The sequence below is a fragment of the Vibrio vulnificus CMCP6 genome, from assembly GCF_000039765.1.
Lineage (GTDB): Bacteria > Pseudomonadota > Gammaproteobacteria > Enterobacterales > Vibrionaceae > Vibrio > Vibrio vulnificus_B.
This window is the reverse complement of sequence record NC_004460.2, coordinates 115,343-576,715: the sequence shown is the minus strand read 5'-3', so window position 1 is coordinate 576,715 and position 461,373 is coordinate 115,343. Positions and strand designations below refer to the sequence as shown.

Genomic DNA, 461,373 nt, shown 5'->3' with positions numbered 1-461,373 from the left:
GCCTTCTTGCCAGCCTTTGATGACTTGGTTGAGATTAAAACTGATTGGCGAACCGCGCTCAACAGAGCTGTCGAATACAGTTCCATCCGTAAGCATGCCATGATAATGGACTTTAACTTTACTGCTCGCGCTAGGGTGCTTGTCGCCGTGACCTTTTTCTAATACTTGGTACTGCAGGCCACTTTCGGTGGTTATCACACCTTCTTTTTTACTGTTTTCTAGCAAGAATGCTTGGCCTTTTTCAAAGTTCACTTCTGCTGCTTTATGATTGTTCCAAGTGCGATAAATCATAAAAACCGCAAGCACTAGAATGATCAGGGGTAGGATTAATTTAGACACGTAATACCTCTATTCCGTTAAGGTTTGCTAAGCAAAAATTTGATGGTGTTACCGATTTCTTCCGCATTTTGGTGTGCAGAAGTGATGACTTGGTATTTACCGTTGACGATGAAAGTCGGTACCGAGTTGATTTGTGCGACCTGCGAAATCTCATCTGCGTTTTGGAACAACTCAAACATTTTTTCTTGCTGTGCTTTTTCAAGCTGGTATGGGCTTACCAAACCACGTTTCTCAAAAGCGGCTTCGAGCGCTTGCTGTTTTTCCACCCCAGACACTTCCGGCCCCATTTGGACTGCGGCAAAAAGCTCATTCATAAAGTCATGATCTGGGATGTCATTTAGCTGCATCACCGCGGTGTAGAAGATGAAGGCACTGATTTGAGCGCTGTCATTGAAAGTCACATGCAGTTTGCCAAACGTTTTGCCCGTTTGTTCTTGCAACTGGGGAATCACACTTTCCATTGTGCGGCAGTGGCCACAAGTCAGTGAGAAGACTTCGGTCACCTCAGGTAGCTGGTAACTTGTTAGAGATTTCGCCAAGGTTTTGTACTGAACGCCTTCAGTGGGTTGGTTATTGTCACTACAAGCGGCTAACGCCAGCGCAGCAAGCAAAAGCAGTGAGATGTGCTTAATTCGGTTTAGCATAATCAACTCAAAATAGTAGAAAATAGGCCTAAGTTTAACGGCTTAGCGGCAAGGCGAAAACCGATAATTTTTGATAACTTGCACTTTGAAACAATATCTCAAAGCTCTGGCGATGCTTTGGCAAGCAATCGTGATGAAAACCGAAGAAAAACCTAAAGATTTTGCTAACTGGTCGATACTATACAAGAGGACTAGTTAGAGCTTTTTGGGTTGTGCTGATGAAAAAACAAAGTTTGTTTGCATGTGTATTGTTGTCGGGGTGTGCGAATTTGATCGTACCGCCAAACATGCTCGATGTCGCACCGAAAACCAATGAGGAGTTGGTTTATCCTGAATGGGGTGGTGAAGAGGTTTCTCCTCCACCGCCTCAAATGATGCAAGCACAGAAGCCTCAGGTACAGTCAGACTCTTTACAATCGTTTCTGCAACGTAATGCGATTCAATACCAAATCTTACCTGGTGATCACATCATGATTCATCTTACGGAGACGATTCATTTCAAAACTGGTTCTGCGGAAGTTTCCCCTGTATCTGCTCGATGGATAGGGCTGTTAGGCAACTATCTGAATCAGAGAAGCGATGTGGATATTGTGATTGATGGCCATGCCGATAGCACGGGGACGACAGGTTTCAACAATTCTCTTTCTGAGCGTAGAGCAGAAGAGGTGAAAAAGCAGTTGTTAATGTCGAGAGTACCGGAATCCAGAGTCTATACTCGGGGTTATGGTGAATACCTTCCAGCCTGCAGTAACACCTCAATCAACGGACGCAAGTGCAACAGACGTGTCGAACTGATGCTGATTGTAACCAAATAACACAGCTGCAATACGAGCAAAAATAAGACGAACAAAAATGGCAAAAGGCACTTAACGTGCCTTTTTTAATATGTGCCTTGGGCAAAAAAACGCTTAAGGGAAAGTTTTCTCTAAGTACGCCACGATATCACTCGATTCATACATCCAACGTGTTTGACCGTTTTCCTCAATTCTTAAACAAGGCACTTTGATTTTTCCGCCGCCTTGCTCCAGTTCACGACGATGCTGTGCATCGTTTTTGGCATCACGCAGCTCGATAGTAACGGATTGTCGCTTCATCGCTCTGCGTACTTTGACGCAAAAAGGGCAGGCGGCAAATTGATAAAGTGCGTAGTGCGTTGCCTTCTCATCGACTTTGCTTTGTGCTTCAGGTGAGCGTTTGAGGCCTTTTGGCGAGAAGAGCGTGTCCACTAAAAGAATGAGTTTACCGAGAAACCAACGAATTAACTGCATGATAGACTTCCGTAATGTTTAAGTGGCGAAAGTCTATCAGGCTTTAAGATGTTATAAAACCGGGTGTTTTATGAGGATAAATGGTTAAGAAATCGCTGCCATAGGCTCGGTTTATCCTGTTGGCGTTGATAGAGCGCTTTGCCTTGATAGAAACTCTGCATCAACTCACTACGAATCACATCGGCGTCTACAGCGAGAAAAGGAGCCACGTGTTGCGCCGTTTCTGCTGCGTGATCATTGGCAAGGCTGAAATCCATCTTGAGACGGCCTTGAACGAAAATCCACAAGGTGGAAATCATCAGCAGGTCTTGCAACACCACATCGTTAAACTTGTCGCTGGATTGTGCGCCTAGTGAAGTTTGCAAAACGTCTTTCATGGCCAACCGACTTTCCTTGTCAGAAACAAATTGAGCCAGTATCTCAATATGGCTTTTAGTGAGAAGCCCGAGTAAATGGAGCGTGGTTGGCGTTTCGGGTTTGTTTTCGCATACTCGTTGAAACAAGGCATTCTGCGCATCGCAAAATCGTGCCAATGCATCCTGGTTGTTGTTGACGTACTCCAACGTGAATACGCCAGCCTCTGCCAGCGCGTCCTTTAACTCACTCATTGCTTTGCAGTACCTGCCAATCGACTTGTTGATGGAACGAATCGCCATCTATAAACACAGAGTTTCCGCTGATCATGACAGACAGCGAGCTGCCACGTTGTAATTGATTGGCGAGTTGTTCAATGGCATCGGCATCAAATTGGCAAACAGAAACGGGTAACTGTTGAAATTTGCCTTTGTGCTTTTCCCACCAAACGGAAGACTTCTGATTAAAGCTATAAACAAACACGGATTTAGCTTGGCGAGTGGCTTTTTTAATTCTATCGGCCTCAGGCTCACCGACGTCAATCCACACTGCGATCGAATCGTCGAGCTCTTTTTTCCAGACGTCTGGTTCCTCAATCGTGGATAGACCTTTGGTGAAAACAAGCTCTGGTTGAGCATGCAGGCAAAACGCGAGCAATCGGGCCGCGAGGCGTTCGACTTTTTCTGATGGATGCAGCGCGGTGGTGATAGACAAGGTATCGAAGTGATCGCGATTGATATCAGTGAGATTGATGCGGAATTTGTAGATGGTGGGTTTAAGAGCCATGGTTTCAGTTACTTATCTCTAGCCATAAAAATAGCCAGCACTATGGCTGGCTACCGTAAAAATGTCCAGTCTAATTAAAGCAGTGTGATCTCTTCTGCTTGAGGACCTTTTTGGCCTTGAGAGATGACGAAAGAAACTTTCTGACCTTCAGCAAGAGTGCGGAAGCCATCACCTTTGATAGCAGAGAAGTGTGCAAAAACGTCCGGGCCGTTTTCTTGCTTGATGAAGCCAAAGCCTTTAGTTTCGTTAAACCATTTTACGGTGCCGGTTACTGTGTTAGACATGTGTAAATCCTATCTCTTTAAAAAACTATTGAGTCGGGTTAGCGACTAGTATTGCTTGTAGAAAAAACTCTATTGTGTCGCACACCGAGGGTTTATATGTAATCCAGCGAAATGTGTAAAACAAAGACTTTCTTTCCAACCAGACAAGAGTCTAGGAGATCGGTTGCAGGAGTCAACGACTCACGCTAGGGAAAGTTAGAATCTTTGTAGCGAATCACTGTTTTGTTTCCAATTAATTAGTCTTTTTACAAAATAACGCAGCGTAAAACAGAGGCTTATTATATTTGTTGGGTTGGTTTGCGATATTTTGCAAAATCTTTGCCTGTCTCATCGGGCCAGTAAATGAAAATATGGCCCCTGTTTAAGTGTGTTTTTTAAGAGCGGGGAATTGACAGTGATGATATTTTGCCTTTCAATAGCGCGACTTTATAAAAGTCTCACCATTTATTTGAGGTAACGATGAAAAAGAAACAAGAATATCTCGCAGAAGTCAGTGTAGACACTGAAATCGGGCGAGGAACCATTAACGATAATGCATTAAAAGCATTAGTGACCAGCCAGCTATTTCGAACCCGTGTGGTCAAAGCGAAAAAAGGCAAAGGCAGCTTCCAACGAAAAGCGAAGCACAGAGGCAAAGAGCCCTACTCAAAGTTGATAAGAGAATCAGTTTTGAATAGGGCTCTTTCTTTATCGGCGCTTAGTGTTCAATTTTTGGTGAGTAAATCGCGTACGCGGTGATTTGTCCGGCCACAATCGCAGAAAACATGAACAGCGCTGAGAGACCAATACTTGGGATTGGTAGAATTGACTGCTCAAACACCGATTGGCTGGCGCTGATCAATACCCGGCTGCCAGGGACCAAAATAATAATGCCTTGTACGATATAGATAGAGCCAGTCAGCTCCATTTTCTTTGCCAACCAAGTGCCGTAAAGGGTAATTAGCACCGTGGTCACCCAAGTACCTACCACCCAGCCACTTTCAAAACCAAGGTAGAACGGTCCCCACATGCCCAGCATGGCAACAGGTAAGCCAAGTAAGATGTCTATTGGGCGCGCATTAAACAAAATGCCGAGTGAAATTGACAGCAAAAATAGACCGAAGATATGCATCCAAAACGGCACTTCATTGGTGTAGGAAATCGACTCCGCTTGTCCCCATATCGCTTCACCGATATTCAGCCCCATGACAATACCCACAAACAGCTTAATTAAGGTGAGCGCACTCTGGCCAAGTAAACTGGTGCCGGAAATTAAATCGTTAAAAGCCAAACATTCCAAAGAGTTAGCAATGGATAGGCCAGGAACAAACAAGATAACCGAGGCGACACACAGTGCCCAGACGGGGATCGGCAATCCACTGTTGGCTAAGTACGCGACACAAATACCAGTAAGCAGGGCAGAGAAAAATTCGACTGCAATAGAACGACGAGAATGGAACACTTGCTGGCAAAGCCATACCATCAGCCCCAGCAAAAACGCGATTCCCACCGCTTCTAATGTGCTGCCCACCAACATTAAATAGGCCGGCGGTATGCCCATGTTTGCCATCGCAATCACCCATTTGGAATAGCCAACGGGCTCAGGGACAGGTTCATGGCTGGGTTGGTTAATGCGAATAATGGTATTTGCCAGCAAACTTAAGTTGATGGATGCTGGTTTTAGGCGTTTCATGACGACGGTGTTGTTTTCATCAGAAAACTGATAGTTAATCGCGGTTGGCGTCGCCTGAATCATGACATCAACATCGTGTTTTTGCGCATAGTATTGAGCGTACTTTTCTACTTTGTAAGGCGCACAGCCACTACGATGCAGAGTATCTCCAATTTCAACGATTTTATTAATTCGGTACTGCGTTGGCATGTTAAATTGTGAAACGATCAAAAATGGCGATAAAGTAGCAGAGACGTTAACACTTAGCGAGATCTTTAGCTCATTTTTGTCATAAAATAATTTATAAAAATCTCTGTTGCTTAGAGTTATTATTCTATCAATAATTGAAAATTCTAACGTTAACGATATCACTACAAACTCTAGAACAACGCTTATAATTGACATGTCGCTTAATTATTTTAATGGCTTCGTTGTACTGACCATATGAATTTGGCGTGTTCATCAATGAGAAATAGCGGACGAGAATTTCTCCTCCTGACAAGGTGCACTCACTTAAAACAATGATGAAAAAATCCGCAATATTACTGCTTGCGTTCAGCTTAATTGGCCTGTTTTCCATTTTTGTTAGCGCTAAAGAGCAAGAAAGAAAAACGCTTCGAGTCACCAATTCCAAGGCTTGGAAGCCGTTCTCTTATCTAGCAGAAGATGGGAGTCCAAGAGGCATCTTGATTGATCTCTGGAAGCTGTACGGTGAGCAAAATGGTGTCGACATTGAGTTTGTACTTGTGGATTGGAATGATTCGTTAACCGCGGTGGAAGAAGGCAAAGCAGACGTGCACGCTGGGATGTTGTGGTCTGAGCCAAGAGAGCTAAGGTTTGATTTCGCTGAACCTATTATGACGATCAATACTCAGCTCTATCTAAGTCAAAGGATCATCACGACAGATCTCAACTTTTTTCTCACTGGAGACGGTAATCGAGGTGTGGGTGTGGTGGAAGGGGGTTATGAAGAGTACTTTGTTCAAACTCATTTCCCTAAGTTACCGCTGGTTAGATTCAAGAATAACCGCTTGATGATGGAGGCGGCGTTTCGAGAAGAAATCGACGCTTTTGTTGCCGATCTCCAAGTCGCTAATTTTTATATCTACACCACTGCTCAAACCGTCACTTTTATTCCTGCACTTTATCTCTATTCCGGTGAGATTCGCCCAGCGGTAGCAGAGGGGAGTGCACTGCTTTCGACCATTAACGCCGGTTTTAAGGTGGTGGGGGAAGAATTGATAGAGCGAACGATCACCAGTTGGATCACGGTACAAACCGTCTACCCGAAATTTTTGTTCCCTTCGATACTTGCTCTTTTTGGGCTGACTTCCCTTGCTTACATCATCGTGCTGAAGCGAGCCGTCAAAGCAAGAACCCGCGAATTGCAGTTGGCAAATGAAAACTTGCTGCAACTCTCACAACAAGACTACTTAACCCAAATCAGTAATCGCCGTCACTTCATGGAGCAATTGAAAAACCTTTCACCTGAAGCCGTATCGGTTTCAGTACTGATTTTTGATATTGATGACTTTAAACGAATCAACGACAGCTATGGTCATGCGACGGGCGATCTGGTGATTCAAAATGTGGCGACGCAGGTGGATGAAACGTTGCCGAGTGACGCGCTTTACGCTCGTATTGGTGGCGAAGAGTTTGCCATTGTCGCGTTTGGTTTGGCGTTTACTGATGCACAAGCACTGGCTAAAAAGGTGTGCCATGTGGTCGAGAAGCTCACATTTAATAACGTTCCCGAAGGCGTGACTATCAGTTTGGGCTGTGCGTATTACCCGTTTTCCAATGGCCATATCGACCTAGGGATGGCTGATAAGTTGATGTATCAAGCTAAGCGGCTTGGCAAAAATCAGGCGTGCGTTGCTCGATTATTTGACTGAGTGCACGCAATTTGAGCATCTAGGAAAGAAGTTGGTGCTGAATTAACCGATTGAACTTATTAGGGCTTTTCTTTTATCTAAGTTGTGGCATAGTAGACCCCGTCCTCACGATGCGCGGGCATCGTATAATGGCTATTACCTCAGCCTTCCAAGCTGATGATGCGGGTTCGATTCCCGCTGCCCGCTCCAATTCTCTGATTCAAAATCAATAACTTAATCTGAATTTCTTAGCTAAGCTAACAGTGTTACTGTTGGATTTCACGATCTCATTTGGCTACAGAATTTTGCTCATCCGTTTCGTCTCATCAAGTTGTTCCTACTATCAAGTTGTTCCTACTCTTCTGTTTTTCAGTCTATCGGTTTGCTATTTCTGGGTGCGATTTGTTTGCTTGGAAGTTATGTGTCAGAAAAAGTGACAGAAACGCAGCTCTGCCACTTTCAAATGCATTTACTATTTAACCATTAAACGCACGAGCGATACGCCCAGAGCTTGAGATGGCGTAAGTCTTGACGTACGCCGGAATAAAGGCCGATTGCCCTTTGCTTAATGTTAGGGTTTCACCGTTGGAGGCCACTAAGGTCAAATCGGCATCAATGGCCATGAGTATCTCGGCGCTCGACATTGCCATGGGCTGATTCTCTGGCTTTGACAGTACCGAAAACTGAAAGTCCTTTACTGGCACGGGGAAGTGATGCTCACAACCGACAATGTGCGCGTGGGTGAGCAAGCTCTCTACGGGTTTGGAGACAAAATCGGTGCATTTCACCAACTCTTCCACATCCATATGTTTGGACGTTAGGCCAGCGCGTAAAACGTTGTCGGAGTTTGCCATGATCTCAAGCCCGGTGCCTTTAATGTAGGCATGAGGCGTCCTTGCGTTTAAGAACATTGCCTCTCCGGGTTTGAGTGTTATCACGTTCAGGAGCAATGGTGCGAACAAGCCCACATCATTGGGATATTGCTCAGCCAGTTCAATGATCAGCTGGCAAGTGGGTTGTTGTTGATTGAGTGAGGCATACGTAACCAGCTGATCGAGCGCGTTTTGTTTACGAAGCTTGCTCATCGAGAGCAGCTCGATAAAAAAGCGTCGTAAGCCAGCTTCATTGGTGTTTTGCTCAAATTGCTCGAGATACGTGTTGATCTCCGGGATGTGACATTGGCGAAATCCCACAAGGATCTCCTCGAAGGGTCGGAAGCCGTTCATCGCTTGATAGTCGGTGAGGGCGTAGACCAACTCGGGCTTGTGGTTGGCGTCTTTGTAGTTGCGCCAAGCGGCATCTAGTGGAATGCCCAGTTGCTCTTCTCTTGCAAAACCAGTTTGCGCATCGCATTTACTCGGATGAACTTGAATGGAGAGGGCGCGCTCTGCTGAAAGGATCTTAAACAGAAACGGTAAATCCCCATATTGCTTCGCGGTTGGCTCAGACAGAAAGGCGACTTGGTCGTGCTGGATCAAATCGGCGAGCGAAAGTGAAACATCGCTTCCTTTAATGCTTGAGCAGCCATTGGGGTGCGTGCCCATCCAAACTTCGGCTTGCGGGCGATGATCGTCGTTGGCGAAGCCAAACAAATCGTGAATAGCAGAGCGGCTTCCCCAGTCGTAGTTTTGGATCTTATTGTCCATTTTGAAGAAGCATTTTGATGAAATTGTGTTCAAATTCATGAATTTTACCCGTAGAAAACCCTCCGAACTGAATCGGAAGCAAAAAATTGTGGTGGAAGCGGTGGTGAGCGTTTAGCTCACCTTAAGTAAGAAAGAGGTTGTCTCTATAAGCGAAGTTTGGGGGCCAGTGGTTTACGAGACGGTTGAGCTTGAAGAAAGGGCAGCAACAGTAAGCCGATCACCGCCGCACAGATAGAGATGGTGACGAAGAAACCGGTCCAGCTGTATTCTTCCAAAATCAGTGCAAGCGGGTAGCCAGACAACGCCGCGCCCATGTAGGCAAACAGACCAACAAAACCCGTGGCTGCGCCAGCTGAATCTTTGTGAGAACACTCAGCGGCTGCCATGCCGATAAGCATTTGTGGGCCAAACACGAAGAAGCCAATAGAGAATAAACCCGCCGCTTGAAAGGCAAAGTTGGTTAACGGCATTAACCACAGCGCAGCAACAGACAAGAAAATACCGGCGGCAAATAGCAGATTCATCGGACCGCGGTTACCACCGAACAGTTTATCCGAGCCCCAACCTGCTACGAGAGAACCAACAAAGCCACCGATCTCGAACATCGACAATGCAGCGTTGGCGTTGATCAGAGAGTAATGGTGTTGCTCGGTAAGGTAGAGATTGCCCCAGTCATTGATTGCGGTGCGCACGATGTAAACCAGTACATAGCTAAAAGCGAGCAACCAAATGTATTTGTTGTTGAAAACATAGTGCGTGAGAATTTCGTGATAGCTGAGTCCTTGGCCATGTTTCTCTTGAGCCAGTTCGAGCGCATCATGACGCCACTGACCGACGGTTGGCAGCCCCTGAGTGGTGGGTTTATCTCTTAATCGCCAGCAAACAATAAGGCCAAGTAACACGCCGATAATGCCAGGAACAATAAAGCCTTCACGCCAACTGAAATGAAAAGTGAGGTAGCCGACCAATAATGGGATCAGTGCGCCACCCACGTTGTGGGCTGTGTTCCAAATTGCCCACAAGAAGCCGCGTTCTGAGCGCGAATACCAGGTGGTGAGGAGTTTGGAACAAGAAGGCCATCCCCAACCTTGGAACCAAGCGTTGAGCACCCACAAGATGGAAAGCGCAATCAGCGAGCTGGAAAAACCAAACACGATATTGATAATCCCTGAGGCGATCAGGCCCACACCCATAAAATAACGTGGATTAGAGCGGTCAGAAATGGTCCCGGAGATAAACTTCGATAGGCCATAGGTGATGTAGAAAAGTGTGCCGATTAAACCGAGATCGCCTTTGTCTAAGCCCAAATCAACAATCATGGCAGGCGCGGCGTAGTTGAAGGTTTTGCGAGTGAAATAAAAGCCCGCGTACCCAATGTACATGCCGATCATGATATGCAGTCGCCAGTAACGATAACGTTCATCAACTTGGCTTTTGTCCAAGGGAGCTTGTGTGTAGCTCGGAGATTGAAACAGTCCAAACATACGCGTTACACCTTCGGCAATGTGATGGCAATTTGCGCGCCAGTCACTTGGTCGTTAAGAGAATAGATATACATTTTTCCGCCCAAAGCTTGCACGCGCTCCTGCATACCGCGAATGCCCATGCCTTTCATGCACTCTTCGGTTTTAAAGCCGATACCGTTGTCTGCAATATTGAGAGAAAGCTCGTCCCTAATGGACAGTTCGATAACGATGGACGTGGCTTCCGCGTATTTGGCGGCATTGTTCAGTGCCTCTTGGCACAAACGGAAGAGGGTGACTTTCAAAGTGTCACTGAGCGAGTGGTAATCGCCTTGCCAATCGAGTTGAACTTGTGTGCCATGATTATCAAATTCCAATTCGCGAGTGAGCTGCTCGACGGACTCCTTCAAATCCAAATCATCCAGCATCTTTGGTCTCAACTTGCTTAAGAGACGCTTAGTGGTGTCGTAGACATTGAGAGAGAGCTGCTCAATGGTGTCGGCACAACGAATGTTCATTTCGAGGTTGTCGATACGTTTGATGATGCTCGCTTGCGTTCGAATTGCGGTAATGTTTTGGCCAATTTCATCATGAAGTTCTCGCGCCACATCTCGGCGTACCGATTCTTCCGCTTGAATCAACTGACGGGAGAGCGTTTGGTTACGCGATAGCTCTCCGCGCAGTTGTTGGTTGAGATCCTTCTGTTTTTGCACCGCCAAGCCGAGCATGATGCCGGTTAAGGTTTGTGCTGACAGAGATAGCAACAAATCGGTGATTTCTAAATTGGAAACACCACTGCGTGCAGCAATCAGCGCCACACTGTTCAGCATGGTGGCCAATAGCGCGCCTTGCCAGCCGTAGCGTAGCGCCAACACGATGATCGGAATCGCCATGCAAAACGGCGCGAATCGTTTTAATTCATCCGGCAAACTGGTTTGAATCAAAATACTGGTGATGAGTAACACCGTATACAAAACGATGTGGCGCACCTTAAATTCCACGGTATTGGCGAGCAGGTTTGAGGTGAGCGGAGACCATGGACTTTGAAACAAATAGTTCCAGAGCAAATAACACATAGGCAAGAGCATCAAACCGCCAGTAACGCTGGCAAGCCAGACCATGTAGACCGATTGAACATGAAAACCCACGGCCAGCACGTTGATGGACGCAGTGATGACAATAATGACCGCCATGATCGCCAAATGCTGGTTGTGATCGCCTCGGTAGTATTTCTTCGCTAGGCAGACAACCGGGATGCTTAAGACGCTCGCGACCAACACCATTAACCACTGTGGCTGATCAAGCAATAAGGCCAGCGCAACGGTTAATCCCCATTCCGCCAAGTAGATGGTTGGCCAAAATCGGGTGTGAGTGTGTAGCGTGATGCCGAGTCGCAGCGCAAATGGGAACAGCAAAATAGCCAACTCTGCGTCATTGACAAAGTAGTAGGCGATCACCCACAGACAAAACCAAGCACAAGCGGTCATGAAAAAACCGCACAGTGATGTGATGGTGTAACTGCGCATTAAAATGACTCTTGAGAGAACAGTTTTGCCAGCTCGACGTTGTTTTTTACGCCCAGCTTGTCGATGGCGTTAGCACGGTGAACATGAACCGTTTTGTGGCTTAACCCCAGTTCGGCAGCGATGGACTTCACATCCAACCCTCGCGCTAGCAACTGACACACTTCGTTTTCTCGGCGCGTGAGTTGGGTGAGGCTGGTGGCTTTATCGTTCGGTGTGGCAAGCTTCATTGCGATGTCTGGAGTAAGGTAACAACCACCTGCCGCGCTGGTTCTCACCGCTTGAACCAGTTCATCAGGGCTGCAACGTTTGCTTAAATAACCTTTGGCACCCAGTTTGAGCGATTTTTCCACCATGGCAGGGGAGTCGTGCACGCTCAACATGATGCAGGCAATGCCGGATGGAATTTCACTGAGTAACGTTAGGCCGCTTTCATCCGCCATTGAGATATCGAGAATCACAACATCTGGCTTGCACGCAGGTAAGCCGATTCGTGCGTCCGCGACGGAGCCAAATTCTCCGACAACGCAAATGTCCGCCTCAAGATTTAATAGTTGGGCAAAACCAGAACGAACAATGACATGGTCATCCACAAGCGCTACGTTAATCATCATAACAACCACATTTCAGCAATACACAAACGACAGCGAGCTCATACGAGCTCAAGTAAAAACGGACTATGATACTAAATCGACATCTTGGTTTTAATGATCTAGCGCGCTTTGCAGGACAAAGCGCGCTGATGAATTAAGACTGGCTGGCCGCGAGTTCAAGTTTCTTCTTGTTATGTCGAATCTTTTTCTCTTCTGCGATAGCAACGAAGGCAAGAAGGACAATACAAATCATCGCTGAGGTATCCAGTGCCGCGAAGGTGCCTTTCCAACCGGTCAAACCAAAGATTGGTGTACCGTCTGCAATCATACCAAGACCAAGTTTGGCAAAGCTGTCACCGATTAGGTAAGCGAAGGTGCCTTTTACGCCATCTGCCACACTGATGGCTTTCTTAGGAACAAAGCCAACCGCAGCAACACCGATAAGCAGTTGAGGACCAAACACGAGGAAACCAAGAACAAATAGCGATGCTAAGTACATGAATTCGCTTGTTGCGTGTTGGTAGAACTCAAGGGATACGATGATCAAAGCAAGAGACACACACGCCACTAAAGCACGACGACCGTTCGCCAAGTCAGAAAGGTAACCCCACATTAGCGTACCGACGAGTGCGCCCACTTCGAATAGGGTAAAACCGGAGATTGCCGCTTCTTTTGATAGACCAAGTTCTTGGTACGCGTAAACCGTTGACCATTGGTCGATACCGATACGCACGATGTAAAGGAAGATATTGGCAAAGCAAAGTAGCCAGATCACTTTGTTTTTCAGTACATACTCAACAAAGATCTCTTTCTTGGTCATTTGATTTTCTTCAGCCGCAGTATCTTCTTCGCTGATGGCTTCATCAAAAAGTTCTTCAACTTTACCTAGGCCATAAGCCTCAGGTGAGTCACTACCAAAGCGCATGCCGATGAAACCAACGATGATGGCGATGATAGAAGGGAAAACAAACATACCAATGACGTGGCCATCGAATAGGTAGTTAGCACCGAACAGGGCAACACCAGCCGCACCAGCACCACCCACGTTGTGCGACATGTTCCAAAGACCTAGGTAAGAACCACGTTTGTTGCGTGGTGTCCACTTCGTGATGGTTGAGTAACTAGAAGGGCCACCCGTACTTTGGAAGAAACCACTGAGCGCGTAGAACGCCACCATCAAGAACAAGCTGGCGCTGCCACCGCCCATGCTGAAGCTGAAACCAAGCATGGCAAGACCAGAAAGGATCAGCATGAAAGGGAGAAACTGCTTGGTGTTTTTGCCGTCAGCGTAGTAGGAAACGACGGTTTTACCGATACCGTAAGTAATCGAAAAACCAAGACCAATCAGACCCAAATCGGTCATGCTTAAACCGTAAGTGGAGATCATGTCGTTTTGCGCGACGTTGAAGTTTTTGCGGATCAAATACATGGTCAAGTAACCAATAAATACCACAAGGTAAGATTGGATAAACGGCTTAAACCACATTTTGCGTCTTACTTCGACTGGAAGGTCGAGGGTCGGCTTCCGCACTTGTTCAAGGAATTTTAACATTGTGAACTCTCTTGTCATTGTGTCGTACACAGGTGAACTTTTGTCATTAACTGGCGACGATTCTAGAGAGCGAAAGAGCAAACCACATGAGAGGAGGGCTTAGATCGCCTAGGAAAAATTCCTAGAAACAGTAAAGTTGGAGAGAAAGCGTGAAAAGAGTCACATTGAATATAAGAGAGGGATCTGAGAATCAAAGTAAATCAGAGCCAAAGGTGGCTCTGATATCTAACAACTAAAGTACGCAATACTTAGCGTAAGAGGTGGCTTCTTTAGCCGTCCAATCGCCTTTGGATTTTTCATCCATATCTTCACACCAACTCTTGCTACCAATCTCGTTGTTGAGTAGGCAGTGCTTGGCAAAGTCTAGCGTATTTTGTCCATTCCATTCGCTTTTCGGCTTATCGCGCATGTCGTTGCACCAGCTTTCACTGCCTACTTCACTGCAAGCTGAAAGGGCGAGTACGCTTAGCAGGGCCAATAATGTTGTTCTCATTACTTCCTCATTTTTGAGTCAATTTCTTTGCTCGCTACTATACAGAATGGATTGGGGTTTGTGTTAAATCATCGCGAAAATAGGTGGTTTTATTCGCATTAGAGAAAAAAAGCCAGCCGTATCAGCGGCTGGCAAAGGCAGTGTTTAAAAGGCATTAATTGTATTGTTGTTCCAGCGCTTGCGCTTTAACAAAGCTTGGGTGGCTGGCGAGTGTATCCGAGTAACGGGCAAGGTTCGGATACTGCTCAAGCAAACCAAATTGCTGCACAATCTCGACAATGAACGAGTTCATGATGTCGGCACCGGAGAGCGTCTCACCAACAAGGTAGTTTTTGCCCTGCAAGCTTTGGTCGAGATAACCCACCACTTTGTTGATCTCCGCATCTGCGTACTGAGCAAGAAACTGCGTTTGCGCGCCATCTTTGGTTAAAAAGACTTTAAGCAGCAAAGGCAAAATGCCGGAGCTTTCCGCAAAATGCAGCCATTGCAGATATTCCACGTACTCAGCGCTCTCTGGTGCTGGAGCCAATCGCAGTGGGGCGTGTTTGGCAATGAGGTATTCGGTGATCGCGCCTGACTCAGCAATCACTTTACCATCGGCTTCGATGACCGGTGATTTGCCTAGTGGGTGGATCGCTTTCAGCTCTGGTGGTGCTAAAAACGTCACGCTGTCTCGCTGGTAGGCGACAACTTGATAGTCAACGCCCAGCTCTTCCAGCAACCAAATGATACGCTTTGAACGGGATTTGTTGAGATGATGTAGAGTGATCATACCTAGCTCCTAGCGTGGTTGATTGGTTTGGACGACCATTTTGCCGAAGTTTTTCCCTTCAAGCAGGCCAATAAAGGCGTCAGGCGCGTTTTCCAGCCCTTGGACAAGATGTTCACGATAGTGAATTTTTCCTTGTGCTAGCCATTGGGTCATGTCCGCGGCAAACTCACCATAGCGATGGCCGTAATCATCAAAAATGATGAAACCTTGCATCTTGATGCGTTTGATCAACAGTTGCGCCATCAGCATAGACATGCGATCTGGACCTTCTGGTAGAGATGTGGCGTTGTACTGGGAAATCAAACCACACAGTGGAATGCGCGCACCAGTGTTAAGCAACGGCATCACAGCATCAAAGACCTTTCCGCCGACGTTTTCAAAATAGATGTCGATTCCGTTGTGGCATACTTTTGCTAATTGCTCGGCAAAGTCAGTCGCTTTGTGGTCGATACATTCATCAAAGCCCAGTGTTTCTTTAGCAAATTGGCATTTTTCTTCGCCACCGGCGATACCAATGACGCGGCAGCCCTTGAGTTTACCAATTTGTCCCACCATAGAGCCGACCGCGCCTGTTGCTGCGGCAACCACCAATGTGTCCCCTTCTTTGGGTTGACCAATATCCAATAGGCCCATGTAGGCAGTAAATCCAGGCATGCCCATCACACCAAGTGCATAAGAAGGGTGGCTAGGCTGTTTGCCTAATTTGATCAAGCCTTCACCGTCGGATAGCGCATAATCTTGCCAACCTGTGTAAGCCAACACCCATTCACCCACTTCAAACTCGGCGTGGTTGGATGCTTCAACTTGGCAAACCGTGCCACCGACCATGACTTCATCGATACCAACGGGTTCGGCATACGATTTGGCATCACTCATGCGGCCACGCATGTAGGGATCGAGTGACAGATAAACAGAGCGTAGCAGCATTTCACCTTGGGCTGGCGTTGGGATGTCACTCTGTGTAAGCGCAAAGTTGTCTGCGGTTGGTGCGCCTACTGGGCGGGACGCGAGCACGATTTGACGGTTTGTAGGTTGAGTCATCTATTCTTCCTTTATTAGACCGGTCGTCTAGTGTTTGTTTCAAAAAATCCCGCCAGCAAGGCGGGGTGTCGATAACGTGTTTGAACGTTACCTTTTGAGTATCTGTTTGGTGCTGGCTAAGCACTGTTCTAAATGCGTTTGATCCTGCATTAACTTATTCAACAAGCTGGCACCTAGCCATTGTTGATAAAGCTGTTGTGCGGTAGCCGTGGCATTGTTTACCGAGATCGAACCATCATCAATGCCAGTTTGTACTGCGCTTGCCAACGCCAGAATAACGCGTTGTGCACCTTGCGAAAGTGTATGACGCATCGCTTCAGATAGGTCAGATACCTCAGCACTGAGCTTCACCACAAGACAGCGATTGGCATTACACACACCATTTTCAATGGAAAGCCAACGAGAAAAATACGAGATAAGGTTGTCAAAACCAGAGTCATTTTGCTGGTTAAAATGCGCCTCTAAGCGAGCAAGGTATTGATGAAAATATTCCTCAATCAATGCTTGGCCAAATTGCTCTTTCGACTTGAAGTAATGATAAAACGAGCCTTTCGGCACGCCTGCTTCTTTCAACAATTGCGACAATCCCACGGCAGTAAAGCCCTGGTTGACGACGAGTTGATAGCCAACGTCAAGAATGTGTTGGCGAGTGTCATTGGTTTTCGTATTCATGAGCGGCACTATAAAGGATATTAGACCAGTCGTCTAGTGTTTAACTGGTGTTTGATCTTATGACGATCAATTTGTTTTCTTTTCTCGTGGTTTGGTAATAGAATAGCGCCGCTTAAGGGAGTAGCCTTCCTCATGGTTTGAGGAGTGAATATCAACAGTCTCCGAGCTTAATGCTTGTGGTATTCACGTTCATCTGTTCTGGCAAGACTTAAGCAAAGTTTGAATTTGGGTAGCAATTCGAACTTTGCTTTGGTTTAAGCCTACCCGTAATGCGAGTAAACACACGAAAGTGTTGGCTTGTCATTGGGTCGTTCAGATGCAGAAACTCGCTTGATGCCTTTTCTCTTTCCCCTCGATGACACGCTTAAGTCTTCTTTCTCGAACCGTTTACTCGCCTGTGTGATTTATCTTTTCAGGATACAAACATGTTATTGGCAAGTGTTGCAATTGTATTGGGTTTTGCGCTTCTGGTTTGGAGTGCAGATAAGTTTGTCGAAGGGGCCGCTGCGAGCGCTAAGTATGCTGGCATGCCCGCATTATTGATTGGTATGCTGGTGGTTGGTTTTGGTACTTCAGCGCCAGAAATGGTGGTTTCGGCGATGGCGGCATTGGATGGTAATCCGGCATTAGCGTTGGGTAACGCGTTGGGTTCTAACATCGTCAATATCAGCTTGATTCTTGGTACCACTGCGCTGATCGCACCGATTGTGGTTCATTCCAACATCATTCGCAAAGAGATTCCGTTGTTGTTGCTCATTACCCTATTGCTAGGGGGCATGCTGTGGAATCAAACCATTAGCTTGATGGAAGCTTTAGTGCTGCTAGCGGGCTTCTTCGCCGTGATCGGTTGGTCTATCTGGAGTGCCATGAGAGCGAAAAAAGACGCTCTAGCGACGGAATTTGAACAAGAACTGGATGTACCACAGCTTTCCAAAGGGATGGCGATTTTCTGGTTGATCGCCGGTTTAGTTCTGCTGATCGTCAGTTCAAGAATGCTGGTGTGGGGCGCTGTGAACATTGCTCAGCAATTGGGTATCAGCGATTTGTTGATCGGCTTAACCATTGTGGCATTGGGAACGTCGTTGCCTGAACTCGCTGCATCGATTGTGGCTGCAAGAAAGGGTGAACACGATATCGCCGTGGGTAACGTTGTTGGCTCAAACATGTTTAACTCATTGGCGGTAGTGGGCATCGCAGCCAGTATTGAGCCGATCGAAAATATTGGTTTAGAAGTGTTTTGGCGAGATTGGTCAACCATGCTGTTTGTTACGTTGCTTTTGCTAGTGACCGCAGTGCGCTTTGGTAAAAAACAGACCATCACCCGAACGGAAGGTGCTGTGCTATTAGGTTGCTATGTGGTTTATAACGGTTACTTGGTTTACGGTGCGCTATAGGATTTCAACGGTAGATTAACCGCGAGAGCAAGTCGAACAATCCAGTTACCAATCAGAGTTGCGCATGGTAGAGCATGGTTGGTAACTGGAACACTTAAAGCGCATACTGTTTCTCGAATTCTTTCTGTTCCAAAATATCTTCGATTCGCTTTCGCGTTTGGTGCTGTGTGAGTGGTTTTTTCTCATCGACGTCCAATGTTTCTTTCTTACTTGCTTTCTCTTTCTTCTTATCCATTTTCGCTCTCTTTCAGTGTTTTTCTTTGATGTTATCTATTTATGGAATACACCTAAAAGACCGAGAATGCACCTATTTTATTTCCACTGAGTGAAAAAATACTGCCTTGGTTCGATTTTTCACAAAAATCAAAGTTTAAATCAAAAAGGCCGAGCTGAGTTTTGAGTACAACATGGCGCGTTAATATATCACTGTTAAGTTGATGTATTTCTGCAGACCAATTTAAATTATCTTTATAAATATTAAAGTTTATTTTGAACATGCTTTAAATTTTCTTCCTTTATGTGTTTTTCACGTAATAGTTGATACCAATGACGTTGGCGAGTGGTTCTACGAGACATAAGTCCTCCGATAAATTTGATTGAATGAATATACAAAACCAATATGACACAGATGTGTCTACTCCTGTTCTGTTGGCAACAAAAAAGTCTTTAAAACTGTCGACAAACAGATCAGAGGTATTGAATGAAGGTGATTGATTTTAAATGGATTAAACGATGGGGCAGAGCAGGAGATGGCGTGGCCGTGGTGACCACGCCATTAAAATTATAGCGCAGTTACGTTTGCAGCTTGTGGGCCTTTTTTGCCTTGCTCAACTTCAAATGTTACGCGTTGGCCTTCTGCCAAAGTTTTAAAACCTGTTGAAACGATAGAGTTGAAGTGAACAAACACATCGTTACCACCGTTGTCTTGAGAAATAAAACCGAAACCTTTCGTTTCGTTAAACCATTTTACTGAACCAGTTACTTTATTAGACATAGATACCTCTAAGTATTAAATTTTTCGATTAATTAATTGCTGATAACAAAAGCTATTATGGGTATTAAGGAAAAGCTGTCGCAGAGGCTAAACGAAGGGTATCGAAAGATAACTGAGATTAAACTTGAACTAAATCTATCATGAATAGCTCATTTGGTAAGAGCTGATGATTACTATACACACTTTTTATTTATTAGATAGCTTTATTTTGTTTTTAAGCAAATTATTTTTTAGCATGGTTAAAAATAAAAAGAGAGGTGCTTTTAAACCTCTCTCCTTTGTGACATGCCTTTGCTGGTTGGTTTAGCCTTGCTTACGAATCAAGTAATCAAACGCTCCCAAGCTCGCTTTTGCACCTTCGCCCATTGCGATGATGATTTGCTTGTAAGGCACGGTTGTCGCGTCACCAGCGGCAAATACACCTTCTAGGCTGGTTTCACCACGGCTACCGATCTCGATTTCGCCGCGAGCAGAAAGCTCAACGTCTGAATCTTTTAGCCACTCGGTATTCGGCACAAGACCAATTTGAACAAAGATACCAGCAAGATCTAACTGCTTGATCTCATCAGTGTTGCGATCTTTGTATTTCAAGCCAGTCACACGTTTACCATCACCAACCACTTCGGTGGTTTGAGCCATGGTGATGATATCGACGTTAGGCAGAGAGTTCGCTTTGTTGATCAGAACTTGGTCTGCGCGCAATGTGTCAGCAAACTCTAGAACCGTCACATGTTCTACGATACCTGCAAGGTCAATGGCCGCTTCGATGCCGGAGTTACCACCACCAATAACAGCGGTTTTCTTGCCTTTGAACAAAGGGCCATCACAGTGTGGGCAGTAAGCCACGCCTTTATTGCGATATTCTTGTTCACCAGGGACGTTCATTTCACGCCAACGAGCACCTGGGCTGAGGATAACGCTGTTACTTTTAAGCGTTGCACCACTTTGTAGATTGACGTGAATTTTGCCATCTTCCGTGTATTGCGCGCCCATCAGCTTTTCAGCTTGCTGCTCTGTGATGATATCAACACCGTACTCTTTCAAGTGCTCACCAAGGTTAGCCGCCAGTTTTGGACCTTCCGTGTGTTTGACTGAAATAAAGTTTTCAATCGCCATGGTGTCCATCACCTGACCACCCAAACGTTGAGCAACAATACCGGTGCGAATGCCTTTACGCGCTGCGTAAATCGCAGCGGCTGCACCTGCAGGGCCACCACCGACAACGAGAACGTCATACGGATCTTTGTCATTAAGGCTTGCCGCCGCTTTTTCTGCTGCGCCATCGTCCAATTTGTTAAGAATTTCTGTCAATGACATGCGGCCTTGACCAAACAGCTCACCGTTTACAAAGACGCTCGGTACCGCGAGGATGTCACGCTGCTTCACTTCATCTTGGAACAGGGCACCATCAATCATGGTTGCGCGAATTTTTGGGTTAATCGCCGCCATCATGTTGAACGCTTGCACCACATCCGGACAGTTTTGACATGAAAGGGAAATAAAGACTTCCACATCGAGTTCTTTGTCTAGTTGTGCAATCTGTTCGATGGTTTCTGCATCCAGTTTGATCGGGTGACCACCTGAATGAAGCAGGGCAAGAACCAAGGATGTAAATTCATGACCCATTGGCAAACCTGCAAAGCGAAGCGCAGTGCTTTTCTCTGGGTTAGTCACCGTCATAACGGGCTTGCGTGTGCTCGCAGCATCATCACGGACAACGGTGATCAGCGGGCTTAGTTCCGCGATTTCATTGGCGAGCGCAAGAATATCTTGTGAGCCTTTACTGTCATCTAGGCTGACCACTAAACGGACGTCTTGTTTTAGATTTGTTAGATACTGGGTTAACTGTTGCTTGATCGCTTGGTCTAGCATACTCGAATACCTTTATAGTTTTTTTAAATTGGAGAGCGGTCACTCTGGATATCAGGGGAGAGCGGACCGAGCATTTAGGTCGTCAAGTAAAACGCCCGGCCCACTCTTTAACTTAAGGGGTAATCAACGCAAATGGTTAGATTTTGCCAACTAGGTCTAGTGAAGGTGCTAGCGTTTGTTCGCCTTCTTTCCATTTAGCAGGACATACTTCGCCTGGGTGTGCAGCAACGTACTGAGCTGCTTTGATTTTGCGTAGTAGGTCTTCTGCGTCACGGCCGATACCTTCTGCTGTAATTTCAACCGCTTGGATAACACCTTGTGGGTCGATAACGAAAGTAGCACGGTCTGCAAGACCTTGGCCTGGGCGCATTACACCAAAGTTGTTGGTGATGTTGCCAGTTTGGTCGCCCACCATGAAGTATTTGATTTTGCCGATAGTGTCAGAGCTGTCGTGCCACGCTTTGTGAGTAAAATGCGTGTCAGTTGACACTGAGTACACTTCCACACCGCGAGATTGAAGCTCTTCGTAGTGGTCTGCTAGGTCACCAAGTTCAGTCGGACATACGAAAGTGAAGTCCGCTGGGTAGAAGAAAAATACCGACCATTTGCCCAATACGTCTTGTTCAGTGATGTCAACGAATTTGCCATCTTTGTATGCTGTTGCGCTAAATGGTTTGATAGTAGTGTTAATCATATTCTTGATTTCCTTTAAGTTTGTTAGGTTTGGCATCGCTTGCCTTCGGGAGGTATATTCACATTCTGACCCACGAAAGGAAAATTGCTTGTGGCTATTCTATTGATAGGCTTTTTCTATTTTACCTGAGGGACTAAAGGCGTTATTTGAAAAGTATTGCCTATTAATTGCAGTGTTTTGATAGGTGCTGTCGGTGTAGTAGCGTTGTGGAACCATTCTCTAAAGCGCTTCTGCTCTGCTGGCTTAGGGCTTTCTGGGCTAAGGCTTTCTGGCGAATGACACTTTTGAGTTCGGTTGCTTGTTGAGCTGACGGCTGATTTGCCAACCAGTTTGGATGAGTAAATCAAGATCGACACCAGTTTCTATGGCTAATCCTTGACATAAATAGACCACATCTTCACTGGCGACATTGCCCGACGCCCCGGGAGCATAAGGGCATCCACCTAGGCCAGCCACACTGCTGTCTATCGTATTGATGCCCATCAGTAGCGATTGATAGATATTGGCAATGGCTTGGCCATAGGTATCGTGAAAATGTACGGCAAGGTGTTCACATGGCACTCGTTTCATCACTGTATCGAGCATGGTGGCGACTTTGCGTGGCGTGCCTGTGCCAATGGTATCGCCAAGTGAAATCTCAAAGCAGCCTAACTGATATAGCGCAGAAGCTATGGAAGCCACTTGGCTGGGCGGGGTTGCACCATCGTAAGGGCAGTCAATGACGGTAGAAAGGTAACCTCGTACGGGGATGTTGAGCTGCTTGGCTTGTGCGATTACAGGTTGAAAGCGCTCTAGGCTTTCGGCAATGGAGCAATGAATATTGTGTTGGCTAAACCCTTCACTGCAAGAGGCGAAGACGGCGACGTGATCCACTTGGGCAGAAACAGCGGCTTGAAAACCCTGCATGTTGGGCGTGAGGGCACTGTATTGAACTCCCAGACTGCGGTGAATTTGTTCAAACACAGCAAGAGAATCTGCCATTTGTGGCACACGTTTAGCAGAAACAAACGCGCCCGCTTCGATGCGTGTTAATCCGGTTTGGGAGAGGGCGTTGATCAGCGCCACCTTGCTATCGGTGGAAACGGCGCCCTCGTTTTGTAAGCCGTCACGAGGGCCAACCTCAACAATCGTGACGTGTTCAGGCAGGGTTAAGTTCTCTGCAGAGAAGCGGCTCATTCAAGCTCCCTTTTGGCCGGACACCAACTGGGTAACCTTTTGCTAAAAAATGCATTGAGCCCTTCTTGGCCTTCTTCACTGCAACGAATATTGGCGATCATGGCACTGGTTTTGTCGATCAACGGCGATTCGATGGGCATGGATGTGCAATCTTGGCAGAGCCGTTTTACTTGTTGCATCGCTTTTGGACTGTTGTGCAATAGGCGCTGGGCCATCGACTGTGTGGTTTGCGGCAACTGTTTCTCGTCGTTAACCACAATGTGCACCAATCCCATTTCCAGTGCGGTATTGGCATCAAAGGTTTCGGCACTGAGCATGTAACGTCGAGCATGTCGTTGCCCCAAACTTCGGCAGACATACGGCCCAATGGTGGCAGGAATCAACCCTAATTTAACTTCACTCAAACAGAAGCGGCTTTCCGCGGTGGCAATGGCGATATCGCAACAACAAATCAACCCAAGTGCACCACCAAAAGCCGCGCCTTGAACGCTGGCGATGGTGGGGGCAGGGAAGTGGTCGAGGGTTTGCATCAACTTGGCCAAGCGTTTTGCATCTTCAAGGTTAGCGGCTTCGTCTTGCTCTGCCATGGCACGCATCCAGTTGAGATCGGCCCCAGCCGAAAAGTGTGGCCCGTTGGCGTTGAGAATCAAAACCCGCAGTTGTGCGTTTGAAGCGAAGGTTTCTAGCGCTTCAATCAATGCGCGGATCAGCTCGGCATCAAAGGCATTGTGCTTTTCAAGCCGATTAAGGGTTAACGTGGCAACCCCTTGCTGATCCATATTGGCTAATAACGCCTGCTTAACCATAGGTTAACTCTCCAACGTGTGACTATTTACATGCGGAAAATACCAAACTCACTGTCGCCGATCGGCGCATTCAAGCTAGCGCGTAATGCGCGACCAACAATGGCGCGAGTCTCTACGGGATCGATAATGCCGTCATCCCACAATCGCGCACTGGCGTAATAGGGATTACCTTGGCTTTCGTAGAGTTCAAGAATCGATTGTCGATAATCGTGTTCATCTTGTTCTGGCCAGTGTTCCCCTTGGCGTGCTTTTACATCACGACGCACTTGCGTGAGCACCCCTGCCGCTTGCTCACCGCCCATGACCGAAATACGGGCATTGGGCCACATCCACAACATAGTGGGATCATAAGCCCTGCCACACATGCCGTAATTGCCCGCACCATAGGAGCCGCCGATGATCACGGTAAACTTAGGCACATCGGCACACGCCACCGCCATCACGAGTTTGGCGCCGTGCTTCGCAATGCCCTCTGCTTCGACTTTTTTCCCCACCATAAAGCCAGTGATGTTCTGTAAAAAGAGTAGTGGAATTTTGCGTTTTGCGCACAATTCGATGAAATGTGCGCCTTTTTGCGCCGATTCAGAGAAAAGAATGCCGTTGTTGGCCACAATCCCGATTGGGAAACCCAGTAAGTGCGCAAAACCACACACTAATGAAGGGCCGTACATCGCTTTAAATTCGTCAAAGTCGGAGTCGTCGACCATTCGGGCAATCACTTCACGAACATCAAAAGAGAGCCGCAAGTTAGCATTGACGACGCCGTAGATCTCATCGGCAGGGTAGCGTGGTTCAAGAACGGCTTTGGGCGCGCATGGTAGAGCGGGGGCGTTGCAACTCTCGATGGCTTGACGAGCCAGTTGTAGGGCGTGTTGCTCATCCAGTGCGTAATAATCCGCCACGCCTGATTTTTTGCAATGCACGTCTGCGCCGCCCAGCTCTTCTTCGCTGACAATCTCACCTGTTGCGGCTTTGACCAGCGGTGGGCCACCTAAAAATATCGTGCCTTGTTGGCGAACAATGATGGATACATCCGCCATTGCGGGGATGTATGCGCCGCCAGCGGTGCATGGGCCAAGGACAACGGCAATTTGAGGAATGCCAGCAGCCGACATGCGAGCTTGATTGTAGAAAATTCGACCAAAGTGATCTTTATCGGGAAAGACTTCCGCTTGGTGAGGCAGATTCGCACCGCCGGAATCCACCAGATAGACGCAAGGCAGCTGACATTTCATCGCGATCTCTTGCGCTCGGAGGTGTTTTTTTACCGTGAGTGGGAAATAGGTGCCGCCTTTGACCGATGGATCGTTGGCGATCACCATGCATTCGATGCCCTGAATCTGACCAATGCCCGCCACGACCCCCGCACAGGCGATGGGTTCGTCGTAGACATTCCACGCGGCAAATTGGCCGATTTCAAGTAGTGAGGTGTTCTCGTCAAGCAGCTTGGCGATCCGCTCACGAACGGGTAACTTGCCTTTCTCTCGCTGGCGCTGCTGCGCTTTTACCCCCCCGCCTTGATGCACCAAGTTTAAGTTAGCACTCAGCTTGCGCACCAATTCTGCCAAGGTTTGGTAGTTTGATTGATAGAGGGCATCTTCTTTGCGTGCTTTTGTCGGTAAAACTGCCATGTTCCTTCCTTAGCGGGCATTGCTTCGCCTCGCTGAAATTAGCGAGATTCGTTAAACAGCTCTCTGCCGATGAGCATGCGGCGGATTTCCGAAGTTCCAGCGCCAATTTCGTACAGCTTGGCGTCACGAAGCAGGCGGCCAGTGGGGAACTCGTTGACGTAGCCATTGCCGCCGAGCAGTTGAATGGCGTCAAGCGCCATTCGAGTAGCCAATTCGGCGCTGTAAAGGATCACGCCAGCAGCGTCTTTGCGCGTCACTTCTCCGCGATCGCACGCTGCCGCGACGGTATAGACGTAACTGCGCGCCGCGTTCATTTGGGTATACATGTCCGCCAATTTGCCTTGCACTAATTGGAACTCGCCAATAGGCTGGCCAAACTGCTTACGATCGTGAATATACGGAATCACCGCATCCAAACAGCTGCGCATAATGCCGAGAGGTCCTCCGGCCAACACTACGCGTTCGTAGTCCAAACCACTCATTAACACCCGCACGCCGTGGTTGATTTCACCCAACACGTTCTCTTTGGGCACAAGGCAATCTTCGAACACCAATTCGCTGGTGTTTGAGCCGCGCATGCCCAATTTGTCGAGCTTCTGAGCCGAGTGAAAACCGGGGAATGCACGTTCAACAATAAACGCGGTAATACCATGAGCCTCCGCTTTGGGATTGGTTTTGGCGTACACCACCAATGTATGTGCATCGGGGCCGTTGGTGATCCACATTTTGCTGCCGTTGAGCACGAAGTGATCGCCTTTCTCTTTTGCTTTCAACTGCATGCTCACCACGTCAGAGCCGGAGTTGGCCTCGCTCATGGCGAGTGCGCCAATGTGCTCGCCAGAAATCAATGCAGGCAAGTAATGGGCTTTTTGCTGCGCGTTGCCGTTACGGTAGATTTGGTTAATGCACAGGTTGGAGTGGGCACCATAGCTCAGTGCCACGGAGGCGGAGGCGCGACTGATCTCTTCCATTGCAACGACGTGCGCGAGATACCCCATATCTGCGCCGCCATATTCTTCACTGATGGTGACGCCGTGCAATCCCATTTCACCCAGCTTAGTCCACAAATGATCGGGGAAATGGTTGGCACGATCGATGTCTGCCGCCAGTGGCGCGATATGTTCGTTAGCAAAAGCATTGACCTGTTCTCTGAGCAGAACGATGGTGTCGCCAAGTCCGAAATTGAGGGGTTGAAACCTATCTTTCATAGCGCCTCCTGAGCAGCCATGCGGGTGTTTCACTACCTATCCCGAGGGTGGATTTATCTCACTGGTTAAGCCCGTTTTGATCGGCTGGCAAGTTCATGCAGTGCGTGTTGGCAGCGCTGTTTGGCTGCATCGAGCTCGCTCATGACCACGCTAATATCGTCGAGCTGACGCTGCAAAATCGCTTGTTTCTCATCAATGATATTGAGCATTTTGACCAATTGAGTTTCGCTTTGGCGCAGATCATACAGCTCGAACAGTTCACGTATTTCCGCTAATGAAAAGCCGAGCCTTTTCCCTCGCAAAATCAATTTCAGCCGCGTTTTATCACGGCGCTGATAGATTCGGGTGTTGCCTTTGCGCTCTGGTTGCAACAAGCCAACGTCTTCATAGAAACGGATACTGCGCGTCGTGATGTCGAACTCTTTTGCCAGTTCGCTGATTTTAAACGTTTCCATTTCAGACCCCCTTAGAGGTATTTATGCGATGTTGATGAGCCACAGCATGGCACGCGAGGTGTTCATGAAAATTGCCATTGTTAAAAAAATGCTTCTTTACGTTTACGTAAATGTTAGTGCTATGCTTACGTAAACGTCAAGAAAGCCGCCAGAGCGAATTTGAGTAAAACGCGTTTCTCGCGGCAGGGAGCGAATATGGCGAAATCAATTTGGATAGTGGCAGCAAAACGTACCCCGATAGGGCGATTCCAAGGGGTGCTCGCCGCCCTGAGTGCACCGCAATTAGGCGCTGCCGCGATTCATGCGGCGATGGATGCCGTTTCGTTGTCCGCGCAACAAGTGGATGAAGTGTATATGGGCTGTGTGTTGCCCGCAGGGTGTGGTCAAGCCCCCGCACGGCAAGCGGCACTGAAAGCCGAATTGGGTTATTCCACGCCTTGTACCACAGTCAATAAAGTGTGTGGCTCTGGGATGAAAGCGGTGATGTTGGCCTATGATCAGCTCAAAGCGGGTGATAAATGCTGCATGATTGCAGGGGGAATGGAGAGCATGACCAATGCCCCATATCTATTGAAAGAGTCGCGCAGCGGCATGCGAATGGGCCACAAAACCACCTTCGATCATATGTTTCTTGATGGATTGCAAGATGCCTATGAGGGCCATTTGATGGGCGTTTATGCGCAGCAAATCGCTGACAAACTCAATTACACCCGAGAGCAAATGGACACTTGGGCCATTCAATCGGCGCAGCGTGCGACTCAGGCACAGCACGAAGCGCAGTTCAAAGAGGAAATCACCCCGATTTTTCTCGAAGGACGCAGCAGCATGACGCTGGATCATGATGAGCATCCAACCACCATTCAGCTCGACAAAATTCCCAAACTGAAACCCGCGTTTGCCGATAACGGTACGGTGACCGCCGCCAATTCCAGTGCGATTGCGGATGGCGCAGCAGCACTGATATTGGCCGATGGTGATTGGGCCGAAAAACAAGGCTTAACACCGCTGGCGATCATTCGCGGCCACGCAAGCCATGCTCGCTTGCCCGCCGAGTTTACCGTCGCGCCCGTTTATGCGATTGAGCAACTGCTCAGCCAGCTCGATTGGGGAATCGACGAGGTGGATTTGTGGGAGATCAACGAAGCGTTTGCCGTCGTGACACAAATTGCCATCCAGCAGCTCGGCTTAGCCGCGGATAAAGTGAACATCAAAGGGGGGGCCTGTGCGTTAGGCCACCCTATTGGCGCCAGTGGTGCCCGAATTTTAGTCACTTTGATTCACAGCTTGCGTCAGTTACAAGCGTTGGGCACCAATGGCGACACTAAGTGCCGTCGCAGCGTCAAAGGTGTGGCTGCACTGTGCATTGGTGGTGGTGAAGCGACCGCTATTGGTATCGAAATTCCCGTGTTTTGAGCGGCCAATACAGCAGTGACATTAACACGATGCAACGAATGAAAACGACGCAATTAACGCAGACGCAAACAGAATCAGGGCGAATGAAACCATAAGGAAAGCCAACATGACCCAATCAGTACCTCTTTTTATCCAAGGTTCGTTTGTCGAATCTCAGAGCAACGAATGGATTGATGTGACCAACCCAGCCACTGGCGAGGTGATTGCTCGTCTGCCTTGCGCCACGCCAGCAGAAATGACCAATGCGATTACCTCTGCAAGTGAAGCATTCCAATCATGGAAAGAGGTTGCGGTCTCCGAACGGGCCAGATTGATGTTGCGTTATCAGCATTTGCTCAAAGAAAACCACGATGCGCTGGCGCAATTGCTCTCTCAAGAAACGGGCAAAACCCTTGCCGATGCCAAAGGCGATGTGTGGCGAGGGATAGAAGTGGTGGAACAAGCGGCCAATATAGCCAGCAATATGATGGGAGAGACGGTGGAAAATGTGGCCACTGATATCGACAGCTACTCCCTAATCCAGCCATTGGGTGTGTGTTGTGGTATTACGCCGTTTAATTTTCCTGCCATGATCCCGTTGTGGATGTTCCCAATTGCCATTGCCAGTGGCAATACGTTTGTACTGAAACCTTCTGAACAGGTGCCGCTGACGTCGGTGCGTTTAGCGCAACTGTTTGCCGACGCTGGTGCGCCGGATGGGGTGTTGCAGATCGTGCATGGGGGTAAAGCGCAGGTCGATTTTCTTCTCACGCATCCGGATGTTCGCGCCGTTTCGTTTGTTGGCTCGGTGCCGACCGCGCAATACATCTACCAAACCGCCACGCAAAACTTCAAGCGTGTGCAGGCGTTTGCTGGAGCGAAAAACCATATGGTGGTGATGCCCGATGCCAATAAAGCGCAGGTACTCAGTAACTTAGTTGGTGCCTCGGTCGGAGCGGCTGGGCAACGTTGTATGGCGATCTCCGTGGCGGTATTGGTTGGCGATGCAAAACATTGGGTGGCGGATATCAAAGCCGAGTTGGCCACAGTCAAACCCGGTGCGTGGGACGATGCCACGGCAGCCTATGGCCCACTTATCAGCGCCGCCGCCAAGCAGCGCGTGTTGGGCTTGATCGCTGAAGGCAAAGCGCAAGGCGCGGTGTGTGAGCTCGATGGCAGTCAATGCCAAGTGGCAGGATACCCCAACGGCAACTGGGTTGGCCCAACGCTGTTTAGTGGTGTGACTACTGAGATGAGCATCTATCAGCAAGAGATCTTTGGCCCGGTGCTGGTGTGTCTGGAAGTAGACAGCTTGGAAGAGGCGATTGCGCTGATTAACCGCAATCCGTATGGCAATGGCACCTCGATTTTCACCGCCAATGGCGCCGCGGCGAGAAAATTCCAACATCAGATCCAAGTGGGGCAAGTGGGCATCAATGTGCCGATCCCAGTACCACTGCCTTTCTTCTCATTTACCGGCTGGCGCGGCAGTTTTTATGGGGATTTGCATGCTTACGGCAAACAGGCGGTGCGTTTTTATACCGAGACCAAAACCGTCACGGCACGTTGGTTTGAAGAAGACATGCCTAGCGGGCCAAACATGACCATTCAACTGCGTTAGCACCAACTGCACGCTTTGAGGAATGAGGGAAAGAAAGATGGATTTTGAACTCAATGAAGACCAACGCGCCTTTGCTGACACCGCAGCGCAGTTCGCCCAAGAGAAATTAATGCCCAACGCGGCAGTGTGGGATGAGACGCAGTTTTTTCCTGTTGAGGTACTCAAAGAGGCTGGAGAGCTCGGCTTTCTCAGCCTGTATGCACCGGAAGAGCAGGGCGGTTTGGGCATGAGCCGTTTGGATGCAGCGATCATTTTTGAACAACTGTCGATGGGTTGCACCTCCACCACCGCCTTTATGACCATTCATAACATGGTCAATTGGATGGTGGGAAGTTTTGCCACGCAGGAAGTGAAATCGCTTTATTGCCAAGGGCTTAACTCAGGTGCTTTGCTTGGCTCCTATTGTTTGACCGAACCTAACTCGGGCTCTGACGCCGCATCATTGAAAACCACCGCTACGCGCCAAGGGGATGAATATCGGATTAATGGCGCGAAGGCATTTATTTCAGGGGCGGGGGAAACGCAAGTGTTGGTTGTGATGGCGCGTACAGGGGGCGAGGGGGCAAAAGGGGTCTCGGCGTTTGTGGTCCCGGCGGATGCGCAAGGGGTCAGCTATGGACGAAAAGAACCGAAAATGGGCTGGAATAGTCAGCCAACCCGTTCTATTACTTTTGATAACGTGCGAATTCCGCTCAATCACCGTTTAGGCGAAGAAGGGGAAGGTTTTCGCTTCGCCATGAAAGGGCTCGATGGCGGTCGTATTAATATTGCGACCTGCTCAGTGGGCACCGCGCAGCAGGCGTTGAATTTGGCCACGCAATACGTTCAAGAGCGAAAACAATTTGGCCACACGCTCGCTGAGTTCCAGACGGTGCAATTTCGTTTGGCGGATATGGCGATAGAACTGATTGCCGCAAGACAACTGGTGCGTTTTGCGGCCAGCAAACTGGATAAGGGCGACCCAGATGCGACAGCGTATTGTGCGATGGCCAAACGCTTTGCCACGGACGTTGGCTTTAAAGTGTGTGATGAAGCGCTGCAACTGTATGGCGGCTATGGCTACATCAAGGAGTATCCGCTGGAGCGTTTTTTCCGCGATGTACGCGTGCATCAAATTTTGGAAGGCACCAATGAAATTATGCGTTTGATTGTGGCTCGTCGTTTGCTGTCACAGCAATCCAGTTTGCTCTAGCGGCTAGCAATCCAAGGAGAAAAGGAATGTCTGACATAATTCCACCGAGTGAAAACGGTATTTCACTTTCCCTCAATGGTCATGTGGCAACGATCACCATGGTCAATCCTCCTGCCAATACATGGACGGCAAACTCTCTGATAGAGCTAAAAAAGACGGTGTTAGCACTGAATGACAACAAGGCGATTTATGCCTTAGTGCTGACTGGGGACGGCGAAAAGTTTTTCTCAGCTGGGGCCGATCTTAAATTATTCGCTTCGGGAGACAAGGGCGTCGCGGTGGACATGGCGCGTATTTTCGGTGAAGCGTTCGAGACACTTTCAGCTTTTCGCGGCGTTTCTATTGCTGCGATCAATGGTTATGCCATGGGCGGTGGGCTCGAAGTTGCGCTGGCTTGTGACATTCGTATTGCTGAGGAGCAGGCGGTGCTCGCCTTACCCGAGGCGAAAGTGGGGCTGCTGCCTTGTGCGGGGGGCACGCAAAACTTAACGGCTTTGGTCGGCGAAGGGTGGGCCAAGCGCATCATCTTATGTGGTGAGCAAGTGAGCGCGGAAAAAGCGCTGAGCATCGGATTGATCGAAGAAGTGGTGGCCAAAGGGGAATCGCTGAGCGCAGCACAAGCGTTGGCGCAGCAAGTGGCCAACCAGTCCCCCAGTTCAGTTTCTGCCTGTAAAAAGCTGATTCAGAATACGCGCCAAGCGCCGCTGTCGATGGGGCTGATACGTGAGCGCGAGTTGTTTATTCAGTTGTTCGACACGCAAGATCAGCAAGAAGGGGTGCAAGCATTCCTCGAGAAACGCGCACCACAATGGAAAAATCAGTAGTCACGCTGAATAGGAGGCACTATGACAGGCCGAGTCAGCTTTGAAGAATACCCTTGTAGCGAAGGCGATTATCGCATTGCCGTTGCCACACTCGAAAACCCATCTGCCCTCAATGCACTGAGCGAAGAGATGCTGGCGGCATTAAAAAACTCCCTAGAGAAATGGCACGAAGACGAGCAAATCATTTGTGTGATCCTCAAAGGCGCGGGTGAAAAAGCATTCTGTGCGGGTGGCGATGTAAGAGCCATGCATCACGTGATGAGTAGCGAGAGCAAAGCGACGGCTCGCGCCTTTCTGACCGACTATTTCACCTTGGAATATCAGTGTGATTACCTCATTCATACTTACACTAAGCCGATTATTGGCTGGGGAGCGGGCATCGTGATGGGCGGTGGCATGGGGCTTTATATGGGCACCAGCCACAAGGTCGTGACACCGAATTCGCGTTTGGCTATGCCGGAAATCAGCATCGGTCTATACCCAGATGTGGGTGGCACTTGGTTCCTCAATCGTCTCGATCCGGGGATTGGTCTATTTCTCGCGTTGACGGGCGTCATGGTTAACGCCAGCGATGCGCTGAAGATTCACTTTGCCGATCATTTACTGCTGCCAGAAGAGTTGGATGTGCTACTGGATCAATTGCAACACGCACATTGGTCGAGCGCAGAGGATCACTACGAAGTGGTGACCGAGCTTCTGGAAAACTTGGCGGAGCACGCGTTGTCGCATCAACCTTCTCACCAGCTTATGCCCTATTTTGAGCAAATACAGCAGGCGTGCGAAGGGGAAAATGTCACGCAAGTGGTGCAGTCCATTTTGGCTTTGGAAGGCAGTGACTGGTTGAAAGGGGCGCAGCACAACTTGGCACAAGGTAGCCCAATCACTGCGCACATTTGCTATCGCCAAGCGCGAGACTATCACGAACTGTCACTGGCGGATTGCTTCCGCCTTGAACTCGGTATCTCGGTGCAGTGTGGCTTATTGGGAGAGTTCCAAGAAGGCGTTCGAGCGCGCTTGGTTGACAAAGATGGCCAACCGAATTGGCTTTACCCAACCGTGGCCGATGTGGACAGCAGCGTCATTGATGCGCTGTTTACCTCATTGTGGTCGGAGGACGATCACCCACTGGCACGACTGGGGAAATATTAGTCGCTCACAGTGCGCAAAGCTGGTCACTCAAAGTCTTGCCAATCGAGCATTGTAAACTGGCGTGGAATGCAGCACGCGCAGAGTCACAGCCAAGCGTAAAGAACATGGAGAACGTTATGCAAAACATCGGCTTTATCGGACTGGGTAATATGGGCGCGCCAATGGCGGAAAATCTGCTTAAAGCAGGCCATCAGGTCAAGGTGTTTGATCTCAACCAAGCTGCGTGCGAGAAGTTGGCACAGCAAGGGGCGAGCGTGTGCGCAAACCTTGAAGAGCTGGCTCAAGACGTGAGTTGCGTCATCACCATGTTGCCCGCAGGTGAGCATGTTCGCAGTGTCTATCTTGGCACCCACCAAAGCGACAAAGGGCTGTTGGATCTGGTGATCGAAAACAGCTTACTCATCGACTCTTCGACCATTGATCCGCAATCGGCTCGCTTGGTGGGAGAAGAGGCGGCTAAACGAGGTTTGGATTTTGTGGATGCGCCCGTTTCCGGTGGCGTCGCGGGGGCTCATGCTGCCACGTTGACCTTTATCGTTGGCGGCTCTGACAACGCGTTTGCTCGCGCCGAAACCATTCTCAAAAATATGGGTAAAAATATCTTCCACGCAGGCCAAGCGGGTGATGGGCAGATGGGCAAAATCTGCAACAACCTGATGCTGGGCATTCTCATGTCTGGGACGTGTGAGGCGTTAAACCTCGGCATCGATAACGGTCTCGATCCGACGGTGCTTTCCAACATCATGCTGCAAAGCTCTGGGCGAAACTGGGCGTTGGAACTTTACAATCCGTGTCCGGGCGTGATGGAAAACGCCCCCGCCAGCCGCGGTTATCAGCCCGGTTTTATGAGTAAATTGATGCTCAAAGATCTCGGTTTGGGGTTAGATGCCGCAGCAAAGAGCCAATCTTCGGTGCCGATGGGGGCGCTGGCACGCAATCTCTACGCGTTTCACAACGCTGCTGGCAATGAGGAGTTGGATTTCTCGAGCCTATTTGAATTTTATGCCAAGAATAACAAAGAGTAAGTGGGTGAAAAGCACCGCGATTTGTTTTAGCGATTGAGGGAATCAAAATGCATCTAAAAGAGAGTGTGATTGCGATTACAGGGGCTGGGCAAGGGTTAGGACAAATGATGGCGGTGACCCTTGCACACGCAGGCGCTGAGCTGGCGTTGCTGGATTTAAACGAAGAAGGGCTACGTCATACTCAGGATCAATGCCACATGCTCGGCACCAAAGCGCTGATTTATCCAATGAACGTGACGGATGAAGGGGAAGTGGAGCGCACCTTCGAGCAGATCGTCGAAGATTTTGGACAACTTGATGGGCTGGTCAACAACGCCGGGATTTTGCGCGATGGCATGCTGGTCAAAGTGCAAGACGGCAACATCAGCAAAATGTCACTGGAGCAGTTTAACTCGGTGATCAAAGTCAACCTCACTGGCACGTTTTTGTGCGGGCGTGAAGCGGCAGTCAAAATGATTGAAACTGGACGCAAAGGGGTCATCATCAACATTTCCAGCGTGTCCCGCGCGGGCAATATTGGTCAAACCAACTATTCGGCATCAAAAGCGGCGGTGGCGACATTGGCTACCACTTGGGCCAAAGAGCTTGCACGTTACGGCATACGCGCTGCGGCGATCGCGCCCGGTGTGATTCACACTGCCATGGCGGATCAGATGAAACCTGAGGCCATCGCCAGACTAGAGAAAATGATCCCCGTGGGGCGAATGGGTGAAGCCAGCGAAATTGCACACACAGTGAAGTTCATTTTCGAAAACGAATACATTACAGGACGAGTGCTGGAAGTGGATGGCGGAATTCGCATGTAGCCAAGTCGAGCGTCACGGCTAAATATCGATATGATTCACTTCGTTAACTTCGGCGATTTTCTCTCCGTCCCAGATCATTTCCAATAAATAGCTCTGGACGATGTCGCCGATAGGCTTTGGAGTGAACAGTGCCCAGCAGGTGCCATCGGCTCGAACGGAAGGGTATTCCACTGCGGCTACTCGCTTCTTTTTCAGTTCTCTGGCTAACTGTTGAGAAGCCACATAACTGTGGGGATCCAAGAATTCGGTTTCGCTGGCACGTTACTTTATGAATCGGAGCGGCTGAGTGAGTGACGACGGGCCCTTCGACATTCGCCCAATATCGCTGTTGATGGTGTTTTACTTCTAGTGCAGCCGTTTGTTCACGGGAAGCAAGGTAAAATGCGCCAAACAATCCATCATTGAAACGCCCGCCTTTGGGGTTGATGTGGGTAACTATAGAACAATGTCTAAGCACTAGGTGGCGAAAACGGACGCTGTCATGACTAAACACAACAAAATAGTGGAGGGGATGAAGGCTGATTGGCTGATTTAAGGCTCAGACTTTTGAATTCTATCCAGAAAAGCGGCTTCTGATTTCATAATGTCGACATACTCGCCACTATCGATCAGTTGTTGTAGGCCCGCATTAAATTCCTGGAGCAGTTGCTTACTGCGTTGCTCATCAAATTTGCTGAAAATGACGTACATTTCCTCTTTTAGGAGGTGTTTGGGATCGAGTCTTATGTATTCTCGCAACTCTTCTGGGACATAATTTTCAAGGATGTACCAACCTCGCTCTACACCTGTCGCGTAGGCATCCAGTCTACCCTTGGCAATTTTCACAAAATTGTCTTCTTCGGCGTTGTTCACTTCGATGTCAACACCGTGTTTCTGTAGAAAAAAAGTCGCTTGATATCCCTGTGTAGCACCTAAGCGATAAGCATCAAGGTCGGTGAGAAGCTGCCAACTAAACTCACTATCTTTGTGGTAAAAAAACTGTATGCGTTGACTGAAAATAGGGTTGGAGTAATAGAAATGCTTTATTCTTTCTTCGTTTTTCATCCATGGAAACGAAGCGTCAAATCGGCCTTCGATAGCATATTGATATGATCGAACCCAAGGAAAATACTCCAATTCAATGGTGTATCCGCGGAGCTCGAATGCTCTTCGAACCAATGTCTCAGATATCTTTAATTCTTGTTGGGGAATAGAGCTGGTGTAAGGCTCCCAATCACCAATAGCAAACTTCACCACTTTGTTATTTTGGTCAGCCAGCAAGTGGCAGGGTAAGGCCATTAAAAACAGTAAGAGTATATAACGCATAATCAATCATGAGTGGATTCTAATGTTCTAAGTTTAGTCGCCTTCTTTGAAGATGCCATTACGGGCTTCTCTCCTATGTTTGATGGCAAAACCCGAAATAGTAATGGGCTTTGTTTCTTAATAGTAAATTGTGCTGCATTAAACAGGATTATCCTCTTTTCGGCCCAACTTAGCACACCATGAACAAAGGGATGAGATGTCGAAAGGTGAGGAGCCTAAGATTGAGAGTAGTGATTTATTCATTTAAGAAACAAAGCTATAGCAATGAGCTAAATATGAAATGGACGAGTCGGCTTCATTTTTGGGGGAAGTGACTATACTTTGAGATATTCCAACAACACATAGAGGGAGCAAACGATGCGCTTATTAAGGGAATTTTTATCGGCTCTTTGGTTGAGCGTTCTATTGGTGGGAATGGCACACGCCGACACAGTCAGACTCGCAAACGGAGAATGGGCTCCTTACATGTCAAAATCGCTCAAAGAGGGCGGTTTTATGACCCAGTTTATTAAAGAGGTGTTCGAAAGCGAAGGTTACCAAGTTGAGTTTGAGTATCTCCCTTGGAAGAGAGGGTATGAGGAAACCAAAGCAGGTAACTTTGATGCAACGTTCATTTGGGGAAGGAGTGATGAAAGAGCGCAAGATTTCTACTTTTCAGATACCGTTATTACGCTGAGCACTGCGCTGTTTCAACAAAAAAGTAAACCCATTATGTGGAACAGCCGCGAAGAACTGGGCAAATACCGCATCGGTGGGGTGACGGGATATGCGTATGGGATAGAAGATTTAGAAGAGCAAGGCAAAATCACCGTACAGAGAATCTCTGACGCAGACAATAACTATAAAAAGCTCAGCGCTGGCCGATTGGATATCGTCCTTGAGGATATGGATGTGGGCATGGAATTTCTCAATAACTTAAAGCTTACAGATAAACTGGAGCCCAACAGCAAGGCGCTGGCAGCCCGAGAGTATGTGGTGTTATTTTCGAAAAACTCGCCGAAGGCAAAAGAGTTAAAAGAGGCGTTCAACCGAGGTCTAAATAAGTTGATAAGTGAAGGGCGCCTGGACGCGTATCGCGAAGCATCAACACGTGGTGAGTATAAATAGTACCGTTGAGAGTGAAAACGCGCTTCTAGCGTTTCCACTCTCGGATTTGTTATCAGTGCCTAATGTACGGTATCAAAGGACTATCCGCCCACTTGCTGCTTCCAAAGCTTAGCGTATAAACCTTGTTGGGCAACTAACTCATCGTGTGTGCCGCTTTCGGCAACTTGGCCTTTATCGAGCACAAAAATGTTATCGGCATGACGAATGGTGTTGAGTCGATGCGCAATACTGATCACCGTGCGGCCACGGCAAATTTCATCCATATTGCTCATGATTGCCGCTTCAGAATTGTAGTCAAGTGCGGAGGTTGCTTCATCGAGCAACAAGATTCTAGGGTCCACCAGTAGGGCTCTTGCCAAAGCAATACGTTGTCTTTGACCACCAGATAGTGCCGCGCCCTTTTCACCCACTGGCTGGTTAAAACCGTGAGGAAGCCCTTCAATAAATTCTAATGCGCCTGCTAAGTGCGCTGCGTGGCGAATCTCTTCGTCGCTGGCTTGCGGTTTACATAAACGAATGTTGTCCGCCACACTGCCGGAAAAGAGGATACTCTCTTGCAATACCACGCTCATGTTGCGACGCAGAGAAACGGGATCGGCAATCGCGAGATCCATTCCATCGACCAATACTTGCCCATGCTGAGGAACATATAAGCGCTGTAGCAAACGAGTGAGCGTGCTTTTCCCTGAGCCTGAAGGCCCAGTAACGCCGATAAATTGCCCTGGCTGAATCTTGAGGGACAAATTGGCCAACACTTCTGGTGCATCCTCGTGATAGCGAAAACGAATGTTACTAAACTCAATGCCACCTTCGAGCTCGGGTACCGAGGCTAAACCTTGTTTACTGTTCTCTCTTGGTTCATCGAGAATATCGCCCACGCGTCTTAAAGCGATGAGTGTGTGCTGAAAATCTTGCCAAATTTGTGCCAGACGTAAGACAGGTTGCGTCACATGGCCAGCAAGCATGTTGAATGCGACTAATTGGCCGGGCGTGATTTCCCCTTTAAGCACCGCGCTCACGCCCCACCAAAGCAGTAGCGCGGCGGTGAGCTTCTGCACCAAAGCGATAGCTTGCCCTGCAACCAGCCCCGATTTTTGCGCGTCAAAGCTTCGGTTTAATTGTTGGCTAAGAATACGTTGCCACTGTTCGAGAAAGCGATGCTCTGTGGCAGTGGTTTTGATGGTTTCAATGCCAGTCACGGCCTCGGTCAAAAACGTGGTTGCGCTAGCGTCGGACTCGTACTCCGATTCCACTTTTTTGCGGATCAGCGGCCCTGCAATGAGCCACAGTACAAAGTAAATCACCAAGGAGCCAATCACCAACCAGGTGAGCGTGCTGGCGTAATGAAACATCACGGCAAGGAAGACGGTGACAAAAATCAGATCAAGCAGCAGCATCAGTGTCGACCCCGTCAAAAATTGACGAATTTGTGCCATTTCACGCACTCGAGCAATGATTTGGCCGGTTTGACGCTGCTTAAAATAGGTTAATGGCAAACCGACTAAGTGGCGATAAAGCCGACCTGAAAGCTCGGCATTCACTTGGCTGGCAAGGTGGCCAAACACCGTGTTTCGTAAGTAGCTGTATGCTGGCTCGGCAATGGCCAATGCCAACATGGCCAGCGCCAGTACGTGCAAGCTGGATAAACTGCGCCCAACCAGTACCTTATCGATGACATTTTCAAACAACATTGGGCTAACGAGAGCAAACACCTGTAACGCGATAGCGTAAAGAAACACATCACGCAATTGGCTCTTTTGTCGCAGAATCGAAGGCGCAAACCAGCTCAGACCAAATTTGACCTCTTTGCTGCTGAGCTGCTCATCGGCGAGCAGCATCACTTTGTGCTTTCGCTGAGATGGGTTTGGCGATACAGGCTGTGTTTGCAGCTGTTGCGTCGAGGGATCATAAAATGTCCAATGCCCATCACTGACTTGGGTTATCACTTGCCAGCCATGGTTATTCTCGATAAGGGCAGGGAGCGGCAAAGTGTCGAGCGCTTGAGTATGCAGCGTGGTTACTTGGCTTTTAAGGCCCAGATAGTCCGCCGCTTCTCTCATCTCCATGTCACTCAGGTGAGCATGACTTACGCCTAATGCGTGCTTAAGCTGTGAGCTGGACGATTTCTTATGGAACTGTTGGCCAGCGTAAACCACGGCCTCGATTCCCCAGTTATTACGTGTGGTTTCTTCTGGTCGCACTTGCCCTATGGTGTCGATATGCTCATTGGCTGATAACGTGGCAGTCATCTCTATCTCTCCCTCAACGCTTCAGCTTGGTACTCGCGAATTGGACTGAGTAGGTAGTCGATAACGCGTCGCTTATCGGTCTTAATTTCAGCGACTACTGACATGCCAGGAGTCAGCTCAACCGTTTGACCATCGATGACGATATTGTTTTTGTTCAGTTGTACTTGAGCAGGAAAGACCAGCCCAAGCTGTTCGTCGGTGGTGGAATCGCGTGAGATACTCAGCAGCTCAGCGTCGATTGTTCCGTATCGTGTGTAGGGAAACGCATCCACTTTGACCGTGACCGACTGGCCCGGATAGACAAAGCCAACGTCTTTATTGAGGATCTGAACTTCCGCCAGCTGCACGCTGTTTTCCGGTACGATGATCATTAAATTTTGCGCAGGTTGCAGCACTGCGCCTAGGGTATAGACGCTAAGTTGCTGCACAGTGCCATCGACAGGAGAGCGAATGATTTCCAACTGTTCGCGCTCACGCACTTTAGAGAGCTCTTGATTCAACGCGGCCAACTGCAATTTTGCTTGGCGGCGCTTTTCCAGCCACTCTCGATGCTTTTGCGCTTTGAAACCCGTTTGACGCTCTTCGAGGCTTTGATATTGCGATTTCAGCACTTGTAGCTCTGCTCGTTGCTGAGCGACTTGGCGCTGTACTTCTAGCAACTCTTTCTCTTGCTCTAGATACTCGACGTGACCAATGACTTTAACCTGATTGAGCGTTTTACGGGCAGCAAGACGTTGGCTGATGTTCTCGGTGAGCTGAATTAGAGCGTTGATGTCGCTTTGACGAGCGGCTTGAGAGGTGCGATTGACCTTCATTTCTGCGCTGATGCTCGCTAACGTGGCGTCAAATTCTCGTTTCTCACTGAGATAGTTTTCATTGATCAGCGCCTGTTGCTCTGTTGGCAAGGCGGTGAACATTGGGTCTTGAACCAAAGGTTGGTCGTTGAGTAAAGTGCGGTAACGAATGAGTTCATTGGTTTGAAACTCGGATTGAGTGATCAAACGTGTGATGTCTTGATTCACCCCGAGCGTATCCAAGGTCAACAAGGGCGCACCTTTTTCCACCCGCTGGCCATCCCTCACATGGATGCTCATTACGCGGCTTTGCTCATAAGATTGGATAACTTGTGAGCGGCCAGAGACCACAAGGCGGCCCGTGGCGGTGGCTTGTACATCCAGTTTCCCCCAATACGCCCAAAGCAGCGCAGCCAGTACGCCAATACTCAGTGTTATCGCGGTTAGCCGTGCAAAGGGCGATGGCGGTTTTTGAGCCAAAGCAAGATGCGCAGGCAGAAATTCATAGTGGTGTTCGGCACTTTGGCGAGGTTGCCCTATGCCCAAGAAACGCTTAATGATGCTGATCATGCGGTGGTTTCCTCTTGTTTGAGCTCTTGCTGAAGCTGCCATAACTGTTTGTATTGTTTGCCGTGGGTGAGTAACTGCTGATGCGAGCCTTGCTCAACAATCGCGCCTTGATGAAGCACAATGATGCGATCGCAATCGCGCACGGTAGACAAGCGATGAGCGATAGTGATCACGGTGCGGCCTCGGGCGATGTTGGCCATGTTGGATTGAATTAACGCCTGAGATTCATCGTCTAGGGCGCTGGTGGCTTCATCCAAAATCAATACTTTTGGATCCGACAGCAGTGTTCGTGCAATCGCGAGTCGCTGCCTTTGGCCGCCAGAGAGAGATTGTCCGCCTTCCGCTAAAATGGTGTCGTAACCCATGGGTAACTTGAGGATGAATTCGTGCGCGCCTGAGAGTTTCGCCGCTTCAATAATTTCTTCTAAGCTGGCATCGGGCTTCGACTGGGCGATGTTCTCACTCACACTTTTGTTAAATAAGAAGTTTTCTTGTAGTACCACCCCCACTTGTTGTCTCAACTGCTGAATGTGGATGTGATTGAGTGGAATGCCATCAATCGTGATGCTGCCTTGTTCTGGACTATAAAGTCGCAACAGTAAGCGAGCTAAGGTGCTTTTTCCTGAACCTGACGTGCCGACAACGCCCAATGTTTCACCCGCTCGTATGTCCAATGACAAGTCGTTGATGGTGGGGGGAATGTCCGGTTGGTAACGAAAGAGGATATTTTTAAACGAGACGGCCCCATGAAGTGTGACAATGTCACTTCCTGTGTGTTGTTCTACTGGCAGGTTGAGCATATCCCCGAGTTTTTCGACGGCGACGCGGGTTTGAATAAATTGCCCCCACAATTCGACCATACGCGCTAGCGGTTGGGCGATGTGATTGGTCATCATATTGAAAGCGATCAATTGACCGATGGTCATTTCAAGAGAGAGTACTTCCGTTGCCCCAAGCCACAAGATCGCCACACTGGTGATTTTTTGCAGCAATTGAACTAGGTGGTTTGAGCGATTATTGAGCTGTTGAACATCGTAACCGGTTGAGACCATTTTTTCGGTTTGTTCATCCCAGCGACGAATAAAGCGCGGCTCAACCGCCAAACTTTTCAGTGTTTCACTGCCTGCTACTGTTTCGGTAAGAAAGGATGTGTTTGCCGCAGCATGTGAAAACTGCTTTTCAATCGCTGCCTGCATTCTTGGTGTTAACCACCAAGCAAGAAGGGCGTAACACGGTATTGTGGCGATGAAAAGCCAAGTGAGCGGGCCGGAAAGTAAACTCATTACATACAGGAAGACGAACATAAACAGCAGTTCGACCGTTAGAGTAAACATGGAGCCAGTCAAAAACTCGCGCACGGTGTCGAGTTCTCGTACACGTGTGACAATCGCCCCGACTTGGCGGGACTTAAAAAACATTAACGGTAGACCAAACAGATGCTTAACCAGTTTTAGTCCGAGTTGTATGTCAATGCGATTGGCCGTGTGGGCATACTGATATTCACGTAGACCACGAAGGACCACTTCGATCACCCCGGTAACCACGAGGCCAAACACCAGCACATCCAGTGTTGACCAAGCTTGGTGAACCAGCACTTTATCCATTACCACTTGGAAAAAAAGGGGCGAAATAAGTGCGAGGATCTGCAGAACAAAAGAGAACAACAGAATCTCACCCAAGACTCGTTTATGCTGAAGAAATTCGGGAATGAACCAAGTGATGTCAAAGCGAGCTTGTGCTTGTTTTATTTCTAGGAACTTTTTGTTCCAAGTCGAGTTAAGTTCGTGATAAGAGACCACTTCCGGACTTTCTTTATTAGGTCTTTGTATTAAACATTTATCTTTATTAGCCTTTGCTAGAATAAATGGTGCACCTTGTGAATCAAATAAAATGGCGGGTGTTTTTATTTTCTCTATGTTTTTAAATTGTGAATGTTTTGTGGTTATTCTTACTTTGTTTGCTTTTTGTATTTTTTCGAGTTCATCTTTGTAATTATTAGTTTTTGTTAAATTAGCATTTTCTTTAAATTGTTCTCTATTACCGCTGATGATACTTAAATAAAAGTGAATACATATCAGCGTCAACCCTTCATTGTTGGACATAATTAAATTACTTAGCCGATGTTTATTGCAGCGTTTTTGAAGGGGCGGAATCCTATCACCGCTTGTTAACACGATCAATCATCAATTGCGGACTGTTTTGCTCGTTTATTGGTCTTTGTTGTGTGTTTATTGCACAAATTTGATTCAAATGAATGATGCATATCACGTTAATAGGTAATCAAGGTGATTGTTACATGAATATGGAATTGAGTGAATAATGGTCGATAAAAATAGAATAATTGCTCTAATATAATCGATTTAAGTCTATTGATGACCACTGTTTTACGATGTAATATTTCGACACAAAATAAACATTACAATAATTATTTATGGCTGAATTCTTATATTTTGCCTTTTAATTGAGCTTGCAGGCGGAGAGTGATTCCTTTTAAAAGGAACAATTTTCGTCTTATCTATATAAAATAAGTAGGGGAAATTTATGACTGAGAAGTTTGTTCAAACAGTATCTAGTGTTAACTACAATAAAGGTGTTTTTTCTCTTTATTTCGTAGGTCAGGATCAAAAAAATATGGCGAATGGCGTAATGGCTGAAAGCGATAATGATCTTGAACTTAAGCAAGTTGTCCATATGCCTGCCTCTGGTTTTATGTATATGGTATCGATGATTAAGAACATGCTAGAAGATCCAAGAATGGAAGCTGAATTTGACAAGCTTGTTGCAGCCGGTTTTCTACCAGCAGGTGATGCTGCGGTAAATCAGGCGGAAGAATCATCAGCGGAAACTCTCGTGGAAGAGAAAGCCGCTCCGAAAAAACGCACTTCCCAAGCAAAAAAATAACAGCATATTGGTTGATATAGGGCAGATGTCTATTACACATCAACCAGCAAATCTCACATTAGCGCAAATGCAACAGATGATAGGTGGTGTCATGCTGCTCAGCCAGCATTCGCCCCTTCATCGTCGCTACGTGGTTGCAGAATGGCAGCAGCGTATTCTGCCTGCTTTTGAGCTAAACCAGTTTTGCTACTACGAAGATGAGCACGGACGCCCAATTGCATTTTGTAATTGGGCGTTTGTCTCTGAGCAGATCCGAGATGAGCTGTTATCTGGAGTGCGTGAAATATCTCCATCCGACTGGCGTTCAGGCCAGCATATCTACATTCCAGAGATGATTGCTCCATTCGGGCATGGCAGAGAGGTCGTTAACGATCTTCGTCGCCGTGTATTTTTACCGTGGAAAGGGCAGAAGGTCTGCACTGTTCGCGGCAAAGTGGATGCTCAAAATGACCGCTGTATCAGAAAGATACAGTGGTTTTCTATTTAACTCCTAAAGAAGAGTTTGGCTTATGGGAAAACCATTTTGGAGAAGTGTTGAATACTTCTTCACAGGGAACTATTCCGCCGACGATGGAAACAACAGTATTGTTGCTATCGGTTTTGGTGGAGAAATCCATGCCTACGGTGGTGATGATCATGTCACTGTCGGATCGATTGGTGCAACGGTTTATACCGGCAGCGGCAATGATACGGTCGTAGGCGGTTCGGCATATCTAAGAGTGGAAGACACCACTGGGCACCTTTCTGTAAAAGGCGCAGCTGGGTATGCAGACATTAATAAAAGTGGCGATGGCAATGTGTCATTCGCTGGTGCCGCTGGCGGTGTGTCGATTGACCACTTAGGTAATCATGGTGATGTCAGTTACGGCGGTGCAGCGGCTTATAATGGCATTACCCGCAAAGGTTTGAGCGGCAACGTCACCTTTAAAGGCGCTGGCGGTTACAATGCCCTTTGGCATGAAACCAACCAAGGTAATCTCTCTTTTGCTGGCGCAGGAGCGGGCAATAAACTAGACCGTACTTGGTTCAACCGTTATCAAGGCTCGCGTGGTGATGTGACGTTTGATGGCGCTGGCGCGGCAAACAGCATCAGTTCACGTGTTGAAACCGGCAACATTACTTTCCGTGGGGCTGGTGCTGACAACCATTTGGTCCGTAAAGGCAAAGTGGGCGATATTACCTTGCAAGGTGCGGGGGCATCAAACCGCATTGAGCGTACACGCCAAGCGGAAGATGTTTACGCACAAACACGCGGTAACATTCGCTTTGAAGGTGTCGGTGGTTACAACAGCCTTTACTCCGATGTGGCACACGGTGACATCCATTTCTCCGGTGGCGGTGCTTATAACACCATTACACGAAAAGGCAGTGGTAGTAGCTTTGATGCTCAAGGTATGGAATACGCGAAAGCGGAAGACATTGTTCTCACCGCAGCGCAGATGCATGGTTTATCGATTGATAACGGCAACAAGTTCCATGCGGTTACCGCTGTAAAATCAGAGCGAGAGCCAAATACTTATCTGTTTGCTATCGCAGATGGTACTTACACCAAAATCAACAAAGTTCGTCTCTATAACGATCCAGAAACGGGCAAACTCAAATACTACTCTGAAGCTTGGTTCAAGCGCGGTAATCATTTAGCGGAGCTTGCTCGTTCTGATGTCTCTTCTGCTGGTGGTTTTGAAGTCAATCCAATCAATGGTGGTTACACCCTTTCTAATATTGCCGTTGAGCATCAGCAATCGTTAACCGTTCATGCTGTCGAGAAGGACCTGACCGAATATGAGTGGGTGACCTACGCCAATGGCGCACTGATTGATGCGAAAGATGTGGCATTATCAGAGGCGAAAATGGGCGGTCACGCCATCTCGACCGATGGGACGACAGTCGATGTTCAAGCGGTGAAATCAAACCGAAAACCAAATACTTATGTTTACGCAAAAGTGCTTGGGCCTTACACAAAAATTGTGGTGGTTGAACTTGCTAATGATCCCAAAACAGGGGCGCTTAAGTATCAAGCTCGCTCTTGGTACAAAGAGGGTAATCACACCGCAAACCTAGCCAATGAAGATATTTCGTCTGCAAACGGATATCACTCGATGGGCAAAGGCGGCTACTCACTCAGCGATCTGCATTACAGTGTGAACGCGGTAAGAAGCACCAGCGAAACCGTGGCCGACATCGACGAGTACACCGATCAAACCTTGTTTAAGCCAGCGACCGATAGCGGTGAAAGCTCTGGTGATGTGCGCTTCAATGGTGCGGGTGGCGGTAACGTCATCAAGTCCAATGTGACTCGCGGCAATGTCTACTTTAATGGTGGCGGTATCGCTAACGTCATCCTCCACAGTTCGCAATTTGGTCATACCGAGTTCAACGGTGGTGGCGCGGCAAACGTGATTGTCAAAAGTGGCGAAGAAGGGGATCTCACCTTCCGCGGCGCGGGTTTGGCGAACGTGTTGGTACACCAAAGCAAGCAAGGCAAGATGGATGTTTACGCGGGCGGTGCGGTAAACGTACTGGTTCGTATTGGCGATGGTCAATACCTTGCGCATTTGCTGGCTTACGGCAACATTTCCGTGCACAAAGGCAATGGCAACAGCCGTGTCGTTATGCTCGGTGGTTACAACACCCATACCCAAATTGGCTCCGGCAACGGCTTGTGGTTGGCGGCGGGCGGCTTCAACGTGATGACGCAAGTGGGTAAAGGTGATGTAGCATCGGTACTGGCTGGCGGCGCGAACGTGCTCACCAAAGTGGGTGACGGCGATCTAACCGCAGGTATGTTGGGCGGCGCAAACGTGATTACCCACATTAGCGGCGACAATGAAACCTCGAATACCACAGCCGTAGCCTTAGGCGGTGCTAACATTCTCACCAAAAAAGGCAAAGGGAATACCCTTGCGGTGATGGGCGGTGGCGCAAACGTGCTGACGCATGTGGGTGATGGTACAACAACTGGCGTAATGGTCGGTGGTGCGAACATTCTCACCAAAGTAGGTAACGGCGACACGACCGGCATAATGCTTGGTGTTGGCAACGTGCTAACGCATGTTGGTGATGGCCAAACTCTTGGCGTGATGGGCGCAGCGGGTAACATCTTCACCAAAGTGGGTGATGGAACCTCTATTGCGGTCATGATTGGTGCCGGCAACATCTTTACCCATGTGGGCGAAGGGAATGCTTGGGCGCTGATGGGCGGTTTGGGTAACGTCTTTACCAAAGTCGGCAACGGTGATGCTCTCGCGTTAATGGTGGCAGAAGCCAACGTCTTCACTCACATTGGTGATGGTATGTCGGTCGCACTGATGTTAGCCAAAGGCAACGTTGCGACAAAAGTGGGTAATGGAACCACACTCGCTGCAATGGTTGGTAACGCCAATATCTTCACTCACGTAGGCAGTGGCAGCACGTTTGCTGCAATGATCGGCCAAGCCAACATCATGACCAAAGTGGGCAATGATCTCACCGCGGCACTGATGGTCGGTAAAGCCAACATCTACACCCATGTCGGTGATGGAACCAGCCTAGGAATATTCGCGGGCGAAGTGAACGTGATGACCAAGGTCGGTAACGGCACAACCTTGGCGGCGATGTTCGGTAAAGCCAACATCATGACGCATGTCGGCGATGGTCTAACGGGCGTGTTAGCACTGGGCGAAGCCAATATTGTCACCAAAGTGGGTGATGATTTCATGGGTGTTGTGGCGGCAGCAAAAGCCAACGTTGTGACTCATGTTGGTGATGCAACAACCGCGGCTGTGTTGGCTGGTAAAGGCAATATCCTAACTAAAGTGGGTGAAGGCACCACGGTAGGGTTGTTGATTTCCGATATCGGCAACGTAATGACCCACGTCGGAGATGGCACGACCATTGGTATTGCCAAAGGCAAGGCAAACATCATTACCAAAGTCGGTGATGGTTTGGGCGTCAATGTTGCTTGGGGGCAAGCAAACGTGTTTACCCAAGTGGGCGACGGTGATCGCTATAACTTTGCCAAAGGTGAAGCCAATATCATCACCAAAGTAGGTGATGGCCAAGAAGTCTCCGTGGTGCAAGGTAAAGCCAACATCATTACTCATGTGGGCAATGGCGACGACTACACCGGAGCTTGGGGTAAAGCGAACGTCATTACTAAAGTGGGTAATGGCCGTAACGTGGTACTGGCAAAAGGTGAAGCCAACATCGTGACCCAAGTGGGGGATGGCGACAGCTTTAACGCACTTTGGAGCAAAGGCAACATCGTCACCAAAGTGGGTGATGGTATGCAGGTGACGGCAGCAAAAGGCAAAGCCAATATCACTACCACCGTTGGTGATGGCTTGAGTGTGACAGCCGCCTATGGTGATGCCAACATCAATACCAAAGTCGGTGATGGCGTATCCGTCAACGTCGCTTGGGGCAAATATAACATCAACACGAAAGTGGGTGATGGCCTGAATGTTGCCGTGATGAAAGGCAAAGCTAACGCCAATATTCACGTGGGCGATGGCCTCAACATCAATGCCTCTTACGCACAAAACAACGTTGCAATCAAAGTTGGTAACGGCGATTTTTACAGTTTGGCTGTTGCGTCAAGCAACACCAGCAGCAACAAGCTCTCAGCACTGTTTGATAATATCAAGCAAACCCTACTTGGTGTCGGTGGTAGCCAAGCAATCAACTACTTGGTTCAAGGTGATGAAGCATCGTCATCCGGTACGCAAAAAGGCCGTGGTGCGATTGCAACACCGGAAATCACCAAGCTGGATGGTTTCCAAATGGAAGCCATTGAAGAAGTGGGCTCGGACTTGGGCGATAGCCTAACCGGCAGTGTTACTAAGGTAGATACCCCAGATCTCAACAAGATGCAAAATGCACTCGACGTTGACGGATCTGCTGATCAAACTCAAGCCCCGAATCTCATTGTGAATGGTGATTTTGAGCAAGGTGATCGTGGTTGGAAATCGACACACGGTGTTGAAGCTTCCTATTCGGGCAATGTCTATGGCGTGAACGGTGAAGGCCACGGCGCACGTGTGACGGAACTGGATACCTACACCAACACCAGTCTCTATCAAGATCTGACCGATCTTACGGAAGGTGAAGTCATTGCTGTGAGCTTTGATTTTGCGAAACGTGCAGGTCTATCGAATAACGAAGGCATTGAAGTTCTTTGGAATGGCGAAGTCGTTTTCTCATCGTCTGGTGATGCCTCTGCTTGGCAGCAAAAAACCTTAAAACTGACCGCGCATGCCGGCAGTAACCGAATCGAATTCAAAGGCACAGGCCACAATGATGGACTGGGCTATATCCTAGATAATGTCGTGGCGAAATCGGAATCGTCGCAACAAGCCAACGCAGTGAGTGAGCACGCGACACAAAATCAAGCGTCGCAGAATGCCCTATCAGATAAAGAGCGCGCAGAAGCGGATCGCCAACGTCTTGAACAAGAAAAGCAGAAACAGCTTGATGCTGTCGCAGGGTCACAAAGTCAGTTGGAGTCGACCGACCAACAAGCGCTAGGAAATAACGGTCAAGCTCAACGTGATGCGGTGAAAGAAGAGTCGGAAGCCGTGACCGCCGAGTTGACAAAACTGGCGCAAGGTCTCGATGTGCTTGATGGCCAAGCAACGCATAGTGGCGAGTCCGGCGACCAATGGCGCAATGATTTTGCCGGTGGTCTGCTCGATGGCGTTCAAAGCCAGCTCGACGATGCCAAGCAACTCGCGAATGACAAGATTGCTGCAGCGAAGCAGGCGCAGTCTGACAATAACAGCAAAGTCAAAGAATCCGTTGCGAAATCTGAAGCGGGTGTGGCAAAAGGTGAGCAAAATCGCGCAGGTGCAGAGCAAGACATTGCCGAAGCTAAAGCCGATGCAGAAACACGCAAAGCCGATGCTGTGGCGAAAAGTAACGATGCGAAACAGGCCGAATCTGACGCACACAGCGCCGCAAACGACGCGCAATCGCGTGGTGATCGCGATACGATGAATGCCGAAAACAAAGCCAACCAAGCGCAGAATGATGCCAAAGGGACCAAGCAAAACGAAGGCGATCGCCCTGACCGTGAAGGCGTGGCTGGCAGCGGTCTTTCAGGTAACGCTCATAGCGTGGAAGGTGCTGGCGAAACGGGCAGTCATGTCACCACTGACAGCCAAACAAACGCCGATGGTCGATTCAGTGAAGGTCTAAGCGAACAAGAGCAAGAAGCGCTGGAAGGTGCGACAAACGCAGTGAACCGTCTGCAAATTAACGCAGGTATTCGCGGAAAGAACAGCGGTAGCACCATCACCTCAATGTTCACCGAAACAAACTCCGACAGCATTGTGGTGCCAACCACTGCGTCTCAGGATTTGGTCCGAAAAGAGATCCGCATTTCTGGGGTGAACTTAGAGGGGCTTGGTGAAACTTCGCATGACTCTGCTGAATCGCTTGTGGCTGCTCGCGCGGAAAAAGTGGCGAATCTCTATCGCTGGCTAGACACTGATAATGACGTGGCGACGGACAAGTATGTACCTGTCCCTGGCTTTGAACGCGTCGATGCTGATGTCTCTGATGAAGTCAAGCAGCGCATGATTCAATCTATGAGCGGTTACATCGAACACACCGACAATCAAGTACCGAAAGATCAAGCGGAAGCATTAGCCACTTTGTTTGTTGAAGCGACGCTCGATTATGACTGGGACAAACGCGTTGAGTTTCTCACTAAGCTTGAGAGCTATGGTTATAGTTTTGAAGCGCCACACGCAGAGAAAAGCATTGTTTCCTTCTGGTCTGGTAAAAACTTCAAGCAATACCGAGACGTTCTCGACAATGCCCAGACTGATGGCAAAAAGGTCGTGTACGACATCGATGTTAAAGGCAACGCATTTGCAATCGACCTGAATAAGCATTTAATGCGTTGGGGTGGCCTGTTCCTTGACCCAGATAACGCCGAGCAAAATCAATTGAAATCGTCAATTGATGCAGCAACGTTCAGCAATACAGGTTTTTGGAGTTCGGTCTATGCGACGGGGGCACAAAATGATGTGTATGTCATCGCAGAAGGTGGTGTGCGTCTTGGCAACTATTTCTGGAATGTTGAGCTACCTGCATTACGCCAATTGCAGCGTGAAGGGTTAGTCGGTGAAATTCGACTGCTTGATAAGCCAGTATCCGAGTACAAAGATCTACCAGCAGACCAGATTGGACGCCGACTTACCGATGCAGGTGTTGCCGTTAAAGTACGCTTTGATGCGTTGAGTCACGAGAGACAAGCTGAGCTTTTGGCCGACAATCCAGATGGTTACAAAGCCGATACGCTGGTTGAGTTGGATGTGAAGCTAAGTGCGATCGATAGCATGTTGCGTGAATCTCTACCATTCTATTCACTTCGTACTGAGCGCAACCTCTTAGTGCAAGAAGGCGAAGAAGGATTTGAAGTTCGCTCATGGCCGGGAATCGATGGAAAGAGCAAGACTATTCTGCTTGATAACCCAGAAGATGCAGCTCAACAAAAATCCATTGAGCGCTTTATCTTGGCAAACTTCGACAACTTCGAGCAGATGCCAGATGAACTTTTCTTAGTGGATAACAAGGTGCTCTCGCATCACGATGGCCGCACGCGAATTATAGTGCAAAAAGAAGACGGTGCTTGGACGTACAACACCAATGTTGAACTGATGTCTGTCACTGAGCTACTCGATGCTGCTCATGTGAACGGTAAAGTTCGCGGTGATAGTTACCAACAAGTGATCGACGCCCTGACGGAGTATCATGCGAGTACGGTTGAACACGCAGATTACGAACTAGAATCTGTGGAAAAACTGCTCAACCTGCGTAAACAGATTGAAGGTTATGTACTCGGGCATCCGGATTCTGGCCGTGTGGAAGCAATGAACTCACTGTTAAATCAGGTGAATTCTCGTCTGGAAGAAGTCTCTGTTCTTGCGGTCTCTGAGCAAAGCATCAAAGCGCACGATAGCTTTAGCCGCCTATATGACCAGCTTGATAATGCCAACTTAAAAGAAAGTAAACATCTGTATCTGGATGGAAACGGCGATTTCGTCACTAAGGGCAAAGGCAACCTAGCCACTATCGATCAGCTAGGTGGTAGCGATGCTGTACTTGAAAAAGTAAAAGCAGCCGTAACTCATGAGTATGGTCAAGTCGTTGCCGATACGATCTTCGCAGGGCTTTCTGCAAACGATCTGGCAAAAGATGGTAAAGGCATTGATATTGCTGGTTTAAACAAAGTACACCAAGCGATTGAACAGCACATGTCGCCAGTGAGCGCGACCATGTACATCTGGAAGCCGAGTGATCACAGCGCACTAGGTCATGCCGCATTGCAAATTGGCCAAGGTCGCACGCAGCTTGAAGGTCAAGCCGCAGCAGACTTCAATAAGCAGAATTACGTGAGTTGGTGGCCACTCGGTAGCAAGTCATCCAATATCCGCAATATCTTCAACGTTGCAACAGAAGATCAGCCGGATCTTAAACTACGTTGGAGCGATTTCAGCCAACCTGCTCATCAAAATGACACACTTGAGCACGATATGGCATCGGAAGAAAACGACGGCTTTGGTTTGAAAGATGGTGAAACTAAGCTGAAACGCTTTATCGAAAAACTCAACGCCGCGAAAGGTATTGATGCTTCATACAAAGATGCTTCTGAAGGCTATGCGAGTGTGCTACTGGGCAATCCAGATATGCTTGCATCGACAGGCATTCCTGCGCATGTATTCCAGCCATTCGTCGACCAATGGAATGACACCAGCTACGACATGATGGACGTAGCAAACCGTTTTGCTGAAGAGCTACAGAAACAAGCTCAGGCAAGTGGTGATCCCGCCCTAGTGGAAAAACGCATCGACAACGTGGTTCGCCTGTTTGCTGAAAGAGCGCTGGAAGAAATCGAAGCCTTTAAGGCCAGCCAAGCAGATGAAGGCCGAGTGTTCCGCATTAACCTAGAAGGGTTGGATGTGGCGGCGATGCAAGCTGAATGGAACCGTCTAAGCAACGATCCGGATGCTCGATATCAGTTATTGACCAAAAACTGCTCAAGTACCGTCGCAAAAGTTTTGAAAGCGGGTGGCGCTGACAAACTTATCGGCCACACATGGCGACCTAAGTTTGGTGTTTGGACGCCGACAGAGCTTTTCAACTTTGGTCAGGCGCTGCAGGAAGCTCAGCTTGAAATTGCCGCGAAGAAGCAAAGTCATCAAGTCACTGATGTCCTTGATGCCTTGTCAGGTAATGAGAAGCACAAAGAAAACGTGGCGATTGAAAATGATGGCACGCCACCGCGCGATAAAGAATCTCTTAGCCCACTGACTCGATTCCTCAACAATGAGTTATATGGTGAGAAAGACGCACGTCGTAAGATTGGCGAAATCACGCAAACCTTACTTGACCATGCGGTAGAAAATGGAGAATCGCAGAAAGTTACCCTCAAAGGGGAAGCGGGTCGTCTAACGGGGTATTACCATCAGGGAGCGGTTTCAAGCGAAGGTGAAACAAGCGCGACCAGCGGCAAAGTCGTGTTGTTCTTGCACGGTTCTGGTTCTTCTGCTGAAGAGCAAGCGAGCGAGATTCGCAACCACTACCAAAAACAAGGTATCGACATGCTCGCAGTCAACCTGCGTGGCTATGGTGAAAGCGACGGCGGACCAAGCGAAAAAGGCTTGTACCAAGACGCTCGCACCATGTTCAACTACCTAGTGAACGACAAGGGTATTGACCCAAGCAATATCATCATTCACGGCTACTCAATGGGTGGTCCAATTGCCGCAGATTTAGCACGTTATGCCGCGCAAAACGGCCAAGCGGTGTCTGGCTTATTGCTTGACCGTCCTATGCCAAGCATGACCAAAGCGATCACCGCTCATGAAGTGGCGAATCCTGCGGGCATTGTGGGGGCTATCGCGAAAGCGGTTAACGGCCAGTTCTCAGTGGAGAAGAACCTAAAAGGCTTGCCAAAAGAGACGCCGATTCTGCTGCTAACGGACAACGAAGGCTTAGGCGAAGAAGGCGAGAAGCTACGAGCTAAACTCGCGATTGCTGGCTACAACGTCACGGGTGAACAAACCTTCTATGGCCACGAAGCGAGCAACCGCTTGATGGGGCAGTACGTGGATCAAATTGTCTCCGGTCTGTTCAATGCAGAGCAAGCAGCGGTAGAAGCGGGCGAAGTGCTGAAAGGACTAGAGAAAGACTTTAAACGCTATGGCGACGCGCTGAAACCAGATACGAGCGTGCCGGGTAAATCGAAAGACATTCGCACCACTAAAGATTTCCTAAATGGTTACAAAAATGACCATGCGAAAGAGATCGTTGACGGCTTCCGCTCAGATATGAGTATCAAGCAACTGGTGGATCTGTTTGTTAAAGGTAACTGGAGTGCAGAGCAAAAAGGTGCGCTTGCTTGGGAAATCGAAAGTCGTGCACTGAAAGTGACGTTCCAGAACAAGTCTGAGAAGTACAACCGATTGTTCCGTGAGATTGCTTCTGCTGGCGTGGTGGATGCGAAAGCGACTGAACAGCTTGCGCCACAGTTAATGCTGCTGAACCTATCGAATGACGGTTTTGGTGGGCGTTGTGATCCACTTTCTAAACTCGTTTTGGTTGCGAAACAGCTTGAAAACGATGGTCAAGTTGGCGTGGCAAGACAACTGCTAGAAAAGATGTACTCTGCGGCAGCGGTGCTGAGCAATCCAACCCTTTACTCAGACAGTGAAAAAGCCAATGCAAGCAAGTTGCTCAGCAGCTTGGCGGCCATTCATGCGAAGAACCCAATGCATGATACGTCGATGAAAGTGTGGCAGGAAAAGCTGGAAGGGAAGCAAGCGCTGACCGTAAACGGTGTGGTTGAGAAAATCACTGATGCATCGGCTAACGGTAAACCTGTGCTGTTGGAACTTGATGCTCCGGGGCATGCGATGGCAGCTTGGGCAAAAGGCTCAGGCGACGATCGTGTTTACGGCTTCTACGATCCAAATGCTGGCATCGTTGAGTTTTCGTCAGCAGAGAAGTTTGGCGACTACCTAACGCGTTTCTTCGGCAAGTCCGATCTGAACATGGCTCAAAGCTATAAGCTGGGTAAAAACGACGCAGGTGAAGCAATCTTCAACCGCGTGGTGGTAATGGATGGCAATACATTAGCAAGCTACAAGCCGACCTTCGGTGACAAGACCACCATGCAGGGGATCCTAGATCTACCTGTGTTTGACGCTACACCGATTAAAAAGCCTACGGGTGGAGTCGCGAGCGATCTCGAAGCATTGGGTGATAAAACCAAGGTCGTGGTCGATTTAGCGCAAATCTTTACGGTGCAAGAGCTGAAAGAAAGAGCAAAAGTTTTTGCTAAACCGATTGGCGCATCCTACCAAGGTATTCTCGATCAACTCGACCTTGTGCATCAGGCTAAAGGCCGCGATCAAATCGCAGCGAGCTTTGAGCTTAATAAGAAGATTAATGACTACATCGCTGAACATCCAACTTCGGGGCGTAATCAAGCGCTAACGCAGTTGAAAGAGCAGGTCACCAGTGCGTTGTTTATCGGTAAGATGCAAGTTGCCCAAGCGGGTATTGATGCAATCGCACAAACAAGACCGGAGCTTGCCGCTCGTATCTTTATGGTCGCGATTGAAGAAGCCAACGGTAAACACGTAGGTTTGACGGACATGATGGTTCGTTGGGCCAATGAAGACCCATACTTGGCACCGAAGCATGGTTACAAAGGCGAAACGCCAAGTGACCTTGGTTTTGATGCGAAGTACCACGTAGATCTAGGTGAGCATTACGCTGATTTCAAACAGTGGTTAGAAACGTCCCAGTCGAACGGGTTGTTGAGTAAAGCGACGTTGGATGAATCCACTAAAACGGTTCATCTTGGCTATAGCTATCAAGAACTTCAGGATTTGACGGGTGCTGAATCGGTGCAAATGGCGTTCTACTTCCTGAAAGAAGCGGCGAAGAAAGCGGATCCGATTTCTGGTGATTCAGCTGAAATGATACTGCTGAAGAAATTTGCAGATCAAAGCTACTTATCTCAACTTGATTCCGACCGAATGGATCAAATTGAAGGTATCTACCGCAGTAGCCATGAGACGGATATTGACGCTTGGGATCGTCGTTACTCTGGTACAGGCTATGATGAGCTGACGAATAAGCTTGCTAGTGCAACGGGCGTTGACGAGCAGCTTGCGGTTCTTCTGGATGATCGTAAAGGCCTCTTGATTGGTGAAGTGCATGGCAGCGACGTCAACGGCCTACGCTTTGTTAATGAACAGATGGATGCACTGAAAAAACAGGGAGTCACAGTCATTGGCCTTGAGCATTTACGCTCAGACCTTGCGCAACCGCTGATTGATCGCTACCTAGCTACGGGTGTGATGTCGAGTGAACTAAGCGCAATGCTGAAAACAAAGCATCTCGATGTCACTCTTTTTGAAAACGCACGTGCTAACGGTATGCGCATCGTCGCGCTGGATGCAAACAGCTCTGCGCGTCCAAATGTTCAGGGAACAGAACATGGTCTGATGTACCGTGCTGGTGCTGCGAACAACATTGCGGTGGAAGTATTACAAAATCTGCCTGATGGCGAAAAGTTCGTTGCTATCTACGGTAAAGCGCATTTGCAGTCTCACAAAGGGATTGAAGGGTTCGTTCCTGGTATCACGCACCGTCTCGATCTTCCTGCGCTTAAAGTCAGTGACTCGAACCAGTTCACAGTTGAACAAGACGATGTAAGTCTACGTGTTGTCTACGATGATGTTGCTAACAAACCGAAGATCACGTTCAAGGGCAGTTTGAGTGGCGCAAATACCGCTCTTCACAACCAAAATGTGAATGACTGGGAACGTGTTGTTGTGACTCCGACCGCGGACGGCGGTGAAAGCCGTTTTGATGGTCAAATCATCGTGCAAATGGAGAACGATGATGTCGTTGCAAAAGCCGCTGCGAACCTTGCGGGTAAGCACCCAGAAAGCAGTGTGGTGGTGCAGATCGATTCAGACGGCAACTATCGCGTGGTGTATGGGGATCCGTCAAAGCTGGATGGAAAGCTACGTTGGCAGTTAGTAGGTCATGGTCGAGATGACTCAGAAAGTAACAACACGCGTTTAAGTGGCTACAGTGCCGATGAGCTGGCCGTGAAATTGGCCAAGTTCCAACAGTCGTTTAATCAAGCGGAAAACATCAACAATAAGCCTGATCATATCAGTATTGTTGGTTGTTCTTTGGTGAGTGACGACAAGCAAAAAGGCTTTGGTCATCAGTTTATTAACGCGATGGATGCGAATGGTCTTCGTGTCGATGTCTCTGTACGCAGTTCTGAACTGGCGGTAGACGAGGCAGGGCGTAAACATACCAAGGACGCGAATGGCGATTGGGTCCAAAAAGCAGAAAACAACAAAGTTTCGCTAAGCTGGGACGAGCAAGGTGAAGTTGTTGCCAAGGATGAACGTATTCGCAATGGTATTGCGGAAGGCGACATCGATCTCTCTCGTATTGGTGTCAGCGACGTTGACGAGCCAGCTCGTGGTGCAATCGGTGGCAACAATGATGTGTTTGATGCGCCAGAAAAACGCAAAGCGGAGACAGAAACCTCATCTTCTTCTGCAAACAATAAACTCAGCTACTCAGGTAACATTCAAGTCAATGTAGGTGATGGTGAGTTTACGGCAGTGAACTGGGGCACATCGAATGTGGGCATTAAAGTCGGCACGGGTGGCTTTAAGTCGCTGGCCTTTGGTGACAATAACGTCATGGTTCACATCGGCAATGGTGAGAGCAAGCACAGCTTCGATATTGGTGGTTATCAGGCACTGGAAGGTGCGCAAATGTTCATCGGTAATCGTAATGTGAGCTTCAACTTAGGTCGAAGTAATGATCTGATTGTGATGATGGACAAGTCGATTCCGACTCCGCCATTGGTTAATCCGTTCGATGGTGCCGCTCGTATTTCGGGCGTACTGCAAAGCATTGCCACCTCGGGTGAGGGCCAAGATTGGCTAGCGGCTCAAGAGCAGCAATGGACATTGTCTGGCGCCAAGAAGTTTGTCAAAGATATGTCTGGTTTGGATCAGAGCAGCAGCGTTGATTACACCAGTTTGGTTGAACTAGACTCGCAGAACGAGCGAAGCAGCCGTGGCTTGAAGCACGATGCAGAAGCGGCTCTGAACAAGCAGTACAATCAATGGTTAAGTGGCAATAGCGATTCTGACACCAGCAAGCTCAGCCGCGCAGATAAGCTTCGTCAAGCCAATGAAAAGCTTGCGTTTAACTTTGCCGTGGGTGGTCAAGGTGCGGATATCCAAGTGACGACAGGTAACTGGAACTTCATGTTTGGTGACAACATCCAGTCTATTTTGGATACCAACCTAGGCTCACTGTTTGGCCTCATGACACAGCAGTTCTCTGCTACGGGTCAGGCCAAGACAACCTTCACCTACACGCCAGAAGATTTGCCTCGTCAGCTTAAGAACAAGCTACTTGGGCAGTTAGCGGGTGTAGGAGCCGAGACCACGCTAGCGGATATTTTTGGTGTGGATTACACCGCGTCAGGTCACATTGTTTCGCGTAATGGTGAAGCCGTTGACGGCGTGGCGATTCTCAAAGAGATGTTGGAGGTCATTGGTGAGTTCAGTGGTGATCAACTGCAAGCCTTTGTCGACCCAGCTAAGTTACTGGATAGCTTGAAGTCGGGTATCAACATGGGGGCGGATGGCATTAAGTCTTTTGCTGAAACTCATGGACTGAAAGAGAAGGCGCCAGAAGAGGAAGAGGACAACTCTTCGGTTTCTGTTAATGGTGCGAACGTAAACAGTGCACAAGGCGCGACGGTGGCTGATGGCAGCACTGAAACAGCAGAAACACCAGATCGTGCCTTTGGCTTTAACTCGCTTAACCTGCCGAACTTGTTCGCCACTATCTTTAGTCAAGACAAGCAGAAAGAGATGAAATCGCTGGTGGAAAATCTCAAAGAGAATCTCACCGCTGATCTGCTGAATATGAAAGAGAAAACGTTTGATTTCCTTCGTAACAGTGGTCATCTCCAAGGTGATGGTGATATCAACATCTCCCTAGGAAACTACAACTTCAACTGGGGTGGTGATGGTAAAGATCTCGGAGCGTATCTAGGAGACAACAACAACTTCTGGGGCGGACGAGGCGATGATGTGTTCTACGCAACAGGCACGTCAAACATCTTCACGGGCGGCGAAGGCAACGACATGGGCGTTCTGATGGGACGTGAAAACATGATGTTTGGCGGTGATGGCAACGACACAGCAGTGGTTGCAGGACGCATTAACCATGTCTTCCTTGGTGCCGGTGATGACCAGTCGTTTGTCTTTGGTGAGGGCGGTGAAATTGACACCGGTTCAGGCCGTGACTACGTGGTGACGTCTGGCAACTTCAACCGTGTGGATACGGGTGACGATCAAGACTACTCCGTTACGATTGGCAACAACAACCAAGTAGAGCTAGGCGCTGGCAATGACTTTGCTAATGTCTTCGGTAACTACAACCGCATCAATGCAAGCGCTGGCAACGATGTTGTGAAGCTAATGGGCTATCACGCCGTGTTGAATGGCGGTGAGGGCGAAGACCATCTCATCGCAGCGGCCATCTCTAAGTTCAGTCAATTCAACGGTGGCGAAGGGCACGATCTGATGGTGTTGGGTGGTTATCAAAACACGTTCAAAGGTGGCACGGATGTGGACAGCTTTGTGGTGAGCGGTGATGTTATCGACAACCTTGTTGAAGACATTCGCAGCGAAGATAACATTGTCTTCAATGGCATCGATTGGCAGAAACTGTGGTTCGAACGCAGCGGATATGACCTGAAGTTGTCTATTCTTCGTGACCCGGCAAGCGACAGTGACCAAGCGAAGTTTGAGCATATTGGTTCGGTGACGTTCAGTGATTACTTTAACGGTAATCGAGCGCAGGTGATCATCGCAATGGGTGAGAAAGACGCGACGGGTGAACGTGAGTACACCACCTTGTCTGAGAGTGCAATTGATGCGCTGGTACAAGCCATGAGTGGCTTTGACCCTCAGGCGGGTGACAATGGATTCATCGATAACCTAGACAGCAAATCTCGCGTGGCGATTACCACTGCGTGGGCAGACGTTGTCCATAAAAAGGGTATAACGGTGTAATATTCACCTTCCATTAATATCAAAGCCGCCTGAATAAAGGCGGCTTTTTTATGGCATCAACGTTATCTCATTTGTGGTGTTCAACGAGGCACGAGTATAGAGTCTTAGTTGTTATACCATTCTCTCTAATCAATCCGCTTTTACCTGTTTCACTTCACATAGAAGCGCGGGTTGCTGGTGCCCCAAATGGTGTAAAGCTCTGGGAAAATTACCTCGGCGTTTTCTTCCATTTCACCGACAGAGATGTGCTGGTTTTTTTGAGCACCAAAGAGCGTCACCTCATCGCCGGGTAACACGCCTTTGATATTGGACACATCCACCATCGTAGTATTCATTGAAGCAACGCCCACCACATTGGCGCGTTGGCCGTTGATCAGCACTTGCGCTTTGTTGCCCATTTTTCGTGGGTAGCCATCGGAATAGCCGACCGTGAGGTTTGCCATCACTGCGTCATTTGCTGTGGTAAACGTGCTGTCGTAACCCACGGTGCTGCCTGCCGGAAGCGAATGAAGTGAAGCAACGCGGGTTTTGAACGCCACAATAGAAGGGTACTCAGGGTTGGTCGGGAGATCACCATAGAGCACACCACCTGGGCGAACCATATCCAACTGCGCTTCAGGGACATTCAACGCGGTGTAGGAATTGGCCACATGTAGGGTGATCTCTTCACGTTTTAGCCCTGCACTTTCCATTAACCACTGTGCATGTTGGTTAAAGCTTTTTAGCTTTGTTCGTACATCCTCTGCATTGTAATTCGGGAAATGGGTCATGATACCGACCACGGCAACCGAAGGGTGCGTTGCAATGGCGACTGCTTCTTTTGGTCCACGTTCGGTACTCATATCAATACCATTACGGCCCATGCCACCGTCATTAAGAGCAAGGTGAACTTTAATGGTTTTGCTGTACTTTTCTGCCAAGCTTGCTAACTCACGAGCTTGTTGCTCACTGCCAATTAACTCTTCGATATCAAGAGAGAGTGCCTGTTCAATTTCACTTGTGCTAGCGGAGCGCACGCGAATTAACTCGCCTTCAAACCCACTTTCTCGGACGAGTTTAGCCTCCGCATTACTGGCGATAGCCACGCAGGGAATTTGTTGTTCAAGAATGGTTGGCATCAAACCACGAATTCCGTTGCCATAAGCGTCGGCTTTCATCACCGCACAAATTTTGGTTTGTGGGGCAATGTGCGATTTAAATTGTTCAATGTTGCTTTTGAATTGGCCGAGGCTGATTTCGAGCCAAGCATTGGCCCCAGCGATTTGGCTGGTTTGGTGAACCGTGTTGTCGAGTAAGAGAGGTGCGCTGTAAGAGAAAGCCGGAGTGAGACTGGCGCTAGCGATGGCAATGGATAGAAGGGTCTTTTTAAAGTTCATGTTATTTCCCTAAGAAAAACCCCAGCACTCAGGCCGGGGTGGTTGTATTAATTCAATTTGAAACGACTCATGACGTCTTGCAGCGAGACGGAAAGTTGAGTCAATTCACGGCACGCTTGCGCGGTTTGCTGCGACCCTTGCGCAACTTCTTGCGAAGCCATGTGAATGTTCTCTATATTGCGGCTGAGTTCTTCCGCAACGGAATCTTGTTGTCCACATGCGGTGGCAATTTGCGCGCCCATGTCTGCGATGTTCGCGATGGACTTTTCAATCGAGCCCATTAATTCCTGTGCGTTGTTACCTTGCTCAACACAAGCACCGATGCTGGTTCTTGAATCTTCGGTCGCGTGTTTGGCTTGTTTTGCCAAATCCTGAAGTTTCTCGATGATAGACGTGATTTCACCGGTTGAATCTTGAGTGCGGCCTGCCAAGGTTCTCACTTCATCGGCAACAACCGCAAAGCCACGGCCAGATTCGCCAGCGCGCGCCGCTTCAATGGCTGCATTCAGTGCCAAGAGGTTGGTTTGGTCAGCAATACCACGAATCACATCCACCACAACGTTGATCTGGTTCGATTGCGCTTCAAGCTCGGCCACCGTGTCGCCCGCTTTGGCGATGATGTCGGCCACCTCTTCGATCGATACCACCATTTGATGCGTCTCTTTCGCACCATCTTGAGTACGGCGATTCGCGTCGTACGCTTGCGATGCAGAGTCTTCGGTGTTGCGTGCAACGTCTGCCACTGCGGCTTTCATTTCAGTCATGGCGGTCGCAACCAACGTCACCTGCATTTGTTGATCTTTCATGCCAGAAGCGGACATTTCAGAGATCTGTGTCATCTCTTCTACAGCACTGCTCAATTGGGTTACAGCGGCAATCACGTTGTCGATCACTTGGCGCAAATCGTCTTGCATCTTAATGGTGGCGTCTGCCAGCTCGCCCAACTCATCGTTACCGATCGCGTTACGGTCGAGATCTTGCGACAGATCACCACGTGCAATGGCGTTCGCCTGACGAACAACGATATTCAGTGGCCCACAAATGATACGAGTTAATAGCAGCGTCATGATCACCATCACAGCAAAGATAGCGATATTGCTGATAACAGCAGTGGTGTTTAGGCCGTTAACAGACGACAGAATTTGATTCTTGTTGCTGTCCATTGCGCCTTTGAGAATCATCACCAACTTGTTCACTTCCGTCTCAATCGATTCAAAGGTCGACAGGGAGTTGGTGAGGATTGGATAAGCGGCGTCTTTGTCGCCTGCAAGCAATGCGTCGTTAAACTTATCCATGGTGCTGAGGTAACCACTCCAAAGTGACATCAAACGGTTGTAGGTTTGCTCTTCTTCACCTGGCCAGACGCTTTTTCCATACGCGGCGAGTTCCGTTTCGATCTCTCGACGGATGCCTTCGTTACGTGTGATGGTCTGTTTGATTTGGTTTTCGTCGTTCATCGCGAACACCGCAAATTGAGTACGACGCCAATATGAGATTTTATCTCGTACAGCATCCACTTTTTCCATCGCAGGTAATGTATCTTCGGTGTAGTTTAATAGCTCGGATTTTACCGTATTGAGCTCTGTAGACAAAAATATCCCAAATGCGATATTGATGACGGCTATGATTGAAAATGCTGCTGCGATTTTCTTGCCGATTGATAGATTCTTAATAAACATGAATGAGTTACCTTCTATGCTTGGTATCAATTATTGCCATTGCAACCTACATCCATATATTAAAAAGTGTGATTTCCTACCAAAATTTCGTGTAATTTATCATTTTTATCATTAGTTGGCGATATTTATTTTGAGCTTTAAATGAAACTTAGTGTTTATCACTTAATATTTGAATGATTGCTAGAGAAATCGGTTTGATTTCTCATACTGCTTTAACCTCAATTCGACTTATTGACATAAGCATAGAAAGCAAAGTGCGCTTCATCCAATCGAAGCGTGTTTAATTTTTGATTCGAGACGGCCTCCGCTTCGAGCTTGGTACTTTCTAAACAGCTATTTTTCAAACAAGGTATTTTCCATCGAAGTATTTTTTGAAGCCGAGTATTGTGTGGCAACTCGATTTACATATTTTGGTAGTTCGGTCCACCACCGCCTTCTGGTGGTGTCCACGTAATGTTCCCTGACGGATCTTTGATGTCGCAGGTTTTACAGTGTAAACAGTTGGCGGCATTAATTTGCAAATAGGGACCACTTTCGCCTTCGATAACCTCATACACACCAGCGGGGCAATAGCGTTGTGCAGGCTCATCGTACAAATTCAGGTGGCGTTTGAGTGCCGTGTCGAGATCGTTTACCATCAGGTGGCAGGGCTGATTTTCCTCATGCTGAGTGGCGGAAAGATAAAGTGATGAGGGTTTGTCAAAGCTCAATACTCCATCCGCTTTTGGGTACGCAATGGGAGTGACAACGGCGCACTCATCCAAACAAAGGTGATCCGCTCTATCATCCACAATATGCCAACTGGGGGCCTGCCCGGTGAGAGGATACCAGAGATTTTGTTCAAAGGTATTCAGAGCCCCACCAACGAGCGGCCCGTAGCGATGTAGGGCGGCAGAGAAGTTTTTCGTCTGCGCGAGCTCATCAAAAAGCCAAGATTGTTCAAATTCACTTTGATAGTCCGCTTCAGTATTTTGCTCGGGCGATTGCCACGCCTTGAAAATGGCCTCAGCGGCGAGCATGCCCGATTTCATCGCCGTATGGCAGCCCTTGATCTTGCCACTATTTAGGGTGCCAGCATCGCAACCAATCAGTAATCCTCCAGCAAACTGCTGCTTGGGCAGTGAATGCAGCCCGCCCTTGGTGATGGCTCTGGCACCGTAAGCGACGCGCTCCGCGCCTTGCAATAGCGAGGCGATAGCGGGGTGATGCTTCATGCGTTGAAATTCTTCAAATGGACTGAGGTAGGGGTTGCTGTAGTTCAGGTCTGTGATCAAACCAACGCAAACTTGATGATTATCCATATGGTATAGAAAGCCCCCCCCTTGGCTGTCAGTGTCACTTAAAGGCCAGCCAGCAAAGTGGGTGACGTGGCCTGCTTGATAGGCTGGGTTCTCTTGAGGCAGTTGCCAAATTTCTTTGATCCCTAGAGCGTAGTGTTGTGGCGGCTTTCCTTGGTCGAGAGCAAAGTGCTCAATCAGTTGTTTACCCAAATGACCACGCGCGCCTTCGGCAAACACGGTAAAGCGCGCTTTTAGCTCGATGCCCGCTTCAAATCCTGCTTTAGGCTGAGATTGCTTGTCTAGGCCCATGTCGGTGGTAATGACACCAGTGACAATGTCACTTTCATTAATTACCACCTCTTTAGCGGGAAAGCCAGCAAACACCTCTACACCGAGGGCTTCTGCTTGTTTGGCCAACCAGCGGCAGAGATTACCCAAACTGACCACATAGTTGTCACTGCTATTATGAAGTGATTTAGGCACCAGAAAGGCAGGCACTTCAATGTGGTTATGCTCGGTAGTGAGGTAAAGCAGGCGATCTTGCGTGATGGGCGTGTCGACTGGCGCCCCTTGATCCTGCCAATCGGGAAAAAGTTCTGCCAATGCGCGAGTTTCAAACAGTGCGCCAGAAAGGATATGCGCACCCACTTCTGAGCCCTTTTCTAACACACAAATGGAGAGGCTTTGATTGGAGGCTTGGGCGAGTTGCGCCAAACGACAAGCGGCTGACAGACCAGCTGGCCCCGCACCAACGATAACCACGTCGAATTCCATGCATTCTCTTTCCATAATGTAAACCTGCCGCTACAGAGTCGTTCATTGGCTTAAATATAGTCCAGTTGACGTAAACGTAAACTTTACTAAGCTGAAATTACCATGTTGCACAAATGTTAATGCAATAAATCTTCGGACAGTATTTGACGACATTGAAGTAAAGAGATTGAGTAAATGGCTTTTATTTCAAATGGTTGGTGATGTCCATTAAGGAGGCTACGTGAAAGTATTGGTGGGTATCAAACGCGTGATCGACCCTTATCTCAAAGCGCGTGTGAAAGCGGACGGTTCTGGCGTTGAAATGACCAACGTGAAAATGACGCTCAATCCGTTTTGTGAAATCGCGGTAGAAGAGGCCGTGCGGGTCAAAGAAGCGGGCCATGCTGAGGAAGTGATCGTTGTCTCCATCGGTGACGAAAGCTGCCAAGAGCAATTGAGAGCTGCGTTGGCGCTGGGGGCGGATAGAGCGATTCATGTCGATCTCTCTTCTGTGGTGGAGAATGCGCAAAATGTGTTGGCTGTAGAACCGCTCACGGTGGCGAAAATTCTGCATCGTCTGATGGAGCAAGAATCGGTTGGATTAGTGCTGCTGGGAAAACAGTCCGTCGACAGTGATAACAACCAAGTGCCGCAAATGCTGGCGGCATTGAGCCAAAGACCTTGCGCGACGTTTGCTTCCAAAGTCGTTGTCTCGGGTGAGCAGGTCAACGTGACGCGAGAAGTCGACGGCGGGTTGGAGGAGTTGCGATTAGTACTTCCTGCCATCATCAGTACGGATCTGCGCCTTAATGAGCCGCGATATGCCTCTTTACCCAACATCATGAAAGCCAAGAAGAAACCGCTGGATGTGATCACACTACAACAGCTTTCCATTGAGGTTAAATCTCATCAGCAATTGCTGACGGTGAACACACCAACAGAGCGCAAAGCCGGAGAGCGGGTGGCGAATGTGGATCAGCTCATCGAAAAATTAAAAAACGACGCCAAGGTGCTGTAATGCCAGCCGTGATAATGGAGAGAGTAAAGTGATGGAAAAGAATGACGTAAAAGTGCTGTTCCTGACTGAGCATAATGACCGGAATATTTGTCCTGAAAGCTTACGAGCCATGAGCGCGGCGTTGCAATTGCAACCTGAGGGCATTACGGCGCTGATCATTGGCCATCAATGTGATGCCGTGGTCGAACATGCACAGCGTATCGACGGAATCGCAGAGATCATGGTGTTGGATTCGCCGGCCTATCAACATCGTTTGGCAGAGAACATTGTGTCCGTGATGGCGCAGTTGAGTGAGCCTTATACCCACGTGCTCGCAGCGGCAACCACCTTTGGTAAAAATATACTGCCCGGTGTCGCGGCGCTGCGCGATGTTGGTCAGTTGTCGGATGTGGTGGCGATTGAATCGGACGATACCTTTGTTCGGCCAATTTATGCCGGCAATGCGCTGGCCACGGTGAAATCACTCGATGCAGTCAAAATGGTTTCCATTAGAAGCTCTGCGTTTGAAGCCTTATCTGACAATGGCTTAGGTGAAAATAGCAGCAATCAGGTGCCAGTTGTGCGACTCGACAAGGTACTGTGCGCCGAAAACAGCGAATTTGTCGGTTTAGAAAAGGTAGAAAGTGAGCGACCAGATTTGCCCAACGCGAGAGTCGTGGTGTCTGGCGGGCGTGGCTTAGGGAGCAAAGCACAGTTTGCCATGGTGGAGCAATTGGCCGATAAGTTAGGCGCGGCGGTGGGGGCTTCGCGCGCAGCGGTCGATGCGGGTTACGTGTCGAATGATCTGCAAGTGGGGCAGACTGGGAAAATTGTCGCACCGGAGCTGTATATTGCGATTGGCATTTCAGGCGCGATACAGCATCTTGCTGGTATGAAAGAGTCGAAAGTCATTGTCGCGATAAACAAAGACCCAGACGCGCCAATATTCCAAGTGGCGGACTACGGTTTGGTGGGCGATCTGTTTGACATCCTGCCGGAACTGTTGGAAAAGGTGTAGAAAGACGCCGAGGTTTTTGAGGCGCCCAGTTTGTCGAAACGTAGGGTATTTGTCAGGCTTTGTCGCTGATTATTGCGCGCTTAACTGTGCGTTTTCATCATCGATTCTCACCAAGCAAACAAGCAAAAGGGCTTCATCGTGGAAGCCCTTAATTATTAGCTATTACTTATTCGCCTTATTTCATTAGTCTTTATGCACTGCCTGAGCAACAAGTTATACACTGGGTTTTCTTAAATGCTCTGCCAACGCTTTAGTAAAGCGCGCGGCTTCGCCACCCGTACAAGCACGATGGTCAAAGGTGATCGACAAAGGCATTGCTTTGACGGCCACGGCTTTTCCTTCCCGAAGCACCACTTTCTCAATGATTCGACCCGCCCCCACAATCGCCACTTGCGGCGGTGACACCACAGGCGTGGCATAAATTCCGGCGATGGCACCAAAATTTGATAGGGTGATCGTAGCGTGTTGCAACTGCTCACGGCCAATTTTGCGCTCGCGAATTCCTGAAACGGTTTGATTTATCCAGCTACGAATGTCGTCAGGTGAAAACTCATCGGCATGTCGCATCACAGGAACATACAAACCGTGGGCACTGTCTACAGCCATACCAATATTCACGGTATGGTGCACGCAACGTGTGACGGTATCGGCATCAAACCATGCGTTTAATGCGGGTTCTTGCTGGCAGGCGTAAACGACCGCTTGAACCAAACGAACGGTAATGTCTTCTTGACTGCTCCAATGCTCTAACAGCGCTTCTTCAGTAATGGTGACCGCAGCCACTTGCAGATGAGATTCGGTCATCGTGGTCATCATGGTGCGTCGTGCTCCTTTGAGCACTTCCGTACCGGGGCGTTGTTTGCCCGCTTCGTCGTAGACATCGTGATCCATAATCAAACCGGATGGGCCAGTACCAGACACCATCTCCAAGTTCACCCCGAGTTTTTGCGCCAGCAAACGAGCCGATGGCAAGGCGGTCACCCGTTTCTCTGTGGTGTGGTTTTGGTTGCCCCCGATCCAAAAATCGTCCACTTTCACTTGATGCATCTGATTGGACACATGACCCACCACCGTGGCAGCATCTTCGCGTTGTTGTACTTTTTGGTCGCTGTTTTCGGTCACATCACCGTCTTCGATTTCCAGTAACAGCGCACCTATGTTAACCACATCGCCTTCATTGCCATGCCGAGTAATAATGGTTCCTGCCCATGGGGCTGGTACATCAACCGTTGCCTTGGCGGTTTCCACGGTGAGGATCACTTGGTCGACTTCTACTTTGTCACCGACGCTGACGTGCCACTTAATAATTTCTGACTCAGCGAGCCCTTCGCCAAGATCCGGTAGGATAAAGGTTTTCATTTCCAGCCCTCCATAAGCTCACGAGCGGCGAGCACAATATCTTGCTCTTGAATCATGAAGTAATCCTCATTGCGGTAGTAAGGCATGACGGTATCCATACCCGTCACGCGTTTAGGTGGTGCTTTCAGCAAGCACATTGCCTGCTCAGCGACGCGGGCAATGATCTCGCCACCCACACCGCCACTGCGACTGGCCTCGTGCACCACCAATAAACGTCCGGTTTTTTCTAAAGATTGGAAAATGGTCGCCATATCAAGCGGCTTGATACTGGCTAAATCAATCACCTCCGCCTCAATGCCTTGTGAGGAGAGCGTTTGAGCGGCTTGCAGAGATTCCACCACGCACGCGCCCCAAGTCACCAAGGTTACATCGCGGCCTTTACGTAAGGTGAAACAGCTATCAAGTGGTAGCGCTTCGCCGTTATCCATCACCTCTGATTTGACGGTGCGGTAAATGCGTTTGGGTTCAAAGAACATCACAGGATCATCACTGCGGATGGCAGCGAGCAAAAGGCCGTAAGCGCGCTGAGGTGAAGAAGGAATCACCACCTTAAAGCCGGGAATATGAGCAAAGAGCGCTTCGATACTTTCAGAGTGGTGCTCTGGGGCGTGAATACCGCCGCCAAAAGGGGCACGAAACACCGCAGGACAGGTGAGGCGTCCTCGAGTGCGGTTTCGCATTCTTGCCGCGTGACAAATCAGATGCTCCATCGCTGGAAACACAAAGCCTTGAAACTGAAATTCAGCCACCGGCCTCAATCCTTGTGTTGCCATACCCACCGCTACACCACCAATTAACGCTTCGGCCAGTGGTGAGTCCATTACGCGCTTTAGGCCAAATTTCTGTTTGAGACCGACGGTTGCGCGAAACACGCCGCCGTTGTCTCCCACATCTTCACCAAGCACCACGACGTTTGCATCGCGGTCCATCTCGTGATGAAGGGCGAGGTTGACCGCTTCAACTAGGGTTAGTTCAGCCATGTTTGCCTCCCTGCATACGCATTGCTTTATTAATTAACATGTCTCGTTGAGCATGAAGCTCGACCGGCAGCGAGGCATAGAGATAATCAAAGGCACTTTCAGGGGCTTGTGGCGGAAGCGAAAGATAGTGTGCGACGGCTTGCTCTACTTGTTGTTTGCAATGGGCTAACCATTGTTGCTCGAGCTCTTCATTCCAAAGCCCTTGAGCGGTTAAATAGGCTTGAAGGCGCTTGATCGGTTCATACTGCCATGCTTGTTTTAGCTCATCGGCACTGCGATATCGGCTTGCATCGTCGGCAGTGGTGTGATCACTCAGGCGATAGCTGATCGCTTCAATCAATGTCGCGCCTTTGCCTTTTCGCGCTCTGTCCAGAGCGTTGTTAACGGCATCATAAACAGCGACCACGTCATTGCCATCCACGGTGATACCGGGAATGCCAGCTCCTTTGGCTTTCTCTGACAACAAATCCGCCGCACATTGCAACTGACGAGGAACGGAGATCGCCCACTGGTTGTTGTTAACGACAAACACCAAAGGCAAATGCCATACGCCAGCGCAGTTGATGGATTCCAAAAAATCGCCTTTGGAGGTAGCGCCATCGCCACAGGTCACTAAAGCGGCGTCATGATTACCTTGAATTTTGAGTGCGGAGGCAACGCCAACCGCGTGCGTGCATTGGGTGGCAATGGGGACACAGAAGGGTAGATCGGAACAGCGTAAGTGACTTTCCTCGGGACAAAAATCACTGCCGCGTTCATCTCCGCCCCAATATTGCAGGTTTTTCTCCATGCCAATACCACGAACCCACATGGCGGGCATGTCCCGATAGTAAGGAATGAACACGTCAGAAGGTTTGAGCGCATGACCAATGCCAACCCCAAACGCTTCAGAGCCAAGGTGGGATGGGTAGGTGCCAAGTTTCCCCGTTCTTTGTAGCGCCACCGCTTTGTTGTCGTACGCTCTGGTGATGAGCATGTCACGGTAAAATTGGACAAGACGCTCCTCACTAGCCCAAGAAGGGAGTGGGCTTTGCACATTCCCTTCATAGTCGAGGAATCGGTGCATTGGCAGTGCCTGAATATTCATCTCAAGCTCCTTTTGATAAGCCTATCGCCACAGGAGATAAGCTGACACAAGACTGAAAGAGAATGTCCAATTCACATCACATGAGATGCGCTAGATATGCGCCATTTCTTAAAATTGTCTCCTGTGAAAGCGAAAGTGGCTATTTGATGCTTCTGCATTTATCCACTTCCACAGTGTTCCATCTTGGGACATCCGATTTACTGTAAGTGTAATCAAAATGTTAAATTTCGCTAAGATTAGTTTGTTTTCAAGCAGTAAACTCTGCCTTACACCGCTGAGAATTAGGACAATGTTTCAGCTTTGGCATTTGGGCTTGTTAAAATTTGAAGGAAATGACTAGGGTTGACACAAAACATCTCAGAATATTCGTGAAAAAAAGATGAGCGTTTGCTGTGGTGGAATGAAAAACGCCTTCCGTTGGGAAGGCGCATTATCGATATTGGTTTGCCTAACGCTTACTGAGCGAAGCTCAATAGATGCTGTTTAACCGCATCAGAGGTGAAGGCATTGTTGACACTGATGGTGTAGATATCGAAGTATTCCGCTTCTGTCAGTTCAAACGCTTCAACGACTTTACGCACTTCGTCGGTCATCGTGGTGTTCGACACGGTACGGTTGTCGGTGTTGATCGTTACGGCAATACCGTCTTTGTAGAACGCTTTAATTGGATGTTCACTCAAGCTGTTGACGGCTTTGGTCTGAACGTTACTGCTAGGGCACGTTTCCAGAGCCACTTCTTCCCCTTTAACGAGCTGGTAAGCTTCTGGGTGGTTGTGGATGAAGATGCCGTGGCCAACACGCTCTGCGCCAAGCAAAGAAATCGCGTCATAGACGTTTTGTCCTGCACCTTGCTCACCTGCGTGAATAGTGATGCGGTAACCCAATTCTTTTGCGTATTGTGCGTAAGGAACAAACTCGTGACAGAATCCAGGAACTTCAGAGCCAGCGAGGTCAAAAGCCACAATACCATCGTTAAGGTGTTTTGCGCCTGCTTCTAAAACCGCTTTAATTTGGTCTTTTGGCATGGTGCGTAGAATAGACAAAATGTAGTTACCGTGGATGTCGTATTGCGCTTCTGCACGTTTCATTCCACGGACCACGCTGTCCATGATGTCGTCAAGGCTTAAGCCTTTTACTTGGTGTAAAAGCGGGCCAAAGCGAACTTCTAAATATTTGACGTTCTCGTTTGCAGCGTCTTCGAATAGCTCAAATGAAATTCTCTCTAGCGCTTCTGCCGTTTGCATGACCATACCTGGCAACTCAAAGCGTTTCAGATACTCATCCAAATTTGGGCAAGTTTCTGGTGCAACCATCATCTCTTTGATCACGTTAATGTCACGTGATGGCAAAGTGAGGTTCTGTTCGTCAGCAAGGTCAATAATGGTCTGCGGGCGTACGCTACCATCTAGGTGGCAGTGCAAATCGATCTTCGGCAGGTCAAAGTAATTCATGAGTCTTCTCTTTATAAAATTTCGGATAAAGCGACAGACTTCATAATCAAGAGTTTAAGGCTCTTGGTAGAAACTCCCAAACCATATCATTAGGATTATATGAAGCGTTGATCGCCGAAAGTCTAGCACCTGTTTTTCGCCTCAGCAATGTGACAAAAGAGGCTTTTTCATCGGGATCTTCGATTTTTTTGATAGACTCTATCGATATCTGTTGATTGGAAACGCTCAACAAACCGCTAGAATGAAACAAATTATTTCAAAAAGGTTACTCTGTATGTTTCACGCCCATGTTTATTACCCTTTGATTCGTCGCCAAGATGCGTTGAAGATTCACCAGCAGATCCGCAATGAACGCCAAGATGTCACAGCAATATTTCCGCTGGTCGATCGTCTTGTTGGCCCGCATAAGATGCCGATGTTTGAGCTGCACTTTCGTGATAATCAACACGGTTTGATTGAATGGTTGGATGCACATCGCGGCGATCTATCCGTATTGATTCATCCGGTCAGTGACGAGCATTTACTCGACCACACTGAACGTGCTCACTGGTTAGGCAAAGAACTTGGCATTTTTGAAGAAACGCTAAGCGATTGAAACTCATCATGCTGTTTTTGTGCTTTTGCTCCTCTTTCTCCGTTGAATTTGTGCTAAACCTAGAGTGTGAGTAACAAAAATGGAGAGGGTGACAAATGGACTTGTTTGCAGACCATCGTGCAGAAAATCAACCTCAAGAGCCTACACAGAGCCTTCGCCTATGTAAGCCATGGAAAGTTTTGCTGGTGGATGATGATGAACAAATGCATCAAGTCACTCGATTAGCACTGAGTGGTTTTCAATTCCAAGAAAGAAAGTTGGAGCTCATCTCCGCGCTATCAGGGCAAGAGGCTCGGCAGATTTTGCAGCAGCAGACGGATATTGCCGTTGCGTTTGTCGATGTGGTGATGGAAACCGAGCATGCGGGCCTTGAGTTGGTTAAGTTCATTCGCGAGCAAATGAAGAACCGCTTGATTCGTCTCGTGCTCAGGACGGGGCAAGCAGGGCAGGCTCCAGAAGATATCGTCATCAAGGAATATGAGATTGATGACTATAAAGAGAAAACTGAGCTCACCACGCAAAAGTTGAAAACCGTTCTCTATTCCATGTTGCGCGCTTATCGCGACCTTTGTTTGATAGAAGAACAGAAAGAAGGTTTGAGTAAGGTGATTCAAGCCTCTGCCTATGTACAAAATACCACCTCTCTGCAGCACTACGCTTCAGCCGTGTTAGAGCAGCTCACTTCATTGCTCAAGTTAGAAAAATCCGCTTTTTATTGCATTGTTAAGCCCGACCCTAACGGCGAGGTTTGCCGAGCCATGACGCTGGCAGCGACGGGTTCTTATGTTGATCTCTATTCAGAGTGTGCGTTTGAAAAACTGCCAGAGCTGGTGGCAGAGCGATGTCAGCAAGTGTTGGAGAGCCATCAAACCACGCACTTTGGTGATGCGTTTGTGTTGTATAGCCATGATGAGCAGGGCGTGGACAACTTACTCTATGTGAATCTCAATAAGCAGTTGTCTGAGTTAGATCGGCAACTGCTTGAAATCTACATGCAAAATATTGGGCTTACCTTTGAAAATCTTAATTTGTTGCTTGATGTCCGAGAGACCTCCAAGGAGCTGGTCTACAACTTGGCCAATGCGGTGGAAGCACGCAGCAAAGAAACCGGCGCGCACGTACAACGCGTTTCGTTGATTTCAGAGAAACTGGCGCAGTTGTACGGACTCAGTGATTTTGAAGTCAATTTGATCAAGCACGCTTCACCGTTGCATGATGTGGGCAAAGTCGCGATTCCTGACAACATTCTTCATAAGCCCGGTAAGCTGGATGCACAAGAGTGGGAAATCATGAAAAAGCACGTCGAATATGGCGTCAACATCTTGAGTAAATCCAAACGACGCCTCTTCGCCATTGCAAAAGAAATCGCTGGGACGCATCACGAAAAGTGGGATGGTTCAGGGTATCCGATGGGGTTGCAAGGAGAGGCGATCCCGATCAGTGGCCGAATTACGGGCTTGGCGGATGTGTTTGATGCGTTAGGGGCAAAACGCAGCTACAAAGAACCGTGGTCTGATGAACAAATTCGCCAAGAAATCGAAGCGCAAAAAGGCAAACATTTCGATCCCCGATTAGTGGATTTGTTGTTGGAAAATTGGCAAGCGTTTATCGATATTCGTATTCAGCATCCTGACTAGCGAGTCCTTTGGTTATCCTTTTTTATTTCTCAGCTCTTGCTTTTTTCTGCGAACCCCGTGCTATTTAGCACGGGGTTCTTGTCGTGGAATCAGGCACTTTTTTGAGCAAGCTCTATTTGCATTGGCAGTTCTTTGGGCAGTGTAATTACAAAATGCACGCCTTGGTTTGGCTCTGAATGAAAAGAGAGATCACCTTTGAGCTTTTGTTTGACTAAATTAAACACCAGATTTAAGCCTAATCCAGAACCACCTTTTCCTCGTTTACTGGTATAAAACGGCTCGAAAATCTTTTGATGTAGAGATTCGTCAACGCCGGAGCCGTTGTCTTGATATTCCAATATGACGTTTTGTTCTTGTTCAGAAATGCGGACAAGAATCTCGGGGTTTGGCTGAGTACCGAAGGCGTGATTGACACTGTTGAGGACAAGATTAGAGACGATTTGAGTGAGAACACCGGGCAAACTGTTCATGACCACATCCTCTGGCGAATCCACGACGGGAGCCACAGGCACCTTGCGTGTTTCGGGATGCAGGCTGGCAATTAACGCATCAAGCACTTGTTTGACATTGAACTCGCTGCGGCTTTCGGAGATTTGATCGACCGCCGTTTGTTTGAAATCTCGGATCAGTTTTGCTGCACGGTTAAGGTTGTTTTCCAGCATTTGGCTGCTGTCAGAAATTCTCTGCATCACGTCGGCAAATTGTGCGCTGGTTAAGGTTTGATTGGAAAAGGCTTGATTGAGCTCAATAGAGGCATCTCGAATAATCGAAGAGGCGGTCACGGCGATACCAAGTGGGGTGTTGACTTCGTGTGCAACACCAGCAACAAGCCCGCCCAATGCTGCCAGTTTTTCTGATTCCACTAGCTGTTCTTGCGTGGCTTTGAGCTGTTCCATGCTTTGCTTTAAGTCGAGGGTTCTTACCGCCACTTCATGCTCAAGGTTTTGGTTGAGTTGTTGCAGTTCGATCTGTGTGAGTTTGAGGTCTGTAATATTAATCGTGGTACCACGAAAACCGAGAAATTTGTTCTCTTCATATTTCGCTATGGCTTGAAAAAGAAGATGGTAAGTAATGCAGTTTAAGGTGATGCTCTCTTCACACATGGCAAAGTCGTTACGCTTAAGCATGTAACTGGTGAGATTTTTGGCATCAGATAAGGCTTCAATTTCAATCAGTAACGGCTTTTCTAAAGGTTCGATACCCAACTGTTCCATCATGGCTTCTGAACAATATATCAGCCTGCCCAGTTCGTCGGTTTCCCATAACCAATCTGAAGAGACGTGGGTGAAATCCGCCAGCCGCTCCTGTTCCTGTTTGATATTGCGATACAAGGTGGTGACATTGCCAGTGATGCGGTTGGTTTCTTCACCTAACCAATCGAGCTCGTCATCGTTTTCCATGATCCATTGGTAATGCGCAAGTTGAAGTGGATCAGACGGATGACGCGGATTGTAACGCCGCAGATACTGAGCGATTTCGAAGATCCGACGGTTCACGCTGGCGTGAAAGATCATCAATATAATGTAGCAAACAAAGGCTGTTTTTAACGCGTTGAGTGTGAGGGTCACGAGGAACTGTTTCAGCAAATAGTGATAAATCTCTTGCGCGTCGGATTCAACATAGATGGTACCTATGGTTTCCATATTGCCGTCCATGGCGTTGTAGTAGGTCAGTGGGTAGGTATCGGCAATGGCGCCTTGTTCTACACGTTCTCCTGCGCTGAAAGTGTAGTCTCCCGATTTGATTTCAAGGTAGTCAATTTTCGGTAGGTTCACTAAACCATCGAGCCGTTCTTGCAAGAGCACCAAATCGAATGACCACAAAGACGCCGACAGGAGCCCTGCATGGACGTTTTGAATTTCGTAGTGACGTTGTTCAACATCATTAAACTCTTTGTCGTAGTCCCAGTAGAGCTGGAGCAGGGTGGTAAACAAAGTAAAAAGACCACTCAACAATATCATGATGAGAATGATTCGCCGGCCAATTCGGCTAAACAGCGGATTATTGATACTTTCTTCATAATTGTGTTTACGGCTCATAGCATCCCAGCTTTTCTTGGTCCTAATAGCTTCATTATAGACACCCATGCTGAACTCGATTGAAATAAGCGTAATTCACGGAGTTTGACTACACTCAGTTCATGACGTCATAGAGAGGCAGCCACATGAGAGCCGTTTTAGCGTTGATAATACTGAGTTGGATCTTTGTTTCTTCTTTCGCTTACAGCGCAAAAGTGCTGATCATTGAGAGCTACCATGCTCAGTATGAGTGGGATGAAAGCTATTTGTATGGGATTCGGCAAGAGGTCGGTGAGCGCGCTCAGATAGCCACTGTTGAAATGAACACTAAGCGGGTCCCCAAAGAGCAATACGCCGCAATGGCGGAAAAAGCGTTTGCGAAGTACCAGGCAATGAAGCCAGATATTGTTGTGCTGGGTGACGATAATGCGCTGAGCTATCTCTATCCGTATCTGTATGATGAACCCATTTCCATGGTGTTTCTTGGTATTAATTCCAACCCTCGTAAGCTGTTTGCGGACTATCCCGGACAAGCCAAAGTGACCGGCATTTTAGAGTTGCCTCTGTTTGTGAAAAACGTTGGGGAAATCAAGCGGATCCTCGGTCGCTCACCATTGAAAATTTGGGTGCTGTTTGACTCTGGCGTGACCTCTGCCATTGCAGGGGAATATATTGAAAGCCAATATCAGATGATTAAAAAGAGTCTGGGGGTCGAAGTGGCGATTCATCTTGTCGATACTCAGGCTCATTGGCAAGAGACGGTAAGACGAGCGAAAGAGGAAAACGTCGACGCGATTTTAGTCGGGCTGTATCACACGCTTGTGGATGATAAGGGGAAAAGTGTTCCTTCTGATGAGATCTTATTTTGGACCAATCAACATTCGGAAGTGCCTTTGTTTGGTTTTTGGGACTTTTCGGTTGGCAAAGGAAAAACAGCAGGTGGCGTACTGCTGTTTGGTGAAGTACAAGGTCGACATGTTGGTCGAATTATCAATCAACTGATTGATGGTCAATCGGCTGATGCGATTCCCATCCAAATCGGTAATCAGGGAAGGCCCCTTTACAGTGATTCGGAAATGCGCCGCTGGAATTTACTCCCCCCCAAAGGCTGGGAGGGAATTGAGTAGTTAAATCACGAGATGGTTATTTAGGCGATTTCGACCAGTTTGTTAACCAGTTTCTCGATCCCTGATGCGGCTTCGACAATGGAACCTGCAAGCATATAAGCTGGGGTAGAGAGTACCTTATGTTGTGAGTCGAAATGCATCTCTTCGACTGAGCACTCAACGTGCTTACCTCCCATTTGATTAAATGCCGCCGCGGTTGCGACATCGCTGCCAATGGTCCCTTCAACGCCCGAAGCGTAGACCATAGGGATAATGGTTGGTGCAATGCACAGATAACCCGCAGGCTTGCCCGCTTGGGCAAAGTCGCGACAGGCTTTGGCGACACTTTCATTTACTTGGCATTCTGCGCCAGAAATCGCGAAATTGGTTAAGTTCTTTGCAGCGCCAAATCCGCCCGGCAAAAGCAGCGCATCGTAATCGTCGACCTTTAGTTTACTGACATCATCAATATTGCCACGTGCGATGCGGGCAGACTCTACCAAAACGTTTCTGGATTCATCCATCTCTTCACCGGTTTTATGATTGATCACATGCAGTTGTTCGATGTTTGGCGCATAACAATGCCAACTTGCACCTGCTTTCTCAATCGCATAGAGGGCTAGAACCGCCTCGTGAATTTCGCTGCCATCAAACACACCACAACCACTGAGTATCACCGCTACTTTTTTCATTTCTTACCTTCCTTTTGACGGAATTCCGTTTACTCAGCTTAACCAACTTTGCCTGTGAGTGGAAAAGAGCGATACCGATTCTGTGCGGCTATTCAATGTCGACTTTGAGACTTTCATGCTCGATTTCTTGGCGAGGCTCGTCACTGTGCTGAAGAGAGGTTTCTTGTTCTTGATGCTCTGGCTCTTCTTCTTGGTAATAACGGACAACGAAGGGGGTAAGCATGACGCTAGACGGAAGAAAACGTTTCATAGTAACTCCTAACTGACGGGATCGCTTTGTTTATATCGAGTTTGGTGGTGTTTGTTTTTGAACTAGGTCAGTTTTGCAGTAAGCTCTTCGTTTGATATGCCGTTGCTGAGCTAGGGATCACAGATAATGACAACAACCCATCGATACACCTTATTTGGTTTGCTCGCCATTTTATTTTGGAGCTGTTTACTGGCCATGACGCGTATGGTTGCGGAATATTTTGGCCCGTTGGGTGGGGCGGCTCTTCTCTACAGCTTGAGTGCAATTTTGTTGGTGATGGTACTTGGCATTCCAAAGTTGAGTTATTTTCCCAAACGCTACCTTTTGGTTGGTGGTGCCTTGTTTGTCAGCTATGAAATTCTCCTAGCACTGGCGTTGGGTTATGCCGATAGTCGAATGCAATCTATTCAAGTTTCAATCGTCAATTATCTTTGGCCAGCTTTGACAGTGTTGTTTGCGGTGTGGGGGAGCGCCAAGAAAACCAGTTTGTGGCTTTATCCAGCGGTTCTACTGGCCTTTGTTGGTGTAGCTTGGACGGTCAGTGGTGATGATGGTGTATCACTGACAATGATTCAGGCGAATGTGATGGCCAATCCTTTGGTGTTTATCATGGCTTTTGCTGGCGCAATCATCTGGGCTATTTATTGCAATGTGACGCAAAGAGCGCGCTGCAAACATAACGCAATCACGCTGTTTTTTATCGCCACGGCAATGACCTTATGGGTGAAATGGTGGCTCTCTGATTCTGTTCCCTCGTTGCATTTTGGGTGGCAAGGTGTGGGGATTCTGTTTGTTGCCTCGGCATTGATGGCGGGAGGATATGCGTTGTGGAATGTCGCGATCGTTGGCGGGAATATGGTTCTGCTTGCGACAATGTCTTACTTTACGCCAATTCTTTCTTCTTTATTCTCTTCGATGATTCTTGCCGTGAGTTTGCCCAGCACATTTTGGCAGGGCGTCGCTATGGTAACCATTGGCTCGCTGACATGTTGGTGGCTTACCAGAAATAAAAACGCCGTCTAGCAAGACGGCGTCATGTGGAAGAGCAGTGAGTTAGAAAGCGACGTTCACGTTGAGCTGTAATTTGAACGGATGCTTAGAGAGCTGCTTCTTCAGTTTATTTCGAGTACTTTCCAGTTCTGCCAGGGCCAACGTCTTGTTCTTGACATGCAAGTCAACGTTAACGCGTAATTCTTGCCCGACTTTAGCAACACCTGCAAGTTTCAGATGTTGGGAAGTTTGTTTCTCGATGAACTCGATATCACTGCCGACACTTCGACAAAGTTCTTCGTCTGGGGACATCATGAGCAGCTCACGCAAAGCTTCTTTCAACATTCCCATTGGTACTTTGATGAAGTAAAACGACATTGCCAGCATCATGACTGGGTCCGCATAGGCTGCAAATTCAGCATATGGGGTATACGTCACGGCGATGGACATGATAAATCCAATCGTAACAACGGCACTAAGCAACGCATCCATTTGCCACTGTTTTACTTCAGCAGCAATGAGGCCAGAGGAGTATTGGCGACTTTTTCTCGAGATATACCACCAGACATAAGCACAACCAATCACACACGAAGTCTCAAAGAAAATCGCCACAGAGGCATTGACTTCACGACCGCCGTTGAATAAATCAAACACGGCGGAATAAAGCGAGTAAGCAACCACCATTAAAATCACTATTGCCTTGATTGCGATAACAATCGGCTCTAAGACAGCTTTACCAAAAGGAAACAAACGTTGAGAAGGTGTGTTGATATAGTAAGACGCTGCCAGCGACAATAAAGTTAACAGTAGGCTGACGAGGGAATACACCCCATCAAACATAATTACCAGTGACCCTGCGAACATGCCAAGCACCAATCCCGCGACTGCAAAGCCCGATGCAGCAAGGGCTGAGAAAGTCAGAATACGGTTTTCGTTCTTAGTTGTCCTGTCACACATAAAATATTCCGGTTGCTAAACACTCTGTTATTGTTTGCGTAACGGCGAAATTTTACAAATGAAAAGTCAGTGAATGAAATGTGTCAATTTAATGTATCTTAATATTGTCTTTTTAAATCAACACTTTAACTTAATAAATGAGCGTCATTAATATTGACGCTCACTGTGTTCGAGTTAGAAATCGAACAAATAGTCGTTGATTTTGTCTGCCAACCACGACATCGCAGGGTGCTCACTCATGCCGCTGTGGGTCAACATACAGTAATCCTCTTGTGTCAAACCATAAGTGTGTTTAATCACGGCCAGTTTTTGCTCACGTAAATAAAGCCTGATGAGAGGTTCAGGCAAAACGCCCCACGCATCTTCTTGCAAAATCATGTTCAACATATAGTCAAAGCAGGAGAAACCGATGTGTTTGAGTGAAAAAGGGCGCAATTCGGGATTGTCTTTCTCGTTGAGATAAACCATGAGTGCTTGCATTTGCGCGCGTAGATCCTCGTCCGAAACTCGACGCATTTTGGTCAAGGGATGATCAATGCGACACACTGACATCATACGTATTTTGCCTAAAGGACTGTAGGTGATTTTAGGGCTATCAACGCGTTCATAATCTACACCAAATGCAAAGTCGACTTGGCCTGTTTCAACCAAGTTTGCTAAATCTCCGCTTGAAGCCAGCACAATATTAAAAGCCGTTGACGGGTACTGCTTACTCAGTTGGTGCGAAAATTCCTGCCAAATTTCATCGGGTAACGAATCGTCTCTGGCGATCCACATTTCGGCATTAAATACCCCAGAGACATCTGCGCAGGTTTGCTTGATGCGCTGTGCGGTAACGAGCAAGTTTTCACAGTCTTTAAAAATCGCTTTACCGGCTTCAGAGAGGGTAAGTTGGTTGCCTGAGCGTACAAAGAGATCAATATCTAGCTCTTTTTCTAGCGATTTTATCGACATACTTAGCTTGGTTCTGTTGCAGTCGAGATGTCTGGCGGCTTCAGAGACGGAGCCCAATTCAGCAATGCTGCAAAATGCTTCGATTTGTGAAAGATTCATGCTCTACTCGAAAAAATGTACTTGGCGATAGCATAGCGAAAATTCATCCTGCATGCTAAGTCACTTTCGGCATAGAGGAATTTCAATAATAACTCTATGACGTAAGGAATATTTTGAGTTAATCTATCCACGTTGCAAGAAGTAATTATGGAGGCCGTGATGGCACACAATTGGGACGAAGCCGCGAAGGAGTGGGAGAGCAATCCAGCAACGGAACAGTTTTCACAATCTGTGTTCAATCAGTTAAAGGATTTAGTGAGTTTAAACGGCGCTAGAGTCCTTGACTTAGGATGTGGTACTGGCTTGTTAAGCCAAAAAATATCACCACTAGCAAAAGATATTGTCGCTTTGGATTCTTCTGAAGAGATGATCGAAGAGCTTGATAAAAAGCAGTTGCCCAATGTCGAACCCGTTGTCGACGGTTTAACTCGGGGATTGGTGGCGCAACATCCTGCATTCAGAGGGCAATTTGATGTGGTGGTGGCGTCTTCGGTTTGCGCATTCATTGATGATCTGGAAACTGCTTTAGAGGTTTCATATAGCCTGCTCAATATTGGCGGCACGTTTATCCATTGGGATTGGGTCGCGCAATCGGATGAAGAAGGCTTAACGATGCAAAGAGCCGAATCGCTACTAAAGCAGGCTGGTTTTGCAGACGTTGCTGTGGCGCCCGCTTTCGAAATGCAGTTTGAAGGGGAGACACACTCTGTCTTTGTTGGTCAGGGGAAACGTTTAAGTTAGCCCACCAAGACCCAAGACGCAAAGTATCGACACCAAACTTAATATGCGAATGAAAAAAGGCGAGCCAACAGTAAGGCTCGCTTTTTTCTGTTACCGACTTTGCTTGTTGCAAAGAAAAGCTTAGCGATAAGCTTGTGTAACGCGTTTGATTTCCTCTAGAACTTCTGGGTTAGCGATCGCCCCGAGGTTTTTCACTTCTTGTCCATTCACCACTTGTTTTACCGCCAACTCGACCAACTTCCCTGAGCGCGTTTTGGGAATATCCGAAATAGCGAAAATTTGACTGGGAACGTGGCGTGGTGAGCAGTGGTTTCTAAGCGTTGAACGGATTTGTTCTGCAATGCTATCGTTCAAGTCGAAACCCGTCGCAGGTTTTACAAACAGCCAGATCTCTTCGCTACGGTTTTGCACTTTCCCCACCGCAATGGAATCGTCAATGCTGTTCAGTGCGTTCACTTGTTGATAGAGCTCCGCTGTGCCGATTCGAACGCCACCGGGGTTAAGTGTAGTGTCACTTCGCCCGTAGAAGACAAATCCACCATGACTTGTCATGATCACATCATCACCGTGATGCCACACATTGGGATACTTGCTCCAGTATGATTGGTGATAACGCTCGCCATCATCGTGCCAAAAGCCCAACGGGAAGTTAGGCAGAGAGTTGGTACACACCAGTTCACCTCGTTGTCCAACGACTGGTTGTCCGGAAGCGTCGTAAACGGCGATAGAGACACCTAAGCCTGCGTACTGTACTTCCCCACGGTAGACTGGCGAGATGGGGTTGCCCAGTACAAAACAGCCACAAATATCGGTGCCACCAGAGATAGATGCAAGGTGAACGTCGGATTTGATAGACGAATAGACAAAATCAAATTGCTCCGGATAGAGCACGGAACCCGTCGAACAAATCGTTTTTAACGTACTGAGATCATGGAACAGTGCTGGCTCGTAATGCGCATGTTGAATCGCTTCTAAGTATTTGGCTGAGGTGCCAAACAGTGTTACTTGGCAATCGTCCACCATATCCCACAAAACCGATTGGTCTGGGTAAACGGGGCTACCATCGTAGATCACCAGCGTTGCCCCACTGGCGAGTGTGGACACATGCCAGTTCCACATCATCCATCCACAGGTGGTGTAATAAAAAACACGATCATCAGGCTGAATATCGCAATGTAATTGATGTTCTTTCAGGTGATTGATAATGGTACCGCCCACCGTGTGAATGATGCACTTTGGTTTGCCAGTGGTCCCGGAAGAGTAGAGAATAAACAAGGGCGAATTAAAAGGTACACGTTCGTAGATGATACCTTTGGCATCGTAGTTTTCTAATATAGCAGCCCAAGTGGAGTAGTTGGTGTTGTAGTCCGTCTCGGGAGATTCCAAATACTCAATTTCACAAATATTGAGTAAGTCTGGCAGCTGTTCAGCGATTTTGCGGTTCTTTTCTGACATATCGAACGTTTTGCCATTGAATGAGTAACCATCGCAGCAAAACAGAATTTTGGGGTTTACTTGTCCTAATCGTTCGATAACGCTGTCTGTACCAAAGTCGGGAGAGGTGGAGGTCCAAACCGCACCAAGGCTGGTTGTTGCCAGCATGGCAATGACGGTTTCTGGCAAATAGGGAAGATAGCCAGCCACCACATCGCCTTTACCGACACCATTGCGAATTAACCATTGCTGCAAGATTGAAACTTGATCACACAGTTCTTGCCAAGAAAGACTGGATTCTTCATTCCGTTCATTCCGGAAGATGATGGCGGGCTCTGGCGGCTTTTGGTAAGCGGAAGAAAGTAAGTTTTCAGCGTAGTTGAGTTCCGCTTGAGGGAACCAAAGGTTGTCTCTTTGCGAAAAGTAATTTCCCCATTTTGGCTTCCCTTCACCGACGATACAGTCACCTTGGTAACCAATCACATCGCAGAAGGTCCAGATTTCCATCCAAAACTTTTTATTTTCGACAATCGACCACTGATGCAACTGCGCATAGTTTTCGATCGCTTCGCCTTGCATGTTGATGTGTTCTATGAACTTTTTGAGGTTGCTGGTTGCAATTCTCTCTGGAGAAGGGGTCCAGATAGGGCTTGATGTTGGCATTGTTATTCTCATTGTTAACCATTCATTAACACAAATAAGTTTTATTCTATTTTGCTCAAAAGTCAAACAGTGAACGAGTGTACATTTATTTGATATGTAAGGGTTTGAGAGATTCTTGTAAAGAAAATGTTACACTGGATTTTGCTGGCAAAAGCGTCAGTAGGATTGGAAGTGTTCTGTGCAAAAGATAGGCTTGTTGTAAATGGATTGTTAAATTGAGGCTGTGATGAGTCATTATCATTCAAAACCCGTCGACTCCGAAGGATTCGTTGAGTGGACGGAAGAAGAAGACGCGATTTGGCAGGATCTGATCACCAGACAACTGAGTATGATTCAGGGACGTGCATGTTCTGCCTATATCGATGGATTAGCGCTACTCGATCTCCCAACCGATCGCGTTCCCCAGTTACCGGAAATTAATCAAGTGCTTGCAGAGAGTACGGGTTGGAGTGTGGAGCCTGTCCCTGCTTTGATCAATTTCGACCGTTTTTTTAATCTGTTGGCTAACAAAAAATTTCCAGTCGCCACGTTTTTGCGAACCAGAGAAGAATTTGACTATTTGCAAGAGCCCGATTTTTTTCATGAAATCTTTGGTCACTGTGCGATGTTGACGAATCCTGATTTTGCCGCTTTTACGGAAACCTATGGCAAATTAGGCGAGCAGGCGACACCTAAGCAAAGAGCCTACCTCGCTCGTCTTTATTGGTTTACGGTCGAATTTGGCTTATTGAGAGAAGAGGGCGAGTTGAGAATTTATGGTGGCGGTGTTCTCTCATCTCCTGGTGAAACGGTGTATGCGCTTGAAGATGAACGTCCAGAACGAGCAAAGTTTGATATCCAAACGGTGCTCAGAACTCCCTATAGAATCGATATCATGCAACCCAAGTATTTTGTGCTGGATGAAATCAACGCTCTGTTCAAATTGAGCAAAATTGATTTAATGAAAGAAGTAGAGTTTGCAATGAGTGCTGGCTTGCTTCCACCCCTGTTTGAACCAAAGGAAACTGTAGATGCTTGATGAATTAAAATGCGAAGCTTGTAGTATCGACGCGATAGCGTTAACGACACAACAGCAGCAAGAATTACTGCTAGAGTTGGAAGGGTGGCACCTAATGGAAAGAGAAGGCATTCCTCAACTTGAAAAAGTGTATAAATTTAAAAACTTTATGCAGGCTTGGCAGTTCAGTAATCAGGTGGCTGAGCTCGCTGAACAAGAGTTCCACCATCCTTCCATTTTACTTGAGTGGGGGAAAGTAACGGTGACATGGTGGAGCCACTCTATTAAAGGCTTACACAAGAATGATTTTATCTGCGCTGCGAAATGTGATCAGATCATTCGTTAACAAATTGTCGATTTGAGGGTAACGTTTGTGTCCCAACCCTCACCAGCTTGATAGAGTATCCCTTCTCAGTAATCACAAACGTGTGACTACTTTTCTCTATCAAGCTATTTTTTTAAGGGTAATCGTGTCAAACAATTGCTCTAACTCTTCCAAATTCATAGGCTTTGCCGTGAGGTAGCCTTGGACGTAATCACAATGGAACGTTTTGAGAATTTTTAACTGTTCAAGCGTCTCAACACCTTCTGCTACCACTGAAAGATCAATCGTATGAGCCATGTTGATGATCGCAAAACAGAGCTGGGCAGAACGGTGGTGGACATCATCAACGTGCTTTACAAAACTGCGATCCATTTTGACTACGTCGATGGGGTATTGATTCAGCATCGCAAGTGATGAATAGCCAGTGCCGAAATCATCCAGTGAAATGGTAATGCCGAGTGCTTTGATCTTGTTCAACACATCGATTGTGGCTTTGCTATCGGATAATAAACTGGTTTCGGTGATCTCAATTCCTATCAACTCAGCCGGACAAGCAAAACGTGCTAAATGACTGTTAAGGCTGTATAAAACTTGCCCGTTGATAAACTGTTTCGCAGAAACGTTAATATTAAAACGTGGCAATTCTTGAGCGCAGTAACGCTCACTAAGCTGAGCAACGACATGGCAGGTACGCTCAATCACCCAGTCACCAATTTTGTTGATCAAACCTGCTTCTTCGGCAATCGGAACAAAGTCTGCGGGTGAAATCCAACCATTGTCTGGATGATACCAACGTAATAACACTTCAACGCTGATCAGCTCTTCGCCATCATTGCTAAAAATGGGCTGGTATTTGAGGTGTAACTGTTCACGTTCAATCGCAAAAGAGAGCTCTTGCTCAAAAGTGAATCGTTTAGTGGCTTGAACAAACATATCGTTGTCGAAGAAGACCACTTTACTGTCTTCTGATTTTTTCGCTCGATACATCGCTGTATCGGCTTCGCGCAAAATTTTTGCCAAGGTGTATGAGGAATCCGCAACAGTGGCAATTCCAACACTGACGCCGATTTGGCAAATTTTTTCTTCAATATTATAAGGTTCGCAGATCAACTCTGCGTACCGGCGAGCAATGCGTGCGAGTGTTTCTTGGTTATGCAGGCCAGGTAAGCAGATGACAAACTCATCTCCGCCAAATCGATAACAGGAATCTTGTTTGCGGGCATTGAGAAGCAGCCTACTGGCGACTTGCTTTAAGACCAAATCCCCAATCAAATGTCCCATGGAATCATTGATGACTTTGAAACGGTCCAAATCAATGAAGAGAACGGAAAAGGCCTCGTCAGGGTCTTTGGCCAATTTTTCCAATTTCTTGTTGATATAAGTATTGAGAGCATGCCGATTGTAAAGGCGGGTCAGATTGTCTTCCACCGCTTGCTTTGCCAATGTGCGGTTTTTTTCTTTTGCTAATCGCTTCGAAATTACCGTCCATTGTTGGTAGCGGTGCAACCATAAACTAACCACAAGAGTGAGTAGAATGACCAGAATAAAGGCACTACCACCATAAAGTATGGGAGGTGATATAAGGTGTTGACTGAGCTCTACTCGTTCCCATTCCCTATGAGATTCTATATGCCAAATGGCTAAGACACTGAAAGAAGCAAGGAGTAATCCTAATAGCCAAATACCAAAATAGACGTGACTAAATCGAGGTTTTTTCAAAAGAGCAGAACCTAATTAACAAATATATAAACAGCGTGAATAGTAAACGTAACGCTTAAGGTTGTAAATGATAGTCGTTATTAATAAAAAAGCTGAGGTTTTAACGGGTTAGCTTGTGTTGGAATTGGTTTGAAACAATTTTCTATGTTCAACTCGATAGCATGAGTGTTGCTAAGCATACTCACTGGGATAAATGGCTTGAAAAGGGACGACAAAGCGATTAGTTTTTTGACTCTTTAATCACACTGTACAGGAAGGATAATGAGTTTAAAGGATTTACTGGCTAAGTTGGCTGAAACGCCCGAAAAAGTGGAGTTTCAAGAGGTTATTGATGTCATTGATAGCCATTATGTATTTGTGCCTGCGGCATTTCAAAATGGCGACACACATAACGAAGCGGGCCAAAACAATGGATCATGCAAGATTTTTTCTTTCGCACAATTGAATGAGTTAAACGAAGAACAAACGCTTGCGTGTTTTGGTCGCTATTACCGTCATGATGTATTGTTGCATCCCGAGAACGATGACCATCAAAATATTCGCAATTTCATACGTTTTGGTTGGTCAGGTGTTCAGTTTGACACGGCAGCACTCACAGAAAAGTAGTGACATGAGCGCTGATTGTTTAGGCAATCGGTGCTTTCTCTAAACAGCGTCGACAAAGGCATAGAGCTTCGCTAGGTACGCTCACTTCTCTTTCTTCTAGATCAAAACACCAACAGTGTGTTTTTCCTTGGGCAATGTCACATTGCGTTGGTTTCGTACAGCTCGGGCACTCGTGGGTCGCGGTTCGGCCATCGAGCTGAGCCATAATCTCTTCTCTTTGCAGAGCATTAAATTGAGACCAGTTGGCTATCTCGGTGACTGTGCGCAGGCAACCTTCGCAGATGCCATTATTGTTTTTACAGGCTGCAACACAGGGGGTCTTCATGAATTTCTGTCCTTGGTGGTCATTGCCGGCTAATGGTAAGCTTGTCGCGCAATAAATTAAAGGACCAGAACATGCTTGCCAAAGAAAATCTCATCAAGTTAGCGCGAATTCAAATGCCATTTGGGAAATATGCGGGAAGGGTGTTGATTGATTTGCCTGAAGAGTACTTACTTTGGTTTGCACGCAAAGACGAGTTCCCGCAAGGAGAACTCGGTGAGTTAATGCAGCTCTGTCTTGCGCTCAAAATTGAAGGATTGGATAGTGCTGTTAAACCCCTCAAGCGCGAATTTGATTGACGTTTATTGCTTAATTACAAGCTCGGTGTAACCGGTCTTTTCGTCCCAAGCTCGCTCAAAATACAACGCAGGGTATGCGTGAACAATCACCTCAACGGTGGTATCAACGAGGCAACCTTCGAGTAGGTGTCCACCGTACACACGACCGTGTTCATCCGCAATAGCAAGATGAACATGCTGATGCTCAGGGGTCAAGGTGGCAGTAATGGCGACAATTTCAAAACATGCTTTCTGTTGGAATTCACTTTGCGCGCCAGCCAACCTCAGTTTCACTTCGCTTAGGCAGCCAGTACAGGCCGCTATACTTCCCGCTGTGATGTTATGCTCTGTCACGATATTGGCAATCGCGCGTTTTAAGTCTGCACCATATTCCAAACGTTTTGCGATGACGTTGATGCTCATTGACGTGGCTCCAACTTGATGAGTGCGAGCAGCGTCTGCAGTGCGATTTCTAAATCATCATAGCGTTTCGTTTTGCCCATAACGCGCATTCCTTGCATTTGGTTAAGGACCAACTTTGCCAGAGCGCTTGCCGGAATGGTGGTTGTAATTTGTTGATTTTTTTGACCATTGCCTATGGTGTTCGTCAATACTTCAAGCAGGTGATCAAACAGGCGGTTGCCTTTCTGTAGTACTTCATCGTCATCACCAGCGTGCTCAATCAACGCATTTTGCATAAAGCAACCGCAGCTTCTTTCCCTTTGAATTTGAGCAAAATGATTTAAGAAAGCTTCAAGCTCAGCAAGTGACGCACCTGGCTGACTGACATCACCTAAAGAAGGAAAGGAGATCGATGTTAAGTACATCTCAAGCGCTTCGTAATACAGCTGCTGTTTATCACCAAATGTGTTGTACAAACTGAATCGATTTATTTTGAGCTCATCAACCAAATCTGAAATGGCGGTGCTGGCGTAGCCTTTCCTCCAGAAGAGATCCATAGCTTCTAGTAGCTTATCGTCTCGATTGAAATTTGCCTTTCGTGCCATAACAAAACCTCAATGGATAAAAATTATTCTTGACTGAACGTTTAGAAAACACGTACATTCTAACCTAAACGATCGTTCTGAAAAAGAGAAAGGACTAAAAATGAAACTGTATGAAACAGAAATGACCCCTAGTTGTCGCCGAGTAGCGCTATTTTTGGCTGAAATTGGTGCAAGTGTTGAACGTGTCCAGCTCAACGTAAGAGAGGGCGATAACCTCACCCCCGAATTTTTGCAGAAAAGCGTCAATGGTAAAGTGCCGATGCTTGAACTGGACGATGGCACAACGCTGTGTGAAAGTGTGGCAATCTGTCGTTATTTTGATGAGATTCATCCGAATGAAATGGCGCTGTTTGGGCGTGACGCTTTAGAAAAAGCGCAAGTCGAAATGTGGCACCGTGTTGTCGAGTTTCAAGGTCTCTACGCTGCATTCCAAGCTTTTCGCAATATTACTGCAATATATCAAGACAGAGAAACGTGTGTGGAAGCGTGGGGCGTAGAATCTAAAAAACGTGTTGAGGCATTTTTGCCAGTATTGGAAAAGCGCCTTTCTGAAAGCCCTTATGTTGCGACAGAACACTTTACGATTGTCGATATCACCGCGTTCATTTTTGTTACGTTTGCTGTAAAAGGGCTTGAGCTTGCGGTCTTTGAACAATTCAGCCACATTGAGAAGTGGTATGAGCAAGTCTCCAACAGAGCGGCATTCCAGCCTTTGTAATTCGGTATACCTACACTAAAACGGCCAAAGCGGGTGACGCTTTGGCCGTTTTTTGTCGGCACCTTAGCCTCTAAAGTCGGTACTGTCGACTTGCTGCAGCAGTTCGTTTGCCTTTTTCATCGCGTTTCGTGCACTGACTGATTGGCGTTTTCTCAGCAGCATATCTGAAAACTTCAGGTACTTGTTGGCAGTTTGAAAACGCAGATCAGAGATGTTTGGGAAATTTGGCGGGAAATCCTTGGCGAGGTTATCGATATCGGCCACCAACTGATCGAGTGAGTTAACGGTTGTCGCGTTTTCAAGCTTTTTATGTAATGAGGTAAACTTGTGCCCATAAAGAACCTGCGCTGCATCATAGGGGTATACCGCCTGCTGCCCATTTTCTTCCGCTTGTTTCCACTTCTCCATGGCAATGACGGCTGAATTCACTTCCTTAGCATGTAGCAATCTCTGCTGAGAAGCTTCATGAGTACTAAAAAACGTCGCGCCTATCGCCAGCAGTTCTGTGAGTGCAATTGAGTTACGCTGCTCAATAGCGTCAATAAGATTTTGCTCAAATACTTCCAATGCCAGTGATGATGGAGTGAGTGGATAATTCTTTTGAATGGAATTTAAATCATTGTTGAGATCAACGATCGATTTCCCATCCTGTTGAGCATCGTATTGACCTTTTTCGAGTACAGAATTGATGTGTCTTTCAATTGACAGCAAGGTTGAACGCTTGCTCGAGCGCATGTCAAGGTTGAGTAATTCAAGCTTGTGGGAATCTGGGTAGTAGATGGCCGCGTGCTTCAGGACAGATTCGACTTGATCGTAATCGGGATACTCGTTATTGCTTTGGTTGAGAATTTCATCAATCTGTTGCTCGAATTTCGCGAGAAGCGTTTGCTTGTGATGCCGCAGTAATCCGGCTTTTAAAACCGGATGGATGGTATCGGATGCGCTAAGTTCGAAGACTGACTCAGGTTGGCTATTAATGATCTGTTGTTGCGTTTGTAGCGAATGAGCCAATTGGCGATTGGTTTCTTCCAACTGCACGATCTGCGAGTTTAAGTGATGCACAACACCAAGAGAGGTGGATAAACCGAAAACAATCAATGCAGCTATCGCATATTTTGAGCGATTCTTTTGGTTGAGTCTCTGTTTCAGTGACTCGGCACTGAGCTTGTACTGACCGCTGGTGTCGGTGAGAATCGTTTTAATATCGGGCCATAGGGTATTTGGAAAACCAGAGGGTTTCTTTAGCGGAATCGCATTTTTCTTAGCCAAATCGATAGGGGTTCGATTATAGGGATGCTTGCAAGAGAGTAGTTCGTATGCGATGCAGGCAAACGCAAACAGATCGTCCTGTCTGCACGGCTTATTACCGCTAATAATATTGAGGGATGCATAATTTGGTGTATATCCCAATACTTGATGATCATCGACTTTACGCTTGGCGGCGTACTGATCTTGTTTGAGGCGTTCAGTTTTTGACACACCAAAGTCGAGCAATTTTACCGTACCGGCTGAATCGATCATGATGTTAGCGGGCTTCAGGTCTGCGTGTACGATATCAAGCGAATGAGCATATATCAGAGCATCGAGTATTTGGTTTAGTAGGACTTTGGCATTAGGAAACGCCAAGCCATTGGGTCTGGAACGCTGAATCAACTGTTCGATGGTCTCTCCATCTAAGTATTCCATCACGATAAAATAAATTTTGTTATCGACGCCAAAATCAAAAACACGAATGATGTTGGGGTGGCTCAAGGTTTGAGTATGCTGCGCCTCTCGGATAAGCATTCGCGCAGTCTCTGGTTGGTCGATGTATTCGTGCTGCAATACTTTGAGTGCGACAAAAGGGCTAGCAACTCCCGATGATTCAAGAACTTTATCTTTGGCTCGGTAGACGTCACATAGGCCACCATGCCCAATTAGGCTGTCAATCACGTAACGATTTTTAACTAAATGGCCTTTCTCTAGAGTTTGATAACCGGGAGAATTGTTTTCCCCCGTCACAGTGGTGTTTACCTCTGTTCTTGTTGAGGGGTGAGCTGTTTTTGATTCGGGTCTTTTAGTGTGAGATTTGTCGTTAATACTGTCTTCTTTATTTATTTCTTTAACACTAACTGGTTCTATTCTACTTTTTTCTACATTCTTTTCTGGACCGATTTTTTGTGAACGCGCAATAAATTTAGTCTTGTCATTTTTCTCTTCTTGCGTGTTTTTCTTCTCATTATCAACTAACATATACAACCCCTAAAACGGTAAAGAGTGACATCATATACTCAAAAAAGTTTGATTTGGCTGTGAATTAAAAGCTTTCGTACTAATTAACAGGGGACTAATTCTTTGTAACATCGGTTCTCACTAAAAGTTTGAACTGTGTTCTATATTTGTTTTGTTGCATGATTTTGGCTTTGTGTTAAATCAGCAAAATGCTCATTATCGCAGGCAATAAATATATCTAAAGTAGTAGTGCATTCTAATACTGAAAACAAAATCGAGTTTACATTTTGGGTTTTGTTGATAAATGCATTATTAATAAAGTGGCTAGAGGATGTTATGGGAATAGTGCTTTCGATTACTAGTTTCCACCGTTTTACACCAGAAATAAAAAGTGTGTATTCAATACCCACCAATGAAGAACACTTTTGTATGAAATTTGGTCGCTCTGAGAGCTGTGATTGGGTATTACCTGATCCTGAACGAATTATTTCTGGTGTTCATGGTGAAATAACTAAGTTTGGTAATGATTATCTACTTAGAGATCTCTCTACAAATGGTATTTTTGTTAATAAGTCAGTCAGCCCAGTAGGAAATGGTGTCGAGGTGGCTTTAAATGACAAAGATGTGATTAATTTTGGAGATTATGAAATCGAAGTATCGTTTAAAAATAGTGAAAACCATAACGTAACCCAAAGCCAAATCCACACCAATACTCTGTCACCACGTGAAGTAAATAAAGAGCCTGTCAGTGGTAATGATAATTTTATGGATTTTGGTTTTGACGCAAACCTATTTTTGGCAGAAGAAGAAAAGCAGCAGCAAAATCTATCGCCAGAGCTAGGTGATTTGGATGACTTTCTTGACGCTCCCATATTAAGCCCTCACATAGAGCCGACTTTGAAAGAAGAGAGAGCGACCGACTATCCTCGTGATGAGAAAGTGGCTAAGCGATGTGAACGTGTTGACTCGGATTTGAATGCCTTTCTCAAGGGGGCTGGCATCGATTTAAGCTTAGTTCCAGAACAGGAAAGAGAGCAATGGTTTAATCGATTAGGTCGCTCTTATTCTCTTATGTTAGAAGGTCTGATGCAGACACTGCATAATCGTGCGGAATTTAAACAGGCGAACAAATTAAACCATACCTCTTTTCAGAAAAAGGAAAATAACCCTCTTAAGTTTTCGGCGAATTTAGAAGATGCAATTCACAATCTATATAACAGACGCAGTGCGAGTTTTCTTTCACCGGAAGCTGCAATTCAATCTGCATTCAATGATATAGAAGCTCATGAAAAAGCAATGATAGAAGGTGTTCATGGTGCTGTATCTGGGGTGTTACGACTGCTTGAGCCGAATACCATATCTGGACATGTGTCTCAAAGTGAAAAAAATGGATTGACATCAATATTTTCGCAACTCGATAAAAAACGATGGAAGAAGTATGAAAATATCTATTTTCAAATAAGAAATGAAATTGACATTGATGAGAAAGGGTTTTATTTGGAAGACTTTTCCAAATCTTATGAATCGGCAATAAGAAAAGTAGGGAGAGAATAAATGAAAGCCATGGCAAAAATAATTACCACAATAATAGTGTTTTTATTAGTGGGTTGCAGTGCGGCAAATATGGTTGTTTCTCCCTATTCAAATTTGGAAATAAAGACGGGATTCAATGTCAATCCAGATATGAATGGCAGACCTTCACCTGTCGTAGTTTATGTCCTTGAACTCACTTCTGATACCTTATTTACGAGTCAAGACTTCTTCTCTCTATATGAAAATACAGCCCAAACGCTAGGCCCGGATCTGGTGAACAAAACAGAATTGTATCTCTCCCCAGGCCAAAAAACACTTTATGAATCTACGATGAAACCAAGTGTTGAATATATCGGCATTGTAGTGGCATATCGAGACATCGAAAATGCAAATTGGCGCAAGGTGATAAAGGTCGACCGCAAGGGCTATAACACCTACGAGCTTTCACTAGATGAATTGTCTTTGGCTATAAAATAATAACAACGTTGGCAGGATATTAAATGAGTGTTTATTCACCGATTGTTTGGAGTGAAGGGATGTTTCTGCGTCCTCAACACTTTCAGCAACAAGAGCGAGCGTTGTCTCATGAATACAAAGGTCTAACGCGTTTAGTGGGTTGTTATGCCCGAGGAATTGAATCGTTTTCTCTCGACAAAGAACAGTTGAAAGAAGGGGTTGTATCGCTAACTGAGTGTGTTGGAATTTTCTCCGATATGACATTCGTTAACATACCTATTAACGAGCAGCTTCCTGAGCCACTCAAAATTGAGCCAGGGATTGAAAATACTTTGGTTCAGCTTGTGATACCTGCAGAAAAATCCCAAGGCCAAAACGTTTCCCATTCCGAGACTTCAATGGTAACGCGCTATAAGGTGGTTGATCACACCTTAACCGATAGCGTGTCTGGTGATGAAGAAGTACTTCAACTCGCGGCGCTTAAGTGCGAGTTAAAGGCAACCAATGACAATTTGCCGGGCTATGTCTCTTTGCCTCTGGTGAAAATTCGTCATGTTGGTAGCGAAGGTCAAGTCATTCTTGATGAAGAGTTCGTACCACCTTTCCTTAATGTCCACCATAGTTCGCTGCTTACTCGTTATCTGAATAACGTTTTAGCCATGATCAAAATTAGGGCAGACGCCATTGCAAGTCGTCTCGGACAAGGCAAGTCAGCGTCTTCCTCTGCAGTAGATTTCATTATGCTACAGATGCTGAATCGTTATGAGGCTAATTTAAGACATTTATCGAAAGGGAGTGAGCTTCATCCACATGAGTTAGCGACGGCCTTATTGAGCTTAATTGGTGAGCTGTCCACTTTTTCGAGTAAAAATAAGCGAGTCCCTAAGCTTCCCGAATACCAACACAGTAATTTGGGGCCTGTCTTTTCTGAGATGAATCAAATCCTCAGTCAATATCTGAGTGTGGTATTGGAGCAAACTGCGACCAAGATGCCCTTGGATATTCGCCAGTTTGGGATTCGCGTTACGCCATTACCAGATAAAAGTTTGCTTTCACTTTGTCAGTTTGTATTGGCCGTTAAAGCCGATGTCTCTGCCGATGAAATTAGAAAAAAGTTACCAGGACAAATCAAAGTTGGACCCGCAGAGAATATTCGCGACCTTATCAATAATCAGATCAACGGTATTGCCGTTTCGCCACTGAATGTGGTGCCAAGACAGATGCCTTACGCAGCAGGCTACGTCTATTTTGAGCTGGTTAAACAAGGCGCTTATTGGGCTCGTTTAAATGAAAGCGGGGGAATGGCATTTCATGTCTCTGGTAATTACCCAGGGTTAGAAATGGAGCTTTGGAGTATTAACCAATAAGTGAAGCTATGGACGAAACGATTGTAAAACCAACCCCTGGGCGTAAAAAAGCACCGCAGTCGACACCTGTTGCATCGCTTGAAAGCGATAACACGGTTCTCTTTACGCAAAATAGTAAAGAAACGCGTGAAACGAGTATCGTCGCGTTTGGCAATAACGTACTGCTGGCAGAAGCGAATGTCATTGTTTCCTTGCTTGGCCAAATTAGAGCGACGGCCACGCACAGTGATGTCAAACAGTTACGTGAAGCATTTGTGCAAAAAATGCGTGACTATGAAAACCGGTTGAGATTACAAGGCGCAAATAGTAAGCAGATCGATATCGCACGCTACTGTTTATGTTGTGCTATCGATGAAGCCGTCCTAAATACCGAATGGGGAAGTCAATCCGTTTGGGGACACAACTCGTTATTGTCGACATTCTATTCCAACACTCAAGGCGGTGAGCAGTTCTTCATACATCTCGATGAAAGTCTTGCCGAACCCAATAAGCACTTAGATCTGCTAGAAGTCATGTATATCTGCATGAGCTTAGGTTTTTTGGGGCAATTTCGAGTTCGAGAAAATGGAATCGAGCAACATCGTTCCTTAAAAAACCGCGTAATGGATGTCCTTAAATCGCACGGTCGGGACTACAGTCCTTCACTCAACGATGATGCGTTAGCCAAAGTATTGGTTGGTGAGCAGATCGCAGAAAAAGCACCATTGTGGGTTGTTTTATCAATTACCGCGGCTGTGTTAGTCAGTGTGTACATGTACTTAAGTTATAGCCTAAACGAAAAATCCGATCAGACCTTTAGTCAGTTAATGAACTTAGTGCCGAGCAAAGAGATAGAGAACCAGAGTGCGGATTATATTTCGTCTCTTGCCGTAGCAAATCAAATCCAACGTTCGTTGGCAACGGAAATAGAAATGGTTTTACTAAAAGTCGATGCATTACCCGATAGAGTGCGTATTACTTTTCAGTCCAATGATCTGTTTGAATCGGGCAGTGCGGAGCTTGTCGCGCATATATTCCCTGTGGTTTCGAAAGTGGCCAGAGCACTCGAGGCGACCAATGGAAAAATATTGGTTGTCGGACATACCGATAATAACCCCATTTTTACCAGTAAATTCCCTTCTAACTGGCATTTATCTCTCGCCAGAGCGACAGCGCTTACCGATCGCTTAGCATCAGCAGGCAAATTGAGTGGGCGCGTCATTCCTGAAGGAATGGGAGATGCGAGACCTTTGGTATCAAATGAAACCGCAGAAGGAAGAAGTATCAACCGTAGAGTCGAAATCGATCTCCTAGTTCAAACCCAATCAAAAATGGATGCAAACAATGGCAAAGATTAAACGTTTATTGGGGCAAAAATGGCTGATTAGCTTGATCGGGCTTGGGGCAATTTCTATTTTTATTTGGTTTGTCGGACCATTGATCGCGATAGCAGGCATAGAGCCACTGAAATCAGACTTTAACCGTTTGTTGGTTATTGTGGTTTTAGTCTTCATTTGGGGCGTAACGAATGTTGTCCGTCAACAGAAGGAGCGAAAGGAACAAGATGAAAGCATCCAAAGCCTATTAGAGGTGGATGCCCTGACCGATAAAGAAGCGGCGGCAGAAATAGACGTCATGCGCGAAAGAATTGAGAAGGCGATTCAAGTCGTGACGAAAGGTGGAAAGCGTAAGAGTCATCTCTACCAGTTGCCTTGGTATGTACTTATTGGTCCTCCTGGAACAGGTAAAACGACGGCATTAAAAGAATCGGGTCTCGAGTTTCCTCTATCAGATTCAATGGGTGTTGACTCGGTTTCTGGTATTGGCGGTACGAGAAATTGTGATTGGTGGTTTACCAATAAAGCGGTGTTGATTGATACGGCTGGCCGGTACACCACGCAAGATAGCCAAGCTCATGTCGATTCAAAAGCATGGTATGGATTCTTAGGCTTATTAAAGCAATACCGTAAACAGCGTCCCATTAATGGTGCGATTGTTACCGTCAGCATCGCCAGTATGCTAACACAAACTCGCACCGAACGAGGCATGCATGCAAGAGCGATAAAAAATCGGCTACAAGAACTGAAAAATCAATTGGGTATGCAGTTCCCAATCTACGTTGTGTTGACGAAGGCTGATCTCATTGCGGGTTTTAGTGAGTTTTTTACGGAACTGACCAAGGAAGAGCGAGAGCAGTTATTAGGATTTATGTTTCCGCCCTCAGTAGAAGACGAACGAGGTGTCATCTCTCTATTTAACAAAGAGTTTCATGATTTACTGGAGAGACTTGATCGCCGCATGATGCAAAGGCTTGAAACGGAACATGACCTTGACAAGCGATCTTTAATTTTTGAATTTCCAAAGCAATTGCGTTGTCTTCAAGCGAATCTAGACGAGTTTCTTAACGACATTTTTGCCCAAAACAAGTTTGAAGAATCTTCAATGATTCGCGGCGTCTTTATTGTGAGTTCGTTGCAAGAAGGCACGCCGGTTGATCGTATCATGTCTGAAACATCCCAAGGGCTGGGGTTGGGCAAACCTCTACTGCGGTTAAGTTCCAAAGAATCAAGCAGCTATTTTGTAAAAAACTTGTTTGAAAATGTTATCTTTAAAGAACAGTTTTTAGGGACGGTCAATCGTCATCATCAAAAGCAAAGTGGTTGGATCCGAAAAGGCGTCTACTGCTCGTGCCTAGCGCTGTCTGGGGCTGCCATCACTCTGTGGATGATGAGTTATCAGTGGAACAATCAACTCATTGATGAAACGGATCGTCAAGTAGCTGTGGTGAATGACTTACTTGCTAAGTCTGGTCTGGACTTCGAAAACGACTTGATCCCCTCGATAAACATTCTCAATCACATCATGCGTTTCCCTATGGGTTATAGACAGCAAGATGACGAGAGAGATCGTGTGACATCGTTTGGTTTGTTTCAAGGTGAAAAAATTGGCCAATCGGCTAAGAGTGCTTATCACCAAGCATTGACAAATTACTATTCATCTTATGTTGAATCGGTACTTCTCAGTGAAATGAAGAACAATGAACAGCACCGAGAATATCTGTACGAAACACTCAAAACATATTTGATGCTCTTCAACGATGACAAATTTGAGCGTGAACATGTTCTTGGTTGGTTCAATTATTTCTTTGAAAGGCAGTATCCCGGTGAACTGAATGAAGAGTTAAGAGAGCAACTCTACGCTCATACCGAGAACTTTTTGTCGCAGGCAGACAGAGGCTTATATATCAACAACGATTCAGTAACCGCTGCCAGATTGGTTCTAACAGAAATGTCGTTGTCGGAAAGAGCCTACCAAAGAATGAAACTGCAGTTCCTTAAAAGTCATGTGCCTTCATTTCGTTTAACGGACGTTCTAGGGGCTAGGGGAGTTGAGCAGTTTGAGCGAAAAAGTGGCAAGCCATTATCGATGGGGATTTCCGGTTTCTACACGTACAACGGTTTCCATAGCATCTTCCAATTGCAACTGGGTCGTATGGTAAAAGCCTTGATGGAAGAAAACTGGGTGTATGGGGATGAGATCGACGCCCAAAACATCGACCATGATCTCGCTTTGCAAGGTGTGAGAGAGCGCTACTATCGTGACTATGTCTATGAATGGAAGACACTGCTCAATGACATCCAACTCAAAGCGGCACCAAGTTTGAAACTAAGTTTAGAGCAGAGTATGGCATTAGCGGGCTCTGAGCGACCAATTGAATCGCTGCTTAAAGCGGTACAAAAAGAGGTGGCATTAACGAAAATTTCGCTAAGCAACAACGAAAAAGCGGTAGCTGAAGTCGCTGGCAAAGTTGCCAAAGTGAAATTTTCAAATACGGCGGACAAACTTGATTTATATCGTCCGGAAGAGGGCAATACGTTTGATATTGCGCTTCCTGGAAAAGAAGTGGAAGCCGAGTTTGACGATCTTGTTAGGATGACAGACCAAGACTTTGACGATATTCATCTCGCACTGAGTGGTTTAAAAAGTTATTTGGCCGATCTCTCTAGCTCAGGAAATAATCAGAAAGTCGCCTACAAGAGCATCTTAAATGGCACCGTGACAGGAGAAGTTGCCGCGTCAATTGAACATGCTAAACAGCTTTTACCCGCTCCGTTCAACAACTGGCTAGGTGAACTTTCCGAGGAATCGGTCAAGTTAGCGGAAAAAGGATCGCGATCTCACCTTAATACGCTATGGGTTAACAAGGTTCTTAAACCTTATGAGCGCAGCATCAAAGGCAGGTATCCGTTTGAGCCAAGAGCGAAAACAGAAGTGACGTTAAAGGACTTCAGTCGATTCTTTGGCTACGGCGGAACACTTGATGCGTTCTTTGTCGAATACTTGGAACCGTTTGTCGATACGTCGAGAAGTGTGTGGCGCTTCGAGAAGGAAATCGGTGTCAGTCAAGAAACACTCGCCGTATTTCAACGCGCAGATCGCATCCGACAATCGTTTTTCGAACTCGACAATACATTAAAAGTCGATTTTGCAATGAAACCGATATACCTCGACCAACATATAACCAGCTTTGTACTGGAAGTTGGGGGGCAGAATCTTGCATATCGACATGGGCCGGCAAGAGTAAAAAATCTCTCTTGGCCAGCGAAGCGTTCAGCGACAAGAGTGGTCTTCACACCACCCGATTCGATTCGTGAAATTGCTTATACCTATGAGGGCGAATGGGGCATTTTTAAGTTGCTTGATCAATCTCTGAAAGCAAGGCCGCAATCTCGCAAAGACAACATCGTCATGATTGATTTGAAAGGCAACAAAGTTCAACTGGAATTGATTCCTAAGAGTACGATGAACCCATTTTGGTCGAGTGATATGGAGAGTTTCCGATGTCCGCAAACGCTATAACACCAAGCTGGGGCTTTATAGGCAAAATTCCTGCGAAAGGGGATTTTATCAAGCAAGACTTGCCGAAACCTTTTGCGGATCTTTTCCACGACTGGCAGCAGGCGATTATCGCCGTTAGCAAAGAACAGCTACAGGAAACATGGCAAAGCCATTTTCTAAACGCGCCAATTTGGCATTTCGCATTGGACAGTGGTGTAACCAATGACGCCACGATCATCGGAACGATGATTCCTAGCGTAGATGCTGCTGGACGGTACTTCTTTTTTACATTAGCCAGGCCCGTTCTTGGTGATGCCGTGAGCTATTGGAGCTGTCGAGATTGGGCCAATGAATCGCAAGATCTGGCGTTAACCGTGCTGGACGACCATTTTACCTTCGACGTTTGGAGTCAGAATCTACAGTCCGGTACAGAGTTAATTAACGCTATTTCGGCAGAAACGTTACCGGTTTCCCAAAAGAAACTGAGCGGAGAAAACCTCTTTATTAAGGAACATACAGAAACCAATGTGATGAGTTTGCTCTCTCATGTTGTTCGACAGCAGTTCCCTAAGCCGTGCTACTGGTGGACGGATGGTAATGATGCCATCGAGCCGATGATGCTCGTCATGGATGGTTTACCTCAAATTGGCAAATTTGCCGCAATGTTGGATGGGCAATGGCAGAAATGGAATTGGTAACGGTGATCGAATGAGTTGGAGTTTCTTTACATTTTCCAAGACACACGCAGGTAAAGTCCGCCCTTACAACGAGGATGCGTTGTTGGATATGACCGCAAGGCGTGTATGGGTCGTTGCAGATGGCATGGGTGGGCATTCAGCTGGCGATGTTGCGAGCCAAATGCTTGTCGATCGCATTGAAAGATTTGTTCTCGACACACCAGATTTCGGCATCGATGAATTGCGTCAGATGATCGAAGTGGCCAATAGGGAAATTTTCCAGTACGCCCAAGTTCACCTCGATGGCAAAACCATGGGTTCCACCGTTGTGCTGTTGTTCTTACAGGACGGTTATTTCCATTGTCTGTGGGTTGGTGATAGCCGCATTTACCTACTCAGAGACAATCACTTGGTACAAAAGACACGAGATCACAGCCAAGTGATGGAGTTAGTTGAGCAGGGACTGCTAGCGGAAGAAGATGCAGAAAAGCATCCTTTAGCCAATGTAATAACGAGGGCGGTTGGCGTCGAAGAGACGGTGAGAATTGACCAACAGTCGGGGCAGTTGCTTCATGGCGATCAGTTTCTCCTTTGCAGTGACGGTTTGACTAAAGAGCTTAGTAATAGCGAAATACATCAGATTATGTGTGCAGACTCGGTTAATCAGTCAGGTCTTGCCCTTCTTCACGCTGCGTTAGTGCGGGGGGCAAATGACAATGTTACGTGCGCATTGATCAAAGTGGCCAAAGAAAAGCAATTGGTTCAAGAGGGCGTGTCTCATTCGTCTGATGCAACGGTGCCAGTTTATGCAAGAAGGAGGGTGTAATGAGTCATCACTATGAGGAGTTCACTTGGTTTGAGCCGGCCTTACTGCCAATTTCTGCCGAGCAGCCAGCAGGTGTGGATCCAAGAAGTGATATTACGCCTCAGTCACTCTATTACCGACTGAAAGACCAGAGAATGCAGGCGAGAAATATTGAGCGAAATGCCATTATTGAAGAAGAGCCTATTCTTAACTATGCCAACCTCTGGCAAGTGTTTCTTGATGAAGTTCCGCAGGCACTGACGTCACAAACCAAAGATCTCGAGTACGTGGCATGGCTTATCGAAGCGTTAACTCGCCTTGATGGTTTTAAAGGAATGGCGGTTGGCTATGAGCTGGCCACCTACTACTTAGAAAATTATTGGGCAGATCTGTATCCAATGCCGGATGAAGATGGCCTAGAAACAAGAATTTCGCCCATCATCGGCCTGAATGGCATCGATAATGAGGGGACGCTCATTTTTCCGTTATCGTGCATACCCATGACCGAAGGGCTGTTAGAACAACCTTATGCGTATTGGGAGTATCAACAAGCTTTGGACTTGGAGCGCTGTGATGAGGACAAGAAACGAGCCAAACGCGATCAGGGTGTCCCTGAGTTATCTGACATTACCCAAGCCGTCAAATCGTCGAGCAGTCAGTTCTACCAAAGACTGATAGAGGATCTAAATAGAGCGATAAGTTCTTTTGAACGATTTTCACAGGCTTTGGATAGTGCGTGTGAAGAAGTCACCCCAAGTTCCTACATTTCTCGAAAATTAGATGCAATACACTCGGCAATTATGCATTTGGCGAGTGACAAAATGATCAAGGTTTCAAAAGAAACGAATTCAGATGAACCATCGCACTCTGCTTCTAGTCACGAAGGCGAGATCGATGGACGAGGGCAGGGCGAAGCTAATTTTCAGTTATTGGCCGCAAATATGCACTCTCGTGAACAGGCCATAGTGCATTTGCAACGAGTGGCTGATTTTTTTCGTGAAACAGAACCGCATTCACCCGTTTCATACACGATTGAACAAGTGATTCGATGGTGTGGAATGTCTTTGCCAGAACTCCTGGCAGAGCTTATTTCCGATGGAGACGCCAAGAAAGGCTATTTCCGTTTGGTTGGCATAGCAGACAAAAATGAGTAATTAAAGGGAGAACGATATGACTAGTATCCACTCGAAATTATCGCGAGTACGGAAGCCACGTGTTCATATTACCTATGATGTTGAAACAGAAGGCACATCACTGAAGAAAGAACTTCCGTTTGTAGTGGGTGTGATGGGGGATTTTGCTGGCCAAAATACTGAAGCCCTCAAACCACTAAAAGACCGTCGCTTTATTCAAATTGATCGAGACAACTTTGATGATGTACTCAAGAAAATGAGTCCATCAGTGGAGTTTAAAGTGAAAAACACGATGGTGGATGACGGAACGGAATTTGCGGTCAATCTGCAGTTCCAATCGATGAAGGATTTCGAACCCGCCTCGATTGTTAGACAAGTTGATCCGCTTCGTCAATTAATGGACACACGCAACAAATTGCGTGACCTAATGACCAAAGTTGACCGTTCAGAAGAACTAGAAAACGTGCTTGAAGCGGTTTTGAACAACACCGACAACCTATCTAAATTGGCTGATGAACTCAAGTTAGGCCAAGAAGAGAAAGCGGAGTAAGGGACTGCACAATGACAACACAGCTTGAAACACAATTAGACCCCACCGTTGAAGGCCAGAGTTTTTCCTTCTTAGAACAAGCGATTGGCGCGACCAAACAAACGGAAGCGTCGAGAGCAGAAGAGTTAATCAAAACATTAACAGAAGAAGCTTTAAAAGGTACGGTAACGTGGAATAAAAACCTAACCGTGACGTTTCGTGAAGCCATTACCGCTTTGGACAAAAAGATTTCCGAACAGCTGTCTGCGGTGATGCATCACCCTGAGTTGCAAAAGTTGGAAGGAACGTGGCGTGGGTTGAATTATCTGGTGATGAATTCGGAAACGAGCTCCACGTTAAAGATTCGTATGGTGAGTATGACCAAGAAAGAGCTGCACAAAGATTTGAGTAAAGCAGTGGAGTTCGATCAAAGCCAGGTCTTTAAGAAAGTCTACGAATCAGAATTCGGTAGTGCTGGTGGTGAGCCATATGGTGCGATCATTGGTGACTATGAATTTACGAATCATCCAGAAGATATTGAAACGCTGCGTCTTATGTCGAATGTTGCGGCAGCTGGTTTTTCTCCATTCCTTTCTGCCGCCTCACCTGCGTTGTTTGGTTTTGACGAATGGACGGAATTGTCGAAGCCTAGAGATTTAGAGAAAGTATTTGAGTCGCTCGAGTACACTCAGTGGCGCGCATTCCGTGAAAGCCAAGACTCACGCTTTGTCAGCTTGACGATGCCGAAAGTCCTTGCTCGACTTCCTTATGGACAAGCGACATCGCCAGTCGAAGAGTTTGGTTTTGAAGAGTTTTCCGTAGACGAAACCACCGGAATTGCCGTGAATGCGCAGCACAACGACTACTGCTGGATGAACTCGTCGTATGTACTGGGAGCGAAGCTCACTGACGCATTTGCCAAGTATGGATTCTGCACGGCAATTCGTGGTGCTGAGGGTGGTGGTCGTGTCGACAATCTGCCAACGCACTTCTTTATGAGTGACGATGGCGATCCAGATATGAAATGCCCGACCGAAATTGGCATTACTGACCGTCGTGAATCCGAGTTAGGTAAACTGGGCTTCCTGCCTTTATGTCACTATAAGAATACCAACTACGCTGTATTCTTTGGTGCGCAAACCTGCCAAAAACCAGCCAAATACGATTCGCCAGATGCCACTGCGAATGCTGCGATTTCTGCGCGCTTGCCTTACATGATGGCGACTTCTCGTTTTGCGCATTATCTCAAGGTCATGGCGCGAGATAAGATTGGTAGCTTCATGGAAGCAGAAGACGTTGAGTCATGGCTAAATCGATGGATCCTTGGCTACGTCAACGCGTCGGAAGGCGGTGGTCAAGAGATCCGTGCGAAATACCCGTTGGCGGATGCGCGAGTGCAGGTCAGAGAAGTTCCTGGCGCACCGGGTGCTTACAACGCGGTCGCGTGGCTTAAGCCTTGGCTGCAAATGGAAGAGCTCACAACGTCTCTCCGTTTGGTAGCGAAAATCCCTCAGTCTGGCGGATAAGAGAGACTAGGGGCTGGCATAACAAGCCAGTCCCTCATATTGATATGAATTTCATCGAAATTGAGCAACTTTCCCACGATTTACCGACACCAGAGTCTGCTTTGGAGAATGGTATTTGGATGGCGCATTTTCTTGATGCCAAGACGATGACGCAGATGGTGAGCTATTGGGTTGAGATTTCTGGAGCGAAAACGAAACAAGAGTTTGTTCACAGCATCATCAGTGCCATTGAATCGATTGATAGGGAAGTGAGCGCTCAACTGGATGAGATTCTTCATCACCGACAAATGCAAAAGCTTGAAGCGACGTGGCGAGGCTTAAATTACCTTGTGCAGCAGAAAGATCACAATGCCGGAGAGCTTGTAAAGGTCAAAGTCCTATCTTGTACATGGGAAGAGCTGAAGAAAGACAGTGAGCGAGCGATAGAGTTCGATCAATCCGCGCTGTTTAAGTTGGTCTATCAAAACGAATACTCGATGCCAGGGGGAGAGCCGTTTGGTTTATTGATTGGCGACTATTATCTCTGTGGCGGTCAAAACGCCATGGTGGTTGAAAGAGAAATCAACATATTAAGGAAAATTGCGCAGTCGGCAGCAGCGGCGTTTAGCCCTTTCATTATGTCGGTCGAACCGAGTGTTTTTGGTTCAGATTACTTTGAAAACATCGCGTCGATGACGAACGTCTATGCCCAATTTGAGCAAAATGAATACGTGAGTTGGAAACGACTACGAGCCGAAGAAGATGTTCGGTTTATTGGTTTAACGCTACCCAACCTTTTGTATCGTCAGCCATATCAAAGTGACGGCTCGAGATCGGATTCGTTTGTTTATAACGAACGAGTTCGAGATTCGCACCAAGATTTGTTGTGGGGAAATGCCGCCTATTCCTTTGCCGCGGTCATTGTTAGAGCATTTCAAGAGCATGGTTGGTTTACACACATACGTGGACATAAAACAGGGGACTACTCTCAAGGCATTATCCAGCCTCCTTCTTTATGTCAGGTTGATTTACCAGGAAAGGGAGGGCGATATCGCGCACCTCTCAACTTAAAAATAACGGAAAAAAGAGAGCAAGAGTTGGCAGATTGTGGATTTATCCCTCTGTCTCCCGTCGCTGAAACGCCGTTTGTTAGCTTTACGTCGAACATCTCTTTGCACAAACCTCAGCAGTTTGCTTCCAAGGGAGCGAGTGTAAATGCACGTTTGTCTTCGATGTTGCAATACACCTTATGTGTTTCAAGAATTGCTCACTATTTAAAAGTGATGGGAAGAGATCGGATTGGCAGCTATCAAGATGCCCAATCGATAGAACGAGATTTTCAGGCGTGGCTTCATAAATATACCACTGCGTCTGATGAGGCTTCGGATGAACTGAGAGCAAAATATCCGCTTAACGAAGCCAAAATAAAAGTCACTGAAAAGCTAGGTAGCCCAGGAAAATATTATTCGGTGATCCACCTACGGCCCCATTTTCAACTGGATCAAATGGTTTCATCGATCAAGTTGATTACGGAGTTGTCTCCTGAGCATATTGTATAAGGAAATAAACATGTCAGATTGGCAAGACCACCTCAGTCGAAGCGAGCTCGAACTCGCCAAACAAGCGCTGATTAAAGAAATCAAATTGGCGCCCAAAAACGCCACTATTCGCAGCAAGTTTATTGAACTGCTATGCATCATGGGCGAGTTTGAGCGCGCGGATGAACAGTTAATGCAGTCCATTAAGTTGTTCCCTGAGTATTTGCCCGGAGCAAGCCAAATTCGTCATCTGGTTAAAGCTGCTCAAGCAAGAAAGGACTTTTTTGCAGGCGCCGCATCAGCGCAATTCATAGAGGGTACCGAAAAACTGGGTGAAACGATTGTTCAGTTCATTTTGGCGCAAAAAGAGAACAACCATGAGGAACTGATCTCGGTGTGTGAGCGTGCAGAGCAATCCCGTCAAGCACTCCAATTTGAAATTAATGGTGTGCGCTATGATGATGTGAGAGATCTCGATGATCGATTGGGGGGCTTCATTGAGCTCTTTTCTTCCGCAGGTAACTATTTCTTAGTTCCGATGGACCATCTCCATTACTTGGAACTCAAACCCGCCACCAACATGTTGGAAACACTATGGCGACCATGCGAGTTCGATATTCAAGGACTTGGCGAAGGTGAAGCTCATTTCCCAATGACGTACGTAGATTCCGAAAGTGGCAACCAAAAACTGGGCAGAGAAACGGACTGGAAAAATGTTCTAGGTACGGATCACTGCATCGGTCAAGGGCAAAAGATGTGGCTGGTTGGTGACAATGCGCTGGCTTTGAGCCAATTAGAACGAGTCGCCTTGGCTGTGGAAACCACGATTGAATGAGTGAAACAGGTCTAGTCCCATCCCTCATGGATAAATTGACGGACAGTGATCCTCTGAGCAGCATTGATAGAGACTTTCCATTAACGCGACATGCGTTGATGGATTCACTCAGACGAGATCTTGAATCATTACTGAACAGCCGTATCAACTGGATGACGTTGTCAGATGAGCTACGTGAAATACAGACGTCTATCTTGCGATATGGTTTGCCAGATTTCTCATCAATGCCATTTAGCAGCGCGGATGGGCAACAGGTTCTGTGCCAACGAGTGAAAGAAACCATTCAACAGTATGAACCTAGGCTCAACTATGTGTCGGTCGCCATTGCAGAAGACAAAAATCCGTTAGATCGAATTTTAAAACTCAGAATCAAGGCGACCTGCATGATTGATAATAACGAGCAGGAGTTGGTTATGGATTCGGAAGTTGAGCCCGTCAGTCTAGGGATAAAACTGAGTAGAGCGAAATGAGTGAAGATTTTCTGAAATACTACAATCGAGAACTCGCGTATTTGCGTCATAAAGGCCATGAATTTGGGGAACAATACCCTAAGATTGCAGCTCGATTGCGAATGAATGATGAAGTCGTTGAAGACCCTCATGTCTCAAGGCTTCTCGAAGGGTGTGCTTTTCTCTCTGCTCGTATACGACAAAGCTTGGATAACGCGTTTCCACAGCTAACCGAAGCGTTAATTGGGCAGCTATTTCCCGATTTTCATGCCCCCATTCCGTCAATGTCGATTGTGCAGTTGAAAGGAACGACCTCTTCGTCGTCGGCGTTTACGGTGGCCAAAGGAGAACGCGTCACGATCACGGCACCGGGATACCAAGAGTGTGACTTCAAAACATGCTGTGCCACACAAGTTCATCCTTTTGATGTCACTGACGCCCAGTTTGAAAATGCCCCTTTTAGCGGCACAGAATGTCGTATGGAGCTCGCTGCCAAGTCAGTGCTCAAACTCGAAATTCAATCGAACAATGCTGAGTTGAGCCTATCCACTCTGGATGATTCATGCCTGCGATTCTATCTGAGTGGTCAACGACAAGCGGCTCTGCAGCTTTATCAACAAATTTTTCAATCCTGCATTGGCCTAAGCTTGGTACAAGGAGGTCGATGCAAAAAAGAGCTCACGCCACGTCACATACGTTCATTGGGCTTCGACGACCAAATACAGGCGGTTCCATACAGTAAGCGTAGCTTTTCTGGCACGCGTCTATTGATCGAGTACTTGCACTTCCCCGAAAAATTTCTCTTTTTTGAGCTGACAGACTTAGATCTCTCAGTCCTCGCTAGCGAACAAGGGAAAGTGGAAATCTGGCTCTATTTTGCAGAGGGCAACGACTGGTTGGAGAAACAAGTCTCTGTCGAAAATATCGCCTTAGGAGCGGTTCCGGTTGTCAATCTTTATCAAGCGAAAATGAAGCCAATGAGGGTGCAAGCCTCTGAATATGAATATCAACTGCATCCAGAGCACTGCGATCCAGAGTCGAGTGAAGTGGTCAGTATTGATGACGTCACTTTAAGAAACTGGAATAAGGTCTTCGAAAACTTGCCCCCTTACTATGCGGGGACGCATACCCACTATCAAACGCAATATGATCTGTTCTGGTTAATGCGTAGAGAAGATAGAAACTGGGCTGGTGGTTTTGATGAACCCGGGCGGGAAGTGTTCGTATCACTGGTTGATCGTAAGCACCAATTGTTTGCCCCCGATGCGAAAGAAAGTTGGTTGATGTCGATCGACACGTGGTGTTGCAATCGTAATCTCCCCGCCAAAATTCCGTTTGGTGGAGGGCTTCCTTTGGTCACATTGCCCGAGAGTCAGGACAATTTTAGTCGCGTTCGTTGCTTGACCACGCCAACCGAAACCATTCGCGCCGAAATGGATGAGACGACTCGATGGCAGTTTGCAAAACTGATTACATTGGATCATTTCTGCAATCAACAAGGAGCGGAAACGCTTAAGCAAATCTTAAACTTGCTGGCTTTTAGAGGTTCGCCAGAAACCAAAGCATTGATCGATTCAATTAAAGGTATGTCGACAAAGATGACGACTGGGCGTGTGGTGCAAAATGGTCGGGTCGGTTTTTGCCACGGCAGCGAAATCACCTTAACGATTTCCGATCAGATTTTGTCTCGAGAACAGATCTTTTTGTTAGGAAACGTGCTATCGAGTTACTTCTCACAATTCGCTGAAGTCAACACGTTCACACGGCTACTGATTAAGCTCTCCTCCACTGGGGCGTTATTCCATACATGGCCATCGATGGCGGGAGAGAGAGAGCTGTTATGAAAAGTGAAGATTTTCTCGCTGAGATTGAATCGCTACCTCTCTTTACCGCGATACATTTGATCGAGACTCATCTACTGCAGGCAGATAGTCATCTGGGTTCTGATGCGTTACCAAAGAATGAAAAAATCCAGCTCACAGTCTCGCAACGTTTAGGTTATGAGGCGCGAGAGCTGATAAATGTCGTGCCAAATTGCCAGAGCAATAAATTAACCTTACAAACCAACATCATCGGTTTAACCGGTGAGCAGGGGGTACTGCCGAGTCATTACAGCGAGCTGGTTATGCAAAGGGCGCGTGAAAATGACACGGCTATGAAGGATTTCTTCGACATTTTTAACCACAGACTGCTCTCTCTCTACTACCGGTGTTGGCAGTCATACCAATTGCCCGCACAACTGCGAACGCAAGATAAGAAATCAGCGGCGTCGCCCATTCAGACCGTCCTCTCCTCTCTGACTGGCAACCTTGACGATGAAGCGATTTTCTTTGGCGGTATGTTTACGTCAAAGCGTCGAAGCCGTGCATACATCAAAAGCATCATTGAGTTTTATACCGGATGTGATGTGTGTTTGCATGAGTTCAAAGGTCGCTGGTTTGACATTAGTGAAGCAGAGCAAACTCGCCTTTGCAGCCGTGATAGGCCGGAAGGGCAGCACGCACAACTGGGATTGGGGGCCATGCTTGGTAAGCAAAGCTGGAACATGAGTTCTGGATTTGATGTCGAGTTGATTGCAAAGGACCCTGATTCATTGGCGGCGTTGCTCCACACCGAACGATTGAGTGAGACCAAGCATTTGATGTGCCGCATGTTGGGGACGAGTAAGCGTATTCGTTGGACTTTAACCGCTCGTAGAGCACAACTTCCTAGCGCTAACTTAGCAAAAGGAAGAGGTCGATTAGGCAAAGGCAGTATCTTAATGCCGAGCCTATCGAACGCAAATAAACAAATAACGATAACAATTTAAAAAGGATTTAAGAATGGCATCTCTTTCACTATCCGCGTTAGTTGACAAGTTAACCCCTGAAGCGAAAAGAGCATTAGAGCAAGCCGCTGCTTTGGCGAGCTCAAGAACTCACCACAGCATTGAAATGACACATTGGCTGCTTACGCTAGTGCAAAGTGCTGGGCCTGAAGAAATCGAACTGTATCGCTCGTTTAAGGTTGATCTGAACCAATTGCAGACGGATCTCACTTTGCAATTAGAGAAGTACAAAACGGGCTGTCAAACTGTACCGGGGTTGTCATCCCATACGGTCACCATACTACAGAATGCATGGATGACAGCGACGATTGCGTTTGAAGCAGAAAAAATTGCTGCTGTTCATTTGCTTCATGCCTTCCTCTCTGACGACACGTTGTTTGCTCTATCTTCGACTGTGAGCAAAGAGCTAAGCAAAATTCAGCCTAGTGCGCTAATCGAATACGCACAGACTCATGTTGAAATGGCTAATCAAATTCCCAACCACAGAGCTTCTACACAAGCGTTGGATCAATTTACGATAGATCTGACAGAGCAAGCGGAGTTGGGGCAAATTGATCCGGTGATTGGCAGAGATGATGAAATTCGTCTGATGACGGATATTCTTCTGCGACGCCGTCAAAATAACCCTATCCTGACGGGTGAGGCGGGGGTAGGTAAAACCGCCGTTGTCGAAGGACTTGCGCTAAAAATCGCTGAAGGGGATGTGCCTCCCGCGCTTAAAGCAGTGAGAATTAAATCGCTTGATTTGGCGCTACTCCAGGCCGGTGCTGGTATGAAGGGCGAGTTTGAAAATCGATTGAAGAACGTGGTCAAAGAAGTCAAAGAGTCAGCGGTGCCTATCGTACTGTTTATCGATGAAGCGCATGGATTGATTGGTGGAGGGGCGCAGGCTGGTCAAGGTGATGCTGCGAACATACTTAAGCCCGCCTTAGCCAGGGGGGAGCTACGCACGATCGCCGCAACCACATGGGCTGAATACAAAAAATATGTAGAGAAAGACGCAGCTCTGACCCGTCGTTTTCAAGTGGTTAAAATAGAGGAACCTTCACCTGAATTGGCGATAGAGATGCTGCGTGGCCTCGTTCCTGTCATGGAAAAACATCATGGCGTCCACATTACTACCGAGGCACTCAAGGCTGCCGTCTTTCTTTCTTCTCGCTACATTAGCGGCCGTCAGTTGCCAGACAAGGCGGTATCGGTTTTAGATACCGCGTGCTCTCGTGTTGCTTTGAGTCAAAACTCGATACCAGGGCTGCTTGATCAGAAATACAAAAAACGCCAAATGATAGAAGCTCAACAGCTTCAGCTCACCAATGAACTTGCATTTGGTCATTCTCATCAAACAGCTCTTGACGAACTTGAGAGCAAGTTGTCGCTCCTTCAAAATGAAATTCACCAACTAGAGACAACGTGGCGAGATGAAGAAGGCGCAGTCAAGCAGGCCAAAGCGCTCCGTGATTCCATTTTGGCAGAACCATCTGCAGAGAAAGCCAATCAGCTGCAATCCATTGAACAGCAGTTATCGTCTAACCCGATGCCTTTGGTGTTTTCGCATGTTAACGAAGCCCTAATTGCTGAAATTATTGCAGGCTGGACAGGCATACCATTAGGCAAACTAAAAAGCGATGAAATAAAAGCGATTCTAGACTTACAGCAACATCTGCAAGAGCGAGTGGTCGGCCAAGATCACGCGTTGAGTAAAATGGCGGAAGTGATCAAAACCGCGAGAGCACAACTCAATGAAGAATCAAAACCTAACGGTATCTTTTTCTTGGTAGGCCCAAGTGGTGTCGGTAAAACGGAATCTGCGTTGGCCATTGCTGAGCAAGTGTATGGTAGTGAAGAAAACATCACCGTCATTAACATGTCTGAATTTAAAGAAGAGCATAAAGTCTCGTTACTGCTGGGCTCTCCTCCGGGCTACGTTGGGTATGGCGAAGGTGGTGTGCTAACGGAAGCCGTAAGAAGAAAACCTTACAGCGTCATATTGCTTGATGAAATGGAGAAAGCCCATCCGGGTGTACAGGATATTTTCTATCAAGTGTTTGATAAGGGCATGATTAAAGACGGTGAAGGGCGAGACATCGATTTCAAAAACACCATCATTATCATGACTTCCAACTCTGGGACGGAAACAACAATGGAGTTATTCCAAGATCCAGAGCTTGCTCCGGATCCGGAGGCACTCAAAGAAGCGCTACGAGATGATTTATTACAGGATTTCAAGCCCGCTTTTTTAGGTCGAGTGAATGTCATTCCTTATATCCCTTTGCACCGTGATGTATTGGAGAAAATCACCGCGCTGAAACTCTCCAAAATTCAGAAGAGGATAAAAACAAACTATAAAGCAGAAGCGGTGATCAACGATCGCTTAATTAATAGTATTGTTGACAGCTGCAATGAAACGGGCAGTGGCGCGCGTGCTCTTCAAAATGTGATTGAAAATAAGGTGCTGCCTAAAATATCTGAATCCGTATTAAATGCCATTCTTAATGATATAAGAATAAATAAAATTGAGATAGAAGGTGAAGTTGATGACTTGTCTATCTCAATCGTCTAATACTTTTTTATGATTTTTAGTTAATTGAGAATTGCATCTAACATGTTTAACAGATGTTCGTTATTCACTACAAAATAGCGAGCATCTCAGTTATAAAAGTGTGTATTTAATTTTACCTATTTAATACATTTATTATTAATTCTAAAGTTCTTATTCTAGTAAGAAAATCTGACTCTTTTTTGAGTTTTATTAATCAAATGCTATAGGAGACTAGCATGCAGTCAAATACCTACCTGAAATATGCTGATATTAAAGGTGAAGCTACCGCAGAACAGTACAAGGATATGATTACTCTTCTTTCAGTTGATTGGAGTGTAGGTCGTGAAATTTCTTCTTATACTGGTACCGCAATGGATCGTGAAGCAAGCTCTACTCGTCTTTACGATATGACCATTACCAAACTTCAAGACAAAGCATCCCCAGATCTGTTCAAAGAAGCCACGATTGGTAAGGGTAAACCCGCTGTATTCCATATCACTAAGCAGGGTGAAAAAATCGAAGAAATCATGAAAATTCAACTAACGGATGCCATGATTTCTAACTATGCAGTGTCAATTCAAGACGACCGTCCAATTGAAACAATCACCATCTCTTACACAGAGATGATGATGACTGTGACGCCTACTGATGACAAAAACAACACATCTGCTCCGTTGGTATACGGTTACAGCGGTGTTAAAGGTCAACAAATGTAAATCATTTGGAGGGTTCGAAAGTGCCCTCCTTATTTGTTTATAAAGAAGTTTGTAATGAAAAAAGCGACTCAAGATAATAAATTTATAAATATTTCCACGCCTTATGGGAAAGATGCGATTATTCTCAATTCCTTTGAATATAGAGAAGAAATGTCAGAGCTATTTTCATTGCGAGTTTATGCTTATTTTAATGGTCGAAAAGGCGAACTGAATCAAATCGTGGGTCAGCCAGTTATTATCAAAATGGATAATAATAGCCAAGTCATGTTGGAACCGAGATACTTCCATGGGTTTGTTGCAAAGGCAACACTAGCAGGAAGCCGAGTGACCAAATTTGAAGATGGTGAAAACTACAAAAACATTGAGCTTGTTGTTGTGCCAAAATTGAATTTTGCGGACTACAAAATCAACAGCCGAATCTTTCAAAATAAAGATATAAAAGAAATCATTTCATTAATTCTTGGTGAGCATGGCGTCGACTTTTCTTTTTCTCTGACCAAAAGCTATGCCAAGTATAACTACAAAGTTCAGTACGAAGAATCGGATCTACAGTTTGTTAAAAGACTCTTATCTGAGGAAGGGCTGTCGTTCTGTTTCAGCCATACTAAATCTTCACATGTGATCGAGATATTTGATGATGCCAGCTATTACAAGCCAGGTGCTGAATTTTTAATTGATTTCAATTCAGGTACCGCAGAGTTGGGTCATATCTCTTCGTGGCATGAAGCTCAATCGATGGTGATCACGCGCAGTCACAAAAGTGGCTATGATATGAAAAAGCCAGCTTCACATCCTAACAATACGGCAAAAGGGAGCGAATCCTTATTTACCGTTCCGAGCAGCGAGCATTATGAATATCTGGGTGAAGCGGAGTCGGGTGATCAGTACAAAACGAGAAATACCCACACGATCGAATCATTACAGCAAAACGCATACGTTTGTTCTGGAGAGTCGAGTTGCCGCTCCTTTGCGGTCGGCAGAAGTTTCAAATTTGGTAAGCATGAAGACCCTAGCCGAATCGGCAAAGAGTTCGTGCTCTCATCGATTGTTATCAACGCAGCTGTTTTCAACCAAGTAGGTCATGGTGGCCCTTCAAATCAAGGTGTTAGGAGTTATTTTACCTGCATTGAGTCAGGGAAAGTGCATCGTCCGGCGGTTAACTTTGTGAGGCCAGTTATTCGCGGAATCCAAACTGCGGTTGTGACAGGTAATAAGCAAGGTGAAATCTACGTCGACAAATATGGGCGGATAAAAGTTCAATTTCACTGGGATCGTGAAGGTAAGTTTGATACGACGAGTTCGTGCTGGATACGTGTCGCACAACAAATTGCAGGGAATGGCTGGGGAAGCTCATTTCTGCCAAGAGTAGGGCAAGAGGTCATCGTTGAATTTATCAATGGGGATCCGGATCAGCCAGTGGTGACAGGGTCTCTTTACAATGGGACGCAAGCGCCACCTTTTTCGTTGCCAGAGAAGAAAACCCAAAGTGGTTACCGTAGCCAGTCTGTAGAAAAAGGGGCGAGTAACTTCAACGAGTTACGCTTTGAAGATAAACCGGGTGAGGAACATGTCTATCTTCATGCGGAAAAGAACTTCCAAATGGTCGTCGAAGATTCCGCTGATGTCCTAGTTGAAAACAATAAGACCCAGAAAATTACCAACAACCTAACGGAGGAGGTTGGACAAAACGTCTCTGGGAAGATTGGGAAAAACTATTCACTCGATATTGGCGAAGTCCTTTCTCTGACCGCAGGCAAAAGCATTGAAATTAAAGTGGGCGGCGCTTCGATTCAGATGTCGAGTTCGGGGGAGATCAATATTAAAGGCAACAAAATAGCCATTAATGGTGCCTCGATTGCCTTAAAAGCTGGCCAGATTTCACTGAACTAGGAAGAACACATGGGTAAACCTGCATCTGTCATTGGTTGTTTTCACGTCTGTCCGAAAAAGACCGGGAAGATTCCCCATGTTGGAGGCCCTGTCGTCACGGGCTCGCCGAATGTGAAAATAGGAGGTATACCTGCCGCGAGAGAAGGAGACAAGCTGATATGTGTTGGCCCTCCCGACAGTATTTCAAGCGGTTCATCGTCAGTAAAAATTAACGGCAAGCCAGCCGCTCGGATGGGTGATAGCACTTCTCACGGTGGCAAAATATTGGTTGGCGTACCTACCGTGTTGATTGGAGATTAGATGGCGCTCGAACTTAATCCACACGCTGTTTATGTTGGCTCTCACAATCTGGCGACTCAAGATAATTTAGGAACGATTGAGCCACCTCAATGGTGCGATGATCTGTTTTATTCTGGAAATAGCTATAAAACATTCGCACATCAATCAGCGTCTCTATTGGTTCGTTTGGAGGAGCTGATTGCGCATTATTCAGTAGACATTTCTAGGATCCCGAAACAAGCGACGATTTTCTTCTTGCTGCCTGAACTAGCGACACAAGATGAGGTACTGAAGCTGGTGAAGAAACTCAACGAGGTACTGGGTGACACGCCTAGCGGTCAGCGTTCTATATTTTGTTACCCCTATGGGAATGCCTCTTTTTTGGTTGCCTTCGAGCGTGTCATGCATTGTCTTGAGCGCCATGAGTGCTGGGTGCTGTCTGTGGATACTTCGTCTCTATTTTGTGTAGGCAGTGAATATCAACTTTTTGAAGACATAAAAACTGACTCATTACTCTTGGTGCATATTGCACGCTCTACATACGGTCTAGAACCATCGAAAGTTCAGTTTGACCGTTATTCCAGCCACTATGAAAGTGGCATTCCCAGAGTGATGGCGTCGTTGTCTCAAATGTGTCAAAGAGAATTAACGGAACTCATGTTACCTCTAGACGGTGCTGATATGCCTATTTGGCATTCCCAACTACACCGTTTTTCGCCTTGGGTAACAGAAAACACAGGCTATTTTTTCTCCAGCACATTGGTGGGGCAACTCGGTGCTGGAACCGGGTTATATAAGGCGCTTCATGCCTATCAAAAACAGTTGCAAGATCCACAGAAACCCTTTCATGTCTTACAGATTGATGCTGAAGAGCAGGGGTTAGCTGTGGGTATTTTGTATCGTTGGAGCAGTCGTTCGGAAGATAAGTAAATGAATGGACAACGGATAGTCAAAATCTCTGCCTACGATGGATCGTTACACTATTTCTCAGACCAGCCAATCGCTGAAGGGAAGACACTGCACTTCTCGACAGAGTTGGTTGCTCAACAGTTTGTCGAAAAATTTAAGCTTGCTTCGTTAGAAGACATCGCCGAGGTAAGCGGTTGGTTGGGAGATAATATACCCCAAAGTCCCTTTCGCGATGAAAAAGTCTTCGAAGATTACGTTGCGTCACTGAGTGCGGCACTGGCAGCAAGAAGGCTGCATGTCGTTCAGTTTGAAAGCGTGACGCCAGCATCATTAAAACCAACGATTTTAACACCACCACCTCAAGACCAAGAGTCAAAACCCGCGTCAGATGGGAAAACAGAGAGCCAAACCAGTGATGATAAAACTTGCGACGAAGCGCAAGCCGAAAGCAGTAAACATCATGAAAAAGCCGGCGATCCGGTTTCTATGGTGACGGGTGAAGAAATCCTAACACTGTGTGACTTAACACTTCACCATCGATTGAGTTTTTCTCGCACCTATCGTTCCTCGTTTTGTCTTTTAGACACTGGCTTAGGGCATGGTTGGCGACATTGCTTCGACTATCAAATCCACGAAGTACACTCTGAAAAAGGAGAGCTTACGGGTTGGCATTTTTGCGATGAGATGGGCGACGTCATTGCGTTTCCTGTCGTGAACCAAGGTGCGGTGAGTTACCAAACTTACGTAGGAGCAAGTTGCTTCCATCACGAAAATGGTTATTTGCTGGTCACGTTAGCGAATGGTACCCAGTACAAGTTTGAACGGAAGAATGAAACTTGGTTAATTAAACAAATCAGAACGACAGCCATTGATTTAATTGATCTGGATTATTCCTCAAAACAGCGTTTGGTAGGCATTCGCTACAACAAACAGCACTGTGCAGAGCTTCAATATGATCGAAGAGGCCATCTGGTTGAAGTCCGGCTCCCCGATTCCGGGAAGGTGTTGGCGAGCTATCAATATGACGCGCAAGACAATTTAACGGCGGCAACCAATCAGCATGGTCAAACAGAAAGCTACTTCTACTCAGAGAGTCATTTGCTCAAAAGAAGGCAGCGTCAGTCGGGATTTAGTCACTATTTTGAGTGGTCAGCAGAAGGGCCGGAAGCCAAATGTCTTCGTAATTATGGCGATGACGGCACTTACGATTATCAATTTCACTACCAAGATGAAACGTCAAGTTATCGCGATACCTTGGGCCATCAATGGTCATTTGAACACAATGCCCATGGCAAACTAAGCTCAAAACGCAGCCCAGAAGGGCGTGAGTGGCGCTGGGAATACGATGACAACGGACGACTCGTGCGCGCGATACAACCCAGCGGTGAGACGGTGTGCTACCAATACAATGCGTATGGTCAGAAAACAAAAGAGCGTCATTCCAGTGGAGCCACAACAGGTTATCAATACAACGCACTAGGTCAGCAAACGGCCATTCGTTATCCAAACGGCGCATTAGAGCAACGCCAGTACAATATATTAGGTTTACTGACGGCTTTGAGCGATTCAAGCGGTAAACGGACGGATTGTCGTTATGACAAGTTTGGCCGTCTGATCGAACGTAAAGCATCGGATGGTGAAAGCCATCAATGGTGGTGGAATGATGCCCATCAGATGATCGCTCATCAAGCCAATCAAACATTGCTACGTTACAGTTACAACCAAGAACATCGGCTCGATGGCATTGCATTTCCCAACGGAATGGTGACCGCATTTGAGCATGATACCTATGGCCATCTGACCAAAACCTTTACCTACAGTAAAGAGGATGACTTACAGCATGAAGTGCGTTACCGGTATGACGAATGCGGCCGAGTAACACACCTTATTACCCCAGCAGGAACGAGCACGATTGAGTGGGGCTTGCTGGCACAGCCGAATGCAATCATCCGCCCCGATGGTGGAGAGCTTGCTTTTCGTTATGATGGAGAAAGGAACCTCGTTGGAATTTCTCGCAGCGATGCATGTGATTTTCTGTTTACGCTGTCGCCAGACCACTATGTCACTGAAACGCAGAATTTTGATGGTGTCACTACTCAGTATCACTATGATTTAGCCGGAAGACTCTCCCGTTTAGAAAGTTGTGAACGTCAAGTTGTCTTTTCCTATGATGCTGAAGGCAATCTTTGTCTGGTCAAGGCGGGGGCGACGCATGGCGTGTCAGAAAACCGATACCAGTTTAGTCACGGGTCGCAACTGCGTTTGGCAACCAACCGAGCGTGCACTATTCAGTACCAATACTCTTCTGGTGGTCAGCTATCTCAACAAATTCAGGGGCAGCACAGGATTGGTTATCACCATAACGCATCAGGGCAACTTAGCCAGTTGCTTCTAGCAGATGGCAGCCAAGTGAACTATGCGTATACCACGTACGGCCAATTAGCGGCTATTTCAATGGGTGAGAAGCCGCCTTGTGTGCATTTTGACTATGATTCCATGGGACGAATCTGCTCGGTTTACTATGGACAAGAGCAAGAACAGAAACGGTTTGATGGTATTGGCCGACTGTCTCAACAACAGTGGAACAACCGAAGCAGGAAATACCATTATGATACCGCTCACCAGCTCGCCATTATTATCGACAGTGTACAGGGTGCATCACATTACCAATACGACAGCCTAGGTCAGCTCACTCGCGCCAAAACCGCGCATCAGGAAGAAACCTACCGATTCGACAGTTTTGGCAATCCAAGTGAAGCGGATTGTCTACTAATGGGTGACAGATTGGTGGAACACAGCGGTTGGCGCTTCCAGTATGACGCTCATGGCAATCAGATTTGTGCAGAGGGCGAGGGGAGCGCGCAGTATCGATGCTTCAACGCACTCAATCAGCTCGTACAAGTCGACAGTGATGGGGAACTTTCTCATTTTGAATACGATGCGCTGGGGCGTCGTAGTCGAAAAGTGACAGAAACTGGCACTACCGAGTTTATCTGGCAGGGGAGCCAGTTAATTGGTGAATATCACAACGGAAAGTACCGTTGGTATTTTTATTTGCCCAATAGTCACACGCCAATCATGCTAGTGGAAGATGAGCAATGCTACTTCTACCAATGTGACCAAATTGGCACACCTTTGGCTCTGGTGGATGAACAAGGCTCGGTTGTTTGGCAAGCCCGTTACGACACATACGGACGTGCGCACATTGAGGTGGAGAGCGTTGGCAACCCGCTCCGTTTTCAAGGGCAATATCACGATGTGGAAACAGGGCTACACTACAACCTTGCCCGTTACTACGACCCAAGAACCGAGCGCTTTATTCAGCCAGACCCGATTGGGCTGTTAGGCGGCATAAACCATTATCAATATGCCCCCAATCCGGTGATGTGGGTAGATCCGCATGGCTTATGTGCCAAAGAGGGCTCTCCTGCAATACAAGCTGGCGTGAACGATACCCAGCCGCAACAGCCGATGTTTTACGCGATGGGCTCAGGCAATTACGCCAGTGTGGTGAAAACAGCCAGCCCGACTTATCAGTTACATGCCATAGCGCCAGACGCTGTTCAGCAAGTCGGCATTGATTATGCGTTGGGTGCGACAGAAATGCTGGCGGCAGGTGCTTACAACACAGCCGTTGACGCGGTGGCTGGCTTAGCTGGGTTAGCGCAACTCACATTTGGTGATTTAGAGCAATCTTCTGCGCTCATTCAATCGATTCAAGAGAAATATAGCTATGTTCCGCAGTCTCGGGGCGCACATCAAATTATTAACAACGTATCTGGATATGTTGAAGCCTATGCAGATACAATGGAAGGGCTTGGCAGTGCAACACTAGAACATACAGGTTCCCCCTTGGCGGCAACACTCGTGCAGTTAGCCCCAGAAATAGTGATGACCGCATGGGGCGGTAGAGTTGCTATGAAGTCTGTGGGGAAAGGGGTAGTTCCAGACAAACGTTGGACAGATAAATCGGTATTTAATACATTCCCTGAGCAAACAACATTAAGAACTTCTGGTATTACAGAGCAGTCTGCGTTTTTATCAAAACATGTACCTGATTTAACAACTGAACAAGCTACTCTGATTTTAGAACAGGGGCTAAAAAGAGATTCAACGGTGGTATTTGGTGGAAGTCGAATAAGAGGAGATTTCGGTAAAGGTAGCGATATTGATGTTGGTTTTGGTAGTTTATCAGAGAAACAAGCTCAAAGAATTATCAAAAACATCAATAAAACGACAGCCGACAACCCCCATTTCTTAAAAATGGAAGAGTTGACGATTGTTCCCGGTAAAAGTACGCAAACAATCGAAACAATGACAACGCCAGAACAGTTTTTCCAAAGAGCCGGAATTAGAGCAGGGGGAGACTTGAAAGCCGGTCAGCCGTATACTCCTTCGGGGTCAATAACAATAGCTCCCGATGGAAAAATTATTATCTTACCTCCAGGAGGTTAAAAATGATTTCGCTTAAAGTAAATAAAAATAACATAGATTCTAATGCGATGACTTTTTGCCAGTTAAGCTTTGGAAAAGGGCAAGGCTTACAGACTTTATCCTACGAAATAAAAATAGTTAAAAGCGAATTATTAGAAAAATTGACCCCTTTGTACGATGACGGTGTTGAAGATCTTAAAGAAGATGACCAAATCACTGGTGAATTCGATCCTCCGTATCCTGGAGCAACAAATTATCCATCATTACTGGAGTTCATCGATATCGAGGGCTCATATCTCTATGACTATCTTTATGCTTACCATAAGTTCGATATTCTTGGTATTGTTTTTGATGAAGATAATGACGTAGCTAGTTATGTCGTCGACTCTTTAGAATCAATTGAGCAAATAGATGAGGAGATCATCATTAAAGGAACTGCTATAAAAAGGTAGATTACGTGGGTAACGGCTTGACGAAAGAGCTTAACCCTAATAGTGCGAAGCAGTTCGGCGCGGTAGAAACGCTGAATTTTGAGCGTAAGACTGTTAATTTAAAAGAATTACACGACGCTGATGCTATTGTCATCATTATTAAGGATCTTCAACCGTTATGAGCTACGACATACAAAAATACCCGGTACAACCCGCTTTACCAACGATTACTCAGCATGATCAGTTGCCAACGGGCGCCATTGAAATAGGTCGTCTATTGGACACTACTGAGGCGGAAGACTTATATGTACTTGTGAAACGAGATAATTATTTATCAATCTTGACAGCGTATAGGAACTTAAAAACGCATCAATATTATTGCAAACAATTCGACTTTCCTCTCAGGGTTCTTAGCTGGTTCCCCAAAGCGCTAGAGGAGTTCCGCAAGCCGCCGGCGGCCGGCGGCTTACATGCGGGAGCGATGACCAGTGCCGATGAGGATGTCGACGGAGAAATGCTTTGTGTACAAGCGGCGACACAAGGTTATCATCTTGTCAATCTCTCACGTCAAAGTCCGTTGGATGTTGGTAACTCTTATATGCCTACACGAATTTCGTTTAGCTACCATTTTCTTTATGATCTCGGTTTTTTGGACTTGTTGAAAAAACTGGGTGAGCAATATAAGTGAGATGAGCAATAATAATAGTTTGAGTTCGTTGCTTGAAGTAATTAAGGGGCCAATTGACTTTGTTGCGTAATTCGAGGGAACTAAATCAGAAGGTTACGATCTGATCGGTTAAGTAAGTTTATTCCCCTAGTCTCATGCCGAAACCTCGCTACAAAACAACGAACTGGAAACAGTACAACAAAGCCTTAATCAACCGTGGTTCACTCATTTTCTGGATTGATGAAGAAGCGATAAGAGAGTGGAAACAAAGCAAACAAAAAAAGCGTGGAAGACCTCGTTTCTTTAGCGACCTGGCGATCACAACTGCGTTGATGATGAAGCATCTTTTCAATGCCGTTACGAACTCTGCAAGGATTCATTGACTCCGTATTTCTGCTTGCTCGTGTTCCATAGCAGTGTCCACATTACATCTGTATCAGTCGCCGAGCTAAACAGGTTGAAGTGTCATTCAAACCTCAAACGTATGGTGTGATAAGACATTTGGCCATCGATGCTACTGGTCTCAAGGTTTACGGCGAAGGGGAATGGAAAGTCAAAAAGCATGGCACAGACGGTAAGCGTAGAGTTTGGCGAAAGCTTCATCTTGCCGTTGATACGAATACCCACGAAATTATCGCTGCGGAATTGAGTTTATCGAACGTGACTGATGCTGAAGTGCTGCCAAATCTACTTAAGCAAACACGCAGAAAGATCGTTGAAATATCAGGTGACGGTGCTTATGACACCAAGGCCTGTTACGAAGCTATCCGTATAAAGCGAGCAGTCGCACTCATTCCTCCACGAGACGGAGCCGCATTCTGGGAGCGAGGTCACCCCCGAAATCTTGGTGTGGCCTGCCAGAAATTGTATGGTTCAAATAAACACTGGAAACAGAGGTATGGTTACCACAAGCGTTCTCTGTCAGAAACAGCGATGTATAGGGTGAAGCAGTTGCTAGGTGGAAAATTAAGTCTGAGAGACTACAACGCTCAGGTTGGTGAGACTTACGCCATGATAAAAGCGTTAAACAAGCTTACAGGGTTAGGTATGCCTAAAACTTGTCGTATTGGCTAAAAAAAGCGCAAAATGAAGTCGCTTTACTTTTGTACTGAATTACGCAACAAAGCCTTCTTGAGGTTCCAGTTCAGAATAACCCGATATCGCAAATCACAATAGACGCCGCAGATAATGCTGGTGTAGTTATTAGGGATATAGATGGCAGGATTTATTAAGTATGAACAAATTTAACTATTTTTATTGCAAGTCTTGGTTTTGGTCGAAAAAGCGTCCAACTGAAATGTGGAGTGAAGAGCAAGCAAGGCAAGCGCACGATGAATGCAGAACATATACTGTATTGGTGAATGATCGTGAGCGGCCTTATGCTGTTATTGATGTAGCAGGGAGTACACGCTTTGTTGGCGTTACTTTTTTAGATGACTTGTTAAGGGAAAGTCTGTCCTATCATTTCAAAGAAGTTGAGCTAGGAAAGTTATTTTTATCAATGGCTACACATCGATATTTTGACGGTGATAAGGATCAAGTGAAGTTGGGTAACTCGTATATTTTTAATGAGAGCGGTCAGCTCATAATAAGAAAACAATCATTTAACCCGCAAAGTCTCGCAGAAGTGAACTCTTCGACAGACGTAAGTGGGAATTATGATAAATATCCTAATTTTGGTGAATACGATTACTTGTTGAAAGTTGAACGATAAAATAGATAACCTGTCTTTATTTTAATACAATCCTAAGCCCCAGCGTTTGAATCCAGTGGTGGGGCTTTCCACATCTGTTACAGTATCACCGTATACCGCATATCCATCACAAATTTCTGTTTCGCCTTCGGCAAATAACTGATCTGTTCCACCTGCTTTAGCTGTTTGGATGAAGGTACTTTCCTGCGGCCAGCTTCAAATGCCTGCATGTACTGCTGGGAAATCCCCAGGTTCTCTGAAAGCTGCACCTGCGTTATCTACGGTTCCTTTCTCAAAGAGGCGATCTTAGTACCCGGCAGTTTGAAGAAACCTTGTCGACTAAGGTCATCGTCTCGTCCATAAAAGCTATAAGCGTCCAGCATAGGTGATCTCTGTGTCAGCTGCGATGTAAAAGCCAATGTTTTACGCGATGGGCTCAGGCAATTACGCCAGTGCGGTGAAAACAGCCAGCCCGACTTATCAGTTACATGCCATAGCGCCAGATGAATACAAAGGTGCTGCACTTGAGGCAATACACTTGGCGCTTGATGGTGCCGGTATGGCTCCTGGAATTGGCATTGTAGCGGATTTAATTAATGCGGGGCTGTATGCGCTGCGCGGCGACTTTTTGAATAGTGGCTTGTCTTTATTGTCTGGCTTGCCAATCGTTGGGCAGGGAGTGACAGCAGCAAAATATGGCAATAAAGCACTAAATGTAGCTACGGAGACAGTAGCAAAGGGAGGTGATAGCCTAACATCAGTTGCCAAACAACTGGACGCACCGAAAGGGAGTGAGTTGCCGGGGGCAACTTCGCATACAATTGAATTAGATCAAGGAAGCAAAGGTGGATGGAACAAGGCTCTCAATGGCAAACTTGAAGCAAACGCAACGTATAAAGTGGGCTCTTACTCATATAAAACGGATGAACTTGGCAGAGTGAAATCCGTTTCTGGTAAACTCGAACTCAACAAAGTAGATAGAAACACTTATCAGCAAAGCAAAGCTGGGAAAACAGATGGTATTAAGGATGGCCTAGTTGATGATGAAGGCGGTCACCTTATCGCATCAATCTTTAAAGGTCCTGGTGAGCAAATAAACTATGCAGCGATGAATGGCAACTTAAACAAAGGTGCTTGGAAACGGATGGAAAATAAATGGGCGGAAGCACTTAGTGGAAACCCACCTAAAGAAGTTAAAGTTGAGATAAACTCGATTTTTAAAGGCGAAAGCAAAAGGCCCACTGCATTTGAAATAATATATGAAATTGATGGTAAAAAAGTGAAGCGTTTTTTAAGGAATATGCCCAATGGAAAATAGCGTAGAAAATTTGTACTTAACCATAGCTCAATCAATTGTCAATTCTATAGATGATGATTGGTCAATCTCAATAATTCGAGCAGAACTTACAGAGGGTTCTATCGAATTTCAAAGTGAATACATTCCAACCTTATCACCTGAACAGCCAAAATATTTCGATGTTCCTTTTGAAATATTTGAAGCATTTGAAGAGCTTCATGCAGTAACAAGTGGAACTGATAACAATTGGAACAGAGCTACATTTAGCCTCGACCCCTCAGGAAGTTTCAATATTGACTTCGAGTGGGATCAAGCCCTTGCTGATGAAATCGAAAGCTTGAACAACGAATAATGACTTATTTGTTAATATCTAATAACTTCTACTCTCAAACAACATGAATGCCGCAAAGTCTGCTAAGTCGGTTGGCGGGCTTAGCTTTAACGTTTGTCATCCAACCTCAAAAGTCCCCAAATAGTTAGTTTTTGAGATGAGTACTCTGCGTTACTGTCAATGGCTCCGTTGTTTGGCAAGCACGTTACGACACATACGGACGTGCACACATTGAGGTGGAGAGCGTTGGCAACCCACTCCGTTTTCAAGGGCAATATCACGATGCGGAAACAGGGCTACACTACAACCTTGCCCGTTACTACGATCCAAGAACAGGACGCTTTATTCAGCCAGACCCGATTGGGCTTTTAGGCGGTATAAACCATTATCAATATGCCCCCAATCCGGTGATGTGGGTAGACCCGCATGGTTTATGTGCCAAAGAGGACTCCCCTGCAATAAAAGCCGGCGTGAACGATACCCAGCCGCAACAGCCAATGTTTTACGCGATGGGCTCAGGCAATTACGCCAGTGCGGTGAAAACAGCCAGCCCGACTTATCAGTTACATGCCATAGCGCCAGACGCTGTTCAGCAAGTCGGCATTGATTATGCGTTGGGTGCGACAGAAATGCTGGCGGCAGGTGCTTATAACACAGCCGTTGATGCGGTTGTTGACTTAGCGCAACTCGCATTTGGTGATTTAGAGCAGTCTTCTGCGCTCATTCAATCAATCCAATAGGAGGCATGCGTCGAAGTCCTCAGACCCTAATTTCGGGTGATAATCCAATTTTGAAAGAGGTTTACCGTGGTAAATATTGGGAATACAACAAACAATAGTTTGGATTCGTTAGATCAGGAGTTAGTAAAGTTAGGTGTTCCCAAAAATTACTATTCTCTAGGTCTAGAGAAAAATGAAAGGACGTGCGTCATCGAGGAGGAAGGCGTTTGGCTGGTTTATTATTTTGAAAGAGGGAGTAGGGAGGGTTTACATACGTTTTCTGATTTCTCATCGATGAAAACATATGTGCTTGGAGAGTTAACCAAGTAAGGTAAGTTGTTACAAAAAAAGCAGTTCTTCCTGACAGTCTGGAAGAAGCTAAAATTGCTGAGAGCAAGTCGCGGAGAAGGGGTGTTAGCCCAAGTATAGCGATGCTGATCTAGCAGAACTCGCACAATATGGTGATGTTGGTAGTGAGCGATTTCAGGTGCGCTTCACGGAAGAAGGCTTTCTCAATGACCGTAATACCTCCGACATTGCCTTGATCGGGAAAATGGGTATGGTTATGAAGACCGAAAGTGGTGAAAGTACTATTAAAAAAATGCCAGCTGTATTCGCTGGCATATTACTGGCTCACATTGATGGTGCAGTGTGCCACTATCGAGATTTAAACAGGGTTAGAACTGAGCTTGAATCCAAATCATTCGGTGGTCTGAAGAGACGTCTTTACCATTGCCAAATTTGCCAATTCTCGGGTCATTAAACAGCTTGCGACCCTCTTCGTATGATGCCGCCCAGTACACTCCTGAATTGACCACATTCAAGTTGGCAGATGGTAGAACATAGTCAACGCCAAGACCAAAAGTTGATGTGATGCGGTTTGGAATAGGGTGGGTGGATTTACTATCAACCGCATGTTCTGCAGCGCCATAGCTAGTTGGGTATAGGTTACCGTTCATGACATTCTGGTTCACTAATGGATCATTATGTAATGCCTGCATAATGTCGCTAAATCCATCGCCGGCTAAGGGATCAAGGTTTTGATCTCCCATCATGACGAATTTAGCGCCTGTTGCGAGACCGCCTGTTTTCCCAGAATCGTCGTAGAAGTATGCTTTGCCTTGGATATAGTGATGCCAGAACTGCACTTCGGCACCATTTTGTGCCTTGTTCTTGCCTGGGTCAAACACAGGTGGCGTCGGGTGAGACATTAGTAGGTGAACCACTTCATCCCCTTTTTCGGTTGGAATGATGATTGGAGCATCAACGTGGTTTTTCGATGACAGACGGACTTCTTGCCACTCTTCTGTCGTGTACCAAGCATCACCACATTGCATGCCATCTGGAATTTTTTGAGAACCGTCGCAAATGGTAATCGTTGGTATCTGAGCGCCTTCCATATCTTTCCACTTAAACGTTTGGAATGTTCTTGTATTTTCTGTATCAATTTTGTACTTCGACATTAAGGCAAAGGCGTATTGGCCATGATAGAAGCCAAAGCCCCATGCGTCGCCGGGAAGTTGGCCAGCAGTACCATTATTGTCTAGGTCGAAGGGGCTGACTAAGCCAGTATTCGTTGAGTACGATTCGGCATAGGGATATTCAATCGGCTCTAAATTTGCGTTACCACCAGCGCCATCGTTGCTTTGGGCCACAGAAAGATAGTTGTTTTGAAAGCCCACAAGTGCTGCTTTATTTTCACCAGTGCCATCGTTGTTGTATTCAGCCATTAGCAATACATCAGGTCGATTTTTTTGGATGATTGCAGCAACATTTCGGATTTGGATGACTTTTTCTGCTCTCACTTTATCTTGTTCTGCGATGCTGCCATCTAAGTAGGATGTGACTAACAGATGTTGCTGTTCTGGCGCTACTTGCATTTCATCCACGAGATCTTTAAAGGTGTTTCTATCAAACGAGAGATTAAAAGTGGCAATTTTTACCTCTTTAGGATGCACATCAATGTAATCGGTATCGTTGCTACAGCCTCCAATTAATGCAGTGCTAATGAGGAAAGCGAGGGTCGTTTTAGAGTGTTTCATTCTTCTGTTATACCTTATTGTGATTTCGGGCAAATACTAAGGTTATCAATAAGTTCTGTAGGCGATGTGTGTCACATAAGTATTTTCAAGTTTGCAGTTGAATACATAATTTGTGTGATTGCTGCAAATAAATGCATCACTTTCAACAGCAAAAGGTTATATCCAAATAGTGGAAGAGGTTTTATCGTTGTTTGAACGTTGGGGGGGCTTGGATGACAAACTGCATCTTGAGTCTGAACTATGAGCAACGCGATAGCGTGAATACAGGATGCATTAGGAAGAGAAGGTGTTATCTCGAGTATTAAAAGAGGATGCTCATGAGCATCCTCTTTTAATGAAGGGCCTAAGATGACATGGTTAACGGTGGGACCGGAACTTCAAGAAAGCACGCAATCACTCGATATAACTCGCCTTCAGCGACGCTAATTTGACCGTCGGACTCAATGGCTAACCGGCATGCCTTAACAAACGTTTTTCTATCTGCAATCTTGAGTTGCAAGAGTAACTCCAACGCAGCACGGCTTAACTTCCAGTTATGATGGGCGGGTTCAAGAGGGTGCGATGCTAGCCCTAATAGTGCAAGTGATTGATTATAAGCGCTTTGCGCACTCACTGGATCGGTGTGGCACACCCACGCTAATTCTCTAAGCAGCCACACCACACTCTCTTGGAGTTGCTTAATTGATTTACGTTGAGGCGCTTTACCAAAGGAGGTTAGGAGCTGCTTCTCCAACAAATTGACGACGCACCACTCTGCGAGTGAGTAGTGATCATCCGCGAGGGCAAGGTCACGCAATACTTGGCAGAATCGCGCTCTTTGTCCTTCACTGAGCGCTTTCAGGGCAGGAATTGAAAGCTCAAGAAGCGGTAAGCGCAAATGAGCTGGAATGTCATGATCCAACCAAGGGAGCAGTTGAGGCTGAGAGGCTGGCGGTACATGGCATTTTATCATCTCTCTTTGACGGTCACTTCCATCATGAATTAAAGCGAAGGCAATAAAACGTGCGCTGTAGGGTTCACGAGCAATGTCGATCAACGGTTGGGGCAATTGACCAATGAGTTGTTGACCAATTTCGCTGAGTTGATCAGAAGATGGCACTTCTTCTACGTATTGCGAATGTTGTTGAGACGAAAATCCACTCGACATTTGGCTGTCAAAGGCTGGGGCCTGTTGCGATGATGCCCTTTTAAAACTGCCGTCCCACTGAGGTTCAATACGTCGAATTCTTTCTTCTAGAGGTGGGTGAGTTGCAAAAAATCCCGACAGTCCAGAAAGTTGGGCTTGCCCAAACATCATATGGCTAAATTCACTCGTGGAACGAGCATCGAGTGTTGAGCCATACGAATAGCCGCCAATTTTTTTTAGTGCACCAGCGATCCCTTGATCATTACGAGTGAATTGCACGGCACTGGCATCTGCAAGAAACTCACGTTGCCTTGAAATCGCCGCTTTGATCATTGAGCCAAACAGAGTGCCAAGCCAACCTAAAACCAAGCAGACCAGTGCAATCATAAAAATGATGGTAAAGCCTTTGTCTGAATCGGATGAACTACGTGATACCCGGCTTGAGCGAGGCATGTTGTCGAGAACCAGATGACCAAAGTGCGCGATACAAGTGATGCCAAACAATATGCCGATTAGACGTGTATTCAGGCGCATGTCACCGTTTAATATATGACTAAACTCATGAGCGATGACCCCTTGCAGTTCATCTCGGCTAAAGCTGTCTAGTGCACCCTGAGTGATACCAATTACGGCGTCATCAATGTTCATTCCAGCAGCGAAGGCATTGATTCCCCGTTCGTGTTCCATCAAATAAACCGGTGGCACAGGAACACCTGCGGCAATCGCCATCTCTTCAACGACGTTCAAAAGTTGACGATGTTTGCTACTCGTGGTGTCGGTAGAAATGAGTTTCCCGCCCATACTCTCGGCGACACCACGCCCCCCATTGGATTTGAGATCTGAGAGGCGAATTAAGGAGCTCATAGCGATGACAAAAGCGACACCGGCAAAGCAAATGAGACTGTAGCTTACCGCAGTGTGCGGATCGAAAGGGGTTTCTGTTACCCCCAAATAGATCGCGATCGACAGAGTACTCACCAAAGCAGTGATGGTGAGCACGGCAAAGATAAACAGAAAAACCAACAGCCCAGTGCGCTGCCGAGCGACATCTTGATGCTGAAAGAAATCCATTAGAAGGTCACCTTAGGCGCTTCTTGAATCGCTTCACTGTCGGCAAACTCAAGGAGTTTTCCATCAAGGAAACCAAACATATTTGCAAATAGCACAGGGGGGAAGGTTTGTTTGTATGTGTTGTAACTGGTGACGGAGTCGTTAAAAGCTTGGCGGGCAAAGGCGACTTTATTTTCGGTGCTGGTGAGCTCTTCTTGGAGCTGGGCCATGGTTTCATTCGCTTTCAGTTCTGGGTAGGCTTCCACCACAACATTGAGTTTGCTTAGTGCATTTTGTAATACCCCTTCCGCTTGGCTGAGTAAGCTGATCGCAGAGTCGCTGTCTGGCGCAGCGCTCGCCGCTTTTAAACCTGAAAGTGCTTGGTTACGAGCTTGAATCACACGTTCAAATGTCTCTTTCTCGTGTTCCATATACCCTTTAGCGGTGTTTACGAGATTCGGGATAAGGTCATAACGTCGTTTGAGCTGCACTTCGATTTGGGCGAAGCTGTTTTTAAAACGGTTTCGCAAAGTCACTAACTTGTTGTAGATGCTGATCGCGTATACAACGATCAGCAATGTGAGAACAATAAAAACGATGAATGTAGTCATGATAAATCCTATTTGTCTATGCTTTGGTTTTTTATATAACCAATTGACATGAAAGGCAAATTTCGAATCTTATACCGTATTGCAACCGCGACTGATTGCACATTTATTTCTATGAATAAGTCGATATTTTCCCAACATGAAAAAGGCCAAGCAGTAGAGCTCGGCCTTGAAGAAAACAGACGTAGGATGAAGAATATGAGGCGATTAGGCGCTCATTGGTACCAATATCATTGTGCCAAGGATGACGGTAATCAAGCCCGCTAGCACAGGAACAGAAGTGCGTTTTACTACTTCAAATGGGCTGATGTGTGCCATACCAGAGGTAGCCACCACCACGCCAGAAACGGGAGAAATGGTGCGACCAAGGTTAGAGGCTTGCAACATTGGAATAATCAAGAATGCTGGATTCAGTCCCATTTTTGCGGCCAGAGATGGAGCGAGCTCCACAAACGCGTAGAAAGGGGCATTACCCGATCCCGTTGCAATAGCGGCTGCAACCGTAAGACCAGTCAAAATCAGCATGAGCGCGATACCACCTGCACCTGCGGTTTCTGCAAGATGAAGAAGGTTGTCAATCGCGCCGATCGACATAAGGCCTTGGGCAAATACGCCAGCGGCAACCAATAACATCACAACGCCTTTGAAGGCATCTGCCATGCCGTCGTAACACGCATCGAGATCTTCGAGTGATTTCTTACCATCAAACTTGTTCACCACGTAGTGAACCAAAGCACCGATAAAGATCGACAGTACAACAATGGTATAGATATCGAGGCTTAATCCAGGAATGGTGCGGCCATTAAATAAGAAAACACCAATGATCGGTAGGAATGGAAGCAGCGCATAGAATGCAGGTGCATCGGCTTTGATTTCCGAAACATCGATCTTTTCCATTGGGGTGTTGTCTTTCTTATCAAGGTATTTGTTCCAGAAGAAAGCGGCGACCGACATGACAATGATTGCACAAATGGAGACAGGCAGAACGGTTTGAACTGCAAAGACATCCAAAGCGAGGCCTGATTTTTCCGCAGCAATAACAACGTCACCAGAAGTCGGGGACAAAATGATCGCAGCGGGTGACGCACACACGGCAGCTGCCGCCGGGCGAGAAATCCCCATTGCAGTCATCATTGGGAAAAGGGTTGCCATCAAAAGCACACCCAGACCAGTTGCAGAGCTCACGGCAAGAGACATTAAGCACGCAACAATATAGGCGGCTACCAACAAAACGTAAGGCGATTTAATGACAGAAAGTGGTTTAGAAAACTGTTTTACAACGACATTATTCGCGCCGATATGTGTCATGTAAGCGGCGAAACCGCAAAGCAACATGATCTGCATCCCTAAACCGCCACCCCGATTTTGCAGCATAAACTTCACGTACTCTAATGAGTCTGTGATCATGTTACCTGTTGAGGTGATTTTGGCAGGCAAGACAGTGTGGCCAAGAACGCCTGTTAGGATCAGTAGAAGAACACCCGCGGTCAGTAGCACACCTGCCGCTTTGTAACCCTTGACAATGAAGTAACCAACCGCAACGGTCACTACCAGTCCAATTAAGAGCTCTAGCATAGAAATCTCCATGAAATATTAAAAAATGAGGAAGAACTGTTTCAATATGTGTCAATGAATGTACAGAAAAGCGTTCTGTAGCACGAGGGCTAGTTGAGCTTTGAATGATCTAAAGCAAATTTTGCTTTAATAAAACTCAATAGAGAGATGTCATGTATATTGGTGGTTTAAATGGTGTTATGTGTTGGTGAAAGTGATGCATGCAATATATGATAAATATCAAACTTGTTCGATTTGCATCAATACGGGCGCAAAGATCGGCGCAAGAGTTAAAAAATAAGGCCAAATGAGGTAACTCTGTCATTTGGCCTTAAATATCATCAACAACGACTGAAACTGCCGAGTATTAAGGGCAGGGTAGGACTTCCAGTTCGTATTGTGCATTTGCTGTTGTCGGTGGTGCATAGCGAACGCCACATTGTGTCATGCTGGCATTGGCATCACCACGTACAGCCACCACCACTTCTCGTGGTTTAGGATTGTTCTGATCATAAGGGTGGCGAAGTACTTGCCAGTCCGAGCCTTCCCCTTTGAGATTCGCGACCACAATGGTTAAGCCAGTGTCATCGGCATCAGGATAACCATATAGAAATGTACAATGCTCAGAGCCACCAATTTGGCAACCCGTAAAAGGTAAGCTGGTTTTTGGGGTTGGCGGTGTGATATCTGGGTCAGTTGCACTGTTCGAGATGAAACGATAATGCTCTAAACCCGCCATGGCCATTTTGCCGTATCCCATTGCCAAACCAGCAGCGATGGCGCCCCGCATGCCTTCTAGCCGTGCCACTTTGGCATCGTCTTGAAGGTTTAAGAATCTTGGTGCCACAGTCACGGCGAGTATGCCCAATATGACGATGACGACCACTAATTCGATCAGAGTGAAACCCGCGTGTTTTTTCATCCGTACTCCACTACTCAGATAAAATGTCGCTTCAAACAAGCTCAAAGCGAACGGCGGAGCGATTATATTCCTCTGATAGAAATAAAAATAGAGTCGCAACTCTAAGTTGAGTATTTGCAAGTGTATTGTTTTGATGACAAGTGGAGATGAGCAGAAACGAAAACGGAGGGAAACCCCTCCGTGAATTCAAATGACCACACTAGGAAAGTGCGAGGTCGACAATAATGGCGTGTTTCGCGCTATTTCCCGCCTATGCTCAAGCGAGAGAAACGTACCTTTGGTGCGAAGAATGAGCCGCCGTCGTTGGATTCAAGTACCGACCCTAACGCATCAACCTCTTTCAACATTTGATAGAAATTACCTGCGACCGTAATGCCACGTACGGGTTGGATTCTTTGGCCGTCTCGACAAAGGAATCCGCTTGCGCCAAATGAGAAATCGCCACTGATAAAATCTGCGCCAGAGTGTACTCCTTGCAGCTCAACAAGCTCGAGATACTCGCCAGCAGTGACTTCTGAGAAGCTACTTGTGCCAGCGTTAATCACTTTATGGTGTGCTGAAATTTCCAAGCCTTCTTTTGGTCCACGTGATGCATGCCCAGTGTTTTCAACACCAAAGAAAGAGGCCGTTTGACTGTTGTGCAGCAGAGAGTTGAGTTCACCGTCGCCGATCAATACCAAATCACGCGCGGCAAAACCTTCGCTGTCAAAGCTATGGATACGGAACCCGCCTTCTACATAGGCTTTACTGGAGAAAGAAATAAGTGGACTGGCGATCACGCTGCCAACCTTATCGCGCAGAGGGCTTAAGCCTTTCATCGCCACAGAGGCAGAAAAACAAGCTGAAAACGCGCCAAACAATTCGCTTAGGGCATCAATATCGAAAATGACCGCATAGTTACCCGTCGCCACCGCTTCGCCATCGAGCAGATCTTTGGCGAGTTGGTAACCTGCTTCAATGCAATACTCAGGATCGAGATCGATATAACGTCGGCCAATGCTCATCGCCCCCGCCATAGATTGCTTGCCCTCTTTTTCAAACAGCGTGTAGGCGTAAGCCGAGTGATAACGTTCCGCCTGCTCGCAAAGTGTCCCTTGGCTGTTTGCAATCAAAATTTGCGAGCGGTTATCACTATAGCCGTTGTACGGCGAGCTTGTTGCGTGTGGGCGGCTTACGACACCTTGTTCCAAGCGCAAACTCAAAGCGATTTTGTCATCGACTGTGGCATCACACTCTTGATTAAGCTCCGCGTAGTCGCTGATGATTTGACTGCCGACCACACTGATTTTTTGGTGAGGGTCAATCTTGGCGTATTTGGCACTTTCTAACGCATTATTAAGCATCATGTCGAGGCTTTCTGTTGCGAGAGACTCAGAGTAACTGGTTGCTACACGGTCATCTTTGACCACCCGAATACCGATAACCTGTGAAGTACTGACTTTGTATTCGTCCAGCTGGCCTTTATTGGCTTTGAGCGAAAAGTTGTCATTGGCTTGCGCGATGATGTCCGCTTGTGCGCCACGCTTTTGGGTTTCCGCCAAAAGATGATCGATGGCGTTAAGCAGTGTTTGTTTCTGACTCATTAGTTACCACCTCCAACGAGAATCTTATCCACTTTCAACGAGGGCTGGCCGACGGTGGTCGGAACTGAGCCACTGACCGAACCACACATACCAGGTGCAAGAGCCATGTCTTTACCTACCATGCTGATCTCTTTGAGAACTTTGGGCCCGGTGCTAATGAGGGTCGCGGTTTTTAATGGTTTAGTGATTTTGCCATTTTCGATGAGGTACGCTTCACGTACGGCGAAGTTAAATTCACCTGTACCGGGTTGAACCGAACCACCGCCTAACTTTTTCGCGTAAATGCCTTTCTCAATGCTTGAGATCATCTCATCGAAAGTACTATCACCTTCTTCAATAAAGGTATTTCTCATGCGAGAGGTTGGTGCGAATTTATAGTTTTGGCGTCGGCCTGAGCCCGTTGGCGCGTAACCGGTTTTTAGGCCACCCATTTTGTCGACCATGAAGCTGGTAAGCTTGCCATCTTTAATAAGCTGAGTGCGTTGAGTCTCCATGCCTTCATCGTCAATATGAATCGAGCCCCATTCGTTGGTCATGGTGCCATCGTCGACGGCGCTCACAGCAGAATGTGCGATCATTTCGCCCATTTTGTCATGGAAAACAGACGCTTTTTTGGCAACAGAGGTGGTTTCTAGTAAGTGACCACAGGCTTCATGGAAAATAACGCCACCAAAACCGTTGCCAATCACGACGGGCATTTCACCAGAAGGGCAGACATCGGCATTCAACTTCACCAGTGCTTGTTCTGCCACTTCTTGTCCTAGTGCTTTTGCGTCCAATTGCTGGCTAAATTCCCAGCCCATTAATGCGCCAGGGCCTTCCATACCAACGCTTTGCTCGCTGCCATCTTGGGCTACAGCGTTTGTTGCAACACGGATGTAGTGTCGTGTATCACCGATATGCAAACCTTCTGAGTTAAAGATCTCAATTTGCTGCTCACGTTGTAATACTGAGCCCATGAACTGCGTAATCTTGTCACTTTGTGCTCGAGCGGCAAGATCCGCTTGATGCAAGAAGGCAATTTTTGAATCCAAATACGGGTCTTTGCTGAGTGGCTGATGTGATACGTGTTGTACGGGATATCGAATGAGATTCAATGAGCCAGCTTGAGCGATTTGATCGCGCTTGTCTTTTGCCGCGAGGAGGCTAGTCACGCGTTTCAACTCACTTTCTTCGGTGCTGTTGGTAAAACCATACAGGACTTTATGGCCGAAGAAGAGTCGGATACCAATACCAAAATCGATACCAGAGTTTATTTTGTCGACTTCCTGAGAGTTGAATTGAATGCTGTTTGTCTGATGATGTTCGACAAACAACTCCGCAAAGTCGGCCCCTAGAAATAGGGCATGATCAATAACCGCTTTCGCGGTAATGGGGTTAAGCATGAAATCTCCTTGCTAGATTATCCGGAATGTCATTTCTCCGGAGCAAATAATGTTTTGACTTCAGCGTAGTCAATCTGCCAGAGAATCTTAACATTTTATTAAAGTATTTTTGTCCTGAAGCTAAGTGTTTTACTCTAATGCGATCTGGATCTTACGCCATAAAGTGACGATTAGTAAGAAAAAAGCTCGGCAAAACAGCGTCCTAAAAAAATAAAGGCTGGCAAAATGCCAGCCTTAAAGGATTAAGTCATTATAGACTGTAGGGGAATTACTGTTGCTTTTCTAGGAAAGCAACCGCTTTATCCGGAAAATCGGTGAACAATCCATCCACTTTGACTTGGTTGTAAAAGACGTCGAGCATACCCTCGAAATCGGTCGCATAAGGGGCAATCCGACCAGGATCGGCACGGAAGGTGTAGGGATGAACCGCTAACCCTGCTTGTTTGGCTTCATTCATGAGTGGTAATACAATGATGTTCTCTTTCGTGGATTTGTCATCGACCAGCATCGGTTTCCAAGGGCCAATTCCTTCCGCGTATTTCGCGACTTCTTGCATCGCACCGGGTTTAAACATCCAATCGTAGTCATAAGGTGATGCTTGGTTGCCCTTATACACCATGGTTTCGTTCCAGTCTGTGTAGGCCATGAGCTGAACCAATTTTAGGTCCATTTTCATCGCTGGCATCAACTCATCGTTAATGCGTTTTAGTTCAATCGGATCGAAACACTGCAAATAGACTTTATTGTTCTTATCGGTATAGCCATACGCTTTCAACGTATTAAGAACCGCTTTACTGATGTCTTTACCTTCGTGACGATGGAACCAAGGTGCTTTGATCTCAGGATAAATGCCGATGTCATAGCCTAGGGTTTTGTTTAAGCCTTGAATCAGCTCAATTTCTTCGGCCAGTGTCGGGACGGTGAAATCAGACTTCCACATAGGGAAGCGAGTTGGGTAGCCCTGCACTTTGTTGCCTTTATCATCGATGTTGAAGCCTTCGGTCACTTTCAAGGTTTTGATTTCAGCCAAAGTGAAGTCGATGGCGTAGTAGCGGCCGTCAGCACGTGCGCGATTGGGGAATTTCTCAGCAACATCGGTCACGCGATCCAGGTAGTGGTCGTGCAAAACAACCAATTGGTCGTCTTTGGTCATGACAACATCTTGCTCGATGTAGTCAGGCTTCATGGCATAAGCCAAGGTTTTCGCTTCCAGTGTGTGCTCAGGCAAATAGCCCGAAGCACCACGGTGAGCAATAACAAGAGGTTCGGCAAAAGCAGAAGTGGTTAACAGGCCAGCAAGGGAAAGAAAAAGAGGGGTAAGTTTCATGATGAGTTCCTTGTTCTGATAGCGATATTTTGGTTGGGTATATATCAGAGGCGCTTATGGTGACGGAGGAATATGAATGCTCCATGACACTCGCGCTTATTTTTTTTCTACTAGAAGCGGTTGAGGTTTTGGTTCGCTTACGCTCGTGAGCGTCACTCACTTTCGTCTGCCTGCCACTCCGAGTAGTCTGGACATAAAAAATGGCCCATCAGTTCGACTAAGCAAAAAGATGGGCCTGAGGAAGTTCAGTTACGCGATGGCTTCTTGTTCTTTTTCCTTCTCTTTTTGTTTGGCATCATGATGGGCTTTTTCACCCAGCAATGCGTAAGTCAAACAAACGATAGAAGTGATACAAGAACCAACCAGAATAATGAAGCCGCCATCCCAGCCGAAATGGTCTACGGTGTAACCTAATACCGCGTTGGCTGCCACGGCCCCCCCTAGGTAACCAAATAGACCAGTCAAACCTGCTGCTGTACCTGCCGCTTTCTTCGGAGCAAGCTCAAGCGCATAAAGGCCGATAAGCATGACAGGACCGTAGATCAGGAAGCCGATTGCTACCAGCGCCGCCATATCAATACCTGGGTTGCCCGCTGGGTTAAACCAGTAAACAAGAACCGCCAGAGTGACAAGGAACATAAATAGGATGCCAGCTGGTGCGCGGCGGCCTTTGAACAGTTTATCTGAAATCCAACCACACAATAGCGTGCCTGGAATACCCGCCCATTCGTATAGGAAGTAAGCCCAAGATGATTTATCTACCGTGAACTCTTTCGCTTCTTTTAAGTACACTGGCGCCCAGTCCAATACACCGTAACGAATCAAATAAACGAAAGCATTAGCAATAGCTATCGACCACAAAAGTTTGTTTGAAAATACATACTTAAAGAAAATTTCTTTTGCGGTCATCTCTGTTTCATGAGACGTGTTGTAATCATCTGGGTAGTCGTTTTTGTACTCTTCAATTGGCGGTAGGCCACAGGATTGTGGAGTATCACGCACGGTGAGCCAGATGAATACTGCGACGATCATGGCGAAAAATGCCGGCACATAAAACGCAGTGCGCCAGTCATCATTAAACATCCACAAACCAAATAGGAAGATAGGACCAATCAAGCCACCACCGACGTTGTGTGCCACGTTCCACACTGAAACGATCTCACCACGCTCTTTACGTGACCACCAGTGCACCATGGTGCGCCCACACGCAGGCCAACCCATACCTTGGAACCATCCGTTGAGGAACAGCAAGATAAACATTGCCGTGATGCTGCCAGTTGCCCATGGCATAAAGCCGAAGCAGAACATGACCAAGGAAGACATCACCAAACCCGCACTTAAGAAATAGCGAGGATCAGAACGGTCAGAGACGCTGCCCATTAGAAACTTAGACAGACCATAAGCAATGGAGACGGCGGCCAAAGCCACACCAAGATCGCCCCGGCTAAAGCCTTGCTCAATCAGGTAGGGCATCGCCAAACTAAAGTTCTTACGGACAAGGTAGTAGCCAGCGTAGCCGACGAAAATACCGATGAACAATTGCCAGCGTAGACGTGAGTAGGTGCTGTCGAGCGAGTCGCTGGAAACGCGATCGATATGCGCCTTAGGTTTGAATATACCAAACATGGAAAGCCTCTTATTGTATTTTGCGATGGTATCGAAAGGAGCCCGAAGTAAGGTGTAGGGTAATCAGGAACTCATTTCGTTAGTGTGCGAACGAGCAAACGGTTTCGTTCGAAAGCGTGGGAATTTTCGTATTCTATGAAAGTAATTTCTGTGAGAAATGTTACATTTCAATTAATTAATTTACAAAATAGAGTATTAACTTGAGGTTATGGATTGCTGATCTCACTTTCAACAAAGTTCGAAAATCCAAAAAAGAGACAAATTGATTGATAAATGAGCAAACGAAAGTAAAAGGTCACTGGCTAGACCGTAGAGAAGGAAACAAACTCAATCACGTAGCTCGGGATAAAAAAGAAGGAAAGTAGATGACGAATAGATGGCGAATAAAGAAAAACGCTCCCTAATATACGGGGAGCGTTTGGTTATCGCTAAGGCAACAGAGCCTAGAGTTTGACTTGTTGTAATGTGGGTTTCCAACGTGCCTGATTTGCTTCATTTTCAGGGGTCACTTGAACATTACGACCACCGACAATGTTTAGAAGGTAGCGAGTATTGTTGCCATCAACATAGCGGCTAATGAGCTTATCGCCTTCCCAATACCATTTCTGTGCTAAGTTCGCACCACACTGTTCGACTGTGAGCGTTTTGTCTGCGTTTACGGTCAAACAACGATCGGATGCCACTCGGCTACGATAACGTTCTTCTTTATCTAGGCCCCAAACTTGGTTCCAACTGCCGTGACAGCTCCAGCCGTTAACCGAACCACCCGCAACCGTTTTGTCACCGTTCTCACCATAAACATCTAGGCAGAGATCGTTGTTGCTCAGTGACTGTAGTGTAACGTGTGCTTCCGCTTCAAACAGTGGGTGATTCCAGTCGATGCGAATACGTTGTTTCACAGTACTGCTGTTGGTTGACGAGCCCGCAGAGCCGTAAACCGAAAACAGCGCAGAAGGAAGAACGGTACCAAAGCGTGCACGATAGTTGAGTTTCACGCCCATCTCAAAATCCGTTACGCCAGTTTCAGACACGGGCGCTTCGTACAAAACGTCATAGTTCGGTTTGAAGTTGGAATAAGAGATAGGGTTGAACTTCGTCTTATCAAATACCCAACCACTGCCCCAGTGAGCGGCGGTGAAATAGCACCCAAGCTCTTGGCGGCGCAGTTCATCACACTCACCAAACTCACGCTCGAATGAAATATCAAAATCACTCAGTGATGAACGGTTGTTGATGCGATAGTCTTTTGTATCAAACACCAAGGTCTTCGAGTAGTTGTAGGTAAATGAGCCACTGACTTCGCCGCCCACTTTCGGGCCGTCTTTGTTCACTTCCGCGCCCACTTTACCGTTAATACCGATGGAGTAACCGTAAGTATCGCGGTGTTGGTAGTTTTTGTTCTCATTCTGCGGTAGGTCACGGGCTTTTTTCGGTGTGTAACCCGAAACCGGTTTCACCCAAAGGTCGTAACTGCTGGCGAATGGACCAATGTAAGTGCGGCGGTTTGCCCAGCTCTGGAACCAGCTGTGATCTTGCTGAAGCTCGTTAACCAAATGAATACCCGTGCCAGGCTTGTCGGCATCGACGGTGAAACGGACAATTTTGGCGTCAGGAGTAAAACCATCTGACGTTGCCGATTGTACCGAGCGCATTTGTGCCACATTGACGCGAACATCGATGGAAGCACCCGCATTACACCAGTCTCGTGTGGCGTTGAAATCACCGCTTGTGTGCAACACACACTTAATTTTTGAGCTGGTGATATAAATAGGTTTCTCAACAATCGGCACATATTCTTGTGCGCCAACCTGTACCGCGGTAGCTAAAAGAGAAAGGGTAAACAGAGTCATTTTTTTCATCTTATTTTCCCTCAGATTGGAAGCGGTCTAGGGCATGAGTGAGAGAAAGTTTAACGCTCTCTAACTCGGCTTGGGGATCGTTGATTGGGTTGTCATTCTCGTCGGTGACATCGCTGACAATCGCATTGACTAAGGCGTCGCCTTGATAAACCCCCGTAACCACAACAGGCGCTGACAGTCCTAAACCAGTGAGTTTTTGGCTCCAATCAAGCCTTGCGTCGTCACCAGCAATTTGAGTCAAATCAATCACCACGGTGCTACCGGAGATGATATGACTTTTTGCTTGAGTGATTTCATCATCTGTTGCTGTTCCTACATTGACATACAACACATCATTACTGTTTAGCTGGCCGTTAAACAGCGTGACATTTTGTTGGTACTGATCGGCAATGGTTTGTGAAAGCTCACTTTCGCTGCCCAAAATTTGAACATCAGCAAAAGTATTCGCCGCAAACAAACAGCAGAGTACGGTAAGGCGTCCTACATTTCTATTTTTGTTATTAAGCATAGATTCCTCATTACGAGTAAGGGTTATTATTGTTATTTTCTCCATAACATTAATATTTGTATGGAGATTGTTTGGTTCGTCCTTGAGAATAGATATGCACCAAAATCCTGTTGGCTATTTATTAATAATCCTGAAAATATTTCATATAAATAAAATAAAAGTATTTTTTGGCTCATTATCACAAAATCAACAGATTAATATCTGATCTGTTATTGTTTTAAAAGTGATCTAATATAAGCTTGCTCTAAATTTAATTTATTGATTAATGTGGACGTTGTTATTTTATCTTATTGTTTTTATGTTATTTTTGTTTTGGCTTTTTATGTGTAAGATTTGACTAAAAAAGAGGGTGGTTAATTAGTTATTTTTAATTTAACTCTTTCTTAATTATTGGCTTGAATTTTTAAATTGATAAAAATGAAATCTATTTATTCATATTTGTCATCACTAAATTATTTAATGCAGAAATTTATTTTAGAATTATTGCTCTAAAATAAGTTTGTTTTTATTCAATGAAAAATCGAAATAGGTTTTGGTTGTTATTTCGCTATTTTTGGTATGTTTTAACTCTCTTAAGTCCTCAGGAAAAATTTACGGGTATAGTGATTGGATGTTGAACGTTGGATGTTGAAAGTTAAGAGCTTGGTCATGATTTATTTTTAGCTTCGAATTTATAATGTGCGGGAACACTGGCATCGAGGATACCCAATCACTTTTGTGTGAGGGCGGTGACAGGTGTTGAGCTAAATCAATAACAAAGAGCAGGATTACAATGCTTAGAAAACTTTCTTTAAAAAACAAACTCGCTGTTTCAGCGAGCGCTGCCATTATTGTCGGGGGACTTTTGGTTGAAGCGCTATCATTTAACGCTTCGCTAAATCGGTTGGAAGTCGAGGTACAACAGCGCTTGACCAGTACCACCGCGTCATACAATCAATATGTAACGGACTGGCTACTGTCAAAAGAGCGAGCGTTAACGGCGCTATCCTCTGAAGTCGACAAACAGTCCATTGTGACTCATTTAAAACAGGTGAAAGATTCGGCCAGTTTTGACAATGTCTTTCTCGCCTACCCAGATGGTGCGCAAGACAACGCGAATGGTGTGGTTTTACCGCCGGGGAACGATGATCCTCGCCAATGGGGTTGGTATAAAAACGCCATGGCGAATCCAGCTAAAGTCTTTATGGATAACCCAACTGTCGCCGCGGCAACCGGGGCAAATGTGGTCTCATTAGGTAAAGCTCTTTCATTGCATGGTCAGCAAGTGGTATTGGGCGCGGATGTGGAAATCACCGACATTCTTAACAGTATGGCTAAGGTAATCTTACCTGGTGAAGGTTATATGTTCATTGCCAACCAGCAAGGCAATGTGTTTACCCACTCCGATACCAAATTGCTGAATCAATCGGTCAGTCAACTTGGCTTGAAGTTTAATGACATCACCCAAGCTGCGCGAGACGGCAAAGATATCTATGTGGATGTCTTTGGTGAAAAATCCGTGGTGTATGCAAAAGCGATAGAAGGCACGCAACTGACGACCGTGAGTGTTATCAATTACAACTCGTTGGTTGAGCCGTTGTTTGATGCTGTCATCGGCCAAATTCTGGTCACCGCGGTGGTGGTGATTGTGTGTACGCTACTGTTCAATATGTTATGTAATTTGCTGTTCCGTCCACTCAATAACGTGTCTGTTGCGCTTGAACAGATCGCCAACGGCAGTGGCGATTTAACGCAACGTATTGTGGTTGAAAGCGACGATGAAGTGGGTAAATTGGCTCATAATTTCAATACATTTGTCGCGAGTTTACAGCAACTGATTGGCCACATTCGCGAGCAGTCTCATCAGCTTACTCAACAGTCGGATAAAAGCACTTATCGAGCAAACAGTGCAGTGAACGAAATTCATCACCAACAACAAGAAATCACCATGGTTGCGACGGCGGTGACTGAACTGGCCAGTGCCACGCAAGAAATCGCATCGCATGCGGAGCAAACTGCGCGTGCAGCACAGGATTCTGCTGCCAGCACCAACGATGGCCATGCCTTGGTGTTGCATACCAAGTCTTCGATCAATAGCCTAGCGAGCGAATTGGACCAAGCGAGCAACGTGATTTCGGATCTTAATCGTCATGCTCAGGAAATTTCGACCGTACTTGCCACGATTCAAGGCATTGCGGAACAAACCAACTTGTTGGCATTGAACGCGGCGATTGAAGCGGCTCGAGCCGGGGAGCAAGGGCGTGGCTTTGCGGTCGTGGCGGATGAAGTGCGTGTGTTGTCGCAGCGTACTCATTCTTCGACAGAAGAGATCAAATCCACCATCGATGCCTTACAACAAATTACGCATCGTGCAGTGAACTTGATGGAAAACAGCTCGAAGTTAGCCGGCAACTCAGTTGCTGATGCGGATAAAGCGACGCAGGCATTGGAAGAAATCAACACAGCGGTCACACTCATTAGCGACATGGCGACGCAGATTGCCACTGCGGCTGAAGAGCAAACCCATGTGACCAGCGAGATCACCCAAAACATCACGTCGATCAAAGATGTGGCCGATCAGTTGGTGGTCAGCTCGCAAGACAGCTCCGTGGAGTCGAACCAGCTAAAAGAGCAAGCAGAGGAACTCAGCGCGAAAGTAGCCACGTTTAAGTTGTCATAACTATTTGTTCTTAAAAGAGTATGTTTAAGAAATAAAACGGCGTCTTCGGACGCCGTTGTTTTGAAGCAAGATCACACAGTGATAAATCAATCAAACTGGTTGAGTATAAATTTAGAGTTAAAACCCAGAAATTTGTAAAGCGAAACGTATATTCTCAGTTATTCAACAATGTTTATAACTACAATGAGAGTCAATTATGCAATTTAGTTTGAAGAGGAAGATGGTTTCCTCGGTTGTTTTGGCTATTGCAATCACATCTGCCACTTTACTATTCGTCGGATACAAAACGTTTAACACTCACAGCTGGCGTGCGATTGAAAGCGAGAGTCGCAACACGCTTGAAGCGCATGCCAAAGGCATTGCCGATTGGTTTCACGACAAGCAATTGGCGGTGAAAGGTTTAAGAGAAGAGATTGAACGTAACCCAAATCTGGACATTGTGCCTCACCTGCGCCAAACCCTTATCGCTGGCGGCTTTGGCTTAAGCTACTACGGTAACGAACAAGGTGAAATGTTCCGTCATGATCCTTCGCTAAACAAACCCGGTTACGACCCGCGTGCTCGTGGTTGGTACAAAGAAGCAAAAGCGGAAGATCGCGCGATTACCACTGCGCCTTATGTCAGTGTGACCATGCAAACTTTGGTCGTTACTTTGACAGATCCAGTGCGTCAAAACGGCAAGTTAATTGGTGTAGCGGCATCCAACCTTGCGTTGGATAAATTGATCAAAGACGTGCTAGCGATTCAAGTGCCAGGGAATGGTCAGGCCATTCTGGTCAACCGTAAGGGGGCGATCGTGGCACACCCAAATAAAGATGTGCTGCTGAAACCCATCCATGAGATCGCTTCTGAGCTGAATATTACCCAACTGATTCAAGCGGCAGACAGCGATACCGCCATCTACGCGACAGTGAATGGTGCTGAGAAAGTGATCATGGCGCAGCCGATCGAGTACACAGACTGGTTACTTGTGATGGAGATGGACAAAGCCACACTTGAAGAGCCGATTACGGACATGCTGTTTAGTCAGGCGTTAATCGGTTTGTTGGTCTTGGTGATCATGGCCGCTGCAACCTCTTGGTTTGTCGCAAGACAGTTGATCGAACTGGGGCGTGTTAGCGAAGCGTTGGCGGATATTGCCGAAGGTGATGGCGACTTAACCCGTCGTTTGCAAGTGACCAGCCAAGACGAAGTAGGCCAACTGGCTGAGAAGTTCAACAAGTTCGTCGACCGCTTGCATGTGATGGTGAAAAACGTGCGCGACGTTTCTGGCGCATTGAACCTCGGAGCTGACGAAGCAGCGCGTACCGCAACCCAGCGCAGCAACAGCATTCGCCAGCAGCAAGATGAAATTACGATGGTGGCCACCGCGGTAACGGAAATGGCGTCAGCGACGGCGGAAATTGCAGGCAACGCAGACAACACCGCGAAGAATGCCAACCAGTCGGTGGAACTGAGTCAGCATGGTTTCCAACAAATGACCAAGAGCCAAGATTCTATCCACTCATTGGCGAGTGAGCTCAACAATGCAGTCGAAATTATTGGTGAGCTGGAAGCGCATGGTCAGCAAATCTCGACCATTCTTGCAACGATTAGAGACATTGCAGAACAGACCAACTTGTTGGCGCTGAATGCGGCGATTGAAGCGGCGCGTGCTGGTGAACAAGGCCGCGGTTTTGCGGTGGTTGCTGATGAAGTTCGTGTTCTGTCTCAACGTACTCATGCCTCAACAGAAGAGATCCAAAGCAAGATTCAAGGGCTGCAAAAAGCCACAAACGACGCGGTGTCTGTGATGAAGCAAAGTCATCAATTAGCCGAGACCAGTGTTGCGGATGTGAATCTAACGGGCGAGAGTTTGACTGCGATTGGTGAAGCAATTCAAACCATCAGCGATATGGCAACGCAAATTGCGTCGGCGGCTGAAGAGCAATCGCTGGTGACCGCCGATATCAATGGCAACACGGAGTCGGTGCGTGAGGTGAGTGATCGACTCGCACACGACGCCATCGACGCGGTTGAACAAGCCAAACGTCTGCATGCACTTGCGGGCGACTTGGATAGAGAGATTTCTCGCTTTAAGCTGTAACTTCGAGCTTCTAGAACCATTGATTGGAATAGTAATGATAAAATCGGCACCTCAGGTGCCGATTTTTTTGGTGTCATACTTGCTCTACGTTTAGAGCATGTACATGCGCGCGCTGCGAGCTGGAATTCGGAAGGTGTGGTAACGCGAACTCACGGTTTCAGTCACGCCAGTGAGTGTATCTGTGTAAGGCTGATACCAGTTGAACTCATGCTGATAGGTGTCAACGGTATGAGAACGCTCTTCACCGCATTTATTAATGCCGACCACCCCTTGTTTACCTCGCTTAAACATCAGTAGACACTGGTCGCTGTACAGCATCGTCATCTCTTGCCCTTGCATTTGGTTATGGAAGCGCAACATGTTCTTCATCAGGTCACGGTTCCAAACACCTTCCCAACGGCGATTATCGCGATCTTCGTTATCAGGTAAGTTGTCGCTGTAAATCAGTGGCGTACCGCCATCTTTACCGAGGATATAAGCGTAAGCCAGCTCTTCATCTTTCGGATCCATGATTTGATAACGGAAACCGTCGTTCGTTGGGATGTCGTGCGTGATGGTAAAGGTAATTGAACGTGCGTTTTCTAGCCCTTGACCATAGGCTTGTGGATCATGAAGCATATTCATGCCACCGCTGTAGGAGAAGGCGTTGCGAATAGAGGCGAACAGTGGGAAATCGTAAGCCGAATGGTTGGTGGCGTTGAGATAAGGCGCTAAGAAATTCTCATAGCTGGAGTCGCCTTTGCCACCACTGGTGATCACTTCACCAAATACGTGCATTCCGGCGGTAATCTCTGCAGTGAAAATCTGGTCGATTTGATATTGGCTCATGTGTTTAACCGCATCAATGCGGAAGCCTTTCACACCTAAACCTTTTAGCGCATTCAAATACAAACGTTGCTGTGACACCACCCAGTTGTTCGGATCTAAGTCTGGCAGCCCTCGGTCACCAGCACCGCCACAAAGACGCCAGTACTGAACATTGCCGGCATCATTCCAATCGCTAATACAGCCTTCTGGGTGGAAGTCAAAGCCCGAGAATAGGTTTTCCGTTAAATTGCCAAAAAGCGTTTGGTCCGCATAATAACTGGTGTTAGCTGCGTATTGTTGCAGCACTTCACTGCCAGGGTAATTTAAGTCTTCACGCTTCCATGTTTCATTGGCCATATGGTTAAGCACCACATCGGCATACACATCAACGCCGACCGCCTTCAGAGCATCAATCATGGATTTTAAGTCACTTTTGTTGCCAAGTGGGGAATCGATCACGCGCAGATCTTGCGGTTGATAACGTGCCCACCATTCATTGCCACTCGATTTCAGTGCTGGCGAAATCAGCACTTTTTTATAACCCGCCGCCGCGATTTGCGAGGCGTTTTGCGTGACGTCGGAGTACTTCCAGTTAAATGCATGCAAAATGGCGTCTGCATTGGCGGTACTGGAGAGGCTGCAAGCGATGGCAGCAGAGAGAAAAACGAATTTTGACGGTTTCATAGGGTATGTCTCTTATTATCGGTATGACTTCAAAAGGGTTTGCCTGCGTGAAGTGTGGTCGCTTTAACGGTGTGACTTTAAGCAACAACGCTTAGTAGCTCGGCATCATTAATAATAAAAAATCCATAAATAATATGAATGTCATTAATAGGTGTGCGGAAGCTAAATCACACTGTGTAGGGGTGGGATTTATAAAATTGTGCACTTGCATTTATTTTGCACACTTTGCCAAATGTACAATTTGTGTTAATGCAAGTTGTTGTATTTAAACGAATTGATCAACATCACTTTTTGTATGCATCTAGAGCTAGTCATCACTTGCGCTCTCGGTTAAGGTTACGGCCATTAACCCTTTCTTGGCGAACGAGATGAGTCTTTCTTTTTCAAATATCCAACGTTCACAATTGCCCGATATCGAGGCGATGGAAAAACAGTTATTCGCTCAACACGGTTATCCTGCGTTCTTTTTACGTCAAGCTTATGATTGCTGGCGTAGTGGTTTTATTGTGGCTGAGTGTGAACATCAGATTGCGGGGTATGTGCTGATTGTACCTAAGGCAGACAAGTGCAATGAAGCTTGGATGCTGTCGTTGGCAGTATCGCCAGCTTACCAAGGGCGAGGAATTGCCAAAAAATTGGTGAAGTATGCGCTAGCGCGTCAGTCGCATTACCAAAAAATCTATTTGACGGTTGCGCCAGACAATCTGCCAGCGCGCGCCATCTATCAATCCTGTGGCTTTGAAATCCTCATTGAGGAAGAAAACTATTTTGATGATGGTGAAAGCCGTTTGGTGATGTGTCGTACAGCGCTTAACCCTGCCTCTACAGGTGCACAATAAGGCAACATTGTGCACCGCCATTGTGCATTATCAACATGAGTATCGCGATAACTGTGAGCTAATTGATTGAAATGATTACACTGTTTGGTTTGGCACTTGGTTTGCAATTGCTCTTTTGCAGTCACGCGCTGAACAATAAAACAAACTAAGCAACGTCACGGCAACGAAGCCTCTTCTGGAAACGGAAGGGGCTTTTTTCATTTTAAAGGAGTTATCTATGCATGGATGCAGCAAAACAACGTGTCCTTACTGTGGGGTAGGTTGTGGTGTGGAGGTGAAGCCAGATGAGCTGGTGGGAGACAAAGAACATCCTGCCAATCATGGCGCATTGTGCGTCAAAGGCGCGGCGTTGGCGGAGAGTTTAAACATGCCGAGCCGTTTGCTTTACCCCAAGCTCTCGGGTGAGCAAGTCAGTTGGGAGCTGGCAAGCGATTGGATTGCGCAGCGATTTCATCAGGCAATGGAAGAATACGGTCCGGATTCCGTCGCCATGTACGTATCAGGGCAATTGCTGACCGAAGACTACTACGTTGCCAATAAGTTGATGAAGGGCTATGTGGGCAGCGCAAACATCGACACCAACTCGCGCTTATGTATGTCCTCTGCGGTCGCCGCTCATGTGCGAGCTTTTGGTGAAGATGTCGTCCCCGTGAGTTATGACGATCTCGAACATGCGGAGCTGATCGTGATCAGTGGTGCCAACACGGCGTGGACCCATCCCGTGTTGTTTCGCCGTATTCAGCAGATCCGTGAGAACAATCCAAACGTCAAGTTGGTGGTGATTGATCCACGTAAAACCGTCACCGCCGAGCAAGCGGACCTGCATTTGCCCATCGCCAATGACAGCGATGTCAGCTTGTTTCATGGTTTGCTTGCTTATTTGCTCGAGCAGCAAGGCAGTGACAAGGGCATCGATACCGAGTTCATTGAGTTACATACCCAAGGGTTTGCCGCGCTACAGGCTTTGGTTTCGAGCGGGGCATATCAATTGGAGCAAGTTGCGTCTCACTGTGGCATCGACATTCAAGCGCTGCGCACTTTCTATCAATGGTTTTCACGCAGCAACGCGACGATGACGCTGTTTTGCCAAGGGGTCAATCAAGCGCAAAACGGGGTGGATAAAGCCAATGCCATCATCAATGCACATCTCGCCACAGGGCAAATTGGTAAGCGCGGCGCAGGGCCCTTTTCGTTGACGGGCCAGCCCAATGCCATGGGGGGACGAGAAGTGGGTGGGCTCGCTAATCAGTTGGCGGCTCACCGAGGTTTTGATCCTGATTCCATCCGTGCTGTGCAGCAGTTTTGGCAATCGCCTCGCATTGCAGAACAACCCGGCTTAAAAGCGCTAGATCTGTTTAAGGCTGTCGAGCGAGGGGAAATCAAAGTGTTGTGGATCATGGCCACCAATCCGGTGGTTTCAATGCCTGATAACCGATGGATACGCCAAGCGCTCGAACGATGCCCGTGTGTGATTGTGTCAGACATCACTGCCGATTCAGACGTTGCACACTACGCTGATTTGTTGCTACCCGCCGCTGGATGGGGAGAAAAGCAAGGCATGGTCACCAATTCTGAGCGGCGAATGTCGCGTCAGCGTCGATTTATCTCCCCGCCAGGAGAAGCCAAACCCGATTGGCAAGCCATCTGTGAAGTAGGCGCGCGTTTATCGCTAAAGTTGCAGGCGAAAAATGGCTTTGCGTTTGAATCTGAAGCGGCGATTTTCCGTGAGTTTGCAGGGCTCACGGCCATCAATAGTGACAGCCATTACAAGTTGGATCTCGCTCAATATCAGAATCTCAGTGACGAAGCCTACGAACAGTGGCGCCCAACCCAATGGGGAGGAGAGTCACCCTACGCGGATGGTCGTTTTTCTCATCCCGATGGCAAAGCCAGATTCGTTGCCATGACGGAGTTGGCAAACAGCCGTGATGAGTCAATTGGCCGTGGACTCTGGCGCTTAAATAGCGGACGTCAGCGTGATCAATGGCATACCATGACACGCACGGGTCACATTGAGAAACTGGCCGCAAGCGAGCTTGAGCCTTCCGTCTATCTAAATCGTCTGTCGGCTGGAAAGCTTGAACTGCAAGCAGGAGAGCTGGCAAACATCACCAATCCCGACACTCTGCAATCCCTGTTGGCTAAGGTGGTCATTGATGAGTCGATGGCGTTTGGTGAGCTGTTTATGTCCATGCATTGGGCTGGGCGCTATGGCGGTCAGAGCCAAGTCAACGCTGTGGTCAGTGCCTCGGGCGACCCTATTTCGGGCCAGCCTGCGTTTAAATCCAGCCTTGTTGAGGTAGAAAAAGCACCGGTCGTCAGCTTTGGTGTGATGATCAGCGATTTCTCGCCTGCGATAGCAACAGACTATTGCGCATACCAACATCAAGACCAATCCGGAGTATGGCGCGTTGCAAGCTTAACGCTGCCACCACAGCAACTGGCGGAGATAAATCTGCCGCCGGGTAGTCAGGTTCGCCGCGTGAGTTGGCAGCATGAACTCGGTTGGATCACACTGCAACTGCAAAGTGACACAGACGAAGCAAACCAAGCCAAGTTACAAGCGATCTTCATCGCCTCGTCACAGCCACTCAAAGCGGACTATCAACAGTTACAAAAGCTCATTGGTGAACCCATCAACTGGCAAGCACTGATGCAAGCGGGCTTCGCCACACGAGTTAGCCAGCTTGTGTGCAGTTGTCTGCGCGTGACGGACAGGCAAATAGAACAAGCGATTGAGCAAAAGGGCGTGACCACGCTGACGCAATTGCAAAACCAGCTCCAGTGTGGAACCAATTGCGGGTCGTGCATCCCGCAGCTCAAACAATATTTTGCCCCTGCCATCGCGCAGCCAAGCCGTTAATCCACTCGGCAACGAAGGAAAGCATTATGGATACAAGCATCAGCACTCAATTACGCGATCGCAGCTATAGCGAACATGCGATTAGTTACCACTCATCACGCAGGTTGCAAGCCAAGAATCGCCCAACGTCAACAGGGATGGCCGCATCGGGTTTTGTCTACTTAGTCGGCGCAGGGCCGGGCGATCCGGAAATGCTGACGGTGAAGGCGGTCAACGCGCTGCAACAGTGCGATCTGTTGGTTTATGACCGCTTGGTCAGCAAAGAAATTCTGGCACTGGTGCCAGAGCACGTGGACAAAATTTATGTGGGTAAACGCTGTGGTGAGCCGAGTCTAAAGCAAGATGAGATCAATCAGATCCTCGTCAGCTTTGCGCAACTTGGACGCAAAATCGTTCGGCTCAAAGGGGGTGACCCCTTCATCTTTGGCCGTGGCGGCGAAGAGGCGTTAGCGCTGGTTGAGCACAACATTCATTACTGTGTGGTTCCCGGCATCACGGCGGCCATCGGCTGCGCGGCGAGCTGTGCCATTCCGCTCACACACCGAGAAGTTGCGCGCAGTGTCACGCTCGTGACTGGCACTGTGGTGACGGGGTCACTTCCTGCTTGGTCTGCAATTGTTGAAGCGGGGCAAACATTGGTGTTTTACATGGGGTTGGAATCGGCACGCGCGATCGAGCAAGGCTTGCTCGGGCAGGGGGTTCGTGCAGATTTTCCCGTTGCGATCGTGACGCAAGGTTCGACACCTGAGCAGAAAACGTACGTGACAACCCTGGCCACGTTGGAAAAAACAGCAGTGGCGCTAAAAGGGGTGAGTCCGGCATTGATCATTATGGGGGAAGTCGTCAAACTGCGGGAAAGATTAAAGACCACCCTTGCGGCAGTCGCGCCCATGGCTAACGCCTCATTTGTTAATGAGTGATTGATGAATGAGTGTCGCAGCCAGAAGGACGACCGCAGCTAAGCAGCAAAAGAACAACGAGGAAGTATGAGCACAATTTTGGAATGTATCCGCACGGTTGGACGCGGTGAGCGTGGACGCAAACCCCTGACGTTTGAACAAGCCTATCAAGTCATGGATGAGTATCTCGATGGTCAAGTGGGTGATGACCAGATGGCGATGCTGCTGATGCTGATCCGCGTACAAAATGAGACTCGCCAAGAGATCGCGGGATTTGTTAAAGCTTTCCAAAGTCGAGTACCTAACCTTGGTGCAGATATTGATTGGCCTTGTTATGCGGGAAAACGCGCCTCTGCGGGTAAGCCTTGGCATCTTCTTGCGGCAAAAATTTTTGCCAATAATGGCTACAAAGTTTTGCTCCACGGATACAACGACAAACCCGCAGGGCGTGAACATGCAGAGCATTATTTAGAGGCGGTAGGTGTGCGTGAGGCGGGCTCTACGCAAGAAGCGAAAACAGTGCTTGAGCAAGATGGTATCGTTTATCTGCCGCTGCGAAATTTTGCGCCGATGGCGGAGAAAATGATTGGTTGGAAAAGCCGTTATGGTCTGAGAACACCGATCAACACCGTGGTTCGAGCGCTTAACCCAGGCGGGGCGAAAATCGGCCTGCGTGGCAGTTTCCATCCCGGGTTCCAGCAGTTGCACGCGGAAGTGGAAGATGAAATTGGCTATACCGAGCACGGCGTGATCTCATTTAAAGGCCAGTCGGGAGAGTCGGAGTTTAATCCCAAAGTGAGCCAAACCGTGTGGTTCAGTGGTCAGGAAGGGGTCACCTCTCATTATTGGACTGAGCAAATGTGCTCAGACATCGCGATTGTGCAGAACTGTCCGTTTGCAACGCCGGACGACGAGAAGAACCTGATGGCCAACACCATCGTGGCAACCTTAGCCGCGCTGCTGTTTACCGAACTGCAAGATCGAGAAGCGGCACTGGAAAAGGCGCATGATTTTTGGCGTCAATACTGCGCGGCGGTCAATATCTCGGCCTAGTATCGCAGCCTAGTTCGCGGCAACTTACCGCGCGGGGATATTTGTCGAATACAAGGGTGTTAACTATCTTTAAAGCCAAACGGTGCCTATTTCCCCCGTTTGGCTTTTCCATTTCTAGGAGTGAACACCATGGTTGGCAAAACATCGAATTCAGCAACAAAGCAACCCATCCCACAAGAAGCCTTTGATTGGTATGACGAGTATGCGCACGGCAAGATTGACCGCCGTGAGTTTTTAAATCGCCTAGCCGGGTTGGCGGTGCTTGGCTTTAGCGTTGCGACATTAACCGAGGCACTGCTGCCGGATTACGCAAAGGCGGAGCAAGTGTCGTTTAATGACCCCGATATCAAAGCCAGTTATCAAACGTTCCCCTCACCAAAAGGCCATGGCGAAGGCAAAGGCTATTTAGTGGTGCCAACGCAACTGACCACGCCGCTACCAGTGGTGCTCGTGGTGCATGAAAATCGTGGCCTCAACCCCTACATCAAAGATGTCGCACGCCGTTTAGCCAAGCAGGGGTTTGTCGCTTTTGCACCGGATGCATTAGCGCCTGTCGGCGGTTATCCGGGTAATGATGACCAAGGCCGTGAGCTGCAAAAGAACCTCGATAGAGCAAAAATAGAGCAAGATTTCATCGCCGCGGCGCAATACCTCAAAACGCATACTCTGAGCAATGGCAAGCTAGGAGCGGTTGGTTTCTGTTTTGGCGGCTATGTGGTGAACATGTTGGCGGCCGTTATGGGTGAACAGTTAAATGCTGGGGTACCGTTTTATGGCACGCCAGCAGACAAATCGTTACGAGCCGACATCAAAGCGCCCCTTCAACTCCATTTCGCCGAACTCGACCAACGAGTGAATGCCACTTGGCCTGACTATGAGCAAGATTTAAAAGCCATTAATGCTCGCTACAACGCCTTCATCTATCCGAAGGTCAATCATGGCTTTCATAACGACTCGACCGCCCGTTATGCGCCAGAAGAGGCAGAGTTGGCTTGGCAAAGAACCGTGGAGTTTTTCCGTCGCGAGCTCAAATCCTAGTGGCGCATTGCCACGAATCCATTAATCCACACGGCCAAGGTCAGTCTGCCTTGGCTGTTCTTTTTGCACTATTTGTGCGCTATCGATGGGCCCGTTCCCCAAGGTGGCACATTCCTTGTTATGTCATAGTGAAATAACGAAAACGACAAGGAATGTCTATGACGAAAAAGTCTTATCAAAGGACGATGATTGTTTGCTGCGATTCATTAACACAACAAGCGCATTTAGCAGAGCGATTGGCGAAAGAATATGACCAAGTGCTCGGGTGTCAGCTAGGGCAATTGGAACACATCCTGCGGCGAGAAGCGGAAAGCTGCGTCGTCGTCGGGTGGTCCGCCCCTTGCGCCGAAGTGCGGTTGATCATTGAGTATTGCCGTCAACAAAAGCGGCCGGTGTTGGTCTTGTTTCGCCAAGTTTTTGCTCACCAATTCAATCAGTTAAAAGATTGCCACGACTGTGTGTTTTTACCAGAAGAAAACACTTTGCCTTTAGCGCCTTGGATCGACTACGCCGCGCAACTAAGAGAAAGTTACTTGCTGGTGGAGGAGAAAGTGGCGCTTTTAAATGACAAATTGCAAGAGCGAAAAGTGATTGAAAAAGCCAAAGGTCTACTGATGAAGTTTCAACAAGTGGACGAAGAAACCGCCTATCAAGCGATGCGTCGTTCCGCGATGCAAACCAGTCAACCCATGCTGCAAGTTGCGAAAAACGTGATTGCGACGTTAACCACACTGTAAGGTTGTTCTACTACTTTGGGGGTAAGAGAAAAAAGTGCAATTGGTGCGACGTGCACTAAATCAAAGCAGTGATGCAGGAAGCAGCAAAGAACATAACGATAACGTACTGATTTTATGTAAATATATCGTTGGCACACTAATTGAATAGCTTTATTTAGACACATTGTTGAATGGCGAATCTCAATTATCAACGGCGGTAATTGCAGAGAAAGCAACGGCGCTACGACTCCTCGGAGTCGTGGCGCTTTTTTTTTGGAGAAAATCGATGAAAAAGAGATGGACAGTTGGCGTATTAACAAGTTGGTTGGCGTTTGCTTCACCGGTTGTACTCGCAGAAGTCGGCGAGGCTGAAAAAGAGGACTTAAAGTTTGGCTTTATCAAATTGACCGACATGGCACCGTTGGCGATCGCTTATGAAAAAGGATTTTTTGAGGATGAAGGGCTGTATGTGACGCTAGAAGCGCAGGCCAACTGGAAGGTGCTGCTCGATCGCGTGATTGATGGTGAACTGGATGGCGCGCACATGCTGGCAGGCCAACCACTGGGTGCCACCATCGGCATTGGCACGCAAGCCAAAGTGATCACCGCATTCAGTATGGATCTCAATGGTAACGCGATCACCGTGTCGAACGATGTTTGGCAGCAAATGAAGCCCAATTTGGTCAAAGACAGTGACGGTAAACCCGTTCACCCCATCAAAGCCGATGCCCTTAAACCTGTCGTAACAAGTTACCGCGACCAAGGCAAAGCGTTCAATATGGGCATGGTGTTTCCCGTTTCAACGCATAACTACGAACTGCGCTACTGGCTCGCGGCTGGGGGGATTCATCCTGGCTTTTATGCGCCGCATAAAGGCGACAACAGTGGCCAAATTAATGCCGACGTGCTGCTCAGCGTCACGCCGCCACCACAAATGCCAGCCACCATGGAAGCGGGCACCATCAAAGGCTATTGCGTTGGTGAACCGTGGAACCAGCAAGCGGTGTTTAAGGGCATTGGTGTGCCCGTGGTGACCGACTATGAGATCTGGAAAAACAACCCAGAGAAGGTATTTGGCGTTGCACAAGATTGGGCGGAAAAGTACCCCAATACCCATATCCGCGTGGTCAAAGCTCTGATCCGTGCGGCGCATTGGTTAGATGAAAACGATAACCGCAATCGCGCCGAAGCCGTGAAGCTGCTTTCACGCAGCGAGTACGTGGGCGCCGATGCGGAAGTGATCGCCAATTCCATGACTGGCACGTTTGAATACGAAAAAGGCGATAAGCGACAAGTGCCCGATTTTAATGTGTTCTTTCGCTACAACGCCACCTATCCCTACTACAGCGACGCGATTTGGTATCTCACACAAATGCGCCGTTGGGGACAAATCGAACATCAGAAACCGGACTCATGGTACATGGACATCGCCAAGCAGGTGTATCGACCAGAGATTTATCAACGCGCGGCAGAAGCACTAATCGAAGAAGGGACATTGAGCGCCAGTGATTTTCCTGACTTTGCCAAAGAAAGCGGTTTTCGCCCACCGCAAACCCACTTCATTGATCAGATCCGCTATGACGGCCGTAGCCCCAATGCGTATCTGCAGCAGTTTGCCATTGGCCTGAAAGGCTCTGAGTCACTTTAACGCATCAATGAATAACAAGGAGTCGTTATGTCAGGAAATGTTATTTCACTTATTCCCAGTTCACAGGCTGTGGCGGACAAAAGTCGGCTAATTCTTCTGCCCCTGATTGGCTTACTGGTGTTTTTGTTGGCGTGGCACTTAAGTGCACGCCAAGTCGAAACGTCGCTTGGCACATTGCCAGGTCCGGTGGATACCTTTCAACAGTTTTCTAATTTGCTCACAGAGCACCACAATGAGCGCGAAAAGGAGCAGCGCTTTATTGAGCGGCAGGAGCAACGCAACGCAGCTAAGCTGGCAAAAGATCCTACAGCCGAAGTGAAAATTCGCCCATATACCGGCAAACCGACCTTTTTCGACCAAATCATCACCAGTTTGGTGACGGTGGCTTGCGGGTTTATGTTGGCGAGTCTCATTGCTATTCCACTTGGCATTATTCTCGGGCTAAACCAAGGGCTCTACATGGCGTTCAACCCAATCATCCAATTGTTAAAGCCGGTTTCACCTTTGGCGTGGTTGCCGATTGTCACCATGGTGGTCAGTGCAACCTACGTCAGTGATGACCCGCTTTTTGCCAAGTCTTTCGTCAACTCGCTGTTTACCGTGGCGTTATGCAGCTTGTGGCCAACTTTGATCAACACGGCGGTTGGTGTGACCAGCGTCGATAAAGATCTCCTCAACGTGAGCAAAGTACTGAGGCTTTCATGGTGGCGACACATCCGCATCATCGTGCTTCCATCGGCCATCCCAATGATGTTTACCGGATTACGCCTTTCGTTGGGCATTGCATGGATGGTGTTGATCGCCGCAGAAATGTTGGCGCAAAACCCAGGGCTAGGAAAGTTTGTTTGGGATGAGTTTCAAAACGGCAGCTCTGATTCACTTGGCCGCATCATGGTGGCAGTGATTGTGATTGGCTTGATTGGTCTTCTGCTCGATCGCGGCATGTTGCAATGCCAGCGTTGGTTGTCGTGGAACAAACAGATGTCGTTAAGATAGGAGTCGGCACTATGTCTAAATCGTTTTTAGAACTGACGCAACTTGGGATGCGCTTTCCTACCCCTCAAGGGGAGTTTATCGCGCTGAAAAACGTCGATATGCAGATCCAAAAAGGGGAGTTCATTTCACTGATTGGCCATTCTGGCTGTGGAAAATCAACCGTGCTGAACTTGGTCGCTGGGCTGCATCTGCCGACCGATGGTGGTGTGATTGTCGATGGTAGAGAAGTGAGTGGCCCGGGGCCTGAGCGCGCGGTGGTGTTCCAAAATCATTCGCTGTTGCCTTGGTTAACCGTTTATCAAAACGTTGAGTTGGCCGTTAAGCAGATTGCCCAAGGCCAGAGCAAAGCGTGGGTGAAAGAGCAAGTGCACCACTATTTGGATTTGATTCAAATGGCGCATGCCGCCGATAAAAAACCGGATGAAATCTCAGGCGGTATGAAACAGCGGGTGGGCATTGCCCGAGCGTTGGCCTTACAACCTAAAGTGCTGCTGATGGATGAGCCGTTTGGCGCTTTGGATGCGCTGACTCGCGCGCGATTGCAAGATGCTCTGATGGCCATTCAAGCCGAGCTCAACAACACGGTGATCATGATTACGCACGATGTCGATGAAGCGGTTTTGCTTTCCGACAAAATTGTCATGATGACCAATGGCCCTGCGGCGACGATTGGTGAAATTCTCCCGATTGAGTTGCCAAGACCACGTGATCGCGTCGCTTTGGCGGACGACCCGCAATACCAACACTATCGCCAAGCCGTGTTGAGATTCTTATACGAGAAGCAAAGCAAAGGCGAAGCGGCAACGGCGCGCACCGCTCAACACTCGCAAGCAAAACCGATAAAAACAGCCTGAGGACAAACGCATGGAAAGCATAGTGATCATTGGCAATGGCATGGTAGGTCATCAACTGGTAGAGCAGCTCGTCGCCAGTGGCAGCCATTTAGAAAAAAGAATTATCGTGATTGGGGAAGAGCGATTTGTCGCCTATGACCGCGTTCACCTCTCGGCGATGTTTTCAGGACAAAGCCACCAAGACTTATTACTCAGCAGTGAAGAGTGGTATCAGAAGCATGGCATTGAGCTGATATTGGGCGTTGCGGTGGTGGGCATTGACCGACAAAGCAAAAGAGTCACATTGGAAGATGAAAGCCAACTGAGTTATGACCAATTGGTGTTTGCCACCGGCTCTTACCCATTTGTGCCCCCGATGGCAGGAAGCGAGCGCAGCAAGGTGTTTGTCTACCGAACCTTGGATGATCTGTCGCAGATTAAGCAAGCCTGTCTTGGTGCGAAGAAAGGTGCCGTGGTTGGGGGAGGGTTACTCGGTTTGGAGGCGGCAAATGCTTTAAGGCTGCTTGGCTTAGAAACGCATGTCGTTGAATTTGCACCACGCTTAATGCCAGTCCAGCTTGATGAGGGTGCAGGCGCGGTGCTGAAAAGCAAAATTGAGCAACTTGGCTTAACGGTGCATACCTCAACCGCCACCGAAAAAATCATTGATGGTGAAACGGCTTACCATCGCATGGTGTTTAAAGATGCCCCGCCGCTGGAAGTGGATGTGATCGTGTTCTCGGCGGGCATTCGACCGAGAGACCAACTGGCTCGCGATTGTGGCCTTGAGCTGGGTGAGCGCGGTGGCATCGTGATCAATAACGCTTGTCAAACCAGTGATACCGCGATTTACGCCATTGGCGAGTGTGCGCTGTGGCAAGGAAAAATCTTCGGCTTGGTGGCACCTGGATATGCGATGGCGCGAGTAGTGGCGCAGCAACTGAGAGGGGGCAGCGAGGCTGAGTTTAGCGGCGCAGACATGAGCACCAAGCTCAAATTATTGGGGGTAGATGTGGCGTCGATAGGTGATGCGCATAAAGCCACACCGAAGGCGACGGAAATGGTACTGCATGATGCGGCTGCCGGCATCTACAAAAAATTGGTGGTGGATCAAAGCGGCACCACCTTGCTGGGCGCGATCTTAATCGGCGACAACCAAGACTATGATGTGCTGCTGCAAAGCTACTTGAATAAAACCCCGCTGCCGCAGCCTGCGGTCAGTTTGCTGTTTGACACCAGTGCGCTAAAAGGGGATGTCAGTGACAACACGGTGATCTGTTCATGCCACAACGTTACCAAAGGCGATCTGATCAGTGCGATTCAGGCGGGAGCGCATGAGCTTGGCGAGTTAAAAGCGCTGACCAAAGCCGGCAGCGGGTGTGGCGGTTGCAGTGCCATGGTCAAATCGGTGCTTGATCAGCAACTGAGCGTGATGGGCTTAGAAGTGAATACCCAGCTTTGTGAGCACTTTAGCCAAACGCGGCAGGCGCTTTACCACATATGCCAAGTCGAGAAAATTCGCGATTTCGGTAGTTTGTTGGCGAAGCACGGTAAGGGGCATGGTTGCGACATATGCAAGCCCACCGCAGGGTCGATTTTCTCGTCATTATGGAATGAGCACATCATGGAGCCGGAACATTCACCTTTGCAGGATTCCAACGATGCGTTTATGGCCAATCTGCAAAAAGACGGTTCTTACTCTATTGTGCCCCGTATCCCTGGTGGCGAGATCACCCCAGAGAAGCTCATCGTGTTAGGGGAGGTGGCTCGCCAGTACGATCTCTACACCAAAATCACCGGAGGTCAACGCGTTGACCTGTTTGGTGCTCAGGTGGAGCAGTTACCGGAGATTTGGCAAACCCTGATCGATGCTGGATTTGAAACCGGCCATGCTTACGGCAAATCCGTACGCACGGTGAAATCTTGTGTCGGTTCAACCTGGTGTCGTTATGGCGTGGATGATTCAGTGGGTCTAGCCATTGAACTTGAGAATCGTTACAAAGGGCTGCGAGCGCCGCATAAGCTGAAGTTTGCCGTATCAGGGTGTACGCGTGAATGTGCTGAAGCGCAAAGCAAAGACATAGGCGTGATCGCGACAGAAAAAGGCTGGAATTTGTATGTGTGTGGTAACGGTGGCATGCGCCCAAGACATGCCGACCTGTTAGCGGCTGATTTGAGTAAAGCAGAGCTGATTAGGCTGATCGACCGTGTGTTGATGTTTTACGTGCGCACGGCGGATCGTTTGCAACGCACCTCCGTGTGGTTGGAGAATCTTGATGGCGGATTGGATTATCTCAAAAGCGTCGTTCTGGACGATTCGCTCCATCTGTGTGAGCAACTTGAGCAGCAAATGGCGCATGTCGTGGACACGTATCACTGTGAGTGGAAGCAAACCTTAACCAATCCTGAAAAATTGATGCGTTTCAGACCGTTCATTAACTCAACCCAGCAGAGCACGCTATTGGGCTACCAACGTACGCGTGGCCAGCGTATCCCTGTCAAACTGGAGGATTAAGCGATGCAAACTAAACAATTTATCTGCCATCTCAATGAACTGAAAAGTGACCATGGCCATCCTGTGTTATTGGATGATGAGCAATTGGCGATGTTTTATGTGCCTAAGGAGGGGGTGTTTGCGATACAAAACTGGGACCCGATTGGCAAAGCTTTTGTATTAAGTCGCGGCATTGTCGGGGATATCCAAGGTGAGCTCTGCGTTGCCTCTCCGTTGTATAAACAGCATTTTTGCTTAAAAACAGGTAAGTGCTTTGAAGATGAATCGGTCAAATTAACGACATGGCCAGTGCTGGTGGAAAACGACGCCGTTTACGTTCTAGGCTAGTGCTCTGAACAACCGAAAACGACAACCAAAAGAGATTAAAAAGGCCAAGTGAAAACTTGGCCTTGGTTTATCTGCTGGACAACGTTCAACTACGGCGTGGGAGCCTCAATAAAACCGTAGTTAATCAGTGTTTGCTCAGATTCAGGGTGGATAAAGAGCCCGTCCCAAATCTCACCTTGAGAATCAATGGTGTTGCCATTCCACTCTGTCGAGACAGTAAAACCTTTGACGTTAAACTGAATACCATTGCTGTAGGCAAAGCCCATGTAGGTGGTATTGTTTTGTGCCACTTGGTTATCGTCAACGAAGGAGTAGCTCAAGGCTATGATGCCATTTTCAGCGTCATGTTCTGTCCAAGTAAACTGGATATTTTCATCTGTGCTGACAAATGTACCCGTGTTATTGGCTAAGAACGTGATTGTGCCATCTTCATCTTTCATCACCAATTGTTCACCAATGAAAGTGGAGGTGAATTTAGCCGCGCGATAGGCGGTATCATCCACACAACCTTTCAGTGCATCAGCGTAGGTGTTGAAGGAGAAGAAGGTGGTTGGTACTTCGTTCACCTCATCCCAGTCACTATTGGAGGTTTCGCAATAGGTGAATGGTTGGCTGAGATCCACTTCTTGATAGAGACCAAGTGAGATTTCACCCGTTTCTGGATCAAACGTTGCCATGGAGAGAATGCCGTCTTCATCCACATCCATGATAGCGCGTTTGTAATCCCAGATATTCTGAGCGTCGTCGCCAAACTCAAGCGTGCCTTCTTGGTTTACCATCCAATATTTCGTGCTTGGCGTACCATTTTTGAAGCGTAATGCTTCGTTGTTGGCGGCATACGCTTGGACTCGCGTTTCCCCACTGCTATTGACGCGATAAAGTACCGCACCTTCAGGATCCATCACGGGTAACTGACAGTCGGCGATTTGCGCTTGGAAATCCGCAAGGGTTGCACCAGAGGCGACTTCGGTGATCGGACACCAACCGGGTAGATTAACCGCACCAATCAAGGCTTCTTTCGCGGTTTCGTTCAGTAGGTAGCCCTCATCATCTTCTTCACTTTGCCCGGCAAGTAGATAGTCGCCGCTATGAACAATCCCACCGTACACAGAGAGAATGAGTTGTTGTGAGTCGTTATCCCAAACTTCGCCCCATGCTTCGACCACACTATCCGGCACGCTATAGCGAATGATGGTTTCACCATTCACAACCACTTGACTCCAAGTGCCAGTGCCGTTAATGGTGACCGTTCCGGGTTGCTGGGTACTTTCGTTCCACCAATCAAGCGTCATAAAACGCGTCGTACCATCAGTGACAAACTGGACACCAACGTGCATGCCAATTGAAATGCCTTTCGCGGTATGTACATCGTCACCCGTTTGAGAAATGTCCGCTGGTGCGACTTGAATTTCCGTTAGGTTGGTGGCGTTATGCCCATCGTCACTCGTATTGCCGGATGCTCTCCAGAACCAAGGTTTGAACCAGAGGAAGTATTGGTCAACGTCAGCAGTCAGTTTAACGATGCCCCCTTCGGCTCCTTCTGGGAACACAGCGTCTGCGTCTACATAATCACCGAGTTCACCAGAGTGCTCAGCCATGTTGAGGCCACTTAGGTCTTTAACGTAACCATAAGCAGTGTTTGTTAGGCTTGGAACCTCTTCCGGATACACCGAAACCGCATCACTGTTGATGGCGATAGCGTAAGTGTCGTTGAATGTTTGCCACCCATTTGGACCCAATACAATATCGTCTTCATCGTTGGCATCAGGCTCGTCGGCGACTTTACGACCATCAGGCAACATTTGATATGCTTCGGTTACCGTACCTATGTTGTTTGCCAAGGTGAATTTCTCAACATAAATTTCAACGCTTTCAGTGCCAGTAGCATCGTTGTACTCATGATCCGCCCATAGTGCGTAGAACATAGAGTTGTTTTGCATAAACTGGATAACTTGTTCTATTGGATTGAGATCAGGCACGGTTGGGTTGCTGTCATCGACGTCTAAGATACCGTCGTTGTCATCGTCGGTGTCCGCATTATTGCCGATGCCATCTTTATCCGTATCGGTCGTTTCCTCAGGATTGAGCGGGAACGCGTCGTCACCATCAAGTGCGCCATCATTATCATCGTCAGTGTCGGCGTTATTACCAACACCATCTTTATCGGTGTCGACGGTTTCTTCAGGGTTCAACGGGAACGCATCGTCAGTATCGAGGGTGCCATCGTTGTCATCGTCGGTATCGGTATTGTTGCCAATTCCATCGTCATCTGTATCTGTTGTTTCCTCTGCGTCAAACGGGAAAGCGTCATCGACATCGAGCGTGCCGTCGTTGTCATCATCCGTATCGGCGTTATCACCAATATCATCACCATCACTGTCTAACCATTCTTCGCTATTGTCTGGTGCCCAGTCCTGACTGTTGGCAACGCCGTCACCATCGCTATCCTCTTCGAATGTGACCGTACCCGTTACTGGGTCAAACGTGCCCACTTTGTCATCGAGGTTGAGCTCTTCACCTTCGCCCAGTGCTGATTTCTCGGTTTCAATGTGCTCTTTGGTTTCGGTATTGACGGTTTGTGCTTCGGTTAGAAACGTACTCGTGGTAGTGGTCTCTTCATCGGCTTCTGATGCAAGCTCCTCTGGGGTTTCCGGTAATACGCCAGAAGAAACCAATGTTTTCGCGCCGAACGCGGCTTCTACATCGTTATCCTCAATATAGTCACCAAGTACGTCATCGCTCGTGATGCCAAGTTGAGTGGCGACGGTTTGGACTGCTTCATCTTTGGTTAAGGTTTCGTCACGTTCGAGTAAAACATGAACCATGGTAGAGAGGGGGGTAATATCTTGTTCACCAGCTGGGGCAGACATGACGTAATCTGTAGCGATCGTGTTACCAGTGTCTTCGTCTACGGTTTTCCCTTTGATTGCTTTTACCACGATCGGGTAGCTTTCAGGGTTATCTACTCCTGTAACATCTAGGGTCGCCTTACCTCCGGCGCCAGTGGTCGCTTTTGGTTCACCGGTATCCCAAATGAAGTTCTTGTTTAAGTCCAACCAAACCTGTGCATTTTGTAAGTAGCCATCGATTGCTGTTACAGAGTAGGAGCTGGAAGAACTTCCTCCAGAGGAGCTTGAACTTCCCCCGCCACAGCCCAATAGGCCAACGCTGACACTGAGTCCTAGTGCCATAACGATTTTGTTTTTATTCATAAGCCACCCTTAGCTTTACTGTTTAGCCATATAAACCGTAGGAATGCTTTTAAAAGGCGTCAAACACAAAATGGCTTAGAAAGTATGAGAGGTAACTTTGAGTTTTTTAAGTAAAATATATTTTAAAACAGTTGGTTATAATTTTGGTTGAGTCTTTGCTTTTTTAGTAAATGATTGATAAGTCAATCATTGGTTTATTTTGATCGGGTAACCAATTTAGGCAAAAGTTTGAGATTTATCACTAAATGTATGCTACTTTCGCCGTAATTTTCAGCAGCCACGATATCGTTTTCCTGAATGAATATGATAAGTGTTTGAAGTTTTAGACAAATGAATCTACGCCATTCGATCTGATGAAAAACAAATCGAGGCTGTTGTAGTGAACCGACAAAGAGAGTCGACATTGATATGCACAAAAAGCTCGCTTTTTCTCTATTAATTTTACTTCTTCTCGCTTTGTCTATCGTGACTTGGGACGTGTTTGTTGATCAAGATACGGCTTCATATCCCCAAACCCGCTCGGTAAAAATGTTAGCCTCCCCCGAAGAGCAGCTCAAAACCTTTTCTGCTCATCATCCGTTACTCAACATCATGCCATTGGTTCAGATAGAACCCGATAAAGCGCAAGCGTTACTCGCTGAATGGGAGAAGGGGACAAAGTGGGAAACTAAGCATCACAGTGCAAGAGCGGATCTAGAGCATATTTATACCTTGCTGATTAAACGTGAAATCGCCAAAACACAACAATCTCAAGAGCGAGTTGACCAGTTAACTGGCCAGTTAGAGCAGTTTGCGTCTCAACGAAAAATGGCTTGGTTGAGTGCCCAGTTAATTATCGAAAAAGCGGGACGAGAGTTGAAGCAAGGCCAGTTTGATGAGGGGTTAAAGCACGTCGAGCACGGTATGGCGATGGCAAATGAAAACGGTGCTGATTTCCTGTTACTGGAAGGGTTTAACACCTTGGGTATCTTGTACAATGCCACCAATCAACTAAAGCGCTCACAATTGGCGTTTTACCAAGGGTTAGAATTAAGTGAAAGGTTTCCTAACAACGCGTTTATTGGCCGTTATCTTAACAACTTGGGGCTGCTTTATGTTCATTTAGAACAGTGGGATAAGGCATTGGATTTTCTCCAACGGGCCGAAACATTCTATGAATCGATCGGTGTGACTCAGCCCAATCGCCAACTGGTGATATTGCTTAATCAGTCGTTTGTTTACCAACAGCTTAAACAAAAGGAGCAAGCCAAAGCCGCGTACGATAGGGCCTTACGTTATTTTGGCGAGAACACCTCGACGTATTATCGGATTTTGAAACTCAAAAGTGAGGCTCGGCTGTATTTGCTTGATGAAGAGTTTGAACGTGCGATTGATGTCGCTGTTGCCTGTGTCAAGCTCGATGCAAACAATACCTATCCTTTGCAAAATGGCATTTGCACTTATATTCAGGCGGAAAGCTATCTCGCGGGTAAACAGTTGGATGCGGCGCAAAGTGCAGTGGATAGTGCCATTGCCACATTTGAACATTTACAACATGCTCGTTGGACCATTCGTGCCCATTTATTACGGGCCAACATTCTCGAAGCTAAAGGGCTGCATGCAGAAGCGTTAAGCCTTTATAAGAAGTATTACGCCCAAGAGAAACAGCAAATTATTGGCGAAGTTCACGCTCTACAAACCTCCTTTGAAGTACAAGAAGTCGCGAAAGAGCGCGATCTATACGAAGCGCAAAATCAACTGCGCGAATTAGAGCGTAGTTTGAATGAGCAGCGTCAGCGCATTCTAATGATTTGGATTGTGATTGTCGGGTTACTCTTGCTTTTGGGAGTGCGCAGAATGGCCATTATTCGCAAGCACAACCTTCATTTGCAAACGCTGTCCTATGTGGACCCGCTGACAGGGGCCAACAATAGACGTTTCTTCCAAAGGGAAATTGAAACACCAAATCTGCTCAATCGTGCCCATCTCTATCGAATTGTCCTTGTTGATCTTGACTGGTTTAAATCCATCAACGATACGCATGGTCATGAGATTGGGGATTTTGTCCTCGTTGAAACCGCCAAACGCATCAAACAACAGTTGGCATCCGATGAGTTGTTTGTACGCTGGGGTGGTGAAGAGTTTCTTCTGGTACTCAAAAATGACGATGATCTTCCTTTACGTTTGCAAAAGCTGGTGGAGTCGATTCGGACTTCCGCTTATCAATTGAAAGGGAAAAGTTACAACATCACTATTTCAGTAGGGGCCAGTGAACCTTGCGGTCTCAATGAGTTGAAAAACAGCTCTGACGCCTTTGTTACCGCGGATATGTGCCTTTACCAAGCGAAAAGTTTGGGACGTGATCGCGCGATCACCCCTGAGCAAATTAAGTGAGCGCGACAAATCGCGACGCACTCTCTTTGGGACTAATGGGACTGGGCAAGTTTAACTTGTTGATATGCCTGAATGATGCGCTCAACCTCTTCGCCATGGCCACGCTTTAATCGTTCGTAATGAGCAATGGTTTTCTGTTGGTAGCGTACAGCCAAGCGCGAATCGGCCTCATGCCATAACTGTTCACCAGTGACACTGATTGGCGTGGTAACTGCTGGAGCATTACTGATGTGTAAGATTTCGTAGAAGCGTCGATTGTCTTCGACCAGTCGCTCCGCGATAAGCCGGAAGTTCATACCGTGCAATGCGTCTCGCAAAGTGTAAAGGTGATGGACAGGGCAGAGCAGAAACTCCAACTCTGAGTGTGGATGGTTATCCTGAATACGCTTAACCAGATCTAAAGCCAGATCCCCACCAACGCCTGCTATGATCATCAAATGTTTACCAGTGTGCTTGGCGTGGGGTAGATCACCCACGTCCATGCAGTGCACTTGCCAATTCGCGGCCTGTACATCGCCAAATTGCGCAAGAGTGTGAGAGATTTTGTCGGTCAGTGTTGGGACGATGTCAACGAAGTGCACGGTAGTGCTTGGAGAGCGTCGTAGCAGTTCAAAACCAAGGTAGCCATGATCACAACAGCAATCCCAAATATGGTCATACTCTTGATTCACCATTTCAGCGATAGCTTGAATGCGTTTGCTCAGTTTCAAATGGGCTCTCCGGTGTGTTGCTTAATCGTTGGGACGCGGATTGTAAAATGATTTTAGAAAGAGACGAAGAGAAATCGCAATGCCAGTTGAGCTTTAGTCATGGCAAAGTACAATACAGACAGCAAGTAGCCATCGCAGAGCGGAGATAACGATGAACAACAAGGTTCCGGCGAATATCATTACGGGTTTTCTCGGTGTAGGAAAAACCACCACCATTCTCAATTTACTGAAAGAAAAGCCAGCCAATGAAAAGTGGGCGGTTTTGGTGAATGAGTTTGGCGAGATTGGCATTGACGGTGCAATGATGACCGACAGCGGCGCGCTGATCAAAGAAGTACCGGGTGGCTGTATGTGCTGCACTGCAGGCGTGCCGATGAGTGTTGGTATCAACACATTGCTGCGTCAAAAGCCCGATCGTCTGCTTATCGAACCAACAGGGCTTGGTCACCCGAAACAAGTGATTGCCACATTGACGTCTGCGCAATATGAACCGTATGTCGATCTCAAAGCGACCATTGCGCTGGTGGACCCACGCAACCTCAGCGATGAAAAGTACCTGAACAACCAGAACTTTAACGACCAACTCGACAGTGCGGATGTGGTGATTGGCAGTAAAGTGGACCTTTGTACTTCGCATGACATTGACGTTTTCAATGATTGGGTGACCGACCAATCGCCTTCCAAAGTCTTTAGTAAGTTGATTCACGATGGTCAGTTGCCGATAGAAGTTCTGGATATTGAACGTGTTTACGGCAGTGCTTCAACACATATTGAACCGCATCACCACCATCATGCGGAGATGGAGCCACAGTTTGAATTGCCACCTGGTCGTGCGTTTGTGCGCAAAGAGAATAAAGGCCAAGGGTATTACAGTTGTGGTTGGCTAATTGGTGCTGAATATCGCTTTGAGTTTGAGGCGCTTTTTTCAATGTTCTCAGCATTAACTGCAGAGCGAGTGAAAGCGGTAGTGAACACAGATCAAGGCTGTTACGCCTTTAACGTCGCCAATGGCGTTGTGTCGGTGAATCAAATGAGCTTGGAAGGATTCGAATCCAGAATCGAAGTTATCGATTCACAGCTAATGCCATGGGATGAACTTGAAACGATCCTGCTGAAATTGGCGAATATTCACGAATAAAAAGTCAATGAATTGCGTGAAAAGCCAGTGATTTTCATCACTGGCTTTTATTATGGCTAGAGAACACCCGTCAGATTCGGCTCACCACGGAAGATGATTTTGTCGTGACCACGATGAATCCCGAAAGTGACAACGGTTGAAGGATCTTCTTCTCCATCACTTGTTTTGTCCCAATCGTATTGCAGCCAAGGCAAATTGTTTTGCGTTGAAGTTAAATCCAACCAAAAGCGAATCTGTTCGCGAGCAGGGACTTTTTGTGTTGCTTTGATGCCTTCAGTACTTCCGTAATGCATCTTGCCGATACCAGCGAGATAGGCGTTGTTCTCAAGGCTGTGTGACCAAATGGGTTGATGGTAGTGTTTTGCGCCATCAGCGAGAGTGAAATGGTCATGTTTGTTGTTCACAAACTCACCCGCTCGCCAATATTCCACATCCAATGGTACGACGATGGTTTGTCCCTGATATCCACCCACATCTTCAAAATTGAGCCGTCCAAATCGCACATCGGGTTGAACGGGCAAAATATGCGTGTCGTCGTAAAAAGCCACAGGGTCCGCGTTTTCAAGATAGACGAGGCCAATTTTGCTTACTGCAGAGTCCGAGTAGGTGTTAAAAGGCCCATCAGGGTAATTTTGGCCAATGTCGTCCTTAAGCCAACAAGCGCTGTTGGCGCAATGATCCTGTTTCACGATGCGAATGCGGCCGATACTGCTGCCTTGCTCCTCGCGCCATTGAGTAGGCGCAAGAGAAGGCGTGACAAACCGCTCTAAGTGATCGCCGAGTTCTGCCAGTTCAAAGTGCGCCGTGGTTGAAAAATAATGGTAGTTGGCGATGGGTTCTTTAAGGCTATTTAACGCGTCGATATCGACGATCACCTGATCAAATGGCTGATTCATGTAAGCAAAGGTTTGGCTATTTGGATAATCCCACTGTTGGTTATGTACCTTAAAATACTTGGGATAGAAACGCCCAATGTAGCGATAACCTTGGTTGACCTTCATTCCAAGATAAGGATCAACGAGGTCGGATTGCACTCTGAGGCTGCCAACTTCACGCCATCGCAACCCATCAAACCAATACGCACCATTGGTAACGTCATCATGCGCTCTCTCCATTCCTGAGTCGCTTTCCAGCAGTCGAGTTTGAGCTGTCGCCGTTTCGACTGGCGTTGCCTGTTGACTGCTGAGTTTTACCCGCGCAGCAGGGGCGTTGGACAGATAAAAGTTGTGCGTTACTGGTGTAGAGCAGAGCGCTTGAGTGTTAACTGCCTGGGTGAGGCTACCATTGGCGACCCATTGAATAGGCATGAGATTGAGAGAAAAACGTTCGCCTGCAGGAAGGAAAGGCGAACCGCCTAGCGCATCGCCAGATTCAAGGGCTCGATCGCCTTCGCAAATAGCGAGGGTCCAAGGGCGAACTTTGAGTGATAAACGACCAGATACTTTGTTCTTTCCTGATGGCGGGCACTGGTCGAACCCAGCACAGTCAAAAGTATCGTAGATGTTTAACGCAAATAGCCCAGACTCAGAAAGTGAAATCGTATTTTCACTTATGCCGCTGGTAAATATAGGTTGATAGACGCGTTCACCATCACGACCACCCTGTTGTTTTGACGGCGTAGTCACGGTGTGAGTGATGGTCGGGTTGCCGTGATAGCTGCTCGCAACAACAGGGTTCCCTTTGTCATTACAGGCCAACAGTCGAACACCTAAAGGCTCTGGTTTTGCCGCAACCAGAGCGAGTTCGTTGATGGCTTGGCCAGAATTAGGATCATACGTTTCAAACATATAAGGCGTGAACAAGAAGCGCACAGTCTTGCGCTTTTTGGGCTCACCATTTGGGTACACGCTTAAGGTGTAATGCCTATCCAACTTGATGGCGCTGATGTTCTTAGGTCGAACGACAAGGCGAAGCTGCCCCTGACTGGAGGAGACAAAGTTCGGGTAAGCGCCGGAACCGATGCCATTGGCGATCACGACATCAAATAATGCGGGATCAGAGACCTCAGCAAACATGCTGACGCTGGCTAATTCCCCATTATTGGAGGTTGTTATATTGAACTGAGGAAGGTTTTCTCCACACATCAACGCCATGTCGTTTTCAGGGCTAATGACAAACTCGTAATCGTGATCAACCGGGGGCTTGATCTCACACAATGGGATACTTTCTGGCACAGGGCACGCTGTGTTAGCCCCTTGGTTGGAATAATCACAACCGAGATCGCTTATACCACAGTAGTTTTCCACATTACGAATATTGGATTGATGGGCGGTGATCTCGCCGCAAACGACGCCGTTTTCCACCAAACCACTTTGGAGCAAATTGAGCGCCGTTTTTTGCGCGTAAACCGCACTACCGGAGAGATCTAAATGTGCGCTGCTTCCTTGAGAGTGTATTTGGCCATAGACATCGATGTTGCGGAGATCAAGCTTGTTGAGGGAGGTGATATTTCCTACAACGTAATGCGTCGCCTTGTTCGAAGTAATGAATATCTGGTGCCCTAGAGAAGCAATATCGCCGCATACATTGGTGTTGTTCAGAACCACTTTGTGATGGCCAAAAACATCACCATTGATGATGTTATGATCACCATGTGTCATCACATCCAAGCCTTGAGTGGCAACATTTCCATCCACCTCTGCGTTGGTCATATGAATGAAATTCTGTGAGTTCAAATCACCAAATATTTGGCTGCGATGGTACTCCTTAGGTTGAGGACCATGACTCGGTTGCAAAATGGAAATGCCGGTAGATAACGCCGTGATTGAAATACGCTTATCTGGCGAGCCGACTTGGTTGTTACCATGCAAAATTGCGCCGCTAAACGCAGAGAGTGTCACGCCATTCTTAGGCGCTTTCGAAGCAATCAGCTTCGCGCCATTTGGTAGTGAAAATTCGCCGTTGCAACGGAAAATATCCCCCTGCTGTGACGTGCTTTGGTTACAAAGTTGGTTAAAGTGTTCTGCATTATAAAGATCATACTCGAGCGCATTGCTGGTAAAAGGCAGTGAAATAGACAACGCGAGCAAATGCCATTTGGACATCTAAAATTTCCTACAAACTTAATGGAAACAATGGCAGTAAGCGAAAAATAGTGTTTATATTTTGTGTTTTGTATTGTTTTGTATTGTTTTTATGGGCCGAATTTAACCATGAGGTCTGACCAATAATCAATACTATACCGTTTGTTGTTCTGTGTTTTTGGGCCGATTAATTGTTGAAGAATGTGTCTGCGGTGGTGAATTGCACCAAATTTGACCCATTTGCCGCAGAACCATTTAGAATCAGGGAAGCGTATTTTTCAAAATCCTAAAAAATTTTCACTAGATTGAGATATATCACTCATTTTCATGTAGAATGTGCGGCCATTTGTATCGGCGAACCATTATTGTCTGTTTAAGGAAACGCTCAATGTCATTTGCATCTCAAGGTTTTGCTCCGGAAGTCGTGAAAGCGCTCGAAGAGTGCGGTTACGAAAAGCTAACCCCAATTCAGCAAAAAGCCATTCCTGTTGCACGTCGCGGGCACGATATTTTTGCTACCGCTCAAACAGGAACGGGTAAAACAGCGGCTTTTTCTCTTCCACTGATCCAACAATTGCTCGAAAGCGGAAAGTCTGCTTCGCGTAAAACGGCGAGAGCACTGATTTTTGCGCCAACTCGAGAGCTGGCAGAGCAGATTGCGGATAACATTAAGGCCTATACCAAGTACACGAATCTCTCTGTGGCGGCGATCTTTGGTGGTCGAAAAATGTCGAGCCAAGAGCGTATGCTTGAGAATGGCGTCGATATCCTCGTTGCGACACCTGGTCGTCTAGAAGAGCACATCGAGTCAGGCAATGTGTCAGTGGCGAACATCGAATTCCTTGTCTTTGATGAAGCTGACCGTATTCTCGATATGGGCTTCATCAACGCTGTGCGTAAGATCATGTTGGATGTTGAAACCAACCCACAAATCATGATGTTCTCAGCAACCACATCAAGCCAATTGAATGAATTGTCCAAAGACATTCTTCGCAAGCCAAAACGTATTGCGGTCGAGCGCGAAAACACCACGGCGCATACGGTAGCGCACGTGTTGTATCCTGTTGATCAAGAGCGTAAAACAGAACTGCTTTCTGAGTTGATCGGTCGTAAAAACTGGCAACAAGTGTTGGTATTTGTTAACTACAAAGAAACGGCGAACGACATTGTCAAAGAGTTGAAGCTCGACGGCATCAAAGCAAATGTGTGTCATGGTGATAAAGCGCAGAGTGCGCGTCGCCGTGCGCTTGAAGAGTTCAAAGAAGGAAAAGTTCGTGTGATGGTTGCTACCGACGTGGCGGCACGCGGTCTGGATATTGAAGATTTACCACACGTGGTCAACTACGACATGCCGTTCTTGGCAGAAGACTATGTTCACCGCATTGGTCGTACTGGTCGTGCAGGAAAACAAGGTCATGCGGTCTCTTTTGTCAATCGTGAAGAAGAGCTAACGGTGGTTCAAGTTGAAAATCTGATTCAACAACGTATTCGTCGCATCGAGTTGGCGGGTTACGAGCCTAAGAGCCGTGAAGCATACATTGATAAGCTCAACAGCAAGCCATCATTTAAGAATCGTCAAGGCCGTCGTAACAACGCGAATGAGCCAACGGATCAAGCGGCAGCGGAACGTCGCTTAGCGATGATGAAGCGAATCAAAGCTCGTCGTAACTGATGAGAGAACAGAAATAGAAAATCACCCGCGAGGGTGATTTTTTTTAGGCTGCATGATGAGCAAACTCAGTAAGCTGCTCCAATTCTTCTAAGATCGCTTTGCACTCTCTTGAGAAAATCAAGCCATCGCGAGAGCCAATCAACTGAATGAGTGACACTTTGCCAGAAACAATACATTGGCGCAGCGTTCTCAGTACCATTTGAATATCCAGTGTATGGTGATTATCAATATTGGCTTTGGTGACAAGAGAAGCCAAATCGATAGAGAGAACGAGCTTGTCACAATGGTCGATAAAGTTCCCAATTTGTTCTTTCACATCATAACGATGACGGAAAGAAAATTCTTTCTCCGTAAGCCAATTGGACCCGAGATCTTCCGCGTACTCAAACAGCTCGTTTGCAGTTGATTCTTGACTGACGCCAACAAAAAACGCTCGGCTGTTTGGGTAGCGAGTGAGCGCAAAATGGTAGGCGGAACCTAACTTCACATCCAGCGTCGATTTCAGTCCCATGTTGTGGTTGATGTTCATTAAACCAACCTCTTCATGTCCTGCCAGTACGACGGGTAGGGCAGAGAGCAGAGTTTCATGGCAATTGGTCAACACGACAGGGATGGCATGGCGCGAGACCATTTGACTCAACGTTTCTTGATAATGCCCGTTTTCGACATCGTGATGACTAAAATGTGAGCACAGCGCAATATTGCGCTTTTGATGGCTCTGATAAAGCCATTCGCTTGCGTTTTCTAAGCTCTGTTGGGCAGATTCAAACTCTACTAATGTCATCGGTTTGATGTACTCACTGACGGTGATAAACGAGTACGGATAGTGATGATGTTGAACTGTATGGTTCTTTTGATAGCGTTTGAAAAAGCCTAACATGACTGCATTACCTTTCTGGTGGAAGCGCTCTCGCTGCCTGCAAAACATGTAAAATGATACGCTGCTTATCCGCTTCAACTCGATGAGCTGGAGCCATGACGGAAACCGCTCCGATCAATTTACTTCCTTTCATTACCGGGGCGCTGATGCCAGACACGCCGGGATCGATTTCTGATGTGCTGACGGCATAACCGTTTTTACGAATCATCTCTAATTCGGTTTGCCACTCGTTTAGACGAGCTTCTTGGCCGAAGTAGCGTAAAATCCTTTCACATCGTTCAGGTGGCATAAATGCCAACATGACTTTCGATGAGGCGCCACGCAGTAGAGGTTGACTTTGACCCTGGACGTAGCTACAGCGTAGCGCCTGCATACTCTCTTTTTGACGAACGCACAAAGCGCGATAACCCACGGGCACCATGTACGCCGCCAACTCGCCGGTTTGATGCTGCAAACGCGCCAAAATTGTCTCGACAGATTCAAGACTGTGTTGAGACGTTTGGTAACTACGCATCAAAAGTAACGCGGCGGGTCCCACGATAAAGGTTTTTTCATGGGCACTTTCTTCAATCAGGTTCCACTCTTTTAGGAGCTTTAAATGGCGATACAAGCTGCTGAGCGGAACAGCAAGCTGTTCACTTAAGGTCTTGGCTGAAACGGGCTCGTCGTTCACCGCAACCTGCATCAGCAGTTGTAGGGTTTTCTCATTAACCTGATTGGCGTTCATCTTGTTGTCTTTCATCATTTTTTATCGTGTACAAATCTATAACACAAATATAATTCTTATTAGATAGGAAAAGGAATGAAATAAATTTATCTTTTTCTCGAATGGTGAGAATTTGTTGTAAGGGAGTAAGTTAAGGCCAAACGCGAGAGTGACAAGAGCGGTGATGGATAGGCAAAGAAATAAGAAGAGAAAAAGCATAGAAAAGGGGCCGCAGCCCCTCAATGTACACAAAGAAAACGCGAGTTAGATCTGTTCGTACAACTCATCAAACTGCGCTTCGGCAATGCGATTGCGGCCAGTACGTTTGGCGCGATACAAGGCTTCATCGGCCTTTTTCAGAAGCAACCGTGGATTGGTGTCGATTTCTGGCACGATGGAGCAAACGCCGAGACTTGCCGTTACGTATGGCAAGGTTGCATGATGACTATGGGTAATACTTAGCTCTTCTATCGTGGTGCGAATGCGGTTAGCAACGTGTTTCGCGCCTTCCATTTCCGTTTCAGGCAATATTACGGCAAACTCTTCACCGCCAATGCGCGCGATTTTGTCGAGACAGCGAAGCTTCATGCTACGAATGGCTTCCGCAATCATACGTAAGCACTCATCGCCTTGTTGATGGCCAAAGGTGTCGTTGTATTTCTTAAAGTGGTCTATGTCAAAAATGATCATCGAAATAGGGACACTTGAACGTTGTGAGCGGTGCCATTCGTCTTGGAATATCTCTTCAAAACGACGGCGGTTGTTCAGGCCTGTTAAACTGTCTGTGGTTGACAGCAATAATAATTGTTCGTTGGTCTCTTCGAGTTGCTGCTGCAACTCTTCCAATTCGGCCAATTTCTGATCGAACTCTAAGGTTTTTTTCTTAAGTGCATGTCGCTGCTCGTAAAGCTCGAGAAAAACACGCACCTTACTTTGAAACACCAGGGTATTCAGCGGCTTTAATAAGTAATCAACAGCGCCATGCTCATACCCTTTAAAAATGTGTTCATCGGCCTTGGATGCGGCTGTGACAAAGATAATTGGGATATTGCGCGTCTTGCGATTCCCTCGCATCAACTCGGCGACTTCAAAGCCATTCATGTTTGGCATTTGTACATCAAGCAAGACCAGGGCAAAGTCGTGGTCTAAGGTATGAGCAAGCGCTTCTTCGCCTGACGTGGCACGCACCAAATTGACATCAAAGCACTCTAGTAAACCTTCTAAAGTCAGTAGGTTTTCGATTTTGTCATCAACGATGAGTAGGGTTGGTTTATCAGGCATGTTCAGCAATCACATAAAGTATTTAAATAATGACCAATCTCTTCCAAAGAAAGGATGTGGTCGACATCAACGGCAGCCATGGCCGCAGCAGGCATGGCTTTCGCTTCTGCACTATCAATGGATTGGACTAGAGTTAGTCCACCCAGTGTTTTGATTTTTTTGAGACCTAAAGCACCGTCGGAATTAGCGCCTGTCAATACGATACCGATCAACGCGTTTCTATAATAATCAGCCGCCGTTTCGAACAGCACGTCGATGGAAGGCCGTGAAAAATTGACGGGCGGATCGACCGACAGTGCGATACAACCATCGGTCTCTATCATCATATGGTAATTGGGTGGTGCGATGTACATGTTGCCGTTTTTGATTGGCTGCTTGTCTTCTGCCTCATGGACCGACAAATGGCTCTTGCTATCAAAATGGGCGGCAATGTAACTCTCAGGAGAGGCACTGATATGCTGAACCAACAAAATAGGGATACAAAATGAATCCTTAAGTTGCTGTAATACCGTTGCAACGGCGGCCAATCCTCCAGCGGATGCCCCGATTACCACTGCTTCATATTTGTGCCTACAACAATCCATGCTTACCTTATCCGTTTCTTGCGATAGATCTTTTCTTTTTCGGAGACCAGATCAAACTTGTCCGCGATAGAAGAAAAACGCATTGATTCTTTAGAGCCAAGACACAGGAAGCCCCCCGGCATCAAACTGTCGTAAAACAGACGAAAAACGCGGTCTTGAAGCTCACGGTTAAAGTAGATCAATACATTTCGGCAGAATATAACATTCATTTCCCCAAAAACGCCATCGGTCGCCAAATTGTGAGGGGTAAACAAAGTTTTCTCTCTCAGGGCTGTCTTCATGATTACGCTGTCGTAATCCGCCGTATAGTAGTCGGAAAACGAAGCACTTCCCCCGGCAGCTTGGTAGTTGGCCGTGTACTGACGAATCAGGTCCATCGGGTAAATGCCTTGCTTGGCTTTCTCTAAAATCGCTTCGTTGAAATCGGTCGCGTAGACTTGCGCGCGATCCTTCATGCCTTCTTCTTCCAACAAAATGCCCATTGAGTACACTTCTTGCCCAGCAGAGCAGCCGGCATGCCACACTTTGACAAAAGGGTAGGTTTGCAAGTGCGGGATGATCACCTCTCGCACTCGTCGATAGAACCAAGGGTCACGGAACATTTCGGTGACGTTGATGGATAAGTCCAACAGCATTTGGTCGAAGAATCGCGGCTCATTGATCACTTTGTGCTGCATTTGCGAATAATTCGACATGCCCTCGATGGCGCGTCGATACTCTAATCGACGCTTGGTATGGGCAAGCGAATATTCACGAAAATCGTAGCCATATTTGCGGTATATCGCTTCAAGTAACAACTGAATTTCCAGTTGTTCGTTTGACAATTCAGTGACGCTTTCCATATCAGTACAACCAGACTCTTAACATTGAAAGTAACTTATCGGTATTGACCGGTTTCGCTAAATAATCACTTGCGCCCGCTTCGATGCACTTGCTTCTGTCGCCTTTCATGGCTTTCGCCGTTAAAGCAATGACAGGCAGCTTTTCATACACTTTTTGTTTGCGGATCTCTTCCATTGCTTCATAACCGTCCATCTTCGGCATCATGATGTCCATGAGCACCACATCGATGTCTGGGTTTTCTTTGAGCTTGTCTAGGCTCTCTACGCCATCGCGTGCAATCACAATATCCATTCCTTTATCTTCAAGAATGCTCGATAGCGCGAAGACGTTTCTCATATCATCATCCACCAGCAAGACTTTCTTGCCCGTTAAGACGGACTCTTTGTTGTGCACGGCTCTTAAAATACCGCGTTGCTCACTAGGCAAGTTAGCTTCTACACGGTGCAGGAAGAGGGCAGACTCATCCAAAAGACGCTCTGGTGACTTCACCCCTTTAATAATAATGCTCTCTGCATAGCGATTGAGTTCACGCTCTTCTTCTTTACTTAACTCGCGTCCGGTGTAGACGATAATCGGTACTCGAGCTGCCGTTTCACTTCGACGAATACGTTCAAGTAGCTCAAAACCGGTCATGTCTTCTAAGCCCAGATCCAACACCATGCAGTCGTAGCGATTGGACTCCAATTCTTCGAGTGCTTTTTCACCAGTTGGAACCGCTACGATATGAATGTCATCTTCACCGATTAGCTGGCGAATAGACTCTTGTTGGATGGCGTCATCTTCAACCACCAACAAACGTTTTACGGGTTTAGAGAGAATATCTTCGATATTACCAAACGCTTTTTCGAGCTTTTTCATATCGACTGGTTTGGTTAGGTAGCCGATTGCTCCCATGCGCAGTGCATCGAGGTTTGCGTCATTGGCAGACATAAAATGAACCGGGATATGGCGCGTTTCAGGGTTTTCTTTGAGTCGCTCCATGACGGTCCAGCCATCGATGCCAGGTAGGCCGATATCAAGAATGATGGCGCTGGGCTTATAGTACTGAGCAAAGTGCAGGCCTGTTTCTCCGGTTTCCGCCACAATGCATTTGAAGCCACGTTCGCGGCCAAAATCACGCATAACGCTGGCGAACGCACGATCATCTTCAATGATCAACAAAGTACGATCTTCTGGCACCACGGTTTGTCGGTCATCTTCGACATAGCTATCGTTGTCCTGTTTGATGCTGTCCGCTTTTTTGAATCCATTCAATTGGGGAACGGGCTCTTTTTCAACAGAGGGTGCATCTTGAGCAGGAGGTGTTGGCTCTTCGCGTTCAACAACGTCCATTGGCTCCATTGGAGCTAAGCTAATCGGCGATAGGGTCGGTTGCGATTCAGACTCTTTGACTTCATAACGAGTAGGGAAGATCACCGTAAAGATGCTGCCTTTTCCTTCTTCGCTCTTGAGGTGAATACGTCCGCCAAGTAAATGCGTCAACTCTTTCGAAATCGACAGACCTAGCCCTGTACCGCCATATTTACGACTGGTACTGCCATCGGCTTGCTGGAAGGCTTGGAAGATAGCCAACTGCTGCTCTTGTTTAATGCCAATGCCGTCGTCTTTGACAGAGAATGCGATCAACGCTTCACGAGGTTTATCGAGCAGCTTCGCTTGTTCAGGAGAAGGCAAGGCCATATTCAATGTCACGGCACCCTCGTGCGTAAACTTGAAGGCGTTGGTCAGTAAGTTGCGCAAGATTTGCTGTAAACGCTGAGCGTCTGTTTCAAGCGTTTGTGGCAAGTTTGGTGCGCAAATCACTTGGAAGTCCAAACCTTTATCATCGGCGATGTCTTGATAAAGTCTCAGAAGATCTTGTTCCACCGTTTGTAGGGGCACGTCTTCAATGTGCAGATCGATCTTGCCTGCCTCAACCTTTGATAGGTCAAGAATTTCATTGATTAGGGAAAGAAGGTCTGAGCCCGATGAGTTAATGGCTTTGGCTGATTCAATCTGCTTCGCTGTTAAGTTGCCGTCTTTGTTATTGGCAAACAACTGAGACAAAATCAGGATGCTGTTTAGCGGAGTACGAAGTTCATGGGACATGTTGGCCAAAAACTCAGACTTATATTTGCTGGCAATTTCCAGCTCTTTGGCTTTCTCTTCGACAACAAGTTGCGCCTGATGAAGTGCCTCGTTTTTCTCCTTCATTTCTACTTGTTGCGATTCTAGCGCTTTAGTGCGCTCTTCCAACTCTTCATTGGTTACACGCAGTTCTTCTTGTTGCGCTTGCAGCTCCGCTTCAGAAGCACGCAGAACTTTGGTTTGCTCTTCTAGCTCTTCGTTAGTGACGCGAAGTTCTTCTTGCTGCGCTTGCAGTTCTTCTTCCGAAACGCGCAGTGCCTGTGTTTGCGCTTCGAGATCTTCATTCGCTTTGCTGAGATGTGCTTTTTGCTGTTGCGTCTCTTCAAGCAGGGATTTAATCACTAAACGCGCTTTTGTGGCGTTGAAAACGATAGCCAAATTGCCCACGACTTCGTTAATAAAGCGTCTCTGAATAGGGGAAAATTCATGGAAAGCGCCGAGTAACACAGTGCCGATCAGTTGCTTATCCACACACAGTGGAATGGCTAAGAAATGCGTTGGAACGCAATCACCCGCGGCGAAGTTGTAAACGGGTGCCTCGTCTGTAACATGGTTAAACGCAATCACTTGCTGCTCCAAGCTGGCTTGGCCAACCATTCCTTCGCCAATTTGAATGCGATTGAAATTACCGGCGCGATCAGAAAACGCGTAGGAAGCATTCAACTCAAGCTGCCCATTCTCGAAGAGATAGAAGGCGCCCAATTGGGCATTCAGATGACGCGTGAAAAAACGAATAAATCGGTTAGACAGCTCGCTCAGCTCAATATCGCCACGAAGTTCATTATCTAGCGTTTCTTTCCCCGATTTTAGCCAATCAAGATCACGCAACTGTGAAGCCATGTTATTGAGTGAACTCCCTAACTCACCGAGTTCATCTTTTCTATCAATGGTCAGCGAGGAATCGAGCTTTCCTTTGGCAATGTGCTGCGCAAAATCCATACTGGCCAACAAGGGCGAAGTTACGGAGTTGGAGAATTTGATCGCAACAAAACAGATCAACACAAAAATCATCGCAGTAATAATGGTCAGTGCTTGATAGATGCGAGTAATTGGTGTGGTGACTTCATCTTGATTGATCTTTGAGATCAAATACCAATCGTAGCCGGGTACTTGAATACGGTTAAATGTGACCAGAACAGGGCGGCCAGCACTGTCGATGTATGTGCCTTGGCCTCCGGTGTCACCTGCTGAACGGGCATCTGTCCAATAGTCGAGATCGTAGCCAAGTCTAAAGCCAACCACATAGCGGCCATTGCCCATGGTAACGATGTCAGAGCGCAGGGTAAATTGATTGCTGGTGGCGTCGAGACCCAAAAGGTACGATTCGCCCGTTTCACCCATTCCGACTCGCGAGTCGACGATTTTAGTCACCAACTGTGGGGAAACTTGCATGGCTGCAATGGCAATCAAATTGCCGTCGTGATCGAGGATTGGGGCAGAAAAGTAGGCAACATATTGCCCTTGTGCCGCTTTACTTTTTGCAAAATCAGTAAAATATGTCGTGCTCTTTGCCACGGTTTTGGCCCACACTTTCGCCAGTGACGGATCGGTGTTTTCGTAGCTTAAGCTGTTCGCATTGATGCGGCTTTTATCGTGCAGAGCGTAGAGGATCTTTCCTTTGTCTGGGGAGAGTACGAAAAAATCATTGTAATCATAGGCGCTGGTGAAAGAGCTGATCACAGAGTCTTCGACTTCTTCAATCGAGTAGTTGACGCTAACCCCTGTCGTTAACCCCGTCGCGAAATCGCGCAGCTCGTCTGTGCCTGCTAAAGTGCCAATATCGAGTAATCGTTTTTCAAAAAAGGTATCAATCGAGGCGCTTCTTAGCGTCTGAATAGCAAGCAATTCTTGGAAGGATTTTTTTATTAGGGCTTCCGATGCCATGCGGCCACTGAAAAGGGTGACGCAAACCATGGGTAAAATGCCAAAAATTATTAAGAGGGCAATCAATTTAGGACGAATACGTAAGTCCGCAAAGCTAATCATTTCAACATCACTATAATTACTGTTATACAACAAGTTTCTCTTATCTTGGACATCCGTTCAATTACGCATGCAACGAGGCTTGATAAGGATCTTGTTTTCTGTATCTCAAATCAATAACTACTTGATAAAGTTCTCAATATATGAGCTCGAATGTGCGAGTAATATTGGGTTAATCAAAGCGGTTTTTCTCTTGTTTACAGGATGAAAACAGCTCGCTCGCTGTTTGGCATGTTATTTGAACGTAATTATTTGGTGATGAAAGGGGCTTTGCATACTTGTGACCGCACAAAAATACGCAAAATAGTAAATAAAACTAGAGTTTTTACTCGTATTGTCTAAAGACAATAAAATAGTGTTTTATTTCTATCGTTATGTTTTTAATGGATTATTTGACTTTGAGGTAACAGTTGTGCGCCCGAAAGTATTTGCAAGGTTATGTGAAGTAATTCAAAATTAACTGGTATAGCCAGTTTGAAGATTATGAACCAAGGTTTTTATGAAAGTCACAAATCTATTTAAAGACAAAGTAGACGCATTTTCTGCGCATCATTCTGAGTTTATTAATTGGATGTCTCCAACTCTTCGTGAGTACTGGGGTGATTTTCTAGGAAAGGCGCAAGGAAGTTTTCTTTTCTCGAAAGTACGCGATCATCAGCAGCCTGCGGTGAATGAAGAAGTGTCATTGCCTGAGCCGATCGTACTCAAACCAGAAGCGCAGCTTGTTTACAACGAGTTAAGTGAAAAAATAGGTCAAGTGATTCATGTTGGTGATTGGATTCATGTTGATCAAGAGCGTATCAATCAATTTGGTTTGGTGACAGAAGACATGCAGTGGATTCATACGGATCCTGAGCGTGCAGCGGTAGAGTCGCCATTCAAAACCACCATCGCTCATGGCTTTTTAACATTAGCTCTATTGCCGAAGTTGACCGATTCAGTTAATCCTGAAAATAACCTCTTCCCGACGGCGAAGATGGTTGTGAATATTGGCTTGAACCAAGTGCGTTTCCCATATCCGGTGAAATCGGGTAATAACTTACGTGCTTCAAGCACACTGACCAAAGTAACCCCAATCAAAAAAGGGTTAGAGATAGAGCGTGAAATCAAAGTGGAGATCGAAGGCGTTCGTCGTCCTGCTGCTGTAGTGGTTTCTGTTATTCAGCTCCATTTTTAAATCTTTGGTTCTATCGATTCTATAAAGAGCGCTCAAAGCGCTCTTTTTTATTGCGTTTTTCTTGGCTTCCGATTTTCCGCTACGTCAACCTGATGTCCCCATACTGAGAATGCATTAAATTAGTGCGTGTTTTACTCAGTCTTTGTTCGTAACTGCCCGCAAGTTACAAAATTTCCGAATTTCAAACTGATACGCTCCAAAGCAGTGACTTATATCAAGGAGTACATATGATCGGTTTTGAACCCATGGCCATTTCGCCCCATCTGGGATGGTTGCTACTGTTGATCCTAAGTTACCCTTTCATACTTGTGGGCATACAATTGGCCGTATTCGATATACGGGTGAGAGCGAAAGTGAATCGCTATTTCAATTGGGGATTTGTGGTCGTGGTGGGCGCTTTACTGTTTTTTCACATGCAAACGGAAGTGGTTTACGGAAAATATTTTTTAGATCTTTGGCAATCAAAGTGATGAACTGCGTATGGAATGATGGAAAATCATGATTGCTAGAACCTAGAACCTAGAACCTAGAACCTAGAACCTAGAACCTAGAACCTAGAGCCTAGAGCCTAGAGCCTAGATAAGAGAGTCGGCAGCTTTAAAACCACTTTGTATGACAAAGCAACAAATCGATCCGATATTGTCCAATCAACACAAAGAAACGAAATTATTAGTTGATCTCTCATGAGAATACGTTAAAGTGCACCCCGTTCCCGAGACAAGCACGGGCAACACAGTAAGGCGCGTTGGCAGAGGGGCTATGCAGCGGATTGCAAATCCGTGGACCTCGGTTCGACTCCGGGACGCGCCTCCATTATTTAGAAAAGCCGACACTCAGTGTCGGCTTTTTGCATTTAAGCACTTTTCATCTTTTTCCTTTTTTCAATTGATTCGTGAGAGTTTGCTCTACTCTTAGGGGCTCGCACGTTGTCATCTTTTTGATTGCTCTATACATTCCCATACAAATAGGGACATGAATAATCAATAAAACAGTGTACATTAACTTGGTTCTATTCATTTTATCTATGTGCACTGATGGAAAATTATCTATGAAATATACGCCGCTCGCACTTTCACTTGCCGCGCTATTCGCTTTGGGGGCAGGGACTCCTTCTCAAGCCTACGCGCAATCTGTCGCTTGGGATCAAGCAAACGAGACATGGTTAACTCAATCGACGGATCACTTTGTTATCCACTTTAGAAATGGCCATGAAAAGCAAGCCGCAAGAGCGCTTGATTTGGCTGAACAATCCCATAAAGAACTGGTGCCATACTTTGGTTACGAGCCGAAAGAAAAAACAGAATTGGTGTTGGTCGATGAGGTGGACTATTCAAACGGTTGGGCGACGGTGGTGCCTTATCCACAAATTCGTTTGATTATGAGTCCACCAGATGAAGCAAATGGCTTGGAAAATAACGATGAGTGGATGCATCTCCTCATTAAGCATGAGTACGCGCATATCATGCACATGGAAATGGGCGGCGGCGCGGTCAACGTTTTTCGTAAAATATTTGGTCGCAACCCATTTCTTTATCCTCACCTCATGACGCCTTCTTTTATGCTCGAAGGGCTTGCGGTTTATCTGGAAACCAATGAACAAGCTGGCTATGGGCGCTTGCAAGGCTCTGGTTATGACATGGAAATGAGAATGGAAGTCGCCTCTGGTGACGTGAAAGATCTCAACCAAGTTGCCGTGGCAGCAAGAGAATGGCCGCTAGGCTACAACTATTTGTACGGTGCCTATTTCGTGCAATACCTAGCCGATAGCTATGGTGATGCTAAGGTGCAAGAATTTTTGCAGGGTTACAGCCGCAAGCTTATTCCGTTCTTTTTGCTCAACAGCACGGCGAGAAAAACGTTTGGGAAGGATTTTGAACAGCTTTGGTCTGATTTCCAAGCTCATATATATGAGAAATACCAAGGCGATCTTGCCACCATGATGGAGCAAGCCGTCATTGGTGAGGGGAAATATACCGCCCCATTTATGCAAGTGTTTACCGCAACGGACCATGGTGTTTTGGTTAATGTCGACAATGGTGATGATGCGAGTGAACTGATGTTGTTAGGCGATGGCAGTGATGAGCGCGCGGGAGACTCACTGACTAAAACGAAAAACATCAACTCGCTCGATTTCCATCCTCAAAGTGGGGTGCTGGCGACGCGTTCTATCGCTTATGCAGATGGCCGCGTGCTGAGCGATGTTTATCTTTATCAAGATGATCGTTGGCAAGCGTTGACAGAGAAGCAGCGTTTTCGCAGCGCTAAATGGCTCCCTGATGGCCAGCGCTACTTAGCCACACGTAAGGTGAATGGTCTCAGTGAACTTTGGTTAATGGATGCGCAACAACCAGAAATCGGTCAGCAAATTTGGCAAGGCACGATTGGTGACGTGTTAGGTGGATTTGCCGTGTCTCACGATGGTCGTTTTATCGTAGCAAGTGTCAAACGATCGAGTGAAGGTTGGAACCTTGAAAAATTTGACTTAGCCGCGTTGCAATGGACCCCGTTAACGCAATCTCGTGCCGTCGAAAATTCACCGGCATTTACCTCTGATGGTGAAGTGCTGTTTAGCGCCGATTACGACGGTGTGTTTAACATCTACTCGCTCGACATAGTGTCTGGCGAAATAAAGCAGTTGACCCGTGAAGTGGGTGGCGCGTTTACACCACAAACCCGCCGTGATTCAGGTTTTGTTTATCAATCGTATGATGCCAACGGCTATACCTTGAAAGAAAAATCGGACAAGGTACCAGTGACCACTTTCACGGTTGCCGACAAAGATGGCCAGTATCATTATGTCGATCCCGTTGAGCAGGTAGCGGAAAAAAGTGAGATCAGTGACTACTCTCCTTGGTCCAGCTTGCGCCCAAGAACGTGGTTGCCGATTGCAGCTCAAGATGAAAATCAAAAATTAGCCGGTTTCATCATTAACGGTGCCGATGCATTAAGTCGTCATCAATATCAATTGGGTTTGTCATGGGATTTTGAAAACGATCTTGCACAGTTCAATTTGGGGTATTTGTATGATTCGCGTTGGCTCGTTCAAGCATCGCGTACACACGATTTCACCACGTTTAAGCAAGGTACGGCAGAGAGCTATCGAATAGAACAAAGTGACAGTGCGTTGATCCAACGTAATCACATTTTTACGGCTTTTGAAGACCAACTCAGTGTTGCTGCGGGCGTTTACTGGGATAAAGACTCAGAAGCGAAAGCGCCATCTTTTGGTGCGATCACGCCGTATCGAGAGCAAGAAGAAAGCTTGGTAGGGCTGGCCGTCACTTTTGATAATCGCGAAAGCTATCTTAATGTGCCTGGAGTAGGTTGGGGGCATTACCTCGATGCGGTTGTGGAAACTAACGACTGGCTAAGCAGCGACTACCAAGGGGAGAAGTTTCAGGCGCAGTGGCAAATGACATTCGATTTGCCTGGAAGAAGCACATTATCACTTCGACTTGCGGGTGGCTATGCGGATGAAAAAGCCAAGCCTTTCCGTTTAGGCGGCTCTGATCAAAGTGACGAACATGCCCTGTTTGGCCGTGAGTCACAGTCTCTAAGGGGATATGATGAAAATGTGCAAAGAGGCGATCGTTATTTCACACAGCGACTGACGGCAACCACGTGGTTAGCACGCGTAGAGCGCAACTGGGGGCTTTACCCAATTGGTTTGGGTGATATTTCAGCTTCGGTGTTCGCCGACTCAGGGACGGCTTGGAGTGAAAAAACGACAAGAAATCAGCTGAGTGGAGCGGGTTTGTCAGTCACGGTTGAAACGCGTCTGGGGTACAATCTCGTGCTGCCGATCACCTTAGGGTATGCCCATGGCTTTGATTCGGAACTGGGTAAAGATCAGTTCTTCTTCTCGGTGGCGGGTCAGTTTTAAACAGCAGCGAGAACCAATTAATAAGGCAGCGTTACGCTGCCTTATTTGCTGTTGCGATAAAGGGGCTAGACAAACTGCTTCATCAAACGCTGTAAGTCTTCAATACTGTCCACTAGGTGGCTAGTGCGTTGCACAGAGCTGTGGGACGACTGAGAAGTATCGTCAGCGAGCTGCTTAATGTTGACGATGTTGCGATTGATCTCGTGCGTTACACTGGCTTGTTGCTCTACCGCAGTGGCGATTTGATGGCTGCTGTCTGTTACCGCGTCCAATTTATCGCGAATAACGGAAAGAACATCGCCTGTTGCATCGGCTTGTTTCTTACAATCCTGAGACAAATCAAACCCCGTATTCATTGCTTCCACTGCCTGTTTGGCCGTTGTTTGAAGCTGATTGATCATCGCATGGATCTCATTGGCACTGCTGCCCGTTTTTGACGCCAAATTCCGAACTTCATCGGCCACCACGGCAAAGCCACGGCCCGCTTCCCCGGCGCGCGCGGCTTCAATTGCAGCGTTTAACGCCAACAGATTGGTCTGTTCAGAGATGGTGGTGATCACTTCTAAAATACTGTCGATTTTCTGAGTATGGTTCGATAACTGCTCAATCACGGCTTTCGAGTGTTCCAGCTCTTTGGCCATGGCATCCACCACTCGTATGGTGGTTCCAATGCTCTCCAAGCCCGTTTGAGACGCCTCATTGGCTTCTTCCGTAAGCATGGACGCGGCAGACGCCGCATTCGCCACCTCATTGATCGAGTGAGTCAGCTCCTCAACGGCGGCGGCCACTTGCTGCGTTTCGTGGCATTGTTGATCCAAGCTGGCACCGATGGACTGAATGGTGGCAAATTCCTCTTCTGCTGAGATCAGAATTCCGCCGGAAGTTTCAGTGGCACGAGCCGTCACCGCGCGCAATTCCGCCTTTTTCATCATTAACGCCAACTCGATTTGTGAGTAATCGTCAAAGTGATTGGTATAAGGCTTCTCCATGAGAGGATTATGATAGGCATCGTGAGCTAGGGCTCGAAGATTGCCAAATCGTTTCGCTTGGTAGAGAGCGTTCGCCCCCAACAGTAAAGCACAACCCCCGCTTAGAGTGAGCAAGACGTTAGAAGCGGTGAGAGTGCCAGCCAAAATTAAGCCCGCAGTTGCAAAAGAACCAAGAGTAGAAAGGTGGTGGAAAGTGAGCCTTGGTTTTGCACGATGTTTATTCGCTCGTAGCTGATCGTAAAGCGCCTGTGCTCGTTCCACTTGTTCTGCGCTTGGTTTAGAACGGACGGATTGAAATTCAATGATGTCGCCATCAGCACTTTTGATCGGCGTAACGAATGCTGAAACCCAGTAATGCTTGTCATCGCTGCATTGGTTTTTTACTAACCCCATCCAGCTTTTTCCTGAACGTAAGTATTGCCACAGCTGAGCAAACGCTTGTTTTGGCATATCAGGGTGACGAACCATGTTATGAGGATTGCCAACTAACTCCTGCTGTGAGAACCCGGCAATATCACAAAACTCGTCGTTAGCGTAAGTAATGATGCTGTCTGGGTTGGTGGTTGAGATTAAATTGGCACGTTCTGAATAGTGTTTGTTGAGCGTAGATTGGGTGGTCATTTTGATTATTATTTCTCTTAGAATGTGTGATAGAGCAAGTCGTGGAAAGGTGCTTATGAATACACCAGTGCATATGATACAGCTCGAATAATCGTTGCATTTATGACCTGAATCAAAGCTTTAGAGATATTAACAAAATGATTATTAAAAGGTGATTCGCTTCAACTTGGTGTGAAAAATAGAACACTTGAAACAAATAGTTACATTGGTATCGTGATGTCGATCGTATCAATTGTTCGTTTTTGATCACTGACGGCCAATAAGTTGGGGTAAGTTGTGAAAAAATATTACACAAAGTTTGCTTTAAAACGATCTTCTTTTCTAAATATCGTTGTACATCTTGGTATAAAAAGTGTCCAACCCCACATTTTCAAGGGTTTATTCATCTAACCCTAAAGTATCTACCCCTTTAGGGTAGTTTAATTTCGTAATTGATTTACATCATATTTTCATTTTCTTTCATAATTAACAATGCGCTCAGATAAGAACCTAACCCTTAGGAAGTATTATGAGCAAGTTGAAGCTAGTGATTGTCGGTAACGGGATGGTCGGCCACCGTTATATCGAAGATCTGGTTGATAAAACGGATGTTTCTCAGTACGACATCACCGTATTTTGTGAAGAACCACGCGTTGCGTACGATCGCGTCCATCTCTCTTCTTATTTCTCACATCACACTGCTGATGAACTCTCATTGGTGAAAACCGGCTTTTATGAAAAGCACGCGATCAAAGTGTTGTTAGGTGAGCGCGCGATCAATATTAACCGTGAAAAACAAACGGTGTATTCGAGTTCGGGCCGTGAAATTCAATACGATAAGCTGATTCTTGCGACAGGTTCTTACCCATTTGTTCCACCAATCAAAGGCAATGAAAGTAAAGATTGCTTTGTTTACCGCACCATCGAGGATCTAAAAGCCATCGAAGCATGTGCGAAGAAGAGCAAAAGCGGTGTGGTGATTGGCGGCGGTTTGCTTGGTTTGGAAGCGGCGGGTGCGCTAAAAGCTTTGGGCATGGAAACACACGTTGTCGAGTTTGCCCCTAAACTGATGGCTGAACAGCTGGATCAAGCCGGTGGTGACCAACTTCGTCAAAAAATCGAACGTATGGGCGTGAAAGTTCATACCAGTAAAAACACCTTGGAAATCGCAGCGGAAGGTGAACAAGCACGTAATGTGATGCGCTTTGCCGATGGCACTGAGCTTGAGACTGACTTCATCGTATTCTCTGCGGGTATTCGTCCTCAAGACAAACTGGCTCGCCAAATGGGCCTTGGTATCGCACCTCGTGGCGGTATTGAAATTAACGATCACTGTCAAACCACAGACAGCAATATCTACGCCATTGGTGAATGTGCATCATGGAATAAGATGTTCTATGGGCTGGTTGCGCCGGGTTACAAAATGGCCACCGTTGCCGTGGATCACCTGCTAGGCAACGTTGACAGTAAGTTTGAAGGGGCGGATATGTCTGCCAAGCTCAAACTGCTGGGTGTCAAAGTAGGTTCGATTGGCGACGCTAATGGCCGTACTCCTGGTTGTAAGAGCTACGTTTATCAAAACGAAGAGCTTGAAGTCTACAAGCGTTTGATCGTTTCAGCAGACAACAAGAAATTACTCGGCGCAGTAATGGTAGGTGACACGTCGGATTACGGTGACTTACTGCAACTGATGTTGAATGAAATTGAGCTGCCACAGCATCCAGATACCTTGATCCTGCCAGCGCACGCTGGTGCTGAGAAGCCAAAACTCGGCGCAGATTCACTGCCAGATTCTGCGGTGATCTGTTCGTGTTTCGATGTGACTAAAGGCAAGATTGCGCAAGCGGTGGCTGACGGTCATCACACCATCGGCGACATCAAAGCGGTTACCGGTGCAGGCACTGGCTGTGGTGGTTGTATTCCACTGGTTACTTCGGTACTAAACGCTGAGCTTGCAAAAGCGGGTGTTGAAGTGAAAAGCGATATCTGTGAGCACTTCGCTTACTCTCGCCAAGAGCTGTTCCACCTCATTCGCATCGAAGAGATCAAAACCTTTGATGAACTGTTGGCAAAACATGGCAAAGGCTATGGCTGTGAAGTGTGTAAGCCAGCGGTGGGGTCAATTTTGGCGTCATGCTGGGGTGAGCACATCCTGAAGCCTCAGTTAGTGAAGCTGCACGACACCAACGATAACTTCCTTGGCAACATGCAAAAAGACGGCACTTATTCGGTGATCCCACGTATGGCGGGTGGTGAAGTGACGCCACAGGCACTAAAAGTGTTGGCGGAAGTGGCGGCGGAATACAATCTCTACACCAAAGTAACGGGTGCTCAGCGTATTGGTCTGTTTGGTGCGCAAAAAGACGATCTTCCAGCTATCTGGAAAAAACTGATTGCCGCTGGCTATGAGACTGGCCAAGCGTATGCCAAAGCACTGCGCATGGCGAAGACCTGTGTGGGTTCAACCTGGTGTCGTTACGGTGTTCAAGATTCGGTAGGTCTTGGCGTGTTTATCGAGAACCGCTACAAAGGCATCCGCACTCCGCACAAGATGAAATTTGGTGTGTCAGGCTGTACGCGTGAATGTGCTGAAGCGCAGGGTAAAGACCTCGGTATTATCGCCACAGACGCAGGCTGGAACATGTACGTGTGTGGTAATGGCGGTATGAAGCCTCGCCACGCTGATTTGCTTGCGAGCGACCTAGACCAAGAAACGCTGATCAAATACATCGACCGTTTCATGATGTTCTACATCCGCACTTCTGCGCCACTGCAGCGCACCTCTGTGTGGCTAGGCAACATGGAAGGGGGTGTGGACTACCTACGCCAAGTGATTGTTGAAGACAAATTAGGCATCAATGAACAGTTGGAAGCGGACATCGCGAAATTGGTGGAAGCGTATCGCTGTGAATGGAATGAAACCATTAACGATGAAGCTCAGCTAACACGCTTTGCGCACTTTATTAACTCAGACAAGCGTGATGAAAACGTTGTGTTTGTTTCAGAGCGTCAACAACATCGCCCAGCAACGTTTGCAGAGAAACACCCAGAGTTGAAAGGTGACATCTTGCACGTAGCGGTAACGGAATAATAGGAGAAGCAAACATGGCTTTTGAACAAGTATGCGATATTAACGACATTATTCCAGGTACGGGTGTTTGTGCCTTGGTCAATGGGCAGCAAATTGCGCTGTTTAGACCAAGTGAAGAAGAGCAGGTATTTGCTATCAGTAACATGGACCCATTTGCGCGCTCAAACGTGTTATCTCGCGGTTTGATCGCCGAGCACAAAGGCGAGCTTTGGGTTGCGAGTCCACTGAAAAAGCAGCGCTTTAACTTGGCAACCGGTGCGTGTATGGAAGATGAACGTTTTAACATCAAAGCATACCAAGCGCGCGTCAATAACGGCATTGTCGAAATCTCTGCTTAGCTAAGCGTTAGGTAAGCTGGTAAGAGATTCAATAGCACAAAGGTTTCTTGTTCCCTTAACGGATTTTTGTAGGGAAAAGACGATATAGAACAGGAAGCCTTTCTCTATTCAATCTTTCACTTTTAATTTTAACTTTTATAAAGGGACGCATTATGTCTGACTTAAGACCTGCAGAATTCGTACAAACCATGATTGATGTTGGTGAAGCGAAAGTAAAAACCTCGACCCGCGATTTGGTTTTACGCGGTATGATGGCAGGTATCATTCTGTCGTTGGCGGTTGTGGTGGCGATTACCACCATTACGCAAACAGGCATTGGCATTGTGGGCGCGTTAGTGTTCCCTGTGGGTTTCTGTATTCTCAGCCTTATGGGCTACGACTTGGTGACAGGTGTTTTTGGTCTTGCACCGTTAGCCAAATTTGAAAACCGTCCAGGTATTACTTGGGGCCGTATCTTACGTTGTTGGGGCCTTGTTGGTCTGGGCAACTTGATTGGTTCACTGCTTGTGGCGTTTTTGATTGCGCTTTCGCTAACCATGAACTTCAGTGTTGAACCAAATGCGGTCGGTCAAACCTTTATCAAGGCTGCCACTGCTCGTACAGTCGGTTTTGAAAACCTAGGTGCTGACGGCTGGATCACCTGTTTCGTGCGCGGTATTTTGTGTAACTTGATGGTGTGTCTGGGCGTGATTGGTAACCTTTCTGCACGTACCGTTGCAGGTAAAATTGCGGCAATGTGGCTACCTATCTTTATCTTCTTTGCGTTGGTTTTCGAACACGCGGTGGTGAACATGTTCCTATTCCCGCTAGGTATGATGCTGGGTGCGGATTTTGGTATCGCGACTTGGTTGAACTTCAACCTGATCCCAACCATTCTTGGTAACATCGTAGGCGGCTTGCTGTTCACCTGTATTCCACTGTACCTGACTCATGCGAAAACAGCACCAGCGATTGATGTGACTGAAAAGCAAACTGAAATCAATGCAGAACCTGCGCTGAGCATCAAATAAACCATATCGCCCTGAGGTGTTCCCTCAGGGCGACGATTCAACTCTGAGAAAACCGCCAACACAGCAACCATCATTCACTCGTTTTGCTGATAAAAAGTAAACATTTCCCTCACAGAGAGGCGCTGAGTGGTACTCTTTATCATCAAATTTATTCAATAGGCTCAACCATGACGCTAACTTCTTTATCCTCATTGCAAAATCAAGGCTTTGTTTCTCTTGTCGGCGCAGGCCCTGGCGATCCGGATTTGCTCACGGTCAAGGGTTACCGAGTGATTCAACAAGCGGAAGTGGTGGTATACGATCGTTTGGTTTCACCGGAAATTCTCGCGTTAGCCAACGAAAAGGCGGAAATGATCTACGTGGGTAAGAAGCTTGATTTTCATTGTGTTCCGCAAGAAGAGATCAACCAAATTCTGGTGAGAAAAGCGTTGGAAGGAAAACGCGTGGTTCGCTTGAAAGGGGGCGATTCGTTCATCTTCGGTCGTGGTGGAGAAGAGCTTGAAGAGTTAGCGGAACATGATGTGCGTTTCGAAGTGGTGCCAGGCATCACCGCAGCGGCGGGGGCAACGGCCTATGCAGGTATTCCACTTACCCACAGAGATCACGCGCAAAGCGTGCAGTTTATTACTGGGCACATTCAAAAAGATGGCAAAGAGATAGAGTGGCCATCATTGGCGCAGGCCAACAACACTTTGGTGTTTTATATGGGGTTAAAGCAGTGCCGCTATATCGCGGAGAAATTGCTTGAAAACGGGTTGGATGCGTCAACGTCGTGCGCGATTATTGAAAATGGCACCCGTCGCGAACAGCGCGTATTGACGGGCACCCTAACACAACTCCCTGAATTGGCCACTCAAGCAATCAGTCCCGCGTTGATCGTGGTCGGCAGCGTGACTTCGCTGCATGACAAACTCAAGTGGTTTTAACGTCCTTTATATTGCACAGCGGCTTGGATTCCGCTGCATTTCTTGCTGGCGAAGAGGCATTTGGTCAATCACCTTTTTCAACAATGTCCAATCCGTTTTTTCGCCCCAACGTAACTTCTCCCGTCCATCTTTGCCGACCAAAATCCCGGTGTGTTGACCTTTTGGGATATCATAAAACGCATTTAGTACACTTAAATCAAAGGCGTCTTGTGCCCAAACGGGAACGGTACTGCCATCTTCTTTGATAACTAAGGTAACGATGTCGCGTTCCTGCAAAGAGCACTCCTCCATCAGGGTTTCCAGCAAAAATTGTTGAACATACTGATCATGAGACGGGGCAAAAAACATAATGCTCCTGTGCTGCCATTTTTCGGAATCAGCCGGATACGAATGAGCCAGAGCACTGAATAAAATTAAGACGATCGACCAATAACGCATACCGCTCCCTCGTAAGATGTTTTACTTACTATACGTAAGCATAGCTAAATGGATTAATTTCGTTTTTCGCCTCGCTTTTTCGCCGGCTATCGAATAGGGTTAGGGCTACATTTTTTAGAGAGTAAATGCGTGTTATGACCAGTAAAGTGGCGATTTTTGTCGACGTTCAGAATATTTATTACACCTGCAAAGAAAAGTACCGCAAACATTTCGATTACAACCGTTTTTGGCAGTCGGCCACCCAGGGTAAACAAGTGGTGGTCGCTCATGCGTATGCGATTTCAAGTAAGGATCCGGGTCAACGTCAGTTTCACCACATTTTGCGGGGTATTGGTTTTGACGTAAAACTGAAGCCATTTATTCAACGCTGGGATGGCAGTGCAAAAGGGGATTGGGATGTGGGCCTCGCGTTAGACGCTTTTGAGCATGCGCCAATGGTGGATGAGGTCATTTTATTATCTGGCGACGGCGATTTTGAAATCCTTGTTGAACGCATTCAGCAAAAGTTTGGCAAAAAGGTCACGGTTTATGGCGTGCCGGGCTTAACAGCACAAAACCTACAAGCGGTCGTAGACAAATATATCCCAATCGAAGATGAGTTACTTTTGCCTTAAAATACGGGTACACCATTGAGGTCAGGTTTTTAGCAGCTCTTTTTAGGTACCGCTTGCTAAGGATTGCGCGACACTGGTTTCGCGTTACTCATGCCGCTGCAGCCGAACGGTCGACAACACGTTGGAGATGGCAAAATAAACACGGATTTACTATTCATACGATTTGGTATTGCGAGAAAATTCCGTTACAATGCGCCGCATTGATAATGCGAATAAATATCATTTATTGTTTTGGTAGTCACTTTAGGTAACAAAAACGTCTATGTCTGGATATAAAGCAGGTGCTGCGTTACTTCTTTGGGCCGTAAGTTCTGGCGCGATGAGTAACGACCTTGAACAAGCACAGAAAATTCAAAATCGTACTCATACCGCGGCCAGTAAGAGCCAAAGCGTTATAAATGCGAGTGCCGATAAAAGTCAGTTACTGCAAGCAGAGATTGAAATCCTAAAGGAAGAAGTTCGTAACCTAGAGCTCTATCAGCGTCACTTGACCAGCATGATTGCCAACCAAGAACAAGAAAAGAGCAGCCTAGCAAAACAGATTCAAGACATTCAAGTGACTCGTCAAGGCATTGTACCGCTAATGTATGACATGCTGGACACGCTCAAAACAACCATCAATCAAGACATGCCGATCAAATGGCAGCAACGCCAAGAGCGTATTGAAAAACTGGAACAGATGATGGTCCGCGCTGATGTGGCGGATGCAGAAAAGTTTCGCCGCATTCTAGAGGCGTATCAAATTGAGTTGGATTACGGCAGCAAGTTGTCTGCTTACCAAGCTCCTATTACGCTCGCCGATGGTAAGCAGATTGAGGTGGAACAACTGCATCTTGGTCGCGTGTCGCTTATTGCTCGCACTCTCAATGCCAATCAGTTCTGGTATTGGGATCAAAACCAACGTCACTGGTTATCGCTAACCACCATTTCTAGCACAGATGTCAATCGTGCCTTTGATATTGCCGCTCAAAAAGTCGCGCCCGCGATGTTGAATATGCCCGTTGCATTAGCGACAGCGGAGGCCAAGTAAATGAACAAATGTCGATTAATCTCACTCGCTTTACTCGTTTCGTTAAGCCTCCCATCATTCGCTCAAACGCAATTAGTGCCAAAAGCAACGCAAGAAAGCCGCCAACAACAGGCAGAAAACCAACAGCGTGAAAATGCGTTTCTCAGCCAAGAGCAACAATTGGCCGAGTTAAAACGCCAACTGGAACAGCAAAAATCGACGTTGGAAGAGAAAAACGCGCAGCTTTCTAGCCAGTTCAGCGATAACGAAGTGACCTTGTCACACTTAGAAGAAGAGCTTCGTGTCGAAACGGGTTCGCTTGGCGAGTTATTTGGTGTTGTTCGCCAGCACGCGAAAGAACTCAAAGCCGATCTCAACGACGCAGTCACCTCGATTGGACAAACAGAACAAGTTGAAACGGTCAATCAAATTGTCGCGGCACAATCGCTGCCCGATATAGCGCAACTTAAAACGCTTTGGCATGTCATGCAGCAACAAATTGTGGCAAGCGGTGAAATGCGAGCGCTTCAAGTAAGGCTTATCAATGCTGAAGGTGTGGTTGAACCCACTGATGTTATGGCGTTGGGGAATTTCGCTTTGCTTGCACCGCAAGGTTTCGTTAACTGGAATAGCGACAAAGGTTTTGCGATTCCTTATGCCAAACTTCCTGAAGGCGCGCCGACACTCGACACGCTTCGTTCACAGCACGAGATTTCAATGACACCTGTGTTGATTGATCCCACTCGCGGGGTGTTGCTCGAGCAATACGCGCATTCGCCAAGCCTTGCCGATCGCTTTGCAGCGGGTGGCGTGGTTGGCAAAGTGATCTTTGCCTTGCTTGCGGTGGGGCTCGTTATCGCTTTGTATCGCGGTATTCTGCTGCTGACCACCAAGAGCAAAATTCGTCTTCAACTTAAACAGCCGAATCAGTTAGGTAATAATCCGCTTGGCCGTGTGCTTGCGGTGTATGACAAAGACAGGCCACGTAGTGTCGAAGCTCTAGAACTGCGCTTGTTAGAGACCATAGTGGATGAGCAGACCGGGCTTGAAAAAGGGCTTTCGATGCTCAAATTGTTGGCGGCTTTGGCACCGATGTTGGGGCTGCTTGGTACGGTGATCGGTATGATCGAAACCTTCCAAGTGATCACTCAATTTGGTAACGGTGATCCAAAAGTCATGGCCAGCGGCATCTCGATGGCGTTGGTCACCACCGTGCTAGGCTTGGTGGCGGCGATGCCGTTGTTGCTCGCACATAACGTGCTCAGTGGTTGGGCGGAAGAAATTCGCAGCATCCTTGAAAAGCAAGGCATTGGTTTGGTGGCACAACAAGCAGAGCAGCAGTTACCCAGCCTCACGCCTACCATGGATAAAGTCGGCAACGCGGCGTGATCATCATGGACCTTCATTCCGATATTTGGCCAGAACTACTGACTTCATCTTCATGGTGGAATGCGCTCTATTCCTTCATGCAACAAGGCGGAGAAGTGCTCTGGTGGTTAGCGGCGGTCGCGGTGATCTTTTGGCTACTGACCATCGAAAAATTGCTGTTTATCTACTGTGCTTACCCTCGTTTACGTGCAGAAACATTGCAAAAATGGCAAATGCGACACGATCACCTTTCATGGTTTGCTCGTTCGCAAAGAGAAGCGTGGTTAGATGACGCGCATCAGCAGTTATTCAAACACTTGGCCTTTATCAAAGTGCTGGTGGCCATTTGCCCGATGCTTGGTTTACTTGGCACCGTGACAGGCATGATCTCCGTGTTTGATGTCATGGCGACACAAGGCAGCAGCAATCCAAAGCTCATGGCTTCTGGCATTTCATTGGCCACCTTGCCAACGATGGCGGGCATGGTGGCAGCGTTAGTAGGTATGTTTGTTCACGCTCGCTTGGTAAAACTGTGCCAAAACCGAGAAGTGAAATTAGAGCAGTCTTTGAGGAGTGACTCATGAGATTAGGCAGACGTCAAAGTAAAAGCGACGAAGCACAAATTGACCTAACTTCAATGCTCGATATTGTGTTTATCATGCTGATTTTCTTTATTGTCACGAGCTCCTTTGTGCGTGAGTCTGGTGTCGAAGTGAATCGCCCTCAAGCGGCCAACGTTTCGGCGCAGAAAGATGCGGGTATTTTCGTTGCGATCACCGCTGCCAATGACATCTATATCGATAAACGTATGGTGGACGTAGAGCGCGTACAAGCGAGCATTGAACGCCTGTTGCTTGAACAGCCGGATGCTTCGCTCGTGATTCAAGCGGATGAATACGCCTACAACGGCGTCGTCGTTAAAGTGATGGACGCAGCCAAAGCCGCTGGGGTGAAAAACATCGCATTAGCGGCGGAGAAATCGTAATGATGCGTCTTGTGATCGCGTTTCCCGTGGCGTTAGCGCTGGTCTTTGCCTTGTTTTCCGCCATGGCGTTGCTCGTCAATAGCGGCAAAAAGCAAGCAATCGATCAGACGCCTTCACTGAGTTTCAACATGGTGATGGTAGAGCAGGATACCGAAGTCACGAGAAGGCAGCGTAGTGTTCCACCGCCGCCCGAGATCCCTGAGCCGCCACAACCGGAAACGCCGAAAATGACGCAAACGCCGATGCAAGTGACGTCGACACAGGTTGCGACGCCCAATATTGATATGCGCTTTAATGTCAGTGGTTTGGCGGTTTCTATCCCAGCGACGGTCAGTGCGCCGACGCAAAACGCCAGCAATACCACCAAACAGTTGATGCCATTAAGTCGGGTAGAGGCGGTGTATCCGGCTAAGGCGAAGAAGCGTCGTATTGAAGGCTATGTCATACTCAAATTTGATATTGATGAAACAGGGCGAACCAAAAACATTGAAGTGGTGGAAGCGCAGCCAGCGCGTTTTTTTGAGAGAAATGCGATGGATGCAATTAAGCGTTGGCGCTACCAGCCACAGATTGTGGATGGACAAGCTCAAACCATTTACGGCTATACCACTAAGATAGAATTTAAGATGGCACAGTGATGAAAAAACGGATACTGACATTACTGCTCACTCAATGGTTATGGCAACCCGCCGTTCTGGCGGCCTCTGGTACCAATGTCAGCCAGTACACCGCACGCGTGATGCAAAATGCACAACAGCTTGCAGACAATAATGCGCTCGCGGATGCCATCGCGAAGCTCAATAGCGCAGAGGTCTCTCGGCCGGATGATGTGGCAGCGCTGTCAAAATTGTTGGGGATCTACTATTGGCAAGCGGAGCAATTCACGCGTTCGATTGCCTCGTTAGAGAAAGCGCTATCGTTCGAATTATTCACGTTTGAAGAAGAGTGGGTCACGCGACGCATGTTGACGCAACTCTATCTGACGCAAGGTGATTATAAAAAAGCGATTCCTCAGCTCAACAAACTGCTAAAACAGGTGCCTGAAAATGAGAGTGCTGCCGAAATTTGGCGTTATCTCGTGCAAGCCCAATACAGTGTTGAAAACTGGCGTGAGACCATTGTTGCGACAAAAGGGTTTCAGCGGGTTGAGAAAAAACCAGATACAACGATTCTCTCGCTAGCGCTTGCCGCTCATGTTCAGTTAGAACAATGGAAGTCCGTGATTCCGTTGGCCAAGCAGCTCATCGCTCTTGAGCCGTCGAATAAAAACTGGTGGCTACAAGCCTACAACGCTTACTTAAACCTAGGGCAGGAGAAATCTGCGCTCGATATGCTGACACTCATAGAGTTGCAAGGGCTTGAACTCAACGAGGCGGAAACGAAATCACTGGCCTATTTGTATGCAGCGCAAGGTATCTATCAAAAAGCGGCACAAACCTTGGCCAGAATTGAGAACTCACAGCAAGATCCTAAGCTCATCAAGTTGCAAGCCCAGTATTGGCAAGCGGCAAAAGAGTGGCAACAAGCGCTCGAACTTTGGCAACGGTTAGCAAAACAAGAGAGCCAGTACCAGTGGGAAGTGGCGCTATTGGAAAACCAGCTGCAGCGCTATCAACAAGTGCTGATTTCTTTGGCTGAAATGGATAATCCAAAGCGTCAGTTCGACGCGCAGTTACTCAAGATAAATGCGCTCTATCGACTTGAAAGAATTGATCAGGCGTACGCACAAGCAAAAAAAGCGGATGCTTTACGTTCTACAAAGCAGACGCAGAATTGGTTGAAGTTTTTGAGTCACAAACTGAAAAGCAGTGAAGCCAAACTTGATAAAGCGAAGGGTGAGCAAGTAAGCGAACGTGAGCATATCACTCAACAACGCAATGTGCTCGCCGACAAAAGCGCCGATTCACGTTCCTAGCTAACGTCTCACTGTTTAGCGACAAATAAAGTTTAGCGACAAATAAAAAAAGAGCGGTATCATTTCAGGCTTGATATCCGCTCTTTGTCGTTATGGGTTATAGCTTACAACACGGTGGTTAACCGATGATCATCTGTCCTAGCAGATAGCCTAAACAGCACGCGCCAATCACGCCAATCAAACCAACCGACATAAAGGAGTGGTTGAAATACCACTTACCAATTTTGGTGGTTCCCGTGTTATCAAAGTTCACCGTCGCGATATCTGACGGATAGTTTGGAATAAAGAAGTAGCCGTATAGGGCAGGCATTAAGCCAACCAACAAGGCCGGTTCCAAACCCAGACCAAGACCGACAGGAAGCATCATGCGCGCCACAGCGGCTTGAGAGTTCACCACGACTGAAACAATGAACAGCGCCAGTGCGAATGTCCATGGGTAGTTGTTTACCATCTCCACAATGCCCGATTTGAATTGCGGCATCGCGTATTGGAAGTAGGTGTCAGACATCCAGGCAATACCGAAGATGGCAATTGCCGCAACCATGCCCGATTTGAATACCACGCCATTTGGCACGCTGCGTGGGTCGGTCTTGGTTGCCAATAAAATGATACCGCCGAAACAGAGCATCATCATTTGAATGACGACGGCCATACTAATGGGTTTCGAGCCTTCGCCGATGATTCGAACTTCAGGAATCATCGCGATAACCACAATGGTCAAAATTGACAAAATGAACAGTAGAACCGAGTTGCGTGCTGCTGCAGGTAGATGCTCATCCAACGATGTCGCGGTGGTGTTGAGGATCTTCTCGCGCCAAACAGGATCTTTCAAACGTGCTTGATACTCAGGATCGTCTTCCAACTCCTTGCCGCGTTTCATGCTGTAGAGTGACATCAGCAACGTACCAAACAGCGTCGCTGGCACGGTCACAAGCAGAATAGAAAGGAGCGTAATCTCATGATTGATATCAGAAAGCTGTGCAAGGTAGTACACCACCGCCGCTGAGATTGGCGAGGCCGTAATCGCGATTTGTGACGCAACGGATGCGGCTGCCATCGGACGCTCAGGTCGAATGCCATTTTTCAGTGCAACATCACCGATGATTGGCATGATTGAGTAAACCGCGTGGCCGGTACCCAACATGAATGTCATGGTGTAGGTGACAAAAGGGGCAATGAGGGTAACGCGTTTCGGGTTTTTGCGCAGCATTCTTTCTGCAACTTGCAGCATGTACTTCAAGCCGCCCGCCGCTTCCAAAATAGACGCACAGGTCACGACCGCCAAAATGATCAGCATTACCGTGACTGGCGGGGACGTTGGAGGCATTTTGAAAACAAAAACTTCAATCACCAAACCAATGCCGGAAACGACCCCAAGACCGATACCGCCGTATCGAGAGCCGATGTATAACATCAGCAAAAGGAACAGGAATTCCAAATACAACATATTGTTTATCCTTAACGAAATATTGGTGATTTCATTCTCTCGCGTTATACAAAAAAAATAGTAAACGCGGTTCACATAACACTTTTATGCAATTTTGGAATGCAATTTCTCGGTGTTAACTCACGGAAAATCGGGCGTTCGTAAAGGTCAGGTAAGAAAGCTGTTAATGGATAATTGAGAGATTAAACAGATAGAGTTAACAATGGTGAATTTGTGTTCGGGCTATGTTTTATACAATCACTTAGTTGCGTGTTTACTTTTTGTAATATGTGGCCCGTATTTTTCTTTTTGTTTAGTGATTTGTGCTTCAAATTGCCATTAAAGCTAACGGTTTTGATTACTAATTTGCATAAGAACGTGATTGAAACTGACTTTATGAAACCCATAGATAACATGTGGTTAAAATCGTGATATGCATCCTTTGTCTATTCAATTAAACAGGTAAAAATCAGCGTTTCAGAAAAACATGACTCAGTTGGCTTTATTTATAAAAATGGATGCTTAAATGAAATTAAGTAATTTGTCTGTTAAGTACAAACTTCTATCGCTTGTCTTACTCGCGGCGTTATTAATCGCGGTCACTTCACTCTATAACCTCAATGAACAGCGAAAAACATCCCTCGCTGAACGGGAAAGCAAACTCAGTGCTCAAGTCGAAACGGTAGCGAGTCTGATAGAGCATTATCACACTTTAGCCAAAGAAATTGGTTTGGATGAAGCGCAGGCGCAAGCGAAAGAGGCGGTGAATCAGTTGCGCTACGATGAGGATAATTATTTTTGGATCACCACGCCGCAACTGCAGGTCGTCGTGCATCCTGTTAAGCCAGAACTCAATGGGAAGAGTGCTCGGGATTTTAAAGATGGCGCGGGTAAATTTCATTGGCGAGAGATGGCGAGCGTGACGTCCACGCAAGGGCGAGGTTTTCTCGACTATCAATGGAAAAGCCCTCAAGGTGAACTAAAAGAGAAAATCTCTTATGTCACGCTGGTGCCTGAATGGAACTGGATCATTGGCTCGGGCATTTTGGTTGCTGATATTCACGAAGCGTTTTACCTGCAAATGGCTAAGGCGGCCATCGTTGCGGGTTTGATGGCGGCGGTTCTTCTCGCGATGGGGTACGTTATTTCTTCCAACATCGTCCTACCTCTTAATCGATTGATTGAGAACACCAATAACATTGCTGATGGTGATCTTCGTGTCCGTTTGAATGCAAAACGCAAAGACGAACTTGGAGTGATGAGCAATGAAATCGATCGAATGCTGGAGAAACTGCAGTACACCTTAATTGCGGCTCATGAGGCTTCCGCACAATCGGCGTCGATGGCACAGAATATTGCTCAGGCAAGTGAAGAAGCCGCAACCAGTGTCGGCAGTCAACACGCTCAGTTAGAACTGCTTTCAGCGGCGATGACAGAGATGAGCACCACGATTGCTGATGTCGCCAACAACGCGGAAAACACTGCGCATACGACGGGTGTGGTGACGACGCATGCAGAACAAAGTGGGGAATCGATGAGCAAAACGGCAGAGACGATCTCGCACGTCTCTCAGGAAATTTCAGCCGCCGATCAACTGGTGACGGAACTGAAATTAGGCGTACAAGAAATCAGTGCTGTTGTTAGCGTGATTCGTGAGGTCTCTGAGCAGACAAATTTGCTCGCGCTCAACGCAGCGATTGAAGCGGCGCGTGCTGGTGAGCAAGGGCGTGGGTTTGCGGTGGTGGCGGATGAAGTGCGTAACTTGGCCTCACGGACTCAGCAATCCACCACGGAGGTACAGCAAACCATCGATCAGTTAACCGAACGTACCGCACGCACCGTCAAAGCGATGGAGCGCAGTAACAGCAAAGTTGAGCAAAGTGTGACAATTACGATTGAAACGCAAAAACAGCTGTCTCTAATGGTTGAAGAGTTGGTGAAATCCAATGATATGGTGGCGCAAATTGCCGCAGCCTCTGAGCAACAAGGCTTGGTCGCGAATGAGATGACGGAAAATGTCACCAGTATTCACTTAGCTGCGAATGAAGTGATGCAATCGTCCCAGTTACTTGCACAAGAAAGCCAGTCGATGGCCGCTGCAGCTGAAATTTTGAATGACCAATTGCGTTACTTTAAGGTGTAAGCCTGTTCAAAGTTACCCTGAAATAAAAGAAAAAACGAAAAAGAGAATGAAAGAAAAACCGCTCAATTTGAGCGGTTTTGCTATTCTGTGGCGTTAAGCGTTTCAGCCTCGGCTGAGTGCTCTGCGTCTGCGCCATTTTCCATTGCGTCTAACTTTTCCATTGCATCTAACTTGGCGCGCTCTGCTTTGGAAATATAGCGAGGCTTGTTGCTTTTGTGCAGTTTAGCGTTTTGCTTTTTCTGCTTGGATTTTAAGATTTGATTGATTTTCTTTTTGCGGTTCATGTTTGCCCCCGTTAAAGGTGGCAGAGAATAATCATTTGTGCTGAAAAGTACAAGCGAGTTTGATTTAGATAAATGAAAACAATTCTCGAACAGACCTAAAATTGACAATGTTATTGATAAGAATTGGAAGAACGATGACTTCAAACATGCTGATGGGTGCACTGGCGACAGAATTTAAAACAGTGACTGCGATGATCAAGATTTATTGCAAAGATCATCACCAAAGCGAAGGGCTGTGTGATGAATGCCAAGCGTTGATGGAGTACGCCGAGGTGCGTTTGGATAGATGCCCCTATGGTGAAAATAAGCCGACCTGCAATAAGTGTCCCATTCACTGTTATAAGAAAGCGCAAAAAGAACAGATGCGTTTGGTAATGCGTTACGCAGGCCCACGTATGTTACTTGTTCACCCCATACTGGCCGTGAGGCACTTGCTGCATGAAAAAAAAGCGGTGCCAGAGAAGCCGGCACCGGAGAGTTCAAACCGACACAAACGGTTGGCTAGCAAGTCGTCACCACAGTCAGGTTCTTGATCCAGAATTTCTGTGTGTAGCGACGATAACAAAGCGCCAGCTTGACCACTTCTTCCGCTAACATCAGTGAGTAAACCACTTTAAACTCCATGCCTGCGATGAACGCAGCAAAAGCGCATAAGGGAATACCAGTCATCCACATGGCGATAAAGTCCATTCTCAAACAGAAGATGTTGTCGCCACCTGCGCGGATGATGCCGTTGATGATGGTCATGTTCAGCATACGAATCCAAATGCCACAGCAGAGGATAATCACAGCCGGTGCAGCAAGTGGGCGTAACTCCTCAGTATTCAAATTGAGGCCAGCGAGAATCCATTCACGGTTTAACAACATAAACGCACCAACGGATAAACCAACAATAAACACCACTTTGATAAAGTACGCCGCCATGGCTTGAGCGCGTTCAAACTCATTTCGCCCTAAGGATTGGCCAATCAACACAGAGCAGGCGACGGACAATCCAAAGAAAATCGCATAACAAAGAGATTCAAACGGTCCCAACATGCTAAATACGGCCAGTTCGGTCGTTCCCATGTGCCCAAAAATAATTTGGTAGGCCATGGTTCCAATGCCCCACAATACCGCGCCTAACGTGACAGGCAGGGCTAATCGTCGATAGGACAGCCATAAAGAAGGTCTTTCAGAGGAGGCTTCGGTCGTTAACAACCAATGTTGCTTTAATTTCATCAAAGCCAGCATCAATAAGACTTGGATTGCGCGTGAAATCGAGGTGGCTAATGCTGCACCTGCTACGCCCATCGCCGGTATGCCAAATCCACCCTTAATCAACCAATAGTTCAACGCAATGTTAATCACAATGGTCAATGAACCGATGATAAGCGGAGTGACGGTGTCACCGGATGAGCGCATGCTTGATTCAATCACAATCACGATGTGGGTTAACAACAGTACTGGGAACGCATACCAAAGATACACGGAGCCGAGACCAATAACGGTTTGGTCATTGGTTTGCAGCATCATGATAAACTGCGAACCCAAGGTGATCAGTAGTGTCACCGGGATCAGGACTTTTAAGCCAAAGCTCAGCGCAATGAGAGACACCGCTTTTGCACTGCGTGCATCATCTTTGCCCCAATACTGAGCTACTAGTGTGCCATTGGCTGATGCCAAACCCGCCATAATCATGATGGCGATAAAGTGCCATTTTGAGGCAATTCCCACAGCGGCAGTTGCTTCTTTACCAAAGTCGCTTACCATAAGCACATCGGCTAAAGCCAAGATAGCCACCAATGCACTTTGAATGGCAACGGGGAAACCTAGCTTGGTAATGGTTTTCAATAGACCTTCTGGCAAGGTTTTTGGATTATTTGTCTCTGAGTGAAGTGCGTTCATTTTCTCTCCTCTGTTGCGGTGGGAATATATCGGGATTGCTGAGGAGTTAACATGTTTGAAAAATCACAAAACCTGTGCGAATCCGTCATTGATGGCTATTTGCCCAAGCAAGAATGGATTGATGAGGTCTATCTGGCCGACCGATGTAAAGAGCGCTTTCTGACACAGACCGAAATTCCTGAATGGCAAAGCGCCGAGATTTTTATGGCGGGTATCGCAGAGCTAAGAGATGGCTACTACGTTGAGCGTTATGGCGTTGGCGTGCATACCTTGCTTTTTACCTTGAAAGGGGGCGGCGTGCTGATCACCAAAGATCGAGTGTGGGAAATCGCCCCTTACAGCCTCACGATTCTGCCTGCCCATACACCGTTTCGTTTTGAAATGAACCCACAATTAGGCCATTGGGATATGATTTGGCTGCTACCTAAACCAACGGAAAAGTGGCAACACATTGAGCGTATGGGACAAACGGTGGTCAGTTTTCATGAAACGGAGTTAATCTGGTCGTTAATGTGTTTGTTGTACGGCGAGATAGGTGGAAGGCCCAGTTATCGCAGAATGTTGGTTAGCGAGGCTGCACGTATGTTGCTGGTTATTGAACCTACGATTTCAACCTCTCTCTCACGAGTGCAAACATTGTTTAATGAGGTGGAGAGTCAGCTGCATTTACCATGGAGCGTTGCGGATATGGCGTCACGCTGTTTTATCAGCGAGGAGCAGTTTAATCGCCTGACTAAGCAGTTATTTGGTGTCTCCCCGCGTACGCGGCTTATACAACTTAGAATGGAAAAGGCTGCCGATCTCTTGCGTTACAAAGAGTGGACGATAACCATGATTTCTCATCGTTTGGGATATAAAGACCCTTACAACTTCACCCATAGGTTTAAGAAATACTTTGGCATATCGCCAACTCACTTTCGTAAAAATCAGCAGTAAACGCGTTATTCGCCGAGAGACACCACTTTGCGTGTTTTCAGGGCGGCAAACAACATGTAGATCGTTGTGGGTACTAGAATGGCAAAAAGGTAGCCAAGCAAGCCATGAGGCTGAGTCATGAATCTACCCGCCAGAGCAGGGCCAACCACTGAGCCAACGCTGTAACTGAACAGCATCACTTGAGTGGCGGAAACAATGAACTTGTTGTCCAACTGTTGGCAGCCAAGCGTAATCGCAACGGGATACAAAGCAAACACCGCCATGCCTAAAATAAACAGCGCCACCGCGAGGACAATCGTCGAGCTGGTAAGCAAAGTCATACCGATGGCAAAGACACCTACTAAGCAGTAAAACGCCATCAATAGCGTTTTGCCTGTCCACTTGCTTAGTAATGTCACTGTGGGTTGAACCACCATTCCGCCGAGGATAACCAGCGCCATTAGACTGCCGATCTCGCTATGAGAGATATGACGATTTGCCAGCTCTAGCGGCATCAAACCGTAAATGGCGCCCAAAGTGAGGCCGGAAACAATACAACCAATCACCGCAGCATGGTTAAGGTTGATGATCTGTTTAAACGACAGGCTTTCCGACTCGGCGCTATTTGGTTGAGTGGTTCTGAAGCAGAGCAACGTGATGACTGCCAGTGACAATGTCACGCAAATAGTAGCAAACGGCAGTAAGCCTTGGGTACCAAGGAAGGTAATACCGATTTGCCCAAACGCCGTACCACCGTAAAGAGAGATCATATAAAAGCTCAAGCGTTTCGCACGCGAGCGCTCGTCACCATCAAGCAGCCATGATTCCACGACAACGAAGATACCCGCTACGGTAATGCCCGCTATAAAGCGAGCCGCCAGCCAAACCGGGCTAGAAGCGAAAAAAGGCAAAACAACGATCGTGGCAATAAAAATAACCAAGCAGCTAACAAAGGCAAACTTGTGGCCGATGCGTTGAACCAAAGGCTCAAAAAACACAGAGCCTAATAATAGGCCAGCGTAAAATGCACTAGCGAGCCAACTGGCTAATGAAACAGGAAGCTGATATTCACTCGTGACCAGTGGGATCAAACTCATCAAATACCCAGACGCAATAGAGTAGAGCGTTAAAGCAATGATTGGTATAGCAATACCGAATGATTTGTCACTGTGTTGGTTCACGCGTTGTAATCTCCAAATTTCACATGGTTGTTGATGAAAGTGGCGCGACTATGCGACTAAAAAACAGACATGTAAAATCAGAGATATTTGTCGTCAGGGATGCAAAATTTTATTGATGTGCTGACTGGATGTTTAAGGGAAAAATATCGATAACTTGAATGCATGCCAGGCGAAAACAGCGCTTGCCTGGCATTACGATTACTTAGTTAACGCTTGATTTAGCCATTGATCGAACTGGCTTTTAGGCAGGGCACCGTTAATCACATCCACACGTTGACCGTTTTTAAATACCATCACGGTTGGAATGCTGCGAATTTGAAATTGTGCTGCGAGTTGCTGTTCGATTTCGGTGTTGATCTTAATGAAACGGACTTTGCCTTTGCGCTCTGCTGCGACATCTTGGAAAACAGGAGCAAAACCGACACAAGGATTGCACCATGGTGCCCAAAAATCGACCACGACAGGTTGATCGCTTTGAAGCAAATGGGTGAAATTGTCGTTGGTCCCTTCGATAGGTGCGCCGTCGAACAGATCAGATTTGCATTTACCACAGTTCGGGCTATCTGATACACGCTCGACGGGTAAACGGTTCATACCACCACATGAAGGGCAACGTGAATGAAAGGTGGACATACTTTACTTCCTTTACTGATTTAACTTTTTATATCCTGCTGACTTGAAGTGAAGGCATTATTGGCTGCTATGGCTCGTTTCAGAGCAAGGCGTTTCACCATGCACATAGAGCCATTTTTGCCACCGACTGGCCACAGCAAGTTATTTAGGTATATATATGGGTGACAAGTGCCAAGTTCAATGAGGGAATCAAAACTGGACTTACCAGCTCCTTCGATAAAGCGTATACTTGCCGATACCACATGACCTGATGTCAGGTTATTAAATTCCAAAACAACAATAAATAGGTCTAAGATGACAAATTATTACGCGGAAATTACCGGTTGGGGGAAATGTTTGCCACCAGCTGTCTTGTCAAATGACGATCTGAGTACCTTTCTTGATACGTCGGACGAGTGGATCCGGACTCGTACTGGTATTGAAAATCGCCGTATCAGCCATGTAAATACTTCTGACTTAGCCACCGTAGCAGCAAAACAGGCGTTAGCGCGTGCAGGCATTACGGCTCAAGATATCGATTTAATTATTGTTGCGACTTGCTCGCCAGATTCTCTGATCCCTAACATTGCATCAATGGTGCAAAAGAACCTTGAAATTGAAGCGGCCGCGGCGTTTGATCTTAACGCGGCATGTACAGGCTTCGTGTACGGTTTGGAAACAGGCACGCGTTTAATCCAATCTGGCGCATACCGTCATGCATTGATTATTGGTGCAGAAAGACTGTCGTTTTACATTGACTGGGCAATGCGTGATACCGCGGTATTGTTTGGCGATGGTGCTGGTGCGGTGGTGCTGTCTCGCACTGAAGAAGCGGTTGGTTTGCAAAACGCCAAGAGCGGTTGTGACGCACAAGGTCGTGACATTCTTTCTGTGCCTAAGTTTGGTACTTCTATGGATCGCTTTGCTGCAGACAACGGTTACTGGGATTTCAACTTTGTCGGTAAGGAAATCTTTAAGCGAGCGGTAAAAGGTATGGGAAGCGCTGCGGCTCATGTTCTTGCACATGCAGGGATGAGCAAAGATGACATTAATGTGGTGATCCCACACCAAGCAAACATTCGTATTATTCAAACCTTGTGTGACCTCTCTGGTATTGATCAAAGCAAAGCGTTTGTGAACATTCAGAAATATGGCAACACCTCTGCGGCCACTGTGCCTATCGCATTGTGTGAAGCGGTAGAACAAGGTCACATCAAAGCGGGTGACAACATTTTGTTAGCGGCATTTGGTGCGGGTTTGACGTGGGGTGCAGGCTTAGTGAAATGGGGCCAACGCGTCGAGGCAATCAGTGAAAGTGATGCCGCCTTACCTGAGTGCGACAAGAGCGCACTAGAGCTATTGAAAAACGCGATAGAGCTATGTAACGCTCGCAGAGATAAGTAACTCTCTGATTAAAAACAAATAGGGAACCATTTTGGTTCCCTATTTTTATTCTCTATAAATAGTCACGCTTTATAAAAAACCGAGATCACCGTCGGGAAAGTTAGTGAGATTAGGAAGTACATAACGCATCAATTGATCATCGTGAACTCCCATCCATTTTGCCAATGTCCCATGTACCTGATCGGCAGCGATGCGCGGTATTAAGCGACCTTTAGAATAGTCATCCTCGCCATCAATTTTCAACGTTGGCCAGTGTCCAATGGCATTTTCACTGAGTACACCTTTCCCCATAATAATTTGGTGTCCTCCCCAACCATGATCGGTACCGTTACCATTGCTCGCCATGCGACGCCCAAAATCGGACATGGTAAACGTGGTGACGCTGTCACCAAGTTGATATTCACCCAATGCCTGGTGCAGAGCGTACATGTTGTCGCTGAGGTCTTCCAGTAGAGCTGGGTGTTGAGTCAATTGAGTGTCGTGCACATCGTAGCCAGTTTGTTTTACAAAGTAGATTTGGCGACTTTGTCCCAATGCTTGATGTTGGCTGATAAGCTTAAACACAGTATTGAGCTGCTTACCGAGATCAGACGAAGTAAACATCGGGTTATCGGGCACTGAGTCGAGTGTTTGGCTTAAAGTATGGCTCACCGCTCGTGAGTGATTGACCATGCGGCGGAACTGACGTTGGAAAGGTGACTCACTCTCAAAGGCCAGCATCTCGTCATAAAGATCGCTAAGCCCAGAATCGACAAGGCCATTTAACTCTACAGCACGATCTTTACGAAGCACCACTTGCTGATATTCAGAGGCACGTAGCCACAACGAATCTCCGTGTACGCTGTATAGCGGTGTCACACTGCTTTGGCAAGACAGCGCGTCCAATAACCGGCCTGCCCAACCCAAGTTTATGCCAGAGTTGGCGGCACCTCGCATCCACTCATCGGATTGCGAATTGTGGGAAAACAGTTGCTCTGGCAGCATGGCGGTGCCATCGAGAATTTGCTGTTTTGTTGTGGGTTGACACAAGATCCCGGAATTAAGCACCACATTGGCGTCACCTTGGTTAAACACGTTAGCAAGCTTACTCATCGCAGGATGCAGTCCCAATGTGACGGGTTTGCCTTGGTTGTCTTGCGCTTTGAGTGACAGAGGAATGATCTGTGATTGGCTTAATGCAAGGTTGCCACGAACATTTTTGTATTGCAGGTAGTGTTCGTTGTCTTTCGCTAATACGGTATTGATCGCATCATTGCCACCAGCAAGGTAGATACAAACCAATGCTTTGAAATCCGACCCAGCATGAGCCGGGAGTGAAAAGCCAAAAGTGCCAGCAAAACTAAGCGTTGCTGAAGCGTGTAAAAAATGTCTGCGTGAAAGTTTCATTTTCTTATCCTCACTTTTGGATAAAGAATTCTTCGCTCGATAGGGCGAGGAATAGAATCTGTGAAAGCTTGGTTTTGGCGACATAGCTTTCTGGATAGTCATTTAGCGTGTTCAGCAATAAGCTTTTTAGGGCATCTGACATTGCATCACCAAATAAACGCTCATTGATAAGATCGACCAAAGCCTGATGCTGATCTAAACGCTCGTAATAAGGAGCTAGGTTCATGCTCATGGTCGGATCGTTATTACTCTTGATGGCGTAGTACATGTAGTTCACGACTTGGGTGTAGACGTTCCAATCTAGAAGCTCAAACTCTGGCGCGACTAAGCCATTTTGCTCAAACTCCCCTTGAGGTGCGAAGTCTGGCGAATAAAAGTTAAATACGGAAGGCGCACGTAAGCCACCTTGATTGGCCACATTCAAAAAGGTTACTGCATTAATAAGCCTGTCGCTGGTGGGGGTGAGCTCAAAGGCTCGATGAAATTGGGTTAACACTAAAATCGGCTCTTTGATTTTGCTCGCGCCGGCTTGGGCTTGCGGATCGGTCAGGATGGCGGAAAGCACCGCTTTGAGATCCCCACGAACCCCAGCGCCATTATTGGCAAACACATTGGCAACGCGCTCGATGTACTCGGGACTCGGGTTTGATGTGGTAAACCGCTGAATCAAAAGTCTCGATATAAAGGGAGCGACGTTAGGGTGCTGAAAGATAATATCCAGTACCAAATCAAGTTCGGCTTCTGGTTGCATGCCTGCAGGAATGGTGTGGCCTAAAAACAACTTTTCACCACTATCGTGCGTACGTGCATTGGCCTTCATTGGCAGCAGGTAACTATAGTCCGATCTCGACCAACCAGTCAGCGCGCGCGCCAATTCCTGAATATCGTGCTGATGATAGGTGGCGAGTCGCTTACCGTTGGTGGTTTTGAATGAACCGTCCATATTGATCTGATGCAAGCCAAGAGTGAACAATTGCATGAGTTCGCGAGCGAAATTTTCGTCGGGTAGAGCACCGGTTGAGATATTTTCTTTTTTACTACCCATCATTGATAGGTAGCTCCCCATGACTGGACTAATGGCGATCTCTTTTAGTAACTCACGATAATTACCAAATGCATGCTCACCCAGTTGGTCATAATATTGGCTAAGTGCTTGAGCTCTTGAACCAAATTGTCCGCCATAACGGGATACCACAACAATTTGGCTTAAAGCAAAAGCCATGCGTTGCCGTAATTGATCTTCCGCTTGTATCGAAATTTGATACCAAGCGTTTTCACGATTGGCCTGTTCTCCTTTCGGGAATGGCGTTAAGTAAAGGGTTTGATGTGAGGTAAATGGCAGTGAAAATTGATATTCAAGCCACGCTGTAATGCCCAAAGAATCAAGCTGTTGTTGATTTTGTGGTGTCGGCCCAAAGGTGGTTTGATATAAAAATTGATATTGTTGTTGCTTGGTAAGATTATTGTTCTCACCGGCTATTACGACAGGTATAGAAATTAAAAATAAAATACCTAACAGCAGAGCATTTCTAATATTAATGATCTGACGTTGTCTCATAATTGACTCTCTTACCATCCAAAAATGGTAGCGTGGTTTTTAGCTCTATGAGCTGTAAAATAAACTACTAATCATTGGAAGCGCTTCTCCAAAATTATAGAGCGATAAACAGAACGCAGTGCAATTTTTTGTAAAAAATAAAGTGATTTGCTCTATCTTGCTGTTTCTTAAAGAGTCTGTAGTCTTTGCCTAAATGCTAGTGTCTATTGATGGTATTAGAGTCGACTTAAGGAGTGATAGCAATCGTACGAAAGTACCAAATTTCGTTATATTATTTGAGCTTAATAAGAATGTAATAAAAAATAAGGGAAGCGATGCTTCCCTTATTTAATGTACTAATGAAATTAACATTTAGAGAACATATAAGTTCGGTAGCCACCCAGTAAATTACGGGCTTTATAGCCGTTATTCACCAGTTGTCGATAGGCGACGTTACCACGCAAGCCTACTTGACAGTAGATGATGATCTCTTTGTCTTTTGGTAGTTCATCCATTCGTTGGCGAAGTTGGTCCACCGGAATATTAATCGCACCAGGCAAATAACCGCCTGCTTGCAGTTCACCAGGGTTGCGCACATCAAGCAGTAATTGGTCGTCGTTCAGGTGTTCAATCTCATCAAAATGAATCGCTTTTGCGTCGCCTTTGATTAAGTTGTTGGCGACAAATGCTGCTTGGTTGATGACATCTTTTGCACTGCCGTAAGGAGGCGCATAGGTCAGTTCAAGATGCTGAAGTTGTTCAACCGTCATTCCCGCGCGTTGAGCGACGGCCATGACATCGATACGTTTGTCTACACCGTCTTTTCCGACGGCTTGCGCACCAAAAATTTTGCCGGTTTTCGGATCAAACAACATTTTAAATGACACGATTTCAGCGCCTGGATAGTAACTCGCGTGGCTCGCGGTATGGACGTAGACTTTTTCGTACTCGACACCATCGCGTTTGAGTTGTTTTTCGTTTTTACCTGTTGATGCAACGGCCAAATCGAAGATCTTACAAATCGCGGTGCCTTGAGTGCCTTGGTAGCGCTCACTGCGGCCAAGCATGTTGTCTGCTGCCATGCGACCTTGACGGTTTGCTGGGCCAGCAAGGGGGACAAGTGTTTGTTTTCCTGTCACAAAATCTTTTTCTTCTACTGCATCGCCAACGGCATAGATAGAAGGATCGCTGGTTTGCATCATGTCGTTGGTGTAGATGCCGCCGAGCTCACCAATTTGCAGGCCTGCTTGCTGAGCCAGTTTGGTTTCTGGACGGACACCAATTGCCATAATCAGAACATCAGTGTTTAACGTATCCCCTGTACTCAGGCTCAGCGCCAAATGGCCGGAAATATGCTGATGTTGGATATCTTCACCCGCATTTTCGCTGGCAACATGATCATTGGCGATATACTCAACGCTGGTTAACGCAGTACCTAAACGTAAATCGATGCCTTTGGCGCGAATTTCCGCATGCGCAAATCCGGCCATCTCGCGATCAACAGGAGTCATCACTTGATCAGCCAATTCGAGTAACGTGGTCTTAATGCCTAATTGATGGAAGGCCTCCATCATTTCTAAGCCGATAAATCCACCTCCAACCACCGTGGCATGTTCAACGTTGTTGGTTTGAATCGTTTGAATGATGCGATCCATATCAGGGATGTTGCGCAAAGAATGGGTAAGAGGGTTATCGATACCAGGAATCGGTGGCACAACTGGCCCAGCTCCAGGGCTCAATAATAGGAAATCATAACTTTCAGCGTATTCGCTACCATCGATTAAGTTTTTGACGGTGACCGTTTTTTCGTGACGGTTGATCGCAGTAATCTCGTTCATGACACGTACGTCAACATTAAATCGTGCTAGAAAGCTCTCTGGTGTTTGCAGAAGCAGCTTGCTGCGCTCTTTGATATCGCCACCAATGTGGTAAGGCAAGCCGCAATTCGCAAAAGAGACAAAAGGACCACGTTCAAACATGATTATTTGTGCATCTTCACTCAAACGACGTGCTCTAGCTGCTGCTGAAGCACCACCTGCGACGCCACCAACGATCACGATTTTAGTCATAATATTCAACCTCTGATTTTAGGATTGGACCGAATTGTAGAGTGAAAAGGCAAACAACTCTGACAACTCGGTCAAATAAAACGAATTACTTAAGGCCGAGCTTTTTAAGGAAAAAGACGGCTGGGCAAAAGCCCGTAAATGCACTTTGAATCAAATTCAGGCCTACAAATACGGTCAACCAAACAAAATTTTCGTGAACGTATTGGGTAAGAACTAGGGATAGCAACACCATGCTACCTGCCAAAATGCGAACTCCGTTTTCAATTGTCATAACAAGCACTCCTCGTTGTTGATAGGCATACCATACATACTTAAATTAGCAATGTCTAATAAAAATAACCCTAAATGTAAAATAACTAAATTAGAGTTGACTAATGTTCGTGTTTGCGTAAGATTTAAACCAATGCAGGGGAGGTGGTTGTGATGAGCAATGACAAAATAATTGATTTAGAACAGATGAGAGAGAGCGCGGAAAGCGTTTCTGAGCTGTTAAAAATAGTCGCGCATCCTGAGCGATTGATGGTGTTGTGTCAGCTAACAAAAGGTGAAATCGGTGTTGGTGAGCTTCAGCAAAGCTCAACGTTGAGCCAATCCGCATTTTCACAGCATCTCACCGTCTTACGGAAACATGGTTTAGTCAAAGCGCGCAAAGCGTCTCAGCAAGTTTTTTATTCTTTAGCTGATCCCCGAATCGAAAAGTTGATCGGCAGTTTACAGTTTATTTTTTGTTCCTAATTTTGCGAGGAAGATATGACGTTTGTAGTACCTTGGGAGTCGTTGGCAGGAGGCATTTTACTTGGCATTTCTGCCTTAACCATGTTGTTGGTTAACGGCAAAGTGGCAGGGATTAGCGGTATTTTGACGGGATTACTCACCCCTAAATCAAGAGATTTTGCGTGGCGTTTGATGTTCGTCGTCGGCATGGTGAGTGGTGGTGTTCTGGCCGTGACTTTCGGTGCGGCGAGCGCATCGGTCGCGTTACCCACATCAGGCGTATTAATCGCTGCGGCTGGGTTGTTAGTGGGCATCGGCACACGTTTAGGAAATGGATGCACTAGTGGTCACGGGATCTGTGGCATTGGCCGTTTATCAAAACGCTCTATCGTCGCAACGGCGATTTTTATGGCGGTAGCTGCCATGACAGTTTTTGTTCGACTTCACTGGATTTCTTAAGCTAGGGCATGAATAAAATGAATAATTTTGTCTTTCGATTGACGTCATTAATGGCGGGTATTTTGTTTGGTTTGGGGATGGCGATTTCAGGCATGACGGACCCCAATAAAGTGATTGGTTTTCTCGATATCGCAGGTCAATGGGACCCAAGCCTCATGTTTGTGATGGGCGGTGCATTGGCGGTGTTCATGCCAGGTTACTTCTTGCTAATACGCAAACAACAGAAACCACTCAATGCTGAGACATTTTGCTTAGCCAGTCAGCAAACTATCGATAAACGTTTGGTCGCGGGCGCAACGATCTTTGGTATTGGTTGGGGATTGGCTGGAATTTGCCCTGGCCCTGCTGTGGCAAGTTTGGGGCTTGGTAACATTCAAATCGTGCTTTTCTTTGCAGCCATGATGGTGGGATTAGGTGTCACCAACTTACTGATTTGTTTTAAAAATGCGCGAGAAGTCAAAACAGAACTTGCATAACAAGACTATGCTGGCGTAAAGATCAAGGGAGATTATCTATGCAATGGTTTAAACACTCAGCACTCGCAATGGGATTGCTTTCTGCTGTGCCAGCGATGGTGCACGCCGAAACCTACATCACCGAACTGAAGACAGTGGAGCAATCCGTTGTCTTTGATGGTGTTGTCCAGCCTGTCAATCAAGGTACTGTAGCAGCGCAAACCTCGGGTACAGTCGTAGCGTTGAATGTGGATGTTAACGACTTCGTCAAGCAAGGGACGGTGTTGTTGGAAATCAGTGCGGTGCAGCAGTCGGCGGCGCTGGATTCTGCTTTAGCCCAGTTGGCGAGTGCCAAAGCGCAAAACACGGAAGCTCAAGCTCAAGTAAAGCGCTTTCGTCAGTTGATGCCAAAAGGAGCCATCTCCCAAGATCAAATGGATGCAGCGGAATCTCGCGCCAGAAGTAGTGCGGCTGCGGTCAAATCTGCAGAAGCCGCTGTTGCGCAAGCGAAAGAATCTCTCGGTTACACAAGTGTCACTGCACCTTATGATGGCGTCGTGACTAAGCGCTTTGTTGAGTTAGGTGAAACGGTGGCTCCGGGCACACCTTTACTCAGTGGGTTCTCGTTACAGCAACTTCGTGTCGAAACACAGATCCCGCAGGATTATCGTGCTTATGTTAAAGAATCGACTCAGTTTGTAATTGATAACGGGGCAGGTGAACAGGTTTCACCAAGCTCTTTCAATCTTTTCCAATACGCAGACTCGGCTTCTCATAGTTTTCCGATTCGCTTAAACCTACCGGAAAATCAGGCAAATTTCGTTCCTGGTTCTTGGGTTAAAACTCGTTTTACCTATGGGCAAAGAGCACTTTTATTAGTACCTAAGCAAGCGGTGATCCGTCGTGCAGAACTGAGTGTGGTCTATCGGCTTGATGACAACAATAAACCCATCTTGAATCCGATCCGTTTAGGACAAGAGTTTGAGGATAGCTATGAAGTGCTCTCCGGCCTAGAAATCGGTGATCGAATTACCACGGACCTCATCAACGTCAAAGGTGAATAGTATGGATACACGACTCGGAATTTCGGGTCGCATTGCCGCGGCCTTCCAACATTCAGCCATGACACCTTTGCTCGCATTGGTAGGGTTATTGATGGGGTTATTTGCTGTTATTGTCACACCCAAAGAGGAAGAGCCACAAATAGATGTGACTTTTGCTGATGTGTATATCCCGTTTCCGGGCGCATCTCCTCAAGAAGTGGCCAGTTTGGTGACGACGCCCGCAGAGCAAGTGATCTCAGAAATTCAAGGCATCGATAAGATCTACTCCTTTTCTCAGCCAGATGGCGCGATGATCGTGGCCATCTTTGACGTTGGGGTCACGCGTAATGATGCCGTGGTGCGCATCTACAACAAACTCTATTCAAATAAAGACTGGATGCCACAAGGTGTTGGTGTAGGCGAACCCGTGATCAAACCTCGTGGTATCGAGGATGTGCCCATTGTCACTGTGACCTTGTCTGATAAATCAGGGCATTATACTGGCCAGCAACTAACGCAAATTGCTCACGGGCTTGAAACAGAGCTGAAAAGAATAGAGGGAACTCGCGATATCTACACTGTGGGCGCGCACTCCACTATTGTGGATGTGCGTCTAGACCCTGTAAAAATGAACGCTTACAGCATTAGTATTAGTCAGCTAAACCAAGTGTTGCCATCAGCGAATCGCCGCTCACCGATGCTTAGCTTAACTCATGATAATCAGCAGATACCGTTACAGATCGGTGAGTTTCTCACCCATGTTGACCAGATTAAGCAGTTGGTGGTGGGCGTGGCGAATGGCGCGCCAGTCTATTTCTCGGACATTGCTGACGTTGAACTTGGGGTAAACACGCCAACGCAAAATGTGTGGACTAGCGATAAGCAAGGCCTTTACCCAGCCGTGACATTGGCAATCGCGAAAAAGGGCGGCGAGAATGCGGTTGATGTTGCACAAACGATAGAAGATCGCCTAGAGGTTTTGAAAAATCAGTTGATTCCGCATGATGTTGATATCGCCATCACACGTGATTACGGAAAAACCGCAGCGGATAAAAGCAACACGCTGATAGGCAAACTTGCTTTTGCAACCACGGCCGTGGTGTTGTTGGTACTGCTGACGATGGGGTGGCGCGAAGCTCTGGTTGTGGGTATTGCCATTGTTGTGACCTTGATGATCACACTCTTTGCCTCTTGGGCTTGGGGATTCACGCTCAATCGTGTCTCTTTATTTGCCCTGATCTTCTCCATCGGCATTCTTGTGGATGACGCCATTGTGGTGGTTGAAAATATTCACCGTCATATGTCGATGGGTAAGAAAAAACTGGCAGAGTTGATCCCCGTAGCGGTGGATGAAGTGGGTGGGCCAACGATATTGGCAACACTGACGGTTATCGCTGCGTTGCTGCCGATGGCGTTCGTTTCTGGCCTTATGGGGCCCTACATGAGCCCGATTCCGATTAATGCTTCAATGGGGATGTTGATTTCGTTAGCTGTGGCTTTTGTGGTTTCTCCTTGGTTATCGGGTAAATTGCTGAAATCGGGACATCACGAAGAGTCGCACAAAGCCGATTCTATCTTCCATAAAATCATGTCGCCGTTTATTACCGCCAGAGCGCAAGGGCGCAATCGCTTCTTGTTATTGCTCGGTATTGTCGGGCTGATTGCTGCATCGGTGGCGTTGCCAGTGATGCAGGCGGTGGTGTTGAAAATGTTGCCATTTGACAATAAGTCTGAGTTCCAAGTGGTGCTCGATATGCCGGAAGGCAGCTCGTTGGAGAAAACACAACGTGTGCTCTTTGAAATGGCGCAAAGTCTTAATGACGTGCCTGAAGTGAGCGATTATCAGATCTACGTCGGTAGCGCAGCGCCAATCAACTTTAACGGTTTGGTGCGTCACTACTTCTTACGCAATCAAGCTCATCAGGGGGACATTCAAGTGAACTTGTTGGATCGCCGTGAGCGAGAGAGAGACAGCCACGAGATTGCCAGTTCAGTGCGTCCAATGCTTAACCAGATTGCCAGCCAGTTTGGTGGTAAAGTGAAAGTGGTGGAAGTGCCGCCGGGGCCACCCGTTTGGTCGCCCATTTTGGCTGAGGTGTATGCGCCTACGGCAGAATTGCGTGCAGAGGCTGCGCGCCAAGTCAGAGACATTTTCCGAGAAACGCAAGATATCGTCGATGTCGATATGTATTTGCCTGAAATTCATCAAAAATGGCAAGTGGTGATCGACCGAAGTAAATCGGCCAATTTAATGGTGCCCTATAGTGACATCGTTGATGCTTTGGCGACGGCAGTCGGTGCTAAGCCAATAACTTATCTGCACGCTGAACACAGCAAGTATCCAATCCCCGTGATGATTCAAGCGAATGAAAGTGCGAAAGTGCGCCTTGAGCAAGTGTTAAACATGCAGGTCGTTAGTCAAACGGGAAACCGATACCCATTGTCTGAGCTCGTGAGCATTCGTCAAACCAAAATGGAAGACTATATCGTGCACAAAAACCTTGTGCCTATGGTCATGGTGGTGGCGGATATGACTGGGGAAACGGACAGTCCGCTCTACGGTATGGCGGCTTTATCAGGAACCTTGTCTGAGCGTATGCCGCTGGAGCAATACTTCATTCATCAGCCAGATGGCCTGCAGGGAATTTCCATCATGTGGGATGGCGAGTGGACCATCACTTATGAAACCTTCCGCGATATGGGGATCGCCTATGCCGTCGGTATGGTGCTTATCTACTTGCTTGTGGTGGCACAGTTTAAATCCTACTTAGTGCCATTGATCATCATGGCACCCATTCCACTGACCATTATTGGTGTGATGCCTGGGCATGCTTTGTTGGGCGCGCAATTTACCGCAACCTCGATGATCGGCATGATCGCTCTTGCGGGGATTATCGTGCGAAACTCCATTTTGCTGGTGGATTTTATTAACCAGCAAGTGGAAGAAGGGGTTGAGTTTGCGGAAGCGGTGATGCAATCGGCAGCGGTTCGGGCGAAACCGATTATGCTTACCGCGTTGGCTGCGATGATTGGAGCGGTGTTTATCCTTGATGATCCCATTTTCAATGGTCTGGCAATCAGCTTAATCTTTGGTATCTTCGTCTCGACGATTCTTACCTTGATTGTGATTCCTGTGCTCTACTACGCGGCAATGAAAAAGCGCTTTGTCTAGGTGTTTGCGTGCGAACGAAATTTAATCGTTGAAGTGCAACAGAGCTGAGCAATCAACGAACGAGAGCCCCGACGTCGGGGCTCGTCTCTTTATTTCCAATTTCTTTATCTCTCATTTTTTCTCTATTTCTTTCTCTTTCTCTTGCTCATCAAGACGATGCTCTAAGGTAAGGTCACTGTGGTTGAGACAGGGCAGTGATCGCTCAATTGATACTTCAACACATCGTTGCTGGTAAACAACTTCTGTTCTGCTTGTGAGGCACTTAAACCTTCGCTGACGATGATGTGGTCGATAAGTGAACGAAAAGAATGAACCTTATTGGGTTGTTTTTTGGAGCGAACCTTACAGTTTGCTTTGGTGTCTTCCGTCAACAAATGAATTTTGCCGGCACTGGTGAGTTCATTCATCAGCCAGTCATTACGATAAGCAAGGTTATGGTTGAAGTCACCAAGGACAAGATAGGTTTGTTTGTTGCTCTGCCTTTGGCTAATCCATTGGCCCAGTGCTTGGCTTTCAAGTCGGAGTGTTCGACAAGCATCATTGCCTTTATAGGCTCCACTACACCCGGCCTTGAGATGAACGTTTAACACATGTAGCTCATTTGAGGTGTTACCAATAATGACGTATGAGGCAAAGCGCAACTTACTGTTGCCTTTGTTGAGTTGGATGTCACCGACGTCGCGAAAAGGAATGCCTTTCTTGATGGCAAATCCCGTGTATTGATTGATGTCATCGAATTGAAAACGCTGATAGCGCGGATTAGAGCGATCCGAAAACAAGATCTGATAGTTGGTTCCGACGACTTTTTTAATCGCGGCCAAGTCATTGACCTCCTGAAAGGCCAAAACATCGCTGTTGGTTTTTTGGAAGTACATTGCCAATTTGGCGAAATCTTCTTCATTACGGTGACTTTCTTTGACTCGTGCTGAAGGTGTGGATGAAAGCCATTCCATGTTCCAACTGGTGAATGTCATTGGTTGAGCAGCCAAAAGGGGCGTTGGCAAGAGTAAATAAACCAAGCCGGTGAAAAAGAGACCAAGCGTGTGCTTCAACATAAGTAAATATTCCCTGTGTTTTTAGGCAGCCTTTATCATACAAGACCTCCAAAAATTTCAAGTAGAAATCGCCACATTTTTGCAATTTTCATGGTTTTCTTTATATCTGAGATCTCAGCCAATAAGATCGATTTGATCTTAATCCATCATCTTATTTTGTTGATCGAAATCAATACTTTTGCCTAGTGCTTTTCGTTTAATACGCCACAATATATAGTGCCAGTCGGATAAAAAATAACCCTATATAGTGTGTTTGTGGATAACTCTGTGAGTATGCTTAGGGTAAGGAGAATAAAGTGAAACCAATCGTAATCAAGCGTGATGGCTCAAGGGCTCCGTTTAGCAGGGATCGCATTCAGGCAGCAGTTGAAGCCGCCGCGGAAAACGTTGATAAAGAAATTGCTATTTATGCGCTCAATGTGGCGTTGGCAGTTGAGCTACAGCTAAAAGATCACGATGAAGTTCATATCCACGAAATCCAAACCCGCGTTGAAAACGAGTTGATGCAAGGCCCATACAAGTCTTTAGCTCGCGCGTACATTGAATATCGTCATGACCGTGATATTGCACGCGAGAAACAAAGCACCTTAACACGCGAAATCGAAGGCTTAATCGAAGAAAGCAACGTTGACTTGATCAACGAAAATGCCAACAAAGATGGCAAAGTGATTCCAACCCAACGTGACTTGCTTGCGGGTATTGTGGCGAAGCACTATGCCAAAACGCACATTTTGCCACGTGATGTGGTTCAAGCGCATGATGAAGGTGATATTCACTATCACGATCTCGATTACGCGCCGTTTTTCCCAATGTTTAACTGCATGCTGATTGACCTAAAAGGCATGCTGACTCACGGCTTTAAAATGGGTAATGCGGAAATTGACACGCCTAAGTCAATTTCAACCGCAACTGCGGTGACTGCGCAAATTATCGCGCAAGTGGCGAGCCACATTTATGGTGGTACCACCATCAATCGCATTGATGAGATCCTTGAGCCGTATGTTAACGCGAGTTACGAAAAGCACTTAAAAATTGCCCAAGAGTGGGATATCCATAATCCAGAAGGTTTTGCCATCGCACGAACTGAGAAAGAGTGTTACGACGCATTCCAATCTTTGGAGTACGAAGTGAATACGCTGCACACTGCAAATGGCCAAACACCATTTGTGACGTTTGGCTTTGGTTTGGGTACAAGTTGGGCATCGAAATTGATTCAACAATCCATTTTGAAAAACCGTATTGCGGGCCTTGGTAAAAACCGCAAGACAGCGGTATTCCCGAAACTGGTATTCGCCATTAAAGATGGTCTGAATCATAAACCAACCGATCCAAACTACGACATCAAACAATTGGCGTTAGAGTGTGCTTCTAAGCGTATGTATCCAGATATCTTGAACTACGACAAAGTGGTTGAGATCACCGGTTCATTCAAAACGCCAATGGGCTGCCGTAGCTTCCTAGGTACCTACGAAGAGAATGGCGAGCTGATTCACGAAGGTCGTAACAACCTTGGTGTGGTAAGCCTTAACTTGCCAAGAATTGCACTAAAAGCAAATGGTGATGAAGAGAAGTTCTATGCGCTATTGGATGAAAAACTGAAGCTAGCTCGTCGAGCTCTCGAAACGCGCATTAGCCGCTTAGAGAATGTTAAAGCTCGTGTAGCACCAATTCTATACATGGAAGGTGCTTGTGGTGTGCGTCTGAAAGCCGATCAACCTATCGCGGATATTTTCAAACATGGGCGTGCGTCCATTTCGTTAGGTTACATCGGTATTCACGAAACCATTAACGCGCTGTTTGGTAATCAAACTCATGTTTACGATGACAACGAATTGCGTGAGAAAGCGTTGAACATCGTTAAACGCATGAAGAAAGCGGTAGAAGCGTGGTCGGAAGAAACGGGCTATGGCTTTAGCCTGTATGGCACGCCAAGTGAGAACCTCTGTAGTCGCTTCTGCCGAATCGACACCAAAGAATTTGGTGTGATTGAAGGCGTGACAGACAAAGGTTACTACACCAACAGCTTCCATTTGGATGTTGAAAAGAAAGTAAACCCATATGACAAGATCGACTTCGAGATGCCGTACCCTGAAATTTCGAGCGGTGGTTTTATCTGTTATGGCGAATTCCCTAACATGCAAAAGAACATCGAAGCGTTAGAAAATGTGTGGGATTACAGTTACAGCAAAGTGCCTTACTACGGTACCAATACGCCGATTGATGAGTGCTACGAGTGTGGTTATACCGGAGAGTTTGATTGTACGAGCAAAGGGTTTACCTGCCCGAAATGTGGCAACCATGACTCATCCAAGGTATCGGTCACTCGTCGTGTTTGCGGTTACTTAGGCAGTCCAGATGCGCGCCCATTTAACTTCGGTAAACAAGAAGAAGTGAAACGTCGCGTAAAACACCTGTAAATAACGCATTAGGTTTCATCCGTTATTCAATGAGCCAACCCCATCCGGTTGGTTCATTTTTTCCAGAGGTCAATATGAATTATCACCAGTATTATCCCGTCGATGTGGTTAATGGACCAGGTACGCGATGCACGCTGTTTGTTTCAGGCTGTGTTCATCAGTGTCGTGGTTGCTACAATCAATCGACGCAGCGTTTAGATTCTGGTGTGCCGTTTACCCAAGAAGCGGAAGATCAAATCATCGCGGATCTTAATGACACTCGTATCAAACGCCGTGGTTTATCGCTCTCTGGCGGGGATCCATTGCATCCTGCAAATGTGGCCGATATTTTGCGTTTGGTAAAGCGCGTCAAACAGGAATGCCCGGAGAAAGACATCTGGGTTTGGACGGGATACACTCTTGATGAGCTCGACGAAGCTCAACGACAAATACTGCCATACATCGACACATTGATAGACGGCAAGTTTGAGCAAGACAAAGCGGACCCAAGCTTGGAGTGGCGGGGAAGCGCGAATCAAATCATTCACTGCTTTAAGCTGTAAGTCAGGTCTAACCAGTCAACTAAGTGTTAAGATTCAACCACCTTGGCGGTTTAGGCTGACTCTTGAAGGCGCGAATTCGTTATGACTTTAATTTCTATTCGCGCTTACTTATATCGCTGACTACACTCTACGTATATTAATTCAAACATTTTCGCTCAGTTGGTTCTTTGGGGATGTATTTACTCAGGAGCCGCTGTCGCGGTCAGGTTTGAATATGAAAATTGCTAATAAGATTATCTTGGTCTCAACAGCGTTATGCGCACTGGGCGTCATATTTACTGGTGCTATAGTTGGTTTAAAATCTGCAGCCCTTTCTGAACAAGCACTTATCACACGAGCGTCGCAACAACTGGTGTCCGTACGCGAAATTAAGAAAAGTGAAATTGAGAGCTACTTTGAGCAAATTCACTATCAAGTCGAAACCTTAGCGGATGACATTGCTACTAAAGACGCAATGAAAGCCTTTACTCAAGCGTTTCAAACGTATCCTTCTCAACAGATCGCATCGCAAGACGTCAATGCTTTGCGTAATTACTACAGCAATCAATTTGGGCAAAAGTACCGAGAGCTTAATGAAGGGGCAGCTGCCAATGAAATTAGTATGCTTGATCAAATTGGTGAGGTGGGTAAAGCACTTCAAGCGCGATACATTGCGATCAATCCGAATCCACTTGGCGAAAAACACCAATATCTCAGTGATACGCTAGGCACTACTTACGATCAAATTCACGCCAAATATCACCCTTCCATCAAACACTTTTTAGAAGCTTTTGGCTATTACGACATCTTTTTCGTCGATAACGATGGCAATGTGGTTTATTCCGTCTTTAAAGAGTTGGATTTTGCCACCAATCTTAAGCAAGGGCCTTATTCGAACACTGGTATTGCAGAAGCTTACAGAAAAGCGGCGGCTTTGAATAAAGATCAATACTACCTTGATGACTTCAAACCGTATTATCCCTCGTATGAAGCGGCCGCCTCATTTATAGCCACACCAATAATGGAAGGTGACTCGCGCTTGGGTGTGCTGATTTTCCAAATGCCGGTGGATGTGATCAATAACATCATGACCTTCAAGGGAAATTGGGCTGCATCGGGTTTGGGTGAGAGTGGCGAAAGCTATCTCATTGGCCCGGACAAAAAAATGCGTAGCCAGTCTCGCTTTCTGTTGGAAGCGCCTGACGACTATTTGGCTGTAATGAAATCGGCGGGTGTTTCGCCGCAGCTGCTGGCACAGATTGCCAGCAAAGGCTCGACCATCGGTCGACAAGAAATCGACGGTGATGCCGCACGTAACGCGTTAATGGGCAGGTCGGGATTTGAGATCATCGACGACTATCGCGGGGTGCAAGTCATGTCTGCGTACAGTCCGGTTACCGTTGCCGGTTTGAAGTGGGCAATATTGACCGAAATTGACTACGACGAAGCACTCCAGGATTTAGCGATATTGGAAGACTCGGTGAGAAACACCGTTTTAATGAGTATTGTGGGGATCATTGTCGTTTCAGTGCTGCTTTCTTATGTGTTAGGTAACAGTATCTCTCGGCCTATTCGCCTTGCTTGTGAAAAAGTTGAGCGCATTTGTGGTAATAACGACTTAACTGAGCGACTTGATGTCCAAGGCAAAGACGAGGTCACTGAGCTTTCCGCGTCACTCAACCACTTGTTCTCGCACCTACAGCAAATGATCGGCCAGTTTTCCAGCGCAACGGATACGTTGAGCAACAACTCCCTCAATATAACCAACAATATGCAAGCAACACGTCAGGCGGTTGCCGAGCAAAACGCGAAATCCGATTCAGTGGCCACCGCAGTCAACGAAATGAGTGCGTCGATTGCAGAAGTGGCGCAGTTTGCCAATCGCGCCGCCGATTATGTTAAAGGGGCGAATGAGCAAGGCGTGAAAGGTGTACAGGTTGGCAACGACTTGGGGGAAGAGATCGGTAAATTGCATGACGAGATGCAGGTAGCCGTCGAAGCCATTGGTCGATTAAGAAATGAAAGTGCTTCGATTGCTGAGGTGCTCGATGTGATTCAAGGTATTGCGGAGCAAACCAACTTGCTCGCTCTGAATGCGGCAATTGAAGCAGCGAGAGCGGGCGAACAAGGGCGAGGTTTTGCAGTCGTCGCTGATGAAGTACGTTCGTTGGCTGGTCGGACTCAATCTTCGACAGAAGAGATCCGTCAAAAAATCGATGCGTTACAACGTGAAACAAACAGCGTGTCGCAGTGTATCGATAATGCCAACAAAACCGTCTCGCGTGGGGTTTCAACCTGTAAAACAAACACCGAGATGATTGAACAGCTTGTCTCAATGTTAGAAGAAATGAACGAGATGAATATCCAAATTGCGGCGGCAACTGAGGAGCAACGAGCGGTCACAGAAGACATCAGCAGCAGTATTACCTCGATCGCCGATGCTTCGGTTTCCGTCAATGAAAAAGTGACTCAGGTGGATGATGTGTCACGTCAACTTGCTGATGAAGCCAAAGGGCTGAGTCAGGAAATGTCGAAGTTCCGTTTTTAGAGACGCCTTCTACAGAGAGAGAATTCGACACGGAATAAAACGCTATCGGTGAGTGCCTGGAAGGCAAAGGTGCGCTTGCTGATAGCGTTTTATTCTTTAATTACCGTCGTCAGAAAAAATATGTTTCGAAGTTAGACGCTTTGATGTTAAGTTTTATCGCACTATCTGGAGATAACTCCGTAACTTGAATTTCAAAGGGTTGTGACTTTCATGTTCTCTCAATTACCAACACCAGCTTTAGATCCTATTCTTTCTCTAACCGTTGCTTTTCGTAACGATCCGCGTGACCAAAAAGTAGACCTTGGCATTGGCGTATACAAAAACAACAAAGGCGAAACGCCAATCATGCGTGCGGTGTCCCAAGCGCAAAAAATCGTTGCTGATACACAGACAACCAAGTCGTACGTCGGCCTAGCGGGATGCGAAGAGTTTAACCAATCGATGGTGAATTTATTGCTTGCGGGTACTTCCGTACTTGACCGAGTGAGTGCGATTCAAACACCGGGAGCCAGTGGCGCACTGCGTATGCTCGGAGATTTGATGAAAGTGGCACAGCCAGACACCACCGTTTGGATCTCTAACCCTAGTTATGTGAACCATAAGCCAGTGATGGAAGCTGCCGGGTTGAAAGTGCGTTATTACCGCTACTTCAGCCCAGAAACAAAGCAAGTCGACATCGGCCAGATGTTAGATGATCTTGCTACTGCAGGTCCAAAGGATGTCGTACTGCTTCATGGTTGTTGTCACAACCCAACGGGAGCAGACATTGATTTTGCTGCTTGGCAAGCCATCACCGATTTGGCAGTAAAGAACGGTTTCACACCCTTTGTTGATATTGCCTACCAAGGCTTTGGTGATGGCCTTGAAGAAGACGCAAAAGGGCTGCAGTTCATGGCTGACCGTGTTGAAGAAATGCTGATTACCACTTCATGTTCGAAGAATTTTGGTCTTTACCGTGAACGTACTGGCGCGGCCATTGTGATTGGCAAAAACGCAAAAGAATCATCAAACGCGAAAGGTAAGTTGCTGACACTCGCACGTTCAACTTACACCATGCCGCCTGATCACGGTGCTGCATTGGTCAAAACAATCCTACAAAATGTCGAACTTACAACCACTTGGAAGCAAGAATTGTGTGAAATGCAGCAACGTTTGTTAAACCTGCGTCAAACTTTATGTAATGAATTGAGAAATCAACACAATACGTCACAATTCGACTTCATTGAAAGCCACAAGGGTATGTTTACTGTGCTAGGCTTTACACCTGAGCAAATGGGAACGCTACGAGATGAATATGGAATTTATGGTGTAGGTGACGGGCGAATTAACATCGCTGGCCTTACAGAAGCTCACATTCCATACGTGGCAGACGCGATAGTCAAAGTCTCACAACGTTAATGCAGGTGATTGGATGAAGAAATTGAAACTTATTTTGCCTTTACTACTTAGCGGCGGCTTAACTGCTTGTGCAGTGACACCAGCAACGGTAGATGCTTCAGCAGAAAATAAGTCGGAAATTAAAGAAGAACCAGTAAAGCAGACAAAGCCTCAGCCCAAACCAGAGCGCCCAGTGCTTGAACTTAAAGCCCATAAAACATCTGACGGGAAGTTGATTCTTGGTGAAGAAGAGTGGGTGTACGTTCCGGGGTTAAATGAGGTGTTTAAGTCTCGAATTGATACTGGAGCAACAACTTCATCCATCAGTGCGGTTGATTTGGTTGAGTTTGAGCGTGATGGCAAAGATTGGGTTAAGTTCAAAATCGAGCATGATGGCATCAATAGTAACGAAATCGCGTTACCTGTTGAACGCTGGGTTCACATTCGCCAATCCAGTGCGGAAGGAACGCAAAAGCGCGCTGTCGTGCTAGCTTGGATTCAAATTGGTGATCTCAAAGAAAAAACCGAGTTCACGCTAACCGACAGAACGCATTTAACTTTCCCTGTATTGTTAGGGCGTAGCTTCTTCAAAGACGTCGCAATTGTCGATGTTTCACAGAAATACGTTCAAGATAAGCCGACAACGAAGTAGCGAAAAGCGAACACGATAAGTACTACGAACAAAGGGCCAATTTGGCCCTTTGTTTTTGCTTAACGCTTGTTATGTGTAGCTTCTAAAAAGAAACTAGAAACTAGAAACTAGGCGATAGCAGCGAGGGAGTTAGAACATAAAGTTGACCGACATTAGGATCTGATGTCCATAAGTGCCGTTATTACGAAGGTCTGCCCCGATAGAAAGTTGTTGAGTTGAATGGAATCGAGCGCCAATACCGACAATAGAGTTGTTACTGTCATTGGAGATCAATTGCCCCAATCGTCCATGAACTTCGACATTTTGCATCAACCAAACACGAGCACCAATGTTAACTTCGGTTTTCCATTCATCACCGATTTTATCGCTCGATCTGTTTTTAATGTTGTGAATCAGCATTTGGCCATAAATATCGGCAAATTGCCCCATAGGACCATTAAAACCAATACCACCAGCAAGATCCCAGTCCCCACTAAATTCACTGTCAAAGCGTCCGACAAAGTGTGTATTTTCCGTGAAGTAAGTGTTGAACTCCGCACCGAAAGTGCCTGGGCTTGACCCCATACGCACCTCAAACATGTTGTAGTTGAAGTTGTTTGCACTTGCTGTTATTGGGAGCAAAGTACATACACCCAACAAGGTTGTTTTGAGAGCTTTACCTAGCATGAGATCTCCAAAGCCAAAAAATTAACGCCCGTATTTTACAAAAAAAGCCTGCAAATAGCAGGCCAAACTTAAAAATAATATGACGTAAATGAGTGTATTAAGCGAAAAAGCAGCGTACTCGTACCACTCTGGCTATTTGGTGTGTTAAAGCAGCGTCAAACTATCGACTTCAATCTCAGGGGTATTGCCGCCCTCAAACTCACCAAACAAGCGCAGGCGTGTATTGCTGTTAATGGTTTGTGTAAAACGAATATCGTCATCGAGCTCTACTTGAATCTCGGCGCTGCCATCGGTGAAAATATAGGTATCTTTATTGAGTTGGCGGACCAACGTTCCTTCAACGACGACATCTTTCTCCGTAAACATATTTGAATCTTTCAGCAGTTCGGAAACGACCGATACATTCACCGGACCGTCAAAACTGATACCTTGTACCGTTGAAGAGTTGTTGGCGAGCGCGATGGCTGGTGTGGTTGTCAAAGCAGCGATTGCGATAATAAGTGTTTTGTTCATGTTCTTTTCCTATGTTTAACCGAGGTTGTTTCGATAAGGGTATTAGAACAAAACAGATTTGAATGATTGCTTAGCGCTTGATTCATATTGGATTCATTTTCTAAAGTGTCAAAAAAGGCTAAAATAGGCCTCCCTTGAATAGCGACGATAAAAAATGGAAGCAAAAGTAACCACGCTCATGGTGCAAGGCACTACCTCTGATGCGGGAAAAAGCGTATTGGTGGCAGGTCTCTGCCGCGTATTGGCTCGTAAAGGCGTAAACGTTGCCCCTTTCAAACCACAAAATATGGCCCTCAATAGTGCGGTGACGAAAGAAGGTGGTGAAATAGGTCGAGCTCAGGCGGTTCAAGCGCAAGCGTGTCGCATTGAGCCGAGCGTTCACATGAATCCGGTTTTGATCAAACCCAATAGCGATACTGGCGCACAGATTATTTTGCAAGGTAAGGCATTGACCAATATGGATGCCTATGGCTTCCACAATTACAAAAAAGTGGCGATGGATACGGTGATGGACTCTTTCGCTCGTTTAAAAGATGAATATCAAGCCATCATGATCGAAGGGGCCGGCAGTCCTGCTGAAATCAATTTGCGTCAGAATGACATAGCCAACATGGGTTTTGCCGAAGAAGCCGATGTCCCAGTGATTATCGTCGCTGATATCGATCGCGGTGGCGTTTTCGCACACCTTTATGGCACCTTGGCATTGCTCTCTCCATCGGAACAAGCGCGAGTGAAGGGATTCGTTATCAACCGTTTTCGCGGTGACATTAAGTTGCTTGAATCGGGGCTCGATTGGCTCGAAGAGAAAACAGGTAAGCCCGTCATTGGCGTTCTGCCATTTCTTCATGGATTGAATCTCGAGGCAGAAGATGCGATTACCTCACAACAAGAGTTGTCTGGTGAGGTTAAGCTAAAAGTCGTGGTTCCTGTGCTGACGAGGATTAGCAATCATACGGATTTTGATGTGCTCAGACTGCATCCCCAAATTGACTTGCGTTACGTGGGCAAAGGAGAGCGATTAGAGCACGCGGATTTGATCATCTTGCCCGGTTCCAAATCAGTGCGTGACGATCTTCGATACCTTCGAGAACAAGGTTGGGACAAGGATATTCTAAGACATTTGCGCTTTGGTGGTAAGGTGTTAGGGATCTGTGGTGGCTACCAAATGTTAGGGGAGTCGATCAGCGATCCGTTTGGTGTGGAAGGTGAACCCGGCGAAAGCGTAGGGCTCGGACTCTTAAAAACGCGCACGGAACTTACCCAAGATAAGTGTTTGATTAACACTAAAGGGCAGTTATCACTAAACGGAAAACACGTTAACGTGACTGGCTATGAGATACACGTTGGGCGATCGCAAGTGAATGAATATCAACCGATCACCAACGATGATGGCCAGCTTGAAGGCGCACTAAGCGAATGCGGGCAGATCATGGGCAGTTATCTACATGGTTTCTTAGACTCCGAAGCCGTATTAGAGCTGATTTGTGAGTGGGTCAATGGAGTGCGAATCAAGGCTCAGAATCACCAACAACTTAAGGAGCAGGCGATAGACCGAATCGCCGATGCCATTGAAGAACATTTGGACCTGAGTCAATTGGGCATATAGAGAGCGAAGTATGATGAACAAATGGCTGAGTTTACTGCTACTAATGCTAGCGCCTGCGGTGAGTGCACAACAAACAACGCGCGTTTATGCCGCATCGTCACTGACGAATGCCATCAATGATGTGATAGAGAGTTACGAACGTCAGAACCATCACAAAGTACAGGCAATTTACGGTGGCTCGTCGTCCCTCTCAAGGCAGTTGCTCAGCGGTGCACCGGGTGACATTTTTATCTCTGCCAATAACCAATGGATGGACTACCTGGTCCAACATGAGGTTATCAAAAGCGACAGTGTCACAAATTTACTTTCCAATAAGTTGGTTGTTATTACCAATAAAAACAACAATGTAACTCTTGATGTTTCATCCAAAGTCCAGTGGCAGAGGCTTCTAACAGGCAATTGGCTCGCCCTAGGCGATACCAACTCTGTACCTGCTGGTATGTACGCCAAACAAATGTTGCAAAATGCCGATGTGTGGAATGCGGTGTCGAGCCATGTCGCGCCGAGCAAAAACGTTCGCTTAGCCCTTGCGTTAGTAGAGCGAGATGAAGCAAAGTTAGGCATCGTTTACCAAACTGATGCGCGCATGTCGCAGAAAGTGAAGATACTCGTGACACCTGAGCAAGCGCTCTACGATCCCATTACTTACCCTGCTGGGTTGATCACTCAATCCGAATCCGCCAAAGCGTTCTTCAATTATCTTATGGGTCCAGAAGCCACTGCCATATTTCAAAAACATGGTTTTACAACGTTGGAGAAATCGTGAGCGAACTCGAATACCAAGCGTTAATACTTAGCCTAAAAGTGGGTTTTTATACGGTGATCTGGTTACTGCCATTTGGCGTGTTTTTCGCTTGGCTATTGGCACGAAAATGCTTTCCGGGCAAAACCCTACTTGATAGCGCAATACATCTTCCTTTGGTTCTTCCTCCGGTTGTGATTGGTTATTTGTTGCTTATTGCGATGGGGCGCCAAGGCGTGCTAGGAAGTTGGTTGTATGAAATGTTTGGCTTGTCCTTTGCGTTTAACTGGAAAGGGGCGGTATTGGCTTGTTGGGTCGTTGCGCTGCCTTTGATGGTGCGTTCTATTCGAATCAGTTTAGAAAGTGTCGACAGCAAACTAGAGCAAGCAGCGGCGACGCTCGGTGCATCACCAATAAAAGTCTTTCTCACCATCACATTACCTCTGATGCTGCCCGGGATCATTTCGGGATCGATGTTGGCTTTTGCACGCAGTCTCGGGGAGTTTGGGGCAACCATCAGTTTTGTTTCCAACATTCCTGGCGCAACACAAACTTTGCCTCTTGCCATGTTTAATTTTATCGAGACACCGGGTGCAGAAGCGCAAGCGGCAAGACTATGTGTGATTTCAATTGCTATCGCACTGTCTACTTTATTGGTATCAGAGTGGTTGAACAGAAAAGCCAAACAACGATTGGGAGCGAAGTGATGAAGGGTCTCCAAGTTGCGTTCAAACAAACGTTGGGTCATGTTGTTTTCGATATCGAATTACAACTTCCGAGCAAAGGTGTTAGCGCGATTTTTGGTCGTTCTGGTGCAGGTAAAACGTCAATTATCAATGTGATCAGCGGACTAACTCAACCCGAGCAAGGGCGTATAGCGCTGAACTCGGACGTGCTGTTTGATTCGGTTTTAGGTATTAATGTCCCCGTACACCAACGGAATATTGGTTACGTATTCCAAGATTCTCGCTTATTTCCTCACTATCATGTTGAAGGCAATTTGAAGTATGGCGTCAAACAGTACGACGCAGAGATGTTTGATAAAGTGGTGACGCTCCTCGCGCTACAACCATTACTAAAACGCTATCCTGCTTCTCTGTCTGGCGGTGAAAAACAACGCGTTGCGATTGGCCGTGCACTGTTATCATCACCCAAGATTCTATTAATGGACGAGCCGCTGGCCTCGCTCGATATGCCGCGGAAAAAAGAAGTGCTTCCCTTTCTTGAGAAGCTTTCGGAAAGCTTCGAAATACCCATTGTGTATGTCACCCATAGTCTGCAAGAGATCTTGCGACTAGCAGATCACCTCACGGTGTTGGATAGAGGTCAGATTGTCGCTTCCGGTTTGTTGTCTGAAGTGTGGTCTTCGCAAGCAATGCGCCCGTGGCAATCATTCTCCGAACAAAGCACTTTGTTTAATGCCAACATTGCAGAACAGCACCCTCAATACGCCTTGACTCGTGTCATGTTGTCGTCAACAGCGTCGCTGTGGGTGCAAAAGATTGACGCGCCCCTCGGTAGCGATATTCGTCTCCAGGTGCGGGCGAATGATGTTTCCATTACGCTCGTTCAACCGCAGAAAACCTCAATTCGTAATATTATTGAGGCGAAGGTCGAGCGTGTTGAGAAAAGACACCCTGCAGAAGATAAAGAGAGCATCGCGGTTAAACTGGCGTTGACCCAAGATTGCTTTCTATGGGCGACCATTACCCCGTGGGCGTTGGCCGATCTTAATCTTAAACAGGGTGACCGTGTGTTTGCACAGATCAAAGGGGTGAGTGTGACTCAAAGGGATATCGCACTCACACATTAGTCTATTGATGTCATGAATTGCTTGGTGACAATGTCACCTTTTGTCGCTTCTGACGTTTTTTAGAAGAGAGCAACCCGACAATTTGCGGCAGAAGTGACATTAAAATCATCCCGGCCATCAGGGAAAACTGATGAAAAGTATAAGATTCGCCAACCAGCAGAACCCCACACACGATACCGGCAACGGGATTTGCAATCCCACCGAACGTAAAATCGACCACAGACATTCGTTGTAATAGCCAAACGTACAAGCCATATCCCAGCGCTGTATTCATTAAAACTATCCAACCGAGGCCAATGAAATTTTGGCCATCTAACTGTTGCCATGCTTGATAGTAGGGAGTGGGCTCAACAACGAACTGAGCGAACGATGCAAGCGACAATACGATACCACCAAAGATCAACTGCCAGGTAAGGATAAGCCACCAGTGCATCTCTGTTCCGAGTGATTTGGTGATACGACTGCCAATAATAATGCAGAAAATCGCAGACAACATGGCCAACAATCCGATGGGACTAAGAGCCAAGTGGCTAGGGTCAAACAAGAACCAAGCAAAACTAATCAATCCGAAACCGCATAAAGCTTGAACTTTACTTGGCGCTTGTTTGGCGACAACCCAATGAAAAAGCATCGCGAAAACAGGCACTGATATCATGCCTACACCAGAGATTGCAGATGGTAGCGTCAACGCCATCACGAAAATGAGTGCAAAAAAGGCCGCAATGTTGATGGTTCCAAGTTTAAGCAAGGTGATTATTTGGCGACGATTCGGCAACGTGGGTTTAACCAATAGTAAAAGCAACCCTGCGGGGAGCGCTCTTAATGCACCCAGTAACAGCGGTGGCCAGTCAGCCAACGTTGCTTGTGTAACAGCGTAGGTCGTTCCCCAAAAAAAGGCAGGTATCATAGCGATAAGTATGTTCATATTAAATATCTTTACATTGAGATAATTAAACTCAATGTATGCCTATTTTTGATGAAAGTAAAGTATCTTTATATTAAGATATCTCGCAAGCTAATGATTGAGATAAGATGATGGATGCAATTGATCGTGTAGTAGAGCAGTGGGATAGAGAGCGACCAGAGTTAGATACCGAGCCTATGGCTATCATGGGGCGCGTATTCCGCATCACCAAATACTTGGAAAGCGCAGTGGGTGAGGTGCACAAACGTTACGATCTCAAGATGGGAGAGTTTGACGTGGTTGCGACTCTGCGTAGAAGTGGCGCGCCATATCGTCTGACGCCATCGGAGTTATTGGGGTCTTTGATGCTGACTTCTGGGGCAATGACCAACCGTTTAGATAAGCTTGAGCAAAAAGGTCTGATTTCGCGCCAACACAGCAAGGAAGATCGACGCAGCGTTACTGTCGAGCTCACAGAACATGGATTGGTGACAGTGAATAAGCTGATAGAAGAACATGTTGCGATTCAACATGCGCTATTGAAAAATCTTTCACAGCCACAGAAACAAGCTTTGAACGCTGTGCTTAAAGAGTGGTTGGGGCAGTTCGAATAAGATAAAAAAAGCTGCTCATGTGAGCAGCTTTTTACATTACTTAGCGAATACGTCGCGGAAATCGCGTTTCAGAATAGGGTCGCGACGCGCTTTCTTAAGCTGTTTTACCATGTCCTTAACACAATTAAAGAGTACGTGGTCTAGCAGTTGAGCGCGGTAGGCATCTTTCTCTTCTTCACTCATGCCTTCTGGAAGATTCATTGTAGGGAACTCTTCCATCACGTTAACGCCGGCGAACGCTTGGCTTACAGAGATCAGTGCGTGGAACTGTTCAAAATTGTCTAGTACGTTTTGCGCGCTTGCAGGTAGTGAATCCCAAGCTTCACGGACGGCTTCTTCAGAAACTTCATGGATAGACGTTACCATCTCAAACATTGCTTCTGGAACCTGGTCAAACTCGATAACCTGACGTAATTCAGGTGAAATCGTTGCTAGGTCGATGGGTTGTTTTTCTGGAGTATTTGCTTCTGACATGACACGTCTCTCATTTAAAAAAGCGGAATAGTAAGGTGATCTTCAAAAAAGTCAACGTATTACGGTATAAGCTGGATGAAACCAGCAAGTTGATATGATATACCTTTAGTAACAGATGTGAAGTCCGATAGAGGAAACGATGATATCAACTGGCTCATCCATGCGCATTATGCTGGTCGATGACGTGCAACTCGATAGAATGCAGCTTGCCATTCGCTTGAAACAGCTTGGGCATATTGTCGAGGCGGTTTCGAGTGGTAGAGAAGCATTGCGCTTGTACGAAGAGTTTGACCCTGAGCTGGTTTTGCTTGATATCAGTATGCCAGAAATGGATGGCTTTGATGTTTCCAAAGCGATTCGTACTCAGTTTGAAGAGTGGGTACCCATTATATTCCTCAGTAGTCATGAAGAACCTGAAGTGATCGCAAAAGCGATAGAAGCCGGGGGAGATGACTACTTAACCAAGCCCGTCGATAAATTGGTACTCAGCTCTAAGTTGATCGCGATGCAGCGCATTGCACATATGCGTCGAGAGCTAAAAAAGAAAACCGCGAAACTGGCTGAGCTAAATGCGTTATTGCAACAGCAGGCAAACGAAGATGGCCTAACGAAGATTTACAATCGCCGTTATATCGATGAGCAGTTGGGGCAAATGTTAGGCTGGTACGGACGGCACCGTTTACCAATCAGTGTCATCCTTTTGGATATCGATAACTTCAAATTGTTTAACGACAACTATGGCCATATTGAAGGGGACAAATGTCTTCAAGCCACGGCGAATACAATTAAGAGTTTGTTTCAACGTAATGCTGACTGTGTCGGTCGCTACGGCGGTGAAGAGTTTGTCGTGTTACTTGGTGGCAGTGATGCAGAGCAAGCCGTTAAAGCAGCGGAAAGAATTCATAAAGCGGTTGCGGACCTCAGTTACCCGCATGCATTTTCTGCTGTATCTGATGTTGTTACCTTGTCACAAGGTGTCTACACTTTTATTCCAAATGGTAGGGAAGAACTGCAGACAATTTATCAGTTTGCTGATAAGGCGCTTTATCAAGCCAAGTTAGAAGGTAAAAACCGTTACGTGACTTTCAGAGCATCTTAATTATGCTACGTTTTCCTTTTGCTGTGAGTACCTCAGTTTTTGCCATAATCTTGCTGCCTTCCTTTGCATTGTCTGCCCAAGAGCTCAATGACCTAATCCAAAAAGAGCTGGAGCGAAACTTTGCAACGGCCATTGTTCTTACCGACAGTGATGTTTTTACTGTTGGCTTTCACGACTTTGACCCGAATGAATGGCTAAATCTCGACAATGAAGAGCTGGGAAGTGCCGATTCAGTCAATTTGCGCAAAAAAATTGGTGTATCAACGCTCCCGTTTGAGTTTGCCTTGTACGAGGATTCCGACAGCCAAATAAAACACAGCCTGCAAGGTCGTTTATCTGCTCTAGGTATTGAACAAGACGTTTCCATCGCAGATGTTGGGGTGTCCGATAGCCATCGCGAGTATGTGCTTGGCGCATTTCTTGAGTACACAAACTCACGACAACTGAGCGAAAACTGGACTTTTGATGCCTCCATTGGGGCGCATTTAATGTATTACCGAAGTGACTATACCTATCGCAGCGATGCATTGGCGGATTATAAAAGTGTCATCGATGGTTATTTGGTTAATACCGATGCTTGGGCTTTGGTCGCTGAGCCTAATGTACAAGCCAAATATTTACAAATGAAGCCTTGGGGAAAGTGGTATTACTGGAGCTCGGCACATTATTTTTATGGCCAAGGTTGGGGTGAAGCAAACCGAGGGCAGGTTGGTAACCCAGAAGGTTGGTATTGGGTTAACGGTGTCAAAATGTTCTACGACTTCGAAAAGTGGGGACGTGCAGTTCAATCTGTTTACACGAGTTTTAATCGGGTTGATGTTGGAGGCGATACTTCCGAGTCGCTCGGTACGCATCACTATTATGAAGCGAGTGTCGGATGGTTAATGACACCGCCTTTCAAAACGCAGTGGGTAGACAATGTTGGTATCGGCTTAAGCCTTAATTATGGTAGTGCTCTGAAGGGCGGGAGTTTAGTGCTCTTCTTTAACCAAGATTGACGCCATAAATTTCAAATATTTGGCAAGGGAAAGAGTCTGACAAATCGGTATTTATTCGACCTTCGTCATGACTTGGTTTCTACCTGCTTTCTTCGCTTTATACAAGGCTTCGTCTGCCAAGCTACGAATGGTATCTGGATCTTTCGAAGAACGGCTGTCTGACACACCAATACTGACCGTTACATTGACCGTGTTCATTGTATTTTCTTGAGTGCCACGACGTTTCTTTCCTTCACTCGCTTTGCTTGGGCGTGTCGTGTCATTCCTTAAAACGAGATCGTAGTTCGCAATATCTTCTCGAATGTCATCTAGGTAACCTTGTACTTCTTTCGAGGTTTTCCCTTTAAACACCACGGTAAATTCTTCTCCACCATAACGATAAACCTTTGCTCCGCCCTTAATTAAGAGCAAGCGAGAGCCAACAAGTTTCAAAACGTCATCGCCAGTGTCATGCCCATAGGTGTCGTTAAATTTTTTAAAATGATCCACATCGATCATGGCGATAGAAAAACGTCGACCTAAGTGTTTAACGTCCATTTCTAACGCGCGGCGGCTTGGTAGTTGTGTCAGCACATCGATAAATGCCAGCTCATGACTGGCCTGGACCACATGCATAATCAGCAAAATTCCTGCCAAGGTGAACATGGTACTGGAGATGAACTTCACATCAAAAAACGTAAAGGTGGTTGAAGCTAAGAGCAAACACGTATAAATCGACACCTCAATAGGGCGATTGTGCTTCAGAACCAAAATCGCCGTGGCCAAAACGATGGCAGTGCAATAGGCCACAAGCAAAAGAGGCAATTTTGAAATCGCAGCGACAGAGAAGAGCAATCCATTATTCCAATGCTCAAAACCTGCTTCTTGAAAGTAGCTAAGGAAGATGAAAGACCAAACTGTTAACACGCCAAGGACCAATCCGTAAGTGGCAATGGACTTGCTGTGCATGCCTGAAGCGTTAAACAGATAGACGACAAAACAAGCCACTGGCAGTAAGAAAGCAAGTAAAGAGAGCTCGAGTAAAACACTCCCACTGCTTAACGGAATTTGCAGGCGGTTTTGAATAACAGAGTAGGTAATGATCATTGCCATTGCGATCATCGCAATGCGGCCTTGTTTGAATACACTACAGAGTAAAAAAACGGTCCCGAGCAAGATATAAGGCAAGTTTGCAGCCAACCCCCAGTTTGCTTGTGTCATGACGATGATGTTATCCATCCCCATTGCCACAATCCCGAGTAAACCGACGGGAAAGAAGATTTTAAACTGAGCACTACTAACTACCGGAGACGTCATTAACCGCTGACTTCCTATAACACTAACGAATGGGTATGAAGAACCTAGTAGAATACGATTATTTCTGGATTTTCCAAGCCTTTTGCTAAACTTAAGTAGTGATTTATTGATAATGACAGTAAAAGTGAATGACAAAGCTTGGTTTCAAAAAGCCGCTGCGTATACTGTTGATGTACCGAGCATAATAAAAACAAGGAGATGCTTTAATGCAAATCAGTGTCGATGTTCATAATTACATGGAAACTCTGGTTGGTCAGGTTCTCGCTCAGGATGAGTATGTGAGTAAGTACACGTCGGAACAATTGGCCGATTTAGCGTGTTTAGCGCTTGTGCAACTCAAACCTGTTTATATCCGCTTTGATATCGATTTTTTATCTGCACTACCTGAAGAGAGGGTAGTTCAGTTCAAACACAACAGTGAAGTTGCCGTTAAAAATGCCGAAAGCATGATCGTTGAAGATAGAAGACAACATCGTTCAGACGATATTCCCGTGGTTTTCTTTCACGTGAATTACGATGACAACGCGCCGCTTGAATGGTTTGAGAAACCGATATTGAAATTCAACAAACCACATGAGTGAGGAATAATGGGGTTATTTTCACGCCTGTTTGGGTCTTCAAAAGATAGTGAAGCAAAGAAAGAAATTGAGCCAATTGAGCATAAAGGCTTTTTGATTTATGCCGAGAGTTTACAAGAAGGCGGTCAATATCGCGTCGCTGGTAGAATTACAAAAGAGGTAGAGGGCGAACTAAAAAGTCATCGATTCATCCGATCGGATGTTTTGACCTCTGAAGCAGATGCAAACGAGTTGATGGTCAAAAAGGCGCAAATGTTCATTGACCAGATGAGAGACGAGATATTTAGCTAAAAGTTTCTCGGGTTTTGATTCCTGTCATCATCACAAGAGCCATTAGTGTTTATGCTGGTGGCTCTTTTTGTTTGTTACGCAAAAATTTAATCTATGTGGTTGTAAAATAACCAATAATTCAAGGTCTGGTAGGACCTCTGTCTTGTTGATATGTCGTTGTTTTATTTCGCGGGGTGCGTAGAGTTCCTTCATTACATAGGGTTATATGTAATGAAAATTTGTATTTTAACTACAAAACACTTGAAGTCGCATCCTGCGTTAGATACAAAAAGATGATTAACAAGGCCAATAGTCAAGGAATAGCTATGCAAATTGGTGTACCAAGAGAACTACTCGCGGGAGAAACGCGAGTCGCTGCTTCGCCAAGTTCGGTTGAGCAGCTAATTAAATTGGGGTTTGACGTTGTTGTCGAAACCCAAGCGGGGGCGTTAGCCAGCTTTGATGATTCAGCATATGAATCAGCTGGTGCGAAAATGGTTTCTAAAGAAGAAGCTTGGAATTCTGAGCTGATACTTAAAGTCAATGCGCCAATTATCGATGAAGAGAAAAGCATTGACGAGATTGCGTTGATCAAAGAAGGCGCAACGTTGGTTAGCTTTATTTGGCCAGCTCAAAACCCTCAGTTGATGGAACAACTCTCTAGTAAGAACATCAATGTGCTGGCTATGGATGCGGTGCCACGTATCTCTCGTGCTCAGGCACTGGATGCGTTGTCTTCAATGGCCAACATCGCCGGTTATCGAGCGGTTGTTGAAGCAGCACATGAGTTTGGGCGTTTCTTTACAGGGCAGATTACTGCTGCAGGTAAGGTACCACCAGCGAAAGTGTTTGTCGCCGGTGCGGGTGTTGCTGGTTTGGCTGCTATCGGTGCTGCTGGTAGCCTAGGTGCTATTGTTCGTGCTTTTGACGTTCGTCCAGAAGTTAAAGAACAAGTGGAATCCATGGGTGCAGAGTTTCTTTCTGTTGATTACCAAGAAGCTGCTGGTTCTGGTGACGGTTATGCGAAAGAGATGTCTGATGACTTCAACAAGAAAGCTGCGGAGCTGTATGCTGCACAGGCGAAAGATGTTGATATCATTATCACAACCGCACTGATTCCAGGTAAGCCAGCGCCTAAGCTGATTACCAAGGAAATGGTAGATAGCATGAAAGCGGGCAGTGTGATTGTTGACCTTGCTGCTGCTAACGGTGGTAACTGCGAATACACAATCGCAAACCAAGTTATCACGACGGCTAACGGCGTAAAAGTGATCGGTTACACCGACATGGTTGGTCGTTTGCCGACTCAATCTTCACAACTTTATGCAACAAACTTAGTTAACCTTTTCAAACTGTTGTGTAAAGAAAAAGATGGCAACATCAATATCGATTTCGAAGATGTTGTACTACGTGGTGTCACGGTGGTTAAAGATGGTGAAATCACCTGGCCTGCGCCACCAATTCAAGTTTCTGCTCAGCCTCAAGCCAAACCAAAAGCGGTTGAAAAGCCAGCACTAAAAGTACAAGAGCCCGTTTCTCCAGTGAAAAAACTGGCCGGACTTGCAGTGGGTGTCGGTGCATTCGCATGGATTGCATCCGTTGCGCCAGCCGCGTTCCTCGCACATTTTACGGTATTCGTTTTAGCGTGTGTTGTGGGGTACTACGTGGTATGGAATGTCACACACGCACTTCACACTCCGCTGATGTCGGTAACCAATGCGATTTCGGGGATCATCGTTGTCGGTGCCTTGTTACAGATTGGCCAAGGAAATGGGGCAGTGACGTTTTTGGCGTTTATTGCTGTGTTGATCGCGAGCATTAATATTTTTGGTGGCTTTACGGTAACCAAACGCATGCTCGAAATGTTCCGCAAAGATAAATAATAGGGAGTAACCAATGTCTGCAGGATTAGTACAGGCGGCCTATATCGTTGCTGCACTATTTTTTATTCTGAGCCTTGCTGGTCTATCTAAGCAAGAATCAGCAAGATCAGGGAACTACTACGGCATTGCCGGTATGGCAATTGCGCTACTTGCAACCATCTTCAGTCCTAGTGCGGAAGGTTTTGCTTGGGTCATTGTTGCCATGGTGATTGGTGGTGGTATTGGTATCCACTACGCTAAGAAAGTTGAAATGACAGAAATGCCAGAATTAGTGGCCATTCTACATAGTTTTGTGGGTATGGCGGCTGTTTTGGTTGGTTACAACAGCTATCTTGAACCACCTGCGCCAGTCTCTCTTGACCCAGCGGGAATGCACGCAGAACACGTAATTCACTTAGTTGAAGTATTTTTGGGCGTGTTCATTGGTGCGGTAACCTTTACTGGGTCGATTGTCGCATTCGGAAAGTTACGCGGTATCATTTCTTCATCGCCACTTAACTTGCCTCATAAACACAAGATGAATCTCGCAGCTATCGTTGTTTCGACTCTGCTTATGATTCACTTTGTTAACGCAGACGGCAGTATGTTTGCCTTAATTGTGATGACGCTGATTGCTTTCGCATTTGGTTACCACTTGGTGGCATCGATCGGTGGTGCGGATATGCCAGTTGTGGTCTCTATGCTGAACTCTTACTCTGGTTGGGCAGCTGCCGCGGCAGGTTTCATGCTAGCAAACGATCTGTTGATCGTGACTGGTGCTCTCGTTGGTTCTTCAGGTGCAATTCTTTCGTACATCATGTGTAAAGCGATGAACCGCTCGTTTATCAGCGTTATCGCCGGTGGCTTTGGCCAGGAAGTCGTGATTTCCGGTGATGAAGAGTATGGTGAGCATCGTGAAATCAATGCAGAAGATGTAGCGGATATGCTGAAAAACTCCAAGTCAGTCATCATCACTCCTGGATATGGCATGGCAGTAGCACAAGCTCAATACCCAGTTCACGAGATCACAGAAAAACTGCGTGCGCAAGGTGTGAATGTTCGTTTCGGTATTCACCCAGTAGCGGGTCGTCTACCAGGTCACATGAACGTGCTGCTCGCTGAAGCAAAAGTGCCTTATGACATCGTTCTGGAAATGGATGAGATCAATGACGACTTCTCAGACACGGATACCGTGTTGGTTATTGGTGCGAATGACACCGTTAACCCAGCTGCGCTAGAAGATCCAAACAGCCCAATCGCCGGCATGCCAGTATTGGAAGTTTGGCATGCAAAAAACGTTATTGTTTTCAAACGTTCAATGAATACTGGCTACGCTGGAGTTCAGAACCCATTGTTCTTTAAAGAGAACACATCAATGCTCTTTGGTGATGCCAAAGATAGCGTGGATGCGATTTCAAAAGCGTTATAATTTACCTAAAAGACGAAGGCCAGCTGAAAAGCTGGCCTTTTTGTTGTTTTTCTAATCGATCCAATCAAATACCGAATCCCACAAATGTAAACTTTCATGAATATGTTGTATATTGGGGGCAATAATAACGACGTCGTACAATGTTTTGATTAAAAAACTCTGCTTATCATTGCTGCTTTCTGTGAACCTAGTACCCAGTGCTCTGGCAGACTCGTTGCCGGAGCGCATTGATTTTTTCACAGAGTTATTTGATTATGATTCCGCAAGCAAAACATACGACATCCGCGATTTACAGTCGTCATTCCCTACTAAACTTCTTTCGCCTGACTCAATGCTGCCACAAACGGCGAATTACCCACTGAAAGACATACAACAACTGTATCAACTGTCCAAAACCTGCAATGGCAAGCTACCACTCAGCCCATTGATCACGGAGCCATTAGTTTTCACTCGTTCAGTTTGTAAAGGGGTGAAGCTTAATACTCGCTGGTTTTCTCGTTCCGCATTGATTCATCCGGGTGGCGGGACTTACGCCGCTCGCTACATTCAAAAGTTTCCAGAAGAGCATGAAAATCTAAAAAAATTCATGCACATCAAGGAACGAATGGATGAGGAAGGTAACGAACTATTAAGCAGTCTGAGAGCAATGGATGATGAAACCATCAATGCTTTGATTGCTGGTTCGATCATGTTTTTGGATAAAGATGATCTTTGGCTAAGGCGAGGGGACTATTACCACGTATTCGACAAGAGTGTTTGGTCTACCAACGTTGAAACTGCGGGATTGTCCTTAAGTGTTCGCGCGGATAACGCAAGTTGTTTTGTTCAGCGAGGAAATATTTGCTGGGATGTAGAAGACCATTCGCAAATCTTACGTTTCTCTATGATCGTATTGGTTATTGCCAATATCATGCTGGTGGCCGGATGGGCAGTGTACCGTTGGAATAGCAAGCGCCAAGAGCTGAGAAGTCGTATGTTGGTACTTCAGATTCTTACACATGAACTTCGCACTCCGATTGCCAGTTTATCACTAACGGTAGAGGGCTTTCGTCGAGAGTTTGAGCACTTACCGGAAACAGTTTATGATGAGTTTCGACGTTTATGTGAAGATACTCGCCGACTAAGACAACTAGCCGAAGCGAGTAAGGATTACCTCCAGTCGGATAACCAGCAGCTTGCGACCGATTGGATTCCTTCTGTAGAAGAGTGGTTGCTTTTTAAAATTGAAGACGAGTTTCCAGAAGGTGTTGAGTTTAAAATTAACCAAGATGTATCAGCAAAAATTAATGTCTATTGGTTAGGAACCTGCGTTGATAACTTGATTAGAAACGCAGTGAAATACGGCGTTGCCCCCGTGACACTGGATGTACAAACAGGTGACAGTAAATTAACAATCCGAGTCACCGATAATGGCAAACTCACCAGCAGGGACTGGTCACATTTACGCAAGCCATTTGTCAGCAAAAGCGGTTTGGGACTTGGCTTAACAATTGTTGAATCTATGGTCGGGCGAATGGGCGGTAAAATGAAGCTCGTTGGTCCACCAACTACGTTTATTTTGGAGATACCTTGTGAAACAGACGTTGCTTCTCGTTGAAGATGATAAAAACCTAGCAGACGGTCTATTAGTAAGTTTAGAGCAGGCCGGTTACGAGTGTTTGCACGCTGAGCGCATTTCTGAAGTTGAATCGCTTTGGCCTCAGGCTGATCTGGTGATCCTTGATAGACAATTACCAGATGGCGATTCTATTTCGCATTTACCTGGCTGGAAGAAAACTAAAAACGTGCCAGTGATTTTGCTTACGGCACTGGTTACTGTCAAAGATAAAGTCGCAGGCTTGGATTCCGGTGCTAACGATTATTTGACCAAACCGTTTGCAGAAGCAGAACTATTTGCGCGAATTCGTGCCCAGCTTCGTTCTCCTGAATCCAGCGAGCAAGGGAGTAGCGACAAAGTAGAGACAGAAAACCTAGTCATAGATAAATCGACTCGTGAAGTCTTTTTTAAAGGTGAGCAAATTACACTGACAAGAACAGAATTTGATCTCCTATTATTTTTGGCGAGCAATCTAGGTCGAGTTTTTACTCGTGATGAGCTGTTAGATCATGTTTGGGGTTACAACCACTTCCCAACTACTCGAACCGTAGACACACATGTATTGCAGTTGCGACAGAAGCTTGCGGGCTTAGAGATCGAAACACTTCGCGGTGTTGGCTATAAGATGAAAGGTTAATGCGTAAGTCACTTTTAGTTCCATTCTTTGCCATTTCACTTACTCAACCAGTCTACGCTGTAGACTGGTTTGAACAAAACACCCCTCTTACGCAAGCACACCAACATCTGTTGGAAGATAATTTGCCCGGCATGTTCGAGTCGTTAGTCGAAGTATGGCAATCATCACCAACAGATACGTTGAAAGAGCATTTAAACAGTTTGTTAATCCAATCTTTGAATAGGGATTGTGGCAAATCGCTCACTAAGAAAACGCTGCCGAATTGGTTGACTGGAGTGAAAGTTATCAGGCAAACCATTCAAAGCCCAGGAAGAGACACCTATCGTTTAGTGATAGATATCCGAGCCAATGTCGAAGTAAAAAGCCTCGCGGTGAGAAAGTGGGTCGATCGAAGTGTCTCATCAGATAGTGTTTTTACTGAAATAAGTGGTGACGGCGTCACTAATGGCGGCGACGAAAAACAATATCAGAAGCGCTATAACCTCACTGGTAAGCTGGACTCAGGCCTTTACCAATTAGTGGTTCAACCAGCAGGGCAAGAAGTGTGGAGTGGTTGGGTGATATTGGGAGAACCAATTGCCCCACAATATGTAAGATGGTCATCAAAAGAAAATTGGACCGTAGAAAAAGTTGCTTTAAACAACCCATACTGTCCACTGCCCGAAATGAATGTTGGTTTGTATGACTATGTTGATGGTCAGTATCAACGAGTTTGGAATAAAACCTATGAATCTGACTATCCGAATAGTCTCGAATTAGAGGGGATTCCAAACGAGCGTTATGTACTCGCGGTTAGTATGAACACAAAACGTTGGCAAGGTGAAATCCTCGTTGAGCAATCACAAACCATTAGCCGTACATACGACATTACACAAGAATAAAAACTTGAAAAATCTTTAATCCTGCCGATATTACTAGAAAAGGAATCTAAGGGTTGTCTTAGGATGAAATTAAACAATCGATATTTATACGCAACGATGCTTTTTTGTGGCACAGCAAATGCCGCTAATTATTCAATCGAAGCACGAAGCGACGCTATGGGTGGAGTAGGTACTGTTTCCGCCACTTATCTCACAGCGCCCTTTTTTAACCCAGCTCTTGCTGCTGTGTACCGACGTAATGATGATGCTGGCATGCTTATTCCTAGCTTTGGTATCACTTATAATGATCCGCATGATCTTGTAGATCAAATAGATAATTTAGGAAAACTCATTGCAGCTGGCAGTCCAGATGCGTTGCCCGCCCTAACTGCGATTGATGGCGATCAACTAGATCTTGAGCTTGGCGGAGCGCTGGCAATTGGAATACCGAATCGTTTCTTATCTGCAACGATTTATGGAAAGCTCTATACCGAATCTTTTATCACGCCTAAAGTAGCAGCAGGTCCAGATCCTGATAATAGCTACGTTCAAGCAGTTTCTGTATCAGTAACTGAAGTCGGCGTTTCACTGGCCAAATACCAAACTTTCCTTTACCAGCATATGGCTTTTGGTGTGACACCAAAACTTCAACGAGTTTATACCCACTCATTTGCTTCAACATTTGCCAATTTTGATCTTGGAGATGTGAGAGAAAACGAAACCGGCGAAACAATTTTCAATTTAGACGCCGGTGCTTTATGGTTTTACGGCCCATTTCGAATTGGTGTTGCAGCAAAAAATCTTATTGGAAGAGATATCCAAACTAAAGCTTATGACTTCACAGGCACAACACCAGCTACGGCGATTCCTTCGTACGACTACAGTATGAGACCTCTTTATACTGTCGGGGCAGGGATCGTTGCTGATTACTTTACCTTATCAGTTGACTACGATCTTAATGAAGAGAAAAAGTTTTCATCATTTGATGACAATAGCCAAATGTTGAGAGCGGGTTTTGAAATTGATGTCTTAAGACAACTGCAGATTCGTGGTGGTTACATGAAAAACATGGCACGCGATGTAGACGATACAATTACAGCCGGTATTGGTCTTTCACCTCTCAATTTATTTGAAGTGGATATCTCCGCCAGATATACGAATGAAAACGCGATGGGGGCATCCATCAATTTTCTTGCCACCTATTAAGCATCTCGTTATAGTCGGCTCCTAAACAAAGGAGCCGATTTTTTATGTTTGACGATCTCCCACCGCTATCTCATCAAGAACAACAAAGAGCAGTCGAAGAAATCCAGAAGCTAATGGCTGAAGGCATGAGTACTGCCCAAGCGATAAAAATCATCGCGGAAAAGATTAGGGCAGAGCACAAAGCTCAAAGTTCAAAGTAAGTATCTACTTTCTCTAAATCAACCAATGAAACGAAGCAGAACCTTTTGGTTCTGCTTTTTTTTGACATTAAAAATCAGGTAAAACTTTTACCAATTACCTTTACCTGAATCTTTAGGTGGGTGGTGTGATTTGATGCTGGATAGGGGGTGGTGATTTCTTTTCTTATATATCAACAGTTTATGTTGGTCCGTTTTGCTGTTCTGACACAGTGTAACGTCTGTTGTGTAATTAAATTACAGGGTGAGTTTGTGAGCAGTAATTGGTGCAGCATAAAATGTTGAGAAGTGCACTAAGTTACGCTGTAAGTACTTACTCTTATGTGGTTCCTTTATAATTCAAGATTAGAGTGTATAAACTTTGAAAATTTAACGAATGTCTAAAATGATTAATGAAAAAATTCGGTATTGAGAAAGAGTGAGAATTGATCAAAGTTGATCAAATGAGCTGGTGTGAGTTGAGTCGTGCTGGGTTGAATTGAATAGGTAATAATTAGCAGTTTATCTTGAGTTACGTCTAAAGCTTATTATTAACGTTTTACTCAGCGAAGCGATTTTGGGTACATTTCTTATGTCAGGGCATATCCAACCTGGCTCCTCGAAAAAGCCGAGCGTCATACCTGATGCTCGGCTTTTGAGTTGCTAGGCGGTACATCTCTTAAAACATGGCTAGTTGTTTTTGCTTTTCCTGATTCACGCGAAAAATCGAATGCTTATCGCAGTAGAACGCGACGGGCTTGCCGTATTCATTAAGATATTCTCTCGTTGTTAGCATTTGACTCGGTTTCGCTGAACCTTAAGTTCATCAGGCGGGCAATCATATACGAGCAACGTGCGCGAGACTTTGATCTCCTAAAGTGGAGCGTCGATTAAGTGTTCGCCAGATATTACAAACAAAACAGCTAGAGTGACTGCAACATCAACTAGACGTAACTGCCTTGTACGGACGACAGACAGAACCCCAAATCGATAAATGTCTTTTTCACTCGTCGTAATCAACATCGGCTAAAGCCTCGAAAGCAAACAATGTTGTTAATTTTGGGAGGACATTTTAAAGTGGCTAAACCGGACATTACTAACTGGCACTTACAATTATAAGTGCGCATTATGTACGATGTGGTAAATGGGCGCTAATGGGGCGCGCCCTCTTGTAAGGCATTGATTAGGCGAGGGTTTGAGTATTTATCCTCAAGCAATCCAAAGACGACTTTTTGATCATCTTCTTCTAACAAATCGGCGATTTTAAACGCTATATTCCAATCTAGAACACTGCGCCCGTTGCGGTAGTTGCTGATTCTACTAGTACCAACCTCTAAAACTTTAGCTAATTGATAGTCTGAGCCCAGTTCTAGCTTGGCTTTTAGGCGGTCTAAAAGTGCATTTGTGTAGTTCATCATTGAGTTTATCTCCGTCCGCAATTTGTTAAATCATAGGCGATCATTTTGTTCGTTTCACTACCGCAAGCTAATTGCGCCTACAAAAAACTTGCCATATCGTATTAGCGAAACAAATGTGAAACGGCTTGCGGAGGCTAGAACATGGAAAGAACACATTCACATCAGCCCACTGATACAGGGCTCAACATTCTCGAAAACCTCAAACAGAAATATTTCCCCAACGGCTACCAGTGTAAGAAGTCCGGCGGCAAAGATTATCGCTTTTCTCGCAAAGGTCAGGCGGAATTTAAGCGCGCTTATCAGCTTGCCATGATACGCCGATCAAACGTTCAAAGCGTGGGGGTGTAGCATGATTAAATCATCAAAAGAATTTAGAAAGCTAGTTGTTGAAACGGAAGATGCATTTAAGCGCGGTTCGCTTAATGGCGCTTTTATTGTGTTGGATGAGATTCAACAGTCAATATTATCGCCAGTACGAGCAGTAAAGCTTTGCACACTGATTGAACGTGTTATTAAAAATCGGTGGGGGACACTTAGATTTGAAGATGCCGCAAATCTAAAAACGAATTTAAAAATGAGATTAAAGCTCATTGAACAGCGAAATAGAAACCAAATCCGCAAGCAAGAGGAAGCGCCGGAGGCATTGGCCGTTGATGGCGCGGAATCTTCTCATGCAGTTAAGAAAATTCTTAGATGTGATCATCATATTCATACTGACTTAATTATTAAGGCGGGTGAACAGGTAGAAGTTATCGAGAAATATCCGGCGGATTCGTTAGTGTCGCATCCAAAATGCAAAGGTTTCTTTGCATGGAATGACCAATTAGAGGATTTGAATTCGCCTAGAGGTGGATTGAGAGAGCTTGGGGAGAGAGTTCAATGAGCCTTTCAATTCTAGGGGTGTTCCTTATTGGCTTTTTTTGTTTCTTGATGGGGCGTGATTACAACCCAACACCTTTTATCTTTAGTTTTAGTGATTTAGGAAATGCAATTGTGTCGGCTTGGGCAGTGGTTGGTTGCATGACCTTTATTTTTAACTGGGCGTCAGTGGGGTGATCATATGGCAACGGTTGAAATCTGGGATAACAACAAATGTTTACCAACGGGTGAGCCGTTGCCGTTCAAGCCTTCGCGCAATTTCTTTCGCGCAATTGCAGAGTGTGAGAATCACACCGGAAACGCAGTTAAATCAATGGCAGGTAATACGGCGGTGATTGAGATAGACAAAAACCGCCGCTTTATGGTGTTTGCATAGATGAACCAAATAGCAAAGTTTAGCGCAAGCCAATTTGCGCCACTGGATAAAAACACAGTTCTATACGCAGTTGGAGCGCTTCGGCAATCCGATAAGGCAAGAAAGAACCTTACCGCTATTCGTAGCGGTTTTTTTGCATCCGATTTTTCTCAGTGGAATGAACAGCAACAAACCATCTTAAAAGATGCAGAGCAACTCACCCCGTTACGCATTAAAACGATCGCGGGACACCTGCGCGAAGCGGCGGCACGAAGTGCCGGAGATAATAGGCTAGTCAAAGGGCGCAAAAGTCGGACAGCGGGAAAGGTGGGTTATGAAGCCTCTAAACGCTTCCGCCAACGCTTGGCAACGCTGAGAAAGTCGATAAAAGCGCCCCTAGTATTAAATCCTGAAAAATATCACAGCGCGCACTACAGCGCGTCATTTTCGGCGGTATCGCGCGGCACTGCACTAAACAGCAATAAAAAGCGGTCATTGGTGGCAGATAAGCCACTGGTAAAGGTGCAATTGCAAAAGCGCGATTGGTCGCAGCAATACCGAATTCAGCAAGTGATTGAAACGCCAGCCAGCAATGCACCGGAGCAGCAAAGCGGCGACCGCTTCACGGAAAAATTAACCGCCCGCGCGGTGAAAAATATTTTTGAGTCCGGCGCGTATGTCGCGGTGAAGCATGGCGGGTTCAAAACGTTCATCACGCTGACGTTTGATGAAGAACGCCGCCGCCGTGTGGCTGACGGTTCCGCGCTCACCGATGAGGGGCTTTTGTTTTCGCCTGTTGGGTTCAAGCAAAATTTTGGCGTGTGTGTGTCAGAGGTGGCGGGGCCATATAGCGCGTTTGAGTGGTACAAGGGAAAAATCCGCAACATCAAGGCCATGAACGAAAGCGGCGAAATTGCGGGGCCATATACGCCACTTTTTGCCAAGCCTGAAAAGGTTTGGGAAGTGGTGAACATGCACACCACGATAGGCGCGGAGGTATCGCGTTTTATTAATGGCCTCAAAAAGATGAGAAAGCGCGGCTTTCCGGCCTACGTGACAGAGCGCGACAGCGAAAGCGGGCGTTTGTTTTGTCCAGTGCCAGCGGTCAAAGCAAGCGTATTGCCGGATAAATCGGACTTTCATTACCTTTGGGTGGCGGAGTGTCCAGCCAATGAGGACGGTGAGCCGAATCCGCACGTTCACTTGTTGATGGATTGGGAAATGCCGCAAGCGCTTTTTAGTGCGTGGGCTGGAAAAATTGAGAGCCTTTGGGGTAATGGCTTTGCGCATGTTGAGCGCATCAAAAAGCCAGAGGCGGCAGGGACTTACATCATTAAAGCGGTGGGCTATGCAGCCAAAGGAGAAAACGCCAATCAAGGGCTTATTCGGGGCAATCGTTACAACATGGCAGCGTGTAGCCGTGCGCCAAAGTGGGAAACCTTGCTGAGTTTCGAAGCGGATAACATGGCGGGCATTATCAGCGAGTTAGGCTACAAGCTCGACCAATGGAAAGCGCCAATTAAGCGCAGCATCAAGCGCTATGAGCAAGCCAAAGAAAAAAGCATTGAAGCGGCAGCAATCGCCAAAGCAAAAGGTGATGTGGATTTACAAACGAAATTGCAAACCAAAATCAAGCGAATTGAAAACGGTTTGAAAAACGCAAGAGCAGCAACAAAAGCAGCGGGGCTACATGTCAGCGCCAATAACCGCTTTTCAATCACGTTTGAGAAAAACGCAGAGCGTAGGGTTAACCAGTTTTTGAAATGGGCGGCGGGTGCGCGTGGCTGGTCGATGAAACCGATTTACAGCGATATAGAAATGGAAGATTTGCGCGAAGCGGCGCAAGAGCAATATCAAATGCAATATAAGCAATTTTTAGACAATCAAGCTTGGTGGGAGTCGGTCAAGGCAGAGCCGTTTGAGCCCTACAACATCAGGCCGGAAGTTATCGAGGCGGAGCGTTCGGCGTTTTGGGATTTGTATCAGCGCGCGGGAGCTTTGTATCACTAAGAGCAATTGAAATAAAAGGAAGTGGCTAGAAATGAATAAAAAGGCTTTATTACTCGGCGAAATTAAAAAAGAAATGGCGGGCGCGGTAGAGGAAATCGGCGCGCACGTAGGCAACCCGATTTTTGGAAAGTTTCTAAACCCGATTCGGGATTTTTTCAATTCCTTTGGGCGAAAAATCATCGTTTTGCTGCAAGTGCAGAATGAAGAAATCGAAACCTTGAAACAAGAAGTGAAAAAGCTGCAAGAGGTGAGCAATGGATGAAGAAATTTTAGGTTATCTCCCTTGCTCGAAATGCAAAACACCTAAAAAAATCATTCAGGGGCAAGGCAAGCGCGCGCGCTTTTTAAGGGCTCGGTGTAAGTGTGGGCCGGATTGTCGAACGGGTGAAGATATTCAAGCGTATTTTGCCACTTACAAGCCGTTGGAAGAAGTCGAGCAAATGCTTAAACCAACGCCGGAGCCAGTGACAGAGCCCGTACCGGAACCGGAACCGCAAAACAACAAAACAACAACGTCAGCAAACAGCAACGCCGCAAAGTTTCTCATTGGTGGCTTTTGCTTTTTGTTGGGAAATGTAACCGCCAAAGTGCTAGGGGCAAACAATGGATGAAGAACGACTAAACGAACAGGCAACGGATTTAGAAAAAGAATACACCGATGAGGAAAAGGATTTTCTAAATCAATTGGAAATGGAAGAAGACGCCGAAATCACGATTGAAGATAAGGCGCAACGGGAAGCAGCGCTAAAGCAGCAAGCCGCAACGCTTGAGGCGGTGCTGCCATTTGCGGCAAAAGGGGTGGGTTTTGTCAATGGGATTCTAAAAGCCAAAGACAAACGTTTGTCATTCGATGAGCAAGAAGAAACCCAACTAACCGGAGCAATCGCCCCCGTGTTGATCAAATACGGTGCGGAGCCGCCGCCGTGGTTGGCAGAGTATGGGCCTGAACTCACCTTGCTAGCGACCGTGTCAATTATTGGCTTTGGCAAATACGCCATGATGCAAGAAATTCAGAAAGAAGAAGCGCTAAAACGCGCCGCAATCATTCAGGCGGCAAAGGCGCAAGGGGGTGCTCATGCAGCCGCGACGCAATAACAACGCATTGAAAAATGAGCATACCGCCGTTGTGGGAATGTCGGGGTGTGGCAAAAGCTCGCTTGTCAAAAAACGCTTAGTAAAAGCGACTGACCAAGTCGTGATTTTTGACCCAAAGCGAGAATATGACGGTGAGTTGCTGGGGCGAGTGGTGCGCGTGTATCACTCGTTTAGCCGCTTTGCTCAAGCGGTGGTTGCAGGCCGAAAAACCAAGCAAGGATTTAAAATTGCGTGGCAACCGGATTTAAAAAAAGGCGACACAAAACCCGCCGATTTTGACAAGTTTTGTCAAATCGTTTGGGGGTGTGGTGACGGGCATCATGTCAAACCGTTGAAAGTGGTTTGTGAGGAAGTTGCAGAGCACAGCGAAACGGCGGGCAAAGCGACGGGCTATCATGGCAAGTTGTTGCGCTTGGGGCGTTCGTATGGCATCCACACAATAAACCTTTTCCAGCGTGGGCAAGAAGTTTCAAAAACCATTATTGATAACTGTCAACACATGTACGTCATGATGCAAAAGACCGGAGCAAGTGCCGTGTATTTAGAAAAAATGACGGGCATTCCTTCGGCGGTTATCAATGATTTACAACCGCTTCACTACTTGCACCAGAACGGCAAAGGGTACGAAGCGGGGCTAATACGCTGGTAAATGTGAATAAGTTCACAAAATAGAATCAAGGATTCTAAATCCGCATTTACAAACCGTTGTGAATATCGGGCAAAGATAAAAACCGCTAATGAACAGCGGTTTTTTTATTTGGAGCGTAAAGCAATGAAATTAACAAAAGGCAATTTAATTTTGCTCGGACTTAGCGCGCTAATCGCGGCGGGTGTGGTTTGGGCATCAAACAACGTTGATGCAGTCGAAGACGTGATCGGTTAAGGCGGGGGTGAGTATGGAAATTATCAGCACACCATTTGCACCACGCGCAAAAGAGCTAGACCCAATGGAAGGCGTTGGCTGGGGCCAACGTGCAAATCTACGTTTGGTAACGGGCCCGACTTATCACAGCATTGAGTTGGTCACAAATATCACCAATCCGGAAGATATTGAACGAATTGAAATCCAGTTGAATGGCCGTCCAATTATGAGCGCCAGCGGTAAAACGTTCGTCAACATCCAAAAGCACAAAAAGACCTACAACGAGCAAGGCCGATACGTCATTGATTTTGGTGAATCAGAATACCGTACAAAAGTTGGTGTTCGTCAAACTGATCTCGTGACGCTGCAAGGCGAAATCTGGTTTATTTACGTGCAACTCAAACAAACGCCAAGCGAAGGCGCGCCAGCGGTGCCAAGTATCCGCGCCCGTGCTCATGTGCTGCCAGCACAAAGCGAGCGTTTCTACTTGCCGCGCATCATTGAGCTGACTTGGAACGCGCCAGCGGCGGGCCGTATCCCGTTTGACTTTGCAGAGCGTAGCCCGTTCTTAAACCTAAAACGTGCGCATTTTATGGATGAGTCGGTTGAGCGTGTGCGTGTGTTGCGTGACAACATCGAAGAATACAACGCCAACAAACTAGACAACGCTTACGACCTTGCCGCTTGCGGTCAAGAGCAAAATGCGGGCTGGTTTAGTGTGGACTTTACCCGTTACGGCTTCGGTGCTGACGGTGTGTTGAACACGGCAGCAAGCCAGCAACTCGCGTTTGAGCTGGAAAAATCACAAGCGGGCGCGGTTCCGGTTGTGTTTGAAGCAGTCGAGCAAGTCAAAGCGCTACCGACCGCCACGGCGTAAGGGGGCAAAATGTCTCTTTGGGATTCACTGGGCGAAAACCTAACCAATTTTGCAGGGACGGTCACGGATGCGGCGGGCAATTACGTAAGCGGAAAACTCGACCCAAAAGTGACCAACACGCAAAAGGCGGAAAGTGCCGCGCCGGAAGAAAACCGCAAGCCAGCAGAGCAACAACCCGTGCAGCCAAATGGCGCACCAGTGCCGCCAAGCAATCCGGCGGCATCCATGAATGAGAAATATCTCATGTATGGCGTGGGTGGCTTGTTGCTCATTGGTTTGATTGTCGCATTGAAAAGTAAGTAAGGGGGAATGATGCCTTTTATTTTATATCCACTTATCGGTGCGGCGGCGGGCTTTGGTGCGGGCTATTTCACCGGAAGCACAACAAAAAAGTTAGTCATGGGGGCCGCTTTAGTGGGCGGCGGTTATCTGGTTTATAAACACGCAGTGAAGGGGGCGTAAATGTTGGGTTCTCTTATCGGCGGCGGGTTGACGAATAGCGGTTCAATGCCAATTAGTGGCGGCGATGCTGGCCCGTCAACCGCAACCAGTACCAACAACAGCGGCCAAAGTGTCGGCGCGATTAATATGGGAAGCCCTACGGGGGTAAGTCCGTTATTGATTGGCGGCGTGGTCTTGGCGTTGGCGTTCATGATGATGAATCGAAAATGATTCAGTTAGCGGAGCCAGCGGGCGCGCTGGAACGGCTCAAAGTGGCGTTTAGAAAATGCCCGCAAGACTTCGAAGCCTTAAAGGGTGAAGTGTCGGCGGGCAATGTCAGCCTCTACCAAATACACGGTGAAGGGTATGACGTCACGATTGCGGGGGAGATTGTCGGCGATTCCTATTTTTTGTGGGGAGTGTCGGGGGTTGGCGTCGTGAAAGCCATGCAAGAGCTCGCGCCCGTTGTGCGCCGATTGGGTTTAAACAGTATCAGCGCTGAAACCTATTTTCCCGCGCTGGCTCGGTTGGTAAAGCCTTTGCACACCAACGAGAAGCAGCCAAGCGAAGAAGTGACCGCGCTGACAATGCGAGTTTAAAAATATGGGTGGTAAATCAAGTTCTAAGAACACCACGACCACGAGTAATAACTCAGGTCAAAACGCCATTAGCGGCGACAACCTTGGAACCGCGATTAGTGGGATTAACAACTCAACGCTCAACGTAACCGCAACTGACCACGGTGCGATTGAGGCGGCGGGAAGTCTTGCGGAGTTGTCCATGACCACGCTTGGAAGTGTGGCGGGGGATGCCGTTAAGAGTGTGACGGATTTTTCAAAGGATGCGCTCAAAACCTACAGCGCGACCAACTCGGAAAACTTGTCGATGATGGCGGGGCTTGCAGGCAGTCAGGCCGCGCAAAATGCGGAAAATCTCAATGCGGTGATGGAGTTGGCGAAGTTCAAACAAGACAACGGAGCCAATGAACAGCGTGAAGATGCGGAGTTAACCAAAAAGCTTGCCATTGGCGCGTTCGCGGCTATCTCCATTGCGTACCTAATGACACGGAGTTAATCAAATGAGCTTTGAAAAACGAATGTTAACAGGTGCGCGCGATAACTTTACCGCAATTGGTGACTTTCTTTTCGTGGAAAAAGCAGCGGGTGAGCTGCTTATCACTACGCAAAGCGGCGGTTACTACGTGTTAACGCAAGGGGCGCAAGTCAAAAGCGAACGCTTGGCGGGGGTGGTGACGGTCGAAAATCGCGGCGTTGAAGGGGATGTAAAGCTAAAAGTTGGCTTTGGTGAATACGTGCCGCCACAACGTGACACGGTAGCCGTGTCAGAGCTGCCAGCGGTGGAAGTTTCCGCATTGCCAACGGTGGACGTATCGAGCTTGCCAGCGGTCGAGTTGGCAGCAAATCAAACGGTTAAGGTATCCAGCTTGCCAGAAATGCAACTGGCGGCGGGCCAATCGCTAGACGTTTCGAGTATTCCAGCAATGACCATCGCGGCGGGCCAATCGGTCGGTGTGTCCAGCTTGCCAGCGGTCGAGCTGAAAAAATCGGCTTCACTGGCGGCGGGCGTTCATGCGATGCCTTACACCATTCCGGCCAACGCAGGGCGCAAGAAAATCACCATTAAAGCGCTAAGCGGTAACACGGCGGCGGTGACGGTGGCGGGCGCATATCCGTTAGAGGCGGGCGAAAAGCTGGAGCTTGAGACAACCGCCGAAATTCAGTTAACAGGCGATGCAGCAAACAGCATTGCGGTATTGGAGATTTAAAGCATGGCTTTTGATTTAGGCAATGGAAACACGGAAAACAAGCTAAAAGCGTTGGCCGAATCTGTCGAAAAGGCGCTTGAAAACGTCGGGGGCGGCGGGCCTGTAGTGCTGCCCTTTAAAGTAGGGGCAAGCGGAGAGTTGGAAGTTGCGGAAGCAATTCTAATTTCGCAGGGTATGGAATCGCTGATTGTAGGCACTGGCTCAAGTAACGAAATGAAAAAAATATCGTTGGCCAAGTTGTCAAAAAATTATGAAGGTTCATCGCCGTATGTGAATGAGCCCGTTCTAAACCTCTTTGTAAATCTGGATGTTTGGGTAACAGGCGACCCAAGCGTGGCCCGTGCTGGTGCATTGTATTGGGCTTCGGCGCAATTGGGAGAGCTTCAAAAGTTGCCACGCTTGGATGATGTAGGCGGGGGCGCGCGTTTGAAATGTAGCGGTTTTACTTCGCTTGGCCTTATGACGTGGGGCAATCCGGCAGACCCTCACCCTATGCTAAGCGAACCAACGAAAATAATCGCAAGCGCGGCGTCTGGTTTTACATGCACAAGAATTTCGGGAACCATTTTCTATTATGGCGAAGCGATGGAAAACGATTTACCGGAAAGTTACAAGTCATTACCACAAGGTGAATAAGCAATGAAAGTTGCGGTGGTTGTTTTATCTTTGCTGGCTTTGGGGGTAATCGTGAAAAACAGCAAATCAAACTTAGTTGATCTCACTAAGCCGCGCGGCGTCCGTGCCAATAACCCGTTAAACATCGAGCAAAACCGCTCGAATAACTGGTTAGGCAAGGTAACGCCCTCGGTGGATAAGCGTTTCGAAACCTTTAGCGCGCCAAAGTACGGCTTTCGCGCTGGCGCTCGAACGCTGCGAACATATCAAAACAAACACGGCTTGAACTCCATTCGTGAGTTGATTCACCGCTTTGCGCCAAGCAATGAAAACAAAAGTGACAACTATGCGGAATTTGTCGCGGCGCAAGTGGGCGTATCACCGGATGCGCAAGTTAACCTTTCTGATAACGCATTGTTGGCAAGCATTGTCTATGCCATGTCGGTAATGGAAGTCGGGCGCGGGTGGTACACCCTAGACGATGCCCGCCAAGGGGTGGCGCTGGCATGAATGGCAAAATGATAGCAATCAATATTGCGGTGAGTGTCATTGGCACGGTGCTTGGTGCAATGGTGGTAAGCAAGTTAAATCAAGCGGGCAAGCTATGAGCCGCGCGGCGTGGTGGTTGATGGGGGTTGCCGTGGCAGTCTGGGCGATGCGGGGCAGTGTGACCGCGTCACTTGATAAATGGACGGCAGACAATACCCAAACGGCGGGCAAGGTATTGAGCGATTTTTTAGCCAAGTTTAACGGGTGGGAACCCGTTGAACTGGCCCCGCTCATGATTCGCGATTTCTATCTGGACGATGAAAAGCGATTAACGCCAGAGGCCGATTTTACCTTGTGGAAAGTGGCCCAATATCAACCGTATTTAAAAGAACTCTTTGGCAAGCGTGGCGGTCAGCTTAAACCGCAATATCACGCGCTGGTCAATGTGGCTATAACAAATCAGTTAATGGATAGGTGAACCATGGAAAAATGGATTAAAGAGCGACTAAAAGAGCCTTCAACCAAAAAAGGCTTGGCACTGGTCGCAGCGGGGGCAACGCTGGCGATAGGTCGCCCTGAATTGATCACCGCCAGCGTGAGCGAAGCGGGTATTCAATGGGGCGGATTGATTGGTACAACCGTTCCCCTTATGTTGGGTTTGTGGGAAACGGTGCGCAAGGAATGGAAACAATCATAATTGCCGTGGTGACGGGTGCGGCGTCCAGTATTGCAACGGTGGTTGCGCTGCGTGTCGATATAGCTTGGATAAAGCTCACACTCGAAAAGCTGGATAGCCGAATCACAGAGCTAGAAAAAAAAACCGCATAATTGCGGTTTTTTTCTTTATGCAGTTGCTTTCATTGCTAAGACCCCCATATCTAAGCTTATAGCGATGATTAAAAGGAGTAATGCTATGTTAAGAAACGCCACAGACTTTTTTTTGGGTCAAGCTGAAGAGATTCAAAACGAAATAGAATATTTTATAAAAAGTAACGTTGATGAACTTAATACCAAAGGCTTTGTTGATGTAACGTACAGCACACAATACATTCAGCCAGGTACAGCTTATCTGTTTATCCACCGATTAAAAAACAAGTTCGATTTAGAGTCTTGGGCTCTAAAGGTTGGTGATAATGGAGTTCAATTAGACAGCACAGCAGCCCATATTCATTTAACAATCATAGGAAACCACGCAGAGTTATTGAATGATGAAGCATTGAGAGCTTGGGGTTGATAGTTACTTGAAAAACTGGATGAAAAAAGGCCGCTTAATTGCGGCCTTTTTGTTACTTCAATTTGCTTGGTATCCAAGGCGCGGCAGTCATCCGGCGACCGCCTTTAAAGGGTAAAATGTTCTCTTTTGCGGGGTAATATTTGGGGCTTTGTGGCCGTTCGTATTGCTCAAGAAAGTGTTGATACTCGTCTTTTTGATAGGCGAAGGCTTCCAACTCTTTGGGCGAAAACTCGCGCCCGCTAGGGGTAATGAGTACCGCGCGGGCTTCATCAATACGAAAGCCACGCCAGCGAATATCATTAGGTAAATAGCCAAGGGATTTGATGATTACCAGCTTTTCAGCCATTGGGTTGATGGGTATCGAGCCCGAAAGCCAGCGGCGAACGGTCGCGGGTTGAACGTGGAAGTATTCCGCGCCAGCTTTGATACTTGGAAACACTCGCCAGAATAAGACGTTAAAGGCTTCAAAATCCATGTGATAAACCTCTCAAATTATCAGCGTTATTAATGGTTATTTTCGATTGCTGCGAGGGGTTTTGATTGCCAAGGGCTATCAAATGACGAAAAGAATTATTTTGTTCATTTCTTTTCATAGTGCAGCCTTAATAACTTGAGATAACGAAACGGTTTTACAATGCAATATGTTGTATTATGTGATTGTTTTAGCTGGATAAAATTTGCGGGATTTCGATAAATATTTGAAATGTTAAAAACCAATGCTTTGGTGCGCATTATGTACGTTATGTTAAATAAATCGGGTTTTTAGTTAAGTTCATAAGTAGATCTATTTCAATCACTTACCCTGCTTTCCAATCACTTGCCTATTGTGAGTTATAGGTCTACGCTAACTTCATGTGTTGGTGTTTCTAGGTTTTTGTTAGGTTCATAAGAGTATGCATATTTAACAGTATTCTGATTTACCATAAAATACCTAATATAGAACCTTATTAATCAAAGATTTAAGGTTCTATATTGGTTGCTTCGATTGCTGATTCATTATGTCGTTTAATGTGAACTGCTTACTTTGAACGAGATTAAAAAAGGAGCTTTGAAAGCTCCTTTGAAATTAACCGCCGGCAAATTTTACTTTCATGCCTTTTTTTTCAAGATGCGTTTTGATTTTGTCACGAGCATCACCTTGAATCTCTATGTTGCCATCTTTAACACTACCACCACAACCACAGATTTTCTTCAACTCTGCGGCGAGAAGCTTCAATGGAGCATCATCGAGATCCAAGCCAGTGACAACGCAAACCCCTTTGCCTTTTCGGCCTTTGGTTTCTCGCTGAATTCGAACAATACCATCGCCTTTTGGGCGCGAAGCTTTAGGTTCTTCTGGTTTGATTCGGCCTGTTTCTGTTGAATATACAAGAGTCATTACTATTTCTTCTGTTGTTCGGCCTTTTGTTTCGCGATCAAATAAGCTTCTATATGTCGCTGAATAGCCGCTTTGGAACCTTTAATGAGTTTGCCATTAAAGAAACAATACCAAGCGTTTGGTTCACCTGTATCGTTTTTAATGGCAAAACCATTAAAGTTTTCTGCCTGAGGAGAGCCTGTCGCTTCTTGCTTTCTGTCAAGCGAAGAAAACTCTCTAGGATCAATGATCGATGCAGTATCGCACCACCAATCAATGCTCTTTTTCACTGCACTTAAGCTTCCTTGAAGCACTCGATTCTTAATCTTTACTTGCCAGATGTTCGTATCATTTGGTGCAGACTGTAAGTTAAAACCACGGTAATGAGATATAGCCATGTAACTGAATCATCTATTAATTAAGTCTTACTATAATCATAATAGTAATCAGACGCTTAGCAAGTATAAAATTCTTATAATAGCGTGCTTTGGTGCAATGAAATGAAAAAAAACCTTTTCCACCATGAAGATACTCTTCAATCAATCACATATTAGTAGGTGTATTGTCTGGTTTTTAAGGTGCTATTTCGTAAAAAGAATGACGGATTAGATAATTGAATTCCCATGATTTACTGATTATAAAACGGCGCTTTTTGTTGAAAAACAATGTTAAAAGCGCCGATTTTCTTTAATGCTTAAAGTGAGCGTTCAATGCAGTCCGCTAGGAATTCATGAAACTTATGTCCATTGTGTTGGAGCATTTTGGGGAACATGGAAATTTTTGTCATTCCAGGAAAGGTATTCACTTCATTAAGGTAGATCTCTCCTTCACTGGTTAAGAAGAAATCGATTCGAGACAAATGACGAAGGTTCATCTGACGAAAGACTTTCTCGCTGCACAGTTGAATCGTCGCTAGCTGCTGTTCGGTTAAGTTTTTCGCTTCCACTTCTGTGATTGAATGGCTACCCGCACTGTATTTCTCATCGTAGGAGTAAAAAGCGCCGTCTGGAGCAATAATTTCACCTGGCTTTGAAATATGAAGTTGACCGTTCATCTCATATGCGGAAACTTCTAATTCTCTTGGTTTTACTGCCTTTTCAACCAATACCTGATGAGAGAATCCGAACGCTTTATCAATGGCATCAGAAAGCTGCTCTATTTTGGTTACACTGTAACAACCAACAGATGACCCCTGTCTCGCCGCTTTGACAAACAGTTTGCCCCATTTATCGAATGCCTCTCTACTGAGCTGGTGAGACTCTTCGTTGTTCTCTGTTAGGAAAAGATACGGTGTGTTAGGAATGCCAATCGCGTCATACCATAGTTTCGACGTGATTTTATTGAAGCTGTTACTGCTAGCTTCAGGACCACAGCCCAGATAAGGAATACCTGCAAGCTCAAAAAGTGATTGAATATCCCCTGTTTCACCCGGAAAGCCATGAATACAAGGTACAATGAAATCGATGTGTATCGATTCATTAAACTCATCGCTTTTCACGCTTTTCGTATGGATATCGAGATACACAAGTCTCTCTTTTTGGTCAAACCAACCTTCGTTCTTAATCTCAACCTTTAGGACATTTACATTCTCAATTAAGCCAAGTTGTTGCTGAAGGTATTCAGAAGAAAGCAGCGAAATTTCGTGTTCTGAAGAACCACCGCCGCATAAAAGTAGAACATTTCTCATCATTGTTAAATCTTTCCGTGATAGAAGACACGCTGTCTCAATGATAGCGATACCTTGCTATTCGTACAGTCATTTATTGGTAAAAAATGGCTTTTACCCACTGAATGACTAGTTGTTGTACAAAAACGAAAGGAGCGCTAGGCTCCTTTCGTTTTTATGTCGTTGTCACTTAGTTTAGTTTGTTGAGTGTTGGGTATTCAGAGTTTTTGATGGCATCAATGCTTTTTACAAAAGGCTGCAATTCTTTAAACTCTTGGGGCAATTGTGCAATGGCTTTCTTTGCTTCAGTGCTTGTTGCGAAGTCACCATATAATACTGTGAACCATTTAGTACCATTGACAATCTTATAGTTTTCCCAAATAGGTTGACCGTCTTTAGGCAGTTTAGAAGCAAAGTAGTCAACTTTTGCTTGAGAGCCGACAGCAACAACTTGAACCGTGTAACCAAAACGCTGCATTTTGTCTTGTTGCTTTTTGCTCGGCGGGACTATCTTCACTGCTTTGGTGGTTTCGGACTGAGGGCTGAGTTTAACGACTTTTTTCTCTTCCGTTTGTGGCTCCATTTTAACCACTTGCTGCGGAATACTCACCTCTTGAACGGTTTCTTCTTGTGCCATCAAAGGCTCGGGAATAGGTTCAATTTTAAATTCTTCGCGGTGGCTCTCGGTCGTTACGTTAGCAACGTAGTTATCTGACGCACAAGCAGACAGCAAAACAGAAAGAGTGATAATGGCAACTTTTTTCATGGAATGACTAACTCTTAAAAAATTTATCTTAAATCATGCCGATAGCGATGCAGAGAATCAAGCCTAGATGTCAATAATCCGCTTAGAACATGTGACTTATTACACAATCTACATACGGCGTGCTGTTTTTGTAAGCATAGTTCTATTTATAAACATTTCACTATCGACGATTTTGTTTATGATGAACTCCACAAGGTCATGCGACGAAGCAGGGAGAAAGCCAAGTGCATAAGCTACAGAAACTGTTTAAACCCACTTCAATCGCGGTTATTGGTGCGTCACAACGTCACTTAAGTGCAGGTAACATAGTAATGAAAAACCTGCTTCAAAGCGGGTTTGATGGCACGATTATACCGGTCACGCCAAGATACAAATCTGTCGCTGGTGTTCTCGCCTACCCCTCTGTTACTGAACTGCCGCTTGTCCCCGACATTGCTATTCTGTGTACTCGCTCAGAGCGCAATGTAGCGCTTTTTAAACAACTGGCAGAAATTGGTACTGAGTTTGTCATAGTGTTGGCGTCAGATACAGATTACCCCCATCAAGACGATCAGTCTGTCGCCGATGCGTGTTTGCGTATTGCGCGCGAAAGTAACATGCGAGTGCTTGGACCAAACAGTCTTGGTTTGATCCTACCTTGGCAAAAATTTAACGCTTCCTTCTCTCCCGTAACGGCAAAGCCGGGGAAGATAGCATTTATTTCTCAGTCTGCCGCGGTGTGTACAACAATTTTGGATTGGGCCAATGACAAAGAAATTGGTTTTTCCGCTTTTGTTTCGATTGGTAACGGTCTCGACATCGATTTTGACGAATTGCTTGATTACCTTTCAACAGACAGTAAAACCGACGCCATCTTGCTTTATGTTGACTCAATCACTGATGCACGACGATTTATTTCTGCAGCCCGCGCAGCCTCACGTAATCGACGCATTCTCGTTTTGAAAGGTGGACGTTCGATTCTTGGTCGAAGAGCATTAAATAAATCGGGCGCGGATACACTTGATATCGTTTATGACTCAGCTATCCGACGTTCGGGAATGCTACGAGTCAACAACACACACGAACTGTTTGCAGCAGTAGAAACCCTCACCCATTCGGTTCCATTGCGAGGTGAGCGACTTGCCATTATTACTAATGGTGCGGGGCCCGCATTAATGGCCGTCGACACACTATTTGAACGAGGTGGGCAGTTAGCCAACTTATCTTCGGAAACGATAGAGATGCTTTCTCAGCATCTACCAAGTAGTTGGTCCCACAATAATCCTATTGATATTGTGGGCGATGCGGATAAAAAACGTTACGTTGCAACTATTAACGCCATCCTTGATAGTGATTGTGCAGATGCGGTCCTGATTATGCATAGCCCTTCTGCGGTTTCAGACTCCGTAGAAACAGCGCAAGCGATTGTCGATGCAATACAGAGTCATCCGAGACACAAGCGTTTCAATATATTAACGAATTGGTCTGGTGAACAAACTGCAAAGCCAGCCCGCATGATACTCACTAAAGCGGGAATACCAACTTATAGAACACCAGAAAGCGCAGTTGTGGCTTTCATGCATTTGGTGGAATACCGCCGCAATCAGAAACAACTGATGGAAACGCCGACAACCGCAGAACCATTGCACGTTTCCGACGTCAATGCTGCGAAAGCGTGGGTTTCAGAGCATTTGATGGATAAGGAAATCGCACAGCTTGATACTCACCAATTGGGCAGTTTGTTAAAGCTGTTCCACTTTGATGTTTTGCCGACCTGGATTGCAAGTGATACCTCCGAGGCCGTGCATATTGCCGAGCAAATCGGTTATCCCGTTGCGGTGAAGTTGCGCTCTCCTGACATTGCACATAAGTCTGATGTCCAGGGCGTCATGCTGAATCTGAGTAATAGCCAAGAAGTAGCGTCAGCGGCTGACGCTATTCTCGATCGTACAAAACTTGCCTACCCTAGTGCCAACATACATGGGCTACTGGTCCAAGGCATGGCTAAACTTGCCGGAGGGGAAGAAATTCGCGTAAAAGTCATAACGGACAAAGTGTTTGGTCCAGTAATTCTACTTGGTCAAGGAGGTTCGGAATGGAGCGAAGCTCGTGATGCAACGGCAGCGTTACCGCCTCTAAATATGACGCTGGCACGCTATCAGATTGTGCGCGCGATTAAAGAAGGCCATATACGCCTACAAAAACTGCCTGAACCAATGGATGTTCTTGGACTGGCAAAATTTTTGGTTCGCATTTCTCAAATGGTGGTTGAGCTACCGCAGATTAAAGAACTGGACATTCATCCAGTTCTGGCAAATGGCGAGCATTTTACCATTTTGGACGCGGATCTGACTTTAGAGAACTACCTAGGCCACGGTCAAGAGCGCCTTGCTATACGCCCTTTCCCCGCTGAGTTTGTAGAAACCATGCAGCTGAAAGATGGAGAACCCATTCTACTAAGGCCGATATTGCCAGAGGATGAACCTTCGCACGCTGAGTTCATAAATAATGTTTCCAAAGAAGATCTCTATAAGCGATTTTTCAGTGATGTAGGTGAATTTAATCACGAAGCCTTGGCGAATCTGACCCAAATAGATTACGACCGAGAAATGGCCTTTGTCGCCGTATCGTTTTCATCCGGAGAGGCAAAAATCATTGGCGTTGCGCGAGCCTTGATTAATCCTGAAAACACGGAGGCGGAGTTTGCGATATTGATTCGTTCTGATCTAAAAGGCAAAGGTTTAGGAAAAGTCCTGATGAATAAGATCATTGATTATTGTCGTCAGAAAGGCACGAAGAAGATGACTGGCATGACCATGCCAACAAACCGTGGCATGTTAACGCTTGCTCAAAAGCTTGGTTTTAGCCTGGATATCCAATTTGAAGATGGCGTTGCAGATATGGTGTTGCCACTGAATCCCTGAGCGGACCGACGAGAGCGGCTGTCAAAGCCGCTTTCTTCACATCAACGTTTATTTTAGCTTCCAGTTTTTCTTCAAATATTGAATACACCAGGATTTCGCTTCTCCCATTTGGTTGCGCTTCCAAGCCAGAATGATCTCTAGATGTTGCTGCTCTGCACCTTCGATTTCCTTGAGCTTGCCTGCTTCGATCAATGGAGTTGCGATATCTGTGGGTAGTGTGCCGATTCCGAGGCCAGTGACAAGCGCATCAACTTTGGCTTGAAGATTAGTGACGGTTAATCTCGGTTGTTTCTGGATGATATTGACCGTAATAGCCGGTTGCTCACGTGCAGTATCGGCGATAGCGATAATGCGGTACTTCTCTCTTGCTGTATCATTAAACTCACCACTTCGTTTGTGGACGTAATGATTGGGTGCCGCCACCCAAGTCATACTCATTTTTCCAATGGTGTCTGCTTTCACGTCATGTGGCAGGACTTCTAGTTTTGGACACACGAGCAAATCTGCCCTGCCGGATTGAAGGGATTCCCAGCAGCCTGCAAGAATTTCTTCCTGTAATCTGACTCTGGTTTTACTCACGTTCCCTAACGCATCTACAAGCGAAAAAAAATGGTGAATACCGATAATGCCATCATATGCGATGGAAATATCCAGTTCCCAACCATTGGCTAGCAGTGTCGCGTCGTTAACAAGTTTTTCTGTTGCAGCGAGAATCGTGCGGCCACGTTCTAAGATAAGTCGACCAGCGTCTGTGAAATTCGCTTTGTGGCCAGAACGATCAAAAATCATGATGTCTAGATCTTGCTCAAGCTTTTGAATTTGATAACTCAAAGACGAAGGAGCGCGATCAAGCTCATTGGCAGCGGAAGCAAAACTCCCTCTTCTGTCGATGGCATCTAAGATATGTAATGCTTCCAAGGTTATGGGGCTTTGCACTTCAACTCCTTTGGTGATCAAGATCACAGATGTGAATTTTGTAAAGTGGCGCTATAAATTCATCATTCTCAGTATATCGTATTGATATTTTGTAATTTTTCATTTTAAGAAACGCGGAACGACATAAGAGCCAGGTTAAAAATATTTTTACGAATGATAGTAATTATCATTAGCATCCAATATCATAGCGACAATTATTCGCCTACTATGGATTTAAGGTAGTAAAAATGTACAACAGAACGTTCCTTTCAGCCTCAATACTATTCGCTCTCGCTACGCCAGTACAAGCACAAGATGCTGGTTTATTTGATGAAGTTGTTGTTTCTGCAACACGTACGAATCAAACTATGGACGCAGTCGCTGCATCAGTAACCGTTATCTCTGATAAAGATCTTGAAAGTAAGATGGCCAAAGATCTCAATGATGTTTTTGAATATACACCAGGGGTAACTATCAATAGTACACAGGCGCCAAGGGTGTTCAAAGTATCAATATTAGGGGAATGGAGGGTAAAAGAGTTAAAATTTTGGTTGACGGAGCATCTCAGCCAGGCGTGTTTGATGGCGGTCCCTACTCTTTTATCAATTCAAGCGCAGTCTCGGTTGATCCGGATATGCTTAAAAGTGTCGAGATCGTAAAAGGCGCAGCATCTAGCTTGCATGGAAGCGATGCGATTGGCGGTGTTGTGGCATTCGAAACGAAAGATCCAGCTGACTTTCTTAAAAATGGCAAAGTATTCGGGGGGCAGGCCAAACTATCATACTCATCCGAAGATAAATCGTTTAGTGAACATGTAGCCGTAGCAAAACGTTTTGATAACGTTGAAGCCTTGGTCGCCTACACTCGTAGAGATGGCAAAGAACTCCAAAACTTTTCAAAAGCACCGTATGACGACTATTCAGTTGAGTCTCAAGACTACGTTAAGAATGATCTGTTGATCAAATTGCAATCTCAGCTGAGCGATGACCATCGTTTAGAATTTCTTGGAGAAGTGATTTACAACCAAAATGACTCAGATATTGCAAGCTCCTCTTACAAAAACTTTAACTCTGAGGATACAACCAAGCAAAATCGTCTTGGTCTAAAGCACATTTGGCTTGTTGATACAACCATCACTGATTCCATCACATCTAGACTAACTTGGACAGATAAAGAAGAAAACGGACTTACAAACCGTTTCAAAGAAGCAAGTGCAGGAGTCCCACCTAGGGTTCCACCCAATGGAGATAATCAGCAGAAAAAAGACTATCAATATGCTGAAAATAAAATTGAGTTAGAAACCCAGTTCGATAAGGAGTTAGAAACGCACTATTTAGTTTATGGTTTGTCTTATAAGACAAGTCGCATCAGTAACACGAATCGTGAATTTAACTCTGATCCGAACACTCCGGATAAAATCTATGTATACACGCCAGATGCGAAGGAAATGAGTTTTGGTCTATTCTTCCAAGATGAAATCTCCGTACTGAACGACAAGTTAGTTTTAACTCCTGGTGTACGTTATGACTATTTCTCTACAGATCCGTCAGACACTGTAGATGAAAGCTTCATAAAATTCAGTGATTCAGCATTCACAGGTCGACTAGGTGCCACTTACAAGGTAGCGCAAGAAGGCACACTGTTTACACAAATTAGCCAAGGTTTTCGCGCGCCTTCGTTCAATGAGTTGTACTATACCTATGACAATCCGGGACATGGTTACACTAACCGCCCCAACCCTAATCTCGAGTCTGAAAAAAGTCTCTCATATGAGCTAGGTTATCGTCATAATACCATCGCATCAACCAGTGAAATCGCTCTCTACTATAGTGACTACACTGATTTCATTGAGCAAACTTCAACGCGAGGCGGTGGTTTGACGGAATACACCTATGTCAATATCAGTGAAGCGACCATTAAAGGGATTGAAGTCTCCAACACTTTGGATTTGAACAGAATTGCTAATCTACCTTTAGGTATGACTACCCGTTTTGTAGCTGCATACACTGTAGGTGAAGATGGCGAAGGGAATCCCTTGAATAGTGTCAATCCTTGGAATGCAGTGGGTGCGGTAAATTATGATGCTCCCAATACTCTATGGGGTACAAGCATAAAAGTGAATTACACTGCTAAAAAGTCCAATAGTCACATTAATTTAGACGGAAATAATGGCGGAACGGCAAATCAAGTAGAGCTACCATCAGCAACCGTAATTGACTTAACGGCTTACTTTAAACCCACACAAGACGTTACCGTAAGAGCTGGAATCATGAACTTGACCAACGAAAAATATTACCTATGGAACGATATTCGAGGGGAAAAAGAACTGAGTCGAGATTTAACTCAAGCAGAGAGAAACTACAACATCAGTGTAAAATACGAGTTCTAACCAACTACAAAAACAAAAGCCAGCATTTGCTGGCTTTTTAAGTTTCATTCAAAAATGTACAAAGAGAAAAAGTTGATGAATGATAACTTATTGTTTTGACATTTCTTTTTTTACCATCACAACAGAAGCAACGATAAAAACAACAATTAGAGCAAGTTCCATAGGATCCTCAAAGAGAAACAAATTTTTTATCACAAATTAAATTCCATCTAATTGTAACAGTTCATCAACAAGATGCGAGCGATTTGCTCAAAAGTTGCGGTATTTCCGATTTAGATCAAAGTTTATTCCGAAGTAACGTCGCTTAAACATGCCTCTCCGACCTCAGAGCCGATCAAAATCGCCTGCCCTTTGCCAGACTTCTTAGCCTTATACATTGCGGTGTCAGCGCTTTTTAAGATCCTTTCCATATCCTTCTCTTGTGGACCGACCAATTTAACGCCAATGCTACAGCCAACTTGCATCGTTTGATTCAAATACTCAATAGGTTGGCGCAAGCTTTCTAAAATACGTTCACTCAGTAAAGTGACGGAATGATTATCGGCCCGCTTAATCAAAAGAACGAACTCATCACCCGATAATCGCGCGACTAAATCGCCACTACGAACTTCGTTAAGTAACCGTTCTGATACAACCTTTAACACATGATCGCCAGCGTCATGACCAAAGGTATCATTGATGAACTTAAACCCATCTAAGTCCATATAAAGTAAAGCAAACTCGCTGTGAGTAAAGTTGCACAACTTCAATTCATCTTCTAGCGTACGATGCAATTTGGCACGATTTGCAAGGCCCGTTAATGCATCATGGTGGGCTAAATACTCCAGTCTTTCCATTTCTTTTACGCCAGACAGATCCGAGAGGATAATCACCATGTCAAACACCTCTTGAACACCGACTTTTTTAGAAATTCGGCTCACTTTGGCGAACATTGGTATTAAATTGCCATTGTAGTGTTTTTCCAGCACCTCACCTTGCCACTGTCCGTAATGCTCCAGCGATTCTTGGATGGTTGGCATAATGGTTTGGATTTGTTGCCAGTCAAACGCTTTTAATAATGACTTCCCAATTAGAATTTCCTGTGGATAGCCCAGCATTCGTGTCACAGCCGGGTTTGTCATGGTGATGAGTCCGTTATGATCAAGTACCACAAGTCCGTCTTGGCTGTTTTCGAATACACCAGCAGCGATACGCTGACGATTCAACGCGGTTTCAATTTCCGTTACATCTTGAATTGAAAATAGGGTCGCCCTCCTCTTGCTTAATATCCGTGTTGAAATTTTGATCAGCAATTTGGAGCCTGTTGGTAGCCTGCATTCAACTAATCGTTCCTCTAATGGATTCTTGCTAGTCAACGCATTGGCGACGAACGAAGGCTCTTTACAAAGCATGAGTTCGGAAAGCTTGTGTTGCGCAATACGTTGTGCGTCTGATTGAAATAGCATCCGTGCAGCAGCATTGTGGTGCAATATATCGCCATGTTCATTGACAACTAACAACGCGGTTTGAACGGCTTCAATCACATCCGTTGCAAATGCTTTTTCGTGTTCCAATCGATCGAGCGTGTGATGCACTTGGCTGTCACGAAGAGCAAGGCGCTGACTCATCGCATTAAAAGCGTTCACCAACTCTCCCATCTCATCGCTGGAATGAGATACCAGTGACCCACCCTTTATTCGTCCTTCAACCAAATCTTGCATTGACTCATTGAGTTTATACACCGGGTCAATCACGACTTTTTGCACAATCAAATAAAGAGTACTTCCGGAAAGCAGTAATATGGCCAAAAACACCACACTACTTTCGAGTAGCCGCGTGAGCATTTGTTCAAGCGTTTGAGTTGATGCGGTGATACTGAGCGTCGCTATCGCGTTTTGTTCAACGTCTATGCGTTGGCTATAGGTAATAAAGGTTTCGAAAGGATACGGTAGAGATAAAACGTGGTTATCAACGTTAACAGGCATCTCACGCTGATAACGAGCAAGGACGCCACCTTCAAGAGAACGAAGTTCAACAATCAATATGCTCGGATCGATAGAAAACGAATCTAGAATCTCTTGCATCACTTTTTGGTCGTTGAATAACACGGAAGCCTGTAAGTTTTGTGCTGCGCCGTAAGCAAGAATAGAGATTCTATGGTTTTGCAACTGTTGATCTTTTTCGTAACTCGCCCAAAAGTGAAAACCTTGTGCGATAAGAAAAATCAGCGTGCCGAACAGCAAAATGGGCAACAATAATTTATTTTTGATGGAAAGGCTTTTTAGCGAACACATCTTTCAGCCTCCTTTACATCGGCGATTCGCATGAGCGAAGCATCAACGGTAAAATCTTTCTCCTGCAATGCCCTTTGGCATATTCCTATCGCTGCACGCCCTTGTGTTATTGTCAGTTCAACCACGCCACCAATCTTCAAAAAGTCTTTTTTGCCGCTTATCGTCACCGTGCTATTGGTCTGTGCTTTCAGTATCTGAAAACGCGTTTTTTCATGAAAGTAGATAAAATCACACTGTTTTAGGTTGTTGCTTATGAGGAACTGACGAGATGTGTTCGGCTTGTTCTCTAGAATCATTTCTAATGCTTGTTGCACTTTCTTATCGCCTTTAATACAAAAACGTATCGGCTCGTCTGGTGATCTATCTGGCCAATGAACAAAGTGAGAGGTTTGATAAATTGCAGCTGCTTTGAGTTGTGATTCGGATGGAATTTCGGAAGCAAATACTTTTTGAAAACAGAGCAATAATGCTAGCGTGAGCAAAGCGACGTAAAAATGAAAAAATGAACGAGAAATCAACAAATAATGATATTTAGGATGGCGAGTAAGGTGATTAATCAATAAATTGGCTTTCATAGATATCTATCAACTTTTGCTCTATAGGTTACAAATAGGTGCGAAACGCTTCGACATCCCCCTAATACCACGGTTCAATTGATAAAGGATGAGGTTGATCATTGCCATTCAGCGCGTTTTCAGCCAACTTAAGTAAATTAATAGCAAGGATGGTTCAAATAATAGTGAATAAGCAAAGAGTAACGTTAAATTGCGACATGGGCGAAAGCTTTGGAAATTGGAAGATGGGATCCGATGAATTAGTGATGCCTTGGGTTGACATGGCCAATATCGCTTGTGGGTTTCACGCTTCTGATCCGAGTGTGATGTCGAAAACCGTCGCATTGGCAAAACACTACAAGGTCAAAATAGGCGCTCATCCTGGATATCAAGATTTGGTTGGGTTTGGTCGACGCTCTATTCCACATACACCAGCTCAAATCAGCGAGATCGTGCTTTACCAAGTAGGAGCCTTAAAAGCGGTTTGCCAATACCACGATGTACCTCTTCATTACGTAAAGCCACACGGTGCGCTTTATAACGATATGATGGAGAGTGAAGCAATTTTTCGCGCGATTTGCGAAGCGGTATCGATTTTTGGCATCCCTTTGATGATTCTTGCCACGAGCGACAACCAACATTACCTCGATATCGCTGACATTTATGATGTTCCTTTGCTATTCGAAGCATTCGCCGATCGTCAGTATCAAGAGGACGGAAAACTCACGCCTCGAAGCCAAGCTAATGCGGTCTATCATCAACCCGAAGACATTTATAATCAGGCGCTACAAATCGCGACATACGGCAGTGTCAATACCGCCAATGGCACTCGATTGTCTTTGGAGGCCGATACCATTTGCGTGCATGGCGACAATCCAGAATCCATCGCCTTAGTGCAACGAATTAGCCAAGCGATAGCCAAAATGTAAGGAGAAACTTTGAATAATAAATGGTTCACAATTTCCCCAGTTGCCGAATGTGCATTGATGCTTCATTTTGATGATGCGATTTCCGAGCAACAAATAGGTTTATATGCTGGAGCCATTGGTCAGCAGCTTCAAATAGCAGTAATGAATGTTGTCCCAGCCTATCATACGATTCTGGTGGAATATTTGCCTTTTCGACTTGATGAAGTCTCCATCATTTTAACAATCGAAAAATTACTGAATGAAATGGCCGACAAAAAGGTTGCCACTTCTTCACAACACCATGTTATTCCAGTCTTTTATAGTGAAGAAACGGCGTTAGATCTGCCTCGTTTTGTCGAAAAAGGCGTTCACTTGGAACACCTAATTTCACTGCATACCACTCCTTGTTATTCAGTCTCTGCGATTGGTTTTACACCTGGGTTTGCATTCCTCTCGGATGTGGATGAGCGCATTTCACTTCCACGCCTTAGCTCACCTCGTCTACAAGTGCCAAAAGGAAGCGTCGCCATTGCCGACAACAAAACCGCCATTTACCCAAGCGCGACGCCTGGCGGGTGGAACATCATTGGTCGAACGCCACTGGAGGTTTATCAACCTAACCATATTCCGATTACACCTTTTAATATTGGTGACACTGTCGCGTTTAAAGCTATCTCTGAGAAAGAATTTTTGAATTTAGGAGGGATGCTATGAGCGAAACAGGATTAAGAGTCATTAAAGCTGGCCCACTAAGTTTAATTCAAGACTTTGGCCGTTTTGGCTTAGCGCATTCTGGCGTGACACAAGGTGGCCCGGTGGATGATTACGCTTACAGTTGGTCAAATTATTTGCTCGGTAACTCGGTCAATTGTAGCTCCGTCGAAATCACCTTTGGCCAGACTGCGTTTGAAGTGATGAGTGATTGCCATTTGGCAATTTGCGGAGGCGATTTGTCAGCCACGTTAAATGGCAAGCCGCTTAACAATTGGAGCGACTTCATTGCACGTAAAGGGGAAATTCTGACGTTTGGCTTACCCAGAAACGGCCTAAGAAGTTACCTTTCTGTCAAAGGCGGCTTTGATGTTGCCCCCCATCTTGGCAGTAGCAGTACAGTCATTCGCGATCACCTTGGTGGTTTGTCGGCCAATGGTGAAGCGCTCAAAGCGGACGATTACTTAGCGTTCAATCCCCATGTACTGCCAACACAAAAATCTCGCGCACTCACCTTTCGTTTTAAACCGGATTACAACTTGCCTCTTAAGCTTAGAGTGATTGAAGGGTTCCAAGTAGATGATTTTGATGATCATGAGCGAGAACGTTTGTATCAAACCCGATTTGAAGTGGACACAAATTCCAACCGAATGGGCTACCGATTGGCTGATGGGAAAATTACGCCGCCCTACAGCGGGATTTTGTCTGAAGGTATTACTTTGGGCGCGATTCAAATTCCCCCCAATGGGCACCCAATCATCTTGTTGAACGATCATCAAACCATTGGGGGCTATCCGAAAATTGGCTGTGTAGCTCGTATTGATCTTCCACGTTTGGCTCAAGCCAAACCGGGTCAGGAAGTCCGTTTTATTAAAGGTGATCGTGAAGGCTTACAAGACGTTTGGTGCCAATGGGCCAGATTTTTTGGCTATTAATCTGGCCTCTAAGTTACAGGTTTTTATAAAGCCCTTCTCCCGTCGTTTTCGCAAGAGCGACGGGATAACCACGTAATTGAGCCAGTTCAATTGCTTTCTCTTCAATCTCTTGTGGACTCAATGTCAGCGTTACTGGGTGTTGCCCCTCAATATCAAATGACGGTGTTACGCCAAACCAATGTTGCGCGGTTTTCTGCGCTGCCTGTAACGTTGACGATGCTTTCACTATCTCTATGCACGCATAGTTGTTTGCTGAAAACGAGACATCTGCAGCTCGTAGAGTGACGTCATTACCTGGGATTTGCTGAGCACCAAACAAGGCCTTGCCAGCGGCTTGTGCGTCAGAAAATATAGGTACAAATTGGCTCATGTGTTCAATCGCACCTTGGGTTCGCGAGATGAGAATCTCTTTATTCCAGCCTTGTTGAATTTTTTTCACATATTGCAGTGGCAAACGAGGTTGAGATGAGCCTTCTTCACTGCTGACTAAACCGTCTTTAAACAAGGTGATGTCTTGCGTCATGCCATGCAACTGAAAATAACCGTCGCCGTAAGGTGTCAATTGGGCCATCCCCTGGGGCGTGCCCCTTTGGCCATGAAAAATCACTTCTGGCCATTCTTCCTTGCACTTGGACCATTGGGTGACATAAGCCGCCTTAAATTCCACTAAGCGTTGTGTTTTCACGCCAATATGATCATCCAGCGTCCCGGTTTCAAATCCACAGGCATTCACCAAGTAGTCAACTGTAAGCGGCTGAGATGTATTGGATAAAGTCAGTTGCCACTGTTTGCCGTCCCATTGACATGTCTGCAACTCGCTATTGCATCGCACCTCGGTTGCAGGAAACTTGTCGAGAGCTAGACTTGCAATTGCTGACAACCTAAAGACACTCCACCCGTACTCTTGCACCATAACCACGGGATACTTGAGACTGTTTAAGTCTGCGTGTTTTGCAAACGGAATCATCCATTCATCCATCGAACGGGGATTCTTTGGTTGAGTCATTGACGCTAATGCTGCCAATTGATCGCGTGAGTAGAGTTTGTAATAGTCTTCAGGCTTACCAAGTACTTGGTTACGGCAATCTTGCTCGACAAGAGCTTTGTATTCGGTGGCGACCGCTGCCAAACGAGGAAGAAGATCGTTTGGCTCGCCGTCATCAGAATGCGGAATCGCAATGACCGTAGGACGAATATTGATGCTATGAGGAAAAAGTCTTACGCTTTCGATGGACTGCCTGAGCAGTTCAATACATTGTTCGGTCGAAATTTCACGATACAAATTACCACCTGCGTGCAAATGGCAGATAGGTGGACCATTAACCAACGATGGCCCTTTTTCGAGCAACGTGACTTTATAGCCGAGTTCAGAAAAGTGTATTGCCGCTGTAGCACCCGCTACACCACCACCGACGACTGCGATATGGGTATCGCAATTAGGCGTATTTAACTTATTCATTTATAAACTATCACTATGAATTCTGACGTCAGATTCTACCCCTGTTCGAGCGTGAATAAAATCACAAATTCCCTGAGGTTACTGGCAGTTGGCGCTTTTTTATTCGCTTTATTTTTTAGCGACGAAGACAAAAGATTTTTCGCAAAAAAAGCTTGACGAGATTATGTTGATTCTTAAATAAATTTGATTTGTGAATAACCCCTCTTCGCTAACTCAGATGCCTCAACGACTCGGCAAAGATTGCACTATTTTGGGCATTCACTTATCCCAAAAGTTATCCACTGATTTTGTGGATAACTGGGATAAGTGAAGTGTGCAATTAGGCGTAACTGTTGTTAACAGGCGTCAATAACTGCTTGATTAAACTTAAGACAACCGCGAACAACGTCAGTAACGCCAACAGTGGCAGCATTACCCATAACTGCGGATGAATTTGAGTGGAGAGCTCGAAGCCAAAGTGCATAACGCCTGCGACGGCCAACTCTGCACCGAGTGTTGCCACCAAGCTCGCAATGATGGCCATCAAGCCAAATTCCGCCCAGATCGTCTGAGTTACCCGCTTTTTCGAAGCACCTAACGTACGATACAAACGAATTTCTTGTTGACGCTGCGATAAACTCAACCGGAGCAAGGTAAAGATCAGCATAACGCCGGCAATAACTCCCAAAATAGCGAGTATCGAGATAGACCAAACGATTTGCTCGATCAGGCTTTGAATTTTCGTCGCCATAGTCCGAATATCAAGCACGCTGACCGTCGGGTGCTGACGAGAGAGTTGGTTAAGAATCCCGCCCTGATTTTCGTCAATTCGATAGCTCACTAAGTATGAACCCGGCATGTTTGCCATCACATCATTTGAGAAGATGAAATAGAAGTTTGGCTTCATGTCCCGCCATTCTACTTTCCGTATTGTGTTGACGGTCGCCTTAATGGGCTGGCTGTTGATTACAAACGTCAGTACATCGCCGATTTTGATGCCCAGCTCACTAGCAACTTCGGATTCTACTGAGACCGCATTTTTGGCTTGCCATTCACCTTGCAACACTTGGTTATAGTTTGGTAGGTGATCAGACCACGTCAGGTTGAGCTCTCGGCTGATTGCATCGCTTCGCTCTTGGCGACCTTGTTGCTGATCTTGTTTGACGTCGACACCATTAATTTCAGTAAAGCGTCCACGAATAATGGGATAAGCTTCAGAGCGTAACACTTGATTTTCATCCAGTGCGTTTAAGTAGCTCTCTTTTTCATAGTCAGCGATATTGAGCGCAAAAACGTTGGGCGCATCCGCAGGTAATGTACGTTGCCAATCAAGCAACAAATCAGTCCGTACTAGCCAAATGATCGCCAGCAACATCAAAGAAAGTGCAAATGCCCCCAATTGCAAGCCACTCGCCAATGCTGAGCGATTTATCCGGCTTAATGCGAGCTTAATCGGTGTCGCCAAAGGAAAACGCATCAGCCCCCGACTGACCAACAACCCAAAGGCCGCGAGTACCACAAATAGAATCAAAATTGCCGCTAAAACAACCCATACCATTACGTTGTTGTAGTAATTGACTAACATAGGCACCACGGGAACCAAAACCAGCCACCCACTTTTACCTATTTTTTGTTGCGATCCGTCATCGGGTTGCATCACGCTAACCGCCGAAGTTTTCAATAATGATGAAAGCGGGATCCCCAACGACGGTACAGCAATACAAAAAGCCGTTGCTAACGACACTAAAAACGGCTCAATACCAAAGCTTGGCAGTGGTTCTGGAAGCAGGTCTTTGAGTGGAATTCTCAATAGCTGTTCGAGCCCCAGCCCGATGAGTAAACCAACCAGCGCGGCAAAAAGAAACAGCAGTGACAATTGAATGGCCAACCAGCGAATAATCCAACCGCGTTGTGCGCCAATACTTTTTAACATCGCGATGGTTTGTTTTCGCGTGACAACGTAATTTTGACAAGTCAGAACCAAAGTCGTGGCTGCCATAATGATGACAATTGCAACCGTTAGAGAGAGGTATTGGCTGGTACGCTCAAACACTTCGCTAGAGCGATCCGCGTTTTCTTGATCTCGCCAACGATCGCTTGGGCTGAGCTCTACAGCGGATTTAATCGTGGTTAACGACGGCCTTTCACCAACCAGATAGACGCGATATTGAACTCGACTACCTACTTGAATCGCACCCGTTTTATCAACGTCTGACTGATGAATGTAAACCGCAGGCATTTGTTGGAACGGGTTAAAACTTAATCCAGGTTCCGCCTCTATCACGCCAGTGACCGGAAAATCGGCATCACCAATGGTGACAACGTCACTCACCTTGACCGACAATCTTTCCATAACTCGACCGTCAAGCCAAAGCTCTCCTGGTTTGACGTGCCGTTGTTTCTCTTCGCCCCGAGATAAAACCAACTCTCCGAGCAGTGGATAACTTTCTTCAACTGCTTTTACGGTGACTAACTGCATTTCGTTGTCGCTAAACGCCATAGTCGCAAAACGAGTCATTTTCGAGGCTTGCACATCTTGCGCTGCGATGGCCAGATCGAGCGTTTGCGGTATCGGATTGGCAGAAACGAAAACGGTGTCCGCTGTTAACGCATCTTTGCCCTGCTTAACAATCACTTGTTCCATGCGAGTAGCCAACGCGGACAACGCAAAAACAGACGAGATAATGAGAATCAACGCCACGCTTATTGGCCACAAATTACCGTGCCGAATCTCTTCGAGGCTCCAAAGAGTTAACCTGCGATTGAGAGAGTACTTAATCATATTACCCCTCTCCAACAAGTTGGCCAGCATCCATTTTAATGACCTTCTGACAACGCCTGGCCAGATTGTCGTCGTGCGTCACAAGCACTAACGTCGTACCATGTTGTTGATTCAGTTCAAATAACAGATCGATGATTTTTTCTGCGGTGTGTTGGTCTAAGTTGCCGGTTGGTTCATCTGCAAACAAAATTTTAGGTTGAGTCATGAATGCGCGAGCTAAGGCAACGCGCTGTTGCTCGCCACCCGAAAGCTGGCTTGGGAGATGTTGAATACGAGAAGCCAGCCCTACCGAGGCCAACAGCGCTTTGGCTCGCTCGTGGTCTTCTTCCTCACCTTTTAACAAACATGGCAACGTGACATTTTGTAGGGCTGTTAAGCTAGGGATTAAGAGAAAACTCTGAAACACAAAACCAATATATTCGCTACGAATTTGCGCTCGTTGTTCATCATCGAGCTGAGATAATGCTTGTCCTAACAACGTGACGTCACCGGAGGTCGCCACATCTAAACCAGCCAGAAGCGTCATCAGAGTAGACTTACCGGCACCAGAGGTACCGACAATCGCAACGCTTTCACCTTCTTCAATGACAACATTTACATTTTTAAGGATTGTTAACTGCTCATTATTAGTAGAGACTTGTTTACTAACGGATTCCGCTTTAATTACTGGAGATGGCATGGTCAGATTGTTTTCCTTACTTATAATGTTTTTCCTTTCTAGCGTCGCACACGCAACCGAGAAAGTGTTAATTGTTGGCGACAGCCTAAGTGCAGGATACAACATGTCTGCAGAGCAGGCTTGGCCAAATTTGTTACCAGAAGCATTGAATACATACGGAAAAAACGTAGAAGTGATCAACGCCAGTATCTCTGGAGACACAACCGGCAATGGACTATCTCGTCTGCCTGAGTTGTTAAAAACGCACTCACCAGACTGGGTGCTTATTGAGCTGGGGGCCAATGATGGCTTGCGAGGTTTTCCACATAAAGTGATCTCTTCAAACCTTTCGCGAATGATTCAATTAAGCAAAGCCTCAGACGCTAAAGTCGCACTGATGCAAATTCGTGTCCCACCTAACTATGGCAAGCGCTACACGGATGCATTTGTTGAACTCTATCCTACGCTTGCCGAACATCATCAAGTGCCACTCCTGCCGTTTTTCTTAGAACAAGTGATCGTCAAACCGGAGTGGATGATGCCTGATGGCTTACATCCAATGCCCGAAGCTCAGCCTTGGATCGCTCAATTTGTTGCAAAAACGTTTTACAAACATCTCTGATTTTAATGGCCTAGCTCAAATCATTTTACGTTTCTTTACGTTAGCCTAATGCAATTCTCCCCGAATCAGGAATAGTGCATGCGTATAGAACCGATTATTCAAGGCGTTGTTGCTCGTTCTGCTCATCCTTTTGGTTGTGAAGCAGCAATAAAAAAACAGATAGCATTTGTTAAAAATGCACCACAGATTTCACAAGGACCTAAACGTGTCCTTATTCTCGGTGCATCTTCTGGTTTTGGCCTTGCCGCTCGGATAGCCCTCACTTTTGGTGGTGCGCAAGCAGACACCATCGGTGTTTCATTTGAACGAGGCCCTTCTGAAAAAGGAACAGGCAGCGCGGGCTGGTACAACAATGTTTTTTTTAAACGTGAAGCTGAAAAAGAAGGCCGTATTGCAATTAATATTGTTGGTGATGCTTTTGCTTCCGAAACTCGTACCCAAGTGATTGAGGCGATCGAAACCTATTTCGAAGGTGAGGTTGACCTCGTTATCTACAGCCTCGCAACAGGCATGCGACCGATATCAAATCAACCGGGTGAATTTTGGCGAAGTGTGATTAAACCTTTTGGCCAAACAGTGACCGGAGCATCGTTCGACTTAGAGCATGATCGCTGGATTGATACCACCCTCGAATCGGCTACAGAAGAAGAAGCATTGCACACCATTAAGGTCATGGGCGGTGAAGATTGGGAAAGCTGGATCGACACGCTCATTAATGCCGAATCCATTGCTCAAGGATGCCAAACCATCGCGTTTTCCTATGTAGGGCCTGAAATCACACATCCAATCTACCTTGATGGCACCTTAGGGCGTGCAAAGATCGACCTTCATCAAACCAGCCATTCTTTGAACTTGAAACTGGCCAATTTTGACGGCGCAGCGTATGCCACGGTTTGTAAGGCATTGGTGACGAAAGCCAGTGTATTTATTCCTGCATTGTCCCCTTACCTGCTCGCACTTTATCGAGTGATGAAAGACGAAAAATGCCACGAAGGATGCATTGAGCAAATGCAGCGCTTATTCGCAACGAAGCTTTATGGGCAAGACCACATCAGCGTTGATGGTGAGCGATTGGTCCGGATGGATGATTGGGAACTGGCGCCTCATATTCAAAATAAAGTGAACCAGATTCTAGAAGAAATGGATGCCAATAATTTCCAAGTAATCGGTGATTACCAAGGGTTTAAAAACGAGTTTTTACAGCTCAATGGTTTCGGATTTGACGAAGTTGACTATTCACAAGATATTGACTTACAAACAATTTTGAAATTAACGCCTTAGCTACACAGTGTTCCATTATTGAGATTCAATCTTTTATTTCCCCGTCCCGAACGATTTCGGGACTTTTTTTTGGGTAACGCCAACTCTAGCCCCTATACTAACAAGGATGTTTGCCGTCATTATAATTTTAAAACATGAGCTCAAAGCTCATTCAAACAAGGATGTTTGCTCAATGGCAAAATACAGAACGTTGGATTATGAGATTCCAGAAGCAATGCAAGAAAGTTGGCAGAGAATTGTCAACCTATTGGCGTATATCGTTGATGTCCCCGCCGCATTGATTATGCGTATCCAACCCGAACACATTGAGGTGTTTTCCTCCAGTCAAAGTTCATTAAACCCTTATCATCAAGGAGATAGCGAATCGCTAGGCCATGGTCTTTACTGCGAAACCGTGATTGAAGACAACACGGAATTGCTGGTGCCTAACGCTCTGAACGACAAGGAGTGGGATCACAATCCCGATATTAAATTGGGAATGCTCGCCTACTGCGGTTTGCCATTGCTTTGGCCAAATGGTGAGGTGTTTGGCACCATTTGTATGCTAGATGACAAAGAAAACAACTTTGGCCAAACATATCGAGAATTGCTCGCTGGTTTTCAAACTTCGATAGAAGCGCAACTGTCTGTGGTCTACCAACATCAAAAATTACTGCGCCTCAACGAACAGCTAAAACAACGTGTTGATAAGCGTACAACCAATCTTGCTCAACTTAGTTTTAGCTTAAACCAAGAAATTGACCGTAGAAAAGCCGCAGAACAGCAAGCGCACTATCAGAAACATCATGACCACGGTACAGGCTTTCTGAATCGATGCGCGTTAGAGCAGCATTTACAGAGGATGTTAGACGAATGGCGTCTTGGGGATTCCAGTTTGGTAGTGATCCATATCGGATTCACCAATGCCCGTTCAATTCAAACCAAATATGGGTTTGCCCTATTGGATGATTTGCTGAAAATCTACCGTAACCAAATCGGTGTCATTGAATCTGTCGATTCCATTACTGGCCGCCCAAGCTCGCACGATCTTGTGATCGCGATTCGTGCGGATGACGTTACTGATATCCTCGACAACCTGCTTAACCGGATCATCAATGCCGGACAACGAGGCTTTAAAGTGGGCGAAAGCGAAGCGCATTTGCACGCATTCATTGGTTTAGCGGTGGCGGATTCAACAACCGAAAGTGCTCAACAACTGTTAAGGCATGCCAATCAGGCCATGGTTTTGAGCAAAGATTCCGGCCAGCAATACGCGTATTTTTCAGCAACTCACGCAGATGCCTTACTTCACCACAATCAAATCGAAAGCTACTTACTGCAAGCAGTAAGAAACGACGATTTAACGCTCTATTTTCAGCCGAAAGTTTGCCCTCAAACGCACAAGTGGATCGGCGCAGAGGCGTTGTTACGTTGGAGCCACCCTGTTTTGGGGGACATTTCCAATGAAGCCCTGATTCATATGGCAGAGCAAAACGGGCTGATCTTTGAAGTCGGGGCGTTTGTACTACGCTCTGCGATCGAAAAAGCAAAAGAGTGGTCAGCGATTGTGGAACATTTTCGAGTGGCGGTGAATGTGAGTGCGATTCAACTTAAAAATCCCCTCTTTGCTGAGCAAGTTCAGGAATTGCTCATCGCCTACCAACTTCCGGCTCAATATCTTGAACTTGAGGTAACAGAAAGCGGTTTGATCAGTGATGAAGTGGTTGCACGTGCTACCTTAGAACGGTTGCATGAACTCGGAGTGACATTGTCACTTGATGACTTTGGTACTGGCTACGCCTCTTTCAGTTATTTGAAAAAGTATCCATTCGATGCGATAAAAATTGATAAGAGTTTTGTTCAACATATTGATAAGTCGGAAGAAGACAAAGAAATCATCCGTTCAATTATCCATGTGGCTAAAAAGCTCGATTTAGAGGTGGTGATGGAAGGCATCGAATCCGACCTACAAGAGGATTTCTTGATCCGCGAAGGATGCGATATTGGCCAAGGATTTCTGTATGGCAAGCCAATGCCTGGCAGTGAATTTGTTCAAGGCTTATACAGTCAGAACTTTTTAGGCACCCCTCGCTTCGCGTATCACACATAATTGCATCACTTTTAGGGATAATTTCGACAAGCAGACGCCACACACCATATAGTTGCTTTACTCTTACGTCGGCGATTTCTATAATCGCCGCTTTTCTGTTTCTAAAAGGCTGTTTGTTATGGACCAGTTGATTGCAAAACTCAAAAAGCTTGAAAAGCAAAATTATCGTGCATACCAGCAAATCAAAGGGCAGTACAATTTTACCGATTTTGATCTGTTTATTGATCATATCCAATCTGACCCTTACGCTTCTGCTTCACGCTTCCGCGCTTTTCGTGCTTGGTCCTTAACTGGGCTTTCTTGGTTAAAAGAGGAGTCTGCAGCGTTCCAACTTGGCGCAAGAGATTTCATTGCTCGTAGCTTCGCCGAATTCGCCAAACAAGAAAACGCCATTGCCATTTCTTTGCATGGACAAACCGTTTTAGACAGCACTTCTGTATTATTTACGGAAGAAGGGATTGAACTGCGTTTTCGAGTCAACCTGCCCGCTGAAGGCCGTGACATTCTGGCAAAGAAAGCGATTAATATCATTACCTTCCACTTACCGAAGTTTATCCGTCGTTCCACCATCGAACGTGAACTTGATAAAGAGGCACTATTGACGCACTGTCAGGTTGTGGAAGACCAAGAGGCATTACGCGAACAGCTTGAGGTCAATGGCCTTGTTTCATTTGTTGCCAATGGCAGTATCTTGCCTCGAGTGGCTGGTAATTGCGATCTACCAATGAAAGACGCCGTCGAGTTCACCGCACCAGAATCACTGCAAGTCACGTTACATGCACCAAATCGCGGCTATGTCACTGGCTTAGGGATTCCGAAAGGGATCACTTTAATTGTCGGTGGTGGTTTTCATGGCAAATCTACCCTGCTAAATGCCATTGAACGCTCGATCTACAATCACATTCCTGGTGATGGCCGTGAATACATTGTCACCGATGGTTCAGCAATGAAAATTCGCGCTGAGGAAGGCCGCTGCGTTCATCATTTGAATCTTTCCAACTACATTAATCATTTGCCAATGGGCAAAGATACTGCAGACTTCACCACGCAAGATGCATCAGGTTCCACCTCTCAGGCAGCGTGGTTACAAGAATCTGTCGAAGCGGGCGCTTCAACGCTATTGATTGATGAAGATACATCAGCCACAAACTTCATGATTCGCGACGAGCGCATGCAAGCGCTTGTGGCAAAGGGTGACGAGCCAATCACACCGCTGGTGGACCGTATCGGTCAATTGCGCGATGAATTGGAGATCTCCACCATCATCGTGATGGGCGGGTCAGGCGATTATCTGGATGTTGCCGACAACGTTATCCAGATGCATGACTATCAGGCATTAGATGTGACCGAGAAAGCGAAAGAGGTGATTCAGTTGCACCCTACTCAACGTCACAACGAATCTGAGGCACCTTTGGTGACATTCCCTCCTCGTGCACTCCATTGCTCTGCGTTGATGAACATTCTAACGGATGGGAAATTCCGTGTATCGGCGAAAGGTAAAGACAGCCTTCGCTTTGGTAAAGAGTTTACAGACCTCTCCGCGCTTGAGCAGTTAGAGTCGAGCGATGAAGTCAACGCGATTGGTTGGGTTTGGTATCAGCTTGCCCAACACGCTGGATGGAACTCAAACCCAGCCAAACAGATCAGCGAATTATTGGGCGATGCTTGGTTCCAGAATATGCCTCAGCATGGTGATCTCGCCAAACCACGTCCAATTGATGTGATGGCAGCTTTAAATCGTATGCGAAAGTCACAGTTTCGTAACAACCATTAACGGATAACGTGTGTCCATAAAAAGCGCAGTTTATACTGCGCTTTTTCTTTAGTTATTCTTAACTATCAGTGAGGTGGGCTATCTGTGACATTTACCATTACAACCGAACGATTGATTCTGCGTGATTTCACGCCTCACGATGTTGAAGCGTATTTTCAACAGTGCCAAGACCCAAAATACCAACGTTTTTATTCCGTTGAAGATTGCTCAGCAGAGAAATGTGCATTCTTAGTGAACTTATTCTATGAGCAAGCACAGCAATCTCCTCGGCAAGCCTTCCATCTTGCTGTCACAGATCGCTTTACTGGCGAGTACATGGGCATTGCAGGACTGAGACTGGAAAATGATCAACAAGCCTCAAGTGGTTGCGGTTTAAAACGCACTTTTCATCACAGTGGTTTAGCGGTAGAAGCGATGTCTGCCCTACTCGATTTCGCTTTTAACCAACTGAATGTCCATCGGGTTTACGCCGAAACTATTTCAAAAAATCGCCCAGCGATTAAGTTATGCCGTCAACTTGGCATGACACAGGAAGCGGAGTTCATAGAAAACCGCTTCTTTAAAGAGACTTGGTGGAACACGGTGGTATTGGCAGTTCTAAGATCGCAGTGGTCACCCAAATAACTCAAAGATAACCAATAGACGTGATTGGCTCCGAGTGGCTATTGGGTGTCAGTGGCGTAAAACGTTCCACGCTTCGCACAGCACGCGAAATCGCTCTGCATTGCCGTTGTCACGATCTGGATGCCAACGCAGTGCGAGCCTTCTCCAACGCTTACGGATATCAACGGCCGTTGCATGTGGATCGAGTTCAAACAACTGCAACGCTTTTTCTCTATCGATGGGCTCCCCTTCATGATGCCCAACAAAACGACGATAACGCGTCCAGAACTCGTTCAAAAGACGTTTAACTTCCCCTTCATTCGCTTCGTAATTTTGCCACTGGACGTAGTATTCTCTTAAAGGATCATCGACGTCTATGGTATGGCCAGCGCAGGCGTGACTCGACATCAAAACGATATTCATCGCCTCAACTTGAAGCCAATGGTCTGGGTAAAGCGTTTCTTGTAACTGATAAAGCGCATTCATGATCAGAAAGTTGCGCTTAAAAAGATCTTTGTCGGGAGAAGGATCAAGTTGGTGAATCAATCCCAGCTCACCTAAATGTGAAGCGAGAGTGTGTACCTTCCAGCCACTTGGCTGCTGACGTAATACTTCTAAAATCGGCCATAACAACGGGTTTTCCATGTAGGTTTGGAAAGTGGCCGCCAAATTCGTTTGCTGCATCCTATTCGCCTATCTGAATTTGCTTGCTCCTTTTATTCAAAGTCAGGATAGCCAATTTGTCGAGCAAGATTTCATTTTGACTGTCAGTTCGTGAAGCAGTGTTGAAAAAAAGAGACAGCACATTGGCTGTCTCTCACAGTCTGTGATGTGGAATAAGGCTTAAATCACACCTAGCTCTCTTAAACGCTCCATCAGATAGCTATGCGCGGTGTAGCGCTCAGAAAGAACTACGTCAGGTTTAGGATGAAGGAACAATGGTAGTGAAATGCGCGACTGCGTTTGACGTTCACCCGTTGGGTTGATCACACGGTGTGTTGTCGACGGAAAGTAACCACCTGACGCCTCTTGTAGCATGTCGCCGATGTTAATAATCAAGTTGCCAAAGTCACACGGCACATCAATCCAGCTGCCATCTTTCGCTTTCACTTGAAGGCCAGGCTCATTTGCCGCTGGTAATACGGTCAACAAGTTGATGTCTTCATGCGCAGCCGCGCGAATAGCGCCCGGCTCTTCATCACCCGTCATTGGTGGATAGTGCAATACACGCAATAAGGTTTTGTCACTGCCATTGATCATCTCAGACAGAGCAACAGAAAACTTTTCCTGAACCTCTTTTGGTGCGTGGGCTTCAACCCAGCCTAGCAGTTCGGAAGCAAAGGCATTTGCGCGCTCATAGTATTCCATGATTTCTGCTTTGAGCTGCTCTGGCATTTGACCCCAAGGATAGACGTGGAAGTATTCCTTGATGTCTTTAACGCTATGCCCTTTCGCCACTTCAGAAACCGACGGTGGGAAGTAACCATCTTGTGTTTCAACATTAAAATGAAAATCGTGCTTTTGCTCCGTTGAGAAAAACTCGTACCAGTTCTTATAAATCGATTCCACCAACTCTTTCGGAATTGGGTGATTTTTCAGGACGCCAAACCCAGTTTCGCGCAGCGATGTGACAAATTGTTCTGCTGCATCATCAGCAAGATAATCGACAGTTTCCAGTTTCATGACTTCACTTTCTTTTTGTTTTTTGAATTAGAGTCCGGATTCTAGTGGTACAAGCAAATGTAAATCAAACTTTAATGAAATGTATTGCCGCAAACGGTTAAATGTTGAGCCAACGCGCAAGCTATCAACACATTTCGTAATCGATATACCCGCTTACTCTCTCTGATTACATCGCCCAAACCATCAGGGTGAATGGTGCGTCACACAAATTAATTGAACAACGTTCAATAAGCTGTCATCATTTGACGCGATTTACGCGAAAACTAAGGGAATAGAATCACGATGAAGAAGGAAAACTTAATGACAAAACAAAATCCTTTGCTGCTCTTGACGCTCGGCTATGCTGTCATCTTCGTTTTCTCTGCGGTATCGCCGACCTCTCACGCGGTGTGGATTGCCGAAATCATTCCAGCCGTTGCCATTCTTGCGACGATCATTTGGCTCAGTCGACGCTTTACCTTCAGTCGCACCGCTTACTTACTGATGTTTGTTTGGCTTTGTCTACACACCATCGGGGCAAAATACACTTTCGCCGAAGTGCCATTTGATTGGTTCAACCAGCTGATTGGCTCGGAAAGAAACAACTATGATCGCTTGGCCCACTTTTCTATCGGCCTTTACGCTTATCCCATTGCAGAGTACTTGGTGAAACAGCATAAACAGTCGTTCACTTTTGCTTCTTTATTTGCCCTGTTTGCGATTATGAGCTTAGCCGCTGCCTATGAAATTATTGAATGGTGGTATGCTGCCCTCGCCGGTGGTGACGAAGGCATCGCTTTTCTCGGCTCTCAAGGTGATATCTGGGATGCACAGAAAGACATGCTGTGTGACACCCTCGGTGCACTTACCTCGTTAATGCTTTTGCGTCTCCAAGGTGTTGGCCGCGATCCAGCTTAAATAGGGCGGAAAGCCCGCGGCGATGTCGAGTTGTACAATTTGCGGCACTTCGTAGTTGTGCAACTCACGTATCGCTTCTTCCAACAGCGTATAAAGCGATTTTTTGCTTTTTATCACCAGCAGTGTTTCACTGTCGTGGCATACTTCTTCTTGCCAAATATAATGGCTAGTCATTGGTATTTCTTGAATACACGCAGCAAGTTGTTTGCTCAATAGCGCCTTAATGATGGCATGTTTATTGGCATCATTATTGGTGGTGGTCAACACCACACAAAAGTCATGGTTTGAATCACTCATAATGCTCTCTCAATAACTGGATAAATTGCATTGTTTTTTCATCAAGTTCTCCTTTTGCGGTATAGATTCCGACATTACCGAGTTGCTGACGATTGATCACCAACGTTTCGATTTCCCTTGCGGCCATCCATTCGCACATACGATCACTATAGGGCATGATCGCATCGCTGCACTTTAATAGGTCTAAACTTGCGAACAATGAGTCAACATCATAGATTGCTCTGTCTTCTAGCCTGGATGCTGAAAGTTCAAAGGGTGATGTCATGTGGTCAGCAAGCACTGAACGGTGACGGGCATGATCGGGCGTGACACGCAGCAGCGGATAGACTTTCTGCTGTTCGAGGCGCTTTTCACTTTCTTTCGAGCGAATTTTCAGTAACGGGTGGTCACGACGCACAAAGTAAGCCTCGTTGTCTTGAAATAATGGGATGAAATGTACCTTACAACGATCATGAAGGCCTTGAACTTCATGGCCAACAAAAAGGTCCAACTCCCCTTGAACCAGATGATGCATAAGCGACAAGTTGTTACCAAATTCGAGGTGTAGCGAGGTATTGGGAATACGCTCTTGATAGGTTTCTACGCTTTCTTTGACAAATAGCTCCCACCAAGCCTCACCCGTACCAACTTTTAGCTTACCAAAATGACGCTGCTGCATATCGGTAAAACGGTGCATCAACTGAGCGTGTTTTTCTTGCTGCTCTTGGGCATAAGATTTAAACATCCGGCCATATTCCGTCAACTCGACACCTTTGGATCGGCGATGAAATAGAGAGACACCAATATCACTCTCGAGCTTTTTGATGGCGGCGGTCAGCGTTGGTTGGCTAATATGCAGTTTTTCCGCCGCTTGTTTGATATTCAGTTCATGAGCGACGGTTAAGAAATAACGGTAGTTTTTGTTCATGGTTCATCTCTCGCACAGCACACATCATCGGAGCGCACGGCGTTAAACGGTGAAGATCACATTTCTGCTGGCTAATTTATCCTCAATTGAACTTAGCACGGCATGCGTTGCTGATGATATAAAAAAAACCTATATCAAACCAAGTGTAATCTATTTTTATTGTGAACTCAGAAAGACTACATTGACACTAACAAAAAGCTTAAAGAGGTTTTAGCGAATGGAAAACAAATGGTGGCACGATGCGGTGGTCTATCAAATCTACCCGCGTAGTTTTTGCGACTCAAACAACGACGGCATCGGTGATTTAAATGGCATCATCAGCAAACTCGATTACCTGAAAACACTTGGCGTAAACGTGCTTTGGCTCTCGCCCGTGTATAAGTCGCCTATGGACGACAACGGCTACGACATTTCTGATTATCAAGATATCGCTGCGGAATTTGGCACCATGGCCGATATGCAAAACTTACTTGCTCAAGCAAAAGCACGTGATATCCGCATCGTAATGGATCTTGTTGTCAACCATACCTCAGATGAACACCCTTGGTTTGTAGAAGCGCGTAAATCGAGAGACAACCCTTATCGTGACTACTATATTTGGCGTGATGCGAAACCAGATGGCAGTGTGCCCGATGACCAAGGCTCGATTTTTGGAGGCAGTGCTTGGCAATGGGATGAAGCAACACAACAGTATTACTTCCATCTATTTTCTAAGCGACAGCCGGATCTCAATTGGGAGAATCCTAAAGTCCAGCAGGAAGTACACAAGATGATGAACTGGTGGATTGACCAAGGCATCGGTGGATTTAGGCTCGACGTTATCGACTTGATTGGCAAAGAGATCGACAAAGGTATTACTGGTAATGGCCCAAGGCTGCATCCACTATTGCAGGAAATGAACAGAGCGACGTTTGGCGACAAAGATCTGCTGACCGTTGGCGAAACATGGGGAGCAACCCCAGAAATTGCAAAATTGTATAGCGATCCTGAGCGTCATGAACTCTCCATGGTGTTCCAATTTGAGCACATCACGCTCACTTGGCAACACGGTGACAAATGGAACCCTATTCCTCTTGATCTCAAACAATTCAAACACGTACTGACCAAGTGGCAAACCGAGTTATCGAACCAAGGTTGGAACTCGTTGTTTTGGAACAATCACGATTTACCACGAGTAGTCTCGAAATACGGTGATGACCAACGTTATCGTGTTGAGTCAGCGAAAATGCTGGCAACGGCGTTGCATTTCCTCAAAGGCACGCCTTACATCTACCAAGGTGAAGAGATCGGTATGACCAATGTCGCGTTTGAGTCGTTAGAGCAATACAAAGACATTGAAACGCTGAACTTCTACAAAGTGAAAACAGAATCAGGGGTGTCACATCAACATATGATGGACGCGATACATGAGAACAGCCGTGACAATGCTCGCACCCCAATGCAGTGGTCCGCATCTCAGAATGGTGGCTTTAGTCAGGCGAAACCTTGGATTGAAGTGAATCCGAACTATCCAGAGATCAACGTGGAACAAGCATTGGCAGATTCAGATTCCATTTTCTATCACTACCAAAAGCTGATTGAACTGCGCAAACAGCACCCAGCGATCGTCTATGGCGATTTCACCCCACTGTTTGCAGAGCACGATAGTGTGTTTGCCTATGTCCGCTCACATCAAGATGAGCAGCTGCTGGTCATCAACAACTTTAGTGATCAAGATATTTCATTAGCGTTGCCGGATAACTTGCAAAACAAAGAAGTTAACTGCCTGATTTATAACTACGATTCGTTGTGCATGCTCGGAGTGACATTGTCACTAAAACCGTATCAGTGCTACGCATTTAAACTTAGATAAAGTGATATTCAATCGAATCAAAAAGGGAAACCACGTGGTTTCCCTTATTTTTACTCTATTTCAGCTTGGCTTTCCCACCAATAATTTTATAAGCGGGTGTGCCTCTAATGAGGCTATCACGCGCAAACTCACTATCACAGTTGGGGCAATGGCATGCTTTTTCACAGTAATTGTCGATGATACGCTCTTTAAAACATTTCACTAAAGCGCCCTTTCCTCCTTTTCGATATTTAAACAGTAAGGCGCGACATTTACTGCAAATAATCTCAACCGTTCGTTCGGGGGCTTTTTTGTTTGGCTTGGCCATCAGTTATCTAATTCCGGTTTCACCCACACTTGGCTGAAGTCAAACCAGCCTAGCGCATTGCACTTCGCGTTTTGCAGTGCACCACTGTGATCTTTGTTAACCCCTAGCCAACAATGGAACATCGGGATAACTTGGCAACTACGCACTAACTGTCGACCGATTTCACGCGCGGGAAACTCTTCGCAGCCTCCTTCCCGCCACAGGTCTACGAGTTGACTCCAGCGAGCAAAGTCACCATCTGTACTCATCGACTCAATGTTGCTGTAATCCAATAACCAACCCGCCAGTGCGTCATCGCGATTCGTCGCAATGCCCATGGCTTTGATCCAAACATCCACACACTCAGGTTCTTGCAAAGACGCATCGTATTTCACGAACTCCACATCAATTTGGTAGCGCTTAAGGATGGTCTTAATGGTTTTCGCGATCACGGGAAACATCGGATGTTGAGCTTGATACGCCACTGAAATTCGTTCTAGCTCTGTCGGCGGCTCCATATTGGGTTTCGGGTAAAGATCGATCCAGCCGGGTTTGATACCAAACGCTTGCAGTAGTCCTAGTTCGATCACTTTCTCTTGCGGGACGTAGCTAAACAGCTGATAGCCGTTGAGAACGGACGCTAAAAACTCCGCCCAACGGGGATCTTTTGCTACACCACTACGCTTATTGAGCAATAGAAAAGTGCAACCGGGGTCGAGTTCCACTTCATCTGATAACGAGGAAGCGTCCATGATGGGCTTGCTTAAACTCGGGTAGACCATCGAAGAGTACGCTTCGTCAATCACCCACACTTCCACTTGGTCCAGTAGCGGACGAAAGCCAAAATAGCCGTCAAACGCGCGAAGAATTAGCCTCTTATCGTCATTCGATTGAACCATATAGGGGCCTGTTCCGACTGGGCGAATGTGGTAATCTTCACTGCGCAGCCTTTCGGGCAACAATATCTTGGCTTGAGATTCACTCAACGCCAAAGGCAGATGAAAATCGTCTTTAAACAGGTGAATATCCACCACCCACGGACTGGGTGTGGTCACAGATTGAAGATGAGAAAAAAGGTTGAGTCTGCGCAGCTCTAGTAAGCTTTCGATCACCATGTCGGTGGTGAGCAGCTCACCATTGTGAAAGCGAACACCCGGTCGCAGGTAAAAACGCCAGTGTTTGGCACTGCGCATTTCCCATGTATGTGCCAGATCGGGTTGCAAAACATCGTTATCATCGAGCTTGGTTAAGCCACTAAAGATTTGCCGTGCAATGTGAATTTCCGTTCTACGCATCTGTAAATGTGGATTGAGCATAGAGAGTGGTCGGTAATAAGGTAGACGAACCACCTGTTCCCCTTCTCGGTGCTGCAAACCAAGATAGCCTTGGATCACCTGCGTCAATTTTGCCGCGTCGCTGTCTAAGACTTCGAGCGCTTGGCCAATTTTCCCTTCTTCCAAGTAGCGCTTGGCAAGATTTTCACTCACGTCTGCTTTGCTACGCTTAAAAATAAGCTGGGAGAGCTTGCCTCGTCCTGCCGCGGGATGCCATTCAATCCAGCCTTCTTCTTCAAGTTTGTTTAGAACAATGCGAGCGTTGCGACGGGTGCAGAACAGAATTTCAGTGATGTCTTCAAGCTGAACATCGCTGTTTTTACCGTCGAAGTGTTGGAAAAGCGTTTCAAATTGGACTCTTAGACGCGGGCTACTCATAAAATGGGAAATTTCGTCGTTGAATTCGGTAGCCCTAAGTTTCCTTATTTTTGCTTAACAGTGCAAACGATTTTCACGCATCGATTGCAATGCCTAATTGCTGCGAAATTTCAATGAGTTGAGATTCAGAATCTAACTTGATTGACCATTTACACTCCGCACCGTTCGCCACCAAAACATTGGCGCCACGACCAATCAGTTGAACTGCATCGACCTGAGCGCTTAAAGTGACACTGTGACCACCTTGCAGCCTCACAACGACTTCATGTGGCGTGACGATGATTTTACCGTGGCTAAATTCAATCACCATATTAAACACCACGCTCTTTGTGCTGTTTAACAGCTATGGTCAAACGGCTGGTGCAAACCAATCTCTCACGTTCATCTGTAATCGTAATTTGCCACACTTGCGTTGATACACCGAGGTGGATTGGCGTTGCCGTACCAATAACATAACCGCTGCGCATCGGGCGAATATGGTTGGCATTAATATCGAGCCCAACACAATAAGAACCGGCAGCCACGCAAAAATTGGCCGCTAAAGAGCCGAGTGTTTCAGCAAGCACCACCGATGCGCCACCATGTAACATGCCGAGTGGTTGATGAGTAAAACTGCAAACCGGCATGGTTGCAGTCAGAGAGTTTTCGGTAAACCCGGTGTATTCGATTTGTAAGTGTTCAATAAGCGTATTTTTTGAGGTTGCGTTTAGGGTCGCTAAATCGATCGGTTTTTTCCAAATGCTCATTCTTTTGCCAGATTTTCGTTACAATTGGCGCTAGTATATACCCAAAATTATCGATATGGAGATTGTTATGTCATCGTGGTTGAAAGCTTCTGCACTCATCGTCGTTGCTGGGCTTACTGCTTGCACTTCTTCCCCTACTGGGCGTAATCAACTGCTGATGTTTTCAGATAGTGAGATGTCCACACTTGGTGCGAACTCTTTTGAGCAGATGAAAAAAGAGATTCCGATTAGTCAAAACAAAGCGACCAATCAATATGTGCAGTGTGTTGCCAAAGCGATTACCGACACCATTCCCCCTCAACCCGGTTTCAAAGAGTGGGAAGTGGTGGTATTTGATAGTGACCAAGTGAACGCTTTTGCCCTGCCAGGGGGAAAAATTGGCGTTTATACTGGCTTGCTGAATGTCGCGGTTAACCAAGACCAATTGGCGACGGTCATTGGCCATGAAGTGGCGCACGTGCTCGCAGAACACAGCAATGAACGTCTCTCTCAAAGCCAGCTTGCCAATGCCGGATTACAGTTGGCCAACGTTGCCATAGGTGCGTCTGAGTATAAGCAATATCAACAAATTACCATGGCAGCGTTGGGTGTGGGCGTGCAATATGGGGTAATTTTACCTTACGGCCGAACCCAAGAATCCGAAGCCGATATTGTCGGCCTAGAATACATGGCAAAAGCAGGATTCGACCCAAAACAGAGTGTGGAACTGTGGAAAAACATGGCGAAAGCCTCAGGCGGAAACCAACCACCTGAGCTACTTTCAACCCACCCATCTCACAGTACGCGTATCAAAGATTTGCAGGACAAAGCCAGTAAATTGCCCGTTTACCAAGGTAAATCTCCGAGCTGCAAAGCTTAAACGTAAAGAGCTCCGTAAAGGAGCTCTTTCTTATTGGAAATACGACACTTTTTCTATAAGCAACGGATTAGCTAGGAGCCAAGGATCAATAGCGGTAAACGCATCAAATCATCACCGGTTGCCGCAAAATACCAGATGATCGCGACAAAACCCGCCACAGACATAAGATACCAAGCAAATGCAAAGCACTGGCCATAACGCGTCAGAGGAAGAAGATGGCTATGATGTCGGCCACGCCATTCCATCACAATCTCTAACATCCCCATAATGAGCAGAAAACCAAACAGCGTTAAACCTAATGCATAGGAAAGATACACACCCGCAGCCGCGGTGAGTACCCCGCCGACGAGCCCCACCCAACTGTTCATCGAAAACGTGATGCTTTTGAGAATATGCCCACCATCTAATGGGAGAATGGGCAGTAAGTTAAACAAGTTTAATAAGGCGTTAAACACCGCTAGCGCTGCGAAAAAAGCCTCGCCCGTCAGCCAATAGGTCACCACCAGAATTACGCTGAGGATCAGACCAAAGAACGGCCCCATAATGGAAATTACCACATCCTGCCAACGGGTATTGATCTTATCGTCGCTGAGCGCCATACCGCCAAAAAACGGAATTAGGTAAAACCCTTTGGTTTGCATGCCAAAGTATTTCATTGCACGAACATGGCCATATTCGTGAATCACCAAACAAGCAATCAACGCCAGCGCAAACTGGAATGAAAACAGCCATGAATAGGCTGCCAAACTCATTGAAGCAAGGGCAACTTTGATGATCTTGGCACTTTTAAGTGCTTTCATGCCCAGAGAAATCAAGCCAATAAGACTAAAACGGCGCTCTTCTTGGCGTGGTTGCACAGGGACTTGCTGCTCGATGTCTTTTTCGTTTCGACTCCCCTGTATCACAAGCTGATCATTGACACCACATTGGTAGTCCAATTGGAATGGCTGCCACGTCAATTGACCTTTGAGCTGGCAGTTTAGCGTCTCTTCGCCCGCCATAAGTTGAAACTCATGAACAAACTCCCCTTGTTGTCCGTGCGTAGCATCACGCTGAGAAACCAGAGTGTTGTCCCAAAAAAGCTGCTGCCAACCTGCCATTGAGCCTTCAAGTCTCAACGAGCGCCCAAGAAATTCGATATTTAATAATTCCAACGTTTACTCGGCTATCCAAATAGACAAAGGCCCCATTATGCCTGTGCACAAAGGGGGTTAAAAGCGCCCTTCTTCTGAACAGCGCACAATTTGAACAGATAGCACGCTATTTCCCCATAAAATAATCAAAATGTTTCTGGTCAAACCATTCATTGAAAAAATATCTCCATAATACATCGCCTTAGAGATACAGACTTGATCTATGCATCAAATTTACTGTTTAAAAAGCACACTAACTTTGACACTTTCGCTTACATTAAATTAACATCCATGTTACATAATAGAATTAATACTCAACTCAATAAGTCGAGTTGCATAACAAACAACAATTACAAGGACATCTGTCCACAATCACACACCCTAGGAGGGTCAAGGATGAACAAGAAGAACTGCTCTCTGCTGACGATATCGATATTGTTTGCCTGCCATGCTAATGCCGCTGGTTTTCAAGTTGCGGAACATTCAGCGTCTGGTCTTGGTCGAGCGTTTTCCGGTGAAGGGGCTGTTGCTGACAACGCTTCGGTATTGGCGAGAAACCCAGCTGCGATGACACTATTTGAAAACGCACAGTTTTCTGGTGCCCTGTCTATCGTAGATCCAGAGGTCAATGTTTACGACAAAACGAATGGCGAACAATCTGATGACGTTGCGCCTTTGCAACTTGTTCCAGCAGCCTATTACATCAGCCCTATTAATGAGAAGTGGGCATGGGGTATTGGTATGTTTACCAACTACGGTGTGGCGACTGACTACCCAGACGACATTTCAGCTGGCGACATGGCTGGTGATACGGCGTTAGTTTCAGTGGGGATCAACCCCAATATCGCCTATCGCGTTAACGAAGCGTTGAGCGTGGGTGCGGGTGTGAATTTTGTTTATGCGCACGCAGAGTTGACTCGTCACAAGGGTTCTCTCGCACCTCTGTTTGGATCGACCGATAAATCAGAAAACTTGATCGGTATGACTGGCACGACCTTTGGTTACGGCTGGAACGTTGGCGCACTATACGAACTCAGTGAAAAGACGCGCTTTGGTTTGGGTTATCGTTCCAAAGTCGATCTGGATTTCGATGATGGTGAATTCAGCAGCTACGACTCAGGCATCGCCACAGCCCCTAAAGTCGATGGCCGTTTACAGATCAGCCTACCTTCCATCATTGAAGTCTCGGCATACCATGAATTTAACGAACAATGGGCGATGCACGCCGGTTGGCAACAAACCGAATGGAGCACATTCACCGAGCTAAAGGCAACGTCTCCACAGTGTAACGATGGTACCGCTGGTCAATGCTTCTATAAACCAGAGCATTACGAAAACAACAATCGTTATTCACTTGGTGCAACCTATCAAATGAACGAAAGCTGGACTCTTCGCGCAGGCTTAGCATTTGATGAACAAGCCGGTGAAGCAACCCTCAGCATTCCTGACAGCGACCGTTTCTGGTACAGCGCAGGCTTAACTTACTTGATGAGCGACAACATGACGATCGACGCGGGCTTTGCACTGGTTAAGAGCCGTTCTGGTTCATTCAAAGAAACCAACGCAGCAGATGAAGTGCTTGAATTCGAAGCAGAAGGCACGGCTTACATCAGCGCGATTCAAATGAACTACACCTTTAAGTAATTAGGATTGATGGAGTATAACGATGAAACATACCTTTAAATTATCGCTACTATGTTCAGCAATCCTACTTGCGGGTTGTGGTGACAACACAGAAAGCTCAGGCACGACAGGTTCAGTGACTTTTGAACCAAGCGTTCAGGAGTTGTTGGGGCGCGATGCGTCAATTAAGTTCGCCTTGAAAGGAACATCTGCGGCGGTGCCGCTACCCTCGTTCTTGCTGTTTGATACCAATGATCACACCTTGAATATCCCACTTAGTGCGGGTTCTTCTAAAGGCTTGGATAACCCTCAAGTTGCAATGGGCGAGTCGGATGGTTGGAGTACCATTATGCCATTTAGCATCCCTCTAAACCTTGCTGATGGTGTCACGCTTCTCAACGATTTGATCATCACTCCTAATGGCACCCCATTTAGCCAAAACCTAAATGCTGGTATTCGTGTGGCTAAGGTTGATGTCGATCTTGCGACTGGCGCTATGACTAATTTTACTGCCCTAACTCCGGGTGTTGATTTTCTTGCGGTCACAACCGATCTGAAGAGCATTAACGTTGTTCCTCTCAACGGTTTGGATCCTGCGTCAAACTACATCTATGCACTGACAGAGTCGATCAAAGACAGTAACAACAATCCGCTCGGTACATCCAGCTCCTATGCCAGCTTGAAGAGTTCAATGGCTCAGTCTGGTCTATTGGCGACACCGCAAAAAATTATCTGGAACATTGAAAAAACCTTCGAAGATAACGCACAAGTTACCAATAAAGATGAAATTGTTTACTCTTCTTGGTTTACGACTGCGTCAGCCGGTAATGTAATGCAGGGAACAAAAGCAGCGATAGCTGCTTCAGCAAATCCTGCTGTTAAGCCGGCTGGTGTTTGGAAAGGCACCGCGAACCCAAACAACCTCTCCGTTGACGATCTCAACTCGCTTTACAGCATTGATGCTCAAGACGTTGGTTCGGATTTTGATGTAGCGGTGAGCAATGACCCCATATTTGTCAGTGCAGTTGGGCAAGACAAAGCCGACTTATTGGCAAATAGTTACAAACAGCTGATCAATCATCCGGCGCTGGATTCTATTCAAGTGTTTCGTGGAACAGTCAAACTGCCCTACTTCCTGAGTGATCAAGTTGATGGTAAAGAATGGAAGACGCTTCCTTGGCGTAGCGGTATGCCAAGTGTGTTTAAGATTCTAAAGACTTTGAGTTCAGGTTCAGACGCAGATAAGGCTGCAATCAGCCAGCAGTTAGTCGATTTAGGCTTTACGGATCTCCCAGCTCAGCTCTACTCCACACCGCACCAAGCGCTGCTTGTGGGGGCGAAACTGACATTAGCCGATGGTACTCAGCTTGACGCCGATCGAATTCTGACGAGATACAGTGCAGTGCCGCAGATCCGTGCAGTCAAAGAAGTGCCTTTCATCATGTTTGTTCCTAAAGGTGCTGGCGCAGATAATGTACCTCTACTGCAATATCAGCACGGAATCACCAACCTAAAAGAAAGTGCTTATGCATTGGCACTAAGCCATATCAGTACCGCGATTCAAACGGGCAAAACCCCTTATGCATTAATTGCTATCGATCAGCCATTGCATGGTCAACGTGCTTTGTCCGATGGGACCGTAACGACGCCCCAGACACCGACTGTCTTTATGAATCTTGAATACTTGCCAGTGGCAAGAGACAACATTCGTCAAGGCGCAATCGACGGTTTAGGACTGAGATATGCACTCAATTACGTAAATCCAACAGAAGTTGCTTTCCAGACAGTCAATCAGTCGGATGTTTCCCTGATCGGTCATTCTATCGGTGGCATTACTGGCATCAGTAGCTACGCTGTTGCTAATACCTCGGTCAATCCAGTGATTGATCCGATGTTTGCTTACAAGACAGCAACATTAGCCAATCTAGGTGGCGGTATTGCACCATTTTTGTTTGAGTCTGGTTCATTTTCACCCATCATCAAGCACAGCATCACTGCGGCGGCAGTTCCAAGTTACTTAAATTACTACGCGAATACATGTCCGACCAAAGACAATCCTGGCACATGTTTCAACAACTTCTATAGCGCGGCGGATGCCGAAGCGAAAAGTCAAATCGATAGTGCATTGACCTCATTTACTTACGCTGCGCAGACCGTGTTGGACAACGTTGACCCATTCAATATGGCTTCTCAAGTGAGCGGTTCTTTGTTGGGCATTCAATCCAATGGCGATGCAACCATTCCCAATAAAGTGTCGAAAATTCCGACCGCAGGGACAGAGCCTTTGTTTAAGAAACTAGGATTAGTAAACACAGCGACCAATGCTTCTGGTTCGCGTGTTGCGTCGTACTTTGATTCGTCATCTAACGCAGCCCACTCGACGGTGATTGCGCCGGAAACGGATGAAGAAGCATTGGCTCACAGTGAAATGAGTTCTCAAATCGTTCAGTTTACGCTCACCAAAGGCAACAGTGACGGTTTGTTAGCAGTCGACGCAGCGTTTTTAGATGCCAGCAAGTAAATCATAAATTTCAATGTTCGAATCATGCCCAGTGTTACCTGTAATACTGGGCATTTTATTGGAAGCCATATAACTTGATTGCTCCTCACTTAAACCAAATCTTCTTTTTGGGTTGGAATATTGTAAAATCCCCACTTAAATTGGCGAAGACCCTTTTAATTCTCAGGATAAAGTGGATAATACCGCCTCAAGTTAATACTACTAAGGTGAGTTCTTATGTCTATCGAAGCAACTCTGCTGGATCGTTGCCAGTCTAAATGTGAATTGTGTTCTTCTGAATCTTCGCTTACTGCTTATGCAGTACCGCCTCACGGTCACGTGACCGTTGACACAGCCATCATGGTTTGTGACAAGTGCCTTAGCGAAATCGATGAGCCAAAAGACATTAATCACTGGCGCTGCCTTAATGACAGCATGTGGAGCCAGGTTCCTGCGGTACAAGTGACTGCATGGCGCCAATTGACTCGCCTAAACTCTGAAAGCTGGGCTTTGGACGCTCTTGACATGATGTACATGGAAGAAGAGATCAAGACTTGGGCTATGAAAGGAATGTCTGCGGACGACAAAACCGTTGACTGTAACGGCGCTGAACTGAAAAAAGGCGACGATGTTACGGTTATCAAAGATCTGCCAATCAAAGGCACTAACCAAGTTATCAAACAAGGTACCGTTATCCGTGGCATTAGCCTAAGTGACGATCCTAAATTGGTTTCTGGTAAAGTGAATGGCGGCCAATCTATGTACGTTATCGCGGAATACTGCCGTAAAAAGTAATGTCTCGCTAACGCTAAATGATCTTGGGTGTTCGAATGAACACCCATTTTTTATCCCATGAACGTGACGCGTTTAATCAGTCCATTTTCCACTTCATAAGCTGCCACCACCTTAATGCTGCGGTTTATTTCCCGACTTGCCAAATCTGAAGATTCCGCCAACTCATGGTCGACCAAATATTGCTCATGAACGATACGTTTTAACGAGGTCGCACGTAAATACGTTAACCCGCCAAACTTCTCGCCATAACGTTTGATCAAAGTCTCCCTACCCGAATAAAGCAACCCTTTTGAAAAATGGGCAATTTCAACCTCTGGGTGATACGTGGCTGCAAAGGCCTCAATATCACGGCGGTTGTATGCTTCGAGTTGTCGCTCAACAATATCAATGGTTTGCTGTTCTTGCTCTGCGTACATCGGTTGTCCTTTCCAACGTTATCATTGTGTCGCTACTGCCTAAAACCCCAAACACTGTCGATCAATTTAATCATCAGTTCTTTTGATACCCCTGATTCATCCAGCTCAGGCAGATATTCAACAAAGTCCGCTCCAACAAATTTTGGGTGGGCCGCTACAGCTCTCACCAGATACAACGCTTCTCGCGCTGACAACCCGCCGACATTCGGTGTGGCACAAGCACGAAATTGCGCTCCATCCAACGCATCATAATCAAAACTCAAGTAGATGTGGTCATAATGGCAATCAAGATGGGTGAGCAGCATATCGACGATGGTGTGGATACCCTTATGCTCAATCATATCCATCGAATAATGGGAGATTTGCCATTGGGTCATCAATTGTTGTTCCGCTGGCATTAAATCCCTTACACCAATCAAGTAAACATCGCTGGGCGACAAGGCAGATGATGTTTCGATCTGCCAGCCATTATGTGGATATTCGTTCATCAGCAGCGCGATGGGCTTACCATGAAGATTACTCGCCAACTGGTTGTTGCAATCTGCGTGTGCATCAACCCAGATCACCGCAACTCGCTTCTCTTGTTGGTGTTGATAGAAATTGAGCGTGGCCTGCACCGTGCCGACCGCAATCGAGTGATCGCCGCCAATCGTAATCGGCACTCGCCCCTGCTGATAGCTTTTAAGCAGCCTCTGTTGTAACTCGCTGCTATAAAGAGCCAAGGCTTGCTCTTTGTTATCGGATGCCAACATGTCGAGCACATCAGAAGAGGCAGCAACATCCCCGCAATCGTTGATATCCGCATCCCAGCGATTATTGCGAATTGCTATCCACTGAGATAAGCCTAGCCCTGTTTTTTCATCCAACTGGCGAAATTGCTCGACAGGGTTCTGATTGGTAACGTAACAACCAAGCTGATTGAATGGCGCACCAATGATGTCGTAGCGACGTGCCCTTGGTGTAACTTGAGTTTGGTAAGACACTTGATAACAACGTTTTGCCGAACGCGTAATTTCGGCCCAAGCAGAAATGGCTGTGCGTCGTTGATGCTCATCGAAAGCAAACTGACAGGTGAATGTTTCCTCGACGTGAAACAAGCAAGGATTGACAGGATCTTGGCTTACACTAAACGTTAAGCAGCCCGGTTCCTTGCGTGTGAGTTCAATGTGTAGAGGCAGTGCCTGTATCACCTTCTCTAGGTCGGCTTCATTAACAATTATGTGACCCTGTAATGAAATCATTCTCCACCCTGTTCTTTCACTATGCTGCAACAGACTGAATTAGTAGCACATTCTCTAAAAGAGTCGACAAGAACATTCTCTTATCGGAGAACAATGAGAGTCAGATCCACCTAGTCCAACACGTTTAAAAGGCGATACTAGAATATGGCAGATCTGGATGACGCATTCTTCTTTTCGCTTCTAGCAACTAGCGATTCGCTAGCCACTTGGATTTCGGTCCAAATACGTTGATCAAAGCACCTGTTACGATCAATGAACCACCCAACAACGTCCAAATTGAGGGAACCTCATTAAACAGAACAACGCCTAACAAAGCCGAAAAAACGATCTGTACATAAGAATAAGCAGAGGCATTACCCGCAGTTTGGGTTTGCATCGCTTTGGTAAGACCAAACTGGCCAATTTGAGTGAAGATACCCACCAAAATCAGTATCAAAATCAGAGTAATATCGGGCACGACAAAGTCGTCACCAATGAGCATGGCTGACACTGGCAGTGCGACTAAAGGAAAATAGAAAATGATCACAGAGCTGTCTTCTGTGCGGCTCAGTTTCCTGACTATCACGTAGGCAATCGAACTGCCAAACGCCCCCAATAGCGCAATACCCACACTCAACATCGGTAACTCACCGACACCCGATGCATCAAAGCTTGGGTAAACCATGGTGAAAACCCCTAATAAGCAAAGCGTGATACACGCAAGGGTCGCAGGCTGTACTCGCTCTTTCAAAAAGAGTACCGCCAGTAACGCAGTGAAAACGGGGTGTACGTACTGAAGAATGGTCGCTTCCGCCAAAGGTAATGCCGTTACGGCATAGTAGACACACATCAAAGCGAGCGTTCCGACTGCACCGCGAGCAAACAACCAGCGTTTGTTGTTCCCCCAAACCGATATCCCTTTTCGTTTGACATCCAGATAGCTGATGATTAGTGAAACCAAAGCACGGGCCGCAACAATTTCAAACAAAGGAATACCGTGTACACTCACGTACTTAACACTGGCAGACATTAGAGCGAAGCCCAAAGCCGATAGAATCATGTAGCGGACGCCAAGGGGAAACGCTGACCTCAAATTCGATAACATAGGAAAACTGATGTGGGAGAAACAGGAATATTCACTCTACCACAGCGAGAAATTTCGAGTAAGAGCGGGATGCGTTAGCATTAAGCATGAATGCCATTATTTTTTGCAAACAAAAAGCCGGCATAAATGCCGGCTTTCAACTTTTGATTAGACTTAGCGGTACATACCGATGTCTTTTTGTAGATGCACTGGTAGCTCATCTGCGTAGTAGTTACTCTGAGTCGAGTTGTCTACAAAAAGAATGTCCAATAGGTGAGCAATCAATCCTTTGAAGTTAACCGAATAGGTTTTCTTATCCATAGAGGTTGGTAAAGCTACAGAATTCATTTGCATTGCTTGTGCCATGATTGCCTCTCTTAAATCTTTCAACGTACTTCGTTTCGATGGTTGAATCTTAGTGCTTTTTTTTGCGCTCAAAAAATGACTATTTTTCTACATTCGGATTACATTTTCTAATGAAACAATGGCGTAACAAATTAAAATCGTAAACAATACTCAATGGTGAATATTTATGCAAGATTAACTTACTTCGTCTGCATATTCATCATTTTAAAGCGCTCAATCAAGGCCTTGGGTCACAATTTGTTTACATAATTTATTTTCATTGGCGGTAGTGGCTTTATAAATCCGCATTATTTGTATTAGATATTTTCAGGCTTTTCTCATTCATTTCGATGTCCTTTTTGTTGGCAATAACAGAGGCAACAACGGCCGTTGTCATCACAATAAGTAAGAATGAGAGCGACCAGATGGTCGGAATTTCATACGCCGTGCCTACCAGCAGCATCTTGACCCCAATAAACATCATAATCACAGCCAAAGCTGGCTTTAAATAGATGAACTTATCGATCATGGCTTGCAGTACAAAATAGAGTGAACGTAAGCCCAACAGCGCAAATACATTGGCAGCTAACACCAAAAACGGCTCACGAGTGACCGCAAAAATTGCGGGAATGGAGTCTAGCGCAAACATCACATCCATAACGGCTATCACTCCGATTACAATCAACATCGGGGTTGCCCACCACTGACCGTTTTCTCGGGTGAATACCGCGTTGCCATGATAATCGTTTGTGACGTTGAAAAAGCGTCTGATCAGCTTTTCTGGCATTGGACTTAGTTCTTCTTCTTCCTCTTTATCTCGTGCGAGCTGAATCCCTGTCCAGATGAGGAAAGCGGCAAACAAGTAAAGAATCCAATGGTATTGAGCCAGCAACTGAGCGCCTACCGCAATCATCAGGGCACGTAACACTAACGCGCCAATCACCCCCCAGAGCAAAGCGCGAGGTCTAAGTGACTCGGGGACTTTGTATTGGGCAAAGATGATGGCAAACACGAACAAGTTATCCACACTCAACGATTTTTCGAGCATATAACCAGTAATGAACGCCGTCGTTGCTTCTTGGTGGGTGTACAAGCTGTCTGGCGCGTAGAAATCCCAGAAATGGAAGATGGTGGCCGCAAACAGAAACGCGAGCAAAAACCAGAATAGGCTCCAGCCCACCGCTTTCTTCATTGAAATGGCACCACCACGCGTTTGCCAAATATCGAGGCAAACCATCGCAATGGTTAGCAGCGCAAAACTGCCATACATGAGATCAGTATTGGACATTAAAGATGACGAGGTGTCGAATAGGGACATAATTTCCTCCAATGCGGAAGAAAACCCAATCGTCCGAGCCCTTCCGCATACATGACAAATCGGCACAGAATCGTTCCTAATTCTGTACTGTGTATGAATGCGTTGGTCTCGTTGAAGTGAACTGGAATGCTTTCTCTGTTTCTGTTGATGACAAAGAAACAAAGAGAGGATAACTCACCTTTATTTGCCGGAAAGGCTTTGGCCTAACGAGATGACGACAAATAAACTTACGCTAACTACTCCCCAAACGTTCGATATTGTAATCCCACAAAACTTCCAAGGCTAATGCCAAGCGCAAGTTTGGGTAATTTTGACATTATCCTGACAAAAGAAAGGAGCACAAAAGCGCTCCTTGTTTCTTTCTTAGGCGGCTCACACACCATTTAGCGGCACGAGATAAACAAGTGTTGACCAAATTGCGATCCACCCAACCACCACCGCTGTATCCATCCAATCTTTCCACATAAGCGCTCCCCCGCTGTTAAGCCAAAGAAGCTGAGCAAAGTTTATACCAAGTTTGATGAACTAGACGTGGCGAGCACGATCTTGTTGATTTAACACGTTCGGCAAATCCGATAGATACTCGATGAAACAGTCAGCCATGGACAAATTACTCACCCAGCCTTCCCCTTTCATTTGGCGTATCGCTTCGTAGCCCTCTTTTCCTTTCATCGTATACGCAGATGAACAGCCTCGATACCACTGTAACGGAGAAACTGGCTGCCAACGCCCATCTAGACAAATTTGCAACGCTTCGATGCGATGGCCTGCTGGATTTTGCGGACAATAGCGATAGCTTAATCCGTAAGTGTATGGGTAACTGCCCGACCCGGTTCCTTCTACACCATTATTGGTTGCGTTGTTGATTGCCCCTTCTAATGCAGCGGCAATCGTCTTCCCCTGTACGTCATAACAACCAATAGGAACGGCAAAAGGCAGTAATTTGCCAGCCACATCGGCGACCGAAACATCGCCCGAATTTAGTGAGTTTCTTACCCCACCGGCATTATGAATGGCAAACTGAACCTGACGTTGACGTTTGTTTAACGCATGAACAAATGATGCCGCGACCATTGGCGCCAGTTCACTGGGACCGACTTCATCGGGAATACGAACGTGGCGAAGTGCGCGATCGGTATGCGCGATAATCGTCTTTTGCAGTTCACGTACGCGCGGAATGTATTTATTCTGCATCAGATGCTGAATATCAGGGTCTTTCTTGCATACAACAACATTACATTGGCCATCAATAAAATCGGCGGCCTGATTGTACCAATCCTCATCACTTTGCTGATTCAGTCCTGGGTCTAAGAACATGCGTCGACCAATCAACAACTCATTGCGTCCAACAAAGCGCTTTACACTGCCATCGGCGGCAAACTCAATTTCACAATGCCCCATAGTGAGCGCATGAAACCCTGCCTGAACCACATAGGTATCGTTAATTTTTAAACCATAGTCATCATCTTTACCCAGTCCAATTGCACTAAAGTCACCCTGTAACCTATGACTATGACCACCAACAATCAAAGCGATACCCGATACTTTGCTGGCAAGTTCTATGTCACCCTCATAGCCTAAGTGACTGAGTAAAATGATTTTATTAATGCCCAGTGATTGCAACAAGCGCACAGTGGCCGTTGCGGTTTCAACCGCATTCTCAAAAGGCGTGTCAGGATCTGGGTTAGCAATGTCTGCCATTTTATCCAGTGATAAACCAAACAGCGCGACCGGCTCACCGTTGATTTCTTTGATGATATAGGTCGCCGTACGCGTTTCTGTATCAAAGCTTCGAATATTGTCGGCATCACTGATTTTTAGCGTTTTCTCATCACTCTCCGCGCTGAGATTCCAGTTTCCTGCTAACAATGGGAAATCAATCCGACGGACAAACTGCGCCACTGGCTCATTGCCCATATCTAACTCGTGGTTACCCAAAGCCATTGCATCAATACCCATTGAGTTGAGCAGATCGGCATTGGCTTTTCCTTTGAACAGGGAAAAGTAGAGCGTTCCTTGGAAACAATCTCCCGCATGGACAAATAGAAATCCTTTATTTTGTCGTTCTGCTTCTTGCTTGATTTGTTGCGCGCGGGTCGCAATGCGAGCGAAACCACCAGCACTGACGTAAGGCTCGATTTGCGCTTCTTGGAGTTGGATTTTGAGTTGTAATGACGTTGGCTCAAAGTAGGAATGAGTGTCATTGATGTGTGCCAGTTTCAGCGTGACTGGCTTATTTGTTTTTATCATAGTCACCTTCTCTTTCTTCATCCCTTTATACTTAGAGCAGAATGATGACAGAATCGTGAATTTTATGAAACTGTTATGCAAAGAAATCATCGGGAGCGCGTAAAGCATCACAGCTAACTTTCTCTATTTGCTCAACAAATCATCAGTCAAATGAAAAGTGTGACACCATAACAAACAGCCAGCTTAATTTTGTCATATTCTTTCTATAAGCGCCTTTCACTTTACATTCAAATAATTACGGCGCGCATGGAGGAGAGTTATGCTTTTAGAACGAATTGAAATCTCCGGTTTTCGCGGCATACGGCGGTTATCTCTTTCTTTTGATGAGCTCACTACCCTGATTGGTGAAAACACTTGGGGCAAATCGTCACTTTTGGACGCTCTTTCCGTCGCTCTTCCAACGGATGCTGAGTTGTACCAATTCGAGATGTCTGATTTTCACGTTGATTATTCCATCTCTCATCCTCAAACACAGCATCTGCAAATTGTGCTCTGCTTCCGCTCTACCGATAGACACGAGACAAAAGCAGGACGTTACCGCCGTTTAAAACCAGTGTGGTGTAAAGATGACAATGGCGATCATCGAATCTTCTATCGCATTAGTGCGACCCGAGATGGTTACGACATCACGACACACTATGCATTTTTAAATAACGACGGTTCAACCAAGGCGCTTCATCACTCCGAAAAGATCGCTCAAGAGCTCATGTCTCTGCATCCGGTCATTCGCTTGCGAGATTCACGTCGATTCCCTGAGTTGAAATCCGATGCCAACGGCAAAAATGCGCGCATCGAGAAACGCATCGACAATACCTGTCGTCGTTTATTGGCGATACCTGGCCATGTTAACAAAGGGGAAATGCGCAGCAGTTTAAACTCAATGCATTCGCTGGTTGAGCACTACTTCTCTTTTAAGAGCATCAACCGAAATGATCCGCGAAAGCCTCGTGATGGCCTGTTTTATAACGCCACTTCGGCAGACAAAAACTTAAGTCAGTTCATACAAGAAACCAACAATAAGCAAACACGCCTGTTGTTGATGGGATTGCTCAACGCTTATCTGCAAGCCAAAGGGCCTGCCGACCTCAGACGTTGCGCCCGCCCTATCTTGATCATCGAAGATCCAGAAGGCCGTTTACACCCCACTCATTTGGCCAGAGCGTGGAGTTTACTGCAGATGTTACCGATGCAGAAAATCCTCACCACCAATAGTGGTGCATTGCTTGGCTCCGTACCACTTCATTCTATTCGGCGCTTGATTCGGCAATCGGATAAAACTGTGGCAAAAAGTATCCATCCGCAACGTTTTAGCGTAGATGAGCTGCGGCGGATTGGTTTCCATATCCGTTTTCATCGTTCGGGGGCCCTATTTGCTCGTTGCTGGTTGCTGGTGGAAGGGGAAACGGAAGTTTGGTTGTTCAATGAGTTGGCCAATCAATGTGGCTATAATCTCGCCGCAGAAGGCGTGCAGATCATAGAGTTTGCCCAATCCGGGTTACGCTCACTGCTCAAAGTAGCGAAAGCAATGGGGATTGATTGGCATGTGGTGACCGATGGTGACGCAGCAGGTAAAAAATACGCCGCGACGGTGAAAAGCATGCTCGGACACGATCAAGAACGTCACCGACTCACCGAGTTGCCCGATCACGACATAGAACATTTTTTATATAATCATGGCTTTGATAAATTCTTTAAGGATCTCATCAAAATTCCTTATGAACACCCTATTCCAGCGAAAAAAGTAGTGACCAAGGTTTTGAAAAAGCACGCCAAGCCCGATCTGGCCTTATCGATTGTGTCCCACTGTGAAGAAAATGGCATTGAGTGTATCCCTGTATTACTGCGCTGGACACTAAAGCGCATTGTGACCATGGCCAATGGCAACACCTAACCCATGCTTAGCTTATGGCGCGGTCTGGTTGGCGAAGAATACACCAAGGGCGCAACAACAGAGATATAGAGTAGTTGAAACATAAGCGGGAATAAAAAAAGCGCATCAAACGATGCGCTTGTACCAAATATCATAAATTTTGATAGCGAATACAAAGCGGGATTCAAACTCAGCATTCTAGATACAAATAAGATCGGGGGGCTACCTCATGCTTGTCGAGCAAGCTGTGCAGCGGCTGATTTCTGGTGTAACCACAAGCCAGAGGCTTTCATCAAGTATCCAAACACACCGCCTAATAACAGAGATGGCACGACCAGCTGCCAATTGCCATCTGCTGCAAACGTTGCACAAGAACCGATGAAAGTACCGGGTATATAGGCCAACCAAGTTTGTTTCGCTTGAATGCACATCGCAAACGCCACCACGGCTGTAATGACATAACCTAGGATTTCTAGGCCAGCATACGTGGAGCCATATATGATGACCATCGCCCAAAAAACGCCAGACATATTTGTCAGCAAGCTTTCCGCTAGCCCTTTCAACCCAGAATTAGGTGAAGCGAAGTAGCTGGTACAACCGAGAAAGCCCGCCCATGATAAAAGGCCCAGTGAGATGGCAATCCATCCCCACAATCCAGACAAAATACCGGTAGTTAATGATATAGCGACTAATGTACTCATTGTTTGCAACCCAAACTTGTTGGAGCGGCCTGTGCCTACTCACATATCAATCAGGCAATGAATACTAGGCGAAATTTCGCCACATAAACATGAGAATGATCACGTATGGAGTTGCAATAATTTAACTGTTGCACGTAAAACATGACGCAACCGTTAAATCAACAGATTTAGAAAATAACCTAATTTCGCTTTTCGCTTATAAAACCGACGGTTTTCCTTTCATCATTCGCAATCCTTCACGCTTAATGCATTCCACTAGCGGGTTTTCCGCCATATCTGCGCGCCATATAAAAGAGAGCGTTCGCTCCATATGGAGGTCCGGAACATTCAGTGCGACCAACCTTCCTGCCTCAATATGACGTTCTACGTCGAGATAAGGCAAGCAAGTCAGATAGGAGCCGTTTTCCACCAAGCTTCTGAGTACCGGGACGTGCTCGTATTCGCGCCACACATCAAGATCTTCAACCAAATGGTGAATCGAGCTATCAAAAATCTTGCGCGTACCTGAGCCATGTTCTCGTAATACCCATCGAGCTTGTTCTAGCTGCGCCAAACTCACGGTTTCACGTTTGGCAAAAGGGTGATTCGCGGAGGCAACGACGGTTAAATGGTCACGGCACCAAACTTCTTGATGCAGACGGTTGTCATCACAGCGCCCTTCTATAATCCCTAAGTCATAACGGTAATCCAGTACGCCTTCGATAACCCCATTGGTACTCTTCACCCCAAGAGAGATACGCATCTCAGGAAAGTCATTATCAATTATGCTGATGAGGTCTGGCACAAGGTGTTCTGCAGGCGTTTGACTCGCCCCTAGACGAATCTCTCCGCTCAATAAATGTTGCTCGTAGAAACCCATTTCTATTTGTTGAGCATCTTGGAGCAATCGCTTCGCTTTTGGCCTTAACCACATGCCCCAATGGGTCAAAGCCATTTGTTTTCCTTGTCGCTCAAACAAAGGCCGGCCCAACATCTTCTCTAATTGTGCAAGAGACATACTGGTTGCCGATTGAGTTAAAGCGAGTTTGTCAGCCGCTTGGCTCACACTTCCTGTATCAGCGACCGCATCAAAAACGGCCAACTGTTTTAACGAATAACGCAAGTTTTGTTCCCCTAATTACTACAGCAATACATCAAATTGATGAGCAATGGGTTTCATTTTACGCCTCTCTTTGGGCATATCAAATAATTTGATGAGAAAACTAAAAATTATCAATTTTACCTGTAGCTGTTCAAACGCTTAATCTGATTGTGCGGTTCGGGAACACCGCACTCACTAACAACGTCAGGGCTTTCAACATAACCAAGAACAATATTAAGGAGTATCAATGAACTCAGATAAAAGGAGTCAACATGTCAGTGGCTACCTCTGAAAACACACAATACTTTTCACCCAAAGAAATGATGGCAGAAGCCGAGAAATTTGCCCTCAGCAAAGCCAATAAAACCAGCGCCATGACGTTAGGTTTGGCGATTATGGCTGGCGCTTTTATCGGTCTCGCATTTCTTTTCTACATCACGGTGACAACAGGCAGTGCCAACGCGGGATGGGGTCTTAGCCGCTTCGCTGGCGGTTTGGCTTTCAGTATGGGCTTAATCCTGATCGTGATCTGCGGGGGGGAACTGTTTACCAGTTCAGTATTGTCGAGTATTTCGTGGGCAAACAAACAAATCAGCTTTACGAAAATGCTGTCAATCTGGGGCAAGGTTTATATCGGTAACTTTATCGGTGCAATGTTTCTTTTGCTTCTGGTAACAGGTGCAGGTTTATACCAAATGGACGGTGGTCAATGGGGTTTGAATGCGTTGAATATTGCTCAGCACAAACTTCACCACACCACGATTCAAGCATTCTCTTTAGGGGTGCTATGTAACCTGCTGGTTTGTCTCGCTATTTGGTTAACGTTCAGTTCTGCCAACGCGATGACTAAAGCCGTAATGACCATGTTGCCGGTCGCCATGTTTGTCAGCAGCGGTTTTGAGCACTGTGTCGCCAACATGTTTATGGTGCCACTAGGTATCGTGATTGCCAACTTTGCACCAGACGCGTTTTGGGCACAAGTCGGAGCCAATGCAAGCCAATATGCGGACCTCAATGTAGGTCACTTTATTACTGCCAACCTTATTCCCGTGACTTTGGGCAATATCGTCGGCGGCGCTGTGTTAGTCGGCTTAGCGAACTGGTGTATCTACCGTCGCCCAGAACTAAAAGCAGCAAAAATCAGCACAATTACACAAACAACACACATTACGTCAGTTAAGGAATTTACTATGAAAAACGCAGCAGTAGTTAGAGACATCATGGATGCACAACCAGTGGTACTAGGCGTAGAAATGCCAATCGCAACCGCACTTGATACTCTTTTAGACAATCATATTATCAGTGCACCTGTGGTTGATATTGAAGGTCGTCTCGTCGGCTTCCTCTCTGCGCACGATGTCATGGTTGATCTTTGGTGCCAAGATTACCTACCAAGCACAGGCCAAAAAGTTGTGGATTTGATGAGCCGTGACGTGGTCGCGATTGATGTCAATGATCGTTTGGTCGATGTGGTTGAATTCCTTTGCATCGACAAAGAGCAGTTATACCCAACCTCTAGCATGGGCATCGCTACTCGTATGACATCACTGTCACTTGAAGAACGTGCGAAAAGCATGAAAGTGAACAAGCCTCATGTTCTGCCTGTTCTAGAAAATGGCAAGTTTGCCGGTGTTGTGTCTCGTCAAGAAGTGCTGAACGCGTTGCGTCCAATTTATGGTGAGCGTTTGAATCTCGTAGAAACGCGTCAGTTAGAAACGGCGTAACGAAAACAGTAAACAACATGGCTTAAATAAGCAGAAAGCCTCCATTGGAGGCTTTCTTATTGAGCTTTCTTATTTCATTCGCAACGTAATCTCATGCGAAGAAATTACTTCTTAATGCCTTCTACGTGCAATTCCATATCAACGTAGCTTGAAGTCCCCATCACTGGGATATTGAAATCAGCAAGCTCTAGGCGAGTCGTACCGATAAAGCCCGCACGTTGACCACCCCAAGGGTCTTGACCAGCGCCAACAAACTCAGCAGCAATAGTAATAGGCTTTGTTACACCGTGCAGCGTCAAATCACCCATCACATCCAGTTTACCATCACCTTTATCCATCACTTTGGTGCTAGTAAACGTGGCAGTATTGAATTTGCCTGCATCAATAAAATCGCCGCTACGAATGTGCTTATCACGCTCTGCATGGTTAGAGTCTAAGCTACGGGTATCAACGACTACGTTTACTTTCGACGCAGCGATGTTGTTTTGATCGTAAGAAAAGTCACCAGAGAAGGTATTAAAACGACCTTTAATAAAGCTATAACCCAGATGGCTCACTTTAAAGTTAATAGACGCGTGTGCCCCTTTGGTATCAATAACGTAATCAGCAGCGTTTGCAGCAAACGGCACTGCCATCATCAACGCTAAACCTGTCGCAATAACTGACTTTCTCATGTTCGAGCTCCTATCATTTTTCTTAATGTATTGTCCTTGTCGACAAAGTGATGTTTTAAAGCGGCAAGTGCATGGAGTGCAGCAAGGCCGATTAATGCCCAAGCAACATAAAAGTGAATCGCTCCTGCTATATCAGACTGATTAGCAAACAACTCACCGGCTGCTGGGACGGTAAACCATTTAAAAACTTCTATTCCACGTCCATCAGACGTCGAAATTAAATAACCAGAGATAAACAGCACCATCAGCAATAAATAGATCGTATGGTGTGCTGCTTTTGCGGCTGCTACTTCGGCTTTTTTACCTTCGATGGTCGGTGATGGCTTCACCAATTTCCATACCAAACGAAACAGTGTCAAAGCGAGTAGTAAAACACCGACAGACTTATGCCAATTCGGCGCAACGCGATACCACTCGCTGTAATATGACAAATCAACCATCCACAAACCGACGGCAAACATACCAACGATAACCGCAGCCGATACCCAATGAATCAGCCGAGCAATGGCGTTGTACTGCGTCACATGATTTTCCATCGTGTTATCCAACCTTATAGACAAGAGAGAATGAGAATAGGTAGCAGTACGCAATATAACCTTTCCCCTACAAACTGAGTGAGATTATTTACCAAGTTTTACAAACGGGCTACCTGTGGCGGTGGAACAACTTGTTCGAAAAAATTGAAGGAACTTTTCATTATTTGTTCGTTATTGACCCATCTCCCCTTTTAGCGCCTTGTCTCAAATCAATTCAGTTATTGAAACAATGAGTCAGCGATGAGTAAGGTAAAAATATGATGTTTTGATCAAGAACTTGTAAGTGAATGTTAGTTGCCTGTTTTTAAACATGCTAACCTCAAAAACGTGATGACTGTTTCGATTTCTATAAGGACATATCTTGCTACTCGACCTTGTGATTAAAAGCGTCAACAACTTTCAGGACGATTGTTTAAAACTGTGTGAAAAGCACTATCCCGCCGTACATAACCAAGGTATGAGTGAGCACCACTTAGGGTTGGCTTTTGCGCGTCGTATGCAGAACACGTTTAAACAATTTGCTCATGAAAGCGTGATTGAGCCGCTGGAAAAAGTGGATGTGGGCGAATTGCCACACCAATACCGGGTAACGTCAGAAATTGGTACGGTTTGGGTGCTGTCTCACCATATGGTCAGTGCCGGAAAAACATGCCGAGACAATTTGTTGGCCGATGTCACTGAGTGGCAAAGTGAGTACGGGTTTGCAATACAACCCAATGATTTATTGTTTCTTATCGGTGATCACTGGATCAGCCGTAGTAAAACAAGCCGTGAACTTCTTTATTGGTGGATGGGTGAGCTACCAGACCAAATCAATGAGTACAGTGAACAAGGGATCTCGCTCTACACCAGTGATTCACAGTTGACTCAATCATTGGAAACTCGTTTCAACATCTCGCCCTGTTACCTGAAATTTGGCCACCCGCTAAGGCGTTCAGGGAACAAACAGATGGTGCGTAAATATGTTCAATTCTACGCAGTACTCCAGTGGTAAATCGATCTGACTACGCAAATTAACCCCAAGTTTTAACGCTTATGCAACACAAAATTTGAGCTGCTTCGACAATTATAAGTTTGGCATGCAACTTTGCTTGATAAGCAAAACGGGCGCGGGTTAGATATTAACTTTAGAAGTATTAATTAGGGTCAGTTGACCTTATAGGTTCATTGAACCAAAGTATGTGGCTGTGCACCCATTAGAAAGTTAGACAAAGATTTGACTCAGCACAGAACACTGTTTTTCGCATGGTAGGAACAAGGAGCTGTTCTACCACTAATTCGAGCCGTAAGATGAACACGTTAACTGCAGAGAAGCTGAACGAGTATATATTTTCTGAGCAGGGTGGACAGTTTGTTTCACGCTATAAGGAAATGACACTTCGAAGTGTTTTTCAGCCAATTTACAAAAAAGACCTGACTGTTGTGGGCCTTGAAGCACTGGTCCGAATCCAGTGTGATGACGGAAGTATTATCCGTCCCGACCATTTTTTTCATTCCGATGAGATCTCACCAATCGATAAGCTCAACGTTGAACGTTTGAGCCGCATCATGCACATACGCAATTTTGCTCAATCCAGTTATCGAGATAAGAAACTCTTTCTCAATGTATTGCCACATGCGGTTGAAAGACTGGCGTTAGAAGAGCTGAGCTACCATTTTTTGCTAAAAACCATTCGAGAAGTCGATCTGTGCCCAGAGCAAATTGTCATGGAACTGATTGAAATCAAAGTGAACTGTGAGCAAGAACTTCAATGCGCGACTCGTTCTTTGAGTAAAAACGGTTTTTGGTGGGCCATTGACGACTTTGGCATTGCGGCCTCCACTCAGGAGCGCACGCGCAATATCCTGCCCAACATCATTAAACTTGATCGCTCTTTGCTTCAGCGCTATGAAGAAGGCGATACCAACTTACTGTTGTGCGCATTGGCTTTTGCCCGAGAAATGGAATCGCTAACCGTGATTGAAGGGATTGAAACCGAGCAGCAGCTTAGCCTGATGAAATTGTTGAATCTGGATATGTACCAAGGTTACTTTTTGGCGATGCCGCAATCTCTTGAAGAAGAACCCGCGTTTTCTTTGGCCTCCTTTGGCTAGGGTTAGTAATAAAATAGGTCGGAATGGTGTGCCCGTTCCGACCTAACTTTTTGTGCTCTAACTTTTGTGCGTTAACTTAAGCGATAAGTCCGAACAGCAATCAGCGCTTTTTACCACGGCCTTGGTGAATTTTTAACTTTTGCTTAAGCTTACGTTTTTCTGCTGAACGACTAGTGCGCTTGCTAGGTGTATCTTCAACGTAGTTCTCTTTTTCACTGGGCTCAAATCCCGCTAACCATTCTTGAGGTAAACGGGTATCCAGCAGATTTTCAATCGCTTGCAGCAAGTATTCTTCATCTCGTGACATAAAAGATACTGCGAGCCCCGTTTGCCCTGCTCTCCCCGTTCGGCCAATTCGGTGCACGTAATCTTCTGCCTTGTAAGGCATATCGAAGTTTACGACTTGCTCTAGCTGAGCAATATCCAAACCGCGTGCGGCAACATCGGTGGCGATCAACGCGCGTACTTTACCCGATTTAAAATCATCCAGAGCTTTCTGACGTGCACCTTGCGATTTATCGCCATTGATGGAAGCGGCCTTGATGCCATCCAGCTTTAATTCACTCACCAAAGCATCGCTGCCTTGCTTAGTTTTGGTAAATACCAGTACTTGCTGCCAATTACGAGAGCCAATGAGATACGCCAACAACTCGCTTTTGCGTTTTTTGTCGACCGGATACACCATCTGCTTAACGGTGTCGGCGGTGCTGTTGGCAGCGGCAACTTGAACTTCGACGGGCTCTTTCATTAAACGATAAGCCAATGCTTTGACACGTGTTTCAAACGTAGCGGAAAACAGCAGCGTTTGACGCTCTTCAGGCATTCTTTTCATAATGCGCTGAATGTCGGGCAAAAAGCCCATATCCAACATGCGATCGGCTTCGTCTAACACCAGCATTTGCAACTGGTTCAATGAGGTTTTCTTGGTAAAAAGATGATCCAATAGACGTCCAGGCGTCGCAATGAGGATATCAACACCTTTTGCCAATTGTTCTTGTTGAACACGGATACTGGTTCCACCGTATACGGTAACGATAGCCAACTCAGTGTGTTGCGCATACTGTTTCAAATTGTCGAACACTTGCTGCGCCAGCTCTCGGGTTGGCGCTAAGATCAGTGCTCTAGGATGTTTGGGTGCCGTTTCTTCTCGCGACTGTCGTGACAACATTTGGATCAGTGGCAAGCCATAAGCGGCGGTTTTTCCTGTCCCTGTTTGAGCGGCAGCCAGCACATCTCTACCTTGCAAAAGATGTGGAATCGCTTGCTGTTGAATTGGTGTTGGTGTGTTAAATCCTAGCTGAGAAAGATGATCGCTTAACGAAGAATCAAGTCCAAGCTCAATGAAAGTATTTGTCATTACGGCCCCCAAAAAATGAGCGCGGATTGTAGCAGAGCCAGATAAATATCTCTATCTACAAGCCAAACTCTTTCTGTTGGTTGCAGCTAAATTGCAATGTGTCGGCATAAAGCGTTTCGAAGGCGCTAGAAAAATGCTCATATTCGTCTTGCAATGTGGCGTGACATTCAGACAGTGGCGACAATCTGGGTCGACGCTGTGACATTCTGTGCAGCGCAAACTCGATATTGTCCATCTCACGATATGACTGCAACCACTTGCCTTGCCACATGCGTTGATTCAACAGTAAAAAAGAGGGTGGCAGATCTTTGGTGCCGTGTTTGGCCACTTCTCGTTGCGCGTAATGCACAAACGAATCTAAAGAGATATCGCTGTATCGGTGCCAATGCATCGCAAGGCAATGATCCCAAAACATGTCTAAAGCGATTAACGCAAAACGTCGCTGCTGTTTTGGGAAACGTTTTTTGCACGCTCGTACGATACCGTGTGTATCAACAAACTTATCGATGGCGCGATGCAAACGAATCCCTTGCACGATTTCCTGTGAATATTGTTTGTTTGGGTCACCCTTGGCGAAGTCGCCCAGTAAGTTGCCTAACATGTCACTGTTGGCAACGTCCGCTAAATGTAGGTGGGCAAGGTAGTTCATTATTGTTTGTCAGGGGGGAATCAACAGACATCGCTGTCTGCGTCATTCTCTTCATTTGGGTATTGCGACAAATCGATTCCAATTTCCATCGCGTCCAGCCACTCTAGTGTCTCATCATTTTTTAGTTCAAATTCTGACATGACCACTCCTTAGTATGTGTGGGGAAATAGTGTGTAACAGGTTGCATCACGCAAACCTTCTTTATACATCCTGTTATATGTGGTTATACCGCAGCGATCACAATATTAAAATGTTACATATCATTAATTGCATACAACCTTGAGCTTCCTCTCATAAAATCTTTCGGTATCACTATAACTTTAGCGACGAATTGATCTCAATATGGAGCAGATATGAGAGAAGTTGAATTTAGGACCATCGACCGCTTGTTTATCAAAATGTCGATCAATGACAAAATCTGGGTCATCGTCACCCTGTTTATCCTCGCCCTATCCTGTGTTTCAGGTGCCCGTTATGTTAACCAACTCGAGCAGATAGAGGTGCAGGCTAAAATCGCCGCGCAAAATCGCTTACAAGGGATCGTCAGCCATCCTAACAGTGACGCCATTTTGGCCATCAGTGGCGTATCTAAAGCCGCAAGTGCAACTGATGCAAAATACAAAGATGGCATGACTACCGTGTCATTAAAAGGAGCCGATGGTCAGTTTTATCAGCTTACTGCGAATACGAAACAATCTGATGAGAAGGCAAGATCCTCTGCCCTCACTACCTTTTTGCTAAGCTATTTGTGGCTCGCTCCTTTCGGTTTGTTTTGTTATTGGGTCGCAACTTTCCTTGGTGGCGCGCTGTGGGTCCTCTACACCACGACACAGAAGATTGGTGAGGGCGATTTAACCTCTCGTCTCGGCTTCCATCCTGGTCGTGATGAATTTGGTACCATTGGCTGTGCGCTAGACAAAGCCATGGACACTCTGACCGATCTAGTAAAAAGTGTAAAAGAGAATGCAAACACGATGGGTGAAACCAGTGCTTCGTTTGAAAAAGAGATGAAGCTCAGCGAAACGCAAATCCAAAATCAGTATTCCTCATTAGACTCAGTGGCGACCGCTATGGAGCAAATGACCGCTTCAGCCAAAGAAGTCTCTTCGATTTCTCAGCAAGCGACGCATCAAACGGAGCGCGATACCCAACATATTGAAGGCAGTCATAAACGCGTTGTATCCGCGATTGCAGAGATTGATAAGCTTTCTAGCTACATTGAGCGAGCATCGACATCAGTATCCACGTTGAATGACAACACGACACAAATCAATGATGTGATCACCACCATCAATGCCATCTCTGAACAAACAAACCTGCTGGCACTTAACGCAGCGATTGAAGCGGCGCGAGCGGGTGAACAAGGGCGAGGTTTCGCCGTAGTTGCAGACGAAGTTCGAACCTTAGCCAGCCGAACTCAGGCGGCCACCGTTGAAATTCAAGCCATGATAGAGAAGCTGCAAACAGAGAGTCAAAACATCGCTTCGATTACCGCTCAAACGGTCAGTCAAGCGAAAACCAGTAGTGATTTGATTGCAGAAATTGGTACGGACGTTAAATCGATTGCCGACTCAGCGAAAGTGCTGATGGACATGAGTATTCAAATTTCCACCTCTGCAGAAGAGCAAAGTGCGGTCGCTAACGACATTGCCTCAGAGCTCAGCGATATTCGCAGCCAATCAAATACGATACGCACCGTCGCACAGCAGTCGTCATCGGGAGTAGCGAATCTCACCAAGGCCACCATCTCACTGTCACAAATCCTTAAACAATATCGAACACAATGACAAAAGCTCCTTCGGGAGCTTTTTTATATCCTTGAGTTGTTTTATTCGTTTTGGAGCATGTTTGTTTACGCCGTACTTCTTATTGGTAATAAGCATTCAATTTCATTTTCGGCTCAAGAAACAAATTGCAATGAAAATATCTAACTTCTCATACAATACTGGGATATCACTCTCAAGAACTTGTTTATTAGAGTGAAAAAATGCCCTGTTATTAAACATTTCGCTATTCTAATAGGGCCTATTTTGCTGCTGGTGATTAAAAAATGAATACTTATAAATATATCGACGTAACCGAAAATACCGTATGCCCACTTTGTCAACACGATGAGTACTTCATCTCTGGAGATGGGGAAAAGTTCACATGTGCATCATGTGGTTTCCATACAAAGAACTTCAGCGCCATTCGTTGTCTCCAAATGGCACCTATTTATCAAAATCGACCTGCTTACGTGCATTCCATCAGTAACAGTTGTCATTAATTTGAATCTTGACGAATAATCTCTATCAGTTCTTCCAAATGCCCGATCTGTCTGACTCGGGCATCTGTTATTTGGTTAATGTCATAACCGTTAAATAACTGAAACGTTCTCATGCCTGCATTGATACCGGCTTCCACCCCTTTCGGCGTATCGTCGACATAGATACACTCATCCGCTGCAAACCCCATATGGAACGCACTGTACATCAAAAGATCAGGATCTGGTTTCCACGCATTCGCTTCAAATGCCGAATACATTTTCCCTTCAAACCGTTCTAACAATCCCGTCAGCCTTAAAGAGAGCGCGATCTTGTCTTTCGGGCCATTCGACGCAACACAATATTCAATCTTTTCTCGTTCGAGAAAATCGAGCAAGCTTTCAGCCCCAGGCATCACCTGCAATTTCTCGTTAAACAAGCGGTTTAACTCATTGCGATAAGCAGGCTCTAGTAAATCTAACGATATTTCGAGCTCAGCCAATGCCATCGCATCGGAAAGCACATCAGCCAGTTTCCCACCGCGAAACTGAGCAAGGCATTGTTCTAAGGAAATATGAGAGCCAAATTGTTCAAAGACATTCACGAGAGCATGGCAGCACAGCTTTTCACTGTCGACCAAGGTTCCGTCGCAGTCGAAAATGACGCATTTTATTTTTGTTTTTATCATTCGCATTCCCCAGTTTATAGAAATCAGCGTGAACGAAGGGCGTTCACTTAAATTCCCTTTACTATATGAAGCAAAGTGCTCAGAAAACCGGAGTTCTCCGACAAAAATCATAATCTATGTCGGAGAATGATCATAAATGCGCAGAGTGTAGCGAATTTAGCTCGCCTGCTTGAATTCGTTGAGATTATCTGGATAACAGTTTCGAATCTCGACAAAATGGTCGATGTTGTTGAGTAGCAATTCCGTTAAGTACGGATCAAACTGCTTACCTTTCTGCTGTTCAAAGAAGTCGATCACACGATGAATGTCCCAAGCCGCTTTATAACAACGCTCACTGAGTAACGCGTCAAACACATCAGCAATGGCAGTAACCCTTGAGAAAACATGAATTTCATCTGCTCTAAGCTGATATGGATAGCCGTGGCCATCCCAGTGCTCATGATGCTGTAACGCGACCAATGCGGCTAATTTCATGATCTTAGCTTTGTTGTTATTAAGGAGGCGATAACCTACTTCACAATGGGTCTGAATCACTTCTCGCTCTTCTAGGCTAAGTTTACCGGGCTTGTCCAGTATGGCTTCGGGAATGGCGATTTTACCAACATCGTGCATCGGGCTAATGATTTCTAGCATCTCCAACTCACGGTGGCTCAATCCGCATAAACGCCCTAACCCAACGGATAATTGCGCGACACGTTTAACATGGTTACCCGTTTCTCCAGAACGTGTTTCAATGGCTTCACCTAGCACATGGATCATCTCTTTTTGCACTGCTAATGTCCTTCTCTGCAGAGCAACAATTTTGCGATTTTTCAAGTTGATCAGTTTTTTCTGCTGAATCGTCATGTACTGCATGGCGATCACCATAGACAACGACAAAATAATCACACCCGCAACCAGCAATACCTGTCGATGTTTCACCAAATAAGAGACGGGTTCATTCAATAACGTGGCGTTAGACGGTAACTTATCTAAATCGATGTCGTACTTGTCTAGTGCGTTAAAATCAAAGACAAGTGAGGATGGTCTTTCATCCATCATCGCCTCTGGCAAGGTGTAGCCCATTTGCTCAGCCAGCATCAACATGCCCTGATAACCAAATTTCTCTGAACAATTAACGTAGCCACCGACAATGCCTGGCTGCCCAAGATAGAGGTCCCATAGAACAAAAACCGGTGCTCGGCTACTGTCGCCTATTGTGTTCGAGATTTTTTTGTAGGAATGAAATACGCCAGAACTCAGCTCCGTGTTGTAGTGCGTGAGTAACACCGCATCGTCCGGATCAATCTGAGCTAAAAATTGGCTGGCCTCGTCGAGCGATTTATCTGAGATGTCGACAAGTTCAATGTTTGCATGCTGACGCATCGAATGATTAAGGTCGGCGCGAATCAGATCGGAGGTAATACTTTTGTCCGCAAGATAATAAAGTTTTTGAATATTGGGACGAAGGGCTTCAATCAGAGCGAGGTTTTCATCTAAAAGGTCTTTTTCATAAATGACTTGGAAGTTGTGCTTACTCGATTGACTTTGCCACTGTGTATCATTGATCGCAACGGCAACGACTGGGTACTGTGTGAGCTGCTGTGAAAAGTACGTCTGTGCAAAGCGCAATGCGTTATCATCGGTGACCAACACACCATCCCAGTGATAACCTCGATATTTCGCGGTCATATACTCAGCGGTCTTTTGTAAGTAGTCCGCAGAAGAGATTCGTTTGGTGTCAAGATATTCAACGGATAAACGGACATCACCGTCAATACTGTCAATGGCTTTCTCAATGCCTCTCTGCATCTCTTGAGTCCATTGATAAGAAGCATCGTAGGAATGGAGAATGAGCACTTGGCGCGTTTGCCATTGTGTCGAAGCGAATGCGGAATTCATCAACAGCACAACAACGGACATCAAAATAAGCCTAAGCGTTCTCATATGCATCCCAAGTAATAAATGGTGGGGATATGATAGTGGCTGATTAGGAACTTATTACGACATTGATCAAATTTCGATGAGAATTTTCTCTACCGCTGACATTTCTTTGGTGACTTTTTCAAGCAAACAGCTCAAATAACCCGCAACTCGTTCTTTATCGAAAGCTTGTTTGTACACGATATCGGAAACCAAAAGTTCTGACTCCAAACGCGTCACCATCGCTGCGCCTACTGGCTCACCGTGAGAGAAACTCACATAAAGATCGTGTTCGGGCGACAGAATGATTTGCGTTAGAAATTCAACAATTAACGATTGTTCACTTTCGTCAGACCAACGCTTACTTTGCAGCAGTGCAAACATAATGGTCAGACGGTGAAAATCGACCAAGTAGTGTTCCATCTCCTCACATTCTGTCACCGTGATAGAAAATGGCTCGGTAATGCGCTGCTCGGCAGAAGCGCGGTAGAGTTGCAATCCGTCAATACTTTCTTTGGTGGGAAACTCACAATCAACTTGATCGGATAACCACTTGTTCTTTTTATTCGTTATTGCCGGAGTTTGATTCGACATGATTAATTCCAAATATCACAAATTTTTGGTGTACAGATGGTAGATTTCGGAGGTGCTGAACACCCGGCAAGTAAGCCTAACGAAATCAACAGCACAACACATGTTCTCTTCATACTGATAACCTCTTCGTTTTCCTACTTTCTTGCAAGGCTCATACCATACCATGCGGTTAAGATTGGTTCTAATCAATTTATGATTCAAACGTTTGCATGATGCAAGTTTGACCGAACTAGTTAGAGACAGTTGAGGGTCAAAACTGGTAAGGTAAGCTCATTCAGTTGACAAGGTCAAAAAGGATAAGACGATGAAATTAAAACTACTTACCGCTGTTTTCGCGACAACAGCCCTTCTTTCAGGGTGTGGTGGCAACGAGGTCGGTGACGTAGGCTTGGGGTGGTTTACCCTAAAGGACATTAAAATCACCTCGCTACAAGATGAAGTGGTCACCGGCGTAACGTGTCACATCGCTTCAATTGAGGCAAACTTAAGCCTATCCGATCCTAGTGACAGCTCTATCTCTTGCCGCCAGACCGGCAGTATTACACCGGAAATGATCGCCAAGATTGACAAAAGCTCGTCGGGCGAAGTGGTGTTCAAGCAGTCAAAAAGTATCTTTTTTAAAACAATGAAGGTTCGTCGTATTTACGATCAAAAGAACCAGACCCTACTCTACCTTTCGTACACAACCAAAGAAACCGAAGGTAGCTTCAAACATAGCTTATCAACGGTCCCGCTTTGGGGGACTGACGCCTACGTTGATCCGAGCAAAACAGAAGCACTAACTCAATAATATCTGCACAAAAACCACTTGGCCGAACAAAAAATGTTCGGCCAATTTTTCGCGTAACAAAAAGAGCCTTGTTTCAAAAAATTTGTGATATGATGCGCCTCTTTTTTCTCAATCTATCACTAGTATGAAGTTTCCTGGTCAGCGAAAATCTAAACACTATTTCCCTACAAACACTCGAGATCCACTCGTTACTGAACTTAAAGTGGCACCTAAGCTCTACCGCCCAACCATCGTTGGTGTTGGTCAGACAATCGTAGATATCGAAGCGCGTGTAGATGACGCATTTTTGGCGAAATATGAGTTGAGTAAAGGACACTCGCTAGTTCTTGAAGAAAGCAAAGCTGACGCTCTCTACGAAGAGTTAGTCGAACGTGGCCTAATTACTCACCAATACCCTGGTGATACCATTGGCAACACCCTTCACAACTACTCAGTCTTAGCAGACAGTAAGTCTGTTCTACTGGGCGTCATGTCGAAAAATATTCAAGTTGGTTCGTACGCCTATCGCTATCTGTGTCGTACATCTTCTCGCATGAACCTCAATCACCTACAAACGGTGGATGGCCCTATTGGTCGTTGCTACACCCTTATCTCAGAAGATGGTGAGCGCACCTTTGCGATCAACGAAGGCCACATGAACAAGCTTGCTCCAGAGAGCATTCCAGAAGAAGTGTTTGAAAAAGCTGCTGCGCTAGTGGTTTCGTCGTACCTAATGCGAGGTAAGCCTGAAGATCCAATGCCGCAAGCGGTACAACGTGCCATTGAATACGCGAAAAAGCATTCCGTGCCCGTCGTACTGACTCTCGGAACGAAATACGTGATCGAAGGCAACCCTGAGTGGTGGCAAGAGTACATCCGTGAAAACATCACGGTTGTTGCGATGAATGAAGAAGAAGGCCAAGCCCTGACCGGTGAATCTGATCCACTAAAAGCGGCCGACAAAGCACTCGACTGGGTTGATCTTGTCCTTTGCACTGCGGGTCCAGACGGCCTTTACATGGCAGGTTACACCGATAACGATGCAAAACGCGAAACAACGCACGACCTTTACCAAGGTGCGATTGAAGGCTTCAACATGTACGAATTTAGTCGTGCAATGCGTCGTGCTGAGTGCAAAGATCCAATTCGTGTCTACTCCCACATTGGCCCTTACTTAGGTGGCCCGGCCGAGATCAAAAATACCAATGGTGCTGGCGATGGTGCACTCTCTGCCCTTCTTCACGATATGGCGTCCAACGCGTTCCATCTGAAGAATGTCCCGAACTCAGAGAAACACCAGCATATGTGCCTGACCTATTCGTCATTGTCACAAATTTGTAAGTACGCAAACCGAGTCAGTTATGAAGTACTGACCCAGCATTCACCTCGCCTATCACGTGCTTTACCAGAACGTGAAGACAGTTTAGAAGAAGCTTATTGGGATCGATAGATTCCGTACTTAATGCTCTTAAGGCTGCTATTATGCAGCCTTTTCTTTTTGATCTAAGCCAATTTTTCTCAAATTAAACTAAGCTGTAGCACAACTAAGCTTATATAATACTTTACTCAATTATGCATTTAAGTATCATGCCACCGCAAACGTTTGCGTGATTGTTAGATAAGGGTTTTGCATGCTTTCAGATATCGATATTTGTCGTACGACACCTCTTAAACCAATTGAACAGATTGCCGCAAAAGCAGGACTGCTGGCAGATGAGTTTGAAACTCACGGTTTATATAAAGCGAAAGTGTCTGCCCGATGTGTAAAACGCCTTGCTGAGCAACAAGATGGCAAACTTGTTTTGGTCACGGCAATCACACCAACCCCACTTGGAGAAGGCAAAACCGTCACCACTATCGGTCTAGCGCAAGGGTTACAAAGCCTCAATCAATCGGTGATGGCGTGTATCCGTCAACCTTCTATGGGGCCTGTTTTTGGTGTAAAAGGGGGCGCTGCGGGTGGTGGCTATTCACAGGTCGCCCCGATGGATGAACTTAATTTGCATCTTACTGGCGACATTCACGCCGTTACTGCGGCGCACAATCTCGCCGCAGCTGCCATTGATGCCCGCATCTATCACGAACAGCGCGCTGGTTATCAAGCCTTTGAAGCTCGCACCGGGCTTCCTGCATTAAGAATTGACCCAGATCGCGTGGTTTGGAAACGCGTAATGGACCACAACGATCGCGCACTGCGTAAAGTTCGCGTTGGAATCAATGACGAAGGCAAGACCATCAACGGATTTGAACGTGAAGAAGGCTTTGATATTTCAGCCGCATCTGAACTGATGGCAATTTTGGCGTTGTCGAAAAACCTTCAAGATATGCGTGAACGTATTGGTAAAGTGGTTCTCGCTTACAATCTGGATAGCGAACCTGTCAGTGCAGAACAGTTACAAGTGGCAGGTGCGATGACAGTAACGCTGAAAGAAGCGATCAAACCGACGCTGATGCAAACGCTTGAAGGTGTGCCTACCCTTATTCATGCGGGTCCATTTGCTAACATTGCACACGGGAACTCATCCATCATCGCTGATGAGATTGCCTTAAAACTGTCGAGTTACGTTGTCACCGAGGCCGGTTTTGGCTCAGATATGGGGCTTGAAAAAGCATGCAACATCAAATCTTCAACTTCGCACAAAGCCCCCGATTGCGTGGTGATTGTTGCGACTTTGCGCGGTTTGAAAGCAAACTCAGGGCTGTATGACCTAAAACCTGGTATGCCATTACCAGACGCCTTATTTCAACCGGATCGCGCTGCGCTGGAATCCGGCTTTAGTAACCTAAAATGGCATATTGATAACGCGCAAAAATACGGTTTACCAGTGGTCGTTGCTATCAATCAGTTTCCACAAGACAGCGCAGAGGAGCTTGGGCAACTCAAGCTTTGGATCCAGCAACTGCCACTCAATGTTCGTGTCGCGATCAGCGAGGGCTTTGCCAAAGGTGGTAAAGGCATGGAGGCGGTAGCTCGTGAAGTGATTGAAGCATGTGATGCGCCAGCAAACTTTCGCCCACTGTATCGAGCAGAGCAAACGCTCGAGGAGAAAATCATCACCGTTTGTACTAAAGGTTACGGTTGTGGTGAGGTGCAATTTAGCGATACCGCAAAACAGCAGTTAGCTCTTTATCAAACATTAGGATTTGGCGAGTTGGCCGTGTGTATGGCAAAAACCCCCCTTTCTATCTCGTCCGATTCCTCTCTCAAAGGTGCACCAAGTGGATTTACCATCATGGTCCGTGAAGTTAGGCTCTGTGCTGGCGCGGGTTTCGTTTACGCGCTCACTGGTAATGTGATGACTATGCCAGGTCTGCCAGACATCCCCGCTTTTATGGCACTGGATATCGATGAAAATGGCGATATTGTTGGCCTAAGCTAAGCCACGATTTCAATATCACATTATTTATCTCATTGTTGAGGATCCTATTGAGACCCCTTAAGCGCCTTGCAACAAGGCGCTTTTTGTTCGAATCTAACGCATACTAGATTGCAGAAATTCTTTTATTTTTCAGTTTATTACTCCGATAACACTGAGAAATCCCACCCAAAGCCTTGTCTAGCACAGCCCGTGCAAGCCACTCGTTTAGTACTTGTGATTTTCTGCTATTTACAGTGTAAAACCGCTAAGCGCCAAGATCTTAGACGCCGACCTTTTTTATCATTGCGACGCACTAACACGGTGCATGCCCCAAGCTCACTGCTTACTTTTTGTGCACAACAATGGATTATTTAATGAAAACGTCATGATTTCTCAATAAAAAGGTTTTGGCTCAATTCTTGTACTAATCTCTATGATATTGCACACATTCAGGGAGAATACGCATGCAGGACATTTTGACAGTGATACTGGCCGGAGGCATGGGATCACGACTCAGTCCATTAACGGATGACAGAGCAAAACCCGCGGTACCATTTGGTGGAAAATACCGCATTATCGATTTCACGCTTACCAACTGCTTGCACTCCGGCCTGCGTAAAATTCTCGTCCTCACCCAGTACAAATCGCATTCGTTGCAAAAACACCTTCGTGATGGTTGGTCCATTTTCAATCCTGAACTGGGCGAATACATCACCTCCGTACCACCACAAATGCGCAAAGGTGGCAAATGGTACGAAGGCACAGCCGATGCCATCTATCACAACTTGTGGTTGCTCGAACGCAGTGAAGCCAAGTACGTCATGGTGTTATCCGGTGACCACATCTACCGAATGGACTACGCACCGATGCTGGAGGAACACATCGCCAATAATGCGGCGCTGACGGTCGCTTGCATGGATGTAAATTGTAAAGAAGCCAAAGCCTTTGGTGTCATGGGTATTGATGAGCGCCATCGCGTTCATTCGTTTGTCGAGAAACCGCAGAATCCGCCCCATTTACCCAATGATCCCGAGCGAAGCTTGGTCTCGATGGGGATTTACATATTCAGTATGGAGGTGTTGCAGCAAGCACTGATAGAAGACGCCGACGATGACGCGTCATCCCATGATTTTGGTAAAGATATCATTCCTAAACTCATCGATACTGGGTCTGTGTTTGCCTACAAGTTCTGTGGTAGTAAAGGGCGGGTAGATAAAGATTGCTATTGGCGCGACGTGGGCACCATTGATTCCTTTTATCAGGCAAACATGGACCTTTTAGAGCCGATTCCTCCGATGAACCTCTACCAAAAAGACTGGGGGATCCGTACCTATGAACCCCAATATCCACCAGCAAGAACCGTTTCTTCAGGCAGCGGTAATGAAGGAATTTTCATTAACTCGATCATTGCCAATGGTGTCATCAACTCGGGAGGATCAGTGCAGCACTCCATCGTTTCTTCCAATGTACGCATAAACGACAGTGCAACGGTGGTCGACAGCATCATTTTTGACGATGTTGAAATTGGTGAAGGATGCCAGTTGGTCAACTGCATCATCGACAAACATGTCAAAGTCCCGCCCTACACTCAAATTGGCTTGAACCGCTTAGAAGACGCACAACGTTTCAAAATTTCAGAGAATGGCATTGTTGTTGTACCTGAAAGCTATCAGTTCTAAATTCACTAAGCTTCTGTTTAACAATAAAAAACACCCCAGAATCAATCTGGGGTGTTTGTTTGTAGTGCAATGAATTATGGACAGGTTACTTCATCCCAAAACCAGTTGGTTTGTGTTGGAGACTCCCAAACCCCTGGGCTGTTTTTCGCAACAAAACACTTACCGTTAAAGGTCACTGTTTCGCCATTATTCACTTGCGTTACACCTGGTTCCCATTGGATAACCGTACCGCTACCTGTATTGCCACCAGTGTCACCACCTCCGGTGTTACCGCCGCCAGTATCACCACCACCCGTATTGCCACCGTTGCCTGCAGACAAATCAGCAACTGGCAGATCAGGTTGTTCAAACTTGAACGCGTAGTCCACACCGTTGATGTTCACGCTGTAGTTTGCCGGACCAGAAATTGGTAGGTAGTAAACCATATCCAACTCGTAAGTCCCGCCTGCTGGTAGCTCTTTCCACGCAGGAAGCGAGAACGCCACACGATGCATTACGCCATCCAGACCACCGATGTTGTTCGCACGTGTGTGACCAGAAGCAATCACTTTCAGGCCACCACCAGATTGATCTTTCGCGTTATCTGGCGCCGACACTGGAATGTCGAACTGGAACTCAGTGCCGCCCGGAATTGCTGTACCGGTATTGTTGGTAAAGGTCACTTTCGGGTTGATTGGGTAGTTTTGATCACCCACTTTGAATCCACCGACAGAAACAGCGATGTCCAGTGTCTCTGAAGGAATTGCGCCCGTTGCGACCGTGTTGCCGTATGGGGTTGCTGACTTAAACTTATCGTAGATAGCTTTGGTCATCGAGTTACCCATGTGGAATTCACCGTTGCCCGTGGCACATGCCTGCTCGGTTTCATCGATGGTCGTGCGGTTGCCATTGGCATCAAGCACGTAACAGTTATAGTCACCCGCCAGTTCCCAGAACATGATACCGCCGATCTCTTTATCGATGACGTAGTCGGCTTTCACGCTGACAGACGCTTTGTCTTCCGTTGATAGGAATACCGCTTTTTCCGCGTTCCACAACCAAGGCGCGACAGCTACACTGTCGTAGTTACGAACATAGCTACCAACCAGTTTATCTTGCGGATCGTTGACTGGATCAAGTTTGTACGCTGACGCATAGGAACCAAAGATGCCTTTTTCTAGGTTCTTCGCATGCCACATTGGGTTTGAACCCGCGCCCATTTCGTTACCTTTTGGATCGGTGTCGTGCCACATGTTGTCGATACCCATCGCACCATGGCCACAGTTATTCTTCTCACCTTCACCTGTACCCGGAGCACACTCAGCCTGGTTTGGTAGCGCCGCTCGGCCCCATAGGCCATTGGTACCACCCGTCACACCTTGCCAACCACGAGTATAGTAAGGCACACCGATGTTAATACGGCCTGCTGGCATTGAGCCACGGAAGTAGTGGTATGCCCAGTCTGTATTGAGGTAACCGATGCCACCATATTGTGCCGTGCCGTAAACATTCCACTGCGCTAATTCTGAGTCTTCACCTGTATCGTACAGCGCCGCGTTGTGGCCAACATGATCGTTCCATGCACCGTGTAGGTCGTAAGACATGATGTTGACGTAATCGAGGTACTTAGTCACATCAAACGTTTCCATACCACGCAGTAGGTAGCCCGAAGATGGTGCAGCGATGGTAAGCATGTAGTGAACGCCATCTTGTGCAGACGCTTGGTCAAGCTTTTCACGCAATACGCGCATTAACTCTTGGTATGAAGCCCATAGATAAGCACGACGTGGTTCCATGAAGGCTTTATCATCTGGGTTACCCGCACCCGCCATTGAAGTTGGGTACTCATAATCGATATCCACACCGTCGAACTTGTACTTACGGATCATTTCGACCGCTGAGGTGGCAAATTTCTCAATGCCCGCATGGTTGATGGAACCATCCGCATTGGTTGTCATAGTGTAGAAACCACCGTCTGCGACACGTTTGCCATCCGCACCAAAGTGACCGCCCGTTTCCGCCCAACCACCGATAGAAATCAGCGTCTTAACGCCATATTTTTCTTTGTAAGTGGCTAGCGCACCAAAGTGACCTTTGAAGCCCAGAGTCGGATCGATTTCAACGCCCGGCCACTCTTTTCCTGTTGCAGCGTTAGTCGGATCGTTCACGTCACCAACGTTGACTTTGCCGTCAGAGCCAATGCTGACAAACGCGTAGTTAATGTGCGTTAATTGCTCCCACGGAATATCTTTAACCAGATAAGCCGCTTGTGGGTCATCACCGCTACGCCAGCTGGTAAAGTAACCGATCACACGACGTGGGTGGTCTGCCCCCATCTTCTCACGACCTTCTTCATCGTAAATCGTACAGTAAGGCACATTAACGCCTTCTGTTTGGTACAGGCCGTCAGGGCGACACGATGCCACTGGTGCCACACCGTTGACTTTCAGCGTCTGTGCAGAGGAATCCGTGGTTGCACCAAGGTTATCCGTCGCACGAGCAAAGACCGACAAAGAGCCAGCTTGAGTGGTGGTATAGTCAAGCGTATAAGGAGCGGTTGCTGCCGTACCGACAAGTACGCCACCAACAAAAAAGTCTACTTTTTCAACAGTACCATCGCTGTCTGCTGCATTTGAGGTCAACGTGACCACTGCACCCTGCTCAACCGTGGTTGCAGAAAGTGCAAGATCGACCGTTGGCGCCGTATTGCCAGGCTGAGTGGATTCCACGGTCAACGTCACGTTGCTTGGTTGGCTTACCGCGCCTTTATCGTCATAAGCGACAGAGCTGAAAGTATGAGCGCCTGCGGTTGCAGTCCATGACGCGGAGAATGGTGCCGATGTATCTTGACCAACCACAACGCCATCAACCAAAAACTCAACTTTGGCGACGGTGCCATCTTGATCCGCTGCCGTTGCCGCAAGAACAACGACCTCACCTTCTTTCACAACATCCGTTGCAACAGGTGAGGTCAAAGCGGTGGTGGGAACTTGGTTAACTGGGTCAACTGGGCCATTGTCACAAGCACCGAGTGCTTTCCATTGTGCCCAATCTCCCGAGAATTCTGCTGGGTTATTGTTTTGTGTCCAGTAACGGGCTTCATAAGCGCTACCCTGATACTGAACCTTGTCTCCGCCGTTATAAATGGCGGAAGAGTTCCATTCTTGTAGAGGTGAACAATCAACAGCCGCGTAGCTATTGAATGCCATCAGACATGAAGCAGTCAAAGTACTGAGTGTAAACACATTCTTTGCTGCCTTTCCGTTTTTAAAACGCATACAGGCTCTTCCCTTAAGTTGTTGTTTCAACGTTTAAATCATCATCAAAAGCAATCCCTTGATGACTTATATTTCGCTGTAAAATAACTTAAGTACAGTTTGAAGATTTCACACCTATCAATTGCAATAATTGAACATTGACTCGCAAGAAACTAGTGTAATAGTGCAACGGCTACACTCTTATTTTGTACCGATAACTAATTTCTGATTAATTTTATAGAACATAATAAATCGCGTTCACTACCGATAAATACTTAATTTTTAAAATATGTCACTAAATATCGCTTCAATATTGGCATAATATTTGTGCAAATTGTTTTATATATAAGAATGCCACTTACAATCTCATTCATTGGATTGACACACTTTTATGCACTTTTCGGCGTTTCATTGAAATGGCGTTTGTATTCACGGCTAAATTGTGAGGTGCTGTTGTAACCCACTAGACGTGCGGCATCATTAACACGCTTTCCCTCTAACTTGATGAGATCCCGAGCTTTATTCAGCCTTACTTTCTTGATGTATTGAATCGGAGACTCCAGCGTCACGCTACGAAAAGCGGTATGAAAGGCGGAAATACTCATGTTCGCTTTAGAGGCAAGATCTTGCACCGTCAATGGCTCCGAGTAGTCTTGGTGAACCTTATCCAGCACTTGTGCGATTCTCGAATAGTTGCCCTCAGCATGTGCCAGCTCAAACAGCACATAGCCTTTAGGGCTCAGTAACGCACGATAAACCACCTCTTCTAGTAATGATTGGCCTAGCACTTCAGTTTCAAGAGGATCACACAATCCCCGCATTAAGCGCTTGCAAGCGTTAAGCATGCTCGCTTCCATTTTCACCGACTTCAAGCCGCAGCTTTCTTCTTTGCCACTGCAAATATTTTGGTAGCCGTGCTTTTCTAGCTTCTGAACCATTTGCTGCAGCAAAACCATTGGTACATCAACAGAGATCCCCAGCAAAGGCTTATCGTCATCCGCAAACGCTTCACATTCGAGCGGCATTGGCACACCCACCACCAAATAATCATCTGCGCCATAGCACACAGCATGATCACCAATATGAATATTTTTGTAACCCTGCCCGAGTACAATAATTCCAGATTGATAAACAAATGGGTGCCGTGGATTACCTCGGCTGCTTCGATAAAAACGAACCCCAGGTATGTCGGTAGGAATGATCTCTTCGAGCTTTTCAAGGCCTTTGACATCAACGTATCGCTGCATCAGTTCTGCAAGGGTTTCCATAGCGCACACTCTCACTTTGTAGAAATAGGCATTTAATTTAGAGTTTTGAGGCTGTAAATGTCAAACTCACAGTACTATTATGCACACAACGAAAACAACTCCAATAACGATGTGAGGTTAACAATGAAGTTTACTTATTCCAACCCTACGCAAATCTTCTTTGGCCAAGGTCAGATCCAAGCGATTACTCAAGCGATTTCCCCTGAGAAAAAAGTGCTCGTCATTTATGGTGGCGGCTCAATTAAGAAAAACGGTGTGTATGATCAAATCGTGGCGGCTCTAGACGGCTATCATTGGCAAGAATTTTCCGGCGTTGAACCTAACCCAACCAAAGAAACACTGGACAAAGCAGTGGCTATCGTAAAAGAAGACAACATCGATTTTATTCTCGCTGTTGGTGGTGGCTCTGTGATCGACGGTTCTAAATACGTAGCGGCATCTGCCCATTACCACGGTGACGGCTGGGACATCCTCACCGGTAAGCATCACGTTACGTCAGCAACACCACTTGGCGCGGTGTTAACACTTCCGGCAACAGGTTCAGAGTCCAACTCTGGCGCAGTCATTACTAAGGCGGAAACCCAAGACAAACTCGCGTTCTTGAGCCCTTACGTTCAACCGATCTTTGCTGTAATGGACCCAGACGTGATGAAAACACTGCCTGAAAAACAACTACTCAATGGCATCGTTGATGCTTGGGTACACGTTTGTGAACAGTACATTACTCGCCCATCCGGTGCGATGGTGCAAGACGCCTACGCAGAAGCGTTGTTGAAAACGCTGAAAAATCTCGGTGATCGCTTTGCAGAGCGTGACAGTGATGAATGGCGCGCAAACCTGATGTGGGCAGCAAACCAAGCCCTTAACGGCTTAATTGGTTCAGGCGTCCCTCAAGACTGGGCGACGCACATGGTTGGCCACGAACTGACCGCACTTTGGGGCGTGGATCATGCTCGTTCGTTGGCGATTGTTCAGCCTTCTCTGCTTCGCAATCAAATTGAGCACAAACGCGCGAAGTTAGAGCAAATGGGCCGTGAGGTCTTTGGTTTAGAAAACGGCGAGCAGCTAGCAGAGCGTACGATTGATGCCATTGAAGCCTTCTACCACTCCCTTGATGTCTCAACAAAACTCACTGAGCATAAAGAGAGCAAAGAAGAGGCGATCGAAGCAGTGGTCACACAACTGACCAATCATGGCATGGTGGCACTGACAGAAAACCAAAGCGTGACACCAGAGCAAGTGCGTAAGATTCTTGCAGAGGCGATCGCCTGATCCCCTTCACGTCTATCACTTAAGACCAATAAAAATCCGGCATTCGTATGCCGGATTTTTTAACGCGATTTGTAGTTATCCTTATCGATATCGTGCTTTTTCATGCGCAAATAGAGCTTTTTACGTGGGATCTGCAGGTACACCGCTGCTTCCGTCACTTTTCCGGAATGCAAAAACAGCGCATCTTCAATGATCTGCTTTTCAAAATCGTCCACCAGCGTATCCAATGGTGATTGAAGCTCGTTTTGGTTCACCAGCCGCTCTTTCCCTGTCAGTTTGACAATGCCAATGGCATACAACTCTGCGACGTTTCTTAACTCACGCACATTTCCTGGCCACTGATGATTACGCAACAACGAAAGATAGCTCGAATCAACGGCCGGCATCGGTTTACCCAGTTTCTGGCAACTGTGCTTAAGAAAGTGATGGAAAATGGCGGCGATGTCATCCGGCCGATGACGTAAGCTCGGCACTTGAATAGCACCTTGATTGAGCAGATAGAACAGCTCGGGCAACAACTGATTTTCCGACATCAGCTGTTCTGGGCTGGCGTCAAACAGGGTAATCACCCGCGTTTTGCTGGCACTTCCTCGCTCTTGCGCCAACAGCAGTTGGACAAACTCTCGCTGCGTCTTTTCATTCATCGATTGAACGTTCTCAATCACCAAAGTAGCCACGCTTCCATCGAAATAGCGCGCGATAGCCTCTTTGTCGTGGTCCGTGGTGAGATACAATTCTTCCAACGTTTGATCTTTACGCGGCTGGCTCATGTCATGCAGTAGATGAGCGATGCTGTGACGGCCTGAGCCCGATTCGCCACATATCACCACATTGGTGTTGATCAAAGCAAACCTTGCGACGTGCTGACGAATTTGCTCAATTTGCGCAGATTTTCCGACGAGCGCTTTGCCAACAGACTGCGACACATTGCTCTTTTGCGCAGTGTAAGTTTGGCGCTCCTTAAGATACGATTTCACCTTAGTGAGCAACTCTGGCGGAGAAATCGGCTTTTCGAAAAACTCACAAGCGCCTTTTTTCAGTGCATCCACCGCCATCGGTATATCGCCATGCCCAGTGATGACCAGCACCGGAATGTGTTCATCAATCTCTTTGATGAGCGCCAGCAGCTCCATGCCATGCATTTGTGGCATATACATATCGAGTAAAACCACACCGGGCCAATCTTCAGTGAGATATTGGCACGCTTGCGTCGGATCGTTCACCAGTTTCGCGGTCAAACCAGAAATGGACATCAGATGCGCGTACGAGTCGAGTACATCCTGATCGTCGTCAACCAAAAGCACATCATATTGATTAATCGTCATGAGGCATCTCCAATACCACCATGGCTCCACCTTTTGCGTTGGAAGCCAAGTAAATGTTTCCGTTATATTTTTCTATGATTGATTTACAGATGTTCATACCAAGTCCGAGACCGATTTCTTTTGTAGTCGTAAATGGGGTAAAGAGGCGATCAACAATGTCCGAAGCAAACCCCTTACCGTTGTCACATACCGCAATCGCATGGTGCGTTTGCGTGGAATACAAATGGCACAGTTCAATCACTCGCTCTGCACCATTGGCTTCGCTCAATGCATCGCAACTGTTCACCATCAAGTTAATGAGTACCTGTTCGTAGGCGACCAAGCTGCCCTGCACCATCAGGGTTTTATCTAGCTGGTTGCGGATTTGAATTTGCTGCCTTTTAGCTCGCGTGTTAACGAGCAACATTGAGTGCTCTGCGACATCGTGCAGCTCTATCGATGCGGACGTTGGCTCGCCATCCGATTTCTTCGCAAAGTGGCGCAAACCATTGACGATCTTACTCATGCGCTCTTTGAGGCTTTCGATGTGCGTTAATGACGTCGCGACCTGTTCACTGTCCGCCTTCTGGTTAAATAAATTGGCGCTATAAAGATAGGTAGACATCGCATTAAGCGGCTGATTTAACTCGTGCGCCAAACTGGTCATCGCTTGCCCTACCACCGCCATTTTTGCCGCTTGAATCAGCTCGGATTGCGTTTTCTTCAAGTGCGATTCCGCTTTTTGACGCTCTTTAATTTCCAGCTTGAGCTGGCGATTTCGCTCCGTCACATCGCGGGTTTTCTCAGCCACTCTTTGCTCTAAGATGCGATTCGCCTGAATCTGTTCGGTTACGTCGGTGATGGTGATGATCACTTTTTCACAATGACCGTGAGTAAATAGACTGAACTCGCAATGTAAAAAACGCCCATAAGGATCATCAGCCAATGACATGGTGAGTTCACTTCGGCACTCGCGCATTAAGGTCGAATCGGTATCAAATTGCGCGCGTAATGCCTCAAACCAATGCTCAGGAAACGCCGACCAAATTGGCAACTCGGTAATGGCGTCGTCTAGATCCAATAAGCGTCTTGCGCTGACGTTCGCCGATTCAACCCAGCCACCCAAGCTGACCGTCATCAGACTGGCGCTGGTGTTGTTGATTAAGCTCAGGGCGTTGGTTCGCTGCATCTCTTTCACTTTGTCCCCGTATTCGATCAGCTTGGCACTTAAGCGACCAATCTCATCGTTGCCGTCAACACGAATGGGATGGTGTAAATCATCATTGATGATCGCATCAATGCTGTTACTCAAATTGGCCAAGCGCGCCACGATACGCTGATAAATGAAGTAGTACGCCAAAATCAAACTGGTGAGGATCGACACCGCAAAGCAGATGAGCAACACGCGATTGCCCACACTGACCATCTCAGTGGTGTCTTGTTTGACTTCATAGAAAGCTTTGTCTGCCGACGCAACAATGCCGCCAATTTGGTTGTGAATCGTGCCGATTTGGCGATCAATATCGCGCTGCTGCACTTCAATTCTTTCGCGGATGGAAACGTAATCGAGCAGTTGCTGGTGCAAGAAACCTTCAATTTGCAGCAAGGTTGTTAACTCACCGACTAACTGTTGGTATGCGATGGACGATGGCCATTCAAAAATGGGTTGGCTCAAACGATGAAGCTCTTCGGTACGATACTGAATCACTTTCATGCCATTATTCACATGTCCCAACTGCGTTGCGCTTACGACATCTAACGCCAATTCGTAAATCGTGGATTCGAGATCCAATACCTGTTGAATCACGTTCAGCTGTTTAAGTAACGCATCGGTTTTGGCCTGTTTCTGATTACGTGACATCTGCCAATCTATCTCTTGGCGTAAAGGCATCAGTTCGGTGCGGATGTCTTGATGAATCCAATCAAGTTGCTCTTTCAGTAGATCAATTTTTCGCTGCGCATCAATGCGTTTAGACACCAGATAACCATAGAGATCAATACTGCTCGCGAGCGAGGTGTACGACTCAGCAAGGGCACTCAGTGAGTCATGCGTGGCTTCGTCGGCGCGTTGCACGCGTTCCACAATCTGCTTGGTATCGCTTAATTGCTTACCCAAGGAAAGTAAGTGGTTGTCGAGTTGAACTTTGCTTGTTACTCGTTCGATCTGAGAGATTTTACGTCGCACTTCACTGCTTTTGCTCTCAAGCAAATAACTGGCGTTGTAGCGCGGCACGTTTTCTTCCAACAAACCGCTGACTCGCAGATCGAGCTGATTCCAAGTCATCCACGCAATGACACAAACGAGAGTCAACAGCAAGGTGCTGCCAGTAAACGCGGCGACCAGTTTTACCCCAATGGTGTTGTATCTACGCATCTATTCTTCACCCTGCTTTTTTAGCGTTTGCAAACGTTGATTTGCTGATGCTAATTGGCGATGAAGCGCGCCGCTGACACGATGGCTAAACTCCGCCATCACAGCCTGAGCATAGCCATCATCCATCATTTCTTGTTGGGAAGAGAGTGCCAGTTGCTTGCTCACTTCCAGCACCTCCGCTTCGCTCACTGGAATATCAAAGGCAAGTTGACGGATGGACTCGAGCTGCGTTAACACAGCAGGGTTATCGGCGTACGCCTTACGCAGTTGAATAATGGTTTGCCACGTGTCTTTTAGTTCAGGTAGGCGCTTGGTGATGGCCAAATCAAACAGGCGATTAGTCAGCACTTCTCTTTGCATAATTGCGCTAATGTTCAATGCCGGGTGATCACCATCTTTGCGCTCGGTATCATGCAAAGAGAATTTGGCGAAACTGTTTTTGCCTAACGACGCTTGCATTGGAGCAGAAAGCAACATCGCCATAAAATCGTCCACCAGAGGATCCGCGCTGGCGCGTTGCGTTTTGGCAATGTACGTTGGCATCAGAGTAAAATCCGATTCAAACGCAAAGCCGACATGGTCAAATTTTCGCTGGATCAGCAAAGCGTAACTGTCGATGGTTGGACCAAGACCAAATTGCCCTTTTGCAATGTAGTCGCTCACGCCAAAGCTGCGCGAAGAGATGGTCGCTAAGTTAGCGCCAATGTTAATCAAGATGCGCCAACCATCCTGCCAACCGTATCGACTTAGGATGCTTTCTACCATCATTTGCGTTGTGCCAGAGCGACTTGGGGTACTCATGGTGATGTGGCCAAAATACTGAGAACGAGTGAGATCAATAAACCGTTCAGGGATGTTCAGTTGATGCGCTTGCAAGTAATCGCGATTCCACACAATACCAGCACCCGAATAGCCGATAGTCAGTACCTGCTGCTGAGGAGGCAATACATAAGGCGACATCCAACTTGGTAGGGTTTCGTGCTGAGCAACATCGCCAAGGCGCTCACTTTCAGAAAGTTTCTGCATCAAAAACGGCGACGAGCTCAAAACTAAGTCGATATCCTGCATGTAGGTTTTGCCCAGCAGCTGGATACTGGATTCACTGCGGCGGTGAATAAAACGAACTTCTGCATCAGGGTGACGCAACTTGAACTCATCAATTAGGATGGACAACGGCTCTTGGGAAAAAGTCGTCAATACAACGATCTCTTTGTCCGTCGATGCCGCACTGGCACCAAAACAGACCAAGCTAAACAACCAACTAAACCGACCTAACACGGCAAATCGCTTTTTACTCACCATCGATAACCTTAAAAATTGTGCGTTCAATCAAAACTCTACACTTTACTGAAAATCACTTGAAACCCTGACTGAGTCACTACTGACGCAATTTTCCCTTCTTGCTAGTAATTTTATCAGCAATCGAACAGCAAACGTTATGCGGTTAGGTTCACTTTTGACTCATCGTTTAAAACAAATTGGGTCAAATGTGCCCCAAAAACGCCCTTTTGTACGGATGAACGGGCCGATTCATCATGCTCCCGACAACACATTTTTGTTGATTTACATGGAGAGCAATCATGCTTAATTTCTTTAAAACTCGTCCGGATGCGCCGTTATCAGACAGCTCCAACGAGGGAATGCTAAAGCGCTACAAGAACTACCAATGGCAGGTATTCTTAGGCCTTATTTTTGGTTACGCCGTCTTTTACGTAGTACGTATGAGTTTGGGTGTTGTGAAAAAGCCCATGCTCGATGCGGGCATCGTGACCATCGAAGAACTCGGTATCATGGGTTCGGCGTTCTTCTTCACTTACGCCTTCGGTAAGTTCTTAAACGGCTTCCTATCTGACTACGCCAACATTGGCCGCTTTATGTCGTGTTCCCTACTGGTATCGGGTGTACTCTCGGTTGTGATGGGGATGAACACCGTTGGCTTCTTCTTCGTTCTGCTTTGGGGCTTAAACGGTTGGTTCCAATCAGTGGGTTCCGCACCTTCGTGTGTATCGCTTTACCAATGGTTTTCGCCAAAACAGCGTGGTAGCCGTTACTCCATTTGGGGTGGTTCACGTAACATCGGTGAAGGTATCACTTGGATCCTAACGGCGACACTAGTGAGCTACTTCGGCTGGCGTGCAGGTTTCATTGGCGCGGGTATCGCTGCCGTAGTTGCTGCACTGATCATGCTGAAAGTACTGAAAGATCGTCCACAAACTTACGGCTTACCAGATCCAGGTACTGCATTTGGCGAAGGTACCGAAATCAAGAAAGCGAACGACCCAAAAGAAACACGTCGTGCGCAGATGTTTATCCTAAAACAACCTGTGGTATGGCTTATTGCCCTATCTTGTGCGGCAATGTACATCTCTCGCTACGCAATGTCTTCTTGGGCGGTATTGTTCCTACAAGAAACAAAAGGTTACTCACTGATTGACGCAGGTTTTGCCATGTCAATGTACCCAACAGCCGGTCTAGCGGGTGCGATTCTGTCAGGTATCCTTTCAGACAAAGTGTTCAAAGGTAACCGTAACATCCCTAACCTACTGTACGGATTGGCAAACATTGCCGGTATGTGTTTGATGTTCTTTGGCCCAGATAACCGTGTTATCGACGCAGTGGCACTGAGCATGATCGGCTTCTCTATCGGTGGTCTAGTGGTATTCCTCGCGGGTCTGATTGCTTGTGACCTGATGCCGAAAAACGCGGTTGGTGCGGTAAAAGGTTTGATCGGTCTGTGTTCTTACATTGCAGCGTCAGCTCAAGAGCTTATCTCTGCATCTCTGATCACCATCACTGAAGTCGATGGCGTAAAACACTACGACTTTGGTAACGCTCAGTACTTCTGGCTTGCCGCTGGTGTGGTATCGGTTCTACTCGCACTGACGGTATGGAATGCGAAGAAAGTGGTCGATATCGACGAAGAACAAGACAAAAAGCTACAAACACGCACAGCTTCTTAATGTTCATTGAGCAGGGGCGAAAGCTCCTGCTGTTTCTCCTACCCCTTTTTTAGTCTCGTCGTTATAGGAATTGAAGATGTGTAAAACCAAAATCGTCGCTACGCTTGGCCCAGCCAGTCAAACACGCGAAAAACTCACTCAACTCATCCAAGCGGGCGTGAATGTAGTGCGCTTAAACTTTTCGCACGGCAGCGCTGAAGAACACATTGCTCGTGCTGAAATGGTGCGTGAAATCGCACAAGAACTTAACGTCAGCGTTGGCGTACTCGTTGACCTACAAGGTCCCAAAATTCGTATCGCTTGCTTTGAGCAAGGCTCAATTCAGCTCAAAGCAGGTGATCCTTTCATTCTCGACGGCACACTCGACCGCGAAGCGGGCACGCAAGAACGCGTCGGTTTGGATTATCCAGAGCTGATCGATGACCTGCAAGTCGGCAATATTCTGCTGCTTGACGATGGTCGTATCCAGCTCGAAGTAACGGCCGTTGATACGCAAACTCGCCTAGTTAACACCATTGCATTGAACGGGGGCAAACTCTCAAACCGCAAAGGAATTAACTTACTCGGTGGTGGTCTTTCCGCCCCCGCGTTAACCGACAAAGACAAGCAAGACATTCTTACCGCGGCCGAACTAAAAGCAGATTTTCTTGCCGTGTCGTTTCCTCGTAACGCTGACGATATCGAATACGCTCGCTCCCTTGCTCTGCAAGCAGGCTGTCACGCACACATCGTCGCGAAAGTAGAACGTGCTGAAGTGGTTGCCAGCGAAGAAGCGATGGATGGTGTGATTCGTGCCTCCGACGTCATTATGGTGGCACGTGGCGATTTGGGCGTGGAAATTGGTGACGCGCGCCTGCCTGGCGTACAAAAAGCGCTGATCGCTCGTGCGAAGTACTTAGGTAAACCGGTTATCACGGCAACACAAATGATGGAATCGATGATCGAAAACCCATTGCCAACACGCGCAGAGGTTCTAGACGTTGCCAACGCAGTACTTGATGGCACGGATGCCGTGATGCTCTCTGCTGAATCAGCAGCCGGTCTCTATCCGGTTGAAGCGGTAGCGGCTATGGTTCGAATTGCACAAGGCGTCGAGCACGAAACCAGTTGTGCACAAGGCTGTTGGGATAAACTGCACCATCTGTGTAATGACGCGGGCAAGAGCTTTGCTCTTTCATCCATGATCTCAGCAACGAAAGTACACAAAGATCTGGGAGTCGCTATCGTGACTCAACATGGTGAAACGCCACTATTGATGTCGCGTTGTCAAAGCCAAGCAACCATTTGGGCGGTCTCGAACAAACCTGAATTGCTACGTAAACTGGCGATTCTGCGCGGCGTAACCCCAGTTTATCTCCCCACTTTGGACAAACGCGGTGACATTGCGCATCAACTCATCAGCCTACTGGGTGCTGATGCCAAACAGAAGCAAATCTCATCCATCATGATGACCCAGTTAGAATCCGTTGAAGGCGTGGGCGATATGAATGTCTGCCGCTTACTAAACCTAAACGAAACACCCATAACAACCGCCATTGCGGCATAACCATTTAATCACCCCCCTCCTGCTCCACAGGGATCTTGGCCTGCCTTTTCGGCAGGTCCTTTTTTTGCGTCTAGCATCCCTTATCCACTTTGCTTTTTTCGCTTCTAAAAATATTTCGCCTCAAATTTGTGACAACCCTAAATAAAATGGCATTCTGTCTCGCGTTTGGTCAAATTTTATTATGTACTAAGTTAGAAACGACCTATGATTTTTGAACGCAAATCAAATTTACGCGTTCGCGATAAACCACAGTTGTTTTGTTGCTTTACTCAGTTGATCAAAGTGTTACATTTTTCAGTAGATATTCTTTAGGGTTGTGAATATGCAGTTAATCACTCAATCAGACTACGAGCAGTACATTCGTCAAAAGGACGATGGTGATTACATAATGCTGCTAAACAACCTAACCTTTTCGAGCGTTTTTCAACCAATATTCAATCAGTTAATGCAACTTATTGGCTTTGAAGCTTTGTTGAGAATTCAAGACGAGAAACAGAATTTCATCCGGCCAGATCGTTTCTTTGCCGATCCTAATCACAGTGATGAATACATTCTTTCGGTTGAATTTCTCTCTCGTGCCATTCACATTCGCAACTTTTCTAAGCACTACACGGCGAAAGGTGTGAAGCTTTTTCTTAACGTGATGCCCAATTCTTTGATCACCATGACCAAAGACCTCGAATACGTCGACAGAAGCCTCTTATTTCGCCGACTAAAACAACTTGGTATGGCACCGTCTGATGTCACCTTTGAAGTCATTGAAGAGCTTTGCTATCAGAACGACGATTTACGCGAAGCCGTAAAAGTACTACGTTCCAAAGGTTTTCACTTTGCGATTGATGATTTTGGCGCCGGCCATTCCGATGAAAAACGCGCCGTTGAACTGACACCCGATTTGATAAAGATCGACCGCGGCTATCTATTAAGTTATTGCGCAGGGCAACAAGAAGAGTTACTCCACGCACTCAACCTTGCACAACGTATTGGTGCCAGAGTGATTGTGGAAGGGGTTGAGGAAGAAGAACAGTATCAAGCCATGCGTGAACTGGGGCTGGAATTTTATCAGGGCTATCATTTTGGTCGCCCTGAGAAGATCGACTACTGGGCAGCGCAGCCTATCTCCTTAGCGGTTGACGATGATCATCGCTAGATGCAAGAAGCCCAAGATCCAAAAAAAGCCGCGATTGCGGCTTTTTTCGTTTAGCTACTGACCCGACAAGGTTAGAAGAAATCGATCGAATTGCGGCCACTCTTCGGATCGCGCGTCGCTTGAGGCTTTTCTGCTTTCTGGCCTTTCTTCGCTGACTGTGACAAGGCTTCTTTCTGCGCTTTCCGCTCTTTATGTGCGGCTTTTCGCCCAGTTGATTTTGGACCTGTGCCTTTGGGTTTGGCATTTTTGCTTTGGCGAGATTTCTCTTTACGCGCAGCTTGGGCTTGTTTTTGCGTTTTCTTCTCGGCTTTCTCTTGCTCGGTTTCAGGTTCGGTAACAGGCGCATCACACACGACCACATAGTACTCTTGGTTGAATTCAAAGAAATCACCATCGTACATTTTACGACGTTTGCGGGTTTCGAGTTCGCCATTCACGGCCACATAACCTTCAGCAATCACGTGTTTTGCTTCGCCACCACCACTGACTAGATTGGCGATCTTAAATACTTTGTAGAGTTCGATAGGCTGAACGGAAACTTCGACGCCAATGGCTTCAATTTCAATTTCTTCACCAAACTGCTCTTCTTCGTATTCGTGATCTTGGCTTAGGTGTTCTTGGCTCATGGGGGTACCTCGCAAAAAATTTGCCGCAGTTTAAACCCTCAAACCACAAATAGAAATAACTATTACGATTTCTTCAGCAAGGATTTTTACCCGTTAAGGCCAAGTAAGCTAAAGTTATAGAACGGTAAGAGCAAATGGTTGTGGTATGGAAATCAGCACAAAAGCGAAAATCACCTTGGTCAGTGTACTCTACCTAAATGCTGCTCACCTTATGGCCAGCGAGGAAGTCATTCCCGTCACCATTTACAGCGACGATGCCTATCCCCCATACAGCTACCAAATCCAAGGGAATGCCGTTGGCATCTATCCTGATATTCTCAGACACGTTTTTGATCAGATGCCTCAATATCGTGTAACCATCAAACCCGTGCCTTTTGTGCGCGGTTTACGACTGTTGGAAACCGGGAAAGGCTTTGCCCTTTTTCCGCCCTACTATTATGAGAATCGACGCCCTTATATTCACCCTTACTCTAAGCCGATTCTCAAAGAACAAGTGGTGGTTTACTGTCACAACGAAGTGATGTTAAAAAACATCGCTGAGTTAGCCAAATGGCCAGAAGACTTTTATGGGTTGACCATAGGCATAAACGTCGCATTTTCTATTGGAGGTGATGCGTTTTGGATGGCCGCGCATGATGGCAAACTCAAGATCGAAGAAGCCAAAGACAATCAAGAAAACATCTTGAAAATGCGCGCTAAGCGCGTCGATTGCTATATCAATGATCGCCTTTCGATCGCGTGGGAAATTAAACGCCTAAAAGACGTAGGGCGCATCGACCACTCGGAGTATTTCCCACTGGCGGCCTATGTCAGCGAAGAGTATGGTTATTTGGGCTACAGCGCCTACGCTGAGCGATTTCCTTTCAAAGAACCTTTTACCACACAGTTCGACCAAATATTGCAACGTCTTCAAGGTTCGGGCATTGTGGAGCAAGTCATCAGCAGTTACGTCGACTAGGAATTCCACATTTTGATTACCATTGCCAGTTGCAACCTATTTAACTTTCTTGCTCCTCCTGGAGCCTATTACGAGTTCAGTAACATTCTCACTGACAACGAGTGGAACAAGAAAACCACTTGGCTCACACAGCAGTTACGAGCAATGAACGCAGATGTGGTTGCCTTTCAAGAAGTGTTCAGTCCAGACGCGCTCAACACTCTGACTAGCGACTTGGGCTACCCATATTTTGTCTGCCTAGATAAGCCTCATGTCACCGACGAGTTTATCTATTCCAAACCCGTCTTGGCGATAGCTTCTCGTTGGCCAGTGATTGAAAGCCGTTTGGTTCGCTTTAAGGATTGCTTTGGGGATTATTCTGAAAATAGTGACAGCGTCACTGATAATAAAGAATTTAGTCGACTGCCCCTGCATGCGGTTATTGAATTGCCGATCATTGGACTATGCGATGTCATCACTCTGCACCTTAAATCACAACGCCCAACCCGATGGCAAACGCAGCAGATCGACCAAGCAGATAATACGCCACCTTCTGATCCAGTTGGTAGTTGGTTGTCCACCGTGCAACGTGGTTGGGAAGCCGTGCTGCTCAGCCAATACATCAAGAAAATTTACGCCAGCCATGCTCGTCCGATGGTGATTATGGGCGATTTTAACGCCAACATAAACAGCACCGAACTTAAGCCGTTTGTTGATGAAAGCAATACTCCCTTATTGAAAGACGTGCGTGATTGGCTACGCGAACAGCCTATTTTCACCGATGAAGCGCAAAAGGCGACTCACTATCATGGCAGCCAAGGTTTGATTCTCGATTATCTGCTGCTCTCTGAAGAATTTGCTCAACAAAACGCGCAGCAAAGGGGCAAAATCACACATCTTGTCGTTTGGGATAAACATCTGGTCAACCCCAGTTTTGAGGTTGACCAATTTGCCAGTGACCATGCGTTTGTTGCTGTTACGATCGATGCGTTGGACGCCTAATCACTAGCTTGCCTCGCGATAAGATTTAAAAGCGACGCACAATTTTACGTGGGATCAATTCAACGCCCGGTTTGTAGCGTTTCGCTGAGGCATTGAGTGCCAACTCCAGCGCGCTGTCGGCGATCAATTCAAATTGCTGCGGCAGTGAGTTCACTTTAAACGGTAAGAAATCCAGTAAGCGGTTATCACCGAATGTGGCCAGTTTGACTTTATTGACCAGTTCCGGCTGCTCCAATAGCACATCCAACACCCCTTCTAATAAGGTGTACGAGGTGGTCACAATCGCATCTGGAATGGTGTCTGCCAACAGCCACTCGTGCATAATGCGGTAGCCCTCTTCGCGATAAAAGTGCTCACCGTAGCCCGATTGTGCCTGTTTGCCCATTTTCTTCACTGCAGAGAGATAACCTTGGTGGCGCTCACGTGAAATATTCAACTCGGGCAGAGCGCCAATCAACCCCACAGTTTGAATCTCTTCACTCATTAAAGACGATGTCAGCTCAAACGCCGCACCAAAATCTTCGCTGACCACACAACTAAAGAATTCGTCGTCTAACGGACGGTCTAGTGCAATCACGGGTGTGCCTGACTTTTGCATCGCCAGATAAAATTCATTAGCATCCGCCATACTGGTTGCAACAAACAGCGCATCAATGCGTCGGCTCACTAAAGCATCGGCGACCTTGCGCTCTGTTTCAGGATCATCATCAGAACAGGCAATCAGGATTTGATACCCCGCTTTACGTGAATTTTGTTCAAGCAACTTAGCAAGGCGTGCGTAACTGGTGTTTTCTAAATCCGGAATGATCAAACCAAACGAGCGCGAGTTTCCTGCTCGAAGTGACGATGCTGCGTGATCGGGACGAAAATTGTATTCCTCCACCACCGCCATCACTTTCATCTGCGTTTTTTCGCTGATGCGGTATTTTTTCGCCTTACCATTGATCACATAACTTGCCGTTGTTTTCGAAACACCTGCCAACTTGGCTATTTCATCCAGTGTCATATTACCTACCCTAATCTGTGCGCCTGATCATAGATTCGAATTCCAGATCTTCGCGTCTGTTGAATTATACGCTGAATCGATTCAGTATAAAAGCTGAAAGGATTCAGCAAAATCTGCAAATAGACATACATCACCTAATTGAATGATTTTGTCGAATTGAACAGCATTCTCGGTATTGAACTCGTTGGCCGTGTCCACGTTGTAAATAAAAGTGCCGTTTGCTGAATTTTTTTAAACCAATTGCTGAATCGGTTCAGCTTAAGTTAAGCAAAAGTTAAGCAACGCTGTGAAAGTGCTTAACGCTCCAAATCTAAGGGTGTGCTTTTAACCAAAGGCGCTTTTAGGCAAAGACAGTCTGTTAAGCAAAGCAGACTTCTTAAACAAAGAAGACCTCTCACACCGTAGAGAAACAGGTTGAACCGAGAGAAATGACGACGCGATACGCTAAGAAGGCAACATGCTCAAATTAACTTCATCAGATATTACGCTCCAGCAGAGCGCCGACAACAAACTTGATGCGATCAAAAGCATCGCTGCCGCTCTCACCGCAAAAGGATTGGTTGAGCAAGGTTACGTTGAAGGCATGCTCAACCGTGAAGCGCAAAACTCCACATTTTTGGGTAATGGCATTGCCATCCCTCATGGCACGACCGACACGCGCGATTTGGTGCAAAACACCGGGGTGGCCGTACATCACTTTCCTCACGGCGTTGATTGGGGCGATGGCAACAAGGTTTATCTTGCTATTGGTATCGCGGCGAAATCCGACGAACACTTAGGCATTCTCAAGCAACTGACTAAAGTGCTCAGTGCAGACGGCGTAGAAACGCGTTTGCAGCACGCCACAACGGAACAAGAGATCATTGCTTTGTTGAATGGCGAAGTTCAACTTGAAGCCGACTTTGATGCCGCCAGCATCCAGCTGCTCTTCCCTGCCAGCGACATGATCCAAATGAGCGCGGTTGCCGGAGGTTTGATCAAAAACAGCGGCAATGCAGGCAGCCAATTTGTGGCAGAGCTCGTGACCAAAACCCCAACGCATCTTGGCAAAGGTTTGTGGCTAGTTGGGAGCGATGCCAGCGTCACTCGTACTGCCGTGTCGTTTGTGACGACTGCGAACGATTGTGAGTATCAAGGCACACCCGTAAAAGGCTTACTGGCATTTGGCGCTTGCAACAACGCGCACCAAGCGATACTCACCAACCTAACTCAACTGGTTTATCAAGGTAAACAAGAGACATTACTCAGCGCGAATGCCGAACAAGTGATTGCCATGCTGACTGGTGAAAGCGTTGCAAATACCTCTCAAGAGCCAGCAACGTCCGAGAATACCGCGGTATTTAAAATCAAAAACGCACACGGTCTGCATGCGCGCCCTGGTGCCATGTTAGTGGCAGAAGCGAAGAAATTTGAATCCACCATCAAAGTGGCAAACTTAGATGGCGACCGCTCAGTAGTCAACGCGAAAAGCTTAATGAAAGTAATCGCGCTTGGCGTGAAACACGGTCACCAACTGCAATTTACCGCGGAAGGCCCAGATGCTTCTCAAGCACTTGAAGCAATTGGCGCAGCGATCGCCTCTGGTCTTGGTGAAGGTTAAGGTGCTGCTATGACCACTCAAATGACCAACAAAGTTGTCACTATTACGCTGAACCCCGCGCTGGATCTAACAGGATCGCTAGAGCAATTAAACATTGGCTCAGTCAGCCTTGTGAATCACAGCAGCTTGCACGCGGCTGGTAAAGGGGTAAACGTAGCGAAGGTGTTGAGCGATCTCGGTGCACAAGTCACTGTGACGGGGTTTCTTGGCAAAGATAACCCTGAAATGTTTAGCCAACTGTTTGCCGATATCGCTGCAAGCGATCAGTTTGTGCGCGTGGAAGGCGCAACGCGCATCAACGTCAAATTGGTCGAAGCCGATGGCCGAGTCAACGACATCAACTTCCCTGGCGTCACGGTGAACGAACAAAACATCGTTGAGTTTGAGCAGCGCTTAACTCGCCTGATGACGGATCACGATTACTTTGTGTTTGCCGGCAGCCTACCTCAAGGTGTGACGCCAGAGCAGTGCGCAAAGTGGATAGCGTTACTGCAAAATGCAGGCAAGAAAGTGCTGTTTGACAGCAGCCGAGCTGCACTAAAAGCAGGACTCGACGCCGCACCTTGGCTAATTAAACCCAATGACGAAGAACTCAGCGAGTTCGTGGGAAAAGCACTGCACAGCGCTGACGAATGCCAGCATGCCGCACAGAGCCTTGCCAACAAAGGCATCGCCAACATCGTTGTCTCTATGGGGGCGGACGGTGTGATGTGGCTTCATGACGGTCAATGGCTACGCGCCATGCCACCAAGAATGTCGGTGGTGAGCACCGTTGGCGCAGGCGACACCTTAGTGGCTGGCTTATGCTGGGGCCACATGCAACAAATGCCAAAAATGGATTTACTGAAATTTGCCACTGCACTGTCCGCGATGGCGGTCACGCAGGTTGGCGTGGGATTAACCAGCCAGCAAGAGCTGGAAAGCATACAACAAAGAACGCAAGTTCAATCGCTTGACGACGTGCAGAACTCTGCTAGTGCAAGCTAAGAGACATAAGGTTACTACTATGAAAATTGCGATTATTACTGCCTGCCCTAGCGGCGTAGCAAACAGCATTATCGCTGCGGGATTACTCGAACAAGCAGCGAAAAGCCTCAACTGGGATGCATCGATTGAATGTCAATCGAGCGTCATGCCAACCACACCACTCTCTGCTCAGCAAATTGCGGACGCGGATGTGGTTGTGATTGCTGCCAATACCCCTATCGATGAAAGTCGTTTCGTTGGCAAAAAACTGTATCGCTCAGAGATCAGCGCGGTCACCAGCGACGCCAACGCCTTTTTACAAAGCGCGGTCGAGAAAGCGCAACTGCTGCAAGCCAGCGCAGGTGTTCAACCGACAGTGCAAACTGCGGCAAAGAAAATTGTCGCCATCACGGCTTGTCCAACGGGCGTTGCACACACCTTTATGGCGGCAGAAGCTCTAGAGGAAGAAGGCAAACGTCGTGGCCACCAAATTAAAGTGGAAACGCGCGGTTCTGTGGGCGCGAAAAACCAGCTAACCGAGCAAGAAATTGCTGATGCGGATCTGGTGATCATTGCAGCAGATATCGAAGTGCCACTGGATCGCTTCAACGGCAAACTGATGTACCGCACCAAGACAGGCCCAGCATTGAAGAAAACAGGCGAAGAGATGGACAAAGCGTTCGCTCAAGCAACGGTTTATCAACACACTGCTTCGGCTGGTAGCAGCAACGCTTCTGAAGAGAAAAAAGGCGTTTATAAGCACCTGATGACGGGCGTCTCTCACATGCTTCCTGTGGTCGTGGCAGGTGGTTTGATCATCGCTCTCTCTTTCGTTTTCGGTATCGAAGCGTTTAAAGAAGAAGGTACATTGGCTTCGGCACTCATGACCATCGGTGGAGGCTCCGCTTTCGCACTGATGATTCCCGTTCTTGCTGGCTTCATTGCGTTTTCAATTGCAGATCGCCCAGGTCTGGCACCAGGTCTCATTGGCGGTATGCTGGCAAGCTCAACTGGCGCGGGTTTCCTTGGCGGTATCGCGGCGGGCTTTATTGCCGGCTACTCAGCGAAATTCATTGCAGATAAAGTGCAACTGCCACAATCAATGGAAGCGCTCAAACCGATTTTGATCATCCCATTCATTGCGAGCTTGTTCACTGGTCTCACCATGATTTACATCGTAGGTGGCCCGGTTTCCAGCATCATGTCCGCGATGACAGAATTCCTCAACAATATGGGCTCAGCGAACGCAGTGCTGCTGGGTGTGATTCTTGGCGCAATGATGTGTTTCGACCTTGGTGGCCCAGTAAACAAAGCGGCTTATACCTTTGGTGTTGGTCTACTGGCTTCTCAAACTTATGCACCAATGGCAGCCATCATGGCAGCAGGCATGGTACCTGCACTGGGTATGGGCTTAGCGACTTTCCTAGCGAGAGACAAGTTTGAACCAAGCGAGCGCGAAGCAGGCAAAGCCTCTTTTGTCCTTGGTCTATGCTTTATCTCTGAAGGTGCCATTCCTTTTGCAGCGAAAGACCCAATGCGTGTCATCCCTGCTTGTATGGCTGGTGGCGCACTAACCGGTGCCCTATCCATGCTGTTTGGTGCTAAATTGATGGCACCTCACGGTGGTCTGTTTGTACTGCTGATTCCAAACGCGATTACTCCAGTACTGATGTACCTAGTCGCTATCGCAGCAGGTACCGCATTAACCGGTTTTGGTTATGCCTTCCTGAAAAATCGTGCTGAAGCAAAAGAAGAAGCAACGGCCTAAGTTTTATCCTTACCTTGATGCCAGTTCCCCCTCGAATTTGGCTTTCAACACCTCCCTTGCGGAGGTGTTTTTTTATGCCTCCTTCGTAATGACAAAACCATACATATCAATACTTTTCAGTTAAATCAGCAACTTATAATATACGCCGCATAGGGTGCGGAGGTTATTGATGTAAACAACCTTTCTATCACTTGTATCAATAATAAGACTTGTATCGCATAAGTCGCGCCTTATAATGCACACCGTTTTATTGAACGTAACAGAGTGAATTACAAAATGAAAAAAGCTGTATTTTTGTTAGCTGCTGTCTCTGCATTTGCGCAGGCAAACACCAACGACATCGAGAAGAAAGATGTTTCTGGTTTCTATCTAGGTGGTGGTATCGGTACGACAACCGCATTCGACGATGGTGTGGGCACAAACGATTTAAACCTAAAATCAAACGATTCAACGTACAAACTGTACGGTGGTTACCAGTTCAACCGCATTGTGGCAATCGAAGCGCAATACACGCGTTACGGTGATATTTACAGTAAAGACGACGCAGACCGCCACATGGTAAAACCAGAAAGCATCGCGTTGATGGCAAATCTTGGTTACACCTTTGATAGTGGATGGCGTCCTTTTGCAACAGTGGGCCTTGGCCGCACTGAACTCGATTTTGGTCCTCTATCAAAGACAGAAACCTCATTCCGCGCTGGTGTGGGTGGCGAATACTCACCAAAAGCAATTGAAAACCTCAACTTCCGCGTAGCCTACGAAGTGGACAGCTTTATGTTCGATAACGGCCCACGTGACGACATCAACATCGTTCTTGGTTCACTTTACGCAGGTGTTTCTTACAAGTTCTAAGCCTTCAACAACGTTTGGTTGAAAGCTAGGAAACCGCATAAAAGAACAATTTCTGACTCTTACACGGAACAAGAAAGCAAAAACAATGCGGAAAAACGATTTGGGGCAGTCACACTGCCCCATTTTTTATCGATAGAATTGTGCCATTGGTAAGTCGGGTTAAGACTTTGCTGGCTTAATGCCAAACAAAATAGCAAACATAACGGGCACAACGACTAAGGTTAGTACCGTCGCGAAACCCAAGCCTGCCATGATAGTAATGGCCATAGAGCCAAAGAACGCATCAAACACCAACGGAATCATACCAAGTATGGTAGTCAATGCCGCCATGCTGACAGGGCGAACACGGCTCACCGCGCTATCGATGATGGCAAGATACGGATCTTTCCCTGAATCGAGTTCCAGATTGATCTGATCCAGCAACACAATGCCATTTTTCAGAATCATACCGCTAAGGCTCAACAGGCCAAGAAAAGCGGTAAAACTGAACGGCATGTTGGTGGCCAACAAACCAAACGCCACACCAATGATAGACAGCGGCACCGTGAACCAAATCACCAACGGTTTTTTGAACGAATTGAAAAGCAACATAGTGATGATGAACATCAACAAATAGCCCATTGGCAGTGAGCCAAACAGCCCTTCTTGCGCATCTTTCGATGATTCGTATTCCCCACCCCACGTGATTTCATAGCCATGTGGGATAGGCAGCGCCATCACTTTAGGTTGCACGCGGGCAAACAAACTTGCTGCCGTGTCCTCGCTTAGCACGTCGTGGTCAGCCAACACGGTCAACGTGCGTTTACGGTCGCGTCGTTGTATTAACGGCTCCTCCCAATCTAAAGTCACACCATCGATGATTTGATCAACCGGAATGTAGCTTTGCAACGATGGGCTCCAGATGCTGACGTTTTGTAGCGATTCAAAGTCCACTCGTTCTGTTTCTGGCAATCGCACCATAATCGGCAAAATGTGTGTGCCATCTCTGAGTAGACCCAATGTGCTGCCACCAAAACTCATCTGCAAGGTGCTCGACAAATCTTCTTTTGAGATACCTAAACGGCGCGCTTTCGATTCGTTGAAAATTGGCACGATTTGCTTCGTTCGCTCACGCCAATCATGGCGTATATTACGAGCGCCCGGATCGGTATGGAGAATGTCTTCCACTTGAACCGCCAACGCTCTGAGCACTTGCGGATCTGGGCCAGTAATGCGTGCTTCAATCTTAGATGCCGGCGATGGGCCAAACTCCATCAGCTTTAATTGGAAGGTTGGCTTATCAAAGGTTTTGGCTAAGCGGCTATCCAGTTCATTGAGCAGCACAAACATGGTGTCGCGATCCGTTGTTCTCACTTGAAATTGCGCATACGCTTCGTAGTTCTTGGCCGGCTCATAGGTCAAAGCAAATCGCTGCAAACCCTGACCAATCGATGCTGACACAAAGTCGATGTTTGCTTGTTGGCGAATGTAACTTTCCACTTCACTGGCTTGCTTCATGGTTTCACGAATGTCCGTCCCTTCTGGCATCCACATATCCACGTAAAACATCGGCGTATTTGATGGCGGGAAGAACTGCTGCTTAACATGACCAAATGCCACTACCGCGCCAACGAGCAAGGCCACCATGCCTGCGACCGTCAGCCAACGAAAACGCAACGCCCACTTTAGCGACGCACCAAATGCGACAAACAACCAACCTTTGTATGGGTCTTCTTCATCGGTAGCGAGCGTTTTGTCTTGCTCTTTCAAGAGCAGATCCGCCAGAAACGGTGTCAGCGTGATGGCGGTGATCCAGCTTAAGAACAGCGAGAAACACAAAACCCAGAACAGCGAGCCCATGAACTCACCCGTCGCGTCCTGTGATAAGCCAATCGGCGCAAACGCGGTGATGGCAATCACGGTCGCCCCCAACAATGGCCACTGAGTTTGTTTCACAATGTCGGTCGCGGCTTGGATTTTTGTGCGCCCTTTCTTTAGGCCCACCAAAATCCCTTCCACCACCACAATGGCGTTATCCACCAGCATACCTAGGGCGATAATCAACGCCCCTAGCGAGATTCGGTGCAGTTCAATGTCGTAATGGTTCATCAAGATAAAGGTGCCGAATACCGTCAGCAGCAACACCAAGCCGATGATCACCCCACTACGAAGCCCCATGGTGAACAGCAGAACAATAATCACGATCGCCACCGCCTCCGCTAGGCTGATCACAAAGGCTTTCACTGAATCATCCACTTCTTGTGCCTGATTGTAGAAGTAGCTCATGTCGATGCCTGCTGGTTTGATGCTTTCTAGGCTGGCCAGTTCCGTTTCAATACGCTGGCCCACTTCCACCACATTCACGCCTGAAGCAAATGAAACGCCGATATTGATCGCTTTCTTGCCGTTAAACAACAGCACATTGTCGGGCTTTTCTTGAATGCCACGGGTAATGGTCGCCACATCTTTTAAGCGAATAAGATTCCCTGTATCGCGGCCATGAATGATAAGATTTTCAAGCGCGTCGACGGTGTTCAACGTGCCGCTTGGGCGAATCATCAAACTCTCGCCATTGACCATCACTTCACCGGCAGAAACCACGTTGTTCTGCTTATTGAGTAAACCGGAAATAACGTTCATATCAAGGTTGAGTGCCGCAAGGCGGTCGAGGGAGATTTCAACAAAGAGTTGCTCTTGTTGATCGCCTGCGATGTCCACTTTGCCCACACCATCAATCAGTTCAAGCTCACGAGTCAGTTGGTCTGCGTAGCGTTTCAGTTCCACATAATCGTAATCGTCGCCCGTGAGCATCAGCATCACGCCGTATACGTCACCAAAATCATCAATAATTTGCAGAGATTGAACACCTTGCGGTAACGAGGGTTGCAGATCATTGATTTTACGGCGCATCTCATCCCAGATTTGGGGTAGCTCGTCTGGGCCGTAATCCATCTTCATGCTCACCATGATTTGCGACAAACCATTCGATGAGGTGGACGTGATCTTATCGATGTAAGGCAGCTTGCGGATCTCTTTCTCGATCGGATAAGTCAGCTCTTCTTCAACCTCTTTCGACGTTGCGCCCGGGTACGTAGCAATGACCATCGCATCTTTAATGGTGAATGCAGGGTCTTCCAAACGCCCCAATTCTAAGAATGACGTGACCCCGCCAATGGCGAGAATAACGATAAACAGCCAGCTGATGACTTTGTTCTTGATGGAATATTCCGCAATGCTCATTCTTGTTCCTTCTCTACCACATCCACGTGTTTGCCTTCGCGCAACTTGCGTAAATTCGAATTCACCAACACATCACCTTGTGCCACTCCCGATGAGACAATCGCCCCATCGCCGTGGATTTGTTCAATGGCCACGGGCACTTTAGTGACCGCGTCACCATTTAATTTCCAAACAAAGAACTCCCCTTCATGACTTCCCGCTTGCAGTGCTGTCATCGGAATGGTGTAGCCATCAATGGCGGTAATGCCCGCTGCCGCCATATCAACCAGCACGCTGACACTGGTACCAGGCAGGATCTCACTTTGCTGCAACGGTTGTGGCATCGATAAGTACATTTGGTAAGTTTGGGTTTGCGCATTCGGTTCACTGGTGTGTTCCAAATAATTGAGTGCGAACGTTTTCTGCACGCCAGAAAACGTCGCTTGGGGCTGGTAATCCATACTTTGTGTGTTCGGGTTCACCAAAGCTAACACGTTGTCGGACAACTCAATTCGCACGTAAACCTTGTCGTTTTGATACAAACTGACGATCGGCTCACCAATCGCGATACGCTCAAAACGTTCTTTGTACACGTCCGAGATCTTACCGGTGAACGGGGCAAACAATCGGGTGTAGTTGAGTTGGTTTGTTGCGTTGTAAAAATTGGCTTCAGCCAATTCTTTGCTCGCCGTGAGCGCATCTAACTCCGCGTTAGAAATCATCCGTTTGGCGTAGAGCTCGTTACCACGTTTCAGCTGACGAATTGCCAAGTTGTACTGCGCTTGTGCATCGTTCACCGCCTGTTTTTCTTTGCTGTCATCAAGCTTAGCGATCATCTGACCTTGCTTGACGAGATCGCCCGCGTTGACCAATACATGCTGAATTTCTCCTGCACGGCGAAAGGCGATCGGTGTTTGCTCGGCGGGCACAACTTGGCCCTTAAAGGTGCGATACTGGCTCTTAACAGGCGCATCAACAGAAACCGTTGAAACGTACAATGGCTGCTCATTAAACGACTGTGGCTGGGAATCACACCCTGTCAGCACGGCCAACGCTATTGCTGAAAGTAGTAATAAAGGACGTTTCATTAAATACCCTCCTCGCGCACCCATGCTTTGACTACTTGACCTTCCACCAAACGCTCGACACCCGCAATGACCACGTAGTCGTTGCTGTCGAGGCCAGATTCCACGCCACCATGAGCATTTAAAGAGAGCGTCACTTTGTTGACTCGCTGCGTCTCACTGTCCATCACCCACACCTCTCCTTGCGAGGCTTGTTTTGTCACCCATGCAGCATTTGGCAACATCACCGCATTGGAGAGGTTTTGCTTAGCAATGTGGACTTGCCCCGTCATCCCCGTTAACAAGTTGCGATCTTCGGGTCTGTCGATGGTGACGATCACTTGGTAGCTGTTTGTGTCTGGGTTTGGTCGAGTTGAGATCTCTTTAAACTGACCAGAAATGCGCTTATTAGGTTCGCTGTCCATCGTCACCCACATCTCAGCATGTTTAAGCGCCGCCAGAGAAAGCGACTCAACATAGGTCACAGGCAATGCAAACGACACATCCAACACACTGTTGTCGATAAGATTGAGGATCTCTTGTTTTTCCGCCACCAGTTGATGAGGTTTAACATAGGTGTAAGAAACCACACCATCAAAAGGCGCGTGAATTTTGGTGTAACTGAGATCGGTTTTGGCTTGCTCCCAATTGGCAAGCGCCGCTTTGTATTGGGTTTCTTGCTGATCATAGCTATCGGCGCTGACGAGTTTTTTCTCATACAGTTGCTTGGCGCGTTGCCATTCCGTCTTCGCCAGTGAGTATTGCGCCTGAGCGGCATTAAGTGCCAATTGCAAATCTTTCGGGTCAAGCGTCACCAAGACATCACCTTGGCTCACCTCTTCCCCCATCTTGACCAACAATTGCTTAATTTCACCGCCTACTTGGAAAGAGAGCTGAGCGCGATACGTTGCGTCGATTCGCGCTAAAAAGGCATCCGATTCAGCAACGCTCAGATCTTCCACCGCCAGTAACTTAACGGGTTTGATCAGAGGATCGGCAGGCTCCGATATGGCTTTGTCACAGCCCGTCAGCAGTGTTGATAGACCAAGCATCACCACAACAGCGACAGACGTGCGTGTTATCTGGGGTTTGCGCACTGAGATTCTCCACTTCTTTATTTTGCTATACAGCTGTGCAGTATATGGAGAATCAAAAAATGATCAATATATTTTCCATGTGGACAATATAAGAATTGGTCAAATTGTCTCGTTTCTGGTAAAAATAGGCGCGTTGATGGATATCTGAGAAAACTCGAACGATGACTGAAAGAAAGCAAGGTCGAAGAAGTGCCGAAGCGGCCGAGCAAACTAAGTGCATGATCCTTAAAGTAGCAGCCGATATGTTCTGCGAGTTGGGTTACGAGCGCATCTCTCTGCGAAACATCAGTGAGAAGGCAGGCGTGTCGCACAGTTTGATTCGCCACCACTTCGGTAGCAAAGAGAAGATTTGGCAAGCCGTCAGTGATGGTATGGACGAGTTTTTGCAACTCTACATGGCTGAACTCATCAACCAAATGCCAAAAGATATGCCATCAAACCGAAAGATTTATCTGTTTATGGTGCGCATGCTCGCGTTTGCTTTGGTCAATCCTCACCCAATCCAAATGATTGCCGATGCGATCCGCCAAGGTGACGACGCCCTACTGCAATACTTCCTCAGATCAAAAGACGAGTTCGCTGAAATCTTTACCAAGCTATTTGCCGACTACAATGTGGAATACCCAGAAACACCCATCGATCAATGGGAATCCAAATGGCAAATGCTGATCTTTGCTCATGGTGCCATCACACTCGCTCCGATGATGAAAGAGACTTGGCCTGACGATGCAGAGAACCGTGATCAAATGCTGATCAATCATTGGGAGCTGTTTAATACCATCATGGCGAACCAGTTTGGTGTTGAAAAAGCGCAAATGATTCACCCAGCGAAGTTGAACGATATCGTCATCGATATGTTTTGCCCAATTGAAGATCTCACTCCTTAGAGCGCTTCCGTGAAAAAATAGACCGCCGAACGCGAGTCAAACAGGCATGCAGTAGGTAGCACATCAACAGCCATAGCCCTACTGCGCCGCCCCCCGAGGAACTGCCGAAACTCATTGGGGCCTCTTCATTGTTGCCAGATGACCCTGTGTCATCGACACTGCCCGTGTCGCCATTCATGTAATCCAATCGCATCTGTTCCGTCACGGTCATTTTTGCCGTTTCATTACCTGCCAATACACTGTCTATCCAAGCGGCGTAGTCGGTAATTTCGGTAAACACCGACGTTACGGCCCAATTGGGATCACCGCAAATATTTGGGCCAAAGCTGGTCACGCCCACTTGCATCATCACCCCATTGTTCTCCCAATACACTGGCCCACCGGAGTCACCCTGACATGTGCTGTTTTTCAATTGGCTGCTTTGGCTAAAATCGCCATCAAAACAGATCTGCTTGCTGGACAAATAATTTCCGGCGGAAAACACATTGGCACATTGGGTGTTACTGATGTACGTGAGTGGTGTTTCTTGCAGTTGCGATTCGCTGTCAAAGCCCGAGCGCGTATTTCCATGCCCTACGGCAAAGAAAGTTTCCGAGGCATTGCGGTACACCTCATTTTGCGGACGTCTAATCACGTCATTGACCGAATCAATATTCATCGACGTTTCGAGTTTGAGAATGGCAATGTCGTTTGGAAACAGCGTGGAAGAACTGTTTGAGAAATTATCGGGATAGAAAATTTTCGCTACTCGGTGGCGCTGAATGTTACCAAACGGATAGTCGTTTTCATCTTGAAGCTGCGGCACCACCACCAGAAACAGCGCTAATGAGCCCAACTCTTCCACACAATGGGCAGCCGTTAGCACATGGTCGACATCGAGAATGGTGGCTCCACAAGAAGCACCGGAGTAGTAACCGCCATCGTATTCAAGGGAATCGTAGAAAAGACTAGCAAAGGAGGCGTATCGGTTTACATCAACGACCGTGCCATTGACGATGCGGCTTTCCACTTCACCCGCCATTGTCGCTGCGGAGAAAAGTACAGAAAGGAAGGAAAACTTCGCTAAAGATTGTGCTGAAAACATAACACCGCGCCCCTATGTTAGAAGCGCGGTGCCAATTATTCGCAAAAATAAACGTCGTATTTGCGGTAACTTAGCTCAACGCCTCATTAACCACGGTAGTAGCGTTGTGGTACAAACGGCATTTTCTCTACCGTCATTGGTAGCAGTTTGCCACGAACTTCAGCAAACACTTCAGTGCCGATTTCCGTTAGGTCTGAACGTAGGTAAGCCATGGACACTGGCTTGCCCGCATTTGGACCTGCGGTACCACTGGTTACTACACCCACTTTATTACCTTCTCCATCAAACAGCTCTGCACCTTCACGGACTGGTGCTTTGGTTTGACCAACCAGACCAACACGCTTGCGAGATACATCCTTCGTTTCAATCTGCTTAAGGATGATGTCTGCCCCTGGGAAGCCACCTTCACGCTCACCACCTGCGCGGCGAACTTTCTGAATGCCCCACAATAGGCTGGCTTCTACTGGCGTGGTGGTTTCATCAAGATCATGACCGTACAAACACAAACCACACTCTAGACGTAACGAATCACGTGCACCAAGACCGATCCATTCGACTTCTTCTTCCGCGGTCAATGCACGAGCAAGCGCTTCTGCTTTGTCTGCTGGTACAGAAATTTCGTAGCCGTCTTCTCCAGTATAGCCGCTGCGAGAGATGATGCATTCTACGCCAAGCAATTCAAGCTTTTGCACGTCCATAAACAGCATCTCAGCCACGGCAGGTTGGAAGCGGCTCAACACCTCAACCGCTTTTGGACCTTGAATAGCAAGCAGTGCGCGATCATCAATGATTTCAAGTTCAACGTCTGATGGAATATGTGCTTGCAGATGGTTGATGTCTTGCTCTTTACATGCCGCATTGACGACAACAAACAGATGATCACCTAGGTTAGCCACCATGAGGTCGTCCATAATGCCGCCCTGCTCGTTGGTGAAAAACGCGTAACGCTGTTTGCCTTCACCCAAATCAGCGATATCCACTGGAACCAGTGACTCAAGAAACGCTGCTGCGCCCGCACCGTGCAGTCTTAGCTGCCCCATGTGAGACACATCAAACAGGCCTGCCGCTTCACGCGTGTGCAAGTGTTCTTTCTTCACACCTAACGGGTATTGAACTGGCATGTCGTAACCAGCGAATGGCACCATTTTCGCACCCACTTCAATGTGCAATGCGTGAAGTGGTGTTTTAAGTAGTACTTGGTCTGATTGTTCTTGAGTCATTTTCGTCTCCATTAGCTAGACCCATCACAGCGATCTATCAGCAATTAATTGTCCAGATTTCCACTCAAAGGAAACTGTGTTTCCAATAATAAACATGTGTTGTGCTAATTTGCACGTTCAACCTACTGGGTCCTGCTCAAAATGTGACTTTTAACAATTTAATCACATTAAGCAGCCACAAAAAAGCGCCGCATTGACGGAATTATCATCAGAGCGGCGCTATTCTAATCTTGTTTCAAACAAAAGCAAACGTTTGCTTTCACTATAGGAAATTTACATCTTTTTAAAACTATTTTGCTGTCACCCACAAAATGTGCGCATCTTCCTCACTAACGGAGACCAACATATGCCCCATGTTCGCATCGTAATAGACGCTGTCCCCTTCGCTCAGAACCACAGGCTCATAGAACTCAGAATAGAATTGCACCGCGCCAGATAAGATCAGCAAGAACTCTTCGCCATCGTGACGAACCCAATCGCCATACTCTTCAAACGTGCGCGCATGCACCACACTTTTGAACGGCATCATCTTTTTATTCGACAGCTGAGTGGCCAACAGTTCGTGCTCGTAAGTTTGTGTTGGGTGTGGTTTTCCTTGCCCTGCCAACGTAATATCACGACGTCCAGTTGCAACCTTTTTTCTTGGCGGTTCAAAGAGTTGTGGCATATCAATTTTCAAACCGTGCGCGAGTTTCTGCATTGCTTGAAAGGTAGGAGAAATCTGTTCGTTCTCGATTTTGCTCAGTGTTGAACGCGCCAAACCGGTTCGTTGGCTGGCTTCTTCAAGCGTAATACCGAGGCGTGAGCGCACTTCTTTAATGCGTTGGCCAAGCTTCAATGGCTCGATATTTTGCTCTTGCGATTCTTTCGCTAATGTCAGGGACGGGTACTCGTCATACAATTCTTCCGACATAAATCCCTCATGTTTCTTATACGCTTCCTGTTTACAAAACATTGTGCATGAAGCGTAAAGTGGAGAAAAGTCCACCAAGTTAAATAAAGCGTGCTCCTGTTAACAAAATCCGAATCTCTGTTTCCTATAGGAAATTTTTGTTGATTGTTCACTGAACAACGGGTATGTTACCGACTTGTTAGATGAAGAGATGCTTTTTCCGCTTGAAATAGACAATGGATTTGATGCTATTCAGCGGCCTTTTGAACCCATTTGGGACGGAATTCACTCTGTTTGGTGTGTGAAAACAAATCACAAAAACAGCGCCAAACGGTTGTTATAAAGGACGGTCGGATCGTAAAGCAAAGACGCCGATTCGACGGATGATTGAAAGGTTATCTACCATGAATAGTCATTACCAAAATCACAGCTTGGAAAACTTTTTCTCGACTAACTTGTCTGCAACGGATGATGCCGTTTTTGCTGGTATTCAAGCCGAATTTACACGTCAAAATGAACAAATCGAATTGATCGCTTCTGAGAACATCGTGTCTAAAGCGGTCATGCAAGCGCAAGGCACCTGCCTCACCAATAAATACGCAGAAGGTTACCCAGGTCGTCGTTACTACGGTGGTTGTGAACACGTTGATACCGTGGAAGCCATCGCTATCGAACGCGCGAAAAAACTTTTTAATTGCGAATACGCAAACGTTCAACCGCACTCTGGCGCTCAAGCCAACGGCGCGGTGAAACTGGCGCTATTGCAACCTGGCGACACCATTATGGGCATGTCGCTCGATGCAGGTGGCCACTTAACTCACGGTGCACGCCCTGCTCTTTCGGGCAAATGGTTTAACGCCGTTCAATACGGCGTTGATAAAGAGACGCTCGAAATCAACTACGATGATGTTCGCGCACTGGCGGTAGAACACAAACCAAAAATGATTATTGCTGGTGGCAGCGCGATTCCTCGCGTGATTGATTTTGCCAAGTTCCGTGAAATCGCTGACGAAGTTGGCGCGATTTTGATGGTCGATATGGCGCACATCGCGGGTTTGATCGCCACAGGCGCACACCCTAGCCCACTGCCTCATGCACACGTGGTGACCACCACCACACACAAAACGCTACGCGGCCCACGCGGCGGCATGATCCTCACCAATCACGAAGAAATCATTAAGAAAATCAACTCTGCGGTATTCCCTGGCCTACAAGGCGGCCCGCTGATGCACGTGATTGCAGCGAAAGCAGTGGCGTTTGGCGAAGCACTCGGCCCTGAGTTCAAAACTTATATCGATTCGGTGATCGATAACGCAAAAGTTCTTGCTGAAGTGTTGCAAACTCGCGGTTGTGACATTGTGACTGGCGGAACGGACACGCACCTAATGCTGGTTGATCTTCGTCCTAAGGGATTGAAAGGTAACAAAGCAGAAGAAGCACTAGAGCGTGCGGGGATCACATGTAACAAAAATGGCATCCCATTCGACACAGAAAAACCTATGATTACATCGGGTGTTCGTTTGGGCACGCCAGCGGGTACAAGCCGAGGCTTTGGCGCAGAAGAATTCAAATTAATAGGTCACTGGATTGGTGATGTTCTCGATGGGTTAGTTGAAAACCCAGAGGGCAACGCAGAAGTAGAACAACGCGTGCGTAAAGAAGTAAAAGCACTCTGTTCACGCTTCCCACTTTACCAGTAACCACAAATTTAAATCCTAATACGATATTTTGGAGATTATGCAATGGACAAAACACTGAAGTTTACAGAAAGCCACGAGTGGGTTCGCGACAACGGTGACGGCACTGTAACTATCGGTATCTCTGAGCACGCTCAAGAAATGCTGGGTGATGTGGTATTCGTCGAGCTACCTGAGCTTGAAGCGGAAATCGAAGCAGGTGAAAGCTTTTCACTGGTTGAATCCGTAAAAGCGGCGTCAGACATCTACGCACCAGTAACCGGTGAAGTCGTTGAAGTGAATGAAGAGCTTTCTGATAGCCCAGAGCTAATCAACGAGGAACCGTACGAAGGCGGTTGGATTGTTAAGGTGAAACTGTCTGATCCTTCAGAGCTTGATAATCTGAAAGATGCAGAAGAGTACCTAAACTCAATCGAAGAAGATTAATAAAGGAATTTTGATATAAAGCTGCCTCCTCCCGTGGGCAGCTTTTTTTCAAGGCTGTGTTTTTAGCGTTCGCGCTTTCTCAGCTCTCTTGAAGGTAAAGGACCATGACTGAATTACTTCAAAGCCTCAACACACAACACGAGTTCGTTGGTCGCCACAACGGACCAAACCACGCCGATCAACAAAAAATGCTTTCTACCATTAACGCAGAAAGCCTAGATGCCTTGATCGCACAAACCGTTCCAGCACAAATTCGCCTTGAAAAGCCAATGCAACTGGCAGAAGCACAGAGCGAAGCAGACATGCTGGCATCGATCAAAAAGTTCGCTGATTTAAACCAAGTTAAGCGCACTTTCATTGGCCAAGGTTACTACAACACCTTCACGCCAAACGTTATTTTGCGTAACGTACTGGAAAACCCAGGCTGGTACACGGCTTACACGCCATACCAACCAGAAATTTCTCAAGGTCGATTGGAATCATTGTTGAACTATCAACAAATGGTGATGGACCTAACGGGCATGGACATCGCAAACGCCTCTCTACTCGATGAAGCCACCGCAGCAGCAGAAGCGATGACGCTTTGCCAGCGCGCTGGTAAGAGCAAGAGCAAAGTCTTCTTCGTGGCAGACGATGTTCACCCACAAACCATTGAAGTGATCAAAACTCGCGCAAAATACTTCGGCTTTGACGTAGTGATCGGCAATGTTGATTCACTCCCACAAACAGAAGCGTTCGGTGCCCTACTTCAATACCCAAGCACAACGGGCGAAGTACGCGATCTCACCGATGTCATCACGCAAGCACAAGCCAACAAGACACTGGTTTCAGTTGCTACCGATCTCCTTGCTTCTGCACTTGTGAAGCCAGCCGGCGAAATGGGTGCAGATGTTGTCATTGGCTCAGCACAACGCTTTGGCGTACCTATGGGTTACGGTGGCCCACACGCAGCATTCATGGCAACGCGCGAACAGCACAAACGCACCATGCCAGGCCGTGTGATCGGTGTTTCTATCGACGCCAAAGGCAACCAAGCACTGCGCATGGCAATGCAAACACGTGAGCAGCATATCCGCCGCGAGAAAGCGACCTCGAACATCTGTACGGCACAGGCACTGCTTGCCAACATGGCATCGTTCTTTGCCGTGTACCACGGTGAAGTAGGTATCCGCACCATCGCGCGCCGCACTCACCACATGACGGCTATTCTTGCTGCTGGCCTAACCAAATCCGGTTACGAGCTTGCGCATAACGCGTTCTTCGACACCATCACCATCAACACTGGTGACAACACTCAAGCGCTTTACGCCAAAGCACAAGCGGCAGACATCAACCTGCGTCTGCTTGACGGCCAAATCGGCATCAGCTTTGACGAAACCACTACCGTGGCAGACATCGACGCCCTATTCGCAATTTTCGATGTGAAAGAGAGCGTAAACGCACTTTCAACCGACATCGCAGGCAACGAGTTTGCCGCAATTCCAGAAGCGTGTCGTCGTACTAGCCGTTTCCTCACTCACCCTGTGTTCAACACTCACCACAGTGAAACACAGATGATGCGTTACCTAAAACAGCTAGAAAACAAAGACTTCTCGCTTACTCACGGCATGATCCCACTGGGCAGCTGTACCATGAAGCTCAACGCCGCCGCAGAGATGATCCCTGTAACTTGGCCTGAGTTTGGTGCGCTTCACCCATTCGCGCCTATCGAGCAAGCTGCGGGTTACACTGCACTGGCTGAAGATCTCAAAGCGAAGCTGTGTGAAATCACTGGCTACGATGCGTTCTCACTACAACCAAACTCGGGTGCTTCTGGCGAATACGCTGGCCTTATCGCGATTCAGCGTTACCACGAAAGCCGTGGCGAAGGTCACCGCAACGTGTGTTTGATCCCAAGCTCCGCGCACGGCACCAACCCAGCAACGGCTGCGATGGTTTCAATGAAAGTGGTGGTGGTGAAATGTGATGAAAACGGCAACATCGACCTTGTCGACCTTGCTGCGAAAATCGAAAAACACCAAGAAAACCTATCAAGTATCATGATCACGTATCCTTCAACGCACGGCGTTTACGAAGAGCAAGTGAAAGAAGTGTGCGAAATGGTTCACGCGGCTGGCGGTCAGGTTTATCTTGATGGCGCAAACATGAACGCGCAGGTTGGCCTAACGTCTCCGGGCTTTATCGGTTCAGACGTTTCGCACCTTAACCTACACAAAACCTTCTGTATCCCACACGGTGGTGGCGGTCCGGGTATGGGTCCTATCGGTGTGAAATCGCACCTAGCACCTTTCCTACCTGGTCACATCGAAAACGGTGTAGAAGGTAAAGAGTTTGCAGTTTCGGCAGCGGATCTCGGCAGTGCATCAATTCTGCCAATCTCTTGGGCTTACATTGCCATGATGGGCGCAGATGGCCTAACAGAAGCAACCAAAGTGGCGATTTTGAACGCGAACTACGTGATGGAGCGTCTACGCCCGCACTACCCTGTTCTTTACCGTGGCACCAATGGCCGCGTGGCGCACGAATGTATTATCGATATTCGTCCGCTGAAAGAAGAAACAGGCATCAGCGAAGAAGACATTGCAAAACGTTTGATGGACTACGGTTTCCACGCGCCAACCATGTCGTTCCCTGTGGCAGGCACACTGATGGTAGAGCCAACGGAATCGGAAGATCTGGAAGAGCTAGATCGTTTCTGTGACGCGATGATCGCCATCCGCGAAGAGATGACCAAAGTGAAGAACGGTGAATGGCCACTAGAGAACAACCCTCTGGTTAACGCGCCACACACGCAAGTAGACCTAATGGAAGAGCAATGGGATCGCCCATACCCACGTGAAATCGCGTGCTTCCCATCTGCTGCGACTAAGCGTTCTAAATACTGGCCAACCGTGAACCGTGTAGACAACGTCTACGGTGACCGTAACCTAGTTTGCTCATGCCCAGGCATTGAGAACTACGAAGAGTAATTTTTGTAGCAACTGAAATATCAAAGGCGAACCGATGGGTTCGCCTTTTTCACGTCACTATCACCTAGAAATCACTGTCACCAAATTACAAGTAGATAGAACCCCACTACATCATTTCAATTTCATCTTGAGTAAACCAGCCAGACTCTAAACTCTTCCTCTTTACAACTTTGGGATCTTTGGTATATGCAACGATAGCTAAACTCTTTTCTGCCCTACTACATATCACATAAAACAACCTTCTAGTTCTTGATAGAACAGAGTCTTTGCCTTCTGATTGATTTCGTATATCCGTCTGGGATAACTCTTGAGCACCAAATAGTTTTTCATAGAGGAACAGGAATCCATTTGCACTGTTATCGTCCATAATTGCCATAACACGATCAAACTCTAAGCCTTTAACCCCTTGATGTGTTCCATACTGAGGATGCACCAACATTTGAACGATTCTTGCACACAAAGTTTGCCGAACAAAGAGTCAACCTTGTTAATGGTAGGAAAGAGTTCTTCTTTGTTTCCGCTGATGAAGTCCTCGAAGAAATGAAAAACTACGAAGGTAACTACGAGCTAAATGAGATAGCAGCATAACTTAGTGACACAATGTACTTACTAGCAAAGGCGAACCGATTGGTTGGCCTTTGTGTGGTTTAGTAAGCTCTGATGGTTAACTCGAAAACGCGACGCCCTTTTTTAGCTTACAGCTTACACAATCGGTTATTTTCTGAATTATTCACACATCGTGTTTCCAATCACCAGACTTAGCTCATCACGACCTTCTTTAAAAATACCTTCAAATATATTGGTCACTGTGCTTTGCATCACCAATACAGTGCAATTTGTTGAGTAAAGACCCTAATCAGTATAATGTTAAACAATTAATTGCATACGATACACTTTCCGATATTGAAAAAGTGTAGAAGTTTGATTCTGATAGGATAATTAAAACAATGACTGGTCTAGAGACAATCTACAAAGAGCGCGCCAAGTTCATAATACTAGGGCTTACTGGAAGAACTGGTTCTGGGTGTACAACTCTTTCAAAGTTACTGAAACACAATACTTTCTCCGAACTCAACCCGCCAAAGCCGCATCAAGCAGCGTTTCCTAATGACGAAGAAAGAAAATATAGAATTGTATATAACTACCTATCTGAACATTGGTGTAAGTTCCACCACATTAGAATGAGTGACGTCGTATCGACCTTTTTATTAGAGTTACCATTTAAAGATTTTGACGAGCTTTATAAGGCAACGCTAGATAAAGAGCTTGGAACAAATAGTAAATCTCTAGATGTAAAGCTCGAACAATGCTACACCGAGTATTACAACAAAAGAGACAGTGCTAAAAAACATGCTGAGAAGTATAAGGACAACCTATATAACAAAGATATTTATGATTTTTACTTCAATGAGTTACCCGAATTTACAGATAAACTAAGAAAAATCCTTCATAGAATTCAACCAGGTTCATTTACCAAGTTTTATCAGATAGTAGGCAATAACATCAGAAAGTCTGGCACTGCCGAATCAGATGATTACGACTCTAGTAAAATCTATATGTTCTCGCAAAGAGTCAACAAACTGATCAAGGTATTAAGACATAAGTCAAAGAGCGACGGGGAAAATGTCTGTGTAGTTTTGGATGCAATCCGAAACCCTTACGAAGCATTTTTTTTCAGAGAAAGATACTCTGCGTTCTATTTGCTTTCAGTAACCACTGAAAATGACAAGCGAATCAACAGGTTACTATCAGAATCAAGCATTTCCAAGGAAGATATTAAGGCCATTGATTCAAGAGAAAACCCTGATTCATTGAAAGGTGAAGATCGTTTTTGGTCTCTAGACCTCCAAAGGTGTATTGAAATTTCAGACATCCATCTCTACAACCCAGATGACAACTACAAGTTGAAATCCCTCAAACGGCAACTCATTAAGTATATATCTCTGATAATGCATCCAGGCCTAGTTACGCCTTCTCAAGATGAGCGCTGCATGCAGATTGCTTACAATGCAAAACTAAACTCAGGTTGTCTTTCTCGCCAAGTTGGCGCTGTAGTTACAGATTCAGACAAGTCAATTAAAGCTGTTGGTTGGAACAATGTGGCTCAAGGTCAAACCCCATGTAATTTACGAAGAGCGGAAGACTTATTGACTAATGAAGACGAGTCTGCATTTAGCCTTTTTGAACGAGAAAACACTAAGTTCAGAACAAGCCTCGGAAACATTTATTCATTTACCGAATCCATCAACAAATCATTCCGTGGAAAACCAGTGTCCTACTGCTTTAAAGACATTAAAAACTCTATCGATGGAGAAAAAAACCAAGTTCATACAAGAGCTCTTCATGCCGAAGAGAACGCTTTTCTTCAAGTATCTAAGTATGGTGGGATGCCAGTAAAACATGGATATTTATACACTACAGCTAGCCCATGTGAACTCTGCGCAAAAAAAGCGTATCAGTTGAAAATTGATAGTGTAATCTTCATAGATCCATACCCTGGCGTGGCAAATGACCACATAATTAATTGTGGTGTCGATACGCCTAAACTGAAGCTTTTCTCAGGGGCTATAGGTAGAGCCTATCAGCAATTATTCGAGCCGATCATCCCTTACAAAGACGAACTAGAAATAGGCCTGCAACTAAATGTCCCAAACCAGAAAAAGATATTAGTAGAAGAAAATAAAGAGCTGATACTTAAGGCTAATTCCTTAGAACACAAGGCTAAAGCCCTAGAAAAAGAGTTGGAGAAACTTAAAAATCAATTAGGTACAGTTCAAAAATCACATCAGAAAACATTACAAGATCCTGCTAAATAACATTCAAGTATTTAACGTGTCACTAGGCATAGATCTCTTAAATCCGAGGACTGCAAAATGAATGATGAATACATAAAGGAACTTCGACTAAATCCTGACCACGAGTACAGGCTCATAAAGTCTGAATCAAAGGACAAAGGAAGACTTGATACCGACTACGAAACATACGAAGAGTATGACTTAGAAGGGAATTTGGTTCGGACATTTACAATCAAAGACGCTACTGAAAAATATCCACCGTTTTCAAGAACGATTTCATATGCGTAACAGTGAAATGATTTAAGTTAGTACAAGTAGAGCTTATTGCGGCATCAAAGCCGCAATAAAAATTCTGCGAGTTACTGCATCATTGTGGCGGTCAACGAGCCAATCATGTAGTTGAGGTGCGTTGAGAAGACCATGCACTAGTATTGAGTAATGGAATAGTTTCGATTAACTCTAACTTAATAATGGGCCGAAGACAGGGCGCTTAACTAAACTGTTGCGGATATCTGAGTTCAAACTCAACGTAACGGTACTCATCTCGCACAGATCGCGTTTCAACGGTAAATCGTTCTGAATGAATGATCGCCTGTTCAATCTCGTTAACCCATGCCTTTCTAACGCCTTTCTTTTTTGCTCGACTCAGTTCATCAAACGCTTGGTTGGGGATGAGTTTTATATCCACATCTTCCGACATTCTTAGAATTTTAACGTTTGATTTCGCCAACGCCGTGCCGCCGGAAAAGACCATTTGATGATATTCAGGAGAAACTTTTGCTAGCTCGGCAAGTAAGGCGACGACCCAGAAATCTTTTTCAATGATGGCAGGATTTCCGAGCTCAAGCGCGTCGGAAACCTCAAGAAATTGTTGTTTTAGTGCGTTCATACTAACTTGGCAAGTTCAGCACACGGCTACCAACCACCAGTTTGCGATTAAACTGTTTTGGGTTCCATGAATAGTGAACAGAGGATGGAATTTGGGTACTCGCACCTGAAAGACTTTGTTGCGATAGACTATCCATTTCAAAATCAACGCCTTTCATTTTAAGAATTTCACGCACAAGAGCATCGGTACCACCTGGATTGGTAGGCATAGGCTTACCAGTGAGGCTATTGATTCTTGCTTTGGTATACAAACCATAGCCAAGCTTCATTAGCTCCCCTTGCTGTACAAGCTGCCTCAATGCCCGACCTATTTGGTCGTAACTTGCAAATCCGTCAAAGTCTTTGCGTTCAAATACATAACGTCTTGAACGCTTTATCTTTTGATAAATGCGGTCTACTGCTGTCATTTGAACCTCCTTACGTACAATAACCGCAGTATAGCTGACCGTGCACATTCAAGGAATAGATACGGCATGAAGCTATGAAAAAAAACGGCATGATGCGATACAAACATTGAATCTAACTAGCTGTTTTTAATTTAATTTCAATGCAGTTCATTTTAACTCACCTTTAATAATTAAAAAGAATGACCTATTTCACGAATCGGTACTCTCAGAGATACTTAATGCAGCTTCGATTTAAAGCCGAGTACGAATTCGCCAGACTAAGCGCCCCTCCCTAGCCTATCTTCCCAAACTCGCTTACTATGCCAAGTACCCAATAGCTTTGTGAGTCATTCATGAGCAGCAAAAACAATAAAAACCTCGGTATTCTTCTTAAACTCAGTACCTTTGTTTCACCTTATAGATGGCGGGTTGCTGCCGCTTTGGTGGCGCTTGTGGCCACGGCGAGCCTTACCCTTTCTGTTGGGTATGGGGTACGTATGCTTATCGACCAAGGGTTTGCCCAGCAATCGTTGCATGAGCTCACCAATGCGATTCAGTTTATTGTTGGCGTGACTCTGTGCATTGCGATTGGCACCTTCTTTCGCTTTTATTTGGTCTCATCGGTTGGGGAGCGTGTCAGCGCCGACATTCGCCTTGCGGTGTTTAACCATGTGATAACCTTGCACCCGAGCTACTTCGAGACCAACAGCAGCGGCGATATTATGTCGCGGCTCACCACAGACACCACCTTGCTGCAAAGCATTATTGGCTCGTCGTTTTCCATGGCGATGCGTAGCGCGCTAATGTGCGTCGGGGCGATCATCATGTTGTTTGCCACCAACTTTAAACTCACGCTGATTGTGCTGGCTTCCGTGCCATTTGTGTTGGTGCCAATTTTGGTTTATGGCCGACGCGTGCGTGCCCTCTCTCGCCAAAGCCAAGATTCAATGGCCGATGTGGGCAGCTACGCCGGAGAAGCAATAGAACACATTAAAACCGTGCAAAGCTTTAGTTCTGAGCAACATGAAAAAGCCGCCTTCGCGGTTGAAGTTGAAAAGGCGTACGAAATCGGCAGACAGCGTGTAAAACAGCGGGCGATTTTAATCTCTGGCGTGATCGTAATTGTCTTTGGTGCCATTGCAGGCATGCTTTGGGTTGGTGGTAGTGATGTGATCCACGGAAAGATGTCGGCAGGCGATCTCGGCGCTTTTGTCTTTTATGCCATTATGGTCGCCTCTTCCACCGCCACCATTTCTGAAGTGCTGGGCGAGCTGCAAAGAGCGGCGGGCGCAACCGAAAGACTGATTGAAATTCTGCAAGTGGAAAGCGACATTAAAGCGCCTAGCCATCAGCAATCCATCCCCGCAGACATCCCTGCCGAAGTAAGCTTCGATTCGGTGAACTTCAACTACCCATCTCGCCCCAATCAGCCTGCGATCAAAGGCTTAAATCTCACCGCGGAACAAGGCAAAGTGTTGGCCTTGGTCGGCCCATCGGGCGCGGGAAAAACCACGTTGTTTGAACTACTGCAACGCTTTTACGACCCGCAACAAGGGCATGTGCTGTTGGGTGGTATCGATATTCGCCAGTTTGATCCTAACGAGCTGCGCCAACAAATGGCGCTCGTGCCGCAGCAACCAGCGTTATTTAGCCACGATGTGTTCCATAACATTCGCTACGGCAACCCAGACGCGACTGACGAGCAAGTGATTGAGGCGGCGAAAAAAGCGCACGCGCACGAATTTATTGAAAAGCTGCCAGAAGGTTATCACAGCTTTTTGGGTGAGCGCGGGGTCAGGCTCTCTGGCGGGCAAAAACAGCGCATTGCCATTGCTCGCGCGATTTTGAAAGATCCCAAAATTCTTTTGTTGGATGAAGCCACCAGCGCACTGGACAGCGAGAGTGAACACCACGTTCAGCAAGCACTTGAAGCGTTAATGAAAGGCCGCACAACGTTGATCATCGCGCATCGCCTTTCCACCATTCAACACGCCGATAAAATCGCCGTGCTGGACAATGGCGAGTTGGTCGATATCGGTAATCATCACGCCTTGATGCAAAGCTGTGAGCTATACCAGCGCTTGGTCGCATTGCAGTTTAAGCATCTGAATTAAAATCGTATTAAAACACATTGTTTAGCCCGCGGTAGCTCGTGGGCTTTTTGTTTTATTGGCAAGGCATAATGGCTTGGCTAAGACGACGATAGAGCGCGAATGCGTCACTTTTTGAAGTCAGATTCCCCAGCGCGAATTGATAGGCCAACTCTAGATCGTCACTTTGATTTGGATAATGTTCTTTCGCCACTCGTATGCACAGCGATAAGTCGGTGTACCAGCTTCCGTCGTTCTCCGCCACGAAGTAATACGCGGCACGCACCAATTTCTTACCGAGCACTTTTGCGATGTTTGCTTCGCTCATATCCGCAAAACTTGGGGCCATTTGTTGTAAAAAATGCGGTAAGTCGCCATTTAACGCGAGCGCAATCTCGAGGCTGGGTTTGTAGGGTGGAAACTGAACCGACAAATCGTTCCCCCAAATGCAGCAACAGCAATGCTTTAACCAAAATTGCCAGTGGTACTTTTCTTGTGGCGTGAGGATGTCATTTAGGTATCCAGGATCGATATCGAGTTTACTCACTTGCGAATACGTTTTGGCAATGGCCGCCGAAATCGTTTGGAAGATCGCACGTTGAGCATGACTAATGGGTGTTTTAAGCACGATGGAAATATCGAGATCGGAGTGTCCCGCTACGGCATTCCCTCTCGCGACACTGCCATAAATATAGATGCCATCAATTTGATCAGGAATCTGAGACAACAATTCTGCCACCACCGCATCGACAACCGTTTTGAATTCAGGCTGGATGTGTGTTGGCGAATAGGCATTGAGAATAAAGCCCCGTTTATCGAGCCCTCTGTCTTGCTCCTGCATGTGATTTCCCTTGTTGCGTTGTGAGAGGTATTAAGTGTAAATCTGAAGCGATATCGCTGATCCTAATTATGCAGCCCTTTTGTCGCCTATGACCACCGAACGGAAGCGGCGAAATGTAATCCACAAATGATCGAACCCGTCTTAAACGTTGCCACATTGCTTTGCATTGATGATTCCTCGGTACCGTTAACATTTCGCTCCTAACTTCGCTCGTCATCCTCGCGAATGCGGGGAACCATCGTACAACAAGTGCCACAGGTCTGTATTACCGCTGCGTTGACATCTTGCTGTCGATTTGCGCTATTGCGGGTGATGCACTTGCAAACGCAGCATACGGTGGGCGCAGATGAATGGATTCCCGCGTGCGCGAGAACGACGACAAGCGATGTGGCTCGATGTTTCAGTGCATTTTCGTTGCTACTGTCAGTTTGCGATTGCTCAAACGGTATCGAGTTCCCTTCTGTTTAGCCACCCGTTATCGACATTTCGGTATCGCTCTTTAGGCGTTTCTAACGGTAATATCACCACCGGAAATGGTGCATAAAATAAGACCCGCTTCTTTTGAATCGGCTTCTGTCAGGCGCTTGCCTTGGGCATTCCAGATAGAACTTTTGCCACAAGTTACCCAGCCGCCGGTCGGTGAAATATGGTTGCTCAATAAGACAGGAAAAGCGTGCTCTGAAGCAATATCAGAGAGGATTTTGGCATCCGTCTCATAGCCATTTTCAGAGATCAGCGCACTGACGAGGTAAAGGTCAGCACCCAGTGCTTTTGCTCTTTGGGCGTGTTCTGCATGAGTAAAATCCGCACAAATTGCCAAGGCGATTTGCTGCTCTTTGACGTTAAAAACGTAATCCGACGAGCCTGACGAGCAAAACTGCGCCTCACCTTCGTGCAAATATTGCTTGTCATAATATTCCACCCTGCCATCTGGAAAGCAGATCACCGCACCGATTGTCGGCTTTGCAGCGTCATCATGGCGTAATGGGCAACCGGCAATCACGATGACGTGATGTTCAACGCTCGCTTGAGACAACGACTGAATGCTTTCCGCCTCAGGCAACAGCGCCAACTCGTTGGCTAAATCGAGCTCATAGCCAGTGAGGGAAAGTTCTGGAAACACCACCACATCGGCATCGTGCTCTGCAGAACGTTCAATCATATAAATGTGCTGTGCAAGGTTGCTTGGGAGATCCCCTCTTACCACTGGAATTTGCGCCAAACTTATCGTGATCGCTGCGTTCATGTTTTCTCCCTTTTTCACGCCCAAAACAAGCTTGCCATGGTGCCGACTTTTCATTCACAACACAATTTCAAATCAATGCGTTCATTCACAAATAACAGACTGATTCACGTAAACGAAAAAGCCGAAAAAACAAAAGGCGAACTCAATGGATCGCCTTTTGTTTTATACCCTATTAACACCGAATCATTATTACGCTTCTGGGTTCTCTTTGGCGTTGATTTCCGCATACGTGTGCAGCAGTTCGGTCAGTGTTTTGACCCAAGCAAACACATCGTTGGGGGTGTTTTCGAGCAGTTTTTCCACTTGTGCGCAGTGCGCTTCAAGCGTGATCGCTTCTTCCAAACGAAATGAGATGGCGTAGAAATGCCAAAGCACAAGGCGAGTCATACGCTCACTGTTTTGTTTGGCGTTTTCTGAATCATCAAACGCTTGCTGAATTTCACTCAGTGCGATTGCCGTCATACGCAACATGGCATCAAGGCGCGCCGACAACATGCGGTCTTCACTATCCACTTCTTCTTGATCAAAAGTAAACAGTTCGCTCATCACGTCTTCAGGTACCATTTTACTGATCATGCGCACACTGAACTCTTCCAGTTCATGACGAGGCATGGAGACAAGACAATCGAAGGTGTAATCACGAAGCATAAAATCACTCTACATCAGTTATCACTTTTAGTGTGCGCATTCTAAGTGCTCAAATTTCAATTACCACTGTTTATTACTATTGACCCCAAAAATGGCCAATACTCAGCGATTTTAGTAACGAGTTACTTCAGCGGATCGTTATCCGGCAACGCGGCGTGAATCCAGAGTGCTAGGCGGTGCTTGATGTTTGCGCCATCGAGCTTGCTGTCGGGTAACGGAGCGATTTGCTTGGCATCCACCAAGAATAGGTAGACGGCTTTTACACGCACGGGTTGAGGTGATTGAGGTAAATCGAAGCCCTGCATTTTGGCCATCTTACCGCCTATCTCTAAGGCCTTTTTCACTAACTTTTCTTCGTTATTCAGCTTCGCGGTTTTGGACATGCTTTTCACCTATTCTTTTTCATCCTGCAAGGAGTATATCAGCGCTGAAAACACACGGTTTTATTCGGCGTTAAAATTGAGCGCAGCACGACAGAATAAAGGTTGTTTTTCGATTTATCGCTCGTAGGTTTGTACAAGATAAGAGCAGCAGGTAACAGGGTAAAGCGGCCCAATGTTGCTGAATTCCTCCGATACATTGGGCCACGAAGCACTTACGGGTTATTCATGCATCATCGCGGTGGCAAGCGCAAATCGATTCCACGCGTTGATCATGATGATCTGCATCATTGCTTGAGCTAAGCGCTCTTCTCCAAGTAACTCAAGGCAGATCTGATAGACGCTATCTGATACGCCAGCATCGGCAATTTTTGTCATGTCATCTGTTAGGTGAAGCACTGCTCGCTCTGCCTCATCAAACAGTGGCGACTCTTTCCATGCAGACAATGCAAACAGCTTTTGCTGAGCGATCCCGTTTTTCAGAGCCTCGGTGGTGTGCATCTGAATACAGTAAGCACACCCGTTGATCATTGACGCTCGAATTTTGATGAGCTCTTTAAGCTCAGTAGATAATGCGGTATCCGCAAGGTAGTTTTCTATTCCTAACATTGCCGTTAACGCTTGAGGTTGTACTTGAGCAAGATTGATACGTTTGGCCATTTTCCCATCCTTATTTCAGTGATAAATACCGCCTTAGTGCGATGGGGTTATTGTGCAGAATTCGATATTGCGGTGGAATGAGTATAAAATCTCAATCAGTTATGCATAAAACGCAAAGGTAAACACGTGCTAGAGTTACTCAAAGTGTTTGATCAGGTGGTCGAATCTGGCAGTTTTTCTCAGGCAGGAAGAGCGCTAAATATGGCCCCCTCGTCGGTGGCAAGAAATATTGATAGCCTCGAAAACAGAATCAAAACGACACTGTTTAAACGCAGCACGCGTCAGTTGATTTTGACCGAGGAAGGGCAATATTTTTATCAGCAATCGAGCAAGATCCTGCGCGACAGCGATAACTTATTGGCGGAAATGAGAGGAAATCATGGTGTGCCTGAAGGAATACTGAGAATCTCGGTATTCGAAAGCTTCGGCAATTTATGCCTCACTCCATTAATTCCAGAGTTCCTCGAGCGCTACCCCAAGATACAAATTGAACTTGAGCTGGATAACAAACTTGTGGATTTAAACAGCGACAATGTCGATATGGCGATCCGTATTGGCACCCCACAAGACAGCCGACTGAAAGCTCGGCACTTGCTAACCAATTACACCGCGTTGGTTGCTTCGCCTGCATATATAAATACTCACTCCCCTATAACAAAACCAGAAGATTTGCAGCAGCACAATTGTCTATTGATAAGTCACGAACGGCAGCGGAATTATTGGTACTTCCGCCAAAAATCGACCACTAGAAAACTCATGGTCGCTGGCAATTTAATTTCAAAAGGCGGCTCTCCTCTTTTATGTGCAGCGCTGCAAGGTACTGGCGTACTTCTGTTGTCGAAGTGGATGCTCAAACCCTATCTGGAAAGTGGGCAGTTAGTGGAATTGCTGCCGTCCTGGACGGCAACACACGGTGAGCTAGGCAGTGGTGAGATCTTCGCTATCTACAAAAACACACAATACCCCAAACCTCACCTGCGTGTGTTTTTGGACTTTTTGCTTGAGAAGCTTAAACCGATGCAAGAAACATTCAGTTCAAGCTAACCGCTGTGTGAACGATTTTTTCGGCTATGGTCGATCTCTTCGTGAATCACGCCGTTTGGTCGCCAATCTTTGGCAAGTGATAACGTGTGCTCCGGCCACCAGCGTCAGATTTAATCAGGCAGCCAAGCTCAGCAAGCGCGGCCAAATGCCTTGTGGCGGTGGGCTTACTCACTTTCGCAACCTTGTGGTATTGGGATGTGTTGATCCCCTCAGGGAAATCACCATCGAGCATTCGATTAAGCACTTTGGTTTGTTCACTCAACAACCGCGTTTGGTCTATGTGTCGCCAGTAATTGGTTTTAAATACCGTTTGTTCAATCTCTTTTAACGCAACATCAAAGGTTTCATTCAGCGTGTCTAAAAACCAACGTAGCCACGCGGTGATGTCCAAATCCCCTTTTTGCGTTTGCTCTAAGATCTCGTAATAGCTTTTTCGATTAGCAAGAATCGCTACCGACATGGCGTAAAAGCGCACGGATTGGTGCTCTGCTTGTGCCAGTGCGAGATCAGTCAGCACTCGAGTAATACGACCATTGCCATCATCCAATGGGTGTAGTGTGACAAACCAAAGGTGGGTGATTGCGGCTCTTAATAGAGGATCGAGTGAGGTATCCGTCTTTGAATCGTTAAACCACTGTATAAACGTGCTCAGTTCAGCGTCTAAGCAAGCTCTGTCTGGCGCTTCAAAATGGACAACGGGTTTGTCTATCCGTCCAGATACCACTTGCATGGGCGTTTCGCTTCTTAACTGCCCACCAATAACAGGATTGAACAGCGTGTATCCTTGGGGGAATAACAAGGCATGCCAGTGCAAGACGCGCTCTAAAGTGAGTGGAACCTCGAGGTTATCGACCGCGTCGAGCATGATCTCTGCCAGACCATCGGTCTGTTTCGTTGTTGGGAACGGATTCTCTTCACTGATGCCCAATTTGTTCGCAAGTGAAGAGCGCACAGAAAAGGCGTTGAGTTTTTCCCCTTCTATCGCGCTAGAGTGCACAATGTTGGCGAGCAAGGTATCCAGCATATTTTGGGTTTGATCAAGTGGCTGACAAAGCATTTTCCCTAACAAGATACCTTGATTAAGGCGCGTGGTTCTCACAAGCGGCTCAATCACACTTCTGTCCCACTCAAATTCAGGCCATGACGCCTGTTGCCAGATCCACATAACGGCTCCTTGATTCGAAAACCCTACATATTCGAATCACATTATGATTCGATTAATGCTTTTTTTCAAATCATATAGTGATGAGATTAAGTGTTGCATTCACATCAACCACCCTGCGCTTGTCGGAAAGCGCTTAATCGAAAAGCTGACACCGCCAGCGCGTTACTTGGAGCCACTTAGTGAATTGGAAGCTGCCTCTCCGGACAGCGTCGGTTATTTGAAGAAAATGCTGGCTCAGATGCAGGCCAAAAATGAAACACAAAGCTTTGGTATTTGCCGTACTTGCCGACACCACGAAGATCGCCCGGGCAGTACCTTTTATTGTCGCCTAACCGAACTGGAGCTCGATAAGAAGTTCGGCGAGTTGATCTGCTGGGAGCATCAGTATCAATCTTGAATTAGTATGGCGGATACTCATATTCGCCTTTATTTCAATCAGTTAAAATACATCCTCGCACTTTTACCTATCACGAACAGTAATGCTTTGGGTCACCATTAATCACTGCGATTGCTTACTTTTCTTGCGCATCTTTCAAACACATTAGCAACATTCAAAATTGGATCTTAACCTTGCAGATCATTCGGTTGTTCGAGAGTGGGAAAATCCTACACTGATCACAAAATTTACCACTTGGACAATATAATGAGCGACACTATCGCGAACAAAAGCAAATCAAAATCCAAATTGACCAAAACCCTTTTTCTTGCTGCTTGCGCCATTGCCTTTGGCGCGATGTACCTTTCTTGGCAATATTCCGATAGCCATCCGAGCACCGAAGATGCTTACGTTCGAGCGAAGATCCTCTCGGTTGCTCCTCAAGTACAAGGCCAAGTGGTTGCTGTGGAAGCGAAAGATTTCCAAGCCGTGAATAAAGGCGATTTGCTGCTAAAAATTGACGCCCGCCCTTACTTATTGGCCGTCAAACAGGCGAAAGCAGCGTATCAGTTAGCCGTTCAGCAACACGATGTCGCGGACAAACAAGTGACGGAAGCAGTCGCAGGATTAGACGCAGCGCGCTCCAATTTGACGGAAGCTCAGTTGGAATACAAACGTATTGATTCTCTCGTGACGCGTAAATTGACTTCTGCTCAAGATCTCGATACCGCTAAGAACAAACTGGCTAATGCTCAAGCCAGCCTAGAACAAGCGCGGGCATCGGTCGAAAAAGCAATTGCGAACCGTGGTGAAGAAGGGGCTGAAGCCGCAGTGGTTCAGCAAGCGGCCGCTCAATTGGCTCAAGCCGAGTTAAACCTGAGCTATACCGACATCACCTCGCCTGTGGATGGGATCGCTGGCGAAATCAACACGCATGTGGGCTCTGTGGTGGCTGTGGGTCAAACGCTGTTTCCGGTGATCATCAAAGACAGCTATTGGGTACGCGCCGCCTTCAAAGAAACGGACCTTACCCATATTAAACCCGGCATGGAGGCAGAAGTGGTGATCGACATGTATCCAGATCGGGTTTGGAAAGCAACGGTCGAAGAACTTTCTCCAGCCAGCGGGACTTCTTTCTCTTTGATGCCACCTGAAAACGCAACGGGTAACTGGGTCAAAATCAAGCAGCGCTTCCCTGTTCGTTTGGCGCTTGACGTGCCAAAAGACGCCCCTCAATTACGCGTGGGAGCCAGTACTGAAGTAACGGTTGATTTGCAAAGTCACCCACTTTGAGTGCTGAGCGATGAATAATCAAATAACGGCAGACAAACGGGGAATTGCCACCGTCGCCGTGATGCTATCTGCCATCATGGTGCTGATTGACATGACCGTGGCCAACGTCTCCCTTTCACATATGATGGGCGCGCTGGGCGCAACCGCAGACCAAATCACTTGGGTGCTGACAGGCTACAGCATGGCGGAGGCGATCTTCATCCCGATGACCAGTTTCTGGGTCTCTCGCTTTGGTGAACGCAAAGTGATGCTGGTGGCGGTGATTGGCTTTGTGATTGCGAGCGCCCTATGTGGCCAAGCTACCTCACTCGAAGAAATGGTGCTCTTTCGCATCATTCAAGGTGCGTTTGGTGCATCGGTCATCCCACTCGCACAATCGATGCTGGTGCAGATCTACCCTTCTGAGCAAAAAGGCAAAGCGATGGCAATTTTCTCCATCGGTATTTTGTTGGGGCCGATTCTCGGGCCAGTCGTGGGCGGAATCATTACCGATAACATCAACTGGCGTTGGATTTTCTACGTCAACCTTCCCTTTGGGCTGGTATGTGCGACGCTGATTTATCGCTACATTCACATCAGCAACAAAACAAAGCCGAATTTCGATTGGTGGATCATCGGCTATATGGCGCTCGGCGTTGGCGCGCTTCAATTTGTGCTGGATAAAGGCAATGACGAAGATTGGTTTAACTCACGCATGATTCAAACCGCGGCGTTACTTGCCGTTATTGGCTTGATTATGTGGGTCTATCGCAGTTGGAAAACCAAAAGCCCGATAGCGCCACTGTGGTTGCTGAAAGACAAAAACCTCATGGTCTCCTCGTTGATGATTGCGGTTGTCTCGATGGCGATGTTCGGCTTGACCACACAGCAACCCATGCTGTTGGAGAGTCTGTTGCACTATCCCGTTTCGACTACGGGCATGTTGATGGCTCCGCGAGGGTTGGCGTCAGCAGCCATGTTAATCCTAGTGATCAAACTCAATCCGCAGTTTGACCCTAGATTGAAGATCATCTTCGGCTTAACTTGCATCGGTATTGGTAGCTACTTGATGACCTTGTACTCGTTGGAAATCGATACCTTCTGGATCGTGATGCCCAGCATGATTCAAGGCATGGGTTTGGGATTAACCTTCTCTACCCTATCCACATTGGCGTATCTGACACTACCCAAAGAGCAATCGGTCGCGGGCGCCAGTATCTATAATTTGTTTCGCACCATTGGCAGCTCGTTTGGAATCTCCATCGCGACCACTTTTCAATATCGCGACAGTCAACAGCAATGGCATGCGTTGGGCGAAGGCATCAATCGTTATAATCCGGTGCTGCATGATTGGGCGGTGCAGCAAGGGCTCTCTATAACTGATCCTGCCGCGCTTGAGCAGTATCAGACCATGCTGCATCAACAATCACAAATGGTGGCCTTCATTCATACCTTCCAGCTCGTGGGGGTCATGTTCGTTATCATGATGCCAATGCTGATATTGATACGTTCGAAATAATCCTTAAATAGAGCGTATAAAAAACGAACCGCTGGGTTAATGCCAGTCAGTTAAGCTGACTGGCTTTTTTTATTGGGGTATTTCTTTGCCTTTGGTTTTATTGCTCTCGGATATATCCGCTCTTCTCGTTTAATGGACAAGACATGGTGTATCGCCTCCTCTTGCAAGTGAGTAATGCGCTTAGGGATTGTTCCCGCTGACTCCAACCAGAACCCCAAAATTACGTGAATGATAGAGTGAGCACACGTTGTGAAGCTCAGTTGGTTGGGGTAGATGCCAGGCACAGCTTTAGCCATGTTAACCATCTGATATCTAATAATGTTATAGCTAAGCAATAAGCCCCATAGTTCTTGTTTTACCATCTCTGGCTTCTTACTTCTCAGTGTGAACTCGTTGTTCAGAAGTGAAGACTTCATTTCACGATATCCCACTTCGATTTCCCATCTATGACTGTAAAGCTCTGCTATTTCCGCTGGCGGATAACGACGATGATCAGTCATCGAGGTCAAGATACTCACTTCTTTCCCTTTGATAGTTTTCTTTATCAGGCGAACTTCGATGGTTTCAGGTAGTGACAGGGACTTCTTTCTCGCTTGAGGCGTTGTCTTGAGTTCGACAATCCGATCATTGCGACCCAGCTTTCTAACTTCAGTAAATTGGGTATTCTTGCGCATTGGCATTAGCCAATGCCTTTCATTACCTGTATTTGCCCAACGATGAAGAAGGCTAAGAGAGTAAAAACCTCTGTCGAACATTGTGAGGCTGTAGTCTGGTGTTGTTTCAATCAGCTGTTCTGCCAATATCATCTCATTGGTTTTGTAACTCGCGAAAGCACTGGCGACCAGCATGTGACTGGTCAACTCCATCTGGCAAACCATACGCACCTGAGGAAAGCTACCTTCACCATTCTGATTTGACGCAGATTGAAACGCATCACGGTTTTCCTTAGTGTCTGGCGTTCGCCATACCACGCCATCGACAGCGAGGAGTTTTAATCCACACCAAGTCGGATGGTCAGCTGTTTCATTCCATAAGCTCTGGCTTTGATGAAATACTTCTTTCATTGCATCAGCCCCGAGCCGTTGTCTCGCTTGAACGATAGCACTAGGGGCAACCAGACTTCGCTTCCCGGGCAACATTAATTGCGCTTTGGAGACAATTGACCACAAAGGCTCTTGTCGGTAAAGCGACATAGCAACGACCGCCCAAACGGCCATGTCGAGAGGGATACGACGTTTACGAATAGTGGCCACACCGGAAGCTTCTAAGCATTGGTTGATGAAATCAGGGCAAAGAATGTCACTGAGTTTTCCAAGTTGTTCAGTATTGGGGGCATAACGATTGGCGAGTGTTAGGGCTGTAGTTAATTGCAAAATAAAAGGCTCAAAGTTTTAGAAACTTAGAGCCTTTATAAGCCATCTGCAGGATCGTTCAACCGATCATTTATCTCTTAACTGATCGGCATTAACCGCTGGGTTCGTTTTTTATCGCGTGCTGTCAATGCGTCACAGGATTGTCAGCACATCCGCCAATCATGACCTCAAAGATGCAAGAAAGCTTATTGATTTTGTTTAAAAAAGCGCTCTGCAGAAGCAAACAATGCATTACAGTGTTTTTCTTGCTGGCTATATTCTTCACTTCCCTTGGACATGGATTCTAATAGCGCTTTAGCTTCATGGTATTCTTTAACCATTTGTTCAAACTTGGTTTCATAACCGCTTTTTTTATTATGATGTTTTACGCGTTTTTTACTCATTTATTTTTCCTTCATCGAACATCATAATAACTCATAATTTAAATATATTTTCGTCTACAGACTGTTTATAAACTCAACTCTAACTAGCGCCCTACCGTATAAAAACGAGAGAACACAAAATCGTGAGTCGCAAAACGCCCAGATGAAAATACATGATAACAATCAGCAATATACCGATCGTTTAATATCAATAAACCATCAATTATTATGATATAAAAACTGAGGCTATTTAATGGAAGATAAAGAAGAAGTAACTACAGATGTAATATAACGAAAGGAATCGAAAGAAAACTAAGAATAGACTTGAACTATATATTTCATAAATAACACATGTTTGAAAACCATGTGCACTATACTCCGATCATTCGAAAATGATAGAAATTTCTCTGATTAAATTTCTGCTGCTTTTCCTTTTTAAAGAGTTTAAAAGTCTATGAACTCGCCACTGCCTAGCTGAAACGACAAGTAGCTTGGCCAAAAAATGGCATGACGCTGAAATGGCAACCTAAAAAAACGCCAGCAATCTTGCTGGCGTTTTTTAAATTCGTTCAATTAGGCTGGAAGACGTTGCCCTGGCGCTTTGGTTTTTTTCTGGCGGTAACTGAACCATAGGTACGTCACCACAATTGAGAAGAACAAGTACGAAAGCGAGAAGATGAATGGCGAGCCAATCAAATCTTGCGATAGTCCCCAAAATACGCCGATAACCGTCACTGCTAACTTAGACAGCATGCCGCAAAGCAACAGGAAAACCGCCAGTTGAGGGAAACGCGAGCTGCGGAATGCAAACCAGTAACAACTGCCTACCGCCAGAGATGAAATATAGAGACCAAACAAGAAAGAGTGGATGTGGTCAGCAGAGGCATAACCCGCCGTAACAGATATCAGTAGAATAAGGAAAATCTTCATATACACCTCGCTATAAAAGCCTAAAAAGCATCCTTTCAATATTGCAATCTCAGTTTCCGCTATATTTTGCCAAACTAGTTTCAGAGATCAAGAGGCCAAACCTGTACAAAATGTGTACAAACATTAATCAAACCAACTGATTTTACATATGATTAACACAATGATTTTTAAGAATCCTTTGTCTACGGCATTTCGAGAGAAAAGTGTAAATTTAGAAAAGGATTGTTACATTCATTTAACAGCAGAAAATATTTTGTCTTTTTTTTAGCAATGTGAACTCAGTACCATATCGACTCTCTTCCGCATATCTAAGCCCCGCCAGATAAGCGCTCAACATCCAAAGATCACAAGATTTTCACAAACAAGCGTTAATTCAGAAAACTCTGTAACAACACTTTTTTAACGTATCAAAATATTTTCAGATCTGGCCTTAAAAAGAGATTCCAATCACAAAAGGATTGGTTATAATCCGCGCTCATTGCGTTATCTGTTGAAAAACGCAAACTAATTTTGAGTTTAACCACCTTTTTATTCGCCCCCTTTTGGTATTACCAGAAGCAACACTGAGAACAAAAATGAGCAAGATTGATAAAGCTATGCGCATCCTGCTTGCAGGATTCTGTATCAACCTTTGTCTTGGCATCCTGTATGCTTGGAGTGTATTCAACAAAGCACTAGTGACTGAGTCAGGCTGGAGCGCTGCAGAAGCGTCTGCCCCTTACGCAACCGCAACGATCACGTTCTCTATTTGTCTTCTTGTTGCTGGTATTCTTCAAGACCGCATGGGTCCACGTATGATTCTTATCCTAAGTACTGTTCTTACAGGTCTAAGTATGATTGCATCTGGTTTTGTTGACTCTCCACTGATGCTCAACATCACGTTTGGTGTGATCACCGGTGCGGGTATCGGTTTTGGTTATGCTTGTCTATCTCCATCGGCGATGAAGTGGTTCCACGCATCGAAGAAAGGCATGGTTAACGGCATCATCGCAGCAGGTTTTGGTCTTGCAACGATCTACCTAGCGCCACTGACTTCAGCTCTGATCACGAACATGGGTATTCAGACCAGTTTTATGATTCTTGGTGTTGGTGTTCTTGCTATCGCGGTGCCTCTAGCGGCAACCATCAATAACCCACCAGCAGACTACACCCCAGCAGAGCCGAAAGTAAAAAAAGGCCAAGCACCTAAAGCGGTGAAGAAATCTGACGATCTGACGTGGAAAGCGATGCTTAAAACGCCACAGTTCTACGCACTATGGATCATGTACGCATTTGCAGCGTCTGTTGGCCTGATGATCATCGGTAACATCACCACCATCGCAAGCGTTCAAGCAAACCTGCCTAACGCGGTTTACCTTGCGTCTATTCTTGCGGTATTTAACTCAGGCGGCCGTGTTGCAGCAGGTATGCTTGCAGACAAGATCGGCGGCGTGCGTACGCTTCTTCTCGCGTTCGTTCTACAGGGCATCAACATGGTTCTGTTCGCAACGTTCCAATCTGAGTTCACTCTGATCATTGGTACGGCTATCGCAGCAGTAGGTTACGGTACGCTTCTTGCGGTCTTCCCTACTCTAACCGCAGAATTCTACGGTCTGAAAAACTACGGCACTAACTATGGCGTACTTTACACAGCATGGGGTATTGGTGGTGCGATTGGTGCAGCAGTGGTTGGTTTCTCTATGACCAACGGCACAGGCTACACCTTGGCTTACACAATTTCAGCCGTGATGATGGGCGTTTGTATTGTGCTTGCACTGGTAACGAAACCACTTTCAGAAGCGAAAGTCGCAGAGCTGAAAAAGGCGTAATTACGCGTTGATTTGAACATGAAAAGGCTTAACCTACGGGTTAAGCCTTTTTTATTGTCGGTCGTTTATGGAAAACAGCGTTGAACTCGCCCCGGATTACTATCTCGATAACTTTTTTAAGCTTACGCGCCACGCACTGCAGTGGTACCAAGATTTGCTGACAACAGACGAACAGCAATGGCTTTTGGCGTTCACTGAGCTTGATAAGCGTGCGCAATGCCTGTTGGTGCGTTTGTACAGTCGCAAAGGCTGTTGGTTTCGCAGTGATAAACTGCATTACGCTGAAATTCCCCAACTTGATCACACCCTAGACATGCTCAACCAAGGCGAGTTTGTCGAACTCTCTCCCGTACTTTCTCATCAAGAGCTCGCTCTCTACTTACTGACAAAACCAGAGTTGCTTTCGCTCTACCCTCACCTCGCCAAAACGCAAAAGAAAGAGGCACTAGTCAGTTGTCTAAGCGACGACGCCTTCACTCAGTTTGAGGAATTAGCATTCACCGTCATCAAGCTTAACTCCGCTCACATGATCGACCTGTTACTAACGTTGTTTTTTGCAAACACCCATCAAGATCTGAGCCAATTCGTTTTGGATGATCTTGGTCTGCATCAATTCGAAGCTTACCAGTTAAGTAAAGAGCGGCGATTCTTCGATAGCCGAGAACAGATTGACCGCTTAATCGACCTTAGCGAACTTTCGAACCGTTACTGGCTTTGTGATAGAAAACAAAAGGAGAATCTGGATCAACTGCTGGCAGCACTTCCTGGCCCTGTGGCACATCCCTATGTCGACCGTAAACGCGAACACCTGCTTAATGACATTGCCCGAGATTTTGAACGGCTTGGTGAGTTCACCACGGCGCTCACACTGTTTGAACAAACCACACTGGCGCCGAGCCGAGAACGCCGTGCGCGTATCTACGATAAACTGGAACAGAACCAGCCATTTAGTGACATTGTCACCGAAATGCTCACCCAGCCAATTGACGTCTCTGAATTTGAAGTAGCCCAGAAGCTAGAACAGAGACTAAAACGCAAGTTGGGCGAAAAACTGCCGCGAGCCAGCAAGCCTCAATGCGACGAATACCGCCTCTCGCTCGATCTGTCGCAACAACGCGTCGAACTCGCAGCGTTGACGCATTTTGAGCGTTTAGGTTGGCAAGTGTTCTACAGCGAAAATGCGCTGCTCAACGGTTTGCTCGGGCTCACTTTCTGGCCTGCCTTCTTTGCTCCCGTCGAAGGCGCATTCATCAATGCCTACCAACATCGCCCTCTTGATTTGTATCATGACGATTTTGCGCACAAGCGTGCCGCCGAAATCGAACAGGCGTTTACTCAGTTATTAACCGGTGATAATGCGTTTATTTTGCAGCGTTTTCGCGAGAAACAGGGAATTGCGAACCCACTGGTGCAGTGGTCAGCACTCTCAGAAAGCCTACTTTTGCATGCCTTAGAAAGCATACCGCGTGAAAGTTTGGTGGCGTTATTTAAGATCCAGCTCAGTGATTTAAAACTCTACCGCAATGGCATGCCCGATTTGATCGCTTTCAAAGATGGTGAGTATCAATGGATTGAAGTCAAAGGGCCCGGTGACAAACTGCAAGATAATCAGTGGCGTTGGATACACCATTTCAAGCAATTAGCGATTCCTTTCGCTGTGTGTTACGTAGAGCATCAAGCTGGTGAGGCAGACTAGCCGCGCGCCGACATTTTTCGCTCGTCTTTTTTCTGTTTGATCTGGTCAATCACGTACTCTGGTGCGACTTTTTGCAGCTCTGTCAAACAGAGTTCTGTCTTGGGATTGTCGTACCGTGCGTAGATATCGCACACCGCATAGAGTTGCTCTGGCGCTCCTGATATTAAGTAGGCTTGTTCGAAAGCACCAACCGATTTCTGCAAATCAAACGGCTCTTGCAACACACCATTGAGATACCAGTAGTAGCTGTTGTTTTCGGCCATGTTGGCAGCCAATTCCATCTCTTGCGCCGCCGCATTTTTGTCATCCAAACGAACCAACGTCAGCGCTTTGGAATAATGCAACGCCGCATTGCTTGGATGTCGTTGAATAGCGTCGTCTAGCGTTTCTATCGCCTCACCATCGTTTTTCTGTGCACGATAGTTATCTGCCAAGCTGAGCCAAACTTGCGGGTTATCTGGCGTTTGCTCAGTCAGTTGCTGATAGAGTGGCTGCGCTTTGTCCCACTGCTTATACCAACGATAAACGTCCGCCAGCAGCAATTGAGAATCGGTGTCTTTTTTCTGCGCCAAATAACGAATAAGCACCTTTGTCGGGGCATTTAACGCTTGCTGTTGGCTCTCACTGAGATTGCCATAGTCACGCAGCAAATTCGCCGTAGCCGCCAATCTCACCATTTCGGTGTCATCGGTGAGCAATGGCGAAACCATGCGCCAACGGTGAACAATATTGTATGGGCCAGCACCAACAATGGCCGCTTCACGTAATGCTGGGTCACTTTCTTGCAGGTTACGACTGACCGCCACCAGCGCGTTTTGGCTTGGGTAGTTGGCCAAATTTCTTAGCGCGCCTACACGCAGCTCGGTCGGCAAGCTTTTGTCTTGCGCTTGGTAGGAGAGTTTCGACACCATTTCCTGAGGAGAAGTGGCGTGAGTGAGCTCATGAGTTGCACTTTTACCTGCGCTTTCACCTGCACTAGGCGACTGCATAAAAGAGACGTCATGCGCGCTTACTTGCGCGGTGAGGCCCAAGGCCGCGAGTAAAAGAGTGTGGGAACGTGTCGTCATTTTTACCTCAACGCTGGATCTCAAAACTTAGTCTCAAAACGCGGTGTGCGGCTTGCCAACTGGCGCATCGCTTGATCACTGTATTGACCGTGAACCACCGGATGGCCCGTGGCGCGTAAAACATACGCCAGAGCTTTGTCTGCGTGAGCGAAAAACTTTTTCCAACCCGCACAAAGATAGTTAAGCCCCGGTTCACCCTGTTTCGTGCGGATAAAACGGTTTTTCGGACATTCACCAAAGCAAGCAAACTGATACTCACATTGTTGGCATTGGCTGGTTAACGAACGCACCTTGGCGTAACCAAATTTTTGTTGCTCATCGCCATAGGCCAAGCGCTCTAATGACTGCTGATGAATGTTGCCTATTTTATATTCGGGATAAACATAGTGGTCACACGCAAACACATCGCCATTCGGTTCCATGGCTAAGCCTTTGCCGCAAATTTCTCCTAGTGTGCACAGCGGGTTCTTTCGCCCCATCCACGTTTCGACACTGGCTTCAAAATATTGCACAAAGACCTTACCGATATCGTGTTGAATCCACTCATCGAAGATGGCAATGAGAAAATTGCCCCACGCCTCGTCTGCGACACACCATGGCTCCATTACTGAATCTTTGTGGCCGGGAATGAGACGCTTATCTCCTTGCTTGAGCTGCGCTTGCGGTTGCCATGTTTGTGGGGCGGTTGTCCGAAAGCTTTTCTGCTCGACAATTGGGATAAATTGCATTTGTGGCGAACGCACCTCATCTCGTAGAAAGCGATACACTTCTAACGGGTTACGGCTGGTCAAATTGTTCACACAAGTTAGTGTGGCGAACGGCACTTGATGTTTGTGCAACAGCTCCACCGCGTTCATCACTTGTTTAAACGTGCCTCGTCCCGCACGGTTGGTGCGGTAGGCGTTATGCATCATTTCAGGACCGTCAATACTCAGCCCCACCAAGAAATTGTGCGCTTTAAGAAATGCACACCAGTCGTCATTCAGTAAGGTACCATTGGTTTGCAGATCGTTGGCGATGGTTACCCCTTCTGGCTGGTATTTGGCTTGGAATTCAACGATTTTTCGGAAGTAATCCAAGCCAAGCATCGTCGGCTCTCCCCCTTGCCATGAGAAGATGATTTCAGGCGTATTTTGCCCTTCAATGTACTGACGAATATAGGTTTCGAGCGTCGCCTCATCCATCACGGGCGTACAGCCCTTCTTATACTCAAGTAAGTCCTGTTTACTTAGGTAATAGCAGTACGTGCAGTCGATGTTGCAGGCAGCACCAATCGGTTTTGCCATCACGTGTAAACGCTTTGATGCTTTACCATTAAACTGTGGGCCCTGAGTAATCTGCATAATTCACCTTATTTCTTCGCGCTGAGCGCCAAGTCTTGTTTGAAGAAAATATCGATAAATGCATCTTAAAAGGCTTTCCGAACAAGGGCTTGTTATACCCGTTATAACCTTTTTTCATGGCAACAATGCGTAAGCTGGAAGCTCGCTGACTTAAGGAGCATTTCGGATGACTTTATCGCCTCGTCACTGGCTTTTTCCCCTATTTCCTCTCACGGTGGCTTTGCTGGCCAACGGCTGTAGCTCAACGCCCCATCCCGTCGCCATGGCCATTAACCAAGATATGGTGTTGGTCGAAGGCGGCACTTTTGAGATGGGTTCTGAACATCCCAGTGCAAAGAACTCTGAAACCCCTGCGCATCCAGTGACAGTGGATAGTTTTTACCTTGCCAAATTCGAAGTCACTCAAGCGCTATTTGAATCGGTGATGGGTTCTTCACTGAGCTATTTCCCAAATCCAAACGTTCCCGTCAACAACTTAAGTTGGCAGCAAGCGAACTACTTTATTGAACGCTTGAACACCCTGACAGGCGAGCACTACCGCTTACCGACGGAAGCTGAATGGGAGTTCGCCGCTCGCGGTGGCGTGCATAGTCAAGGGTTCACGTACGCAGGCTCGAACAACATTGATGAGGTGGCTTGGTATGCGAGTAATGCCAATAACCAAGCTCATCCGGTGGGATTAAAGCAACCCAATGAGCTCGGACTCTATGACATGACGGGCAACGTGGGGGAATTTGTCATCGATGCTTTTGACGCGGGTTACTACACATACGCCCCAAGCCACAACCCAAGTAATGCCAAAGAAGAAACGGCGGGCTTGGCGCATAAATCCGTTCGCGGCGGCAGCTTCTCTTACGCCGCAGACGAATCGGAAAACTTCCGACGTGATTTCGCCAGTCAATCGATACGCATGGCCGATATGGGCCTAAGACTGGCAAAAGACATTGATTGATCGACAACATCAAAGAGGACGACAATGAAAGCAGTTTGGCTCACTGGCGCATCGCTACTTTGCGCTTTCACCCCCAATGCAATCGCGGCAGCAACCGAAAAGCCAGCCTTAGTATTGCAAATTACCGTTGATGGATTGCGTGGCGATTTACTCGACCGATACAAGCATAACTTCGCGGAAAAAGGCTTTCGCTATTTGATGGATGAAGGGGTCTATTACACCAATGCGCACTATCAGCACGGCAATACCGAAACCATCGTCGGTCATGTGTCGCTAGCAACTGGCGCGCCGCCGTCGGTTCACGGTATGGTTGGCAATGTATGGTACGACAGACAGAAAGAGCGCCTTGTTTACAATGTCGAAGATGAAAACTACGCCATGCTCAATAGCCATGCTGGTGTCAACAAAGCGACCGAAATCGACCCAACTCAAAAAACCGCGCTGAAAGATGGCCGCTCACCACAACCCATTTTGACGACGACGTTTAGTGATGAACTGGCGCTCTCTTCCAACGGCAAAGCTAAGGTGTTTTCGGTCTCCGTCAAAGACAGAGGCGCAATTTCATTGGGTGGCCATGCTGGCAAAGCGTTTTGGTTTTCCAAAGCAACCTCAGAATTTGTCACCAGCAACTATTATTATGACCAGACACCACAATGGGTGACTCACTGGAATGCCGAGAAAATTCCCGCACAATACTCAGGTCAAAAATGGTCACTCACTCTGCCGCAAGAACGCTACACACTCCAAGAAATCAGCCAAGAACATAAGGTGGACCTTGCTGGTTTTGCCCGCACTTTCCCCCACCCTTATGGCCCAGCCAGCTTTAAGTATTTTTCCACCATGCTGACCTTGAGCCCGGCGGGTGATGAGATCACGGCCAACTTCGCACAACGAGTGTTGGAGAAAGAGCAATTAGGTAAGGGCGACACCACCGATTATCTTGCGGTGAGTTTTTCGTCAAACGATTATGTGATTCACATGTACGGTCCTAACAGTCTGGAAACCGAAGATAACTTGATCCGGCTTGATCGCACCTTAGCGAAGTTGTTTGACGCAGTGGATAAGCAGGTAGGATTGGACAATACGCTGATTGTTCTCTCCGCTGACCATGGCGTGCCCGAAGCATCACCGAATGCTCGTCAAATTGGCTTGCGCCAAGCGCAGTATTTCGACCAAAAGACACTGTTCTCAACCCAAATAGAGCAGCGTTTAAAGCAAGAATTTGGTTTAAGTAAAGACGCCATTCGCCTCTACGCGCAGCCTTACATCTACCTTAACCATGAGGTGATTGCCAAGAGCAAGGCAAGTTTAGCGGATGTGCAAGCGCTGATCGCTGAAGAAGTCTCGAAGGTGGAAGGGGTTGCTTACGCCATCACCAGCAGCGACATCGAAAACAATCGAGTCGTGGATAGCCGCATAACGAAGTTGATCAAAAACAACTATCACCCACAACGCTCGGGCGATATCTATTTGGTTTTTGGCGCTCGTAGCTACATCAATGATATGGACGGCTTAACCATTGCATCGACGCACGGTTCGCCATGGCGTTATGACACGCATGTGCCCGTGATTTTTGCCGGCTATGATGTGAACGCGCAGCGCGTTTCTCGAGCGATCACTCCGTATGACGTGGCGCCAACCTTATCCAATAAGCTTGGTATTACCCAGCCCAGTGGGGCGACTGGTCAAGTGCTCAGTGAGGTAGTGAGAGAGGTGGTGAGATAGGTGGCAACGCCTTAAGCGCGCCATGCAAACAGGCACAAAAACGGCAGAGATGGTTTCATCACTGCCGTTTTTCTATTTACTATCGTTTCAACACCTTAACTGCCGCTTTGAGTTGATTTCGCAGCCATTGATGCGCACTTTCGCTGCTGCGGCTTGGATGCCAAATCGCACATAAATCGTAAACATCGTGATCAAAAGGCAGAGACACCGCTTTGATGTTGTAGGTCCCGGCAAAGGCATTGATGGTCGACTCCGGCAACATACCAATGTACTCACTGCCGTGGATAACGGGTAACATTTCCAATGCCCCGGACGCACGATAGGCAATTTTTCGTTGCGCTAAATCGGCAATATCTTCTTCACTCATTAAGCTTTTGCGCGCGTGCCAGCGTGAAACCACCACATGCTCTTCTGCCAAAAACTGCGCGACGGAACACGCGTCAGCAATACGTGGATGATCCGCACAGCAGACCACCATTAATCGTTCGGAAAAAATGGGCTCCACTTTTAAGGTCGTCCACCCTCTTGGCGCCATGTCGATGATCAAATCATAACGCTGCAACCGCAAGTCACTTTCGTAATCTTCCGTAAACAGGGGGTGCACTTCCAAGGAGATATTGGGCGCGTGCTGACGAATTTGCTTCAAAAGCTGTGGCATCAACTCGTAACTGGCGACCGAAACACAAGCAATCGAGAAAATCCGATTGGACACTTTGGCTTCAAATTCACTGGATGCGGATAAGGTCGAGGTGAAGTTTTTAAATGCGGTCAGCATTGCTGGATAAATGTCCACGGCGAAACTGGTGGGCTCTACGCCAGATGGGCTGCGGTGAAACAACGGCTCATCGTAAATATCACGCAAACGTGCCAGCGCTTTGCTCACCGCAGGCTGGCTAATATCCAAACGCGCCGCCGCTTTCGAGAGATTCTGCTCTTCAAAAATCGCAACAAAAATGGGGATGAGATTCAAATCGGTATTTTTCATGGCAAACCGGGAACACAAACGAATGGCCCAATTTTACCCAACCCCACGCCATGGCACGATGAGCGTGCTGTAAAAGTTAGTGACAGAACGCATTTTAGCGAGATTTAACCCGTCATTGACCCAAACTGAGCCCATCTCCGCTAGGGTCCACTCGACAAGGCCGTGCAGTTGAAAGCGATTCTTAAAAACAATCGTTAAAAGCGATAACGGAGTGCGACGATTCCTATTCTGTTGCTATGATTTCTGCCCATTCTTTTTCGCTTGATTATTTTTCGCCTGCTGCTGGCGGTGCAAATTAGGCAATGCCTTGGGCAAAGAAATACGCCAGTAACCTCGTGACTTTGCTTGTACGCCTTGCCAAAGCTGCTTCATCAGAGAAACGTCTTCTACACCTTGATGAAACTGCGCCGTGCTCTGTTGCCAAGGTGTTGAATTATGCGCTTTAGCGATCTGCAACTCGCCATCATTGACTCGTAACTGCTTGTACAACAATGCCCGAACCGCCGGCCAACGCTTGGCTTTAAGCAAACGGCGAAACACCAACCACGTCGGCAATGGCCGCGAACGATAATGGCGTTTCACCATAACGATCACTGCCATAAAGGTGAACAGGAATAATCCGCCTGCGACAAGCCACTTTGAGTAGGCACGGATAAACGACTGAAACGTATGTTTCGCATGAAAGGTGTTGCCTTCAATCACTACTGTCTCCAGCGTCTGGCTATCACTGTTCCACCACTGAAATTGGCGATCAGGTAAGCTCAAATCCCCACCTTGCTGAATCACATACACCGTTTCTTCTGTGCGACTCGAACGATAGTCACCCCTTATTTGGGTATCCTCAAGACGATTGGGTTGAGGATACGCTTGATAGCGAGGCGTGGATTCGTTGCTGAGGAGTTTGGGGAGCAACACAGAAAGGCTATCTTTGGCGCGAATGGTGATGGTTCTGGTTATGGCATCCCCGACTTTCAACGGCACAGAGGAGGTTTGCCATTGCTGCTCCACCTCAACGTCACTGGCACTAAACCAAGCCGATTGTGGCTGTATCAATCCTGAAGGCATAGAAGCGTCAAACGAAATCGGCGCAGTGTAGAGCGTGCCCGAGACGTTTTCTCCATTGGGCGCAGAGACTTGTACGCTCACCGCAATGGGAGGAACGACAAAGCGCCCCGACGCCTGCGGGTAAAGCGTGATTTCCCAGCGCTGACGCGACCACGTATGGCCGTCCTTACGCTCGGTATAGTTGGTTGCCAACGGATTACGTTGCTTGGCGATGACGTTGGGAATTTCAACGTGACCGATGCGAGTGCCCGCGGTGAACCAGCGTGGTGTCGCGACTTCGATAGTCAAAATCACCTGCTCATTAACGCTGAACACGGGAAGCGTTTTCGTCTCCTGCGCCTTCGGCGGCTGGCCAACCCAAGCCAAAAGCTCAACATGGTTGCTACGCTGCAAATCCTCAATATCCTGCGCACACGTTGTCGCACTCAGCACTAGGCTAGAAAGGGTGAGAAACATCGCCATTAGCCACTTATGTGGAAACGGAGTAGCAAATTTGGCGTACATCATCATTGCTTTTTCTCCTGTTGCTCAAGCGTTGTGTCACTTGTTTTAGCCCCTTGATGCAATTGAATTTGGAACTTAGCCGCTAGAAAGTATTTGGGGTCAGCTTCCACACGTTTTAACCATTTGTCTGCTAATGCATCACTTCCCAAGATCTCGTTTGCATTTAACGTTTCTTTAAGCATCATTTCGGCAACGGTTTGCTCGTCCACGCCGTCAGCTGTTTGGGGATTATCCCCCAACTCGATCGACTCTTCTGGGCCATCCGTGGAACCTGCTTGGCTTGCACTGGTGCGATTGATTTCTTCAACAATGCCACCAATCACGCGAAGATTGTGTTCCACGTCAGCTCTTAACTTGCGGCTCAAGGTTTCCTTATCCGCAAGTGACTGTAACAAGTTACGCGCGGCCAAGTATTCTCGCTGGCGAGCCAGCGCGCTGGCTGCATAGTAAAGTCCGAGGTCTTTGGCTTCATCTGACGGATCGTTTTGCATGGTTAAAAACGCGCTGTGTGCTAAGGCGTATTCTCCGGCGTAGTAATAGGCCGTGCCTTTGCGTAATGGATCATTGAAATGTTTGGCGGCTTGCAAGTATTGCCCTTGGTTCCACCATCGTTGACCTTGCTGGTCAGGAGTGAGCCAGAGATCCCACCACCACTGCTCCGTCTTATCCCACATCGTCTTCATGTGTGGCTGAGCTGTTTTTTCCACACTGAGCGAAACGGTTTCTGCCATGGCATTAGGCGTTGCAAGCAGCGACGTAGACACCATAGCCACCAAGCACCATTGCACTAACCAACCTTTACGAAACCAGAGCATCAGAATGATTGCGATGGGTAACAACAGTGGATAACCCATATCTTGCCACGGCATCGACGAGTCACCATTGAGCTGCATATTCCGTTCAACATATCGGTTGAGGGTTTCTATATCACGATTATCGACACTGGTTTGCACTAAACGCCCCCCCGTCGCGTTAGCCAATTTGTTCAGTGAACCTAAATCCAATGGATTGTCGGACACAACATTTGAATTGCCCGCCGCCAAGATCAGCAATTGATACGGTTTTTCTGCAAAATACGCTTTGTATGCGTCGATGGTGGCCGGATTTACCCCATCACTCACTAACAATACGCTAGAGCCAGCTTGCCCTTGCAGTTGTTGATCAATCAGAGGCAATGCTTTTTCCGCAAGCTTACCTTCTATGGGCATAATCTCGGGTGTGATTGCCGCTAGAAACGGGTCAAAGACTTTACTGTCTTGCGTTACGGGCATTGCAACATGCGCAGAGCCAGCAAACACCACTAACCCCGTGCTGCCTCCTTTTCTTGCGACTAACAAATCGCGAATTTTCTGTTTTGAGCGAGCTAAGCGACTGGGAGGAAGATCATTTTGTAGCATCGAGTCGCTGTTATCCAATATCACCAGTAGGGTGGCTTTGTCTTCACCAAATGGTGAGGCTTGGCGCTGCCAAGTAGGGCCTGCACAAATAATAATTGCTAAAGTGACATTGACCACCAATAACTTGAGTGGCAGCTGTTTGCGCCAGCCGTGCTCACCTATCGTTAACACTTGGCGTAAATGCGTTGGCAAAATGGCTTTCCAACTCGGAACACTATCCTCCCGCCACCTCATCCATAACAGTAGTAACATCGGCACAAACGCCAATAACCATTCCGGTCGGAGGAAGTGAAACTGAGAGAAAAACGGCGTCACTGTCATGCCGAATAAAGAGGTATCAAGCATGGTGTTCCCCCTGTTCATTTTCCACCGTCGTTGCTTTGATCTTCGCGTTGCGTATCCGTCGCTTCAACGTCACCACACTAAACGCAACGAGATAGAGGCCCACCACGATACCCATTAATCCATGATGCAAGCTCTGCTTAGGGCGGTAGGTGATGCTTTGGTACAACTGAGGCTCGAGTTTACCGATATCATCGTATGCGCTAGCCAACTCGTCGCGGTTCAAAGCTTGAAATGCTTTGCCGCCAGATTCACTGGCAATGCGTTCGATCGTTTGCAGGTCGAGTGCACTTTCCCCAACCGTACTGGGATCGCCCATCGCAATCACATGAATTCTGACCCCTTTTGCTTTGGCCACCTTGGCCGCGTCTATCGGTTCAACAAAGCTTCCGGTGTCATTGCCATCCGTGAGCACGATCGCCACTTTTTGCCGGGGCTTTGAAAAGGCCGCTTGGCTTGGTTCACTTTGCTCAAACACCTTGATGGCCAAACCAATGGCATCGCCCAAATGCGTACTCTGCCCCGCCATTGCAACATCGGTTTGGTTGAGCAGCGCTAACCATACTTTTTGATCCGCGGTGAACGGCGTTTGCACAAAGGCAGCATCGCCAAACAAAATCAGACCAAGACGATCCCCCTGTCTGGTTTTAGCAAAATCCGCCAGTACCTCTTTGGTGGCATCAAGACGAGAAATTTTTGCACCCGACGCACTGGTAAAATCCTGCTCAGCCATAGAGCCAGAAAGATCAACCACCACCATGACATCACGGCCCAAACTTTCGCGTATTTGCGGCGCGCCCAAAATGGTCGGTTTGGCAAGCGCACTGACCACCAGTAACCAAGACAAGACTAAGGTGGCACGTTGCCAACCACTGGGTGTTAACTGGCTGGCGCCTTCTGAGGGCGTTTCCCCCATGGCTTCCACCAACTGATGAAAGAATGGCACCTTAATGGCGGTTTGTTTGGTGCGGTACGCTGGCACAAAGTAATAAACCACCAATGGCAGCGGTAACGCCAGAAACCACAGCGGAGAGTCAAACTCGAGATGAAGAAAGCTCAACATTGACGATAGATAATCAACCATGACGCCGCCCTTTTAACCATTGGCATGAAGACAACGCTCTGCGTTGTTCAACACTGGACGCCTTCTCTTGATGAGATTTGACCCAAAGTGCCACACGCTCTTTCAGTGTTGCTCGTTCTGATTCATTCAAAGGCACATTCGGGTTCACGGTGCTTTGCACCCACTTTATTGCTAACTCATCGTCAAAAAGGGGTTGTGTTGGCATAAGCTGATTCAGCGCAGCCAAAAATGCATCGCCAAACAGGCGTGCATAGCAGTTGTCGTGGTAGATCAATACCTGTTTTACAATCGAAAATAGCTCGCTCGTCATGGCAGGATCTTTTGGATCTAACGGCACGATTGCCTGCAAAGCTTCGGCGCGATATCGGTTATCCCAACGAAAACGCGCGTATCGATAACCAATGTAGAGCAGCACCATGCCACCAATGATGGCCAACACTTTCCAACCCACCGTTTGTGGTAACCAACTGACACTCTCGGGCACCGCCACATCGTGCAATTCACGCAGAATATAGGTACTTGGTGGTGTATGTTGAATCGTCATCTATCGCCCTCCTACCCATTTTTGGAAGTGCGCAATGTGCTCGCCTCTGGTGTCCAGTTCTATGTGGGGCAAGTTTTTCATCGCCATGAGTTGTGCGAGCGACTGCCGCTGCTGTTGTGACTTTTCCGCCAAGCTGACACTGGCTGTGTCGACTTTGGCTTTGCTATCCATGTTCAGTTGATAGCGTCCATCACCAATCACCCAGTTAATGCGAGCAAGCTCTGGTGGCAGAGATTGTTCAAGTGGATCCCCCACCATCACAACGAGAATATCGTTGTGCTGCTGGAGTTGCTTTAAATGGTCAAGATGATGAGTTTCACAGTCACGCCAATCACTGATAAAAATGAGGGTCGAATGCCTTGGCTTGACGCGTTTGATCAGCTCAAGCCAATGACCAAATGAGACCGAGGTGGAATCCGTGGACTCAACGTTGAGGCTCTGATTTGTCTGCGCTAAACGCTTTAGCTGCGCTAACAAATCATTTTGCGCGCGCTTCACTTTGCTGAAGTACAACTCTTGATGCGATGCAATGACAAAGCCGACACGATCACCATCTTTCAATGCTCGCCAAGCGCACATCGCAGCAATTTCCGCCGCCACCACCGATTTCATTATCTCGGTCGAGGCAAAGAACATTCCGCTACGCTGATCGACGCACACCAACACATTGCGATCTTTTTCTTCCGTATAACGACGCACGTGGGGCTTTCCGGTACGCAACGTGACTTTCCAGTCGAGATTACGGATGTCGTCACCAAGCTGATAATGGCGCAGCTCTTCAAAGTTTAAACCTCGTCCCCGAAACAAGGAGCGGTGCCGCCCAGAGAGCACGCTGCCAGCCCTAAGATGCGGCAGCAAGCTAAAGCCGTCGGCTTGTGCTTGCAAACGAACAAGCCTTGCGTAGTCACAGTAGACTCGAGGGTCGAGTCCTTGAGGCTGAGGGGCGATCGTTGGCTTGACCATACTGGTTCCCCCTATCCGATTTCGACACAATCAAGCAGCGCTTGCACCACCGCTTGATGATCAACACCATCGGCAATCGCGTCATAGGAAAGTGAAAAACGATGCCCTAGCACGCATGGCACCATTGCACGTACATCATCAGGTGTGACGTGGTCACGTCCTTGCAACCAAGCATAGGCACGAGCGCACTTATCCAGCGCGATGGAAGCACGAGGGCTCGCCCCCACTTCAATCCACTTTGATAAGGCAGAATCGGCATAGCGCTCTGGTTTACGCGTCGCCATCACCAGTGCCACAATGTAGTTTTCGACCAATTCAGACACCGCGATGGTTGGCAATTGTCGACGGGCTTCTAACACTGTGTTGGGGTCAATCGGTTGCATGACTTGATCACCACCGACTTCTTTCTCTCCCATCTCTTCGCTGCGAACCAAACGAATAATGTCTCGCTCAGCCTCATCTTCTGGGTAGTCCACCGTGACTTTCATCATGAAGCGGTCCATTTGCGCTTCTGGGAGAGGATACGTCCCTTCTTGCTCAACGGGGTTTTGCGTGGCAAGCACCATAAAGAGCTCTGGCAGTTGATGCGTTTTGTCCCCTACCGTTATCGTGCCCTCTGCCATCGCCTCCAGCAGCGCTGCTTGGACTTTCGCCGGTGCTCGGTTCACTTCATCGGCCAGTACAATGCTGTTGAAAATTGGCCCCGCTTGAAAATGGAGCTGAGGCTTACCCTCGCGCTCTTGGTACACTTCTGTGCCCGTCACATCGGAAGGCAGCAAATCTGGCGTAAATTGGATGCGGCCAAAGCTGGTGTTAAGCCGCTTCGCCAGCGATTTCACCGATCGCGTTTTGGCGGTGCCGGGCAATCCTTCAAGCAACACATGGCCGTTGGTCAGCAATCCAATCACCAACGCCTCAACCACATGCCTTTGGCCAATGACGCTTTTTTCCGTTTGTTGAATGAGTAGATTGATGGCTTTCTGTGCGTGATTCATCGGCGTTTTCCGGTTTTGTAAACGAAAGGAAGAGATTGAAATCAGTATAAAAACAATTTGAATAACTAAAGGTTATAACGTCTATATGCCCCTTGCGGCGCGCTGCTATTCACGCCGGTCATTAGGGGCTTTGAGGATTTGAGTAATGCCAACCAACATTGGCAAGGCATAATCAAAAAAGGCTTTGATGCCCGGACACAGGTAGTTCAATCCAACTTCACCGTCAGGGGATTTGATCAAGCGATTCTTAGGACATTCACCCCAACAATATTGAAGATAAGGGCATTGCAGACAATAGCTCGGCAGCGACTCTCTTTTGGCCATACCAAAGGTGTACTGACGCGTTGACATGGCCAGCTCACTCAAATCATACTGCTGAATATTGGCCAGTTTGTATTCGGGATACACATAGTGATCGCAACTGAACACGTCACCATTGTGTTCTATCGCCAAGCCTTTGCCGCAGAACTCTGATGTCACGCAAAGTTGCGAAGGCAATCCCATCACCTGCGCAACGGCGGTTTCAAATAGATTAACGAGGACGCGCCCTAAATCGTTATTCACCCACTCTTCAAAGGTTGCAATAAGAAATTCTCCCCACTGCTGCGGGTCCACGGACCAATCCGTGACCACAGACATAGGATGCCCAGGCTTGGCCAGTTCACTGCCCACGACAGGGATCATCTGTTCATTCCAAAATTGCGGCGCTGTGGTTTGAAAACCATTCGCTTCGACAACGGGTGTAAATTGGAGATAAGTGGCACCCAACTCCTGGGTAAGAAAACGATAGACCTCACGTGGGTACTGAGCATTGTGGCGATTCACCGCGACCAAAGCGTTAAACTTCACCCCGTATTTTTTGAGCGTTTCAACCGATTTCATCACCAAATCAAAGGTGGGTTTTCCGCTTCGTGTTCGGCGGTATTTGTCATGAATTTCGCGCGGACCATCGATCGACAGCCCCACAAGAAATTGGTGTTCGGCTAGAAACTGACACCACTCATCATTGAGCAAAATGCCATTTGTTTGCAGATCATTTTCTATGCGAACTCCAACTGGCCGATATTTTTTCTGCAGTTCAACCACTTTGCGAAAGTAGTCGAGACCGAGCAGTGTCGGCTCTCCACCTTGCCATGAAAACACGATTTCATCGCCATCTTGGCTGTCTATATAACTTTTGATAAACCTTTCAAGCAGATCCTCACTCATCTGAGGCTGTTTCTTTTGATGCAGCAACGCTTCTTTATGAAGATAGAAACAATACTGGCAATCAATATTGCATTTGGCACCGCCGGGTTTCGCCATCACATGAAAACGACGTTGATAACTTTGATTGGCTTCGGGCTTCGCCGCGGTTTTCAAGGGCACAATAGGCATCGCAGTTGAATGACGAGGAGTGACTTTTTGCATCAGTATGTCTCTTTTCTGCTGTCTGAGTATGGGCAAGACGATAAATGAAGAAGAGATAGCCTCTCTTTTTCCAAAGAGGCTATCGGTTAGACAGGGTTATTTGGGTACAAACGAACCCGGTGCCATGCGAGGTGGGTACGCTTTGAATGTTCCCATGACTTCTTGAACTTTCTCAATGGCTGGCATCATGAGGAATGAGCGTTCATACATCCAAGTGTCATATCCCATACCTGTGTCTCCACGTTCGAACGGGTCGATACTCAAGTCGAATATCTTAGGTACACGCAGTTTGGTGAAAGGCTTTTGCCAAATCGCGAGACCAGTTTCATTCTCTTGGATCATGAAGTGGTATTTGTATTTGCCGTAGCGCAGTGCCAACAGATCCCCATCATCACTCCAATAAACGAACTCATTGCGTGCGGATTGGTCGGTTTTACCCGTAAGGTAAGGCAATTGGTTGTAACCATCCAAATGCACCTTGTAGCTGACATTGTCGACTTTTTTGCCTTTAAGCAGTTCGTCTTTGACCTTGCTGTTGCCTGCCGCTGCCACAAGTGTTGGGAAGAAGTCCTCAAGAGACATCATGCCATTGAAGGTTTCTCCAGCTTTGATTTGGCCCGGCCATTTGATGAGCGCAGGAACGCGGAAGCCACCTTCCCAACCGGTATTTTTTTCACTGCGGAATGGCGTCATGCCCGCATCCGGCCACAAGTTGATCATCGGCCCATTATCAGTGGTGTATACGATGATGGTGTTGTCATCGACACCCAGCTCTTTGATTTTATTCAGTAGGTGGCCAATTTGATCGTCATGCTGCTTGACCCCATCTGCGTAAAACCCCGCACCCGTTTTGCCTTGATACGCTTCTGGTACATGGGTGAAGTTGTGCATACGTGTGGTATTGAACCAAGTAAAGAACGGTTTATCTGCTTTTACTTGTTTTTCGATAAACTGCTCTGCCGCTTCGAGGAATTCGTCATCCACCGTTTCCATACGCTTGCGCGTCAGTGGCCCTGTGTCTTCGATCTTTCCATCTGCGTAGGAGTGAATCACACCACGCGGGCCAAATTTTTTCTTGAACTCAGGATTTTTCGGGTAGTCGACATTTTCAGGTTCTTCTTCTGCATTCAAGTGGTACAAGTTGCCAAAGAACTCATCAAACCCGTGATTGGTTGGCAGATGTTCATCGCGGTCACCTAAGTGGTTTTTACCAAACTGGCCTGTCGCATAACCGAGTTGTTTGAGCATAGTGGCGATGGTTGGATCTTTTTCTGAGATACCTTGCGGTGCGCCTGGCAGCCCCACTTTAGATAACCCAGTGCGCTTAGGCATTTGACCGGTGATAAACGCAGAACGACCTGCTGTCGAACTTTGCTGTGCATAAAAGTTAGTGAATTTGGCGCCTTCTTTGGCAATGCTGTCGATGTTTGGCGTGCTGTACGCAAGCATGCCACCGTTGTATGCGCTTAGGTTCCAATAACCGACATCGTCACCAAAGATAACCAAAATATTGGGTTGTTCGGCTGAATATGCGGCGGCAGAGGCTGTACCGACCGCGAGAGCACAAGCATTCAACACGAATGTCTTGCTGAGATTTTTCTTACTGTTGGGCATAAAAACTCCATTACTCCGCTGGTTGTTGACACGTTTTGGACAAAACAAAGATTTAATTAATATAAATATTGTTATCTTGCGGATAAATAGAGTTAAAATTCGCTTTAACATAAATCTGATTTATGAGTAATACTATGGATCTCAACTTAATTCAGACCTTTTTGGTGGTCGCGGAATATCAGTCCTACACCAAAGCCGCCGATCATTTGGGCTTAACTCAACCGGCGGTGAGCGCTTCCATTAAACGCTTAGAAAAGGTGGTCAATAAACAGTTGTTCGTTAAGAAAGGACGCGGCATCGAGCCGACCGCTTCGGCTTATCAACTGATCCCTAAATTCCATCAAGCCATCAGTATCGTAGACAACGCAATTTCTGAGCGTTCCGCTTTCCAAGTCTGTTGCTCTGAAACTCTTTTGCATAGCCTAACGCCGATAGAACATACCGTGTTCCACGAATCTCCACCGGAAAAATATTTGCTGTTTGAACAAATCCGCCAGCAGAAAATGGATCTCATCATAGATACCGTCATCACCAAAGATTCCTCTTTCGTGATCGAGAACGCCTACCAAGAGCCCGCTGTCGTCATTTGCCGTCAGGGCCACCCTCGTATTCAAGGACAACTTAGCAAAGCCCAGTTTTATCAAGAGAGCCATTGTCTGTTTTCTGGCAAATGGAACAACACCACAGGGTTTGAGCAGCTCGCCAACGAACCTATTGAAGAGCGGATTGTTGAGATTGTGACGACGTCACTGTCGAGTATGGCACTCTATGTCGCCCAACGAGATTGCCTCGGCGTGGTCTCTCGTTCGTTTGCCTTAAAATGGAGTAAGGCGCTGAAACTGCAAATTCTCGATTGCCCAATTGCTATTAGCCTGATTCCCTATAAGTTCATTTATCATAAGCGCGAGCTAAACAACCCTGCTCACCAGAGGTTGAGAGAGAAGATAAAAGCGCAACTCGAACAAGCGCACGCCCATCCCATCGAACTATAAACACAAGCGTCGAAATCACAGCCGCTTTCGACGCTCATTTAGGCTGACACCACCCGGTTGTGAAAACGTGATTGAGCGTTCATTTTTCATCATAGCGATCGGCACGGCATTCCACCGCTCTCCTTGTCGATGAAGGCGTCAAGCGCTTCGCATAACCATTGGTTATATTGACTATAAAGCGACAATTTCCAGCCACATCATTAGCTTATTAGCCATCTTAATGCAGGAAAACCTCGTTTTTCTGCTTCCTCTACCCCTTATTGGAGTTTCTATGGCAAACCAAATAAGCAAACTGGCGATCGGTATTGGTGTTCTTGCAACCTCTGGTGCCGCTGCAGCTGCAGACAAGCCAAATATTCTGGCCATTTTTGGCGACGATGTTGGTTACTGGAACATCAGCGCCTATAACCAAGGCATGATGGGCTATCAAACGCCGAACATTGACCGCATCGCCAACGAAGGCGCACTGTTCACCGATCACTATGGTCAGCAATCTTGTACCGCTGGCCGTGCCTCTTTCATTACTGGCCAAGAGCCGTTTAGAACAGGGCTGTTAACCATCGGTATGCCCGGCTCAAAACACGGCATTCCTGATTGGGCACCCACCATTGCAGATTTGTTGAAAGAGCAAGGCTACATGACCGCGCAGTTCGGCAAAAACCATTTAGGCGATCAAGACCAACACCTGCCAACCAATCACGGGTTTGACGAGTTCTTTGGCAACCTATACCACCTCAATGCCGAAGAAGAGCCAGAGACTTACTACTATCCAAAAGATCCTGAGTTCCGCAAAAACTACGGCCCTCGTGGCGTGATCAAATCTTATGCTGACGGCAAAATTGAAGACACCGGTCCAATGACGCGTAAACGTATGGAACACGCAGACGAAGAGTTCTTGGAATCCTCGCTCGCCTTCATGGAAAAAGCGGTAAAAGCCGACAAGCCGTTCTTCATTTGGCACAACACCACGCGCATGCATGTGTGGACGCGCCTTCAAGAGAAGTACCAAGGTAAATCGGGCGTGAGTATTTACGCAGATGGCATGTTGGAGCACGATGACCAAGTGGGCATCCTACTCGATAAGCTCGACGAACTGGGTGTTGCTGACAACACGATTGTTATCTATTCAACCGACAACGGTGCAGAAACCGTGACATGGCCTGATGGCGGCGCAACACCATTTTATGGCGAAAAAGGGACAACTTGGGAAGGCGGTATGCGTGTTCCTCAACTTGTCCGTTGGCCTGGTGTCATCAAGCCAGGAACCAAAATCAACGACATGATGGCCCACCAAGACTGGTTGCCAACCTTAATGGCAGCCGCAGGTGTACCGAATGTGAAAGAGAAACTCGCCAAAGGCTATAAAGCGAACGGTAAAGAGTGGCGTGTTCATATCGATGGCTATAACTTTAAGCCTTATTTCGAAGGCAAAGAGAAGAAAGCCCCACGCGAATCGCTTCTTTACTTCACGGCTAACGGTGAACTGAACGCCATTCGTTGGAACGATTGGAAGCTAAACTTTGCGGTAATGGAAGGCGATATTTCAAACGCGATTCGCTTCTCTCCAAACTGGCCTCAAATCATCCACTTGCGTGCAGACCCATTTGAGAAAGCGCCACACGAATCGGGCATGTACCTACGTTGGATGGCAGACAACATGTGGTTGTTTGTACCCGTTCAAGACGTTATTGGGGATTTCTTCAAAACATTGCCTGATTACCCAATGCAACAAGGTGAAACGATGAACCCTGCGTCCATCAGCTATCAATCACTGGGTTTGCAAGGAAAGATGAAGCAACTTGAGCAACTGCAAAAAGAAGTGCAGAAAATCAAGTAACCTTATCTCCCCTCTCTATCAGCCGCTCCAACGTGAGCGGCTTTTTCGTTGTATGGGGAATAGTGGAGCGAAACAAAAAGGCCCAGTCACTCAAGTAACTGGGCCTATCATTCAGCAGTAGAGAGCTGTCATTACAGCAACTCAACCGACTGCTGGGCTATCACGAATTCTTCGTTGGTTGGAATAACCATCGCCACTGCGTTTAGCAATGCCGATGTTGCAATCACCCCTGCGTTACCGAAACGAGCATCTTCGTTGCCTTTTTCATCTTCAACAAAACCAAGAAGTTTCAGATTCTTAAGGATCTCACGACGAATTGGTAGTGAGTTTTCACCAATGCCGCCAGTGAAGATGATGCCGTCAAAAGAATCTAGCGCAGCTAGGTATGACGCAATGTATTTCGCGACACGGTAGGTGAACACTTGGAATGCCAGCGTCGCGCCTTCGTGGCCCTGTTCCATCGCTTCTAAAATGCCACGAGCGTCGCTAGTTAGGCCGGATACACCTAAGAAGCCAGAGGCTTTATTTAGCGAGTTGAACACTTTCTCTTGAGACCAACCTTTCTTAAGTAGGTATTCAATGATGCCAGGGTCTAGGTCGCCACAACGGGTACCCATCATGAGGCCAGAAAGTGGCGTGAAGCCCATAGATGTATCGACAGATTCACCATTGTTAATCGCACACACTGAAGCACCATTGCCAAGGTGTACAGAGATGAAGCTAGACTCTTCAATTGGCTTGTTCAGCATTTTCGCTGCTTCACGACTTACGAAGTAGTGGCTGGTGCCATGGAAACCGTAGCGACGAATGCCGAAATCCGTGTACAGCTCGTTCGCAATAGCGCCTGTAAACGCGCGCTTTGGCATAGTTTGGTGGAAAGCGGTATCAAACACAGCAAACTGAGGAAGTGCAGGAAAGGCTTCCATCGCCGCACGAATACCGATAGCACCCGCAGGGTTATGCAGTGGAGCAAGATCGGCAAGCTTCTCGATCTCTGCCGTCACTTCTTCATTAATACGTACTGTCGATGTGAACTTCTCACCACCGTGTACAATTCGGTGCCCTACAGCAACGATATCTTTCGTCAAACCTAATTCTTCAGTCAAACCAACCAGTTTGCCGATAGCGATTTTGTGGTGGTTATCTTCACCTTCAATGGCAATCTCAGTTTTTTCGCCAGAGTATTTCCAGCCCATGCGAGCATCTTCAAGACCGAAACACTCACCCAAGCCACTCAACACGGCTTCACCAGTGACAGAGTTAATAACTGCAAACTTGAGAGAAGAGCTACCCGAGTTGATAACCAATACGAACGAATTAGACATTAAGTTTATTTCCTGTTGTGGAGCGGAATATAAGGGACCGACGCCAAGGCGCGATGTTCATTCATTGTTGAAACCATTATTCAATAATTTTTGAATCTTTCAACTATCTTTTAGTTCAATTATTTAGGTCACGACTTTTTTGTTGATCTACCGCAATTTTTGATTTTATTTGAAGCGAAAAATTATATAGCCATCGTGCAAATGACATCATATGTTATAAGCATTCATCGCCCTCAACTTATAGCAATGTTATTCACTTAATCCCATAATGGTTCGGTTTTTTGAAAATTTGAGCGAAAAAAAACCGGGTTATCACCCGGCTTTCTTTAAATCGTATTGGATTAGTCTTCGTTGCGACGTGGACGACCGTGACCACGTTCACCACGATGGTTACCACGGTGATCACCACCACGATTGCGGTCAAAACGACGCTCACCGTCACGGTTACCACGGAAACCACCTTCGCGACCACCTTCACGGTTACCGCGGTAGCCACCTTCACGACCACCTTCGCGATTGCCACGGTAGCCGCCTTCACGACGACCGCCTTCGCGGAAACCACCTTCACGGCGAGCCCCATCACGACGACCACGGTTTTCGTTGAAATCGTTGAAATCACAAACAACGGCACCCACTTCTTTCTGACGAATACGCAGTTTACGAAGTTTGCTTGCAGCTTGTGTGCTCATCGCTTTTGGTAGCTGAACAAACGTGTGCTCTTGAGCCAGTTTGATTGCACCAATTGAACCTTTACCTAAGCCAAGTTCGTTTGCCAGTGCGCCTACGATGTCTTTCACTTGAACACCTTGCTCACGGCCAACTTGAAGTTGGTAAGTATCCCAATCTTGGTTGCTGTTAAAGCTTTCACGACGACCGCCATTGTCACGATTTTCACGACGCTCACGACGGTTTTGCTTATCGCGCTCAATCGCTTCGATCATTGGGTCTTCGCCAATGTAGAATAGCGGACGTTTGCCTTGCTGACGCTTCAATAGAATCGCCGCTAGAACGCTTGAGTCGATCTCTAGACGCTCTTCTAGTTTTTCTATCAGCTCTGCGAACTTATCAAGCGCTTTATGCTCGATGTCAGCTTGAAGCTCAGCGGCAAGTTTATCTAGACGCGCTGCTGCAACTTTGTCACGAAGTGGCAGTTGGATCTCTTCCATAGAAGACTTAGTAACACGCTCGATAGTACGAAGCATACGAATTTGGTTAGTGCGAACAAGAAGGATCGCTTTACCTTGACGTCCTGCACGGCCAGTACGACCGATACGGTGGATGTATGACTCAACATCGAATGGGATGTCGTAGTTAAACACGTGAGTAATACGTGGCACGTCTAGACCACGAGCAACAACGTCTGTCGCAACAAGAATATCGATAACACCTTGTTTGATGTGATCAACTGTGCGCTCACGTAGAGACTGAGGAATATCACCGTGTAGTGCTGCTGCTTTGAAGCCGCGTGCACATAGCCAATCCGCTAGACGCTCAGTATCTTGACGAGTACGTACGAATACGATTGATGCATCTGTCTCTTCTGTTTCTAGAAGACGAGACATTGCTTCATCTTTTTCTACGCCTTTAACAACCCAGAATTGCTGTGCAACTTTATCTACAGTGTGGTTTTTACCTGCAACGTCGACAGTGACTGGATCACGCAAGAAGCGCTCAACAATGTTTTTCAGCATTGGAGGCATAGTTGCAGAGAACAGTACGCGTTGCGCAGATGATGGAGCGTGCTCCATGATTTCCGTTACATCGTCAACGAAACCCATGTTTAGCATTTCGTCTGCTTCATCAAGAACGAAAGTATGCACTTCACCTAAGTCTAGGCGCTCGCGGTTGATAAGGTCTTGAACACGGCCCGGAGTACCCACGATAACGTGAGCGCCATTCTTAAGAGCACGCATTTGATCAACGATAGATGCACCACCGTAGATCTCTAGCACTTTCAAACCACGGATGTTTTGACCAAGGTTTTTCATCTCTGCCGCAACCTGGATCGCTAGCTCACGCGTTGGAGCCAGTACGATTGCTTGAGGTTTACGCTGTGCGAGATCAAGTTTGTTGAGAAGAGGCAGAGAAAATGCTGCCGTTTTGCCCGTACCCGTTTGTGCTTTACCTAGCGCATCCACACCTTGTAATAGATGAGGAATCGCAGCTGCTTGAATCGGTGTTGGAGAAACAAAGCCCATACCATCAAGAGCGGAAAGGATAGCATCATTCAGCTCTAAATCACTGAATTGAATTACAGAATCTTGCATTGGGATCCTACTGTATTAATTGTAAAAATGGGTCCCACAAGCTCTTCTCATTCGATACTGGTCCATTCAGATGCTGCTTTTTAATTCAAAGCAACACAGTACTAAAACGCTACAAGCCATTGGGGACGACTTAAGGGAGGCGGATTATTCCCTAAAAGCATAAAAAAAGCCAGAAAAAATTGAATTTCATCACAATTATTTCTTTGAATTCTCTTCACATACGCTTGCTACTCGCTCAGCCCCCGAAAAACAAGGCTTCAAGACGAATATAATTTGCACAATTTTTATCGAGGCTGGGGGATTAAACCGGGTTTTGGTAGCAATAACGCGGCGCAATGATTATAGTGTGCCCAATTTCAAACATAAGTTTAGTAAAGATGTTTCAAGATAACCCACTTTTAGCCCAGCTTAAGCAACAAATTCAGGAAAATCTGCCAAAGAAAGAAGGCACGATTAAAGCAACCGAAAAAGGTTTTGGCTTTCTCGAAGTCGATAGCAAGACAAGTTTCTTTATTCCACCAGCCTACATGAAGAAATGTATGCACGGTGATAAGGTGATCGCCATTATCCGCACCGAAAACGAACGCGAAGTTGCCGAGCCACAAGAGCTTGTTGAGCAGATGCTAAATCGCTTCATCGGTCGTGTGAAAATGTTCAAAGGAAAATTGAATGTTGTTCCTGATCATCCGCAACTGAAGAAGATGTCTCTCAAAGCCAAAACGAAGAAAGGTCTTAACCCTCAAGAATTTGCTGAAGGCGACTGGGTTGTCGGCCATTTGATCCGTCACCCACTAAAAGATGACAACGGTTTCTTCGTGGAAATCAGCGAAAAAATTACCGATGCCGATGACAAGATCGCACCTTGGTGGGTAACGCTGGCGGAAAACGATCTACCTAACTCTGAGCCTGCCGGTATCGACGATTGGCAAATTAAAGATGATGCGGATCTTGAACGTATCGACATGACGCATATCCCTTTTGTGACCATCGATGGTGAGTCCACAAAAGACATGGACGATGCGCTTTACGCGAAGAAAAACGACGCTGGCGATTTTGAATTGACGATTGCCATTGCCGATCCAACCGCTTACATCACACCAGATGATGAAATGGACAAGGTTGCACGTGAGCGTGGCTTTACCATTTATCTTCCAGGACGCAATATCCCAATGCTGCCTCGTGACCTTGCTGATGAACTGTGTTCGCTAATCGAAGGTGAAATCCGCCCTGCCCTTTGCTGCACAGTCACCGTCAGTAAAGACGGCGTGATTGGCGATGATATCCAGTTCTTTGCGGCAAACATCAAGTCGCACGCCCGTTTGGCGTATGACAATGTCTCCGACTGGCTCGAAACAGGCAGCTGTGAAAAATGGCAGCCAAGCGAAGAAATTGCGGCTATCGTGCGTGACCTGTATGAATTCTCACAAGCTCGCGCAGAATGGCGAGAGAAGAATGCGGTAGTCTTCCCAGATCGTCCTGATTACCGTTTTGAGTTGAGTGAAGATAACGATGTCGTTGCGATTCACGCTGACATGCGCCGCAGCGCAAACCGCTTGGTTGAAGAGTCGATGATCACAGCCAACATTTGCGCGGGTAAAACGCTGCAAGGCCATTTCGGCACCGGCGTATTTAACTGCCATGCAGGCTTCAAGCCAGAGAAGATTGCCGATGTTGTGGAGCTGGTTAACCCAGAAGGTACGTTGGAGTTCACGGCTGAGTCGATTGCCACTCGTGAAGGTTTTGCTGCACTCCGCCGCTGGTTAAGTAAACAAGAAACGACTTATCTTGATAACCGCATTCGCAAATTCCAAACCTACAGTGAAGTGAGCAACCAGCCTTTGCCACACTATGCGATGGGCCTTGATATCTACGCAACTTGGACGTCTCCAATTCGTAAATATGGCGATATGATCAACCATCGTATGCTTAAGGCTTTAATTCTAAACAAAGAGCCTGTGCAAAAACCGGATGATAGTGTCGGCGAAGAGCTTGCTCTACACCGCAAGCATCACAAAATTGCAGAACGTAATGTTGCAGACTGGCTGTATGCTCGCACTCTAGCAGACGCTCCAGAAAATCAAACGCTGTTTACCGGTGAAATCTTCGATATTAACCGTGCTGGTATGCGCATCCGTTTACTTGAGAATGGCGCTGCGGCATTCATCCCTGGTTCTCTTATTATTGATAATAAAGAAAGAATTGAGTGCAATGGTGACCTAGGTACTGTTTCTATCGATAAAGAAGTGGTATACAAACTGGGAGACGTTCTTGAAGTCGTGTTAGCTGACGTTAACCAGGAGAACAGAAGCCTGGTTGCGAAACCTACCCAAGTATTCGCTGAATTACCCGTGGTAGAAGAAACTCAGAATTAACATCTTAAAAAGCGTTCAAATGAACGCTTTTTTTATACCACCATTTCACAAAAACGTGATTTTCATTGGTAACACTGCAAGAACAGTTCTATTAAATATAACTATATTCATTCAGTGGTAAGCTACTTTATGCCAACAATAGAAATTATCAGATTCAACCACTTTGCTCCGAGGAAACAGGAACGTTATCCAGTGACAAAGAATGGCCTATTTTTCGTGGAGCAAGGCAGCCTAACCGTAACACAAGATTCCGGAGCAACGAGTGAGCTGACGGCAGGAGAATTTGCATTGTACAATTCCGGCCAATTAAAAGAAGCTCAAGCTCAACCGGGAGAAAATGGATTTTCAGCGTTAGCCTTAGTGTTTAGCATCACGCTGCTTCAAAAGTTCCGTAACGTTTACCCTTTATCTAAAATTCCAGCTCAACAGACTGACACCTTTTTCAAATTCAGTGGTCAACATAAGCGAATTGACCAGCTGAAAGATATGCTTATTGAAGAAGTTGAGAGAAAACAAAACTCGCAGGCTCAAGAACATTTAGCTTTGGCGTTAATGGCGCTCATGGTTGAAAAGCAGCCAGAGCTACTCAATATGATTATTCGCGCCACACAGTTTAGTGAAACGCAAAAAATCATTCAGTTTATTGAAAGCAATATCGAAGAAGAGATCTCATTAGAGACACTAGCCAAGCACATGGGTATGTCCACTGCGACCCTAAAACGACGCTTAGCGGCAGAAGAGATGTCATTTTCACAGCTGTTGAAGATTAAGCGAATCTCTCACGCGGCGACTCAGCTTCGCGTAACCGATAAATCGATTACCACCATTGCGTATGAGTCTGGCTTTAAGAGTGCTGCCCATTTTAGTACCGCATTTAAAGCCGTACAGCAAATGACGCCCAAAGAGTTCCGCGCGAAAGTACAGCAACACGGTAAAGCTTAGCAACGAGCTTTCCAAATCAGGTAAGCGTAATGCGTAGTGATTCACTCACTGCGCATCACCAAAAACACGCCAATGGGTCGTGTTCTATCTCCTCTAAAATCGAGTCAAGATCATCGGATTTCATCAGCGGGTAATAGGGTTCCCAATAGAACGTATCGCCGTCAAACTTAGCTTGAAAGAACAACCATTCGCCGTGCAATGCATCAAAGAGAATTTTGGCCACCGGTGAGGTGTATTCACTGTGACGAGAATCTAACAAATACGCAGCTTTGTAAAAAATCACTCCCGTCTCGATCGGTTGATATAGACATTTGCCGAGTTCAACGGGAAGGTTAACGTTTCTTTTTGTGCACAACGCTTGAGCACCTTTATTAAGCCGACTGATAGCAATTTGCGTCACTGACATAGTCATTCCTTCATCTATTCGGCTAGATTTGCTGACGTTTGCTGTCGAAGCCCTATCAAAATTACCCAACGCCACCGTTTCGCCGCTTTATAGACTTATTTTAGTACACAAAGTGTAATCGCCATGCGAGTGACTTAATGCTTAGACCTTCACAAAAATGTAACCTGAACGAAATATCATTCCACTCTTAAATAACCCTATTTTGGAGTAAGTTATGTTTCGCTTTGTGGTACCCGCCCTTTTATCTCTCTTTTCTATCGTCCCATTAAGCCACGCTAAAGAAGTGAATATTTCCGGTTCAACCTCCGTTGCACGTGTAATGGATGTGCTTGCCGAAGAGTTTAACAAGTCTCACACGGATTCTTTTATTGCAGTACAAGGCATTGGTTCGACCGCAGGAATCACGATGGTTAACAAAGGCGTGGTTGAACTGGGAATGAGCTCTCGCTACCTCACAGAAAGCGAGAAAGGCGAAGATTTGAATGTGGATTTGATTGCTTACGACGGGCTTGCAGTGGTTATCAACCGTTCCAATACCCTTTCTAATTTGACTCAAGAGCAACTCTACAATATCTACAAAGGCAAAATTACCAACTGGAAACAAGTGGGTGGTGAAGACAAACCCATCGCTGTTGTCACTCGCGAGACTTCCTCTGGCACTCGCTATAGCTTTGAGAGCTTATTGGGTCTGACTCGTATTATTAATGATCGTCTTGTTTCGGACATCAATCCAAGCAACTTAGTTGTCAACAGCAATAGCATGGTGAAAACCATCGTAAATCATAACCAACATGCGATTGGTTTTATCTCGATGGGTTCGGTTGACAACTCCGTAAAAGCGATTAGCGTTGAAGGTGTTGCACCAAACTCAGATAACATCAAAAACCACTCATACTTGCTGTCACGTCCATTCTTGATTTTGTATAAAGTCGGCTCTGTCGATAAAGACAGTAAAGCATTCATCGCTTTCATTAAATCAACTCAAGGACAGAAAATCATTACCGAATATGGCTATACCTCAGTGAGCAGCCATAAAGAATAATTGATTTCGCATTCGATAAAAAAGCCAGTCCGTTAAAGGACTGGCTTTTTGATTTCTCCGCTCAAATCTGGCGGTAATTGAGAGAGATGTTAAGGCGTCACATCTGGCTCTACTGGTGTTTCAGGTTGCGTCTCGTCCACAATCGGCTTACGTAATTGCAAGAACCAGTACTCAGCCGACTCTTGGCCCTCAGTAGCAAGTATCACCGTGTCACCAAGGTTATACGCTTTCGCTTCAGTAGTTGAAACTTTCGCTGGCAATTGATACATGAAGCTATCGCTAGACCAGTCGCCTTTCTCCCCTTTGACTGCCGCACCGTGACCGAACAAAACAAACTGTTCGTTTGGTACATCGGCATTAGACACTGTGTATTGATTACCATCAATCACCGGGAACTTGGCGTAAGATCCATCCAGCAGTTTGTCCTTCTTGTTGAAGATGTCACGACGAATCTGCTTCTCGATCACGCCTTCCACTTCCACATCAACAATCTCTGCCACATGGAACATGTCTGTGCCGTTGACAGACTGACGCCCAGCACTGTAAACGACATTGGCATCCGACTTAACACTGGCTACGCCATAGTTATCACCACCACGACGGGACATGCCTTCTTCGAACAGGAACAGGTATGGAAGATCAGCAATTGAGTTCCAAACCCAGTAGCCGATCAGGTCATAACTGCCGCGAGCAGCAATCAAACAACCCGCCCCAGATTCAGCAAGCTCTGTTCTTAGCGCAACACTGACCGATTTAGGTTCAGCACAGAAGTAACCTGCATCACCTGGGTACATAAACTGCTGTGATGTCGCAGTTTTCGTTTCCATGTCATAGAGGTTCAATGTTGGTGGCGCAAACGCACCATAGTCCATCTGATTCGTATCTAGTGCAGCGATCATCCCTTGCTGAGACGGCAGTTGTACTGGCACACCATTGAGTGAAGCAATCTTGTCATTCCACGTATTGCTCGCGAAATCAAATTCAGACACGAGCGTTGTATCATCTTCTTTGACGAGGAATAAGTTACCATTCGACGCAAAGTAGAAACTATCTGCATTGAGATTAAACTGCTTTTTGTACAAGGTGCTGGTGTCAACTTCAGCAAGCGTGCCATCCGCTAGCGTCATACGATACGCTTTGTGCTCAGGAATCACGCCGCTTACGTGTTGGTTAGAGGTAACCAACATGACATAACCATTCGAAGCTGAGATCACTTGATTGGAGAGCAATTTGAAATCTGTTGTCGGCAAGGCCACTTCAACCGCATCACTCTCACCATTTGCCGTTACTTGAGTAACAAACAACGAACCATTTTGAGATCCTGACACCTGCCAGAAGCGGTATAGCGTGTCACCACTTTGTACAGCTTGAACTAACGTTAGCCCCTGCAAACTTGCTTGATTACCTGCGACTTTGTGCCATTGATAGACATCTTGATTATCCAAAACAGCGACAGGGAGGTCGATGCGTGTTGGGTAGTCGTACGCGTCTGTAATTGCGCCAATTTCAGCGAAAATATTCTGCAGTTCAACTGGTACGGAATCGAGACCCAGCTTAGTTTCACCCGCTCGAACACCACGCATTAAGTCTGCATCTTTATCTAAGTTTGCAACTTGAAGACCCGATGCATCGACTTCCGCTCTAAACCCGTAACTTTCAAAGTCTAGTCCACCCGAAGTGGCAGAGAACTCATGAACAACGCCATTTGAACGCGTAAATTTGAAGGTATAAGGCAGTTTACTACCCTCATTCAAAATCATCTTGCCGTCGACGAACTCAGGTACAGAAGACACGATCATGGCTTGGGTTACCGTTACGGTTTGTTCCAACGTAAAGCCTTTGTAAGTAGCCGTAACAACAGACGTGCCTTCGACGATACCCGTTGCGAGACCTTGCTCATCAATAGTGAGCACATCTGGTGCGCTTGTCGTCCATGCGACACCTTCAACGATTTGAGATACAGAACCATCGTTATACTCACCGTTCAACGTTAGCTGTACAGATTGGTTCTTAGAGACGCTGCTATTCGGTAGGTTTAGGCTGATTCCTGTAAGCTTAGCTACCACACTAAACTCTTGAGATGCGCTGTAACCTTCATAAGTTGCCGTTACCGTGGCACTTCCAACACCTTTTGCGACAAAGACACCCGAACCCGCAGGTTCAAGGATCGCAGGATTACTCGATACCCATTCAGCATTCTCGCTAAAGTCCACCACGTAACCGTTCTCGTGCACGCCCTCAGCGACCACTTTAAACTGGTCTTGGAGATACTGTTCGCGCTTGTCAAAGCCCAATCGCAAGCCAGATAATGTGGCTGGTTCAGCGTTGAAAGCAATTGTTGACGTCGCACCTTGATAAGTCGCTGTGAGAGAGATATCACCCGTACCTACAACTTGAAGATGGCCATCAACAAATGTAATAGCGTTTGCTGGTGATGCTGACCAAGTGACGAATCCAGTCACCTCGGTTGTTGTACTGTCTGTCCAGATAGCAGAAACCAACGGCAGAAGCTTATCGCCTACGCTCACTTTTTTATCGACGCCGCTCAACACAATGTTGCTCAGCCCCACACCTTCAGCGGTAAATGTGCTCGATGTTGATACACCTTTGTATTCAGCTTTAAAAGTGATCACACCCGGCTCTTTGACCTTCCAACGAGCGCCGACTTTTTCTAACGCAGTAACAGGCGTAACGGTGAAAGTAGCATCTTTACTGATGTCAGTTGACGATGCATCCGACCAAAGTGCAAATGTTGAAGGACTAATCAAATCCCCCACATGCGCGATTTGTGGCAGGCCAGTCACTAGCACATACTTGATACTTGCAGGAGCAGGGTCCGGTGAAATCACCGCATCATATTCTGAAGACCAACCTGGAAGGTTAGTGAAACGGTGTGCTTCTTGCTCGACGAACCAAGTATCGGCAAAAAGAGCGTTCCATGCATTGTTGTATGGAATGTCGTTAAGGCGATGCCACTGCTCCCATGAAATGTCACTTCTCACATTTCGTAACCAAGTCACGGTATTGTCGAACCCTGTGAGAGAGCCATCAAAATCAACAATCGACTTTAAGCCAACACCGTAGCGAACAATCATTTGCTCGGCGTAACGGCGATCGAGTGTTTGGTACGCCGCCCATTCATTTGCAGAAACAAAGTTGTCTTTGTTGACATCGGCCAATACATATTCAACCGTTGAGAAATTACTGATCAGAGCTTCAACACCTTCGCTGTCGATAGTCTGCTCCAGTGTTTGTCCGGCATATTCATAAAGAATCACTTCATTGCGTTGCGCCTTATAAGTGATTGGTAAAGATTTGAGGCTTTCGTACTCGTCTAGGTACACTTTTGCTTCAACAAAGTATCGACCATCTTGATCGGTCTTTGCTTGCGCCAAAAGCTTCTCACCTGCATAGATGGAAACTTCCGCATCGTACAGAGGGCCATCATAGACAATGCCCGTAAATTTTAAGCCTTTATACTCTCGTGAATCTGTCGCGGCATCTGAACCACCACTGTCACTACCACAAGCCGTTAACATCAAAATGAGTGGAATACCCATCAGGCCATTTTTATACATGAACTCTCCTTAACATGTATTAGATTTAAATATCGATAGCAGTTTAAAAACCAAAAACAGATATAAAAAACATCCGTCACAGATGAATTAATATAAAAGTTGCTATCAAAAACTGACGCCCGCGGATTCTAATTTTCACAAAAATAAATATCAAATCAAACCATTCCCACTAAAAACGGCGCAAAAAACAAACTAACCCCCATATTACCAATCAACGCAAAATCAAAAAACAAACTAAATAACAAGATCTTACAAAGACAAATCAAACATTAGAAGATGACAAGATTATAAATAAACGAAATCAACATATTAATTAGTTGCACATTTCCGTTAAATGCATCGGATAAAACAACTCAATATCAGCCTTATTGAAACAAAATGTATAAGAAACGAATCGGTATTATTGAAGCCATATATCTCCAACAAAAACACGATTGAATTATCAATTACACTATTTTTGCGATCAACTTTACGTTCAATAATTAACAAAACTAAAAATATATACTTAAGCTAACGATTAAAAATTTATAAATATAGTGTAGATTTCATTCCATTCTATTTTTAATAGAACATACCGTTGTGATGAAATTTATATTATTTAATCGTGACATCCACTCATCGCTTACGACAAAAATAAAACATTTTTTTAACACAATGCGTGCAACTGATATTCAAACCCGGCTTGTGAACGGTTAACTTTCTATAAACAAAAAGAGACAAGCAACCCTTGTAACATTCATGGTGGCTATAGCTTTTGCATCACCTATACTCAATAAAGAGACCCGAGCGCCTCATCGCTGAATGGATATCAACACTCTTACACATTGGATAAGCATCATGGCAGACATAGATACCTCTCAATTAATCGTTCCGGATTCTGTACTCAAGAGCTGGCAAGAAATCGTCGATTTAGTTGCCAAAATGACGCAATGTCCTGCAGCTCTGATCATGCGTATTCACGAAAACGACATCGAGGTGTTTTCCAGCAGTCGTAGCGAAAATAACCCCTACGCGCAAAATGCAAAAGATTCGCTTGGGCATGGCCTGTATTGTGAAACCGTGATCAGCGAGCGGCGCATGTTGAATGTTCCCAATGCGCTTAACGATCCTGAATGGGATCATAATCCAGACATCAAACTGGGCATGATATGTTACTGCGGACTGCCTGTGTTTTGGCCAGATGACACCCCTTTCGGCACCATCTGTATGCTTGATAGCCAAGAGCGTTACTTTGATGAGGACGCGATGTCATTACTTGGCCGCTTTCAAACGGCCATTGAAGGACAATTAGAAACCCTTTACCGTAAAGAAGAGCTTGCCCAACTCAACCAAGAGCTGGAACAAAAGGTCGCAGAAAGAACCAAAACACTCGCCGATCTGAGTAGCCGGTTGCTGACAGAAATCGAGCAACGAACCGCTGCTGAAAGCCATTTGGACTTTCACCTTCATTACGACCCGCTCACAAAACTCCCCAACCGAATTACCTTGGCGGACGATCTCGCCGAACAGATGGCTTCTTTAGAAGATAATGAGCAAATTACCCTGATCTATTTCAGTTTGAAAAACTTTAAGTTTGTTAACGCAAGCTATGGCTACATGTTCGGTGATCAAATTTTATCCTCTCTGAGCCAACGCATTTGTCACAAACTGCCTAAAAAGTGGAAGCTGGCAAGAATTGTCGGATCGGATTTCGTCTTAGCAGCGCAGCATCTGCGCAAACCCGAGATACAAGAACAAGTCATCGAACGCATTACCAAAGCGTGCACCCAACCGTTTAACGTCAACGATATGAGTGTCAATTTGCAATGTCATTTAGGGGTCGCATTAGCCCCGATGGATGCAACAGACTCATTTAGCCTTATTCAGCGAGCGTGCTCTGCAATGAGCGAAGGTAAAAACGAAGGTTTGCAGGTCTCTTATTTTAATTTTGCCGCACAAAAAGCCGCAGAAGAGCGCTTGCAACTGGAGTCACATCTCTCTGAAGCACTGAAGAACAACGAACTTGAAGTGCATTTTCAGCCGATCATTTGCTTGAAACAGGGAGGGAAAATCATCGGTGCCGAAGCACTACTGAGATGGAATAATCCAACGCTTGGGCAAGTCTCCCCAGATCGATTTATTCCTTTAGCGGAAAGTAACGGCCAAATTATTGAAATCGGCTACTTCGTTTTACATCAAGCATTGAAACAAGCAGCGGCATGGCATCGCGCATCACCTCACGCGTTTAAAGTGGCGATTAACATCTCCCCCATCCAGTTCCGTGAACGACACTTTGTGCAACACTTACAAGACATTATTGATCTTTACCAATTGCCAGCAAAATGCATTGAACTGGAACTGACTGAAGGTATTCTGCTGCAAGATGAAGAGTATGCGCAAAACGTCCTCGCTCAGTTGCGTCAGTTCGGTGTCAGCATCTCGCTTGACGACTTTGGTACCGGTTACTCTTCACTCAGTTATCTGCAAAAATACGCTTTCGATACGCTAAAAATTGATCGCAGTTTTATCAATCAGTTGGAACACAATCAGCACAATCGAGAACTGACAAGAGCCATCATCGCCATGGCGCACAAACTCAATATGATGGTGATAGCGGAAGGGGTAGAAGATCGATACCAAGAAGACTTCATTCGAACCGAGGAATGCAACTACGCTCAAGGCTTTTTGTATGGCAAGGCGGTTCCGGCTGACGACTTCTCTCAACAATTAGCAAGTAGTCAGCAATTTTAACGTTATTTTTTAACTCACCGCATGAAAAAGCTGAGCGGCTCGCGCTTGAGCCGCTCAAATTGAGTTGAGTGTTGCGATGCTTTTCGTTGCTTGCAACAGTAGAACGTTATTCTTCGATGATTTTATGTCCGCACTGTTCACAGACGAGATGGCGTTCAAATTCGTCCATCGAAGCGATGAATGCCCCTAAAACTGCGCCTTTTACAAAGCCTGAGAAAAACTCTTTCCAATCGCGCTTTTTGTCATCTTTATAAGGACTGGTTTTTCGTACCAAGATAACGACATGAGGTGTATCGGTGCCGCATTGTGGGCAAGCATGTGATTCGATTTTGTGTGACATAGAAAACTCCTGTAACAGCAAAGCCCCACTTGTAATCAGGACTCAACAGAAGCTAAAAAATACCATAAGTAATGAGTCATAGATATGACTCACCTCCAATTCATCCCATAAAGATATGAATAAGTTCTCTTATCTAATCAACAAAGCGATATTCGCTTAAGAAACGACCTGATACTGCTGCTCATGTAGCTCATGCGCTTTGGCATAAATCGACTCGTAACCAAGCTTTTCACGCTCTTCTTCTGTCATGAGTTGACGAATTGTGACATCACATTCTTTCATAATCTCTGCAGCACGTTTGATCTCCATCTCTTTTGGCCAATAGCGAGACAAAATAGTGATGATTTTGATGCAAACGGTTCTTAACGTTGGGCTGCGCTCAAATATCTCCGCGTAAATGAGAAACAGTTTTTCGATGTTTTGTTTATGCTCAATCAGCGATTTGTACTTGCCTTCTAACCACTCGACTTTCTGCTGACCTTGCACTTCTAATGCTCTCGCCATCGCTGTCTTACTGGCTAAAATGGTTTCTAGCTCATCGTCGAGTAAACTCTCTTTACACCAGGTAATGCATTGTGAAAACTCGCTGTCAAAACCCATCGCATTCAACAGCCACGCGAAATGGTATCGATCATAAAAATGCTTAAACGGTTTGACACGATAAAGCTGGTTGAGTATCTCAAATGAAATTCGATACTGTTTTTCCGCCATGGCAATGTGTGCAGCAATCAGTTGAAACTGGCTTTCCAGCTCCTCATCAAAACTAAATTCGTAAGCATGTTTAAATAAGGTTTTCGCTTCTTTCAGCCAACGGAGTCTTTCTTGCGGCTCGGCGTCATTCAACGCATAGAGTAAAGCTCGAATATGATTCATACGCATGAAATGGTTGTTACGAAAGGTCTCTTTGTTCACTTCCGAATAGAGGCGAAATCGTTGCAAAGCCGAGCGAGTGTCCCCTTCAGACAAACATAAGTTAGCGATCACCAATTCTCGTTCTGAGTTACCAGGTACAATTGAGCTGGCAATCTTAAGGTGTGCAATAGCGTCAGGCACATCGCTGTTCATCAAGCTTAAGCTGGCGGCTTCAACCCTTACCGTGGTATTACTCGGCATTGCTGCAATCAACTCATGCACCAGTTTTGCGGCTTCCGACTTTTTACCTGTGTGCCTTAACGCGTTGGCAAGACCCACTTTCGCCCAATCGAGCTCTTTCTTTTCCAGCGTCTGCTCATAAACCTTTTTGGCTTCTTCGTACAACTTCAGCCGAGTGAGGAAACCGCCACGAAATTTCTGAATAATGAAATAGTATTCGGGATGAAAGGGCTCCAACTCTGTACACACCGCCAAGCCCTTTTCCGCATTGCCTTCCGCCTCAGCTTGGTAGAGTTCCACCAGCGCTTGCTTGCGCAACACTGCGTTTTCGAGCCGAGTTTGCAATATACCGATATTGAACGGTTTTAGAATGTATTCATCTGGTTTGAGCTCTAAGATGGAATGGACAATGAAGGCCGAGCTTTCCCCGGTCACGAGAATAAAAACAGCATCATTTGCCAGCAATTTATAATGTTTCAGCTCTTCAAAAATTTGCTTACCATTCATCCCTTTGCCGAAATTATAGTCACAAATAAAGATGTCGAACTTTTCTCGATTCGCTTTGAATACCGCTGATTTTGGGCTTTTACTGAACTGAATATTGCTATCGGAAAAACCCAATTTGAGCAACATACCTCGTAAACTAGTGATGACGACAGGTGCATCATCGATGATCAAAACTTTAAGCTGTGAAAAACGTCTTTTTGCCATAGTGTTATTAATCAGTACCATATCAATCTAGAGTAAAGAACCTCACCAGTTCCATGGCAGACTTGATCCCTAACTTTGTTTGTACTCGTGTTTTGTATGTGCTGACTGTCTTTTGATTGATGTCCAATTGATTTGCGATCTGCTTGTTACCAAGCCCTTTAAACAACATCTGCGCCACCGCCAACTCTCTTTCTGACAGTTGATCGAGTTTATTTTGCTGTGCTGAGAAATCCGTTTTTTCGAGCTTACTGTGCGCTAAGATCTCTTGAACGGTATCGAACAGGGCGCTGCCTTTTGACAAAATGGTACTACGTGCGGTGAGCTCAGGTAACAGAACAATGTCAGGATTCGATTGTTCTGTCAGTAAAATCATCCGCCCACTAAAGCGCTGATCAATATCGGTCAACAATGTGTAATTTGTCGCATCAGACATAAACTTGATATCAACCACCACCAAATTGACTGGGTAATCCCTTAACGTTTTCACTGCTTGATCGAGATTACGAGCAATCAATACTTGCGCCACACTGCTGGCACGTTGTAATTGTTTCGTGAGCGCGGAAGAGCTGACCGAGCACTCATCAATCACCAACGCGCAAATCCCGCCTTCAATGCTCTCTTGGCTCAGGCTACGACTCTGATTTTTGGCATATTGCTCAGAAAGCTCAGCGATCGTCAGTGGTGGCGAAGAGTAATAGCCTTGACACGTATCGACCCCAAGCGTACGCAGATATTGCCAAGACTCTTCGTCCTCGACGCCTTCCACTACGCAGTGCAACCCTAACGACTGGGCTAACATCAAACACATTTTGGTCAATTGTTGATGCTTGTAGTTAGTGACAAGATCAAAGACAAACCCTTTGTCTATTTTGAGTTCATTAAATGGCAACTTACCAAGCTGGCTGAGCGATGCGTACCCAGTGCCAAAATCATCAATGGATAAGCCAACCCCGTGCATACGAAGCCGAGCAAGATTGGCCAGAGAAACGGTGTTACCGTTGTAAACCTGATCTTCCGTGAGCTCTAACGTCAAGCGATGGGGATCGAAGTCGTACTGCTGGCATAACGCCATCACGCGGTCACACATCGGCTGTTGCAGATTGCTTTGGCTGATGTTGACCGACAACTTTAAACCATCGCTCATGCTGGAAATCGCACTGATCGCCTTTTCCAACACGCGCCAGAATAACCTATCCATCCATTGACACTGCTCAATCACTGACAGAAAGGAAGCAGGAGCCAACACGCCATGTTCCGGATGTTTCAGTCTGACCAGAGCTTCCACCCCAACCATGGCACCCGTAGCAAAATCGTATTGCGGCTGATAATAGTTGAAGATTTGATCGGTCTCGAACGCAACCTCGACCTCTTCACAACGAAGCGAGTGTTGGATACTCGGCTCAACCGTGCGCTGTTTTGAGCTCGCATAGTGATTAATGACGTTGTAGAGCGACTCAATGCTAAAAGGCTTTTTCAGCACATCCACGTAAGGAAAGCCCGCCAGACTGCACATGTTTTTGGTCAACTCAAGTACCGCGTCTTCGACCGCACTGAGAATGACGATGGCCGGGCGATGGGGTTGTTCACTGAGTTGAGTGAGCAGACTAATGCCATCCATCTCTGGCATATGAATATCACAGAAAATCAGTGAAAATCGCTGCTTCGCACAAAGCTTTAACGCTTCTTCACCATTGTCTGCCACTTGAACATCGCAGTAATTGAGTGACGCCAGTTTTAATTTGAGACTGGTGGATTGTATCCGTTCATCCTCAACAATCAGTATTCTCATCGGTTACTCTCCCTTTGAACTGGCTAACCATGCATTCGCCTGCTCGACCACCGTCTGCATGGATAAGATCAATTGCTGTTTGTTACGTTCAACGTGCTCAGGTTCTTTTTGCTGTTCAACGCGTTTCGCCAACGCGGCCAACTCATGCAACAGTAAAGCACCTGCCGCCCCTTTTACACGGTGAGCAATGGCCGCGACATCGGCACCTTCTTGTTCGAGCTGTTCAATATCAAAACCAAATGACTCGATAACGACATTCGCCATCTCTTCTCTTTCTTCTTCTTGATATTCCTTTAACCAATTGGCGTTAGTGTCCGCTTGTTGAACTTGCTCAGGCAAATAGTGCGCGAGTACGCGTTGCAGTTGTGCCAGTGAATACGGCTTGTAGATCACCTTATCCATCCCGGCTGACATGGCTTTTTCTGCTGCGATGCGTGAATCCTCAGCGGTGCACCCAACAATTGGTTTCGCCGCAAATGAGAGAATATCGCTACGCGTTTTTGCCGTTAATTCAAAACCATCCATGATTGGCATATGGCAGTCGGTGATCAACAAATCAATGCCCTCGCCATGCTGTTGGAGATAACGAAACGCCTGTTCACCATCGGCCAGCGCAACGCTAGTAATGCCGATTTCTTTTAGCTGTTTTTGCATCAATAAGCGATTGATCGGTTCATCATCAACGATCAGCACCCTGCCCTGCAACTGGCGGGTCACTTGTTCATTGGGACGGCGAACGTTGTCAGACTCCTGAGCAAGCCACTGTTTGAGTAATAAATCCGGATAGAGGTTATCCATGGGCGATAATGACCAATCGACAAACTTTGGCAAACCGTGCACAGCATTCCCTCGCGTACCCCATTTTTCGAACCAAGCCATGACGAGGTCACTTGCGCCGAGGTAGTGCGCCACTTCAATCTCACTCGCATAAGCGCGGCCTTTAACCGGGATCCAGACCGACACCTTGGTTCCTTGCTCTAGCTCGCTATAGAATGCGATGGTGCCTCCCATCAAATCCAGCAAACTTTTGACGATAGACATCCCAAGGCCAGTCCCCCCAAAGCGGCGAGTAATGCTGGTATCGGCTTGAACAAACGGCTGGAAGACACAATCGAGTTGAGCCTCAGTCATACCGCAGCCAGTGTCTACAATCTCAATCGATAGCGCATTTTCGTCGCAAGCAATCTCCACCTTTATCTGCCCGACTTCGGTGAATTTCACCGCATTAGAAAGCAAGTTGCTGACAATTTGGTTCACTCTCAACGCATCGTACTGCGCGTCAATATACGCCGTGGGTTGCCAATGAACGTTAAACTGTAATCCCTTTAGCTGCGCGCTTGCTTCAAAACTTCGTAACACAGGGCCCAGCTCTTCGATAATTCGATACTCTTGAATGTCTAGCTGCAACTGGCTTGCCTCAATTTTTGAGAAATCGAGAATGTCGTTCACATGCAAACTCAGACGCTCAGCCGAACGGATGGCGTTATCAAGCAATTGCTGACTTTCACTGTTTGAAAGGCGATGAGACAGAATCTCCATCAGCCCCAACATGGCAGCAATCGGGGTTCTTAATTCATGGCTCACCACCGCTAAAAACTGATTGCGTGCTTCAACGGCTTGCAACGCCGCGCGGTTGGATTCTCGCAGCGCCAGCTCGGTTTGCTTCAAGTCTGAAATATCGCTAAACAGCGTGAGATAGTGAGTCATTTCCATCTGGTCATGGAGGATGGCTTTGCGCGTCACATGGTAAAAACGCTCCCCCAGACCACATTCGCTGGCCGGCACTTGAATGATCTCTTCAAATTCAGCTTGCTCTCGCTCAGATAAATGAAGAAACGAACAGGCGCTCTCTAGATCGACACAGCCATTCTCTCGACATTGACGAAAACTCGCTTGATAAGCTTGGTTTGAAAGCACCAAACGTCCTTTTGAGTCCGAAATGGAAATCATGCTAGGGATGGTATCGAGCAACTTGGTTAACCAACTGATTTGATGTTGAGACAACTCAACCACTTTTTCACTCTGACGCAACGAGTCTTTCAAGCGTGTCGACCAAAGAGAAAACAGCAAAACGATCAGCAACGCCAGACACAAAGCGATCAACGAGTAGATGATGACCTGCTGCTTGTCATAGCCAAAATGAAGCATTACTTTGCGGTAGGCAGACTGAATAGAATCGATCTCCTTTACGGAGAATGTCTTCAGCGCAGTGTTTAGCATGTCATGAAACATGGGATCGTCTTTACGAACCACCATTGCTAATTTAACGACGAATTCGGTCTCTAACGAGTCCGCCAGTGGCTTAAAGTGATCGCGATGATCGTCAATCAATAGTTGATGAATCAGATCCTGATTCATCAACGCGTGACTCACTTTGCCCGATTCCAATTGCGGTAAGAGTTCTTCTAACTCACGGAACACACGCACATTTCGATAGTCTCGATTCACATCCAGATAGGAGTAGTAGTTGCCCGTGCGATCAAGAATTGCCAGATTACGCTCTTGATAGTCAGCGGTACTTTCCACCATATCAAAAGTGATATTGGCATAGGGCTCGGTGACGAGAAAGTCGCGCTGGTCCACGCCTTGGTAGTTACGAGCAGGCAGAAGGTCAACAACACCATCTTCCAACATTTGCAGCACATCGCGCCCTTCCGCTGGCACATACTCAAATTCGAGTACGCTGCGCATGCTGATACGATCCAGAATATCGTGCACATAGCCTTTCACTTTTCCATCTTGATCGCGATAGGAAAGTGGAAAGGTTTCTTCTTCGATCGTATAACGAATCACTTGCTCTCGCCCTTCGTCAAACAGCAAACGAAGGCTGGCTTGATCATTCAAAAAATAGATGTCTTTTGAATGAATTCGACTGCGTGTTAAGCCTCTTTGTTCTGCCAGAATCACTTTGTCGATAATGGACTTCAGTTTGCGCTGCTCTTTGTTAAACAACACACGATTAATTTGGGTACCCAGTGACTTGTCAAACAACACCTTGCCCTGGCTGACCTCTTTTTCGCTCAAGAAATGGCTAAGCGAGACATAGTTGCTGATAGTGGCATCGGCTAACCCTTGCAAGATCATTTGCGTAGCGGCCTGATAATTGCGTGCGGTGATAACGTTGTGATAACCCCGCTCGGCCAGCACTTCACAATAAGAGGTTTTTTCAACGCAGACCCATTTGAGGGATTCGAGCGGTTCAAGCTCAAGGGCTTTGTCGCGTAACCAAATCACGCGCACATTTTTGTACAGCGGCAATGAAAACAGGAAATCATTTGCGCGAGACGGCGTTTTGCCAAAGCCAATCACCATATCCACTTCTTCGTTTTTTAACCCAAGCAGCATCTCGCGAATACTGTCGTAGCCTTGGTAGCGGATCTGTATGCCTAGCTCTCTGGCAAAGCTCATTGCGTAGTCGTGGTGAATACCTTGAGGCGCGAGCTCTAGCCCTCCCCAATATGGTAACCAACTATTGTTTAGAATGCCGACATTCAGCACCGGATGGGCTGAAAGGTAATCGCGGTCTGCATCTGATAGATAATTAGCCGCAGAGGTCAATGATGTGAGCAAACTAAGCAAAGCGATCGCGGCGATTCGTAACAACAAGCAACAACTCTCTCTAGTGATGATTATAAGGTGGGGAAGTGTAGCGATTGATTGACAAGCGCACAACATTTAAACAGTGATGATAAATTTTACTTTTTATAACGATATCAACAAGATATATTTTTGTAGGAATATTCTCACAACAATTAATGAGCAATCACACATTAACTGATGAGTGAGAGATTGATGGCGAAAATGACTTTTCTATGTTCATTTTTTTTAAACTCGGTATAGTACCCGCCCCAACCTATTTTCCACTTAAGGATTGCGCCTGTGACTGCACCATTTAACACTCTTTCTCTCAAGCCTGAACTGCTATCGACTCTTGATACATTGGGCTATACAGAGATGACGCCAATTCAAGCTCAGAGCCTACCATTGGTGCTCGATGGAAAGGATGTAATTGGTCAAGGAAAAACAGGGTCAGGGAAAACCGCCACCTTCGCTTTGGGTCTGCTGAGCAACCTGAATGTCTCGCGCTTTCGCGTTCAATCGCTTGTTCTTTGCCCTACACGTGAATTGGCGGATCAAGTCGCAACGGAAATTCGTACTTTGGCTCGTGGCATTCACAACATTAAAGTGCTGACTTTGTGTGGTGGCATGCCTATGGGGCCACAAATTCTTTCGTTGGAACATGGTGCACACATCTTAGTTGGCACACCGGGGCGCATTCTCGATCACTTAAGCAAAGGCCGTATTGATCTTGCAGAACTGAATACGTTAGTGCTTGATGAAGCCGACAGAATGTTGGAAATGGGCTTCCAAGATGCGATTGATGCCATCATTGACGTCGCACCGACTCAACGCCAGACGTTACTTTTCAGTGCGACCTTCCCAGAGCAGATTGAAACCATCGCAAGCAAAGTGATGCAGAATCCGGAAATGGTGAAAGTCGAGTCTACACACCAAAAGAGCACCATCGAACAACGCTTTTATCAGCTCGAGAACACAGAAGAACGTGACAACGCTTTGGAAGCTCTGCTGCTTACGCACAGACCTGAATCTACCGTGGTCTTTTGTAATACCAAGAAAGAAGTGCAAAACGTCACCGACGAGCTGAACCATCGTCGCTTCAGCGTTATCGAACTGCACGGTGACATGGAACAGCGTGAACGTGAACGCGCGTTAACCATGTTTGCCAACAAAAGCATTTCTATTTTGGTCGCAACCGATGTTGCCGCTCGTGGTTTAGACGTGGACAACCTAGACGCCGTGATTAACTTTGAGCTTTCTCGTGACCCTGAAGTGCATGTTCACCGCATTGGTCGTACTGGCCGCGCGGGTGCGAAAGGGATTGCGATCAGCTTCTTCAGTGAGAAAGAGCTGTATCGAGTAGAGCGTATTGAAGAATACATGGGTATTGATGTGCATCCGGCCAAACTGCCTCAACCGGAAAACCCTAAACCTTACTACCCTTCAATGCGTACGATTCAAATTTTGGGTGGCAAAAAGCAAAAAGTCCGTGCTGGCGATATCTTAGGCAGCCTAACCAAAGAAGCCGGAATTGATGGTAAGTTGATTGGTAAAATCAATATCTTACCTATGGTCTCTTATGTTGCTATCGATAACTCTGTGGCCAAAATCGCCGAACAGCAACTGCAAAACGGCAAAATGAAAGGGCGTAACTTTAAAGCCCGAATTATGAAAGGTTAAAAACGCGTTTCCGTTCATAGCGAGTGTCGGTGATCTTGACTCACCGACACTCAACTCCCTTAAGCTCTAGCACCTCTCCTCCTTCGACCAGGCACAAAGTCCACAAGCCACTCGCGTACAACTTAGTGACGAAACTCCCATGAAAGCATCGCGAAGAAGCCATTATAATCTTGTTCAACGCGCCCCATATTGGCCGTTTCCGCATCGAACAGATAATCCGCCTCATTGAAGTCTTCAAAACGCAGATTTAATAGCACACTTTGGTTTTCCGCCACGCGATAATCACTTATAAATTCGAGGCGATGCGTCACCGAGTCTACATCTGGATAGCTGTAGCCTGCTCCTATGGTGTTGGTTTGTCCACGACCATGGTTGTAGCTATAGTCCAACGACAAGCTGAGTTTTTTCTCTAACAAGTTCTGCCGTTTAAAACCAAATCCCACTGTGGTCACACTGTCTTTTGTCTCTGTTTCGTAGCGATTCCAACCCGGTGCTGCGCTGTTGGCGTGCTGCTGTTCAAAGCGAATAAATTGTTGATTGAAAAAGAGATGACCCGTGGTGTCATCTTCAAGATAAAAGCTGACGCCGAGATCATAGCCGTAATCCTGCCCTTCACTGCGACCGATATCAGGTTGCGGATACCGATCATCAGCCAACCACGCGATAGCGGTAAATTGTGCGTTATCGGCAAGATCGTAACTGGCATCGCCACGCAGTTCCAAACGCTCACGATCTGCGAGGTAAAATTGACGTAGATGGGGGGCATCAGCAGAGGTTTGCGTCCATTTGGAACCATCACGTGTTTGATACGAGAGTTTTCCGCCCATTCGCCAATCGGCTTCAGGGCGATACACGGTACCTAGATAGAAGGTATGCTCATTGGTTTCTTCACGCACTGCGTATTGGCGCTTGTCTGCCCGATACTCATAGCCCGCATTCAAGCGTAACGAGCGGGAATAACGATGGCCCAACTTCGCGTCAAACTTAAATACATTCCTATCGTATTCTTTACGCGTTTGACCAATCACCACTTGGCGATCGGAGCGATCATCGCGATCACGATAATCTAACCCTAGCTTAAGCGAGGTAGAACGACTCAAACGATTGTGATAGTTCGCATCGATCTGAACCGTATCCACTCGCCCGTGGAAACTATCCGTTGTGACCGGAGACTGAGGAAATGGATTCATGCCCCCCTCTGAGGTAGCACGTGACAAAAGCAGGCGTCCGTTAAGACTTTGCTCTTCTAGCTGGTAATTTCCCGAAAGTGACAATTGATGAAAATCGTTTTCCGGCTCATACGCCAGTTGATTGGCATACGGATTCGCTTGCTCACCGTAGTAAAGGGCGCTGTATTTCTGACGAAAGAATGCGCCTTGATAAGAAATGTCCGCATTCCACTTCTCTTCAATGTAGCTAAGCCCCGCAGCGGTATTCAGTGTTTCATAGTCCACCACCTTCGGAAGATATCCCGGTACATTGCCATAGGCAGGTATTGAGGAGGTATAAGCCGTCACTGTGCCTTTTTTTCTTTCATGTTGAACGGCGACATGCGGTTTCCAAGGAGAATGTGGCGTGAGCGCAAGCGAGAGATTCAGTGTTTCTCTTTTCACACCTTTCTCAAAAGTGGCTAACTCACCCGCCGTCTGTACGTTGTTTTCGCCACTGTAGGTGCTGAGTAATGCTCCATTCCAATAGTATGGCGATTCTCGATAACGCCCTTGGAAGCGTAGGCCATCATACTGGCCCACATCGAGTTGCATTAAAAACCGTTTTAACCCTAGATCTTCAATTTTCAGCTTGCTGTAAAACCCATCTTCGTCGTATCTCGATAGATCGGTGTTGAAGCTGCTACCCACGCCTTTTCCGGGATCATTGGAACTCCAAATTGGTGGGACCCAGTTATTAAACCGAGATGCGCCGTCGTTGTTTTGGTATCCCAGCCCAAAACTGATTTCCCCAATCCACTTGCCGTCACTTTCACACGGTTCACAACTCCAGCGACTGGTGTCTGCCTCACTCGCCTGTTGTAAGGCGTAGTCATCAGCGAGCGCGGGAATAGCGAGAGCGGCAACAATGGCGGCCCACAAAGGTGATACGTTCATGACACCCTCCCTAGTTTCTTAATGACATGCCGCGCGGATGATTGGTTCCGTGCACTTGATTGTGGCAGTTCAAACAACTGCCTCCCCTCACCTTGAGATCATTTTCCGGTATCTCAACATTAGCGTGCGGCACGCTATGGCAATCCTGACAAAGTTGCGGAAGCCGTTTAATCAATAACGCCTGATTGACCGCCCCGTGTGGATTGTGGCAGTTAGAACAGTCTTCTGTGACGGGTTCATGCTCCCACAAGAATGGGCCACGTTTTTCTGAGTGGCAATCCAAACAGGTTTCATTAATGGTGGTTTGCTTCAAGCTGTACTCATTGACGGTTTGATGGGGATCATGACAACTCGAACACTCCAGCGAACCGTTGAGAATCGGATGACTACTGCGTTTATGCAGATCAGACTTTGTTTTTGCATGGCAGTTAGTACAGGTTTCCACTTGTTTTTCGGCCACCATCATAGGGTCGTCTTTCTCATGCAATTTATGGCAACTCGAACAAGAGAGATCCTCAAAGGCATGTTCGCTACTGTGCCACGCTGAGCGACTCGAGTCGGTATGACAAGATAAGCACACACTGTTTTGCTTTTCTGACGGCACTGGAGACATAGGGCCAAAGGTAATCATGGGTTCACGCATTTCACCTTTGCGAGGGTTACGTTCATGATTGTTTGCCGGGCCATGGCACGCTTCACACTGTTTGTCGCTCATTGGCCCATGAATATTGGCCGACTTACCATGAATATTGTCGAAAATTCCCGTTGCGGGTAACTCTGAATCGTCATCATGGCAGCGTAAACAGCCATCAGGGCCACGTCGTGAATACTTTCCGTCACTAAACTTCTGATCCAATATTGCTTCAATCGCTTCACGAGAATCGACCACAGGCTGCGTAGAGCTCTCTTCGGCGCTCAAATTTGAAGAGAGACCAAGCGCCATCACTATCGTCACGAACCACCACTGAATCGTTGTTTTCATAAGATTTTCCTATTGCTCAACCGTGGTCCGGAAGGCTCTCCCGGACCACTCAGTTAACGGTATTCGTACACTTTATGGACTTTATCTACGCCTTGCTCCTGACCAATGGCGTGACACGTTGCGCACTGTTCTTTACCCGTTGCTTCCACAGCGGTATCCGCGGCAAACACGGCCCCGTTTTTGATCATATGATCGAGCACGGCATCACCAGGAATCGTATCAGGATCGGCATTGGCCAAAGGCGATTCAATATGACACGCTCCACACGCTACTAATGCGGGGCTGAAGTATTTTCCACTGGCCAGCGAAGGTCGTGTATTTTTCTGGCTTGGTAAGTTGTATTGTCCTGAACCATGGCACGCTTCGCAGTTGTTAATCGCACCAGGGAAGACAGATTCACCTACATGCGCAGAGCCGAAGGCATGGAATGAATGAACATGATATTTGAGATCCGCGGCCATGCCTGCGTAGTACGCAGAGCGCTCTGAATTGTGGCAATTTTTACACTGCTGCAAATCCGTTGCTGCGTGTGGATGAGCACCCAATTTGTGAATGGTGAGCTCTTTGTGACAATTGTTGCAAGACGTTACCTCTGCACCAACAGGTAAGGTATGCGGTGTTGTGATACCGCCCACATCAAACGTTCCTTTTGCGTTCTTAGCAGCAATCACATAAGGGTATTTCAAATTATCAATGCCAGTGAATGTCGAGCAATCCGCCAACTCACCTGTTGTTCGGTCGGCACACAGCGGCATATCGGCCACATTCACCGTCAACGTCGACGTTGCAGTTGGCAAAAGCGTCGCGCCAGTGAAGTCTTTCTGGCAAGTGAACAAGCCATTGCCTTGTGCGGTACAGGTAGAGAGATCCAAACCGTTATTTGCCAGCATTGGGCCTTCACCGTTATCCCAATTGAGCAGTAAGTTGACATGACCATGCTCGTTAATAAATGGCGTGATTTCACTAAGCGCGCTAATGCCAACGCCATCTTTCTGAATGATGACATCAACTTCAAACATGGAATCCACAAAGCGCGCCTGCTTAATACTGACAAGCAACGTATCCCGTGCTGCCGCTAAGTTATCCAAACGGCCTAGATGCACAGTGCGAGCGCTTCGGCTGGCATCCATACCAATAATTGGGTCACCGTTTTCATCTCGCTCATAAGGGCGATGGCAACCTGTGCAGGTTTCTCTATCCCAGGTAAAACCGACTTCATTGTCGTGTGCGCCTCTGTCTCTGTACAAATGACAAGACTCACACGCCACTTGGCTAGGATGTTCAAACCAGTTGTTCGCATCTGACGCTTTTGTCACATCTTGCGAGTGACAAGTCGTGCAGTTACGCGCGTCTTGTGGAAATGGATTGCCTTCCATCACCAATCCATTGATGTCCGTAACCAAAACACCATTGCTATCGACTGGCTGTTTGTAGGTTGTCGGATCGCTTGAACTTGAGCCGAGGGCATACACATTTCCGTGATACTGATGCACGATGGCGGCCAGTGGTCGACGACGTGGGGCGGCACCGGGATTACTGTCATTGTGGCAAGACGTACAAACCGCGATGTTGTTATCAATGGAACGATACCCAGGACCATGATGTAGTGGTTCACCCATATGGCAGTTAGAGCAAGTCTCTTCTTCAATGACATTGCGAGAAACCGTTTGATCGGATGGTGTTCCAGGAATCCACTGGTACACATAGGTAAATCCTAGCTCTTGGTCACCATACGCCATCACAATACGATGCAACTTGTCTTCATCCCACGCGATCATGCCACCATTATCTGCTGAGTCAGTGGGGTAAGGGTCGGCAACATTCAGAATGTCTGCAATCGCAAAGGTATAAGTGTAGCCACTATCTGTTTTGAGCAACTCTCCCCCCGCTGTCCAAACATTTTCCATGCTCGCTCGATTGGTTGCGTCATTACTAGAATGGTGGAAGCTCTTCCAAAACGTATTGCCATCTCGCCCACCGCCGCTTCTTTGAGGCATTGCTTTAAGCACCGCGATACGAAAATCTTTCGTCGCATCGAATTCATAGGCGCGGCCTGATGCATCAAACACTTCAAAATCAACCACAAGCTTGGTTTCACTAGCCCCATCAGGTACCACGAGTTGAGGGGTAGCCACTCTGACCGTAAAGTCTTTCCCAAGCTGGGGCGGCGGCGTATTTTGATCGTTACCACTTTCTGGTCCACAAGCAATCAGTAAAATACTGAGTACAGAGGCCAACATCGCTCTTAATATAATCATAGGATTATCCCTTATTCCTATTAATCTTCTGTATGTTGGAGTTGTTGCTTTATACTTTACGTAATTGTAGTGGAGTTTTTCCAGATTTCCCGTCAAAACACCCCATCGTAATGAGCTCATAAAAAGGAAGGATTCAGTCAAAACAACTCGTAATAAATTATATTTTATCGGAGTGAATACATCTGTATTTTTATATTTATCAATTACTTTCCAACTATCAGACAAGAAATTCAACATGACTTACATAATAGCATTTCACTTTTGAGACATAAGGCACACATTTGAACTTGAAATATTTAAGAATTAAACTACAAAACTAAAATGCAATTAAATCAATTAGATAAATAGAATCACATAATCAACAAGTGATATCAAGTCTCATTTAATTCAAGCATCTTTTCTATTTCCATAGAAATGGAATAGAGAAAAAACGACATTTAATTGATTTAGATCATCCAAACCACCGTCATAATTTAGATATTAACGAGATTAAATAAAGCTATACACCCAATAATATTCCATACCAAAATAGCTCAATAACGAATCCAAACGAATCACGAATTCAATTCCTTAGCACAACAAACAAAAATATCAAAGAGATCGAGCAGATTTCAAATAATGTATTACTATCAAATTAGAAAGCCAACTAACTTTAGAAAGTATCACTGCACTATTTAATTATAGGAACGTCACGCTATGCTTGATAAAAAATCTACTTTAAACAACATCTTCTGTACCATTGCTCTGGTTATCGCTTCAATTGGATCAGCTTTCGCTAGCACGCAAGCCCTCGTTAGCGAGAAACAATGCGATGCATGCCATGGGGCAAATGGCGTGAGTGGGCACACTGATATCCCCACCATTGCGGGCATTCCTGAGTTCAATCTCAGCGACCAAATGCTACGTTACCTAGAAGGTCGCCCCGCCAATACCGTCCAACACGTGTCGGGAGATATCAGTCAATCCGGAGACATGGCAACCATCGTTCGTTCTTTAACAGAAGAGGAAATAGAACAACTGGCGGCCTACTACGCTGATATGGAGTTTGTTCGCGCAAAGCAACCTTTTGATCAAGCACTGGCAAACCAAGGTAAAGCCATTCACCTAAAAAGTTGCGAAAGCTGTCATGCCGATGGTGGAAGCGATCCTCTTGATGAAGCGTCCATTTTGGCTGGCCAACAAAAAGGCTATTTGATAACCACCTTAACGCAATTTCATCAAGGCAAACGTTCAGCAGATAAGAAAATGGATAAAGCGATTAAAGCCTTATCTCAAGAAGAGCGACAAGCACTTGTTGAATATTATGCAAGCTTCCAATAAATACGTTTATATCAGGGAGTGGTCTTATGAGCTTATGGGATAAACCTCGCAACAAATGGTGGTTAGGCGTTCCACTTGGAGGCGTTTTGGCTTTTGTTATTGGTGCCATAGCCATGAGCGGCTTTCATTGGGGTATGACGTTCACCAACAGCAATGCGTTTTGTTTTGGCTGCCATATTGGGATGGATACTATTGTCGAAGAATACCAAGAGTCCGTTCATTTCAAGAACGCCAAAGGTGTGATTGCGGCAACGTGCAGTGATTGCCATGTCCCTCGTGAATTGCTGCCTAAGCTCAAGTTAAAAATCATGGCGACTGCGGATATCTTTCACAAGTTGTCGGGCGACATCACTCTGGACAACTTTGAGACAGAGCACCGACCTAGACTGTTTGAAAAAGTAACCAACGAATTTGTGGCAAACAAATCACAGCAGTGCCGCTACTGTCATAGTGTTGAGATGATGGATTTCACTGCGCAAGATCGAACGGTTGCTCGTCGGCATCAAACCATGGAGGAAAGAGAGAAATCGTGTATTGATTGTCATGCGGGAATCGCGCACAAACTGCCGCAACAATCTGAATAAACATGTCGACATTGCTATCGCTATACCCAAACAACTTGGCGTTGCAGGTCGGCGGCAAATGAGTGAGTCCTCATGAGCATAGATACGCTATGTGATTAGGCCGGGTTGGCGAGCAGTGAACGAATGCAGCCAACACCGTAGCAGCTTCTAGTAGGAAGGGGATAAGTGGCTATGCCTACCAAGTAAGTAGCATAAGGTCACGCTCATTTGCTTATGCTAACTCCCCTATTTTGAAAATAACTGTATTTAAAAATAACCATATTGATAAATAAAATGGCGAGCCGATTGGCTCGCCATTCGCATTACTTACTGATGCTTACAGTACTCTGACAACTCGGAATCCTGCAAAGTTTGCTGCAGAATCAGGAGAAATAAACAACTGCGATTCCGCTTTTGCTTTTTCAGGAGAGAAGCTCCAAGCACCGCCTTTTAACAAGCCTTTGCTGTCTGCGGTCCACTCCCAGACGTTACCAACCACATCATAGAGGCCAAAGCCATTGGCACTAAATGACTTCACTGGAGAAGTGCTGTTATTTGACCAAGGAGTTCCCCCCCACCCTGTATTAGCTTGGCCCGAACCAAACTTCTCGCCCCACCAATAATCGGCTTCCGATCCCGCTCTCGCTGCGATCTCCCATTCGTCTTCGGTAGGCAATCGGTAATGGTAGCCTGTTTTGTCGGATAGCCAGTTAACGTAGGCGTTCGCGTCATTTTGACTGACACAGACAACCGGAGAGTTTTCTTGCTGGCTGAAACCAGGATCACGCCAGTATTTGTTGGCAATAGGTGTGATCGTCGCTTGTTCGATACGAGTACAGATTTTGTGTAATTCAGCATCTGTCTGATAGTTACTTTGGTCAACAAAAGCACGGAACTGAGCAACCGTAATCGGCGTTGTACTTATCGAAAATCCGCGATTCAAGCGAACTTGCTTACCCGCACGCTCACCTATCATATAAGTGCCTTCTGTCACGACCGCCATTTCAGGTGCTGGTAACGAGCCTAAGTTATCCGCAAACGTCTCACCCGTTTTGGCCACATTGCGTTTCGCCACTAGATTTGCTCTCAGCGTTTGGTCTTGACTAACCATCAGATCGGTACGGAAGGTACTGTAGCCTTCTTTCTCAATGCTGATCTGGTGATTGCCCATCGGCAGCATAATCTCAACAGGGGTTGAGCCATACTTCACCCCATCAATCAAAACGGTATCACCATATTGATTGGAACGAATGGTCAGCGTATGCCAAGCGGTTTCGGTCACTTTTTCACCGTCGACGACCTGACTTGGAGAAAAACAGTATTTCGAATCAATGTTCAGCAGCTTGCACGGCGCATTTTCAGCAGGTCGAGTGTTTAAAGAAACCTTAAGAATTTGCGTGTATTGATTCTCACCTGAAAACTCAGCTTTCGACGACTGGTGCTTCAATACATGGATATTCAGAGCGGCTTGCGATTGATTCTGTTTGGCCAATTTGGCTTCGGTTGTTCCGTCGATCAGTTCGCTTTGGTACTGACGAACCGCTTTTTGCAGCGCTAAGGTCGTTGTTTGTTTCGCACATTGTTCAAGTGTCATATCGCTACGACAAGTATTGGTGAACGATACGGTGAGATCCCCTTTCTGGCTGATTTCACTGCGCATGGTCGCAATACGAGCACGTTGACGTTCTTCTTGAAGCTGTGCAATTTTGCCACGAATCACCGTTTCTTCTGCGTTAATCGCAGCCAATTCGCTTGCGAGTGTTTCATGCGTTTGACGCGCTTCGAGCTGCTCGCTTTGATTCTGCTTGACCTTAGACCAAGCGGACTGATAGGCACTCTGAGCGGGCATCAAATCAAAATCAGGCGTATCACTTAAACGTTGATAATCTTTCTCAAGCTGTTGCTTCGCCTTATCGAGTCGCGTAACAAGTTCAGCCTCTTGTTGTTTCAATCGCTCAAGCTGCTCTGCTTGGTTATTCAACTGATTCTGTTTAGCCGATTTCTTCTTTTCCGTATCGCTAAGCAACGTGTTTTGGGTGAACAAAGCGTCATCAACAACCACCACAGGGCTTGCTTCTTCCGCCATCGCAGGAATTCCAGCAACAACAGGCAGCATGGCAAGTGTAAGTGCAGAAAAAACTAAACGCATGATAAATACTTCATTAAAACTTAGGGAACATGCCAAATTATCGAAAAATGGCGTTTAAATAAAAATGCGAAAGCAGGGTTACCCCTGCTTATCTTCAACCAACTTGACCCAAACGGTATCGGTCGAGCCGACATAAATCTCACGATTATACGTTTCGTAGCCCGGTTTCGACACCGTAAAACGATGCTTGCCTTTAGGCAAGAGCAATTCGACTGGCGTACTTCCGTAGCTAACGCCATTGATCGTCACCGCATCATTGTACTGATCCGATCTTACCGTTACTGTGACCCAATCTTTTTTCTCTTGCTTTGATGAGTTACTGCTCGCTGATAAACAGTAGCGGCTTGATACAGAAAGTAGTTTACATGCTGCCGTTGCTTCTGGTTTTGCTTGAAGCTGAGCCTGAATACTCGTGCTATACGCACCATTGCCTGAGAAGCCACTTTCAATCGTTTGACTCTCTTGAACGTGGATATTTAACTGAACACCTTGCAAGTTTTGCTTCGCCAACACCGATTCCGTCAAGCCTGACAAAAGTTTATCTTTAAAAGTGTTTACGGCTTTTTGCTTGGTGAGATATTTGCCTTGGCTAATACACTCGCCAATCGTCATCGTTGATGAACAAGTCGTCGTGTAACGTGTTTCTAGTACCGCGCTTTCGCGAAGCTCAGCTTCCAAACGTTTTACACGCGCTTCAACGTGAGACTCTTGTAAATTCGTGTATTCACTGTTTAAGCGTGCCAGCTTCTGTTTTAGCTGAGATAAACGAGATTCGCTTTCTACGATACTTTGATCACTCTTGAGCTTTTCGTTTTGATTCTGTTTCAACGCTTCCCAAGACTCTTGGTATTTTTTCTGGAAAGAAACAAGGTCAGTATCTGGGTCTTCCAGTAAACGAGCATACTGCTTATCAAGAGCAGATTTCGCTCGGTTACGTTTCGCTTCCAGCTCTTCGGCTTCTCGCTGCAAACGAGCGTTGTCGCCTTTCAACCCTTTCAGTTGACCGCTTTCTTCGCTGTATTGCTCTTCTACTGCTTTGATCTCTTGTTGTTTTGCATCGATTTTTTCATCAACGGCGGCAACTGGATCGGCCTGATTCACCTCTTCTGCCAACACAGAAGATGCCCATGGAAAACTTAGCGCAAGCAAAAGCGCTGGGATTGGACGTATGTTCATAGTTCCCTGCTCAAATAACGTTACATTCTGTACGTGCAAAACGAGATAAGCATCTCGTTAATCTAAACAAACCTTCCTTCTAGTACCGCGACAAATCCGTACTTGAGAAGAAGCTCAAGAGCTCTGCTAATTATTAGAAACGATCTCCTGAAAAATCATTGTATATCAATCCTGTTGAGAATATTGTTTTCAAAGTCTAAACCAAATCACACTTTTGAGCTAATTACATAATTTTATCGCTCAATTTTGCTCCTGCTGACAGTAATGGCATCAAGAAACAACCAGTTACATTACGAAAACTATTGAATAACCGAGCATCGTTTGCCGGTCAAAAAATCAGCATCATTAGCAAAAACTGTGTTTTCAAGTGAAACCACTCCAATATCTCTCTATAAAACATTTAACACAAAACGTGTAGCGAGATAGCCCAATAAGTCAGAAGCGTGAGCTAATCAAAAAAACCTATCTGCCATCTCAGCCTTAAGCAATGCTCAGCTAGAGGGCAATCACAATCTTGATTTTGCATGGTGTTTTATTATTGAAAGCGCTATTCTTCTGCACCTTCTACCCAAATAACGTCGATATCTTAAACTTGTCGGGCGGCCAAGCATCTCACCGTTATTTGAGTATAATAAACACTATGGCTTATTTAGACGATTAACCAAATGAAATTTAGAACATTTCTAATACTAGCAGTAGTCACACTTTTTGCAGGTTGTGCCACCTATGCTGGGCTCAACTATGATCAGCTGTTTGGCGAGGCCGAAGTCCGCGACCGGACCGCGCACATTCAATCGGCTCAAAGTGCGTTTTTTATGCACGATGTCAAGCCCATCATCGAAAACCGATGTGTGGTTTGTCACACGCTCTACGACGCGCCATGTCAACTCAAACTCTCTTCTGTAGAAGGTATTGACCGTGGCGCAAGCAAGACGCTTGTTTATCAAGGGACTCGTCTCACAGCCACAGCACCCACACGCTTATTTGAAGATGCACAAACCACCCAAGAGTGGCGTGATGCGGGCTTTCATCCTGTGCTCAACGAGCGTGCCCAAACCGGTGTTGCCAACATTGATGCCGGCTTGATTGCGAGATTGCTGCAACAGAAGGAGCGTCATCCCCTTCCTCAACAGGACCAACTTGAAGGATTTGATTTTTCGATTGATCGCGAACAAACCTGTCCGACGATTGAAGAATTTGATCAGTACGAGCGTACCAATCCAAGCTGGGGAATGCCCTTTGGTATGCCAAATCTTTCGGCCAAAGAACACCAAACACTCATGGCTTGGTTAGAAAATGGCGCGATCATGAACGATCACCTCCCGCTCACTCGTGAGCAGGCAGCAGAGATCACGCGATACGAACAAATGTTCAATAAGAGTTCACGCAAAAACCAGCTTGCTGCACGTTATATCTACGAGCATCTTTTTTTATCGCATCTCTATTTCTCTGAGTTAGAGGGGGAACCTCGCTTCTTTACTATGGTTCGTTCGTCCACCCCACCAGGCGAACCCGTACAGCGCATTGTTACTCGTCGCCCCTACGATGATCCGGGTGTAGAACGTGTTTACTATCGAATCATTCCCGAGCAAGGCACGATTGTTGATAAGACACACATGCCTTTTGCTCTCAATAGCCAGCGAATGAAGGATTGGAAAGCGTGGTTTATTGACGCAGATTACGTCGTCGAGCAGTTGCCAAGTTACGATCCTGAGATTGCCGCCAACCCAATGAGCGCTTTTATTGACCTCCCAGTGAAAGCACGCTTTAAATTCATGCTAGATAACGCACAAAACACCATTATGGCTTACATAAAGGGACCAGTGTGCCGCGGCCAGTTGGCGCTGAATGTGATTAACGATCGTTTCTGGGTTTTCTTCCTCGATCCTGACAAAGCGGATCTTCCTGCAGTTAATGAGTTTTATCGCTCACAAGCCGATAATCTAAAACTACCGGGCGAACTCGAAAGTAACACCCTACCAGTCACCAATTGGGTCAAATATTCCGCCCAACAAGCTCGCTATTTAGAAGCGAAATCGGAGTTCATTAACCATTGGTTTAAAAATGGTACGCATCTCACCACCGACATCATATGGGATGGCAATGGCACTAACCCCAATGCCGCGTTAACCGTGTTCCGTCACTTTGATAGTGCCTCAGTGGTACAGGGATTGGTGGGTGAGAAGCCCAAAACGGCCTGGGTTCTCGACTACGCCTTGCTAGAACGCATCCACTACTTGTTAGTGGCGGGTTTTGATGTGTATGGCAACTTTGGCCATCAGTTGATCACTCGCATGTTTATGGATTTTCTTCGTTTAGAAGGTGAAAGTAACTTCATCGCCTTGTTGCCCGCAGATATGCGCCACCAAGAGCAATCCAGCTGGTATCAACAGCAAAACCGCCAACTGAGCGATTTCTTGCAGCGCAATGTGGTGCCCTTTAGCCAACCGACTAGCGTTGTATATAAAACCGATGATCCCAAGTCTGAGCTGTTTGACATATTACGCCGTCAAGTAAGCCCAATCCTGAATTCGCGCTATGAGATTGTCGATACTGGCATGAGCCTGAAAAACGAAGCATTGCTGAAGTCATTGAATTTGGTAAAAGGTGAAAAGCTGTTGCCTATCCCGCAAATTACTATGTTGATGGTCAAAGCAGACTCTGGAAAAGAGCAGCTTTATACACTGCTGCACAACAATGCACATTTGAACATCTCAAGTTTGTTTAACGAAGAGAAAAATCGTGACCCAGCGAATGACGACCTCACCATAGTGCGCGGCGTTGTCGGAAGCTACCCTGCGGCGTTCTTCTCGTTGAACGAAAACCAAGTAGCCGAATTCGTTCAAATCATTACTTCAATGGAATCTGAGCAAGACTACGTTAAGTTATTGGATAAGTTTGCGATTCGTCGTAGCTCAACCAATTTCTGGTCGTTTAGCGACAAAGTTCATACTTGGTATCGCAACGATCAACCTATCGAATTTGGATTGCTTGACTATAATCGTTTTGAGAACCGATAGCACAACCTAACGTAAAGGAGGTTCCCATGAGTATCCGAGATAGAATCGAAGCTCTGGAGCAACAAATTTACGTCGCTTGTTCTGAAGGTGATTATGACACCGTGAACATGTTAGAGAGCAAATTAGAACGCCTAAGAGGGCGTGTTGAGCATCCATTTGATGACGACCCTAACGCGCTGGATACCCAATTTGATTGGGACAGTGACAACTAACTGGGCAAATATCGGGCATAAAAAAGCCTCCGTTGATTAACGGAGGCTTTCTTTTTGGTCGGTTGCTGCTTAGAAAACGCTATTGAACCAAGTTCTTCAGTGCATGATAACTTAGCTCAACACACTCTTCCAACGCTTCTTTTTCGTTGAGATAGAGACTCGTTGGTGAAGAGTGGGTTTCAATTGTTTTGCACAACGTCATTAACTTATTTAGACCCAAACTGCCTGCACTGCCTTTAAGTTTGTGGGCTAGCCCTTTAACTTGCGCTTCATTCGCCTCATTGGCAGCGCTCACTAAGGCTTGAAGAATTTCATCGCTGCTGCTTTTGAACAGTTCGATTATTTGTCGCATTTTGTCAGCACCAAGCACCTCCATATCGGAAAGCACCACTTGAGGATCCATCAGGTTGCTATTTTTAGATTGAGCAATGCTTGAGCAAGCATCACTGCTCACTACCGTTGCTTCACTTTCTACGCACACCAGAACTTTTCCTTCTAACATTTTTTGAATCAGCGCTGAAAGCGCTTCTTTTTCCAGTGGTTTTGCAAGGAAACCATCAAACCCTGAGGCTAAATAGCTCTCCACTTCCTCATTAAATACATGAGCAGAAACCGCAACCATAGGTGTTTTTCTCTCACTTGAATACTCTTGCTGCTTTAAACGTTGGATCAAATCCGTGCCATTACAATCAGGCAGATTGATATCAACCAACGCAATATCAAATAACTGCTGCTCAAACAACATTTGTGCTTCCGCACCATCTTCCGCCATTACTACGGTATGGCCCAAGCTGCTGAGAAACCCTTCCGCAACAATGCGATTCACAGCGTTGTCTTCGACCAATAGGATCGTCGCTTGTCGGTTTTCGGTTTCGAGCGGGCAAACAACGGGCTCAACGGCGTCGCAAGGCGTCAGAGGCACAGTGAACCAAAAACGACTGCCTTCGCCCTCTTCCGACGCCATTTCCATCTGCCCACCCATGGCTTGAATGATACGGCGACTGATCGCCAAACCCAACCCTGTACCACCCGCGGCTTTTTGTCCGCCACTGGCTTGAGTAAAGGCGTCGAAAAGGGTCGCCTGCTCTTGTTGGGCAATGCCGATGCCCGTGTCAGTGACTTCAAACTGAACCACATTCTCCTGTTCGAGATCGAGGCTAACGTAAATATCCACCGCACCTTGGTGAGTAAATTTAATCGCATTACCAACAAGATTGTTGAGCACTTGACTGATGCGCGTAACATCGCCACGCCAATAATGGTTAACATCACTCTCGATATGGTAAGAGAAAGTCAGTGATTTCTCTGCGGCGCGGCTTTGCATCAGTTGGAAAGTGTCTTCCACCATTTGATGCAACTCGAAGGCGGACTCTCTAATCTCAAGATGCCCGGCTTCAATTTTGGAGTAATCCAAAACATCATTCAAAATAGCCAGGAGATTTTTACCACTGCGATTGATGATATCGGCATAACGCTTCTGCAACGGATTCAGTCCGGAGTCCATCAGCAAGCGAGCGGTACCAAGTACGCCGTTCATTGGCGTGCGAATTTCATGGCTCATCGTGGCCAAAAATGCCGATTTCGCTCGGTTTGCTTGTTCTGCTAGTGAACGCGCTTTGGCGTGATTGAGCACTTCGTGATTGAGTTTCTCATTGGTCAGTTGTAGCTGACGCGTGCGCTCAGTAACGAGCTCTTCTAAGTGTTCTTTATGCTCTTGAAGCTCTTTTTTCGCTTTGGCTTCCCCTTCTGCAACGATTTTCAGTGCTTGAGCCGTGTTCCTTGCTGTGATGATCGCCTGCCCCATATGCGCCAGCTCGTCATTGCCCCGAACTTGAAGCTCAATATCGAGATTGCCCTGAGCCACTTGCAACAACGCCGCTGAGTATTCCGTTAAACGCGTCACCACTGAAACATAAACCACTCGCCAAACAATCACGATGGCGACGATCAGGCCAGCGAGTGAAATCACCGTTAGAATGAGCTGCGCTAAGTTCAGTGTGCGAGTTAACTCTGAGACGGCTTTTGTTGTTGTCTGATTTGAGTCGTCCACAAGCTTATTAACGGTACCGTTGAGCTCAGAAAAGAGCGCGAGGTTTTGCTGCATGAGCTTCTGAGATTCTAGGTTGTTTTGGTATTGTTGCCCGAGGATGTTAAACACGACTTGGCGCTTGCCCAACTCGGTAAGTAAGCTGGACATTTGCGCAGAGCGAGTAGGATCTTCCACCGCTTGAACTCGACGAACCATAATTTTGAGGTTGGCATCAAACTCATTACGCACATCTTGGATACGCTCAATATTGGTGAGTGTACGTGCTTCTTCGATCTGGTTGAGCATTTTGAATGCGAGCAGATGCAGTTCATGCAAGCGCTCGGAAAGATCAAGGTCAACTTCCACCAAGGCATCAAGTGCTTGGTAAGCTTGAGGAATTTTGTTTGACTCCAATAAGTCATAGATATGTGTCACATTTGCAACCGCAATGGTGCTGGTATTGAGCACTTGAGTGCGCGTCAATTGTTCAAGCTCTTCACTGAGTAGGCGCATCTCTTCAACTCGGCTATCAATCTCTTTTGCTAACCACAGTTTTTTCTCCACCGATACGCCCAAGTCGGCCAAGTTATCGATCACACTTTGCACATGAGTTTCGAGGCGCTCTAACAATAGCGGATCAAACGACTCTCCACCGCCAAGCGCTTTAATATGCGAAAGTAGCGACTCCAACTGAGAAAAAAGCTCTTTCCCTGACTGTTTTCGCTCTTCTTCATTTTTGGCGTTTGATAAGGTTTGGACCGATGCAATGATACGCGAGCTGAGTTCAGAGACTTGTCTTGCTTCAATCATAGCGGGAATAGCCGTATCAACGACATTGCGCTCTGTTTTTGCCACGAACGAAAAGCCCGAGACGCCAATTAACGCCGATAACATCACCAACATTGCCATGGCGATGAACGAGAGTAACAACTTCCGGCCGATACTCGCTGTTGCTAATAACATATTTTTCTTAACCTTACACAACGGCAAACAGCAGATCAGCATTGGTTCGCCGGGGAGAATACGCTATATTCTGCTACGTAACTTCCAACGATGCCAATGAACCTTGCTGCATGTTAAAGACTAAGCACACTTTTTTGCACTGTTTGCGCAAAACTTTACCACTTTCCCTTCCAATCCTATTTTCTACCCCTGTTTATGCGGCGGAAAAACTCTGTGCGATTTATCCACATTTAAAAGACTCGTACTGGCTTTCTGTCAATTACGGCATGGTGTCTGAAGCGGAGAAGCAAAAGGTCAATCTACGCGTGTTAGAAGCGGGAGGCTACCCAAACACTGCCAAGCAGCAGCAACAACTGATGCTATGCAGCAAATGGGGTGCAGATGCTATCTTGCTTGGTACCGTTGACCCCATGGCGTTTAACGAAAACTTGCAACAGTGGACGGGCAGCATTCCCATTTTCGCAACCGTAAACCAATTGGTGCTCAATGAAACGCAAAGTAAGAATCTGAAAGGCACCGTCGGTGTGGATTGGTATTGGATGGGTCATCAAGCGGGTCACTACTTGGCACAGAAACATCCTGCTGGCTCAGGAATCAAAAATGTCGTATTACTGTTAGGCCCGAAAAGCAGTGGCGGCACCAAGCCCGTCGATAAAGGTTTTAGAGATGCCATCAAGGGCAGTGATATCCATATCATGGAGAGTTTCTGGGCGGATAACGACAAAGAGCTACAACGTAACTTAGTACAACAAGCGATCGACACACCCGATGTTGATTACCTCGTTGGCAGCGCAGTGGCAATGGAAGCGGCGATCAGCGAATTACGTAGTGCCAATAAAACCGGCCAGATTGGCTTGATTTCTACTTACCTCAGCCATGGCATTTATCGTGGCCTATTACGCAATAAAATTGAGTTTGCTCCAACAGACCAAATGGTACTGCAAGGGCGCTTATCGGTGGATCAAGCGGTCAACTATTTACGTCATAAGCCATATCAGATTCACAGCTCACCAACCATTGAGCCACTAACCCCAAACACGCTGAACTTCTCAACTATTGAAGACTCTTTATCGCCATCCGAATACAGGCCAATTTTTGACGTCAAAGCAGTTGAATCTCAGTGACGATTTATGCTTAATTATTTTCGAACCGAATCAGGTAACCATAACGGAAACATTTGATGCAAAAAACAACTCGCACGATGCCAGCGCATAAACACATTGCATTGGTTGCACACGATAACTATAAGCCTGAGCTGCTACGCTGGGTAAAAGAGAACAAAGAAAAATTGCAGAGCCACTTCTTGTATGCCACGGGGACAACTGGCCACATGCTTAGTCGTGAAACCGGGCTTGCGATTAAAAGTATGATCAGCGGCCCAATGGGTGGTGATCAACAGCTTGGTGCTTTAATCTCAGAAGGCAAAATCGATATGCTGATTTTCTTCTGGGACCCACTGAATGCGGTACCACATGATCCGGATGTAAAAGCGCTACTGCGCATTGCCAGTGTGTGGAATATTCCAGTGGCAACCAACCGTGCAACGGCAAAGTTCCTTTTTGAATCGCCATTATTGAATGAAGAAGTTGATGTCGAAATCCCTGATTACCAAGCCTATTTGGCAGGTCGCACCTAATTCTTCTTTCTAGTGCCTCAACCGCTAAAAGCGGTGGTTTAGGAATGACAACAAAAATGCCAGCAACTGAGTTGCTGGCATTTTTATTTGTTCTTTCGTGCTGAGTTTACCTCAGCGACCATACTTATCTAGCTGTTGTGTTTCACCACTGGGTAGTCGTTTTCCAACAGCTCCTGAACAAATCCGGAGCCTGCACCACTGTGTGTGATCCAAACTTTCTCTTTGGCGCGAGTTAACGCCACATAAAACAAGCGTCTCTCATCGGCGTACGCAAAGGTGTCTGAAGATTGAGTTAGTGCTCCATCAACATGCAGCTGCTTTTTCTTGGCTGGAAATTGGCCTTCGTCAACGCAAAGAATAATCACGTAATCCGCTTCTTTGCCCTTACTGGCGTGGCAAGTCATAAAGTTGAGTGACAGGTTTTTGAAGCGTTTTACCCAATCATCATAAAGGTCCGGTTTGTGATAGTGATTACGACCAAGCAGTAGCACTGATTTCTGCTTGTCCGACTTTCTATCTAACTGGTCGAGGATCTTTTCCACCGAGTTACTTGGCGCTGTGTGTACTGCTTTTTGTTTCTGCTGTTTGTAACTCTGCAGCGTTTTCACCAGTTGTCGTGGATTCGCCTGAATAAATCGGTTTGCCACCTCTCCAATCATGTTATTAAAACGATAAGTGGTATCAAGGTGATGCACCGTTGAGTGCTCAAAACGCTGCTGGAAGCCCGTGGTTAAATCAACATCCGCGCCAGCAAACTGATAAATCGCCTGCCAGTCATCACCGACGGCGAAAAGAGAGGCTCCTGGCTGCTTATGGGTTGTTTCGCAGAGCGCTTCAACCAAAGCCAGCCGATCGGGTGAAATGTCCTGATATTCGTCTACCATAATGAAACGCCAAGGAGAGACAAACTTCCCTTCTTTGACGTATTTCGTTGCACGACTGATCATGGTTGGAAAATCGATCTGCTCTGTCTCTTTCAGCATTTTTTGCCATGCGCTGAAGCACGGCCAGCACAGTGACAGTTCGCTGTTTAAGCGCGTGTAATCAGGCAGTTCCACCAATCGCTCTTGGATCTCTTTCTTACTAAAACCCAGTGACGCAAATTGAGTCAGTTGCCTGTCCAGCCAAGCAATCAGCTTGGGGTTTTCTGATTGGCTGCCCAACTCATCATCCCCTGTGAGGTAGGCAATCGGCCATTTGGTTAAATGTTTTTGCCAACGTTTGAAGTTGGTTGGGGTCATCCAATGTTTTTTCAGCCAATCCACGCACCATGCTTGACGCAGTTTGTCATCCAAAGCGATGGGGGAAATCTCTACAGGCTTACTTTCCACTTGGTGAATGATCGACAAGCCTAACTGATGGAAGGTAGACACACTGGTGTTTTGCGCGGCAAGCCCTATTTTATCCACTAAGCGCTGTTTCAGCTCCTGAGCCGCATCACGACCAAACGCCAACAACAGCATTTGTTCATCTGTCGCTTGATGGCTTTGTAATAAATACGCCACCCGAGCGGTCAATACGCTGGTTTTCCCTGAACCGGCCCCAGCCAAGACGAGATTGTGATCATCATTCAGCAACACCGCATGTTGCTGAGAAACATTGAGCGGCGAAGATTCGATTTGATTGAACAACACTTCCCAATTTTGCCTTTCCTGTTCAAGCCAAGACAAATTGCGCTGTTGAATCGCTTGCTCTCCATCAAGTAGCCAGCTTTCCATCGCAGCCACCCGCTCTGGCAGTCGCTGTTTCGCTTCATCAAGTGTCATGTTCATTTCTTTTAATTGACCATGAACATCACGAACCCAAGTGTCTACGGTTGAATGCGGTAAATAAGCCGGTAGATAGATTAAACGGTGTAGCCCGTCTTCCCAAATTGGCAAATACTGACTCAATTGGCGACATTGCTGATCGTGCCACTGTTGATATTGTTCTACTGCATTCCGAGCAAATTGTTTGCACTCTGGCCATGGAAGACCTTGTACCAGCCAGCTCTGCTGCTTACCTTCGACCGGATGCGCAAAAAACTGCAATGCCCCCCAAAACAAGCCTCGTTTTACATGAATCTCACCATTCCAAACCGTGAATGGAATGTGCTCCTCGCTTCCGACCGATACCAAGAGGAGAGACTGACCTTGCAATTCGACATGGTGATACTCTTTTTGGATAAAAAACTGGGCGGTTTTATTGGCCGTTAGCAGCATGGATTCATTTCTCTTGCTTCTGAAATCAAGGGTTTCAGGGTTATACCATTTTGTAACCGGAAAATGTAGCCATTAATCCCTATCAAGCAGCAGCGAGTGGAGAAATACTAAGCAGGCAAAACTTTTTATGTGTCCAAGTCATATTGTTAATGGTGGTTTCTGCTACACTGCCGAGTAACTCGTTCATGCTCATTTACACAGGAAAACCGTGAACTTACGTTTCAAACTTCGTCACTTTTGGGCCAATAAAACCATTAGCTATAGTGTATTGATCCTCATCACTTTGCTCGGTGTTGTGGTACCAGCTTGGTACTACGAACAAAATACCTTGATCACGCCTTTAATCCTCGGCGTTATTGCCGCCGCTTTGGCGGAAAGTGATGACAGTTTTAGCGGCAGGCTTAAAGCCGTGTTGCTCACGTTTATCTGTTTTGCTATCGCGGCGTTTTCAATTGAGCTTCTCTTTAATACGCCATGGCTCTTTGCGATTGGGCTCTTTGTTTCCACCTTTGGCTTCATTATGTTGGGCGCAGTTGGCCCCAAATACGCCAGCATCGCCTTTGGCTCTTTGCTTATCGCAATCTATGCCATGCTCGGCGCACACCAAAGTGTCAATATTTGGTTTCAACCATTGCTGCTACTCTCAGGCGCCGCATGGTACTACTTTATGTCGATGGTTTGGCAAATCCTCTGGCCAATGCAGCCTGTCCAACAGAGCCTAGCCAACGTCTTTCACCAGTTGGCCAACTATCTTGATGCAAAAGCACAGCTCTTCCATCCGGTAACCAACATGACGCCTCAACCGATGCGCATTAACGCTGCAAGCCTCAATGCTCGGACTGTTAATGCACTCAACAACTGCAAACAGACTTTGCTGAGCCGTTCGAAACGAGGTCATATTGATGGGCCAAGTGACCGCTTCCTCAATATTTACTTTATTGCGCAGGATATTCACGAGCGAGTCAGCTCGAGCCATTACCGCTATCAAGATCTTGCTGTACAGTTCGAGCGGTCAGATATTTTGTTCCGCTTTAAGTATTTGCTTGAGGCGCAAGCAACTGCCTGTCGAGAAATTGCCGAATCGTTGCGCTTAGGCAATGAGTATAACCACGCGTCTCAATCCATTTTGGCTTTGGCAGAACTGCAAAACGCATTGAGCTACCTCCAAGAACAAAAAAATCCAAAATGGTCTCATCTTCTCGGCCAACTTAACTACTTATTTAATAATCTCGCTACCGTTGAAAAGCAGTTTAATAACATCAGTAATCCTGATGCGGAAAAATTGGAAGAGAATTTGCTGGACGACACTAATCCGCATACTCTTAAAGCCATGTTTCAGCGCATTCGGGCCAACTTCAACAAAGACTCGATGCTGTTTCGTCACGCCATTCGGATGGCGATAGCGTTGACTGCCGGTTATGGCGTGATCTATGGATTCGAGATTGAAAGAGGCTATTGGATCCTATTAACCACTTTGTTTGTTTGCCAACCAAACTACAGTGCAACAAAACAAAAGCTGGTTGCACGTATTGCAGGCACCTTTGCTGGCTTACTTATCGGTGTTCCCCTACTCACGTTTTTCCCATCGCAAGAGAGCCAACTGGTGTTTATCGTCCTCTCTGGCGTGCTCTTTTTTGCCTTTAGGATTAATAACTACGGATTTGCGACTGGTTTCATCACCCTACTCGTGCTCTTTTGCTTCAACCAGTTGGGTGAAGGTTATGCGGTTGTATTGCCTCGATTGGCCGATACGCTCATCGGTTGCGCACTTGCCGTTGCTGCTGTGGTTTTGATTCTGCCTGACTGGCAGTCTCGTCGCTTACACAAAGTGATGTCTGATGCGATAGACGCCAACAAACAGTACTTACTGCAAATCATTGGTCAGTACCGAATTGGTAAAAAAGATAGCCTCGCTTATCGTATTGCACGGCGTAATGCGCATAACCAGGATGCCAACCTTTCGTCTGCGATCAGTAACATGCTGATCGAGCCTGGAAAATATCAGACCGCAATCGATGAGAGCTTCCGTTTTCTTACTCTAAATCATGCCATGCTGAGCTACATCTCTGCCCTTGGAGCTCACCGCACTCGCTTGGATGACGAGTCCACACATCAATTGGTACTCGACGCACACCGAACAATCCACCAGCACTTAGAGACGCTTCAATCTCAGTTGTACAATCGCTGTGATGATTGTGATGTCGACACGAGTAACGCTGCGGACTTGGAAAAGCGATTGAGTGAATGGCGTGAAGATGATGAAGGCAGTGCTCGCATGGTGCTTCAACAACTGCACTTAATTTATCGAATGATGCCAGAGTTACACTCATTAGCCAGTAAGCTTGCAGTGCGTACGCAGTAACCAAACATTCCACTTCATCTATAGGTGATAAACGCCCTATTAGCACCGTTTATCACCTTTCATCCACGCCCTTTCTATACCGCCCAGTTTTACCGTGCCCTGACATTTTCCGGACAATAAAACAGCGTTCATCCAGTACATTGTTCATTATTCACTCGTTGTGATGGACAACACCGTAATGAATGATGAGCAAAAAAAACGATACAGATCGGTGATTAACATGAAACAAACTGATTTCGAACGACTGCGTGAAGAGCTTAAAAGGCTGTCTCCTCTTCAGCTACAACATTTGCAAGGCGACATTCAACTTGCTTTGTTAAAGAAAGACAATGACATTCTAAGCCTTGAAGAGCGTGATGCATTGGCTAAGTTATTTGTTTAGGAAGAGATTATCTAAACACGATTTTGCTAGCATAGTTGCCACCATTGTCAAATCCAACTATGCTTAAGACAGGTTAATTAGTGAGCGTTTTAACCATGCCAGTTTCAGGAGTTCAATCCGGTTATCAACTCATTCAGCAATCCAGTAAGATGGCTGAAGAGGCTGCGTTGGAAGTGAACCAAGCAAACGGAAATCCTACCTCTGATGAGCTCGCTTTTAATCGTGTCGAATTTGATCGCAAACCTGAAGAAAAACCCACTCAACCACCCAAAGATCACAACGAAGCTTTGATGAAACTGAGCCAAGCCAATAGCTATAACCGTATTGGTGCGAGCGTTATTGAACGAAACAACGATGTGATTGGTAGTCTATTGGATATCCAAGTGTGACCATTTGTTACGCTTACCACCTTGTTTACTCTTCCTGATTCAGTAGAATCGACGCTTCCTTTTTCTTGCTGACAGACTTATGCCCGTTAAAACTACGCAAAATAAAAATATTCATACCGCACTTCGCTGTCTAGATAGCGCGCAACAGATAGAGCAAAAACTCAACCCCAATTACGCCCCACCAAAACGCACCTTACCCAAGAGCCCTTTTATTAGTGATAAAACTCTAAAGAAGCGTTGGGATGTGGTGAACTGTCATGCCACTCAAGGCCAATTACTAGATCAACATACTCTTGAGCACATGGCGCTCTATCAAAAGAACATTGAGCACTTTGTTGGTACGGTAAAAGTCCCCGTTGGGCTAGCTGGACCATTGCGCGTAAATGGCCTGTTTGCCAGCGATGATTATTTGATCCCCCTTGCCACGACAGAGGCCGCTTTGGTGGCCTCCTATTCACGAGGGGCCAATCTCATTACCGCAGCCGGCGGAGCAACGGCCATGCTGGTGAATGAAGGAGTGACACGCACCCCCGTATTCGCATTCACGAACTTAGTCTCCGCGGGTCAGTTTGTCGCTTGGGTGACCACCCACTACGAGCGTTTTAAGCAAATCGCCGAATCCACGACTTCGCATGGTACGCTCAGTGACATCAACATCAACATGGAAGGCAATCATGTCTACTTGATGTTTGAATACCAAACAGGTGACGCCTCTGGGCAAAATATGGTGACAATCGCGACCAACGCTGTATTTCAGTCAATATTGGAAACCTGCCCCATCGACATCAAAGAAGCCTTTCTAGATGGCAACCTCTCAGGGGATAAAAAAGCAAACAGCAAAACACTGACAAGCGTCCGTGGGAAAAAAGTGATCGCCGAAGTGACTCTTTCCCGCGAGATGGTTGAAAAGTACTTGCATACTACGCCTGAAAAAATGGTCAAATTCGGTCAGATGACGACGACGGGTGCGGCATTGAGTGGCGGAATTGGTGTCAATGCCCATTACGCCAACGCGTTAACGGCACTCTATTTGGCTTGCGGACAAGACGCCGCTTGCGTGGCTGAATCAGCCATTGGCATTACCCGGATGGAACTTACCGCCGATGGGCACTTATATGCGAGCGTGACATTACCAAATCTGATGGTCGGAACCGTTGGCGGCGGCACTGGCCTACCAAGCCAAAAGGCCTGTCTAGACATTCTAGGCCTGTATGGACAAGGCAACGCGCGTGCATTGGCTGAAGTTTGTGCTGCACTTTGCTTAGCCGGAGAGCTATCGATTGTTGGCGCTTTTGCAGCTGGACATTTTTCTCGCGCGCACCACAAACTGGCTCGCTAAAGCGACAGTCTCTCAAAATAGCTGTTTCTCACGGCTTAATTACTCTGAATTAAGCCGTGAAGCGCAAACGCCCGGACGCTCAAACTCTTAGCGTTCAAAGAAAAGCCACGATGATCACAACAAGCGCCGGCAGGATAGAAAACCACTTATGCCCTTTTTCTTTGCACTCCCCACGATGACACATGGCAATCTGAATCGGAGCAGAAAAAAACATCACAATCAAATAGCTCACTGCATAGGTTTGCCCGACTAGAATAAGAAAAACAACATGCAATGCGATGTGCAATAAAGCATAAGCCTTTTCTACTTTCATTTTTACGATCAATAACAGCGAAAACAACACAGCAATCAAAATAGACATAAACAACACCTATCAATAATAATTCTCATTCGCAATGATATGGCAGTGTAAATTCACTGTCCAACTATCGTTTCAATAGGCGAAAAAGATAATTCGTCCCAACATCTCCTTCTCTTTTATTGAGTAAACGAATAGTTGCGTTATTGACGTTTTTCTTTCTAAACGTTTGCGTAATCGCTAACCTTCTCTTAACCTTGAATTGAGGCTTTCATCACGGATTTTCCATTGATATAGTGCACTTAACGAAAACACGATTAGACCATTCGAGGCATGGAGCTTCCTCACTTATCTCAAGAAGAGAAGAATTGGTACCGACATATTCGGCAAGATTTAAGAGGGTCAAATTATGGAAATGAATATGGTTGAAATCCTAGGCTACGCAGCGTCAATCATGGTTGCAATCTCACTAACGATGAAGGACATCGTTCGTCTGCGCGTTTTAAACTTCATCGGTTGTGCACTATTCACTGCATACGGTCTGATGATTGACGCATGGCCAGTGGTTGTGACTAATGGCTTTATTGCGTGTGTCAACGTCTACTTCCTAGCCAAAATGCAGCAGGAAAAAAAAACTCTAACGCCTGAAAAAGCGTAATTTTATAGAGTAACGAATTGCTTAAAAGCCCCTAAGGGGCTTTTTTTGTTGGTCGGATTCGTTTTCAAAAAGACTTACCTAGGTTACCAGTGCCTTCAAACGTCATTTTGGCGTTGCCCCACATACCATTGCTAAACCCGTCACGAGGAGTACAATCAACTAAAACCGCGAAATGAGACAATACGATGAACATAGGTGCTATTGCAAAATTAACCGGATTATCAAGCAAATCCATTCGCATGTACGAAGAAAAAGGCATTATTTCACCACCGCTACGCAGTGACGCTGGCTATCGTGAAT

378 protein-coding genes, 2 tRNA genes, 5 pseudogenes and 1 riboswitch (2 of these 386 only partly in view) are annotated in these 461,373 nt (G+C 46.6%); of the genes and pseudogenes, 210 read left to right on the top strand and 175 right to left on the bottom strand.

All coding sequences use genetic code 11. From position 1 onward, the window contains the following. On the bottom strand, positions 1 to 339 hold the 5' portion of the coding sequence (gene bamJ / locus VV1_RS17610) for a BamJ family beta-barrel-assembly machinery protein (protein WP_011081473.1). The gene continues 135 nt to the left of window position 1, outside the view; 339 of the gene's 474 nt are visible here — the first part of the coding sequence; it begins with the start codon at positions 337 to 339; its stop codon lies beyond the left edge, outside the window. Between the two features lie 17 nt (positions 340 to 356). Beyond that, on the bottom strand, positions 357 to 983 hold the full coding sequence (locus VV1_RS17605; RefSeq protein ID WP_043921139.1) for a thiol:disulfide interchange protein DsbA/DsbL: 627 nt from the start codon (positions 981 to 983) through the stop codon (positions 357 to 359). A gap of 218 nt (positions 984 to 1,201) precedes the next feature. Between VV1_RS17605 and VV1_RS17600 the strand changes: the two genes are divergently transcribed. After that, positions 1,202 to 1,798: an OmpA family protein gene (locus VV1_RS17600; protein ID WP_011081471.1), complete on the top strand. Its 597-nt coding sequence runs from the start codon at positions 1,202 to 1,204 to the stop codon at positions 1,796 to 1,798. A 93-nt stretch (positions 1,799 to 1,891) separates the two neighbouring features. On the opposite strand, the gene VV1_RS17595 is transcribed toward VV1_RS17600, so the two are convergent. The 4 genes from VV1_RS17595 to VV1_RS17580 form a co-directional block, all read right to left on the bottom strand. Continuing rightward, positions 1,892 to 2,251, bottom strand: coding sequence for a glutaredoxin family protein (locus VV1_RS17595; RefSeq protein WP_011081470.1), 360 nt, complete (start codon positions 2,249 to 2,251; stop codon positions 1,892 to 1,894). A gap of 68 nt (positions 2,252 to 2,319) precedes the next feature. After that, positions 2,320 to 2,859 carry a hypothetical protein gene (locus tag VV1_RS17590; RefSeq protein ID WP_011081469.1) on the bottom strand — a complete coding sequence of 180 codons (540 nt, stop codon included), beginning with the start codon at positions 2,857 to 2,859 and terminating at the stop codon, positions 2,320 to 2,322. Next, positions 2,852 to 3,391: a YaeQ family protein gene (locus VV1_RS17585; protein WP_011081468.1), complete on the bottom strand. Its 540-nt coding sequence runs from the start codon at positions 3,389 to 3,391 to the stop codon at positions 2,852 to 2,854. Before VV1_RS17585 ends, VV1_RS17590 begins: the two co-directional genes overlap by 8 nt. A gap of 74 nt (positions 3,392 to 3,465) precedes the next feature. Beyond that, positions 3,466 to 3,675 (bottom strand): cold-shock protein, encoded by a 210-nt coding sequence (locus VV1_RS17580; RefSeq protein ID WP_011081467.1) that lies wholly within the window; start codon positions 3,673 to 3,675, stop codon positions 3,466 to 3,468. Positions 3,676 to 4,134: 459 nt separating this feature from the next. On the opposite strand from VV1_RS17580, the gene VV1_RS24025 reads away from it, so the two are divergent. Continuing rightward, positions 4,135 to 4,413, top strand: coding sequence for an alternative ribosome-rescue factor A (locus VV1_RS24025; protein ID WP_011081466.1), 279 nt, complete (start codon positions 4,135 to 4,137; stop codon positions 4,411 to 4,413). Here the strand turns inward: VV1_RS24025 and VV1_RS17575 are convergent. Next, positions 4,373 to 5,536 carry a threonine/serine exporter family protein gene (locus VV1_RS17575; protein WP_011081465.1) on the bottom strand — a complete coding sequence of 388 codons (1,164 nt, stop codon included), beginning with the start codon at positions 5,534 to 5,536 and terminating at the stop codon, positions 4,373 to 4,375. The two genes, VV1_RS24025 and VV1_RS17575, sit on opposite strands and share 41 nt — an antisense overlap. 311 nt (positions 5,537 to 5,847) lie before the next feature. On the opposite strand from VV1_RS17575, the gene VV1_RS17570 reads away from it, so the two are divergent. After that, entirely contained in the window at positions 5,848 to 7,221 is a 1,374-nt protein-coding gene (locus tag VV1_RS17570; RefSeq protein WP_011081464.1) for a transporter substrate-binding domain-containing diguanylate cyclase, read from the top strand. 114 nt (positions 7,222 to 7,335) lie between these two features. Continuing rightward, positions 7,336 to 7,410 (top strand) — tRNA-Gly (locus VV1_RS17565). Between the two features lie 266 nt (positions 7,411 to 7,676). On the opposite strand, the gene manA is transcribed toward VV1_RS17565, so the two are convergent. From manA to VV1_RS17520, 9 genes are all read right to left on the bottom strand, one after another. Further along, positions 7,677 to 8,885 (bottom strand): mannose-6-phosphate isomerase, class I, encoded by a 1,209-nt coding sequence (manA, locus tag VV1_RS17560; protein ID WP_011081463.1) that lies wholly within the window; start codon positions 8,883 to 8,885, stop codon positions 7,677 to 7,679. 104 nt (positions 8,886 to 8,989) lie between these two features. Further along, positions 8,990 to 10,330 carry an MFS transporter gene (locus tag VV1_RS17555; RefSeq protein ID WP_011081462.1) on the bottom strand — a complete coding sequence of 447 codons (1,341 nt, stop codon included), beginning with the start codon at positions 10,328 to 10,330 and terminating at the stop codon, positions 8,990 to 8,992. Between the two features lie 5 nt (positions 10,331 to 10,335). Continuing rightward, positions 10,336 to 11,835: a signal transduction histidine-protein kinase/phosphatase UhpB gene (uhpB, locus tag VV1_RS17550; RefSeq protein ID WP_011081461.1), complete on the bottom strand. Its 1,500-nt coding sequence runs from the start codon at positions 11,833 to 11,835 to the stop codon at positions 10,336 to 10,338. Continuing rightward, entirely contained in the window at positions 11,835 to 12,443 is a 609-nt protein-coding gene (gene uhpA, locus VV1_RS17545; RefSeq protein ID WP_026130890.1) for a response regulator transcription factor UhpA, read from the bottom strand. Before uhpA ends, uhpB begins: the two co-directional genes overlap by 1 nt. A gap of 136 nt (positions 12,444 to 12,579) precedes the next feature. Beyond that, positions 12,580 to 13,977 (bottom strand): hexose-6-phosphate:phosphate antiporter UhpT, encoded by a 1,398-nt coding sequence (gene uhpT, locus VV1_RS17540; protein ID WP_011081459.1) that lies wholly within the window; start codon positions 13,975 to 13,977, stop codon positions 12,580 to 12,582. A gap of 232 nt (positions 13,978 to 14,209) precedes the next feature. Further along, positions 14,210 to 14,470: a DUF3012 domain-containing protein gene (locus VV1_RS17535; RefSeq protein ID WP_011081458.1), complete on the bottom strand. Its 261-nt coding sequence runs from the start codon at positions 14,468 to 14,470 to the stop codon at positions 14,210 to 14,212. Between the two features lie 154 nt (positions 14,471 to 14,624). Then, positions 14,625 to 15,242 (bottom strand): glutathione S-transferase family protein, encoded by a 618-nt coding sequence (locus VV1_RS17530; RefSeq protein WP_011081457.1) that lies wholly within the window; start codon positions 15,240 to 15,242, stop codon positions 14,625 to 14,627. Positions 15,243 to 15,251: 9 nt separating this feature from the next. Beyond that, positions 15,252 to 16,283 (bottom strand): NADP-dependent oxidoreductase, encoded by a 1,032-nt coding sequence (locus VV1_RS17525; RefSeq protein ID WP_011081456.1) that lies wholly within the window; start codon positions 16,281 to 16,283, stop codon positions 15,252 to 15,254. Positions 16,284 to 16,370: 87 nt separating this feature from the next. Then, entirely contained in the window at positions 16,371 to 16,955 is a 585-nt protein-coding gene (locus VV1_RS17520) for a TetR/AcrR family transcriptional regulator (protein WP_011081455.1), read from the bottom strand. Positions 16,956 to 17,380: 425 nt separating this feature from the next. Between VV1_RS17520 and VV1_RS17515 the strand changes: the two genes are divergently transcribed. Then, positions 17,381 to 18,349, top strand: coding sequence for a calcium/sodium antiporter (locus tag VV1_RS17515; protein WP_011081454.1), 969 nt, complete (start codon positions 17,381 to 17,383; stop codon positions 18,347 to 18,349). A gap of 94 nt (positions 18,350 to 18,443) precedes the next feature. Here VV1_RS17515 and VV1_RS25000 read toward each other — a convergent pair whose 3' ends face one another. The 9 genes from VV1_RS25000 to VV1_RS17470 all read right to left on the bottom strand — a co-directional run bounded on the left by VV1_RS25000 (position 18,444) and on the right by VV1_RS17470 (position 27,185). Next, complete coding sequence (locus tag VV1_RS25000) at positions 18,444 to 18,584, bottom strand: hypothetical protein (protein WP_017791004.1); 141 nt, start codon at positions 18,582 to 18,584, stop codon at positions 18,444 to 18,446. A gap of 546 nt (positions 18,585 to 19,130) precedes the next feature. After that, the gene (gene cspE, locus VV1_RS17505) at positions 19,131 to 19,343 is read right to left on the bottom strand and encodes a transcription antiterminator/RNA stability regulator CspE (protein WP_011081453.1); all 213 of its coding nucleotides are present in this window, start codon (positions 19,341 to 19,343) and stop codon (positions 19,131 to 19,133) included. A 303-nt stretch (positions 19,344 to 19,646) separates the two neighbouring features. Continuing rightward, on the bottom strand, positions 19,647 to 21,215 hold the full coding sequence (gene ahpF / locus VV1_RS17500; protein ID WP_011081452.1) for an alkyl hydroperoxide reductase subunit F: 1,569 nt from the start codon (positions 21,213 to 21,215) through the stop codon (positions 19,647 to 19,649). 136 nt (positions 21,216 to 21,351) lie between these two features. Beyond that, the gene (ahpC, locus tag VV1_RS17495) at positions 21,352 to 21,909 is read right to left on the bottom strand and encodes an alkyl hydroperoxide reductase subunit C (RefSeq protein WP_011081451.1); all 558 of its coding nucleotides are present in this window, start codon (positions 21,907 to 21,909) and stop codon (positions 21,352 to 21,354) included. Positions 21,910 to 22,167: 258 nt separating this feature from the next. Then, the gene (locus VV1_RS17490) at positions 22,168 to 23,085 is read right to left on the bottom strand and encodes a hydroxymethylglutaryl-CoA lyase (protein ID WP_011081450.1); all 918 of its coding nucleotides are present in this window, start codon (positions 23,083 to 23,085) and stop codon (positions 22,168 to 22,170) included. After that, positions 23,082 to 23,891 (bottom strand): enoyl-CoA hydratase-related protein, encoded by an 810-nt coding sequence (locus VV1_RS17485; RefSeq protein ID WP_011081449.1) that lies wholly within the window; start codon positions 23,889 to 23,891, stop codon positions 23,082 to 23,084. The genes VV1_RS17490 and VV1_RS17485 overlap by 4 nt, the downstream gene beginning before the upstream one ends. 26 nt (positions 23,892 to 23,917) lie before the next feature. Beyond that, complete coding sequence (locus VV1_RS17480; protein ID WP_011081448.1) at positions 23,918 to 25,522, bottom strand: carboxyl transferase domain-containing protein; 1,605 nt, start codon at positions 25,520 to 25,522, stop codon at positions 23,918 to 23,920. 38 nt (positions 25,523 to 25,560) lie between these two features. Then, the gene (locus VV1_RS17475; RefSeq protein WP_011081447.1) at positions 25,561 to 26,730 is read right to left on the bottom strand and encodes an isovaleryl-CoA dehydrogenase; all 1,170 of its coding nucleotides are present in this window, start codon (positions 26,728 to 26,730) and stop codon (positions 25,561 to 25,563) included. 65 nt (positions 26,731 to 26,795) lie between these two features. Next, positions 26,796 to 27,185, bottom strand: a complete 390-nt coding sequence (locus tag VV1_RS17470; RefSeq protein ID WP_011081446.1) for a MerR family transcriptional regulator — start codon at positions 27,183 to 27,185, stop codon at positions 26,796 to 26,798. A gap of 195 nt (positions 27,186 to 27,380) precedes the next feature. On the opposite strand from VV1_RS17470, the gene VV1_RS17465 reads away from it, so the two are divergent. From VV1_RS17465 to VV1_RS17435, 7 genes are all read left to right on the top strand, one after another. Beyond that, on the top strand, positions 27,381 to 28,598 hold the full coding sequence (locus VV1_RS17465; protein WP_011081445.1) for a thiolase family protein: 1,218 nt from the start codon (positions 27,381 to 27,383) through the stop codon (positions 28,596 to 28,598). A gap of 106 nt (positions 28,599 to 28,704) precedes the next feature. Further along, positions 28,705 to 30,198, top strand: coding sequence for a CoA-acylating methylmalonate-semialdehyde dehydrogenase (locus VV1_RS17460; RefSeq protein ID WP_011081444.1), 1,494 nt, complete (start codon positions 28,705 to 28,707; stop codon positions 30,196 to 30,198). Between the two features lie 37 nt (positions 30,199 to 30,235). After that, positions 30,236 to 31,390, top strand: coding sequence for an acyl-CoA dehydrogenase family protein (locus VV1_RS17455; RefSeq protein WP_011081443.1), 1,155 nt, complete (start codon positions 30,236 to 30,238; stop codon positions 31,388 to 31,390). Between the two features lie 26 nt (positions 31,391 to 31,416). After that, positions 31,417 to 32,214 carry an enoyl-CoA hydratase gene (locus VV1_RS17450; protein WP_011081442.1) on the top strand — a complete coding sequence of 266 codons (798 nt, stop codon included), beginning with the start codon at positions 31,417 to 31,419 and terminating at the stop codon, positions 32,212 to 32,214. Positions 32,215 to 32,235: 21 nt separating this feature from the next. Continuing rightward, a complete protein-coding gene (locus VV1_RS17445) occupies positions 32,236 to 33,363 on the top strand; it encodes an enoyl-CoA hydratase/isomerase family protein (protein WP_011081441.1) in 1,128 nt (375 codons plus the stop codon). A gap of 116 nt (positions 33,364 to 33,479) precedes the next feature. After that, positions 33,480 to 34,388, top strand: coding sequence for a 3-hydroxyisobutyrate dehydrogenase (gene mmsB / locus VV1_RS17440; protein ID WP_011081440.1), 909 nt, complete (start codon positions 33,480 to 33,482; stop codon positions 34,386 to 34,388). 47 nt (positions 34,389 to 34,435) lie between these two features. Further along, positions 34,436 to 35,194 carry an SDR family oxidoreductase gene (locus VV1_RS17435; protein ID WP_011081439.1) on the top strand — a complete coding sequence of 253 codons (759 nt, stop codon included), beginning with the start codon at positions 34,436 to 34,438 and terminating at the stop codon, positions 35,192 to 35,194. Between the two features lie 18 nt (positions 35,195 to 35,212). Here the strand turns inward: VV1_RS17435 and VV1_RS25295 are convergent, their stop codons facing one another. The 3 genes and pseudogenes from VV1_RS25295 to VV1_RS17425 form a co-directional block, all read right to left on the bottom strand. After that, positions 35,213 to 35,434, bottom strand: a complete 222-nt coding sequence (locus VV1_RS25295) for an RES family NAD+ phosphorylase (RefSeq protein ID WP_250698507.1) — start codon at positions 35,432 to 35,434, stop codon at positions 35,213 to 35,215. 91 nt (positions 35,435 to 35,525) lie between these two features. Next, a pseudogene (locus VV1_RS25290) lies at positions 35,526 to 35,651 on the bottom strand (RES family NAD+ phosphorylase); the annotation flags it as partial. 74 nt (positions 35,652 to 35,725) lie between these two features. Further along, a complete protein-coding gene (locus VV1_RS17425) occupies positions 35,726 to 36,499 on the bottom strand; it encodes a substrate-binding periplasmic protein (RefSeq protein WP_225480209.1) in 774 nt (257 codons plus the stop codon). A gap of 357 nt (positions 36,500 to 36,856) precedes the next feature. Here VV1_RS17425 and VV1_RS17420 point away from each other — a divergent pair, with 357 nt between their 5' ends. Further along, complete coding sequence (locus VV1_RS17420; protein ID WP_043921138.1) at positions 36,857 to 37,606, top strand: substrate-binding periplasmic protein; 750 nt, start codon at positions 36,857 to 36,859, stop codon at positions 37,604 to 37,606. 80 nt (positions 37,607 to 37,686) lie between these two features. Here VV1_RS17420 and VV1_RS17415 read toward each other — a convergent pair whose 3' ends face one another. The 3 genes from VV1_RS17415 to rtxB are packed head-to-tail and all read right to left on the bottom strand — an operon-like array spanning position 37,687 to position 43,321. Next, a complete protein-coding gene (locus tag VV1_RS17415; RefSeq protein ID WP_011081435.1) occupies positions 37,687 to 39,855 on the bottom strand; it encodes a type I secretion system permease/ATPase in 2,169 nt (722 codons plus the stop codon). Between the two features lie 2 nt (positions 39,856 to 39,857). Beyond that, positions 39,858 to 41,219 (bottom strand): HlyD family type I secretion periplasmic adaptor subunit, encoded by a 1,362-nt coding sequence (locus VV1_RS17410; RefSeq protein ID WP_043921137.1) that lies wholly within the window; start codon positions 41,217 to 41,219, stop codon positions 39,858 to 39,860. Continuing rightward, positions 41,216 to 43,321 (bottom strand): RTX toxin T1SS ABC transporter subunit RtxB, encoded by a 2,106-nt coding sequence (gene rtxB, locus VV1_RS17405; protein ID WP_086016961.1) that lies wholly within the window; start codon positions 43,319 to 43,321, stop codon positions 41,216 to 41,218. Before rtxB ends, VV1_RS17410 begins: the two co-directional genes overlap by 4 nt. Positions 43,322 to 43,760: 439 nt before the next feature. Here rtxB and rtxH point away from each other — a divergent pair, with 439 nt between their 5' ends. Genes rtxH through rtxA form a run of 3 tightly spaced genes read left to right on the top strand, consistent with a single transcriptional unit; the run spans position 43,761 to position 60,250 of the window. Continuing rightward, positions 43,761 to 44,120 carry a protein RtxH gene (gene rtxH, locus VV1_RS17400; RefSeq protein WP_011081432.1) on the top strand — a complete coding sequence of 120 codons (360 nt, stop codon included), beginning with the start codon at positions 43,761 to 43,763 and terminating at the stop codon, positions 44,118 to 44,120. 25 nt (positions 44,121 to 44,145) lie between these two features. Then, complete coding sequence (gene rtxC / locus VV1_RS17395; protein ID WP_011081431.1) at positions 44,146 to 44,607, top strand: RTX toxin-activating lysine-acyltransferase RtxC; 462 nt, start codon at positions 44,146 to 44,148, stop codon at positions 44,605 to 44,607. A gap of 22 nt (positions 44,608 to 44,629) precedes the next feature. Then, entirely contained in the window at positions 44,630 to 60,250 is a 15,621-nt protein-coding gene (rtxA, locus tag VV1_RS17390) for an MARTX multifunctional-autoprocessing repeats-in-toxin holotoxin RtxA (RefSeq protein ID WP_011081430.1), read from the top strand. Between the two features lie 149 nt (positions 60,251 to 60,399). Here rtxA and alr read toward each other — a convergent pair whose 3' ends face one another. The 3 genes from alr to VV1_RS17375 all read right to left on the bottom strand — a co-directional run bounded on the left by alr (position 60,400) and on the right by VV1_RS17375 (position 65,374). Then, on the bottom strand, positions 60,400 to 61,626 hold the full coding sequence (gene alr / locus VV1_RS17385; RefSeq protein ID WP_011081429.1) for an alanine racemase: 1,227 nt from the start codon (positions 61,624 to 61,626) through the stop codon (positions 60,400 to 60,402). Between the two features lie 47 nt (positions 61,627 to 61,673). Beyond that, complete coding sequence (locus VV1_RS17380) at positions 61,674 to 63,305, bottom strand: methyl-accepting chemotaxis protein (RefSeq protein WP_011081428.1); 1,632 nt, start codon at positions 63,303 to 63,305, stop codon at positions 61,674 to 61,676. 401 nt (positions 63,306 to 63,706) lie between these two features. Beyond that, positions 63,707 to 65,374 (bottom strand): electron transfer flavoprotein-ubiquinone oxidoreductase, encoded by a 1,668-nt coding sequence (locus VV1_RS17375; RefSeq protein ID WP_011081427.1) that lies wholly within the window; start codon positions 65,372 to 65,374, stop codon positions 63,707 to 63,709. A gap of 205 nt (positions 65,375 to 65,579) precedes the next feature. Here VV1_RS17375 and VV1_RS17370 point away from each other — a divergent pair, with 205 nt between their 5' ends. Continuing rightward, a complete protein-coding gene (locus VV1_RS17370; protein ID WP_011081426.1) occupies positions 65,580 to 66,356 on the top strand; it encodes an electron transfer flavoprotein subunit beta/FixA family protein in 777 nt (258 codons plus the stop codon). Between the two features lie 31 nt (positions 66,357 to 66,387). Continuing rightward, positions 66,388 to 67,353 (top strand): electron transfer flavoprotein subunit alpha/FixB family protein, encoded by a 966-nt coding sequence (locus tag VV1_RS17365; protein WP_011081425.1) that lies wholly within the window; start codon positions 66,388 to 66,390, stop codon positions 67,351 to 67,353. A gap of 213 nt (positions 67,354 to 67,566) precedes the next feature. On the opposite strand, the gene VV1_RS17360 is transcribed toward VV1_RS17365, so the two are convergent. The 4 genes from VV1_RS17360 to add form a co-directional block, all read right to left on the bottom strand. After that, positions 67,567 to 68,712: a dihydrolipoamide acetyltransferase family protein gene (locus VV1_RS17360; RefSeq protein WP_011081424.1), complete on the bottom strand. Its 1,146-nt coding sequence runs from the start codon at positions 68,710 to 68,712 to the stop codon at positions 67,567 to 67,569. Then, complete coding sequence (locus VV1_RS17355; RefSeq protein WP_011081423.1) at positions 68,709 to 69,692, bottom strand: alpha-ketoacid dehydrogenase subunit beta; 984 nt, start codon at positions 69,690 to 69,692, stop codon at positions 68,709 to 68,711. The genes VV1_RS17360 and VV1_RS17355 overlap by 4 nt, the downstream gene beginning before the upstream one ends. Next, entirely contained in the window at positions 69,685 to 70,779 is a 1,095-nt protein-coding gene (gene pdhA / locus VV1_RS17350; protein ID WP_011081422.1) for a pyruvate dehydrogenase (acetyl-transferring) E1 component subunit alpha, read from the bottom strand. The genes VV1_RS17355 and pdhA overlap by 8 nt, the downstream gene beginning before the upstream one ends. A gap of 455 nt (positions 70,780 to 71,234) precedes the next feature. Continuing rightward, entirely contained in the window at positions 71,235 to 72,230 is a 996-nt protein-coding gene (gene add / locus VV1_RS17345; protein ID WP_011081421.1) for an adenosine deaminase, read from the bottom strand. Positions 72,231 to 72,253: 23 nt separating this feature from the next. Then, positions 72,254 to 72,353: riboswitch (purine riboswitch) on the bottom strand. A 151-nt stretch (positions 72,354 to 72,504) separates the two neighbouring features. Here add and VV1_RS17340 point away from each other — a divergent pair. Then, complete coding sequence (locus VV1_RS17340) at positions 72,505 to 72,825, top strand: DOPA 4,5-dioxygenase family protein (RefSeq protein ID WP_011081419.1); 321 nt, start codon at positions 72,505 to 72,507, stop codon at positions 72,823 to 72,825. A gap of 95 nt (positions 72,826 to 72,920) precedes the next feature. Next, positions 72,921 to 74,462, top strand: coding sequence for a DUF3369 domain-containing protein (locus tag VV1_RS17335; RefSeq protein ID WP_011081418.1), 1,542 nt, complete (start codon positions 72,921 to 72,923; stop codon positions 74,460 to 74,462). 89 nt (positions 74,463 to 74,551) lie between these two features. Here the strand turns inward: VV1_RS17335 and VV1_RS17330 are convergent, their stop codons facing one another. After that, on the bottom strand, positions 74,552 to 76,549 hold the full coding sequence (locus VV1_RS17330; protein ID WP_011081417.1) for a sensor histidine kinase: 1,998 nt from the start codon (positions 76,547 to 76,549) through the stop codon (positions 74,552 to 74,554). 77 nt (positions 76,550 to 76,626) lie between these two features. On the opposite strand from VV1_RS17330, the gene VV1_RS17325 reads away from it, so the two are divergent. After that, complete coding sequence (locus tag VV1_RS17325; protein WP_011081416.1) at positions 76,627 to 77,607, top strand: ABC transporter substrate-binding protein; 981 nt, start codon at positions 76,627 to 76,629, stop codon at positions 77,605 to 77,607. A gap of 20 nt (positions 77,608 to 77,627) precedes the next feature. Here the strand turns inward: VV1_RS17325 and elbB are convergent, their stop codons facing one another. Together elbB and VV1_RS24995 are read right to left on the bottom strand one after the other, a co-directional pair. Further along, the gene (gene elbB, locus VV1_RS17320; RefSeq protein ID WP_011081415.1) at positions 77,628 to 78,278 is read right to left on the bottom strand and encodes an isoprenoid biosynthesis glyoxalase ElbB; all 651 of its coding nucleotides are present in this window, start codon (positions 78,276 to 78,278) and stop codon (positions 77,628 to 77,630) included. A gap of 88 nt (positions 78,279 to 78,366) precedes the next feature. Then, on the bottom strand, positions 78,367 to 78,528 hold the full coding sequence (locus VV1_RS24995) for a hypothetical protein (protein ID WP_011152296.1): 162 nt from the start codon (positions 78,526 to 78,528) through the stop codon (positions 78,367 to 78,369). Between the two features lie 126 nt (positions 78,529 to 78,654). Between VV1_RS24995 and yddG the strand changes: the two genes are divergently transcribed. Continuing rightward, entirely contained in the window at positions 78,655 to 79,551 is an 897-nt protein-coding gene (yddG, locus tag VV1_RS17315; protein ID WP_015728031.1) for an aromatic amino acid DMT transporter YddG, read from the top strand. Between the two features lie 30 nt (positions 79,552 to 79,581). On the opposite strand, the gene VV1_RS17310 is transcribed toward yddG, so the two are convergent. Continuing rightward, positions 79,582 to 80,475: a cation diffusion facilitator family transporter gene (locus VV1_RS17310; protein ID WP_011081413.1), complete on the bottom strand. Its 894-nt coding sequence runs from the start codon at positions 80,473 to 80,475 to the stop codon at positions 79,582 to 79,584. A gap of 174 nt (positions 80,476 to 80,649) precedes the next feature. Continuing rightward, positions 80,650 to 81,528, bottom strand: coding sequence for a LysR family transcriptional regulator (locus tag VV1_RS17305; protein WP_011081412.1), 879 nt, complete (start codon positions 81,526 to 81,528; stop codon positions 80,650 to 80,652). A gap of 147 nt (positions 81,529 to 81,675) precedes the next feature. On the opposite strand from VV1_RS17305, the gene VV1_RS17300 reads away from it, so the two are divergent. Then, positions 81,676 to 82,269 (top strand): class I SAM-dependent DNA methyltransferase, encoded by a 594-nt coding sequence (locus tag VV1_RS17300; RefSeq protein WP_011081411.1) that lies wholly within the window; start codon positions 81,676 to 81,678, stop codon positions 82,267 to 82,269. Between the two features lie 120 nt (positions 82,270 to 82,389). Here VV1_RS17300 and VV1_RS17295 read toward each other — a convergent pair whose 3' ends face one another. Next, entirely contained in the window at positions 82,390 to 84,366 is a 1,977-nt protein-coding gene (locus tag VV1_RS17295; protein WP_011081410.1) for an acetoacetate--CoA ligase, read from the bottom strand. Positions 84,367 to 84,592: 226 nt separating this feature from the next. Between VV1_RS17295 and phhA the strand changes: the two genes are divergently transcribed. Then, positions 84,593 to 85,384, top strand: a complete 792-nt coding sequence (gene phhA / locus VV1_RS17290; RefSeq protein ID WP_011081409.1) for a phenylalanine 4-monooxygenase — start codon at positions 84,593 to 84,595, stop codon at positions 85,382 to 85,384. After that, complete coding sequence (locus VV1_RS17285) at positions 85,377 to 85,709, top strand: 4a-hydroxytetrahydrobiopterin dehydratase (protein ID WP_011081408.1); 333 nt, start codon at positions 85,377 to 85,379, stop codon at positions 85,707 to 85,709. Before phhA ends, VV1_RS17285 begins: the two co-directional genes overlap by 8 nt. A 99-nt stretch (positions 85,710 to 85,808) precedes the next feature. Here the strand turns inward: VV1_RS17285 and VV1_RS17280 are convergent, their stop codons facing one another. Then, on the bottom strand, positions 85,809 to 87,407 hold the full coding sequence (locus VV1_RS17280; RefSeq protein ID WP_011081407.1) for a putative bifunctional diguanylate cyclase/phosphodiesterase: 1,599 nt from the start codon (positions 87,405 to 87,407) through the stop codon (positions 85,809 to 85,811). 261 nt (positions 87,408 to 87,668) lie between these two features. Between VV1_RS17280 and VV1_RS17275 the strand changes: the two genes are divergently transcribed. Then, positions 87,669 to 88,013 carry a HopJ type III effector protein gene (locus VV1_RS17275; RefSeq protein WP_011081406.1) on the top strand — a complete coding sequence of 115 codons (345 nt, stop codon included), beginning with the start codon at positions 87,669 to 87,671 and terminating at the stop codon, positions 88,011 to 88,013. Between the two features lie 19 nt (positions 88,014 to 88,032). On the opposite strand, the gene VV1_RS24020 is transcribed toward VV1_RS17275, so the two are convergent. Beyond that, positions 88,033 to 88,338: a cysteine-rich CWC family protein gene (locus VV1_RS24020; protein ID WP_080553530.1), complete on the bottom strand. Its 306-nt coding sequence runs from the start codon at positions 88,336 to 88,338 to the stop codon at positions 88,033 to 88,035. A 71-nt stretch (positions 88,339 to 88,409) separates the two neighbouring features. Here VV1_RS24020 and VV1_RS17265 point away from each other — a divergent pair, with 71 nt between their 5' ends. Beyond that, positions 88,410 to 88,634, top strand: a complete 225-nt coding sequence (locus tag VV1_RS17265; RefSeq protein ID WP_144011165.1) for a DUF3820 family protein — start codon at positions 88,410 to 88,412, stop codon at positions 88,632 to 88,634. Positions 88,635 to 88,637: 3 nt separating this feature from the next. Here VV1_RS17265 and VV1_RS17260 read toward each other — a convergent pair whose 3' ends face one another. Further along, positions 88,638 to 89,036, bottom strand: a complete 399-nt coding sequence (locus VV1_RS17260; protein WP_011081403.1) for a PPC domain-containing DNA-binding protein — start codon at positions 89,034 to 89,036, stop codon at positions 88,638 to 88,640. Continuing rightward, positions 89,033 to 89,620 (bottom strand): TetR/AcrR family transcriptional regulator, encoded by a 588-nt coding sequence (locus VV1_RS17255; RefSeq protein ID WP_011081402.1) that lies wholly within the window; start codon positions 89,618 to 89,620, stop codon positions 89,033 to 89,035. Before VV1_RS17255 ends, VV1_RS17260 begins: the two co-directional genes overlap by 4 nt. Before the next feature lie 100 nt (positions 89,621 to 89,720). Between VV1_RS17255 and VV1_RS17250 the strand changes: the two genes are divergently transcribed. Further along, positions 89,721 to 90,338, top strand: coding sequence for a glutathione S-transferase (locus VV1_RS17250; RefSeq protein WP_011081401.1), 618 nt, complete (start codon positions 89,721 to 89,723; stop codon positions 90,336 to 90,338). Between the two features lie 63 nt (positions 90,339 to 90,401). Here VV1_RS17250 and VV1_RS17245 read toward each other — a convergent pair whose 3' ends face one another. After that, positions 90,402 to 92,570, bottom strand: a complete 2,169-nt coding sequence (locus tag VV1_RS17245) for a serine/threonine-protein kinase (RefSeq protein WP_011081400.1) — start codon at positions 92,568 to 92,570, stop codon at positions 90,402 to 90,404. Between the two features lie 315 nt (positions 92,571 to 92,885). Here VV1_RS17245 and tagH point away from each other — a divergent pair, with 315 nt between their 5' ends. The 29 genes and pseudogenes from tagH to VV1_RS17105 all read left to right on the top strand — a co-directional run. Then, a complete protein-coding gene (tagH, locus tag VV1_RS17240; RefSeq protein ID WP_011081399.1) occupies positions 92,886 to 94,103 on the top strand; it encodes a type VI secretion system-associated FHA domain protein TagH in 1,218 nt (405 codons plus the stop codon). Beyond that, positions 94,104 to 94,559 carry a type VI secretion system lipoprotein TssJ gene (gene tssJ, locus VV1_RS17235; RefSeq protein WP_011081398.1) on the top strand — a complete coding sequence of 152 codons (456 nt, stop codon included), beginning with the start codon at positions 94,104 to 94,106 and terminating at the stop codon, positions 94,557 to 94,559. It begins immediately after the preceding gene. A gap of 23 nt (positions 94,560 to 94,582) precedes the next feature. Continuing rightward, the gene (gene tssK / locus VV1_RS17230; RefSeq protein ID WP_011081397.1) at positions 94,583 to 95,905 is read left to right on the top strand and encodes a type VI secretion system baseplate subunit TssK; all 1,323 of its coding nucleotides are present in this window, start codon (positions 94,583 to 94,585) and stop codon (positions 95,903 to 95,905) included. An 8-nt stretch (positions 95,906 to 95,913) separates the two neighbouring features. Further along, positions 95,914 to 97,242, top strand: coding sequence for a type VI secretion system protein TssL, long form (tssL, locus tag VV1_RS17225; protein WP_011081396.1), 1,329 nt, complete (start codon positions 95,914 to 95,916; stop codon positions 97,240 to 97,242). After that, complete coding sequence (gene tssM, locus VV1_RS17220) at positions 97,220 to 100,744, top strand: type VI secretion system membrane subunit TssM (protein ID WP_011081395.1); 3,525 nt, start codon at positions 97,220 to 97,222, stop codon at positions 100,742 to 100,744. Before tssL ends, tssM begins: the two co-directional genes overlap by 23 nt. Further along, the gene (gene tagF, locus VV1_RS17215) at positions 100,726 to 101,421 is read left to right on the top strand and encodes a type VI secretion system-associated protein TagF (protein ID WP_011081394.1); all 696 of its coding nucleotides are present in this window, start codon (positions 100,726 to 100,728) and stop codon (positions 101,419 to 101,421) included. The genes tssM and tagF overlap by 19 nt, the downstream gene beginning before the upstream one ends. Before the next feature lie 10 nt (positions 101,422 to 101,431). Beyond that, positions 101,432 to 102,226, top strand: a complete 795-nt coding sequence (locus tag VV1_RS17210) for a PP2C family protein-serine/threonine phosphatase (RefSeq protein WP_015728015.1) — start codon at positions 101,432 to 101,434, stop codon at positions 102,224 to 102,226. Beyond that, entirely contained in the window at positions 102,226 to 103,359 is a 1,134-nt protein-coding gene (tssA, locus tag VV1_RS17205; protein ID WP_011081392.1) for a type VI secretion system protein TssA, read from the top strand. The genes VV1_RS17210 and tssA overlap by 1 nt, the downstream gene beginning before the upstream one ends. Before the next feature lie 16 nt (positions 103,360 to 103,375). Then, on the top strand, positions 103,376 to 103,888 hold the full coding sequence (gene tssB / locus VV1_RS17200; protein WP_011081391.1) for a type VI secretion system contractile sheath small subunit: 513 nt from the start codon (positions 103,376 to 103,378) through the stop codon (positions 103,886 to 103,888). An 11-nt stretch (positions 103,889 to 103,899) separates the two neighbouring features. Beyond that, entirely contained in the window at positions 103,900 to 105,393 is a 1,494-nt protein-coding gene (tssC, locus tag VV1_RS17195) for a type VI secretion system contractile sheath large subunit (protein WP_011081390.1), read from the top strand. Continuing rightward, positions 105,324 to 106,931, top strand: coding sequence for a type VI secretion system contractile sheath large subunit (gene tssC / locus VV1_RS17190; RefSeq protein WP_043921133.1), 1,608 nt, complete (start codon positions 105,324 to 105,326; stop codon positions 106,929 to 106,931). The genes tssC (VV1_RS17195) and tssC (VV1_RS17190) overlap by 70 nt, the downstream gene beginning before the upstream one ends. Positions 106,932 to 106,941: 10 nt before the next feature. Beyond that, positions 106,942 to 107,745, top strand: a complete 804-nt coding sequence (locus VV1_RS17185) for a type VI secretion system accessory protein TagJ (RefSeq protein WP_011081388.1) — start codon at positions 106,942 to 106,944, stop codon at positions 107,743 to 107,745. Then, entirely contained in the window at positions 107,742 to 108,215 is a 474-nt protein-coding gene (tssE, locus tag VV1_RS17180) for a type VI secretion system baseplate subunit TssE (protein WP_011081387.1), read from the top strand. The genes VV1_RS17185 and tssE overlap by 4 nt, the downstream gene beginning before the upstream one ends. Then, complete coding sequence (tssF, locus tag VV1_RS17175) at positions 108,212 to 110,038, top strand: type VI secretion system baseplate subunit TssF (RefSeq protein ID WP_011081386.1); 1,827 nt, start codon at positions 108,212 to 108,214, stop codon at positions 110,036 to 110,038. The genes tssE and tssF overlap by 4 nt, the downstream gene beginning before the upstream one ends. Next, complete coding sequence (tssG, locus tag VV1_RS17170) at positions 110,035 to 111,003, top strand: type VI secretion system baseplate subunit TssG (RefSeq protein ID WP_011081385.1); 969 nt, start codon at positions 110,035 to 110,037, stop codon at positions 111,001 to 111,003. The genes tssF and tssG overlap by 4 nt, the downstream gene beginning before the upstream one ends. 13 nt (positions 111,004 to 111,016) lie before the next feature. Continuing rightward, a complete protein-coding gene (gene tssH, locus VV1_RS17165; protein WP_011081384.1) occupies positions 111,017 to 113,581 on the top strand; it encodes a type VI secretion system ATPase TssH in 2,565 nt (854 codons plus the stop codon). A 215-nt stretch (positions 113,582 to 113,796) separates the two neighbouring features. Beyond that, positions 113,797 to 114,276 carry an Hcp family type VI secretion system effector gene (locus tag VV1_RS17160; protein ID WP_011081383.1) on the top strand — a complete coding sequence of 160 codons (480 nt, stop codon included), beginning with the start codon at positions 113,797 to 113,799 and terminating at the stop codon, positions 114,274 to 114,276. 54 nt (positions 114,277 to 114,330) lie between these two features. Further along, positions 114,331 to 116,166: a type VI secretion system Vgr family protein gene (locus VV1_RS17155; protein WP_011081382.1), complete on the top strand. Its 1,836-nt coding sequence runs from the start codon at positions 114,331 to 114,333 to the stop codon at positions 116,164 to 116,166. 9 nt (positions 116,167 to 116,175) lie between these two features. Beyond that, a complete protein-coding gene (locus VV1_RS17150; protein ID WP_011081381.1) occupies positions 116,176 to 116,466 on the top strand; it encodes a PAAR domain-containing protein in 291 nt (96 codons plus the stop codon). Next, a complete protein-coding gene (locus VV1_RS17145; RefSeq protein WP_011081380.1) occupies positions 116,467 to 117,375 on the top strand; it encodes a hypothetical protein in 909 nt (302 codons plus the stop codon). It abuts the gene before it with no gap. After that, entirely contained in the window at positions 117,376 to 121,809 is a 4,434-nt protein-coding gene (locus VV1_RS17140; RefSeq protein WP_011081379.1) for an RHS repeat-associated core domain-containing protein, read from the top strand. 2 nt (positions 121,810 to 121,811) lie between these two features. Further along, positions 121,812 to 122,240: a hypothetical protein gene (locus VV1_RS17135; RefSeq protein ID WP_043921132.1), complete on the top strand. Its 429-nt coding sequence runs from the start codon at positions 121,812 to 121,814 to the stop codon at positions 122,238 to 122,240. A gap of 5 nt (positions 122,241 to 122,245) precedes the next feature. Further along, positions 122,246 to 122,401 (top strand): hypothetical protein, encoded by a 156-nt coding sequence (locus VV1_RS24855; protein ID WP_011081377.1) that lies wholly within the window; start codon positions 122,246 to 122,248, stop codon positions 122,399 to 122,401. Next, positions 122,398 to 122,907, top strand: coding sequence for a hypothetical protein (locus VV1_RS17130; protein WP_011081376.1), 510 nt, complete (start codon positions 122,398 to 122,400; stop codon positions 122,905 to 122,907). Before VV1_RS24855 ends, VV1_RS17130 begins: the two co-directional genes overlap by 4 nt. A gap of 134 nt (positions 122,908 to 123,041) precedes the next feature. Further along, positions 123,042 to 123,960: pseudogene (locus tag VV1_RS17125) on the top strand (IS5 family transposase). Positions 123,961 to 124,120: 160 nt separating this feature from the next. After that, complete coding sequence (locus VV1_RS17120; RefSeq protein ID WP_011081373.1) at positions 124,121 to 124,600, top strand: hypothetical protein; 480 nt, start codon at positions 124,121 to 124,123, stop codon at positions 124,598 to 124,600. Positions 124,601 to 124,997: 397 nt separating this feature from the next. Beyond that, positions 124,998 to 125,897: a DNA/RNA non-specific endonuclease gene (locus VV1_RS17115; protein WP_011081372.1), complete on the top strand. Its 900-nt coding sequence runs from the start codon at positions 124,998 to 125,000 to the stop codon at positions 125,895 to 125,897. Further along, positions 125,887 to 126,228, top strand: coding sequence for an immunity protein YezG family protein (locus tag VV1_RS17110; protein ID WP_043921131.1), 342 nt, complete (start codon positions 125,887 to 125,889; stop codon positions 126,226 to 126,228). Before VV1_RS17115 ends, VV1_RS17110 begins: the two co-directional genes overlap by 11 nt. 149 nt (positions 126,229 to 126,377) lie before the next feature. Continuing rightward, positions 126,378 to 126,944, top strand: a pseudogene (locus VV1_RS17105) (RHS repeat-associated core domain-containing protein); the annotation flags it as partial. Positions 126,945 to 127,603: 659 nt separating this feature from the next. Here VV1_RS17105 and VV1_RS17095 read toward each other — a convergent pair. From VV1_RS17095 to VV1_RS17045, 11 genes are all read right to left on the bottom strand, one after another. Further along, on the bottom strand, positions 127,604 to 128,968 hold the full coding sequence (locus VV1_RS17095; RefSeq protein WP_011081370.1) for an endonuclease/exonuclease/phosphatase family protein: 1,365 nt from the start codon (positions 128,966 to 128,968) through the stop codon (positions 127,604 to 127,606). A 343-nt stretch (positions 128,969 to 129,311) separates the two neighbouring features. Next, positions 129,312 to 131,165 carry a M48 family metallopeptidase gene (locus VV1_RS17090; protein ID WP_011081369.1) on the bottom strand — a complete coding sequence of 618 codons (1,854 nt, stop codon included), beginning with the start codon at positions 131,163 to 131,165 and terminating at the stop codon, positions 129,312 to 129,314. Beyond that, on the bottom strand, positions 131,165 to 131,755 hold the full coding sequence (locus VV1_RS17085; RefSeq protein WP_011081368.1) for a LemA family protein: 591 nt from the start codon (positions 131,753 to 131,755) through the stop codon (positions 131,165 to 131,167). Before VV1_RS17085 ends, VV1_RS17090 begins: the two co-directional genes overlap by 1 nt. A gap of 204 nt (positions 131,756 to 131,959) precedes the next feature. Continuing rightward, positions 131,960 to 133,327, bottom strand: a complete 1,368-nt coding sequence (dcuC, locus tag VV1_RS17080) for an anaerobic C4-dicarboxylate transporter DcuC (protein WP_015728001.1) — start codon at positions 133,325 to 133,327, stop codon at positions 131,960 to 131,962. A 346-nt stretch (positions 133,328 to 133,673) separates the two neighbouring features. Then, complete coding sequence (locus VV1_RS17075; protein WP_011081366.1) at positions 133,674 to 134,228, bottom strand: type II secretion system protein; 555 nt, start codon at positions 134,226 to 134,228, stop codon at positions 133,674 to 133,676. A gap of 239 nt (positions 134,229 to 134,467) precedes the next feature. After that, a complete protein-coding gene (locus VV1_RS17070; RefSeq protein ID WP_011081365.1) occupies positions 134,468 to 135,811 on the bottom strand; it encodes a TldD/PmbA family protein in 1,344 nt (447 codons plus the stop codon). Continuing rightward, entirely contained in the window at positions 135,811 to 137,196 is a 1,386-nt protein-coding gene (locus tag VV1_RS17065) for a TldD/PmbA family protein (protein ID WP_011081364.1), read from the bottom strand. The genes VV1_RS17070 and VV1_RS17065 overlap by 1 nt, the downstream gene beginning before the upstream one ends. 268 nt (positions 137,197 to 137,464) lie before the next feature. After that, positions 137,465 to 138,523, bottom strand: a complete 1,059-nt coding sequence (gene glpQ / locus VV1_RS17060) for a glycerophosphodiester phosphodiesterase (protein WP_011081363.1) — start codon at positions 138,521 to 138,523, stop codon at positions 137,465 to 137,467. A 249-nt stretch (positions 138,524 to 138,772) separates the two neighbouring features. Next, positions 138,773 to 140,149: a glycerol-3-phosphate transporter gene (gene glpT / locus VV1_RS17055; protein WP_011081362.1), complete on the bottom strand. Its 1,377-nt coding sequence runs from the start codon at positions 140,147 to 140,149 to the stop codon at positions 138,773 to 138,775. A gap of 443 nt (positions 140,150 to 140,592) precedes the next feature. Then, positions 140,593 to 142,008 (bottom strand): leukocidin family pore-forming toxin, encoded by a 1,416-nt coding sequence (locus VV1_RS17050; RefSeq protein WP_011081361.1) that lies wholly within the window; start codon positions 142,006 to 142,008, stop codon positions 140,593 to 140,595. A 1-nt stretch (position 142,009) separates the two neighbouring features. Beyond that, complete coding sequence (locus tag VV1_RS17045) at positions 142,010 to 142,561, bottom strand: cytolysin secretion protein (protein WP_080553528.1); 552 nt, start codon at positions 142,559 to 142,561, stop codon at positions 142,010 to 142,012. Between the two features lie 727 nt (positions 142,562 to 143,288). Here VV1_RS17045 and VV1_RS17040 point away from each other — a divergent pair. Together VV1_RS17040 and VV1_RS17035 are read left to right on the top strand one after the other, a co-directional pair. Continuing rightward, positions 143,289 to 145,175, top strand: a complete 1,887-nt coding sequence (locus VV1_RS17040; protein ID WP_011081359.1) for a methyl-accepting chemotaxis protein — start codon at positions 143,289 to 143,291, stop codon at positions 145,173 to 145,175. A 196-nt stretch (positions 145,176 to 145,371) separates the two neighbouring features. After that, a complete protein-coding gene (locus VV1_RS17035; RefSeq protein WP_011081358.1) occupies positions 145,372 to 147,261 on the top strand; it encodes a methyl-accepting chemotaxis protein in 1,890 nt (629 codons plus the stop codon). A gap of 90 nt (positions 147,262 to 147,351) precedes the next feature. Here VV1_RS17035 and VV1_RS17030 read toward each other — a convergent pair whose 3' ends face one another. Then, positions 147,352 to 148,752, bottom strand: coding sequence for an alpha-amylase family protein (locus tag VV1_RS17030; RefSeq protein ID WP_011081357.1), 1,401 nt, complete (start codon positions 148,750 to 148,752; stop codon positions 147,352 to 147,354). A 368-nt stretch (positions 148,753 to 149,120) separates the two neighbouring features. Between VV1_RS17030 and VV1_RS17025 the strand changes: the two genes are divergently transcribed. From VV1_RS17025 to nirD (VV1_RS16975), 11 genes are all read left to right on the top strand, one after another. Beyond that, complete coding sequence (locus VV1_RS17025; protein WP_011081356.1) at positions 149,121 to 149,591, top strand: GNAT family N-acetyltransferase; 471 nt, start codon at positions 149,121 to 149,123, stop codon at positions 149,589 to 149,591. Between the two features lie 217 nt (positions 149,592 to 149,808). Continuing rightward, positions 149,809 to 152,454, top strand: coding sequence for a nitrate reductase (locus VV1_RS17020; protein ID WP_011081355.1), 2,646 nt, complete (start codon positions 149,809 to 149,811; stop codon positions 152,452 to 152,454). Between the two features lie 26 nt (positions 152,455 to 152,480). Beyond that, on the top strand, positions 152,481 to 153,374 hold the full coding sequence (gene cobA, locus VV1_RS17015; RefSeq protein ID WP_011081354.1) for a uroporphyrinogen-III C-methyltransferase: 894 nt from the start codon (positions 152,481 to 152,483) through the stop codon (positions 153,372 to 153,374). Positions 153,375 to 153,440: 66 nt separating this feature from the next. Then, positions 153,441 to 154,406 carry a glycosyl transferase family protein gene (locus VV1_RS17010; protein WP_011081353.1) on the top strand — a complete coding sequence of 322 codons (966 nt, stop codon included), beginning with the start codon at positions 153,441 to 153,443 and terminating at the stop codon, positions 154,404 to 154,406. 129 nt (positions 154,407 to 154,535) lie between these two features. Further along, complete coding sequence (locus VV1_RS17005; RefSeq protein ID WP_011081352.1) at positions 154,536 to 155,444, top strand: dienelactone hydrolase family protein; 909 nt, start codon at positions 154,536 to 154,538, stop codon at positions 155,442 to 155,444. 158 nt (positions 155,445 to 155,602) lie between these two features. Further along, positions 155,603 to 156,181, top strand: coding sequence for an ANTAR domain-containing response regulator (locus VV1_RS17000; RefSeq protein WP_225481502.1), 579 nt, complete (start codon positions 155,603 to 155,605; stop codon positions 156,179 to 156,181). A 265-nt stretch (positions 156,182 to 156,446) separates the two neighbouring features. Further along, positions 156,447 to 157,808, top strand: a complete 1,362-nt coding sequence (locus VV1_RS16995) for a CmpA/NrtA family ABC transporter substrate-binding protein (protein WP_225481504.1) — start codon at positions 156,447 to 156,449, stop codon at positions 157,806 to 157,808. A gap of 27 nt (positions 157,809 to 157,835) precedes the next feature. After that, complete coding sequence (locus VV1_RS16990; RefSeq protein WP_011081349.1) at positions 157,836 to 158,804, top strand: ABC transporter permease; 969 nt, start codon at positions 157,836 to 157,838, stop codon at positions 158,802 to 158,804. Positions 158,805 to 158,815: 11 nt separating this feature from the next. Beyond that, positions 158,816 to 159,658: an ABC transporter ATP-binding protein gene (locus VV1_RS16985; RefSeq protein ID WP_011081348.1), complete on the top strand. Its 843-nt coding sequence runs from the start codon at positions 158,816 to 158,818 to the stop codon at positions 159,656 to 159,658. A gap of 10 nt (positions 159,659 to 159,668) precedes the next feature. Next, positions 159,669 to 162,152 carry a nitrite reductase large subunit NirB gene (gene nirB / locus VV1_RS16980; RefSeq protein ID WP_011081347.1) on the top strand — a complete coding sequence of 828 codons (2,484 nt, stop codon included), beginning with the start codon at positions 159,669 to 159,671 and terminating at the stop codon, positions 162,150 to 162,152. A gap of 3 nt (positions 162,153 to 162,155) precedes the next feature. Next, positions 162,156 to 162,479 (top strand): nitrite reductase small subunit NirD, encoded by a 324-nt coding sequence (gene nirD / locus VV1_RS16975; RefSeq protein WP_011081346.1) that lies wholly within the window; start codon positions 162,156 to 162,158, stop codon positions 162,477 to 162,479. Positions 162,480 to 162,568: 89 nt separating this feature from the next. Here the strand turns inward: nirD (VV1_RS16975) and VV1_RS16970 are convergent, their stop codons facing one another. Continuing rightward, positions 162,569 to 165,691 carry a hypothetical protein gene (locus VV1_RS16970; RefSeq protein WP_011081345.1) on the bottom strand — a complete coding sequence of 1,041 codons (3,123 nt, stop codon included), beginning with the start codon at positions 165,689 to 165,691 and terminating at the stop codon, positions 162,569 to 162,571. 408 nt (positions 165,692 to 166,099) lie between these two features. Between VV1_RS16970 and VV1_RS16965 the strand changes: the two genes are divergently transcribed. Further along, on the top strand, positions 166,100 to 168,064 hold the full coding sequence (locus VV1_RS16965; RefSeq protein ID WP_011081344.1) for a tetratricopeptide repeat-containing diguanylate cyclase: 1,965 nt from the start codon (positions 166,100 to 166,102) through the stop codon (positions 168,062 to 168,064). A gap of 32 nt (positions 168,065 to 168,096) precedes the next feature. Here the strand turns inward: VV1_RS16965 and VV1_RS16960 are convergent, their stop codons facing one another. Then, positions 168,097 to 168,774 carry a tRNA (adenine(22)-N(1))-methyltransferase gene (locus VV1_RS16960; protein ID WP_011081343.1) on the bottom strand — a complete coding sequence of 226 codons (678 nt, stop codon included), beginning with the start codon at positions 168,772 to 168,774 and terminating at the stop codon, positions 168,097 to 168,099. A gap of 151 nt (positions 168,775 to 168,925) precedes the next feature. Here VV1_RS16960 and VV1_RS16955 point away from each other — a divergent pair, with 151 nt between their 5' ends. Beyond that, a complete protein-coding gene (locus tag VV1_RS16955) occupies positions 168,926 to 169,912 on the top strand; it encodes a CobW family GTP-binding protein (RefSeq protein WP_011081342.1) in 987 nt (328 codons plus the stop codon). Between the two features lie 56 nt (positions 169,913 to 169,968). Here VV1_RS16955 and VV1_RS16950 read toward each other — a convergent pair whose 3' ends face one another. Continuing rightward, a complete protein-coding gene (locus VV1_RS16950) occupies positions 169,969 to 172,956 on the bottom strand; it encodes a DUF6701 domain-containing protein (RefSeq protein WP_011081341.1) in 2,988 nt (995 codons plus the stop codon). Between the two features lie 367 nt (positions 172,957 to 173,323). Between VV1_RS16950 and VV1_RS16945 the strand changes: the two genes are divergently transcribed. After that, positions 173,324 to 174,607, top strand: coding sequence for a DEAD/DEAH box helicase (locus VV1_RS16945; protein ID WP_011081340.1), 1,284 nt, complete (start codon positions 173,324 to 173,326; stop codon positions 174,605 to 174,607). 43 nt (positions 174,608 to 174,650) lie between these two features. Here the strand turns inward: VV1_RS16945 and VV1_RS16940 are convergent, their stop codons facing one another. The 6 genes from VV1_RS16940 to VV1_RS16915 form a co-directional block, all read right to left on the bottom strand. After that, on the bottom strand, positions 174,651 to 175,487 hold the full coding sequence (locus VV1_RS16940; protein ID WP_011081339.1) for an arginase family protein: 837 nt from the start codon (positions 175,485 to 175,487) through the stop codon (positions 174,651 to 174,653). Between the two features lie 7 nt (positions 175,488 to 175,494). Then, complete coding sequence (locus VV1_RS16935) at positions 175,495 to 176,229, bottom strand: IclR family transcriptional regulator (protein ID WP_026130873.1); 735 nt, start codon at positions 176,227 to 176,229, stop codon at positions 175,495 to 175,497. Positions 176,230 to 176,457: 228 nt separating this feature from the next. Then, positions 176,458 to 177,474 (bottom strand): GGDEF domain-containing response regulator, encoded by a 1,017-nt coding sequence (locus tag VV1_RS16930; RefSeq protein ID WP_011081337.1) that lies wholly within the window; start codon positions 177,472 to 177,474, stop codon positions 176,458 to 176,460. A 2-nt stretch (positions 177,475 to 177,476) separates the two neighbouring features. Further along, entirely contained in the window at positions 177,477 to 178,058 is a 582-nt protein-coding gene (locus VV1_RS16925) for a chemotaxis protein CheB (RefSeq protein WP_011081336.1), read from the bottom strand. 2 nt (positions 178,059 to 178,060) lie between these two features. Further along, on the bottom strand, positions 178,061 to 178,900 hold the full coding sequence (locus VV1_RS16920; protein ID WP_011081335.1) for a CheR family methyltransferase: 840 nt from the start codon (positions 178,898 to 178,900) through the stop codon (positions 178,061 to 178,063). Between the two features lies 1 nt (position 178,901). Beyond that, on the bottom strand, positions 178,902 to 183,014 hold the full coding sequence (locus VV1_RS16915) for a response regulator (RefSeq protein ID WP_011081334.1): 4,113 nt from the start codon (positions 183,012 to 183,014) through the stop codon (positions 178,902 to 178,904). Between the two features lie 496 nt (positions 183,015 to 183,510). Here VV1_RS16915 and VV1_RS16910 point away from each other — a divergent pair, with 496 nt between their 5' ends. From VV1_RS16910 to VV1_RS16895, 4 genes are all read left to right on the top strand, one after another. Continuing rightward, complete coding sequence (locus VV1_RS16910; protein ID WP_011081333.1) at positions 183,511 to 184,188, top strand: MaoC family dehydratase; 678 nt, start codon at positions 183,511 to 183,513, stop codon at positions 184,186 to 184,188. A 227-nt stretch (positions 184,189 to 184,415) separates the two neighbouring features. Continuing rightward, a complete protein-coding gene (locus VV1_RS16905) occupies positions 184,416 to 184,658 on the top strand; it encodes a hypothetical protein (protein WP_011081332.1) in 243 nt (80 codons plus the stop codon). Between the two features lie 269 nt (positions 184,659 to 184,927). Then, positions 184,928 to 185,001: transfer RNA gene (locus VV1_RS16900), tRNA-Cys, on the top strand. A gap of 235 nt (positions 185,002 to 185,236) precedes the next feature. Next, on the top strand, positions 185,237 to 188,071 hold the full coding sequence (locus VV1_RS16895; protein WP_011081331.1) for a hypothetical protein: 2,835 nt from the start codon (positions 185,237 to 185,239) through the stop codon (positions 188,069 to 188,071). Between the two features lie 65 nt (positions 188,072 to 188,136). Here the strand turns inward: VV1_RS16895 and VV1_RS16890 are convergent, their stop codons facing one another. Further along, positions 188,137 to 189,681, bottom strand: a complete 1,545-nt coding sequence (locus VV1_RS16890) for a methyl-accepting chemotaxis protein (protein WP_011081330.1) — start codon at positions 189,679 to 189,681, stop codon at positions 188,137 to 188,139. 508 nt (positions 189,682 to 190,189) lie between these two features. Here VV1_RS16890 and nirB (VV1_RS16885) point away from each other — a divergent pair. The 4 genes from nirB (VV1_RS16885) to cobA (VV1_RS16870) all read left to right on the top strand — a co-directional run bounded on the left by nirB (VV1_RS16885) (position 190,190) and on the right by cobA (VV1_RS16870) (position 195,025). Beyond that, positions 190,190 to 192,751, top strand: a complete 2,562-nt coding sequence (gene nirB / locus VV1_RS16885) for a nitrite reductase large subunit NirB (protein ID WP_011081329.1) — start codon at positions 190,190 to 190,192, stop codon at positions 192,749 to 192,751. Between the two features lie 14 nt (positions 192,752 to 192,765). Next, entirely contained in the window at positions 192,766 to 193,089 is a 324-nt protein-coding gene (gene nirD, locus VV1_RS16880) for a nitrite reductase small subunit NirD (RefSeq protein WP_011081328.1), read from the top strand. A gap of 152 nt (positions 193,090 to 193,241) precedes the next feature. Continuing rightward, positions 193,242 to 194,099: a formate/nitrite transporter family protein gene (locus tag VV1_RS16875; protein ID WP_011081327.1), complete on the top strand. Its 858-nt coding sequence runs from the start codon at positions 193,242 to 193,244 to the stop codon at positions 194,097 to 194,099. Between the two features lie 167 nt (positions 194,100 to 194,266). After that, the gene (cobA, locus tag VV1_RS16870; protein WP_011081326.1) at positions 194,267 to 195,025 is read left to right on the top strand and encodes a uroporphyrinogen-III C-methyltransferase; all 759 of its coding nucleotides are present in this window, start codon (positions 194,267 to 194,269) and stop codon (positions 195,023 to 195,025) included. A gap of 6 nt (positions 195,026 to 195,031) precedes the next feature. On the opposite strand, the gene VV1_RS16865 is transcribed toward cobA (VV1_RS16870), so the two are convergent. Continuing rightward, entirely contained in the window at positions 195,032 to 195,463 is a 432-nt protein-coding gene (locus tag VV1_RS16865; RefSeq protein WP_011081325.1) for a DUF4174 domain-containing protein, read from the bottom strand. 125 nt (positions 195,464 to 195,588) lie between these two features. Here VV1_RS16865 and VV1_RS16860 point away from each other — a divergent pair, with 125 nt between their 5' ends. The 7 genes from VV1_RS16860 to VV1_RS16830 all read left to right on the top strand — a co-directional run bounded on the left by VV1_RS16860 (position 195,589) and on the right by VV1_RS16830 (position 201,354). Then, entirely contained in the window at positions 195,589 to 196,077 is a 489-nt protein-coding gene (locus tag VV1_RS16860) for a LabA-like NYN domain-containing protein (RefSeq protein ID WP_011081324.1), read from the top strand. Between the two features lie 262 nt (positions 196,078 to 196,339). Then, positions 196,340 to 197,107, top strand: coding sequence for a DUF3450 domain-containing protein (locus VV1_RS16855; RefSeq protein WP_011081323.1), 768 nt, complete (start codon positions 196,340 to 196,342; stop codon positions 197,105 to 197,107). Next, positions 197,108 to 198,475: a MotA/TolQ/ExbB proton channel family protein gene (locus VV1_RS16850; protein WP_011081322.1), complete on the top strand. Its 1,368-nt coding sequence runs from the start codon at positions 197,108 to 197,110 to the stop codon at positions 198,473 to 198,475. Between the two features lie 5 nt (positions 198,476 to 198,480). Next, on the top strand, positions 198,481 to 199,038 hold the full coding sequence (locus VV1_RS16845) for a MotA/TolQ/ExbB proton channel family protein (protein WP_011081321.1): 558 nt from the start codon (positions 198,481 to 198,483) through the stop codon (positions 199,036 to 199,038). Continuing rightward, a complete protein-coding gene (locus VV1_RS16840) occupies positions 199,035 to 199,439 on the top strand; it encodes an ExbD/TolR family protein (protein ID WP_011081320.1) in 405 nt (134 codons plus the stop codon). Before VV1_RS16845 ends, VV1_RS16840 begins: the two co-directional genes overlap by 4 nt. Further along, positions 199,439 to 200,077: an energy transducer TonB gene (locus VV1_RS16835; protein WP_011081319.1), complete on the top strand. Its 639-nt coding sequence runs from the start codon at positions 199,439 to 199,441 to the stop codon at positions 200,075 to 200,077. Before VV1_RS16840 ends, VV1_RS16835 begins: the two co-directional genes overlap by 1 nt. Further along, on the top strand, positions 200,077 to 201,354 hold the full coding sequence (locus tag VV1_RS16830) for a tetratricopeptide repeat protein (protein ID WP_011081318.1): 1,278 nt from the start codon (positions 200,077 to 200,079) through the stop codon (positions 201,352 to 201,354). Before VV1_RS16835 ends, VV1_RS16830 begins: the two co-directional genes overlap by 1 nt. A gap of 118 nt (positions 201,355 to 201,472) precedes the next feature. Here VV1_RS16830 and VV1_RS16825 read toward each other — a convergent pair whose 3' ends face one another. Then, positions 201,473 to 202,801: an anaerobic C4-dicarboxylate transporter gene (locus VV1_RS16825; RefSeq protein WP_011081317.1), complete on the bottom strand. Its 1,329-nt coding sequence runs from the start codon at positions 202,799 to 202,801 to the stop codon at positions 201,473 to 201,475. Between the two features lie 505 nt (positions 202,802 to 203,306). On the opposite strand from VV1_RS16825, the gene VV1_RS16820 reads away from it, so the two are divergent. Further along, a complete protein-coding gene (locus VV1_RS16820; protein ID WP_011081316.1) occupies positions 203,307 to 204,923 on the top strand; it encodes a methyl-accepting chemotaxis protein in 1,617 nt (538 codons plus the stop codon). A gap of 80 nt (positions 204,924 to 205,003) precedes the next feature. Here VV1_RS16820 and VV1_RS16815 read toward each other — a convergent pair whose 3' ends face one another. Then, complete coding sequence (locus VV1_RS16815) at positions 205,004 to 205,207, bottom strand: DUF2986 domain-containing protein (protein ID WP_011081315.1); 204 nt, start codon at positions 205,205 to 205,207, stop codon at positions 205,004 to 205,006. A gap of 107 nt (positions 205,208 to 205,314) precedes the next feature. Between VV1_RS16815 and VV1_RS16810 the strand changes: the two genes are divergently transcribed. Next, positions 205,315 to 205,740, top strand: coding sequence for a nitrous oxide-stimulated promoter family protein (locus VV1_RS16810; RefSeq protein WP_040110805.1), 426 nt, complete (start codon positions 205,315 to 205,317; stop codon positions 205,738 to 205,740). Here the strand turns inward: VV1_RS16810 and VV1_RS16805 are convergent. After that, complete coding sequence (locus VV1_RS16805) at positions 205,709 to 207,094, bottom strand: MATE family efflux transporter (protein ID WP_011081313.1); 1,386 nt, start codon at positions 207,092 to 207,094, stop codon at positions 205,709 to 205,711. The genes VV1_RS16810 and VV1_RS16805 overlap by 32 nt on opposite strands. A gap of 51 nt (positions 207,095 to 207,145) precedes the next feature. On the opposite strand from VV1_RS16805, the gene VV1_RS16800 reads away from it, so the two are divergent. After that, a complete protein-coding gene (locus VV1_RS16800) occupies positions 207,146 to 208,030 on the top strand; it encodes a helix-turn-helix transcriptional regulator (RefSeq protein WP_011081312.1) in 885 nt (294 codons plus the stop codon). Positions 208,031 to 208,035: 5 nt separating this feature from the next. Here the strand turns inward: VV1_RS16800 and VV1_RS16795 are convergent, their stop codons facing one another. Further along, positions 208,036 to 209,190 carry an MFS transporter gene (locus tag VV1_RS16795; protein ID WP_011081311.1) on the bottom strand — a complete coding sequence of 385 codons (1,155 nt, stop codon included), beginning with the start codon at positions 209,188 to 209,190 and terminating at the stop codon, positions 208,036 to 208,038. A gap of 198 nt (positions 209,191 to 209,388) precedes the next feature. Next, complete coding sequence (gene trxC, locus VV1_RS16790; RefSeq protein ID WP_011081310.1) at positions 209,389 to 209,823, bottom strand: thioredoxin TrxC; 435 nt, start codon at positions 209,821 to 209,823, stop codon at positions 209,389 to 209,391. A gap of 294 nt (positions 209,824 to 210,117) precedes the next feature. Here trxC and VV1_RS16785 point away from each other — a divergent pair, with 294 nt between their 5' ends. After that, the gene (locus VV1_RS16785; protein ID WP_011081309.1) at positions 210,118 to 211,206 is read left to right on the top strand and encodes a ketoacyl-ACP synthase III; all 1,089 of its coding nucleotides are present in this window, start codon (positions 210,118 to 210,120) and stop codon (positions 211,204 to 211,206) included. 69 nt (positions 211,207 to 211,275) lie between these two features. Here VV1_RS16785 and VV1_RS16780 read toward each other — a convergent pair whose 3' ends face one another. From VV1_RS16780 to VV1_RS16765, 4 genes are all read right to left on the bottom strand, one after another. Further along, complete coding sequence (locus VV1_RS16780) at positions 211,276 to 212,592, bottom strand: DUF1501 domain-containing protein (protein ID WP_011081308.1); 1,317 nt, start codon at positions 212,590 to 212,592, stop codon at positions 211,276 to 211,278. Between the two features lie 10 nt (positions 212,593 to 212,602). Next, on the bottom strand, positions 212,603 to 214,168 hold the full coding sequence (locus VV1_RS16775; protein ID WP_011081307.1) for a DUF1800 domain-containing protein: 1,566 nt from the start codon (positions 214,166 to 214,168) through the stop codon (positions 212,603 to 212,605). A 326-nt stretch (positions 214,169 to 214,494) separates the two neighbouring features. Next, entirely contained in the window at positions 214,495 to 216,198 is a 1,704-nt protein-coding gene (locus VV1_RS16770; RefSeq protein ID WP_011081306.1) for an FAD-dependent oxidoreductase, read from the bottom strand. Positions 216,199 to 216,283: 85 nt separating this feature from the next. Next, positions 216,284 to 216,469: a YgaP family membrane protein gene (locus VV1_RS16765; RefSeq protein ID WP_011081305.1), complete on the bottom strand. Its 186-nt coding sequence runs from the start codon at positions 216,467 to 216,469 to the stop codon at positions 216,284 to 216,286. Positions 216,470 to 216,621: 152 nt separating this feature from the next. On the opposite strand from VV1_RS16765, the gene VV1_RS16760 reads away from it, so the two are divergent. From VV1_RS16760 to VV1_RS16740, 5 genes are all read left to right on the top strand, one after another. Then, entirely contained in the window at positions 216,622 to 216,933 is a 312-nt protein-coding gene (locus VV1_RS16760) for an ArsR/SmtB family transcription factor (RefSeq protein WP_015727962.1), read from the top strand. Between the two features lie 15 nt (positions 216,934 to 216,948). Beyond that, complete coding sequence (locus VV1_RS16755; protein ID WP_011081303.1) at positions 216,949 to 217,371, top strand: YeeE/YedE family protein; 423 nt, start codon at positions 216,949 to 216,951, stop codon at positions 217,369 to 217,371. 8 nt (positions 217,372 to 217,379) lie between these two features. Continuing rightward, positions 217,380 to 217,847 (top strand): YeeE/YedE family protein, encoded by a 468-nt coding sequence (locus VV1_RS16750; RefSeq protein ID WP_011081302.1) that lies wholly within the window; start codon positions 217,380 to 217,382, stop codon positions 217,845 to 217,847. A gap of 95 nt (positions 217,848 to 217,942) precedes the next feature. After that, complete coding sequence (locus VV1_RS16745; RefSeq protein WP_243742172.1) at positions 217,943 to 218,890, top strand: efflux RND transporter periplasmic adaptor subunit; 948 nt, start codon at positions 217,943 to 217,945, stop codon at positions 218,888 to 218,890. 1 nt (position 218,891) lies between these two features. After that, positions 218,892 to 222,041: an efflux RND transporter permease subunit gene (locus VV1_RS16740; protein WP_043921130.1), complete on the top strand. Its 3,150-nt coding sequence runs from the start codon at positions 218,892 to 218,894 to the stop codon at positions 222,039 to 222,041. Between the two features lie 161 nt (positions 222,042 to 222,202). Here VV1_RS16740 and VV1_RS16735 read toward each other — a convergent pair whose 3' ends face one another. Then, positions 222,203 to 223,096 carry an endonuclease/exonuclease/phosphatase family protein gene (locus VV1_RS16735; protein WP_011081299.1) on the bottom strand — a complete coding sequence of 298 codons (894 nt, stop codon included), beginning with the start codon at positions 223,094 to 223,096 and terminating at the stop codon, positions 222,203 to 222,205. 296 nt (positions 223,097 to 223,392) lie between these two features. Between VV1_RS16735 and nrdD the strand changes: the two genes are divergently transcribed. The 5 genes from nrdD to VV1_RS16710 all read left to right on the top strand — a co-directional run bounded on the left by nrdD (position 223,393) and on the right by VV1_RS16710 (position 230,611). Next, positions 223,393 to 225,513: an anaerobic ribonucleoside-triphosphate reductase gene (gene nrdD / locus VV1_RS16730; protein WP_011081298.1), complete on the top strand. Its 2,121-nt coding sequence runs from the start codon at positions 223,393 to 223,395 to the stop codon at positions 225,511 to 225,513. Between the two features lie 74 nt (positions 225,514 to 225,587). After that, the gene (gene nrdG, locus VV1_RS16725; RefSeq protein ID WP_011081297.1) at positions 225,588 to 226,055 is read left to right on the top strand and encodes an anaerobic ribonucleoside-triphosphate reductase-activating protein; all 468 of its coding nucleotides are present in this window, start codon (positions 225,588 to 225,590) and stop codon (positions 226,053 to 226,055) included. Between the two features lie 214 nt (positions 226,056 to 226,269). Beyond that, positions 226,270 to 228,582, top strand: coding sequence for a methyl-accepting chemotaxis protein (locus tag VV1_RS16720; RefSeq protein WP_011081296.1), 2,313 nt, complete (start codon positions 226,270 to 226,272; stop codon positions 228,580 to 228,582). 210 nt (positions 228,583 to 228,792) lie between these two features. Further along, positions 228,793 to 229,980 carry an amino acid aminotransferase gene (locus VV1_RS16715; RefSeq protein ID WP_011152202.1) on the top strand — a complete coding sequence of 396 codons (1,188 nt, stop codon included), beginning with the start codon at positions 228,793 to 228,795 and terminating at the stop codon, positions 229,978 to 229,980. Positions 229,981 to 229,993: 13 nt separating this feature from the next. After that, a complete protein-coding gene (locus tag VV1_RS16710; protein ID WP_011081294.1) occupies positions 229,994 to 230,611 on the top strand; it encodes an ATP-dependent zinc protease family protein in 618 nt (205 codons plus the stop codon). A 129-nt stretch (positions 230,612 to 230,740) separates the two neighbouring features. Here the strand turns inward: VV1_RS16710 and VV1_RS16705 are convergent, their stop codons facing one another. After that, positions 230,741 to 231,277: a hypothetical protein gene (locus tag VV1_RS16705; protein ID WP_011081293.1), complete on the bottom strand. Its 537-nt coding sequence runs from the start codon at positions 231,275 to 231,277 to the stop codon at positions 230,741 to 230,743. A gap of 144 nt (positions 231,278 to 231,421) precedes the next feature. Beyond that, a complete protein-coding gene (locus VV1_RS16700) occupies positions 231,422 to 231,790 on the bottom strand; it encodes a YgiW/YdeI family stress tolerance OB fold protein (RefSeq protein ID WP_011081292.1) in 369 nt (122 codons plus the stop codon). A gap of 154 nt (positions 231,791 to 231,944) precedes the next feature. Here VV1_RS16700 and VV1_RS16695 point away from each other — a divergent pair, with 154 nt between their 5' ends. Genes VV1_RS16695 through modC form a run of 4 tightly spaced genes read left to right on the top strand, consistent with a single transcriptional unit; the run spans position 231,945 to position 235,951 of the window. After that, entirely contained in the window at positions 231,945 to 233,396 is a 1,452-nt protein-coding gene (locus VV1_RS16695) for a cobyric acid synthase (protein WP_011081291.1), read from the top strand. 10 nt (positions 233,397 to 233,406) lie between these two features. Continuing rightward, on the top strand, positions 233,407 to 234,162 hold the full coding sequence (modA, locus tag VV1_RS16690) for a molybdate ABC transporter substrate-binding protein (protein WP_011081290.1): 756 nt from the start codon (positions 233,407 to 233,409) through the stop codon (positions 234,160 to 234,162). Beyond that, entirely contained in the window at positions 234,159 to 234,845 is a 687-nt protein-coding gene (gene modB / locus VV1_RS16685) for a molybdate ABC transporter permease subunit (protein ID WP_011081289.1), read from the top strand. Before modA ends, modB begins: the two co-directional genes overlap by 4 nt. Further along, a complete protein-coding gene (gene modC, locus VV1_RS16680) occupies positions 234,845 to 235,951 on the top strand; it encodes a molybdenum ABC transporter ATP-binding protein ModC (RefSeq protein ID WP_011081288.1) in 1,107 nt (368 codons plus the stop codon). Before modB ends, modC begins: the two co-directional genes overlap by 1 nt. Positions 235,952 to 235,961: 10 nt before the next feature. On the opposite strand, the gene VV1_RS16675 is transcribed toward modC, so the two are convergent. Further along, positions 235,962 to 236,876, bottom strand: a complete 915-nt coding sequence (locus VV1_RS16675) for a DMT family transporter (RefSeq protein WP_011081287.1) — start codon at positions 236,874 to 236,876, stop codon at positions 235,962 to 235,964. A 110-nt stretch (positions 236,877 to 236,986) separates the two neighbouring features. Between VV1_RS16675 and VV1_RS16670 the strand changes: the two genes are divergently transcribed. Further along, a complete protein-coding gene (locus VV1_RS16670) occupies positions 236,987 to 237,469 on the top strand; it encodes a MarR family winged helix-turn-helix transcriptional regulator (protein WP_026130479.1) in 483 nt (160 codons plus the stop codon). Positions 237,470 to 237,505: 36 nt separating this feature from the next. Here VV1_RS16670 and VV1_RS16665 read toward each other — a convergent pair whose 3' ends face one another. Then, on the bottom strand, positions 237,506 to 237,943 hold the full coding sequence (locus VV1_RS16665) for a DUF3069 domain-containing protein (protein ID WP_011081285.1): 438 nt from the start codon (positions 237,941 to 237,943) through the stop codon (positions 237,506 to 237,508). Positions 237,944 to 238,082: 139 nt separating this feature from the next. On the opposite strand from VV1_RS16665, the gene VV1_RS16660 reads away from it, so the two are divergent. Both VV1_RS16660 and VV1_RS16655 read left to right on the top strand, forming a co-directional pair. Continuing rightward, positions 238,083 to 239,042, top strand: coding sequence for a GGDEF domain-containing response regulator (locus VV1_RS16660; RefSeq protein ID WP_011081284.1), 960 nt, complete (start codon positions 238,083 to 238,085; stop codon positions 239,040 to 239,042). A 2-nt stretch (positions 239,043 to 239,044) separates the two neighbouring features. After that, on the top strand, positions 239,045 to 240,040 hold the full coding sequence (locus VV1_RS16655; RefSeq protein ID WP_011081283.1) for a Solitary outer membrane autotransporter beta-barrel domain: 996 nt from the start codon (positions 239,045 to 239,047) through the stop codon (positions 240,038 to 240,040). Between the two features lie 51 nt (positions 240,041 to 240,091). Here VV1_RS16655 and VV1_RS16650 read toward each other — a convergent pair whose 3' ends face one another. Next, positions 240,092 to 241,336 (bottom strand): GGDEF domain-containing protein, encoded by a 1,245-nt coding sequence (locus tag VV1_RS16650; protein ID WP_011081282.1) that lies wholly within the window; start codon positions 241,334 to 241,336, stop codon positions 240,092 to 240,094. 206 nt (positions 241,337 to 241,542) lie between these two features. On the opposite strand from VV1_RS16650, the gene VV1_RS16645 reads away from it, so the two are divergent. The 9 genes from VV1_RS16645 to VV1_RS24015 all read left to right on the top strand — a co-directional run bounded on the left by VV1_RS16645 (position 241,543) and on the right by VV1_RS24015 (position 249,975). Continuing rightward, positions 241,543 to 241,917 carry a late competence development ComFB family protein gene (locus VV1_RS16645; protein WP_011081281.1) on the top strand — a complete coding sequence of 125 codons (375 nt, stop codon included), beginning with the start codon at positions 241,543 to 241,545 and terminating at the stop codon, positions 241,915 to 241,917. A gap of 6 nt (positions 241,918 to 241,923) precedes the next feature. Next, positions 241,924 to 242,205 carry an HlyU family transcriptional regulator gene (locus VV1_RS16640; RefSeq protein ID WP_011081280.1) on the top strand — a complete coding sequence of 94 codons (282 nt, stop codon included), beginning with the start codon at positions 241,924 to 241,926 and terminating at the stop codon, positions 242,203 to 242,205. A 305-nt stretch (positions 242,206 to 242,510) separates the two neighbouring features. Beyond that, complete coding sequence (locus VV1_RS16635) at positions 242,511 to 244,067, top strand: Re/Si-specific NAD(P)(+) transhydrogenase subunit alpha (protein WP_011081279.1); 1,557 nt, start codon at positions 242,511 to 242,513, stop codon at positions 244,065 to 244,067. A gap of 13 nt (positions 244,068 to 244,080) precedes the next feature. Next, positions 244,081 to 245,475, top strand: coding sequence for a Re/Si-specific NAD(P)(+) transhydrogenase subunit beta (gene pntB / locus VV1_RS16630; RefSeq protein ID WP_011081278.1), 1,395 nt, complete (start codon positions 244,081 to 244,083; stop codon positions 245,473 to 245,475). A 124-nt stretch (positions 245,476 to 245,599) separates the two neighbouring features. After that, complete coding sequence (vxrA, locus tag VV1_RS16625; RefSeq protein WP_301280324.1) at positions 245,600 to 247,072, top strand: sensor histidine kinase VxrA; 1,473 nt, start codon at positions 245,600 to 245,602, stop codon at positions 247,070 to 247,072. Further along, positions 247,047 to 247,709: a response regulator transcription factor VxrB gene (gene vxrB / locus VV1_RS16620; protein ID WP_011081276.1), complete on the top strand. Its 663-nt coding sequence runs from the start codon at positions 247,047 to 247,049 to the stop codon at positions 247,707 to 247,709. Before vxrA ends, vxrB begins: the two co-directional genes overlap by 26 nt. Then, positions 247,709 to 248,590, top strand: coding sequence for a DUF2861 family protein (locus VV1_RS16615; RefSeq protein ID WP_011081275.1), 882 nt, complete (start codon positions 247,709 to 247,711; stop codon positions 248,588 to 248,590). The genes vxrB and VV1_RS16615 overlap by 1 nt, the downstream gene beginning before the upstream one ends. 63 nt (positions 248,591 to 248,653) lie before the next feature. Then, positions 248,654 to 249,775 (top strand): conjugal transfer protein TraF, encoded by a 1,122-nt coding sequence (locus VV1_RS16610; RefSeq protein ID WP_011081274.1) that lies wholly within the window; start codon positions 248,654 to 248,656, stop codon positions 249,773 to 249,775. A 44-nt stretch (positions 249,776 to 249,819) separates the two neighbouring features. Then, on the top strand, positions 249,820 to 249,975 hold the full coding sequence (locus VV1_RS24015; protein ID WP_011081273.1) for a YoaH family protein: 156 nt from the start codon (positions 249,820 to 249,822) through the stop codon (positions 249,973 to 249,975). Positions 249,976 to 251,102: 1,127 nt separating this feature from the next. Here VV1_RS24015 and VV1_RS16605 read toward each other — a convergent pair. Continuing rightward, on the bottom strand, positions 251,103 to 251,369 hold the full coding sequence (locus VV1_RS16605; protein ID WP_011081272.1) for a hypothetical protein: 267 nt from the start codon (positions 251,367 to 251,369) through the stop codon (positions 251,103 to 251,105). Between the two features lie 141 nt (positions 251,370 to 251,510). Here VV1_RS16605 and VV1_RS16600 point away from each other — a divergent pair, with 141 nt between their 5' ends. The 22 genes from VV1_RS16600 to VV1_RS16510 all read left to right on the top strand — a co-directional run bounded on the left by VV1_RS16600 (position 251,511) and on the right by VV1_RS16510 (position 262,012). Next, on the top strand, positions 251,511 to 251,717 hold the full coding sequence (locus VV1_RS16600; protein WP_011081271.1) for a hypothetical protein: 207 nt from the start codon (positions 251,511 to 251,513) through the stop codon (positions 251,715 to 251,717). A 1-nt stretch (position 251,718) separates the two neighbouring features. Then, positions 251,719 to 252,252: a hypothetical protein gene (locus VV1_RS16595; protein ID WP_011081270.1), complete on the top strand. Its 534-nt coding sequence runs from the start codon at positions 251,719 to 251,721 to the stop codon at positions 252,250 to 252,252. Next, positions 252,249 to 252,425 (top strand): hypothetical protein, encoded by a 177-nt coding sequence (locus VV1_RS24850; RefSeq protein ID WP_158306838.1) that lies wholly within the window; start codon positions 252,249 to 252,251, stop codon positions 252,423 to 252,425. Before VV1_RS16595 ends, VV1_RS24850 begins: the two co-directional genes overlap by 4 nt. 4 nt (positions 252,426 to 252,429) lie before the next feature. Then, entirely contained in the window at positions 252,430 to 252,624 is a 195-nt protein-coding gene (locus VV1_RS16590) for a hypothetical protein (protein ID WP_011081269.1), read from the top strand. Continuing rightward, positions 252,625 to 254,613, top strand: coding sequence for a hypothetical protein (locus VV1_RS16585; protein WP_011081268.1), 1,989 nt, complete (start codon positions 252,625 to 252,627; stop codon positions 254,611 to 254,613). A 31-nt stretch (positions 254,614 to 254,644) separates the two neighbouring features. Next, positions 254,645 to 254,875, top strand: a complete 231-nt coding sequence (locus tag VV1_RS16580; protein ID WP_011081267.1) for a hypothetical protein — start codon at positions 254,645 to 254,647, stop codon at positions 254,873 to 254,875. Next, positions 254,868 to 255,224 carry a hypothetical protein gene (locus tag VV1_RS16575; RefSeq protein WP_011081266.1) on the top strand — a complete coding sequence of 119 codons (357 nt, stop codon included), beginning with the start codon at positions 254,868 to 254,870 and terminating at the stop codon, positions 255,222 to 255,224. The genes VV1_RS16580 and VV1_RS16575 overlap by 8 nt, the downstream gene beginning before the upstream one ends. Continuing rightward, positions 255,217 to 255,708, top strand: a complete 492-nt coding sequence (locus tag VV1_RS16570; protein ID WP_011081265.1) for a hypothetical protein — start codon at positions 255,217 to 255,219, stop codon at positions 255,706 to 255,708. The genes VV1_RS16575 and VV1_RS16570 overlap by 8 nt, the downstream gene beginning before the upstream one ends. Beyond that, positions 255,689 to 256,357 (top strand): helicase HerA domain-containing protein, encoded by a 669-nt coding sequence (locus tag VV1_RS16565; protein ID WP_043921129.1) that lies wholly within the window; start codon positions 255,689 to 255,691, stop codon positions 256,355 to 256,357. Before VV1_RS16570 ends, VV1_RS16565 begins: the two co-directional genes overlap by 20 nt. Positions 256,358 to 256,604: 247 nt before the next feature. Continuing rightward, positions 256,605 to 257,447, top strand: a complete 843-nt coding sequence (locus tag VV1_RS16560; RefSeq protein ID WP_011081263.1) for a major capsid protein P2 — start codon at positions 256,605 to 256,607, stop codon at positions 257,445 to 257,447. 9 nt (positions 257,448 to 257,456) lie between these two features. Further along, positions 257,457 to 257,750 (top strand): hypothetical protein, encoded by a 294-nt coding sequence (locus tag VV1_RS16555; RefSeq protein ID WP_011081262.1) that lies wholly within the window; start codon positions 257,457 to 257,459, stop codon positions 257,748 to 257,750. Between the two features lie 9 nt (positions 257,751 to 257,759). Further along, positions 257,760 to 257,909 carry a hypothetical protein gene (locus VV1_RS24985; RefSeq protein WP_165963400.1) on the top strand — a complete coding sequence of 50 codons (150 nt, stop codon included), beginning with the start codon at positions 257,760 to 257,762 and terminating at the stop codon, positions 257,907 to 257,909. After that, positions 257,910 to 258,119, top strand: coding sequence for a hypothetical protein (locus VV1_RS16550; RefSeq protein WP_011081261.1), 210 nt, complete (start codon positions 257,910 to 257,912; stop codon positions 258,117 to 258,119). Then, positions 258,116 to 258,487 carry a hypothetical protein gene (locus tag VV1_RS16545; protein WP_011081260.1) on the top strand — a complete coding sequence of 124 codons (372 nt, stop codon included), beginning with the start codon at positions 258,116 to 258,118 and terminating at the stop codon, positions 258,485 to 258,487. Before VV1_RS16550 ends, VV1_RS16545 begins: the two co-directional genes overlap by 4 nt. Before the next feature lie 4 nt (positions 258,488 to 258,491). Further along, positions 258,492 to 258,962, top strand: coding sequence for a hypothetical protein (locus VV1_RS16540; RefSeq protein ID WP_011081259.1), 471 nt, complete (start codon positions 258,492 to 258,494; stop codon positions 258,960 to 258,962). 4 nt (positions 258,963 to 258,966) lie between these two features. Next, positions 258,967 to 259,674, top strand: a complete 708-nt coding sequence (locus VV1_RS16535; RefSeq protein ID WP_052298474.1) for a hypothetical protein — start codon at positions 258,967 to 258,969, stop codon at positions 259,672 to 259,674. Positions 259,675 to 259,677: 3 nt separating this feature from the next. Next, on the top strand, positions 259,678 to 260,310 hold the full coding sequence (locus VV1_RS16530; protein WP_011081257.1) for a hypothetical protein: 633 nt from the start codon (positions 259,678 to 259,680) through the stop codon (positions 260,308 to 260,310). 3 nt (positions 260,311 to 260,313) lie between these two features. Next, positions 260,314 to 260,799: a hypothetical protein gene (locus tag VV1_RS16525; protein ID WP_011081256.1), complete on the top strand. Its 486-nt coding sequence runs from the start codon at positions 260,314 to 260,316 to the stop codon at positions 260,797 to 260,799. Positions 260,800 to 260,893: 94 nt separating this feature from the next. Further along, positions 260,894 to 261,256 carry a hypothetical protein gene (locus VV1_RS16520; protein ID WP_011081255.1) on the top strand — a complete coding sequence of 121 codons (363 nt, stop codon included), beginning with the start codon at positions 260,894 to 260,896 and terminating at the stop codon, positions 261,254 to 261,256. A gap of 3 nt (positions 261,257 to 261,259) precedes the next feature. After that, positions 261,260 to 261,475, top strand: a complete 216-nt coding sequence (locus VV1_RS16515; protein ID WP_011081254.1) for a hypothetical protein — start codon at positions 261,260 to 261,262, stop codon at positions 261,473 to 261,475. Then, positions 261,460 to 261,606, top strand: coding sequence for a hypothetical protein (locus tag VV1_RS24980; protein ID WP_165963399.1), 147 nt, complete (start codon positions 261,460 to 261,462; stop codon positions 261,604 to 261,606). The genes VV1_RS16515 and VV1_RS24980 overlap by 16 nt, the downstream gene beginning before the upstream one ends. Before the next feature lie 85 nt (positions 261,607 to 261,691). Next, positions 261,692 to 262,012, top strand: a complete 321-nt coding sequence (locus VV1_RS16510; RefSeq protein WP_043921128.1) for a hypothetical protein — start codon at positions 261,692 to 261,694, stop codon at positions 262,010 to 262,012. A gap of 52 nt (positions 262,013 to 262,064) precedes the next feature. On the opposite strand, the gene VV1_RS16505 is transcribed toward VV1_RS16510, so the two are convergent. The 5 genes from VV1_RS16505 to VV1_RS16485 all read right to left on the bottom strand — a co-directional run bounded on the left by VV1_RS16505 (position 262,065) and on the right by VV1_RS16485 (position 265,801). Beyond that, positions 262,065 to 262,487, bottom strand: a complete 423-nt coding sequence (locus VV1_RS16505) for a phage protein (RefSeq protein WP_011081252.1) — start codon at positions 262,485 to 262,487, stop codon at positions 262,065 to 262,067. A 591-nt stretch (positions 262,488 to 263,078) separates the two neighbouring features. Next, on the bottom strand, positions 263,079 to 263,390 hold the full coding sequence (yciH, locus tag VV1_RS16500; RefSeq protein ID WP_011081251.1) for a stress response translation initiation inhibitor YciH: 312 nt from the start codon (positions 263,388 to 263,390) through the stop codon (positions 263,079 to 263,081). Between the two features lie 2 nt (positions 263,391 to 263,392). After that, a complete protein-coding gene (locus VV1_RS16495; RefSeq protein WP_011081250.1) occupies positions 263,393 to 263,767 on the bottom strand; it encodes a DUF3319 domain-containing protein in 375 nt (124 codons plus the stop codon). Between the two features lie 296 nt (positions 263,768 to 264,063). Further along, the gene (locus VV1_RS16490) at positions 264,064 to 265,059 is read right to left on the bottom strand and encodes a D-alanine--D-alanine ligase (RefSeq protein WP_011081249.1); all 996 of its coding nucleotides are present in this window, start codon (positions 265,057 to 265,059) and stop codon (positions 264,064 to 264,066) included. A gap of 166 nt (positions 265,060 to 265,225) precedes the next feature. Beyond that, a complete protein-coding gene (locus VV1_RS16485) occupies positions 265,226 to 265,801 on the bottom strand; it encodes an SPOR domain-containing protein (protein ID WP_011081248.1) in 576 nt (191 codons plus the stop codon). Between the two features lie 224 nt (positions 265,802 to 266,025). Here VV1_RS16485 and VV1_RS16480 point away from each other — a divergent pair, with 224 nt between their 5' ends. Then, entirely contained in the window at positions 266,026 to 268,704 is a 2,679-nt protein-coding gene (locus tag VV1_RS16480) for a bifunctional acetate--CoA ligase family protein/GNAT family N-acetyltransferase (protein WP_011081247.1), read from the top strand. A 48-nt stretch (positions 268,705 to 268,752) separates the two neighbouring features. Here the strand turns inward: VV1_RS16480 and VV1_RS16475 are convergent, their stop codons facing one another. Then, on the bottom strand, positions 268,753 to 269,640 hold the full coding sequence (locus tag VV1_RS16475) for a LysR family transcriptional regulator (protein WP_011081246.1): 888 nt from the start codon (positions 269,638 to 269,640) through the stop codon (positions 268,753 to 268,755). Positions 269,641 to 269,867: 227 nt separating this feature from the next. Between VV1_RS16475 and VV1_RS16470 the strand changes: the two are divergent. Beyond that, positions 269,868 to 272,008, top strand: a pseudogene (locus VV1_RS16470) (TonB-dependent hemoglobin/transferrin/lactoferrin family receptor). Between the two features lie 284 nt (positions 272,009 to 272,292). On the opposite strand, the gene VV1_RS16465 reads toward VV1_RS16470, so the two are convergent. Then, positions 272,293 to 274,281, bottom strand: a complete 1,989-nt coding sequence (locus VV1_RS16465) for a diguanylate cyclase (protein ID WP_011081244.1) — start codon at positions 274,279 to 274,281, stop codon at positions 272,293 to 272,295. Beyond that, a complete protein-coding gene (locus VV1_RS16460; RefSeq protein WP_011081243.1) occupies positions 274,269 to 274,856 on the bottom strand; it encodes a YfiR family protein in 588 nt (195 codons plus the stop codon). Before VV1_RS16460 ends, VV1_RS16465 begins: the two co-directional genes overlap by 13 nt. A 197-nt stretch (positions 274,857 to 275,053) precedes the next feature. On the opposite strand from VV1_RS16460, the gene VV1_RS16455 reads away from it, so the two are divergent. The 3 genes from VV1_RS16455 to VV1_RS16445 are packed head-to-tail and all read left to right on the top strand — an operon-like array spanning position 275,054 to position 277,389. Further along, on the top strand, positions 275,054 to 275,764 hold the full coding sequence (locus VV1_RS16455) for a 5-oxoprolinase subunit PxpA (protein ID WP_242603371.1): 711 nt from the start codon (positions 275,054 to 275,056) through the stop codon (positions 275,762 to 275,764). Positions 275,765 to 275,773: 9 nt separating this feature from the next. After that, on the top strand, positions 275,774 to 276,457 hold the full coding sequence (locus VV1_RS16450; RefSeq protein WP_011081241.1) for a 5-oxoprolinase subunit B family protein: 684 nt from the start codon (positions 275,774 to 275,776) through the stop codon (positions 276,455 to 276,457). Continuing rightward, entirely contained in the window at positions 276,454 to 277,389 is a 936-nt protein-coding gene (locus tag VV1_RS16445; RefSeq protein ID WP_011081240.1) for a 5-oxoprolinase subunit C family protein, read from the top strand. Before VV1_RS16450 ends, VV1_RS16445 begins: the two co-directional genes overlap by 4 nt. Positions 277,390 to 277,402: 13 nt before the next feature. Here the strand turns inward: VV1_RS16445 and VV1_RS16440 are convergent, their stop codons facing one another. The 3 genes from VV1_RS16440 to VV1_RS16430 form a co-directional block, all read right to left on the bottom strand. Next, positions 277,403 to 278,848, bottom strand: coding sequence for an FAD-dependent oxidoreductase (locus VV1_RS16440; RefSeq protein WP_011081239.1), 1,446 nt, complete (start codon positions 278,846 to 278,848; stop codon positions 277,403 to 277,405). 319 nt (positions 278,849 to 279,167) lie between these two features. Continuing rightward, positions 279,168 to 281,639, bottom strand: a complete 2,472-nt coding sequence (locus VV1_RS16435; RefSeq protein WP_011081238.1) for an ABC transporter permease — start codon at positions 281,637 to 281,639, stop codon at positions 279,168 to 279,170. After that, positions 281,611 to 282,288 carry an ABC transporter ATP-binding protein gene (locus tag VV1_RS16430; RefSeq protein WP_011081237.1) on the bottom strand — a complete coding sequence of 226 codons (678 nt, stop codon included), beginning with the start codon at positions 282,286 to 282,288 and terminating at the stop codon, positions 281,611 to 281,613. Before VV1_RS16430 ends, VV1_RS16435 begins: the two co-directional genes overlap by 29 nt. Between VV1_RS16430 and tesA the strand changes: the two genes are divergently transcribed. The 5 genes from tesA to VV1_RS16405 all read left to right on the top strand — a co-directional run bounded on the left by tesA (position 282,287) and on the right by VV1_RS16405 (position 288,657). Continuing rightward, on the top strand, positions 282,287 to 282,889 hold the full coding sequence (gene tesA, locus VV1_RS16425) for a multifunctional acyl-CoA thioesterase I/protease I/lysophospholipase L1 (RefSeq protein WP_011081236.1): 603 nt from the start codon (positions 282,287 to 282,289) through the stop codon (positions 282,887 to 282,889). The two genes, VV1_RS16430 and tesA, sit on opposite strands and share 2 nt — an antisense overlap. A gap of 78 nt (positions 282,890 to 282,967) precedes the next feature. Next, complete coding sequence (gene fabV / locus VV1_RS16420; protein ID WP_011081235.1) at positions 282,968 to 284,170, top strand: enoyl-ACP reductase FabV; 1,203 nt, start codon at positions 282,968 to 282,970, stop codon at positions 284,168 to 284,170. Positions 284,171 to 284,342: 172 nt separating this feature from the next. Further along, entirely contained in the window at positions 284,343 to 286,259 is a 1,917-nt protein-coding gene (locus tag VV1_RS16415) for a bifunctional diguanylate cyclase/phosphodiesterase (protein ID WP_011081234.1), read from the top strand. Between the two features lie 118 nt (positions 286,260 to 286,377). Beyond that, a complete protein-coding gene (locus VV1_RS16410) occupies positions 286,378 to 288,033 on the top strand; it encodes an ABC-ATPase domain-containing protein (RefSeq protein ID WP_011081233.1) in 1,656 nt (551 codons plus the stop codon). An 84-nt stretch (positions 288,034 to 288,117) separates the two neighbouring features. Further along, positions 288,118 to 288,657, top strand: coding sequence for a GNAT family N-acetyltransferase (locus tag VV1_RS16405; protein WP_011081232.1), 540 nt, complete (start codon positions 288,118 to 288,120; stop codon positions 288,655 to 288,657). A 48-nt stretch (positions 288,658 to 288,705) separates the two neighbouring features. Here the strand turns inward: VV1_RS16405 and VV1_RS16400 are convergent, their stop codons facing one another. Both VV1_RS16400 and VV1_RS16395 read right to left on the bottom strand, forming a co-directional pair. After that, positions 288,706 to 289,320, bottom strand: a complete 615-nt coding sequence (locus VV1_RS16400; RefSeq protein ID WP_011081231.1) for a DNA-J related domain-containing protein — start codon at positions 289,318 to 289,320, stop codon at positions 288,706 to 288,708. Positions 289,321 to 289,479: 159 nt separating this feature from the next. After that, positions 289,480 to 290,319, bottom strand: a complete 840-nt coding sequence (locus tag VV1_RS16395; protein ID WP_011081230.1) for an isopenicillin N synthase family dioxygenase — start codon at positions 290,317 to 290,319, stop codon at positions 289,480 to 289,482. Positions 290,320 to 290,601: 282 nt separating this feature from the next. On the opposite strand from VV1_RS16395, the gene VV1_RS16390 reads away from it, so the two are divergent. After that, entirely contained in the window at positions 290,602 to 291,216 is a 615-nt protein-coding gene (locus VV1_RS16390) for a DUF2238 domain-containing protein (RefSeq protein WP_040110752.1), read from the top strand. On the opposite strand, the gene cutA is transcribed toward VV1_RS16390, so the two are convergent. Together cutA and VV1_RS16380 are read right to left on the bottom strand one after the other, a co-directional pair. Then, complete coding sequence (cutA, locus tag VV1_RS16385; RefSeq protein ID WP_011081228.1) at positions 291,172 to 291,513, bottom strand: divalent-cation tolerance protein CutA; 342 nt, start codon at positions 291,511 to 291,513, stop codon at positions 291,172 to 291,174. The genes VV1_RS16390 and cutA overlap by 45 nt on opposite strands. Further along, positions 291,506 to 292,420, bottom strand: a complete 915-nt coding sequence (locus VV1_RS16380) for a LysR family transcriptional regulator (protein ID WP_011081227.1) — start codon at positions 292,418 to 292,420, stop codon at positions 291,506 to 291,508. The genes cutA and VV1_RS16380 overlap by 8 nt, the downstream gene beginning before the upstream one ends. Before the next feature lie 217 nt (positions 292,421 to 292,637). Between VV1_RS16380 and VV1_RS16375 the strand changes: the two genes are divergently transcribed. Then, positions 292,638 to 294,272 carry a glycoside hydrolase family 13 protein gene (locus VV1_RS16375; RefSeq protein ID WP_011081226.1) on the top strand — a complete coding sequence of 545 codons (1,635 nt, stop codon included), beginning with the start codon at positions 292,638 to 292,640 and terminating at the stop codon, positions 294,270 to 294,272. Between the two features lie 55 nt (positions 294,273 to 294,327). On the opposite strand, the gene VV1_RS16370 is transcribed toward VV1_RS16375, so the two are convergent. The 4 genes from VV1_RS16370 to VV1_RS16355 form a co-directional block, all read right to left on the bottom strand. Then, a complete protein-coding gene (locus VV1_RS16370; RefSeq protein ID WP_011081225.1) occupies positions 294,328 to 294,579 on the bottom strand; it encodes a hypothetical protein in 252 nt (83 codons plus the stop codon). Continuing rightward, complete coding sequence (locus VV1_RS16365; RefSeq protein ID WP_011081224.1) at positions 294,579 to 296,270, bottom strand: SgrR family transcriptional regulator; 1,692 nt, start codon at positions 296,268 to 296,270, stop codon at positions 294,579 to 294,581. The genes VV1_RS16370 and VV1_RS16365 overlap by 1 nt, the downstream gene beginning before the upstream one ends. Positions 296,271 to 296,343: 73 nt before the next feature. Continuing rightward, positions 296,344 to 296,580 (bottom strand): DUF3389 domain-containing protein, encoded by a 237-nt coding sequence (locus VV1_RS16360; RefSeq protein WP_011081223.1) that lies wholly within the window; start codon positions 296,578 to 296,580, stop codon positions 296,344 to 296,346. A 1-nt stretch (position 296,581) separates the two neighbouring features. Continuing rightward, positions 296,582 to 297,016 carry a hotdog fold thioesterase gene (locus VV1_RS16355; RefSeq protein ID WP_011081222.1) on the bottom strand — a complete coding sequence of 145 codons (435 nt, stop codon included), beginning with the start codon at positions 297,014 to 297,016 and terminating at the stop codon, positions 296,582 to 296,584. A 67-nt stretch (positions 297,017 to 297,083) separates the two neighbouring features. On the opposite strand from VV1_RS16355, the gene VV1_RS16350 reads away from it, so the two are divergent. Then, positions 297,084 to 297,875 (top strand): M48 family metallopeptidase, encoded by a 792-nt coding sequence (locus VV1_RS16350; protein ID WP_086016958.1) that lies wholly within the window; start codon positions 297,084 to 297,086, stop codon positions 297,873 to 297,875. A 71-nt stretch (positions 297,876 to 297,946) separates the two neighbouring features. Here VV1_RS16350 and VV1_RS16345 read toward each other — a convergent pair whose 3' ends face one another. Next, positions 297,947 to 299,029: a site-2 protease family protein gene (locus tag VV1_RS16345; RefSeq protein ID WP_011081220.1), complete on the bottom strand. Its 1,083-nt coding sequence runs from the start codon at positions 299,027 to 299,029 to the stop codon at positions 297,947 to 297,949. A gap of 375 nt (positions 299,030 to 299,404) precedes the next feature. Between VV1_RS16345 and VV1_RS16340 the strand changes: the two genes are divergently transcribed. The 3 genes from VV1_RS16340 (at position 299,405) to VV1_RS16330 (ending at position 303,926) form a co-directional block, all read left to right on the top strand. After that, the gene (locus VV1_RS16340; protein WP_011081219.1) at positions 299,405 to 300,652 is read left to right on the top strand and encodes a porin; all 1,248 of its coding nucleotides are present in this window, start codon (positions 299,405 to 299,407) and stop codon (positions 300,650 to 300,652) included. Positions 300,653 to 300,674: 22 nt separating this feature from the next. Then, positions 300,675 to 303,152 (top strand): VolA/Pla-1 family phospholipase, encoded by a 2,478-nt coding sequence (locus VV1_RS16335; protein WP_011081218.1) that lies wholly within the window; start codon positions 300,675 to 300,677, stop codon positions 303,150 to 303,152. Positions 303,153 to 303,368: 216 nt separating this feature from the next. Next, positions 303,369 to 303,926, top strand: a complete 558-nt coding sequence (locus VV1_RS16330; protein WP_011081217.1) for a PhnA domain-containing protein — start codon at positions 303,369 to 303,371, stop codon at positions 303,924 to 303,926. Between the two features lie 50 nt (positions 303,927 to 303,976). On the opposite strand, the gene VV1_RS16325 is transcribed toward VV1_RS16330, so the two are convergent. The 6 genes from VV1_RS16325 to VV1_RS16295 all read right to left on the bottom strand — a co-directional run bounded on the left by VV1_RS16325 (position 303,977) and on the right by VV1_RS16295 (position 310,580). After that, a complete protein-coding gene (locus VV1_RS16325; RefSeq protein ID WP_011081216.1) occupies positions 303,977 to 304,342 on the bottom strand; it encodes a nuclear transport factor 2 family protein in 366 nt (121 codons plus the stop codon). A gap of 32 nt (positions 304,343 to 304,374) precedes the next feature. After that, positions 304,375 to 305,583 (bottom strand): arginase family protein, encoded by a 1,209-nt coding sequence (locus VV1_RS16320; RefSeq protein WP_011081215.1) that lies wholly within the window; start codon positions 305,581 to 305,583, stop codon positions 304,375 to 304,377. Positions 305,584 to 305,770: 187 nt separating this feature from the next. Next, a complete protein-coding gene (locus VV1_RS16315; RefSeq protein ID WP_011081214.1) occupies positions 305,771 to 306,667 on the bottom strand; it encodes a DMT family transporter in 897 nt (298 codons plus the stop codon). A gap of 153 nt (positions 306,668 to 306,820) precedes the next feature. Next, a complete protein-coding gene (locus VV1_RS16310; protein WP_011081213.1) occupies positions 306,821 to 307,012 on the bottom strand; it encodes a hypothetical protein in 192 nt (63 codons plus the stop codon). A 274-nt stretch (positions 307,013 to 307,286) separates the two neighbouring features. Further along, a complete protein-coding gene (locus VV1_RS16305) occupies positions 307,287 to 308,309 on the bottom strand; it encodes a TerC/Alx family metal homeostasis membrane protein (RefSeq protein ID WP_193387271.1) in 1,023 nt (340 codons plus the stop codon). A gap of 525 nt (positions 308,310 to 308,834) precedes the next feature. Beyond that, positions 308,835 to 310,580 carry a bifunctional metallophosphatase/5'-nucleotidase gene (locus tag VV1_RS16295; protein ID WP_011081211.1) on the bottom strand — a complete coding sequence of 582 codons (1,746 nt, stop codon included), beginning with the start codon at positions 310,578 to 310,580 and terminating at the stop codon, positions 308,835 to 308,837. Positions 310,581 to 310,818: 238 nt separating this feature from the next. Between VV1_RS16295 and VV1_RS16290 the strand changes: the two genes are divergently transcribed. After that, on the top strand, positions 310,819 to 312,450 hold the full coding sequence (locus tag VV1_RS16290; RefSeq protein WP_011081210.1) for an ATP-dependent endonuclease: 1,632 nt from the start codon (positions 310,819 to 310,821) through the stop codon (positions 312,448 to 312,450). A 206-nt stretch (positions 312,451 to 312,656) separates the two neighbouring features. Here the strand turns inward: VV1_RS16290 and VV1_RS16285 are convergent, their stop codons facing one another. After that, the gene (locus VV1_RS16285; RefSeq protein ID WP_011081209.1) at positions 312,657 to 313,130 is read right to left on the bottom strand and encodes a DUF1097 domain-containing protein; all 474 of its coding nucleotides are present in this window, start codon (positions 313,128 to 313,130) and stop codon (positions 312,657 to 312,659) included. A 196-nt stretch (positions 313,131 to 313,326) separates the two neighbouring features. Then, complete coding sequence (locus tag VV1_RS16280) at positions 313,327 to 314,232, bottom strand: LysR substrate-binding domain-containing protein (protein ID WP_011081208.1); 906 nt, start codon at positions 314,230 to 314,232, stop codon at positions 313,327 to 313,329. Positions 314,233 to 314,483: 251 nt separating this feature from the next. On the opposite strand from VV1_RS16280, the gene focA reads away from it, so the two are divergent. Then, a complete protein-coding gene (gene focA / locus VV1_RS16275) occupies positions 314,484 to 315,935 on the top strand; it encodes a formate transporter FocA (RefSeq protein WP_011081207.1) in 1,452 nt (483 codons plus the stop codon). Between the two features lie 104 nt (positions 315,936 to 316,039). Here the strand turns inward: focA and VV1_RS16270 are convergent, their stop codons facing one another. Together VV1_RS16270 and VV1_RS16265 are read right to left on the bottom strand one after the other, a co-directional pair. Continuing rightward, complete coding sequence (locus VV1_RS16270) at positions 316,040 to 316,609, bottom strand: YceI family protein (protein WP_011081206.1); 570 nt, start codon at positions 316,607 to 316,609, stop codon at positions 316,040 to 316,042. Further along, positions 316,606 to 317,145: a cytochrome b gene (locus VV1_RS16265; RefSeq protein WP_011081205.1), complete on the bottom strand. Its 540-nt coding sequence runs from the start codon at positions 317,143 to 317,145 to the stop codon at positions 316,606 to 316,608. Before VV1_RS16265 ends, VV1_RS16270 begins: the two co-directional genes overlap by 4 nt. A gap of 361 nt (positions 317,146 to 317,506) precedes the next feature. Here VV1_RS16265 and VV1_RS16260 point away from each other — a divergent pair, with 361 nt between their 5' ends. Both VV1_RS16260 and VV1_RS16255 read left to right on the top strand, forming a co-directional pair. Continuing rightward, on the top strand, positions 317,507 to 318,139 hold the full coding sequence (locus VV1_RS16260; protein WP_011081204.1) for a hypothetical protein: 633 nt from the start codon (positions 317,507 to 317,509) through the stop codon (positions 318,137 to 318,139). A gap of 296 nt (positions 318,140 to 318,435) precedes the next feature. Next, positions 318,436 to 319,239, top strand: coding sequence for an EAL domain-containing protein (locus VV1_RS16255; RefSeq protein ID WP_011081203.1), 804 nt, complete (start codon positions 318,436 to 318,438; stop codon positions 319,237 to 319,239). 100 nt (positions 319,240 to 319,339) lie between these two features. Here VV1_RS16255 and VV1_RS16250 read toward each other — a convergent pair whose 3' ends face one another. Continuing rightward, positions 319,340 to 320,596 (bottom strand): DEAD/DEAH box helicase, encoded by a 1,257-nt coding sequence (locus tag VV1_RS16250; protein WP_011081202.1) that lies wholly within the window; start codon positions 320,594 to 320,596, stop codon positions 319,340 to 319,342. A 55-nt stretch (positions 320,597 to 320,651) separates the two neighbouring features. Continuing rightward, complete coding sequence (locus VV1_RS16245; protein ID WP_011081201.1) at positions 320,652 to 321,245, bottom strand: acyl carrier protein phosphodiesterase; 594 nt, start codon at positions 321,243 to 321,245, stop codon at positions 320,652 to 320,654. 353 nt (positions 321,246 to 321,598) lie between these two features. Between VV1_RS16245 and VV1_RS16240 the strand changes: the two genes are divergently transcribed. Further along, positions 321,599 to 323,032 carry a methyl-accepting chemotaxis protein gene (locus VV1_RS16240; RefSeq protein ID WP_011081200.1) on the top strand — a complete coding sequence of 478 codons (1,434 nt, stop codon included), beginning with the start codon at positions 321,599 to 321,601 and terminating at the stop codon, positions 323,030 to 323,032. Positions 323,033 to 323,295: 263 nt separating this feature from the next. Continuing rightward, a complete protein-coding gene (locus VV1_RS25285) occupies positions 323,296 to 323,511 on the top strand; it encodes a hypothetical protein (protein ID WP_072611899.1) in 216 nt (71 codons plus the stop codon). Here VV1_RS25285 and VV1_RS16235 read toward each other — a convergent pair. The 3 genes from VV1_RS16235 to VV1_RS16225 form a co-directional block, all read right to left on the bottom strand. Then, positions 323,508 to 324,176 (bottom strand): HAD-IA family hydrolase, encoded by a 669-nt coding sequence (locus tag VV1_RS16235; RefSeq protein WP_011081199.1) that lies wholly within the window; start codon positions 324,174 to 324,176, stop codon positions 323,508 to 323,510. The genes VV1_RS25285 and VV1_RS16235 overlap by 4 nt on opposite strands. Positions 324,177 to 324,332: 156 nt before the next feature. Next, a complete protein-coding gene (locus VV1_RS16230) occupies positions 324,333 to 326,108 on the bottom strand; it encodes an HD domain-containing phosphohydrolase (RefSeq protein ID WP_011081198.1) in 1,776 nt (591 codons plus the stop codon). A 60-nt stretch (positions 326,109 to 326,168) separates the two neighbouring features. Next, positions 326,169 to 326,672, bottom strand: coding sequence for a hypothetical protein (locus tag VV1_RS16225; RefSeq protein ID WP_011081197.1), 504 nt, complete (start codon positions 326,670 to 326,672; stop codon positions 326,169 to 326,171). A gap of 304 nt (positions 326,673 to 326,976) precedes the next feature. On the opposite strand from VV1_RS16225, the gene VV1_RS16220 reads away from it, so the two are divergent. The 4 genes from VV1_RS16220 to glgC all read left to right on the top strand — a co-directional run bounded on the left by VV1_RS16220 (position 326,977) and on the right by glgC (position 332,479). Then, positions 326,977 to 327,462, top strand: coding sequence for a CreA family protein (locus tag VV1_RS16220; RefSeq protein ID WP_011081196.1), 486 nt, complete (start codon positions 326,977 to 326,979; stop codon positions 327,460 to 327,462). A 124-nt stretch (positions 327,463 to 327,586) separates the two neighbouring features. After that, positions 327,587 to 328,891 (top strand): inosine/guanosine kinase, encoded by a 1,305-nt coding sequence (locus tag VV1_RS16215; protein WP_011081195.1) that lies wholly within the window; start codon positions 327,587 to 327,589, stop codon positions 328,889 to 328,891. A 181-nt stretch (positions 328,892 to 329,072) separates the two neighbouring features. Then, entirely contained in the window at positions 329,073 to 330,821 is a 1,749-nt protein-coding gene (locus VV1_RS16210; protein WP_011081194.1) for a formate--tetrahydrofolate ligase, read from the top strand. Positions 330,822 to 331,264: 443 nt separating this feature from the next. Continuing rightward, complete coding sequence (gene glgC, locus VV1_RS16205) at positions 331,265 to 332,479, top strand: glucose-1-phosphate adenylyltransferase (protein ID WP_011081193.1); 1,215 nt, start codon at positions 331,265 to 331,267, stop codon at positions 332,477 to 332,479. A 74-nt stretch (positions 332,480 to 332,553) separates the two neighbouring features. On the opposite strand, the gene VV1_RS16200 is transcribed toward glgC, so the two are convergent. Together VV1_RS16200 and VV1_RS16195 are read right to left on the bottom strand one after the other, a co-directional pair. Then, on the bottom strand, positions 332,554 to 335,736 hold the full coding sequence (locus VV1_RS16200; RefSeq protein WP_011081192.1) for a chitinase C-terminal domain-containing protein: 3,183 nt from the start codon (positions 335,734 to 335,736) through the stop codon (positions 332,554 to 332,556). 368 nt (positions 335,737 to 336,104) lie between these two features. Further along, positions 336,105 to 336,983: an AraC family transcriptional regulator gene (locus VV1_RS16195; RefSeq protein ID WP_011081191.1), complete on the bottom strand. Its 879-nt coding sequence runs from the start codon at positions 336,981 to 336,983 to the stop codon at positions 336,105 to 336,107. A 123-nt stretch (positions 336,984 to 337,106) separates the two neighbouring features. Here VV1_RS16195 and VV1_RS16190 point away from each other — a divergent pair, with 123 nt between their 5' ends. Continuing rightward, positions 337,107 to 338,255, top strand: a complete 1,149-nt coding sequence (locus VV1_RS16190) for an iron-containing alcohol dehydrogenase (protein WP_011081190.1) — start codon at positions 337,107 to 337,109, stop codon at positions 338,253 to 338,255. 59 nt (positions 338,256 to 338,314) lie between these two features. On the opposite strand, the gene VV1_RS16185 is transcribed toward VV1_RS16190, so the two are convergent. The 3 genes from VV1_RS16185 to VV1_RS16175 are packed head-to-tail and all read right to left on the bottom strand — an operon-like array spanning position 338,315 to position 343,235. Then, the gene (locus VV1_RS16185) at positions 338,315 to 339,580 is read right to left on the bottom strand and encodes a sigma-54-dependent transcriptional regulator (protein WP_011081189.1); all 1,266 of its coding nucleotides are present in this window, start codon (positions 339,578 to 339,580) and stop codon (positions 338,315 to 338,317) included. Next, positions 339,570 to 341,933 carry an ATP-binding protein gene (locus VV1_RS16180; RefSeq protein ID WP_011081188.1) on the bottom strand — a complete coding sequence of 788 codons (2,364 nt, stop codon included), beginning with the start codon at positions 341,931 to 341,933 and terminating at the stop codon, positions 339,570 to 339,572. The genes VV1_RS16185 and VV1_RS16180 overlap by 11 nt, the downstream gene beginning before the upstream one ends. Beyond that, on the bottom strand, positions 341,934 to 343,235 hold the full coding sequence (locus tag VV1_RS16175; RefSeq protein ID WP_011081187.1) for an ABC transporter substrate-binding protein: 1,302 nt from the start codon (positions 343,233 to 343,235) through the stop codon (positions 341,934 to 341,936). Positions 343,236 to 343,513: 278 nt separating this feature from the next. Here VV1_RS16175 and VV1_RS16170 point away from each other — a divergent pair, with 278 nt between their 5' ends. The 3 genes from VV1_RS16170 to VV1_RS16160 all read left to right on the top strand — a co-directional run bounded on the left by VV1_RS16170 (position 343,514) and on the right by VV1_RS16160 (position 347,589). Beyond that, positions 343,514 to 344,893 (top strand): MFS transporter, encoded by a 1,380-nt coding sequence (locus VV1_RS16170; RefSeq protein ID WP_011081186.1) that lies wholly within the window; start codon positions 343,514 to 343,516, stop codon positions 344,891 to 344,893. Positions 344,894 to 344,969: 76 nt separating this feature from the next. Next, the gene (pyk, locus tag VV1_RS16165; RefSeq protein ID WP_011081185.1) at positions 344,970 to 346,439 is read left to right on the top strand and encodes a pyruvate kinase; all 1,470 of its coding nucleotides are present in this window, start codon (positions 344,970 to 344,972) and stop codon (positions 346,437 to 346,439) included. A 322-nt stretch (positions 346,440 to 346,761) separates the two neighbouring features. Then, on the top strand, positions 346,762 to 347,589 hold the full coding sequence (locus VV1_RS16160; RefSeq protein WP_011081184.1) for an EAL domain-containing protein: 828 nt from the start codon (positions 346,762 to 346,764) through the stop codon (positions 347,587 to 347,589). A gap of 71 nt (positions 347,590 to 347,660) precedes the next feature. Here VV1_RS16160 and VV1_RS16155 read toward each other — a convergent pair whose 3' ends face one another. Next, entirely contained in the window at positions 347,661 to 348,215 is a 555-nt protein-coding gene (locus VV1_RS16155) for an RNA-binding S4 domain-containing protein (protein WP_011081183.1), read from the bottom strand. Between the two features lie 145 nt (positions 348,216 to 348,360). Here VV1_RS16155 and VV1_RS16150 point away from each other — a divergent pair, with 145 nt between their 5' ends. After that, positions 348,361 to 349,173 (top strand): substrate-binding periplasmic protein, encoded by an 813-nt coding sequence (locus VV1_RS16150; protein WP_011081182.1) that lies wholly within the window; start codon positions 348,361 to 348,363, stop codon positions 349,171 to 349,173. Between the two features lie 12 nt (positions 349,174 to 349,185). Beyond that, positions 349,186 to 350,154, top strand: coding sequence for an endonuclease/exonuclease/phosphatase family protein (locus VV1_RS16145; protein WP_011081181.1), 969 nt, complete (start codon positions 349,186 to 349,188; stop codon positions 350,152 to 350,154). Positions 350,155 to 350,179: 25 nt separating this feature from the next. Here the strand turns inward: VV1_RS16145 and cra are convergent, their stop codons facing one another. Beyond that, positions 350,180 to 351,160 carry a catabolite repressor/activator gene (gene cra / locus VV1_RS16140; protein WP_011081180.1) on the bottom strand — a complete coding sequence of 327 codons (981 nt, stop codon included), beginning with the start codon at positions 351,158 to 351,160 and terminating at the stop codon, positions 350,180 to 350,182. A 457-nt stretch (positions 351,161 to 351,617) separates the two neighbouring features. On the opposite strand from cra, the gene fruB reads away from it, so the two are divergent. The 4 genes from fruB to VV1_RS16120 all read left to right on the top strand — a co-directional run bounded on the left by fruB (position 351,618) and on the right by VV1_RS16120 (position 356,346). Beyond that, positions 351,618 to 352,760 carry a fused PTS fructose transporter subunit IIA/HPr protein gene (gene fruB, locus VV1_RS16135; RefSeq protein WP_011081179.1) on the top strand — a complete coding sequence of 381 codons (1,143 nt, stop codon included), beginning with the start codon at positions 351,618 to 351,620 and terminating at the stop codon, positions 352,758 to 352,760. A 9-nt stretch (positions 352,761 to 352,769) separates the two neighbouring features. Next, the gene (gene pfkB, locus VV1_RS16130; protein ID WP_011081178.1) at positions 352,770 to 353,747 is read left to right on the top strand and encodes a 1-phosphofructokinase; all 978 of its coding nucleotides are present in this window, start codon (positions 352,770 to 352,772) and stop codon (positions 353,745 to 353,747) included. A gap of 19 nt (positions 353,748 to 353,766) precedes the next feature. Further along, the gene (fruA, locus tag VV1_RS16125; protein WP_011081177.1) at positions 353,767 to 355,494 is read left to right on the top strand and encodes a PTS fructose transporter subunit IIBC; all 1,728 of its coding nucleotides are present in this window, start codon (positions 353,767 to 353,769) and stop codon (positions 355,492 to 355,494) included. A gap of 276 nt (positions 355,495 to 355,770) precedes the next feature. Next, positions 355,771 to 356,346, top strand: coding sequence for a porin family protein (locus tag VV1_RS16120; protein ID WP_015727868.1), 576 nt, complete (start codon positions 355,771 to 355,773; stop codon positions 356,344 to 356,346). A gap of 159 nt (positions 356,347 to 356,505) precedes the next feature. Here the strand turns inward: VV1_RS16120 and VV1_RS16115 are convergent, their stop codons facing one another. The 3 genes from VV1_RS16115 to VV1_RS16105 are packed head-to-tail and all read right to left on the bottom strand — an operon-like array spanning position 356,506 to position 361,660. Further along, on the bottom strand, positions 356,506 to 359,565 hold the full coding sequence (locus VV1_RS16115) for an efflux RND transporter permease subunit (RefSeq protein WP_011081175.1): 3,060 nt from the start codon (positions 359,563 to 359,565) through the stop codon (positions 356,506 to 356,508). After that, the gene (locus tag VV1_RS16110; RefSeq protein WP_011081174.1) at positions 359,562 to 360,632 is read right to left on the bottom strand and encodes an efflux RND transporter periplasmic adaptor subunit; all 1,071 of its coding nucleotides are present in this window, start codon (positions 360,630 to 360,632) and stop codon (positions 359,562 to 359,564) included. Before VV1_RS16110 ends, VV1_RS16115 begins: the two co-directional genes overlap by 4 nt. Continuing rightward, positions 360,632 to 361,660: an efflux RND transporter periplasmic adaptor subunit gene (locus tag VV1_RS16105; protein WP_086016967.1), complete on the bottom strand. Its 1,029-nt coding sequence runs from the start codon at positions 361,658 to 361,660 to the stop codon at positions 360,632 to 360,634. Before VV1_RS16105 ends, VV1_RS16110 begins: the two co-directional genes overlap by 1 nt. A 206-nt stretch (positions 361,661 to 361,866) precedes the next feature. Here VV1_RS16105 and VV1_RS16100 point away from each other — a divergent pair, with 206 nt between their 5' ends. After that, positions 361,867 to 362,592, top strand: coding sequence for a TetR/AcrR family transcriptional regulator (locus VV1_RS16100; RefSeq protein WP_011081172.1), 726 nt, complete (start codon positions 361,867 to 361,869; stop codon positions 362,590 to 362,592). Here the strand turns inward: VV1_RS16100 and VV1_RS16095 are convergent. The 3 genes from VV1_RS16095 to VV1_RS16085 form a co-directional block, all read right to left on the bottom strand. Beyond that, positions 362,582 to 363,676: a S1 family peptidase gene (locus tag VV1_RS16095; RefSeq protein WP_011081171.1), complete on the bottom strand. Its 1,095-nt coding sequence runs from the start codon at positions 363,674 to 363,676 to the stop codon at positions 362,582 to 362,584. The genes VV1_RS16100 and VV1_RS16095 overlap by 11 nt on opposite strands. Positions 363,677 to 363,762: 86 nt before the next feature. Beyond that, positions 363,763 to 364,896 carry a glycine cleavage system aminomethyltransferase GcvT gene (gcvT, locus tag VV1_RS16090; RefSeq protein ID WP_043921124.1) on the bottom strand — a complete coding sequence of 378 codons (1,134 nt, stop codon included), beginning with the start codon at positions 364,894 to 364,896 and terminating at the stop codon, positions 363,763 to 363,765. Between the two features lie 289 nt (positions 364,897 to 365,185). Further along, the gene (locus VV1_RS16085) at positions 365,186 to 365,809 is read right to left on the bottom strand and encodes a helix-turn-helix domain-containing protein (RefSeq protein ID WP_011081169.1); all 624 of its coding nucleotides are present in this window, start codon (positions 365,807 to 365,809) and stop codon (positions 365,186 to 365,188) included. Positions 365,810 to 366,192: 383 nt separating this feature from the next. Between VV1_RS16085 and VV1_RS16080 the strand changes: the two genes are divergently transcribed. From VV1_RS16080 to gcvP, 3 genes are all read left to right on the top strand, one after another. Continuing rightward, the gene (locus tag VV1_RS16080) at positions 366,193 to 367,488 is read left to right on the top strand and encodes a serine hydroxymethyltransferase (protein ID WP_011081168.1); all 1,296 of its coding nucleotides are present in this window, start codon (positions 366,193 to 366,195) and stop codon (positions 367,486 to 367,488) included. 42 nt (positions 367,489 to 367,530) lie between these two features. After that, on the top strand, positions 367,531 to 367,911 hold the full coding sequence (gene gcvH / locus VV1_RS16075) for a glycine cleavage system protein GcvH (RefSeq protein ID WP_011081167.1): 381 nt from the start codon (positions 367,531 to 367,533) through the stop codon (positions 367,909 to 367,911). A 104-nt stretch (positions 367,912 to 368,015) separates the two neighbouring features. Beyond that, positions 368,016 to 370,880 (top strand): aminomethyl-transferring glycine dehydrogenase, encoded by a 2,865-nt coding sequence (gene gcvP / locus VV1_RS16070; RefSeq protein ID WP_011081166.1) that lies wholly within the window; start codon positions 368,016 to 368,018, stop codon positions 370,878 to 370,880. Positions 370,881 to 370,986: 106 nt separating this feature from the next. Here the strand turns inward: gcvP and VV1_RS16065 are convergent, their stop codons facing one another. Further along, positions 370,987 to 371,319 carry a hypothetical protein gene (locus VV1_RS16065; RefSeq protein ID WP_011081165.1) on the bottom strand — a complete coding sequence of 111 codons (333 nt, stop codon included), beginning with the start codon at positions 371,317 to 371,319 and terminating at the stop codon, positions 370,987 to 370,989. On the opposite strand from VV1_RS16065, the gene VV1_RS25550 reads away from it, so the two are divergent. After that, a complete protein-coding gene (locus tag VV1_RS25550; protein WP_130239415.1) occupies positions 371,292 to 371,468 on the top strand; it encodes a GIY-YIG nuclease family protein in 177 nt (58 codons plus the stop codon). The genes VV1_RS16065 and VV1_RS25550 overlap by 28 nt on opposite strands. 359 nt (positions 371,469 to 371,827) lie before the next feature. Continuing rightward, positions 371,828 to 373,696, top strand: coding sequence for a deoxycytidylate deaminase (locus VV1_RS16060; RefSeq protein ID WP_011081164.1), 1,869 nt, complete (start codon positions 371,828 to 371,830; stop codon positions 373,694 to 373,696). A gap of 388 nt (positions 373,697 to 374,084) precedes the next feature. Here the strand turns inward: VV1_RS16060 and VV1_RS16050 are convergent. Continuing rightward, positions 374,085 to 374,564: pseudogene (locus tag VV1_RS16050) on the bottom strand (nucleotidyl transferase AbiEii/AbiGii toxin family protein); the annotation flags it as partial. A 1-nt stretch (position 374,565) separates the two neighbouring features. After that, complete coding sequence (locus VV1_RS16045) at positions 374,566 to 374,970, bottom strand: DUF6088 family protein (protein WP_011081161.1); 405 nt, start codon at positions 374,968 to 374,970, stop codon at positions 374,566 to 374,568. Between the two features lie 332 nt (positions 374,971 to 375,302). On the opposite strand from VV1_RS16045, the gene VV1_RS16040 reads away from it, so the two are divergent. Continuing rightward, positions 375,303 to 377,063 (top strand): ABC transporter ATP-binding protein/permease, encoded by a 1,761-nt coding sequence (locus VV1_RS16040; protein WP_011081160.1) that lies wholly within the window; start codon positions 375,303 to 375,305, stop codon positions 377,061 to 377,063. A 52-nt stretch (positions 377,064 to 377,115) separates the two neighbouring features. Here VV1_RS16040 and VV1_RS16035 read toward each other — a convergent pair whose 3' ends face one another. The 5 genes from VV1_RS16035 to VV1_RS16015 form a co-directional block, all read right to left on the bottom strand. Further along, positions 377,116 to 377,880: a nucleotidyltransferase domain-containing protein gene (locus VV1_RS16035; RefSeq protein WP_011081159.1), complete on the bottom strand. Its 765-nt coding sequence runs from the start codon at positions 377,878 to 377,880 to the stop codon at positions 377,116 to 377,118. A 499-nt stretch (positions 377,881 to 378,379) separates the two neighbouring features. Beyond that, complete coding sequence (locus VV1_RS16030; protein WP_011081158.1) at positions 378,380 to 379,126, bottom strand: carbon-nitrogen hydrolase family protein; 747 nt, start codon at positions 379,124 to 379,126, stop codon at positions 378,380 to 378,382. Between the two features lie 189 nt (positions 379,127 to 379,315). Continuing rightward, complete coding sequence (locus VV1_RS16025) at positions 379,316 to 379,774, bottom strand: hypothetical protein (protein ID WP_011081157.1); 459 nt, start codon at positions 379,772 to 379,774, stop codon at positions 379,316 to 379,318. Positions 379,775 to 379,896: 122 nt separating this feature from the next. Continuing rightward, positions 379,897 to 380,157 (bottom strand): DUF5062 family protein, encoded by a 261-nt coding sequence (locus VV1_RS16020; protein WP_011081156.1) that lies wholly within the window; start codon positions 380,155 to 380,157, stop codon positions 379,897 to 379,899. Between the two features lie 219 nt (positions 380,158 to 380,376). Continuing rightward, entirely contained in the window at positions 380,377 to 380,814 is a 438-nt protein-coding gene (locus VV1_RS16015) for a carboxymuconolactone decarboxylase family protein (RefSeq protein WP_011081155.1), read from the bottom strand. A 126-nt stretch (positions 380,815 to 380,940) separates the two neighbouring features. On the opposite strand from VV1_RS16015, the gene VV1_RS16010 reads away from it, so the two are divergent. Beyond that, complete coding sequence (locus VV1_RS16010; RefSeq protein WP_011081154.1) at positions 380,941 to 381,858, top strand: LysR family transcriptional regulator; 918 nt, start codon at positions 380,941 to 380,943, stop codon at positions 381,856 to 381,858. A 46-nt stretch (positions 381,859 to 381,904) separates the two neighbouring features. Here the strand turns inward: VV1_RS16010 and VV1_RS16005 are convergent, their stop codons facing one another. Further along, positions 381,905 to 383,023 (bottom strand): Fic family protein, encoded by a 1,119-nt coding sequence (locus tag VV1_RS16005; protein ID WP_011081153.1) that lies wholly within the window; start codon positions 383,021 to 383,023, stop codon positions 381,905 to 381,907. A 55-nt stretch (positions 383,024 to 383,078) separates the two neighbouring features. Between VV1_RS16005 and VV1_RS16000 the strand changes: the two genes are divergently transcribed. From VV1_RS16000 to VV1_RS15990, 3 genes are all read left to right on the top strand, one after another. Then, the gene (locus tag VV1_RS16000; protein ID WP_017790846.1) at positions 383,079 to 383,420 is read left to right on the top strand and encodes a hypothetical protein; all 342 of its coding nucleotides are present in this window, start codon (positions 383,079 to 383,081) and stop codon (positions 383,418 to 383,420) included. Between the two features lie 246 nt (positions 383,421 to 383,666). Continuing rightward, positions 383,667 to 384,692: an HlyD family secretion protein gene (locus VV1_RS15995; RefSeq protein ID WP_011081151.1), complete on the top strand. Its 1,026-nt coding sequence runs from the start codon at positions 383,667 to 383,669 to the stop codon at positions 384,690 to 384,692. 10 nt (positions 384,693 to 384,702) lie between these two features. Continuing rightward, positions 384,703 to 386,190, top strand: a complete 1,488-nt coding sequence (locus VV1_RS15990; RefSeq protein ID WP_011081150.1) for an MDR family MFS transporter — start codon at positions 384,703 to 384,705, stop codon at positions 386,188 to 386,190. 50 nt (positions 386,191 to 386,240) lie between these two features. Here the strand turns inward: VV1_RS15990 and VV1_RS15985 are convergent, their stop codons facing one another. The 3 genes from VV1_RS15985 to VV1_RS15975 all read right to left on the bottom strand — a co-directional run bounded on the left by VV1_RS15985 (position 386,241) and on the right by VV1_RS15975 (position 388,855). Beyond that, positions 386,241 to 387,563: an IS4-like element ISVvu2 family transposase gene (locus VV1_RS15985; protein ID WP_011079619.1), complete on the bottom strand. Its 1,323-nt coding sequence runs from the start codon at positions 387,561 to 387,563 to the stop codon at positions 386,241 to 386,243. Between the two features lie 185 nt (positions 387,564 to 387,748). Beyond that, positions 387,749 to 387,946 (bottom strand): hypothetical protein, encoded by a 198-nt coding sequence (locus VV1_RS15980; RefSeq protein WP_011081149.1) that lies wholly within the window; start codon positions 387,944 to 387,946, stop codon positions 387,749 to 387,751. Positions 387,947 to 388,498: 552 nt separating this feature from the next. Next, positions 388,499 to 388,855, bottom strand: a complete 357-nt coding sequence (locus VV1_RS15975; protein ID WP_011081148.1) for a hypothetical protein — start codon at positions 388,853 to 388,855, stop codon at positions 388,499 to 388,501. A 575-nt stretch (positions 388,856 to 389,430) separates the two neighbouring features. Between VV1_RS15975 and VV1_RS15970 the strand changes: the two genes are divergently transcribed. Together VV1_RS15970 and VV1_RS15965 are read left to right on the top strand one after the other, a co-directional pair. Further along, entirely contained in the window at positions 389,431 to 390,663 is a 1,233-nt protein-coding gene (locus VV1_RS15970; RefSeq protein ID WP_011081147.1) for an L-lactate MFS transporter, read from the top strand. Positions 390,664 to 390,730: 67 nt separating this feature from the next. Continuing rightward, positions 390,731 to 392,359 (top strand): VRR-NUC domain-containing protein, encoded by a 1,629-nt coding sequence (locus VV1_RS15965; RefSeq protein WP_011081146.1) that lies wholly within the window; start codon positions 390,731 to 390,733, stop codon positions 392,357 to 392,359. On the opposite strand, the gene VV1_RS15960 is transcribed toward VV1_RS15965, so the two are convergent. Both VV1_RS15960 and VV1_RS15955 read right to left on the bottom strand, forming a co-directional pair. Beyond that, positions 392,356 to 393,426, bottom strand: coding sequence for a tetratricopeptide repeat protein (locus VV1_RS15960; RefSeq protein ID WP_011081145.1), 1,071 nt, complete (start codon positions 393,424 to 393,426; stop codon positions 392,356 to 392,358). The genes VV1_RS15965 and VV1_RS15960 overlap by 4 nt on opposite strands. A 20-nt stretch (positions 393,427 to 393,446) precedes the next feature. Further along, entirely contained in the window at positions 393,447 to 394,769 is a 1,323-nt protein-coding gene (locus VV1_RS15955; protein ID WP_011081144.1) for an anaerobic sulfatase maturase, read from the bottom strand. Positions 394,770 to 394,935: 166 nt separating this feature from the next. Here VV1_RS15955 and VV1_RS15950 point away from each other — a divergent pair, with 166 nt between their 5' ends. Together VV1_RS15950 and VV1_RS15945 are read left to right on the top strand one after the other, a co-directional pair. Then, the gene (locus tag VV1_RS15950) at positions 394,936 to 395,721 is read left to right on the top strand and encodes a formylglycine-generating enzyme family protein (protein WP_011081143.1); all 786 of its coding nucleotides are present in this window, start codon (positions 394,936 to 394,938) and stop codon (positions 395,719 to 395,721) included. A gap of 24 nt (positions 395,722 to 395,745) precedes the next feature. Continuing rightward, a complete protein-coding gene (locus VV1_RS15945) occupies positions 395,746 to 397,446 on the top strand; it encodes an alkaline phosphatase family protein (protein ID WP_011081142.1) in 1,701 nt (566 codons plus the stop codon). 79 nt (positions 397,447 to 397,525) lie between these two features. Here VV1_RS15945 and VV1_RS15940 read toward each other — a convergent pair whose 3' ends face one another. The 9 genes from VV1_RS15940 to VV1_RS15900 form a co-directional block, all read right to left on the bottom strand. Continuing rightward, a complete protein-coding gene (locus tag VV1_RS15940) occupies positions 397,526 to 398,431 on the bottom strand; it encodes a LysR family transcriptional regulator (protein ID WP_011081141.1) in 906 nt (301 codons plus the stop codon). A gap of 234 nt (positions 398,432 to 398,665) precedes the next feature. Continuing rightward, entirely contained in the window at positions 398,666 to 400,006 is a 1,341-nt protein-coding gene (locus tag VV1_RS15935) for a BatD family protein (RefSeq protein ID WP_011081140.1), read from the bottom strand. Continuing rightward, positions 400,003 to 401,760, bottom strand: coding sequence for a vWA domain-containing protein (locus VV1_RS15930; protein WP_043921123.1), 1,758 nt, complete (start codon positions 401,758 to 401,760; stop codon positions 400,003 to 400,005). The genes VV1_RS15935 and VV1_RS15930 overlap by 4 nt, the downstream gene beginning before the upstream one ends. Beyond that, positions 401,735 to 402,823, bottom strand: a complete 1,089-nt coding sequence (locus tag VV1_RS15925) for a vWA domain-containing protein (protein WP_011081138.1) — start codon at positions 402,821 to 402,823, stop codon at positions 401,735 to 401,737. Before VV1_RS15925 ends, VV1_RS15930 begins: the two co-directional genes overlap by 26 nt. Then, entirely contained in the window at positions 402,816 to 403,367 is a 552-nt protein-coding gene (locus tag VV1_RS15920) for a DUF4381 domain-containing protein (protein ID WP_011081137.1), read from the bottom strand. The genes VV1_RS15925 and VV1_RS15920 overlap by 8 nt, the downstream gene beginning before the upstream one ends. After that, positions 403,368 to 404,330 carry a DUF58 domain-containing protein gene (locus tag VV1_RS15915; RefSeq protein WP_011081136.1) on the bottom strand — a complete coding sequence of 321 codons (963 nt, stop codon included), beginning with the start codon at positions 404,328 to 404,330 and terminating at the stop codon, positions 403,368 to 403,370. Between the two features lie 11 nt (positions 404,331 to 404,341). Continuing rightward, positions 404,342 to 405,325 carry an AAA family ATPase gene (locus VV1_RS15910; RefSeq protein ID WP_011081135.1) on the bottom strand — a complete coding sequence of 328 codons (984 nt, stop codon included), beginning with the start codon at positions 405,323 to 405,325 and terminating at the stop codon, positions 404,342 to 404,344. 105 nt (positions 405,326 to 405,430) lie between these two features. After that, entirely contained in the window at positions 405,431 to 406,735 is a 1,305-nt protein-coding gene (locus tag VV1_RS15905; protein WP_011081134.1) for an anaerobic sulfatase maturase, read from the bottom strand. A 96-nt stretch (positions 406,736 to 406,831) separates the two neighbouring features. After that, positions 406,832 to 408,349, bottom strand: coding sequence for an arylsulfatase (locus VV1_RS15900; protein WP_011081133.1), 1,518 nt, complete (start codon positions 408,347 to 408,349; stop codon positions 406,832 to 406,834). 122 nt (positions 408,350 to 408,471) lie between these two features. Here VV1_RS15900 and VV1_RS15895 point away from each other — a divergent pair, with 122 nt between their 5' ends. Both VV1_RS15895 and VV1_RS15890 read left to right on the top strand, forming a co-directional pair. Continuing rightward, positions 408,472 to 409,341: a LysR family transcriptional regulator gene (locus VV1_RS15895; RefSeq protein ID WP_011081132.1), complete on the top strand. Its 870-nt coding sequence runs from the start codon at positions 408,472 to 408,474 to the stop codon at positions 409,339 to 409,341. 271 nt (positions 409,342 to 409,612) lie between these two features. Beyond that, the gene (locus VV1_RS15890; protein WP_015727828.1) at positions 409,613 to 411,178 is read left to right on the top strand and encodes an arylsulfatase; all 1,566 of its coding nucleotides are present in this window, start codon (positions 409,613 to 409,615) and stop codon (positions 411,176 to 411,178) included. A gap of 131 nt (positions 411,179 to 411,309) precedes the next feature. Here VV1_RS15890 and VV1_RS15885 read toward each other — a convergent pair whose 3' ends face one another. Beyond that, positions 411,310 to 412,503, bottom strand: a complete 1,194-nt coding sequence (locus tag VV1_RS15885) for an acetate/propionate family kinase (protein WP_011081130.1) — start codon at positions 412,501 to 412,503, stop codon at positions 411,310 to 411,312. A gap of 341 nt (positions 412,504 to 412,844) precedes the next feature. Continuing rightward, complete coding sequence (locus VV1_RS15880) at positions 412,845 to 414,770, bottom strand: DEAD/DEAH box helicase (RefSeq protein WP_011081129.1); 1,926 nt, start codon at positions 414,768 to 414,770, stop codon at positions 412,845 to 412,847. Positions 414,771 to 415,147: 377 nt separating this feature from the next. On the opposite strand from VV1_RS15880, the gene rnb reads away from it, so the two are divergent. Together rnb and VV1_RS15870 are read left to right on the top strand one after the other, a co-directional pair. Continuing rightward, positions 415,148 to 417,142 (top strand): exoribonuclease II, encoded by a 1,995-nt coding sequence (rnb, locus tag VV1_RS15875; protein WP_011081128.1) that lies wholly within the window; start codon positions 415,148 to 415,150, stop codon positions 417,140 to 417,142. 129 nt (positions 417,143 to 417,271) lie between these two features. Further along, entirely contained in the window at positions 417,272 to 418,084 is an 813-nt protein-coding gene (locus VV1_RS15870) for an AraC family transcriptional regulator (protein ID WP_026050868.1), read from the top strand. 55 nt (positions 418,085 to 418,139) lie between these two features. Here the strand turns inward: VV1_RS15870 and VV1_RS15865 are convergent, their stop codons facing one another. Beyond that, complete coding sequence (locus VV1_RS15865; RefSeq protein WP_011151999.1) at positions 418,140 to 418,496, bottom strand: DUF3024 domain-containing protein; 357 nt, start codon at positions 418,494 to 418,496, stop codon at positions 418,140 to 418,142. A gap of 208 nt (positions 418,497 to 418,704) precedes the next feature. On the opposite strand from VV1_RS15865, the gene VV1_RS15860 reads away from it, so the two are divergent. Then, positions 418,705 to 419,532 carry a phosphate ABC transporter substrate-binding protein gene (locus VV1_RS15860; protein ID WP_011081125.1) on the top strand — a complete coding sequence of 276 codons (828 nt, stop codon included), beginning with the start codon at positions 418,705 to 418,707 and terminating at the stop codon, positions 419,530 to 419,532. 89 nt (positions 419,533 to 419,621) lie between these two features. On the opposite strand, the gene VV1_RS15855 is transcribed toward VV1_RS15860, so the two are convergent. Next, positions 419,622 to 423,110, bottom strand: coding sequence for an Ig-like domain-containing protein (locus VV1_RS15855; RefSeq protein ID WP_011081124.1), 3,489 nt, complete (start codon positions 423,108 to 423,110; stop codon positions 419,622 to 419,624). 837 nt (positions 423,111 to 423,947) lie between these two features. Here VV1_RS15855 and VV1_RS15850 point away from each other — a divergent pair. Next, a complete protein-coding gene (locus VV1_RS15850) occupies positions 423,948 to 425,840 on the top strand; it encodes a bifunctional diguanylate cyclase/phosphodiesterase (protein WP_011081123.1) in 1,893 nt (630 codons plus the stop codon). A 106-nt stretch (positions 425,841 to 425,946) separates the two neighbouring features. Here VV1_RS15850 and VV1_RS15845 read toward each other — a convergent pair whose 3' ends face one another. The 4 genes from VV1_RS15845 to VV1_RS15830 form a co-directional block, all read right to left on the bottom strand. Beyond that, a complete protein-coding gene (locus tag VV1_RS15845; protein ID WP_011081122.1) occupies positions 425,947 to 426,180 on the bottom strand; it encodes a hypothetical protein in 234 nt (77 codons plus the stop codon). Positions 426,181 to 426,336: 156 nt separating this feature from the next. After that, positions 426,337 to 427,983, bottom strand: a complete 1,647-nt coding sequence (locus VV1_RS15840) for a response regulator (RefSeq protein WP_011081121.1) — start codon at positions 427,981 to 427,983, stop codon at positions 426,337 to 426,339. A 22-nt stretch (positions 427,984 to 428,005) separates the two neighbouring features. Continuing rightward, positions 428,006 to 429,772: an EAL domain-containing protein gene (locus tag VV1_RS15835; protein ID WP_011081120.1), complete on the bottom strand. Its 1,767-nt coding sequence runs from the start codon at positions 429,770 to 429,772 to the stop codon at positions 428,006 to 428,008. Positions 429,773 to 429,775: 3 nt separating this feature from the next. Continuing rightward, on the bottom strand, positions 429,776 to 433,447 hold the full coding sequence (locus VV1_RS15830; protein WP_043921121.1) for a hybrid sensor histidine kinase/response regulator: 3,672 nt from the start codon (positions 433,445 to 433,447) through the stop codon (positions 429,776 to 429,778). A gap of 204 nt (positions 433,448 to 433,651) precedes the next feature. Between VV1_RS15830 and dbpA the strand changes: the two genes are divergently transcribed. Further along, positions 433,652 to 435,031 (top strand): ATP-dependent RNA helicase DbpA, encoded by a 1,380-nt coding sequence (gene dbpA, locus VV1_RS15825; RefSeq protein ID WP_011081118.1) that lies wholly within the window; start codon positions 433,652 to 433,654, stop codon positions 435,029 to 435,031. A 122-nt stretch (positions 435,032 to 435,153) separates the two neighbouring features. Here dbpA and VV1_RS15820 read toward each other — a convergent pair whose 3' ends face one another. Genes VV1_RS15820 through VV1_RS15810 form a run of 3 tightly spaced genes read right to left on the bottom strand, consistent with a single transcriptional unit; the run spans position 435,154 to position 440,358 of the window. Continuing rightward, positions 435,154 to 437,136 (bottom strand): MtrB/PioB family decaheme-associated outer membrane protein, encoded by a 1,983-nt coding sequence (locus tag VV1_RS15820; RefSeq protein WP_011081117.1) that lies wholly within the window; start codon positions 437,134 to 437,136, stop codon positions 435,154 to 435,156. Positions 437,137 to 437,146: 10 nt separating this feature from the next. After that, positions 437,147 to 438,118 (bottom strand): DmsE family decaheme c-type cytochrome, encoded by a 972-nt coding sequence (locus VV1_RS15815; protein WP_011081116.1) that lies wholly within the window; start codon positions 438,116 to 438,118, stop codon positions 437,147 to 437,149. A 53-nt stretch (positions 438,119 to 438,171) separates the two neighbouring features. Further along, positions 438,172 to 440,358, bottom strand: coding sequence for an OmcA/MtrC family decaheme c-type cytochrome (locus tag VV1_RS15810; protein ID WP_011081115.1), 2,187 nt, complete (start codon positions 440,356 to 440,358; stop codon positions 438,172 to 438,174). A gap of 714 nt (positions 440,359 to 441,072) precedes the next feature. Between VV1_RS15810 and VV1_RS15805 the strand changes: the two genes are divergently transcribed. Together VV1_RS15805 and VV1_RS15800 are read left to right on the top strand one after the other, a co-directional pair. Beyond that, positions 441,073 to 441,696 (top strand): c-type cytochrome, encoded by a 624-nt coding sequence (locus VV1_RS15805; RefSeq protein ID WP_011081114.1) that lies wholly within the window; start codon positions 441,073 to 441,075, stop codon positions 441,694 to 441,696. A gap of 26 nt (positions 441,697 to 441,722) precedes the next feature. Beyond that, entirely contained in the window at positions 441,723 to 442,280 is a 558-nt protein-coding gene (locus tag VV1_RS15800) for a NapC/NirT family cytochrome c (RefSeq protein WP_011081113.1), read from the top strand. Positions 442,281 to 442,596: 316 nt separating this feature from the next. On the opposite strand, the gene VV1_RS15795 is transcribed toward VV1_RS15800, so the two are convergent. Then, the gene (locus VV1_RS15795; protein WP_011081112.1) at positions 442,597 to 444,408 is read right to left on the bottom strand and encodes an SUMF1/EgtB/PvdO family nonheme iron enzyme; all 1,812 of its coding nucleotides are present in this window, start codon (positions 444,406 to 444,408) and stop codon (positions 442,597 to 442,599) included. Positions 444,409 to 444,486: 78 nt separating this feature from the next. Continuing rightward, entirely contained in the window at positions 444,487 to 445,584 is a 1,098-nt protein-coding gene (locus VV1_RS15790; protein ID WP_011081111.1) for a PEGA domain-containing protein, read from the bottom strand. Between the two features lie 665 nt (positions 445,585 to 446,249). Here VV1_RS15790 and VV1_RS15785 point away from each other — a divergent pair. Both VV1_RS15785 and VV1_RS15780 read left to right on the top strand, forming a co-directional pair. Beyond that, positions 446,250 to 448,604 (top strand): fatty acid cis/trans isomerase, encoded by a 2,355-nt coding sequence (locus VV1_RS15785; protein WP_011081110.1) that lies wholly within the window; start codon positions 446,250 to 446,252, stop codon positions 448,602 to 448,604. Positions 448,605 to 448,630: 26 nt separating this feature from the next. Further along, positions 448,631 to 448,816, top strand: a complete 186-nt coding sequence (locus tag VV1_RS15780; RefSeq protein ID WP_011081109.1) for a hypothetical protein — start codon at positions 448,631 to 448,633, stop codon at positions 448,814 to 448,816. 79 nt (positions 448,817 to 448,895) lie between these two features. On the opposite strand, the gene torS is transcribed toward VV1_RS15780, so the two are convergent. Next, a complete protein-coding gene (gene torS, locus VV1_RS15775) occupies positions 448,896 to 451,808 on the bottom strand; it encodes a TMAO reductase system sensor histidine kinase/response regulator TorS (protein ID WP_011081108.1) in 2,913 nt (970 codons plus the stop codon). Positions 451,809 to 451,918: 110 nt separating this feature from the next. Between torS and torT the strand changes: the two genes are divergently transcribed. Next, positions 451,919 to 452,932: a TMAO reductase system periplasmic protein TorT gene (gene torT / locus VV1_RS15770; protein WP_043921120.1), complete on the top strand. Its 1,014-nt coding sequence runs from the start codon at positions 451,919 to 451,921 to the stop codon at positions 452,930 to 452,932. Positions 452,933 to 452,988: 56 nt separating this feature from the next. Next, positions 452,989 to 453,444, top strand: coding sequence for a methylglyoxal synthase (locus VV1_RS15765; protein WP_011081106.1), 456 nt, complete (start codon positions 452,989 to 452,991; stop codon positions 453,442 to 453,444). A gap of 128 nt (positions 453,445 to 453,572) precedes the next feature. Here the strand turns inward: VV1_RS15765 and helD are convergent, their stop codons facing one another. After that, on the bottom strand, positions 453,573 to 455,645 hold the full coding sequence (helD, locus tag VV1_RS15760) for a DNA helicase IV (RefSeq protein ID WP_011081105.1): 2,073 nt from the start codon (positions 455,643 to 455,645) through the stop codon (positions 453,573 to 453,575). 208 nt (positions 455,646 to 455,853) lie between these two features. Between helD and yccS the strand changes: the two genes are divergently transcribed. The 4 genes from yccS to VV1_RS15740 all read left to right on the top strand — a co-directional run bounded on the left by yccS (position 455,854) and on the right by VV1_RS15740 (position 460,117). Next, a complete protein-coding gene (gene yccS, locus VV1_RS15755) occupies positions 455,854 to 458,007 on the top strand; it encodes a YccS family putative transporter (protein WP_011081104.1) in 2,154 nt (717 codons plus the stop codon). A 220-nt stretch (positions 458,008 to 458,227) separates the two neighbouring features. Then, positions 458,228 to 458,389, top strand: a complete 162-nt coding sequence (locus tag VV1_RS15750; RefSeq protein ID WP_015727806.1) for a hypothetical protein — start codon at positions 458,228 to 458,230, stop codon at positions 458,387 to 458,389. A gap of 95 nt (positions 458,390 to 458,484) precedes the next feature. Continuing rightward, complete coding sequence (locus VV1_RS15745; RefSeq protein WP_011081102.1) at positions 458,485 to 458,778, top strand: hypothetical protein; 294 nt, start codon at positions 458,485 to 458,487, stop codon at positions 458,776 to 458,778. A 79-nt stretch (positions 458,779 to 458,857) separates the two neighbouring features. Further along, complete coding sequence (locus VV1_RS15740; protein ID WP_011081101.1) at positions 458,858 to 460,117, top strand: hydroxymethylglutaryl-CoA reductase; 1,260 nt, start codon at positions 458,858 to 458,860, stop codon at positions 460,115 to 460,117. 94 nt (positions 460,118 to 460,211) lie between these two features. On the opposite strand, the gene VV1_RS15735 is transcribed toward VV1_RS15740, so the two are convergent. Next, on the bottom strand, positions 460,212 to 460,478 hold the full coding sequence (locus tag VV1_RS15735; RefSeq protein WP_011081100.1) for a hypothetical protein: 267 nt from the start codon (positions 460,476 to 460,478) through the stop codon (positions 460,212 to 460,214). A 346-nt stretch (positions 460,479 to 460,824) separates the two neighbouring features. On the opposite strand from VV1_RS15735, the gene VV1_RS15730 reads away from it, so the two are divergent. Both VV1_RS15730 and cueR read left to right on the top strand, forming a co-directional pair. After that, positions 460,825 to 461,073, top strand: coding sequence for a YgjV family protein (locus VV1_RS15730; RefSeq protein WP_011081099.1), 249 nt, complete (start codon positions 460,825 to 460,827; stop codon positions 461,071 to 461,073). Between the two features lie 185 nt (positions 461,074 to 461,258). After that, positions 461,259 to 461,373, top strand: the beginning of a protein-coding gene (cueR, locus tag VV1_RS15725) for a Cu(I)-responsive transcriptional regulator (protein ID WP_011081098.1). 272 nt of this gene lie beyond the right edge of the window; only the first 115 of its 387 coding nucleotides appear in the window; it begins with the start codon at positions 461,259 to 461,261; its stop codon lies off the right edge, out of view.

Excerpts from the sequence above, each read along its gene's own strand:
- VV1_RS17575 (WP_011081465.1), bottom strand. The coding sequence starts at position 5,536 with ATGCCAACGCAGTACCGAATTAATAAAATCGTTGAAATTGGAGATACT.
- VV1_RS16015 (WP_011081155.1), bottom strand. The coding sequence starts at position 380,814 with ATGGCCAAACGTATCAATCTTGCTCAAGTACAACCTCAAGCGTTAACG.
- VV1_RS16705 (WP_011081293.1), bottom strand. The coding sequence starts at position 231,277 with ATGCTAGGTAAAGCTCTCAAAACAACCTTGTTGGGTGTATGTACTTTG.
- VV1_RS16520 (WP_011081255.1), top strand. The coding sequence starts at position 260,894 with ATGAGCCGCGCGGCGTGGTGGTTGATGGGGGTTGCCGTGGCAGTCTGG.
- VV1_RS17040 (WP_011081359.1), top strand. The coding sequence starts at position 143,289 with ATGCTTAGAAAACTTTCTTTAAAAAACAAACTCGCTGTTTCAGCGAGC.
- VV1_RS17185 (WP_011081388.1), top strand. The coding sequence starts at position 106,942 with ATGTCAGATTGGCAAGACCACCTCAGTCGAAGCGAGCTCGAACTCGCC.
- VV1_RS17120 (WP_011081373.1), top strand. The coding sequence starts at position 124,121 with ATGAACAAATTTAACTATTTTTATTGCAAGTCTTGGTTTTGGTCGAAA.
- helD (WP_011081105.1), bottom strand. The coding sequence starts at position 455,645 with ATGCTGCTAACGGCCAATAAAACCGCCCAGTTTTTTATCCAAAAAGAG.
- VV1_RS17045 (WP_080553528.1), bottom strand. The coding sequence starts at position 142,561 with ATGGAGAAAATAACAATAATAACCCTTACTCGTAATGAGGAATCTATG.
- VV1_RS16855 (WP_011081323.1), top strand. The coding sequence starts at position 196,340 with ATGTCTGGATATAAAGCAGGTGCTGCGTTACTTCTTTGGGCCGTAAGT.
- VV1_RS17095 (WP_011081370.1), bottom strand. The coding sequence starts at position 128,968 with ATGAAACACTCTAAAACGACCCTCGCTTTCCTCATTAGCACTGCATTA.
- cobA (WP_011081326.1), top strand. The coding sequence starts at position 194,267 with ATGACGCTAACTTCTTTATCCTCATTGCAAAATCAAGGCTTTGTTTCT.
- VV1_RS16850 (WP_011081322.1), top strand. The coding sequence starts at position 197,108 with ATGAACAAATGTCGATTAATCTCACTCGCTTTACTCGTTTCGTTAAGC.
- VV1_RS16570 (WP_011081265.1), top strand. The coding sequence starts at position 255,217 with ATGGATGAAGAACGACTAAACGAACAGGCAACGGATTTAGAAAAAGAA.
- VV1_RS16115 (WP_011081175.1), bottom strand. The coding sequence starts at position 359,565 with ATGAGCATTGCGGAATATTCCATCAAGAACAAAGTCATCAGCTGGCTG.
- VV1_RS16175 (WP_011081187.1), bottom strand. The coding sequence starts at position 343,235 with ATGGTGAGTAAAAAGCGATTTGCCGTGTTAGGTCGGTTTAGTTGGTTG.
- VV1_RS16305 (WP_193387271.1), bottom strand. The coding sequence starts at position 308,309 with ATGTCCCTATTCGACACCTCGTCATCTTTAATGTCCAATACTGATCTC.
- VV1_RS16675 (WP_011081287.1), bottom strand. The coding sequence starts at position 236,876 with ATGAACATACTTATCGCTATGATACCTGCCTTTTTTTGGGGAACGACC.
- VV1_RS16895 (WP_011081331.1), top strand. The coding sequence starts at position 185,237 with ATGAAATATACGCCGCTCGCACTTTCACTTGCCGCGCTATTCGCTTTG.
- gcvT (WP_043921124.1), bottom strand. The coding sequence starts at position 364,896 with ATGACTCAAGAACAATCAGACCAAGTACTACTTAAAACACCACTTCAC.
- VV1_RS25000 (WP_017791004.1), bottom strand. The coding sequence starts at position 18,584 with ATGGATAAGAAGAAAGAGAAAGCAAGTAAGAAAGAAACATTGGACGTC.
- VV1_RS15870 (WP_026050868.1), top strand. The coding sequence starts at position 417,272 with ATGCCAACAATAGAAATTATCAGATTCAACCACTTTGCTCCGAGGAAA.
- pyk (WP_011081185.1), top strand. The coding sequence starts at position 344,970 with ATGTGTAAAACCAAAATCGTCGCTACGCTTGGCCCAGCCAGTCAAACA.
- VV1_RS17295 (WP_011081410.1), bottom strand. The coding sequence starts at position 84,366 with ATGCCAACATCAAGCCCTATCTGGACCCCTTCTCCAGAGAGAATTGCA.
- VV1_RS17580 (WP_011081467.1), bottom strand. The coding sequence starts at position 3,675 with ATGTCTAACACAGTAACCGGCACCGTAAAATGGTTTAACGAAACTAAA.
- VV1_RS16225 (WP_011081197.1), bottom strand. The coding sequence starts at position 326,672 with ATGTCGAATCAAACTCCGGCAATAACGAATAAAAAGAACAAGTGGTTA.
- VV1_RS16415 (WP_011081234.1), top strand. The coding sequence starts at position 284,343 with ATGGCAAAATACAGAACGTTGGATTATGAGATTCCAGAAGCAATGCAA.
- VV1_RS16350 (WP_086016958.1), top strand. The coding sequence starts at position 297,084 with ATGTCATCGTGGTTGAAAGCTTCTGCACTCATCGTCGTTGCTGGGCTT.
- tssM (WP_011081395.1), top strand. The coding sequence starts at position 97,220 with ATGCAAACAATGGCAAAGATTAAACGTTTATTGGGGCAAAAATGGCTG.
- cobA (WP_011081354.1), top strand. The coding sequence starts at position 152,481 with ATGGATACAAGCATCAGCACTCAATTACGCGATCGCAGCTATAGCGAA.
- VV1_RS16785 (WP_011081309.1), top strand. The coding sequence starts at position 210,118 with ATGACAAATTATTACGCGGAAATTACCGGTTGGGGGAAATGTTTGCCA.
- VV1_RS17265 (WP_144011165.1), top strand. The coding sequence starts at position 88,410 with ATGCTTGCCAAAGAAAATCTCATCAAGTTAGCGCGAATTCAAATGCCA.
- VV1_RS17415 (WP_011081435.1), bottom strand. The coding sequence starts at position 39,855 with ATGACTGCCACGTTATCAGCCAATGAGCATATCGACACCATAGGGCAA.
- VV1_RS17520 (WP_011081455.1), bottom strand. The coding sequence starts at position 16,955 with ATGAATACGAAAACCAATGACACTCGCCAACACATTCTTGACGTTGGC.
- rtxB (WP_086016961.1), bottom strand. The coding sequence starts at position 43,321 with ATGTCCAACAATGAAGGGTTGACGCTGATATGTATTCACTTTTATTTA.
- VV1_RS17570 (WP_011081464.1), top strand. The coding sequence starts at position 5,848 with ATGATGAAAAAATCCGCAATATTACTGCTTGCGTTCAGCTTAATTGGC.
- VV1_RS16440 (WP_011081239.1), bottom strand. The coding sequence starts at position 278,848 with ATGAATAAGTTAAATACGCCTAATTGCGATACCCATATCGCAGTCGTC.
- VV1_RS17450 (WP_011081442.1), top strand. The coding sequence starts at position 31,417 with ATGTCTGACATAATTCCACCGAGTGAAAACGGTATTTCACTTTCCCTC.
- VV1_RS16180 (WP_011081188.1), bottom strand. The coding sequence starts at position 341,933 with ATGCGTAGATACAACACCATTGGGGTAAAACTGGTCGCCGCGTTTACT.
- VV1_RS16460 (WP_011081243.1), bottom strand. The coding sequence starts at position 274,856 with ATGAAAGCCAATTTATTGATTAATCACCTTACTCGCCATCCTAAATAT.
- VV1_RS16940 (WP_011081339.1), bottom strand. The coding sequence starts at position 175,487 with ATGTTAGGCTTTTTCAAACGCTATCAAAAGAACCATACAGTTCAACAT.
- VV1_RS15790 (WP_011081111.1), bottom strand. The coding sequence starts at position 445,584 with ATGAACATACGTCCAATCCCAGCGCTTTTGCTTGCGCTAAGTTTTCCA.
- VV1_RS15905 (WP_011081134.1), bottom strand. The coding sequence starts at position 406,735 with ATGCAAAAAGTCACTCCTCGTCATTCAACTGCGATGCCTATTGTGCCC.
- VV1_RS17245 (WP_011081400.1), bottom strand. The coding sequence starts at position 92,570 with ATGTTAGTTGATAATGAGAAGAAAAACACGCAAGAAGAGAAAAATGAC.
- VV1_RS15735 (WP_011081100.1), bottom strand. The coding sequence starts at position 460,478 with ATGTCTATTTTGATTGCTGTGTTGTTTTCGCTGTTATTGATCGTAAAA.
- VV1_RS15910 (WP_011081135.1), bottom strand. The coding sequence starts at position 405,325 with ATGAATCACGCACAGAAAGCCATCAATCTACTCATTCAACAAACGGAA.
- VV1_RS16945 (WP_011081340.1), top strand. The coding sequence starts at position 173,324 with ATGTCATTTGCATCTCAAGGTTTTGCTCCGGAAGTCGTGAAAGCGCTC.
- VV1_RS16085 (WP_011081169.1), bottom strand. The coding sequence starts at position 365,809 with ATGTCGGAAGAATTGTATGACGAGTACCCGTCCCTGACATTAGCGAAA.
- VV1_RS16750 (WP_011081302.1), top strand. The coding sequence starts at position 217,380 with ATGAATAAAATGAATAATTTTGTCTTTCGATTGACGTCATTAATGGCG.
- VV1_RS16435 (WP_011081238.1), bottom strand. The coding sequence starts at position 281,639 with ATGCTGGCCAACTTGTTGGAGAGGGGTAATATGATTAAGTACTCTCTC.
- VV1_RS16845 (WP_011081321.1), top strand. The coding sequence starts at position 198,481 with ATGGACCTTCATTCCGATATTTGGCCAGAACTACTGACTTCATCTTCA.
- VV1_RS16340 (WP_011081219.1), top strand. The coding sequence starts at position 299,405 with ATGAACAAGAAGAACTGCTCTCTGCTGACGATATCGATATTGTTTGCC.
- nirD (WP_011081346.1), top strand. The coding sequence starts at position 162,156 with ATGCAAACTAAACAATTTATCTGCCATCTCAATGAACTGAAAAGTGAC.
- VV1_RS16020 (WP_011081156.1), bottom strand. The coding sequence starts at position 380,157 with ATGTCCAAAACCGCGAAGCTGAATAACGAAGAAAAGTTAGTGAAAAAG.
- VV1_RS16920 (WP_011081335.1), bottom strand. The coding sequence starts at position 178,900 with ATGGAAAGCGTCACTGAATTGTCAAACGAACAACTGGAAATTCAGTTG.
- VV1_RS16720 (WP_011081296.1), top strand. The coding sequence starts at position 226,270 with ATGAAAATTGCTAATAAGATTATCTTGGTCTCAACAGCGTTATGCGCA.
- VV1_RS17600 (WP_011081471.1), top strand. The coding sequence starts at position 1,202 with ATGAAAAAACAAAGTTTGTTTGCATGTGTATTGTTGTCGGGGTGTGCG.
- VV1_RS17605 (WP_043921139.1), bottom strand. The coding sequence starts at position 983 with ATGCTAAACCGAATTAAGCACATCTCACTGCTTTTGCTTGCTGCGCTG.
- VV1_RS16890 (WP_011081330.1), bottom strand. The coding sequence starts at position 189,681 with ATGACCACCCAATCTACGCTCAACAAACACTATTCAGAACGTGCCAAT.
- VV1_RS15730 (WP_011081099.1), top strand. The coding sequence starts at position 460,825 with ATGGAAATGAATATGGTTGAAATCCTAGGCTACGCAGCGTCAATCATG.
- VV1_RS15935 (WP_011081140.1), bottom strand. The coding sequence starts at position 400,006 with ATGATGATGTACGCCAAATTTGCTACTCCGTTTCCACATAAGTGGCTA.
- VV1_RS17020 (WP_011081355.1), top strand. The coding sequence starts at position 149,809 with ATGCATGGATGCAGCAAAACAACGTGTCCTTACTGTGGGGTAGGTTGT.
- VV1_RS16505 (WP_011081252.1), bottom strand. The coding sequence starts at position 262,487 with ATGGATTTTGAAGCCTTTAACGTCTTATTCTGGCGAGTGTTTCCAAGT.
- tssG (WP_011081385.1), top strand. The coding sequence starts at position 110,035 with ATGAAAAGTGAAGATTTTCTCGCTGAGATTGAATCGCTACCTCTCTTT.
- rtxH (WP_011081432.1), top strand. The coding sequence starts at position 43,761 with ATGACTGAGAAGTTTGTTCAAACAGTATCTAGTGTTAACTACAATAAA.
- VV1_RS15830 (WP_043921121.1), bottom strand. The coding sequence starts at position 433,447 with ATGTTGTGCGCTTGTCAATCAATCGCTACACTTCCCCACCTTATAATC.
- VV1_RS17155 (WP_011081382.1), top strand. The coding sequence starts at position 114,331 with ATGAAAAAAGCGACTCAAGATAATAAATTTATAAATATTTCCACGCCT.
- yciH (WP_011081251.1), bottom strand. The coding sequence starts at position 263,390 with ATGACTCTTGTATATTCAACAGAAACAGGCCGAATCAAACCAGAAGAA.
- VV1_RS15840 (WP_011081121.1), bottom strand. The coding sequence starts at position 427,983 with ATGGCAAAAAGACGTTTTTCACAGCTTAAAGTTTTGATCATCGATGAT.
- VV1_RS17070 (WP_011081365.1), bottom strand. The coding sequence starts at position 135,811 with ATGAGTCAGAAACAAACACTGCTTAACGCCATCGATCATCTTTTGGCG.
- manA (WP_011081463.1), bottom strand. The coding sequence starts at position 8,885 with ATGAATTTGAACACAATTTCATCAAAATGCTTCTTCAAAATGGACAAT.
- VV1_RS16640 (WP_011081280.1), top strand. The coding sequence starts at position 241,924 with ATGGGGTTATTTTCACGCCTGTTTGGGTCTTCAAAAGATAGTGAAGCA.
- VV1_RS16005 (WP_011081153.1), bottom strand. The coding sequence starts at position 383,023 with ATGTGGATCTGGCAACAGGCGTCATGGCCTGAATTTGAGTGGGACAGA.
- glpQ (WP_011081363.1), bottom strand. The coding sequence starts at position 138,523 with ATGAAACTTACCCCTCTTTTTCTTTCCCTTGCTGGCCTGTTAACCACT.
- VV1_RS16035 (WP_011081159.1), bottom strand. The coding sequence starts at position 377,880 with ATGCAGGAGCAAGACAGAGGGCTCGATAAACGGGGCTTTATTCTCAAT.
- VV1_RS16825 (WP_011081317.1), bottom strand. The coding sequence starts at position 202,801 with ATGTTGTATTTGGAATTCCTGTTCCTTTTGCTGATGTTATACATCGGC.
- VV1_RS17340 (WP_011081419.1), top strand. The coding sequence starts at position 72,505 with ATGTTTCACGCCCATGTTTATTACCCTTTGATTCGTCGCCAAGATGCG.
- VV1_RS16095 (WP_011081171.1), bottom strand. The coding sequence starts at position 363,676 with ATGTTTTCAGCACAATCTTTAGCGAAGTTTTCCTTCCTTTCTGTACTT.
- VV1_RS16530 (WP_011081257.1), top strand. The coding sequence starts at position 259,678 with ATGGCTTTTGATTTAGGCAATGGAAACACGGAAAACAAGCTAAAAGCG.
- VV1_RS17305 (WP_011081412.1), bottom strand. The coding sequence starts at position 81,528 with ATGAATCTTTCACAAATCGAAGCATTTTGCAGCATTGCTGAATTGGGC.
- VV1_RS17275 (WP_011081406.1), top strand. The coding sequence starts at position 87,669 with ATGAGTTTAAAGGATTTACTGGCTAAGTTGGCTGAAACGCCCGAAAAA.
- cspE (WP_011081453.1), bottom strand. The coding sequence starts at position 19,343 with ATGTCTAATAAAGTAACTGGTTCAGTAAAATGGTTTAACGAAACGAAA.
- VV1_RS16765 (WP_011081305.1), bottom strand. The coding sequence starts at position 216,469 with ATGACAATTGAAAACGGAGTTCGCATTTTGGCAGGTAGCATGGTGTTG.
- VV1_RS15995 (WP_011081151.1), top strand. The coding sequence starts at position 383,667 with ATGAGCGACACTATCGCGAACAAAAGCAAATCAAAATCCAAATTGACC.
- VV1_RS16335 (WP_011081218.1), top strand. The coding sequence starts at position 300,675 with ATGAAACATACCTTTAAATTATCGCTACTATGTTCAGCAATCCTACTT.
- VV1_RS15855 (WP_011081124.1), bottom strand. The coding sequence starts at position 423,110 with ATGTATAAAAATGGCCTGATGGGTATTCCACTCATTTTGATGTTAACG.
- VV1_RS16495 (WP_011081250.1), bottom strand. The coding sequence starts at position 263,767 with ATGGCTATATCTCATTACCGTGGTTTTAACTTACAGTCTGCACCAAAT.
- VV1_RS15900 (WP_011081133.1), bottom strand. The coding sequence starts at position 408,349 with ATGCCCAACAGTAAGAAAAATCTCAGCAAGACATTCGTGTTGAATGCT.
- VV1_RS16215 (WP_011081195.1), top strand. The coding sequence starts at position 327,587 with ATGAAGTTTCCTGGTCAGCGAAAATCTAAACACTATTTCCCTACAAAC.
- VV1_RS16695 (WP_011081291.1), top strand. The coding sequence starts at position 231,945 with ATGGAAGCAAAAGTAACCACGCTCATGGTGCAAGGCACTACCTCTGAT.
- VV1_RS17260 (WP_011081403.1), bottom strand. The coding sequence starts at position 89,036 with ATGAGCATCAACGTCATCGCAAAACGTTTGGAATATGGTGCAGACTTA.
- VV1_RS17000 (WP_225481502.1), top strand. The coding sequence starts at position 155,603 with ATGACGAAAAAGTCTTATCAAAGGACGATGATTGTTTGCTGCGATTCA.
- VV1_RS15990 (WP_011081150.1), top strand. The coding sequence starts at position 384,703 with ATGAATAATCAAATAACGGCAGACAAACGGGGAATTGCCACCGTCGCC.
- tssK (WP_011081397.1), top strand. The coding sequence starts at position 94,583 with ATGAGTGTTTATTCACCGATTGTTTGGAGTGAAGGGATGTTTCTGCGT.
- VV1_RS16510 (WP_043921128.1), top strand. The coding sequence starts at position 261,692 with ATGTTAAGAAACGCCACAGACTTTTTTTTGGGTCAAGCTGAAGAGATT.
- VV1_RS15970 (WP_011081147.1), top strand. The coding sequence starts at position 389,431 with ATGAGCAAGATTGATAAAGCTATGCGCATCCTGCTTGCAGGATTCTGT.
- elbB (WP_011081415.1), bottom strand. The coding sequence starts at position 78,278 with ATGAAAAAAGTAGCGGTGATACTCAGTGGTTGTGGTGTGTTTGATGGC.
- VV1_RS15850 (WP_011081123.1), top strand. The coding sequence starts at position 423,948 with ATGGCAGACATAGATACCTCTCAATTAATCGTTCCGGATTCTGTACTC.
- VV1_RS17595 (WP_011081470.1), bottom strand. The coding sequence starts at position 2,251 with ATGCAGTTAATTCGTTGGTTTCTCGGTAAACTCATTCTTTTAGTGGAC.
- VV1_RS16105 (WP_086016967.1), bottom strand. The coding sequence starts at position 361,660 with ATGCTTGGTCTATCAACACTGCTGACGGGCTGTGACAAAGCCATATCG.
- VV1_RS24850 (WP_158306838.1), top strand. The coding sequence starts at position 252,249 with ATGAGCCTTTCAATTCTAGGGGTGTTCCTTATTGGCTTTTTTTGTTTC.
- VV1_RS16615 (WP_011081275.1), top strand. The coding sequence starts at position 247,709 with ATGCGTAAGTCACTTTTAGTTCCATTCTTTGCCATTTCACTTACTCAA.
- VV1_RS15930 (WP_043921123.1), bottom strand. The coding sequence starts at position 401,760 with ATGAACAGGGGGAACACCATGCTTGATACCTCTTTATTCGGCATGACA.
- VV1_RS16445 (WP_011081240.1), top strand. The coding sequence starts at position 276,454 with ATGAGCGAAACAGGATTAAGAGTCATTAAAGCTGGCCCACTAAGTTTA.
- tagF (WP_011081394.1), top strand. The coding sequence starts at position 100,726 with ATGTCCGCAAACGCTATAACACCAAGCTGGGGCTTTATAGGCAAAATT.
- VV1_RS16200 (WP_011081192.1), bottom strand. The coding sequence starts at position 335,736 with ATGCGTTTTAAAAACGGAAAGGCAGCAAAGAATGTGTTTACACTCAGT.
- VV1_RS16580 (WP_011081267.1), top strand. The coding sequence starts at position 254,645 with ATGAATAAAAAGGCTTTATTACTCGGCGAAATTAAAAAAGAAATGGCG.
- VV1_RS17330 (WP_011081417.1), bottom strand. The coding sequence starts at position 76,549 with ATGGGTGTCTATAATGAAGCTATTAGGACCAAGAAAAGCTGGGATGCT.
- VV1_RS16745 (WP_243742172.1), top strand. The coding sequence starts at position 217,943 with ATGGTGCACGCCGAAACCTACATCACCGAACTGAAGACAGTGGAGCAA.
- fruA (WP_011081177.1), top strand. The coding sequence starts at position 353,767 with ATGAAAATTGCGATTATTACTGCCTGCCCTAGCGGCGTAGCAAACAGC.
- VV1_RS16160 (WP_011081184.1), top strand. The coding sequence starts at position 346,762 with ATGCAGTTAATCACTCAATCAGACTACGAGCAGTACATTCGTCAAAAG.
- VV1_RS16810 (WP_040110805.1), top strand. The coding sequence starts at position 205,315 with ATGTTATTGATAAGAATTGGAAGAACGATGACTTCAAACATGCTGATG.
- modC (WP_011081288.1), top strand. The coding sequence starts at position 234,845 with ATGAAGGGTCTCCAAGTTGCGTTCAAACAAACGTTGGGTCATGTTGTT.
- VV1_RS17555 (WP_011081462.1), bottom strand. The coding sequence starts at position 10,330 with ATGTTTGGACTGTTTCAATCTCCGAGCTACACACAAGCTCCCTTGGAC.
- VV1_RS17150 (WP_011081381.1), top strand. The coding sequence starts at position 116,176 with ATGGGTAAACCTGCATCTGTCATTGGTTGTTTTCACGTCTGTCCGAAA.
- VV1_RS17025 (WP_011081356.1), top strand. The coding sequence starts at position 149,121 with ATGAGTCTTTCTTTTTCAAATATCCAACGTTCACAATTGCCCGATATC.
- nirB (WP_011081347.1), top strand. The coding sequence starts at position 159,669 with ATGGAAAGCATAGTGATCATTGGCAATGGCATGGTAGGTCATCAACTG.
- tssJ (WP_011081398.1), top strand. The coding sequence starts at position 94,104 with ATGAAAGCCATGGCAAAAATAATTACCACAATAATAGTGTTTTTATTA.
- VV1_RS16655 (WP_011081283.1), top strand. The coding sequence starts at position 239,045 with ATGCTACGTTTTCCTTTTGCTGTGAGTACCTCAGTTTTTGCCATAATC.
- glgC (WP_011081193.1), top strand. The coding sequence starts at position 331,265 with ATGCAGGACATTTTGACAGTGATACTGGCCGGAGGCATGGGATCACGA.
- VV1_RS16515 (WP_011081254.1), top strand. The coding sequence starts at position 261,260 with ATGGAAAAATGGATTAAAGAGCGACTAAAAGAGCCTTCAACCAAAAAA.
- VV1_RS16380 (WP_011081227.1), bottom strand. The coding sequence starts at position 292,420 with ATGAACAAAAACTACCGTTATTTCTTAACCGTCGCTCATGAACTGAAT.
- VV1_RS17410 (WP_043921137.1), bottom strand. The coding sequence starts at position 41,219 with ATGATCAGCATCATTAAGCGTTTCTTGGGCATAGGGCAACCTCGCCAA.
- VV1_RS24020 (WP_080553530.1), bottom strand. The coding sequence starts at position 88,338 with ATGAAGACCCCCTGTGTTGCAGCCTGTAAAAACAATAATGGCATCTGC.
- VV1_RS16590 (WP_011081269.1), top strand. The coding sequence starts at position 252,430 with ATGGCAACGGTTGAAATCTGGGATAACAACAAATGTTTACCAACGGGT.
- VV1_RS15785 (WP_011081110.1), top strand. The coding sequence starts at position 446,250 with ATGAAATTTAGAACATTTCTAATACTAGCAGTAGTCACACTTTTTGCA.
- VV1_RS15945 (WP_011081142.1), top strand. The coding sequence starts at position 395,746 with ATGAAAGCAGTTTGGCTCACTGGCGCATCGCTACTTTGCGCTTTCACC.
- VV1_RS17110 (WP_043921131.1), top strand. The coding sequence starts at position 125,887 with ATGGAAAATAGCGTAGAAAATTTGTACTTAACCATAGCTCAATCAATT.
- VV1_RS17535 (WP_011081458.1), bottom strand. The coding sequence starts at position 14,470 with ATGAGAACAACATTATTGGCCCTGCTAAGCGTACTCGCCCTTTCAGCT.
- VV1_RS15890 (WP_015727828.1), top strand. The coding sequence starts at position 409,613 with ATGGCAAACCAAATAAGCAAACTGGCGATCGGTATTGGTGTTCTTGCA.
- VV1_RS16545 (WP_011081260.1), top strand. The coding sequence starts at position 258,116 with ATGATTCAGTTAGCGGAGCCAGCGGGCGCGCTGGAACGGCTCAAAGTG.
- VV1_RS16120 (WP_015727868.1), top strand. The coding sequence starts at position 355,771 with ATGAAAAAAGCTGTATTTTTGTTAGCTGCTGTCTCTGCATTTGCGCAG.
- VV1_RS15740 (WP_011081101.1), top strand. The coding sequence starts at position 458,858 with ATGCCCGTTAAAACTACGCAAAATAAAAATATTCATACCGCACTTCGC.
- VV1_RS16265 (WP_011081205.1), bottom strand. The coding sequence starts at position 317,145 with ATGGAAAATCATGTGACGCAGTACAACGCCATTGCTCGGCTGATTCAT.
- VV1_RS16550 (WP_011081261.1), top strand. The coding sequence starts at position 257,910 with ATGTTGGGTTCTCTTATCGGCGGCGGGTTGACGAATAGCGGTTCAATG.
- VV1_RS17135 (WP_043921132.1), top strand. The coding sequence starts at position 121,812 with ATGATTTCGCTTAAAGTAAATAAAAATAACATAGATTCTAATGCGATG.
- VV1_RS16665 (WP_011081285.1), bottom strand. The coding sequence starts at position 237,943 with ATGTCAGAAGCAAATACTCCAGAAAAACAACCCATCGACCTAGCAACG.
- pntB (WP_011081278.1), top strand. The coding sequence starts at position 244,081 with ATGTCTGCAGGATTAGTACAGGCGGCCTATATCGTTGCTGCACTATTT.
- VV1_RS16700 (WP_011081292.1), bottom strand. The coding sequence starts at position 231,790 with ATGAACAAAACACTTATTATCGCAATCGCTGCTTTGACAACCACACCA.
- VV1_RS17090 (WP_011081369.1), bottom strand. The coding sequence starts at position 131,165 with ATGGATTTCTTTCAGCATCAAGATGTCGCTCGGCAGCGCACTGGGCTG.
- VV1_RS15940 (WP_011081141.1), bottom strand. The coding sequence starts at position 398,431 with ATGAAAAATACCGATTTGAATCTCATCCCCATTTTTGTTGCGATTTTT.
- VV1_RS16195 (WP_011081191.1), bottom strand. The coding sequence starts at position 336,983 with ATGGAAACCCTTGCAGAACTGATGCAGCGATACGTTGATGTCAAAGGC.
- VV1_RS16755 (WP_011081303.1), top strand. The coding sequence starts at position 216,949 with ATGACGTTTGTAGTACCTTGGGAGTCGTTGGCAGGAGGCATTTTACTT.
- VV1_RS17375 (WP_011081427.1), bottom strand. The coding sequence starts at position 65,374 with ATGGAAAGAGAATGCATGGAATTCGACGTGGTTATCGTTGGTGCGGGG.
- VV1_RS16060 (WP_011081164.1), top strand. The coding sequence starts at position 371,828 with ATGACTGGTCTAGAGACAATCTACAAAGAGCGCGCCAAGTTCATAATA.
- VV1_RS17115 (WP_011081372.1), top strand. The coding sequence starts at position 124,998 with ATGTTTTACGCGATGGGCTCAGGCAATTACGCCAGTGCGGTGAAAACA.
- VV1_RS17285 (WP_011081408.1), top strand. The coding sequence starts at position 85,377 with ATGCTTGATGAATTAAAATGCGAAGCTTGTAGTATCGACGCGATAGCG.
- VV1_RS16320 (WP_011081215.1), bottom strand. The coding sequence starts at position 305,583 with ATGATTTCATTACAGGGTCACATAATTGTTAATGAAGCCGACCTAGAG.
- nrdG (WP_011081297.1), top strand. The coding sequence starts at position 225,588 with ATGAATTATCACCAGTATTATCCCGTCGATGTGGTTAATGGACCAGGT.
- VV1_RS16915 (WP_011081334.1), bottom strand. The coding sequence starts at position 183,014 with ATGATTAGCTTTGCGGACTTACGTATTCGTCCTAAATTGATTGCCCTC.
- rtxA (WP_011081430.1), top strand. The coding sequence starts at position 44,630 with ATGGGAAAACCATTTTGGAGAAGTGTTGAATACTTCTTCACAGGGAAC.
- VV1_RS17355 (WP_011081423.1), bottom strand. The coding sequence starts at position 69,692 with ATGGCTGAACTAACCCTAGTTGAAGCGGTCAACCTCGCCCTTCATCAC.
- VV1_RS16585 (WP_011081268.1), top strand. The coding sequence starts at position 252,625 with ATGAACCAAATAGCAAAGTTTAGCGCAAGCCAATTTGCGCCACTGGAT.
- fabV (WP_011081235.1), top strand. The coding sequence starts at position 282,968 with ATGCGTATAGAACCGATTATTCAAGGCGTTGTTGCTCGTTCTGCTCAT.
- tesA (WP_011081236.1), top strand. The coding sequence starts at position 282,287 with ATGGTCAGATTGTTTTCCTTACTTATAATGTTTTTCCTTTCTAGCGTC.
- VV1_RS16110 (WP_011081174.1), bottom strand. The coding sequence starts at position 360,632 with ATGAAACGTCCTTTATTACTACTTTCAGCAATAGCGTTGGCCGTGCTG.
- phhA (WP_011081409.1), top strand. The coding sequence starts at position 84,593 with ATGAGTCATTATCATTCAAAACCCGTCGACTCCGAAGGATTCGTTGAG.
- tssE (WP_011081387.1), top strand. The coding sequence starts at position 107,742 with ATGAGTGAAACAGGTCTAGTCCCATCCCTCATGGATAAATTGACGGAC.
- VV1_RS15980 (WP_011081149.1), bottom strand. The coding sequence starts at position 387,946 with ATGAGTAAAAAACGCGTAAAACATCATAATAAAAAAAGCGGTTATGAA.
- tssC (WP_011081390.1), top strand. The coding sequence starts at position 103,900 with ATGACAACACAGCTTGAAACACAATTAGACCCCACCGTTGAAGGCCAG.
- VV1_RS16240 (WP_011081200.1), top strand. The coding sequence starts at position 321,599 with ATGAGAGAAGTTGAATTTAGGACCATCGACCGCTTGTTTATCAAAATG.
- VV1_RS16465 (WP_011081244.1), bottom strand. The coding sequence starts at position 274,281 with ATGTGTTCGCTAAAAAGCCTTTCCATCAAAAATAAATTATTGTTGCCC.
- VV1_RS16905 (WP_011081332.1), top strand. The coding sequence starts at position 184,416 with ATGATCGGTTTTGAACCCATGGCCATTTCGCCCCATCTGGGATGGTTG.
- VV1_RS16315 (WP_011081214.1), bottom strand. The coding sequence starts at position 306,667 with ATGTTATCGAATTTGAGGTCAGCGTTTCCCCTTGGCGTCCGCTACATG.
- trxC (WP_011081310.1), bottom strand. The coding sequence starts at position 209,823 with ATGTCCACCTTTCATTCACGTTGCCCTTCATGTGGTGGTATGAACCGT.
- VV1_RS15950 (WP_011081143.1), top strand. The coding sequence starts at position 394,936 with ATGACTTTATCGCCTCGTCACTGGCTTTTTCCCCTATTTCCTCTCACG.
- VV1_RS15895 (WP_011081132.1), top strand. The coding sequence starts at position 408,472 with ATGAGTAATACTATGGATCTCAACTTAATTCAGACCTTTTTGGTGGTC.
- nirB (WP_011081329.1), top strand. The coding sequence starts at position 190,190 with ATGAGCAAGTTGAAGCTAGTGATTGTCGGTAACGGGATGGTCGGCCAC.
- VV1_RS16820 (WP_011081316.1), top strand. The coding sequence starts at position 203,307 with ATGAAATTAAGTAATTTGTCTGTTAAGTACAAACTTCTATCGCTTGTC.
- VV1_RS17335 (WP_011081418.1), top strand. The coding sequence starts at position 72,921 with ATGGACTTGTTTGCAGACCATCGTGCAGAAAATCAACCTCAAGAGCCT.
- VV1_RS16595 (WP_011081270.1), top strand. The coding sequence starts at position 251,719 with ATGATTAAATCATCAAAAGAATTTAGAAAGCTAGTTGTTGAAACGGAA.
- VV1_RS17050 (WP_011081361.1), bottom strand. The coding sequence starts at position 142,008 with ATGAAAAAAATGACTCTGTTTACCCTTTCTCTTTTAGCTACCGCGGTA.
- VV1_RS15800 (WP_011081113.1), top strand. The coding sequence starts at position 441,723 with ATGAGCTTATGGGATAAACCTCGCAACAAATGGTGGTTAGGCGTTCCA.
- VV1_RS16760 (WP_015727962.1), top strand. The coding sequence starts at position 216,622 with ATGAGCAATGACAAAATAATTGATTTAGAACAGATGAGAGAGAGCGCG.
- VV1_RS17530 (WP_011081457.1), bottom strand. The coding sequence starts at position 15,242 with ATGATCACTCTACATCATCTCAACAAATCCCGTTCAAAGCGTATCATT.
- VV1_RS16155 (WP_011081183.1), bottom strand. The coding sequence starts at position 348,215 with ATGAGCCAAGAACACCTAAGCCAAGATCACGAATACGAAGAAGAGCAG.
- VV1_RS15865 (WP_011151999.1), bottom strand. The coding sequence starts at position 418,496 with ATGACTATGTCAGTGACGCAAATTGCTATCAGTCGGCTTAATAAAGGT.
- VV1_RS17425 (WP_225480209.1), bottom strand. The coding sequence starts at position 36,499 with ATGCGTTATATACTCTTACTGTTTTTAATGGCCTTACCCTGCCACTTG.
- VV1_RS16235 (WP_011081199.1), bottom strand. The coding sequence starts at position 324,176 with ATGATAAAAACAAAAATAAAATGCGTCATTTTCGACTGCGACGGAACC.
- uhpB (WP_011081461.1), bottom strand. The coding sequence starts at position 11,835 with ATGCGCAGTTACACCATCACATCACTGTGCGGTTTTTTCATGACCGCT.
- VV1_RS16330 (WP_011081217.1), top strand. The coding sequence starts at position 303,369 with ATGTCTATCGAAGCAACTCTGCTGGATCGTTGCCAGTCTAAATGTGAA.
- VV1_RS16170 (WP_011081186.1), top strand. The coding sequence starts at position 343,514 with ATGCTTAATTTCTTTAAAACTCGTCCGGATGCGCCGTTATCAGACAGC.
- rtxC (WP_011081431.1), top strand. The coding sequence starts at position 44,146 with ATGTCTATTACACATCAACCAGCAAATCTCACATTAGCGCAAATGCAA.
- VV1_RS15965 (WP_011081146.1), top strand. The coding sequence starts at position 390,731 with ATGGAAAACAGCGTTGAACTCGCCCCGGATTACTATCTCGATAACTTT.
- VV1_RS16710 (WP_011081294.1), top strand. The coding sequence starts at position 229,994 with ATGAAGAAATTGAAACTTATTTTGCCTTTACTACTTAGCGGCGGCTTA.
- VV1_RS16955 (WP_011081342.1), top strand. The coding sequence starts at position 168,926 with ATGAACAACAAGGTTCCGGCGAATATCATTACGGGTTTTCTCGGTGTA.
- VV1_RS16030 (WP_011081158.1), bottom strand. The coding sequence starts at position 379,126 with ATGAACGCAGCGATCACGATAAGTTTGGCGCAAATTCCAGTGGTAAGA.
- VV1_RS17435 (WP_011081439.1), top strand. The coding sequence starts at position 34,436 with ATGCATCTAAAAGAGAGTGTGATTGCGATTACAGGGGCTGGGCAAGGG.
- VV1_RS16735 (WP_011081299.1), bottom strand. The coding sequence starts at position 223,096 with ATGTTGAAGCACACGCTTGGTCTCTTTTTCACCGGCTTGGTTTATTTA.
- VV1_RS16860 (WP_011081324.1), top strand. The coding sequence starts at position 195,589 with ATGCGTGTTATGACCAGTAAAGTGGCGATTTTTGTCGACGTTCAGAAT.
- VV1_RS16775 (WP_011081307.1), bottom strand. The coding sequence starts at position 214,168 with ATGGTAAGAGAGTCAATTATGAGACAACGTCAGATCATTAATATTAGA.
- VV1_RS17065 (WP_011081364.1), bottom strand. The coding sequence starts at position 137,196 with ATGCTTAACCCCATTACCGCGAAAGCGGTTATTGATCATGCCCTATTT.
- VV1_RS17255 (WP_011081402.1), bottom strand. The coding sequence starts at position 89,620 with ATGGCACGAAAGGCAAATTTCAATCGAGACGATAAGCTACTAGAAGCT.
- VV1_RS15750 (WP_015727806.1), top strand. The coding sequence starts at position 458,228 with ATGAAACAAACTGATTTCGAACGACTGCGTGAAGAGCTTAAAAGGCTG.
- VV1_RS16805 (WP_011081313.1), bottom strand. The coding sequence starts at position 207,094 with ATGAACGCACTTCACTCAGAGACAAATAATCCAAAAACCTTGCCAGAA.
- VV1_RS15845 (WP_011081122.1), bottom strand. The coding sequence starts at position 426,180 with ATGTCACACAAAATCGAATCACATGCTTGCCCACAATGCGGCACCGAT.
- VV1_RS17300 (WP_011081411.1), top strand. The coding sequence starts at position 81,676 with ATGGAGGCCGTGATGGCACACAATTGGGACGAAGCCGCGAAGGAGTGG.
- VV1_RS17485 (WP_011081449.1), bottom strand. The coding sequence starts at position 23,891 with ATGGTTAAGCAGGCGTTATTAGCCAATATGGATCAGCAAGGGGTTGCC.
- VV1_RS16390 (WP_040110752.1), top strand. The coding sequence starts at position 290,602 with ATGAAGAAGGAAAACTTAATGACAAAACAAAATCCTTTGCTGCTCTTG.
- VV1_RS17470 (WP_011081446.1), bottom strand. The coding sequence starts at position 27,185 with ATGGAAACGTTTAAAATCAGCGAACTGGCAAAAGAGTTCGACATCACG.
- VV1_RS16355 (WP_011081222.1), bottom strand. The coding sequence starts at position 297,016 with ATGAGCATTTGGAAAAAACCGATCGATTTAGCGACCCTAAACGCAACC.
- VV1_RS17515 (WP_011081454.1), top strand. The coding sequence starts at position 17,381 with ATGTTATTGGCAAGTGTTGCAATTGTATTGGGTTTTGCGCTTCTGGTT.
- VV1_RS15795 (WP_011081112.1), bottom strand. The coding sequence starts at position 444,408 with ATGCGTTTAGTTTTTTCTGCACTTACACTTGCCATGCTGCCTGTTGTT.
- VV1_RS16365 (WP_011081224.1), bottom strand. The coding sequence starts at position 296,270 with ATGAGTAGCCCGCGTCTAAGAGTCCAATTTGAAACGCTTTTCCAACAC.
- VV1_RS17030 (WP_011081357.1), bottom strand. The coding sequence starts at position 148,752 with ATGAAACCGTCAAAATTCGTTTTTCTCTCTGCTGCCATCGCTTGCAGC.
- VV1_RS16605 (WP_011081272.1), bottom strand. The coding sequence starts at position 251,369 with ATGATGAACTACACAAATGCACTTTTAGACCGCCTAAAAGCCAAGCTA.
- VV1_RS16560 (WP_011081263.1), top strand. The coding sequence starts at position 256,605 with ATGGAAATTATCAGCACACCATTTGCACCACGCGCAAAAGAGCTAGAC.
- VV1_RS16220 (WP_011081196.1), top strand. The coding sequence starts at position 326,977 with ATGAAATTAAAACTACTTACCGCTGTTTTCGCGACAACAGCCCTTCTT.
- VV1_RS16535 (WP_052298474.1), top strand. The coding sequence starts at position 258,967 with ATGAGCTTTGAAAAACGAATGTTAACAGGTGCGCGCGATAACTTTACC.
- VV1_RS16600 (WP_011081271.1), top strand. The coding sequence starts at position 251,511 with ATGGAAAGAACACATTCACATCAGCCCACTGATACAGGGCTCAACATT.
- VV1_RS17490 (WP_011081450.1), bottom strand. The coding sequence starts at position 23,085 with ATGAGCCGCTTCTCTGCAGAGAACTTAACCCTGCCTGAACACGTCACG.
- yddG (WP_015728031.1), top strand. The coding sequence starts at position 78,655 with ATGACAACAACCCATCGATACACCTTATTTGGTTTGCTCGCCATTTTA.
- VV1_RS16375 (WP_011081226.1), top strand. The coding sequence starts at position 292,638 with ATGGAAAACAAATGGTGGCACGATGCGGTGGTCTATCAAATCTACCCG.
- VV1_RS16645 (WP_011081281.1), top strand. The coding sequence starts at position 241,543 with ATGCAAATCAGTGTCGATGTTCATAATTACATGGAAACTCTGGTTGGT.
- VV1_RS17210 (WP_015728015.1), top strand. The coding sequence starts at position 101,432 with ATGAGTTGGAGTTTCTTTACATTTTCCAAGACACACGCAGGTAAAGTC.
- VV1_RS16610 (WP_011081274.1), top strand. The coding sequence starts at position 248,654 with ATGAAATTAAACAATCGATATTTATACGCAACGATGCTTTTTTGTGGC.
- VV1_RS17250 (WP_011081401.1), top strand. The coding sequence starts at position 89,721 with ATGAAACTGTATGAAACAGAAATGACCCCTAGTTGTCGCCGAGTAGCG.
- VV1_RS16190 (WP_011081190.1), top strand. The coding sequence starts at position 337,107 with ATGAAGTTTACTTATTCCAACCCTACGCAAATCTTCTTTGGCCAAGGT.
- VV1_RS16995 (WP_225481504.1), top strand. The coding sequence starts at position 156,447 with ATGAAAAAGAGATGGACAGTTGGCGTATTAACAAGTTGGTTGGCGTTT.
- add (WP_011081421.1), bottom strand. The coding sequence starts at position 72,230 with ATGAATTACTTTGACCTGCCGAAGATCGATTTGCACTGCCACCTAGAT.
- VV1_RS16575 (WP_011081266.1), top strand. The coding sequence starts at position 254,868 with ATGGATGAAGAAATTTTAGGTTATCTCCCTTGCTCGAAATGCAAAACA.
- torT (WP_043921120.1), top strand. The coding sequence starts at position 451,919 with ATGTTAAAGACTAAGCACACTTTTTTGCACTGTTTGCGCAAAACTTTA.
- VV1_RS16815 (WP_011081315.1), bottom strand. The coding sequence starts at position 205,207 with ATGAACCGCAAAAAGAAAATCAATCAAATCTTAAAATCCAAGCAGAAA.
- VV1_RS16370 (WP_011081225.1), bottom strand. The coding sequence starts at position 294,579 with ATGGCCAAGCCAAACAAAAAAGCCCCCGAACGAACGGTTGAGATTATT.
- VV1_RS15765 (WP_011081106.1), top strand. The coding sequence starts at position 452,989 with ATGCAAAAAACAACTCGCACGATGCCAGCGCATAAACACATTGCATTG.
- VV1_RS16970 (WP_011081345.1), bottom strand. The coding sequence starts at position 165,691 with ATGAATAAAAACAAAATCGTTATGGCACTAGGACTCAGTGTCAGCGTT.
- VV1_RS16185 (WP_011081189.1), bottom strand. The coding sequence starts at position 339,580 with ATGACGATTAATCAATATGATGTGCTTTTGGTTGACGACGATCAGGAT.
- VV1_RS17525 (WP_011081456.1), bottom strand. The coding sequence starts at position 16,283 with ATGACTCAACCTACAAACCGTCAAATCGTGCTCGCGTCCCGCCCAGTA.
- cra (WP_011081180.1), bottom strand. The coding sequence starts at position 351,160 with ATGACACTGGATGAAATAGCCAAGTTGGCAGGTGTTTCGAAAACAACG.
- ahpF (WP_011081452.1), bottom strand. The coding sequence starts at position 21,215 with ATGCTAGACCAAGCGATCAAGCAACAGTTAACCCAGTATCTAACAAAT.
- VV1_RS15745 (WP_011081102.1), top strand. The coding sequence starts at position 458,485 with ATGCCAGTTTCAGGAGTTCAATCCGGTTATCAACTCATTCAGCAATCC.
- VV1_RS16670 (WP_026130479.1), top strand. The coding sequence starts at position 236,987 with ATGGATGCAATTGATCGTGTAGTAGAGCAGTGGGATAGAGAGCGACCA.
- VV1_RS16295 (WP_011081211.1), bottom strand. The coding sequence starts at position 310,580 with ATGAAGAAAGAGAAGGTGACTATGATAAAAACAAATAAGCCAGTCACG.
- VV1_RS17360 (WP_011081424.1), bottom strand. The coding sequence starts at position 68,712 with ATGAAAACCTTTATCCTACCGGATCTTGGCGAAGGGCTCGCTGAGTCA.
- VV1_RS15810 (WP_011081115.1), bottom strand. The coding sequence starts at position 440,358 with ATGTTGGCCTCTGTACTCAGTATTTTACTGATTGCTTGTGGACCAGAA.
- VV1_RS16040 (WP_011081160.1), top strand. The coding sequence starts at position 375,303 with ATGAGCAGCAAAAACAATAAAAACCTCGGTATTCTTCTTAAACTCAGT.
- VV1_RS16985 (WP_011081348.1), top strand. The coding sequence starts at position 158,816 with ATGTCTAAATCGTTTTTAGAACTGACGCAACTTGGGATGCGCTTTCCT.
- VV1_RS16930 (WP_011081337.1), bottom strand. The coding sequence starts at position 177,474 with ATGCCTGATAAACCAACCCTACTCATCGTTGATGACAAAATCGAAAAC.
- pdhA (WP_011081422.1), bottom strand. The coding sequence starts at position 70,779 with ATGAATATTCAGGCACTGCCAATGCACCGATTCCTCGACTATGAAGGG.
- VV1_RS16660 (WP_011081284.1), top strand. The coding sequence starts at position 238,083 with ATGATATCAACTGGCTCATCCATGCGCATTATGCTGGTCGATGACGTG.
- VV1_RS16990 (WP_011081349.1), top strand. The coding sequence starts at position 157,836 with ATGTCAGGAAATGTTATTTCACTTATTCCCAGTTCACAGGCTGTGGCG.
- VV1_RS16770 (WP_011081306.1), bottom strand. The coding sequence starts at position 216,198 with ATGACTAAAATCGTGATCGTTGGTGGCGTCGCAGGTGGTGCTTCAGCA.
- dcuC (WP_015728001.1), bottom strand. The coding sequence starts at position 133,327 with ATGCTAGAGCTCTTAATTGGACTGGTAGTGACCGTTGCGGTTGGTTAC.
- VV1_RS16525 (WP_011081256.1), top strand. The coding sequence starts at position 260,314 with ATGAAAGTTGCGGTGGTTGTTTTATCTTTGCTGGCTTTGGGGGTAATC.
- VV1_RS15885 (WP_011081130.1), bottom strand. The coding sequence starts at position 412,503 with ATGTCTAATTCGTTCGTATTGGTTATCAACTCGGGTAGCTCTTCTCTC.
- VV1_RS15925 (WP_011081138.1), bottom strand. The coding sequence starts at position 402,823 with ATGGTTGATTATCTATCGTCAATGTTGAGCTTTCTTCATCTCGAGTTT.
- VV1_RS16875 (WP_011081327.1), top strand. The coding sequence starts at position 193,242 with ATGTCTGACTTAAGACCTGCAGAATTCGTACAAACCATGATTGATGTT.
- VV1_RS16255 (WP_011081203.1), top strand. The coding sequence starts at position 318,436 with ATGAACACGTTAACTGCAGAGAAGCTGAACGAGTATATATTTTCTGAG.
- VV1_RS16430 (WP_011081237.1), bottom strand. The coding sequence starts at position 282,288 with ATGCCATCTCCAGTAATTAAAGCGGAATCCGTTAGTAAACAAGTCTCT.
- VV1_RS16965 (WP_011081344.1), top strand. The coding sequence starts at position 166,100 with ATGCACAAAAAGCTCGCTTTTTCTCTATTAATTTTACTTCTTCTCGCT.
- tssB (WP_011081391.1), top strand. The coding sequence starts at position 103,376 with ATGACTAGTATCCACTCGAAATTATCGCGAGTACGGAAGCCACGTGTT.
- fruB (WP_011081179.1), top strand. The coding sequence starts at position 351,618 with ATGCTCAAATTAACTTCATCAGATATTACGCTCCAGCAGAGCGCCGAC.
- VV1_RS16740 (WP_043921130.1), top strand. The coding sequence starts at position 218,892 with ATGGATACACGACTCGGAATTTCGGGTCGCATTGCCGCGGCCTTCCAA.
- VV1_RS17160 (WP_011081383.1), top strand. The coding sequence starts at position 113,797 with ATGCAGTCAAATACCTACCTGAAATATGCTGATATTAAAGGTGAAGCT.
- VV1_RS16210 (WP_011081194.1), top strand. The coding sequence starts at position 329,073 with ATGCTTTCAGATATCGATATTTGTCGTACGACACCTCTTAAACCAATT.
- VV1_RS16865 (WP_011081325.1), bottom strand. The coding sequence starts at position 195,463 with ATGCGTTATTGGTCGATCGTCTTAATTTTATTCAGTGCTCTGGCTCAT.
- pfkB (WP_011081178.1), top strand. The coding sequence starts at position 352,770 with ATGACCACTCAAATGACCAACAAAGTTGTCACTATTACGCTGAACCCC.
- VV1_RS15960 (WP_011081145.1), bottom strand. The coding sequence starts at position 393,426 with ATGACGACACGTTCCCACACTCTTTTACTCGCGGCCTTGGGCCTCACC.
- VV1_RS17475 (WP_011081447.1), bottom strand. The coding sequence starts at position 26,730 with ATGAAAGATAGGTTTCAACCCCTCAATTTCGGACTTGGCGACACCATC.
- VV1_RS16400 (WP_011081231.1), bottom strand. The coding sequence starts at position 289,320 with ATGCAGCAAACGAATTTGGCGGCCACTTTCCAAACCTACATGGAAAAC.
- VV1_RS16245 (WP_011081201.1), bottom strand. The coding sequence starts at position 321,245 with ATGAACTACCTTGCCCACCTACATTTAGCGGACGTTGCCAACAGTGAC.
- tssA (WP_011081392.1), top strand. The coding sequence starts at position 102,226 with ATGAGTCATCACTATGAGGAGTTCACTTGGTTTGAGCCGGCCTTACTG.
- VV1_RS17145 (WP_011081380.1), top strand. The coding sequence starts at position 116,467 with ATGGCGCTCGAACTTAATCCACACGCTGTTTATGTTGGCTCTCACAAT.
- VV1_RS15920 (WP_011081137.1), bottom strand. The coding sequence starts at position 403,367 with ATGACGATTCAACATACACCACCAAGTACCTATATTCTGCGTGAATTG.
- nirD (WP_011081328.1), top strand. The coding sequence starts at position 192,766 with ATGGCTTTTGAACAAGTATGCGATATTAACGACATTATTCCAGGTACG.
- VV1_RS15915 (WP_011081136.1), bottom strand. The coding sequence starts at position 404,330 with ATGGTCAAGCCAACGATCGCCCCTCAGCCTCAAGGACTCGACCCTCGA.
- VV1_RS16555 (WP_011081262.1), top strand. The coding sequence starts at position 257,457 with ATGTCTCTTTGGGATTCACTGGGCGAAAACCTAACCAATTTTGCAGGG.
- VV1_RS16715 (WP_011152202.1), top strand. The coding sequence starts at position 228,793 with ATGTTCTCTCAATTACCAACACCAGCTTTAGATCCTATTCTTTCTCTA.
- VV1_RS15805 (WP_011081114.1), top strand. The coding sequence starts at position 441,073 with ATGCTTGATAAAAAATCTACTTTAAACAACATCTTCTGTACCATTGCT.
- VV1_RS16025 (WP_011081157.1), bottom strand. The coding sequence starts at position 379,774 with ATGCTTCGTGATTACACCTTCGATTGTCTTGTCTCCATGCCTCGTCAT.
- modA (WP_011081290.1), top strand. The coding sequence starts at position 233,407 with ATGATGAACAAATGGCTGAGTTTACTGCTACTAATGCTAGCGCCTGCG.
- VV1_RS17325 (WP_011081416.1), top strand. The coding sequence starts at position 76,627 with ATGAGAGCCGTTTTAGCGTTGATAATACTGAGTTGGATCTTTGTTTCT.
- torS (WP_011081108.1), bottom strand. The coding sequence starts at position 451,808 with ATGTTATTAGCAACAGCGAGTATCGGCCGGAAGTTGTTACTCTCGTTC.
- gcvP (WP_011081166.1), top strand. The coding sequence starts at position 368,016 with ATGACTGAATTACTTCAAAGCCTCAACACACAACACGAGTTCGTTGGT.
- VV1_RS17380 (WP_011081428.1), bottom strand. The coding sequence starts at position 63,305 with ATGTTTATTAAGAATCTATCAATCGGCAAGAAAATCGCAGCAGCATTT.
- tssL (WP_011081396.1), top strand. The coding sequence starts at position 95,914 with ATGGACGAAACGATTGTAAAACCAACCCCTGGGCGTAAAAAAGCACCG.
- VV1_RS17460 (WP_011081444.1), top strand. The coding sequence starts at position 28,705 with ATGACCCAATCAGTACCTCTTTTTATCCAAGGTTCGTTTGTCGAATCT.
- uhpA (WP_026130890.1), bottom strand. The coding sequence starts at position 12,443 with ATGATTAACGTAGCGCTTGTGGATGACCATGTCATTGTTCGTTCTGGT.
- VV1_RS16835 (WP_011081319.1), top strand. The coding sequence starts at position 199,439 with ATGATGCGTCTTGTGATCGCGTTTCCCGTGGCGTTAGCGCTGGTCTTT.
- VV1_RS25285 (WP_072611899.1), top strand. The coding sequence starts at position 323,296 with ATGAATACTTATAAATATATCGACGTAACCGAAAATACCGTATGCCCA.
- VV1_RS15860 (WP_011081125.1), top strand. The coding sequence starts at position 418,705 with ATGTTTCGCTTTGTGGTACCCGCCCTTTTATCTCTCTTTTCTATCGTC.
- VV1_RS17465 (WP_011081445.1), top strand. The coding sequence starts at position 27,381 with ATGGCGAAATCAATTTGGATAGTGGCAGCAAAACGTACCCCGATAGGG.
- VV1_RS17590 (WP_011081469.1), bottom strand. The coding sequence starts at position 2,859 with ATGAGTGAGTTAAAGGACGCGCTGGCAGAGGCTGGCGTATTCACGTTG.
- VV1_RS17365 (WP_011081425.1), top strand. The coding sequence starts at position 66,388 with ATGGAAAAGAATGACGTAAAAGTGCTGTTCCTGACTGAGCATAATGAC.
- VV1_RS17445 (WP_011081441.1), top strand. The coding sequence starts at position 32,236 with ATGACAGGCCGAGTCAGCTTTGAAGAATACCCTTGTAGCGAAGGCGAT.
- VV1_RS16000 (WP_017790846.1), top strand. The coding sequence starts at position 383,079 with ATGCTTTTTTTCAAATCATATAGTGATGAGATTAAGTGTTGCATTCAC.
- VV1_RS15815 (WP_011081116.1), bottom strand. The coding sequence starts at position 438,118 with ATGAAAACAACGATTCAGTGGTGGTTCGTGACGATAGTGATGGCGCTT.
- VV1_RS16285 (WP_011081209.1), bottom strand. The coding sequence starts at position 313,130 with ATGAGTACATTAGTCGCTATATCATTAACTACCGGTATTTTGTCTGGA.
- VV1_RS16080 (WP_011081168.1), top strand. The coding sequence starts at position 366,193 with ATGAATAGTCATTACCAAAATCACAGCTTGGAAAACTTTTTCTCGACT.
- VV1_RS17420 (WP_043921138.1), top strand. The coding sequence starts at position 36,857 with ATGCGCTTATTAAGGGAATTTTTATCGGCTCTTTGGTTGAGCGTTCTA.
- VV1_RS17130 (WP_011081376.1), top strand. The coding sequence starts at position 122,398 with ATGAGCTACGACATACAAAAATACCCGGTACAACCCGCTTTACCAACG.
- uhpT (WP_011081459.1), bottom strand. The coding sequence starts at position 13,977 with ATGTTAAAATTCCTTGAACAAGTGCGGAAGCCGACCCTCGACCTTCCA.
- VV1_RS15835 (WP_011081120.1), bottom strand. The coding sequence starts at position 429,772 with ATGAGAATACTGATTGTTGAGGATGAACGGATACAATCCACCAGTCTC.
- VV1_RS16250 (WP_011081202.1), bottom strand. The coding sequence starts at position 320,596 with ATGACAAATACTTTCATTGAGCTTGGACTTGATTCTTCGTTAAGCGAT.
- VV1_RS15880 (WP_011081129.1), bottom strand. The coding sequence starts at position 414,770 with ATGCAAGATTCTGTAATTCAATTCAGTGATTTAGAGCTGAATGATGCT.
- VV1_RS17035 (WP_011081358.1), top strand. The coding sequence starts at position 145,372 with ATGCAATTTAGTTTGAAGAGGAAGATGGTTTCCTCGGTTGTTTTGGCT.
- VV1_RS17480 (WP_011081448.1), bottom strand. The coding sequence starts at position 25,522 with ATGGCAGTTTTACCGACAAAAGCACGCAAAGAAGATGCCCTCTATCAA.
- VV1_RS17585 (WP_011081468.1), bottom strand. The coding sequence starts at position 3,391 with ATGGCTCTTAAACCCACCATCTACAAATTCCGCATCAATCTCACTGAT.
- VV1_RS16065 (WP_011081165.1), bottom strand. The coding sequence starts at position 371,319 with ATGTTGGTGCATCCTCAGTATGGAACACATCAAGGGGTTAAAGGCTTA.
- VV1_RS16950 (WP_011081341.1), bottom strand. The coding sequence starts at position 172,956 with ATGTCCAAATGGCATTTGCTCGCGTTGTCTATTTCACTGCCTTTTACC.
- VV1_RS16325 (WP_011081216.1), bottom strand. The coding sequence starts at position 304,342 with ATGTACGCAGAGCAAGAACAGCAAACCATTGATATTGTTGAGCGACAA.
- tagH (WP_011081399.1), top strand. The coding sequence starts at position 92,886 with ATGGGAATAGTGCTTTCGATTACTAGTTTCCACCGTTTTACACCAGAA.
- cutA (WP_011081228.1), bottom strand. The coding sequence starts at position 291,513 with ATGAGTGATTCAAACCATGACTTTTGTGTGGTGTTGACCACCACCAAT.
- VV1_RS16045 (WP_011081161.1), bottom strand. The coding sequence starts at position 374,970 with ATGACAGCAGTAGACCGCATTTATCAAAAGATAAAGCGTTCAAGACGT.
- VV1_RS16290 (WP_011081210.1), top strand. The coding sequence starts at position 310,819 with ATGCTTTTAGAACGAATTGAAATCTCCGGTTTTCGCGGCATACGGCGG.
- VV1_RS16485 (WP_011081248.1), bottom strand. The coding sequence starts at position 265,801 with ATGAAAAAAGTTGCCATTATCACTCTTTCTGTTTTGCTGTCTGCTTGT.
- VV1_RS16395 (WP_011081230.1), bottom strand. The coding sequence starts at position 290,319 with ATGAAACTGGAAACTGTCGATTATCTTGCTGATGATGCAGCAGAACAA.
- VV1_RS16840 (WP_011081320.1), top strand. The coding sequence starts at position 199,035 with ATGAGATTAGGCAGACGTCAAAGTAAAAGCGACGAAGCACAAATTGAC.
- mmsB (WP_011081440.1), top strand. The coding sequence starts at position 33,480 with ATGCAAAACATCGGCTTTATCGGACTGGGTAATATGGGCGCGCCAATG.
- VV1_RS16935 (WP_026130873.1), bottom strand. The coding sequence starts at position 176,229 with ATGAAAGACAACAAGATGAACGCCAATCAGGTTAATGAGAAAACCCTA.
- VV1_RS17010 (WP_011081353.1), top strand. The coding sequence starts at position 153,441 with ATGAGCACAATTTTGGAATGTATCCGCACGGTTGGACGCGGTGAGCGT.
- VV1_RS17085 (WP_011081368.1), bottom strand. The coding sequence starts at position 131,755 with ATGACTACATTCATCGTTTTTATTGTTCTCACATTGCTGATCGTTGTA.
- VV1_RS24025 (WP_011081466.1), top strand. The coding sequence starts at position 4,135 with ATGAAAAAGAAACAAGAATATCTCGCAGAAGTCAGTGTAGACACTGAA.
- VV1_RS16800 (WP_011081312.1), top strand. The coding sequence starts at position 207,146 with ATGTTTGAAAAATCACAAAACCTGTGCGAATCCGTCATTGATGGCTAT.
- VV1_RS16925 (WP_011081336.1), bottom strand. The coding sequence starts at position 178,058 with ATGGATTGTTGTAGGCACAAATATGAAGCAGTGGTAATCGGGGCATCC.
- VV1_RS16360 (WP_011081223.1), bottom strand. The coding sequence starts at position 296,580 with ATGGTGATTGAATTTAGCCACGGTAAAATCATCGTCACGCCACATGAA.
- tssF (WP_011081386.1), top strand. The coding sequence starts at position 108,212 with ATGAGTGAAGATTTTCTGAAATACTACAATCGAGAACTCGCGTATTTG.
- VV1_RS16635 (WP_011081279.1), top strand. The coding sequence starts at position 242,511 with ATGCAAATTGGTGTACCAAGAGAACTACTCGCGGGAGAAACGCGAGTC.
- VV1_RS15780 (WP_011081109.1), top strand. The coding sequence starts at position 448,631 with ATGAGTATCCGAGATAGAATCGAAGCTCTGGAGCAACAAATTTACGTC.
- VV1_RS17455 (WP_011081443.1), top strand. The coding sequence starts at position 30,236 with ATGGATTTTGAACTCAATGAAGACCAACGCGCCTTTGCTGACACCGCA.
- focA (WP_011081207.1), top strand. The coding sequence starts at position 314,484 with ATGTCAGTGGCTACCTCTGAAAACACACAATACTTTTCACCCAAAGAA.
- VV1_RS16270 (WP_011081206.1), bottom strand. The coding sequence starts at position 316,609 with ATGAGAAAGTCAGTTATTGCGACAGGTTTAGCGTTGATGATGGCAGTG.
- VV1_RS16650 (WP_011081282.1), bottom strand. The coding sequence starts at position 241,336 with ATGACGTCTCCGGTAGTTAGTAGTGCTCAGTTTAAAATCTTCTTTCCC.
- ahpC (WP_011081451.1), bottom strand. The coding sequence starts at position 21,909 with ATGATTAACACTACTATCAAACCATTTAGCGCAACAGCATACAAAGAT.
- gcvH (WP_011081167.1), top strand. The coding sequence starts at position 367,531 with ATGGACAAAACACTGAAGTTTACAGAAAGCCACGAGTGGGTTCGCGAC.
- VV1_RS16565 (WP_043921129.1), top strand. The coding sequence starts at position 255,689 with ATGCAGCCGCGACGCAATAACAACGCATTGAAAAATGAGCATACCGCC.
- VV1_RS16780 (WP_011081308.1), bottom strand. The coding sequence starts at position 212,592 with ATGAAACTTTCACGCAGACATTTTTTACACGCTTCAGCAACGCTTAGT.
- VV1_RS24015 (WP_011081273.1), top strand. The coding sequence starts at position 249,820 with ATGTTTGACGATCTCCCACCGCTATCTCATCAAGAACAACAAAGAGCA.
- VV1_RS16100 (WP_011081172.1), top strand. The coding sequence starts at position 361,867 with ATGACTGAAAGAAAGCAAGGTCGAAGAAGTGCCGAAGCGGCCGAGCAA.
- VV1_RS16150 (WP_011081182.1), top strand. The coding sequence starts at position 348,361 with ATGGAAATCAGCACAAAAGCGAAAATCACCTTGGTCAGTGTACTCTAC.
- VV1_RS16540 (WP_011081259.1), top strand. The coding sequence starts at position 258,492 with ATGGGTGGTAAATCAAGTTCTAAGAACACCACGACCACGAGTAATAAC.
- VV1_RS16230 (WP_011081198.1), bottom strand. The coding sequence starts at position 326,108 with ATGCATATGAGAACGCTTAGGCTTATTTTGATGTCCGTTGTTGTGCTG.
- alr (WP_011081429.1), bottom strand. The coding sequence starts at position 61,626 with ATGAACTTTAAAAAGACCCTTCTATCCATTGCCATCGCTAGCGCCAGT.
- glpT (WP_011081362.1), bottom strand. The coding sequence starts at position 140,149 with ATGTTTGGTATATTCAAACCTAAGGCGCATATCGATCGCGTTTCCAGC.
- rnb (WP_011081128.1), top strand. The coding sequence starts at position 415,148 with ATGTTTCAAGATAACCCACTTTTAGCCCAGCTTAAGCAACAAATTCAG.
- VV1_RS15955 (WP_011081144.1), bottom strand. The coding sequence starts at position 394,769 with ATGCAGATTACTCAGGGCCCACAGTTTAATGGTAAAGCATCAAAGCGT.
- VV1_RS16490 (WP_011081249.1), bottom strand. The coding sequence starts at position 265,059 with ATGATGAGAAATGTTCTACTTTTATGCGGCGGTGGTTCTTCAGAACAC.
- VV1_RS16830 (WP_011081318.1), top strand. The coding sequence starts at position 200,077 with ATGAAAAAACGGATACTGACATTACTGCTCACTCAATGGTTATGGCAA.
- VV1_RS16455 (WP_242603371.1), top strand. The coding sequence starts at position 275,054 with ATGGGCGAAAGCTTTGGAAATTGGAAGATGGGATCCGATGAATTAGTG.
- VV1_RS16310 (WP_011081213.1), bottom strand. The coding sequence starts at position 307,012 with ATGGCACAAGCAATGCAAATGAATTCTGTAGCTTTACCAACCTCTATG.
- VV1_RS15820 (WP_011081117.1), bottom strand. The coding sequence starts at position 437,136 with ATGAACGTATCACCTTTGTGGGCCGCCATTGTTGCCGCTCTCGCTATT.
- VV1_RS16910 (WP_011081333.1), top strand. The coding sequence starts at position 183,511 with ATGAAAGTCACAAATCTATTTAAAGACAAAGTAGACGCATTTTCTGCG.
- VV1_RS24980 (WP_165963399.1), top strand. The coding sequence starts at position 261,460 with ATGGAAACAATCATAATTGCCGTGGTGACGGGTGCGGCGTCCAGTATT.
- VV1_RS17005 (WP_011081352.1), top strand. The coding sequence starts at position 154,536 with ATGGTTGGCAAAACATCGAATTCAGCAACAAAGCAACCCATCCCACAA.
- VV1_RS17075 (WP_011081366.1), bottom strand. The coding sequence starts at position 134,228 with ATGAAAAAACACGCGGGTTTCACTCTGATCGAATTAGTGGTCGTCATC.
- VV1_RS24995 (WP_011152296.1), bottom strand. The coding sequence starts at position 78,528 with ATGAAACGTTTTCTTCCGTCTAGCGTCATGCTTACCCCCTTCGTTGTC.
- VV1_RS17310 (WP_011081413.1), bottom strand. The coding sequence starts at position 80,475 with ATGTGTGACAGGACAACTAAGAACGAAAACCGTATTCTGACTTTCTCA.
- VV1_RS16410 (WP_011081233.1), top strand. The coding sequence starts at position 286,378 with ATGGACCAGTTGATTGCAAAACTCAAAAAGCTTGAAAAGCAAAATTAT.
- VV1_RS24985 (WP_165963400.1), top strand. The coding sequence starts at position 257,760 with ATGCCTTTTATTTTATATCCACTTATCGGTGCGGCGGCGGGCTTTGGT.
- VV1_RS17140 (WP_011081379.1), top strand. The coding sequence starts at position 117,376 with ATGAATGGACAACGGATAGTCAAAATCTCTGCCTACGATGGATCGTTA.
- VV1_RS15975 (WP_011081148.1), bottom strand. The coding sequence starts at position 388,855 with ATGAAGATTTTCCTTATTCTACTGATATCTGTTACGGCGGGTTATGCC.
- tssH (WP_011081384.1), top strand. The coding sequence starts at position 111,017 with ATGGCATCTCTTTCACTATCCGCGTTAGTTGACAAGTTAACCCCTGAA.